Origin of the sequence: Paenibacillus sp. PL91, assembly GCF_012935325.2 — a bacterium.
Lineage (GTDB): Bacteria > Bacillota > Bacilli > Paenibacillales > Paenibacillaceae > Pristimantibacillus.
Map to the genome: position 1 here is coordinate 57,672 of NZ_JABBYG020000005.1, position 400,953 is coordinate 458,624.

Annotated in this window: 318 protein-coding genes, 1 tRNA gene, 14 pseudogenes and 2 riboswitches (1 of these 335 cut by a window edge); of the genes and pseudogenes, 257 read left to right on the forward strand and 76 right to left on the reverse strand. The window is 47.4% G+C overall.

Translation table 11 applies throughout. The annotated features are described in order from the left end of the window. The 15 genes from ytvI to HI950_RS13690 all read left to right on the forward strand — a co-directional run. Positions 1-421, forward strand: partial view of a sporulation integral membrane protein YtvI gene (ytvI, locus tag HI950_RS13620; protein WP_169085357.1) — the end only. Its footprint begins 611 nt before the window's first position; 421 of the gene's 1,032 nt are visible here — the last part of the coding sequence; its start codon lies off the left edge, out of view; the stop codon is at positions 419-421. An 84-nt stretch (positions 422-505) separates the two neighbouring features. Beyond that, positions 506-1,663 carry a glycosyltransferase family 4 protein gene (locus HI950_RS13625; protein WP_169085355.1) on the forward strand — a complete coding sequence of 386 codons (1,158 nt, stop codon included), beginning with the start codon at positions 506-508 and terminating at the stop codon, positions 1,661-1,663. A 74-nt stretch (positions 1,664-1,737) separates the two neighbouring features. Further along, a riboswitch (TPP riboswitch) is annotated at positions 1,738-1,842 on the forward strand. A 335-nt stretch (positions 1,843-2,177) separates the two neighbouring features. Further along, positions 2,178-3,941, forward strand: coding sequence for a phosphomethylpyrimidine synthase ThiC (gene thiC / locus HI950_RS13630; protein WP_191296847.1), 1,764 nt, complete (start codon positions 2,178-2,180; stop codon positions 3,939-3,941). Then, the gene (locus HI950_RS13635) at positions 3,934-5,007 is read left to right on the forward strand and encodes a ThiF family adenylyltransferase (protein ID WP_169085353.1); all 1,074 of its coding nucleotides are present in this window, start codon (positions 3,934-3,936) and stop codon (positions 5,005-5,007) included. Before thiC ends, HI950_RS13635 begins: the two co-directional genes overlap by 8 nt. A gap of 40 nt (positions 5,008-5,047) precedes the next feature. Continuing rightward, complete coding sequence (thiE, locus tag HI950_RS13640; protein ID WP_169085351.1) at positions 5,048-5,914, forward strand: thiamine phosphate synthase; 867 nt, start codon at positions 5,048-5,050, stop codon at positions 5,912-5,914. A 6-nt stretch (positions 5,915-5,920) separates the two neighbouring features. After that, a complete protein-coding gene (locus HI950_RS13645) occupies positions 5,921-6,745 on the forward strand; it encodes a thiazole synthase (protein ID WP_191296849.1) in 825 nt (274 codons plus the stop codon). Beyond that, entirely contained in the window at positions 6,745-7,893 is a 1,149-nt protein-coding gene (thiO, locus tag HI950_RS13650) for a glycine oxidase ThiO (protein WP_169085349.1), read from the forward strand. Before HI950_RS13645 ends, thiO begins: the two co-directional genes overlap by 1 nt. A 196-nt stretch (positions 7,894-8,089) precedes the next feature. Further along, positions 8,090-9,133, forward strand: coding sequence for a FecCD family ABC transporter permease (locus HI950_RS13655; RefSeq protein ID WP_411268094.1), 1,044 nt, complete (start codon positions 8,090-8,092; stop codon positions 9,131-9,133). Positions 9,134-9,195: 62 nt separating this feature from the next. Beyond that, positions 9,196-10,167 carry a FecCD family ABC transporter permease gene (locus HI950_RS13660; RefSeq protein ID WP_169085524.1) on the forward strand — a complete coding sequence of 324 codons (972 nt, stop codon included), beginning with the start codon at positions 9,196-9,198 and terminating at the stop codon, positions 10,165-10,167. 161 nt (positions 10,168-10,328) lie between these two features. Beyond that, positions 10,329-16,322: a WIAG-tail domain gene (locus tag HI950_RS13665; RefSeq protein WP_169085347.1), complete on the forward strand. Its 5,994-nt coding sequence runs from the start codon at positions 10,329-10,331 to the stop codon at positions 16,320-16,322. Between the two features lie 191 nt (positions 16,323-16,513). Then, on the forward strand, positions 16,514-17,902 hold the full coding sequence (locus HI950_RS13670; protein WP_169085345.1) for a glycosyltransferase family 2 protein: 1,389 nt from the start codon (positions 16,514-16,516) through the stop codon (positions 17,900-17,902). 64 nt (positions 17,903-17,966) lie between these two features. Beyond that, positions 17,967-18,254: a nucleoside-diphosphate sugar epimerase gene (locus tag HI950_RS13675; RefSeq protein WP_169085343.1), complete on the forward strand. Its 288-nt coding sequence runs from the start codon at positions 17,967-17,969 to the stop codon at positions 18,252-18,254. A 27-nt stretch (positions 18,255-18,281) separates the two neighbouring features. After that, positions 18,282-18,629 (forward strand): alpha-helical endospore appendage domain-containing protein, encoded by a 348-nt coding sequence (locus HI950_RS13680; RefSeq protein ID WP_169085341.1) that lies wholly within the window; start codon positions 18,282-18,284, stop codon positions 18,627-18,629. Further along, the gene (locus HI950_RS13685) at positions 18,626-18,940 is read left to right on the forward strand and encodes a hypothetical protein (protein ID WP_169085339.1); all 315 of its coding nucleotides are present in this window, start codon (positions 18,626-18,628) and stop codon (positions 18,938-18,940) included. Before HI950_RS13680 ends, HI950_RS13685 begins: the two co-directional genes overlap by 4 nt. Beyond that, positions 18,927-19,178 carry a hypothetical protein gene (locus HI950_RS13690; protein WP_169085337.1) on the forward strand — a complete coding sequence of 84 codons (252 nt, stop codon included), beginning with the start codon at positions 18,927-18,929 and terminating at the stop codon, positions 19,176-19,178. The genes HI950_RS13685 and HI950_RS13690 overlap by 14 nt, the downstream gene beginning before the upstream one ends. Before the next feature lie 71 nt (positions 19,179-19,249). Here HI950_RS13690 and HI950_RS13695 read toward each other — a convergent pair whose 3' ends face one another. Next, positions 19,250-20,257 carry a ketoacyl-ACP synthase III gene (locus HI950_RS13695; RefSeq protein WP_169085335.1) on the reverse strand — a complete coding sequence of 336 codons (1,008 nt, stop codon included), beginning with the start codon at positions 20,255-20,257 and terminating at the stop codon, positions 19,250-19,252. Between the two features lie 158 nt (positions 20,258-20,415). Between HI950_RS13695 and HI950_RS13700 the strand changes: the two genes are divergently transcribed. Together HI950_RS13700 and HI950_RS13705 are read left to right on the forward strand one after the other, a co-directional pair. Then, the gene (locus tag HI950_RS13700; RefSeq protein WP_169085333.1) at positions 20,416-21,141 is read left to right on the forward strand and encodes a YhcN/YlaJ family sporulation lipoprotein; all 726 of its coding nucleotides are present in this window, start codon (positions 20,416-20,418) and stop codon (positions 21,139-21,141) included. Positions 21,142-21,359: 218 nt separating this feature from the next. Next, the gene (locus HI950_RS13705) at positions 21,360-22,484 is read left to right on the forward strand and encodes a hypothetical protein (RefSeq protein ID WP_169085331.1); all 1,125 of its coding nucleotides are present in this window, start codon (positions 21,360-21,362) and stop codon (positions 22,482-22,484) included. A gap of 96 nt (positions 22,485-22,580) precedes the next feature. On the opposite strand, the gene HI950_RS13710 is transcribed toward HI950_RS13705, so the two are convergent. From HI950_RS13710 to HI950_RS13730, 5 genes are all read right to left on the reverse strand, one after another. Beyond that, positions 22,581-23,369, reverse strand: a complete 789-nt coding sequence (locus tag HI950_RS13710; RefSeq protein WP_169085329.1) for a glycosyltransferase — start codon at positions 23,367-23,369, stop codon at positions 22,581-22,583. 41 nt (positions 23,370-23,410) lie between these two features. Further along, the gene (locus HI950_RS13715) at positions 23,411-24,100 is read right to left on the reverse strand and encodes a glycosyltransferase family 2 protein (RefSeq protein WP_169085327.1); all 690 of its coding nucleotides are present in this window, start codon (positions 24,098-24,100) and stop codon (positions 23,411-23,413) included. Continuing rightward, entirely contained in the window at positions 24,101-25,117 is a 1,017-nt protein-coding gene (locus HI950_RS13720; RefSeq protein ID WP_169085325.1) for a glycosyltransferase family 4 protein, read from the reverse strand. A 142-nt stretch (positions 25,118-25,259) separates the two neighbouring features. Then, positions 25,260-25,949: a glycosyltransferase family 2 protein gene (locus tag HI950_RS13725; RefSeq protein WP_169085323.1), complete on the reverse strand. Its 690-nt coding sequence runs from the start codon at positions 25,947-25,949 to the stop codon at positions 25,260-25,262. Further along, positions 25,950-26,969, reverse strand: coding sequence for a glycosyltransferase family 4 protein (locus tag HI950_RS13730; protein ID WP_169085321.1), 1,020 nt, complete (start codon positions 26,967-26,969; stop codon positions 25,950-25,952). It lies immediately after the preceding gene. Between the two features lie 206 nt (positions 26,970-27,175). Between HI950_RS13730 and HI950_RS13735 the strand changes: the two genes are divergently transcribed. From HI950_RS13735 to HI950_RS13850, 24 genes are all read left to right on the forward strand, one after another. Next, positions 27,176-28,168, forward strand: coding sequence for a sugar phosphate nucleotidyltransferase (locus HI950_RS13735; protein WP_169085319.1), 993 nt, complete (start codon positions 27,176-27,178; stop codon positions 28,166-28,168). Beyond that, the gene (locus HI950_RS13740) at positions 28,165-29,454 is read left to right on the forward strand and encodes a UDP-glucose dehydrogenase family protein (protein WP_169085317.1); all 1,290 of its coding nucleotides are present in this window, start codon (positions 28,165-28,167) and stop codon (positions 29,452-29,454) included. The genes HI950_RS13735 and HI950_RS13740 overlap by 4 nt, the downstream gene beginning before the upstream one ends. 163 nt (positions 29,455-29,617) lie before the next feature. Further along, on the forward strand, positions 29,618-30,931 hold the full coding sequence (locus tag HI950_RS13745) for a nucleotide sugar dehydrogenase (protein WP_169085315.1): 1,314 nt from the start codon (positions 29,618-29,620) through the stop codon (positions 30,929-30,931). A gap of 202 nt (positions 30,932-31,133) precedes the next feature. Next, entirely contained in the window at positions 31,134-31,850 is a 717-nt protein-coding gene (locus HI950_RS13750; RefSeq protein ID WP_169085313.1) for a sugar phosphate nucleotidyltransferase, read from the forward strand. A gap of 2 nt (positions 31,851-31,852) precedes the next feature. Beyond that, complete coding sequence (gene rfbB / locus HI950_RS13755; RefSeq protein WP_169085310.1) at positions 31,853-32,848, forward strand: dTDP-glucose 4,6-dehydratase; 996 nt, start codon at positions 31,853-31,855, stop codon at positions 32,846-32,848. A 17-nt stretch (positions 32,849-32,865) separates the two neighbouring features. Further along, entirely contained in the window at positions 32,866-33,321 is a 456-nt protein-coding gene (locus tag HI950_RS13760; RefSeq protein ID WP_169085308.1) for a dTDP-4-dehydrorhamnose 3,5-epimerase family protein, read from the forward strand. A 23-nt stretch (positions 33,322-33,344) separates the two neighbouring features. Further along, positions 33,345-34,469, forward strand: a complete 1,125-nt coding sequence (locus HI950_RS13765) for a CgeB family protein (RefSeq protein ID WP_317618359.1) — start codon at positions 33,345-33,347, stop codon at positions 34,467-34,469. A 25-nt stretch (positions 34,470-34,494) separates the two neighbouring features. Next, the gene (locus HI950_RS13770; RefSeq protein WP_169085304.1) at positions 34,495-35,469 is read left to right on the forward strand and encodes a GT-D fold domain-containing protein; all 975 of its coding nucleotides are present in this window, start codon (positions 34,495-34,497) and stop codon (positions 35,467-35,469) included. A 22-nt stretch (positions 35,470-35,491) separates the two neighbouring features. Next, positions 35,492-36,871 (forward strand): glycosyltransferase family 2 protein, encoded by a 1,380-nt coding sequence (locus HI950_RS13775; RefSeq protein ID WP_169085303.1) that lies wholly within the window; start codon positions 35,492-35,494, stop codon positions 36,869-36,871. 5 nt (positions 36,872-36,876) lie between these two features. Next, the gene (locus tag HI950_RS13780; RefSeq protein ID WP_169085301.1) at positions 36,877-37,137 is read left to right on the forward strand and encodes a hypothetical protein; all 261 of its coding nucleotides are present in this window, start codon (positions 36,877-36,879) and stop codon (positions 37,135-37,137) included. 21 nt (positions 37,138-37,158) lie between these two features. Next, positions 37,159-38,307 carry a glycosyltransferase family protein gene (locus tag HI950_RS36675; protein ID WP_169085299.1) on the forward strand — a complete coding sequence of 383 codons (1,149 nt, stop codon included), beginning with the start codon at positions 37,159-37,161 and terminating at the stop codon, positions 38,305-38,307. A gap of 24 nt (positions 38,308-38,331) precedes the next feature. Next, positions 38,332-39,462: a DegT/DnrJ/EryC1/StrS family aminotransferase gene (locus HI950_RS13790; protein WP_169085297.1), complete on the forward strand. Its 1,131-nt coding sequence runs from the start codon at positions 38,332-38,334 to the stop codon at positions 39,460-39,462. Between the two features lie 37 nt (positions 39,463-39,499). Next, the gene (locus HI950_RS13795) at positions 39,500-40,039 is read left to right on the forward strand and encodes a GNAT family N-acetyltransferase (protein ID WP_169085294.1); all 540 of its coding nucleotides are present in this window, start codon (positions 39,500-39,502) and stop codon (positions 40,037-40,039) included. Between the two features lie 32 nt (positions 40,040-40,071). Further along, entirely contained in the window at positions 40,072-42,426 is a 2,355-nt protein-coding gene (locus HI950_RS13800; protein WP_169085292.1) for a glycosyltransferase, read from the forward strand. A gap of 38 nt (positions 42,427-42,464) precedes the next feature. After that, on the forward strand, positions 42,465-43,667 hold the full coding sequence (locus tag HI950_RS13805) for a glycosyltransferase family 2 protein (RefSeq protein ID WP_169085290.1): 1,203 nt from the start codon (positions 42,465-42,467) through the stop codon (positions 43,665-43,667). A 123-nt stretch (positions 43,668-43,790) separates the two neighbouring features. Next, positions 43,791-44,549, forward strand: coding sequence for a glycosyltransferase family 2 protein (locus HI950_RS13810; RefSeq protein ID WP_169085288.1), 759 nt, complete (start codon positions 43,791-43,793; stop codon positions 44,547-44,549). Positions 44,550-44,622: 73 nt separating this feature from the next. Beyond that, on the forward strand, positions 44,623-45,663 hold the full coding sequence (locus HI950_RS13815) for a glycosyltransferase family 2 protein (protein ID WP_223285277.1): 1,041 nt from the start codon (positions 44,623-44,625) through the stop codon (positions 45,661-45,663). Next, a complete protein-coding gene (locus HI950_RS13820; protein ID WP_169085286.1) occupies positions 45,656-46,384 on the forward strand; it encodes a glycosyltransferase family 2 protein in 729 nt (242 codons plus the stop codon). Before HI950_RS13815 ends, HI950_RS13820 begins: the two co-directional genes overlap by 8 nt. Positions 46,385-46,536: 152 nt before the next feature. Further along, positions 46,537-50,349, forward strand: a complete 3,813-nt coding sequence (locus HI950_RS13825; protein ID WP_223285278.1) for a phospholipid carrier-dependent glycosyltransferase — start codon at positions 46,537-46,539, stop codon at positions 50,347-50,349. A 15-nt stretch (positions 50,350-50,364) separates the two neighbouring features. Further along, positions 50,365-51,366 (forward strand): glycosyltransferase family 2 protein, encoded by a 1,002-nt coding sequence (locus HI950_RS13830; protein WP_169085285.1) that lies wholly within the window; start codon positions 50,365-50,367, stop codon positions 51,364-51,366. Next, positions 51,359-51,811, forward strand: coding sequence for a GtrA family protein (locus HI950_RS13835; protein ID WP_169085283.1), 453 nt, complete (start codon positions 51,359-51,361; stop codon positions 51,809-51,811). Before HI950_RS13830 ends, HI950_RS13835 begins: the two co-directional genes overlap by 8 nt. 15 nt (positions 51,812-51,826) lie before the next feature. Further along, on the forward strand, positions 51,827-52,483 hold the full coding sequence (locus HI950_RS13840; RefSeq protein WP_191296851.1) for a sortase: 657 nt from the start codon (positions 51,827-51,829) through the stop codon (positions 52,481-52,483). A 124-nt stretch (positions 52,484-52,607) separates the two neighbouring features. After that, positions 52,608-52,832 carry a helix-turn-helix domain-containing protein gene (locus HI950_RS13845; protein WP_006040330.1) on the forward strand — a complete coding sequence of 75 codons (225 nt, stop codon included), beginning with the start codon at positions 52,608-52,610 and terminating at the stop codon, positions 52,830-52,832. A 240-nt stretch (positions 52,833-53,072) separates the two neighbouring features. Next, on the forward strand, positions 53,073-54,383 hold the full coding sequence (locus HI950_RS13850) for a GHKL domain-containing protein (protein ID WP_169085279.1): 1,311 nt from the start codon (positions 53,073-53,075) through the stop codon (positions 54,381-54,383). A gap of 118 nt (positions 54,384-54,501) precedes the next feature. Here HI950_RS13850 and ptsP (HI950_RS13855) read toward each other — a convergent pair whose 3' ends face one another. From ptsP (HI950_RS13855) to HI950_RS13880, 6 genes and pseudogenes are all read right to left on the reverse strand, one after another. Next, on the reverse strand, positions 54,502-56,232 hold the full coding sequence (gene ptsP, locus HI950_RS13855; protein WP_169085517.1) for a phosphoenolpyruvate--protein phosphotransferase: 1,731 nt from the start codon (positions 56,230-56,232) through the stop codon (positions 54,502-54,504). A gap of 3 nt (positions 56,233-56,235) precedes the next feature. Next, complete coding sequence (locus HI950_RS13860) at positions 56,236-56,511, reverse strand: HPr family phosphocarrier protein (protein WP_169085277.1); 276 nt, start codon at positions 56,509-56,511, stop codon at positions 56,236-56,238. A gap of 29 nt (positions 56,512-56,540) precedes the next feature. Then, the gene (nagE, locus tag HI950_RS13865) at positions 56,541-57,992 is read right to left on the reverse strand and encodes an N-acetylglucosamine-specific PTS transporter subunit IIBC (RefSeq protein WP_169085275.1); all 1,452 of its coding nucleotides are present in this window, start codon (positions 57,990-57,992) and stop codon (positions 56,541-56,543) included. Positions 57,993-58,034: 42 nt separating this feature from the next. After that, positions 58,035-58,535, reverse strand: a complete 501-nt coding sequence (locus tag HI950_RS13870) for a PTS sugar transporter subunit IIA (protein ID WP_169085273.1) — start codon at positions 58,533-58,535, stop codon at positions 58,035-58,037. A gap of 12 nt (positions 58,536-58,547) precedes the next feature. Then, entirely contained in the window at positions 58,548-59,108 is a 561-nt protein-coding gene (locus tag HI950_RS13875; RefSeq protein WP_169085271.1) for a CAT RNA binding domain-containing protein, read from the reverse strand. Positions 59,109-59,373: 265 nt separating this feature from the next. Continuing rightward, positions 59,374-60,927: pseudogene (locus HI950_RS13880) on the reverse strand (catalase); the annotation flags it as partial. 235 nt (positions 60,928-61,162) lie between these two features. Between HI950_RS13880 and HI950_RS13885 the strand changes: the two are divergent. The 11 genes from HI950_RS13885 (at position 61,163) to HI950_RS13935 (ending at position 77,085) form a co-directional block, all read left to right on the forward strand. Next, positions 61,163-61,837, forward strand: a complete 675-nt coding sequence (locus HI950_RS13885) for a tetratricopeptide repeat protein (RefSeq protein WP_169085267.1) — start codon at positions 61,163-61,165, stop codon at positions 61,835-61,837. A gap of 130 nt (positions 61,838-61,967) precedes the next feature. After that, on the forward strand, positions 61,968-63,722 hold the full coding sequence (locus HI950_RS13890; RefSeq protein WP_223285279.1) for a sensor histidine kinase: 1,755 nt from the start codon (positions 61,968-61,970) through the stop codon (positions 63,720-63,722). 135 nt (positions 63,723-63,857) lie between these two features. Next, positions 63,858-65,477, forward strand: coding sequence for an SWIM zinc finger family protein (locus HI950_RS13895; RefSeq protein ID WP_169085265.1), 1,620 nt, complete (start codon positions 63,858-63,860; stop codon positions 65,475-65,477). Then, positions 65,474-68,377, forward strand: a complete 2,904-nt coding sequence (locus HI950_RS13900; RefSeq protein ID WP_169085263.1) for a DEAD/DEAH box helicase — start codon at positions 65,474-65,476, stop codon at positions 68,375-68,377. Before HI950_RS13895 ends, HI950_RS13900 begins: the two co-directional genes overlap by 4 nt. 8 nt (positions 68,378-68,385) lie before the next feature. Continuing rightward, positions 68,386-68,574: a hypothetical protein gene (locus tag HI950_RS13905; RefSeq protein WP_169085261.1), complete on the forward strand. Its 189-nt coding sequence runs from the start codon at positions 68,386-68,388 to the stop codon at positions 68,572-68,574. A 198-nt stretch (positions 68,575-68,772) separates the two neighbouring features. Then, a complete protein-coding gene (locus HI950_RS13910; RefSeq protein ID WP_169085259.1) occupies positions 68,773-70,140 on the forward strand; it encodes an extracellular solute-binding protein in 1,368 nt (455 codons plus the stop codon). A 98-nt stretch (positions 70,141-70,238) separates the two neighbouring features. After that, entirely contained in the window at positions 70,239-71,120 is an 882-nt protein-coding gene (locus HI950_RS13915) for a carbohydrate ABC transporter permease (RefSeq protein ID WP_169085257.1), read from the forward strand. Continuing rightward, on the forward strand, positions 71,120-71,965 hold the full coding sequence (locus tag HI950_RS13920; RefSeq protein ID WP_187768087.1) for a carbohydrate ABC transporter permease: 846 nt from the start codon (positions 71,120-71,122) through the stop codon (positions 71,963-71,965). Before HI950_RS13915 ends, HI950_RS13920 begins: the two co-directional genes overlap by 1 nt. A 21-nt stretch (positions 71,966-71,986) precedes the next feature. After that, on the forward strand, positions 71,987-73,798 hold the full coding sequence (locus HI950_RS13925) for a cache domain-containing sensor histidine kinase (protein ID WP_169085255.1): 1,812 nt from the start codon (positions 71,987-71,989) through the stop codon (positions 73,796-73,798). Beyond that, entirely contained in the window at positions 73,795-75,414 is a 1,620-nt protein-coding gene (locus HI950_RS13930; RefSeq protein ID WP_169085253.1) for a response regulator transcription factor, read from the forward strand. Before HI950_RS13925 ends, HI950_RS13930 begins: the two co-directional genes overlap by 4 nt. A 54-nt stretch (positions 75,415-75,468) precedes the next feature. Then, entirely contained in the window at positions 75,469-77,085 is a 1,617-nt protein-coding gene (locus HI950_RS13935) for a glycoside hydrolase family 3 protein (RefSeq protein ID WP_169085251.1), read from the forward strand. An 875-nt stretch (positions 77,086-77,960) separates the two neighbouring features. Here the strand turns inward: HI950_RS13935 and HI950_RS13940 are convergent. Continuing rightward, complete coding sequence (locus tag HI950_RS13940) at positions 77,961-79,103, reverse strand: YfbR-like 5'-deoxynucleotidase (protein WP_169085249.1); 1,143 nt, start codon at positions 79,101-79,103, stop codon at positions 77,961-77,963. A 116-nt stretch (positions 79,104-79,219) separates the two neighbouring features. Between HI950_RS13940 and HI950_RS13945 the strand changes: the two genes are divergently transcribed. From HI950_RS13945 to HI950_RS13955, 3 genes are all read left to right on the forward strand, one after another. Beyond that, positions 79,220-80,197, forward strand: a complete 978-nt coding sequence (locus tag HI950_RS13945) for a bile acid:sodium symporter family protein (RefSeq protein ID WP_169085247.1) — start codon at positions 79,220-79,222, stop codon at positions 80,195-80,197. A gap of 66 nt (positions 80,198-80,263) precedes the next feature. Beyond that, positions 80,264-82,039, forward strand: a complete 1,776-nt coding sequence (pnpS, locus tag HI950_RS13950; RefSeq protein ID WP_169085245.1) for a two-component system histidine kinase PnpS — start codon at positions 80,264-80,266, stop codon at positions 82,037-82,039. Between the two features lie 117 nt (positions 82,040-82,156). Then, positions 82,157-82,879: a response regulator transcription factor gene (locus tag HI950_RS13955; protein ID WP_169085243.1), complete on the forward strand. Its 723-nt coding sequence runs from the start codon at positions 82,157-82,159 to the stop codon at positions 82,877-82,879. Positions 82,880-82,915: 36 nt separating this feature from the next. Here the strand turns inward: HI950_RS13955 and HI950_RS13960 are convergent, their stop codons facing one another. Further along, a complete protein-coding gene (locus tag HI950_RS13960) occupies positions 82,916-83,782 on the reverse strand; it encodes an AraC family transcriptional regulator (protein ID WP_169085241.1) in 867 nt (288 codons plus the stop codon). 221 nt (positions 83,783-84,003) lie between these two features. On the opposite strand from HI950_RS13960, the gene HI950_RS13965 reads away from it, so the two are divergent. Continuing rightward, positions 84,004-84,864, forward strand: a complete 861-nt coding sequence (locus HI950_RS13965) for a lipoate--protein ligase family protein (RefSeq protein WP_169085239.1) — start codon at positions 84,004-84,006, stop codon at positions 84,862-84,864. Here the strand turns inward: HI950_RS13965 and HI950_RS13970 are convergent. From HI950_RS13970 to HI950_RS13990, 5 genes are all read right to left on the reverse strand, one after another. Further along, positions 84,861-85,808: a phosphotransferase gene (locus HI950_RS13970; protein ID WP_169085237.1), complete on the reverse strand. Its 948-nt coding sequence runs from the start codon at positions 85,806-85,808 to the stop codon at positions 84,861-84,863. The two genes, HI950_RS13965 and HI950_RS13970, sit on opposite strands and share 4 nt — an antisense overlap. Positions 85,809-85,853: 45 nt before the next feature. After that, on the reverse strand, positions 85,854-86,282 hold the full coding sequence (locus HI950_RS13975; protein WP_187768094.1) for a threonine/serine exporter family protein: 429 nt from the start codon (positions 86,280-86,282) through the stop codon (positions 85,854-85,856). A gap of 26 nt (positions 86,283-86,308) precedes the next feature. Beyond that, a complete protein-coding gene (locus tag HI950_RS13980; RefSeq protein WP_169085235.1) occupies positions 86,309-87,067 on the reverse strand; it encodes a threonine/serine exporter family protein in 759 nt (252 codons plus the stop codon). A gap of 35 nt (positions 87,068-87,102) precedes the next feature. Beyond that, on the reverse strand, positions 87,103-88,290 hold the full coding sequence (locus HI950_RS13985; protein WP_169085233.1) for a M20 family metallopeptidase: 1,188 nt from the start codon (positions 88,288-88,290) through the stop codon (positions 87,103-87,105). A 119-nt stretch (positions 88,291-88,409) separates the two neighbouring features. Then, positions 88,410-89,327, reverse strand: a complete 918-nt coding sequence (locus tag HI950_RS13990) for an AraC family transcriptional regulator (RefSeq protein WP_169085230.1) — start codon at positions 89,325-89,327, stop codon at positions 88,410-88,412. 58 nt (positions 89,328-89,385) lie between these two features. Here HI950_RS13990 and HI950_RS13995 point away from each other — a divergent pair, with 58 nt between their 5' ends. The 14 genes from HI950_RS13995 (at position 89,386) to HI950_RS14060 (ending at position 106,229) form a co-directional block, all read left to right on the forward strand. Continuing rightward, the gene (locus tag HI950_RS13995) at positions 89,386-91,449 is read left to right on the forward strand and encodes a beta-galactosidase (protein ID WP_317618372.1); all 2,064 of its coding nucleotides are present in this window, start codon (positions 89,386-89,388) and stop codon (positions 91,447-91,449) included. Positions 91,450-91,684: 235 nt separating this feature from the next. Beyond that, positions 91,685-92,980 carry a methyl-accepting chemotaxis protein gene (locus HI950_RS36680; protein ID WP_169085228.1) on the forward strand — a complete coding sequence of 432 codons (1,296 nt, stop codon included), beginning with the start codon at positions 91,685-91,687 and terminating at the stop codon, positions 92,978-92,980. Positions 92,981-93,080: 100 nt separating this feature from the next. Next, positions 93,081-94,082, forward strand: a complete 1,002-nt coding sequence (locus HI950_RS14005; protein WP_169085226.1) for a PstS family phosphate ABC transporter substrate-binding protein — start codon at positions 93,081-93,083, stop codon at positions 94,080-94,082. Positions 94,083-94,272: 190 nt separating this feature from the next. Beyond that, positions 94,273-95,136, forward strand: a complete 864-nt coding sequence (pstC, locus tag HI950_RS14010) for a phosphate ABC transporter permease subunit PstC (RefSeq protein ID WP_223285301.1) — start codon at positions 94,273-94,275, stop codon at positions 95,134-95,136. Position 95,137: 1 nt separating this feature from the next. Further along, a complete protein-coding gene (gene pstA, locus HI950_RS14015) occupies positions 95,138-96,013 on the forward strand; it encodes a phosphate ABC transporter permease PstA (protein WP_169085222.1) in 876 nt (291 codons plus the stop codon). Between the two features lie 41 nt (positions 96,014-96,054). Then, the gene (pstB, locus tag HI950_RS14020) at positions 96,055-96,810 is read left to right on the forward strand and encodes a phosphate ABC transporter ATP-binding protein PstB (protein WP_169085220.1); all 756 of its coding nucleotides are present in this window, start codon (positions 96,055-96,057) and stop codon (positions 96,808-96,810) included. 117 nt (positions 96,811-96,927) lie between these two features. Then, positions 96,928-97,587, forward strand: coding sequence for a phosphate signaling complex protein PhoU (gene phoU, locus HI950_RS14025; RefSeq protein ID WP_169085506.1), 660 nt, complete (start codon positions 96,928-96,930; stop codon positions 97,585-97,587). Between the two features lie 196 nt (positions 97,588-97,783). Beyond that, on the forward strand, positions 97,784-99,307 hold the full coding sequence (locus HI950_RS14030) for a GGDEF domain-containing protein (protein WP_169085218.1): 1,524 nt from the start codon (positions 97,784-97,786) through the stop codon (positions 99,305-99,307). Positions 99,308-99,345: 38 nt separating this feature from the next. Beyond that, complete coding sequence (locus tag HI950_RS36685; protein WP_169085216.1) at positions 99,346-100,524, forward strand: EAL domain-containing protein; 1,179 nt, start codon at positions 99,346-99,348, stop codon at positions 100,522-100,524. 100 nt (positions 100,525-100,624) lie between these two features. Further along, positions 100,625-103,303: a DNA polymerase I gene (polA, locus tag HI950_RS14040; RefSeq protein WP_169085214.1), complete on the forward strand. Its 2,679-nt coding sequence runs from the start codon at positions 100,625-100,627 to the stop codon at positions 103,301-103,303. A gap of 48 nt (positions 103,304-103,351) precedes the next feature. Further along, positions 103,352-104,203, forward strand: coding sequence for a DNA-formamidopyrimidine glycosylase (gene mutM / locus HI950_RS14045; RefSeq protein WP_169085212.1), 852 nt, complete (start codon positions 103,352-103,354; stop codon positions 104,201-104,203). Between the two features lie 134 nt (positions 104,204-104,337). Further along, complete coding sequence (locus HI950_RS14050; protein WP_169085210.1) at positions 104,338-105,054, forward strand: MntP/YtaF family protein; 717 nt, start codon at positions 104,338-104,340, stop codon at positions 105,052-105,054. A gap of 15 nt (positions 105,055-105,069) precedes the next feature. After that, entirely contained in the window at positions 105,070-105,666 is a 597-nt protein-coding gene (gene coaE / locus HI950_RS14055) for a dephospho-CoA kinase (protein WP_169085208.1), read from the forward strand. Next, entirely contained in the window at positions 105,663-106,229 is a 567-nt protein-coding gene (locus tag HI950_RS14060; RefSeq protein ID WP_169085503.1) for a lytic transglycosylase domain-containing protein, read from the forward strand. Before coaE ends, HI950_RS14060 begins: the two co-directional genes overlap by 4 nt. 104 nt (positions 106,230-106,333) lie before the next feature. Here HI950_RS14060 and HI950_RS14065 read toward each other — a convergent pair whose 3' ends face one another. Continuing rightward, positions 106,334-106,552: an alpha/beta-type small acid-soluble spore protein gene (locus tag HI950_RS14065; protein WP_169085206.1), complete on the reverse strand. Its 219-nt coding sequence runs from the start codon at positions 106,550-106,552 to the stop codon at positions 106,334-106,336. Between the two features lie 143 nt (positions 106,553-106,695). Here HI950_RS14065 and nrdR point away from each other — a divergent pair, with 143 nt between their 5' ends. The 4 genes from nrdR to HI950_RS14085 all read left to right on the forward strand — a co-directional run bounded on the left by nrdR (position 106,696) and on the right by HI950_RS14085 (position 116,327). Continuing rightward, complete coding sequence (nrdR, locus tag HI950_RS14070; protein WP_053377232.1) at positions 106,696-107,178, forward strand: transcriptional regulator NrdR; 483 nt, start codon at positions 106,696-106,698, stop codon at positions 107,176-107,178. A gap of 43 nt (positions 107,179-107,221) precedes the next feature. Next, positions 107,222-107,297 (forward strand) — tRNA-Ala (locus tag HI950_RS14075). Between the two features lie 634 nt (positions 107,298-107,931). Beyond that, positions 107,932-112,164, forward strand: a complete 4,233-nt coding sequence (locus tag HI950_RS14080) for a discoidin domain-containing protein (RefSeq protein WP_169085204.1) — start codon at positions 107,932-107,934, stop codon at positions 112,162-112,164. A gap of 29 nt (positions 112,165-112,193) precedes the next feature. Next, positions 112,194-116,327 carry a DUF4855 domain-containing protein gene (locus HI950_RS14085; protein ID WP_169085202.1) on the forward strand — a complete coding sequence of 1,378 codons (4,134 nt, stop codon included), beginning with the start codon at positions 112,194-112,196 and terminating at the stop codon, positions 116,325-116,327. Here HI950_RS14085 and HI950_RS14090 read toward each other — a convergent pair. The 4 genes and pseudogenes from HI950_RS14090 to HI950_RS36985 all read right to left on the reverse strand — a co-directional run bounded on the left by HI950_RS14090 (position 116,218) and on the right by HI950_RS36985 (position 118,432). Then, positions 116,218-116,694 carry a hypothetical protein gene (locus HI950_RS14090; protein WP_169085501.1) on the reverse strand — a complete coding sequence of 159 codons (477 nt, stop codon included), beginning with the start codon at positions 116,692-116,694 and terminating at the stop codon, positions 116,218-116,220. The genes HI950_RS14085 and HI950_RS14090 overlap by 110 nt on opposite strands. Before the next feature lie 114 nt (positions 116,695-116,808). Next, on the reverse strand, positions 116,809-117,042 hold the full coding sequence (locus tag HI950_RS36980) for a winged helix-turn-helix transcriptional regulator (RefSeq protein WP_169085200.1): 234 nt from the start codon (positions 117,040-117,042) through the stop codon (positions 116,809-116,811). 409 nt (positions 117,043-117,451) lie between these two features. Next, positions 117,452-118,201 (reverse strand): annotated as a pseudogene (locus tag HI950_RS35800) (site-specific integrase). Positions 118,202-118,234: 33 nt separating this feature from the next. Then, on the reverse strand, positions 118,235-118,432 hold the full coding sequence (locus HI950_RS36985; RefSeq protein ID WP_169085196.1) for a tyrosine-type recombinase/integrase: 198 nt from the start codon (positions 118,430-118,432) through the stop codon (positions 118,235-118,237). Positions 118,433-118,685: 253 nt separating this feature from the next. Here HI950_RS36985 and HI950_RS37285 point away from each other — a divergent pair. The 8 genes and pseudogenes from HI950_RS37285 to HI950_RS14145 all read left to right on the forward strand — a co-directional run. Further along, positions 118,686-118,839 (forward strand): annotated as a pseudogene (locus HI950_RS37285) (transposase); the annotation flags it as partial. Positions 118,840-119,227: 388 nt separating this feature from the next. Continuing rightward, on the forward strand, positions 119,228-120,007 hold the full coding sequence (locus HI950_RS14115) for a DeoR/GlpR family DNA-binding transcription regulator (RefSeq protein ID WP_169085194.1): 780 nt from the start codon (positions 119,228-119,230) through the stop codon (positions 120,005-120,007). After that, positions 120,004-120,951 (forward strand): 1-phosphofructokinase, encoded by a 948-nt coding sequence (gene pfkB / locus HI950_RS14120; RefSeq protein ID WP_169085192.1) that lies wholly within the window; start codon positions 120,004-120,006, stop codon positions 120,949-120,951. Before HI950_RS14115 ends, pfkB begins: the two co-directional genes overlap by 4 nt. Before the next feature lie 20 nt (positions 120,952-120,971). Then, on the forward strand, positions 120,972-122,363 hold the full coding sequence (locus tag HI950_RS14125; RefSeq protein ID WP_169085497.1) for a PTS fructose transporter subunit IIC: 1,392 nt from the start codon (positions 120,972-120,974) through the stop codon (positions 122,361-122,363). Position 122,364: 1 nt separating this feature from the next. Further along, the gene (locus tag HI950_RS14130) at positions 122,365-122,817 is read left to right on the forward strand and encodes a PTS sugar transporter subunit IIA (protein WP_169085190.1); all 453 of its coding nucleotides are present in this window, start codon (positions 122,365-122,367) and stop codon (positions 122,815-122,817) included. A 25-nt stretch (positions 122,818-122,842) separates the two neighbouring features. Next, the gene (locus tag HI950_RS14135; protein WP_169085188.1) at positions 122,843-123,115 is read left to right on the forward strand and encodes an HPr family phosphocarrier protein; all 273 of its coding nucleotides are present in this window, start codon (positions 122,843-122,845) and stop codon (positions 123,113-123,115) included. 34 nt (positions 123,116-123,149) lie between these two features. Then, on the forward strand, positions 123,150-124,874 hold the full coding sequence (gene ptsP / locus HI950_RS14140; RefSeq protein WP_169085185.1) for a phosphoenolpyruvate--protein phosphotransferase: 1,725 nt from the start codon (positions 123,150-123,152) through the stop codon (positions 124,872-124,874). A gap of 271 nt (positions 124,875-125,145) precedes the next feature. Further along, positions 125,146-125,637, forward strand: a complete 492-nt coding sequence (locus tag HI950_RS14145; protein ID WP_169085183.1) for a reverse transcriptase domain-containing protein — start codon at positions 125,146-125,148, stop codon at positions 125,635-125,637. A 643-nt stretch (positions 125,638-126,280) separates the two neighbouring features. Here the strand turns inward: HI950_RS14145 and HI950_RS14150 are convergent. Together HI950_RS14150 and HI950_RS14155 are read right to left on the reverse strand one after the other, a co-directional pair. Next, positions 126,281-126,874: a site-specific integrase gene (locus HI950_RS14150; RefSeq protein ID WP_223285303.1), complete on the reverse strand. Its 594-nt coding sequence runs from the start codon at positions 126,872-126,874 to the stop codon at positions 126,281-126,283. A 71-nt stretch (positions 126,875-126,945) separates the two neighbouring features. After that, the gene (locus HI950_RS14155; RefSeq protein WP_317618362.1) at positions 126,946-127,461 is read right to left on the reverse strand and encodes a tyrosine-type recombinase/integrase; all 516 of its coding nucleotides are present in this window, start codon (positions 127,459-127,461) and stop codon (positions 126,946-126,948) included. Between HI950_RS14155 and HI950_RS14160 the strand changes: the two genes are divergently transcribed. After that, positions 127,358-128,344: a phosphatidylglycerol lysyltransferase domain-containing protein gene (locus HI950_RS14160; RefSeq protein ID WP_169085177.1), complete on the forward strand. Its 987-nt coding sequence runs from the start codon at positions 127,358-127,360 to the stop codon at positions 128,342-128,344. The genes HI950_RS14155 and HI950_RS14160 overlap by 104 nt on opposite strands. A 116-nt stretch (positions 128,345-128,460) precedes the next feature. On the opposite strand, the pseudogene tnpC reads toward HI950_RS14160, so the two are convergent. Both tnpC and tnpB read right to left on the reverse strand, forming a co-directional pair. Then, positions 128,461-130,014 (reverse strand): annotated as a pseudogene (tnpC, locus tag HI950_RS14165) (IS66 family transposase). Positions 130,015-130,204: 190 nt separating this feature from the next. Continuing rightward, positions 130,205-130,327 (reverse strand): annotated as a pseudogene (gene tnpB / locus HI950_RS36990) (IS66 family insertion sequence element accessory protein TnpB); the annotation flags it as partial. Between the two features lie 30 nt (positions 130,328-130,357). Here tnpB and HI950_RS36995 point away from each other — a divergent pair. From HI950_RS36995 to HI950_RS35810, 3 genes and pseudogenes are all read left to right on the forward strand, one after another. Continuing rightward, the gene (locus HI950_RS36995) at positions 130,358-130,519 is read left to right on the forward strand and encodes a recombinase family protein (protein WP_411268097.1); all 162 of its coding nucleotides are present in this window, start codon (positions 130,358-130,360) and stop codon (positions 130,517-130,519) included. Then, positions 130,491-130,730: pseudogene (locus HI950_RS37000) on the forward strand (helix-turn-helix domain-containing protein); the annotation flags it as partial. The gene HI950_RS36995 and the pseudogene HI950_RS37000, both read left to right, overlap by 29 nt. 100 nt (positions 130,731-130,830) lie before the next feature. Next, positions 130,831-130,977: pseudogene (locus tag HI950_RS35810) on the forward strand (GMC oxidoreductase); the annotation flags it as partial. A gap of 49 nt (positions 130,978-131,026) precedes the next feature. On the opposite strand, the gene HI950_RS14190 reads toward HI950_RS35810, so the two are convergent. After that, positions 131,027-131,896 (reverse strand): AraC family transcriptional regulator, encoded by an 870-nt coding sequence (locus HI950_RS14190; protein WP_169085171.1) that lies wholly within the window; start codon positions 131,894-131,896, stop codon positions 131,027-131,029. Positions 131,897-132,219: 323 nt separating this feature from the next. Between HI950_RS14190 and HI950_RS14195 the strand changes: the two genes are divergently transcribed. From HI950_RS14195 to HI950_RS14250, 12 genes and pseudogenes are all read left to right on the forward strand, one after another. Then, the gene (locus HI950_RS14195) at positions 132,220-133,584 is read left to right on the forward strand and encodes an ABC transporter substrate-binding protein (RefSeq protein ID WP_169085169.1); all 1,365 of its coding nucleotides are present in this window, start codon (positions 132,220-132,222) and stop codon (positions 133,582-133,584) included. A gap of 74 nt (positions 133,585-133,658) precedes the next feature. After that, entirely contained in the window at positions 133,659-134,537 is an 879-nt protein-coding gene (locus HI950_RS14200; protein ID WP_169085167.1) for a carbohydrate ABC transporter permease, read from the forward strand. Between the two features lie 16 nt (positions 134,538-134,553). Beyond that, a complete protein-coding gene (locus tag HI950_RS14205) occupies positions 134,554-135,396 on the forward strand; it encodes a carbohydrate ABC transporter permease (RefSeq protein ID WP_169085165.1) in 843 nt (280 codons plus the stop codon). Beyond that, positions 135,393-136,427, forward strand: a complete 1,035-nt coding sequence (locus HI950_RS14210; protein ID WP_317618363.1) for a PfkB family carbohydrate kinase — start codon at positions 135,393-135,395, stop codon at positions 136,425-136,427. The genes HI950_RS14205 and HI950_RS14210 overlap by 4 nt, the downstream gene beginning before the upstream one ends. A gap of 2 nt (positions 136,428-136,429) precedes the next feature. Beyond that, complete coding sequence (locus tag HI950_RS14215) at positions 136,430-137,080, forward strand: GH32 C-terminal domain-containing protein (RefSeq protein WP_169085163.1); 651 nt, start codon at positions 136,430-136,432, stop codon at positions 137,078-137,080. Between the two features lie 33 nt (positions 137,081-137,113). Next, positions 137,114-137,158 (forward strand): annotated as a pseudogene (locus HI950_RS36690) (hypothetical protein); the annotation flags it as partial. A gap of 8 nt (positions 137,159-137,166) precedes the next feature. Continuing rightward, positions 137,167-137,673, forward strand: coding sequence for an ROK family protein (locus HI950_RS14220; RefSeq protein WP_262985707.1), 507 nt, complete (start codon positions 137,167-137,169; stop codon positions 137,671-137,673). 380 nt (positions 137,674-138,053) lie between these two features. Further along, positions 138,054-139,397 carry a NosD domain-containing protein gene (locus tag HI950_RS14230; protein WP_169085161.1) on the forward strand — a complete coding sequence of 448 codons (1,344 nt, stop codon included), beginning with the start codon at positions 138,054-138,056 and terminating at the stop codon, positions 139,395-139,397. Between the two features lie 240 nt (positions 139,398-139,637). Beyond that, a complete protein-coding gene (locus HI950_RS14235; RefSeq protein WP_317618373.1) occupies positions 139,638-140,489 on the forward strand; it encodes a glycosyl hydrolase 53 family protein in 852 nt (283 codons plus the stop codon). Between the two features lie 123 nt (positions 140,490-140,612). After that, on the forward strand, positions 140,613-141,641 hold the full coding sequence (locus HI950_RS14240) for a hypothetical protein (protein ID WP_169085157.1): 1,029 nt from the start codon (positions 140,613-140,615) through the stop codon (positions 141,639-141,641). Between the two features lie 3 nt (positions 141,642-141,644). Continuing rightward, positions 141,645-141,701, forward strand: a pseudogene (locus HI950_RS37005) (hypothetical protein); the annotation flags it as partial. A gap of 9 nt (positions 141,702-141,710) precedes the next feature. Next, a complete protein-coding gene (locus HI950_RS14250; protein ID WP_169085155.1) occupies positions 141,711-142,118 on the forward strand; it encodes an S-layer homology domain-containing protein in 408 nt (135 codons plus the stop codon). A 641-nt stretch (positions 142,119-142,759) separates the two neighbouring features. On the opposite strand, the gene HI950_RS14255 is transcribed toward HI950_RS14250, so the two are convergent. Beyond that, positions 142,760-143,803 (reverse strand): LacI family DNA-binding transcriptional regulator, encoded by a 1,044-nt coding sequence (locus HI950_RS14255; protein WP_169085153.1) that lies wholly within the window; start codon positions 143,801-143,803, stop codon positions 142,760-142,762. Positions 143,804-144,251: 448 nt separating this feature from the next. On the opposite strand from HI950_RS14255, the gene HI950_RS14260 reads away from it, so the two are divergent. The 6 genes from HI950_RS14260 to HI950_RS14285 all read left to right on the forward strand — a co-directional run bounded on the left by HI950_RS14260 (position 144,252) and on the right by HI950_RS14285 (position 151,249). Continuing rightward, complete coding sequence (locus HI950_RS14260) at positions 144,252-145,217, forward strand: ABC transporter permease (RefSeq protein ID WP_317618364.1); 966 nt, start codon at positions 144,252-144,254, stop codon at positions 145,215-145,217. 16 nt (positions 145,218-145,233) lie between these two features. After that, positions 145,234-146,115, forward strand: a complete 882-nt coding sequence (locus HI950_RS14265) for a carbohydrate ABC transporter permease (protein ID WP_169085150.1) — start codon at positions 145,234-145,236, stop codon at positions 146,113-146,115. 46 nt (positions 146,116-146,161) lie between these two features. Then, a complete protein-coding gene (locus HI950_RS14270; protein WP_169085148.1) occupies positions 146,162-147,763 on the forward strand; it encodes an ABC transporter substrate-binding protein in 1,602 nt (533 codons plus the stop codon). Positions 147,764-147,829: 66 nt separating this feature from the next. Further along, a complete protein-coding gene (locus HI950_RS14275; protein WP_169085146.1) occupies positions 147,830-149,320 on the forward strand; it encodes a glycoside hydrolase family 32 protein in 1,491 nt (496 codons plus the stop codon). 32 nt (positions 149,321-149,352) lie between these two features. Further along, on the forward strand, positions 149,353-150,237 hold the full coding sequence (locus HI950_RS14280; protein ID WP_169085144.1) for an ROK family protein: 885 nt from the start codon (positions 149,353-149,355) through the stop codon (positions 150,235-150,237). 127 nt (positions 150,238-150,364) lie between these two features. Further along, positions 150,365-151,249, forward strand: a complete 885-nt coding sequence (locus tag HI950_RS14285; RefSeq protein WP_169085142.1) for a choline/ethanolamine kinase family protein — start codon at positions 150,365-150,367, stop codon at positions 151,247-151,249. Between the two features lie 1,026 nt (positions 151,250-152,275). Here the strand turns inward: HI950_RS14285 and HI950_RS14290 are convergent. Beyond that, a complete protein-coding gene (locus tag HI950_RS14290; RefSeq protein ID WP_169085140.1) occupies positions 152,276-152,647 on the reverse strand; it encodes an iron chaperone in 372 nt (123 codons plus the stop codon). A 232-nt stretch (positions 152,648-152,879) separates the two neighbouring features. Between HI950_RS14290 and HI950_RS14295 the strand changes: the two genes are divergently transcribed. Together HI950_RS14295 and HI950_RS14300 are read left to right on the forward strand one after the other, a co-directional pair. Further along, positions 152,880-153,353 (forward strand): MerR family transcriptional regulator, encoded by a 474-nt coding sequence (locus HI950_RS14295; protein ID WP_169085138.1) that lies wholly within the window; start codon positions 152,880-152,882, stop codon positions 153,351-153,353. After that, positions 153,343-153,756: a hypothetical protein gene (locus HI950_RS14300; RefSeq protein ID WP_169085136.1), complete on the forward strand. Its 414-nt coding sequence runs from the start codon at positions 153,343-153,345 to the stop codon at positions 153,754-153,756. The genes HI950_RS14295 and HI950_RS14300 overlap by 11 nt, the downstream gene beginning before the upstream one ends. 2 nt (positions 153,757-153,758) lie before the next feature. On the opposite strand, the gene HI950_RS14305 is transcribed toward HI950_RS14300, so the two are convergent. The 3 genes from HI950_RS14305 to HI950_RS14315 form a co-directional block, all read right to left on the reverse strand. Beyond that, complete coding sequence (locus HI950_RS14305) at positions 153,759-153,926, reverse strand: hypothetical protein (protein ID WP_169085134.1); 168 nt, start codon at positions 153,924-153,926, stop codon at positions 153,759-153,761. A gap of 123 nt (positions 153,927-154,049) precedes the next feature. After that, on the reverse strand, positions 154,050-156,407 hold the full coding sequence (locus tag HI950_RS14310; RefSeq protein WP_169085132.1) for an MMPL family transporter: 2,358 nt from the start codon (positions 156,405-156,407) through the stop codon (positions 154,050-154,052). A gap of 47 nt (positions 156,408-156,454) precedes the next feature. After that, positions 156,455-157,069 carry a TetR/AcrR family transcriptional regulator gene (locus tag HI950_RS14315; RefSeq protein ID WP_169085489.1) on the reverse strand — a complete coding sequence of 205 codons (615 nt, stop codon included), beginning with the start codon at positions 157,067-157,069 and terminating at the stop codon, positions 156,455-156,457. Between the two features lie 645 nt (positions 157,070-157,714). Here HI950_RS14315 and HI950_RS36695 point away from each other — a divergent pair. The 19 genes and pseudogenes from HI950_RS36695 to HI950_RS14410 form a co-directional block, all read left to right on the forward strand. Next, a pseudogene (locus HI950_RS36695) lies at positions 157,715-157,979 on the forward strand (glycoside hydrolase family 88 protein); the annotation flags it as partial. Further along, the gene (locus HI950_RS14325) at positions 157,968-159,530 is read left to right on the forward strand and encodes an OmpL47-type beta-barrel domain-containing protein (RefSeq protein WP_486187806.1); all 1,563 of its coding nucleotides are present in this window, start codon (positions 157,968-157,970) and stop codon (positions 159,528-159,530) included. The pseudogene HI950_RS36695 and the gene HI950_RS14325, both read left to right, overlap by 12 nt. A 159-nt stretch (positions 159,531-159,689) precedes the next feature. Beyond that, a complete protein-coding gene (locus HI950_RS14330; protein WP_169085126.1) occupies positions 159,690-160,346 on the forward strand; it encodes a DUF4386 domain-containing protein in 657 nt (218 codons plus the stop codon). A 141-nt stretch (positions 160,347-160,487) separates the two neighbouring features. After that, positions 160,488-161,240 (forward strand): response regulator transcription factor, encoded by a 753-nt coding sequence (locus HI950_RS14335; protein WP_169085124.1) that lies wholly within the window; start codon positions 160,488-160,490, stop codon positions 161,238-161,240. Further along, positions 161,209-162,855 carry a sensor histidine kinase gene (locus HI950_RS14340; protein WP_169085122.1) on the forward strand — a complete coding sequence of 549 codons (1,647 nt, stop codon included), beginning with the start codon at positions 161,209-161,211 and terminating at the stop codon, positions 162,853-162,855. The genes HI950_RS14335 and HI950_RS14340 overlap by 32 nt, the downstream gene beginning before the upstream one ends. A 174-nt stretch (positions 162,856-163,029) precedes the next feature. After that, on the forward strand, positions 163,030-164,664 hold the full coding sequence (locus HI950_RS14345) for an extracellular solute-binding protein (protein ID WP_169085120.1): 1,635 nt from the start codon (positions 163,030-163,032) through the stop codon (positions 164,662-164,664). Positions 164,665-164,760: 96 nt separating this feature from the next. Then, a complete protein-coding gene (locus HI950_RS14350) occupies positions 164,761-165,711 on the forward strand; it encodes an ABC transporter permease (RefSeq protein WP_411268095.1) in 951 nt (316 codons plus the stop codon). A 9-nt stretch (positions 165,712-165,720) separates the two neighbouring features. Then, on the forward strand, positions 165,721-166,608 hold the full coding sequence (locus HI950_RS14355; protein ID WP_169085118.1) for a carbohydrate ABC transporter permease: 888 nt from the start codon (positions 165,721-165,723) through the stop codon (positions 166,606-166,608). A gap of 59 nt (positions 166,609-166,667) precedes the next feature. Further along, positions 166,668-167,951 carry a glycoside hydrolase family 125 protein gene (locus tag HI950_RS14360; RefSeq protein WP_169085116.1) on the forward strand — a complete coding sequence of 428 codons (1,284 nt, stop codon included), beginning with the start codon at positions 166,668-166,670 and terminating at the stop codon, positions 167,949-167,951. A 126-nt stretch (positions 167,952-168,077) separates the two neighbouring features. After that, positions 168,078-171,344: a carbohydrate-binding protein gene (locus HI950_RS14365; protein WP_169085114.1), complete on the forward strand. Its 3,267-nt coding sequence runs from the start codon at positions 168,078-168,080 to the stop codon at positions 171,342-171,344. A 145-nt stretch (positions 171,345-171,489) separates the two neighbouring features. After that, the gene (locus HI950_RS14370; RefSeq protein WP_169085485.1) at positions 171,490-172,146 is read left to right on the forward strand and encodes a TetR/AcrR family transcriptional regulator; all 657 of its coding nucleotides are present in this window, start codon (positions 171,490-171,492) and stop codon (positions 172,144-172,146) included. Between the two features lie 84 nt (positions 172,147-172,230). After that, entirely contained in the window at positions 172,231-172,599 is a 369-nt protein-coding gene (locus HI950_RS14375) for a DUF4180 domain-containing protein (protein ID WP_169085112.1), read from the forward strand. Positions 172,600-172,652: 53 nt separating this feature from the next. Beyond that, the gene (locus tag HI950_RS14380) at positions 172,653-173,297 is read left to right on the forward strand and encodes a formylglycine-generating enzyme family protein (protein WP_187768096.1); all 645 of its coding nucleotides are present in this window, start codon (positions 172,653-172,655) and stop codon (positions 173,295-173,297) included. A gap of 165 nt (positions 173,298-173,462) precedes the next feature. Then, positions 173,463-174,086, forward strand: a complete 624-nt coding sequence (locus HI950_RS14385; RefSeq protein WP_169085097.1) for a hypothetical protein — start codon at positions 173,463-173,465, stop codon at positions 174,084-174,086. A gap of 271 nt (positions 174,087-174,357) precedes the next feature. Beyond that, a complete protein-coding gene (locus HI950_RS14390) occupies positions 174,358-176,424 on the forward strand; it encodes a serine hydrolase domain-containing protein (protein WP_169085095.1) in 2,067 nt (688 codons plus the stop codon). 173 nt (positions 176,425-176,597) lie between these two features. After that, positions 176,598-177,281 (forward strand): response regulator transcription factor, encoded by a 684-nt coding sequence (locus HI950_RS14395; RefSeq protein ID WP_169085093.1) that lies wholly within the window; start codon positions 176,598-176,600, stop codon positions 177,279-177,281. Between the two features lie 7 nt (positions 177,282-177,288). Next, positions 177,289-178,317: a sensor histidine kinase gene (locus HI950_RS14400; RefSeq protein WP_169085091.1), complete on the forward strand. Its 1,029-nt coding sequence runs from the start codon at positions 177,289-177,291 to the stop codon at positions 178,315-178,317. A gap of 166 nt (positions 178,318-178,483) precedes the next feature. Continuing rightward, the gene (locus HI950_RS14405; RefSeq protein WP_169085089.1) at positions 178,484-179,269 is read left to right on the forward strand and encodes an ABC transporter ATP-binding protein; all 786 of its coding nucleotides are present in this window, start codon (positions 178,484-178,486) and stop codon (positions 179,267-179,269) included. After that, a complete protein-coding gene (locus tag HI950_RS14410; RefSeq protein ID WP_169085087.1) occupies positions 179,256-181,169 on the forward strand; it encodes an ABC transporter permease in 1,914 nt (637 codons plus the stop codon). Before HI950_RS14405 ends, HI950_RS14410 begins: the two co-directional genes overlap by 14 nt. Before the next feature lie 20 nt (positions 181,170-181,189). Here the strand turns inward: HI950_RS14410 and HI950_RS14415 are convergent, their stop codons facing one another. Further along, positions 181,190-182,650, reverse strand: coding sequence for an MFS transporter (locus HI950_RS14415; RefSeq protein ID WP_169085085.1), 1,461 nt, complete (start codon positions 182,648-182,650; stop codon positions 181,190-181,192). A gap of 188 nt (positions 182,651-182,838) precedes the next feature. Next, positions 182,839-183,771, reverse strand: coding sequence for an AraC family transcriptional regulator (locus HI950_RS14420; RefSeq protein WP_169085083.1), 933 nt, complete (start codon positions 183,769-183,771; stop codon positions 182,839-182,841). A gap of 153 nt (positions 183,772-183,924) precedes the next feature. Here HI950_RS14420 and HI950_RS14425 point away from each other — a divergent pair, with 153 nt between their 5' ends. The 6 genes from HI950_RS14425 to HI950_RS14450 all read left to right on the forward strand — a co-directional run bounded on the left by HI950_RS14425 (position 183,925) and on the right by HI950_RS14450 (position 189,171). Continuing rightward, positions 183,925-184,182, forward strand: a complete 258-nt coding sequence (locus tag HI950_RS14425) for an Atu4866 domain-containing protein (protein ID WP_169085081.1) — start codon at positions 183,925-183,927, stop codon at positions 184,180-184,182. A 103-nt stretch (positions 184,183-184,285) separates the two neighbouring features. Continuing rightward, positions 184,286-185,023 carry an SDR family oxidoreductase gene (locus HI950_RS14430; protein ID WP_169085079.1) on the forward strand — a complete coding sequence of 246 codons (738 nt, stop codon included), beginning with the start codon at positions 184,286-184,288 and terminating at the stop codon, positions 185,021-185,023. 132 nt (positions 185,024-185,155) lie between these two features. Next, complete coding sequence (locus HI950_RS14435) at positions 185,156-186,082, forward strand: NAD(P)-dependent alcohol dehydrogenase (RefSeq protein ID WP_169085077.1); 927 nt, start codon at positions 185,156-185,158, stop codon at positions 186,080-186,082. Between the two features lie 265 nt (positions 186,083-186,347). Next, positions 186,348-187,343, forward strand: coding sequence for a cell wall hydrolase (locus HI950_RS14440; RefSeq protein WP_169085075.1), 996 nt, complete (start codon positions 186,348-186,350; stop codon positions 187,341-187,343). A gap of 122 nt (positions 187,344-187,465) precedes the next feature. Then, positions 187,466-188,560: a glycosyltransferase family 2 protein gene (locus HI950_RS14445; RefSeq protein ID WP_169085073.1), complete on the forward strand. Its 1,095-nt coding sequence runs from the start codon at positions 187,466-187,468 to the stop codon at positions 188,558-188,560. Continuing rightward, a complete protein-coding gene (locus HI950_RS14450) occupies positions 188,515-189,171 on the forward strand; it encodes a glycerol-3-phosphate acyltransferase (protein ID WP_317618365.1) in 657 nt (218 codons plus the stop codon). Before HI950_RS14445 ends, HI950_RS14450 begins: the two co-directional genes overlap by 46 nt. Positions 189,172-189,185: 14 nt before the next feature. Here HI950_RS14450 and HI950_RS14455 read toward each other — a convergent pair whose 3' ends face one another. Further along, on the reverse strand, positions 189,186-189,827 hold the full coding sequence (locus HI950_RS14455) for a transmembrane-type terpene cyclase (RefSeq protein ID WP_169085069.1): 642 nt from the start codon (positions 189,825-189,827) through the stop codon (positions 189,186-189,188). A 209-nt stretch (positions 189,828-190,036) separates the two neighbouring features. On the opposite strand from HI950_RS14455, the gene HI950_RS14460 reads away from it, so the two are divergent. After that, a complete protein-coding gene (locus HI950_RS14460) occupies positions 190,037-190,615 on the forward strand; it encodes a TetR/AcrR family transcriptional regulator (RefSeq protein WP_169085067.1) in 579 nt (192 codons plus the stop codon). A gap of 121 nt (positions 190,616-190,736) precedes the next feature. Next, entirely contained in the window at positions 190,737-191,501 is a 765-nt protein-coding gene (locus tag HI950_RS14465; protein WP_223285281.1) for an SDR family oxidoreductase, read from the forward strand. 87 nt (positions 191,502-191,588) lie between these two features. Here HI950_RS14465 and HI950_RS14470 read toward each other — a convergent pair whose 3' ends face one another. Further along, positions 191,589-192,470, reverse strand: a complete 882-nt coding sequence (locus tag HI950_RS14470) for a LysR family transcriptional regulator (protein WP_169085065.1) — start codon at positions 192,468-192,470, stop codon at positions 191,589-191,591. Between the two features lie 188 nt (positions 192,471-192,658). On the opposite strand from HI950_RS14470, the gene zwf reads away from it, so the two are divergent. The 12 genes and pseudogenes from zwf to HI950_RS14535 all read left to right on the forward strand — a co-directional run bounded on the left by zwf (position 192,659) and on the right by HI950_RS14535 (position 211,217). Beyond that, positions 192,659-194,185 (forward strand): glucose-6-phosphate dehydrogenase, encoded by a 1,527-nt coding sequence (gene zwf, locus HI950_RS14475; RefSeq protein WP_169085481.1) that lies wholly within the window; start codon positions 192,659-192,661, stop codon positions 194,183-194,185. After that, positions 194,169-196,163 (forward strand): transketolase, encoded by a 1,995-nt coding sequence (gene tkt / locus HI950_RS14480; protein WP_169085479.1) that lies wholly within the window; start codon positions 194,169-194,171, stop codon positions 196,161-196,163. The genes zwf and tkt overlap by 17 nt, the downstream gene beginning before the upstream one ends. Positions 196,164-196,183: 20 nt before the next feature. Continuing rightward, positions 196,184-196,852 carry a fructose-6-phosphate aldolase gene (gene fsa / locus HI950_RS14485; protein WP_169085063.1) on the forward strand — a complete coding sequence of 223 codons (669 nt, stop codon included), beginning with the start codon at positions 196,184-196,186 and terminating at the stop codon, positions 196,850-196,852. Between the two features lie 94 nt (positions 196,853-196,946). Then, positions 196,947-198,356 carry an NADP-dependent phosphogluconate dehydrogenase gene (gndA, locus tag HI950_RS14490; RefSeq protein WP_169085061.1) on the forward strand — a complete coding sequence of 470 codons (1,410 nt, stop codon included), beginning with the start codon at positions 196,947-196,949 and terminating at the stop codon, positions 198,354-198,356. A gap of 194 nt (positions 198,357-198,550) precedes the next feature. After that, positions 198,551-199,030 carry a DoxX family protein gene (locus HI950_RS14495; protein ID WP_169085059.1) on the forward strand — a complete coding sequence of 160 codons (480 nt, stop codon included), beginning with the start codon at positions 198,551-198,553 and terminating at the stop codon, positions 199,028-199,030. Between the two features lie 39 nt (positions 199,031-199,069). Next, positions 199,070-199,663 (forward strand): TetR/AcrR family transcriptional regulator, encoded by a 594-nt coding sequence (locus tag HI950_RS14500; protein WP_169085057.1) that lies wholly within the window; start codon positions 199,070-199,072, stop codon positions 199,661-199,663. A 383-nt stretch (positions 199,664-200,046) separates the two neighbouring features. Continuing rightward, positions 200,047-201,333, forward strand: coding sequence for an isocitrate lyase (aceA, locus tag HI950_RS14505; RefSeq protein ID WP_169085055.1), 1,287 nt, complete (start codon positions 200,047-200,049; stop codon positions 201,331-201,333). A 42-nt stretch (positions 201,334-201,375) separates the two neighbouring features. After that, positions 201,376-202,992, forward strand: coding sequence for a malate synthase A (gene aceB / locus HI950_RS14510; RefSeq protein ID WP_169085053.1), 1,617 nt, complete (start codon positions 201,376-201,378; stop codon positions 202,990-202,992). Between the two features lie 137 nt (positions 202,993-203,129). Next, complete coding sequence (locus HI950_RS14515; protein ID WP_317618366.1) at positions 203,130-204,476, forward strand: DRTGG domain-containing protein; 1,347 nt, start codon at positions 203,130-203,132, stop codon at positions 204,474-204,476. 1,941 nt (positions 204,477-206,417) lie between these two features. Continuing rightward, positions 206,418-208,763, forward strand: a pseudogene (locus HI950_RS37010) (chitobiase/beta-hexosaminidase C-terminal domain-containing protein). Positions 208,764-208,993: 230 nt separating this feature from the next. Further along, a complete protein-coding gene (locus HI950_RS14530; protein WP_169085047.1) occupies positions 208,994-209,362 on the forward strand; it encodes a hypothetical protein in 369 nt (122 codons plus the stop codon). Positions 209,363-209,522: 160 nt separating this feature from the next. Continuing rightward, complete coding sequence (locus HI950_RS14535; RefSeq protein WP_169085044.1) at positions 209,523-211,217, forward strand: M3 family oligoendopeptidase; 1,695 nt, start codon at positions 209,523-209,525, stop codon at positions 211,215-211,217. A gap of 149 nt (positions 211,218-211,366) precedes the next feature. Here HI950_RS14535 and HI950_RS14540 read toward each other — a convergent pair whose 3' ends face one another. Then, entirely contained in the window at positions 211,367-212,227 is an 861-nt protein-coding gene (locus HI950_RS14540; RefSeq protein ID WP_169085042.1) for a GNAT family N-acetyltransferase, read from the reverse strand. 220 nt (positions 212,228-212,447) lie between these two features. Next, the gene (locus tag HI950_RS14545) at positions 212,448-213,029 is read right to left on the reverse strand and encodes an NAD(P)H-dependent oxidoreductase (protein ID WP_169085040.1); all 582 of its coding nucleotides are present in this window, start codon (positions 213,027-213,029) and stop codon (positions 212,448-212,450) included. Positions 213,030-213,209: 180 nt separating this feature from the next. Between HI950_RS14545 and HI950_RS14550 the strand changes: the two genes are divergently transcribed. From HI950_RS14550 to HI950_RS14570, 5 genes are all read left to right on the forward strand, one after another. Beyond that, positions 213,210-214,238: an AraC family transcriptional regulator gene (locus tag HI950_RS14550; RefSeq protein ID WP_169085038.1), complete on the forward strand. Its 1,029-nt coding sequence runs from the start codon at positions 213,210-213,212 to the stop codon at positions 214,236-214,238. A 173-nt stretch (positions 214,239-214,411) separates the two neighbouring features. Then, on the forward strand, positions 214,412-215,902 hold the full coding sequence (locus HI950_RS14555; protein ID WP_169085036.1) for an alginate lyase family protein: 1,491 nt from the start codon (positions 214,412-214,414) through the stop codon (positions 215,900-215,902). Positions 215,903-216,113: 211 nt separating this feature from the next. After that, a complete protein-coding gene (locus tag HI950_RS14560) occupies positions 216,114-216,536 on the forward strand; it encodes a VOC family protein (RefSeq protein ID WP_169085034.1) in 423 nt (140 codons plus the stop codon). Positions 216,537-216,563: 27 nt separating this feature from the next. Next, positions 216,564-217,154, forward strand: a complete 591-nt coding sequence (locus HI950_RS14565; protein WP_169085032.1) for a TetR/AcrR family transcriptional regulator — start codon at positions 216,564-216,566, stop codon at positions 217,152-217,154. A 367-nt stretch (positions 217,155-217,521) separates the two neighbouring features. Further along, complete coding sequence (locus HI950_RS14570) at positions 217,522-218,550, forward strand: glycoside hydrolase family protein (RefSeq protein ID WP_169085030.1); 1,029 nt, start codon at positions 217,522-217,524, stop codon at positions 218,548-218,550. A 101-nt stretch (positions 218,551-218,651) separates the two neighbouring features. On the opposite strand, the gene HI950_RS14575 is transcribed toward HI950_RS14570, so the two are convergent. Continuing rightward, a complete protein-coding gene (locus tag HI950_RS14575) occupies positions 218,652-219,551 on the reverse strand; it encodes an SDR family oxidoreductase (RefSeq protein WP_169085028.1) in 900 nt (299 codons plus the stop codon). 228 nt (positions 219,552-219,779) lie between these two features. Between HI950_RS14575 and HI950_RS14580 the strand changes: the two genes are divergently transcribed. From HI950_RS14580 to HI950_RS14605, 7 genes and pseudogenes are all read left to right on the forward strand, one after another. After that, positions 219,780-221,282, forward strand: coding sequence for an ethanolamine ammonia-lyase reactivating factor EutA (locus tag HI950_RS14580; protein ID WP_169085026.1), 1,503 nt, complete (start codon positions 219,780-219,782; stop codon positions 221,280-221,282). Continuing rightward, a complete protein-coding gene (locus HI950_RS14585) occupies positions 221,272-222,636 on the forward strand; it encodes an ethanolamine ammonia-lyase subunit EutB (protein ID WP_169085024.1) in 1,365 nt (454 codons plus the stop codon). Before HI950_RS14580 ends, HI950_RS14585 begins: the two co-directional genes overlap by 11 nt. A gap of 15 nt (positions 222,637-222,651) precedes the next feature. After that, positions 222,652-223,365, forward strand: coding sequence for an ethanolamine ammonia-lyase subunit EutC (gene eutC / locus HI950_RS14590; protein WP_169085021.1), 714 nt, complete (start codon positions 222,652-222,654; stop codon positions 223,363-223,365). A 91-nt stretch (positions 223,366-223,456) separates the two neighbouring features. Beyond that, a pseudogene (locus HI950_RS36710) lies at positions 223,457-223,633 on the forward strand (helix-turn-helix domain-containing protein); the annotation flags it as partial. A 63-nt stretch (positions 223,634-223,696) separates the two neighbouring features. Next, positions 223,697-224,329 (forward strand): substrate-binding domain-containing protein, encoded by a 633-nt coding sequence (locus HI950_RS14595; protein WP_317618375.1) that lies wholly within the window; start codon positions 223,697-223,699, stop codon positions 224,327-224,329. A 159-nt stretch (positions 224,330-224,488) separates the two neighbouring features. After that, entirely contained in the window at positions 224,489-225,148 is a 660-nt protein-coding gene (locus tag HI950_RS14600) for a type 1 glutamine amidotransferase domain-containing protein (protein ID WP_169085017.1), read from the forward strand. A gap of 34 nt (positions 225,149-225,182) precedes the next feature. Then, complete coding sequence (locus HI950_RS14605; RefSeq protein WP_169085015.1) at positions 225,183-226,085, forward strand: NAD-dependent epimerase/dehydratase family protein; 903 nt, start codon at positions 225,183-225,185, stop codon at positions 226,083-226,085. 321 nt (positions 226,086-226,406) lie between these two features. Here HI950_RS14605 and HI950_RS14610 read toward each other — a convergent pair whose 3' ends face one another. Both HI950_RS14610 and HI950_RS14615 read right to left on the reverse strand, forming a co-directional pair. Next, positions 226,407-227,219 carry an alpha/beta fold hydrolase gene (locus HI950_RS14610; protein ID WP_169085013.1) on the reverse strand — a complete coding sequence of 271 codons (813 nt, stop codon included), beginning with the start codon at positions 227,217-227,219 and terminating at the stop codon, positions 226,407-226,409. Further along, positions 227,194-227,751, reverse strand: a complete 558-nt coding sequence (locus tag HI950_RS14615; RefSeq protein WP_169085011.1) for a PadR family transcriptional regulator — start codon at positions 227,749-227,751, stop codon at positions 227,194-227,196. The genes HI950_RS14610 and HI950_RS14615 overlap by 26 nt, the downstream gene beginning before the upstream one ends. 294 nt (positions 227,752-228,045) lie before the next feature. Between HI950_RS14615 and HI950_RS14620 the strand changes: the two genes are divergently transcribed. The 11 genes from HI950_RS14620 (at position 228,046) to HI950_RS14670 (ending at position 241,654) form a co-directional block, all read left to right on the forward strand. Continuing rightward, the gene (locus tag HI950_RS14620; RefSeq protein ID WP_169085010.1) at positions 228,046-228,495 is read left to right on the forward strand and encodes a DUF1801 domain-containing protein; all 450 of its coding nucleotides are present in this window, start codon (positions 228,046-228,048) and stop codon (positions 228,493-228,495) included. Positions 228,496-228,609: 114 nt separating this feature from the next. Continuing rightward, positions 228,610-229,026, forward strand: coding sequence for a VOC family protein (locus HI950_RS14625; protein ID WP_169085008.1), 417 nt, complete (start codon positions 228,610-228,612; stop codon positions 229,024-229,026). 741 nt (positions 229,027-229,767) lie between these two features. Continuing rightward, complete coding sequence (locus HI950_RS14630; protein ID WP_169085006.1) at positions 229,768-229,953, forward strand: tautomerase family protein; 186 nt, start codon at positions 229,768-229,770, stop codon at positions 229,951-229,953. Positions 229,954-229,956: 3 nt separating this feature from the next. After that, the gene (locus HI950_RS14635) at positions 229,957-230,862 is read left to right on the forward strand and encodes an ABC transporter permease (protein ID WP_169085004.1); all 906 of its coding nucleotides are present in this window, start codon (positions 229,957-229,959) and stop codon (positions 230,860-230,862) included. A gap of 13 nt (positions 230,863-230,875) precedes the next feature. Further along, on the forward strand, positions 230,876-231,751 hold the full coding sequence (locus tag HI950_RS14640) for a carbohydrate ABC transporter permease (RefSeq protein WP_191296855.1): 876 nt from the start codon (positions 230,876-230,878) through the stop codon (positions 231,749-231,751). A 148-nt stretch (positions 231,752-231,899) separates the two neighbouring features. Next, the gene (locus HI950_RS14645; RefSeq protein ID WP_169085002.1) at positions 231,900-233,498 is read left to right on the forward strand and encodes an extracellular solute-binding protein; all 1,599 of its coding nucleotides are present in this window, start codon (positions 231,900-231,902) and stop codon (positions 233,496-233,498) included. Positions 233,499-233,606: 108 nt separating this feature from the next. Next, complete coding sequence (locus tag HI950_RS14650; RefSeq protein WP_169085000.1) at positions 233,607-234,641, forward strand: response regulator; 1,035 nt, start codon at positions 233,607-233,609, stop codon at positions 234,639-234,641. Then, positions 234,638-236,494 (forward strand): cache domain-containing sensor histidine kinase, encoded by a 1,857-nt coding sequence (locus HI950_RS14655; protein ID WP_169084998.1) that lies wholly within the window; start codon positions 234,638-234,640, stop codon positions 236,492-236,494. Before HI950_RS14650 ends, HI950_RS14655 begins: the two co-directional genes overlap by 4 nt. 2 nt (positions 236,495-236,496) lie before the next feature. Further along, positions 236,497-237,264 carry an SDR family NAD(P)-dependent oxidoreductase gene (locus tag HI950_RS14660; RefSeq protein WP_169084996.1) on the forward strand — a complete coding sequence of 256 codons (768 nt, stop codon included), beginning with the start codon at positions 236,497-236,499 and terminating at the stop codon, positions 237,262-237,264. Continuing rightward, positions 237,261-239,345, forward strand: a complete 2,085-nt coding sequence (locus tag HI950_RS14665; protein WP_169084994.1) for a heparinase II/III domain-containing protein — start codon at positions 237,261-237,263, stop codon at positions 239,343-239,345. The genes HI950_RS14660 and HI950_RS14665 overlap by 4 nt, the downstream gene beginning before the upstream one ends. Further along, a complete protein-coding gene (locus HI950_RS14670; RefSeq protein WP_169084992.1) occupies positions 239,342-241,654 on the forward strand; it encodes a DUF4962 domain-containing protein in 2,313 nt (770 codons plus the stop codon). The genes HI950_RS14665 and HI950_RS14670 overlap by 4 nt, the downstream gene beginning before the upstream one ends. 140 nt (positions 241,655-241,794) lie before the next feature. Here HI950_RS14670 and HI950_RS14675 read toward each other — a convergent pair whose 3' ends face one another. Continuing rightward, positions 241,795-243,141 (reverse strand): lytic polysaccharide monooxygenase, encoded by a 1,347-nt coding sequence (locus HI950_RS14675; protein ID WP_411268096.1) that lies wholly within the window; start codon positions 243,139-243,141, stop codon positions 241,795-241,797. Positions 243,142-243,925: 784 nt separating this feature from the next. On the opposite strand from HI950_RS14675, the gene HI950_RS14680 reads away from it, so the two are divergent. The 3 genes from HI950_RS14680 to HI950_RS14690 all read left to right on the forward strand — a co-directional run bounded on the left by HI950_RS14680 (position 243,926) and on the right by HI950_RS14690 (position 247,119). Continuing rightward, positions 243,926-245,260 carry an ABC transporter substrate-binding protein gene (locus HI950_RS14680; RefSeq protein ID WP_169084990.1) on the forward strand — a complete coding sequence of 445 codons (1,335 nt, stop codon included), beginning with the start codon at positions 243,926-243,928 and terminating at the stop codon, positions 245,258-245,260. 200 nt (positions 245,261-245,460) lie between these two features. Further along, complete coding sequence (locus tag HI950_RS14685; RefSeq protein WP_223285282.1) at positions 245,461-246,222, forward strand: carbohydrate ABC transporter permease; 762 nt, start codon at positions 245,461-245,463, stop codon at positions 246,220-246,222. A 21-nt stretch (positions 246,223-246,243) separates the two neighbouring features. Then, on the forward strand, positions 246,244-247,119 hold the full coding sequence (locus HI950_RS14690) for a carbohydrate ABC transporter permease (protein ID WP_223285283.1): 876 nt from the start codon (positions 246,244-246,246) through the stop codon (positions 247,117-247,119). A gap of 111 nt (positions 247,120-247,230) precedes the next feature. Here the strand turns inward: HI950_RS14690 and HI950_RS14695 are convergent, their stop codons facing one another. Further along, a complete protein-coding gene (locus tag HI950_RS14695; RefSeq protein ID WP_169084986.1) occupies positions 247,231-248,727 on the reverse strand; it encodes a response regulator transcription factor in 1,497 nt (498 codons plus the stop codon). Beyond that, on the reverse strand, positions 248,724-250,466 hold the full coding sequence (locus HI950_RS14700) for a cache domain-containing sensor histidine kinase (protein WP_169084984.1): 1,743 nt from the start codon (positions 250,464-250,466) through the stop codon (positions 248,724-248,726). Before HI950_RS14700 ends, HI950_RS14695 begins: the two co-directional genes overlap by 4 nt. A 214-nt stretch (positions 250,467-250,680) precedes the next feature. Between HI950_RS14700 and HI950_RS14705 the strand changes: the two genes are divergently transcribed. The 12 genes from HI950_RS14705 to HI950_RS14760 all read left to right on the forward strand — a co-directional run bounded on the left by HI950_RS14705 (position 250,681) and on the right by HI950_RS14760 (position 263,986). Further along, the gene (locus HI950_RS14705; RefSeq protein WP_223285284.1) at positions 250,681-252,009 is read left to right on the forward strand and encodes an ABC transporter substrate-binding protein; all 1,329 of its coding nucleotides are present in this window, start codon (positions 250,681-250,683) and stop codon (positions 252,007-252,009) included. Positions 252,010-252,147: 138 nt separating this feature from the next. Then, positions 252,148-253,101, forward strand: coding sequence for a carbohydrate ABC transporter permease (locus HI950_RS14710; protein WP_169084982.1), 954 nt, complete (start codon positions 252,148-252,150; stop codon positions 253,099-253,101). Then, a complete protein-coding gene (locus HI950_RS14715) occupies positions 253,098-253,907 on the forward strand; it encodes a carbohydrate ABC transporter permease (RefSeq protein ID WP_169084980.1) in 810 nt (269 codons plus the stop codon). The genes HI950_RS14710 and HI950_RS14715 overlap by 4 nt, the downstream gene beginning before the upstream one ends. A 280-nt stretch (positions 253,908-254,187) precedes the next feature. Next, positions 254,188-255,576 (forward strand): ABC transporter substrate-binding protein, encoded by a 1,389-nt coding sequence (locus tag HI950_RS14720; protein ID WP_191296866.1) that lies wholly within the window; start codon positions 254,188-254,190, stop codon positions 255,574-255,576. A 96-nt stretch (positions 255,577-255,672) separates the two neighbouring features. Further along, entirely contained in the window at positions 255,673-256,563 is an 891-nt protein-coding gene (locus HI950_RS14725; RefSeq protein WP_169084976.1) for a carbohydrate ABC transporter permease, read from the forward strand. 19 nt (positions 256,564-256,582) lie between these two features. After that, entirely contained in the window at positions 256,583-257,416 is an 834-nt protein-coding gene (locus HI950_RS14730) for a carbohydrate ABC transporter permease (protein WP_169084974.1), read from the forward strand. A 268-nt stretch (positions 257,417-257,684) separates the two neighbouring features. Then, entirely contained in the window at positions 257,685-260,819 is a 3,135-nt protein-coding gene (locus HI950_RS14735) for a response regulator (protein ID WP_317618376.1), read from the forward strand. A 135-nt stretch (positions 260,820-260,954) separates the two neighbouring features. Beyond that, positions 260,955-261,629 (forward strand): ABC transporter substrate-binding protein, encoded by a 675-nt coding sequence (locus HI950_RS14740; protein ID WP_169084970.1) that lies wholly within the window; start codon positions 260,955-260,957, stop codon positions 261,627-261,629. A gap of 47 nt (positions 261,630-261,676) precedes the next feature. After that, positions 261,677-261,964: a hypothetical protein gene (locus HI950_RS14745; protein WP_169084968.1), complete on the forward strand. Its 288-nt coding sequence runs from the start codon at positions 261,677-261,679 to the stop codon at positions 261,962-261,964. A 1-nt stretch (position 261,965) separates the two neighbouring features. After that, positions 261,966-262,448: a tetratricopeptide repeat protein gene (locus HI950_RS14750; protein ID WP_169084966.1), complete on the forward strand. Its 483-nt coding sequence runs from the start codon at positions 261,966-261,968 to the stop codon at positions 262,446-262,448. A 221-nt stretch (positions 262,449-262,669) separates the two neighbouring features. Next, positions 262,670-263,014 carry a DUF3243 domain-containing protein gene (locus tag HI950_RS14755; protein WP_169084964.1) on the forward strand — a complete coding sequence of 115 codons (345 nt, stop codon included), beginning with the start codon at positions 262,670-262,672 and terminating at the stop codon, positions 263,012-263,014. A 402-nt stretch (positions 263,015-263,416) separates the two neighbouring features. Next, positions 263,417-263,986 carry a hypothetical protein gene (locus tag HI950_RS14760; protein WP_169084962.1) on the forward strand — a complete coding sequence of 190 codons (570 nt, stop codon included), beginning with the start codon at positions 263,417-263,419 and terminating at the stop codon, positions 263,984-263,986. A 65-nt stretch (positions 263,987-264,051) separates the two neighbouring features. Here HI950_RS14760 and HI950_RS14765 read toward each other — a convergent pair whose 3' ends face one another. Together HI950_RS14765 and HI950_RS14770 are read right to left on the reverse strand one after the other, a co-directional pair. Beyond that, positions 264,052-264,924: a carbohydrate ABC transporter permease gene (locus tag HI950_RS14765; protein ID WP_169084960.1), complete on the reverse strand. Its 873-nt coding sequence runs from the start codon at positions 264,922-264,924 to the stop codon at positions 264,052-264,054. Between the two features lie 15 nt (positions 264,925-264,939). After that, entirely contained in the window at positions 264,940-265,890 is a 951-nt protein-coding gene (locus HI950_RS14770; RefSeq protein WP_169084958.1) for an ABC transporter permease, read from the reverse strand. A 144-nt stretch (positions 265,891-266,034) separates the two neighbouring features. Here HI950_RS14770 and HI950_RS14775 point away from each other — a divergent pair, with 144 nt between their 5' ends. The 4 genes from HI950_RS14775 to HI950_RS14790 all read left to right on the forward strand — a co-directional run bounded on the left by HI950_RS14775 (position 266,035) and on the right by HI950_RS14790 (position 272,009). Next, the gene (locus HI950_RS14775; protein WP_223285285.1) at positions 266,035-267,846 is read left to right on the forward strand and encodes a sensor histidine kinase; all 1,812 of its coding nucleotides are present in this window, start codon (positions 266,035-266,037) and stop codon (positions 267,844-267,846) included. A gap of 1 nt (position 267,847) precedes the next feature. After that, entirely contained in the window at positions 267,848-269,482 is a 1,635-nt protein-coding gene (locus HI950_RS14780; RefSeq protein ID WP_169084956.1) for a response regulator, read from the forward strand. A gap of 79 nt (positions 269,483-269,561) precedes the next feature. Continuing rightward, on the forward strand, positions 269,562-271,253 hold the full coding sequence (locus HI950_RS14785) for a type 2 periplasmic-binding domain-containing protein (RefSeq protein ID WP_169084954.1): 1,692 nt from the start codon (positions 269,562-269,564) through the stop codon (positions 271,251-271,253). Between the two features lie 156 nt (positions 271,254-271,409). Then, positions 271,410-272,009, forward strand: coding sequence for a YdcF family protein (locus HI950_RS14790; RefSeq protein WP_169084952.1), 600 nt, complete (start codon positions 271,410-271,412; stop codon positions 272,007-272,009). Positions 272,010-272,083: 74 nt separating this feature from the next. On the opposite strand, the gene HI950_RS14795 is transcribed toward HI950_RS14790, so the two are convergent. The 6 genes from HI950_RS14795 to HI950_RS14820 form a co-directional block, all read right to left on the reverse strand. Then, complete coding sequence (locus tag HI950_RS14795; protein ID WP_169084950.1) at positions 272,084-273,646, reverse strand: ABC transporter substrate-binding protein; 1,563 nt, start codon at positions 273,644-273,646, stop codon at positions 272,084-272,086. Positions 273,647-273,698: 52 nt separating this feature from the next. Next, positions 273,699-274,589, reverse strand: coding sequence for a carbohydrate ABC transporter permease (locus HI950_RS14800; protein WP_223285287.1), 891 nt, complete (start codon positions 274,587-274,589; stop codon positions 273,699-273,701). Positions 274,590-274,607: 18 nt separating this feature from the next. Then, positions 274,608-275,585, reverse strand: a complete 978-nt coding sequence (locus tag HI950_RS14805; RefSeq protein ID WP_317618367.1) for an ABC transporter permease — start codon at positions 275,583-275,585, stop codon at positions 274,608-274,610. A gap of 220 nt (positions 275,586-275,805) precedes the next feature. Next, positions 275,806-278,142: an AraC family transcriptional regulator gene (locus HI950_RS14810; protein ID WP_169084948.1), complete on the reverse strand. Its 2,337-nt coding sequence runs from the start codon at positions 278,140-278,142 to the stop codon at positions 275,806-275,808. A 32-nt stretch (positions 278,143-278,174) separates the two neighbouring features. After that, entirely contained in the window at positions 278,175-280,247 is a 2,073-nt protein-coding gene (locus HI950_RS14815; RefSeq protein ID WP_169084946.1) for a right-handed parallel beta-helix repeat-containing protein, read from the reverse strand. Positions 280,248-280,529: 282 nt separating this feature from the next. After that, positions 280,530-280,865 carry a DUF1349 domain-containing protein gene (locus HI950_RS14820; RefSeq protein ID WP_169084944.1) on the reverse strand — a complete coding sequence of 112 codons (336 nt, stop codon included), beginning with the start codon at positions 280,863-280,865 and terminating at the stop codon, positions 280,530-280,532. Positions 280,866-281,143: 278 nt separating this feature from the next. On the opposite strand from HI950_RS14820, the gene HI950_RS14825 reads away from it, so the two are divergent. Further along, complete coding sequence (locus HI950_RS14825) at positions 281,144-282,844, forward strand: glycoside hydrolase family 2 protein (RefSeq protein ID WP_169084942.1); 1,701 nt, start codon at positions 281,144-281,146, stop codon at positions 282,842-282,844. A 442-nt stretch (positions 282,845-283,286) separates the two neighbouring features. Beyond that, positions 283,287-284,066 carry a squalene/phytoene synthase family protein gene (locus HI950_RS14830; protein ID WP_169085459.1) on the forward strand — a complete coding sequence of 260 codons (780 nt, stop codon included), beginning with the start codon at positions 283,287-283,289 and terminating at the stop codon, positions 284,064-284,066. A 76-nt stretch (positions 284,067-284,142) separates the two neighbouring features. On the opposite strand, the gene HI950_RS14835 is transcribed toward HI950_RS14830, so the two are convergent. From HI950_RS14835 to HI950_RS14845, 3 genes are all read right to left on the reverse strand, one after another. Next, positions 284,143-285,045 (reverse strand): hypothetical protein, encoded by a 903-nt coding sequence (locus HI950_RS14835; protein ID WP_169084940.1) that lies wholly within the window; start codon positions 285,043-285,045, stop codon positions 284,143-284,145. A 256-nt stretch (positions 285,046-285,301) separates the two neighbouring features. Next, entirely contained in the window at positions 285,302-285,526 is a 225-nt protein-coding gene (locus HI950_RS14840; protein WP_169084938.1) for a hypothetical protein, read from the reverse strand. A gap of 162 nt (positions 285,527-285,688) precedes the next feature. Beyond that, positions 285,689-286,552: a LysR family transcriptional regulator gene (locus tag HI950_RS14845; protein WP_169084936.1), complete on the reverse strand. Its 864-nt coding sequence runs from the start codon at positions 286,550-286,552 to the stop codon at positions 285,689-285,691. Between the two features lie 188 nt (positions 286,553-286,740). Here HI950_RS14845 and HI950_RS14850 point away from each other — a divergent pair, with 188 nt between their 5' ends. The 6 genes from HI950_RS14850 (at position 286,741) to HI950_RS14875 (ending at position 295,170) form a co-directional block, all read left to right on the forward strand. Next, positions 286,741-287,481, forward strand: coding sequence for an SDR family NAD(P)-dependent oxidoreductase (locus HI950_RS14850; RefSeq protein WP_169084934.1), 741 nt, complete (start codon positions 286,741-286,743; stop codon positions 287,479-287,481). A gap of 171 nt (positions 287,482-287,652) precedes the next feature. Continuing rightward, entirely contained in the window at positions 287,653-289,923 is a 2,271-nt protein-coding gene (locus tag HI950_RS14855; protein ID WP_169084932.1) for a polysaccharide lyase 6 family protein, read from the forward strand. A gap of 142 nt (positions 289,924-290,065) precedes the next feature. Then, positions 290,066-290,518, forward strand: coding sequence for a MarR family winged helix-turn-helix transcriptional regulator (locus HI950_RS14860; protein ID WP_169084929.1), 453 nt, complete (start codon positions 290,066-290,068; stop codon positions 290,516-290,518). An 84-nt stretch (positions 290,519-290,602) separates the two neighbouring features. After that, on the forward strand, positions 290,603-292,015 hold the full coding sequence (locus tag HI950_RS14865; protein WP_169084927.1) for an MFS transporter: 1,413 nt from the start codon (positions 290,603-290,605) through the stop codon (positions 292,013-292,015). A 208-nt stretch (positions 292,016-292,223) separates the two neighbouring features. Next, positions 292,224-293,348: an NADH-dependent flavin oxidoreductase gene (locus HI950_RS14870; RefSeq protein ID WP_169084925.1), complete on the forward strand. Its 1,125-nt coding sequence runs from the start codon at positions 292,224-292,226 to the stop codon at positions 293,346-293,348. Between the two features lie 199 nt (positions 293,349-293,547). After that, on the forward strand, positions 293,548-295,170 hold the full coding sequence (locus tag HI950_RS14875) for an MDR family MFS transporter (RefSeq protein WP_169084923.1): 1,623 nt from the start codon (positions 293,548-293,550) through the stop codon (positions 295,168-295,170). A gap of 74 nt (positions 295,171-295,244) precedes the next feature. On the opposite strand, the gene HI950_RS14880 is transcribed toward HI950_RS14875, so the two are convergent. Then, complete coding sequence (locus HI950_RS14880; RefSeq protein ID WP_169084921.1) at positions 295,245-295,709, reverse strand: MarR family winged helix-turn-helix transcriptional regulator; 465 nt, start codon at positions 295,707-295,709, stop codon at positions 295,245-295,247. Between the two features lie 106 nt (positions 295,710-295,815). Here HI950_RS14880 and HI950_RS14885 point away from each other — a divergent pair, with 106 nt between their 5' ends. The 4 genes from HI950_RS14885 to HI950_RS14900 all read left to right on the forward strand — a co-directional run bounded on the left by HI950_RS14885 (position 295,816) and on the right by HI950_RS14900 (position 297,903). Next, positions 295,816-296,232 carry a MarR family winged helix-turn-helix transcriptional regulator gene (locus HI950_RS14885; protein WP_169084919.1) on the forward strand — a complete coding sequence of 139 codons (417 nt, stop codon included), beginning with the start codon at positions 295,816-295,818 and terminating at the stop codon, positions 296,230-296,232. A gap of 31 nt (positions 296,233-296,263) precedes the next feature. Continuing rightward, positions 296,264-297,010, forward strand: coding sequence for a GTP pyrophosphokinase (locus tag HI950_RS14890; protein WP_169084917.1), 747 nt, complete (start codon positions 296,264-296,266; stop codon positions 297,008-297,010). A gap of 92 nt (positions 297,011-297,102) precedes the next feature. After that, positions 297,103-297,582, forward strand: coding sequence for a hypothetical protein (locus HI950_RS14895; RefSeq protein WP_169084915.1), 480 nt, complete (start codon positions 297,103-297,105; stop codon positions 297,580-297,582). 144 nt (positions 297,583-297,726) lie between these two features. Further along, the gene (locus HI950_RS14900) at positions 297,727-297,903 is read left to right on the forward strand and encodes a hypothetical protein (RefSeq protein WP_169084913.1); all 177 of its coding nucleotides are present in this window, start codon (positions 297,727-297,729) and stop codon (positions 297,901-297,903) included. 64 nt (positions 297,904-297,967) lie between these two features. On the opposite strand, the gene HI950_RS14905 is transcribed toward HI950_RS14900, so the two are convergent. From HI950_RS14905 to HI950_RS14915, 3 genes are all read right to left on the reverse strand, one after another. Beyond that, positions 297,968-298,633 carry an SIMPL domain-containing protein gene (locus tag HI950_RS14905; RefSeq protein WP_169084911.1) on the reverse strand — a complete coding sequence of 222 codons (666 nt, stop codon included), beginning with the start codon at positions 298,631-298,633 and terminating at the stop codon, positions 297,968-297,970. Positions 298,634-298,785: 152 nt separating this feature from the next. Next, complete coding sequence (locus tag HI950_RS14910) at positions 298,786-299,865, reverse strand: Gfo/Idh/MocA family protein (RefSeq protein ID WP_169084909.1); 1,080 nt, start codon at positions 299,863-299,865, stop codon at positions 298,786-298,788. 404 nt (positions 299,866-300,269) lie between these two features. Beyond that, the gene (locus tag HI950_RS14915) at positions 300,270-301,175 is read right to left on the reverse strand and encodes an AraC family transcriptional regulator (RefSeq protein WP_223285288.1); all 906 of its coding nucleotides are present in this window, start codon (positions 301,173-301,175) and stop codon (positions 300,270-300,272) included. Positions 301,176-301,348: 173 nt separating this feature from the next. Between HI950_RS14915 and HI950_RS14920 the strand changes: the two genes are divergently transcribed. Further along, on the forward strand, positions 301,349-302,197 hold the full coding sequence (locus HI950_RS14920; RefSeq protein WP_169084907.1) for a sugar phosphate isomerase/epimerase family protein: 849 nt from the start codon (positions 301,349-301,351) through the stop codon (positions 302,195-302,197). A gap of 26 nt (positions 302,198-302,223) precedes the next feature. Continuing rightward, the gene (locus HI950_RS14925) at positions 302,224-303,234 is read left to right on the forward strand and encodes a Gfo/Idh/MocA family protein (protein WP_169084905.1); all 1,011 of its coding nucleotides are present in this window, start codon (positions 302,224-302,226) and stop codon (positions 303,232-303,234) included. A gap of 35 nt (positions 303,235-303,269) precedes the next feature. On the opposite strand, the gene HI950_RS14930 is transcribed toward HI950_RS14925, so the two are convergent. After that, positions 303,270-304,106, reverse strand: a complete 837-nt coding sequence (locus HI950_RS14930; protein WP_169084903.1) for a helix-turn-helix transcriptional regulator — start codon at positions 304,104-304,106, stop codon at positions 303,270-303,272. Positions 304,107-304,324: 218 nt separating this feature from the next. On the opposite strand from HI950_RS14930, the gene HI950_RS14935 reads away from it, so the two are divergent. Together HI950_RS14935 and HI950_RS14940 are read left to right on the forward strand one after the other, a co-directional pair. After that, the gene (locus tag HI950_RS14935) at positions 304,325-305,326 is read left to right on the forward strand and encodes a Gfo/Idh/MocA family protein (RefSeq protein WP_169084901.1); all 1,002 of its coding nucleotides are present in this window, start codon (positions 304,325-304,327) and stop codon (positions 305,324-305,326) included. Positions 305,327-305,356: 30 nt separating this feature from the next. Further along, positions 305,357-306,295 carry an aldo/keto reductase gene (locus tag HI950_RS14940; RefSeq protein ID WP_169084899.1) on the forward strand — a complete coding sequence of 313 codons (939 nt, stop codon included), beginning with the start codon at positions 305,357-305,359 and terminating at the stop codon, positions 306,293-306,295. A 42-nt stretch (positions 306,296-306,337) separates the two neighbouring features. Here HI950_RS14940 and HI950_RS14945 read toward each other — a convergent pair whose 3' ends face one another. Beyond that, positions 306,338-307,150 carry a helix-turn-helix domain-containing protein gene (locus tag HI950_RS14945; protein WP_169084897.1) on the reverse strand — a complete coding sequence of 271 codons (813 nt, stop codon included), beginning with the start codon at positions 307,148-307,150 and terminating at the stop codon, positions 306,338-306,340. Between the two features lie 134 nt (positions 307,151-307,284). Here HI950_RS14945 and HI950_RS14950 point away from each other — a divergent pair, with 134 nt between their 5' ends. After that, positions 307,285-308,094 (forward strand): phytanoyl-CoA dioxygenase family protein, encoded by an 810-nt coding sequence (locus HI950_RS14950; RefSeq protein ID WP_169084895.1) that lies wholly within the window; start codon positions 307,285-307,287, stop codon positions 308,092-308,094. Between the two features lie 3 nt (positions 308,095-308,097). Further along, the gene (locus HI950_RS14955; RefSeq protein ID WP_223285289.1) at positions 308,098-308,964 is read left to right on the forward strand and encodes a sugar phosphate isomerase/epimerase family protein; all 867 of its coding nucleotides are present in this window, start codon (positions 308,098-308,100) and stop codon (positions 308,962-308,964) included. 57 nt (positions 308,965-309,021) lie between these two features. Here HI950_RS14955 and HI950_RS14960 read toward each other — a convergent pair whose 3' ends face one another. Both HI950_RS14960 and HI950_RS14965 read right to left on the reverse strand, forming a co-directional pair. After that, a complete protein-coding gene (locus tag HI950_RS14960; RefSeq protein WP_169084893.1) occupies positions 309,022-310,701 on the reverse strand; it encodes a DUF11 domain-containing protein in 1,680 nt (559 codons plus the stop codon). Beyond that, positions 310,698-317,405, reverse strand: coding sequence for a DUF7507 domain-containing protein (locus HI950_RS14965; RefSeq protein WP_169084891.1), 6,708 nt, complete (start codon positions 317,403-317,405; stop codon positions 310,698-310,700). Before HI950_RS14965 ends, HI950_RS14960 begins: the two co-directional genes overlap by 4 nt. Before the next feature lie 212 nt (positions 317,406-317,617). Here HI950_RS14965 and HI950_RS14970 point away from each other — a divergent pair, with 212 nt between their 5' ends. The 10 genes from HI950_RS14970 (at position 317,618) to HI950_RS15015 (ending at position 329,656) form a co-directional block, all read left to right on the forward strand. Next, complete coding sequence (locus tag HI950_RS14970) at positions 317,618-318,964, forward strand: glycoside hydrolase family 30 protein (RefSeq protein ID WP_317618368.1); 1,347 nt, start codon at positions 317,618-317,620, stop codon at positions 318,962-318,964. Positions 318,965-319,052: 88 nt separating this feature from the next. Further along, positions 319,053-320,834 carry a sensor histidine kinase gene (locus HI950_RS14975; RefSeq protein WP_169084889.1) on the forward strand — a complete coding sequence of 594 codons (1,782 nt, stop codon included), beginning with the start codon at positions 319,053-319,055 and terminating at the stop codon, positions 320,832-320,834. Next, positions 320,827-321,888: a response regulator transcription factor gene (locus tag HI950_RS14980; protein ID WP_169084887.1), complete on the forward strand. Its 1,062-nt coding sequence runs from the start codon at positions 320,827-320,829 to the stop codon at positions 321,886-321,888. The genes HI950_RS14975 and HI950_RS14980 overlap by 8 nt, the downstream gene beginning before the upstream one ends. A 101-nt stretch (positions 321,889-321,989) precedes the next feature. Continuing rightward, positions 321,990-323,285, forward strand: coding sequence for an ABC transporter substrate-binding protein (locus tag HI950_RS14985; protein WP_169084885.1), 1,296 nt, complete (start codon positions 321,990-321,992; stop codon positions 323,283-323,285). 93 nt (positions 323,286-323,378) lie between these two features. Continuing rightward, positions 323,379-324,263, forward strand: coding sequence for a carbohydrate ABC transporter permease (locus tag HI950_RS14990; RefSeq protein ID WP_169084884.1), 885 nt, complete (start codon positions 323,379-323,381; stop codon positions 324,261-324,263). After that, a complete protein-coding gene (locus HI950_RS14995) occupies positions 324,260-325,087 on the forward strand; it encodes a carbohydrate ABC transporter permease (RefSeq protein WP_169084882.1) in 828 nt (275 codons plus the stop codon). The genes HI950_RS14990 and HI950_RS14995 overlap by 4 nt, the downstream gene beginning before the upstream one ends. Further along, positions 325,084-327,081: a beta-galactosidase gene (locus HI950_RS15000; protein ID WP_169084880.1), complete on the forward strand. Its 1,998-nt coding sequence runs from the start codon at positions 325,084-325,086 to the stop codon at positions 327,079-327,081. The genes HI950_RS14995 and HI950_RS15000 overlap by 4 nt, the downstream gene beginning before the upstream one ends. A gap of 196 nt (positions 327,082-327,277) precedes the next feature. Then, positions 327,278-328,375 (forward strand): LLM class flavin-dependent oxidoreductase, encoded by a 1,098-nt coding sequence (locus HI950_RS15005; protein WP_317618377.1) that lies wholly within the window; start codon positions 327,278-327,280, stop codon positions 328,373-328,375. 158 nt (positions 328,376-328,533) lie between these two features. Next, positions 328,534-328,845, forward strand: coding sequence for a chorismate mutase (locus HI950_RS15010; RefSeq protein WP_169084878.1), 312 nt, complete (start codon positions 328,534-328,536; stop codon positions 328,843-328,845). 40 nt (positions 328,846-328,885) lie between these two features. After that, a complete protein-coding gene (locus HI950_RS15015; protein WP_169084876.1) occupies positions 328,886-329,656 on the forward strand; it encodes a DUF3891 family protein in 771 nt (256 codons plus the stop codon). 83 nt (positions 329,657-329,739) lie between these two features. On the opposite strand, the gene HI950_RS15020 is transcribed toward HI950_RS15015, so the two are convergent. The 4 genes from HI950_RS15020 to HI950_RS15035 all read right to left on the reverse strand — a co-directional run bounded on the left by HI950_RS15020 (position 329,740) and on the right by HI950_RS15035 (position 334,548). Then, entirely contained in the window at positions 329,740-330,858 is a 1,119-nt protein-coding gene (locus tag HI950_RS15020) for a Ger(x)C family spore germination protein (RefSeq protein WP_169084874.1), read from the reverse strand. Further along, positions 330,855-331,955: a GerAB/ArcD/ProY family transporter gene (locus HI950_RS15025; RefSeq protein ID WP_169084872.1), complete on the reverse strand. Its 1,101-nt coding sequence runs from the start codon at positions 331,953-331,955 to the stop codon at positions 330,855-330,857. The genes HI950_RS15020 and HI950_RS15025 overlap by 4 nt, the downstream gene beginning before the upstream one ends. Then, positions 331,952-333,457, reverse strand: a complete 1,506-nt coding sequence (locus HI950_RS15030) for a spore germination protein (protein ID WP_169084870.1) — start codon at positions 333,455-333,457, stop codon at positions 331,952-331,954. The genes HI950_RS15025 and HI950_RS15030 overlap by 4 nt, the downstream gene beginning before the upstream one ends. Positions 333,458-333,606: 149 nt before the next feature. Next, on the reverse strand, positions 333,607-334,548 hold the full coding sequence (locus HI950_RS15035) for a ribose-phosphate diphosphokinase (protein ID WP_169084868.1): 942 nt from the start codon (positions 334,546-334,548) through the stop codon (positions 333,607-333,609). Positions 334,549-334,869: 321 nt separating this feature from the next. Between HI950_RS15035 and HI950_RS15040 the strand changes: the two genes are divergently transcribed. The 14 genes and pseudogenes from HI950_RS15040 (at position 334,870) to HI950_RS15100 (ending at position 348,862) form a co-directional block, all read left to right on the forward strand. Beyond that, on the forward strand, positions 334,870-336,522 hold the full coding sequence (locus HI950_RS15040; protein ID WP_169084866.1) for a GAF domain-containing sensor histidine kinase: 1,653 nt from the start codon (positions 334,870-334,872) through the stop codon (positions 336,520-336,522). Positions 336,523-336,531: 9 nt separating this feature from the next. Beyond that, positions 336,532-337,191: a response regulator gene (locus HI950_RS15045; RefSeq protein WP_169084864.1), complete on the forward strand. Its 660-nt coding sequence runs from the start codon at positions 336,532-336,534 to the stop codon at positions 337,189-337,191. 164 nt (positions 337,192-337,355) lie between these two features. Beyond that, a complete protein-coding gene (locus tag HI950_RS15050) occupies positions 337,356-337,982 on the forward strand; it encodes an FMN-dependent NADH-azoreductase (protein ID WP_169084862.1) in 627 nt (208 codons plus the stop codon). 420 nt (positions 337,983-338,402) lie between these two features. Then, positions 338,403-338,483 (forward strand): annotated as a pseudogene (locus tag HI950_RS37015) (TetR/AcrR family transcriptional regulator); the annotation flags it as partial. A 183-nt stretch (positions 338,484-338,666) separates the two neighbouring features. Next, positions 338,667-338,954, forward strand: a pseudogene (locus HI950_RS37020) (LmrA/YxaF family transcription factor); the annotation flags it as partial. A 57-nt stretch (positions 338,955-339,011) separates the two neighbouring features. Continuing rightward, positions 339,012-340,460, forward strand: a complete 1,449-nt coding sequence (locus HI950_RS15060; protein WP_169085445.1) for a DHA2 family efflux MFS transporter permease subunit — start codon at positions 339,012-339,014, stop codon at positions 340,458-340,460. 118 nt (positions 340,461-340,578) lie between these two features. Next, positions 340,579-340,778: riboswitch (cobalamin riboswitch) on the forward strand. A 172-nt stretch (positions 340,779-340,950) separates the two neighbouring features. Beyond that, positions 340,951-341,754 carry a DUF4430 domain-containing protein gene (locus HI950_RS15065; RefSeq protein WP_169084860.1) on the forward strand — a complete coding sequence of 268 codons (804 nt, stop codon included), beginning with the start codon at positions 340,951-340,953 and terminating at the stop codon, positions 341,752-341,754. After that, positions 341,751-342,620 (forward strand): energy-coupling factor transporter transmembrane component T, encoded by an 870-nt coding sequence (locus HI950_RS15070; protein ID WP_169084858.1) that lies wholly within the window; start codon positions 341,751-341,753, stop codon positions 342,618-342,620. The genes HI950_RS15065 and HI950_RS15070 overlap by 4 nt, the downstream gene beginning before the upstream one ends. Then, a complete protein-coding gene (locus HI950_RS15075; protein WP_169084856.1) occupies positions 342,611-344,260 on the forward strand; it encodes an ABC transporter ATP-binding protein in 1,650 nt (549 codons plus the stop codon). Before HI950_RS15070 ends, HI950_RS15075 begins: the two co-directional genes overlap by 10 nt. Next, a complete protein-coding gene (locus HI950_RS15080; RefSeq protein WP_169084854.1) occupies positions 344,248-344,934 on the forward strand; it encodes an ECF transporter S component in 687 nt (228 codons plus the stop codon). The genes HI950_RS15075 and HI950_RS15080 overlap by 13 nt, the downstream gene beginning before the upstream one ends. A gap of 173 nt (positions 344,935-345,107) precedes the next feature. Beyond that, a complete protein-coding gene (locus tag HI950_RS15085; RefSeq protein WP_169084852.1) occupies positions 345,108-346,055 on the forward strand; it encodes a carbon-nitrogen hydrolase family protein in 948 nt (315 codons plus the stop codon). A 25-nt stretch (positions 346,056-346,080) separates the two neighbouring features. Further along, complete coding sequence (locus HI950_RS15090; RefSeq protein ID WP_169084850.1) at positions 346,081-346,221, forward strand: hypothetical protein; 141 nt, start codon at positions 346,081-346,083, stop codon at positions 346,219-346,221. Between the two features lie 127 nt (positions 346,222-346,348). After that, on the forward strand, positions 346,349-346,996 hold the full coding sequence (locus tag HI950_RS15095) for an HNH endonuclease (protein ID WP_169084848.1): 648 nt from the start codon (positions 346,349-346,351) through the stop codon (positions 346,994-346,996). 408 nt (positions 346,997-347,404) lie between these two features. Further along, positions 347,405-348,862, forward strand: coding sequence for a cellulase family glycosylhydrolase (locus HI950_RS15100; RefSeq protein ID WP_169084846.1), 1,458 nt, complete (start codon positions 347,405-347,407; stop codon positions 348,860-348,862). 78 nt (positions 348,863-348,940) lie between these two features. Here the strand turns inward: HI950_RS15100 and HI950_RS15105 are convergent, their stop codons facing one another. Beyond that, a complete protein-coding gene (locus tag HI950_RS15105; protein WP_169084844.1) occupies positions 348,941-349,945 on the reverse strand; it encodes a substrate-binding domain-containing protein in 1,005 nt (334 codons plus the stop codon). Between the two features lie 359 nt (positions 349,946-350,304). Here HI950_RS15105 and HI950_RS15110 point away from each other — a divergent pair, with 359 nt between their 5' ends. The 15 genes from HI950_RS15110 (at position 350,305) to hisC (ending at position 371,618) form a co-directional block, all read left to right on the forward strand. Continuing rightward, positions 350,305-351,666, forward strand: a complete 1,362-nt coding sequence (locus tag HI950_RS15110) for an ABC transporter substrate-binding protein (RefSeq protein ID WP_169084842.1) — start codon at positions 350,305-350,307, stop codon at positions 351,664-351,666. 218 nt (positions 351,667-351,884) lie between these two features. Further along, entirely contained in the window at positions 351,885-354,731 is a 2,847-nt protein-coding gene (locus HI950_RS15115; RefSeq protein ID WP_169085443.1) for an extracellular solute-binding protein, read from the forward strand. A gap of 16 nt (positions 354,732-354,747) precedes the next feature. Further along, positions 354,748-355,653: a carbohydrate ABC transporter permease gene (locus HI950_RS15120; RefSeq protein ID WP_223285290.1), complete on the forward strand. Its 906-nt coding sequence runs from the start codon at positions 354,748-354,750 to the stop codon at positions 355,651-355,653. Between the two features lie 4 nt (positions 355,654-355,657). Further along, positions 355,658-356,524, forward strand: coding sequence for a carbohydrate ABC transporter permease (locus tag HI950_RS15125; protein ID WP_169085441.1), 867 nt, complete (start codon positions 355,658-355,660; stop codon positions 356,522-356,524). A gap of 13 nt (positions 356,525-356,537) precedes the next feature. Continuing rightward, positions 356,538-358,031: an NHL repeat-containing protein gene (locus tag HI950_RS15130; protein WP_187768090.1), complete on the forward strand. Its 1,494-nt coding sequence runs from the start codon at positions 356,538-356,540 to the stop codon at positions 358,029-358,031. Further along, on the forward strand, positions 358,028-358,648 hold the full coding sequence (locus HI950_RS15135; RefSeq protein WP_169084838.1) for a Yip1 family protein: 621 nt from the start codon (positions 358,028-358,030) through the stop codon (positions 358,646-358,648). The genes HI950_RS15130 and HI950_RS15135 overlap by 4 nt, the downstream gene beginning before the upstream one ends. A gap of 14 nt (positions 358,649-358,662) precedes the next feature. Beyond that, on the forward strand, positions 358,663-361,239 hold the full coding sequence (locus tag HI950_RS15140; RefSeq protein WP_169084836.1) for a DUF5696 domain-containing protein: 2,577 nt from the start codon (positions 358,663-358,665) through the stop codon (positions 361,237-361,239). Further along, positions 361,236-362,135, forward strand: a complete 900-nt coding sequence (locus tag HI950_RS15145) for a carbohydrate ABC transporter permease (protein WP_169084835.1) — start codon at positions 361,236-361,238, stop codon at positions 362,133-362,135. The genes HI950_RS15140 and HI950_RS15145 overlap by 4 nt, the downstream gene beginning before the upstream one ends. A 71-nt stretch (positions 362,136-362,206) precedes the next feature. Continuing rightward, positions 362,207-363,163 carry a carbohydrate ABC transporter permease gene (locus HI950_RS15150; protein ID WP_169085439.1) on the forward strand — a complete coding sequence of 319 codons (957 nt, stop codon included), beginning with the start codon at positions 362,207-362,209 and terminating at the stop codon, positions 363,161-363,163. Between the two features lie 63 nt (positions 363,164-363,226). After that, the gene (locus HI950_RS15155; RefSeq protein ID WP_169084833.1) at positions 363,227-364,261 is read left to right on the forward strand and encodes a glycosyl hydrolase; all 1,035 of its coding nucleotides are present in this window, start codon (positions 363,227-363,229) and stop codon (positions 364,259-364,261) included. 45 nt (positions 364,262-364,306) lie between these two features. Then, complete coding sequence (locus tag HI950_RS15160; protein WP_169084830.1) at positions 364,307-365,401, forward strand: SGNH/GDSL hydrolase family protein; 1,095 nt, start codon at positions 364,307-364,309, stop codon at positions 365,399-365,401. Beyond that, entirely contained in the window at positions 365,398-366,870 is a 1,473-nt protein-coding gene (locus HI950_RS15165) for a glycosyl hydrolase (RefSeq protein ID WP_317618369.1), read from the forward strand. Before HI950_RS15160 ends, HI950_RS15165 begins: the two co-directional genes overlap by 4 nt. Before the next feature lie 37 nt (positions 366,871-366,907). Continuing rightward, on the forward strand, positions 366,908-369,469 hold the full coding sequence (locus tag HI950_RS15170; RefSeq protein WP_169084828.1) for a beta-mannosidase: 2,562 nt from the start codon (positions 366,908-366,910) through the stop codon (positions 369,467-369,469). A gap of 180 nt (positions 369,470-369,649) precedes the next feature. Then, entirely contained in the window at positions 369,650-370,324 is a 675-nt protein-coding gene (locus tag HI950_RS15175) for an S-layer homology domain-containing protein (RefSeq protein WP_169084827.1), read from the forward strand. A gap of 181 nt (positions 370,325-370,505) precedes the next feature. Then, positions 370,506-371,618, forward strand: coding sequence for a histidinol-phosphate transaminase (gene hisC, locus HI950_RS15180; RefSeq protein WP_169084825.1), 1,113 nt, complete (start codon positions 370,506-370,508; stop codon positions 371,616-371,618). A gap of 101 nt (positions 371,619-371,719) precedes the next feature. Here hisC and HI950_RS15185 read toward each other — a convergent pair whose 3' ends face one another. Further along, positions 371,720-372,358, reverse strand: a complete 639-nt coding sequence (locus HI950_RS15185; protein ID WP_169084823.1) for a CAP domain-containing protein — start codon at positions 372,356-372,358, stop codon at positions 371,720-371,722. Between the two features lie 291 nt (positions 372,359-372,649). Between HI950_RS15185 and HI950_RS15190 the strand changes: the two genes are divergently transcribed. Continuing rightward, the gene (locus HI950_RS15190) at positions 372,650-372,850 is read left to right on the forward strand and encodes a cold-shock protein (RefSeq protein WP_053377054.1); all 201 of its coding nucleotides are present in this window, start codon (positions 372,650-372,652) and stop codon (positions 372,848-372,850) included. A 123-nt stretch (positions 372,851-372,973) separates the two neighbouring features. On the opposite strand, the gene fabV is transcribed toward HI950_RS15190, so the two are convergent. Further along, positions 372,974-374,164: an enoyl-ACP reductase FabV gene (gene fabV, locus HI950_RS15195; protein WP_169084821.1), complete on the reverse strand. Its 1,191-nt coding sequence runs from the start codon at positions 374,162-374,164 to the stop codon at positions 372,974-372,976. Between the two features lie 212 nt (positions 374,165-374,376). After that, a complete protein-coding gene (locus HI950_RS15200; protein ID WP_169084819.1) occupies positions 374,377-374,586 on the reverse strand; it encodes an alpha/beta-type small acid-soluble spore protein in 210 nt (69 codons plus the stop codon). A gap of 132 nt (positions 374,587-374,718) precedes the next feature. Here HI950_RS15200 and HI950_RS15205 point away from each other — a divergent pair, with 132 nt between their 5' ends. Together HI950_RS15205 and HI950_RS36715 are read left to right on the forward strand one after the other, a co-directional pair. Further along, on the forward strand, positions 374,719-375,339 hold the full coding sequence (locus HI950_RS15205) for an ATP-dependent DNA ligase (protein ID WP_169084817.1): 621 nt from the start codon (positions 374,719-374,721) through the stop codon (positions 375,337-375,339). 459 nt (positions 375,340-375,798) lie between these two features. Then, on the forward strand, positions 375,799-380,427 hold the full coding sequence (locus HI950_RS36715) for a LamG-like jellyroll fold domain-containing protein (protein ID WP_169084815.1): 4,629 nt from the start codon (positions 375,799-375,801) through the stop codon (positions 380,425-380,427). A gap of 397 nt (positions 380,428-380,824) precedes the next feature. Here HI950_RS36715 and HI950_RS15215 read toward each other — a convergent pair whose 3' ends face one another. Together HI950_RS15215 and HI950_RS15220 are read right to left on the reverse strand one after the other, a co-directional pair. Further along, positions 380,825-381,310, reverse strand: coding sequence for a C40 family peptidase (locus HI950_RS15215; protein WP_169084813.1), 486 nt, complete (start codon positions 381,308-381,310; stop codon positions 380,825-380,827). A gap of 170 nt (positions 381,311-381,480) precedes the next feature. Then, positions 381,481-382,461 carry an aldo/keto reductase gene (locus tag HI950_RS15220; protein ID WP_169084812.1) on the reverse strand — a complete coding sequence of 327 codons (981 nt, stop codon included), beginning with the start codon at positions 382,459-382,461 and terminating at the stop codon, positions 381,481-381,483. A 258-nt stretch (positions 382,462-382,719) separates the two neighbouring features. Between HI950_RS15220 and HI950_RS15225 the strand changes: the two genes are divergently transcribed. From HI950_RS15225 to HI950_RS15255, 7 genes are all read left to right on the forward strand, one after another. Next, entirely contained in the window at positions 382,720-383,499 is a 780-nt protein-coding gene (locus HI950_RS15225; RefSeq protein WP_169084810.1) for an alpha/beta hydrolase, read from the forward strand. Between the two features lie 221 nt (positions 383,500-383,720). Further along, positions 383,721-385,214, forward strand: coding sequence for an alpha-N-arabinofuranosidase (locus tag HI950_RS15230; RefSeq protein WP_169084808.1), 1,494 nt, complete (start codon positions 383,721-383,723; stop codon positions 385,212-385,214). 13 nt (positions 385,215-385,227) lie between these two features. Next, positions 385,228-385,500: a DUF6171 family protein gene (locus tag HI950_RS15235; RefSeq protein ID WP_169084806.1), complete on the forward strand. Its 273-nt coding sequence runs from the start codon at positions 385,228-385,230 to the stop codon at positions 385,498-385,500. A gap of 342 nt (positions 385,501-385,842) precedes the next feature. Further along, the gene (locus HI950_RS15240; RefSeq protein ID WP_169084804.1) at positions 385,843-386,856 is read left to right on the forward strand and encodes an S-layer homology domain-containing protein; all 1,014 of its coding nucleotides are present in this window, start codon (positions 385,843-385,845) and stop codon (positions 386,854-386,856) included. Positions 386,857-386,895: 39 nt separating this feature from the next. Continuing rightward, a complete protein-coding gene (locus HI950_RS15245) occupies positions 386,896-387,492 on the forward strand; it encodes a TlpA family protein disulfide reductase (RefSeq protein ID WP_169084802.1) in 597 nt (198 codons plus the stop codon). Positions 387,493-387,582: 90 nt separating this feature from the next. Then, positions 387,583-391,728: a beta-L-arabinofuranosidase domain-containing protein gene (locus HI950_RS15250; protein ID WP_169084800.1), complete on the forward strand. Its 4,146-nt coding sequence runs from the start codon at positions 387,583-387,585 to the stop codon at positions 391,726-391,728. Between the two features lie 68 nt (positions 391,729-391,796). After that, positions 391,797-396,293, forward strand: coding sequence for a PA14 domain-containing protein (locus HI950_RS15255; RefSeq protein ID WP_169084798.1), 4,497 nt, complete (start codon positions 391,797-391,799; stop codon positions 396,291-396,293). A gap of 71 nt (positions 396,294-396,364) precedes the next feature. Here HI950_RS15255 and melA read toward each other — a convergent pair whose 3' ends face one another. Beyond that, a complete protein-coding gene (gene melA / locus HI950_RS15260; protein ID WP_169084796.1) occupies positions 396,365-397,663 on the reverse strand; it encodes an alpha-glucosidase/alpha-galactosidase in 1,299 nt (432 codons plus the stop codon). 149 nt (positions 397,664-397,812) lie between these two features. Between melA and HI950_RS15265 the strand changes: the two genes are divergently transcribed. The 3 genes from HI950_RS15265 to HI950_RS15275 all read left to right on the forward strand — a co-directional run bounded on the left by HI950_RS15265 (position 397,813) and on the right by HI950_RS15275 (position 400,638). Next, entirely contained in the window at positions 397,813-398,667 is an 855-nt protein-coding gene (locus tag HI950_RS15265; protein WP_223285291.1) for an AraC family transcriptional regulator, read from the forward strand. A gap of 120 nt (positions 398,668-398,787) precedes the next feature. Then, positions 398,788-399,876 carry a glycosyltransferase gene (locus tag HI950_RS15270; protein WP_169084792.1) on the forward strand — a complete coding sequence of 363 codons (1,089 nt, stop codon included), beginning with the start codon at positions 398,788-398,790 and terminating at the stop codon, positions 399,874-399,876. Positions 399,877-400,029: 153 nt separating this feature from the next. Beyond that, the gene (locus HI950_RS15275; RefSeq protein ID WP_169084790.1) at positions 400,030-400,638 is read left to right on the forward strand and encodes a hypothetical protein; all 609 of its coding nucleotides are present in this window, start codon (positions 400,030-400,032) and stop codon (positions 400,636-400,638) included. Positions 400,639-400,953: the final 315 nt, after the last annotated feature.

Genomic DNA, 400,953 nt, shown 5'->3' on the forward strand with positions numbered 1-400,953 from the left:
TCTGCGCTCGCAGTTCATTTTGAGTGCTCTTACATATATTATCTCTTTGATCGGCTTGCTGGTGCTTGACGTGAAGTATCCGCTGGCGATCGCATTGCTTATTATTATCGTTGATATCATGCCGATTCTTGGAACAGGCTCGGTGCTTGTCCCGTGGGGAAGTTATTTGTTGCTTACCGGGAATATGTTTGTAGGTATTGGGCTTATCGTTCTGTTCCTCGTAATAACGGTGTTCCGCCGCATCGTGGAGCCGAAAATTCTTGGCGATTCCGTCGGAATCGGGTCGTTGTCAGCACTCGTCAGCTTATACGTGGGCTTCAAGCTGGTCGGCGTAATCGGCGTATTTATTGGACCGTTAGTCGTTATTATCTACATGGCGGCTCGCAAGGCTGGATTATTCCAGATGAAGTTCAAGCTTTAGGCTGTGTAGGGGCCGTGTCAAAACCATTTCTAGGAGCGTATGATACTGCAAAATAAGCAGATCATGTAGGAGGCATCCGATGAGATGGCACCAATCAAAGTAGCGATTGTTACCCCCGGCTCGTTCCCAATTCCGTCGCAAGGAAGCAGCTCGGTAGAGCGGGTGGTTGAGAAATTCGCCCCGCTGCTGATGCCTTACGCAGAGCCGCGTATTTATGGGAAATTAAGCAAAAAGCTGCCGCGTCAGGGACAGTTTAAGGGTGTTGTTTGTGAACGGTTTCCAGCCCGCAGCAAGCAGCGATATATTCATGATGTTGGGCTCGCGGTGCAGCGGTTTTCTCCTCATGTCATTGACGTGGAGAACCGTCCGCAATATGTGCTGACAATGAAGCAGATGAATCCAGGCAAACGAGTCTGGCTTTATTTGCATTCCTCTACTTTTATTTCGCCATCTTATATCTCGCCTGCCAAGCTGCACCAATGCTTGCAGGCAGCGGATAAAATCATTGTGAATAGCGAATTTATTAGGCGAATCGTCGTGTCCAAAGTGCCAGAGGTCTCATCTAAGCTGCGAGTCATTTACCCCGGGGTCGATACGGTACGCTTCCCATCACAGTATTCCGCGGAAGGCGCTGCAAAAAGGGAGAGCTTGCGCAAAAAAAGAGGGCTGACCGGTAAAAAAGTGGTGCTGTTCATGGGAAGGCTCATTCCGCTTAAAGGCGTTCACCATTTGCTGAACGTTGTCCCGCAGCTTGTCAAAAGCCATCCCGAGCTTGTTGTCGTCATCGTCGGCAGCCCGTTTTATGGCTCGCATCGCAAGACCGCGTATGCGCGCAAGCTTGAAAGGCTGGGGCGCAAATGCCCAGGCCATGTTCGGTTTGTGCCTTACGTGCCGCATACCGAGGTGCCAGGCTGGATGCTGGTAGCAGATGTAGCTGTCGTTCCATCCGGGCAGAGGGAAGCATTCGGGCTCGTCAATGTGGAGGCGATGTCCTGCGGCGTACCCGTCATAGCTACCCGTGCGGGCGGGATGAAGGAGATTATCCGAAGCGGCGAGACCGGCTATTTGGTCAATCAAGCGCACGTTGAATCGGAGCTGAGAGAGAAGCTGCATCTATTGCTGCGGGATAAGCAGCTGAGGCAGAAGCTGGGCAAGCGGAGCCGAGAGCGTGTCGAGCAGACCTTCACATGGCGTCATACGGCAGATCGCTGGGTGAAGCTGCTGAAGGAAAGCGGCATGTAGTTGGTCCTATTTTGCATGTGGAAGTTAAATAGAGGGTTGACACCTTTATTCGCTTAACGTTATAGTCAAACAAGGATATCCACTAGGGGCGCCGTAATGGCTGAGATAAAGCATAATGCTTTGGTCCCTTTGAACCTGATCTGGGTTATGCCAGCGTAGGAAAGTGGGATTGTGCGTTTATGCAACTGCGCGTGAAAGCTCCGCCGAATCCAGCTGGAACGCCAGCTGGAAGGGATGACTTTCAAAGCTGCATCAAGCCGGGGGAAATCTTCGTTTGATGTTGCGCGCATGACGACACACTTCGACCGCTCCCTCGCTGGAGCGGTTTTTTTGATGTTGAACGGGCAGTGACAAGTCTCGCTGAGCGAGGGTACATACGGTTCAACCACGCTCCAGCGAATGCCGCACACGTAGCGATTATACGTGGGTGGGTAAGCGGTGCTTTAAACTTTCTTATATGCTCGCGTATGCCTCCAGGAGGAATTCTACAAATTCCATTAGGAGGTTTTTTGTTATGGCGATTATGACAACGCCCCTTCCGGGCAGCCGTAAAGTGTATGTCACCGGCTCGAAAGCGAGCATCCGTGTGCCAATGAGAGAAATTGCTTTGGAAGCTAGCTCAGGCAGAAATGGCGAGGAGCTGCCGAACGAGCCGATCCGCGTCTATGATGCAAGCGGACCTTATACCGATGAGAGCTTTGAAACTGATGTAAGGCGTGGCTTGCCGACCTTTCGCAGCGAATGGATTAATGAGCGCGGCGATGTGGAGCACTATGACGGCCGTGAAATAAAGCCGGAGGACAATGGGTTTTTGACGGAGGATAAGGAAAAACAGCGGGGGGCGGAGCGGTTTCCCGGCCTAGTGAGACAGCCGCTGCGGGCGAAAGCCGGCCAAAATGTTACGCAGCTTCATTACGCCCGCAAAGGCATCATTACTTCAGAGATGGAATATATCGCGATTCGCGAGGGGATGGATGCTGAGTTTGTTCGCAGCGAGATCGCAGCGGGGCGCGCGATCATCCCGACGAACATCAATCATCCGGAGAGCGAGCCGATGATCATAGGCCGTCATTTTCACGTGAAGATCAATGCCAATATTGGCAATTCCGCAGTTGCTTCCTCGATCGAGGAGGAAGTGGAGAAGATGACATGGGCGACCCGTTGGGGAGCCGATACGATTATGGATTTGTCTACGGGCAAAAACATACATACGACGCGGGAGTGGATCGTCCGCAATTCACCGGTTCCGGTTGGAACGGTGCCGATCTATCAAGCGCTGGAGAAAGTAAACGGCAAAGCGGAGGATCTTAGCTGGGAAGTATTCCGCGACACGCTAATCGAGCAAGCGGAGCAGGGCGTCGATTACTTTACGATTCATGCGGGCGTGCTGCTGCGTTACATCCCGCTCACCGCTAAGCGCGTTACGGGCATCGTCTCGCGCGGCGGATCGATCATGGCGGCATGGTGCCTTGCACACCATAAAGAAAACTTTCTGTATACACATTTTGAAGAGATTTGCGAAATTATGAAGGCCTATGATGTGTCGTTCTCGCTTGGGGATGGGCTGAGACCAGGCTCAATCGCCGATGCGAACGATGCCGCGCAGTTTGCCGAGTTGGATACGCTGGGCGAGCTGACGAAAATCGCTTGGAAGCATGACGTGCAGGTGATGATCGAAGGTCCGGGACATGTACCGATGCATCTGATCAAAGAAAATATGGATCGCCAATTAGAGGTTTGCGATGAAGCTCCTTTCTATACGCTAGGGCCGCTTACGACCGATATTGCGCCTGGCTATGACCATATTACGTCGGCAATCGGTGCTGCAATGATCGGATGGTTCGGTACAGCCATGCTGTGCTACGTAACGCCGAAGGAGCATCTGGGGCTTCCGAATAAAGAGGATGTGAAGGAAGGCGTTATTACGTATAAAATCGCGGCTCATGCTGCCGATCTGGCGAAGGGGCATCCGAGAGCGAAGCTGCGCGACGACGCCTTGTCCAAGGCGCGATTCGAATTTCGCTGGCGCGATCAGTTCCATCTCTCGCTTGATCCCGAGCGCGCGATGGCGTACCACGATGAGACGCTTCCGGCAGATGCGGCCAAATCCGCTCATTTCTGTTCGATGTGCGGCCCTAAGTTTTGCAGCATGAGAATTACCCAAGACATAAGGGAGTACGCTGCGCAAAACGGGATGGAAACGACTGAAGCGATTGAAGCGGGAATGAAGGAGAAGTCGGAGGCGTTCAAGGCGGCAGGGAGCATGATTTATGGCTAATGCTGCCGAGCCGATTTTTTCGGACCGTTATTCGAGGCAAACCAGATTTGCAGCAATCGGCGAGGATGGTCAGCGCAAGCTGGCCAAGTCGTCGGTTCTCATTGTCGGCGTCGGCGCGCTTGGCGCATCGCTTGCACAGCATATGGTTCGGGCGGGGGTAGGCGAGGTTAGGCTAGCCGATCGAGATTTCGTCGAGCCCAGCAATTTGCAGCGGCAAATGCTGTTCGATGAAGCGGACGCACTCGCCGTGCTGCCAAAGGCTGTTGCCGCTGCCAATAAGCTGCGGCAAATCAACAGCAGCGTGAGCCTCGTCGCCACTGTGGCGGATGTGAACGCAGCGAATGCTGCCGCGCTGGCAAGCGGCGTTCATCTCGTGCTGGATGGTACAGACAATGCTGCGACGAGGCTGCTGCTTAGCGATCTTTGCTTTAAGCAGCACATTCCGTTTGTATATGGCGGCGTAGCAGGAGCGCAGGGCATGCAGGCAGCGCTTATTCCGGGTGCAACCTCATGCTTGCGCTGCTTGATCGGCGCGGAGGATTCGGAGCACGAGGTAGATACCTGCGATACGGTTGGCGTACTTGCGCCAGCTGTTGAATTTGTAGCTTCACTGCAAGCGGCTGAAGCGATCAAGTGGCTGTCCGGCAATCAAGAAGCCATACGCCAAACCTGGCTAAGCGTCGATTTATGGTCGTTCAGGCTCCGGGAATCGAAGCTGCCATCCGGAAGCGCCCACTGTCCATATTGCGGCAGTGGAGTAGAGCCGCCAAGGCCAGCTAAGCCCATTTTGGAAACGGCCATGCAGGATGAGGATGTCATTAGCTCTGCCGTGTTATGCGGGAGAGATACGGTACAGGTGACGTTAGGCAAGCCGCTCCAGTTGGCGGAATTAGAGAAATCATTAGTGGAGCAGGGCTGTAAGCTGACGGTTAATCGCTATTTAGTGAAGGCAGCGCTCCAAAGCGGCGAGCAGCTAATCTTCTTCCCAGACGGGCGGGTGCTCGTGCAAGGAACGGCGGATGCCGAGCATGCCATTAGGCTTTGCAGACACTATTTTTATAGTTAAAAAAGAAATGATTTTGGCGATAGAGAGGCGTGCATGATTAATGAGTAGACCTAAATGGCGCGATTTTCGGCTTTACGCCATCACGGCGGAAAACAATCATCCCGGAAAATCCGTCGTGGATGTCATGGAGCAGGCACTGATTGGCGGGGCGCAGATCATACAGCTACGCAATAAGACGGGAACAAGGGACGAAGTGCTGGAGCAAGCCAGGGCGCTGCGCCATTTGACGCGAAAATATAACGTTCCTTTCATTATCAACGATTACCCGGATATCGTACTGGAAACGGATGCCGACGGCGTCCACTTAGGGCAAGAGGATATGCCTATTGCGGAGGCGAGAGCATTGCTCGGACCAGATCGCATCATCGGCATTTCGACGCATAGCTTGCAGCAGGCATTAACGGCCGTGCGCGATGGAGCTGATTATATTGGCGTCGGGCCAGTGTTTCCAACCGATACAAAGCCAGGCCGCGCCGCTGTCACCACTAGCTATGTAACAGAGGCAGCTCGGCACATCACGATCCCATTTGTAGCAATAGGCGGGATTACCCTAGGCAATGTGGATACCGTGCTTGCTGCTGGAGCAAAGCGGATATGTGCCGTCTCCGCTATCGTAGGCCATGCAGATCCGGCAAGCGTCTGCCGAGCCTTCATGGAGCGGCTGAATGAAACGGGCGGTGAGCTGGTTAAGGGACAAAATCTTGAGCAGAAAACGCTGCTCATCAATGGACGCAAGGAGCAGACGAGCGCCAAAACGGTCGAGGAGCTGGTAGCTCAGCTAGGACAGCAAAACAAGAAGCTTGTCATTGAGCTGAATGGCGTAATCGTGCAGCGCGCGCTCTGGGCAGAAACCGAGCTGCAGGACGGCGATTCCATAGAGCTAGTACATTTTGTTGGAGGGGGCTGAGCCAAGTTGGATCAATGGATAGATAATGATCCGCTAGTTATTGGCGGACATACACTGAGGTCTCGCTTTCTGTTCGGTACGGGGCGATTTCCAAGTCCCGCAGTGCTTCAGCAGGCGCTAGAAGCATCGGGCTCTGAGGTGATTACATTCGCGGTAAGACGGGTCAACCTTGAAAGCGTGGAGGACGATTCGGTGCTGCAGCACTTCGAGGACAGGGCTCTCAAATATTTGCCCAATACATCAGGTGCAAGAACGGCCGAGGAGGCTGTGCGGATTGCGAGATTGGCACGTGAGGCCGGTCTTGGAAATTGGATCAAGGTAGAAATCAGCGGCGACCACCGCACGCTGCTGCCTGATCCGGTAGAAACGCTGCGCGCCACGGAGCAGCTCGCGAATGAAGGCTTTATCGTGCTGCCATATACCTCAGACGATCCTATTCTATGCCGAAGGCTAGAACAAGCAGGGGCTTCGGCAATTATGCCAGGCGGTTCGCCAATCGGAACCGGCCTTGGACTGCTGAATCCTTACAATTTGGGTCTTATTGCCGAGCAGTCGAGCGTCCCCGTCATCATTGATGCGGGCATCGGCTCCGCAAAGGATGCGGCGGAAGCGATGGAGCTTGGTGCTGACGGCATATTGGCCAATACGCCCATCGCCAAGGCGCAGGACCCGGTCATGATGGCACGCGCATTCCGGTTAGCGATAGAAGCAGGCCGATTAGCGAGGCTTGCCGGCCGCATTCCGAAGAAACGCTACGCGTCAGCAAGCAGCGAGTGGGCAGGCAGCTTATTTGAGACAGCGGGCAGCCTCGGCAGCGGAGGCGAGCAGTAATGCCGCAATCCGTTATCATACTCGGCGGCGGCATCATCGGTTTGTCCTGTGCGTTCGAAGCAGCAAGAAGAGGGATGCATGTAACGCTTATTGAGCCTAGCGAGCTGGGCGGCCAAGCGTCGGGCGCGGCTGCGGGCATGCTTGCCCCCTACTCGGAAAATACGGAGCAGCCGGATGACTTCTTTCATTTGTGCTTAAGCAGTCTTCGCAGCTATCCGGAGTGGATAAGGGCAGTCGAGGAGCTGTCAGGCATGCCTGTAGAATGGGTCCAAAGCGGAAGCATAAACGTGTTCATGCACGAAGCGGACGCGCTTCCTATTGCGTCTAGATTACAGTGGCAAAATGATTGGGGCGCTAGAGCTCAGCTCCTCGATGCGGCGCAGCTTCGGAAGCTGGAGCCTATGGTGTCGCATTCGGCGGTTGCTGGCGTATTTACGCCGCAAGAGAGCCACGTTTACGCACCGAAGCTGGTCTCGGCGCTTGCTGCAGCGTGCCGCAAGCTGGGAGTGGCCGTTCATGCGCATGCCGGTGAAATTGAAGAGGTGCTTATTCACACTAGCGGAGGAGTAACGGTTCGAGCACAAGGATTAGCGAGTCTCGTTCACGCCGATCGGCTAGTCGTGTGCGCAGGAGCTTGGTCAGGCGCTTATGAGCGGTGGTTCGGTCTCAGCATTCCGGTTCATCCGATTCGCGGGCAAATATGCTCTTATGAGCATCAGGCTGACGAAGTGCGCCATATGGTGTTCGCAAGTCAGGCTTATTGGGTCGGCAAACGGAACGCGCGGCTCGTATGCGGCGCTTCCGAGGATGTCGCCGGGTTTGCAACAAGCGTGACGGAGCGGGGAATTGGCCGCTTGATCCGCAGCAGCAATCAGCTGTTTCCCTTTCTTGAAGGCAGGCAGACTGCGCATAGCTGGGCAGGCCTCCGCCCTGCAACTCGAGACGGTCTGCCGCTGCTTGGCCAAATCGAAGGAACGACGGAGGTCATTATGGCAGCCGGCCATTATCGCAATGGCATATTGCTGAGTCCGATTACGGCGCTCGTCGTCGCGGATTTGCTGGAGGAAAAGAAGGCGAGGCTGTCCATCAGCCGATTTGCTCCACAGCGCTTTACGGCTCCTGCAAGCAGAGGAAGGGTCCGTGCCTGAAGCGTGATCAGACCAAATTGACTAAATTATCTCATTGAAAAGTAATAAATAATCTGCTATATTGAAAACGAGAATCGTTATCAATGTAGCGGATTTTTTTTATGTCCAAAAATAGATCTTTCTTAATGAAGCGAGCCGTGAATGGTGCATGCGAGCCATATGTTCAATCAAAGTATACATATAGAAGGGTAGTTAGATGATGTCTTCTCCATTAAATGCGAAAGCGCCGGCAAGCACAAAGCTGCGCACGCGGCCGCTGGTGGCCACCATTATTTTGTTCGGGGGCATTGCTGCTCTTATCTTGTCGCTGGCTTTATCGATCTCGGTTGGAGCGGCGGACATTAGCCTGTCCACCGTATGGGAAGCTGTATTCCACTTTAATGCGGATGAGATACAGCATCAAATCATTAAAGAGCTTCGGATGCCGCGCGCGCTGGCGGCTGCCCTTGTCGGCGCAGCATTTGCAGTCGCAGGCTCTGTCATGCAGGGGATGACCCGCAACCCGCTGGCCGATTCGAGCCTGCTCGGGATCAATGCCGGCGCAGGCTTCATGCTGGCGCTGTGCTTCGCTTTTTTTCCATCGGTATCCTACTTAGCGCTTATGTTTATATGCTTTGCCGGCGCTGCTCTCTCAATGGGACTTGTATATGGCATCGGTTCGCTGGCGAAGGGCGGCTTAACGCCTGTTAGACTTACGTTAGCAGGGGCAGCCGTAGGCGCCCTGCTGCTTGCCATTACGGAAGGCATCGCACTCTACTTTAAAATCGGCCAAGATCTGGCTTTCTGGTACGCTGGCGGCGTAGCCGGAACAAAATGGGTGCAAATTCAAATCATTTCCCCATGGGTGATCGGAGGCTTGCTTGGCGCTATTGCGTTATCCCGATCAATCACGTTGTTAAGCTTGGGCGATGATGTTGCTGCAGGGCTTGGCCAAAGAACAGGCTGGGTGAAGGCGGGGGGCGTCATTATCGTCTTGCTGCTCGCCGGTACGGCTGTTTCTGCTGTCGGCTCGATCGGCTTTGTCGGACTAATCATTCCTCACATTTCACGCTTCCTCGTAGGCGTAGACTACAGATGGATTATCCCGTGCTCGGCTGTTCTAGGCAGCCTGCTCATGGTTCTTGCAGATATTGGCGGGCGTTTGGTTAATCCGCCCCAGGAAGTGGCAATCGGCATCATTATCGCAGTACTCGGCGTTCCATTCTTCCTTTATCTCGTAACTAGAATGAAGGGGGAATAATAGTGTCTACATCATTCATTACTGCAACGGAGCAGCGCAGAAGAAAACGTGCCATCCTCGTGATGTCGGTGCTTGGCGCGCTTATCATCCTATCCTTTATCATCAGCATGAATACGGGCTACATCCGGCTTGCGCCGCTCGACGTATTCAAAACGTTATTTGGGGCGGGTACGGACAAGCAGGAGCTCATTTTATTTGATTTCCGGTTGCCGAGAATAGTCATTTCCATCCTGATCGGAGCGGGATTCGCCGTATCGGGTTGTATTATCCAAGGCTTATCGCGTAATCCGCTTGCTGATCCAGGGCTTCTCGGCATTAACGCGGGTGCTGGGCTTGCCGTTATTTTGTTTATCTCCTTCTATCCGACGACGGAGAAGGGATCTATCTTTTTGATGCCATTTCTGGCATTGATCGGTGCTTCGCTCACGGCATTGCTCATTTTCGTGCTTTCGTATAAGCGGCATCGGGGATTGTTGCCAACCCGGATGATACTTGTCGGAATCGCCGTAGCGGCAGGCATCGCCGCTGCGATGCAAATATTAATTTTGCGTCTTACGCCTGAGAAATACCAGTTTTTTGCCGTATGGATGGCGGGAAGCATTTGGGGAACGAATTGGAAGTACGTAATGGCGCTTCTGCCATGGCTGATCATTATTTTGCCATTTGTGCAATATAAAGCGAAAGCGTTAAACGCTTTAAACCTTGGAGACCAATTGGCGGTAGGCCTCGGTGCGCAGGTAAATAAGGAGAGAGCTTGGCTGCTTGCGGCATCCGTAGGGCTTGCAGGCTCTTGCGTTGCGGTAGGCGGAGGCATTGGCTTCGTTGGGCTAATTGCTCCGCATTTGGCAAGAAGGTTAGTCGGACCGCAGCATCAGGTGTTGCTTCCGGCTTCAGCATTCGTTGGGGCATTGCTCGTTATCGTAGCGGATACGCTAGCCAGATGGGCATTCCAGCCCAATGAAATTCCGACAGGAATTGTGGTTGCCGTTATCGGAGCTCCCTATTTCCTTTATTTATTGTCAAAATCAAAATAATGGAATACGAGCTTGAGAAAACCGCGGAGAGCATCATGCCTCCTCGGTTTTTTTGCATGCGTCTTAGCCAGGCATACATATTTGTCTTCGCTCCTAGTAGCCAGCCCATAGGTATGTGCATATATTACCTATGACATTTCTGGTGGAAGAAGGAGAGGACTATGACAAAAAGCAATAAAGGGAAAAGCCCGAAGGGGCGAAAGCCGCTTTTTTATGTTGATAATCCGCATACTTCCGAGTTAAAGTGGCTGGATGAATTGAATAAAAAGAAAGCCGCTGCGTTAGAGGCAGCCAAGGCATCTTTGAAGGCTGCAGAGGAAAAGGAACAAAAAGCAGCGGAGGAGAGGGAACTAAAAGCAACGATTAATGCCGTTGCTCCTGTTCTTGATCAAGATGATGCTGTTGATGCTGTTGATGCTGTTGATGCAGTTGAAGCTGAACTCGCAACGATCGAGCAAGCGGAGAACGAAGAAACCGAAGAGCTTGTCGAGCAGATTCAAGAGATCACATGGGAAGAGAAGCAGGAGAGGATAGAGGAGAAAAAGGAGCCAGAAGGTCCACCCGCTTTTATTTATACAGATGACTTGGTCGATCTAGCCGTTACGGCTGAGAAAATCGCACCTGGCGCAATTGACAACAGCAAGCTGGCAACAGGTAGCGTGCACGCAAGCTCGCTTGCTGATTATTCCGTTCAGAGCATTCATCTGGAGGATGGAGCCGTTATTTCGTCCAAAATCGCAAGCGAATCGATTACAGGCGATCATCTGGTGAACCATTCGATATCCGGTGATAAATTATTGGATTATTCCATCTCAGGAAGCAAGCTTCAAAGCGGGAGCATCACGCCCGAGAAGCTGGCAGACCGCATGATCAGCACGGATAAAATTGCAGAAGGCTCCATTGAATCCAAGCACTTGAAGCCGTTTCTCATTACATCAGAGCTGCTGGCTGACCAGTCGGTAACAGCCGATAAAATTAAAAGCGGAGCAATCCGTCCGGAAAATTTGGCAAATGAAAGTGTTAATAATTCAAAGCTGGCCGAAGGAGCTGTAACGCACTCCAAGCTTCGGGATGCAGCCGTAACAAGCGAGAAAATTGCAGCGGAATCGATTGACTCCGAGCATTTGAAGCCTGGCGCACTGCTTGCTGAGCATGTTTCGGTTGGCATCATTCTGGGAAAGCATTTGGCCCCAGGCGAAATCATGGCAGAGCATCTGGCAGAGGGCGCAGTCGGAACAAGGGAGCTGGGAACAAAAGCAGTCAAAGCCGAACAATTGGCGGACGAATCGGTGTCTTCATCCCACCTTCAAGCAGCGTCTATTCTGAGCACGCACATCGGAAACGGACAAATTACAAGCGAGCATCTCGCTGATCAGTCTGTCAATACGACGAAGCTGGCGGATCAATCGGTCTCCACGATGAAGCTTGTCGATCATTCGATTACGCAATCGAAGCTTTCGGATCAAAGCGTGAACGCCCAGAAGCTGGCCAATGATTCGGTGCAAAGCCGGCATTTGGGAAATAGAAGCATCATCTCCGACAAAATAGCCGATAATCAAATACTGCAATCCCATATATCGGCAAAGTCGATCACAACAAAGCATATCTATCCAAACGCCATCTTAAGAGAACATTTGCAGAACGGTATCATCAACGAGGATAAGCTCGCATCTCAAGCGGTTAGAGAAGAGCATATCGGCTTTGAGGCTGTGGGAATGTCACAGCTGGCGAACGAATCGGTTTCACGGAGCAAGCTGACAGTGGATGCTGTCGACGGTTCCATTCTTGCGAACAGCTCGGTTGAATCGCGGCATTTGCAGGATGAGATTGTAACCTTCCAGAAGCTCTCGCCGGAAGCGCTGAGATCATACCATTTTTCGGCGGGCTCCGTAAAGGGTGAAGCGATTAGTAAGGAAGCAGTCGACGGCGAGCATCTAAAGCCGGCTATTATTGAAGGACGCCACCTCGCGACTGATTCCGTCGATAATGCGAAGCTGCTGGACGGCTCGGTAACTAGCAGCAAGCTGGCGCATGGTGCCGTATCCGAGCGTTATATCGCGCCAGGTGCCGTGTTCTCTCATCATTTAGCCGATCATGTCGTGAACTCGCTCAAGCTTTCGCCGGAGTCGGTCACTACCGATAAGCTGACGGACCTAAGCGTCTCCTCCGAGAAGCTTGCCGACGGCAGCGTAACGAGCGCCAAGCTTGCGCCTCATGCCGTATTGTCCAGCCATCTTGCGATTAAATCGGTGTCATCGCAGCATATCCAGCCCGACTCGATTCGCTCGGCCCATATTGAAGCCAGGGCAATTGGAGCTAGCCATCTTGCCGATCAATCCATTGGGCATGATTCGCTGCAGGATGGCGCCGTTACTGCTGCTAAGCTTGCCTTTGGCGCAGTGCAGTCGAAGCAGATCGCTGACGAAGCAGTGCTGAGCCGTCATTTGGGGGGCGCATCCGTGCTCGGCATTCACCTTGGGGAAGGCAGCGTGCATGGCGCTCATTTGGCTAATGATTCGATTACGTCCGATAAGCTTACTGAGGGAAGTGTTGGTGCTGCACAGCTCCAAAAGGGCTCTGTAGGCGCAGATGTGCTTGGCAGCGGAGCAGTCGGTCCGGATCATATTACGGATGGTGCGGTTACCTCGGGGAAAATAGCCCCTCTATCGATTGGCGCCAAGGCGCTTCAACCGGAATCGGTGTATGCCGTTCATTTGACAAAAGCCAGCATTGGTGAGCAAGCGCTTCAGGATGAATCGGTAACAAGAGCAAAGATCGCGCAGGATTCGGTAGCAAGCGAGCATGTTCAGCTTGAGTCGCTGGCAGGCAAGCATTTGAAGTCGGATACGATTCAAGGCTATCACATTCGCAAAGGCACGATAACGCTAGCCCATTTGGCCAGCGATGTGCTGGCTTTCGATAAAATAGCCGATGAAACGATACACGGAAGCAAGCTTAAGCAAGGGACGGTCGGCAGCAAGCAGTTATCGGTTAATAGCGTTAGAACGGAGCAGTTGAATGACGGTGCCGTAACGCGTGAGAAGCTTGCGGCTGATGCAATCGGCACGAAGCAGATCGCACCAGGCGCAGTTGGGGAAGAGCAGCTTGCGGAGGGCAGCGTTACATCGTCGAAGCTGGCATTTGGCAGCGTAGGCGCGGATCAGCTGTCAGCAGGCAGCGTAACAACATCGAAGCTTGCGGAAGGCAGCGTAGGAGCGGATCAGCTGTCAGCGGGCAGCGTAACGTCATCTAAACTCGCGCTGGACAGTGTAGAAGCCGAGCATTTGGCAGCAGGCAGCGTAACGATCTCCAAGCTGGCGGAAGCAAGCGTTGGAACGGAGCAACTAGCTGATACTAGCGTAACGTCAGCAAAGCTAGTGTCGGGCAGTGTGGAAGCGGAGCATTTGGCAGCAGGCAGCGTAACGGTCTCGAAGCTGGCGGAAGCAAGCGTTGGAACGGAGCAACTAGCTGATACTAGCGTAACGTCAGCAAAGCTAGTGCCGGGCAGTGTGGAAGCGGAGCATTTGGCAGCAGGCAGCGTAACGGTCTCGAAGCTGGCGGAAGCAAGCGTAGGGACGGAGCAATTAGCTGAAAATAGCGTAACGTCAGCAAAGCTAGCGCTAGGCAGTGTGGAAGCGGAGCATTTGGCAGCAGGCAGCGTAACGATCTCCAAGCTGGCGGAAGCAAGCGTTGGAACGGATCAATTAAAGGATGACGGCGTAACAGCCGAGAAGCTAGCGCTGGGCAGTGTGGAAGAGAAGCATTTGGCAGCAGGCAGTGTAACGATCTCAAAGCTGGCGAAATCAAGCGTAGGGACGAAGCAATTAACGGATGACAGCGTAACGTCATCGAAGCTTGCGCCGGGCAGCGTGGAAGCGGAGCATTTGGCAGCAGGCAGCGTAACGATCTTAAAGCTGGCGAAAGAAAGCGTAGGAACGGAGCAATTAATCGATACCAGCGTAACAGCAAGAAAGCTAGCGTTAGGCAGCGTGGAAGCGGAGCATTTGGCAGCAGGCAGCGTAACGATCTCGAAGCTGGCGGAAGCAAGCGTAGGAACGGAGCAATTAATTGATGATAGCGTAACGTCATCCAAGCTAGCGCCGGGCAGTGTGGAAGCGGAGCATTTGGCAGCAGGCAGTGTAACGATCTCGAAGCTGGCGGAAGCAAGCGTAGGAACGGAGCAATTAACGGATGACAGCGTAACGTCATCCAAGCTGGCGCCGGGCACTGTGGAAGCGGAGCATTTGGCAGCAGGCAGCGTAACGATCTCGAAGCTAGCGGAAGCAAGCGTAGGAACGGAGCAATTAACGGATGACAGCGTAACGTCATCCAAGCTAGCGCCTAGCAGTGTGGAAGCGGAGCATTTGGCAGAAGGAAGTGTAACGTTCTCGAAGCTAGCGGAAGCCAGCGTTGGAAGGGGGCAATTAAAGGATGATAGCGTAACGTCATCCAAGCTGGCGCCGGGCAGTGTGGAAGCGGAGCATTTGGCAGCAGGCAGCGTAACGTACTCAAAGCTGGCGGAAGAAAGCGTAGGAACGGAGCAATTAAAGGATGCCAGTGTAACAGCCGAGAAGCTAGCACCGGGCAGTGTGGAAGCGGAGCATTTGGCAGCAGGCAGCGTAACGTTCTCGAAGCTAGCAGTAGCCAGCGTTGGAACGGTGCAATTAAAGGATGACAGCATAACGTCATCCAAGTTAGCGCCGGGCAGTGTGGAAGCGGAGCATTTGGCAGCAGGCAGCGTAACGTTCACAAATCTGGCGGAAGAAAGCGTAGGAACGGAGCAGTTAAAGGATGCCAGCGTAACAGCCGAGAAGCTAGCGCTAGGCAGTGTGGAAGCGGCGCATTTGGCAGCAGACAGCGTAACGATCTCCAAGCTGGCGCAAGCAAGCGTAGGAACGGAGCAATTAACGGATAACAGCGTAACGGAAAAGAAGCTTGCCATCGAGAGCGTAGGTACAGAACAACTGGCGCCAGGCAGTGTAACATCGTCGAGGCTTGCGCCAGGCAGCGTGACCTCGTCGAGGCTTGCGCCAGGCAGCGTAGGAACGGAGCAGCTTTCAACAGGAAGCATAACGACGTCGAAGCTGGCGCTAGGCAGCGTAGGGACAGAGCAGCTGTTTACAGGGAGCGTAACCTCGTCGAAGCTGGCGCTTGGCAGCGTAGGAACGGAACAGCTCGCTGAAGGAAGCGTAACGGCGTCGAAGCTGGCATTCGGAATCATAGGGACGCAGCTGTTGTCCACGGGCAGCATAACGACATCGAAGCTAGCACTCGGCAGCGTAGGAACGGAGCAGCTGTCAGAAGGCAGCGTAACGACATCGAAAATCGCGCTCGGCAGCGTAGGAACAGAGCAGCTTTCAACGGGGAGCGTAACTTCGTCGAAGCTAGCGCTTGGCAGCGTAGGAACGGAGCATCTATTAGCCGAAAGCGTTACGACTGTGCAACTGGCACTTGGCAGTGTAGAAACGGAGCATTTATCAGCCGAAAGCGTCACATCATCGAAGATAGCACCTGCCAGCATAGGACCAGAGCATCTAGCTGCGGAAAGCGTCACATCATCGAAGTTGGCCCTTGGCAGCGTAGGCGAGGAGCATCTGATTAACGGAAGCGTGACCTCGTCGAAGCTGGCCCTTGGCAGTGTGGGGACGGAGCAGCTGTCAGCAGGCGGCGTGACCTCGTCGAAGCTCGCAGTAGGAAGCGTAGGAACGGAGCAGATAGCACCGGGGAGCATTACGGCGGATAAGCTTGCAGCCGGGCTTCTGCCGGAGTACTCGCTGGGCTTAGCAACGATACAATCGGAGCATGTTGCTGATGGAACCATAGCTGGCAGGCATATACAGGAGCAGTCGATTGAGCTCTCAGCCTTGCGATTTACGCCGATTATTACGACCTCAGGCGGAGGTGTCGTTAAGCAGCAATTCGGGCTTGCGCCCTACAGCTTTGATATTCAAGCGGAGCAAGTCGAGCTGATTATTCCATTCGAGGAGCCGTTCGCGGACAATCGGTACGTTATAACGGTGACGACTGACAATCCGGCTTGTTATGCGGTTGTTCATTCAAAAGCGGCAGATAAAGCAGCTATCATCATCATCCGTACACGCATCAGTCACGAGCCTAGAGGCAGCATCAACTGGATTGCGATTGGCAAAGCATAATAGATGCAAGAAGCATGCTGTCCCGCAAGGTCTGAAAAGACCCAAGGGACAGCTGTTTTATTTTTAGCGCAAACGGAAACTATTGAAGTCATTTCTGCATAAGCTGTACGCTTGCCGTTGCGGATATAGCTTCTCTACATACGATATGATGTTGAACCGAACAATCATATGATGGATTGGAGAGATTACCGATGAGACGCAAAAAAAGGCCGTTTCGACGTCTCAACAGCAATGCCGGCTTGCGCAATAACACGGAGAAACGATTGGAGAGGTATAAGCTGGGCATAAGTCAAGGCTATCAGCAAGGACTGCAGGCTGGTATAGAAAGCTATGGTACCTTTTTCGAAGGCACTAGCATTATCATTCCGAGTGAAAATGAGGTTGAATCGGTAAAAGCATGTATCGAAGGCATAATGGATCATACCGATCTTCCCTATGAAATCATCGTTATTGATAATAACTCTGCGGATGGCATCGAGCGTTATTTAAGTCAATTGGATGGCCAAGTGAGATATCGGATTCTATCAGAATCAATCGGTTTTACTGGCGCAGCGAACATAGGCTTTATGATGGCCAAAGGAACGACAATTTTGCTGCTGGACAATCATATTCAGCCTACCGAAAACTGGCTTGAAAATTTACTTCTATGTTTGAACAGCGATGCAAATATAGGGATAGTAGGACCCGTATCTAAGGGACTGAGCGGAAAGCAGCACATGGAGCTGCCCCTCGACGATTTGGAAGATAAGTATGAATCTGCAAGAATCAACAATAAAAGCGACTCGTCCAAGTGGCATCAAGCCGAGCGACTTACGGACGGCTGCATGTTGTTTCGGCGCGAGCTCCTGGAGAGGGTTGGCTATTTGGATGAAGGCTGCCAAGAGAAGCCGTTTTATGCGGATGACTATGGCTTGCGAGTGAGATTGCAAGGCTTTTCGCTCGTTTATGCTAGAGATGCATATGTTCATCTAGCGGAGCAGGAGGAAGAGAGAGCAGCTCTTCGTTCGATTGAAAAAGCGCATCATGATTCGAGTCTCTATTTTGCAAATAAGTGGAGCGGGATAGATCCTGTCATTTTAGATATGGAAGCGTCTGCATATAGGCAGTGCAAATGGCTTCAAGAGCTGGAGACTGCAAGCTGCCAGCGGCTTGGGGAGTCTGCCTTTTACCCGCAGCATTTGGCTGTGAAAGGACTTGGCGAGACGATTTATTGGATTGAGAATAGCGTTAGAAGACCAATCGACGGAATATGGGAGGAGACGGCTATTCGCTTGTCGCAGCTTGACTTATGGCGCTGGGCAATGGGCGAGCCGATTCCTGCGGAAGCATTGTCTGCTTTTAAAAGCTCAAACCGTGCAAAAGATCATGTGGCGCTGCGAGATGGCATGTTGTGCGAGGGTACGAATGGGAGCAGCTATTACCTAGAAAACGGCAAAAAACGCGCCATTATAAGCAGGCTTGCTGCCGAAGGCTGGGGCCTCGACGCACATCAGCAAACGAAGCTGTCTGAGGCGGAGTTAAGCGCCATCCCGGATGGTCTGCCAATAATTGCGCCTATAAAGCTGCTTCAAGCTTTGTAGCCTGCAATCGAGTACCACCGATGCGGGGGACGCATATGTTATAGAAGCAAGGAGGGAGAGTTCCATGCACAAAAGAGTTACGGAGATCATACACCATATGGCTCATACCAATGAACAGCTGGCTCTAATCCTCGAGTCAGAACGTCATGTGACGGTTCGGATTTCAGAAGTCGTACAGTCGCTTCCGAACGAATATCCGAATTTCAGCGGAGTATCCGGTGTGCTGGAAAGTGCGCAGGCGGTGGGGCAGAATATCATCGCTTATTTAAATAGCATCGCGGATTTTGAGGAAACGATTGCTGAGCAGCTTACTTTCGTGATACGTGAGCTAAATGAAGCGGATGAAGAATGATGAGCTTATAAGGAGGCTTTGCTTGAGATGAATCGCGAACATGCATATTTGCGAATGCTAAGCTCAACGGCTAGTATACAAAAAAATATAGCGATAATGCTGGAAGCCAAAGCGTTGGAGGCCGAAAAAACGCGATCCTGGATCTGCAACCACTTGCATAGCGATAATTTCAACTCGCAGCAAGCGCAGCTGGATCAGTCACTGCAGATGCATGATCAGGTCATTGAGGCAATCGATGGGATCGCCAAGGTGAATCATGGTATTGTATCCATAATGAAGGCTGTACTGCAGCAGGAGGAAGAAGAATCCGAGGGGTATGGGGAATCAATGCCTTCGCTTGGCAATGGCATCTCATTCGGTAACAAAAACCAATGAGCAGCGTTAGGACGGAACGTGAGGCAAGAGCGGACCTTCTTGCTTCGCTTGCAAGAAGCCAACAAGCGCTTGCCCGTATTTTGGAGTGCGTGGCCGATGTGACGGGCAGCTCACAAGATACGGCTAAGCTTCTTCGGGATAATGTACGATCGCTTACCGGTTTGCAGGAAACGATTGCAGAGGCGGTTACAGGCCTTGCATGGCGCAGAAGGGTGAAGCGAAAGGGAACTCCAACGAAGCCGTGGCTTCAGCCTAAGCTGCCAATTTATGGCGTTCAATGGTCAGGGGGAGAAGCCGTTGCTGAAAAATAAGCGGAAAGCCGCCCCGAGCTCGAAGGACAGTCCGAAGGGATCGCGCAAGCGAACGAGCCGGAGAAATTCGATTGTAAAAAAGACGCTCCATCGCCGCAAGCCGCTGCTTAGGAAGCGGTTTTCACAGAAGGAGAACGAGCAAGCAGAGTTTGGGCAAACCTTTAATATCGGCTATAATACCGGGTTCGCCAAAGGATTTGAAGACGGACATCAGGCCGCCTATGAGAAGCGGACTTAATGAATAGAAACCCTATAATCAATCGCTGCCGTGTCGCGCAGTACGATTGACTATAGGGCTTCTTTTTTATTTTACAGGGACCACCGAAGGATGACGCCGGCTTGCGTAAGGCCTCCACCAAAGCCATACAGGAGCATGAGCTGGCCTGGCTTCACAGTACCTGCTTTGACGGCTTCGTCGATAGCAAGCGGTATAGAAGCTGCTGAGGTGTTACCGTAAAGGTTAATGCTGGATAACGTCTGGCTTAGCAAGAAGCCGGTCCGCTCGCAAAGAGATTCGATGATTCGCATATTTGCGCTGTGGGGAATGAACCAATCGATATCGGCTGCGGAATGGCCGCTGCGCTCTAGAAGCTGCTGAACTCCTTCCGCTACATGGCTGACTGCCCAGCGATAGACTTCCCGGCCATTTTGCACAATATACCCGTTCGTATGAATGTCATGCTCCCCGATTGCAGAAGCTAAGCTGCTGCGGTAAAGCAGATGGCCGCGGGTACCGTCGGTCTTATTATACACGGCAGCAACATCGCCATGTCCGTCCTCAGACGCTTCTATGAGGAATGCGCCTGCTCCGTCGCCAAACAAAATACAAGTCGTACGATCGGTGTAATCGGTAATTTTGGACAGCGTTTCCGCTCCTATTACTAAAATTTTGCGATGTGCCCGAGAAAGCAGCAAGCCGTTGGCCAATTGTATGGCGGCGGCAAAGCCTGCGCATGCAGCTTGTATATCGGCTGCTCCTGCGCTCGTGATGCCGAAATGAGACTGCACCTGCGACGCTACGCTCGGAAACACGGCATCTGGCGTTGACGTAGCTACAATAATGTAATCGACGTCGGTAACGCTAACGTCGTAGCGTTCCATCATGTTACGGATAGCGGCAAAGCAAAGATCGCTAGTAAATTGGTTGTCTGCGGCAATATGACGCTCCTTGATGCCGGTTCGCTGCATGATCCATTCGTCGCTCGTCTCCACTAGCTTCTCCAAATCAGCATTTGTTAATATTCGTTCAGGAACGTACGAGCCGATAGCGGTAATAACGGCATTCGAATGAATGGCAGCATTTTGTGTTGTGTTCATACGGAGCACTTCCTCTCATGATTAGTACCAAGTACTAGTAGTTGATACTAATTTACTTTATCCCTTCGTCTTTGTCAATGAGATGAATAGCGCGTACGGAAAAGACAAACGATAAGAAAAGGTTCGAGGCCTAATTTAAAAAGATGGAGGGTGGCTAAATGCGCAAACAAATCGCTGCTTTGACTGCAGGCTTGTTGCTAAGCACATTGCTTTCTGGCTGCATGGAAAAACAAGGTGACCTTGGGAATAAGAACATCCGCTCAAACAGCATAAGATATGATGCAAATGGCAATTTATTAAAGGATAAACGGTTTGCCCATGATCAAATGAATGAAATGAACCGCGTGAACGGACGCAGGCTCAACAGCAATAACGTCATTGGCTCGCATAAAAATTATCGAATGGAAATGAGCGAGGCAATCGCAAAGAAGATTACGGATATGGGTGCAGTGAAATCCGCTTACGTGTTGCTGACCGATCATAATGCATATGTCGCTGTCTCGTTAGATGAGGATCAGCCTAAGGTTGAATCCAAAATGATGAGCCGTACAAATAGCGGTTATATGGGCCAAGAGGGCGCAAGGATCAGCAGACGAATGAGCAGCTTATCTACGGGACATCATATGCTTACTAATCAAATTAAGGATGAAATCGCAAAAGAGGTTAGACGTTTAAAGCCTGGCGTTGAGCATGTATACGTCTCCGCTAATCCGGATTTTGTGGGTCGAATGAATGCTTATATGAACGACGTCAAGCTCGGACATCCGATTCAAGGCTTCATTGCAGAGTTTAATGCGATGGCAGAGCGGATATTCCCAGCTAAGTCAGATGACAAGAACATGGAGACCAGAAGCATAAAGGACAGACGGATGATCTACGATTAATTCTAATAAAATACAAGGACAATCAATGGCTCGAGGACTACTGTTCTTGAGCCTTTTTATTTGAAATCTATTTCTATATTCCAATTCTTTTTTATATAAATCTAGACTCGTATATGTTGCTTATGAAACTAGTCAAACATAGTATATGACAAGAGAGGAGATGGTTGAACAACCGTGAATGACAATCGACTACAACTGTTTAAACGGGGTGGAGCAGCATGATCATTGGAACGGTTTCTAGTGCCAGTCTCCTGCCCAGCGCGATGATATTGGCTAAATCAGCCAAAAACCAAATGCGAGATTGCAAGGTCGTAGTAGGAATAATCGAAAGTGCGATGCCAAGCGAAGCGCTCATATGCCCTTATTTTGACGAGGTTGTTCTGATAAGAGATTTGGTTACGTACCCTGACATGCAAAAGTTCTTTTTTCAATATACGGCACAGGAAGCAGTGCGGGCTTGCAGGGCGCCATTAATGAAATACATGTATGACAAATATACGCAAGAGCCATTAATGGTCTATATGGATGCGGAAACAAAGGTTATATCGCCACTTGAGGAGCTATCCGCCATTGCCGAGAATCATCCTATTATTTTAATAGGCAATGTCATTCGCCTGGAATCATTGGATCTGGATTGGTTGTCCAGCACTCGCCAAAGAGGCATTTACCATTCGGGATTTCTAGCGTTAAAACGTCACCCTGCTGCCGAGCGCTTTGTAGCGTGGTGGAGCAGGCTAAGCGAAAACTACTGTTATTATGACGATAGCCATAAAAGGTATGCGGATCAAGCATGGCTTGATCTTACGCATACGCTCTTCGAGGATGTGTATGCGCTGCGGCATTCGGGATACCTCGTGACTCCAGGTAATATAATGGAAAGATGGAATGTGCATCAAGCTTCGCCTCATGCTTATACGATAGATAATCAGCCTCTGCGCTCCCTTCTTTTATCTAGTGATTTTTTACCGGCAACCTCTTGGATCGATTCAGATAGAGGAGAGCTGTACGGAAGTTTATTCCATGAATATAGCAATGAGTTAATAGGAATGAAGCAGCAAGCGATGAGCAACGTGCCTTGGAGCTACAGCATTTTCTCAAGCGGCGAAACAATTACGGATCAAACGAAAGAAATATTCCGCCGCTATTACTACGAAAATCCCGAAATAGAAAACCCGTTCTCGCTATCGAACGCTTATTTTACAGGAGTGCAAAAAAGCGAAGGCGTACCTCCCGTACCGATTCGGCATCCGAGAAGCAAGTTAGAAGCACAGGCCAGAAAAAGAAGGCTAGGTCATAAAAAAAGATATTCGCATCGTAAAAAGCGCCGATCATTTAGCATTTAAATGACGCGTGAATATAAAATAAAAACGAGCTTTAGAATCGCTTCTAAGGCTCGTTTTGTCATGTCATTGATACTTATTGTATTCGTTTATCAGCATTCAAGACTGCGAAGCGGGCAAGCTTTTGTATTTAAAACGAGCAGGGAGCATATGCTGCTTGTTCAGCTTATTCAGCGATTTTATAATATACGGCTTGAAGTCGCTCGTACGGATTATGCTGGCGTTTTTGTCTGTCAGCAATTGCTTGTCAGTTACTTTCCACGTATGTGAAAGGTTATTGACTCTGCGGTAGGCTACAAAATTATAAGGAGTGGTTGTGTACAACCGATATCCGTTGTTTAAACAAGCGCGAACAAATCTAACGTCGGTGCCTTGATGCACATTTTTGGCAAATTGAACCTTCTCGAACACTCTTCTGTGGAACATGATCGTCGCTCCGGCGATTTTTTTACATCGATTGAAGGGAGGGACCGACGTTTTGCGAAGCAATAGCTTGGATCTATGGGGAAAAAAGAAATAACAGGAGCGCTTGCCGACGACATCCGCTTTTGAGCTTGCGAACAGATGCATAGCTTCAGATAGATAATAAGGCGAGTAATAGTCGTCATCGTCAAATTTGGCGATATAATTGTATTTGGCTTTGGAAACGCCATAATTGAGACAAGCCCCCAAGTTTTTTTGCTGGTCGGCGCGATAGACGCTGACATTTGAATATTGCAGCGCCTTCTGCTTATAAGGGTTTAATGAAATGCTGTTTTTGTTGACAATAATAATGAGCTCTTTCTTATTCCACGTCTGGCGGGCAAAATTAAGAAAAATATGATGGATATGCTCCGGCCGAATGGTCGAGGTTATAATAGATACGCCTTCATTCGCCATGCTCCACATCTATCGAGCACCCTCCCCCGTAACTGCCTTATGCGGTTAGATTAAGAAATGAATTTTGTAAAGTCAGTCGTATAACGGACCAGCTTGCAATAATCCATATATATTTTGGTGCTGTTCTTTTGTGTGTGAGATTCAACATTTTTTCTTCTGACGCAAACATAATTCTTTTTGGACACAGAGTAAATTTTGTATCCTTTTTTTCTGCACCTGAAAGTCCACTCCGAATCGGTGCCCACCGCTCTATTCTCAGGAAACTTCACTTTTCTCCATACCGATTTTTTGAAAAGCAGCGTTCCTCCCTTAATGGACCTTTGATACGACCGCTCGCTTCCGGCACGGAACACCATGAGTGCTTTTGTTTCCTCAAAATAGAGATAGGAGGTGGTTTTGCCGACGATGCTGGCTTTGCCTGCCCTAAGCGCTTGTATGGATTCCCTTAAATAGTTTGGGCCGTAATAATCATCGTCATCAAACTTAGTAATTATTCCGTTCTTCGCTCTGGCGATGGCAAAGTTTAAACATTTGCCCAGCATATACTTTTGCGGAAGCTTATAGACCCTAACTTGGTTATTGGGGTACTGGCTCGCCCGTTCCTTCCACAGCTTGATATCCATGTCATCCTTATTCAAAACAATAATCATCTCTTTGTCCTGCACATCCTGCCGATTATAGTTGGCGAATACATTATCCATATAAGAGGATCTCATCGTGCATGCGATAATGGTTACCACTTATTTCAGCCCCTTGCCTAGACGTTTGGATTTTTGTTTATGCCAAACGGAATTTTTCATTATTTTATATTTCTTCTCGTTTATAATTTTTTTGTACAGCTTTAAAAACTTGTCAGTCATGGAGCGGTCGGAGAAATTTTTTTTGACATAGCTTCTGCAAGCGCGGGCTGAAGGGAACTTTGATCGATTCTGGACTTTTTTTACCATATCCTTCGTATTGCTGCAAAGCAGCTGCGGCAATCCGTGCAGCACTTCCGGTACGGCGCCGCCTTTCTTGAAGCCGAGCACAGGAGTTCCGCTGGCGAGCGCTTCAATCAGAACGAGACCAAATGGCTCATCCCAAGTGGACGTAAAGAGCACGCAGCTTGCACGAGACAGCAGATCCATCTTCTTGCTGCCGCCAACTGGCCCTATATAGCGAATGTGTTTGTTCAAGTGAGGCTTAATTTTAGCATTAAAATATTTTTGATCATTTATGGGGCCTGCCAGTATAAGGTCTTTTCCGGTTTTTTTAGCAACCTCGACTGCATGATGAACGCCTTTTTGCCTGATGATCCGGCCTAGAAATAGCAGATAGCCCTTTTTCTTTTTTCGAAATCGGTAATCTTTAACCCGAATGCCGTTATGCACATAGTAGCCTATATTTTTACCGTATTTTCGCAAAATCGTATTGCTCACATATACAGGGATTTGCACGCCGGATACGCCCTTGGAATGCGAGCTTCGTATGGTTGGAATGGGAGGGTTGGATTTGGCTACGATGCCGTAATGATCATGAATGAAATCGACATCGCTGGGGAGATTTTTTTTTATAAATGCGAGCTGCTCATTCCGGTCATTGGACGGATATTCGAAGGTTTGGGTAGAGCGGGCTGTGGAGCCTTTTTTCGCGAACAAAATGACTTTATGTCCGCGCCGAACGAGCTCTTCGGTAAGATAATGAACCTCCCGCTGCGTGCCTCCGTAATCTTTTGGTGGAACTGGTATCGTATTGGTTGATATTTGTGCTATCTTCAAAATCGCACAGCTCCCTTAGTTTAGAATCTACAAGCATTTCATCTTAGAATATGAAAGCTGTTCCGCGCATGACACGGACTTTTCATTTGTTGGGCATTGCTTGGCAGACTATGGCATGCAGCAAGGCAAACGAATGAGTAGACTAAGAAATATACTTTGCAAAGTGACGGGTATAACGGACTAGCTTGCAATGGGACATATATCTTTTTGTGCTCTTTTTTTGCGTATGCGAGCCAATATTTTTTCGTCTTATGCAGACGTAGTGCTTTTTGGAGACGGAATAGATTTTAAACCCTCTTCTTCTGCATCTGCCAGTCCATCCAGAGTCGGTGCCTACCAGCTTGTGCTCAGGAAATTTCACTCTTCTCCATACCGATTTTTTAAAGAGAAGCGTTCCTCCCTTAATGGATCTTTGATACTTCTTCTCTCCTCCTCTACGGAAAACCATAAGCGCTTTTTTCTCTTCAAAGTAAAGATAGGAGGTATGCTTGCCGATAATGTTTGCTTTTCCTTTCTTCAACGCCCTGACAGACTCTCTTAAATATTTTGGAGCATAGTAGTCATCGTCATCAAACTTGGCTATAATGCCTTCCTTTGCCATGGAGATGGCATAGTTCAAGCATTTGCCCAGCTTATATTTCTGCGGCAGCTTATAAACCCTCACTTCGTTGTTGGGATACTGGTTTGCTCTTTCTTTCCAAGCTTGAAGATCCATATTGTTTTTGTTCAAAATAATAATCATTTGTTTGTCCTTCCATGTTTGCCGGTCATAGTTGGCGAACACGTTATCCATATACGCGTTTCTCATCGTGCATGCAATAATGGTTACCATTTAGCTCAGCTCCTCGATTTCGTTATTGGCCTTCGCCTTGCGCCTATTCCATAAAGAATTTTTCACAAGCTTGTATTTTTTGCTTTTAATAATTTTTTTGTAGAGCTTGAGAAAGTTGTCGGTCATGACGCTGTCAGAGAAGTGAGTTCTTACGTATCGCCGGCATGTATAGGCGGAGGGCAGCTTTTTTAGGTGTCGGATTTTTGAGATCATCCCCTTGGTATTTCTGCAAAGCAGCTGCGGCAGCCCCTTTAGAACCTCCGGTACGGCGCCTTTCTTGAAGCCAAGGACGGGCGTGCCGCTTGCGAGCGCCTCGATAAGAACAAGGCCAAACGGCTCATCCCAGGTGGAAGTAAACAGCACGCAGCTTGCACCTGCCAGCAGTTCTTGTTTCTTGCTCCCGCCGACTGCCCCCACATAGCGAATTTTTTTATTTAAATGAGGTTTAATTTTTGAATTAAAATATTTTCTATCATATAAAGGACCTGCAATGATCAATTTTTTTCCGGTTTTCTGTGCGATCTTGATCGCGAGATGGACGCCTTTTTGCTCGATTAGCCGGCCCAAAAATAACAGATAATCGCTTTTCTCCTTTTGAAATTGATAATCTTCAACCCGGATGCCGTTGTGCACGTAATAGCCTTTGTTTTTACCGTATTTTCTCAAAATCGTTTTACTTACATAGATCGGGATTTGCACGCCGTCGACACCCTTTGAATGGGAGTTCCGAATGGTAGGGATGGGCGGGTTGGCTTTGGCTACAATACCGTAATGATCATGAATGAAATCGACGTCGTCTGGGAGGTTCTTTATTATAAAATCGAGCTGTTTCTTGCGATCATTGGATGGATATTCAAAGGTTTGAGTAGATTTCGCTGTAGAGCCTTTCTTGGCGAACAAGATGACTTCATGTCCGCGACGAACCAGTTCCTCGGTTAGATAATGTACGTCACGCTGCGTGCCGCCATAGTCTTTAGGAGGGACTGTAATGGTATTAGTCGATATTTGTGCAATTTTCAAAGTCGCACAGCTCCTTTAGGTTAGTATCTATAAGGCATCACATCGTAGGATATGTATGGTCATCTGTTCATGGCACGGCGTTTTCATTAGATGGCAGCAGTTCTTTTCCGCACCTAATCTATTAATTTATATTGCTCGGCCTACACCAATAGCAGCTCCTTTTCATAGGATGATAGAAATTGATTTTTTAATAGGGGAGATGCGTTTTGAAAGGACTTATTCTCTGTGCTGGCAAAGGGACTAGGCTGTATCCGTTCACCCTCAAACACCCAAAAACGCTCATACCTGTAGCGAACACTCCCATTTTGCAATCCTGTATTGAGAAGTTAACAGAGCAAGGAATTAGGGAGATCGGGGTTGTCATCCATCCGTCACAGGAATTTGATATCCGTGAACAATTTGGCTTGGGAGAAGGAATGCATGTCACGATCACTTATATTTACCAGTATGAGGCGAAGGGAATCTCGGATGCGTTGAAGCAGGCACAATCGTATATCGGAGATGAAGCTTTTTTGTTGTTGCTGGGTGACAATTTAATTTCGGATCATTTAACAGAATTGAAAAATGACGTAGAGGAACGAGGCAGCCATGCATCGCTGCTGCTGGCGGAGGTTGCGAATCCGCAGGATTACGGCATTGCGGAGGTGCTGAAGGATCGTATCGTACGGCTTGAAGAGAAGCCTCCTGTTCCCAAGTCAAAGCTCGCCGTCTTAGGCGCGTATGCCTTTAAGGGGTCGATCTTTACTGCAGTTCATGCTATCAAGCCCTCAGCAAGAGGCGAATATGAAATTACGGACGCCATTCAATGGATGATCGATCAAAGCCTGCCTGTAACCTATCACTTGACGGATAAGCTGAACATGGATGTTGGCACATTAGAGCGGTGGTTGGAGTCCAATCAAAAAATGCTGGATGAGATGCCGAGTCATAAGGCTATTCATGAATCGGTCACTCTAAGCAATTGTACGATTATAGAGCCTGTATCCATTGCGAAGGGAAGTGTGTTGAAGGATTGTGTCATTGGGCCGTATGTCTCGATCGGAGAAAACTCGCATATCGAGAATTGCCGAATAGAGAACAGCATTATTTTGAGTGGCGTACATGTGCAGCACATTTCTCATTTGTTGAAAAATACGGTCATTGGTTATCAATCCGTCTTGTCGGGGTCGCATGTTAGGAAGGAGGGGGAAAGCCAATGAATATACTAGTAATTGGTACAGGTTATGTAGGCTCGACTACAGCTATGGTATTTGCCGAGCTAGGCTGGCAAGTGACGGGACTTGATACCGACGCACATAAAATTAAGCAGCTGGAGCAGGGCTTGCTTCATTTTTACGAGCCAGGACTCGAAGCGCTGCTCAGGAAGCATATACAGTCCGGGCAAATAAAATTCACTACTAATAAAGACCTTGCCATTCAAAGCAATGATCTCATTTTTATTTGCGTCGGAACGCCTTCTCGTCCAGATGGCAGCGCAGATATGCGCTATGTGAAGCAGGTAGCCGAGGATATCGGCCAGAAGATGAATGGCTATAAGCTGGTTATAACGAAAAGCACCGTTCCCGTAGGGACGCAGGAGCAGATTACCGCTTGGATTGGCGCCGCACAGGAACAGCCGTATCCTTTCGACGTAGCCTCAAACCCGGAGTTTCTGCGTGAAGGAAAAGCTGTGCTTGATGCTTTAAATCCGGATCGCATTATTATCGGCTCCAATAGCAAACGTGCTACAAATCTGCTTCAATCGCTTTACCAGTCCGTCAAATGCCCCGTTGTCATAACCACGCCTAGAACAGCTGAGCTTATCAAGTACGCTTCAAACGCATTTTTAGCCAACAAAATATCTTTTATTAACGAGCTTGCTAGACTTTGCGACGCCATCGACGTCAATGTGAAGGAAGTATCGAATGGAATGGGACTCGATCCCCGAATAGGCGCTAGCTTCCTGCAGGCTGGAATCGGATACGGCGGATCATGCTTTCCGAAGGATGTCTCTGCCTTAATTTTGACGGCAAAGCAAAATAGTATCGAGCTGTCTGTATTGGAGAAGGTCGTACAGGTCAATCAAACGCAGCATGCGTACCTGATCGATAAAACGAGAGAGCGTTTAGGAAGTCTTGCTAATAAAAAGATAGCGATACTAGGCTTGGCATTCAAGCCAGATACAGACGATATCCGGGAAGCTCCGGCTCTTCGAGTAATCGAAAGCCTGCTGAGCGAACAGGCTCAAATCATGCTGTATGATCCCGTTGCCGTTCTCCCGAATAGCGCTGCATATAAAGCCGTCACCGAATGCTCTCAGCTGGAGGAAGCGCTGCAGGATGCCGATGCCGTTTTGATGTGCACGGAATGGCCGATTTTCAGAAAGATAGATTGGGCACAAATGAAAGCAGTGATGAACCAGCCGAATGTATTCGATGGACGAAATATGCTGGATGCGCAAGACATGCGAGCGCTCGGATATTTTTATCAAGGGATAGGGTTTTGATGAGAAAGCTTGAGCAATCAAGCTTTTTCTTTTTTTTTTATTGAGGACGATCGGTGCTGAACGAAAGTAAATTCGGCAGAAACTGTCCAATCCATTTCTATTTTTTGTTCATATATTATTTAAGTTATTCAAAGCAGCTAGAAAGAGGGCGAAATCATAGAATATGAGCAAGGAACAATATGTTAATACCAAGGAAGAGACGCGAACGGTAGCGATTGTTGGGATGGGCTATGTTGGCCTTCCGTTAGCTTTGCTATTTGTGCAAAAGGGATTTCATGTGCTGGGCATTGATTTGGACCGTCAAAAAATGAAGATGCTTAATGAAGGAATCAGCTATTTAACGGATATTCAAGATGAAGTCATTCAGGCCGCGTTGTCATCAGAACGCTTTACGCCTTCCAATCATTATAATGGCTTGCATGAGGCCGAAGCTATTATCATCTGTGTACCGACTCCGCTAACGTCGCATAGAACGCCTGATTTAAGCTATTTGACCCAAGCTGCGATTGAAATAAGCTATAGATTGAACAAGGGCCAGCTTGTCATATTGGAGAGCTCCACTTATCCAGGGACTACGAGTGAAGTATTGGTTCCCATTCTTAGCCAATTCGGTTTAAAGGTGGGCACGGATTTTTATGCAGGCTATTCACCGGAGCGGCTGGATCCCGGCAATGAGAAGTATCAGGTGCAAAACATTCCTAAGATTATCAGCGGCACAACATCAAGCTGCAAAGCGAGAGTGGAAGAATTGTACGGGCAAGTATTTGACCAGATCCATTCGGTTTCTTCTACGGATGCAGCAGAAATGACAAAGATCTTGGAAAATTCGTACCGACTGATCAACATTTCCTTTATGAATGAGATGGCGATGATATGCGATGAGCTTAAGCTGAATGTATGGGAAATTATCGATGCGGCCAGCACCAAGCCGTTTGGCTATACCCCCTTCTATCCCGGACCTGGAATCGGCGGACATTGTATTCCGGTCGATCCTTCTTATTTGGTATGGAAAATCAAACAAACCGGAATAAATTCCGATTTTATACAAATTTCAAATGCAATTAATCGTACGATGCCGAGCTATATTGTTCGGCAGCTCGAGAAGCATCTTGCCCATCAAACGTTATCGAATAGCCATATAATCGTTTATGGCGCTGCGTATAAGCCAGACATAGCAGACTACCGGGAATCTGCCTCCACGAAGCTCATCCAATTGCTGCAGCAAGAAGGAGCGATCGTTTCGTACCATGACCCTTTCGTTCCTACCTTGCAGCTTGAAGGCCTTAAGCTTCAGAGCACACCGCTCACTGAAGAGGCGCTTAATAAAGCGGATTGCGTCATTATTGCCACGAATCATTCAAGCTTGCCCTTATCTTATTTAATAGAGCATGCCTCCTTTATATTTGATACGCGCAACGTAAGCAAAGGGATATCGGGCAAAGCGAAAATCGTGAGACTCGGAGGAGGAGATGATTGAGTGCGGAAAGTCGTTCTATTCTATCCTTTTTTGCTTAATTTAGACAAAATGTAGGGTTTCCTAGTGATCTAGGCAAACATAGTATAAGTCAAGAGAGGAGAAAGGCAAGTAACTGTGTATGACATTTGCCGGTATTATGCGAAACATTTAATAGTAGCAAATGAGCAAACTATGAAAATAGAAGCTGAAAGGAGATGACCCTTTGAAAGGAGTCATATTAGCAGGAGGTACAGGAACGCGTCTGCGTCCCCTTACTAACTTGATGAATAAGCATCTTCTTCCCGTTGGAAAATACCCGATGATCTACTATGCAATAAAAAAACTGGCAGATGCTGGCATTCAAGATATTTTGCTCGTGATAGGCAAGCAATCCGCCGGTATGTATGTGGATTACTTGGGAAGCGGCAATGATTTTGGCGTTCGTATCACGTATAAAATTCAGGATCAAGCAGGCGGAATTGCTGAGGCATTATCACTCGCCTCTGATTTTATCGAAGCCAATGAAAAGTTCGTCGTGCTGCTGGGCGACAATTTGTTTACGGATAGTCTATTGCCCTTCGTTCAAGAGTTTCAGTCTCAGCCAGAGGGAGCGAAGGTCATATTAAAAATGGTCGACGATGCACGGAGGTACGGCGTTCCTGTCATTGAAGGAGCTATCATTAAGTCCATTTTGGAGAAGCCAGAAAATCCTCCATCGAACTACTGCGTAACCGGCATTTATATGTATGACAATGAAGTGTTCGAGCTTGTTGCCCAGATAGACCCTTCTTCAAGAGGCGAGCTCGAAATTACGGATGTCAACAATCTATACGCTGCGAAGGGCGTTCTGACCTATAACGTGATGAACGGATGGTGGACGGATGCAGGGACGATGGAATCTCTGCATGAGGCTGGCGCAAAGTTGAAGGAAGGTGAATAACGATGAGGCTGCTTATTACCGGAGGTATGGGGTTTATTGGAAGCAACTTTGTTTTGCATATGCTGCGCCAATATCCTGACTACCAAATTTATAATTTGGATTTGCTCACCTATGCATCCCATATCGACAATTTATTAGAGGTGGCTTCATTACCAAACTATCATTTTATCCAAGGAGACATTTGCGATAAGCAGCTCCTCTCCCAATTGATGAACGAGGGTATAGATGCCGTCATTCATTTTGCGGCTGAATCGCATGTCGACAGAAGCATTGACAATCCGTTCGCCTTTGTGGACACAAACGTGCAGGGCACGCTAGCTCTTCTTGAGGCTGCAAGAGTGCATAAGGTTAAACGCTTTGTACAGGTGTCCACGGATGAGGTATACGGCTCGCTTGGAGGAAGCGGTTATTTCTCCGAAACGACGCCGCTTGCGCCAAATAGTCCTTATTCTTCCAGCAAAGCGGGCGCGGATCTGCTGGCGAGGGCTTACTTTCACACGTACGGCCTGCCTGTCATGACGACACGATGCTCTAATAATTACGGGCCGCGTCAATTTCCCGAGAAGCTTATTCCGCTTACGATATTACGCGCACTGAACAATGAAGGGATTCCGCTGTACGGAGACGGTCTGAATATTCGGGACTGGCTTTATGTGGATGATCATTGCAGCGCTATTGATCTGGTTCTTCATCATGGCGGCCCAGGGGAAGTGTATAACATCGGCGGGCACAATGAGTATACCAATATTGCTATTATTCGCCGCATCCTTGCCGAGCTTGGCAAGCCGGAATCGCTTATCCACTATGTGAAGGACCGCTTAGGCCATGACCGCCGTTATGCTATAAACGCTGCGAAAATTAGAAAAGAGCTGGGCTGGGTTCCGAATCATCATTTCGAAAGCGGAATTCAGAAAACGGTGGAATGGTATGTGGACAATTTGCAGTGGCGGAACAAAATTGCTGCAGGCACGCATAACAAAAACAATACGTTACTTTAAGGGAGGTTGAATGGACGATGATCGAAGGAGTACGGAAAAAGATACTTAAAAAACATAGCGATGATCGTGGTTTTTTCATGGAGCTTCTGCGCCGGGATGACGACATTTTCGGTGAATTTGGCCAGGCATCGTTGTCCAAATCCTATCCGGGTGTCATCAAAGCCTTTCATTACCATAAGAAGCAGGACGATATTTGGTATTTTCCATTCGGCAACGCTCAGGTCGTTCTACATGATATGAGAGCGGACTCCGCTACATTTGGCCAAACCGATGTTTATTACATGGGGGAGGAAGATCCGTTTCTGCTGTTCATCCCTAGAGGTGTAGCTCATGGCTATCGTGTGCTTGGGCAGGAGCCTGCCTATATAATGTATGTGACCAATATGGCTTATGATCCTGCTGACCCTGACGAGTATCGTTTTGCTTATGATGATCCAAATATCGGATTTGATTGGAATACGAAAAATCGTTAAGGGATGGGGAGAAAATGATACGCGTGAAATCCGGACGAAAGCAAGGCTATCTTTCCACATGGAATAAGGGATTTCAAGCCGGCAACAACGATGGCCTTGCCAAAGGGTGGAATGCCGGATATCGATTAGGGAGATCACAAGGCATTTTTGCAAAAATAGGAGAGGCGGCTTTCCCCCTTTTTTCTTACAAGGTACTCTATGTCACTGCCGGAATTGGAGATCCATATCCAGCGCTGGATCAAGCGATAATCGACGCTTTAAGCAAAGTGGTTACGGGAGTATTTTCGATGAGCCCCGCAGACTCGGTCGTAGCCGCAGCGGAGCTTCATCAACCGGATATCGTACTTGTGCTTAATGGAGTTTCCCTATCTGTTGATCGGGTCGATGAGCTTCGAGCGCGCGGCTTTCGAACAGCGGTTTGGTTTACTGACGATCCTTATTATACGGAATGGACGGTCAACATCGCGCCGCATTACGACGTTGTATTTACTTTAGAGTTGAATTGCGTTCCTTTCTATCAATCGGTTGGATGTAAGCAGGTTTATTACTTGCCGTTTGCAGTTAGTCCAAAGCTCTATCAGCCAACTGCCGTCGAACCTGCCATGCAGACAGACATTTGCTTTATCGGTACTGCCTTCTGGAATCGTGTCCGGTACATCGATCAGCTCACGCCTTACCTCCTTGGCAAGCGTACGTTTATCTCAGGCTTGTGGTGGGATCGCTTGAAAAATTATCGCCAGCTTTCATCCTATATAAAGCTTGGGGAGTGGATGCCGCCGGAAGAGACTGCGCGTTATTATAATGGCGCCAAAATGGTCATCAATCTTCATCGGCCCGTTGTTGATGAGATGAATCGAATCGGCATGCCCATTCAAGCAAGCTCCGTAAACCCAAGGACCTTCGAAATTAATGGCTGTGCAACGCTGCAGCTAGTTGACGCTCGTTCTGAGGTTGCTCAAATGTATGAGCCAGATAAGGAAATCGTCATTTTTCATTCGCCTGAGGAGCTTCGCCATAAGCTCGAATATTACTTGACGCATGAAGAGGAGCGGCGGGAAATTGCACTGAGCGGCTACAAGCGCACACTGCAGCAGCATACGTATGTTCATAGACTGCATCAAATGATCGCTATACTCATTCAAAACTAAAAGAATCAAGCCTTGGAGGTGAATTATGCAGCAGCAAGCGCTAAAGCGTAAATCGAAGCGAGTACTGCAGCAGCTTAGACGCAGATTGAAAGGTAAACGAAAGCTAAGCAAAAAAGGAATCGTGAATGGACAGCATGCAAGCTTTAATACAGGATATAACTCCGGTTACAACGATGGCTATAACAAAGGATATGATCTTGCTTTTGATAAAGGGGTGTTTGAGGGCGGCGATGCTATCGTTGACCAGCAGCTACCGGCACATGTTATTTTACCGAGCGTACCGCTCTCTGCTATTATTGCAGCCGGCTTAGCGCATTTCGAGGAGCAAATGCTGCCGCTGCTCCCAGCCTCCGATGTCTATAGCCTTGCTCGTGACGCCTTGCTTGTTGGTAAACCGCTATCCATTGTGAGGCTTGGCGACGGCGAGCTGCTCACGATGGCGCAAGGGATGCAAAGTTTAGAGCAGATTCAAAAGGATGGAAGCTTCCTCCACTATGCAGGAATCGATGTGCCTGACTTCTCTGCGCGAGACATGCTGCTGCAAGCTATCCTCCAATCCTCTGTCGTAGGCATTCCAAAATCACGCTACCGCACCTTCTCTCCGCTTGCCATTTCCATTTTTGATCACTATGGCATCCCCTATCGAAATATGGCTCTCACTCAATCCACCATTAACTATTCTTTATATTTAGAAGGCTTCCTGCTCGATTTGCTTGGGGGAGTAAAGGTGCTCCTTGTTGGGAATGAAGCGCCGAACCTGCGCGAGAAATTAGCAGCCAAAGGCATTCATGTTGTGGATGCGATCGCACCCGTACAAGGCATTCATGATGTGCCTCGTGTTATGAATGAGATTCTGACGCGGGATTTCGATATTGCACTTGTATCGGCAGGGGTACCGGCTGTCATTCTCGTTCAGCGAATTGCAGCAGAGATGGGAAAGGTCGCAATCGATTTTGGTCATCTTGCGAATAAAATCAGCAACGGGGAAGCGCCTCTGTAGCCATTAAGAGAGGAGAAAAGCAATGAGAGCAGTCAAATTTAGACCTCGCAAGAAGGCCTCAAAGTCAAAAAACTCGCATCCAGCGTTTCATAGCGGATTAAAGGCTGGCTACGGGGATGGCTTTCAACGCGGCTACGAGCAAGGTTTAAATAGCGGGCTTCGTGACGGTATGGAAGGCAAACGACAGTTGTTTGATGGAACCAGCATCATTATACCCACTATGAATCAGAAACTGTTTCTGATTGAATGCATCGAAAGCATCCGGAAATATACGCATCAGCCGTATGAAATCATCGTGATAGATAACGGGTCGACAGACGGTACGGCTCCGTATCTGATGGCAGAGACGGATGGTGTGCGTTTCCGTTTAAATAAAAGCAATTTAGGCTTCGCAGGCGCTGTTAATCAAGGGATGCAAATGGCGAAGGGAACGAGTTTGCTGCTGCTGAACAATGATACGGTCGTTACGCCAAATTGGCTGAGCAATTTGCTTGCCTGCGCAAGCTCTGATCCTGAAATCGGCTTAGTTGGACCCGTCAGCAATTATATTAGCGGTGATCAATATATTCCAACAAACTATGATTCGGTTGAAGATATGCAGCAATTTGCACTTGGCTACAATCAACCGAATGCTGCTCGTTATCAGGTGGTTTCCCGAATTACTGGCTTTTGCCTGTTGATGCGCAGGGACGTTTTTGAGCGAATCGGATATTTTGACGAAGGCTTTGAGATCGGCAACTGCGAGGATGATGACTACGGACTGCGTGCTACTATGCTCGGATTCAAGCTTGTCATCGCGGGAGATACGTTTGTACACCATTATGGCAGTATGACGATGAAGCATTTAAAGGAAAGATTCGCGCCCGTCTATGAGAAGAATCAGGTGTATTACTATGACAAATGGGGTGATCCGGGCCGTGCGCTGCAAGAAGCAGCAAATAGCGAGGATTATCGTTTAAATGGAATGAATCGCTTCTATCCTAGCAGCATCGTCGTCAAAGGTGCAGATCCAACAGCCTACTGGGTCGAAAATGGTATCCGATATCCGATTATGACACCAATCTCCCTTCCTATAACGCAAGTGTCCTCACTGGATTTGAAGAGCTGGCAGCTCGGTCCTCCGTTAAGCGCAGAGGATGTGCAGCTTAAGCTAAATCAATTAAGCGATGAATGGCAAACAGAGCAGAAATTAGCGGATGGCATTATCGTTATTTCGCAAACTGGACTGTTATACCAGCTGCAGCAAGGCAAATTGCGATCCATCCTATCAAGTGCAGCCTTGCACGTATGGCATTTGCATCAAAGGGCTGCCATTCCGATCACTCATGAAACAGAAAGCCGCTATCCGCTTGGAAATCCGATTATCCCATGTCCGGCTATACGTACACTTTCCTGGAGGTGATCATAATGATTAGCAGAAAAAAACGCAAGATGACAAGAACGAGGAAGCATAAGGGTATAACCATTGTCAGAAAAAGACGACGCATAGCCAATACGCGTTTGAGAAAAAAGAAAACGAAGGTCGTTCACGCAAGGAGAGCTTATCGTTCTCCTGCTTACAACAGAGGCTATAACAAAGCCTTTGATCAGGCTTATAACGAAGGCTTTAACACAGGTTACGCGCAGGGCGTGGAGCAGGCTCAATTAATTAACAGCACCGAGCTTTAAGCGGAGGGGAGGACACGAAAAGTGAGGTTCAAGGCTCGCAGGGCAAAACCGATTGGTCATTCTGTGGCTTACCGCAACGGATTGCGAAATGGTCGAGTAGATGGACTTAATCGGGGGCTTCAAGACGGCATTATGGCCGGAAAACAGAACACATTATGGCCAATTGCCCTTATTATCGCGCAAGTAAAGTCATTTCCATCGCTTGAAATTATTTTGCTGCAGCCTTTTCGGTTAATGAAGCAGCTTGGCATTTATAACTTTCGGGTTGTGACAGAAGAAGAAGCAACGAGAGAGCATATCGCGGAGGCTGCAGTCGTTGTGTTCATCCGCAACGTTGAGCCAAGAGCGTATGCCGCGCTTGAAATGGCTCATGAAATGGGTAAACCAACCGTCTATGTCATCGATGATAATTTTCTTGAGATCCCTTCAGTCGGCGCGATCTCTGACTATTATAAAGATCCTATTCGTCGGGAAACTTTCATTCGTTTCCTTACTTTCTCAAAGCTCATACAGGTCATTTCACCTTACTTTGCCGATTATATAAGGCTTCATTTCAATCCTCATGTCGTTTGCTTCTCGGCAAGCGTCGACTTTAGATGGCTCGATGAATATGGGCCAAAGCCCGTTCGCAATGATGGCGTCATCGTATTCGGCTATGAGGGGACGGTTAAGGAGGAGGACTTCAAGCCAGTCGTCCCTGCGATCATAAGTATTTTGCAGGCGTATGGAGCAAGGGTAAGGATCGAGTTTATGGGATTTATTCCATCTGGACTGAAAGGCTTGCCGGGCGTTTCTTTTCTTCCTTATGACCATAATTATCGCCAATTCATGCAGTCACTGTATAGCACGACGTGGGACTTCGGCTTGGCGCCATTATCTAATTCCTTGTTCAACTTATGCAAAACGAACAATAAATTCCGAGAGTATGCAGGCTGTTTAATTCCTGGCATCTATACGAATACACCCGCTTACGCGGATTGCATCACCCATGAGGTAACGGGGCTTTTGGTCCCACAGACGACGGAAGGCTGGTATCTCGGCATGAAGCGGATGATCGATGATCAAGCACTGCGCAATTCGATTAGGGAACAAGCAGGAGCGTACAGCCGCAGTCAATTTTCGCTTGAGCAGTCGGTGGCGAATTGGCGCCAGCATATTTTGCATGTATAGCTCACATTGAGAGGAGAATGAATTTTGGATAAGCACATTCCTGTGTTACAACCAAGCATCGGTCAGGAAGAGATTGATGCTGTCGTAGAAGTCATGCGTTCCGGCTGGCTTGGACTCGGGCCCAAAACCGAGCAATTTGAGAAGGAATTTGCAGCCTATGCGGGAACCCGCTTTATGGTAGCGATGAATTCAGGGACCGCTGCGCTGCATCTCGCGTTGGAGGTGTTGAATATTGGCAAAGGCGACGAGGTTATCGTTCCGCCAATGACCTTTATCTCAACTGTGCATGCAGTAAGCTATGTAGGCGCTACGCCGGTATTTGCCGATGTCGAGCCCGATACGATGAATATTTCTGTTGAGGACATCGCGCGCAAAATAACGGATAAAACGAAGGCGATCATCGTCGTCCATTTGGCAGGACATCCGGTCGATTTGGATGCGATTCAAGCGTTGGCAGATTCAAAGGGCATTAAAGTGATAGAAGATGCAGCTCATGCTTGTGGCGCGGAGTACAAGGGGAAGAAGATCGGAGCTTCAGGCAACTTGACCTGTTTCAGCTATCACGCCGTCAAAAACCTGACCTGCGGCGAAGGCGGAGGCATTACATGCAATCAAGACTGGATTATTCGTAAGCTGAAGGAGCTGCGCTGGGTCGGCATATCGAAGGATACGTGGATGCGCTCCTCTGCGGAACGCGTTTATGCTTGGCAATATTTTGTCGATAAGGTTGGCTACAAATATCATATGAGCGATATGCAGGCTGCCATTGGCATCGTTCAGTTGAAAAAGCTCGATCAATTGAACGGCCGCCGCCGAGAGGTAGCGGAGTATTACAGTGAGCAGTTTAAGGATGTCGCATGGCTGGAACTGCCTAAGGAGAAAGCTTATGCCCGCAGCTCCTGGCATCTGTATCAAGTAAAGCTGCCAAACGAGGAATCCCGTGATCGGTTAATTGGGCATATGAAGGATCATAACATTGCACCGGGCGTCCATTATTACCCTTGCCATTTGCAGCCTAGCTACATTCATCTTAAGGCTGAGGTGCCTGTGTCGAATGAGGTGTGGAAACGGATTTTGACGCTGCCGATTCACCCTAACCTGACAGATGAGGATTTGGAGCGGATTGTTGCCTGCGTGAAGAGCTTTCAGCCTTAACAGGCAAGCCATTATACGAAGAAACGGAGGACAAAGCATGCTGGAGGGACAAAGAATCAATCTTCGCGCGCTTGAGGCGGAGGATTTGCCGCTTGTCGCTGAATGGCGCAATCAGCAGGAAATACGAAGAGCTTTCTTCAATAAGTCGCTGCTTGCCGCCTCGGGACAGCGCAAATGGTATGACCGGCTGCTCGATGACCGCAGCAAGCAATTTTTTGTAAGCACAGAGCGCGGTTCCGGTAAACCGGTCGGCATGATCAGCTTGGTGGATATCGATTACGTGAATCAGAAGGCTGAAATCGGAACAACCATTGTCGGCGACCGCTCCATGTGGGGAAAAGGAATCGCCTCTGAAATGATAGGCGTTGCACTGTGCTACGCGTTTGAGGATCTGGGATTAAATCGCGTATATGCTTACGCGATCGATACGAATATAGGCTCGATTCGCGCCAAAGAGAAAAGCGGCTTCCTGGTGGAAGGAACGCTTCGGGAGCATCATTACAGCAACGGAGCGTATCATGATGTTGTCGTTTTCGGAATTACACGAAAACAATGGACTGCGCTTAAGGCCACTTAGTGGCCTTTCTTTTTAAGGAAAGGATGAATGTATTGATTGCTGCACAAACCTTTTTGACGGATCAGAGGCTGTATCTTCCAAAGCATCGAAATGCCAGCCCTCAAATAAGCGTCATACTCCCTTTACCGAAAGGCTCCTGGTCCCACCATTTTGCCGCAACTATTCAAAGCATCCTTGACCAATCCATGAAGGATTTTGAGCTTATTATTGTTGGGGATGGCTGTGATCAAACCGTTATCAATGCACTGGTATATCTTCAAGCGAACGAGCCGCGCATTATTTATGCCCATCATGATACATGGAGCGAGCTGCCAGCACTGCGTATTAACGAAGGATTGCTGCTGGCCAAAGGCAAGTATATTGCTTATATGTTTACCGGAGTTGAGTGGGAACGCGATGCTCTATTGCATTTGTATAGAGAGATTGTTCATTGCACCTCTCCAACTGTTGTTTATGGGAGCAGCATGCTCCCCACCCAGCAAGTCTTCGGAGCACGTTACGCTTTCGGCTTGTTAATGAAAAACAATATTATCCCTAACCATGCCGTATTGCATCACGCTCAGATCGTTCATGAAATAGGTGGCTACGACTGTCATATTGCTGTCAGACAGTTCTGCGACTGGGATTTTTGGATGCGCTGCGCAAAACGATATTCCTTTGTTTACGTTGATCGGATCATTAGCAAAGTTAGATCGGTTAAAGCAGCAACTCAAGCAGCAACCGACCTTGATGTAAGCAGATTTATTTGCAGTATCAATCGTTCGGATCGGTTGCGGTTAAGTCATTTTCATCAATTCAGCGTGGATGATGTCCTTCTGCTATACCGCTATCTGGACAGTCCATTAGTTGATGTTATTAAAAACCGTTATATGTATCCGTGGCTTCTGTCGCATGCGGCAGGGAGGATTGAAGCTATTCCCCCTGTGCCACGCGAATCCATAAACCTATTGGTTGTTCTAGTCCATAAGGATGCATCTGCCGAAATTTGCTTTACTAACTTTCAAGAGGCATCTAATAACAGCATAATTCCTTTCTTTTATTACGAGGATCAAGTTACCTCCCTGGCGATTCAATCAGCTGATGTCATAATCTTGCTCAGACTTTCGAGCCAGCTGGCTATTGATTTGCAAAGTTCCGCGATTGCCTTGAATAAACCTGTGATTTATTTGCTGGATGATGATCTATTGGGGATGCATGAGCTGAAAGAATGGGTGAGTTGGGGACCCGGAAGCCCGATATATAACCGAATTAGTCACCTAATAAAGCATTCTGATGCCGTTGCAACGTATTCACCGTTAGTTCAAGAGGTCGTTCGTCCTATTAATCCCCGCGTCTGCCAATTGAACACGAACATATTAAGGAAGTATGTTGAAAGTAAGCTATCGGATGATCGGAAGCCGAACGATCCCGTTCGGATTGGCATTATTAACACAGGAAGCAGGGCGGAGGAGCTTCGATTTATATGGCCTGCGATTTTCAGGCTTTCGCATGAAAAAGGCAATTCCGTACATTTTGAGGTATGGGGAGAAATTCCTAATGGTTTGCCTAATCTTCTATCGCCTGTAACAATTAGAAGCAAGACCTTTAGCTACTATCAATATCTAGACAGTTTAACATCCATTCGAATGGATTTAATGCTTGTTCCTTTATTTGACAATATTCGTCTGCGAAACGGAAAAACGCCTATTAAATATTTGGAAGCGACTGCTGCGGGAGCGATAGGAATTTATTCGAATAATTTGTCATATGTTGCCGTTAACGATGGAGTCACTGGTGTTAAAATCAGGAATAATGAGGTGGACTGGTATAGGCTGATGAAAAAATGGGTGGAGACCCCCTATGTCGAGCGAAAAAAAATATGGTCTCTTGCGAAAGAACATATTTTAAATGAGTTTACGACAGAGTCTCAGCTTAATCACTTTTATTCGTTTTTGGAGCTTTCTAAGTTCCACGCTTCTGCGCGCGCGAAGCGTTTCCCTGATGGCAAACCTCGAATTGCCTATCTCCTAAACCCAGAGGATCAGCAATTTTATGATCATGCTATGATTGCAGAAAGGTACGGGATTGAGCTGGTCTGGAGGTTGCCGGAAACAAGCCACAAGGCTGACACGCCGCTGATCGCTGCCATTAAGCGCCGGGGCGAAGTTATGGAATATATACCGGATGTTCTTTTTCATCCTCTTTCTTCCTGCTCAAATCAAGGAACTTTGATAAAAGCGATAGCCGATTGGATCAAAGATCATCGAATCACTATCATTCATACCCCAGCTTTTAACATCCTCGTTGCGCAAGCCGCCCAAACAGCTGGAATTCCATACGCGGCATTTAAAATCAGCGGAAAGATTGATCCGGGAGAGCTATTTAAGCAGTATAACCGTTTTATATAGTTAGTTCATTTCTAGTATGTTTCTAAGGGGTGGAGATCATGCCGCAGCCAATCATTTCGGTCATTATGCCGACCTATTCCAGATTCGAAGGAGGTTATTTGGAGCGAACGATTAATAGTGTTAGAGGCCAAACTTACGTCAATTGGGAGCTGCTTATTGTAGACGATGGATCCATTGATGGAAGTGAGGGGCTTATTAAGAAATACTGTGCCATAGATCAGCGCATTAAGCATATCCGGTTGAACTTAAATATAGGTTTGCCAGCCCTGACGACGGCTTTGGGTTATTTAAAGGCAAGCGGTGATTATATCGCCTTTGCTTTTGATGATACGGTTTTATATCCCAACCATCTTATTACTCTGGTCCATACATTGCTTCGGCATCCCGAAGCCGGTTTTGCTTACGGGCAATGCAGCATGATTATGTCCAATCAAAGCAGACAAACATTAGGAATGGAATCCAGTCTGGAGCAGATGCTGAGCGGCAACAATAATATACCTAATGGGGCCGTTATGATTCCAAGGAGGATTATTGAGGATGTAGGCTGGTACGACCCACATGTTGTGCTGAAACGATTTTGCGACTGGGATTTATGGATTCGAATTCAGCGAAAGTATCCCGTCAAGTTTGTGCCGCAAATACTGGTAGATGAGTATGGTGTTGGTCTAAAAGATTCTTTAGGCAACTCTTCAAGCCTAAACAAGCCATTGGTATTGAAGTATGTAAAGCAAGAACGCGATGCCATGCTGCATCCAAAAAAGCTGTCTAATTATAATTCCTTCCGATTGGATTTCAGTGTACATGTAACCGATGAGGAGCGACAAGGCGTGTTTTATTTGCAGCTTGAGCATTATTTCAGAACCGCAAATATCAAGGAGCTTATTCAGTATGGGACAGATCATAAACAAGAAGCGATAGAAGATAAGACAAGATGGAACAAAATTTACGATCAAAACAAAAAGATAATTGATCCACGCCTTTTGTTGCTCCTATTTAGCTGCCAAAAATATATAGATAAAAGTAAGGATGATCTTTTGCAGGAGAGCTTGAAATGGAATGGAGTCGTCGCTGAAAAAACCGAATATATTGTAAAACAGCATGCCTATATCGAAGAGCAATGGAGCCTGCTGCATCAAAAGGATGCATATATTCAGCATCAATCGGCTATGATTCAACAAAAGGATGAGTATATTGCCGAGCAGCACCGCTTGATTCATCACCTGCAAAGCTTGCTCCAATAGACAGCGTTAAGCGTATATTCGCCTTATTCCTCTCCTATCTACCAAATGCCCTTACATTCTCTTTAATAGACGAATAAAATGCATGAGCAAGCAAAATCAAGAGATAACTGGAGCTGCATGCATATGAAGCAAAGCAAGATTTTCAATAGCCCTTCTCCTAGAGTATCTATCATTATTCCTGTTATGAATGAGAGAAGAACGTTGGCCCGCGTCATTCGCGAGGCTAATAGAGTCGATGCTCAATCGGAAGTTATTGTCGTCGTTAACGGATCTACCGACGGTTCTAAGCATATTGCGGCACGATCGGGAGCCCGGGTCATTAATTATGATCAGCCGCTAGGTCATGATGTGGGCCGGGCAATCGGTGCCATACAGGCGAGAGGGGATATTCTTCTGTTCTTAGACGCAGACATTATCATACCTGCGCATAAGTTGCGAACATTTATAAGAGCCGTTAGTCAGGGGGTCGATATTGCCCTTAACAGCTACTTGGGGCCGACTCTCAAGTCTGATGTTCATAGCGTTATCCTTGCTAAACATGCGCTGAATGCAATGGTGAAGAAGACTGAGCTGTTAGGAGCCTCCTTAACGACCATCCCTCATGCGATGAACAGAAAGGTGCTTGAGGTTATAGGAGCGGATTCCCTCGCTGTACCGCCTCTTGCGCATTTAAAGGCATTATTTTATGGACTAAACGTAAAGCCGGTTCAATTTATTAACGTTGGATCCAATCCGATAAAGAGGAAGCGAAGAGGCGGTCAGGATCCATTGAAGGACCTTATTGTCGGCGACCATTTAGAGGCGATTGGCTGGCTAACCGAGCATGCGAACGAAAGAGGGAATTTAACTGACTTTATGAGGCAAAGGGAGAACGTGAGGTGATAAGGTGATTAAGCAGGCTGGCAGAAAGAGATTGCGACCAAGGGTCAAACCTAGTAATAAGCTTAAAAGAAGATTGAAAAAACGAGGGAAGCTTCGCGCATCCGCACCGCGTATTCCGCGCGACGCTGGGAGAATGGCGAGGTGGGGAAGAGAGGCAGGCCAGAGGGACGCAGCTTCCAATCCGTTAATTGGACAGGGCGATTCAATCAAGCTAATCAATCGTTTGTGGGCTGCGCGAATGCGCACAAGAACTTGGAGTCCTATGGCATGGCCGCGATATCATGCAGCAGCGAAAGGTTATTTGCAAGGCATCTGTCAGAAGAATGGACTTCCCTATCTCAACAGAGTGCTTATGCCGACCGATAAATCCGTTGCCGTCATTATGACAGTCATGAATGAAGAGGATACGATCCCGATTCTGATGATGGAGCTGAACCGGCTTGTTATCGATGAGCTGATCATTGTCGTAAACGGATCGAAGGATCAGTCATTTACGAAAGCGCGAGAGCTCTCCAAAGCTACCATATTATACTATCCCGAGCCTTTAGGACACGATGTAGGAAGAAGCATAGGAGCAAAGGTGGCGAAATCCGACATTCTTGTGTTTATTGACGGCGATATTCCGCTCCAGGCGGAGCAGCTTATCCCATTTGTTTACGCGGTTGAAAAGGGAATGGATGTGGCGCTGAATAATGTAAACTCGTTTCTTCCGATATTCAGCAAGAGAGATGCCGTATCGCATGTGAAGGAATTTCTTAATCGCTCGCTAAGACGGCCTGATCTGAAGACGAATTCCTTAACAACGGTTCCTCACGCGCTTTCCAGACGGGCGGTTGATCGTATCGGCTATGACCATTTAGCGGTTCCGCCTAAAGCACATGCCCGAGCTATACTGGAGGAGCTGCGAGTGGGAGCGCCGTTTAGCGTAAATGTAATTGCAGCTAATCGACGCCGCGCTCATAACGCCAGCACCAATAATCCGGTAGCAGAAATGATTATCGGCGATCATGTCGAAGCATTGTCCCTCTCCATGTCATTAAAAACCAAGCGGCTGTCATTCCCGGACCCGTATCGAATGCGGAGCAGGCTGCAGGGGGGAAGAGGCAATGAGTAAGACCAGCATCATTATTCCCAATTATAATGGCAGCTCGGTTCTGAAGGAATGTATAGCCTCCATTCGCAGACATACTGCCTCGCCTTATGAAATTATCGTCGTTGATAATGGCTCAAGCGATGGATCTACGAAGCTTTGCATCGCCGAAAGGACGCGGTTTGTATCGCTGCCTCATAATACAGGTTTTCCGGCTGCATGCAATTGGGGACTTAGAATGGCTGCCGGCGACACATTAATGCTGCTGAATAATGATACGATCGTTACAGCAGGCTGGCTGGACAACATGCTTCGCTGCTTGAACAGCCAGGAGGATATCGGCATAGTAGGGCCTATGACCAACTATGCGAGCGGTCAACAGCAAATCATAGAGCCTTTTACCAATATTGAGGACATGGCACAGCGTATGAATAAGCCGGATTCGAGCAAATGGAAGGAAGTTAATCGGTTAATCGGCTTTTGCTTCTTATTTAAGCGGAAAATAGTTGACGAGGTCGGTATGCTGGATGAACGCTTTACACCGGGACATTTTGAGGATGATGACTATTGCTATCGAACGCGTCTAGCGGGCTATAAGCTGATGTTGGCAGGCGATATCTTTATCTATCATCATGGGAGCGCAAGCTTCCAAAAAGAGGGTATGGATCAAGTTCAGCAGCTGCTTGCTGTGAATCGTCAACAATTTATTGATAAGTGGGGAATAAGCCCGGATCAGTTTATGTGAGAGGACGCATCGATTTCGTAGAGGACAATGCCTTAGGCATGGTCCTTTTCTATTTATATTATGATTGACCCTTGATCTATAATCCTTTAAAGTGATAGTGTATTTTGCTATAATTATGCATCTTTAATTGATATGAGGTGGAAATCGGAACGATGATGAACCTGTTTAATCGCGCTACTATAACCATCCTTCTCCTAACTCTTCTATGGCCTGCCGCTATTGGCCATGCTGCGACTAATCTACTAAAAAACGCAAGCTTTGAACTTGTAACGGACGGAGCTCCCGCAGACTGGAATCATGACGCTTATTTAAAGGAAGAGCATATTACCACTTATTCGATCTCTAATTCTGAGGCGCATACAGGTACATATTCCGCTGTGCTAGAAAATAAGGAAGCCAATCATTCGCGGTGGACTCAGGTCATAAGTGTCAAACCTAAATCGATTTATAAGCTGTCAGGCTATGTATTGACAGAGCAAATTGGCCCGGACGCAACCGGAGCGCAATTTTTCGTTGAAGGCGTAGCGGTTACATACCCGGAAGTAAAGGATACGATTGGAAAATGGACTTATGTCCATTTCTACGCGAAGACAGGCAAGGATCAGAAGAGCATTACGTTTGCCGCGAGTCTTGGCGGCTATGGTAGCATCAATACAGGCAAAGCCTATTTCGATGATGTCAGCGTAGAGAAGGTATCGAAGGCTCCTGCCGGTTCGGAAGTATTCAGCTTGGTGCCTACGGAAACAAGCCAGGATACGCAAGCATCTGGTGCAGGCGCATCGATATTTCCTTTGATTTTGTTCGCGGCGTTGTTCAGCTTGTTTTTTGCGTTCGTTTACAGGAAGCTGCTTCGCGAACGAAGCTGGCTTGATGAGAAACCGCATCTGCATAACATTATTTTTGCATTTGTCCTTATTGGAGCGCTTGCCCTGCGACTTTGGATTGCCATTGCGAGCAAGGGCTATGCCAATGATATCGCCTTATTTATGGCTTGGGCCGACCATGCGGTAAAGCAAGGGCTCTCCGGCTTTTACCATACTGATATGTTTGTAGATTACCCTCCCGGTTATATTTATATTCTTTATGCGCTAGGCGTCGTCAAAAATATGCTGGCGCTGGACTCGGCATCTCAAGCAGCTATGCTGTTATTCAAATTGCCGGCGGTACTAGCAGATCTTGCGGCTGCTTACTTTATTTTTAAAGCGGCACACAAGAAAGCGGGCTACTCTGTAGCGCTTGCTCTCGCGCTGCTCTATGTGTTTAATCCGGCAGTGATTGTGGATTCAGCCGCATGGGGCCAAGTGGATTCCATATTTGCGCTTGCGCTAGTGTTGTCCATTTACGGCATAGCGGAAAATAAAATCGAACGCGCTTCCGTTTGGTTCGCCATTTCGGCGCTTATCAAGCCGCAAGCATTCATTTTTATGCCGGTGCTGCTTGTCTGGTTCGTTTATCGCAAAGCCTGGAGAAAAATCCCGGTTAGTGCCTTCTATGGCTTTACAACGTTTATTTTGTTAGCTTTGCCATTCTTTTGGGGCAATGGCGGGCTGTCAGGTCTTATCAATCTATATCGGGGAACGTTAGCCTCTTACCCTTATGCAACGCTAAACGCTTTTAACCTTTATGCGCTGAGCAATGATAACTGGAAGCCGATTACCGATGCGTGGCTGCTGTTTTCATTCCAAACCTGGGGCACGATCTTTATTTTGGCGGCAGTTGCGTTAGCGGTTTATTTCTCCTTCAAGAAGCAGGACGGCGATTCGTCGAAGCGCGCTTTTTTTGTCGGCATGGTGCTCATTGTCGTTGTATTTATGGGCGTAACCAAAATGCATGAGCGTTATCTGTTCCCTGTTCTCTTGCTTTCGATCTTTGCTTTTATACAATCGCTCGACCGAAGAATGCTGCTTGTCTATTTAGGCTTCAGCCTCACAAGCTTTATCAATATTGCATATGTGCTTGATTACAGCAAAACAACTACAAATGTACCGTTTAACGGCATCGTTTTATTGTGCTCGCTAGCAAATATTGGTCTCCTGCTTTACTTGCTTTATATCGGATATGATAAATATGTACGCGGCAGAGTGTTGCTGGTAAGTCCACTGTTGGAGGAAGAGCTGCGGCAGGCGGACGAAAAAGCGTTATCAGCCTACAAGACGGAAGCTGTTTCGAGAGTGAGCCAAGAAGCAAACCGGCTGGAGCGTAAAGACTGGGTTTGGATGGGAGCGATTACGCTCCTATACGCGATCGTTGCCCTTTACCAGCTAGGCGAGATGAAGGGTCCGACAACTGCATGGCAGCCCGCAGAGACAGGCCAAAGCTTAGTCGTTGATTTGGGCGGGGTGAAGCAGCTTGACCGGATCAACAGCTTTGGCGGCGTCGGAACAGGCAAATTCAAATACGAATTCAGTCAAAATGGGACGGATTGGGATAATGTAATGGAAATAGACAGCAGCCATGTCGCTGTCTTTACTTGGACAAGTCAGCCAGCAGCGCTGCAAGCGCGTTATATAAGGCTGACCTCCGTTCAAACCGGATTTTCCATGCACGAGATCGCGATCTATGAGCAAAGCAACAAAATACCTTTGTCGATCGTTGGTATTAATGATGAGCAAGCGATGAATGCAAAAAGAGGCAGCGTAGAGCAGCTGTTTGATGAGCAGCACCTTGCGAAGTTTGATGCGACCTTTATGAATGGATCGTATTTCGATGAAATTTATCATGCGCGCACAGCCTATGAGCATTTGGAGCATATCGTCGCGTATGAAAACACGCATCCGCCGCTTGGCAAAATCATCATTGCCTTTGGCATTAAGCTGTTTGGCCTAAATCCATTCGGCTGGCGAATAATGGGTACGCTGTTCGGTATCGCGATGCTGCCGTTAATGTATCTGTTCGCTAGAAGGCTGTTTAAAAGCAGCGTGTACGCCGGAATTGCCGCAGCATTGTTTGCTGCCGATTTTATGCACTTTACGCAAACGAGAATTTCGACAATCGACGTCTATGGCGTGTTTTTCATCATGCTGATGTTTTATTTCATGCACAAATATTATTCGTTAAGCTTTTATAAGGTCAAGCTTCGCGCGACGCTTCTGCCATTATTTCTAGCAGGGTTGTTCTTTGGCATCGGCGTTGCTTCCAAGTGGATCGTGCTCTATGGCGGCGCTGGCCTCGCGATCATGTTAGCCATTTCTTTATTTGAGCGCTACAAAGAGTATGCGGCTGCCAAGCGCGTGCTGCGAAAAGGCAGTAACCAAGCGGATTCCGCATTCAGCATAGACAAGCTGCAGCATATCGCAAACGTGTTTCCGCGCTATACGATTATGACGCTCGCAGTATGTCTCGTCTTCTATATCGTTATCCCTCTCGCGATCTACGCTTTGTCTTATATTCCGGTGCTAACCGTCATGGACGAAGGGTATACGCTGAAAAGTCTTATTGATTATCAGAAGCATATGTTTAGCTATCACAGCAATCTCGTTTCGACGCATCCATTCTCCTCCTCCTGGTGGGAGTGGCCATTCATGAAGCGGCCCGTATGGTACTATTCAGGCGATAACATGGCTGCTGGCATGAAGTCAACAATTGTAGCGATGGGCAATCCGCTCATTTGGTGGGCAGGTATTTTTGCGATGGCGGCGACGATCTGGCTCAGCATCAAACGGAGAGACCGTGCGATGTATACGATTTGGATCGCTTTCCTCGCGCAATACGTCCCATGGATGCTCGTTACGAGGCTTACGTTCCTGTATCATTATTTTGCAATGGTGCCGTTTATCATTTTGAGCTTGGTGTATATGTTTAAAGTAATCGAAGAGAAGCAGCCGAGCTTTAAACGGGTACGGATCGTTTTCTTGGCTGGAGCCATTTTATTATTTATTGTCTTTTATCCCGCTCTTTCCGGTATGACCGTGCCAAGCTGGTATGTAGAGCATGTGCTGCGCTGGTTTCCAAGTTGGTTATTTTAAGAAAGGGGCACACGGATGAACAAATCGGCTGTAAAATACAGCGTTATCGTTCCTATGTTTAACGAAGAAGAGGTTATCGAGCATACGTATGAACGGCTGAAGCTTGTGATGGATACCGCGGATGAGCCGTATGAGCTTATTTTCGTCAATGACGGCAGCAAAGACCGTACAGTTGAATTGGTGTCGATGATTGGCGACTTTGATCCAAATGTCCGTCTCATAAACTTCTCACGCAACTTCGGACATCAGATTGCGATTTCAGCAGGCATGGACTATGCGCAGGGAGATGCGATCGTCGTCATTGACGCGGATTTGCAGGATCCGCCTGAAGTTATTCTGGACATGATCGCAAAATGGAAGGAAGGCTATGAGGTCGTTTACGGCAAGCGGCTGAAGCGCAAGGGCGAGACCCTTTTCAAGAAGCTGACCGCGAAAATATTTTACCGGACGCTTCGCAGCTTGACCAACGTCGACATTCCCGTGGATACGGGAGATTTTCGGTTGATTGACCGCAAGGTATGCGACGTGCTGCGTAGTTTGAAGGAAAAAAACCGGTTCGTACGCGGGCTGGTCAGCTGGATCGGATTCCGGCAGACGATGGTCGAGTATGAGCGTGAGGAACGCTATGCGGGTGAAACCAAGTATCCGCTTAAAAAAATGATCGCTTTTGCGATTGACGGCATTACCTCGTTCTCCTACAAGCCGCTTAAGATTGCTACCTATATTGGATTTACCTTATCGTTTACGAGCTTTCTGTATTTGCTGGTCGTTATTTTCCAAAAGCTGTTCACGGGCAGCACTATCGCAGGCTGGGCTTCAATCGTAGCGGTCAATCTATTGTTCAACGGCATCATTCTTATGCTCCTTGGCATCATTGGCGAATATATCGGGCGGATCTATGACGAATCCAAAAATCGGCCGCTATATATTGTGCGTGAGGTCAAAGGCTATACGGATGAGGTAGAGCGCAGAACAAAGGAAACTGGGCAATCGGATCGGATGAAGGAGTATGTCTAACGAGGCACGGAAAAAGCTCATCATCCAATTTATAACCTTTAACATCGTTGGCTTGCTGAATACGGCTGTAGATTTCTTGGTGTACACGGCCTTGGTTTGGTTTGGCACTTATTATTTGCTCGCGCAGGTTATCGCCTATAGCGCTGGGATGATTAATAGCTTTGTGCTTAACAGCCGATATACGTTTAGTAAGGTTGGCCGCGCAGCGGGCGGGACGAAAAAGCTGAGCATGAGCATGAGCATGAGCGTAACCGTAAAATTTATCGTTTTGAATGGCATTTTATTAGGCATTACGCTGCTTCTCCTTGCTGCATTAACGCAGTGGTGGGAATTAAACGAGCTTGCTGCGAAGGTAATCGTAACGGCGGTTGCCGTTATGCTTAATTTTTACGGGAGTAAAAAATGGGTTTTCGCATCGAATGGAGCACAGGCCGAGAGCGGCTAGCGGAAGGTGGGGAAGATGAAAAAAATATGGTCATATTCTTTGGTCATCGTTGGCATTCTCATATTACTTTATCCAAAAGCAAATGAATGGAATGACAATCGGCAGCAAAATAAGTTGATGGAAGAATGGGAAGAAGCAAGCTACGACGTAATACCCCAGGAGCAGGCGCAGGAGCAGTATGAGCAGCTCACGGATCTGTTCAACGAGGAATTGACTGCAGCGACGGCCCAGCCAACAAGCACACCCACAGAGGCACCTACAGCGGCTCCGACCGTCCAGAAAATCGCATCTATCGCCACGCTCAAAATAGACAAAATAAAGCTTAAGCTGCCTGTCGTAGAGGGCGCAACCCAGAAAAACATGAAATCGGCCACAGCCCATCTGAAGGAAACTTCAGCAATAGGTGAAGTCGGCAATGCGGCTATCGCCGGTCATCGGATGCGTTCAAAGGGCAGGTTGTTTAATCGGCTTGGAGAGATAGAGGTCGGAGACAAAATTGTTGTGGAGACGAAGGAACAAACCTATACATATACCGTTTATAAAGTATCGATCGTGGAGCCAACCGACGTGTCCGTACTGAATTACAATAACAAAGATAAGCTGCTCACCTTAATCACCTGCGACCCTATCGTGAACCCCACTCACCGTTTAATCATTCATGCTAAAATGTAACGGCTGCAGAGCCCATTTTCACTGCGCAGCAGCACCAATGGTATCGCCCCTTCATAGTATAAGTTGACTGTATCCCTTAACCTTGTTAAACCATAAAAACCCGCGCAAGGAGGGGTGACAAACATTGAAGGGTAGCGACCATAAGAGCAAGTTTTTATTGACGCATCGTGAACGCGAGGTATTCGAGCTGTTGGTACAGGACAAGACAACAAGAGATATTGCACAGCAACTATTCATCAGCGAGAAGACCGTCCGCAACCATATTTCTAATGTCATGCAAAAGCTGAACGTAAAAGGTCGTTCACAAGCGGTTGTCGAGCTTATCAAGCTTGGTGAATTACAAATCTAACATAGCAACCTAATCGGACGGCATAGCGATATGCTGTCTTATTTTTTTGCCATGATGAGCTGGAAATCTTCTTATTCTGGTAAATAAGCCAAATTGGAGAAGGGAAATGTCGAATATCGTCGAATATCACTAGTACGATGATTTTTTGAAACGGCTGAACGCATACGGATAACGATGGAGGAAAGCCGGCAGGTACGCAATTAAGATCGAATACATATTTGCTGAAAAGGGATTAATGCAATGATACCAAATCTATTATCTACCAAAAAAAGATTGATTTTTTTTATCGTCATATCGATAACAGTTATGGGCTTGCTCACCGGGCTGAAGCTGTTTTTTTCTTACAAGACCACGAGCAAATCGGCTGAGAACGCGCTGGCCAAGCAATATACTGAAATCGCAATGGAAGCGGCAAATGGCTTGGATAAAGCTGTCTATAAAAAGTTTCTCTTAACCAAATCGGAGGATGAGCATCATCTGACAACGAAGCTTTATTTGGAGGAGTACCGCAAACGCATCAATGCCTTGTATGTGTATACTTTGCTACTGGATGAAAGTGAAGTGTCGAAGGTCATGGTGTCGGCCGGGCCGTCTGCTGCGAAGGATGTGCCGATTGGATTTCCATGTACGGTCCCTGCTGCCGAGGTGCGGCTTGCGAAGAGCGGGGTGAATTATTACACCGGCATTATTCATGATGAACTAACCGGATCCTACATTTCGATTGGGGCTCCTTTCTTTGACGAGAAGGGCGAAATGCTTGGTATTGTAGGCATTGATATCGCTGCTGAGGAGTTGGGTCATATCAGCAAGCATGTCATCAAGAGCAATTCGCATATATTCGGATTGGATGTCTTGTTCGCCTTGTTATTGTTAGCAGGTGTATATTTGCTGAACAGATGGTACAAGGCTCGTTGGAAGCAGGATTTGAAGGAATCGGAGAAGATGTACATATCCGAGCTCGGCAAAATAGTAGGTACCATAAAATCGAGCAGGCATGATTTGATGAATCATCTACAGGTGCTGAATGGCTTAATGGACATTCGAATGTATGATAAAGCGCATGATTATTTGAAACAGCTTACTACGGAGTCCAGAACGATGGATTTGTCTCTGCGAGTTAAAAATCCGTTCTTGATGGTACTGTTCCAAAGCAAGTGGGAGCTGGCTCATTCCAAAAATATAGACATCACCTTTGAAACGGACTTTATCGATTTTGATAAAATGGAGTCTATGGATTTGGTTAAGCTATTCTCAAATTTGCTGGATAATGCAATCGAGGCCGTAGAAGCGTCGTTCGGCGAGCTGCCGCAGGAAATTCGTGTCATTTGCAAAGCAGAAAAAGGGAAATATAAATTTGCCATCGAGAATGCTGCCTTGCTTACGGATAAAGAACTAAGCGGCCTTTTTCAGTATGGATTTACAACGAAGGGGGAGGGGCAGACCTTGCGAGGGAACGGCCTCTCTATCGTAAAGAGAACTGTCGAGAAATATAAGGGCAATATTGATTTTCGTTACGAGGAGGAAAAGCTCCTTATTCAAATTACGATATAATCATAACAGCCGCCTCAGCCGAAATGACTGCTTGAAAATAGGTATTAGAACGTCAAAAGAAGGGGCAGTTCAATAAGGTTTATAACCTTTTTGAACTGCCCCTTTATTATATTCATCCTTACTTCAGTTCTTGGACATGCTCCTCGACATAAGCCTTTACCTCTTCAGCCGAGCCTAGCTCAAGAACCGCTTGCGCGACCTGCTTCATCTCTTGCTGGGAAAGCTTGGCGAGCAAAGCCCGCGCCGGCAATATAGCGCTGGCGCTCATGCTGAATTCATCTAGGCCGAGGCCAAGCAAGATCGGCAGAGCATGCTTCTGCCCAGCCATTTCGCCGCACATGCCGACCCATTTGCCATTCGCATGAGCTGCCGAAATAACGCGCTCGATCAGTTGCAAGACGGCAGGATGGAGCGGATCGTTTAAGTAGCCTAGCTTTGGATTCATGCGATCGGCTGCCATCGTATATTGAACCAAATCGTTTGTGCCGATGCTGAAGAAATCAACTTCCTTCGCGAATTTGTCGGCGAGGATAGCTGCAGCTGGAATTTCAATCATGATGCCGACCTCGATGCTTGGATTGAATGATATGCCAGCTTCGCGCAGCTCCCCCTTAACTTCCTCCAGCAGGGACTTCGCTTGACGCCATTCGTTAAGCGCTGCAATCATAGGGAACATGATTTTCAAATTGCCAAAGGCGCTCGCACGCAAGATCGCCCGAAGCTGCGTCTTGAACATTTCCGGCCGATCCAAGCAGATGCGGATCGCACGGAAGCCAAGGAAGGGGTTGTCCTCCTTCGGAAGCTTCATATAGGGTATTTCCTTATCGCCGCCAATATCGGAGGTCCGGATGACGATTGGCGATTTGCTGCCAATCGCTTCGGCTGCTTTGCGGTAAGCTTCAAATTGTGTTTCTTCGGAAGGCAGCTCGGGTGCATCCATATAAAGAAACTCGGTGCGGAACAATCCGATGCCTTCAGCGCCAGCTTTAGCAGCCTGCTCGGCATCTTTTACTGAGCCGATATTGGCGACCAGCTCCACCTGTACGCCGTCGCGGCTTACGGAAGGCTGGTTCAAATAGGTTTGATAATATTGCGCATGTTCATGCTGCTCCTGCTGCAATTGCGAATATCGAGCAAGCGAAGCTTCATCGGGTTCGATAATGACTTTTCCATTCGTGCCATCAATAATGACCGTTTGGCCGTCCTTTACTGCATTTTCTAATGAGCCGCCGATCCCAACGATCGCCGGAATGCCGATTGATCTTGCAATAATGGCGGAATGAGATGTTCGTCCGCCTGCTTGCGTCGCAAAGGCTACAACCTTGCTTGGATCAAGCTGCGCGGTGTCCGAAGGGGTCAAATCCTCGGCAAACAATATGATTTTACCTGTCACATCATTTAATGGCTCGGAGGAAATGCCTTGCAAGTGATTTATCACACGACGGCTTACATCACGTATATCGGCTGCACGTTCCTTCAGATAAGGATCGTCCAAAGCGCTGATCATTTCGGCAATTTCCTCGGAGGTCGTGAAAAAGGCGTATTCGGCATTTATCCGCTCTTCCCGAACACGCTCCTTCGAGCGATCAACAAGCTCCTCGTCTTCAAGCAGCATAAGATGCGCTTCAAATATTTCGGCTTCAGGCTCCTTCTGCTGAGCGACGAGCTTGCCATGGATCACTTCAAGCTCAACGCGGGTTGCCGCGATTGCAGCATCGAAGCGGCCGGTCTCTTCATCCAGTTGACTGTCAGCGAGTTGTCTCTTTACGATGTGTACTGCCTTTGCCGATAATACCTTTGCCACGCCAATGGCATAACCGGGCGATGCGGCAATCCCTTGAAGAAGCATCATTTATTGCCCCTTTTCCGAATGCTGCTCGACAGAAATTAATATCGCTCCAATAGCAGAAATAACGTCCTCCGCATGCTCGCCCTCAGCAGTTACCGTAATGCTGTCTCCTTGCCTTGCTCCGACTGAAATGACATGAACGAGGCTTTTTGCATTAAAGCTTTTGCCATCCTTCTCAAGCGTAACGGCGCCTGCGAATGTTTTTGCGGCCTCGACGATTTTACGTGCCGGTCTTGCGTGAATGCCGAATGGGTTTTGGATCGTAAAGCTATTTTTCATCGGTTTTTCCACTCCTATTAGCTGTATAGTTACAGTATTTTTTTAATTTCATCTTTGAGCTGTTCGGATTGCGTGCCGAATATAACCTGTACGGCGCCTTTGCCTAAACGAATAACGCCAGCTGCACCCATCCCTTTAAGCTGTGAATCGTTGACCACAGTCTCGTCCTTCACAACTAAGCGCAGCCTTGTGATGCAAGCGTCCAAACCTACAATGTTGGAAGAACCGCCAAGCGCATGCAGCACGTTGGCTGCTTTGCTGCCGCCATCGGCGGGAGATGCTGCACTTGCCGCTTTCTTCTCTTCAGCAGATTCGTCCTCGCGGCCAGGAGTCTTGATGTTGAATTTAATGATCATGAAGCGGAATAACAAATAATATATGACCGCAAACGCAAGACCGACCGGAATGATCAGCAGCGGATTTGTTGCGAGCGGATAGTTGACCGCGTAATCGATAAATCCGGCAGAGAAGCCAAAGCCGTGCTTTACGTCGAGCTGATAAAGAATGAAGCCTGACAAACCGGTTAACAGAGCATGAATGACAAACAGAAACGGCGCTGCGAACATAAAGGCAAACTCGAGCGGCTCTGTGATCCCGGTCAGGAAGGAGGCGAAGGCGGTCCCGATAAATATGGAGGCGACCATCTTTCGTTTCTCCTTGCGTGCCGTATGAATGATGGCAAGCGCACCGGCTGGCAGCGCGAACATCATGATCGGGAAGAAGCCGGTCATGAACAAGCCAGCCGTTTTGTCCCCTGCGAAGAAACGGGTCAAATCGCCATGCACAACTTTGCCTGCGGCATCCGTATAATCGCCAATTTGGAACCAAGCGATCGAATTGATGACATGGTGCAGGCCGGTTGGAATAAGCAGTCTGTTAGCCGTAAGGAAAACAAAGGAGCCAATTCCGCCAAAGTCAACGATCCAGCGGCCGAATGAATCCAGCGCATTTTGCACAGGACCCCATACGAGGCCAAGCAAGAGGGCAACGATTACCATTACAAGCGAGGTAATAATCGGTACAAATCGTTTGCCGCTGAAGAAGCCAAGCCAATCCGGCAGCTTTATCGTATGGAACCGTTTGTATAAATAAGCAGATATAAGACCTGCAATGATCCCGCCTAGAACGCCCATGTTCAGGACAACATCTTTTCCCACGATGCCCGTGAAGACGAGAGGGACTTTCAATTGAACCGTGATAAGCACCTGATAAGCGATGACGGCTGCCAGCGCGGCAACGGCATCGCCGGCAAGGCCGATTGCAACGCCGACTGCGAAGATCAGCGGCAGGTGATCGAAGATGGCGGAGCCGCCAGCAGCAAGAAACGGCGCGATGTACTGATTAATGAATTGTCCTGCGCTTCCCATATGGAAGTCCTTCACATAATCGATATTGCCGAAACGGAGCAGGATGGAAGCCGCGGGAAGCGCGGCAACTGGCAGCATTAGTGCTTTACCTATTTTTTGTAGAAAGGCCAGCATGTGCGATCGTCCTCTTTTCTCTTAGAAGTTGTGGGCTTTGGTCTAGCTGTTCATTTCTGCACGAAGCAGAATCTCTTTCCCGGCAGTGACATTGCCGCTAGTGACCATATGCTGGAGATGCTTCACATCATCCTCATTGGCGATGACGATAGGCGTGACCGAGGAATAGCCGGCCGCCGCGATTTTGTCCCGGTCAAAGGTTATAAGCGTATCACCCGCTTGGAAGGTGTCGCCTGAGCTTACTCGCGCTTGGAAGCCGTCGCCGTTTAACGCGACAGTATTGATTCCGATATGAATAAGAAGCTGTAAGCCAGATGCATGCTCAATGATGATGGCATGATTCGTATGGATGAGATGGGATACGGTACCATCGAATGGTGCGATGATTTCACCCTCAGCTGGCTCAATCGCGAGCCCATCGCCCATATGCTTGCCTGCGAAGGCTTCATCGGGCACCTCCGTTAACGGCACAACCTTTCCTGTTAAAGGGGCCAAAATCTCAATCGTTTTTTGTTTTGATTTTCCAAATAGTTTGGATAGCATGTTCAAGTCCTCCTATTGTTGGTCTGTTTGCTTAATAAGTTGCCCAACGGGCACGTTGTGAATGCCGGAATGGATATGAAACGATAGAAATCCGATCTCATCCTCAGGGACCTCAATTTCGAATTGCGTGCTGATCCATTCGGCTAATCGAGCAGCGATTTCATATTCCATGGGAAAGTTCTTTTTTGTCTCGTTTAGAAATGGATTTACAATATCCATGCCGTTACGAAGCCGATAAACGGCAAATTGGATGTGGCTCGGCAAGGCGAAATATAGCTTTGGATTCACATCAACGCCTGTATTCTGTTTGATATGATCCGCAATCCGCTCCGTCACCTCGATGATTCCTGGATCAATCTCCTCCAGATAGGAGTGGTATTGCTTCATCTGCTCGGTATCGTCTAAGCGAAATCGCTTCTCAATGCGGGGATCTGTACTAGCAATGGTTTGGCCGGCTTTGAGCGAGAAGCCAAGTCCTTTGCCGAAAATGACGTATTCTCTCTCGGTTTGCAGATCGGCCGTCAATAGTACATTGTTGCCGATTGCACGTTCTACCCGAAATGCGCGAGCCATGCTTGAAATCCCTCCTTTTGTTAGTAAGATGCCCAATTGGCAAAAAAAAAGAGCCAAGAAAAGAAAACCGCTCTAATTCAAAATTAGATGGTAGTCTCTTCTTGGCTCATGCCTCATAGGTTGAGTAACACGCCAATTGGTTATGGATGATCGTGAAATCAAACAAATGACCTTTGCGATCATTCCCTTGAATATTAACATCATATTAATTTAAAGCGCTTTCGTCAAGGGGCTGCTCGCTTGAAAAAATACACTTTCATTTTTTTCAATAGCCATCTGTGGAATGGCCAAGCTCGCTTGCGATCTCCATGCCTTCATTGGCTGGCGTTGTGCCGACATGCCCTTTATCGCTATGATTCTTATCCGCTTGTTTAAGGCCTTCTGCTACACGATTGCCGTATTCGCTATCGGCTTCCGTGAAGTGCCGAATCATTTGCTCGCGAATAACCGTACTGCAATTGCTGAGCGCGTCTACTAAGTTTTCAATGAGCTCGTCGCGCTCCCATTGCTCGAATTTGCGATAGGTTTCACCGGCTTGCTTGAAATTGTTTTGGCGATCGATAGGCTCTTTAGTTAGCTTAGCCGAGTAGAACGGCTCATGCGGTTCTCCTGAACGATCTGCTTCCTTTAATCCACCCATCGTAGAAGGCTCGTAATTGACATGCGGATTTTGTCCTGGTGCGATATCGATGTAGAAAGCCATTTGTCCGTCTCGCTGATTGGTGGCGACAGCCTTCTTCGGTGCGTTGATCGGCAATTGAAGATAGTTGGTGCCAACGCGATGCCGCTGCGTATCGGAATAAGAGAATGTGCGGCCTTGCAGCATTTTATCGTCGGAGAAATCGAGACCGTCCACTAAAACGCCAGTACCGAACGCCGCTTGCTCCACCTCTGCGAAGTAATTTTCCGGGTTTTTGTTCAGCACCATCTTGCCGACCGGCAGCATCGGGAACAGCTCGGGGTCCCACAGCTTCGTATCGTCAAGAGGATCGAAATCAAGCTCGTCATGCGCGTCGTCGCTCATCCATTGTACTTGAAGCTCCCACTCCGGATATTCACCGCGCTCGATTGCCTCGTATAAATCCTGAGTGGCGTGATTGAAATTTTTGCCTTGAAGCTTCTCGGCCTCCGTCTGGGTTAGGTTTCGAATGCCCTGCTTCGGCTCCCAGTGGTATTTGACAAGGATGCCTTTGCCTTCGGCATTAACCCATTTGTATGTATTGACGCCTGAGCCTTGCATTTGCCTGTAATTAGCCGGTATTCCCCAAGGAGAGAAGAGGAACGTAATCATATGCGTAGCTTCTGGCGATTGCGAGACAAAATCAAAGAAGCGCTCCATGCTCTGCACATTCGTGACGGGATCAGGCTTGAAGGCGTGTACCATATCGGGAAACTTCATCGCATCGCGAATGAAAAAGATTTTCAGATTGTTGCCAACCAGATCCCAATTTCCATCCTCCGTATAAAACTTTGTAGCAAAGCCGCGCGGGTCCCGAAGCGTTTCAGGGGAATGTCCGCCGTGGATGACGCTTGAAAATCGAACGAATACAGGCGTTTGCTTGCCAGCCTGCTGAAAGAGCTTGGCTCTCGTATATTTTGCAATGGGCTCATCGCCCAGCTTCCCGTAGGCTTCAAAATAGCCATGTGCCCCAGCGCCGCGCCCATGCACGACACGTTCAGGAATACGTTCGCGGTCAAAGTGTGAGATTTTTTCAATAAAATGATAGTTCTCTAGCGTCGAAGGGCCGCGATTGCCGATGGTACGAATATTTTGATTGTCAGTGACGGGGTGGCCCTGCCTCGTTGTCAGCGTTTGATCTGGCGTATCATTTGATGTCATAACATTTTCATCCTCCAATTTATGCAAATGCCTTTTAACGCGACTAGTTTGAGTTATTAGCCTATTTATTATTCACATCTTAGATATAGTGACAATTTGCTAGATTTGCTCAATAATCGTTAGAATTATGGTATAATCGAACCATATTTGTACAATAAAACGCAGGATTTTGAGTACAAGGTGGAATCAATGACCATATTTTTAGGGGGATAAGATGTTAAAATTTAGTCTTTTCGTATTTTTGATATGGTTGTTCGGCAACCCATTTATCGCAATCCTCGTTATGCTTATCCTGCTTTATATGCTGGACCGGCGCTTTGTCGGGTTAACGCCAAGCCTATTTAAACCGTTAAAGAGAATGTCGAGAATAAGAAAACTAAGACAACAAATAGACAGCTCGCCAAATGATGTGTCCTCTAAGCATGAGCTTGCCCGGCTGCTGCTCGAGAGGAAGAAATACAGCGAGGCTTTACGATGGCTTGAACCGATGCAGCATACGCTGGAGGATTCCGCTGAGTTCTGGGATGACTTAGGCATGAGCTATTTGTATACAGGAGACGAGGAAAGAGGCGCAGCCTGCATGCTTCGCGGGCTGGGACTTAATCCGCGAGTCAAATACGGCGCTCCTTATTTGCGCCTAGCGTCCCATTATTCGAAGGATCAGATCGATAAGGCACTTACGTATATAAAGGATTTTCAAGCGATCAATTCCTCGTCTTGCGAAGCTTATGATCAGCTCACCACTATTTATAAGAAGCTCGGAAACGCGCAGGAAGCAAAGCGTACGACCGAGGAAGGGCTGCGCATTTACCGCATGCTTCCGCGCTATAAGAAACGTCAGGAACGCAAATGGGCCGTTCGTTTATTATGGAAAAAGATCATCGGTTAAACCTAAACCTTAGCTGCCTCATCCTTCTCTTCGATTGCACGCGCATTTGTTATTACTTGTTAGTGCAAAGAGTATTGTCGTTTGGATTAGGATGCTACATAATGAATGCTAATATAGATAGAAGGGCAAGATGCAGGAGATGCAACGCAACATATGGCTAGTGGCGATCAGCGTTATCGTCGTTTTAGTTTTATTGAATAATACGGCTTATTATTTTCTTACCAAAAAAACGCTGGAAGACTCTTTTAACGAAGAACTCCTGAATCATGCAAATCGACTGCAAATTTCCCTTGAGCAATCTCGCGAAGGCTCCGAGCAATTCCAAAATCAGATTGGACGCGAACTGCGCACCGCTTCGATCGCCATCCAATATGCGCTTGATCCCGATATCGAGAAGGTAACGTCAGAGCAGCTGATGGAGCTGCGCGACAAGCTGGATCTCAGCCATATCACGCTTCTCAAGAAGCTGCCAGATGACATCGTATTATACAAATCATCAAATGAGAATCAAGTGAATACGAGCACCAAAACGTGGAAGCCGTGGTACGAGGTGTTTAACCAGCTGTTCGAGAACAAGAATGCTTCTGTGGACTGGCTTGGGCAATCGCTTCCGAATTTCTGGAGCGGACCGTTCGAGGTATCTACAACCGATGTAGACAAGCTCAACAAATGGGGCTACTATTACGACGGAGCAACCAATTATATTATTGATCCATATGTGGATTATGAGCGGCAGGAAGCATATGAGAACGCCACGGGCGTTCATCGCATGATCGAAAATTCGATCCAAAACAGCGATTCCTTATTAGAAATTGCATTCATTAACCCGGAAACGTTCCCGGATGGGAAAGAGACGATTAACCCGGAGGGGCTTGTGCAAGGTCATAAAGTACAAGAGCCGATCTTTTATGGCTCATATACGATAAAAACTGCGCAGGATACAAGCATGGTGCGCAAAGCCTATTTCTCGAAAAAAACAGTTACCCTACGCCAAAATGTCGATGGCAAAGAAATTTACAAAATGTACATTCCGACATTCGTTAACGAAAAAGGCATCAATATTACGGATCGGGACGGCCAGCCGATGAATAGCTATGTGCTGATGCTTACTTCTGATTATCATATTATTCAAGAAAAGCTGGATTCGCAGTTTCTCAATTTAGGCATTATCATCGTTATCGTAACCGTCTTAAGCTTGATGATAGCCGTTGTTGCGATGAGATACTACAGACACTCGCGCGATAAGGTAGTCCGTGTCACGCAAGAAACCTACGTCGAAGAGATCAATCAAATGTTCCAGTCGATAAGGGCACAAAGACATGATTTCTTGAATCATGTGCAGACGATCCATTCACTGGCGGAGCTTGATAAATCGCAGGAGCTCGTTGCGTATACGAAGGAGCTGACCGGCGACATTCGGATGATGAACGATATTATCAATATCGGAAATCCGGCCATTGCAGCGCTCGTACGCTCGAAAATTTCACAAGCGGAGAGCAATAAAATACAGTTCAGCTGCTCGTTTACAGGACTTAATATGCAGGAGATGGGCGTTAAAACGCTGGATGTCAATCGCATGCTCGGCAATTTGATCGATAATGCGTTTGACGAGGTGCTTAAATATGCCGAGGATTGCCGGCATGTAACGCTTGTCGGCAAGCAGACGGCCGATTTCCTTGAGTTTACGGTCACGAACACATGCGAAAACGCGGATGAAGCGATAGCGAAGCCGATTTTCGAAGCGGGCTATTCAACCAAGGAGCAGGACCATCAGGGTTTAGGGCTGTCCATTGTCAAATCGATCGCGAAGCAGTACAAAGGCGACGTATACGTAACAGCGGAGCCTGCCGGGAAATTGACCTTTATCGTGAAAATGCCATTATAATACTTAGCGACGCCTTACCGACTGATCCTAATAGTCGGGAAGGCGTTTTTATTTCTTTGGCGCCAAATGATGGCAACAGCCGTTTCGGCTTGGTATAATAGAAAGAATGCAAGTGAACGGAAAGGAAGCGGGTGAATGTCTCTAATGCACCTCAATGAAAAGCTGCACGCGCTGATTGAACAACAGTTAAACGTTCACGTCGAAACGACGATTATGAAGCGAGGCTGGCAATATTACATGGAAGGCAAAGTGAACAGCGCGAATGAGGGCAGCCATGATCATTTATATGGCGTCGTTCAGGGCTCGGATCTTTATGCCGTTATCTTGGATGCCAGTAATTTGCGGTACAGCTCATGTACCTGTCCGTATACGGGTTTTTGCAAACATATGGCTGCCGTTTATTTTCAATATTGCAGCCAGCAGGAAGGCGGGCATAGCCTTGCGGAGCGATCCTATTTCCGCTTATTAGGACTCTCATCAGCTAGTTCGCTGCTTAACCATTCTCAGGCTGCGAAGGCTGATCAGCAGCCGCAAGCGCCTGTCGCGCCCCGTGATCCAGGTACGCTCGCAACAGCTGAAGAGTGGCTGATCTGGATGGAGGAAACGCATGGCGAAGTGTGGCGGAAGTGCCGGCATTCCTTGCATGCCCTTCAGCCGTTATTATCTTCATTGAAGGGGCTGACCAAGGATTGGGAGAAGCCCATGCAGCGATTGCACTGGTCAACGGCCATCCTATTTGTGCTGGAGCAAGCGGAGAGGGCCATTAATACGGTTGATTCGTTCAGCCGATATTATCATGAAATGTCGTTCATCCGAATGGCAGAGCCTTGGGTGGAGCATCTATATACGCTAATATCCGAATTGACGCCAGCTGCGATGGAGCCGAAGGAAGAGGCTTGGGCGGATGCGTTGATCGCTCATGTGAAAATTTGGGCATCAAGCACAGAGCGGCAGCTCTTTGACTGGGAATATATTTATTTGGCCTTCTGCGAGAAGCTTTCGGAAAATCGCAGCTGGTTTGAGCGTGAGCTGGCCTCGATGGTCGAGCTGTCGAAGGCTGAAGAAGCGGAAGCGGAGGGCGTCAACAAGGCGTTTCTTCATACCGCGATCGGCATCATGTACTTTTTTGATCGGAAAGACGAGCAAGCGATTCATCATTTTTCTTTGACGAGCTTTGAGCGTTCGCAAAAGGTGATGTATCCGTGTGCGGCACAGCGGATGGAAGAAGGGAAATGGGATCTTGTCCAGCACTGGATGAGCTTTCTGTTCGAGCGTGTCAATAAAGTGAAAAATGGCCGATCGGTGGGTCCGTTTCTAACCTTGTGCCGTAGAGCCGATCTTGACCGTCCTGATTTGGAGGTTTGGACCGACTATATGACGCAATTGCTGCCCCATTCCTATTCAGAATTATCTGACCATTGGCTGGATCAGAAGCGTTATGAGGAATGGGCTGATCTGCAGATGCTCGTAGGCTCTCGTCCGGAGGATGTTGGCGCCCATGCGCTGCGTGAAATTGCGAAGCTTGCGCCGCGAGCGTTAATGCCGCTTTATCATCAGTCGGTAGAGGCATCCATTCAGACTCGCAATCGGCAGGGTTACCGAATAGCAGTGAAGCAGCTGAAGAAATTAGAGCGTTTGTATAAAGCAGATAAAGATGTACTGAGATGGGATCAATATATAGCAGGACTTGTACGGAAGCATCAGCGGCTTAGAGCTTTTCAGGAAGAGCTGTGGAAAGGGAAAATCGTTACATGAAAACATACATTGGCGCGCGTAAGTTAATGATTGACGGATTTTGGAACGAGGATGAAGGCGATGCCTCCGTTCTGTTAAGCGCAGTCGATCGGAAGGATGCGGCCGATGGCAAACTGCGCTCCTTGTTGTTTGCATGGCATAAGGCATCCTGGTATGGGGCGGATATTGAAGAGATTAGCTTAGGTGAACGCAAGCTGCTGAAAGTGCCGCCGCTGCTTGCGATGGATTATTTGTCTTCGCCGCAGCATGTGCGTCTGCTTCAATTGGAATGGACGGATCGTTTGTCTGTTCTGATGAGGATGGCAGAGCAAATACGTACCGTATTGATCAATGGCTGGTTTATGCCCGATTGGGACCGTTGGACGGATGAGGTGCGAAGCTGGCGAGTGGCCATTCCCGAGCAAGAGATCGATCTAAACCAGGCATGGAACGATAATGTGCGGGCTGCGCTTCAAAACGGCGATAAAGGAATTGAGCAATGGTTAAGCGGTGCTGTCGAGCAAATGCTCGTAGAAAACGAGCAGGCTGCAAGCGCATGGAAAAATATCGGCACAGCTTCAGGCGAAGCGGTGCTTAGAAGGAAATCTGCCGACGAGGAAGATTGGCTGATCGCGATTGGCCTGCGCAAGGATGTTCTTCCTTTCCGCACCGCACTTCAGCTCGTAGAGCCTATGGAGTCGTCCCTCTGGCGGCTTCGCCCGGTGCTTCAGGATCGTGAGGGAGGCTCATGGCTGCCCATACGCCTGAATGAAAACGCGGATGGCTGGGAGGCGGACAGCGAGGATGGCCGTACGATTCCGGCAGAATGGCTGCCGCTTCTAGAAGGGAAGCTTGCCAAGGAGCAGCTGAAATGGACGACGGCTCTGCCGGAGCTGAAGGATGCGCATGATGAAAGCAAGCTCAGGGAGCTGCTGTCCGACAATGAAGCGTGGAAATTTTTGGAGGAAGCAAGCGTACGTCTGCTCGAAGCTGGCTGTCCGGTGCTTCTGCCAGGCTGGTGGGAAGCGGTTCGCTCGCGGAAGCTGCGGCTGAGGGCCAAGATGAAGTCGTCCGTAGGATCGGCGGCGCAGCCGATGTTTGGGCTTGATCAAATCGTTCAATTTGATTGGAAGCTTGCGCTCGGCGATGTCAATTTGACGGAGGCGGAGTTTCTCCATCTGGCGGAGCAGAACCGCAGGCTATTCAATATTGGCGGCGAGTGGGTTCATTTGGACCCGCAGGATGTGACACAAATCAAACAATGGCTGAAGCGAATGGGCAAGCGCAAGGGGCTTTCATTCCGTGACGTTCTGGAAATGCATCTCAAAGGCGGAATTCCACTCGATGATACAGGCGAGCTGGACCATGACCTGGAAGCGGAGGTCGAGCTGAATGAGCATTTAACGTCTTGGCTTGCGCAGCTGCAGCAAACCTCACAAATTCCGCTAGCCGAAATACCGCCATCATTTTTGGGCGAGCTTCGCCCCTATCAGCTTGAGGGTGTATCTTGGCTGCTGTTTCTAAGAAGATTCGGGCTCGGCGGCGTGCTTGCGGATGATATGGGACTTGGCAAAACGATTCAGTTCATGGCTTACCTCGTCTATTTGAAGGAGAGAAAGCTGCAATCTGGCGGCCCATCTTTGCTCATTTGTCCTACGTCGGTAATCGGCAACTGGGAGAAGGAGCTGGAGAAGTTCGCGCCTTCGCTTCAGGTGATGCTGCATTATGGCAATAAGCGGGATAAGGGAGATCAATTCCGCGACTCAGTCGCAGGCGCGGATTTGGTCATTACCTCTTACTCGCTCGCACAGCTTGACGAGGAGGATTTAAGCTTAGTCGATTGGGATGCGCTTTGCCTAGATGAGGCGCAAAACATTAAAAATATATATACCAAGCAGTCAACAGCAATTAGGCGTCTGCCGGCAGGTCATCGCATTGCGCTGACGGGAACACCGATGGAGAATAGGCTGACTGAGCTATGGTCGATTTATGACTTCATTAATCCCGGTTATTTGGGCAATATTAACGAATTCCGGAAGGAAGTCGTTACGCCGATCGAGAAAACGCGGGACGAGAAGCTGATCGCCGGCCTTCAGCGCTGGGTGAAGCCATTTATGCTGCGCAGAATCAAGAAGGACCCTACGATACAGCTTTCGTTGCCGGATAAGAATGAATCGAAAACCTACATGACGTTAACGGCAGAGCAAGGCGCCATGTACGAGAACTTGGTCGCAGACCTGCTGGAAAATCTGGATAAGCTCGGACCGATGCAGCGAAGAGGGCTCATTCTTGCCGCATTGACGAAGCTGAAGCAGTTATGCGATCATCCTTCTCTTCTTGCGGATGAGGAAAAAACCGCTTTATGGGAAGTCGACCGTTCGAATAAAGTAGCACGCCTGCTTGAAATGTGCGAGGAGATAGCTGCCGAAGGCGAGCGCTGCCTCATCTTTACGCAATATATCGAAATGGGGCATCAGCTCCAGCAGCTGCTGGAGGAGAAACTTGGCCTGCCTGTGCCGTATTTGCATGGCGGTGTGCCGAAGGCGAAGCGGGATCAAATGATCGAGCAATTCCAAAATACAGAGGAGCCCTGCTGCGCTTTTGTGCTTTCGCTGAAGGCGGGCGGCACGGGTCTTAACCTGACCGCTGCGAACCATGTGTTCCATTTTGACCGTTGGTGGAATCCTGCGGTCGAGAATCAAGCGACCGACCGGGCGTTCCGAATCGGACAGACGAAAGAGGTTCACGTGCATAAGTTCATTACGCTTGGCACGCTGGAGGAGAAGATCGACGAGATGATCGAGCGGAAGCAGTCGTTGAACGACCAAGTCGTCGGTCAATCGGAGCAGTGGATAACGGAAATGTCTACCGACGATCTGAGGGAGCTTTTTGCACTGCGAAAAAGCTGGTTGAAGGGATGATGATATAAATGTCAGACGGCAGCCTACGGGCCAAACAGGAAAAATTGAAGCTTGAAACGGCAGCAGCGAATCCAATCTCCCAAACTTCACACCCGGAAGCGGAAAAGTCGCCTGGATACGATCAAAATGCAGGCGCTAATCCGGAGTGGCGAAGATTTTACGAAGTCATTAAAGAAATAACGCTTGATCTGCGATAAAATAAGCTAGACTATATTACAAAAGCCTGCCTGGGAAAAGTAACCCGGCGGGCTTTAAATTTTTATCCCTCTAATCCAAAATAAGAGGATAGTATCCCTCACTCGTCGTTATTTGGACCTCCTAACGTTTGTTCAAGGGCGACTATAATAAGGATGCGAGGCAAACAAGCAGCACTATAAACGAGGAGGTCTTCCTAAATGAAAAAGAACTACACACTCATTGCCGCCCTATTCGTATCGATTATGCTGGTCGTATCGGCATGCGGTGCGAACAACAATGCAGAAACGAACAAAAACGCAGGAACAAACAGTACAAATACGCCTGCCGAAGAAACGGAATCACCTGCAGAAGCAAAGGACGTTACTTTGTCCCTGCGCCATACGCAAATTAAAGAAACGAGCAAAACTCGTTTGAAAATTTTAGAAGACGTCGTCGCCAAAACACAGGAAGAAAACAAAGGCCTTACCTTCAAGCTTGAAGGCATTGACGAGATCGTGAACCGCGATCAAAAGCTGAAAGCCGAAATGGCCGCCGGCAATCCTCCAGATATTTTCGAAGTATTCGGCGGTGCTGACCTAAATCTTTATGTAAAAGCAAACCGCATGCTGGACTTGACTCCAATCATTGAAGAGCTTGGCCTAACTGACAAGTTCGCAAGCTTGGACGAGTTTACAGTTGACGGTAAAGTATACGGCCTTCCTTTCGGCGGATACAGCGAAGCGATTTTTTACAACAAGAAAATTTTTAGTGAGCTAGGCTTGGAAATCCCTACGACTTGGGCTCAATTGCTTGAAGTTTCGGAGAAAATTAAAGCAGCTGGTTATACGCCATTCGGTTTGGCTGCCAAAGACGGCTGGGTTAACGGTATGCTATGGAACACTGTCATGGAACGCAACGTCGGTATCGACGCATTCAGCAAAGTGGTATCCGGCGAAGCGAAATGGACGGACGAAAATTTTGTAAAAGGCTTTGCTTCCTACGCTGAGCTAGTTGACAAGGATTATTTCACGAAAGGCGCTCTTGGCCTTGCTTACGCTGACCAAGGAGCTCAATTGCTCTCCGGCAAAGCAGCAATGGTGTTCACAGGAACTTGGGATGCCAACCGCTTCTCCGGCGACGAAGCAGGCGACCTGAAAGGACAAATCGGTTACTTCGCATTCCCATCCATCGATGGCGGCGCAGGCGACCAGACATCCATCAACGCTTCTTATTCGAACGGCTTTGGCTTCTCTGCAAACCTGGACGAGGATCAAGTAGCAGCAGCTAAGAAATTTATCGCTAACTTCTACACAGAAGAGGTTCAAAAACGTACGTTGGTTGAAGACAAATTGCTTCCTTCCATGAAGCTTAGCGATCTGTCCGGCGTAGACCCGCTAACAACTGAAATTTTGACGGTAATGGCTAGCGCTTCTTCTTCTTGGAAAGCTTACGATGCAATCGTTCAACCGGCAGTTGGCGCCGACGTTAACGTCGGCATTCAAGAGCTGATCGGTAAAGTATCGACACCGGAAAAAGTAGCAGCAAAAATTCAAGCGTCGCAAGATAAGGCTAACGCAGCTAAGTAATGGCATGACATTACAATCGTTCCTGATGGACGAGAGGGTGTCCTTCCTTCCAGGAGGACACCCTCTTTTAACGCCAGTCAGTATAAAAGGAGGACATTATGAACAAAGCTCTCAAAAATCCAATTACTTACGTGGCGTTCATTATTCCGACGCTTGCTTTGTACGCCTTGTTTTTTGTTTACCCGGTCATCGTATCGTTTATTTATGGCTTTTTTCGTTGGGACGGCATTACCGAGAAGGTGTTTATCGGCTTCGATAACTTTACGAGATTGTGGCAGGATGAGGTTTTTAGAAAAGCACTTTTGAACAATTTTTACTTTATGGCTTTTTCCTTAATTGTGAACATTCCGCTCGTCTTCTTGATCTCGATAGTGATCAGCAAAGTTAGACGGATGCGTGACTTTTACAAATCGGCCGTATTCGTGCCGGTTGTCATATCGACAGCTACAGTCGCAATATTGTTCGGCGTGCTGTACAACTATGATTCGGGAATGATCAATCAATTTATCCGTCTGGTTGCTCCCGAGAGCTGGGCGCGTGAATGGCTGTCGGATCCGAAGCTTGCGATGCTTTCGATTCTAATCGCAAACGCATGGCAAAATATCGGCTTCTTCATTGTCCTTTGTTTGGCAGCGATTCTAAACATTCCAAAAGAGATCGTCGAAGCTTCCAAGCTCGATGGCGTTAATGGCTGGCAAGAAACATGGTCCATTACGCTGCCTCTCGTCAGACCAATCCTGTTCGTTATGCTGCTGCTTACCGTATCGGGAACGATGAAGGTGCTGGATATCGTACAAATTATGACCAATGGCGGTCCGTTTCAATCAACGGAGGTTATGTCGACTTATATGCTAAAAGTAGGGTTCCGCTCGCTTGAGCTTGGTTACGGCAGTGCGATCGGGGTAGCGATGTTCATCATTATTTTAGTGCTTACAGGTATTTTGCAACGCATCACGAAAAGCGAGGAGGTGCAATATTGATGAAACGTTCCGGTAACTCACAATGGTGGATGCATTCTTTTTTATTAGGGTATGTCGTCGTATTGCTCTTCCCTTTGCTATGGCTGTTCATGTCTTCCTTCAAAACGAATCGTGAGATTACAGTCAATACATGGGCATTGCCAACCAGCTTTAATTTTGACAACTATGTTGCGGCATGGCAAACCGCGAATATCGGTAAATATGCTTGGAATAGCACGTTTGTAACGGTTATCGCCTGTGTTCTTACGCTTCTGTTCGCCGCGATGACCTCATTTGCTATCGCACGTATGAAATACAAGAAAACGAACAAAGCGATTTACCAATTTATTTTGCTTGGCCTGATCGTGCCTCCGGGTGCTTTGTTTATTCCGCTGTACCGTTTGGTACAAGGCATTAAGGTGTTTGGTCAACCATTATATGATACGCATTGGTCGCTAATTTTGGTATACTGCACATATGCATTGCCTATTACCGTGTTTATTATATATGCTTTTATGTTATCGATTCCGAATGAATTGGAAGAAGCGGGAATTGTGGACGGCCTTGGCGCGACCGGATTATTTTTCAAAGTTATTATTCCGATCTCCTTGCCGGCGCTTGTAACCGTATTTATTTTAAATTTCATTTCCAATTGGAACGAATATATTTTATCCCAGCTATTTATTACGTCTGAATCGCTGAAAACGCTGCCTACGGGCATGGCTACCTTCAATGATGGCTATCGCACCAACTTTGCATCGCTTTCCGCGGCGGTCATTATAAGCATTATTCCGGTACTGGTCGTGTACATGTTCTTGCAGCGTCAAATCATAGAAGGCATGACAGCAGGCAGCGTAAAAGGATAAATGGAAGAAGGAGTCTACTAGATGAACTTGAGACCGAAATTGATGCTTGCTTTTATATGTTTAATTATCATTCCGATGATTGGCCTCGGCATATTCTCTTTTCTAAATTCAGAGACGCTGCTCGAGAAAAAATATAGTGAGCAAACGGAAATTTCGCTCAAGGCGGTAGGCGGCAATATTCGTTATTTTTTTCGTGAGCTGGATCAGCTCTCCGACGGCAATCTGACGAGCTTCGAGGTGCAGGATACGCTCAAATACAGCACGTATACGTCTAATGACGCCAGCACGCTCATTGCCATCAACCAAGCGGAGAAGGAAATGAAACGGATCTTGTTTCAGCATCCAGCCGTAAGCTTTGTCGTTATGTATGCGAAGGACGGGACGATGTTCCGCTCCTATCGCAATGATCCGACGACGTTCAAGCCCATATCGTTCGATATGCTGAAGGCGCACTCCACTTACAAGGAAGTAATGGAGCTTGGCGGCCGTCCGCTTTGGATCGGTCCGTATGAGCAGCGGGAGCTGACAGGCGTTGAGCCGCCGCTGTTTACACAAATGCGCCTCGTAAAGGATATCGAGACATTTAACGATCTTGGCGTCATGATTACGCAGTACAAGACAGAAGAGATTTCGAGCATGCTCAAAGCCTTTCAAAACCCGCAAGCCGATGCGGCTGAAACTAGATATCTTATCGTTAACAAATCTGGCCTTATCATGCTGGACAGCAAAAGCGACTTTGACGGCCATAACATTAATGAACAGACCGATGCGCTTCCGCAGCAGACGAATAACTATATGAGCTCTAGGGTGAAGTTCGAGGGAGTAGACAGCCTAGTTTCCTCCTACCAGCTCGATCGCAATGAATGGATTCTCGTCTCGGTTAAGCCTTGGGACTCGCTTACGAATGAGAATGTACGGTTCGTGCAATGGATCGGGATGATTACCGTTCTTGGCTTGTTGTCGGCAGTGCTCTTTAACGTCTTCTTCGTGAACCGCGTAGCCAAATCGATCATCAAGGTCGTCCGCAAAATGAGGCTTGTTGAGCAGGGCTTGCTCGACATTCGCGTGACCGCGCAGGGCAAAGACGAAACGGTTCTGCTCGCGAACAGCTTCAACAGCATGGTGGAGCGAATCGGGAATTTGCTTAGCGAGGTGCGTACGGAGCAGGCCCGAAAGCAGCATGCTGAGATGATGCTGATGCAGGCACAAATAAAGCCGCATTTTCTATTTAATACGCTGGAGTCGATCAATGCGCTCGCCGCTCAAAATGAAGGCGCAAAAATTATGCTGATGGTGCGCAGATTAAGCAATCTGCTGCGTACAAGCATGCATCACTCTGAAGAAATTAGGATCAATCAAGAAATTGAGCATGTTCGCAGTTATTTGGAAATTCAGAAGTACCGCTTCGAGGAGCTGTTCAGCTATGAGCTGAATGTTCAAGAGGAGGCGCTTGAATATACAATACTGAAGCTGACGCTTCAGCCCCTTGTCGAGAACAGCATTCAGCACGGGTTTGACGGCTATGAGGATGGTCAAGGCATCATAACGATAGATGTAACTGCCCAGCCTCATTGCATCGTCATTATGGTGCGCGACAATGGTCTCGGCATGAGCACTAGCGTGCTAACTAAGCTTGCGAATGGGTTAAATCCTTCCAGCAAGCAGCCGAATGCGGCAGAGATGGGTGAAAGAAGAGGGCTTGGCCTGCGAAATGTAGCAGATCGACTTCGTATTCATTATGGCCCGGCCTATGGCATGTGGATATGCAGCCAAGAGGGCAGCGGTACCGTTATTCGTTGTGTAATTCCGAAGAGCAGAGGTGATCAGCTATGACCGGTAAGGTTCTCCTAGTCGATGATGAAGCGCATATTACGAGAAATCTGGAAAAGGTTATTCCCTGGGAAATGCTTGGACTTACAGTAGGCGGTACGGCCAAAAACGGCGTCGAAGCGCTGGAATTGATGGAGCAGCAAACGTTTGACTTATTGCTGTGCGATATTAGGATGCCAGTAATGGATGGATTGGAGCTGGTTCGGCATATACGCGAGAAAGAGATGGCTTGCGACATTATTATGCTGTCGGGGTATCAGGATTTTGCGTATACGCGAACGGCTATTCAATTCGGCGTCAATGATTATATTTTGAAGCCCATTCCGTACGATGAGTTAACCGGTGTCATTGCCAGAGTGATGTCGAGCCAGCGAAGCAGGCAGAAGCAGCAGCAAGAGGAAAAACAGAAGCTTGGCCGAATGATTGATCTGGCAAGCGAGAAGATTTTGTACGACATCATTATGGACTACACCGATGTTACCGCAGACAACTGGCTATTGACCGGCGATGAACAGCAGCTGAAGCAGCAGCAGTTCGTCTTAATTGTGCTTGATCTGGACGTCAGCTCAGAGAAAACGAAGGATTGGCGCGATTGGTCAGATAAGGAACGCAAACTGTGGAACTTTGCCGTATGCAACGTGCTTCGCGAGAAGCTGCAGCAAAACGGGCTGCATCATGCCGTCATTCAAATTCGCGATGGCGAATGGTGCGTGCTTATTGAAGTGGAGAAAACGGCGGAGTTTAACTTTTCGCTCATAAACACCTGGGCCGAAATGCTGCTGGACGCGATAAAGAGCCATGTGAAGCTTTCTTTGTTTGCAGGCATATATCGGAATTTTGCAGCGGTTGCCGATTTATCCCACGCTTATAAGCAGGTTCAGCAGGGGATGCAAATTACGCCGGAACATGACGTCATTGCGCTCTATCCGTCCGATCAGCAAAAATCATCGCAAGCGGATCAAGCATTTTGGGAAACGGCAGAAAAAATTATCGGAGCGGTCAAGCGCGGCGACACAAAAGGGGTAGACTCCGAGCTTAATGGCATTGCCGAGCTGCTGCAGCGAATGAACGAGCCCTCGCTTAATCGTGTTAAGCCGCTGCTGCATTTCTTCGTGCTGCATCTCATGCGGGAGATGAAGGAGATGGGGGTTTTCACGCGCGAGCAGGAGGATATGCTGTGGCGCAGGCTGGATCGCCGTTTTGGGATCAAGGATTTGCTGTCGGTTATTCGTCAGGTTACGAATGCGGTTTCCGAGAAATCGATGGATAAGAAGAAGCAATCGGAGCGCTCGATGACTGAGGCTAAAGCGTTTCTGGACCGCAACCTTTATCGCGATCTTAGCGTGGAGGAGACAGCAACGCATGTTGGGCTTAGCACGTCTTATTTCAGCCTGTTGTTTAAGCAAACGTTTGGAGAAACGTTTATCGAATATGTAACGCGTCAGCGGATGGAGCGTGCGAAGGCGATGCTGGCAGATACGCCAAAAAGCGTGGCGCAGATCGCGAAGGAAGTCGGGTATGCGGAGCGGCGTTATTTTACGAAGGTATTTATGAAATATACGGGTGAGAATCCGACGGACTTCCGCAGCAGGCGGCAGGATAACATGGGCAATTGCTAATTTGCGGTTGGGCTGCGTATGGAAATTTCAAGTGCTGAGGGGATGGGGAAGGTAATGACGAGAGAGAACGAATGGCGAAGCTGGAGCTTGAATAAGAAAATCGGGCAGTTATTTGTATTTGGGTTTCATGGCTACGAGCCAACCGAGCAAATTAAGCAGTTAATTGAAGCGAACGGCATTGGCGGTACGATCTATTTCTCGCGCAATGTAAAGGATGCGAAGCAGGTACATAAGCTTAGCGGCGACCTTCAGCGCATTGCAAGCAAAGCGGGACAGCCGCCCTTGTTCGTTGCGATTGATCAGGAAGGCGGCATGGTGGCGCGACTGGTTGACGGCGTAACGCTGATGCCGGGCAATATGGCAATTGGAGCGGCCGGCCTTGCGGAAGGCGCAAGAGAAACGGCGCGCGTATGCGGTGAGGAGCTGCGCCAGCTTGGCGTAACGATGAATTATGCGCCATGTATGGATGTTAATAACAATCCGGACAATCCCGTCATTAACGTTCGGTCGTATAGCGACCGCTCGGATGTGGTAGCAGAGCTTGGCGCGGCAGCCGTACTTGGCTATCAGTCTGCCCGAGTAGCAGCGACTGTCAAGCATTTTCCGGGACATGGAGATACGGCAGTTGATTCCCATCATGCTCTGCCTATATTGCTCCATGGGCGCGAGCGGTTGGAAGCAATCGAGCTAAAGCCGTTCAGGGCGGCAATAGATGCTGGGACGGACTGCATCATGACCGCGCATGTTTGCCTGCCAGCGCTTGATCCGACTGGCGTACCATCGACTTTGTCCGAGCCGGTCATTACAGGCTTGCTGCGCAAAGAGCTTGGCTATAACGGCATCGTCGTCACCGACTGCCTAGAGATGGACGCAATCGATAAAACCTATGGTCCAGAGCAGGGTGCGATTAAAGCGCTGCAAGCCGGAGCGGATATGGTGCTTATTAGCCATACGTTCGAGAAGCAGTGGGCTGCACTTGAAGCGGTAATCGCTGCTGTTCAGAATGGCGAGCTTCCCGAAGCTCGCATTGACGAGGCGCTTGACCGGATTATGTCGCTAAAGGTAAAGCTCGAGCTGGAAGAGCCATTGCTGCCGTGGGAGCAGGTTGAGCCGGCGATCGGTACGGATGCGAATAAAGCGGTAGCGAGAAGCTGGAGTGAGGCTTCGGTTACGTTGGTGAAAAATGAAGGCGGCCTGCTGCCTTTGAGCCGCAGCGAAAGGACACTTGTGCTTTGGCCTGATATCGTTCCTGTATCAGTAGCAGACGAAATGCTGTCCGGCGATGGATCGTTAGGCCAGTTCCTCAGCGAATACGGGGCTAATGTGGTGGAGCGCCGGATGAACAGTGACAATCCGCTAGTGGGTTTGGATAGCTTCGCGCAGATTATCGTAGTCACCTACGATGCAACTAAACATCCGCTAGAGCGCGATATTGCGCGCGAAGTCGTAAGGCTTGCTCCTGAGCGAACGGTAGCCGTTTCGGTTCGGAATCCGCTCGATTTATTGCTTTATCCAGAGGTGAAAGCTTATGTTGCCGTGTATGAATGCAGACCGCTGGCGCTTGCTGCAGCAGCGAAAGCACTGCTCGGCGACCTGAAGCCTGTAGGCAAGCTGCCGCTTGAAATATCGGCTGCTTATCCATTCGGCTGGAGCGCGGTTGTAGGCAGCTAGCTTGGGTAGGGTAATGGTTTTTAGACTGCGAGTGAATGATACTCGCGGTCTTTTTTTGTTTGTTGCACTGTAAAGTGTCAGCGGTTAGGAAAGGCTGTGGGAGCGAACAAGTGAGGGTTTATTTTTAATGGTAGAGGTAGATGCGCTAAATTCACCTCGAATGAGTCGGATGCGGGCTGAACACGATGTGAGTACGATCTGAGTGCGATCTAAGTGCGATCTAAGTGTGAACTAAGTGTGAACTAAGTGCGATCTAAGTACGATTTGAGTACGATCTGAGTACGATCTGAGTTCCAACTGAACACATCATAAGCACGATCCGAACAGAGTCTGAGTAGAACTTAAGTGCAATCAGAGCATGACAGAGTACCATCTATCGTAACGCAGCACACCAATCCCAACCACCAATCCCAACCACCCATCTACACTGCACTTTGTACAACAGAAAAACTGCTTTAACAGAAAATAGAAAGCTACACTGCAGTTTTTACAGCAGAATCATCTGCTGTCCGCTCAATCTGGAGTGGGTAGGCATTTTCTGCTGCATTTCTGCAATGTAGCTCCGATATCTGCTAGTTATGTCAGGTTTCTGTTGTACAAAGTGCAGCAGAAGATGCTCTCCACAGCAGCAGCTGCTGTCCGATCAGGCTCGCGCAAACATCTACCTACACTGCACTTAGTACAACAGAAAAGCTGGTTTAACCGAAAATAGAAAGCTACACTGCAGTTTATACAGCAGAATCATCTGCTACCCGCTCAATCTGGAGTGGGTAGGCATTTTTTGCTGCAATTCTGCAATATAGCTCCGATAACTGCTAATTATGGCAGGTTTCTGTTGTACAAAATGCAGCAGAAGATGCTCTCCACTGCAGCTGCTACTGTCCGATTAGGTTCGAATAGGTCAAATCATGCAAAATATAGGCTAGGAAAAAAATAACGCATGGATTTTCATAGCGATGCTGGATTTTTATGAGCTGATTATAGTAGGTGTCCGCGTAATGAGGATTGTTGCGCATCTCAAGACTGGCCTTGATCAAAGCGTCCAGCTTGTCTGCAATATCAACCATTTCGCCGACATAATCATCTGATTTGCTGTGCGCAATAAACTCGATCATGTCTTCGTGAAAGATCGCTGGCAGCTTATTGATCATAAAACGCGCAGTTTCCTTCTCATACTGCTCGAAAGCATGCTTGATGTCTGGATTGTTGTGCTTGAAGTTCGCGACCACATCCCCGGACAACGCTTCGGGCAAATCATGCAGCGTAGCCTTGGCCAGCAGCTTATAAAGATCGATGCTCGTATTTCCGAAGCGCTCGATTTCGAGTAAGCCATTAAACAAGGCAAGGGAGGCTACCCGGAAGGAATGTGTGGCATCATTGTCTGGAACGAGGTTATAGCTGCCGTTCCAGCGCTTTACCGTATCCAGATTGACGATGTATTGAATAAATTCATAGAAGCCGTCCTGCTTGTCGTATTCACTTAGCAGCCACTCGATGGATTCAAGCCTCGTATCAAGCAGAGCCTGCCTAAGCTCCTTATGCTTCGCATGGAAGAATGGGTTCGTATCGTATTTGGATTCCCGGTGACAATACAGATAAGCATCCAGCGTATCAATTGCATCAACGAGCCTTCCAATATGCGTATCATCCTGCGCATTAACGATGTAATCATAGGCCTGCGGCTGAAGCGACTTCGAGAGGTAGGAAACAATTTCTTTGCTAAGCTCCGCCTCGAAGTGCCGAATATGATTCATGACGAGCGATTCTTTCTTGGTGACATGCTTAATGGAGCCGGTTCCCGTGTTATTTAAATCGCCCCATAGACTTCTGGCGAGCAGCTTTAATTTGTCGAGCGGCTCGTTGCATACCTTTTCCTCAATGATCCCAATTAGAATAGACAAAGCAGCGCATCTAAAGCTGTGGGTAGAGGCATTGTCCTCGAAACGAGGCGCGTATTCGCTCCATCTAGGCACGTATTGCATACGAATGATCGTATTGGTGAATTTACCGTTCTTCATCATGGTCTCCTTTGCCAGCGATTAATTCGAGAGTTGCCGTTCATGAACAGGAGTGTCTATGCTATTATAAAGCTTATGTACAAAATCGACTAGACAAGGTAAATGAGGGAAATGGCATGCGTGAATTTGGTTTGGCCTTTAATCGGCATTTTGAACGATGGATGTTTATCATTATTCCAGGCTCCTTAATACTTGGCTTTATATTCGCTTCGCAGCTTCAGCCCTACATAAAATCAGTTCCCTACTTATTCGCATATGTAACGTTAACGATGGCTATTGGCTGCGGCTTGGGACAATTGCGCATCGTGATGAAGAGGCCAGGCATTATGGTGCTCACCTTCGTAATTGCACATGTGCTGTCCCCGCTTGCTGCTTACGCGCTTGGCACGCTCGTATTCGGAGCGGATTCTCCATATGTCGTTGGGCTCGTTTTGTTTACTATTATTCCAATTGGCGTTTCAACGGTTCTCTGGGTAGGGATGTCAGGCGGAAGCGTTCCGCTTATGCTGGCGATGGTGGTGCTGGATTCAGCGCTTAGTCCCCTAGTTGTGCCAGCCGGCATTCATCTGTTTTTTGACTCAGCGGTTGAGGTGAAGGCAGGGCCCATCATTATTGACTTGCTTATTATTATCGTACTTCCTACCATTATCGGCGTTGCACTTAATCAAATGAGCAAGGGACGTATTCAGCATGTCGTTCAGCCGTTTACATCACCCCTCTCCAAGCTATGCTTCGTTGCGGTCGTCTCGCTGAATGCATCAGCTATTGCGCCTCATCTGGATAAGCTGAAGCAGGATATGGTGCTGCTCGTGCCGCTTGTTGTTGTGCTGGTTGGTCTGTGTTATGCCTTAGGCTATATCGGAACGGCTTATCTTCGCAATAACGAGCAGCAGGTGACGGTATCCTATGCAACAGGGATGCGCAATATTTCGCTTGGCATCGTGCTTGCGCTTGGCTATTTCAGCCCGCTTGCTGCGGTGCCCGTCGTATTGTCGATTCTGATTCAGCAGCCGCTAGCTACTGTGCATCATTATGTTTTACAAAAACTTAACAAAAACAGGTCTAGCGAAACTGCAGTGCCGCATGTACGATAAACGTTGTATGTTAACACCGCTTTAATGGGTATAAAGTCTGACCAAACGCAGTAGGGAGTGAACCGGATGAACAGCTTTCGCACCAGGCTGACGCTCATTATGATCGCGATGATCGCATTATCGGTGAGTGCAGCAGGCCTATTTATGGTCAAAACGTTTAAAGAAAACCATATTAACGCGCTTGAAGACAATATGGTTCGCGAGATGCAGATCATTTCGGCAAAAATGGAATGGAAATCAGGTGAACTATCTTCGTTGTACAACTATTATTCGGATGAGGCAAAGGAGCTCAAGCGCTATACAGGCGCGCGCGTCACATTCATCCGCAATGATGGTGTCGTTCTCGGCGATTCGGATGGGGATCCGAAGGAGATGGACAACCATCTTGACCGAATTGAAATAAAAGAAGCGTTAAAGACAGGAAGCGGAAGAGCGATAAGGGCTAGTGAAACCGTTAAGCAAAATATGATGTACGTAGCCATTCCAGTTAAGGTCATACCGAATCAAGCGCCAGATGCCATTCGACTCGCCATGAGCTTGAATGAGGTTGAGGAAAGCATTCACAAATTGACGATGGTGCTGGCGGCTGGCTTGCTCGTGCTATTTTTAATCGCAGCCGTAATCAGCTATCGCCTTGCACTAGGTTTGACAAGGCCGTTGGAGCAAATTACGAAGGTCGCGAAACGGATTAAAAACATGGATTATCGCGCCCGTGTAAAGGTTGCGAAGCAGGATGAAATTGGCGAGCTTGGCAACGCTATTAATGCGATGGCAGACAGCCTTCTCGTTCAAATGACGCGTATTCAGCAAAATGAGAATCAGCTCGAGAGCGTGCTGGATAATATGATCAACGGTATCGTCATGATCGATCGCGGCGGCAAAATCGTGCTAATGAACAGACGCGCCGAGGAAGTGCTTGGCTTCTCCGCACGCGAGCTGGTCGGTCGCCATTTTGCCGAAGCGAAGCAGCAGTATGAGCTCTCGCAAATGATCCAAGAAGGGCTTAAGAGCAAGGAGCATTTGCGTGAGGAGATTACGTTCTATTTCCCTGAGGAGAGGCTGCTTGAGCTTAACTTGGTGCCGATTCATCCTGAAGGAAATGATTTCTCCGGCGTGCTGCTCGTCTTGCAGGACGTATCGGCTATTCGCAGGCTGGAGCGGATGCGCAGCGAGTTTGTCGCAAACGTATCGCATGAGCTGAAAACGCCAATTACGGCAGTCAAGGGCTTTGCGGAAACGCTGCTTGGCGGCGCGGTTAACGATAAGGAAACTGCCCGTTCATTCTTGCAAATTATATATGATGAAAGTGATCGTCTTAACAGGCTGATCGGAGATATATTGGAGCTGTCCAAAATCGAGTCGCGTCGCGTTCCGCTCGTATTCTCGCCAGTAGAGGTGGATACATTTGTAGACAAATCCATAAAGCTTATGGAATCTGAGGCTTCACGCAAGAGGATCGAGCTTTCAATGAGCATCGAACCGGGCTTGTATGTAGAGGCTGATGAGGATCGATTGCGCCAAATTATTATGAACCTGCTCTCCAATGGCATCAACTATACACCTGAGGGCGGCCGAGTTTCCTTAAAGGTTGAAGGCCTTGGCGACGATCACATTCGCATCCAAATTACCGATTCAGGCATAGGTATTCCGAAAAAGGATTTGCCGCGCATTTTTGAACGGTTTTATCGTGTGGATAAAGCGCGTTCGAGAAGCTCAGGCGGCACGGGGCTTGGTCTCTCTATCGTCAAGCATCTCGTGGAGCTTCACAAAGGAACGATATCCGTATCAAGCTCCGTAGGGGTCGGTTCAACGTTCACGATTGAGCTGCCTGTCCTGCAATAGAAAAAAGATTTACCTATTCTTTACGAAACCATGATAAACTAGCTTTAAAAGCTAAGCTATAAATACGCGAATGCAGCGTGAATAACGCTGCCATTCGCTAGGTTGGGATGGGGTAACATGTCGCACAAAGTGCTCGTCATTGAAGATGAACCGACATTAGCAAGACTATTGTCGTACAACTTGACCCAAGAGGGCTATGAAACGACCGTTATCGATCATGGCGGGGAAGGCTTGCAAGCCGCATTGCAGCGCAGTTTCGATTTGGTCATTCTCGACATCATGCTGCCTGGCATGAACGGTTTCGAAATATTGAATCGGCTTCGTCAGAACGGCGTCAGAACGCCGGTCATTATTTTGACAGCTCGCAATGCAGAGGAAGAGGTCGTGCAAGGTTTGAAGCATGGCGCGGACGATTATATTACGAAGCCATTTGGCGTTGCCGAGCTGCTTGCACGCGTATCTGCGGTACTGCGCCGGACACAGCTGGATGACAGCAAGCCGATTGAATCAACGGAGAAGGTCATAACAGCCGGTGATCTGTCGATTTACCCTGAGAAGTATGAGGTTATATTAAACGGAGATGCTATTCCGCTAAGACCGAAGGAATTCGAAGTTTTGCTTTATCTCGTACAGCGCCCGGGGATGGTTATTACGCGGGATGATCTGATGAACGTCGTGTGGGGCTTCGATTATATCGGCGGCCAGCGTACGGTTGATGTTCATGTTAGCTCGCTAAGAAAGAAGCTGGAGCTTGGGCAGCAATCGGTCCAAATCGAATCCATTCGCGGCGTCGGCTACAAACTCGTAATGCCAAAAAAGCTCGTTACCCCGAAATTATAGGGCGGACGAGCTTTTTTAATAGGCATGATAGGCTGGCTATTGCCGATTCCAGACGAGCATTTTACGCTGGAATTGCTTCGGCGAGCAGTCGTTATATTTTTTGAACATTTTATAAAAATGCGCCATATTCGGCATCCCAATTCGCTCGCCAACCTCCGAAATGCTTAAATCCTTCGTCAGCAATATCCGCTCCGCCCATTTCACTTTGCGATAGTTCACATATTCGGTAAACGATAAGCCGATCGTTTTCTTAAAATATTTGACGAAATAGTAATAGCTCATATTCGCGATTTTGCAAACTTCCTCCACTTGAATCCGATCGGTCAGATGATTCTCAATATAATCAAGCACGGGCTTAAGGCGAATCCGGTCAAAATTATCCTGCTCGATCAGCACCTTGCGCGTGTCATGACGAAGCAAGAGCAGCAATATTTGCCTGATGAGAATGCTGACGGCGAGCTCGTAGCCGGTTTCCTTGCGGGTTGCTTCGTTCAAAATCTGCTGTATGCATGAAGCGGTTTGCAGTTTAACAGAACTATTTTCCTCGAAAATGTAATTCGCTTTGCTAAGCGGCAGCTGCGTCTCTGAGAAATACCGCATATAAGGGATGGTGCTTTGATCAAAAAAAGGCTCAAGATCAAATTGGAGCACGATATAGTCGAGCGTGCTGTGGCTGCGATCGCGATGAAGCTCGGAAGCTCCGATTAACACTACATCTCCTGGCGTAAGATGGAAGCATTCCTCATCTACATAAATGTCCAAATTACCCTCAAGAATGAGCAGAAGCTCAAGCTGTTTATGATAATGCCAGTTTGTAAATCCATCAAGATTGCGCTCGGTTTGAAATATGCGCAGCGACAGCAATGGGTTCTCGTATGCGACTTTTTCATTAAAGGCTTCCATTTTATTGCTTCCCCCTTGGCGCTGCATGACAATATCCTTATTGTAGTGAAAGCGCAGGTCATTAGCAATAAGGAGGATTGCAATTAAACGGTATTGTTCTACTCCTCTGTCAAATATTGTGTCAAAGTGGGATAGAAGATGCAGGAACGCTCGGTTATCGGTAAAATAGATGTTGAGCAAGTAATCGGAACGATAAGCATGAGAGGGCTGGACGGAGAAAAATGGAACAGGATTCGATTAAAGATTTAGGATTAGATAATATATTGCTGCTGGATCGGATGAATGAGGTAGCTGAGCTGGACGTGTTATATCCGTTTGCGTTGGATGAGCTGCTTTGCAGAAGAACGGGACAGGGCGGGCCTGCAATTTGCCATATATGGCGTCATCCGAGAGGCTTTGTCATGGGGCTTAAAGATAGCAGGCTGCCCGGTGCTGCGGAAGCAGAGCGCTTGCTGCAGACGCAGGGCTGGTCGACAGCCGTCCGCAACTCAGGCGGAGCCGCTGTACCTCTTGACCTTGGTGTCATTAATATTTCGCTCATTATGCCAAAGCCAAATGTGGATTCGTTTCATTTTCACGATGATTTCGAGAGGATGTATGGCCTGATTCGCCAAGCGTTGAAGGAGACTGGCTGCCAAGTGGACAAGGGCGAAATTCAGGGAGCGTATTGTCCAGGCGAATTTGATTTGAGCATTGGCGGCTTTAAGTTTTGCGGAATCGCGCAGCGGCGGCAGACGCATGCCTACATTGTGCAAGCCTTTGTTGTAGCGGAGGGCCGGGGACAGGAGCGGGCAAGCTTCGTTCGCTCATTCTACGACAAAGCAGCGAAGGGGAAAAGCGATAGCGAGTATCCTTCGGTGACCGAAGAGAGCACTGCTAGTTTGGAGCAGCTGACGAATCTGGGTTCTGGCGCTGGCGGGGCATTTGCAAATGCCGTCAAACGAATCATCATCTCTCGGCAGACGGAGTCGGGCATGAGGGAAGCGGAGGAGAAGCTGGTCATTCCGACCTCTGAGCAGATATTCACAATGGCAGAAATATTGCGCGCAAGATATGCGATTCAAGATAATGGCGCGGATTAAACCTGTAGGCTTCTAGCGCATTGCAGGAGATTAGCTGTCGTCTCTTCAAGCTGCTGCTTTAATTGGTCAATTGGCCATGTACCTTTGTTCGCTTGAATGTCACTTGCGATAAGCTTCATCATCCATAGCGAGAAAAGGCATGAAAATACATAATAACCCCTTTTAAAGTCGGGTGCGTGCGTACCGTTGCCTTGCTGCGCAATCAACAGGAGATATTGATCCAGCAAACGTTCGCGTACCGTTGTTGTCATCTCCTTCGGAAAAGTGGGATGAGAGAGATCAATAACATGATACAAGTCCCAATAGCGGCTGTTCAGATGTGCATGCTCCCAGTCGAGCACTTTGATTTGTCCTTTCACTTTAGCATAATTGCCAAGATGCAAGTCGCCGTGCGAGAGCACAAGATCATCCGATGCGAAGCTTTCTTGCTGGAGCACGGTAAATAAGGACTCTAGTAAAGGGATTGGTATACTTGGCCACTGCGCTGCAAGCTCAAAGGGGTGGGTCCCGCGATGCAGCAGCTCTGCAAGTATTGCTTTAGCTTCAGGCTTCGGTCCGCGAAGCGGGGCTTGAAGCAAGTGGCTGACCGGAAGCGAATGCCAGCTAGCTATGTAGGCAATTAACCCGATTGCCGTAGCCTCGTCGAAAGGATGCTTCAATGTTCCTAGATCTTCAAACATGAGCCAATGGGATGAGGGATCACTAGACGATGAGTTGGCAAGCAATTGGGGATAGATAGGCGGAAGGGCTGGCAAAATATGCTCATATACCCATGCTTCCTTGCCTAATTGATCATTATTCGTGAGCGGCTTGAAGATAAGCGTATCGGAAGGCGTAACATAGATCCGTTCGACGCAGCTTCCGTTCATCCCCTTATAAAGCGGCTCTCTCCGCCATATTTTCTCATCGTTAATTCGGCCGTCAGGCGTTACGATCTGATGCATGCTTAAATCTCCTCCCTGGCAGCAGATGATCAAATCCACAATTTTTTAACGCTCGGTCTTCCGTATGATTTGATTAATGACCTCTGAGAATACAAGTCCAATCGCAATGGCTCCCGAAATCATAAAAGCTTTGACAGCCAGCTGTACCGCAATATCATAGTTATCCTCAACGACGTTCCTCATCGCATCATACGCGAGTCCGCCCGGTACTAAAGGGATAATGCCTGAAACGCTAAAGACGATAATGGGCGTTTTGTAAAGCTTAGAGAATAGCTGGCTGATCACGGTTACAACAAATGCGGCAATAAGTGTTGCCGGTATGACGTCCATTGTAAGCTGCGTACAGGAAACATAAATGATCCAGCCGATCATGCCTACCGCGCCGCAGTGCAGAAGCGTCCGCCTCGGTACGTTGAAGATGAGGCCGAAAGCCGCTGAGGCTATGAAGCTCGTGAATAGCTGTTCCAGCATCATCAACGTGATGCACCTCCATTATCTCATTAGTAAAAAGACAGCACGGCGGCGATGCCTGCGCCTACGGCGAAAGCGGTTAGAAAGGCTTCTGCCCCCTTCGACAGCCCCGATACAAGATGCCCAGCCATCAAATCCCTGACTGCAGCCGTAATATGCAAGCCAGGTACGAGAGGCATGACTGAGCCGATGATGATTTTGTCCAAGTCAACCCCCAGCCCTTTATGTACAAACAGCACAGAGAGCGTACCGATGAGGAGGGCGGTTATAAATTCCGAGAAAAATTTGATGGGTACGATTCGATGCAACCGCATCATAAATCCGAAGCCTATGCCGCTGATCAGCATAACGGGGATAAAGTCGCGCCAGCTGCCTTGAAACATAATGAGAAAGCAGCCGCTAGCAATAGCCGCAGCCAGCACTTTTAGCCATGCAGGATAGATGAAGGCATTCGTGTCTATTTCCTGCAGCAGCCGATGCGCATCGCCTGCTGCAAGGCTGCCCGTGCTTATTTTTCTGGAAATGTCGTTAACTAACGACACTTTGAGAAGGTTGGTCGATCGTTCCGAGATTCGAATCAGCTTCGTCATTTGGGATGAACCGTCGATGGCAAAAATAATGCCGGTCGGCGTAACGAAGCTATGTGAGTTCTCAATGCCGTAGGCAGCTGCTATACGTACCATCGTATCCTCGACGCGATAGGTTTCGCCGCCGTTTTGCAAAATGATTTTGCCGGCCAACAAACAGATTTGAGTAATCTCATGGCTATTGATGATGGAATTATTCACTTTTGCCAGCCCTCCTTATACGAGCGAAGTCAGTATCATTGCCTGCTCTTCGTTTGCAGCTCGAATTCGGAGCGAATGCGGGCGAGCAGGGCAGGATCTGCAAATACGTCGAATGCTGTGGCGGCGAGCATTTTAGCCCCGAAGAGCATCCCGTCGAGTGCATAATCCGTCATTGCTGCTTCGCGGAATGCCTCCGTATGAAGAAGCAGCCGGTCTTGAACAACCTTGACGAAAGGATGGATAGCCGGACAGCGAACGGAGACGTTGCCTAAATCAAGCGAGCCGTGATCCTTGCCGATCTCGATCTGCTCCGGACGGATACCCGCGTCAATGAGATTGGCGTTGAACTGCTCGGATAAAGCTTCGTTCGTAATAAGCTCGTCATAAGAGAACTCGAATGCGTTGGTTGTGAGAGTACAGCCTGTTTGCAGGGCTGCCCCTTCCGCACAGCGCATCATCTTGGCGGACAGCTCCTTCAAATAGGTGCGTGTTGATGCGCGAATATAAAATTTTGCCGATGCGTAGTCCGGAATGATATTAGGCGCTTTTCCGCCATTGTCGATTATTCCATGAATACGCGCGTCGCTGCGTGTCTGCTGGCGAAGCGCGTTGATGCTGTTAAAAAGCTGGAGCACCGCATCAAGCGCGTTAATGCCTTCATGGGGGCTCGCTGCAGCATGTGCGGCTATGCCATGAAACTCAAATTGGATCGCATCAATCGCCAGTGACTCTCCAGATTGCTCGAAGGTATGGTAGGGATGCGCCATTAGCGCAAAATCGCAATCATCGAATAAGCCGGCAGCGGACATCGGAACTTTAGCGCCGCGTGTTTCCTCGGCAGGCGTGCCGTAGATGCGGATTTTCCCGCCGATGCCGCTGCCTTCGAGCGCAGCTTTCAGTCCGACCGCAGCGGCGACGCTCATCGAGCAAATAAGATGATGTCCGCAAGCATGCCCGATTTCCGGCAATGCATCATATTCGCATAGGAAGCCGACTGTCGGTCCTGGCTTGCCGGTATCGTAGACTGCGATGAAGGACGTTTCAATGTTAAGGATGCCGCGCTCAACCTCGAAGCCGTATTTCAACAGCTCGGTACAAAGCAGCTCTGATGCGAAAAACTCCTCATGACCAAGCTCAGGACAGCTGCCTACGGAGCGTGATATGGAACGGAAATCCTCTGCGTATCGGTCAATCTCGCTAAAAATCAGTTTTTTATCGGACATAGTCGTATTTAAACCTCCTGCAATTTTGAGAAACATGTGATTGGACGCTGTAAGCGCAAATGTGTTCTTACAGTACCTGAAGCAACCTCTGTCGGCGGCTGTTAGTTCCAGACAAGCTGCTAACGCATGCCGTGTATTTTTTTGAATTGCTCGGGGCTTAATCCTTCATGCCTCTTGAAAACAGAGCTGAAATAGCTGGGTGAATCGAAGCCCACGCGATGTGCGATTTCGTGCATTTTGATATCGCTCTCACGGAACATTAGCTCCTTGCTCCGATTGACGCGCTCCCGGTTCACATACTCCATCGGCCTCATTTTCAGCGCCTTCTTGAACAGCAAGCATAAATACTGCGGCGTTACGTCAATACAGCCTGCAAGATCCTTTATTGCAATCAGCTCATTGTAATGCGCTTCAATATATTGAAGCACAGGCTGAAGCTTCAAATAGTTTTGCTCCACCGAGTGAGAGCTTACAAGAATAACCTTCATCAAATCGAGCAAAAACATGTAAACAAGCTTAGAGCATTCAAGTCCGAGAAAGGATCGGCCGGACTGCGTCATTGCGGAAATATTTTTCATATGGGTAACAATCATATCATGATCGGCAGTAGAATAGACACCGGATTGTGTAATTCCTGCTTGCCTGAACAGCTTGTCTGACAAGTCCCCTCGAAAGCTCATCCAAATGATCTCCCAAGGCTCCTGAATGGAATAGTAAGCATGCTGCTCGTTTGGAAAAAGGCAGAAGCCTTGGCCGGCACGAACAGTCATGATCTGATCGCCGACGCGGAGCTCGCCTGTTCCCGCTATAACCTGCAGCCACTGAAAATGAGGGTAGCCGCTTGGGCGGTCGATCGGCTCTTGATTGCTCCAATGCCCGATACTGGTGAGGTAAACCGGAAGTGTCGTGTCCGTCTCTGTCAAAGTCGGAAAAACCATCGTGTCGATAATAGCAGCCTCCAGGTTCATATTTTGAAAGTGATGCGAAAATACTATTATATAGTTGGTTAGAAGAACGAGATATAATATGAATATCATTATAGTATAACCAAAGATAGGTACAATCAAGACTAAACTGGAGGTTGCTGAATTGAATATGAAATTTGCTCCGATAAGTTCCAAAATACCGCAAATGCTGCATGGTGCAGATTATAATCCAGACCAGTGGCAGAAATATCCCGAGGTGCTGGAGGAAGATATTAGGCTGATGAAGCTTGCGCATTGCAATGTTATGTCAGTCGGCATTTTTGCATGGATGGCTATTGAGCCTGAGGAAGGCGTATTTACGTTCGAGTGGCTTGATTCGCTGCTAGATAAATTTGCTGCTAACGGCATCTATGCTTTGCTTGCCACTCCAAGCGGAGCGCGTCCCGTATGGATGTCTCAAAAATATCCCGAGGTGCTCCGCGTTGCGCCAAATGGCATCCGCAACCTGCATGGCGCTCGCCATAATCATTGCTTCTCATCGCCGGTTTACCGCGAGAAGGTAACGATCATGAATACGAAGCTTGCTGAGCGGTATTCCGATCATCCAGCGGTCATTGGCTGGCATATTTCGAATGAGTATGGCGGCGAATGCCACTGCTCCTATTGCGAAGAGGCTTTCCGCGGCTGGCTGAAAAATAAATACGGAACGATCGATGCGCTTAACGATGCTTGGTGGACGACGTTCTGGAGCCATACGTATACCGATTGGAGCCAAGTCGAATCTCCGACTAGTCGCGGCGAGAAAGCGGTTCACGGTCAAAACGTAGACTGGAGAAGATTCGTGACTGACCAGACGGTTGATTTCTGCAAGCAAGAAATCGATCCGCTGCGCGCTGCAAATTCCGAGCTTCCGATCACGACAAACTTCATGCTTGATTTCGAGCCGCTTAACTATTGGAAATTTACGGAGCTGCTTGATGTTATCTCGTGGGATGCGTACCCGACCTGGCATGACAATGGCGGAGACGACAGCGAGCAGGCGGCATGGATCGGCTTCAATCATGATGTGTTCCGTTCGCTTGGCGGCGGCAAGCCGTTCATGCTGATGGAAAGCACGCCGAGCATGACGAACTGGCAGCCGATCAGCAAGGTAAAGCGTCCCGGCATGCATATGCTGTCCTCGCTTCAGGCGGTCGCTCATGGTTCGGATACGGTGCAATACTTCCAGTGGCGCAAGAGCAGAGGCTCGAGCGAAAAGCTTCATGGCGCGGTAGTCGACCATGTAGGCCATGAGCATACACGCGTATTCCGCGACGTTGCTGAGCTTGGCGCTACGCTTGAGAAGCTGAGCGAGGTAGTCGGCACAACGGTGAAGCCGGAGGTTGCGCTTATCTATGACTGGGAAAACCGCTGGGCTGTGAAGGATTCGCAAGGTCCCCGCAATAGCGGCTTGCATTATGAAGAAACGGCGAAGCGCCACTACCGCCCGTTCTGGGATCTTGGCGTGCCGGTCGATATTATTGATTCGGAATGCGATTTTGAATCCTACAAGCTGCTTGTTGCCCCAATGCTGTACATGGTTCGACCAGGCGTCGGCGAGCGGATTGAACGATTCGTTGAAAATGGCGGCATTTTTGTGGCGACCTATTGGACAGGCATCGTCGACGAGAACGACTTATGCTTCCTGACCGGCTTCCCGGGACCGCTTCGGAAGACGCTCGGCATATGGTCCGAGGAAATCGATTCCCTGCATGATCATGATTCGAATCGCGTCGTCATGAAGGACGGAAATGCACTTGGCTTAAGCGGCGAGTATACAGCGCGCGAGCTTTGCGATCTCATCCATCTTGAAGGAGCAGAGGCGCTTGCGGTATATGGGGAAGATTTCTACGCTGGAAGGCCTGCATTAACGGTTAATCAATTGGGTGCGGGCAAAGCTTATTACATCGCTTCACGCAATGATGCCGTATTTACAATTGATTTGCTCTCGAGCATCGTGAAGCAAGAAGGAATCAAGCGAGTGATTGATTCGGAGCTGCCGGAAAGCGTGACTGCTCAGTTGCGGACAGACGGCAAAAACGATTATGTATTCGTATCGAACTTTAGCGCAAATGAGGTTTCGGTTACCCTTGACGGACGGAGCTATTCCGATTTGCTAACAGGTGATGCTGTTGCTGCTAACTTGGATTTGGCAGCATATAGCTGCCGCATTCTGAAGCGCGAGTCGAAATAATTTTTTCATTCAATAAAAGCTGTGTGAAACGTACAGGATCATGTACGCTGCGCACAGCTTTTTTTTGTGCTTATTTAATTGGTCGCCTCTCTCTATTAAGTGTTGAAATTCATTTTAAATTGCATTACTAAAAAAAATGTCGAATTTAACATTGCGATAACATTTCTGCTTAATCCTGTTGATGCTTTCGACCTATAGTGATTGCTATAGGAAAAAGTAGGAAGGGTGAGGGTGAGTGACAGCGACTGTTCTTGAGAAAGAAAAACACTCGGCAAACGAGAAAAATGAGAGTACTGATCCGAACGCACCGCTTATCGGAGAAAAATTGCAGCAAGCAGAAGCATTAGTTGCAGAAGCAGATTCAGAAGTAGCATCAGAAGCAGAAGCAGAAGCGGACAAGAAAGGACATGGCAAGCGTAAGGCGGAGCAAGCTCAAGAGCCCGCGGCAGCGAAAGCCGTTCAGAAAGCGAGTCTACATCATTTTTTGCGTCAGGCACCAACGATTACAGCGGAGCAAACATGCCGGGAGACCATTTCTGTTTTTAAAAAGCATCCAGAATGCGAATGTGTTGTCGTGATAGGGGAGCAAGGGGCTCCTATCGGTCTGATGATGAGGAATCGTTTCTTCTTAAAGCTGGGGCATCGCTTTAGCGCGGATTTGTATGACGACAAGCCGATTTCGAAGCTTATGGATGCAAATCCTTTGCTGGTCGATTATCATTTTGCGCCGCAGCAGCTTATTGACAGCGCATTAAGCCGTCATGAAAGCGTGCTTTACGATTGTGTCATTGTAACGTTAAATGACCGGCTCGCAGGCATTTTGACTGTATCCGATTTGCTTAATCTATCCAGACTGCTGCAGCAGGAAGCCATTGATATCCAGATGAGAACGATACGCTCTGCTGAGCAGCGCGTAAATGAAATCGAACAAGCCGTCAATAGCGTTCGGGAGTCAACCCAGCAGGGAGAAGCCATGTCGGTAGAGATGGTAGATTTGACGCTCACTGGGAAAAACGAACTAGATAAAGTAATGGTGGCGTTTGAATCAATCACCGCGAATTCGCAGATGCAGGAAAATCGGATGAACGAGCTTCAGGCGGAGGCTGGCTCTATTAGCAAAGTATCTCAGTTAATCAAGGAGCTGGCGGAGCAAAGCAATTTGCTTGCTCTAAATGCTTCTATAGAAGCAGCGCGTGCAGGAGAGCACGGCCGCGGCTTTGCTGTAGTAGCTGGCGAAGTGATGAAGCTGGCTGGCCAAACAAAGCAATTCGCGAACGAAATTACAACTTTAACGAAGACGATCGTTCAAGCAATCTCGCAAACGACAACGCTAGCTCATGAAGGCCGCTCTGAGACCGTAGCTAGCGAAGCCCATGTCAATGAGGCGGTAGAGGCATTTAATCGTTTATTCCAAGCGGCAGCGAACAACCGAAACAGCGCGAAGCAGATCGGCTCCTTATCCGAAAAGGCGCATTTACAGTCGCTTTATGTTGCCGACGAAATGAAAAAATTACAGCAATCATATTTTTAACATGGAGTTTACAAAAACAGAATACGAGGTTTACAAACGAGCATTAGTATAAGAGGCACAGGGGCAACCTGAGCAGATACGAAAAAGAGGAGTGGTAGAGTTGTTAAAGAAAAAAAGTTTTAAGGGGATCTTGATGTTGTCGATGGTGGCGGTACTCGTATTCGCAGCTGCTTGCGGTAACAATGCAAATGGCGGAAATAATGGTTCGGCAAATACAGGCAGTACGAATAACGCTGCTACAAACGCTCCAACTGAGGAAACAGCAAAATTGTCCGGTGAAATTAAAATCGACGGTTCGAGCACCGTATTCCCGCTTACTGAAGCGGCTGCTGAAGAATTTAACAAAGAGCACACAGATGTGCGCGTTCCAGTAGGCGTATCCGGTACAGGCGGCGGCTTCAAGCAATTTTGCGCAGGCGAGATCGCAATCGCGGATGCTTCCCGTCCGATTAAAGAAGAAGAAGCTGCAGCTTGTAAAACAGCTGGCATCGAATACACAGAGCTTACAGTAGCATTTGACGGATTGTCAGTAGTCGTAAGCAAAGACAATGACTTCATCGATCACTTGACCGTTGAAGAGCTTAACAAAATTTTCGTAACAGGCAGCACAGTAGCAACTTGGAAAGATGTTCGCGATACCTTCCCTGCAGAGCCGATCGTCATGTTCTCGCCAGGTGCAGATTCCGGAACTTATGACTATTTTAACGAAGCCATTCTTGATAAAGCAGGTATCCGCAACGATAAAGCAATTAGCTTCTCGGAAGATGACAATGCGCTTGTACAAGGCGTAGCAGGCAGCAAATACGGTATTGGCTACTTCGGCTTTGCTTACTTTGAAGAAAATGCAGACAAATTGAAAGTTGTCCCAGTTGACGGTGGTACAGGTGCAATTATACCAACGTATGACACGATCAAAGACGGCAGCTACGCGCCATTGTCCCGTCCGCTCTACATCTATGTAAGCAATAAAGAGCTTGAGCGTCCAGAAGTGAAAGAGTTCACGAAATATTATATCAACAACATTGGAACATTCGCTGGTGAAGTTGGATATGTATCTCTTCCTGATGAGCAATACGTGACGGAAGCGGCAAAAATTCAATAAGCAGCCAAACTGCTGGATGATAAAATGTGGTGTCTTGCGAGACATCACATTTTTCACGAATCATATGTAAACGAATTGTAAAGGCAAGAAGGAGGACGCCGCAATGCCAACGCAAGGGCTTCAATCGGCCAGCAAGGCTCAAACAGCAAGCAAGGAATTGTATGACTTTAAAAATAAACGAGTTAGCATCATGAATAAATTGATGCCAATCCTACTGTTTCTATGTGCATCCGTATCCGTTCTTACAACTATAGGGATTGTCGTCACACTCATCTCAGAAACGTATCAGTTTTTTCAAAAAATACCGATTTTTGATTTCCTGTTTGGGACAAAATGGTCGCCGTTAATCCCTCCAAAAAGCTTCGGCGTTCTACCGCTCTTGTCAGGTACGCTTATGATTACGCTTATTGCCTGCTTAGTCGCTATTCCTTTAGGTTTGGCAAGCGCCATTTACTTATCCGAATATGCGCCAAAGCGCGTTCGCAAAATCATTAAACCGATTCTAGAGGTACTGGCAGGCGTACCGACGATCGTGTACGGTTACTTCGCGCTTAGCCTTGTAACTCCGCTTATTCAAAGCATTTTCAACAGCGCTGGCGTGTTCAATGCGCTAAGTGCCGGTATCGTAGTCGGCATTATGATTATTCCGATGGTTTGCTCGCTAAGTGAGGATGCAATGTCGTCTGTTCCGCGCAGCTTGCGCGACGGCGCATATGCGCTGGGTGCAACAAGATTCGAGGTCGCTTTGAAAATCGTCGTACCCGCTGCCTTTTCCGGTATCGTGGCTTCGGCCGTGCTCGCTTTCTCCCGTGCAATCGGCGAGACGATGATCGTTACGGTTGCTGCAGGCTCCACGCCTAATATGACCGCTAATCCGCTCGATAGTATCCAGACGATGACCGCATATATCGTTCAGGTCAGCCTCGGAGATACGCCGCACGGAACGGTTGAGTATGGATCGATCTTCGCGGTCGGCATGACGCTGTTCGTCATTACGTTCCTGCTCAATATTCTTGCCCAGTACATCGCAAGAAAATTCAGAGAGGAGTACTAAGATGAACATATTTCAAGACGCGAACCGAAAGCAAATCGCTAATCGACGGAAGACGGACTGGATGCTGCATATGCTGTTCGTCGTAGCTACCTCAATCGGCGTTCTCGCGCTATGCGCGTTAATCGTAGATATATTAATTGACGGCATTTCCCGCCTTCAGCCTGACCTATTCACGAACTTTCCGTCCCGTAAAGCGGATGGTTCCGGAATGAAGTCAGCGCTCGTAGGCACGATCTACATGCTGCTTCTTATGGCGCCGATTTCCTTCATCTTTGGTGTCGGAGCTGCAATTTATTTGGAGGAATATGCGAAGAAAGGCCGGATTACTCGGATCATTCAGCTTAATATCAGTACGCTGGCGGGTGTTCCTTCTATCGTTTACGGCATTTTGGGATTAACCTTGTTCGTTCGTCTTCTATCGCTCGACCGCAGTCTCATTGCCGGTGCATTAACGATGACGCTGCTTGTGCTTCCGATTATTATCGTCTCCGCACAGGAGGCCATTCGCGCGGTTCCCAAATCGCGCCGCGATGCCTCGTTCGCGCTTGGCGCGACCAAATGGCAAACCGTATCCCGTTCGGTTATGCCATCTGCTCTTCCCGGCGTTTTAACCGGCGTCATTTTAGCGATGTCGCGGGCAATCGGAGAGACAGCGCCGCTCGTTATGATCGGTGCACTGACCTACGTCGCATTTTTGCCAAATGGTCTCAAGGATTCGTTTACCGTTATTCCTATTCAAGTGTACAACTGGTTGTCTAAGCCTCAGCTTGAGTTTAAAGAGCTTGCGGCCAGCGGTATTATCGTTTTACTCGCACTGCTGTTACTAATGAACTTCTCAGCTATTTTGCTTCGCAACAAGTACCAAAAAAACGTCTAAAGAAATTCGTAAGCAGTGAACACACTTAGGAGGAGAACGATATGGAAGCACTTATTAATATTAGCAAACTTAATCTGTTTTATGGCGCTTTCCACGCTTTGAAGGATGTAACGTTAACGATACCGGAGAAAGCGATCACCGCTTTCATCGGACCATCAGGCTGCGGCAAGTCGACGCTGCTTCGCACGCTGAACCGCATGAACGACATGATTCCAGGCACTCGGATCGAGGGCGGCATTGCAATCGGCGGAACAGAAATTTATTCGAATGAAGTAGATGTAGAGACGCTTCGCAAAAAAGTAGGCATGGTGTTCCAGCAGCCGAACCCGTTCCCGAAATCCATTTATGACAATGTTGCATACGGACCGCGCCTGCATGGCATTACAAGCAAGCGCGAGCTTGATGAAATTGTAGAAACGAGCTTGAAATCCGCTGTATTGTGGGATGAAGTTAAGGATCACTTGAAGCGCTCCGCCTTCGGCTTATCCGGCGGCCAGCAGCAGCGTCTATGTATTGCGCGCGCGCTTGCTGTGAATCCGAATATTTTGCTCATGGATGAGGCGACTTCAGCACTAGACCCGATTTCCACGCTAAAGATTGAAGAGCTTGCCCAAGAGCTGAAGGACAAGTACACGATTGTAATGGTTACTCACAACATGCATCAGGCAGCCCGCGTATCCAACCAAACCGTTTTTTTCTTAAATGGCGAAGTCATTGAGTATTCGGATACAGAGAAGCTGTTCTCCAATCCGACTGATCAGCGCACGGAAGATTATATTAGCGGACGCTTCGGCTAAGCTGAGCGAGCTTATTGAAATAGTCTATTCATAGAGCCTAGGCCTGCTTCACCTATTTTACAGCCTGCACTTTCGAGCGGGCTTGTTTCATGAACCTATAGGAGGAATGCCGTTGTGATGACCACGCGTAAAGAGTTTGACCAAGGACTTGAGCATCTTCATAACCTGATTATCAACATGGGTACTTTTGTGGAAAAGGCGCTCGCAGAATCGATAGAAGCATTGAAGACGGTTGATGTTAACCGTGCGAAACAAGTGATTGCAAATGATCCAACCTTGAACCAAATGGAAGAAAAAATTACGGAAATCGGATCGAAGCTTATTGCGACGCAGCAGCCGGTTGCCAAGGATTTGCGCCGCATTTTGTCCGCGTTCAAAATCGCGAGCGACTTGGAGCGGATGGGAGATAATTCCGTCGATATTGCGAAGGTCGTCTTGCGTCTAGAAGGCCAGCAGCTTATTAAACCGTTGATCGATTTGCCCCGGATGGCAGAGATCGTTCAGCTGATGACCTATGAAGCGATACAATCATTTATTCAAGAAAATGTGGACTTGGCTTATAAAATGGCGAAGGACGATGATCAAGTGGATGCTCTGTACGGGCAGATCACCCGTGAACTTTACTCACTAATGATGGAAAATCCACGCAACATCACGCAAGCGTCACTGCTTAGCTTCGTTGGACGTTACCTGGAAAGGTTCGGCGATCATGCGACGAACATCGGTGAGAGCGTCGTTTATCTCGTTACGGGAAATAGACCGGATTTGAATGTATAATCGGCACGAAAAAATACTTAAAACCGTCAAAGCGGTGACGCTTAGACGGTTTTTTTGTGCTTACAGGCCAAAAGCACTAATGGATTTGTCGAATTTTACCTAAAGTTAATTCTTTTATGCATCTCCATTCACAAAACCCTGTTAAAGTCATTCATAATGCAACTGAAATAGACAATGGTTGATCGAGGGGATTCGGATGGATGAGGTTGGGATTGGTTTATTCAATCGAGATATGATCCGCAGCATTAAAGAGCGCTGGCATGATGGTGGCATCAGCGTTATTTATGTCCGCTTCCAAGCAGGGAATGCGGCTTCTGAATCAGCATTGCAGCTATGGGAAAGCGGAGAGCCGAGACTCTTTTGGCGTCAGCGGCTAGAGTGGGATTATTTTTATTTATTTTATCGCAAGCAGCAGGATGAGTCGATCGACAAGCTTACCGATCAAGCAGTGGAGAGGCTAACCGAGGAGCTGCGGAAGGCAGGGGCGAAAAGAGAGAGCGAGCATGACGCGGAAACGAAGCTGGAAGCCGCCATTGGCGTCTCAACTGCGTTTCCGCCTGCAACAGGCCGATCATCCGAAGCGGTTATCTACCGGATGCTGCTGGGTGCGATGGAGAAAAGCATGTTAAATGGTTTAGAGCGAAGTAATGGAAATGAGGTAAGTGTCCGTAATAGTGCAATCGCGCCTCAGCTAGCTGCAGCCAGCGATCCAATAAGGCAGCTGCACTCGCCTGGTATTCAGAGCAAGACTGTGCGTATCGGGGCGTTAGCCGTTCCGTTTCCGATTATCTCTGGGCAGACAAGAGTATCGGAGGTTGCTTTTTTATTCGATACGAATGCCAAAACGCAGGGAGCGGTGATCGTCGACCGAGGGCGGCCGGTCGGCATATTGATGAAAGAGAAGCTGCATCAGATGCTTGCTGGCCAATTCGGGCTTCCGCTTTATTGGAATAGGCCGGTGGAGCGCATTATGAACAAACAGCCGCTTATCGTGGATGAACAGCTGCCTGTAGAGCAGGTTTCCCAGCTGGCTATGGCTAGAGATTTTTCGCAGCTATATGATGTAGTGCTCATAACGAAGGACGGCCAGATGGCAGGAGCAGCCTCGATAAGGTCGATTTTGGAATGTATAACGACGCTTCGGACAGAGGCCGCTCGAGGAGCCAATCCCCTTACAGGCTTGCCGGGAAACGAGGAGATTCAGCTTGAGCTGCGCCGCCGCATCGGACAGGGTGCACCCTTTGCCGTCATCTATGCGGACCTTGACTATTTTAAATGGTATAACGACTTTTTCGGTTTTGGACTAGGGGATGATCTTATCCGCTATTTAGCTGAAATATTGTGCGAGAAGCAAAGCTTGCTCGGCAGCGACGGTGATTTTGTCGGTCATATCGGAGGGGATGATTTCATCGTGGTGACGAATGCCAACGTTGCAGAGCAGCTATGCCAAGCCTTGATCAAAAGATTCGATGCAGGAATCAAGCCATTCTACGGCGGCATCGAGGTGACAACCGTGGAGGATCGGAATGGCGAGCTCATCGAGCAGGAAGGCGTTACCCTTTCGCTATCGCTCATGATCTGGGACGGCAAGGTGCCGCTAGCGAGCGAGGATATTCCAAGAATGGCTGCAAAGCTGAAGAAGCAAGCAAAGGCATTAAAGGGCAGTGTCTATATAAAGGATCAAATAATAGGAATGCTTCATGGAGAGGAACGGCATTGATATTGAGACTACTTCGAGAGTTAGAGCAGAAAAAGGACGTGGGAAACGAGAGCTCAGACCTTCTCGGAATCATCTATTTGTCTTGGCAGTTCGGGTCTGACGAGCAGAGCAGCAGCATCCCCTCCTTGCAGGAGCGCTGGCGCGTGTTCGCCGAACGAGAGACGGCAGCTACATTTAGAAATTCTCAGCTTTATGAGGGCATGCAATGGATGAGAGATGATTTGTTCATTCAATTGCGACTCCCTGCTGGACGTCAGTCTACTCTAGAGGGCTGGCTGCTTGAGGTTGCCCATAAGCATAAGAAGGAATGGGAGCTTCAATTTAAGGAAGAGCTGGGAAAGCATAGCCGGAGGCGTTTAGAAGGACAGCTGCATGCAGGCATTGCAGTTGTTGCGGCCGATTCGCGCATGGATGGCTTGCTGTGGTATGAGGTGATGAAACGAGCGATCTTACACGGCCAATCAGTCGGAGCTATGGAGCGCAGCTTGAAGCGGCGAGCCATCGAGCGTTTAATAAGGGAGCGGCTTATTCATACGGTATACCAGCCCATCGTTTCGTTGCAGCCTAAGGGGGAAGTATTCGGTTACGAGGCACTTACGCGCACGCTAGACCAGACTTGGTTTCCAGGGCCGATGGAGCTGTTTCACTTTGCAGACCAAGAGGGACTAAACTATTCGCTCGATCGTCTGGCAAGAGAAAAGGCGATTGAGGGCTGCAAGACGCTTAAGCCGAAACAGAAGCTGTTCATAAACGTCATGGCGCAAATTATGGAGGACCCGTGCTTCTCACCTGGGAAGACATTAAGCCTGCTGGAGCAGCACGGACTGTCGCCGCATCATGTTGTATTCGAAATTACGGAGCGAAGCTCCATTGCTGATTTTGGCTCTGTAAAGAAGGCATTGGAGCATTATCGAAGCCAAGGCTATCAAATTGCAATCGATGACGTCGGAGCGGGCTACTCGTCTCTGCAATCCATTGTGGAGCTGCGGCCAGATTATTTGAAGGTTGATCGCTCGATCATTCAGAACGTCCATCTTGATGAATTGAAGGAACATATTCTGTATACATTAGTTCAGCTGGCTGACAAAATGAACATATCGATCATCGCCGAAGGCATCGAGCTCGAAGAGGAGCTCGCCAAGGTTCGCGAAATGGGCATAGCTTACGCCCAGGGTTATTTGCTTGGAAGACCTGCTGCTTTCAAGTCCAACTTTTAGTAACATATGGGGCTTTCCTTTGGCAGCGATGCTTGGGAAAAGCCCTTTTTGTGGTATACTTATCGGTATGAATGCTACATAAAGAAGGTGTTGATCCCATATGGAAAAATGGATGCTAATTGACGGCAATAGTATAGCTTACCGCGCGTTCTTCGCCATGCCTCCGCTCACGAATTCGGCAGGCCAGCATACGAATGCGATATTTGGTTTCACAACGATGCTGCTTAAGCTGCTTGAGCAAGAAAACCCGACTCATGTGCTGGTTGCGTTTGACGCCGGCAAAATGACGTTCCGCCATGAAGGCTATACCGAATATAAAGGCGGAAGGCAGAAGACGCCGCCTGAGCTATCGGAGCAATTCCCGGTGCTTAAGGAGCTGCTTCACGCGTTCAGCATCGCACAGTTCGAGCTGTCAGGCTACGAGGCTGACGATATTATCGGTACGCTAACGAAGGCGGCTGACGAGAAGGGCGTCGATACGGTCGTTGTAACCGGAGATAAAGATATGCTCCAGCTTGCATCCGACAAGGTGACTATTGCGGTTACGCGCAAAGGCGTCAGTGATGTCGATCTCTACACGCCAGAAGCCATTCAAGAAAAATACGGCCTAGTTCCGATGCAAATTATCGATTTAAAAGGGCTTATGGGAGATACCTCGGATAACATCCCGGGCGTGCCAGGCGTTGGCGAGAAGACGGCGCTTAAGCTGCTGCACGAGCATGGATCGGTCGAGAGCGTGCTCGACAACTTGGACAAGCTGAAGGGCAAGCTGAAGGAAAACATCGAGAACCACAAGGATGACGCCACGATGAGCAAAAGGCTGGCAACGATATTCCGCGAGGTGCCAATCGAGCAGGGCGTTGACGAGATTCGTTACGCCGGCTATGACGGCTTGAAGCTGGCAGAAGCGTTCCGCAAGCTCGAGTTCAAGTCGCTGATCGAGCGTTTGCAGCTGGGCGCGGAAGCGGGCGATATGGAAGAGGAAGCGCAGGCTGCGGCTGCCGATCTCAATATCCATGTGATCGAGTCGGAAAAGGATGCTGATACGCTTGAGAAGCTGGTTCAACTGCTTGAGCAAACGGACAAAAACGGCTTGTATGTAGAAGCAATAGGCGAGAACCCCCATCATGCGGAACTGATCGGCCTGGCGATTGCTACGGAGGAGGCAGTGTTTTCCCTGCCGTTCCCTGTTCTAAAGTCTCCTTTCGCGGCTAAGCTTCGCGCTTGGCTGGAACAAGCGGACAAGCCGAAGTACGGCTTTGATCTGCATAAAGTAGAGCTCGCGCTAAAATGGAGCGGAATCAGCTTCGAAGGAGCGGCATTCGACGTACAGTTGGCCGCATATTTGCTTGATCCTACCGAGGCTAGTCAAACGCTTAGCGGAATTAATGAGAAGCAAGGGCTGTCTACCTTGCCTTCCGATGAATCCGTTTATGGCAAGGGCGCGAAGTTTAAGGTGCCTGACAAAGAGACGCTTTACCGGCACTTGGCACTGAAGGCAGAGGCCATTCGCCAGCTAGTGCCGCTATTGACCGAAGAGCTGAACCGGACCAGCATGAGCAAGCTATATTTTGACATCGAGCAGCCGTTGTCCCGCATTCTTGCTGGCATGGAGCATCTCGGCATAAAGGTTGAGAAGGAAGAGCTTGAGGCTCTTGGACGCAATCTGGAGCGCCAGCTCACGACAATTATAAGCAGTGTGTACAAGCTTGCTGGAATGGAATTCAATATCGGCTCGCCTAAGCAGCTTGGCGAGGTTTTGTTCGAAAAGCTCGGACTGCCCGCAAAGAAAAAGACGAAGACTGGCTATTCGACCGATGCAGAGGTGCTGGAGGAATTAGCTCCATACCATGAGATTATTCCGCTTATTTTGCATTACCGCCAGCTCTCGAAGCTGCAGTCCACTTATGTGGAGGGCTTGCTCAAGGAGGTTCGCAAGGAAACGGGCAAGGTGCACACTTACTACCGCCAGACGATTGCCGCAACCGGACGTCTAAGCAGTCAATTCCCTAACCTGCAAAACATTCCGATCAGGCTTGAGGAAGGCCGTCAAATTCGGAAGGCCTTTGTTCCTTCTGAGCCAGGCTGGCTCATTCTCGCAGCCGATTATTCGCAGATCGAGCTGCGCGTGCTCGCACATATTTCGGGTGATGAGAATCTGAAGGAAGCGTTCATTAACGACATGGACATCCATACGAAAACCGCGATGGACGTATTCGGCGTAGCGGCCGATCAGGTCGACTCCAACATGAGGCGTTCCGCGAAGGCGGTTAATTTTGGAATCGTATACGGCATTAGCGACTTTGGTCTATCTCAAAACCTAGGCATTACGCGCAAAGAGGCTGCCCACTTTATCGAGCAATACTTTGAGGTGTTCAAAGGCGTGCGTAAGTTCATGGACGATGTCGTCAAGGATGCCCGTCGTGACGGCTATGTGACAACATTGCTTGAGCGGAGACGCTATCTGAACGATATTAAAGCGTCAAACTTCAATATCCGCTCCTTTGCCGAGCGCACCGCGATGAACACGCCGATTCAAGGTACTGCGGCAGATATCATTAAGCTAGCGATGGTGCATATGGATGCCGCGCTGCGCGAGCGCAAGATGAAAAGCCGAATGCTGCTTCAAGTGCATGATGAGCTCGTATTCGAGGTGCCGCAGGAGGAGCTTGAGATCATGAAGACGCTAGTGCCGGAGGTCATGGCTGGGGCGCTTAAGCTTGATGTTCCTCTTAAGGCGGACATGAGCTACGGTGACAATTGGTATGAAGCAAAGTAGCCCACTGGCGGGCAGTTTCGGGTATAATGGTTGTTGAGGTGAGGAGAAATGCCTGAATTGCCAGAGGTAGAAACCGTAAGACGAACATTAATTGAACTTGTAGCGGGCAAACGAATCCAATCTGTAACCGTTAGACTCCCGCGTATTATACAAAGGCCCGCAGAGCCCGAGCAGTTCGCCGATGCGCTTGTCGGGCATACGATCGAAACGGTCGAGCGGCGGGGCAAATTTTTGCGTATCATATTAGACGGCCTTGTGCTCGTGTCGCATCTGCGCATGGAAGGGCGTTATGGCGTGTTTCCTTCCGAGGAGCCGATAGAGCTGCATACGCATGTTATTTTTCATTTTGACGACGGTACGGATCTGCGTTATAAGGATGTGCGCCAATTCGGCACGATGCATCTGTTCCAAGCGGGGTCTGAGCTAGAGCTTCCGCCGCTAAATAAGCTGGGCATTGAACCGCTAGAGCCATCCTTCACGCTTGAAGCGCTGCGCGGCAAGCTGGAGAAGCGCGCGACGAAGATCAAGCCGCTGCTGCTCAATCAAGAGCATATCGTCGGACTAGGCAACATATATGTGGATGAGGCGCTGTTCCAAGCGCGGATTCATCCGGAACGAACGCCGAATACGCTGAAGCCAGCCGAGTGGAAGCGATTATATGAAGCGATTCGCGCTACGCTCGCGCATGCCGTTGAAGCAGGCGGATCATCGATCAAATCCTATGTAAACGGGCAAGGCGAGATGGGCATGTTCCAGCATCAGCTCCTCGTGTATGGCAAGAAAGACGAGCCGTGTCCGACTTGTACAAGACCTATCGAGAAATTTACGGTTGGCGGCAGAGGGACGCATATTTGCAGCAAATGCCAGCCGCTTGCTATACCGAACAAAGTAAAGGCTTAGCAGCATTTCCTTATCGACAAGCACAGACAAATACTCCCCGCATATGATAGATGTGTTACGAACAATAGGCGGATGACTACTCACAGCAACATTGGTGAGCCGGGCAGCCGCTTGTGCGGGGAGGGACTAAAGTATTGTTCGCGCATGTTGCTTCACTGTTAGTTCTTGCTTTTGCCGTTAGTTTAGACGGATTTGGCGTTGGTGTGACCTATGGCTTGCGAAGAATTCGCATTCCGCTATTGTCGGTGTTTATTATTGCATGCTGCTCCGGCTTGATTATTTATTTGTCGATGCAGGTCGGAGGTTGGCTAACGGGGTTTCTATCTGAGTTTGTTGCTCGTCTGATTGGTGCATGTGTGCTTATCTTAATTGGAGGCTGGGCGCTGCTGCAGCTAAAGCGTGGAAAACAAAACGATGAAGCTGTTGAAGCGGCAGAGATCGCAAGTCAAGGAAGCGCGAAAATAGCTGAAAGCAAGGTCCAATCGCATGCTGGAGAAATGGCGAGTACAGCGCTTGTTGTTATGGTGGAGCTGAAGCGATTAGGATTAGTGATCCAAATATTGCGGACACCGCAAGCGGCAGACGTTGATAAGTCGGGAACGATCTCTGCATCGGAGGCGGTCATGCTCGGCGTGGCATTATCGCTTGATGCATTCGGAGCAGGGCTTGGAGCCGCATTGATCGGTCTTCCTTCCTTGATTACCGCTCTAACCATTGCCGCAGCGAGCGCGATTTTCCTAGTAGGCGGCATCCGCTTTGGCTTTCGTTTCTCCGCATGGAGAGGCATGCAAACATTATCTTTGCTGCCAGGCATATTATTAATCATGATGGGAATCATGAAGCTGTTATAATTTGAGGTGAAATGGATGAAAATCGGATTAACCGGCGGTATTGCCAGCGGCAAAAGCACTATCGCTAAAATGCTTGTGGAGCGTGGTGCGCTGCTGGTCGATGCCGATCAAGTTGCAAGGGAGGTTGTCCTTCCCGGAGAGTCAGCATTAGAGGCAATCGCCTCTACGTTTGGACAAGCTGTCCTTGCGGCAGACGGATCGCTTGACCGCAAAGCGCTCGGCGAGATCGTATTTCAAGATAAAGCCTCGCTTGCGAAGCTAGAAGCGATCACCCACCCGGCTATACGCCAGAGAATGCAGCAGCGCATACATACGTATGAGGAGCAATTCCCGGAGCGATTAGTCGTAGCGGATATACCGCTCTTGTATGAAACCAAGCAGGAGCATTTGTACGATGGGATCATGGTTGTCTATGTACCGGCTGAGGTGCAGCAAACGCGTTTAATGGAAAGAAATCATTTGACCGAGGAAGAAGCCCGCCGCCGGGTAGCGCTTCAGATGGATATCGAGCAGAAGCGAGAAAAAGCGGATTGGGTCATCGACAATAGTGGAACGCTTGCGGAGACGGAGCGTCAGATCGAACAATTTTGGAAAAGTAAGTGTTTGCCATGAGAGTGCTGCTTAAGAAAAGAGTTTTGCTTGTATTGCTGCTGGGTCTCATAACGATCTTGTTTCTCAAATCGGATTGGCTGGCTGCAATGATGTACCCGGTTCATTTCAAGGATGATATTCGTGCGAGTGCGTCTAATTACGGTGTGGAGCCGCATTTGGTAGCAGCGATCATTCGGAGCGAAACCAACTATCGGACAGGCCAGGAATCACGAAAAGGCGCTTTGGGATTGATGCAAGTTATGCCTGATACGGCTGATTGGGTGATTCAGAAGGCGGGTTTTACAGAAGTAACGGAAGATATGCTTAAGCATCGAGCAGATGTCAGCATAGAGGTTGGCGCGTGGTATTTAAAATCGTTGTATAAGCAATTTGATCATAATAAGATCGCAGCCATAGCCGCATACAACGCAGGACCAGGCAACGTAAGGAAGTGGCTTGATTCTGGTTTGTGGGATGGCACAATAGACTCGGTGAAGGAAATTCCTTTTGGCGAAACGAGGCACTATGTACAGCGGGTCATATACTATTATAATAAGTATAAGGATTTATACCCGAGTTTCTGACGAATTCAAATAAATATGCAAATACAACGAAGCCTTGGAGGCCCGTCGCTTCTTGGACGGGCCCAGCCAAAGCATCCTTTATTCATACAACATGTAATGAATCATTATTTGTATTGACCAGCAAGGGATTGCTCGGCAATTTGCACTAGGCGACGGGTAATGTAACCCCCGATGGAGCCAGCGTCTTTTGTAGCCATGTTGCCGTAGTATCCGTCTTGCGGAATTGCGATGCCTAGCTCTTGAGCAACTTCAAATTTCATTTGGTCAAGTGCAGCTGTCGCTTGTGGTACTACTAGTTGGTTACTGCTGCGGGATGCGCTCATGTATGTTCACCTCCTTGCGGTTGGTAAAAGTATTATGTGCAAAAATCAAAACTTCATTACAGGAATTACTTGGAAATTAAATTAATTTGAGAAGAGCCCTTTTCAAAGGCTCTTGCTAACTAAGAAAGGAGGCAAAACGCAGCATGAAATGTCCATATTGCGACTATGCCGGAACAAAAGTATTGGACTCGAGGCCGGCTAACGAAAACAAATCTATTCGTCGCCGACGTGAGTGTGAAAAGTGCAGCCGTCGATTCACGACCTTCGAAATGATTGAAGAAACGCCTCTAATCGTCATCAAAAAAGACGGAAGCCGCGAGGAATTCAGCCGCGACAAAATATTACGCGGTCTTATCCGCGCTTGCGAGAAGCGTCCCGTTCCAGTAGAACGCCTAGAAGTCATCGTATCCGAGGTTGAGAAGGAGCTTCGCACAACGGCGCATGCCGAGGTAGACAGCAGCGATATCGGCGGCATCGTCATGAACGAGCTCTATCCCGTCGACGAGGTAGCGTATGTCCGCTTCGCATCTGTTTATCGCCAATTCAAGGACATCGATATGTTCATGAAGGAGCTTAACAATCTGCTATCCAAACACCCGCTCAACGGTATGATAGATAAAGATTGACAATTTTGGCGACCGTATGCTAAGATCAATCTTGTCGTCATTTGGGGCCTTAGCTCAGCTGGGAGAGCGCATCGCTGGCAGCGATGAGGTCAGGGGTTCGATCCCCCTAGGCTCCACCAAAACAATAACTCAAACCACTTCCTTGAAGTGGTTTTTTTATTGTTTTGGTGGAGCCCTATTGAGGCGAACCCCGGGGTTCAGTCCGCGCGGACGGAGCGAATGCGGAGGAGCACGGCGTTTGAATCTACCGCTAAAAATCCTCTTTGAATACGCTTCGTCAGCCATTTGATCAAAGATTCGGACATCCCATGACGGATAGACGAGCATGTGCGAGTCGTTACATCTAGGCTCCATATGAAGGGAACGCCATCACAAATCGTGATGGCCAGGCTGTCGAGAAAGTCTCGACAGCCTATTTTACGCCTAAATAGTTCTTCGTCTAGTCTTCGATATTCCATAACATGAAGAAAAGCCAGTTCAACTGAAATGGCTTTTTTCTTTTTCGCTACTCTTCGAAAGGATCACGATTTTGTTCTATTAATTGGCAACAGATATGACCGAAATGCTGGCTTGCTTAGCCTTGATTCACCGTAGAAGGCCGAATGTCCACATTTGTATATGGATTGTAAACACAAGTATATCGAAGAAACGAATGCCCCTACTTATAATAAAATTGCTGCAGGAGTTGAGCATGGAGGGTCATGCGGTAAGCTGGAGTAAAATTCGAGCTAATAAACAATGGGGGGGATCTTAGTGCGTTTACGGTATAGGAATATTTTTTCAGTGTTTTTTGTTATCGCTTTCATCTTAGTTGCCGTTTCATCGGAGAAGTCCGAAGCCGCAACAGGGAACTTGGCTTTAGGAAAGACGGCTTATTCGTCGTCGAACGAAGTAGACTTTTTCGGACCTGAGAAAGCGGTCGACGGCGGCAATCGGGATGCAAGCCGCTGGTCTTCAGAAAGAACGGATAACCAGTGGTTCTACGTTGATCTGGGCGAGCCTGTAGAAATCGGAAGAGTCATCATCAACTGGCAGACTCCGGCGGAACAATATCAAGTTCTCGTGTCTGACGATGCGGTAACCTGGAGGAACGTATTCGCGGACAACCGCGTGCTCGTCGCCCGCGGACCAGTCGAGGATACGATCGATTTCGAGCCGACACTGGCGCAATACGTCAAGTTTCAAGGAGTAACGAGACGTCCAATTGAGGGTATCTATTACGGATACTCCTTCTGGGAATTTGAGGTATACAAAGGCAAACCGCTGTTGCCGCCTATGATGGACGCGGTCAAAAACAGCATCGTCGTCTCCGAAGGAGACACTCAGCTGAATCTGCCCGCTGTACCGGATGGTTATACGCTGTCGTTGGTGAACACAGACAGCTTGCCGGTGATCGATGCGCAGGGCACTATCCAAGCGCCGCTAGTCGATACTCAGGTTCAGCTGCTGCTGCAAATCCAGAGCGACAGCGATCCGACATATCTCTTAACGGATAATGCGCTAGTCACCGTGCCTGGTCTCTTCAAGCAGACGGGCGATCGGAACCCGGAGCCGCCCGTCATTCCTTCTTTGCGTGAGTGGCTGGGCGCAACAGGCGAGTTCCGCTTGACGGACAAGTCGAAAATCGTCATTCGCGCGGAGGATGAGGTGGCTCTGCAGGGAACGGCAGACATTTTGCAGCAGGACTTGCTTGATTTAACGAAGCTGCCGCTGACAGTAACGGTTGGCTCACCTCAAGCAGGGGACATCTACTTGGTGCTGGATGCTGCGCAAGCACTGTTGGGGACTGAGGGGTATGAACTGAATATAGGCGAATATGCTTCCGTCGCTGGCTCCGATCAGACGGGCGTCATGTTCGGTACGAGAACGATCTTGCAGCTGCTTGGCCACGCTGCCGATCATAAGACGATGCCCAAGGGGCAATCGCGCGATTATCCGAAATACGTGGATCGAGGCTTCATGCTCGATGTGGGCCGCAAGTTTTATACGATCGAATTTTTGCGGGACTATGTCAAACTGATGTCCTACTATAAGATGAACCGGTTCCAGATTCACCTGAACGATGATGTCGGCGATGTCGGCTACTTCCGTCTGGAGAGCGAGAAATTCCCGGGAGTGACGAGCAAGGACGGCTTCTATACGAAGCAGCAATTCAGAGATCTGCAGCTGCTTGGGATGGAATACGGCGTAAACGTCGTGCCGGAAATCGATACGCCGGGCCATTCCGGCGCGTTCATCACTTACGACCCTAGGTTGGGCAGCAACAATCAGCTGGATATCAATCGTCCAGAGACGCTCGACTTCATTAAAGAACTCTTTGACGAGTATCTCGACGGCAGCAATCCGACCTTCGTCGGCCCGGACGTGCACGTCGGCACGGATGAATATTTCGGCAACGACAAAGAGGCGTTCCGCAGTTACACGGATATGCTGCTTAATCACATTAACAGCAAAGGCAATCGCGCTCGTCTGTGGGGCAGTCTGTCGGCATACGACGGCACAACGCCAGTCAGCAACAATGCGACGATGGACATCTGGTATGAGCCGTACGGAAGCGTCCTGCAGGCCATTGAGCTTGGCTACGACGTTGTCAATACCAACACGAACTTGCTCTATGTCGTTCCGCAGTTGTACCGCAACTATTTGAATTACGATTTCATTTACAACGAATGGGAGCCTAACGATTGGCTGGAGACGAAGCTTCCTTATGCGCATCCGCAAGTAAAAGGCGGCATGTTTGCGCTCTGGAACGACGTGTCCGTAGAGAAGGGCGTCTCCATGGCGGACTCGCATCAGCGGATCTTGCCTTCCATGCAAGTGTTGGCGGAGAAGCTGTGGAGAGGCAACCGCATCGATCGGAACTTTGCTAGCTTCCAGGCGGATGCCGCAAAGTACGTGGACCCGCCGGGTGTTCATCAGTCGCACAAGCTTCAAGTCGACAATGAGCGCAATATCGTGCTCGATTATACTTTCGACGAAGGCTTCGCGGATCGTTCTGGCAATGGCTTTGACGGGAACGCGGTGAATGCAGGCACGGAGAAGGGAATCTTCGGGCAAGCAGTAAGGCTCAAAGGCGGAGCCAGCTACGTGGAAACGCCGCTGCGCACGCTTGGTTTCGGATGGACGATGTCCATGTGGCTCAAACCGGACGCTGACAACCCGCAAGGAGCTGTGCTGCTGGAATCTCCGGACGGACAGCTGAAATACAACATTGGGGGCAGCGGCAAACTGGCCATCACGAAAGAAAATTACGTCAGCGAATTCAATTATAAGCTGCCGACCGATCGCTGGACCCATGTCATTATGATCGGCGACGACACGGGGACCTCCATCTTCATTAACGGCAGTGAGTATACGGCTACTCTCAAAGACGGCTCCAAGCTGGAAACGTTCGTATTGCCAGTAGCCAAAATCGGCAGTGAAACGAATGCTTTTAAAGGCCTGATTGACGAACTCATCGTAAGGAACACCTACGTGGACCTGCATGGAAATCTGGCTTTGCATAAGCAAGCCGAATCCTCGCAGCCGGAATCCTCGTCCTACACGGCGGACAAAGCGGTGGACGGCAGAGGGGACACCAGATGGTCCAGCGATTGGGTGGACGATACCTGGTTCATGGTGGATCTGGGTGAAGTGAAGAACATTGATGCTGTATCTATTTTGTGGCAAACGGCTTACGGTTCGAAGTACCGCATTCTCGTGTCCGAGGACAAGGAGAACTGGACGAACGTTGTGAAAGACAACAACGGCGAGATTAACGGCAAGCCGGGACGCGTCGTGACTACCTTCCAAAGCACGCCAGCCAGATACGTGAAGTTCGAAGGCGTGTCCAGAGCTACCATGTTCGGCTATTCCTTTGAGGAATTTGAGGTGTACGGCGAGGAATATAAGCTCGGCAATCTACGGCCGATTATCGACCTGTTGACGGCTATCGAGGCCGACAAGCTCGTGGAGGACAATTACTCACCTGAGGGCTGGGCACAGTTTCAGCAAGCGATTGGGCAAGCGACTACGGCTATTCAAACCGCCCAGCTGTCTCGTCCTGAGGCCGAGCAGGCGTATGCAGGGCTGAGCGTTGCGCGCGATCGTCTAACGATCGAAGACGTAATGGGTCTGATCGAGCTTAACGTGAATGAAAGCATCGCCGCGAATTTCTATCTTCCGCAGAAAGGACAGCTCGGCACACGTATCGTCTGGAGCAGCTCGAAGCCCGACTATCTGAATGCCAACGGACAGTTGTTGCAACGTCCGTCAGGCAGCGACATGGAGGTCGTGCTGACCGCGACGATCAGCAAGGGAGCTGCATCCGCGGAGAAAACGTTCAAGATCAAAATCAAAGCGTTGCCTAGCTCCGGTGGCGGAGGATGGGTTCCGACTCCAGTAATTCCAGATCTGGAAGAAGGCCAAAACGGCGGATCGACAACGGTTCGGCTGAACGATATTGCTAGCCATTGGGCAGAAGCGTCCATCAAACGGGCGGTTGAGCTTGGATTCGTAGCGGGCTATACCGACGAGACGTTCAAGCCGAATAAGACGGTCAGCAGAGACGAATTCGTCGTCATGCTGGTCAAAGCGTTGAAGCTGCAAGGTGCGAACAGTTCGCTGGACTTCGCGGACGCAGGTTCGATTCAAACCTGGGCGAAGCCTTATATCGCGCAAGCCTTGGAATCCGGCCTGATCAGCGGCTATGCGGATGGGACATTCCGACCGAAGGCTTCGATTAGCCGAGCAGAACTGGCAGCGATGATCGTTCGCGGCTTGGGTCTGAAGACTGTGGAAGGGCATGAGCTCTCTTACGCGGACGCGGATCAAATCCCGGCTTGGGCGAAGCCGTACGTGGCAGCAGCCCAGGAGGCGGGAGTAATGAACGGTCGCGGGGATAACTGGTTTGCTCCGTTCGCCTCGGCGACGCGTGCTGAAGCTGTGGTCGTCATTCTGAACATGCTTGATGCGCTTGCAGAATTGCAGGAGCAGGAGCAGAACTAATTATGCATAAAAAGGGAGCGTGAGCTTAGGTGAAAACTAGACGAAGTTTGACTGCTTTGCTGCTTGTCCCGGTCATGCTGTTCTCGTTGATATCGTCCGTGTATGCGGAAGAGGCGAGCGGAGAAAACACCGACTTCTACAATGTGGCTCAAGGGAAAACGTACACATGGTCGGAACAGCCGGAGGGCGCTTTCCCGGATGACGGGACGAAGCTGACGGACGGCAATGCTGCCGATCCATCGCGTAACAGCGGCAACTGGGTGGGCCACCGCAACATGAAATCCCGTTCGGTTGTATTTGATCTAGGTGAGCAAAAGACAATCCAGGAGGTGAACGCGCGTTTCCTGCACGATTGGCCAAACAATGAAACGCTCGTACCGCTCACCGTTTCATTCTACGTTTCGGACGATGAGGTGAACTGGGGCGTATTGTCCCATAATGCGACCAAATTGTTATGGGGCGATCAGACCAACATCGAGACGTTTACATGGGACGGCAGCGCAGAGACTGGAGCCGTCAAGAGTGGCGATTATACCGAAGGACTCGTGTACGCTCGGTATGTGAAAGTGGTGTTCTCCATGCATCCGAGGGCATGGAGCATGATCGACGAGGTGACGATTATCGGCGCGGACGGCTTGATCGATGGAGCGCAACCGGTGCAGCCTGAGCCTTACGGTCTTCAGCGGTCTGGGGATGCTACTGGCGGGATTCAGAATCTGGGCTTGCTGTATAACGGGCATTACCCGGACGGCACAAGAAATTGGACGAAGGAACGAGTTATCCCAAATATCAGCTATGTGAACAAGCAAGGGGAGCCTGTTGATTGGCTGTTCGACGGCATGTTGTATCTCGGTTTGACGTCGGAGAACGGCAGAGGCTTCGGAGCGACGGAAGCGCCTGGCAAAGCCAGAAAAGAGGAATGGGAATGGTATTTGAATAAAACGTTTAACGCCGGCGGCGATATGAGCGCGTTGAACGAGGCGACGGCCGAGGTAGGCGCGAAGCTTGGCGAGCCTGACCGTAAGACTAAGGTTGTGCTGATGATTCCCGATCCGGGCGAATATCAGTCCGATTTCGGCAGCATTAACGGTGAAAATCTGAACTTCAATCTAAGTGTGGTCGGTAATGTCGCATCGCTGGACAACCGGGCCAAAGCGATTCAGTGGTGGAGCGATGAAGTCAAGTCCAGATGGTCGGCAGCGGGCTACTCGAACCTGGAGCTCGTCGGCATGTATTGGCTGGAGGAACAAATCAGCACGCATTCGACTGGCCCGGAGATGGTCAAGAAAGCGAGCGACATCGTTCATAACGCTGGCCTGAAGATGTTCTGGATTCCTCATTTTCTGGCCTATAAGGCATTCATGTGGAAGGATGTCGGCATTGATGCCATCTCTCTGCAGCCGAACTATTTCTTCGAGAAACTAGATCCTTCGCGTCTGGAAGATACAGCGGATATGGCGAAACGGTACGGAATGTCGCTGGAGCTGGAGTTCGATGACCGGATGATCAACGACGCCGTCTTCCGCGAGAGGTTCATCGATTACTTGAACAGCGGCGTGGATACAGGGCTGATGCAGCAAGGGTATAAAGCTTACTATCAAGGCAACAACGCCGTTTACAACGCGGCGAAAAGTGCGGACCCTGCTACTCGAGTCCTCTACGATTGGCTATATCAATTCGTGAAAGGCACTTATCAGAAGCAAGACGCCGCTCCGCCTGATGTTGTAGCGCTCATGAACGGGGAGCCGATCTCGGAGCATACGATTATGCCTGATACGACACAGGCCGCTTTCACCTGGACTATTCCGGGAGATGACGGCAGCGGGATTGTTAAAGTAACGGCCAAGTATGACGGCAAGCCTTATACGGAAGGAACTGTTGTAGATCTGACGGGCAAGCCGGGCAAGCATGTGCTGGAGCTGACGGTGGCGGCCGCCAAATCCAAGACGGTTAAATTCGTAATAGAAGCACGTTTGGGCGCTGAAGGTCTATTGGCTCTTGTTGATAAATACGCGGACAACAAGCAGCTTAGCAATGCCGATACGGTCCGCGCTATGCGCAACGCCCTGATCATGATGGAACGTACACAAGAGAGCGATCCTGAGCAAGCCATAGGCTATTTGCTGGCATTCAATGCGAAGCTGGAAGGGGCTAAAGGCCTTGAATTTGTAACGGAAGGCGCTTATACGGCGCTGAAGGAAGGCGTGTATTACGAGATCGGCAGCATCGCGCAAGACAAAGAAGCAGAGGCATCCTCGACGGAAGCCGCAGGTCTGGAGCCTTCGAAAGCGCTGGATGGCGCACCGGGCACGCGCTGGGCGAGCGAAGTGCGCGATACCGCTTGGTTCCAGATCGATCTGGACAGCAAGCAAACCTTCAATACGATCCGCATCGATTGGGAATATGCGCGCGCGGACCAATACCGTCTGAGCGTCTCGGATGATAAGCAGACGTGGGAGCCCTTGAAAGTCGGCAACAATGGCGTGGTTAAAGCGTCCGACGGCAAGAATACGCTGGTATTCCCGGCAACGACGGCAAGATACATCAAGTTTGAGGGACTGAATCGGGCAACGTTCTACGGTTATTCTTTCTATGAATTCGGTGTGTACGATCTTGCCCAGCAGCAAGAGCTGAAGACATTGGACGGCATACAAGCCGCAGTGGACGCCTCCACGAAGAAAGTCACGATCGACGGGTTGGTCATGAACGGCAAGAAAGAACATTTGTATGTCAAAGTGCTTGACCCTAAAGGCAACATTCAATATACCGGTCAGACGGGCACTGAGGATGACGGAAGCTTCCGCATCGCCTTTACGTTGACCGGAGAAGAGCAAGGACTGTATACGGTCGAGCTTGAAACGGATGACATGACGACTCCAGAGCAGGCCGCCTTCGAATATCGCAAGCCGCCTTCCACTGGCGGAGGCAATGGAGGCAGCATTGGAGGCGGTCCGGCGCAACATCCGTATACGTTGCAAGCGGACGGTTCAGTCAAAGCCGTGCTTGTCCCGACATTGAAAGGCAATCAGGCTGCGGCTTCGGTCGGAGCAGCGGATCTGAATGCCGCGATTCTCAAGGCAACAGCCGACAGCAACGGCAACAAGCATATTCGTCTTGAATTGAAGCCGTCGAACGCGGCTGGCAGCTATGCTTTGGAGCTTCCGGCAGCTAATCTGACGAACCAGTCTAATCTGATTCTGCATATCTCCACGCCGTATGCCCAGCTTGCTCTGACTGGCGACATGCTGGCTGGAGTCAAGGAGAATGCCGGAAAGCTGCTCGTTATCGTAAGCGACCATGCAGGCGAGTATCGCGGCAACGAAGCGGCTGGCCGGATCGGCAACAGGCCAATCGTGGAAATTGCATTGCAACTGGACGGTGAAGCTCTGTTTTGGAACAATGCGAAGGCACCGATTTCCATTGCGATTCCATATTCGCTTCAAGCGGAAGAGCAAGCAGCTGATCTGCAAGCTTTTGAGCTGACGGGCAACAGCGCGGCGGCAATTGATGGCGCGTCTTATGACAAAGACAAGGGCGTACTGCGATTCTCCATCGACCAAGTCGGCGTCTATACTGTCGGCGGCAAGAAACCGGCTGCGTTCACTGACCTTGGCAAGCATGAATGGGCGCGCGAGGCGATCGAGAAGCTGGCCAAAAGGGGCATCGTCAAAGGCACCTCGATCGAAAATGGCACTTTCAGCCCCGCAAATCAAGTAACGCGAGCTGATTTTATCCTGATGCTGGTGAACATGCTTGACCTGCGCGCCGAGATTACCTCGACGTTCGCCGATGTGAAGCCGAATGATTATTACTACGATGCGGTGTCCATCGCTAAGCAATTGGGAATCGTTTCGGGAGTGAACGAAGTTAACTTTGCTCCTCGTGACTCAATCAGCCGCCAGGACGCTATGGTTATGCTGACCCGAGCGCTGCAGACGACAGGGGCAATCAAGCCGTCCGCATCCGGTTCAACACTTGAGGGCTTCCGTGATGCGAGCCAGATTGCGCCATATGCTACGGACAGCGTGGCAACGATGTTCGAGCATGGGCTGGTTACGGGCTCCAACGGCTATATGAAGCCGAAGAGTACGACCAGCAGAGCGGAAGCGGCGACGTTCTTGTATCGCGTTCTTCAATTAATCGAGGGGCAGCAGCAGGAGTAGACGCGGGAACAATTGATTTAAGCACATTCCGATTAGCGCGGCAACGCGCCCGGGATGTGCTTTTTCGACGATACAGAATAAAACTTCCTGAATGGACGGATGAAGCCGGTAAGCCGTCCCGCGCTTCCGCGATGAACTGCGGGCGCGTGATGGCGCCTCCGACCCCCACGTAAGACGCCCCAGCGCGCATGGCCGACGCCGCTTCCTCGGGCGTCCCGATGCGCCCTTCCGCGACGAACGGTAACGGCAGCGCTTCGCTCATCCACCGGACGAGCTCCAGGTCGGGGCCTTCGGACCGAGGGCCATGCGGCGTATAGCTGGATAACGTCGTCCCGACGAAATCCGCGACAATCCGCTCGGCGGCAATCTATGCGAAGTCGTAGCTGCTAGGCTCCACCAGGGGTTAGTTAGCGCAGCGGTGGAGCACGACATGGATATCTACTGATAGGTTTTTTTACGTTAGATAACCATTGCCACAGGTTCATAGAATGGATTGCAAGTTGGCAGCCAACTGATTGATTGGCTTATCTACATGGCAGTGCAGCCGATATAAAAATGAAGGTCGCGGTTGTTCGATTAGCTGTTTATTCACTGCACCCAAGTCATGCAACTCACCCAAGCGAGATGCTAGCATGCGCGGCGTCACTCGCTCAAGGGCATGCCTTATATCTTGAAAGTGTTCGTAGTTGAAATGGAGAGCAAGCAAGACGGGCATGTTCCATGCTTTTGCGGGTGTCTTTGGTAGTGAAACCAACAACGGAGGGAGAGCGCATCGCTGGCAGCGATGAGGTCAGGGGTTCGATCCCCCTAGGCTCCACCAAAACAATAACTCAAACCACTTCCTTGAAGTGGTTTTTTTATTGTTTTGGTGGAGCCCTATTGAGGCGAACCCCGGGGTTCAGTCCGCGCGGACGGAGCGAATGCGGAGGAGCACGGCGTTTGAATCTACCGCTAAAAGTCCTCTTTGAATACGCTTCGTCAGCCATTTGATCAAAGATTCGGACATCCCATGATGGATTAGCGAGTTCGTACGAGCTTTATCCCCCTAGGCTCCACCAAATACAAACTTCTAAAACCCTTGATAATCAAGGGTTTTTTTGTTTTCATAATGTCCTAAGTAGAAATTAGAGTATTAAGTTTTTGACCTTTGGGACGGATTGGGGACGAAAAAAATAAAATACAAAATTGTGTTCCTGTGTTTGCGACTTCATGGTTGTTCGAATGTCTGCATGTCCTAACCGGCTTGATATTGTTACTGCATGGACGCCTTGATTGATAAGTAAGGCTGCTGATGTATGCCTTAGATCATGAAAACGAATTGGTTTTAGTTTTTTACGTTTTAGGAATCTTCGAAGCCACGTACCCGGTACAGTGTGGAAATATGGTTTACCATCCCAGGTGGAGAAAACGAAGAAATGTTCTTTTTCAGCCCAATTGTCACTTGCATTTTCTTTGGACACAGTGGAATTGTTTCAATATTGGATAAGATCAGGTAGCAACGCTTTGGGAACAGAGACTTTTCGAATTGAGTTTTTTGTTTTAGGTGGCTTTATGATATTTTGACCATTGACATAATTTAGTGACTGTAAGACCTCAATGAAGCCTTCATCAATATTAATATGTTTCCACTCTAATGCCAGCAATTCTCCACGGCGTAGTCCAGTTGTTATAGCCATTGTTATCATGATTCTCCAGTGTTCTGCCTCATTACTTAATCCATTTAATAATTCACTTACTTCTACTTCATCGTAGACATCAACAGTTAGTCGAGCTACCTTGGGTCGTTTGGTTGCGGCTACTGGATTGCTTTTTAATATCCGCCACTCAACAGCACGATCAAGAATGTCCTTTATAATTCTATGGGCGAATCGAATTGTCGTTGATGATAAACCTCCTGACTTACCATCTTATCGTGCTCCGTCTAACTCAAGATTTTTCATAAAACTGACAATATGAATCGGTTTTATTTCATCGAGTCGTTTGTTACCGAAGACAGGGGAGATATGGTTTTTCAATATGTGGTTGTAATTTTCGAGGGTCTTAGCTTCTAGATGTTTGACTCCGTATTTGCTTCTCCATTCTTCAACAAATTTATTGAAAGTCATTTTCTCGGGAGAAATATATTCGCCAGCTTCGACTTCAACTTGGAATTTACTTAATTAGTATCCAAAAAATCAATATAGGAAATAATTTCCTATAAGTGATCTTATAGGGGGATAAAAATGGCCAGGATTTAGCCAAATATTATTTGAATTAAACTATGCTAAACGATATTTGAATACCATAAATAACATGATTTTAGTGACTGGTGCTAATACTCCAATAAAGGGAGTGTCGATCTGAGAGTAATTTAGTAATATTAATGCGATTTCACTAACCGGCATTCTTGGCGAAGCAGGCGATTTAAGTGGCTATGTTCACGGGAATGCCCTTACTGCGTCATGATGGCCTTAACCTCTCAAAAGCAAATTCAGGCAAATGGACCGGACACAAGAAGATTAGTAAACACGTGTGATCTCGCCTCCGCTGTTTGAATTTCATAATAACCTTGAGTTTAGTTTAGTTGCGAATAATCTGGTGTTCAAAGTTATGCCAACACGCTGGATCAAGACAAGCTTTTCCCAGTTCCTGAAATCTATTCTCCTATGTGCTGAGAAAACGTATAGAGTGGTCGGAGAAAGTCTCGAATATCCAATTTTAGGTTTGGCATTACTATAAGGTGCGGCTTTATACATTATAGTTGCTCGGTGCTCATATATGAATGAAATTTAAAATGAAACCGCTTTACAATTAATAAATGATCATATATAATCATAAACAAGAACAAGTGGTCATAAAGTGAGCGTGAATATGATAGAGTCATTCACGGATGGGCTTCTTGGAAAGAGGTGTGACAACGCATGCTATTTGAGGAAGAGCGAAAGCGGAAGATCGTTGATTATATACAGAGTCATGGCAGAGCACTGGTGCCTGAGCTCGCGGAGCATTTTCAAGTATCTGAATCAACGGTGCGCAGGGATTTAAGGGAATTGGAAGAAGCAAAGCAGCTCCGCAGAACCCATGGTGGTGCGGTCCTACTTCAACAGGATAGCGTGGAGCCCTCATTTGTGGAAAAAGAGGTCCGCTACCGTCAACAGAAGGAAGATGTCGCTCAGAAAGCGTTATCCTTTATTGAAGAAGGAGACACCATTTTTCTCGACTCGGGAACGACGACGTATTTTATGGCCAAACACTTGAAAAATTTTCAGAAATTAACCGTCGTCACCAATTCGAATATGGTGGCGCAGGAATTGAACCAAGTGAAGCATCTTGATTTGCTTCTTACCGGCGGAACCTTGCGGTATGAAACGCAAGCGCTGGTTGGTCCGATTGCGGATCGCTCGATCGATTCCATCCGAGTCGATAAGCTGTTCATGGCCATTAACGGTATTGATACGGGTGGCGGGTTGACTACGCCAAACTTGACAGAGGCGGAAACAAAACGACGAATGATACAATCCGCCAAACAAGTCATCTTAGTAACGGATCACAGTAAATTCGGTAAGGTATCGTTTGCCAAAGTTGCCGAGTTATCTGACATTCATCATTGCATCGTCGATGACGCGATATCGGAACAAGCGGTTAGAGAGATGGAAGCAGAAGGAATCAAAGTAACAGTGGTAAGGAGATTGGAACAATGAATACCATCCATACGGTAACATTAAATCCCGCTGTAGATAAAACCGTTACGGTGGAAAATTTTTCTTTCGGCGAGCTAAATCGCATAAAGACCATACGAACGGATGCGGGCGGTAAAGGCATTAATGTCGCGAAAGTTTTGCATCGTTTTTTGGTCCCTGTCAAGGCACTAGGCTTTCAAGCGGGACATGAAGGAAAAGTTATTTTGGAGAAGCTTCGCGAGCAAGGTATCCCTTCTTGCTTGATTGAGGCGGAAGGAGAAACCCGCACCAACCTGAAGGTGGTGGATGAGCGGACCCAACAAACGACGGAATTGAATGAAGCTGGCTTCTCGCCAAGCGAAGTGCTGCTGGAGGAATTTGTTCAACGCTTCGAGTTGAACCTCAGCGAAGCATCACTTGTTGTTTTAGGAGGAAGCTTGCCTCCGGGAACGCCGGTTGATTACTATCAAAGGCTGATTGAACTGGCAAACCGCAAGGGGATCCGTACCATTCTGGACGCTGACGGGGAAGCTCTTGCACGGGGCATTGAAGCTGTACCATTTGCCTTAAAGCCGAACATTCATGAATTGGAAGCCTTGTTTGACACAACGTACACGACAGACGAGCAAATCGTATCCGCAGCGCAAATGCTGATTCGCAAAGGCATTTCCTATGTCATGGTATCCATGGGCAGCGAAGGATCCATTCTCGTCAGTGAACGGGAAGCGATTCGCGCCAAACCGTTCCCGATCACCCCTTTGAGTACAGTTGGCGCAGGGGATTCCATGGTAGCCGCTATGGCATATAGTTTCTTGAGCCATAAGTCTCTCGAAGATATAGCGAGGTGGACCTCTGCAGCAGGAACTGTTACCGCTTCCAAGTCCGGGACTGAGGTATGTACGCTTGACGAGGTCCAAAACAAGCTTGGACTCATCGACATTTCTCGCATTTCATTCGAAGGATAACTAATCAGGAGGGGAAAATGATGAAGAAAATTATTGCTGTTACAGCTTGCCCGACAGGCGTTGCGCATACTTACATGGCAGCAGAATCACTTGTGAAAGCAGCGAAAGAGAGACAAATCGAGCTGAAGGTTGAAACCCGTGGAGCTGTTGGTGTTGAAAATGAGCTTACAGAAATTGAAATCGCTGAAGCGCATGCTGTTATTGTTGCTGCAGATACTGACGTATTGGAGTCTCGCTTTCAAGGGAAGCCGGTCGTCAAGGTACGTGTAGCTCAAGCGATTAAGGATCCTAAAGGATTGATTGAGCAAGCGTTAAATATGCAGGCTTCAGAACCTGGCGATTATCAAAAGCAAGTAGATAAATCAAAAGCGGAACGCAGTTCATCGCGAACGGGTGCTTACAAGCACCTGATGACGGGCGTTTCGGCTATGCTGCCGCTCGTTGTAGCGGGAGGTTTGCTTATTGCGCTTTCCTTCATTTTCGGAATTGAAGCCTTTAAAGAAGAAGGAACATTGGCAGCAGCTTTGATGAATATTGGCGGAGGTGCCGCTTTTGCACTTATGGTTCCCGTTCTATCCGGTTTCATTGCGTTCTCAATTGCCGAGAAGCCTGGACTTGCGCCGGGATTGGTTGGAGGCATGTTGGCTTCGCAAATCGGCGCGGGCTTTATCGGCGGTATCGCGGCAGGCTTTCTGGCAGGTTACTTGGCAAAATGGTTAAAGCATTCCATTAAATTGCCTAAAAACTTGGAAGGCTTAAAGCCAATTCTATTGATCCCGCTAATTGCGACAGCGATTACAGGCTTGTTGATGGTATTTGTTATCGGGGAACCCGTGAAATTTATTATGGACAGCTTAACGGAGTGGCTAAAGTCGCTTGGTTCGACAAATGCTATTCTACTAGGATTGCTCCTTGGTGCGATGATGGCCTTCGATATGGGCGGTCCTGTTAATAAAGCTGCTTATACATTTGCGGTAGGACTTCTGGCTAGTAATGTGTTTGGCCCAATGGCAGCGGTTATGGCAGCGGGAATGACACCTCCGCTCGGAATATGGCTCGCAACGATGCTGGCACCGAAAAAGTTCACGCAGGACGAGAAGGATGGCGGTAAGTCTGCAGCCGTGCTTGGTATTTCCTTCATTACGGAGGGAGCGATTCCTTTTGCCGCTGGAGATCCGTTTCGTGTCATTCCGTCCTTAGTGGTCGGCTCGGCTGTTACGGGAGCATTATCCATGCTATTCGGAGCAACGCTGCGGGCGCCGCACGGCGGCATCTTCGTTCTGCCGATTCCGAACGCGGTCTCTCATTTGGGCTTGTACGCATTAGCCATTCTAATCGGAACCGTCGTGACGGCATTGATGCTCAGCTTTATGAAAAAACCATTGAAACAAGAATTAGCAGGAGGGGTTTAATATGAACATAAGTGCACTGCTGGACAAACAATCGATCTTAATTCCTTTGGACATTTCAAACAAAACGGAATGCATGCAAGCAATGGTGGACGCGTTAGCGCTATCCGGATGCGTTACCGATAAGTCTGCCTACCTTGAAGCAGTCGTGAACCGCGAGAAGACGGGTTCTACCGGAATTGGCTTCGGGGTAGCTATCCCGCATGGGAAATCCGCCGGTGTTAGCAAGCCCGGCTTAGCCTTTGCAAAGCTATCGAATCCGACAGACTGGGATTCGCTTGATGGTGAGCCCGTTTCCGTCGCTTTTATGATTGCGGTGCCGGAGGAGGCGGCCGGTAACGAGCATCTTCAAATATTAATTGCGATATCCCGCAAGTTAATTGATGAGGAATTCCGCAATAAATTGTTCGCCGTTCAGGATTCAGAGGAATTGATCGGCTTGCTGCAAACTATTTAGAAGAAGGAAATGGAGAGGAATTCATATGTTGAAAATAGAAGTGACCATTCGTAATGCAACGGGCTTTCACATACGTCCGGCGCAATTGTTTACGGAGCAGGCCGCAAAGTTTCAATCACAAGTAAACGTTTTGGTTAAAGAGCAAGGTGTGAAAGTGGATGGCAAAAGCATTTTGGGACTCATGACACTGGGACTTGCGCAAGGAAATGTCATTGAGATTTCCGCTGAAGGCCCCGATGAAGAAAAGGCGTTGGAAACGCTTGTGCAGCTGGTTGAAGGTGGATTTGGAGAGGTATAACAGCAGCGTGATAACGGAGAGGAGGCCCGGGTCAATGTCACAGGAGTTGAACATTCAAGGCTTAGGAGTTTCAGAAGGCATTAAACTGGGAAAAGCGTTTGTCTATTCGCCTGTTCGTCTGGAGGATGTCAAGGATCAGAAAACCGACGATCCGGACATGGAAGCGGGCGTGCTATATACCGCAAAAGCGCACTGTTTAGCCGATTTGGATGCTTTAGTCGCGCGGGCGAATGACCTATTAGGGGAAGAGAAGGCAGTTATTCTAAAAGGACAGGTCAGCATGCTGAATGATCCTTCTTTTTTCCCGCCCATGGAGCAAAAGATTCTTAGGGAAATGTGGACGGCGGAAACGGCGGTCCGAATGGTAACGATACAGACGGCTAGCATATTCGAAAGCATGCCAAGTGAATATATGCGGGAACGGGCTGCGGATGTTCGAGATGTGGGCAGTAGGCTGCTCTCGTATGTGCGGGGACGGCAAGGAAGCCAGTTATCCGATATTCAAGAAGAAATCATTATCGTCGCAGACGACCTGTCCCCCTCCGATACCGTTCAATTGGATAAGCAGTTCGTACTTGGTTTTGTTACCCGTGTTGGCGGCAAAACCTCGCATACTGCCATCTTGGCGAACTCATTGGGCATAGCGGCGATTCTGGGAGCGGGAAGCAGCATCGAACAAATTAATGACGGCGATTTGCTCGCGATCGACGGGGCAACCGGCGTTTGCATCGTGAACCCTGATACCAAGACGATTGAGGATATGCGGGAGAAGATGCGGCTTCAAGAGGAATCCCGCCAACAGCTGCAGGCTTTTGCGGATAAAGATGCGGTTACTGTAGACGGCTTTAAGGTCGAAATCGCAGCGAATATCGGAACGCCTGAAGAGGCTCATGGTTTACTGGGAGCAGGGGCTGAGGCAGTCGGTTTATACCGTACGGAGTTTTTGTTCATGAGCCGCAGCAGTATGCCTAATGAAGAAACACAATTTCAGGCATACAAATCGGTGGCAGAAGCGATGCAGGAACGTCCCGTCGTTATCCGGACGCTGGACATTGGCGGCGATAAAGAGCTGCCATATTTGGAGCTTCCTCATGAATTGAACCCTTTTCTAGGTTATCGCGCTATTCGATTGTGTCTGGATCGTCCGGATCTGCTCGTAACGCAGCTGCGTGCCATTTTACGTGCTAGTGCTTACGGCAATCTCAAAGTAATGTTTCCGATGATTTCAGGCCTTGAAGAGTGGAGAAAAGCGAAGGGGATTTTCGAGGAGGTCCGGGAGCAACTTCGTCTGGAGGCCATTCCGATGGCGGAGAAGATAGAAGTCGGCATTATGATTGAAATACCATCCGCGGCGCTTCAAGCTGATCGTTTTGCCAAAGAAGTGGATTTTTTCAGCATTGGCACGAATGACTTGGTCCAATATACGCTTGCCGTCGATCGAATGAACGAAAAGGTCTCTTATCTATATGATTATTTCCATCCTGCGGTCATCCAGCTTATTAAACAAGTCATTGATGCTTCCGACCGTCAAGGCAAATGGACAGGCATGTGCGGAAGCATGGCGGGAGATCCTTTGGCGGCGCCATTATTAATGGGCTTAGGGTTGCATGAATGGAGCATGTCTCCGTCCGCCATCCAAAAGATAAAGCGCCAAATTATCAATTTGAATCGCAACGATTGCAAAGAGCTTGTCGAACGAATCTTGGATATGGATACACCTACAGAGGTTCGAAGAGCATTAGAGGCTTATCAAGCGTAATTTTTTATGGTGAATAGTGGATTTGCATATGGTTTGCCTTATGAGAAACCTGACCGGATGTGGTCAGGTTTTATTTGTTTTTTAGGAAGTACATTGGTTAGTCCCGAGTCTAAATCGCGTAATAGCGCTCGAACTTCGGCTGCAACTTATTCTTTAATTAAAGAGAAATCCTCCAGCTAATTTGTCTTATAAATCGAAAGGACTCATCCAACTAGGCTTACTCATAATAAGAAGTGACATAATAAACAAATCAAAGTTCTCTGTATGGGATATGGAAAGTCTACTTGAACTAAATAATCTAAAAAACATTGAGAATGGGATTTATGAGTTTAAACGATTAAGACTGGCAATTGCACCTGATCAATTTAAGAATTTCAAGAAAGTACAAGTGAAGCCTAACAATAATAATTGCGGTATCCCCCAAGGTTCTGCGATTAGTGCAGTTCTTTCGAATATTTACATGTTAGATTTTGATAAAAAAATAAAATGCTTTGTTGATGAAAAACAAGGTCTGTACATGCGACATAGCGATGATTTTATCATAGTACTTCCTAAAATTTCCTTAGATCAATTTAAGTATGACTTCAATAAAATACACAAGACTATTCAATCAGTACCAGGTTTAATGTTAGAACCTGAAAAAACACAAGTATTTGAATATTCTAATGGACGAATAATAAGCTGTATTGAACGCGGACCGCGACTAACCATTGACCTTTATCAATTTTATTTCCTCGCAATAGTTCACCGGATTTTAGTATAGAAATCTGGACTTATTGTATGAAAGGTTCTTCAAGCACCAAATTACAGTGTGGTCTCTCATCCGCGTGAGTTCGTAATTTATGAATGAATTTTCTACACCTCAAAACTCCTAGTAAATCGAAAAAAATGAAGAAGAAAGGAAAACTGAATTAGTTTGACTCCAAAACTACTCCGAGAATATGAACTTGGTATCATACAAGAGATTGCCAGATGAACAGAAAGTCGATAATTGGATCATATATGTAACCTGCATAATTGATGATCCTTATAAAAATTCAAAAAAAAGCAAGTTGCTCATAAAACCTCGTTGAAATCTTTTTGGTAGTGAAACCAGCCTATGTGGGAGAGCGCATCACTTGCAGCGATGAGGTCAGGGGTTCGATCCCCCTAGGCTCCACCAAATACAAACTTCCAAAACCCTTGATAATCAAGGGTTTTTTTGTTTTTATAATGTCCTAAGTAGAAATTAGAGTATTAAGTTTTTGACCTTTGGGGACGGATTGGGGACGAAAAAAATAAAATACAAAAATGTGTTCCTGTGTTTGCGACTTGCGGGGACAAATATGTACTGTTAACAAAGCCAATTATATTAATGAGTTCTTTTTATCTATGTATGTTAAGCTGCATAAAAAAACGGCACGTCTTTACGCACCGTTTGATTCAGTAATTTTAATTGCTTTCGGGGACAAGATCGAATTGAATGTATTCGCAGCCGCATGGTCAGCAGATTGAAGTGCATGTCCGTAGGTATTCATGGTTGTTCGAATGTCTGCATGTCCTAACCGGCTTGATATTGTTTTTGCATGGACGCCTTGATTGATAAGTAAGGTTGCTGATGTATGTCTTAGATCATGAAAACGTATTGGTTTTAGTTTTTTACGTTTTAGGAATCTTCGAAGCCAAGTACCCGGTACTGTGTGGAAATAGGGTTTACCGTCCCATGTGGAGAAAACAAAGAAATGATCTTTTTCTGCCCAATTGTCACTTGCAATTTCTTTGGACAAAATGGAGTTGTTTCTATATTGGATAAGATCAGGTAGCAACGCTACCGGAATTGAGACTTTTCTAATTGAGTTTTTTGTTTTAGGTACTTTGATGATGTTTTTTCCATTTACGTAACTCAATGACTGTACAACCTCAATGAAGGCTTCATCCAAATTAATGTGTTTCCAACTAATGCAAGCAATTCTCCACGACGGAAACCTGTAGTAATAGCCATTGTAATCATGATCCTCCAGTGTTCGGCCTCATTATTTAAACTAATCAATAATTCACTCACCTCTGTTTCATCGTAAACATCAACAGATAATCAAGCTACCTTGGGACGTTTGGTTGCGGCTACTGGATTGCTTTTTAATATCCGCCACTCAACAGCACGATCAAGAATGTCTTTCATAATTCTATGGGCGAATCGAATTGTCGTTGATGATAAACCTCCTGACTTACCATCTTTTCGTGCTCCGTCTAACTCAAGATTTTTCATAAAGCTGACAATATGAATCGGTTTTATTTCATCGAGTCGTTTGTTACCGAAGACAGGGGAGATATGGTTTTTCAATATGTGGTTGTAATTTTCGAGGGTCTTAGCTTCTAGATGTTTGACTCCGTATTTGCTTCTCCATTCTTCAACAAATTTATTGAAAGTCATTTTCTCGGGAGAAATATATTCGCCAGCTTCGACTTCAACTTGGAATTTAGCGAGTTCTTTTTCTGCTTCTCTTATGCCTAATGCCTTAAGGTTCTGGGATTCGGAGCGCGAGGCTCTAATCGCATATCGGTCGGTTGGAACTAGAAGGATCGTGCTCGGCGATCCGATCGGAAGCACTCGGGCAATGAATCGTGTCATTGAGCAATTTGTTGCAGACTGCCGCGCTCATAAGCGGGTGCCTGTCTTCTATCAGTCCAAAGCTTCCAATCTGCCGCTCTATCATCGCTTGGGGCTGCAGGGCATCAAGATCGGAGAAGAGGCTTTAATCAACTTATCCGGCTTCCATACGAACGGTAAGCAATGGCTAAAGCTTCGGAACCGCTTGAACAAATTCGAACGGAGCGGATACGGCTTCGAGGTTCTTCACCCGCCGTATGCGGAGCCGTTCCTTAATCGTCTTCAAGCGGTATCGGATGAATGGCTTCGTAACCGGAACGAGAAAAGCTTCTCCGTAGGGGCCTTCTCGCCGGAATATATCAGCCGGTATCCGGTAGCCATTCTGACCGGTCCGGATGGGGACTGCGAGGCTTTCGCGTCCATCGCGGGCGACCACGGGAACTTCGCCGCTTCGCCCGATAAAGGCACCGGTGCCGCGTCCCGTCGAATAACCGTAGATCTCATGCGCTATACGAAAGCATGTCCGCACGGCACAATGGACGTTCTGTTTCTGTCGCTGTTCAAGTGGGCGCAGGAGAACGGCTTCGATGTATGCAGCCTCGGCATGGCTCCCTTCGCGAACGCAGGCGATTCGTTCATCGTCAGGCTGCTCTACAAGTACGGGAACAAGCTGTACAACTTCAAAGGCCTGTACGATTACAAGAACAAATTCCTCCCCGAATGGGAAGACGTCTACGTCGTCTATCCTCCCGCCAAGCTGCCCGTTTCCGCGCTGCTGCTCGCCTTCATCATTCATACGCCCGTTTCCGGCATGCAAGCGCGATTCGGCACCGGTCCGATACGACTCTGGAATAGAAGCGTTTTTTTGAATAAAAGAGCGTAACGACCGCATGGCAAAGGCCACCTCGTCCAGGGTGGCCTTCGTGCTTGCCGCTTTGTAAGCGTCCCATCACGTACAACTAGCTCCATCTCCATTTAAGACCAAAAGTTTTGCGATACCTATCCCATAACGCAACAAGTAATCGGAAGCATAGATGACCATGGCAAATAAGGCTCGAGCGCCTCTGGATTTTGTGAATCCGGAAGCTGCGGAAGCTGCTCGAACAGGTACTTTAAATATTGAAATGGAAGAAGTCTGTTTTCCTTCGCCGTCTCGATGAAGCTGTAGATCGCCGTACTTGCCTTCGCGCCGCGAGGCGTATTCGCAAATAACCAGTTCTTTCTCCCGATTACGAATGGCTTGATCGAGCGCTCACTGCGATTATTATCAATCTCGATCCTACCATCCTTCAGGAAGGTAGTCAATTTCTCCCACTGATTCAGGCTGTAAGCAATCGCTTTTCCAACCAGACTCTTCGGCAGTGTTTGAGAGCGCTGTTGCTTGAGCCATACCGAATGAGCCTCCAGGATCGGAAGGCTTCGCTTCTTTCGCTCGGCATATCGTTCTTCTGGTGAAGCATCCTTCAGCTCGCGCTCAATGGCGAAGAGAGCATTGCAGTAAGCCAGTCCTTGACTAGCTACCGAATCCTTGTTACCTCTCGTCGCTGGAGGGACTGCTTTCAACGCTTCATCGTATTTACGCCGCGCATGTGCCCAGCATCCCACAAGAGTCACACCAGGAACCTTATGATAGCCCGCATAACTATCGACATGCAGTTACCTTTGAACCCGGATAAGAAGATTTGTGGATGCTCGCCGCCACGTGTCTTCTGGTAATCGTAGATGACCGCCGGAGCTACACCGCGTCCGGTGCGATACAGCCACAAATACGAGGACGATTGAGCAGACTTCCCAGGCTCACGCAGCACTTGCAGCGTCGTCTCATCTGCATGAAGCACATCCTGCCTTAGCCAGATAAGCTCTCATCACGGAGTCCAATGGCATGAGCCACTTCTGTGCACCATAGATCACTCAATTCGCCATCGTCTGACGAGTTAAAGTGTATCCAAGACGCGCGAAATGCTGCTCTTGCCGGTATAACGGCAAGCTGTCAACGTATTTCTGGCTCATAACGTAAGCCATGCTCGACGGTGATGCCAAACTTCCCGGATAAACAGGTTTTGGCATCGCAGCTGTGACGATCGGGGTTTCAATATCTTCACGTTCACAATGACGGCAGGCATACACATTTTGCATGTGACGGATGACCTTCACTTGTGGCGGTACAACGGCAATTTCATTGCGCGTCTCTGTACTCATCTCGTGAAGGAACCCACCGCAGCACGCACATACTTGCTCGCCTTCCTCCAGTGAATAGGTGATTGTTTCTACTGGAAGCTTGGAGAGATCCTCTGTTCGCTTGCCGGATGATTTGCGCCGCTCGTAGGTAATTTGTTCAGACCGCGGCTCTTCACCAGCAGGTGCTGCAAGCATTTCGGCTTCGTTGGCCAACAGGAGTTCTAATTGATCCGGATGCGTCTGCTCGCTGGAAGCACCGAAACGCTTCTTCTGCGCCAAGCGGAACTGCTCTTCGTACCATTTAAGCTTGGCCGATTGTTCGATGATTTGTTGTTGTAGGGATTCGATGGTTGGCGTATCTGCATGTTTTTCCATACTTTACTCATTAGACAGAAAAAAACCAATCCCTGTAAGTGCCTATGACGAAATGATTACAAAGATGTGTCTAATTGACGGTAACGGCATTAACCTTGGGATGGGCTTGCCGCTGGCTAAGTGAAAGACCATCCAGCAGCCAGCGAAGCTCCCTGCTGGAAATGGCTACTACTTCTTCCTTACCTGTAGGCTATTGAGATCTGCCACGTTCTAGGTGGCGATAGTAAAGCCAGAACCCATTGAGATCCCAATATAGAATTTTGAGCTTGTTGCATGCCCGGTTACAGAATACGAATAAGCCGGAGGAGAACGATTCAGACCAAAGCTTTCCTGAAAATTAGTCATTTGGAAAATGGATCGACTTGGCCGGACGACAAAGCAGTTAATCGAGCTTTCGCATGATCTTAAAGAAAGAGGAATCAGTCTGCAGATCATCACATTAGGAGTAGATACTATAGCACACCAGCGGGCAAGCTTTTTTCGCTATTATGGCTGGTTTAGCTGAAATGGAGGCAGAGACGATTCGAGAGAGAACCCAGGCCGGCTTACAAGCGGCTTGGGCTCGAGGTAGAAAAGGAGGAAGACCGCCATTGGATAAGAGCAAGGTTGAAATGGCGTTACTTCTATATGGTAGTCGGAAATATACCATAAAAGAAATAACCGAGCAGACTGGAATTTCTAAAGCAAAGTTATATCAAGTTCTCAATGCCAGGTAATGAATAGTTCATTATGACATGCCGATGCTTTACCATTATCGAAATAGGTGTTAGTAAGCGACGTCTCGGCACTGAAGTTGAAGCGCCGCTCATCCGTTTACCGTTTGGTGAAATCTTTGGCGTATCTGGTTTGTTTGTGGCGGATAACAGTATGATTCCTACAATATCTGCGGCAAATCCGACATTAACTACGGTTGCCCTCGCAATCCGCACGGCCGATCATATTTTGCAACAACGACAAGCTTGAGTTAAATTAATCGATAAACCGCCAGGTTGAAATTCCCCGACGGTTTTTTTTATTTATGTTTGCGGTAGAAAGATGGTTTGACACCGTCTATTTTCTTAAAAGCTTTGCTGAATGACTGAATATCGGAGTATCCAAATTTTTCGGCAATTACAGTCAAAGATTCCGTAGTGAACTGAATTATCTCTTTCGCTTTTTCAATTCGTAACATCTGGTGATATTGTATCGGACTCATACCGAATGTTTTTTTAAACAAATGAATTAAATAAAACTTGCTTATTCCTGAGATGTGAACGAGCTCGTCCACTGTCACCTTTTGATCGATATGATGTTTCAAGTAGTTGCGAATTTTAACCAATTCATCCATGTTGGTAACCAGATGAGGATTCTGGTTCCAATAATTCTCGCGAAGGAGATGGATAAACAGTTGAATGAACATACCCTTCACATTGGTCTCGTAATAAGGCAGCTTCATTTGGAATTCATTAATAATTTCAAATAGCATATTCTCGATAATAATAGGATTTCGAAGCCTCAGGTGGCTCGCAATCTTAAGCGAATTACTATCCAAGACGTCTTCGCGGAACCACATCATTTCCTCCTCAGAAATCTCCTCCAACGGTTTAAAAGAAATTTTTACATCAGGACTGTCTTCCTTAAATATCAAATCAAAATGCAAATGTGGTTGCCGACATATTCCGGTACCTATTTTCATAATGGAATGCGGTTGTTTCGGTCGAAATAGAAATAAATCCCCAGGTTCTCCTTCATAAGTTTGATTTTCGATGGTTACTTTTACCCTTCCTTCTTTTACATAAAGAAGCTCGTAATCAAATAGCACTCGTTCTTGCAAGTGCCATTGTGACGGAACTGTACTGTCCATTGCCACACGAATATATGGAGAAAGCTTTTGAAACAACATTCGGGTCACCTCCGAGAGAAAAATAAATAAAAAGCAATATATGATAAGTATTGAAAAATTATAGCCAAGGACTTTTAACTTATATTAATATACAATGAATTCGTGGAAAGCGCTACCATTAGCGTTTCCAACATCATCAATACTTTAACAATACAGAACAACTTATTTGTATTGTATAAGCAGATGATGGAAAGGCATGAATATTATAGGAGGTAAAAACACTGAATGTATCCGCTGGGTGGATTGCCAATGATCAGGTTGTGTGCTGAAAATCGACAACTGTTGTGGGATCGATAATACAAAATATAAAGGGGATGTTAGGTATGGCTTATCAGAAAAAAATGGGTTTGATAGCTTTAGTTATCATGATGCTGATAATAGCAGTATTGTCGGGATGTACAGGCGGAAATGAAAAAGTAAACAATACGGCAGGAAACAAAGAAGGCTCTGCGGGTAAGCAAAAGGACAAGTCCCTTACTGTGCTCGTGGAAGGTGGAAGTCCCGCTTTTAAAGTGGCCACAGCTACAGCAGAAGAATTCAAGACTGAAACGGGGTACGAAGTTAAGATAGAAGCTGTTCCTTATATCGGCGTTTTTGACAAGCTCAACGCGGAATTAAAAGCAAAAACGGGTTCTTACGATGCTGCGATAATCGACATTCTGTGGTTTCCTGCATTAGCGAGTGGCTTAGAGCCAATGGACGACCTGTTTACAGATGAAGTGAAGAACGATTTGTATCCTAACTTGATCGATGGCGGAAAAGTAGACGACAAAATTCTCGGCATGCCGGTGTGGACTAACTCCAAAACCATGTTATACCGCAAAGACCTTTTTGAAGATGCGAAAGAAAAAGAAGCTTTCCAAAAGGAATACGGTTATGAACTGAAGGTGCCTACCAACTGGCAGGAGTATCGTGACACAGCTAAATTCTTCACGCGCGATACGGACAACAATGGCGAGATGGATATGTATGGTACAGGTGTATTAGGTAAAAATAACGGTGATTCCGTTGCGAGCTGGCTGGATCATGCTTTGCAAGCCGGAGCAGACCAACTCATAGTCGGTGAAGACGGTAAATCAAATGTAAACACAAAACCGTACGTAGATGCTTTGGATTTCATCACTAAGGTTTTGAGAGAAGATAAATCGGCACCAGAAGGCGCTTTGAATATGGCTTCTGACGAAATTGCCGAGTTGTTCTGGAATGGCAAGATGGCAATGATGCTGGAATGGGGACATTTCTTCGTCCCGTCTAACGATCCTGCCAAATCGAAAGTAGCAGGAAAAGTAGCGACTGCGCCGATGATCGGCGGTGATGCCGGAGTTGGTGTTGTACCTGGTCCATGGTATCAAGTTATCCCAGCCTCCTCCAAGCAAAAAGACATCGCTAAAGAATACATTAAATTCCTTTACGATCGCAATGACCAATACTTGGCTGCAATTGGTGTAGCCGCTCGTAAGTCTATCCTCGAAACTAGCGGACAGAAACCTGAGTACGCTCATCTGCTTTCGCTTGGTGAGACTTTGGCAGCGAAGCAAACTAAGAACCGCCCTGTACTTGAGCACTGGAACGAGATTGAAAGCGAAGCGCTGATTCCTGCTGTGCAAGCAGCTTTGTCGGGCAAGAAGACACCTCAAGAAGCACTGGATGAAGCAGCTGAGATCATTAACGAAATTCAAGGACAGTAAAATTTATGTTTTGAGCGGAGGATAGGCGCGCCTATCCTCCGTTTCATCTATCGAAATGAAAAGGATGTGACTCTATGACGAAGAGTGATCGGAGAACAGCTCTATTGTTCTTTTTACCTGCTGCCGTTTTTATGGTTCTATTTTTCGTTTATCCCATGTTTCTTCTGGCAAGAGACAGTCTGTTCGATTCCAAAACCGGTACACAATTTGTCGGCGCAGAAAATTACGTCACTGCTTTAACTTCAGCCCGTTTCTATCACTCCCTTTACAATACTATCGTTTTTGTAATTGGAGCGGTGTCGGTCGAGCTCGTGCTCGGATTAATTCTGGCGCTGCTGTTAAGCACGGGTTTCAAAGGCAGTCATTTTGCGCGTACGTTATTTTTAAGTCCACTCATGATTGCACCGCTTGTTTGCGGATTAATTTGGAAGTTCATGCTCAACGATCAATTCGGAATTCTTAATTCCTTTCTTTTCAAGATGGGTATCATTGATAGCCCGCAGAGCATCTTGTGGTTATCAGACGAAAGATTTGCGCTTCTGTCCTGCATGATAGCAGATATCTGGCTGACTACGCCGTTTATGATGCTGATCCTGCTGGCAGGCATACAAGGCATACCCGAAAGTCTGTACGAAGCAGCGCACATTGACGGAGCGAATAAGAGCCAATGTTTCTGGCGTATTACACTGCCTTGTCTTCGTCCGGTCATCGTCGTCGCCGTCCTGATAAGAATGATTGATGCGGCACGCTCGTTTGATATCATTTGGGTGTTGACCCAAGGCGGCCCTAACTTCTCCTCTTCCCTTCTGAGCACGATGATCTATAACACGATGGCTCGTTATAATCAGGTTGGATATTCCAGTGCGCTTGCCATATTATTTATGGTCGCGTTAATGTCAATTTGCGGGTTTTTCATGATGCGGTTGTGGAATCCGAACAAGAAAGCAGTATGACACAGGGGGTTATCAAATGACTACGTTCACCAAACAAAGATTAACGGTAAGCTCCATGGTAATCATGCTTTTAACGGGATTGTTTGTGCTTGCCTTCTTATTTCCTTACGTTTATTTAATCATGACTTCCCTGAAAGAATCAGCTGAAGTTATTTCATCTACCCCGACCTTAATTCCTACCGTATTCACTTTGGAAAATTACCGTACGATGTTTGATTTACTTCCGATTGCAAAATATTTTGGCAACAGCTTTTTTACCGCAATTTCCAGTACCGTTATAAGTGTATTTCTCGGATCGCTCGCCGCATACGGCCTGTCCCGGTTTTCATCCCGTTTGGGTAATATGTTTTTATTGCTGACCCTCGGCGTGCGGATGGTGCCTTTAATCAGCGTGGCGGTTCCGATGTACGGAATAATAAACCAGTTGGGCCTATACGATACGAAATTCGCGTTGATCCTTGTGTATACAAGCATTAACATTCCATTCGTGATTTGGATGATGATCGGATTTTTTGACGGATTGCCAAAGGAGCTGGACGAGTCGGCTCGCGTGGATGGCTGCAGCAGGCTGGGTGCGTTTATAAAGATCATTCTGCCCATTTCCCTGCCAGGCTTGGCAACAACCTCCATCTTTTGTTATATGCTTTCGTGGAACGATTTTTTGATGGCATTGATGATGACCAGTACATCTGCTAAAACGATGCCTGTCGGTCTTTCCGAATTTTTGGGCGCGTATAATCTTGATTTAGGGCCTATGACGGCCGCGGCTGTCTGTTTCAGTTTACCGGTTATGATTTTCTCCATAATGATTCAAAAGTATATTGTAAGTGGCATGACGATGGGAGCAGTAAAGGAATGAGTGAAATGCCGGCTTCCTATATGCCGCATGGAAATAAGGAGGCGAACTCCATGTATGATGTTGTGGCACTAGGTGAATTATTAATTGACTTTACCCCTGACGGTTTGTCCGAGAAGGGCAACATTTTGTTCGAAAGGAATCCGGGCGGCGCACCCGCTAATGTTTTAGCCGTTTTATCTAAGTTTGGTAAAAAGACGGCGTTTATAGGCAAAGTGGGGCATGACCAATTCGGGTACTTCTTGGAGGAAACACTCTGGAATAATCGGATAGAATCGAGTGGTCTGGTGTTTGCTGAAAACGTAAATACGACACTGGCATTTGTTCATTTAAAAGAAGATGGAGACCGTTCGTTCAGCTTTTACCGAAAACCTGGGGCAGATCTTATGCTAGAGGAGAATGAAGTGAATTATGATCTAATCAGAAAAGGTCGGGTGTTTCATTTCGGTTCGGTTTCGTTGACGGGCGAACCTTTTAGGACGGCGACAATGAAAGCAGTTAAATTTGCAAAACAACAAGGGTTGTTAATATCTTACGATCCGAATTTAAGAGAACCGTTATGGGATTCACTGGACGAAGCCAAAATCATCATTTCAGAGGGCTTGCATTACGCTGATGTGCTAAAAGTATCGGAAGAAGAGCTTCATTTTTTGACAGACAGTATGGATTTGGATGAAGGAACGAAATGGATATCGGATAAATACGGCATTTCTGTCATTTTTGTCACCCTTGGTAACAAAGGCTGTTTTTACAGATTGCGCGGGGATGTGGGCAGTATCCCTGCCTATCGAGTTAAAGCGATTGATGCAACGGGGGCCGGCGACGCTTTTTTCGGATCAATTTTATTTCACTTATTGGAAAATTATATGAAATTAGAGCAACTTACTATTTTAGATATTGAAAAATTCGTACAGTTTGCAAACGCTGCAGGAGCTTTAACTACGATGAGAAAAGGAGCGATCCCGGCGATACCGAATCTGGAACAGGTTAAATTGTTTATGATGACAGGCTTTATAGAGACGAGTAATCAATAGAAATGAAAGGAAGAAGAATTATCATTGCTTGGCTAAATGAATGTGATTGGATGCCTTGGTTCAAAAACTTCGGACCAACCGGGAAAAACCATTGGTGTGGGGCCATGTCGGCTCCAAGGACCGTGGAGCTGGACGCCGGCGGAAGGTTGAAGTTTAAGCCGGTCGAGGAATTGAAAGTGCTCCGGAGGGAGCATTACCGTTTAGAAAATACAGCCATTACTCCAGGAACCGCTGTACTGCCCAAATATGTCGGCAGCGACTGTTTGGAGACCAAGGCAGAAATCCAACTGGAGGGAAGTAAGGCTGAAGAGATCGGCCTTGTTTCGGATGGGACGCAACAAACGATTCTTTCCTATAATCTACAATCGAAGGAGCTTCGTTTTAACCGCAATCACTCTGACGGGTGGAGTGAAGGCATTCAATCGACCAAACTGGAAACATTGGACGATAAAACGTTGAAGCTTCATATCTTTATTGACACATGTGTTATAGAGGTATATACGGACGATTACCGTACGGCAGTAACCAATAATATCTATCCGGATCCAGCAAGCATAAACATGGATGTATTTGCAACTGGGGATCAGGCCAATCTGATTTCAATCGATATCTGGAAATTGTGCCCTGCGCAGGGAAGGGATAGGAACAGTTAGAAAATAGTATATACAACTCCGAAGCCGGGCTGGGTGAATTATCCTTTCTTGGAAACATTGAAAAAGGCTTTCGATGTTCCTTACGAATGGGACACGGATGTAAACGCAGCCGCATTCGGAGAAGCGACATGGGGGCTGCCAAAGGCATGGATAGCTGCGTCTACTATACGATCCGTACAGGAATCGGTGTAGGCGTTTATACGGAAGGAAAGCTGGTTCACGGCCTTGTGCATCCGGAAGGAGGACATATACTGACGAGGCGTCACCCGGAGGACGGTTTTGAAGGGCTATGTCCGTATCATGGAGATTGTCTGGAAGGTATGGCATCGGGGCCAGCGATTGAAAAAAGATGCAACATGAAGGGAAGCGAAATCCCTGCAGACCATCCGGCATGGGCTGTACAGGCCTTCTATATCGGTCAGGCGGTTACAACGGCAATCCTGATGCTTTCGCCAAAAAAGGTCATTTTGGGCGGAGGCGTTATGCAACAGAAGCAACTGCTTCCGATGATACGAACCGAGGTACAGAGAAATTTAAACGGATACGTTAGTGCGGAAGACATTCTTACGAATATCGACGGGATTAGGGGATAATGCCGGACTGTGCGGGGCGTTGGCGCTTGGTTTGAAGGCGTTGAAAACATCTAACGAATAAACCGAAGGGCCTATTGTTTCTGTGAAAGTAAGAAAATCGCCTCATCCTGCCTTCTTGGCAAGGATATTAGCGATCTTTTTGACCATATAAGAATTTATAACTTTCCGAGTCTACGGAAACCAATAAACCGAAACGTTCTTCAAAGGATAGTTCATTCATTCGTGGATCTTGAATCTGCCGTAAGTAAGCGTCGGCTAAGCCCTGCAAGCGCAGTTTGCGTAGGCAGGAAAAGCACGAATTCGTAAGGCTTTACTTCCAGCTATATCAAGGAAAAAGTAGTTTATGAACAAACACACTAAATTGATAGGAGAATTTATTTATGGCTAGTAAAAATTATTACGACGTAACAGAGTGGCCTGTCGGTAATCCGTATGAGGATATTGGTGAGGTAATCAATAGCATTATAGCAGATATTAAAAGTAGGCAAACGGACACTGATGTGAATAAAGGCGGAAAGCCGGGTGCGGTTATCTATATTCCACCGGGAGATTATCATCTTGGCAGTCAAGTAGTTATAGACATCAGTTATCTTAAAATTATGGGTTCTGGGCACGGGTTTACATCTTCGAGTATTCGTTTTAATACTTCTGAGAATGAATGGGCGGATTTGCATGAATTGTGGCCGGGAGGAAGTCGCATACTCGTAGATATTCCCCTAGAAGTAAATGACGAGGAATATAAAGGAGCTGCATTTTATGTTGAACGAAGTGGAAATCCCCGAATAAGTTCGGTAGAGTTTTCTGACTTTTGTATTGATGGTTTGCATTTTATTGAAGGTGGTTCAGGAGAAACAAATCCGGAAAACACATACACTAACGGGAAAACGGGTATTTATGTTGCAAGTGCTTGTGACTCATTTCGGATTACAGGCATGGGTTTTTTGTATTTAGAGCATGGAATTACTATTTATCATGCAGATGCACTGACTATACATGATAATTTCATAGCTGAATGTGGTAACTGTATAGAACTACGAGGTTGGGGACAGGCTTCAAAAATAACCGATAACTTGATAGGAGCCGGTTTTAAAGGATATTCAATTTACGCTCAAAATTTTGGTGGACTTTTGATTACAGCGAATAATGTTTTTCCACGAGGTGCGAGCAGTATCTATTTTGATGGTGTGACACGTTCCAGTATCACAAATAATAGACTTCATTCATTTTATCCAGGAATGGTGGTATTCAGGGAAAATTGTTCGGAAAACTTGGTTTCTTCAAATCACTTTTTACGTGACCATGAACCTTGGACTCCTTTTCTGGGAATAGACAATGGTTTAGATGATTTGTATGGTCTCCTCTATATCAGTGGCAATAATAATTCTGTAATTGCTAATCACTTTTCTGAAGGAATTAATACTCAGAACATCAAGCCGGTAGGTGCAACACCTGTAATCATACGTATTGTTTCGGGTAATGGAAATTATATTTCTAATAATCATGTTGTTGCCACGGAGGTTCATGCCAAGATAAGTGATTCTTGTTTCTCTGCGCAAGTAGACGCTTTGTTGACTACCGAAGCATCGGAGCCGCTTACCGTAACAACAGTATTGGTAGAAAAAGAATCGCTTCAAAATACGATTCTTGATTCGGGAAGTGATGCACAGGTTGTTATGGACAAGACTGTAAATGCATTCAGAGCCACTCCAACGCCAGGAGCATAAATAATATATTCACTATGTTTTTGTGGTAGTTTTTGTTCCAAAGTTTCAATTGCAAGTCGGACACTTGAATTATTTCGTTTGTCATTTAATTTTTGGGGTGCCTCCTAGCGATGGAAGTGCCTCTTTTTATGGGGTTTCCCATATTTGAATAAATGCCAATAAAGTAGACAGAAAAAAGGAAAAGTTTTTAGGAAGACTGCCAGAAAATGTCTTCTTTTAAGTTTGGAGAAAGTATGACAAATCGGAAATGAAATTAATAATGGAATGATGCATCCGTTGGGGGCATATAGCAATACGTCCAACCTTGTTCAACTGATTCAAGCAGGATCGAGCGCAGCCAAGGCGGTTTTTCCTGGGATTAAGGTTATCATCCATAGATCAAGTGGAGCAGAAGCTGGCGTTGATCCGTATTACGCCGGTCTTGTAGCTGCCGGTCTCAAAGATAGCGATTATGATATCATTGGCTTATCTTATTATCCGGATTCAGTCTTTACTTCCTCAATTAATGAATTAAGCGAAAACATGAATAAACTGGAAGCAAAATATGGGAAGGAAGTTATGATAGTTGAAGTCGGGGGGGGCGTTGCCAAGGATGCTGATAGCGTTTATAACATGCTTGTAGCTGTTCAAAATAAATTACAAGCAGTACCGAACGATTTGGGAACTGGTGTATTTTATTGGGCACCTGAGGGGATTTATTTTGGGTACCCTAATTCAGCATGGGACCCGGATGGTACGCCCTCATTAGCATTAGATGCATTTATTGACGGTGCTGTCGAGACAAACCGGCATCCTGTGCAATCTGTAACTCTCGATAAGCATACGAATAAGATTGAAGTAGGTGCTGCTGGCAAGTTAACGGCTAACATCAATCCTACTAATGCAACCTATAAAGGTGTTACATTTACAAGCTCAAATCCTGATATTGTAAAGGTAGATCGTTATAATGGGATAATTTCAGGACTTGCCGTTGGGACAGCAACCATTTCGGTGGTTTCATATGATGGAGGCTATACTGACTCTTCTGAAGTTACCGTAGTACCGAGTACAAGTTTGATTCAAAATCCTGGTTTTGAGGATGGAAAAAAATAGTGGACAATTACCGGGGATACAGACGCGGTTAGTACAGATATTGACGTACACTCCGGCACATTAGCATTACACTACTATAGTGCGAATCCTGCGGAATTCAATGCTTCTCAAACTATCACGGGGTTGGAAAATGGAACATATGCATTATCGGCTTGGGTCTCCGGTGGAGGCGGCGAAGAAGTTTCGGAGATTTTTGCCGGCAGTGCAACTCAGAGCTTTACCAATACAGGCTGGAGACAATGGAGCAAGCCAACACTAGATAATATTGAAGTTACGGATGGAACGCTAACCGTAGGTGTCCGTTATAAACTTTCCGGTGGGCAATGGGGAAATATTGACGATTTTGTTCTGGTTAAAACCAGTAACGCCCCAGGGACGCAAGTTCCCCCAACTAGCGGAGATAACAGCAATAATCCTTCTGGTGGCAGTATCGGGGAAATTAGTACTCTTACCATTGGCAACACTACGTTTTATAGCGTTTTGATCAAGATAACAACGGATATGGAAACAGATGTAACCACTGCCAAACTTGAATCAAGTGTAATCACCGATCTGGTCCAAAAGGCCAAAGAATCTGAAGCTGCCGGACAAAAAGTAGTGATCGATATCCAGATTGATAATGCAGCAGATGAAAAGTCTGTTAATATAGTGATTCCGAAAGAAGCTCTCAAACCGTTAGTGGACACGACAAAAACTGATCTAAGAGTGGATGTAGGCATTGCTGCGATCACCTTTGATTCAAAAGCAGTAGCTGCCATTGGGAGTGTAGCAGCGGATATGATAAGCATCAAGAAGATTGCTAAATCCGACTTACCAGATAATGTTCAGAATAAAATAGGCGACAGACCGGTGTTTGATTTCTCTGTAAAAGCAGGTAATGCTGAAATAACAGAATTCAACGGAGGAATAGTAAAGATTAGCGTGCCGTATACTCCAATGACGAGTGAAATGAAGAATGCTATTGTTGTATACTACATTGACAAATCAGGAAACCTCAAATCGGTTAGGGGAGGTTATGATGCGGCAAATGGAAAGGTTAACTTTCAGACAACCCACTTCTCAAATTATGCCGTGGGATATAACGAAGTGAAATTCAATGATGTTACCTCGGAAAACTGGTATAGCGATGCCATTGGCTATTTGGCGGCATGAGGGATTGCGAATGGCGTTGGCAGCAGTACATTTGCACCTGAGAAAAATGTGACGCGGGCTGACTTCCTGATGATGGTCATGAATGCTTACGGGATCAAGACAGATGCTTCAATAACCGATAATTTCATGGATGCAGGGAATAAGTACTATACCGAGTACCTGGGCACTGCGCGGAAATTAGGGTTGGTTGCTGGTGTGGGCGGCAATAAATTTATGCCGGAAGCAAACATAAGCCGACAAGATATGTCTGTAATTCTTTACAACATTTTAAAGCAGCTGGATGAGCTGCCAAACGGCAAAAATGGTATGGGCTATGAAAAGTTTGTTGACACAGCTGCTGTAGGCGGCTATGCAAAAGATGCGATGAAAATTTTAGTGGAAGTGGGAGTGATCAAGGGAAATGGTAATGAGCTGGATCCCAAGGCCTCTGCTACCCGAGCACAAGCTGCACAGATCGTATACAATTGTATTAAATAACGATATGTAAACTTCATCCAGCCCACCTGGTATGTTAATCGAATGGGATAAAGGTAACTTGGAGGAGTACTACTCGTAGCAGCAATAAATTGATTTCGAAAATCAAACTTAGATTAAACTAAACGGGTAACGATAGTTCAATAAAACAGCGGCAGCCTAGGACTTATTATCTCGTCCCTGGCTACCGCTGTTTCTATTATTGTGGTCAGTCTACTACTTTAATTTATTTCTAAGATCAAATCATTCCAATACGGCTGACTTAATAATTCGAAAGAAAGTATTATATTGATCTCATCTCGGATTTATAGGAGGATTTCGCAGCGGAGTTGAAGGGACATGTTACGTATCTATGACTCATTAACCTGACTGACGATGTCGATCTGCAGGACAGCTCGCGAAATTGTGCACTTGCTGCGATTTTGGGAAGTGATCGAATTCCATAAGGAACAGCGGGATGAGCAGATTTTTGAAGTACAGAACCTCCTCTCTAGATTAAAGATATTAATTGTGAGGAGGTTTTTGTGCTGTCGATCACAGATTTCATTTAAGTAAAGAAAAAGATCAAACAGATATAACTGATTCATCCAATAGTCAACGGTCATATTAGCTAAACAAGTATATCAAAATCGGACGAAATTAGATCAGTTGGATAACTTTTTACGTGTCGATTCTCTAAACATAGGTTCTGTTTTGACATGCGTAATTTGATATGGCTTTGTAGGGGTTTTTATTCGGGATAGCAGCATGTCTGCGGCAATATTCCCCATTTCACTGTTTGAGATATGGACTGTTGTCAAGTGGGGCTCCACGATTCTTGATTCAGGAGCATCATCGAAACCACAGACAGCAATATCATTCGGGATTTGTATGTTTTTATTTCTTAGAGCTTTCATTACGCTTACCGCGATAAAATCATTTGCACAAACAAAAGCTGTAGGCAGTTCCTTCATCTTGTTAAGCTGTCTATCCATCCAGTTAGGTTCTGAAAAATAACGATCCTCCTCGATTACGCAAAGAGACATATTTGTCTCAAGCTTTGACATCGTCAACGCCCTATTGAATCCTACCCATCTTTCATTAAAGCTCTTACAGTGGTTGTAATCGCCGACGAAGCCTAATTTAGTATGGCCATCTTCTATGAGCTTCTTTGTTACCGCATATGTCCCGTATTCATTTTCCATAAGAAGGAGATCTGCTTTCAGGTCGCTGTAAAAAACGTCAGCAGCAGCATCTATAAAAATGGTAGGGATTCCTAAATTGCAGACCATCTCACTGTATTTCTTGTCAAACATCTCAATGCATATAATTCCGTCCACCTTGGACAGCTCAAAATTGTTCGGAAGGCTTAAGGTGTTAATGTCCGCTTCACGGACAATATGAATGGACAAGTTATAGCCTTCGGAGCTGATCTTAATTTCTAGACCGTTTAACAGCATGTATCCAAAGTGTGTGCTCATGGGCAAATTACATGTAAATAGAGTAATATTTCCTGGATTTTTTTGCAGAATACTTTCTGAGTCTACAAAAGCAAACTGCTTATACTTTAATTCAATCGCTTTTTTGATCACTTTATTTCGAGTTTCATCCGGAATGCTTTCAACGCCGTTTAAGGCTTTAGAGGCAGTATTTCTTGATATTCCTAACGAATCGGCAATGTCTTGTATGGTAATTTTATCTTTGGCCATTTCTACAGTTCCACCTTTACGGATAGATAACGATAATTGCTATTGTGCAATTTAAATGTATATGAATACGAATAAAATATCAATTTAATTTTACAAATGAACAAATGAATTAGGGTATTTGCCTTTGGGAGATGTGTTTACAAATGTAAAGTTAAAAACGTGATTATTTGAAATTTACATTTAGGAGAGTATAAAGTCCTTTTTGCTCAAGAAAATGAATAGCTCATCGTTTTTGACCAATCTATCATGAATAATAGATGATTCTACACATTTTTCTTACATATCAACAAAATAAATATTACAAATGACTAAATAAAATTTGTTAAATGTATTGACTAATAGTGTATCTATTTGTTAAATTGTATTTGCGGATTCGGATGTAAGCCCTTTCTAAGGTGCGAATGTTTACTATTCGTTTCTTTCAATAAATAGAATGGGGGTTAAAGGAGTGCAGAAGGTATTGTCAAACCCAAGCAGTAAAAAAGTCGGATTAATAAATCAAGTCAGTATTAAAGGTAAAGCGCAGTATATAAAGAACAATTATTTTCTTTATCTGCTGATTGCGCCTGCTGTCATTCTTACACTTATCTTTAAATACGTACCGATGTACGGTGTAGTCATCGCATTTAAAGATTACAGCTACAGTAAAGGAATTTTAGGCAGTGAATGGGTAGGATTCGAATATTTCATGAAATTTTTGAACGCGCCAAACTTCGAGCCTATCTTTTGGAACACGCTTAAATTAAGTGCCTATGGGCTTATCCTTTCGTTTCCGATTCCGATCATATTAGCGCTGATGCTAAATCAATTACGAAAGGTTGGCATTAAGAAAAATATTCAGTTAGTTTTGTATGCCCCGAATTTTATATCTGTTGTCGTTATTGTAGGTATGTTGTTTGTCTTATTGTCTCCAACCGGTCCAGCAAATAAAATCATTACCTTAACAACCGGTCATCCGATCGCGTTTATGTCTGATCCGGAGTATTTCCGCAGCATTTACATTTTATCGGGAATTTGGCAAGCGGCAGGCTGGTCTTCGATTATCTTTGTAGCAGCATTAGCAGGGGTTGATCCAGAGCTCCATAACGCTGCGAACATTGACGGGGCAAATCTGCTGCAGCGGATATGGCATATTGATTTGCCTACATTAAAACCGGTTATGGCTATATTGTTTATTTTGTCTGCAGGCGGAATTATGGCAATTGGATTTGAGAAAGCTTTTCTGATGCAAACCGCACTAAATTTGCCGACATCTGAAATCATAGCAACCTATGTGTATAAAGTGGGCTTAAAAGCAGGCGACTACTCTTACTCAGCAGCCATCGGTTTGTTTAATTCAGTTATTAATATTATTTTGCTTGTCTTCGTCAATTTCGTTGTGAAGAAATTAAATGAAGGCGACGGCCTCTACTAAAGAAAGGAGTGGCTATATGAATATTAAACCTGCGCGTTTGGACCGTGTTGTTCTGACAATCATCTATATTTTGTTAACGCTTGCTGTATTGCTGGTATTAGGTCCATTGCTTTACGTTGTTGTGGCGTCTTTCATGGAACCTACAGCACTGTTGAATAAAGGCATTTCTTTTAATCTCGCGGATTACAGCGTTGAAGGATACAAGCTCATCCTGGGCAATGAGGCCATGCTGAGAGGATTTATAAATGCTATTTATTATTCGGCAGTATTTACAATCGTTACTGTGCTCATTTCAGTTTTTGCAGGATATCCCTTATCGATTGATGATTTTGTAGGAAAAAAAGGGTTTATGACCTTGTTTATCATCACCATGTTTTTTGGCGGAGGACTGATTCCTACCTTTTTGGTAGTAAAACAGCTTGGCATGCTGAATACAGTTTGGGCGATCATTCTCCCAACAGCTATCAACGTTTGGAACATTATTCTGGCAAGAACTTTCTTTAAAGGCATACCGAAAGAGTTGAAAGAAGCTGCCAAAGTAGACGGCGCATCCGAGCAAGTCATTTTCTTGAGAATCGTAATGCCGCTTTCCAAACCCATTCTATTTGTTCTGGCCCTTTACGCTTTTGTAGGTCAATGGAATTCCTATTTCGATGCAATGATCTATCTGGAAGACCAGAAGCTGTACCCCTTGCAGCTCGTTTTAAGATCTATCCTCATTCAGAATCAAGTGGATCCGGGGATGATAACCGATCGTTTGGCAATGGCTGAAATGAAAAGGTTGTCGGAGATCATTAAATACGCATCTATCGTTATTTCAAGCCTACCGTTACTCGTGATGTATCCGTTTTTCCAAAAGTATTTTGAAAAGGGTGTCATGGTCGGTTCATTAAAATAATGAATCAGCTGACATATATAGAGCAAAAACAAGAGGAGGGTTTAGTTTGAAAAGATTAAAGAAAACAGCAGCAGTCATTTCTCTAGCGACAATTATTGCAGTAACCGGGTGCAGCGGCAATTCGAACAACAAAGATGAAATTTCCACATCGAGCGACAGCGGTTCTAAGCCTACGCTCAATTTCATGACACAAAGCCATGTATTAGCTCCAATGGATCCGAATGAAAAGCTAATATTTAAGCGCATGGAAGAGAAGACAGGCATTCATATTAATTGGAAAAATTACACAAACGATGTATTTGTAGAAAAGAGAAATCTAGCTCTCGCTACAGGAGAACTTCCGGATGCTATCTTTGATGCCGGGCTAAGCGACTTTGATTTATTAAAGCTGGCAAAGGACGGTACGATTATCCCTCTTGACGATATTATTGAAAACCAAATGCCGAATTTTAAAAAGGTGCTAGAGCAAGCACCGCAATATAAAGCTATGATTACGGCTCCTGATGGCCACATTTATTCTCTGCCATGGATCGAGGAACTGGGGGCTGACAAGGAAAGCATTCATACCGTAAACAACATTCCTTGGATTAATGTGGAATGGCTTAAGAAGCTAGGTCTGAATATGCCTACGACTACAGAAGAGCTGAAGCAAGTGTTGATTGCTTTTAAAACAAAAGATCCGAACGGCAACGGAAAGGCCGATGAAATTCCAGTGTCCTTTATTAATTCAAATGGCGGCGGCGAAGATATCGGATTCTTATTCGGATCGTTTGGACCAGGGCTGAACTGGGATATGACGCTTGTTGGCGATGATGGCAAAGTGAATTTTGCAGCGAATAATGATGGATTCAAAGAAGGCGTCAAATATTTTAATGAGCTGTACAAAGAAGGCTTAATTGATGTCGAGTATATGACTCAGGACTGGAATACTTATATCGCTAAAGGTAAAGAAGATCTTTACGGGTTGTATTTCACATGGGATAAAGCGAATATAACCGGCATGAACGGTAAATATGAGCCAATGCCTGCGCTTGTTGGGCCAACTGGCTTGAAAAACGTAGCAAGAACGAACGGAATGGGCTTCGATCGAGGCAGAATGGTCGTTACAAAAGAGAACAAAGACCTTGAAGCAACTGCCAAATGGATGGATCAATTGTACGATCCGCTTCAATCGGTACAGAATAACTGGGGCACATACGGTGATGAAAAACAGCAAAATATTTTTGAATTGGACGAGGCTGCTCAAATGCTGAAGCATTTGCCTTTGGAAGGAACTGCTCCAGGAGAATTAAGAGGAAAAACGAGTGTCGGCGGCCCATTAGCTATATTAGATACTTACTACGGCAGCGTGACGACCAAACCAGATGATGCGGCTTGGAGACTAGATATCCTCAAAAATGTGTACGTGTCTGACGTAAAAGCGAAAAATATTTACCCTAGAGTTTTCTTTTCTTTGGAAGACGCGGAAAGGCTGTCTGCCATTGAAGCTGACCTGTTCCCATATGTACTCAGAAAGCGTACGGAATGGACGGAGAACGGGAAAGTAGACCAAGAATGGGATGAGTATTTGAAGGAATTGGATCGCCTAGGCTTGCAGGAATATCTGACTATCAAACAAGCAGGCTATGACCGAAATGCAGGTAAATAAATAATAGATAAATTGGATAGAAGTATGCTCTAGATTCTAGAGCATACTTCAAAAGGAGTGGAATCCATGTTAACGATTAATTACAGAGAAAAATATCGTCCTCAATTTCATTTTACGCCGCCTGCGAAGTGGATGAACGATCCGAACGGAATGGTGTATTTTGAAGGAGAATACCATTTGTTTTATCAGCATCATCCGGATGGAACGACATGGGGCCCTATGCATTGGGGACACGCGATCAGTACGGATTTGATTCATTGGGAGCATCGTCCAATTGCGCTAAAACCGGATGAGAATGGCGCTATTTTCTCCGGAAGCGCAGTAGTAGACTGGGAGGATACAAGCGGCTTTTTCTCCGGCAAACCGGGTCTGGTTGCGATATTTACGCATGCCGATCAATATCCGGATTCTAATCGACCTAGACAACGGCAAAGTCTTGCCTACAGCACGGACAAGGGAAGAACCTGGTCGCTCTATGAAGGCAATCCTGTACTTTGCGATGAACAAATCATTGATTTCCGTGATCCGAAGGTATTTTGGCATGCTGATTCACAGCGCTGGATCTTGGTGCTCGCAGCTGGAGATCGCGTTCACATTTATACGTCTCCTAATTTGAAGGTATGGAAATTCGTGAGTGAATTTGGAGCTGATGAAGGCTCGCATGACGGCGTATGGGAATGTCCAGATTTAATAGAGCTGCCGGTTGAAGGTCAAGAAAATGCTAGTAAATGGGTAATGATCGTCAGCATTGGAGATAATCCTGCATTTCAGGAAGGTTCAAGAACGCAATATTTTGTCGGTCATTTTGACGGTCAAGCTTTTACGAATGATGCTTCGCCTGAGACGGTATTATGGCTCGACCATGGCAGAGACAACTATGCCGGCGTTACCTGGTCAGACGCAAATCGGACGGATAACGGGAAGCTGTATATCGGCTGGATGAGCAATTGGAAATATGCGAACTTGACGCCTACAGATAGTTGGAGAAGCGCTATGACTTTGCCGAGATTACTCGCACTGCGTTCCGTGCGGGACGGTATTCGATTGGTTCAAAAGCCGGTAACTGATGTTCAGAAGTTACGTCAGCAGACGTTGCTTTGGGAAGAAGCTTCTGTGAGCCCAGGCCAAAACCTCCTCTCGGACATACAAGGAGATACCTATGAAATAGAGTGCGAACTGGAAATCGGCAACGCATCGGAAATCGGATTTAAACTTCGTAAATCCGAGCATGAGGAGACCGTTGTAGCTTACAACGCTGTGACTCAATCTTTGTTTATCGACCGCAGCGATTCTGGCGAGAAATCATTTCATGAAGCTTTCGGTTGCAAGCATGACGTGGCACTTCAGACGGAGAATGGTAGATTAAAGCTGCATTTGTTTGTCGATCAATCGTCCGTCGAAGTGTTTGCAAGTGATGGTGAAATAGCGATTACCGATCAAATATTTCCAGATCCACAGAGCACTGGTTTGGAGCTTTATGTTCACGGCGGTAGCGCGAAAGTAATCTCTCTTTCTCTGCATGTCCTGAAATCTATCTATTCGGTAGCAACCGTGTAAAGAAAAGGTTAGACGAATGCGAGGTATAGTCATTGACATTATTAGGAGCTATTGAAGGCGGAGGTACTAAGTTCGTTTGCGGAATCGGAACACCTGAAGGCGAAATCATTGAAAGTATTTCTTTTCCAACAACAACACCTGAAGAAACGCTCGGAAAAGCGATGAATTATTTTGATAACAAAGGAATACAAGCTATAGGAATAGGTACATTTGGACCGATTGATGTTAATTCCAAAAGCCCAACCTTTGGTACAGTTGGAAAAACCCCTAAACCGTATTGGAGTGGTTTTCCGGTCATAGAATATGTAAAGCGGCATATCGATATTCCATTTGGTTTTGATACGGATGTGAACGCAGCTGCGGTAGGAGAGGCTACATGGGGAGCGGCCAAAGGCTTAGATAACAGCTTATACATGACGATTGGTACGGGGATAGGAGTAGGGGCAATCGTTGACGGAAAGCTTGTTCATGGTCTGAGTCATCCGGAGATGGGCCATATACTTATTCGCCGGCATCCAGAGGACAGCTATGCAGGGCATTGTCCTTTTCACCAAGATTGTTTAGAAGGGCTTGCTTGCGGGCCGGCAATTGAAGCTCGCTGGAGCATGAAAGCATACGAATTGAATGAATTGCATCCTGCTTGGCAAATGGAAAGCTACTATATCGCCCAAGCACTTGTGAATTATATTCTTGTTTTATCTCCAGAAAAAATGATTCTGGGAGGCGGCGTAATGAATCAATTGCATTTGTTTCCAATGCTTCGCGACCAGGTCGCTTCGCTGCTAAATGGTTATTTGCAGCATCCCGCATCTTCTGGAACTGAGGAAAACTTTATCGTCCAGCCTGCTTTAGGAGAAAAGGCGGGACTCACCGGTGCACTTGCTCTGGCAATGAGTGCTCTCAGTCAAAACGAATAAATTCTAATAAGGCGTCGAGATCGATTCGACGCCTTTTCGAGCTTTCCAGATAAAGCGTCTGCAAGAATGGCAAATCTACTATTTATGTGACTTATTTTATATCCGATCGAATTAGGGGTGAATCCTGTTGAACAAGAAAGTTGAAGGAATTATTCGCGGAGTACCAGAGTTAAACTATGAATTCTTAAGTTTTGAAAGTCTTAATGGTGGGCTGTGCAACCAAACCTACAAGGTACAAACGAAACAGAGTAAATACGTTCTTCGCATCAATAGCAGGCAAAATGAGTATTTGAACCTGACACGCAGCTCTGAAGTTGAAGTTATGAAGAAGGCAAACCGCGAAGGATTTGCTCCTAAAGTAATTTCGAGTAATTATCCGGAACAATTTGTAGTTACGGAATTTATAGAAGGGCGAATGCTTGAGAAGGATGATCTCAAAGACGGTCGAATTAAAGAAATGATTATGGATCGCCTTAAACGAGTACATCGCATGGAAGGTCAAGAAAGAACATCTACTCCTTACAATTTAATTTATGGATATTTGAAAGGCGCAGATCAGTTTCAAGTTAAGCATCCTGAAGGATTGAGCCGAATTTTGCATCGAGTAGAGAAAATCGCTCATATGCGAAGCAATGACAAAGAATATAACAACAAATTCTGTCACAATGATTCCTTTTTATGCAATATGATCTATACTGGCCAACAGTTGCAAATTATTGATTGGGAGTTGTCGGGAGTCGGAGATGTGTTTTTCGAATTGACGCTCATTCCGTTTACAAACCAGTTCAGTGAAACAGATGAGCGTGAGTGGTTAAAGTTATACTTTGGGTATTACGAGGAGGAAACATTTCGCATTTTTCAGGATATGAAATTCGTGTCGATGGTTCGAGAGGTTGCGTGGGGAATGTTTTATAGTGGACTTACTAAGGCGGAAAGTCACCATGACTTTGATTACTATAAGTTTTCCGAATATTGCATCCAGCGAATAGAACAAGGGATTTATCAATTATAATGGTATAGATGCTCTTACTTGCGAGTAAGGTGTAGATTAAATAAGACGTGCCCCTACACCTCTTCGCTCTCACGGTCCAGAAAGTCTACATGGCCGTAAGAGCTGCGAGATACCCGTCAAGCCTAAATGATGGTAACTGGGTATAGTTCAATCATTTTTTGCATGGCTTCCCGATAACGGCTGATAACAAAAACCAAAATCGAAGGCGGTTTTTTCATTTCAGCACGGGAAGGGTAACTAACTTATTATATTATCTTCGAAAAATGGAGCTATATAGTGTATAACATTATGGCTATTTCTGCTCATGCATGGGAGTATTGAGTTATGAACTGAATCAAAATTAAAATCAAGCTTATGATTTAATAATAACGGAATGCATCAGACCCCGGACTTAATTGAACAGATTTACTTTGAAAATAAAGCAATATTTAACGTGACAAGCGAATACCGTCACATCATTAATTGTCTATTTTACGCAACCCATACATGTAGTATGCGGAAACATGAACATTATTTTATGGGGACGAATTGGGGACGAAATCAGTCACCAAGCATCATAAAAGAACCAAATAGATCACACGACAGTCGGTACAAACCCTTATTTAATAAGGCTTCTTCCTACATCATCATACTAGATCCTAGCACATCTCTAACACTTGCAGCGATGAGGTCAGGGGTTCGATCCCCCTAGCTCCACTAAATAAAAATTTCAACACGCCAAATCATGGCGTTTTTTTTTGTGTTTGGTGGAGCTAAACAAGGGGACGAACCTCGGAGTTCAGTCCGCGCGGTCGTTAAAGCTTCTAAGGAAATACTTCAAATGGAGGAGCCCGGCGTCTGAATCTCCGCTAAAAGTCCTCGTCGAGTCGAGGCTTTTTTACGGGGAGTGGTTGGGATGGTCATTTAAAGAAGAAACAGGGGGTTACAGAAATCAAACGGTCATTTATTTCAGGAGGGACCTTACTCTTTAACAAACCAAAAAGGCCCTATAACGCAAATTTTTGCCTCTAAGGGTTGTCCAATATTTTATTTCCGCCAAAAAGTCGAACAGTCTGCCTTATCCAAAATATTAAACTCGATTATTTTCTCAAGTAAGGAGAAATCGACCGGACTGTCCCACTGGATACGTACCAACTGATTGGTGTGATCATAGCCAGCCTGCACAATTTCATCAGAAAAATGATTTATTCCTTTCTTTTCAGGGGCAATAGCCAAATGATGTTTGGCTATGCTAAAGCCAATAATAAATGTGTCGTGATCGGTAAACATAGGCTGTTTCCACGCAATTTTTGGCATTAAATTTGGAAATTTCTTCGTTACCCAAGCCAAAACCTCTTCCGTTCGAGCCCGTTGTTTCGGGTTAGCAATATCCGCTAAATATTCTGCAAAAACTTCCATATTGTTCCCTCCTGGCTCAAATCTCTGTAATGTTGTAGATCCTCACAAAAAACAAAAAAAATAAACAGATGTAGAGCAAGTATATCAATGAAATGCTCGACTTGCCAGAGCTACAAATTCACCGGATTTTGTCCATTTTACACTAATGCATGTTATGTGATCGCAGATGATGATCTTAGCGGTAAAGAAAAATACTTGACATTTGAGTCGACTCCAATGTTATTGTGAATTCATGGAAAAATTATATTCTATACAAGAGGTTTCGCGGATACTTGGGATGTCGAAGGATACGCTTCGGTATTATGACCGGATTGGGATCGTCTCGCCTTCCAGGGAAAACAATCGGTACCGCAAGTACTCTAAGGACGACCTCATCGACTTGATGAATATTCAGATTATGCAGTATGCGGACTTATCTCTTGATGAAATCAGGGGAAAGTTTGGTTTCCGCAAGATGGAAAATATCGAAACCGCGTACTGCGAAGAGGTTGCCGCGTTCCTCGATGCCAAGAACGCAGAAACGCGCAAGAAGATTGCTCATCTGGAAAAGGTCAGTTGGCTGCTCAACGTCGCAGCCGAAACGCTAAGGGACTTGAATTGCGAAAGTGATCAACGTCTGGCAGAAATCGTCCGCGAAATTTACAAGGATATCCGAGAGACGGAACCGGGAATTTCCAAGGAAGGTTGTGGTGAACATGAAGGTTAAAAATTTTTATTTTCTGATTGCAGGCGCCCTTGCGATGCTGTTTGCCGTCACGCACGCATGGAACGGGCAATCCGCTGTACTGCCGAAGCTCGACACAGAGGCGATATCCGTGGATACCCAGATCGTATTCACGTATGTCTGGCACATCATCACGGGAGAAAATATGGTCTTCGGCATCGCTTTCATTATGATGTCATTCCAAACCGAACGATCAAAGATCCGGTTTGCCGCATATTTGATTGCGGCGATCCTGATCGTCCGACTGATGGTAATTGTCGGTGCGACGTCAATGCTTGACGTATCGGGGATTACGGATACGCTTATAGATTCGATTGCCATCGTAATCTATATCGCCCTCATCTTACTGGGCACAAGATTGAAGAAAAGCAGTACGATGGCCTGAAATCACAGTTCCTCGAAAATGTTTTTGAACAAGCTCGGCAGGAGAGCCATGCCGAATGCCGCCAAATAGGAAGAAGTCGACTGGGGCATATCCGTCCATCCGGGTCTTATACCGACACCGATGATCACCGTTGCCATCAAAGGGGAAAATAGGATACTAAATTTCATCATCCGTTAGGTATTCGAAATGGGAACGACGGAGAACGGAAGACAATTTCGGGATCATAAATGAAACGAAGGCCAACCAGATCATCTGGTTGGCCTTTTTTTTAACGTCAAGTCAACAAAATGGAATCAGTAAGCCTTACGAGGATTAGCCATAATGTCAGCGGAGCTTTCCTGCTCTTTCAGCTCTGTAAGGAGCTTATCGCCTTCGACATCCAGGTTTGGCAGCATACGGTCTAACCATTTCGGCAGCCACCAAGCTTTATCACCGAAGACCGCCATGACTGCTGGGACGAGCGCCATGCGGACGATGAAGGCGTCAATCAGGATGCCGACCGCCAGCGCAAATCCGATCTGTTTGATCATGATATCATGAGCGAAAATAAAGCCGGCGAAGACAGAAACCATAATCACTGCTGCGGCTACAACAACACGGCTGGCTTGGTTATATCCGTGAACAACGCTCTCCGTTCCACGATGCCCATGGACGTAAGACTCGCGCATGGAGCTGACAAGGAAAACCTGATAATCCATCGCCAGTCCGTAAAGAATGCCGGTAACCATGATCGGCATAAAGCTGAGCAACGGACCGCCGGTGTCAAAGCCGAAGAGGGAGTGAAGCCATCCCCATTGGTACACGGCCGTAGTAATCCCGAACGTGGCGAGCACACTGAGAAGAAAGCCGACCGTAGCTTTGAGCGGAATGATGATCGAGCGAAATACGAGCAGTAAAATAATGAGCGAGAGGATGACGATAATACCGACGTAGAGCGGGAACACCTCAGCCAGCTTCGACGACATATCGATGTTGATCGCGGTGAATCCAGTAACGCCAATCGTGACATCATTCGTCAGCGACGTGCTCGAATCAGAAGCCCGAATCTCATGCACAAGGTTTTTGGTCTCTGTGTCCGTCGGTCCTGTTTTCGGGATGAGACTAATAATCGCCATATCCCCGGTTTTGTTTACGCCCATTGGTGTCACGAGCGAAACGTTCTCATGCTGTTGCAGATCCTGAACAAGATGATTCAGCGTTTCCGGCGTCATTTTGTCCGAAGCGCCTTTTGCCTTAGCGACAAGGAGCAGCGGGCCATTGAAGCCCTCGCCGAAACCGTTCGAAATGGCGTCGTAGCTTTGTCTTGATGCGGTGTCCAAGTTCGCTGTGGCACCCGAAGGAATGCCCATTTCCATGTTTGCGACGGGGATTGCCGCTGCGCCAAGTATGACAATGACGCCAACAATAATAAGCCAACGGCCCTTCGATACCGCCGTTACCCAGCGGTGTGCAAACCCATGACGAATTTTATTCGCATGGCTGCTGCTCTTCGTCCGCGCTTTTGTCGAGCAGATGCGTTCACCTACGAGACCGAGGAGAGCCGGCAGCAGGGTTAGGGCAACCAAAACATTGACGAGGACGGCCAAAGCAGCCACAAGCGCCATCGCGGATAAAAAGCCAATCCCTATAACGAGCATGCCGCACAAGGCAATAATAACAGTCAAGCCAGCGAAAAATACGGCGCTCCCGGCGGTTCCGACTGCTCTGCTCGCGGCTTCCCGAGCGCTTAGTCCTTGATCGAGAATCATGCGGCGCTGACGGTTCACGATGAACAGCGAGTAGTCGATACCGACAGCAAGCCCGACCATTAGTGCCAGAACAGGCGTGAGATCGGTCATATGGAACACTTTCGAGAAGGCAAAAGCTCCTCCTACGCTTATTCCTACTCCCATTAGAGCGGTCAAAAGCGGCAAGCCTGCAGCAACAACCGAACCGAGTGTCATGAAAAGCACAACGGCGGCGATGGCAATACCGATTGCTTCGGTCGAACCTATTGAAGGCTTGGTCGAAAGCGAGTCGCTAGGTAATGCGGTAATACCAGTCTGCTCAACAGACATGACAGCATCGATTACGGAATCTGGGACCGATTCGGGCAGCGACATTTGCTGAACGGTGAATTGAAATTGGAACAGCGCAACGCTGCCGTCAGATGCAAGCATCACGCCGGGTACAGGAACGCCGTTCACCATCAGAGGACCGAAGGGCGGTATTTCGCCTGTGGTTGCTTGCGCTGATCCGTTTCCTTGTGCAGATGCACTGCCTTGTGCTGTTTCATTGCTTTGGGTGTTGCCGGACATCGAAGCGCCGGCTTCCGCTGCCAATTTAGCGGGATTAATGACATAGTCAAGGCTGTATACATCATTAACGGCATCGCTAATGGAGCTCAAACGCTCCGGCGTATCCAGACGTTCGCTCTTCGGTGCCGTAAACACGATGCTGGCTTGTCCGCCCGAAGCCTCCGGCAGCTCTGCCGATAACTGGTCTAACACCTTTTGCGATTCTGTGCCCTCAATTTTCATATCGGAACTGACATGTATTCCGTTGACCCCGAGCATGGCGAGCACAACTCCAAGGATCGCGATCCAACTGATAATGAAATACCATGGTTTGGTATAGGCTGATTTGCCTAATTTGTATAGGAAAGTTGACATTCGTTAATGTTTCTCCTTTGCATGTAGGAATAACGTGAGGCAAGGAACTAGAATCCGTTTCGCAAGTAACCGAACATGGTGTCTAAATAATGATCGAACGTAACGGCCTCCGGGCTTTCGTCGGCAGATTGACCTGGTAGCAGTACGTTCAGACTGCCATCCAATATTGGCAGCACGGCCCCATAAACAGCGCCGGCGAGAAGGTGAGTGTACCCCTCGGGATAACGTCCATGCGAGAACTCGCTCAAAGTCTCCTGGGCGGATATTTGCAAACGGTGCAGTCCTCTGAGGATGTATGGCTCAAGCGACGGATACTGCTTCGAAAGTGATACAAGCTGTCGTAATTTACCGATATGCTCTGCTGTCAGCTGCATCTTCATCAAATGGTACAGGATGTCGGGTGGGGTAATATCCTCGTTTAAGCTAGCGATCCAATCCTCGACCTCATCGGCGCCTATAAAGATAACAGCCGCTGACGCTACCGCTTCCTCCTTGCAGGAGTAGTGGTTCGCGAACGTTCTTCTGGAGTATCCGGCGCGCTGGACGACATCTTCGACGACGAAGCCGTCCATTCCCTTTTCCAGAGCAAGAGCGAATGCTGCATCGGCAAGCGCATTCGCGGTTGCTTCCCTTTTGATATGGCGTAGGCTCTGTTTGTTCATCATATAACGCCTAAGCGTTCACCTCTTTTCAGATAGACTGGCAGCTTTTTCAAACATAAATCCATATCTACATTATTGCCCAATGGGCAATAATGCACAATGGGCAATATGTTACGGAATTGTGGCGTTGAGAGAGCTGGGTTTGAGTAACGATAAGAGGAGGGGGAGATGAACGCTGACAGATCGGCTGCGCTAGAACTTAGAACGTTGAGAAATATGCTGCAAAGACAGGTTGGCGGAATATTCATCCGTAATACGGGGATCAAATGAGTGGCATGCATGGATGGGTGTTGAAGTAATTCGTCAAATGTTTAAATAAATGCACAATATTGATTGAATTTATAATAGCTAGCGAAAAAACCAAGTGTTAATCTGTACTTGAAAGTCCCTTTGAGAACCATGAGCCGATATCACCAAAGTCCGAATAAGGAGAATCAACATGTCAAAAGCCATAAATCAAAAGTCATTATTCGGTAAGCCGCCAGTCTGGGAGCGGACGGAGATTGAAAAAGCGATTCAATTCGTGCTTCAGTGAATCGATAGGAATTTGGAATTATTTGCGGATAAGTTTCCAGATGCGGCAAGCGTTGGATATATTTATCCTGCTATCGGAAATATCGAGTGGACGTCAGGCTTTTGGACAGGGATGATTCCTGTTGGGCTCGCGGGCAAGCATGGGGCATGTACGGCTTTCCGCTCAGTTACATATATAACGGAGACGCGGCGCTGCTCGATCTGACGAAGAAGCTGGCAAATTACTACTTAAACCGTCTGCCAGAGGATCTAGTAGCTTATTGGGATTTGAGCTTCACCTAGCGGTTCGGAGCAGGAGAGGGATACGTCAACGGGAGCTATTGCTGTCTGCGGCATGCTGGAACTGGCGAACCTGACGCCTCCGGTGACAACCGATGATGCCCCTCAGGGATGGGCCACAAAGGATACGAAGGTAACCTTCATGGCAAATGATGCAGATTCCGGTGTTGCGGCAACCTATTTCACAGTTGACGGAGGTGCGCAACAAACCGGTAACTCGGTTACTTTGACCAGCGAGGGAACGCATACGTTAGTGTATTGGAGCGTTGACAGGGCAGGCAATGCGGAACAGCCGCATACGGTTGCAGTGGTCATTGACAAGACAGTTGCATCTGTTAATCCTGAAGTGCCTAACGGAAGCAACGGATGGTATAACGTGCCCGTAACGGTTACGTTGTTGGACTACGGGAATGTGCAGTACAGAGTGGATGGCGGAAGCAGCTGGAGCGCCTACGACGCGCCTGTCACCCTGAGCCAAAATGGGGAGAATCAAATGCTGTATCGTCCTGTAAACGTAACAGGCTCTGTTTACCCGAAGTCGGTGGAGGTGAAGATCGATCTGACTGCGCCTCAGCTAGAAATTATCGGAGAAGCGTCATATACGATTGATCAGACGGTCAACATCACGTGCCGTGCAGCCGACACTGTATCGGGTGTCACTTACTCGCCATGCGGCGCACCGCTTGCAAATATGAAGGCATATACGCTGGAGCCGGGTGCTCACAGCGTAACGGCGGAAGCGGAAGATGCCGCGGGACACCGCGGATTGGCTGAACATTCGTATAGTGTACATGCAACATTCGACAGCCTTTCTGCGCTGACCGAGACATTCGCGGCCGAAACCGGCGCTCCAGCTTCGGAAAGCGCAGCAAACGCATTGAAACAGAAACTGGCTAATGCCAAAGCGAAAGCCGAACAGCGCCAAGGAGCGGAAGTCCGCATACTGCTGCAAGCGTATATCGAAGAAGTAAACAGCCAAAGCAGTAAAGTGTTCACATCCGAACAGGCGGAGGTACTGGTCCGCTGGTCACAATGGCTGCACGATGCAACTCCGCTTGCCGGCGGAGCTCCGGGGAAACCGGTACTGTCCGACAATAATGGTCACGACACGGGACTGAATGGCGGCAGCTATACCGTCACTATGAACCTGTGGTGGGGGAACAACGGTACTGAATTCAAGCTGTACGAGAATGACGTGCTGATCAATACGAAAACGCTGATGGACAGCTCGCCGAATACGCAAACCGTGAAAACGGATATTGCGGGCAAAGCAAACGGAACTTACACCTACAGGTGCGAGCTGACGAACAGCTTCGGCACGATAGCATGCGACCCGCTTATCATCACCGTCACCGATGCCGCGCCGGGCAAGCCGGTATTGTCCCATGACAACTGGGATGGTGACGGGAGTTACGGCGTCACGATGAATCTGTGGTGGGGAACGAACGGTTCTGAATACCGCCTGTACGAGAATGGAGTGGTGGTCGACACGCAGACGCTGAGCGCAGCGACACCTGCCGCTCAGAAGGAGGTCACGAATTTTTCCGATAAGGCACCGGGGGTGTACGAGTATTTTGCCGAATTGGTCAATGCGTCCGGAGAGACGTCTGGCGAGAAGATCACGGTTACCGTCAAACCGGAACATTGACCGGTGCTGCCGGTAGTAACCAACTGATTTAGGATTGCGCCTTTTTCCTTTCGGAAAGAGGCACTTGCGTATACGCGCGAGAACACTTAAGTGTCTATACGTCCTTCTCCGCTGCAGATATACTGCAGGTACCTCATGCTATTCGAAAAGGAGAAGGACATGAAATCAAATAAAGGTACTGCAAGAGTGGTAGGCGTATTATTTCTATTAGCGACGGCTGCGTTCATGGCTGGAAGCGGGCTCATAGACTCGGTTTTAAACCAACCGACATTCCTTACTGATCTCTATCCAGATAGAATGAAAGTGATCGCGGGATTGTTTCTTGAGTTAATTAACTCCGCTGCTGTGGTTGGCATAGCCATACTAATGTTTCCAATTTTGAAGCCGTATAACGAATCTATTGCTCTTGGTTACTTTGGCTCGAGGATTATAGAGGCCGCGCTGCTCATCGTTAGTATCATCAGCCCGCTCATACTCCTTGCATTAAGCGATCAATATATAGCTGAAGGTGCCGTAGGAGACTCTTCCTTTTTAACCATTGGGAATTTAGCGGTCAGAGGACAGGAGATGGCTTTTGAGCTGGCGATGCTCGTTCTTAGCTTGGGCAGTGTGATGTTCTGTTCTTTGTTGTATCAAACGAAGCTGGTTCCACGAGCTTTGTCTTTATTGGGCATTATCGGTTATATCGCTTTGCTCGCAAGCAGCTGTTTATCGATTATCGGGTTGGACCCTGGATTCATTTTGTTTATTCCAGGGGCGATATTTGAAATTATTTTTCCAATATGGCTGATCGCCAAAGGATTTATGACGAAGTGATAGCCGCCAAAACCCTTGATCATCAAGGGTTTTTTTTTATTTTTTAACGTCGCATGTATCATTTTATAAATGAAAGCCCTTTCTAAAGTTGTGCTATAATGAAATCCAATTTATAAATCATTCTATAGAGGAGATGCAATCATGTTTAATGTTCTTATTGTTGACGATGAACAAATAGAACGGGAAGGCATAAAAAATTTAATCGCTCAGTACAAATTTCCTTTCAACGTGCTGGAAGCTGAGAATGGTCTAATTGCCGAAGGCATTCTAAATAGGAAATCCATAGATATCCTGATAACGGATGTAAAGATGCCTATGATGAATGGTTTGGAATTAAGCAAGATTGCAAGGAAAACGCAGGAAGATCTAAAAATCGTTATTTGCAGCGGCTATGACGAGTTTGAATATGCCAAAAGTGCGATCAAATTAGGGGTAGTGAACTACTTATTGAAGCCTTTAGCCGTTGATGAATTCCTGGAGGCGTTGGAAGAGATTACACAATTCAGCCCGATTAGGGATAATCCTGAGCATGAAACGCAGGAATCGAAGGTCATTAAGCAAGTGAAGGAAATCGTGAAGGATAATTTTCAGAGAGATCTCTCATTATCGGATGTATCTAAGGAAGTTTACCTTTCTCCGGGTTATTTAAGCATTTTGTTTAAGAAAGAAACGGGTGTAAATTTCTCAAAATATTTAACGGATTATCGTCTGCGCAAGGCAAACTATATGTTAATCCATTCCAATATGAAAATAAATGATATCGCGGTTTTTGTTGGAATTGAAAATACGTCATATTTCTGCAGGTTATTTAAGGCTAAATATAATGTCAGCCCATTACAATATAGAGAGAGCGGTATCCCTTATGATCAATCTGATAAAGAAAAAGTTCAATGATATCAGATTCCGCAACAAGCTATTGCTTTCTCACCTGATTATCGCTTTAATTCCGATTATTTTATTGGGTCTCTTTTCCCTTATTCAATCCTATCGAACGCAGGTCAAAGAATTGAAAAGTGAAGCGGCTTCAAGCTTGAACCAGATTTCCAATATCCTTGATTACAAAATAAACAGATATAATACGCTATGCGAGTTCATGGTGCTTAATCGAGAGTTTTCGAATGTATTTATCAATAATTACGAAGAAAACTATTTTGCTATGTACCTCGATTTCAGGGACAAGGTGGACCCGATGATTTCGCATATCAAATTAATGGATGATAATATCGAGGGAATCACCTTTTATACGTCGGGAGATTTACTAGGCATCCGCGAAAATATTTTGCCGCTAAGCGAGTTGAAAAATAAGCCCTGGTTTGACGGGTTTAGAGGAAGGCAATGGGTCGTATATGACGACAGTGTATATTTGGTCCAAGAGCTGATCAGCAATTTCAAGGACAGCAATTTTATGGTGATTTCGATTAATTATGATAGTATTTTTTCAGATCTGGATAAGCTGTCGGAATATATTTTTGTGAAGATTGAGAACGATAAAGAGCAAATTGTTTTTAGTGAAAAAAAACCAGAGGAACGCTCATCTCCGGCCGCTGTATCAGATTATCCCTTTAAAATAAGCGGTCATTTGAAAAATATCGAATGGACGATCCATTATTATCTCTCGAACGCTAACGCTTACATTAATGCATTTGCCATTTTTAAAATTACCGTATTTGTTATTTTGCTCAGTTTAGCAATCACCTTCTTTCTCATCTACATATTTTCAAACAATTTCACGAGACGGATTATCCATTTGAAAAACAAAGTCGATAAAGTGGAACAAAACAATCTAGACGTCATTATTCAAAGTACGTCCAAGGATGAGTTTGGCGTACTCACGAATGGAATCGGAAAAATGCTGGAGCGGATTAACAGTCTTATTTTACAGGTGTATCAGGCCGAAATCGCCAAAAAGGAAAGTGATTATAACAAGCTCATAAGCCAGATCAATCCTCACTTTTTATACAATACCCTCTCATTTATTCATTGGCGGGCGTTAAAAAAGAATGATATCGAAACGAGCTATATGGTCACGACGTTGGCGAAGTTTTATCGATCAACCTTAAATAAAGGAAAAAATATGGTTACGATTGAAAATGAGATTAAGCATATTCATTCCTATCTGGATTTGCAGTCCATCATGAATGATGGATCATTTGAAGTGGACTACAGAATAGACGAATCTATTCTCAATCAATCGATCATTCATTTCATATTACAGCCTATCGTGGAAAATGCCATTATACATGGATTCACCGAACCGAATCCGCAGGGCAATCAGATCATCATTTCCGTGTATCCTAGCAATGAGGAGATCAAAATGATTGTAAGCGATAATGGCGTGGGAATGTCCCAGCAGCAACAAAAGCAGCAATTAACAGGGGATAGCGGCGGCTGCGGCGTAAGGAATGTGAATGACCGTATCAAGCTGTACTACGGCAATGAATACGGGTTGGAAATTGAAAGTGAGCCCAATAGGGGAACAACAGTTACGTTAACGATTCCGCTTTCTTGATGCAGGATATTGCTCATCTTCGAAAACCGAGGTACTTCGCGTACAGCGGTTTTTTTGTTGTCTATAAAGGAAGATGAACACTAGAAAGTGCTACAGAAAAGTAAAATGTTGCATATACGCTATTTGTGATAGCGCATACAATTTAAATATAAATAAGCAAAGGAGCTAATAAATATGGGGAAAAGCAGGAAATTCGCAGTAATCTTGATAGCTTGTATAGGTTTGCTAGTTGCCAGCGGTTGTAGCGGTGCAAAGAATGGTGGAAATGAAGCAGCAAGTCCGGTTAACGAAAACGATTATAATCCCTACGGGAAATATGAAACGCCAGTCGAGTTTACGATTGGCCGAAATACAAACCATGTGAATAATTTGCCGGAAGGGGACACCATTGAAAATAACCTAGCGACACGTTATGTGGAAGACAGAGTAAACGTAAAAGCGAAGGTTGCTTGGGAGACAGATGATATGGCTCAGAAATTATCCCTTTCGATGACGACCGGTGATTTGCCTGATGTTATGCTGGTCAACCGGGAAATTTTCAATCAATTGGTCGATAATGATCTGCTTGCTGATATGACTGAAGTCTATGAAAAAACAGCATCCGATGGAATTAAGAAAATTTATGATTCTTATAGCAGCTTATTGTTGGATCAAGTGAAGGTAGACGGCAAAATTATGGGACTTCCAATGACGAATATTGGGAATCAGCACCAACTATTATGGGTGAGAAAAGATTGGATCGATAAAGTTGGAGCTGAAGTGCCGAGCAGCTTGGAGGATGTCTGGAATTTGGCAAGAACCTTTGTGGAAAAAGACGCTTCAGGAACGGGGAAAACGGTAGGTTTTGTCATGGATCAGAATGCGATGAATTTTTCGCCTGTTTTTGCCGTGCATCAAGCATTTCCAGCGCAGTGGATTACGGGCAAAGATGGACAAGTCGTATACGGGTCCGTTCAGCCGGAAATGAAAGAAGCGTTAGCGGATTTGAGCGAGCGTTACAAAGAGGGACTTATAGATAAACAATTTGCAGTGAGATCGAACGAAGAAAAAGAAGCTCTGGTCATTAATGGACAAGTAGGCATGCTGTTTAATCCTTGGTGGATCGGATATACCAACTATAAGGATTCTATTAAAAAAAATCCGGAAGCCGAGTGGATAGCGGTTTCTGCACCGGTGGATGCCAATGGGAAATTTAAAACGATTCGACAAGACCCAATCGGCGGCGGGATCGTCGTCGTGAAAAAAGGGTTTAAGCATCCAGAAGCGATTATGAAATCGATTAACCTAACAACAGACTTCTTATATTCCATGACCGATGATGCCGTGCAATACAAAAAAGAGCATTCGGATGAATTGTTAACAGATGCAAGCAGATGGAATAATGATCCTACCCAAATTCCAATGCAAGTCGATTATGACGATGTATTGAAGCGTTACTATGAAGACATTATGGAAACGGATAAATCTGGAGATGAATCCAAGATTCAGGAAGATCGGATTGTGTCCTATCGTGCCTATCAGGAGTTTAAAGAAAAGGGAAATAGTATCGATGTCAATACGTATGGCGAATATTTATCCCGAATTGAAGGCCAGCGAGAAGCGAACAACGAGAACCTTGAAGTGATTCCTGGCGGTTTTTATGGAACAACCGAAACGATGAAGATGAAGTGGGCTAATCTGAAAAAAATGGAAGAAGAAATGATTCTAAAAATTATTATGGGTGAAGCGAAGATTGATGAGTTTGATAAGTTTGTTGATACGTGGCATCGTACGGGCGGAGATGAAATTGCCAACGAAATAAATCAATAGGAAGCAGCATCAGGTGGAGTCATCCTCCACCTGAACATTTTCGTTTAGCTGAAGCGAGCGAGTTCACTATTTTAGATATAAGGATGTGATGCGAAAATGGCGCAAGTGGATATGAGTGTAACGAGAGAGGGAAAGACTCTCAATAACACGCAAAAAAAACGGAACTGGTCTAACGGTATCGTTTATCATTTCATGCTGTTGCCCGGAATGATCATGCTGTTTATTTTTTCGATAGTTCCCATGTTTGGAGCCGTGATGGCCTTTCAACGATTCATTCCTGCCAAAGGGATATGGGGTTCCGATTGGGTAGGCTTCGCCAATTTTACTTATATGTTTCAACTTCCGGACAGCAAGCAAATCTTCTTGAATACGATTGTCATAGCGATAGGTAAAATTATTCTCGGCTTACTGGTACCTATCGTTTTTGCCCTGTTATTGAATGAAGTGAGGCTTAAAGTGTTCAAGAGTACGGTTCAAACCATCGTATATCTGCCGCATTTTATGTCATGGGTTGTTTTAGGCACCATGCTTTCCATGATTTTTTCATACGACGGCATGGTAAACGGTTTGCTTGAGTTTTTGGGTCTGGAGCGGATTATGTTTATGGCAAGCAATACATGGTTTAGACCTCTGCTTATTTTAACGGACACGTGGAAGGAATTTGGTTATGGGACCATCATTTATTTGGCTGCTTTGACGGCAATTAATCCGGCATTATATGAATCGGCTGCGCTTGATGGCGCCAATCGCTGGAAGCAGATCAGAAGCATAACGCTGCCAGGAATCTTTCCAACAATCGTTTTACTAGGCACTTTGAGTCTGGGAAATGTATTGAATGCAGGGTTTGACCAGGTATTCAATCTATATAATCCGTTGGTATATGAAACAGGAGATATCATCGATACCTTTGTATACCGTATGGGACTGATCAACATGCAGTATTCGTTTGCCACAGCTATTGGATTAATGAAATCTGTCATCAGTTTTGTTTTAATCATTCTCTCCTATAAGTTAGCTGCAAAATATGCCGGGTATAAGATTTTTTAGGAGGTAAACATGGTACAATCCAAAGCCTTGGGGTCCAGGTTTGTAAATCTATTGGTCATTACGGCATTGTTAATGATCACTTTTCTTTCACTCGTTCCGATGGTTAATACCATCGTCATTTCGATTAGCAGCAGCACAGCCGTGAATGCAGGAGAGGTTTATTTTCTCCCCGTAGATATTAATTTCTCCTCCTACGAAAAGATATTAAATGATACGAAGTTTTGGAAGGCATTTCTCGTCTCGGTGGAGCGGGTCGTTCTTGGAGTCAGCCTGAATATGATTCTGACCATATTAATGGCATATCCGCTGTCCAGAAGCATCAAGCAGTTTAAGTCCAGAAACGTTTATATGTGGGTTATCATATTTACGATGTTATTTAGCGGCGGTATCGTTCCTTGGTTTATGGTCATTAGTAATTTGGGGCTGATCAATTCCATCTGGGCTCTCGTATTACCCGGAGCAGTCCCTGTATTTAATGTCATCTTGCTAATGAATTTTTTCAAAGGAATCCCTAAGGAGCTGGAAGAAGCCGCATTTATGGATGGAGCGGGCCCGTTAAAAATATTAACTCATATTTTTCTTCCCGTTTCATTGCCAAGCTTAGCTACCATTGCCTTGTTTTCCATTGTAGGCCACTGGAACAATTTCTTTGACGGGATTGTTTTAATCAATGACAGTAACAAAATTCCTTTGCAGACCTATCTTCAGCAGCTCAGCCTGACGCGGGACCAAATACAGAATCTTACGGTCGAGCAGCTAAAGGAGTTTAATAAGGTATCTAATGTCACCTTAAACTCGGCTAAAATTCTGGTGTCTATGATCCCTATTTTATTAATCTATCCCTTCCTGCAGCGGTACCTTATTCACGGAATCGTCTTAGGATCAGTAAAGGAATAGTTAAAAACGAAGTTTGCTGCTACCAAGCCCTCACTATTATACAGTACAGGAGAATGACCATGCATAATTATACGGAAGAGAAGATCATTCAATATGTTACCGGAAAAATGTCCGGTCGCCCCAAAATCATACAAATGTTCAAAAGCTGCTATCAGAATACGCTGGAAACAACCATTCACCGTCATGAAGAGGATGGAACGGTATTCATGCTGACCGGCGATATTCCGGCCATGTGGCTGAGAGATTCTGTGAATCAGCTGAGGCCTTATTTAATGCTGGCGGCGCAGGATACCGACCTGAAGAAAATAATCGAAGGGGTATTAAAAACCCAGTATCAATCTATTTTAAGAGATCCATATGCCAATGCTTTTAATGAGTATGACAATGCTAAAGGACACCAAAATGATAAGACTGAAATGTCAGGATGGATCTGGGAAAGAAAATATGAAATCGATTCATTGTGTTATCCCATTCAATTAGCTTATTTATATTGGAAAAATACAGGTGAAACGGGACACTTTACTCCCGATTTCGAAAAAGCGGTTCGGTTAGTTTTGAAAGTCTGGCGGACCGAGCAATATCATATGGAACAATCGGACTACACCTTTGAACGAGAAAATTGTCCTGCCACAGACACTTTGGAGCGAAACGGAAAAGGCAGTGAGGTAGCTTATACAGGGATGACCTGGTCGGGATTCCGGCCAAGTGATGATGCCTGCACGTATGGGTATTTGGTGCCATCGAATATGTTCGCTGTTGTGGCTTTGAAGTACCTGGAGGAAATTAATGATTTATTCATTCACGATCAGAGCCTGGGTCAAGAGATCGTGTCCATTCGGTGTGATATCGAGCAAGGCATTGAACAATTCGCAGTCATTCATGATGAAGAATTCGGTCCGGTTTATGCCTACGAGGTCGATGGCTTAGGGAAGGTGAACATAATGGACGATGCGAATGTACCAAGTTTGCTTTCACTCCCTTATCTTGATTACTGCAAAAAAGACGATCCTGTTTATCTAAATACAAGAAAGATGATTCTAAGCCAAAGAAACCCTTATTACTATGAAGGCAGGTATGCGAAGGGGATCGGAAGTCCGCACACACCGGAACATTACATTTGGCATATCGCTCTATCCATTCAAGGAATGACGGCTATCGATGAATCGGAGCAGTACGAAATTCTGGACATGTTTGAACGAACAGACGCTGGAACCCATTTGGTTCATGAAGGATTTCATAAAGACAATCCCTATACATTTACGAGAGAATGGTTTTCCTGGTCAAATGCCATGTTTGTCGAATTTATATTAAGCGTCTGCGGGCTGGAAATCAGAAAGTCGTAATCAAATGATATATTGACATACTAATCTAATTTAATTTATATATTGACATTAGATTAGTATGAATATTATAGTGTTTATGAAAGCGCTTTATAAAATACAAATTGAAATGGAGGTAATATTACGATTATGGCACTGAAAAAAACGAAACCATCTACGTTTTTAGTGTTATCTTTGGCATTATCATTAATTTTCGCTTCAATATCTGCCATTGGAAGTACAAAAGCATATGCATTTACTTCATCAGATGCAGACACTGCTATGGAGGCATTTAACGCAAAGTTTTGGGATAGCCATGCAAAGTATTTTTGGACGAATTCCAACCACGGTGACAGCTACCAAGGCTTTTGGGTGGAAGCGGAGCTTTGGGAGATGGTGATGGATGCGTATATTCATACTTCTAATCCGACCTTGAAAGCAAAGCTTAGAACTCAGATTGACGATATATTCGATGGTACAGTAGCTAAATATGGAGATGATTGGACAAACAATCCCTTTAATGATGACATTATGTGGTGGGCAATGGCGTCCGCAAGAGCTTATGAAATCACGAATGATCAAAAATATTTGGATAAGGCTAAATATTACTTTGACTTTGTATACGATACGCAATGGGATGACGACTTTGCAAACGGCGGCATTTGGTGGTTGAATAGCGAGCATAACACAAAAAATTCCTGCATTAATTTCCCTGCGGCGCAAGCAGCAGCTTTTATTTATAACATTACTCAGGATGATCACTATCTGGATGCTGCTGCCCGTATCTACAAATGGGGCAAGACTATGCTTACGGATGGCAATGGCAAAGTATTTGACCGCATAGAGCTTGAAAGAGGCGCTGTTCCTGATGCAACGCATTACAACCAAGGTACTTTCATTGGTGCAGCAGTTGGATTGTATCAAATAACTGGAAGCACGGTTTATCTTGATGATGCAGTGAAAGCGGCTAATTTTACTAAAGATCATTTAGTTGACGCAAACAACTTGTTGAACTATGAAGGGCCGAATGGGGACTTAAAAGGCGGTAAAACGATATTAGTCCGTAATATGGCCTATCTTCAAGATGCTTTAAAGGAGAGAAGCGAAAGCTCATACAAGCAGGCTAGCGAAGAATTAAACTATTGGCTTGCCTTCAATGCGCAAATGGCATGGAACAATAGAAATGCTGACAATATCGTAGATGGCAACTGGGCAGGGCAGCTGCAATCCGGAACCTATGAATCTTGGTCAGCATCCAGTGCTGTTCAAGCGCTGACTGTTCTAGAATCACAGGATGTGGATATACAATACGCGGTTAAAGATCCTTACAAAAAAATAGAAGCGGAAAAGTACAATATCGGTACTGGATTCGTTATGGAGGACAGCACGGAGGGATCCATGCAATTGGGAGGAATTCAGCCCGGAATGTATGCGGCATATAAAAATGTCGATTTTGGATCCGCCGGCGCAGTTGGATTTATTGCTAGAGCGGCAAGCGGAACAGGCGGGGGCAACATCGAAGTAAGGCTTGACTCCCTGGATGGACCTAAGGTCGGCACCTTGGACGTACAAGGAACAGGCGGATGGAGCAATTATACGGATGCTGTTACGGTCCTTAAGGATGCTGAGGGAAATCCAAGTGCTGTAACAGGAGTCCATGATGTATATTTGGTCTTCACAAAAACGAACGATCAATATTTGTTTAACTTAAACTGGTTTAAATTCACCACAACCGATCCTACAAAAACAGATGCATACGCCAGACTTAAGGCAGGAAATTTCGACAGCAGTTCAGGCCTAAGTAAAAATGCGGACGGGGGATTTTTGGAAGGCATTCATAACAACGCATATGCTTCTTATAAAGGAATAGACTTTGGAACAGGCGCAGCTGGTGTTACCGTTCATGTAACAAGCGGTAATCAAGGCGGCACGATTGAAGTTAAGCTGGACAGTTTGGACGGACCAACTGTAGGTGTAATTGGAATTCCGGCTTTAGGAGATTGGGATAGCTGGGTTGACATCATGTCTAATATCGATGATACCAAAGCAGTAGGTATTCATGATCTTTATCTCGTTTTCCATGGAACAAATGGAAGCGACTTCCCTATTAATTTGGATTGGTTCTCCTTTTCAACAGTGAAAGGGCAAGCAAAGGACGCTTATAGCAAGCTAGAGGCTGAAAATTATACGAGTGGTGTAGGATTCGGTAAAGAAAGTGGCGGAGGCCAAACCTACCTGGCGGGTATATTTGGTCCTAATAAACCATATGCCATGTATAATTATATTGACTTTGGAAGCACAAGCCCTTCTAAATTTACCGTTAATGCAGCAACTGATACTGGTGGAGGAACGATAGAAGTAAGAATTGACAGCATGAATGGCCCTGTTATAGCTACCAGTACGGTTTCAGGAACAGGCGGTTGGCAGAACTTCAAGGTTGTCTCCGCAGATGTTACAGCTCCTGTAACAGGAAAGCATATTGTTTTCTTATTATTTAAAGGTGAAGACTGGTTATATAACGTTGATAAATTCACTTTCGGTGATCCGGCCGTATTTACAGCACCGACACCCCCTCCTGTTCCTGTTGAGGACCATGTTGCTCCAGGAGAGGTGGAAAATGTTCAGATCATACGCGGCGATGACAATATGAAATTGTATTGGGACGGTCCCTATGCGATTGATGGTCAAAAGGTGCAAATCTCATTATTAAATGATGGACAACAGGTTGGAGACGTAATAGAAGTTAATAGAGGCATACAAACTGCTCTTTTATCAGGAATTGAAATGGGTAAAAGCTACACTATTTTAATTAAGACTGTAGATAAGTCAGGAAATGTATCTCAGGGAATAACGATAGATGATCAGGATTTACCTTCATTTTCACTTTCTGCAAACGAAAAGGTTTTAAAAGAGGGCGAATCTTTTGAAGATTATATCGCTTTAAACTTCAAAATGGGCAGCGTAACAGCTGTGAAATCGGCAATTATCACAATTGACGGCAAACCATATACGATTAATCCTCAGACACAAGACCATATAGCCATCGATATGGCCGGAAATTTAGGAGATAAGACGGCTACTGTTGAAATGGAGGATTACTCGGGCAGCATGCTTCAGAAAACATTTAAATTTAATGTTGCAACGAGTGTAAATTCCATGAAACAATTAATAGCTCGTTTCAAGGATTCAGGAGAAATAAGTGGAGCGATGATACCACAGCTTACCAATGCGCTTGCGCAGACTCAGCATCAACTTGATAAGGGGAAACAGGAGAATGCGATTAAGCATATGCAAGATTTTATAAAGCACTTAAATAATGAAGCTTTAAGCCGTAACGTTAAAGACGGTGCCAAAGCGATTCTGAATTCGGATGCTCAATCACTAATAAGAATCTGGCAGAATATCAGTTCGGAATAGATTAAATCATAGGAAAGAGCCTTGCCGTTATAATTAACGGTGAGGTTTTTTCATGTTTGCTGAACGTCATTTGACAATACGGGCAATCATTTTGTACACTCTATTTATTCTGACCGTTCAGTATAAATAAGAATAAGGTGAAATGATGCCCAAAATAGGAATGGAACCAAAGCGTCGAGCCGATGTCATAAACGCCACGTTAACTTGCATTAGCATTCACGGGATTGATGGCATGACTCTGGATAAGGTTGCGGAGTATGCGGACTGCTCAAAGGGAGTTGTCACTTATTATTTTAAAAATAAGGACAATTTGACGATCGAAGCTTTTAAGTCGTTCATGGCCTACTACGGTTTAAAGATAGAATCGGAAATTGGAAACACAATGACTGCCGGGGAAATGATTGACGTTACCTTAAATCATATACTGCCGCCATACAGCGACGACTCGGAGAAGCGGATTAATGTATCGGAGCTTGATGGAATTGAAAAAATGTTTATCCCGCATGAAGCCCAAGCAAGGCTCTTTCTGCAGTTTTTCTCTAAAGCCGTATTGGATCGCAATTTGCAGGAAGTGGTATCCAAGAGCTATATGGCTGATCTCCATGGCATAGCAAAGATTTTTGATTACGGTAAAATGACGGGCCATATGTCTGTCGAAGATTCCCAAAGCGCTGCATATGGGCTTCTCGCGATGGTTGTAGGATTAAGCTTCTTTAGAGTAGCGAACATTCCGCCAATAAATGGCGAGGATAACCGATACATCGGTGAGGATTATGTGAGAAGGCTTACCGATAGAGGATGAGTATGCTAAGCATATGCATGGCAAATCCAGTTTTTCTCAGAAAACCAGCGCGTTCTTTCTTGCAAAACTTTTAGGAGGATGATTATGAATATAACGAAGGTAGATGTGGGTGGGGGAAGTATTGCTGTAGTGAGCAGCAGCGAGATATTAATTGAGGATGTCCAGTCAGCATTGGATCTTATGGCAACCGTACAATATGAAACAGGCTGCGATCGTATTGTGATAAACAAATCCCTGCTAAGCGAAAGCTTTTTTGATTTGAAAACTCGGCTTGCAGGCGAAATCCTTCAGAAGTTCATTAATTATCGTAAGAAGGTTGCTTTTGTTGGGGATTTTTCTGCGTATCCAAGCCAAAGCTTTCAAGATTTCATCTATGAATGTAATAGGGGGAACGATATCTTTTTCTTGCCAACCGATCAACAAGCGATTGAAAAGCTAAGTATGTTGAAGTAGGGAACGGAGGGAAATAGGTGTCAATCGCACAGCGTAGTCAAGCTGAGTATCCAATGGTGAAAATGGCAGCAGGACAAATTGAATTAAGGGACGATCGAAAAAAGACTGCATGGACGGTAGAGGTGAAAGCTTTTTTGATTGCACCGGTTCCGGTCACGAAAGAGTTATACGACTCGATATTGCAAAAGACAGTTGGACCTAATGACAATCCTCAGGCTCCGGTAGTGGATGTCTCATGGAAGGATGCGGTCTTGTTTTGTAATCTGCTGTCTCTGTATTCAGGTCTACAGGAATGTTACTCGATAAGTGATGATGGCGAGAATGTCTTCTGTAATTGGGGAGCGGATGGCTATCGTCTTCCAACGGAAGCGGAGTGGCAGTATGCATGTAAAGCTGGAACGGTTGGCTATCGGTATGGCGAGCTTGATGAAATCGCCTGGTATCATGAAAACTCTGAGGGCATGGTTCATGAGGTAGGTAAAAAGCTGCCGAATGCGTGGGGGCTCTATGATATGTTAGGAAATGTTTGGGAATGGTGCTGGGATCTATACGATGTGAAAGTATACGGCTCCTACAGAGTTTTTCGCGGTGGAAGCTGGGCAGAAGAGGCTAGAGGCTGTGGAGCGACGTGCCGCCGCCGCAGTCACCCTACGTTTCGCATCGATGATCTCGGCTTTCGTCTTGCTAGATCCTTGTAATGTAATGAGATTTGCTAAAGTATGGTGATTGCTAGACTGATAGACACATGCCTATAATAGAAATAAACAACTTTAGTCATTCACATTAAATTTGCCGTGCGATATGGGAGTAACAAAGCCGCTTAACTAGATGGTGGTAGGATAGAAGACGGGAGAGTATGGAAAATGAACAATGAGACAACAAACGAGGAAGCAAACGGCAAGGAAGGTGCCATATCTGAGGAGCAGTGGGCTGAGCTTCTAAAGGCTGTTCACCATAACGGCCTCGTTTCTTTAAAAATGCATTTTAACGATGTTGAAGGACAAGTGTTGAATTTCGAACCTTACGGCCCGGTTTTTGTATTTCATGTGAAGGATGAAGAGGATCATGTATATTCCTGCGGTTTTTTTCTGCGCGAATTGATCGCCAGATTTCAATCGGGCAATGATCCTGCACTATGGATGGCTTCTTTTTTCGTTGATCTTATGGAGACCAAGGGTGGAAAAGCTCTCCCTCAACCGGCAGCGACCGAAGACGAGGCTAAAGCAATTATCGACAAAATACTCGTACCCCAATGTATAAAAGCAGTAAATGAAGAGTTTGCGCCAGAGCAGGTACATGCAGGCTTAGCTTGGAACGAACAGCACGGTCCGGTATTTGAAGCCGGCTTTCCAACGATTATAGATGGAAATAACGTATGCGCGATTCCTTTGCATTTATTGTTAACATATTTGCAGTTGAACCGGGATCCTGGGGAGCTCATGATCCAAGGCTTGTACGACATTCGAAATGAACATGGCATGGAATAAAATATAACCGCGAAGATCTTCCAATATTTTGGAAGGTCTTTTTTTTTATACCACCTTTTACTTGGTCGCACCTGCTAAAGTTGTTGGGAGTCAGTTAGCTAGAACGTATGAATCCAACATGACAAAAATGTAACCATTCCTCTCCTGTTTATCATCTGAATCGAACGACAGCGCTTGATGCAAACCATACAATATGGGTGTTGGAACAGCCTGTTCAATCGTGCTTGGTTAACCCCAAGCAAATTCAAGGAAAGCAAGGAGAGGATTTTAGTTGAACAAGAAGAAGAAACGAACCCGCCGCATGCTCGGCGTCCTGACTGCAATGCTGATGTTGACTCTTACAGCCGAAGCAAGCGCTTATGCGCAGCAGCCTGAATCGAATCCGTCTGCCTTCGTCGAACTCGGCAGCGCAGCCTCGGGAGATTTTACGAGCGGACCACGTGATGCTAAGGAAGTCGAGGCGTTTCTTGACGCTTTTTTTGCCCGGGCTGCCATTAAGCAAAAAGCCGGGGCTGCTGCGGTATCCGTCATTCAAGACGGGAAAGTACTCGTCTCCAAAGGCTATGGCGTCACAGACCAAACGTCGAAGTCGCCGGTAGACGCAAGTCGATCCACCTTCCGAATCGCCTCCGTCTCTAAAGTGTTCACAGCCGCTGCTGTGATGCAGCTCGTCGATCAAAGGAAAATTTCGCTCCAGGACAATATTGAAAAGTATCTAGGCGGTTACAAAGTAACCAATCCCTTCGATTCACCGGTCACGATTGAGCATTTGTTGACGCATACGACCGGTTTTGAAGTGCGCGAGCCTGCAGATGCCAGCTATTTGTTTGATGATACTCAGATGCCGATCTCACTAGAAGAAAGTATATTTGATGTGTTCCCGCCGGTCGTTCGCAAGCCCGGCACGTCATACATGTACGATAATTTCGCATCGAGGCTGCTAGGATACATCGTCCAGCAGATAAGCGGAGAGCCCTTCGGCAGCTATATTCAAAAGCATCTGCTGGGGCCGCTTGGCATGGCTTCAAGCAGCTTCAGCCTGACTAAGGATTTAGCTGGACGGCTGGTAACTTCTTATGATGCAGCGAATAACGCTATTCCGGCGTACGATTTATCGCCGCGTGAGTGGCCGGAGGGCAGCATGATATCAACGGCCTCCGATATGGCGCTGTTTATGAAAGCTTTCCTGAGCGACGGCCGGGCTGCTGACGGCACAATTGTCTTGTCGCCCGAATCGGTGAAGGCGATGTCGACCTACCAGATGGTCATCCATCCGGATTTGCCGGATATGACTTACGGCTTTGAATCGCCTGTGGACCCGTCCAATACGAACGGCGAAGCCGTAATCTCCAAAGGTGGCGATATTGTGGGCTTCAGCTCGCTGCTGTGGCTGCTGCCAGACCGCAAAACGGGTGTCTTCGTTTCATACAATGCGAATCAGGATTTGCGAAATGACCTATTTACGGCATTTATGAATCATTATTATGCCGGTCGAGAAACGACATTCAGTCAGGAGGGCTTTGAGCCGCAGCCCAAGGAGGTTCTCTCCAGGTTCGAAGGGTTGTATTCCGATTTGCGGATAAAACTACTTACCAAAGTCGAAGCGACTGGCGATGGCATCCTTATGGTGAGCGATGTTTCAGGCCGTCACCAACTGAAGCAGGTCGGCGATATGCTGTTCGTGGATGAACAGGGCAAGCCGCTTGCATTCAAGGAGGATGCCGACGGTCGCACCAACTATCTGAAATACTCTAATTTATATAGCTATGCGGCCAAAATACCGGAGAATCAGGAAGGCTTCCCTGACGTATCTGTCAGTCATCCATATGCCAGCTACATCCTCGGCCTGCATTCGCTCGGCTTCTTGCCGGATGATCTGTCTAAGCCGTTTCATCCCGAGCAAGCCGTCACACGCGGAGCCTTCATACATGCTTTTAACGCAATATGGAGCATTTCTGAATCCGCAAACCCGCCTTTATTTAAGGATATTGAAAATTCTCCGTATCAAAAAGATATTCAAGCCGCTGTCGAGGCAGGCATGCTGAATGGGACGGGGAACAGCTTTTTCGAGCCGGACCGTCCGATTCTTCGCGAAGAAGCAGCCGTTATCATATTCCGATTACTGACTGGCACGGGGATCAGGTTACCGGATTCCACGGCTGTACTCGCGCCCGGCACTTCGAAATGGGCGATCGATGCCGTCAGTTCTGCAGTGGTATGGAAGCTGCACGGTCCGGAGGTGACTGAATCAAGCGGCATGTTCGACTATGGTTCTAAGCGGGCGTTGAACAAGCAAGAGCTTGCGGCGCTGCTGTTCACGATGCTGCTTCCGCAATAAGCCCTTCGTAATTTGTAAAAAGAGCAGTGCTATAGGATGGTATAAACCGGAGGGGAGGCGATTATTTGCCACCCCTTTTTGTACGGATGCCCGGAATGGTATGATGTAGCAAGCAATGAATGGATGGTGTTGCTCGAAAGTACGCAACAATCGAGGGAAGGGATTTTGCTGCTATGGATTTGAATATTTTTATAATCGAAGATGATGCTGCTATTTTTCATTCGTTGAAGGAGAGATTGGAGCATTGGTCGTTTCACGTCACGGGACCGGAGCGGTATGATGATGTGATGAGCACTTTTATTCAAGTGCAGCCCCAACTGGTCATTATTGATATCCAACTGCCGATGTATGATGGTTTTCACTGGTGCAGGGAGATTCGGGCGGTATCGACAGTGCCGATTCTGTTTCTGTCATCGCGTGATCATCCACTAGATATGGTGATGGCGATGAATATGGGGGCGGATGATTATATTCAAAAGCCGTTCAATATGGATGTGCTGCTTGCCCAAATTCAGGCGATTCTTCGCCGGACGTATGCTTACGGAGAGGAAGCGTCCGATCTTATCGAATGGAACGGCTCTATTATTGATATGAAGCGTGGACTGATCCGCAAGGATGGACAGGACGTGATTTTAACGAAGAATGAGTTCTTTATACTCGTTGTGCTCGTCAAGGCGAAGGATACTGTAATCTCTCGCCACGAACTAATCCGCAAGCTGTGGGATGATGAACGTTTCGTCAATGACAATACGCTGACGGCAAATATAACCCGATTGCGCCAAAAGCTCACGGTTTTCCAGCTGGAAGAAGCCGTTGTAACGAAGAAAGGGCTTGGCTATATGGCGGCCACGTTATGAGGAGGAAATGGCATTGTTACTCCGTTATGTGTATGACAGGAAAAGCTGGATTGTTTTCTATCTGCTATCCTTGTTATTTGTAGATTTGCTGATCTGGATCGATAATGGCATTGCCATTCAAGCTGTCTCACTGCTCTATTTAAACTTGCTGCTATTTTTGGCCATTGCAGCGTTTCTCGGGTGGCGCTATCAAAAAGAAATGAAATATGCGCGCTCGCTGGCGGATCTGGCGGAAGAGATAGAGGAAGATTGGATAGAAACATTGCCGCCTGCTTATTTTTATTACGAGGAAACGACAAATCAGCTCTTGCGGACAGCGGGTCACTGGTACGGGCATAAACTTTCAGCCATGAAGGCTGCTCAACGTGTGGAAGAGGATTATGTTGCCGCATGGGTGCATGAAGTGAAAGCGCCTCTGACCGCAATGAAAATGACGATAGATACCAATAGGAGCCATCCGGCGATGCGCAAAATGGAATCTGAATGGTTGCGGATTCATCTGCTCATCGACCAACAGCTCTACATATCACGCTTGCCGTCGCTGGAGGCGGATTACGTGTTGGAACAGACCGGGATTCAGCAGCTGGCCGCGTTGGAAGTACGCGAGTTGGCCTCCTGGTGTGTGGAAAAAAATATAGCCGTCGAGCTGGAAGGGGAAGAGGCTTTCGTTACGACGGACCGCAAATGGTGCCGTTTTATTATCCGGCAAATATTGACGAATGCGGTCAAATATAGCCCAGAGGGCGGAATGATCCTTCTGTCGGCGAAAGTCACATCTGATGATCATGTCAGATTAACGATTAAAGATGTAGGGCCAGGCATTGCCGCTCATGATTTGCCGCGTATTTTCGATAAAGGCTTTACCGGGGGAAACGGAAGATTGCAAAATGCGGCAACCGGTCTAGGACTCTATTTAGCACGGACCGTTGCGCTCAAAATCGGGATTTCCTTGTCCGTACAGTCGGAGCTGCGCGCGGGAACGGAGATGGAGATGACCTTCCCTATTAGCAATGCGTTCGAATCTGTTCGGGCATGAGGGCCGCCATGCAGTGGACTACCTCTGGACAAATGTTCCATTCTACTCAACGATTCCATATGACAATTTTGTCACGTACAACCTCCTGCTGTCATCTGAAGCGAGCGACGGTCACGGTCTTTTTCTTTAAAATGAATGGTAGCTCAGAGTGGGAGGATATAGAGAGATGAATCAACAGAATAGGCAAAAAACGGTGCTGCATGCACAGCAAGTACGTAAATCATTTGGTGTCAGGGGCAATGTCCAGCAGGTGCTGAGAGGCATCGACCTACGCGTAGTCGAAGGGGAATTTGTTGGCATTATGGGGCCGTCTGGTTCCGGGAAGTCAACCTTGATCAATGTCCTGGCGACAATAGACAAAGCGACTGAAGGACAAATAGTAGTCGAAGATGCGGACATTTCGAAAATGAAAAACGCTGAACTGTCTATTTTCCGGCGCAACAAGCTCGGTTTCATCTTTCAGGATTACAATCTGCTAGATACGTTGACTGTTAAAGAGAACATTCTGCTGCCCATCTCGCTTGGGAAAATGAAAAAAAAAGAGGCGGAGGCTGAATTTCAGGCTATTGCTGCAGATCTCGGTATTTTGGAGATTGCAAATAAATTTCCGCATGAAATTTCCGGCGGTCAGCGTCAGCGGACGTCTGCGGCACGCGCACTTATCCATCAGCCATCGATCGTATTTGCGGATGAGCCGACAGGCGCGCTGGATTCGAAAGCTGCCTCTTCGCTATTAGGAATGATGGAGGAGCTTAATCGGCAGCGCAGCCTTACTATTATGATGGTAACTCATGATCCGGTAGCCTCGAGCTATTGCAGCCGTGTCGTATTTTTGAAGGACGGCATGCTATATTCCGAATTATATCGCGGAGAGAAGACGCGGCAAGCTTTCTTCAAAGATATATTGAATGTACAGGCCGTGCTCGGGGGTGACCACGTTGACACGGTTTGAGCTGGTCATTCGCAGCATGCGGAAAAACATTGCACATTATTACCTGTATTTTTTTGCGCTTATTTTAAGTACAACCCTTTACTTCGTATTTGCTGCCTTGCAGAATGATTCTACAATCATGTCAGCGACTTTCGGAGATGTTCAATTCGCTTCCTTGTTTAAAGTATCTGGCATTTTGCTGCTTGCGATTGTAGTCATATACATGATCTATGCGAACAGCATCTTTCTAGAACGTCGAAGCAGGGAAATCGGGCTTTATCAGCTGGTGGGCCTGTCGCGCAGAGCAGTGGGACTGCTGCTCATTGCCGAGAATGTGCTCCTTGGGCTGGGCGCGCTCCTAATTGGGATTGGCGCGGGAGCTCTCGTATCGCGGCTTTTTTTGCTAATTCTAATGAAGCTGATCGATATCGAGAGCGTCATAGCCCTCTCTTTTTCCAGCAAAGCTGCCATTCAAACCGCTATTGTGTTTGCCGTACTCATCAGCCTTACATGGATTCAAATGCTGGTTAAGGTGTACCGCGCTTCGCTTCTCGAGCTGTTCAAGGCGGATCGACAGGGTGACCGTCCGAAACAGCCCAAAGAAGCCCTGTCTGCAGTGATAGGGCTGCTCGGCATCTTGCTTATTGCAACGGGCTATCTGCTTTCTGGGAAAACGCCCGGTGAGCATCTGTTTTTGCAAATGCTGGTCATTCTCGCCACGACTATACTCGGCACCTACCTGCTCTTTCGTGTTACGATTGGCTGGCTGTTCTACCGGGTGCGAAGGAGCAAGAACGGACAGCTCGGGCTGAAAAACAGCTTGTCACTGGCGCCGATCATGCATCGAATGAAAGCTAATGCGAACTCTCTTACACTGATTACCGTTCTGTCTGCGATGACGCTGACAATGGTGGCAATCGCTTATTCGCTATACTATTCGGCCGAGAGTGAGTCCCGGGCTATGCTGCCATACGACTTTATCTTTGAAAATAATGATCATGATGCGAAGTCGTTTCGTGCTGAGCTTCAGAAGGCTGGGTTAAAGTTTGTTCATCAACCGGTTGACGCCGTTCGGCTGCCAGGCACTTTAGGCAATGGGAAGGACGAGGGACGCAGCATATTGCTGCTCGCGGCAGAGCAGCTACAGGCGAGCGGTGCCAATATTGTCATGCCGGGGCAAGGCGAGGCCGTCTTGTACAAAGGGCAAAGGAAAGCGTTAAGCAAGGAGCTAGACACCGTTTCTTTTCCGCTAGAGGTTGGTTTTGGAGCAAACGAGTTTCACATCAAACTCAATGTTACCAAAGGCATTGATCGCTATACGATGAACTATAGCGTGAACGGCCGTCAACTGGTTGTACCGGAGGCGGCGTTAAATGCGATTCGCGAGCAGATGCCAGCTTCCACCGAGCAGGAAGCCATTCGCATTGATACTTTCCAGCTTGCGGCTAAAAGCGAGCGCGCAGCGGCATCTGGTTTCTACACGAAATATGCCAAAGCAGAGGAGTTCAGACCGGACTTCTATACGTATCGTAAAGAGTCGCTCCAGAAGTTCGGACTGATCATTTTCATCGCAGGCTTTCTCGGTCTTATCTTCCTGATCGCGACAGGCAGCATTCTGTATTTCAAGCAGATGACTGAGGCGGAACAGGAAAGAAAAAGCTATACGATACTGCGGCAGCTCGGATTCGGAGAGCGCGAGATAATGGGCGGCATTATCCGTAAACAGCTGCTTGTGTTCGTGATTCCGCTGGCGATCGGGCTTATGCATTCCATCTTCGCTGTAAAAGCAGCCTCCGCGCTGACGCTGTCAGACATTACCTTTCCGGCAGCTATAGCCATGGCAATTTACACGATCATCTACTTCGTGTTTGCTGTTCTCACCGTAGGCTATTATCGCCGCATTGTGAGGCTGGCGCTGTAACAGCAGCTTTATTCACTTCATTAGTGATTGGGTGCGAGATCTCTTTGCTTGTTGAGCGCTACGAAAGCAGCAAATAGCAGCAGGATGCTTCCTGTGAACATAAATCCTTCGGTTATGTTGAACGGCAGCCAGCCTAACACGGAAGATCCGGCAACAACACCAAGAGAGAAGAACGCGTAGAAGTAACCATAAGCTTTTCCGCGCAGTTCCGCTGGCGTAGCTTTTATGAGCATCATATTAATAGATGGGAACAAGAAGGCAAATCCTACCCCATATAGTCCTAAAACGAAATAAAGCGTTACTGTCGTCGTTGATTGGCTAATAAGCAATTGACTTAATCCCATTAAGCCAATTCCTAAGGCCATCGTACTTGATGAAGAAACACGATCGAAAATACGATTAGTAGGCAGAACAAATATAAGAACGGCAATGATTCCGAAAGTGCTCATTAAGGTGCCGCTTAGTCTGGAATCATATCCAAGCGTTTGAACATGCAACGGTAACAAATAAGCGATGCCACCTTGTGAGAACATTAAGAAAAAGGCGCCGCCGTAAGCTTTTAGCACACCTGCATTGAAGAGCGAGCCCGATGCTGGAACGACAGCATCGTCCTTCTCTTTCCTCGATATCTTGTATTTGCTTAGAAAAATGGCTGACAAGATGGCAAGTGAAAATCCCATAATGGCTACGCAGGTAAATACGAATGGCACGGAGGTTTTGCTCGCCATAATTCCGCTGAATGCAGGGCCGATAATGGCGGCTAGTCCCACAAATGTGCCGGTGAAGGCGACTTTTTTTCCCTGCTGATCATTTATCGTCGTATTCGCGGAGAATGTAAAAGCAGCTGGGACAATTAATCCGGCTACAAATCCATGAATGATCCGAACGATGATCAAAAATAAAGGTTGCTCGACGAAATGATAGAGCAGCAGAGCGCCGCTTGATAAAAGCAATCCGACCATTAGTATTTTGAAAGGCCCTACCTTATCAGTCATAATGCCCGATAAAATATTGCCAAGCGTATTGGATAGCGAATACAGCCCAATGACAAAGCCTACAATAAACGAGCTGGCGCCGACGGACGTCGCAAATGTACTCATGACCGGCAGCTGTGAAAATAAATCAAAAAAAGAAAAGAATACGATACTGTAAACGAGCAGGGCATAGTTAAAAGGCTTTACACCATATTTGGCTTGTGCCTTCTTCAGCTTCCAATCCAGCAAAAAGTTGCCAAACGGTATAAATGCTGCGGTGAGTGCTGCTGCAGACCAGAGAAGGTTCCACTGTATTCGAATGGCAGCATAAAGGATAGCTAGCGTATATAAACTGAAAATCCCACCGTGAATACTCCCTACAATCGTTACTGCAATTTCTAACCCCCAAACATATTTCAAGGGCATGGCGATGCCAAGCAGTACTAATAATGAAATACCGTCAAAAAGACCTGTTATACGTAATAAATAGATTGGATGTATCCGCAATTGATATGCTCCTAATTCATTATGTGATAGTAAACCGATTCCTCTATTTTAACATTTTATGAGGCGAGTAAAATAGGATGAATCGCGTCACGAGATGGCATTTTTGCGTCCAATGCTCCTCTAAACACAAAAACACGCCGAATTAGGCGTGTTTTTTGTTTGGCGGACTCCATGAACAGGCCAAAGCATCAATTCGGAATCATGGTTAAGGAGTCGCGAAGGCGCTTTATATCGCTCATTGGGGGGAGGCCGAACATACGAGCATATTCGCGGCTAAAATGAGAGGGGCTTTCATAGCCAACTTGGAATCCTGCATCGGCAGCGTCCATGGTCTCGGAAAGCAGTAGACGGCGAGCCTCTTGTAATCGGATTTGTTTTTGAAACTGCAAAGGGCTCATAGCCGTTATGTCTTTGAAATGATGATGAAGGGATGAAGGGCTCATGTTTACAGCCAATGCTAATTGTTCGACTCGCAGCGGCTTGACGAAATCATTTTTGATAAGATCAATGACTTTCGCTATTCTTTGTGCGCGGCTCCCCACTAGGGCGAATTGCTTAAGGGAATCGCCTTGTTCATCTTGTAGGATCCGGTAAAAAATTTCACGTATGACTAACGGCGCAAGTATGGGAATATCCTGCGGCGTTTCCAATAGTCGAACAAGCCTCAATACGGCCTCAAGAAGCGAGAGCTTCGTTTTATTGATAAACAATCCGCGACCTGAGTCGCCTTTGTTGTTCCAGTCTTGATTGGAATCTCTGATGATATCCACAATTTGATTCGGTTCAAAATCCAGCCTGAGGCACAGGTAAGGGGAATCTGAAGTCGCTTGGATGATTTGTCCGGAAATAGGCAAATCAACGGAGACGACAAGATAAGAAGCGGGATCATATTGATAGCATTCCTCTGCAAGCATAACCATTTTCGATCCGTTTGCTACGATACACAATGCCGGTTTATGGACGGCATGAATAGGTTCTGATTGTTTGGACGCTCGGATGAAATGCAGGGAAGGAACGGCTGTCGGGTAAGTGCCATCATTTTCAGTGAAACGGTCTATGAGCTGTGCCAATTCTTTTTGTTGGATTGCCACTTTGTCGTCTTGCCTCATATCACTCGTCATAATGATTCCTCCAGTTCTGGCTTCCGATTGCTTTATTTTATGACAATTTGGAGGATTAGGCAATAATCATGCACAACTATGCTATCTCCTGAAGTTCGAATTGCTTCATAATGAATTTGACTCCAACAAAAGAAAAACGAGGGAGATGAGCGAATGTGGAATAGACAAAACAGAGCACAACATTCTTATGCAGGCATGTGGGTTACGCGAGATGGCAACATCCGGCATGAGCTGTTGCCTAACGGACGATATGATGAGGCTCGCGGCAATAAATCTAGCGCCTATCAAGGCAGCTATACGATTGAAGGAGATCATATCGAGTACAGGGATGACACTGGTTTTACTGCGGATGGCGATTTCCGGGATGGGGTTCTCTACCACGCGGGAATGATTCTATTTCGAGAGAAATAAATGGAAGCTGTTCAGTCCATTCATTCCAAAATTTAAATCCAAATGGTTGGAGAAATAGTCAAGCGATGATGCAAATAATATGATAATCAAAGGAGATAATAGGATGTCTAACATTAAAGGTAAAGTTGTAGCCATAACGGGCGGAAGCAGCGGAATCGGTGAGGCTGCGGCGCGTCTGCTAGCTCAAAATGGTGCTCATGTTGTCATTGGCGCAAGACGCACAGAAAAATTGGAGGCTCTTGCATCCTCACTTCGCTCAGAAGGAGGTTCTGTTGAATATCAAACCTTGGATGTGACCAAGCATGAACAAATGGAGGCATTTATTGACTTTGCGCAAAGCCGTTTTGGCCGTCTCGATGTCGTGATTAATAATGCCGGCATTATGCCTCTTTCGCCCCTGAATGCTCTAAAAGTTGATGAATGGGATCGCATGATCGATGTAAATATTCGAGGCGTTCTGCATGGCATCGCTGCTGGCCTTTCTATTATGAAGAAACAAGGATTCGGTCAGTTTATTAACATCGCTTCAATTGGCGCATACGCAGTGTCTCCAACGGCTGCGGTATACTGTGCTACGAAGTATGCCGTCCGCGCTATCTCTGAAGGTTTGCGCCAAGAGGTGGGAGGCGATATTCGCGTGACGCTTGTATCACCGGGTGTTACGGAATCTGAGCTTGCTGAGAGTATCTCGAATGATGAAGCGAGGCAGGTTATGAAGGAGTACCGGCGAATATCAATTCCAGCATCAGCTATTGCTCGCGCAATGCTGTACGCTATTGAGCAGCCAGCCGATGTGGATGTAAATGAAATCATTGTAAGGCCAACGGCTAGTCTTGCATAAACCAGAGGATGAAAGCGCTTGGTGCCGCATCGTTACAATTACCTCTAGTATGCTCAAAACAACACTTTAGTATCTATATGTCAATCATCTGACGCGTTATACTAATGGAAAATTGAGGTATGGAGGAAGCCCATGAAAGCGATTGTATGCACAAAATATGGATCACCGGAGGTTCTTCAACTCAAAGAGTTAGAAAAGCCTATGCCCAAGGATAATGAGGTGCTGGTAAAAGTACATGCCACTACCGTAACATCAGGGGACTGTAGAGTTCGAGGCTTCAGAAGCCCTCTCCTATTTTGGATCCCGATGCGATTATTTCTAGGTCTCAGAAAACCGAGAAAGCCTATACTGGGTGTTGAATTGGCCGGAGAAATCGAAGCAATAGGCAAAAATGTAAAGCGATTTAAAAAGGGTGACCAGGTTTTTGCATTAACGGAGATGAACTTTGGTTGTTATGCCGAGTACACCTGTCAGCCTGAAGACGGATTTATGGCAATAAAACCGGTTAATATGACCTATGAGGAAGCTGCCGCCGTTCCTTTTGGCGGAACGACAGCCTTGCATTTTTTTAGAAAAGGAAAGATTCATAACGGACAAAAGGTTCTTATCTACGGTGCTTCTGGAGCGGTAGGAACTTCAGCGGTACAGCTTGCCAAGCACTTTGGGGCAGAGGTTACCGGCGTATGCAGCAGTGCGAATTTTGATTTGGTGAGCTCGCTGGGAGCAGATAAGGTCATTGATTATACGAAAGAGGATTTTACGAAAAAAGAAGAGCGTTATGATCTTATCTTTGATACGGTTGGGAAAGTCTCCAAATCAGCTTGCAAAAAAGCACTGACTCCGAACGGGACATTTGTATCTGTTGAAGGGCAGGGAGTAGCAAAAGTGCTTACAGAAGATTTAATTTTCCTCAAAGAGCTCATTGAGGCGGGAAAGCTAAAGTCTGTTATCGATCGGCGATATCCGTTGGAACAAGTTCCAGAGGCTCACAGCTATGTAGATCAAGGGCGGAAAAAAGGAAATGTCGTTATCACAGTAGTTCCGGATGAGGGTATCTAACGAAGCAGGCTCACTTGCGGGACCATTCATTTTCAGTCAAAAATGAAGGCTTCGATGCCGCCCGAGCGGTTAGATTTCGCTCGGGCGGCTCGCTTTCTATCGACATATGTGCAGCTTTTTGGCCCGTGAAAATTCGGACTATTTTGTCATTCTCAATCAATTCTGTGAAAATGTTAATCCTATAGACACAATAAGCTGTGATATAATTTTGCCCAGAAGCTGAACGTTGGCAGATTACACCAACATAAAGTGCTGGGAGGTACGTATGATCAGAGAAAACAAGCCGGATAGAAGGCTTATTATGGCAATGATTTTGGGATTGCTTCTGCTTTGTATCGGACCAATGTCCACCGTCTCCGCGGGGGAAGCTAATGCTGCAAATGATGTGACGATAAAAATTAATGGTGAAAAAGTGAAGCTGGAAGACCCTGCTTTTATACAGGATGGAAGATTGTATGTGCCTGTGGCTCGCATAGCCGAAATGTTTGGGTCGAAGTCAAGCTGGGATAGCGTAAATGAGGAAGTAACGATACATACGGTATTGGGCGATTCGATCGTGCTGGGAAATGGAGTGCCGGTTGTTTATTTCAATGAAGGCCGCTACCAATTGGAAACGGTACCAGTCTTAACAGAGGGCAGGCTATATGCTCCTATGCGCCAATTGGCGGAATTGCTGCATGCAAACGTGTATTTGAATACGGAGCTAGATGTTATCGAGCTGGTAACGGTACAGCCAGCCGTAATAACGGAAGAGTACGGATTGGATCACATCAGCAAGGAAATTGGCGGCACCAAGTCTGAGCTATTGAAGCGTAATGGACTGGACGGCAAGGCAGTGATCAAGCCGGGTACGAAGCTTAAGGTTGTTATTCCTTCGATTTTCGATAACATAGCAGAACCGTTCACAGAATCCGACCTCACGCTGCTAGCCAAAATTACGATGGTTGAAGCCGGATATGAATCCTATGAGGGGCAGCTTGCCTTAGCGAACGTGATCTTGAATAGAGTGAAGAGCGCAAGTTTCCCGGATTCGGTACGCGACGTCATTTATTCAGGGAAGCAGTTTCCTCCAGCCCATAACGGCATTCTTGACAAAAGCAAACCTAACGCAAGCGTTCTGCGCGCGGCTAAGGATGCCTTGAACGGGAAAAATAACATCGGGAACGCGGTTTACTTCTTCAATCCTGAGATTTCCAAAGGATCGTTTTGGTCCAGCCTGGACGTCATTGCGACGATCGGCCACCATAGTTTTGCGAGATAATGAAGTCCGTTATGGCCATAAGGCCATAACGGCTTTTTTTTGATCGGCTTCGTGCGAGAGAGCCGGCAGCGCATATAATACAGGTCAAACCCTCATATATACATATAGAGGGGGGATACCGAATGTGGATCGTTATTGTAATGATAGTCGGCTGCCTGTCCGGTTTTATTTTATTCAGAAAAAACACATTGCCCGTCTACGATGAGCCCTATCAAGGTACACGGAAGCTGTCCGTTATTATTCCCGCAAGAAATGAAGAGCGTAATTTACCTTATTTACTCGATTCTCTCATGTCACAAAGCTATCCGCCCTTCGAAGTTATAGTTGTGGATGATTTCTCGAATGATCGGACGAGAGAAATAGCCGAAAGCTACGGAGTCAAAGTCATTGCAGGCAGCAGCCTCCCGGAGGGATGGACGGGTAAGAGCTGGGCGGTATGGAATGGGTATTTGCAGGCGACCGGCGATGTTTTTGCCTTCTTGGATGCGGATATCAGACTGGCGCCTGCTGCGCTTGCATCGTTGATGAAAGCAAGGGAACGATCGAAAGGAGTCATTTCGGTCGTTCCTTTTCACCATACGGAAAAGCAATATGAAAAGCTCGCTCTGATCATGAATATACTTGGCATATTCACGTTTACATCGGTGTTTGAGAAAGGAAATGCTAAGAAAGGGCTTTATGGCTCCTGCATACTTGCCTTACGGGAGGATTACGAAAAAATTAACGGTCACGAGAGCGTCAAAGCTGAGGTGCTGGATGATTTGTTGATTGGATCGAAATTTATAGCAGCAGGCATCCCCATCACCAATTTTATCGGGTATGGCTTTGTTTCATTCCGCATGTATCCTAATGGCATCCGAAGTGAAATCGAAGGCTTTAGCAAAGGGGCCGTCTTAAGCACATCAACGCTAAGTCCGTGGACGATTATTCCAATCGCCATTTGGGTAATCGGGCTCATCATGTCGAGCACCGTCTTTATTTTTGCGGGCTCATCGTGGGCAGTGCCTCTATTAATCGGTTATATCCTGTATATGCTTCAATTATTATATTTCATCAAATATGTAGGCGTTTTTGGAATTTTGATGCCTGTTATGCATGTTTTTGCTTCGTTATTTTTTATAATTATTATGATTTACTCGATGTATCAGGTAGTCTTTCTGGGGCATGTAAAATGGAAGGGGAGGCTTGTCCGGGTGAGAGGCAGGCGGGAGCCATGATCATTTTGCTGACTGCTTGTTCATTTCTGTCGGGCTCGCTCATGTTCTCGTACTGGCTAGGCCTTGTGAGCAAAAAGAATCTAAAAGCCGTAGGCGACGGAAATCCGGGTGCCTTGAACCTGTGGAAGGCTGGAGGTTATAAATTCGGTATTGCCGGTGTTTTGTTGGATTTCTTAAAAGGATATCTGCCTCTATTATTTATTATTGGAACCGAATACGGCCAAGGTTATTTTATCATTCCGCTTGCCATTGCACCCATTGCGGGTCATGCATTTAGCCCTTTTCTGAAAGGGAAGGGCGGCAAGGCTATCGCTGTCACCTTCGGCGTATGGAGCGCGCTTACGGGGTTTGAGGTATCAGTGGCTTATGCTGTCATTTTAGCGCTGTTCATGGCTGTGAACCGCCTGATATTCAAGAGCAGGCTTAAATCCGCTCAGGCTGATGGCCTACAAGTAGTAAGCGGTATGCTGCTGCTCTCTGTCTTTTTGTATATGAGGATGTTCTCTGCGGCTATCCTGTGGGTTTGGTTTGGGAATTTTGTCATTCTCGTCTATACCCACAGAGCGGAAATAACTTCATGGCTGAGAAGGGTATCGCGCCGAGGCGATTGATCACCTCGGCAGCTTTACATGTTTTTTTTATCGATAGCCGGCTTGTGAACGACTTTAATGGATTGGTTATAGACGAGCAGGAGGTACACGATGTCCAGTATAAAGATCAACACATACATAATCATCAATAACACGGATTGCGGGTAAAGCATGTAGCAGAAAACGGAAGCGCATACGGTACCTATCATTTTGAAATAACCAATGGATAGAGATTGGCCTCGAAGATGCTTGATCAGCAGCATTCTTATGAAGAGAATAGACATCATCAGGTTAATGCCAAAGGCTGAATAAACCCCCATTTTATCATGGAATTCTACCGCCATTCCGTAATGAAGCAGCAAAGCGATAACGAGCAAGGAGAAGACGGAGGAATAAAGCGTGCTTTTTGAATATAAACCTTTGGAATAATAGAGATATTGATACAGAATGACACAGTCTAATAGAAACCATATCAGGGTTACGATTTGCTGTAGAGGATGGAACGGCATAAAAAAAGTAAATAGAAATTCCCATGTAACGTTTGCACATATGGAGGCAAGGGGCATTCCGCATGTCTGATCCTTAAACCCTTTATAAATAACGAGAATATAGACGATAGTCCAAAATAGGGCTACCCCGATTAGCAGTACTGCTTTTACAGGTAATAGGTGCTCCATTTAGCAGCGATCGCATCCTTTCAGAAAGTATTCGTCCTACAAGAACATGAATTTAGCTTGTCTATGTATATGAAACAAGCCCTTCATGTAGACCCTAGGATAAGACGGAAAAGGAAAGAGCCTTGATATACCTCGCTTTTTAAGAGCATTTTCAAAATACTTTACCGTTCGTTCTCAAAATGCTATGATGGTTTTGGGAGGGATATGTGATGGGACGTTCCAAAGAATTTGAGGAAAGCGCAGTTCTGCATAAGGCTATGCAGCTGTTTTGGGAACAAGGCTATGAAAAGACGTCTTTGAATGACCTTGTCGAACATATGGGCATCCATCGCAGAAGTATGTATGATACTTTTGGCGACAAGCATTCATTGTATTTAAAATCACTGGACCGCTATGGGCAAATTGTAGGCTCCCAATTAGAAGCCGGGGCAAAAGGCGCACAAACGGCAAGCCAAGCGATACGGTTTATTTTTGACTTTATCATTGAAGGCGGCGAGGACAGACCGCTCGGGTGCATGTTTGTCAATTCAGCCATCGAGCTGGCTGCCCGTGATGAAGAAGTAGATGCCAAGGCCGCAAAAGGCTTTGACCTTACCGAGCAGCTGCTTGTGGACATTATTCGCAGAGGACAGCAAACAGGTGAGTTCACCGCTGACCACGATGCAAAGGCGCTTGCCGAAAACCTGCACAATACGCTGCTGGGATTAAGGGTACTTGTCCGTACCACAACCAGTAAAGAGAAGCTGCATCGCATTGCCAATTTTGCATTAACAGCAATCGGAAAATAGAAAATCTATTTTTTTTCAACAAATTAGAACGACCGTTCTCAAAAAGAAAAACAAGCCTTTTCCATCGGCAATCCGGCTTTACTCCCACAAACGAAAACCTAAACTAGAGGAGACGATATACATGACAGAATTACTGAATTTGACAGGCAAAGTCGCTTTCGTAACAGGCGCTACGCGGGGAATCGGGTTAGAAACGGCGCGTGGACTTGGCAAATTGGGCGCAGCTGTAGTCATCGGATCTCGCGATGCGCAAAAAGGGCAGGCCACGGCAGACCAACTGCGAAAAGAAGGCTTAACTGCGGAAAGTGTAAAATGTGATGTCAACAGCATAGAAGACCATGCTGCGGTATATGGCTTCTTTGAAAAGAACTATGGAAAGCTGGATATTCTCATTAACAACGCAGGCATTTTGCTGGATGAAGAGAGCGTATCCGTGCAAATCGTTAACCGTACAAGCACGCTGCCCGCTGAAACCCTTCGGGAGACATTTGATGTCAATTTCTTCGCGCCAATCCAGCTTACGCAAACGTTGCTGCCGCTGATTCGCAAATCGGAGGCAGGACGAATCGTAAATTTATCCAGCGTCTTAGGCTCGTTAACGCTGCATGCTGATCCTACGGCTCCTATTTATTCATTCAAAACGTTTGCCTATAATGCATCGAAGACGGCACTAAACGCTTTTACGGTTCATCTGGCGCATGAGCTGAAGGATACCCCGATTAAAGTGAATTCCATTCACCCTGGTTGGGTCGTTACCGCATTAGGCGGCAACAAAGCAACAATCGATGTTGTGGAAGGCAGCCGCACCAGCATTATTGCCGCTACATTGCCCGCTGACGGACAAACAGGAGGATTTTTCCATCTCGATGACCAATTGCCTTGGTAATTTCTGCTTTCACATGAACAATTGCAAAAATGGTTGAGTCGGCATTCGTCGGCTCAACCATTTTTTTTATTGCGGCATGCATGGATGTTATCTAAAACCTTCAATAAAATGGCTTGCTGCAATGGAAAGCGGCATATTGCGCATAATCATAATGCCCACCTGCGAGGGAGGAAGCTCTACTTCTAATTTGATCTCAAAAAGCGAGCCCTCATCCAGCTCCTTGGAAACAAATTCTCTAGTCACGTAAGAAATTCCAAGTCCTTTCCGTGCAAACTCGATAAGAAGGTCTACGCTTCCGACCTCGATTTCAGGTTTGAGCTCAAGGCCGTAGCCTTGGAATAATTCCGTAATGGCCATACGCGCCCGGCTATTGCGCGAGAATAAGATGACGGGGTACTGAAGCAGCCGCTCCAGCGAGAGCACCATGTTCTTAAGCTCGGCATATCGGGCCCCTGCTACAAAGCAATCCTGCAGCTGAATACCTTCCTTCACCTCAAGCTGGGGATCGACGATCGGCATGCGAACGACGCCCAAATCAATTTTCCCTTCTTTTAAGAAAGCGATGATTTCTGGCGTCGTTCCATGAATTAGTTGAAGCTTGATGCCGGGATATCTCTGATGAAAGTCTTCTAAGTAAGGAAGCAAATAATGCTTGAACAGCGAATCACTTCCGCCGATCCGAAGCTCGCCGCTGTCCAGATTTTTAAGCGCCGCCAGTTTTTCTTCTGCCAGCGTTATTAGGATCTGAGACTTTTCAATATAGGAATAGAGAATGGCGCCTTCCTGTGTCAGAGCAACGCCTTTGGAATTCCGGTAAAACAAAGTGATGCCAAAGCTTTCTTCAAGCTGCTTGATGGCGTGGCTGACGCTCGGTTGGGTAATATACAAAAATTTGGCAGCCTGCGTTAAGCTGCCTGTCTTGGCAGCCCAATAAAAAACTTTATACAGCTCATAATTGTTCATAGACATGGTCTATAGCTCCTGTGAAATATATTAATTACTTGTATAGGTGATATTCGTATTATAGTGGAAGTAAGAAAAAGAAACCAGAACATGAAGGTGAGGCAAGGGTGAAAGTGATGCTGTTGCAGCTGCTGTCGCCATTGCCTGCACCTAAGGGATATCGAGGAGAAACTATGCTGGAAGGAGAAATGAAAATGGACGCCACCACGCTTGTTTTGTTTGGTGCAACAGGGGATTTAGCCAAAAGAAAAATTTATCCGGCCTTATTTAATTTATTTGTTGACCAAAAGCTGCCGCAATCATTCTCGGTGTTTGGTCTTGGAAGAAGAGAGCTGTCTGATGAAGTTTTTCAGGCAAATGTCGAGCAGTCTCTCCGTACCTTTTCGAGACGGGAGGCGAGCGATGCTGCTATAGTGAAAAGCTTCATAAGCGCATTCCGTTACAGTGTTTTGGATGTAGGCCATAAAGAGGATTACCAAAAGCTTCTGAAGCTGATTGAACAACGGGAGCAAGAGCTGGACATTGCGCCTAATCGCATGTTTTATTTATCCGTCGGTCCTGAATTTTTTGAAACGATAGCAGCGAACATCAAAGAAAGCGGGCTCGGCTCCGCGAATGGCTGGAAGCGCCTGATGATCGAGAAGCCATTTGGACATGATTTGCAATCAGCCCGGGATTTAAATGAAAAGCTGAGCAAATCTTTTGACGAGCATGAAATTTTCCGCATCGATCATTACCTTGGCAAACCTATGGTTCAGAAGCTTGAGGTTTTGCAGCAAACGAATCCGGTGCTACAGGCATTATGGTCCAATCGTTACATTGCCAACGTGCAGATAACGGCTAACGAAACCGTCGGTGTTGAAGAAAGAGCGGGTTATTACGATCATGTAGGTGCTGTCAGAGACATGTTCCAAAACCATATGCTGCAATTGCTTATGATGCTGGCGATTCACCTTCCGAAGAACAGCAGCTCCGAAGAGGTGCGTTTTAAGAAAAAATTAATTATGGAATCCCTTGAGCCGCTGCAAAAAGAGGATGTTAAATCGAGCGTGATCCGCGGTCAGTACAAAGCAGGAACGATCCAAGGAAAGCCGGTAATCGGTTATACTTCCGAACCAAGCATTGCGGAAACTTCAATGAATGATACGTTTATTGCCGCTAGACTGCAGATCGACGATGTGTTTTGGCGGGATGTTCCTTTTTATATACGAACAGGCAAAAGAATGAAGGAAAAATCAACGCGAATCGTTATTGAGTTCAAAGAACCGTTAAAGCAGCATTCCCGGGCAAATGACGACAGTAAGATACCTAATCTCTTGGTATTTGAAATCAGTCCCAACGAAGGCATTACGTTGCAATTAAATACAAGAGACCCGCAGCAAAAAGGGGAGTTCAAACCTATTCAAATCGACTTTCACACTAGTCGCAATGATGTGCCCGAGGCTTATGAAAATTTGCTGTATGACGCTTTGCATGGAGACCCAACGTTTTTTGCGCACTGGGATGAAGTTGAATTGTCCTGGAAATGGGTTCAACCTATTTTAAACGCTTTTGAAGAAAATCTTGTTCCGCTTCATCATTATGCTGCCGGCACTTACGGTCCTACCGAGTCAGATGAGCTACTGGCGAGAGACGGCTATCATTGGTGGTTCGATTCCAAGCCAGAACAAGAAATAGAAACGATAAAAGGAGAACAATATGCCTATCACACAAACAATTGACCAGCTAGCTATTGATACGATCCGAACTTTGTCTATTGATGCAATAAACAGCGCTAATTCAGGCCATCCTGGACTGCCAATGGGTGCTGCACCAATGGCTTATGCCCTTTGGTCCAAGCTGCTAAATCATAATCCCGCCCATGCCAAATGGTTTAACCGCGACCGCTTCGTTCTCTCTGCGGGGCATGGCTCGGCTTTACTTTATAGTCTCCTGCATTTGTCAGGATATAACGTTTCGATTGAAGATTTAAAACAGTTTCGCAAGCTGAACAGCAAAACGCCAGGGCATCCTGAATTTGGCCACACGGATGGCGTAGAAGCAACGACAGGACCTCTAGGCCAAGGGCTTGCTATGGCAGTCGGAATGGCAATGGCTGAAGCTCATCTGGCTTCGAAATTCAACCAAAGCGGTTTCCCGGTAATCGATCATTATACGTACGCCCTTGTGGGGGACGGATGTTTGATGGAAGGAGTCGCTTACGAGGCGATGTCCATGGCGGGTCATATGAAGCTCGGCAAATTAGTTGTATTGTATGATTCCAATGATATTTCGCTCGATGGAGATTTGAACCTTTCCTTTGGGGAAAATATGAAAAAAAGAGCAGAATCGGCTCAGTGGGAATATTTAAGGGTTGAGGACGGCAACGACGTAGCGCAAATTGCGAAAGCGATCGAGGCGGCTAAGCAAAACGATTCGCAGCCAACCATTATCGAAGTCCGGACGATTATCGGCTATGGAAGCAAGAAGGTAGCAGGAACGAACAAAGCACACGGTAACCCGCTTGGCAAGGAAGAGGCAAAAGCAACGAAAGAGGTTTATGGTTGGCAGTACGAGGAAGAGTTTGCCGTTCCAAAAGAAGTTAAAGCCCACTTTGAACAGCTTAAGCATAAAGGCGGGGTAAAAGAAGAAGAATGGAACAGATTGTTAGCGTCTTATAAAGCGCAGCATCCTTCGCTTGGTGAGGAGCTTGAGCAGGTTATCGACGGATCTGTTTTGTTTGAAGCGGAAGACATTCTTACGTTTGACACGTCCAAAACCGTTTCTACCCGTATAGCAAGCGGTGCAGCCATCAATCACTACATCAAATCCGTTCCATCGATTTTTGGAGGCAGCGCCGATTTATCGCATTCCACGATGACGGATATTAGCGGAGAGCAAACCTTTGCCGTTGAATCTTATGCTGGACGCAACATCTACTTTGGCGTTCGTGAGCATGCGATGGGCGCAGCTGGTAATGGTATGGCACTGCATGGCGGCGTAAAGCCATTCGTCAGCACCTTCTTCGTATTTAGCGATTATTTGCGGCCATCTATTCGTCTTGCTGCACTGCAAAAGCTGCCCGTTATCTATGTATTTACCCATGATTCCATTGCCGTTGGGGAAGATGGACCTACCCATGAGCCAGTCGAGCACCTCGCTGCTCTTCGGACTATTCCGGGACTTACGGTCATCCGGCCAACGGATGCCAATGAAACGGCAAGTGCATGGGCGTACGCATTGCAGCAAAAACAAGGCCCGGTAGCTCTTGTTCTGAGCCGGCAAAACCTTCCCGTTTATGAAGCGACTAAAGCAAACGTTGACGGGGTAGCCAAAGGAGCTTATGTCCTGACGGAAACAAACGATCAGCCGGATGTGATCCTTATCGGAACCGGATCTGAAGTGTCCCTTGCCGTAAGCGCCAAAGCGGAGCTGGAGCAGGAAAACCTGTCTGTACGTGTAGTTGCAATGCCGAGCAGAGAGCTGTTTGACCGTCAATCCGAAGCCTACAAGCAGTCCGTTCTGCCTGCTTCCGTTACGAAGCGAGTGGCTATAGAAGCCGGTATTTCGCTTGGCTGGGAGCGTTACACGGGACCAACCGGAAAAGTATTGTCCATCGATACATTCGGCGCATCAGGACCCGGCAATGAAGTAATGGAGTACTTCGGTTTTTCAGTAAATAATGTGGTTCGCCTGACTAAAGAATTGATCAGCAATTAAAAAAATGGAGGTAGATCATTATGAAATTTTTTATCGATACGGCTAATGTGGATGACATTAAAAAAGCGTATAAAATTGGAGTCCTTTCCGGTGTAACAACGAATCCTTCCTTGGTAGCCAAAGAGGGAGTGAAATTCGAGGACCGCATTGCAGAAATTTTGCAAGAAGTGCCTGAAGTTGAATCCGTGTCCGCTGAAGTAACGCCTGATGCGATTACAGCAGAAGAAATGATCGCGCAAGCGAACGAACTAATCAAAATCAATAATCATGACAAAAACATCACGATCAAGCTTCCGATGACGCTGGCGGGGTTAGAGGCTTGCCGTTATTTAACTAAAAAAGGCGTGAAAACAAACGTTACGTTAATTTTCACAGTGAACCAAGCGCTCCTCGCTGCTCGTGCAGGCGCTACTTATGTCTCCCCGTTTCTGGGCCGCTTGGATGATATTTCGGAGGATGGCGTCCAACTGATCGTTAAGGTAGCCGAATTATTCCGTACTCATAACCTCGACGCACAAATTATCGCTGCTTCTGTCCGCCATCCGGATCACGTGACTCGGGTAGCGATGGCTGGCGCGCATATCGCAACGATTCCGTTCTCGGTTATCGAACAAATATCGAAGCATCCATTGACGGATCAAGGGATGGAGAAATTCGCTGCCGATTGGAAAAAAACAGCTCAGCTTTAAGAGATGATTCAAAAAATGCGGATTGCATAAAGACGGTTCTGGGAACCGGCAATCGCTTTCCGCATTCTGCTCGATTATCAGGGAGGTTTATACGATGCAAAAACAGCAAATTGGCGTGGTCGGCTTAGCCGTCATGGGCAAGAATCTTGCCTTGAACATGGAAAGTAAAGGGTTCTCAGTTGCTTTATATAATCGTTCACCTGAGAAAACGAATGAGCTTTTGGCGGAAGCGCCCGGTAAAAACTTCGCAGGCACTTTCAGCATGGAGGAGTTTGTTCAAGCGCTGGAGACGCCGCGTAGAATATTAATTATGGTTAAAGCGGGACAGCCGACTGACGATACCATCAATCAGCTCTTGCCTTACCTAAGTCAAGGAGATATTCTCATAGACGGCGGAAATGCACATTTCCCCGATACGCAAAGAAGAAATAAAGATTTGCAAGCGAAAGGCTTCCGCTTTATCGGCGCCGGTATTTCAGGCGGCGAGGAGGGAGCGCTGAATGGTCCTTCCATTATGCCAGGCGGTCAAAAAGACGCGTATGAGCTGGTAGAGCCAATCTTGACTGCAATATCGGCTAAAGTTAACGGCGATGCTTGCTCCACCTACATCGGTGAAGACGGTGCCGGACATTACGTCAAAATGGTGCATAACGGCATCGAATACGGCGATATGCAGCTCATTGGCGAAGCGTATCATTTGCTAAAGGATGTTCTGCATTTATCTACAAGTGAGCTGCACGACATATTTACGGAATGGAATAACGGCGAGCTGGATAGTTATTTAATCGAAATAACGGCTGACATTTTCGCCAAGACGGATCCGGATACAGGCAAACCGATGGTGGATGTCATTTTGGATTCAGCTGGACAAAAAGGAACGGGTAAATGGACTAGCCAAAGCGCTTTGGATTTAGGCGTGCCATTGTCCATTATTACGGAATCCGTGTTTGCGCGGTTTATCTCCGCGATGAAAGAAGAACGCATCGCTGCAAGCAAGCGGCTGAATGGACCTGCGGCATCGAGCTATGACGGCGATCCTAAGGCATTCATCGAGGCTGTTCGCAAAGCTTTGTACACGAGCAAAATCGCTTCGTATGCGCAGGGCTTTGCACAGATGAGAGCGGCTTCCGACGAGTACAAATGGGATTTGAACTATGGCAGCATTGCCATGATTTTCCGCGGAGGCTGTATTATTCGCGCCGGCTTCCTGCAAAATATTAAGGATGCTTACGATCGTGATCCCGCTCTGAAAAACCTGTTCTTGGACGATTATTTCAGAGGCGTAGTCGAAAATTATCAAGAAGCATGGAGAAATGTAATAGCTATTGCTGTAACGAGAGGAATTCCGGTTCCTGCTTTTTCTTCCGCATTAGCTTATTATGACAGCTATCGCTCTGAAAGGCTGCCGGCTAATTTGCTGCAAGCGCAACGGGATTATTTTGGGGCGCATACGTTCGAGCGGCTTGACCAAAAAGGCAGCTTTCATTTCCAATGGATGAAATAAAGAGTGACCTTTTTAATGCAATCATAGCGGGCTGATCGATTATTGTAACATCAAAGGCACTCCTATAGACGATAATGAAATTTCGAGCTTTCATTATCGGACATAGGAGTGTTTTTTCGTTTACCCCGTTTACAAACCGTTGGTCGGTATGTATTATAAGTATATAAATCGTGAAAATGCAGGAGGGATTTCAAATGGAGCCACTTATCGTTCTTGTTGCCGTCACGCTGGCGATTCTTGTTGCTGGAGCCGCTGGGGTGCGCCGGTTGCGCCATTGGTCGGTTGCTTTGCGGGGCGGACTAGCGGCCATGTTTGTATTGACCGGTGTTGTCCACTTCGCCTTTATGCGCGCGGAGCTCATCAGCATGGTTCCGCCAGCAATGCCAAGTCCCGGCTTAATCGTCACCATTACGGGCCTATTGGAGCTTGCTGGCGCTGCGGGGCTGCTGCACCGGAAGACCGCTCCATGGGCAGCCGGTGGTCTGACCGCCTTGCTGCTCGCGATGTTCCCGGCGAATGTCTATGCCGCGCTCGCTGGCATAGCGAATAAATCTGCAGACACTTTGGTGCCGCGTACACTTATGCAGATCGTTTTCTTGTCCGCGACTATCGCCGTTTTGACATTCCATTTACGCAGTCGTACAACCGTACAACGAAAAACAAAAGGTATATAATTAGGAATAATTCGTTTTGATGATGATGGAGGAATTACTTTGAAGCAAGAGGAACGCAGAGCACAAACGATACGGCAATTGCTTGAAGCAACCAAAGAGCTTCTGGCGGAAAAAGGCTGCCATGCAGTCACCATGAAGGACATTATGGATAAATCGGAATTATCCAAGGGAGCTATTTTCCATTACGTAAAGAGTAAGAACGAAATATTTGCCTGGGTGCTGCAAGAACAGCTGGAAGAGACGAACAAGCAGTTCATGAATGAAGTGGAGCAGGTACCCAAAACGTTCGACGGGCCGATGCAAAAAATTTCAGAAAACCTTGTGAAGCTGGAAGACGAGCATGATGTGACGAACAAGGTTCTCATGTATTTGTTTGGTAAGCAGGATGAGCCTGCGGTTGCGGAGGTGCTAAAAAACTTTTATGAGCGCTCCGTTTATTTATCCAAGCAATGGATTATGAGCGGCCAGCAGCACGGTGTTATTTTTGAATCGGTTGATGCAGCCAAGACAGCTGAAATGTTCGTTTTGCTTGCGCTAGGGCTGCGTGTCCGCTCTTCCTTTCCTATTACGTCCATTGCTTGTACTGCCCAAGATTTGTCTGCATTAATGGTCGGTATGTTGAAAATCCAATAAACGCAAATCGAGCCCTAGAAGCGACTTCTAAAGGCTCTTTTTTTTACCTAAGATTGAAATCATTCCGACGTGTTATATAACTAAAATAACCAAAAAAATAATTGTTGTATAACAATAAATTTGGTTATATAATAATCAACATAAACACCGAATTGTTATATAACACAAAGGGGGGCTTCAAGTGGATTGTCCGACATGTAACGGAAATGGTGAGCTTGATTGCATGTGTTGTTATCCTGTATTGCACAACGAGGAAGATAGCGATTGCGTTAATTGCAAGGGTCTAAAGATCATGCCATGCAACAGATGCGGAGGAAATGGCTGTTTGGAGAAAGTGTAACGAGTAAGCGCTCTTATTTTAAACATTCGAGAGGGGTATATTTATGAATCAGCAACAGACAAACAACGATGTTCAAGAATTGCTGCAAAATTGGAATTCCCAAAGATACGAGGGCGTTATTCGTACCTATAAGCCGGAAGAAGTGCTTCGGATACGCGGATCGGTTCTGGTTGAGCATACGTTGGCCAAACGCGGGGCGCAGCGGTTCTGGGAGCTGATTCAACAGGAGGATTACGTTCATGCGTTAGGCGCACTGACGGGTAATCAAGCAGTACAGCAAGTTAAAGCGGGCTTGAAGGCGATTTATCTCAGCGGATGGCAGGTTGCTGCCGATGCGAATCTGTCGGGTCACATGTATCCGGATCAGAGCTTGTACCCGGCCAATAGTGTTCCGCACGTTGTAAAACGTATTAACCAAGCTTTGCAGAGGGCGGATCAAATTCAGCACTCCGAAGGCAAGAGCGATATTGATTTCTTCGCGCCGATCGTTGCCGATGCAGAGGCGGGTTTCGGAGGACCTTTAAATGTGTTTGAGCTGATGAAAGCGATGATCGAAGCTGGCGCCTCAGCCGTCCATTTGGAAGATCAGCTCTCATCGGAGAAGAAGTGCGGCCACTTGGGCGGGAAAGTGCTTCTGCCGACGCAACAAGCAATTCGCAATCTGTTGGCGGCTAGACTTGCGGCAGACGTTATGGGAGTGGACACGGTATTGATCGCAAGAACGGATGCCAATGCAGCGCGGTTATTGACGAGCGATATCGATGAGAATGATCATCCATTCTTGACGGGCGAAAGAACGCCGGAAGGATTCTTCTATGTTAAGGAGGGATTGGATCAAGCGATCTCAAGAGGGCTCGCTTACGCTCCTTACGCCGATATGATCTGGTGTGAAACCTCGGAGCCCAATATGGAGGAGGCGGAACGTTTTGCGAAGGCGATTCATAAGAGATTCCCAGGCAAGCCGCTTGCTTATAATTGTTCGCCCTCATTCAATTGGAAGAAGAAGCTGAGCGATGCCGAAATCGCTTCGTTTCAGATGCAGTTAGGCAAATTGGGCTACAAATTCCAATTCGTTACCCTGGCAGGATTCCATGCGCTGAACCATAGTATGTTCACTTTGGCGAAGAGCTATAAAGAACGCGGGATGTCTGCATATTCCGAGCTTCAGCAAGCCGAATTCGCCATCGAAGCGGACGGTTACGAGGCTACCCGCCATCAGAGGGAAGTAGGCACGGGATATTTTGATGAAGTTACCCAAGTTATTTCCGGCGGCACCTCTACTACGAAAGCATTGACGGGTTCTACGGAGCAGGATCAATTCAGTTACTAGTACTCCATCATCCACACATGTTAAACGGAAAAGAGGGCTAAGATGAATGAACAAATGGAGCTTAGCGGCTTGGAGGTTAGAGGGGAAATCCGAAATGCTGCATATGGGGAAATTCTAACACCTGAAGCGTTAGCTTTCGTCAAGAAGCTGGAGAAGCATTTTGGACCCTCGCGCAGTGAACTTCTTATGCTTAGGCAAAAAAGGCAGAAGGATATCGACGAAGGCGAACTGCCGGATTTTTTGGAAGAAACTTCGGAAGTGCGAAATAGCGATTGGCGCGTAACGAGCATCCCCAAGGAACTACAAGATCGCAGGGTCGAGATCACGGGGCCTGCGGGAGACCGGAAAATGGTCATTAACGCGTTGAATTCGGGAGCGAAGCTTTATATGTCGGATCTCGAAGATGCGAACTCTCCCACTTGGTCGAATACGATAGAGGGGCAGATCAATCTTAGAGATGCGGTAAATGGCACAATAGAATACGTAAGTCCGGATGGGAAAGGTTATGCTCTGAATGAGGCGCCCGCTATATTAAAGGTTCGTCCTCGCGGCTGGCATATGGCGGAAAACCATGTAACCATTAATGGACATCCGATTTCCGCAAGCTTATTCGATTTTGGATTGTTCTTCTTTCACAATGCCGAAGCATTAATCCGTAAAGGAAGCAGTCCTTATTTTTACCTTCCTAAAATCGAAAGCTACTTGGAAGCGCGCCTGTGGAATGATGTATTCACGTTTGCGCAGCAGGAGCTGGGGATTGAACAAGGTTCGATTAAAGTAACGGTATTGATCGAAACCATTCTAGCCGCATTCGAAATGGATGAAATCATCTATGAGCTTCGCGAGCATATTGCCGGATTAAATTGCGGGCGCTGGGACTATATTTTCAGCTATATCAAGAAGCTTAGGAATCAACCGGATGTCATATTGCCCAATCGGATTATGATTACGATGACATCTCCTTTTATGAGAGCTTATTCTTTGCTAGCAATAAAAACGTGCCACAAACGTAATATCCATTGCATTGGGGGCATGGCAGCCCAAATTCCTATCAAGAATAATCCGATTGCTCATGAAGTCGCAATGGAAAAGGTGCGACAGGATAAGCTAAGGGAGGTGTCCGACGGGCATGACGGAACTTGGGTCGCCCATCCTGGACTTGTGCCTGTAGCTATGGAAGTATTCAATACCTGGATGCCTGAGGCAAATCAGGTCGAGAGGCAGCTGGACCAGCTGCAGGTGACTTCCGAAAACTTATTGGAAATCCCAGTAGGGCATATAACCGAAGATGGAGTAAGAATGAACGCATCCGTCGGCGTTCAATATCTTGAAGCCTGGCTAAGAGGACTGGGAGCTGTTCCTATCCATCACTTGATGGAGGATGTCGCGACCGCGGAGATATCAAGAGCTCAGCTTTGGCAATGGATTCATCATCCGGCAGGCATTCTTGCGGATGGGCGCAAGGTTACGGCCGAGATGTTCGAAGAAATCTTGCAAGAGGAATTGGACAAAATCAAAAACGAGATTGGTCTTGACCTCTATGCGGAACGTAAATATGGGTTAGCCAGTTCGATTTTCAAAGAGATGACGATATGCGACACCTTCGAAGACTTCCTCACTGATCCCGGTTATGCCTATCTGTTATCGGTAGAACTATAATCGAGAGTGGAAATGATAAAGCTTCCAGTTGCTCTATCCTGTATGGGATCAGAACGGGATGGAAGCTTTATCTATTTATCCCTTTGTTATTTTGATTCTCCTTCATATATAATAATGGAATACAGGGCGGAGATGAGGTGGGAGCAATCGCGGATTTGGACGAGTTCTCGACGAAGCATGAACAAATCATTCAATATATCCAAGGACTCGAGGTGGGCTCGCGGATTTCCGTCCGCAAGATCGCACTTACGCTGGAAGTCAGCGAGGGCACAGCGTACCGGGCAATCAAGGATGCAGAAAATCGCGGAATCGTAAGCACGAACGGGCGTGCAGGGACGACCAGAATCGAGAAGAAACAGAGTCAGAGACAGAGCATCGATAAATTAACGTTCGAAGAGATTACTAAGCTGGTCGATGGAACTGTGCTTGGCGGTGCGGCCGGCTTGCATAAGGAATTGAATAAATTCGTGATCGGCGCCATGCAGCTGGAAGCGATGATCCGCTATATCGAACAAGGCAATTTGCTAATCGTCGGTAACCGAAACAAAGCGCACTCCAGCGCATTGACGTTAGGGGCCGGGGTGCTTATAACGGGTGGTTTCGATACGACCGCCGAAGTAAAGGGGCTCGCCGATAAGCTTGAATTGCCTGTCATAAGCTGTACCTATGATACCTTTACGGTCGCTAATTTGATTAACCGTGCGATCTATGAACGAATGATCAAGAAACAAATTATTCTTGTTGGGGATATTCTCCGCAAGGACGTGAAAGTCGTATTCATGGCCGGCAGCGATAGCGTTGAAAAACTAGTAAGAAAAATCGAAGAAACGAAACATAACCGGTTCCCCGTCGTAGACGACGCGAATAAACCGATCGGCATGATTACAAACAAGGACGTCATCGGAGCCCCCAGTGATCAGAAGCTGGCCGAGCTGATGACGAACAATCCTATTACGGTAACCGTAAATACTTCCATCGCTTCGGTAAGCCATACTATGGTTTGGGAGGGAATTGAGCTCATTCCGGTCATTGACGACAGCGGGCAGCTGATCGGTGTCATCAGCCGGAAAGATGTGCTTAAAGCGATGCAATACGTCCAGATGCAGCCGCAATATGGTGAAACCTTCGAGGATCAAATGTGGTCGGTCTTCGAAGAATCGAGAGCTGACAACGGCGAATTGCGTTTCCGAGGCAGGGTTACCGCCCAAATGATCAACCAGGTCGGATACATATCGGAAGGAATGATGGGCAGCTTAGTTACGCAGGCTGTCAATCGAACCATGAAAGAGTATCGAAAAGGGGATTTGCTCATAGACAGCACCTCGACATATTACCTTGCGACTGTCGAGATCGACAGCATTGTGGAAATTATTCCTACCGTCATCGAGCTTACTCGCAGGTTTTGTAAAATTGAAGTCGGTATGTTCACCGGATCAAAGATGGTTGTGAAATCGATCGTTACCGCACGCTGGCTCGGCCAATAGTTGAGATTAAAAAAGACTTCCAGCTCGGACTGGAGGTCTTTTTTTATATTCACACAACAATATATAAAATATATAATTGTAACAAATTCCCTTGACAATAAGTGCCAATAAATGGAGTCTATACAAAAATGACCGAATATAATTCAGGAAAAAATAGACATCGATTATGTAATAAATATAAATTAGTAGAAAAGAGCGCTTACATCGTAGTTATGTGACATTATATTTTCTCCGCAAAATAAGTATGATTTGCATAGAAACATATTTTATATGAAAGAAAGGGGATTCATAATGACAAGGAGGAAGAAGAAAGTTTTGAGCTTGGTTTTATTTTTGACGATATTGTTAACATCTTTTTCCACCGCAATAGGACCTGCTTTAACAGCTCAAGCTGAAGATGTACCCGTTCAAAAAAACATCGTTTCATTTGCTGTAGCTGGTCAAATTGGCAATTCTATCATTGATGAGAGCGCACATACTGTACATTTTAAAGTGCCTTTTGGCACTGATTTGACAGCGCTTACACCAGTAATTTCGGTTTCTTCGGGTGCAACGATTTCCGCTGCCTCAGGCGTGGCGAAGGATTTTACAACGCCAGTTACCTACACGGTAACGAGCGACAGTGGACCGGACAGCCCTCAGACATGGACTGTAACGGGCTCGTTAACCGAAAAAAGGATTACACTTGATTCCTCAAATATGCTTCTAAAAAGCAATTTTGACTGGGCAATTGGCCAAGCGCTTGAGTTTGTCCAAACGGGCAAGAGCGGACCGGTCAACGTAAACAAAACGGGTGGTCAACCAGGTCCGTTTCCATATATCCCATCATATTGGGCGGGATATAAACATCGCACTGCGTTTTATAGCAGAGACTTTGTCCATCAAGCCCCAGGAGGACATATGCTTGGGCTAGACCAAGAAAATTTCAGCATGTTCAAAACCTTTGCCAAAGGTGCGACGGAAGCTAGAAAATGGTACACCCTTTGGGCGTATAACTTTGATGGCTCCAATTATACAATTGACTACAAGAGCGATACCAACTTTGTACGCGAGGTTCCGATCCAATTCGAGTTGATAGAGAAGGCCTATGAGCAATACTTGTGGACAGGAAATGAGGCATACATCAATGATTCTGACATGTGGAATTTCTATACGAAGGTCTTAACGGATTATATTGCGCTGCATGATACAAACGGCAATGGCGTTGCCGAGGGCACAGGCGGCGGGATATTTAAAGGTGCAGCTAGCTATAACGAGAGAAGTGGAGAACCGATTATTGAAGCGGGCGACGCGATCGGCTCGCAGTATCAAGCATTGCTGGCTTATGCGAACATGCTAAAGGCAAAAGGCTTGAATGCCGAATCAACTGCAGCCTTCGCTAAAGCGCAAGAACTAAAGGATTATTTCAATAATGAGTGGAGCGTTAAGAACGGCGACAAATCAGGCAGCTACGTCAGAGCATGGCATGCTGACCAAGTAACGAGATATACCGATTTCGGCAAGGAGAACAGCTGGTTCTTGCCAATGAAGCTCATTACGGAACCGGGACAAAGAAACAGCAATTACCTGGATTATATTTCCGAACAGATCGGCAATGGCTTGATCTATACATCGCCCACAGCGAAGGCAAGCCTGGATAAGCCGAATTCTCCTGCAAACGTCGAGGCATACAGTTATTTGCCTGACACGTTCTATCCTTACAACCGGGTGGATGAAGGTTGGAAATGGTTGAAATTCCTTATGGAAACAAGGCCGAACAGACATGAGCAATTTGCTGCAGGTACACTTACAAACGGCGAGTATCCGGAAATTTCGTATACCCTTATCGGCAACATCGTGGAAGGGCTGATGGGCATTGAGCCTAACGCGCCGCAGCATTCGGTTGTAACTGCGCCTAGGCTCGCGAGCGAAGTTCCCGACGTCAAAGTAGATTTCCTGCAAATGGGACAAAATGATATCAGCGTTGCCCATAAAGGCAACACCAAAACGGAATTTATAAATAGAGCCGGTTCACAACCGCTTACGTGGGAAGCGCGTTTCTATGGCAATTACCCTACGATTAACCTGAATGGAACCGACCAACCCGCACTTCATAAAACAGTGAATGGCGAGAAGGTAAGCTATATTACGACAACGGTTGCGGTTGGTTCAACTTCTGTAGCAGAAGTCAGCACATCCGGTACAGCGGATAAGGCAGAAGCGCCGGTCAGCGATAAGCCATCAGGCACGTTCGATAAAACGATTAAAGTAGCGTTATCAACCTCAACGCCCGATGCTAAAATTTATTACACATTGGACGGGAAAACGCCAACAAGAAACTCGAATCACTATACTGGCCCTTTCGTCATTCAAAAAACGGCTGAGCTTAAGATGTTTACTGCCAGCGAGTATCTGTTAGACAGCGATGTCGTTTCTTATGCGTATACGATCAATGCGCCAATTGTTGAAAAGCCGACGCCAAATATGGAGGCAGGTACGCACAGCACGTTCTTATCGATTGAGTTAAGCACCTCTACAGCTGGTGCGGACATTTATTACACCGTTGACGGCACAACCCCAACTAGAAACAGCACCAAATATATGAATCCTATCGCAGTTACGAAAACAACGACCGTAAAAGCCATTGCGTTTAAGGAAGAGTGGGTAGATAGTGATGTCGCGACCTTAGCCTATGCGATTGTCCTGCCTGTTGTGGATGCACCAGCAGCAAGCAAAGCAACAGGGCGTTACGATGAAGCGTTCCAGGTTACACTTGCGACTGGTACGGAAGGCGCTTCTATTTACTATACAACAAACGGCGATACGCCAACGAAGGACAGTACTCTTTATACAGGTGCATTTGAAATTGCAAACTCGACTACGGTGAAGGCTATTGCTGTGAAGGACATGTACACGAACAGCATTGTCGCATCCTATGCTTATCGCATCGTCGCTGGTCCTTTGCCAGAACCGGCAAGCGCACCGGCCTATCTTTCCGACTTGAATTGGATCAGTGCAACGAGTGGATGGGCAGGACATCCGCCGCTGAAGGATCATGCCATTAACAGCGCAACCACGCCGATTAAAATCAATGGCATAACTTATGCGAAAGGGATCGGAACCAATGCGACGTCTATTATTAAATACAATATTGGCGGTGGATATGGCCTATTTAAAGCCGTAATCGGAATAGACGACGTCTAAAATAAGAAGGGCACGGCTACAACCCTTTGGTTTGAAGTGTTGGGGGATGGTTTCTCGATTTATAAAAGCCCGACAATGAACACGGTGAGCGGTCCAGCAGCAGGCATTCCAATCGAAGTAGATATAACAGGTGTTAATGAGCTTACGCTTATTGTGAACGATGCAGGCACACCAACTAACAACCCATCGAACAGCGATCACGGTGACTGGGCTGACGCACAAATCATACCACGTGTTGTTCCGGTTACAGGTGTGACGGTAAGCAAGACAGAACTCAGCTTAACGAAGGGCGAAAAGTCAACGCTGCAAGCGGCAATCCTGCCTGCGAATGCGACGAATCATGACGTAGAATGGAGCACCAGCAGTTCGGCAGTTGCAACGGTAAGCAGCAAAGGAGAAGTTACCGCGATAGCACCGGGCAAGGCGACTATAACGCTGACTTCGAAAGACGGTGGGTTCAAGGCAACGACGACTGTTACGGTACATGCTAAACAAATAACGACAGTTGATTTGAAGGGAAACATCACGGTGCATATTGATACAGATGCAGCCGGCAAAGCCAATGTAGTTTTAAGTGCGAATGATATGAATACTGCTGCGGCAAAAACGACGAATAAATTAATCAATATCATGATTAAACCAGATGCAGGCACCAAGGAGGTCGCAGTCCTCGCCCCTGTAGCGGATCTGAAGCAGAATACAGGCTTGGTCATAAATACGGGTTCAGCGAATACTTTTATTCCTTCTGACATGCTGGTCAATAAAAATGGTACGGATGCAGCTGTTCTAGAGCTTTCCGTGAAGCAGGTCGACAAAGACAAGCTGCCGCCTGCGGCACAAACTTTTACCTTACAAAATACAGCATTGGATTTTAATCTAATACTCGATGGCAAAACGATAAGTGATTTTGGAGGCAGAAGCGTAGAAATTAATCTGCCTTACACCCTGAAAATGGGTGAAGATCCGAATGAAATGGTCGTTTATTTCATCAATAACGAAGGCAAGCTGGAAATCGTAAAGAATAGCAGCTATAATTCGGCAACAAGCAATGTCCATTTTTCAGTCAAGCAATTCGGCAAATATGCAGTTGCAGCAGTTAATTAAGCGGTGGAATAATACCGCAGGTGTACGTTAGGTTTCTCTATCAAAGGCAGTTGAAAAAAGAAGCATTCAAAAAAGACTTTCAATTCGGAAATCGAATTGAGAGTTTTTTTTTGATTAAGGCTGCCATTGTAATCCTCACTAGAGCAATCATCCGGTTTATTTTTCTAAAAAAAGGACATCCTATTTAAATAGAGAACACACGTTCCATTCAGCAGGAAGGAGCTGATCATATGTTGGAGATTATTGAGGATATTGAAGCGAAGATCAAAGTGCTTCAATCACAAATTGAAAACAGAAAAAGCTGTGAAAGGTTTAATTTCAGTCATGAATCAGATAATCAATACAAGCTGCTTGTATTAATGATTGAGCTGGAAAAGTGGGAAGCATCTTTGAAGCTGCTGGTTCACTATCAAAATAAAAGAGGTTTTCCTGTAAAAAGGAAAAGCAAAGATTTTGAAAAAATGATACAGCTCCAAATTAGAGATATGCCGGGTTCAATTAGGAGAGAGACGTGCTCGTTAATGATTGAATATATGAAACAGCTGGAATGGAAAATTGAAAATAACGATGGATTTCTGCTGGACGATGTCGGAAATTGAGAAGGGATCTGCAGCTTTATCGATCCAAATAAGGAAAAAATAGAACGCTGCAAATTTAAGTACATAGTCATATAGGTGCTTTCTATTCTTTTAGGATATAATTGGTAAACAGCTTCATAGGCTAATTATATTTATAAAGATAGAGAGGGCAGGTGCCGGCATGAAATTTAATGAATATCGTTATGAGCGTCCTGATGTTAAGGATTTGGAGCAAAAAATCAAAGCACAGTTGGAATCGTTTAATTCGGCAGACAGCTATGAGAAGCAGGATGCGGCTATGGCTGCGTTGAATAAGCTTCGAAGCGAATTTGATACGCAGCAGCAAATTGCGAGCATACGTCACTCTATCGATACAAACGATGAATTTTATAAAGCGGAGCAGGACTTTTTTGACGAGAACGGACCGATCGTACAGGAATATTTAACCGATTATTACCGCTCGCTCGTGCATTCGAAGTTCAGGGCTCAATTGGAAAACAAGTGGGGACGGCAGCTTTTTCAGCTGGCAGAGCTGGCACTTAAAATTTTTAGCCCGGAGGTTATTGAGGATCTTCAACGGGAAAATAAGCTGACGACGGAGTACGACAAGCTAATTGCATCGGCAAAAATTGTGTTCGAGGGCGAGGAGCGGACGCTTTCGCAGCTCGCGCCATTCCAGCAGTCAACGGATCGCGATATGCGAAGACGCGCTACGGAAGCGTCATCGGGCTTCATGGCCGAGAACGAGGAAACGTTTGACCGCATCTATGATGACCTTGTTAAGGTACGGACTAAGATCGCAAGGAAGCTTGGTTTCAGCAACTATGTCGAGCTTGGCTATGCAAGAATGTCCCGTACCGACTACAGCGCCGAGATGGTAGCGAACTTCCGGAAACAAGTGCTTGAGGGAATCGTGCCGATCGCGACGAAGCTGAGGGAGCGGCAGCAAGCAAGAATCGATGTGGACCAGCTATTGTACTACGACGAGAATTTCAGCTTTAAATCAGGAAATGCGACGCCAAAGGGCGATCCGGAATGGATCGTGGGCAATGGAGCGAAGATGTATGAACAATTGTCTCCGGAGACGGATGCATTTTTCCGCTTCATGCAGCAAAATGATCTCATGGATCTCGTCAGCAAGAAGGGCAAGCAAAGCGGAGGATACTGTACCTATATTAGCGAATACAAAGCTCCCTATATTTTTTCCAACTTTAATGGGACATCAGGCGACATCGACGTTCTAACCCATGAAGCGGGCCACGCCTTCCAAGTGTATGAGAGCAGGCGTTTTGAGGTGCCGGAATACAGCTTCCCTACTTATGAGGCTTGTGAGATTCACTCGATGAGCATGGAGTTTTTCACGTGGCCGTGGATGAACCTCTTCTTCGAGGAGGATGCGGATAAATACCGCTTTGACCATTTAGCAAGCGGCTTGATTTTCCTTCCATACGGCGTTACGGTGGATGAATTCCAGCATTATATTTATGAGAACCCGGATGCGACACCAGCCGAGCGCAAAAAGGCATGGCGGGATATTGAGCGCAAATATTTGCCTCACCGCAATTATGCGGATAATCAATACCTGGAGCAGGGCGGCTTCTGGCATAAGCAGGGGCATATATTCAGAACGCCATTCTATTATATTGATTATACGCTGGCTCAGATCTGTGCCTTTCAGTTCTGGAAGAAGATGCATGAGGATCGTACTGCGGCATGGGCAGATTATTTGAAGCTTTGCCGCCTTGGCGGGAGCTTGTCCTTTACGGAGCTGGTTAAGGCTGCGGGGCTGAAATCGCCGTTTGAGGATGGCTGCGTTTCATCGGTCGTCGGCAGCATCGAGAGCTGGCTGGACAGCGTTGACGACACGGTTCTGTAATAGAAGAGTAAATTACGTGAACGCGCGCGGAAGCGGTACAGATCGTCTTTAATTTGCCCAAGAAGTAATCATGTTTCTATGGAGTTTAGGAAAGGCCTCAACGATGAGGCCTTTCCTTTTTTTTAGCGTGAGATCATGAACGAATTAATTTATATATTGCCATTATAATATTGGTTTTCGGAAGTGACTTCAAAACCGACGTTGCGGTATAGATTTAATGCACGCTCATTTTCGGTGACGACTCCTAATCGGATATGAGCGCGTTGTTCTTCCACCAAAATAGCTACAGCCTTCGTCAGAACCTCATGCCCCAATCCTTTTCCTTGATGGGTGGGGAGTATACAAAAATCATGAACAACGGCAGTCGTTGGATTGATGTGATTTATTCGGATGATGCCAACATTCTCACGATTCAACATAGCGATATACGTCATTCGGCTTGGCTCATTCGTCCGGCTAAAATATTCGCGCGTCCATTCCTCCGATTCGGCAAAGGACTGTGATGAGCATAGCACCATAAACTCGAAGTCCTGAGGCTGCATGAGGCGCAGTCGCAAACCAGTATGACGAGGCGTACTAGGCTTCAAATGGGCGAGCGTCATCGCATATTCTGATCTTTGAAAGCTTGCCTTCATGTGTTCAACAAAGCCGAAGCCAGACTGGGAGCCAGAAGGTACTCGGAAGCTTAGCGTTTGCAGCTCTTGCGGTTTCATATCCTCTTTGGCGCGCTGCAGCAAGCTGCGGAACACGCCTTGGCGACGATAGTCCGGATGCACCATCCCATTGATATTGGCTGCGCTGCCGTCTGAGGTATACCAGCTGAGCAGGCCGATCAGCCTTTCATGATGGTAGCAAAGCAACGCGTGGTCTCCATCCTCTTTCACAAGATGCTCGATCCCGACATTTATATGGATTTGTTCAAATTGCTTACACTGTTGCTCTAGTATAACGATTGCATCGATTTGTTCCTTGGAATCATATTTCATAGGCATTAAATCATATTTTGGCATAGTTGCAGCACCCTCAATGGTAAAGGAAACACGCAGTTTTTGGACCAGTAGGCGCTATCCTTCTAGAATGGGTCCGGTTATATTGTTTTTCATCATTATCTCCTCCAATTAAACTCATTAAGACTATAACATATAATGGGTCCGTATAATAAAATAATGGTTATTTTAGAGTGGGTTCATATAAAATGGAGAGTAATTATGCATGTGATTATGAGGAATCTTATGCTAGCTTTGAGCCGAGCTTCTTTACTTTATGGAGCCATTTGGCGCGCAGCTCCGCTGATGATGGCTTAACTGGCCCAATCTCCGTCACGCGTACAGGCGTAATTCCGCAGAATTGCAAAATATTGCGTTTCATTACATTATGGCCCGCACGCTTGTATATCCACCTGTTGTACCAAGGCGGAGTGTCCATCGTGACAATTAAGTGTGCAGATTTGCCGCGAAGGAGCTTATCCCACAGGTTGGAATTTTCACTGTATTTGAATGCGAAGCCCGGCAAAAACACGCGGTCAATAAAGCCTTTCAGGATGGCAGGCATCGCGCCCCACCAGGTGGGGTAGACGAATACGAGGTGATCCGCCCAGGTAATTAATTTCTGAGCCTCTATCAAATCTTTCTCCAGCTCTGTTCTTTGGCGATAACCAAACTTTAAGTTCAAATCAAATTGAATTTTGCTCAAATCAATGGTTCGGACCTCGGCATTATTGCTTATTGCCCCTTCTATATAAGCTTCAGACAAAGCCGAGCAAAAGCTTTGTGAATCGGGATGTCCGTTAATTACGAGTATTTTCGATTTCATATTCCTATTCCTCCTCAAATAAATGCCACTCTTACTCTTACTCTTGATCGCTGTCCTTCGTAGTTGTTTGCGTTATAATAAGTGGTGTATGACTACATTTAGCTTAGTACGATTTCAAACATAAATGAATGATCAATGACGCAAAAAATGTTGCTGATTTGCGCAAAGGAGGATGGCAGCATGAAGAGTCATGGGGTGGCCATTTCGATGGTATATCCGATTATGAAGACAATCGTTCACAAAGGATTTGATACCGAGCAATATTGCAGCTATGCTTCGTTTGATGCTAGTCTGCTGCAAGATGTAGAAGCCCGTATTTCAGGTGATGAATTGGTACGACTGATGATCGCAGCTGCGCATTTCACGCAAGACGATCACTTCGGTTTGCACCAAGGTGAAATTATGGAGTTCGGAGATTTGGGCATTCTCGGTTATGTCATGCTGCATTCTAGTACGATTGTCGAATCGCTAGCCGCTTACCAGCGGTATAATGTGATTTTGTCCAGCGGATTTAATTTGGACTGGGAAGTGCAGGGAGACGATGTCCTGATTCGATTGTTTTTACATAGTTCCGAGCAGATGTCTCGTCATTGTATGGAGGATATGGCGAGCTCCGTATATCGGTTAATTTGCAGACTTAGCAATCGGCGTATTGTGCTCAATGAGATTCAGTTTGCGCATGACGCTCCAGCCGATACGAGCCCATATATGTCGGTGTTTGGGAGTGTCCCCGTGTTTGGCGGGAAGGAAAATGTTCTGCGCATGAGCAAGGATGTGCTATCCTATTCCGTTATGTATTCCGATTTCAAGCTGCTGGGTGTATTCGAGGCGATTGCACAGGAAGCAAAAGATCAGCTGATGCCGGCAAGCGAGTTTTCAGAGCAGGTGGTACAGTGGATGAAAAAATGTATTCCATCCTATTTCCCGACCTTGCAGCAAACGGCTGAATCTTTCGGAATAAGCACGCGAACGCTTCAAAATAAATTGAAAGAAGAAAACACGACCTACAATGATCTTTCTATCCGCGTGCGCAAGGAGCTGGCAATGGGCTACTTAAGGAAATGGGAATATTCGGTTGGCGAGATTGCCTATGTCATGCACTTTTCAGAGCCAAGCGCTTTTCAAAGCGCATTTAAGAAGTGGACGGGACTGACGCCAGGGCAGTACCGGTCAAAAATAATGAATGAACGAGCATCTAACACAGTCTAAAATAGGCTGTGTTTTTGATTTGGCTCCCCCAAGGAAAGTTATTTCTATAATAAATTTACACATATGCATCTTAAAAAAATACCTGTAAGTCTGCATATAGAAAAGATAGCATTTGTCTTGTAAACGCTTTCTTCATTAATTAACGTTAATATCCATTACAAAGGAGTGAAATGATGAGCAGGAAGTATTCACTAAAGCATGTTGCAGTATCATTTTTATGCGGATCGTTGTTCTTCTCCGGCATTGGCTTTGCGGCTTCAGCTTCGACGGACATCAGCTTGAAAAAGCTGAAATTGATCGTGGATGGGGTAAATAAAAGCGCACCAGACGGCTTGTACAACAATCAGGGTGATAAGGTGCCGGAATCGTTGATTTACCAGAATACAACGTACGTGCCTGTACGAATGATCGGGGAAATGCTTGGCAAGACGGTTGAATGGGACTCCGGCAGCAGGGCAGTCATCATGAGCAGCAATCCAGGCGATGAAAGCAAGGGCAAAGTGTCGCTTGATGCCTCCGAGCTGCTTACTTTGGATGCGGATGCCTTGAATGAGGCGAAGCGCAAATATTTGGCGGGTGATCCGCTTATCACGCAGAGCGTCAATCAGCTGAAGAAGGATGCGGATACAGCTATGCAAAAAGGTCCCTTCTCGGTCATGGATAAGACATCGGTTGCGCCAAGCGGAGATAAACACGATTACGTTTCCATCGGCGTTTACTGGTGGCCGAATCCCGATACGCCGGATGGATTGCCGTATATACATAAAGACGGCCAGCTTAATCCAGAAGTCAATACGTCTACTTTCGACCGCGACAGCTTTGGCAAAACAAGCTCGGGCATCCGTACTTTGTCCTTAGCTTATTTCTACACCGAGAACGAAGCGTATGCGAAATACGCATCCAAATTGCTTAAAGTTTGGTATTTGGATGCTGCGACGCGAATGAACCCGAGTTTGAATTACGGACAATCGGTTCCGGGCGTGAATGAGGGCAGGGCAGCAGGCATTATCGAAACGTTAAATATTTTCAACACGCTTGATCCTGCAACGATTTTAAATGACTCAACTCATTTATCAGATCAAGACTTGGAACAGTTTAAAAAATGGATTGGCGATTACATGAGGTGGTTGATGGAAAGCCCGATCGGTATGGATGAAAAGAACGCCAAAAACAACCATGGCAATTGGTATAACGCTCAAGTTGCCGCCTATGCCCTATTTAGTGGACATCCCGATATTGCTAAACAGGTAGCCGAAGCGTCCAAGAAAAGGATTGCTTCGCAAATTGAGCCAGACGGACGAATGCCGCTTGAGATTAGCAGAACGCGATCTCTTCATTATTCGACCTACAATATGGACGCCCTAACCAATGTCGCTCGCTTGGGGAGCAAGGTTGGAGTCGATCTATGGAATTATGAGACAGAAGACGGGCGCGGCATCCTTAAGGCGCTTGAGTTTCTGAGTCCATATATCAGCAAGGAGAAGGAATGGGAGTTTGAGCAGATCAAGTCGGAAAGCCTTTCAGCGGCAATTCCAATTATGACGACTGCGGCGAAGATGTATGACAAGCAGCAATTCCGAGCAGTTGCCGAAAAATTGTTGAAGGAGAAGGACCCTGCGGCGCGGGAGCACTTGTTGTTCGCGGTTCCGAATGCATCTAAATAAGCCGCTAAGCAGGCATTTAAATAGAGACGACTTTCAATTCGGAAATCGAATTGAAGGTCGTTTTTTGCGCGTATAATATTGCCCGATTCAATTAGAACTTTAACCAGATACGTCGCTAAGCCATTAAAACTATTTTTATTTACATACACACTGTATGTATGTTATTATTCGGATAAATCACGATACCATTAAAACAAGGGAGAACATGAACATGAAATTGAACAGTTTCTATCCGGTTGTCATGGCAAAGGTCGTGGCGGAAAGCGCTGAATTTTATCAGCGGCACTTTGGTTTTGAAGTTGTATATGAGTCTGATTGGTATGTAAGCTTGCGAACAGGCGAAGATCAGCAGAGATCGTATGAGCTTGCGCTGCTCGATGCGGGGCATCCGACGATTCCTGCCACTTACCGCAAAAGGGCTGAGGGACTGATTCTGAACATGGAAGTTGATAATGTGGATAAAGAATACAAGCGGTTAGTGCTTGATGCCAAGCTAACGCTGGAACAGGATATTCGGGATGAGGATTTTGGGCAACGACATTTTATACTTTCTGATCCTGGCGGCGTTTTGATAGATGTAATAGAAATGATTCCGCCCTCAGAGGAGGAGAAGTCCAATTATTTGGGCATATGAGCTTGTGAAGGGAATGGGAGAAAACGGATGAGAAGAAATAAGAAAGATACTGCCGAGACCATTCTTAAACTGCAGGAGATTGCACGGCAGCATTTTACTATACATGGCTATGCCGACTGTTCACTGGAGGAAATAGCAAAAACCGCCGAGGTAACCCGCGGTGCTGTATATCATCATTTTGGCAGCAAGAAAGGATTGTTCAAGGCTGTGCTGGAGCTTGTTCAGCGTGAAGTCGCTCAGCGGTTGGAAGAGGAGGCCGCGCTCAGCGAGGATCAGTGGGAGCAGCTGTATCTGGGCTGCCGGGCATTTGTAACGGTGGCGATAGAGCCGGAGAATAGACGGATTATGTTAATAGATGGACCAGCCGTGCTTGGCTGGGAGGAGTGGCGGCTGATGGATGAGCAGCAGTCTATGCGGTTATTGCATGGACAACTGGAACTGATGCAGCAGCAAGGCTATCTGAAAAATGTCAGGCTGGATGCAGCAACACATTTGCTGTCAGGTGCACTAAATGAGGCAGCGCTCTGGTTGGCCCAGATAGCGAATACTGCAGATGCTTCCGAAGCAATGGAAGACTGTCTACAGACGCTGCGCAGGCTGCTGGACGGTATTAGATAACCCAGCCCACGGCATCATGCGCTCTGAATTTGCCGCGCTTAATGTTCGTGGGCGTGTTCTCCCGATCTTGCCCAATTTCTCACGAATTATCAAATCACTCGCGATCGACTGTTGCTTGCTTGGCCCTAACATATTGCGCCTTTTACAGTGACAAAGCTCAGGGACCGCTTAATTGAACATGAAGCAATGGATAGGGAAAATGTCGCTTTTTTAGATGTTGATTTTGTAATGCTCGCGGCTTAAACTTTAATTGTTATTGAAGCTAGCAGTTGCGAGAAGCATGCTATTTTTCCAATCTAATTTTTTAAACTTCTATGTTTATAGGTTTGGTCTGCTCGGTTAGTACTGAAATTGGAGGGAATAATTCATGGAAAATCCGATTTATAATAGGTTGCTTCCAGCACCAAAAAATGGCGGCTTCCATATGGACGACTATTATATTTGGTGCGGTTCTGCCATTCAAGGGGAAGATGGCAAGTACCATTTGTTTGCATCGAGATGGCGCAAGGATCTTGGTTTTGGCGCGCAGTGGTTGTTTAATTGTGAAATTGTAAGAGCAGTGAGTGACAAACCGGAAGGTCCCTATCAATTTGAGGAGGTTGTATTCGAGCGTCGGGATCGTTCTTATTTTGATGCGCTGAATCAGCATAACCCCTCTATTCGATTTTGGAATGGTACGTATTATCTTTATTATTTCGGAACGACTTACGGCGGGCCTATCCCATCACCAGGAGAGGATATATCCTCTGGCCGTGCGCTTGAAGTTTGGAATCGCAAAAGGATTGGGCTCGCCACCAGCAATTCCGTTTATGGACCTTGGAAGCGAATGGACACCCCTCTTTTGGAGCCTAGGGAACCAGGCCACTGGGATTGTACCATCACTACCAATCCCTCGGCAGCTATTTTGCCGGATGGAACGACTTATATGATATACAAATCCCGTGAATATGCGAATGCGACGCTGCAGCTCGGAATTGTGAAAGCGCCTCATCCGGCAGGGCCGTTCGAGCGGCTGAGCGATTTGCCGATATTCCGTTTTGACAACGAGGATTTCCACGTTGAGGACCCTTACCTTTGGTATGCGGATGGACTGTTTCATGTGCTGATGAAGGATGACTATAAGAATGACAGCGGCGGACTTACGGGCGAGTGGGGCGCTGGCGTTTATGCTACAAGCGAGGATTGTATTCATTGGAACCTGCATCCTAATCCATTGTCCTATACGCGCAGCGTGACATGGGACGACGGGACAACAACGCTGCAATGCAATCTAGAACGGCCAAATCTTTTATTCCACGACGGAAAGCCGACCCATTTGTTTCTAGCTACCGGAAATGGCGAGAGTCCTTGGGGGTTTGAAGGCGTCACTTGGAACATGGTTATTCCTTTAAAATAAATGAAGATGGCGCTGTGGATGTACAGCTCATGAAGAAAAACGGCCTCCGTTTCATAATCGGAGGCCGTTTTTATTGAATGAAAAGACGATTTTCAGCCTCATCAGGTTTCCGTCATGACTCCGCCATTGACATGCAGCACTTGGCCGGTAACGTAAGACGAATCATCGGAAGCCAAGTAAATGTAAGTCGGGGCCAGCTCGAACGGTTGGCCCGCTCGCTTCATTGGCGTCTCTAAACCAAATGTTTTTACATACTCCGCGGAATAGCTGGAGACGATCAGCGGCGTCCATATCGGACCAGGAGCAACAGCGTTGACCCGTATTCCGCAACCAACTAGTTGAAGCGACAATGAACGGGTAAAGGACACAATTGCTCCTTTCGTAGATGAATAATCGATTAGAAGAGGAGCACCGGCATAAGCGGTAACGGATGCCGTGCTGATGATCGAACTGCCTGAGCATAAATGGGGCAGCGCAGCTTTGGTCAAATAGAAGAGCGGGAAGATATTCGTGCGATACGTATCCTCGAGCTGTTCATTCGAAATGTCCATTATGCAATTCTGAGGAAATTGGACGCCTTGGTTAAGTACTAAAATATTTATTTTCCCATAGCATTCAAGGGTTCTGCGGACGATTTCAGAGGAGAATTCCGGTTGGCGCAAATCACCCTCAATCAGCAGACAATGCCGGCCGTATTGTTCGACCATCTGCTTCGTCGCAGCTGCATCCTCGCGTTCGTATAAGAAGACAATGGCTACATCCGCGCCCTCTTTGGCGAATCCAATGGCGACGGCGCGACCAATTCCGCTGTCGCCTCCCGTGATGATCGCCACTTTTCCGGCCAATTTGCCGCTGCCCTTGTATTCGGGATTATCGGATATTGGAATCGGGTTCATTAAATATTCAAGTCCAGGCTGGCGATCTTGATGCTGGGGCGGAAAAGTTACGGGTACTTGCTCGCATTTCGTCTCTATTCCGTAGTAAGGGTATTTCGGAATCATCGTTGTTCCTCCCATTTCGTTGGTTGACACAGGATATTCACCTATTCCCTTAGGGGTGAAGAATGGATTGAAGGGCTGCTTTGATGATCATCCCTCATATCGCAGTGCAAAAAGATACCGTATAAACGCGGTATCTTTTTGTTGAAAAAACGAATAACATCGTAGGGAGAGACGTAAGCGGCAAAAGTTCTGAAGGATCTATATCCTTTTTTGGAAGGAGCGGATTAAGTGGAGGAAAAGTGGATTACAAGCGTAGGCATCGACATAGGAACGAGCACAACGAAGTGGATCGTTTCGAAGCTGAAGCTCATGAAAACCTCGGGCGGTTTCTCGCTCCCGCGCTATGAAATAATCGAACGGCGGCTAGACTATGTGAGTCCAATCTATACGACGCCGCTTATTAATGAATCGGAAATCGATATGGCTGCTCTGTCGCAATTATTGGACCAAGAATATAAAAATGCAGATTTAACTGCTGAGATGGTCCAAACAGGCGCGGTCATTATAACGGGTGAAACAGCAACGAAAAAAAATGCGGAACAAATAGTACATGCTTTGGCGAAAATGGCAGGACAGTTCGTCGTAGCGACGGCTGGTGCGGATCTGGAGTCGATTCTCGCCGGAAAAGGCTCAGGGGCAGAAGCCTATTCGCAGACGCGGCCAGGAGTGATCGTCAATATCGATGTTGGAGGAGGCACAGCCAATGCAGCTTACTTTCGCGATGGAGAGATGATCGCAACGATTACCCTGCATGTCGGCGGACGGCTTATCCGTATCGATAAGAACGGTCAAGTGGCGTACGTAGCGCCGTCATTGAAGCTTTGGGCAGAGCGCGGTGAGTTAAATGTACCTGAAGTAGGAGCGGCATATTCATTCTCCTCCTTGCAAGAGCTGTGCCGCCAGATGGCCAAGGCGCTCATCGACTGTATTCTTTGCATCGATCCTGCCCATGAAGGCTCTAGCACGGAGGCGCTCTTGGTAGCTTCGACGGCCACTCCGCTTCCGGTACCGGATGAAATATGGATTTCTGGAGGCGTTGGCGGTTTAATGGGATTGCCTGCCCCGCAAAATATAGAAGAAGCAGCGAAGTTTGGTGACATTGGCCCCTTGCTCGCCGCAGCTTTGCTTGAGCATGGAGCTTCATGCTCTGTGCCTCTTCGGCAAGCAAATGAATCAGAACGTGCAACCGTGATAGGAGCAGGTACACAGACGACTGAAATTAGCGGGGCGACATTATTTTATGACGATGGAGTGCTGCCTCTCCGAAATGTGCCTGTAGCTGTATGCTATTTGCCAAAAGCGGATGTGAATGAAGAAAATGATTTGCTGCTGCTTGATAAAGCGATTGGTGCAGCCATGTTTAAAGCCTCAAAAATCTACGCAGCCTCACGATCAGACCCTCCGTTTGCTCTAGCGTTAAGAGATGAAGGCTACTGCACGTATAAGCGTCTGCAAAAGCTTGCCGATCGTATTGTTGCAAATTATGGAGCATCAGCGCAGTTTGCCGGATTTTTGCTTGTCATCTGTGAGAACGATATGGCGAAAGCGCTTGGACACGCGCTGACAATTAGGCTTCCTGCCGATATGAAGCTCATTTGCATCGACCAAATTCGGCCATCAGATGGAGATTATATCGATGTAGGCAAACCATTAAAGGATGATATTGTACCCGTTGTCATAAAAACGCTTGTATTTTATCAGAAAGCAGAGGTGTCAGGCCATGGATTTTAAAACAACGCTTTTAGGAAAAACATATCAGTTCGGTCATTTAAAAGAAGTTTTCTCCAAGGCAAATGAAGAGAAATCAGGCGATGAATTGGCTGGAATTGCTGCAACGGATACAGCGGAGCGGGTAGCTGCCAAATATGTTCTTTCTGAGCTTACCATGTCCGATATTAGGGAAAATCCATTGCTTCCTCCGGAGGCTGACGAAATATCCAAGCTTATTGAAGAAGACGTGAACGAGGAATCGTATCAATCGATTAAGGGCTGGTCTGTCGCTGAGATGCGTGAATATTTGCTCCGTTCTGAGACGATGGGGGGCGACATTCATAGAGTTGCGGACGGAATGACAAGCGAAATGATCGCGGCGGTATGCAAGCTGATGTCCAATCTTGATCTGATTCAAGCGGCATCCAAGCTGGAGGTTCTTTCAACTTGCCGGACGACAATCGGTTATAAGGGAACCTTAGCTTCCAGAGCGCAGCCGAATCATCCCGCTGATCATATCGGAGGGATGAAAGCATCACTATTCGAAGCGCTTAGCTACGGGATAGGGGATGCGGTCATCGGTATCAATCCCGTTATTGATACGACGGAAAACATTAAATCGTTACTGCATGCCACGCAGGAGGTCATTGACTACTGGTCGATTCCGACGCAAAACTGTGTTCTCGCTCATGTGACCACGCAAATGAGAGCCGTCCAAGGCGGCGCTCCTGCAGATATGCTTTTTCAGAGCCTGGCAGGTACGGAGTTAGGAAATCGGGGTTTCGGTATCAGCTTAAGCATGCTGGAAGAGGCGGATGCGATTATCCGCTTGCACGGTACGAGCAATGGACCAAACCGCTGGTATTTCGAGACTGGCCAAGGTTCAGAGTTGTCGTCGGAATCCCATTTCGGAATCGACCAAGTGACGCTTGAGGCACGTTGCTATAGCCTTGCCAAGCGGTTTAAGCCTTTTATCGTGAACACGGTAGTAGGCTTTATCGGCCCGGAATATTTGTATGATAGCAAGCAGGTGATACGAGCAGGCTTAGAGGACCACTTTATGGGTAAAATGCATCGATTGCCGATGGGCTGCGACATTTGCTACACCAATCATATGAAAGCCGATCAAAATGATATGGATAACTTGGGTATTTTGCTTGCAGCGGCAGGTGTTAACTTCATCATTGGCGTGCCGATGGCAGATGATTGTATGCTCAATTACCAATCCATGAGCTACCACGATATTGCAACCATACGAGAGACGCTGCAAAAACGGCCAGCACCGGCGTTTGAAGCTTGGCTTGAGCAAAATGGCATTATGCAAGGCGGTCGATTGACTGCGGATGCAGGGGATGCTGTTCGTTTTGTATACTAAAGTGGAGGTTAGAAAATGGATAGAGAGCAGCAATCAAATAGGTTTGAAGGGCTGGCAAGGCATACGCCAGCGCGTATCGGCGTCGGAAGAACCGGAACGAGGCCTTTAACGAAAGAGCTGTTGAAGCTGCGATTGGATCATGCGCATGCGGTTGATTCGGTATATGGAGAGGTTCATGCTGCAACTTTGGATGAATTTAATTTATTTTCAGTCAACACGAGATTTGGAGATAAAGAGAATTATTTGAAACGACCGGACAGAGGAAGGCTGCTTGCGGATGAAGCGGCAATAGAAATTACAGAGCGCTGCGTTCACAAGCCCCAAGTTCAAATTGTTGTTTCAGACGGGCTTAGCGCAAAGGCTGTGGATGAGAATTTGCCTGATATTCTGCCTGCTTTGATAGATTCTTTGGCGTTTAACAAGCTGGCATGCGGCACTTCTTTTTTTGTGAGGGGAGGCCGAGTCGGGTGTATGGATGATATCGGTCGGCTGCTTGCGCCGGAAGTGCTTGTGTTATTAATCGGTGAGCGCCCTGGGCTTGCAGCAGCAGCCTCAATGAGTGCGTATATGTGCTATCAGCCGCGGCCGGGCAAAAAGGATTCCGACCGGATGGTTATCTCTAATATCCACCAGAGGGGGACTCCGCCTGTAGAGGCAGGAGCCCATATCGGTTCAATCCTTCGGAAAATGATTGAGCAGCGCATCAGCGGCGTTAATCTCATTATTTAATAACATTCAATGAAATCGTCTAGCCCTTGAGAAATCAAGGGTTTTATTGTATGTTGAAGCAGGTCTTACTAACGAGAGAGGAATATGTATAATGGTTGATTTTGAATGGTATAGAAGCTTTTGTGCCATCTATAAGCATCATTCTGTTTCCGAAGCCGCCAAAACCCGCATGATGACGCAGCCCGCAATGAGCCAACACTTAGCCGCCTTGGAAGCTGAGGTAGGGGAAGCTTTATTTATTAGAACGTCTAGAAAAATAGTTCCAACGGAGAGGGGAAAGGAATTGTATTCCCAGCTCGCTCCTCTGATCGAATCATTAGAGGATACAACGATGAGTTTTAAATCTGCCTCGCTGCCAACGTTAACCGTCATCAAGCTGGGAGCGGCACATGAATTTTTTAGTGAAAAAATACTGCCTCAGCTTCATAACTACAAGACATGCACCCTTTCGCAATTTGGAACGGCAGAACAATTGTTAGAGCTGCTGAAGGAAGATAAATTGGATATCATCATTACTTCAAAAAGGTTCCAAACGCCTGGCGTGGAATATTTGAAATTAATGGATGAAGAGTTTGTAATTGTCGCTCCTATCGATTATCAAATCCTTGAGTCCGATAACTTGAAGCTAATGGAGCAATGGCTCTCTGCCCAGAGCTGGATCAGTTATGGCTTGGAATTGCCGATAATCAGAAGAATTTGGAGGGAGCATTTTAAGAAACGTCCTTTAATTAGACCCATTCATATCATTCCTAACCTGCATATGATCTTGAAGGCAGTCGAGAACGGCGCGGGCTTGAGCGTTTTACCGACATACTTATTAGAAAAATCGTTAAACGATGGCAGATCAAAGGTTGTGTTTGAGCCATTAAAAGTTAAAAACGAGTTGTATATCGCCTATCCATTAAAGAATAAGCATCTGCCCCAAATTAATGAGGTTATGTCGCTTATTCGGGAAAATAAGTAAGGTCAACTAGTAGATACTAGTTGATCTTTTTTTATTTTCGAAGATATAAATACATAAATATATTTATAAATAACACTCTATTTCATAATTTGTTTTATTGATTGCTTGAGGATTAGAATAAGGGTACAGCAATAATAAAAACTATTGGAGGCTAGACAAATGTCAAAAAAAGTGTTGATCGTTGTCACTAACCATACCGAGATTCATGCAGGCAAAAAGACGGGGATATGGCTGTCGGAATTTGCTGAGGCACATATGGCATTTACAAACAAAGGGTATGAGATTGCGGTAGCAAGCCCGCTTGGCGGAGAAGGGCCCGTTGATCCCGGCAGTGTAGATGCTGGCACTCCGCAAGAGATTTTAGATGCAAAAAAATATTTAGAAAATACAATTAAGCTAAATGAAGTATCGGCAGACGATTTTGATGCTATTTTCTTGCCGGGTGGTCATGGAACGATGTACGATCTGCCAAATGATACGAACCTTCAGAAGCTGCTAATCGATTTCTATGAAGGAGATAAAATTGTAGCCGCCGTTTGCCACGGACCGGCAGGATTAGTCGGCGCTACTTTATCGAATGGTCAACCGCTGGTAGCGGGTAAAAGAGTCAGTGCATTTACAGATCGGGAAGAGGCAGCAACGACGCTCGATCAGCATCTTCCTTTCTTACTGGAAAGCAAGCTTCGCGATTTGGGAGCCATATTTGTCGCAGCGCCGAACTGGACTGCTCATTATGAGGTGGACGGCAACCTTATTACAGGGCAAAACCCACAATCGACGTTAGTAGTAACTAATGCTGTCATTGAAAAACTAGGCTAATGGATAAGCTAGATACGAGATGGGGAGGGAAAACATGAAGGTATTTGTTACAGGAGCTTCAGGGTATATTGGCGGATCAGTAGCTAAAGCTTTGCTTGATGCAGGGCATACGGTTTATGGCTTGGTACGTAATCCTGATAAGATGGAACCGCTCAGAAAAATCGGCATAGAACCCGTTCTTGGAAAGCTAGAAGATACGGATATTCTAACGGAATACGCAAGGCTCAGCGACGCGGTTATTCATACAGCCGACTCGGATCATTTGCAAGCAGTCGAGACCATTATAGCTGCTTTGCGCGGAAGCGGAAAACCATTTTTGCATACATCGGGTTCGAGCGTAGTGGGTGATGATGCCCGTGGCGACACGGCGAGCGAACAAATTTTTGATGAAGAAACGCCATTTGTGCCCATGGATATTAGGGAAGAGCGCGTAGCGATAAATAAACTTGTGCGCAAGGCTGGTATAGAGGAATGGGTCAGAGGCATAGTGATCGTTCCTTCGATGATTTATGGACATGCGCTTGGACTGCCTGTAGAAAGCGATCAATTGCCGCAAATCATTCGCAAGTCACGAGAGTTGGGTGCAGGCGTTCATGTCGGCAAGGGCGTTAATCGCTGGTCCAATGTTCACATCAAGGATTTGGCTCGGTTGTATGTGCTGGCTTTAGAGAAAGCACCCTCGGCTTCTTATTTCTTCGCTGAAAATGGCGAGGAATCCTATGGAGACATTGCCAAAGCGGTCAGTGATGCGCTGGGTTATGGAGGCAAGACATGGAGTTGGCCAGCCGATCAAGCGATTGCGGAGCTTGGAGATTGGGCGCGGTTTGCCATTGCCTCTAACAGTCGGGTACGCGCTGCTCACGCCAAAAATCTACTAGGCTGGGCACCGAAGGAGGAATCGTTGCTCAGCTGGATTAAACATCATTTGAAAGAATAAAGCGTGAAGACGGGATTTACTTTGAGCGTGGGGCTTTGAAAAAGTCACATGTAAACGTATTTGCCGCAACGCTTGGCGGTTGAAAATTTTGCGCGCATGATTACCGGGGAAAAGCTCCCGTTAATTCAACCGAAATTGGACGGAAATCAGTATTAGAAGGAATTTTCCGTTAATCTTTTGTTTTTGATCCATTTTGGGGCGAAAATGATCCGATTAACGGGAGAATTTCCATTTTATTTGGTCTAGCTGCCTTTTCATTGGGAAATGAGATGGAGCTTTTCCTGCTATTTTGAATCAAAGAGAAAGGTTTGAGGATGCGGGTTAGCGGTTGGCTATAGTGGACAAAAAGTTGTCAACGATATGGTTGAACTCACTCGGCGCATCCACGTTTGCACAGTGACCTGCCTGGGGCATGAGCACCAATTGGGAATGCCTTTCTAAATCATGAAGCTCCCTTGCGGCGTCTTGAATAAGTTTAAGATCATGTTCTCCAACTACGATCAGGAGCGGGTAAGGCATCGGAGTATCCTTTTTGATAAAAAAAGCATTCATACCGGCCATAGCGGAAAAGGATTTTCGAGTAAAATGCTGCACGCCTTTGGCAAATGCGGCGCGGCCTTGCTCGGTGTGGCATGATGCTGAAGCTAAATAAGCTCTAAATTTGTTCATCGAAAATAAAATATATTTGATCCATTTGAGCCCTTCGCTTCGCTGCTTCTTCAATACGCGCTCGTTCGCCTTGTGTATCGAATAACCTCCTACGATGATTACTGATTTTACCCGATCCGGATAACGGTCAGCAAACGCTTGCGCGACAAGCGATCCCATGGAGACACTTATAATATGGCAGTCTGCAAGGTCGTTTTCCAACAAAAGCTGGTTTATGATTTCAGGCATATCCGTTAGGGTGACTTTAGTGCCGCTGACTTGATTTTCCCCGTGTCCTGGCATATCCAATGTAATAACTCGATAACTCCTCTGAAAATAAACCGTTTGTTCCTCAAAAATGTGATGGTCCGTAAATGCGGGATGCAGCATCAGGATCGTTTCTTTTTCCTTATCTCCTGAGATGTAATAAGTGAATTGTGCGTTTCTGAACGCCAGCTTTTTAGTTATTTGATCGCTCTTCATCATCGTCCGCCTCCAGTTCCGTCATCAGCTCTTTAAACCATGCCAGCATGCTTCGGTGATAAAAGAGTCCCAGATCCAACGTTTTTAGCTGGAATTTGACGACCTGCTTCAGCTGCTCGGGAACTTCCTTGTGGCTGGATTCCATAGCAGAGGCTTCGAATGCTTGAACGGAAGCTTCAAGATGGGCAATGACTGCTTTGATGATCGTTTGGCGATCCGCTCTAGTCATAAATCCTAAGAAAAACAATCGCGTCGTCACATCCTGCTCCAAACGATTGGGGGCGATGGAGGAAAGCATCCAATCCATAAAATGCTGCCTTCCTAGCAGATTTATCGAATAAATCTTTTTTCTTCTTCCATTTTCAACGATTTCCTTGAGATCGACATGCCCATTGCTCTCTAGCTTCTTTAATGCGGCTTGAATGCTGCCAAGGCTGGCGCTAAAAAAGGGAGATACTTTTTGCTGCAGCACATTTTTTATATCATATTGTGTCAAATGGCGAATCATAAGAAGACCCAATATAACAAACTCCAAGGCAATGGCCTCCTTCACTAAAATGATACATCGATCTTAACATACCTAATAGGTATATGTGAAGAGGTGCAAATATATCACTTGTGTTATTGGGCAGGCTTAGCGAGCAAGGAAAGTGTTAATGCAACGGTAATGTCCACAAAGGATCAATCGCGGTTTGATTTCATTAGCACAGTAAGCCCGATTAATGTACGACGAGTGTTTGTGCTAAAGCTGCTGCTGGGAAGCTTTGGCTTATTTTTTATGCTACTATTGTCCTTAAGATTAGCCATGCAGAAGGAGCTGGAATGGTCTATGACAACGAATAATGAGGCATCAAATAAAGCTGGAGGGAAATCGGCGGAACAGCTGGAGAAGGGACATCAACAGGTTGTTGCATTTTTGAACAAGCTGGAGCATCCCCTCAAGCCGGAGATCGAAGAGGTTCGGAATATCATTTTAAGCGCAAATACAGCGTTAAATGAACACATCAAATGGAATGCTCCGAGCTTCCAATTTCAACATGAAGATAGGTTTACGTTTAACCTGCAAGGGAAAGGATTTTTTCGAATTATTTTTCATTCCGGTGCAAAGGTGAAAGACAATGCCGTTAAGCGTCAATCGTTCAATGATGCGACAGAGCTATTAGAATGGGTCGCGGATGATAGAGCATTCGTGAAATTTACAGATATGGAAGATGTACAAGCTAAGAAGGATAAGCTCGTTGAAGTGATTTCGAGGTGGTTGGATCATTCAAGCACTTAGGTAAATCTGATAAATAGAAAGCAATCTAGAAGAAATCATCATAGTTTAGCTATGCTAAAATGAAGGACAAGAACGTACAATATCAACTATTATTCATGTAGAGGAGCGACAACGATGCCTAAACAATTTTGGTTAAATCTTCCGGTTAAAGACCTTAATCAGTCTAAAGCGTTTTTCAGCGAGCTTGGGTTTACCTTCCATCCGCGTCATCTCAACAGCGAAGACATGGCAGGCTTGGTTATCGGTGAGGCGAAGGTTATGGTCATGCTTTTTCCGGAAGCTACCTTCAAAAAATTTACTGGCCAAGAGGTTGCAGATACTGCGCTGGGAACCGAAGTATTGCTCTCTATTGATGCGCAGAGCAAGGAAGAAGTGGATGAGCTAGTTGAAAAGGCGGTAAAGGCAGGCGCAACAGCTTACAGTAAGCCGAAAGAGCAAGACGGCTGGATGTACGGAGCCGGCTTCGTCGATTTGGATGGCCATCGTTGGAATGTGCTGTATATGGATATGAGCAAGATGCCAAAGGCGTAGAAGCTGCCACAACTATCGGAAAGGGGCTGTCCCACAAGGTCACAATGACCAAATGGGACAGCCCCTTTTATGGGATGAAGAAGATTGACGCTGTTAGTCTTGAAAATAGACGTATTGCGCTGCTACTCCCACCAAATGGTGGCTGGAGCGTCGTTCCAGCAAAATAGAGCTAGAAAGTAGATCTATTATCCTCAATCGTCTAGAAAATAGACGTATTGCGGCGCTTCCTCCACCAATTAGCGGCAGGAGCGTTGTTTTAGAAATAATAGATCTAGAATGTAGATCTCTTATGCTCAAACGGACCAAATACACAAAAATAAGTCTAGAAAATAGACGTATTGCGGCATTACTCCCACCAAATGGTGGCTGGAGTGTCGTTCCAGCAAAAATAGATCTAGAATGTAGATCTATTTCCTCAAATGGACCATATACCCAAAAATAAGTCTAGAAAATAGACGTATTTTTGCGACGCCTATTCCACCAAATGGTGGGGTGAGCAAATTCCAATTCGTGTAGTCAATTGATCTTACTTAAAGGAGCCCACGCGTCTTTCCGATGTGGGCTCCTTTATTTGTTGTGCCTCCTACAAAGAACAACAGCCCGCCTAAAAAGAAGCCAAGTTCCGCGCTTGCCGCCTAAAAAAAACACAAACGAAGCAAAGCGACTCCATTGTTCAGCCTATCGATTCTTTATAGGATAAAGGCATAACTCAAAAACAGCTTGGATAGGAGGGCAAAGCCTATGCCGCAAATTTCGATTAAAATGTACGAGGGCCGCACAGACGAGCAGAAGGAAGAGATTACCCGGGTTTTCACGCGAGAAATGTCCAGAATTATCGACCGTGAGCCGGAATTCATTCATATCGAATTTAATGAAATTCCAATCGACGAGCATGCGCCTGCAAATCTGCGCAAGAAAATGGGGTAAACGATGATGCTCAAGATGCAGTATATGTGGAAATACAAAGCGCTTTATTTGATCTCGATTCCGGGCATTCTGTTCTTCCTATTGTTCAAATACGTGCCGCTGCTTGGATCGGTTATCGCTTTCCAAAATTACAATCTGTTCGCGGGCTTCAAGGGGAGCCCTTGGGTGGGGCTGGCGCATTTCAAGCGGATGTTCAGCCACTATGATTTCCTCCGCATTCTTGGCAATACGCTGCTGCTTGGCATCTATGACTTGGTATTTGCTTTCACAGCGCCGATCGTGCTTGCGCTCTTGCTGAACGAGGTAAGGCTTGCACTGTACAAGAAGATTGTGCAGACGATCATCTATGCGCCGCATTTTCTTTCGTGGGTAATTGTAAGCGGTATCTTTGTCGGCGTTCTATCGCCCTCCTCGGGTGTCGTTAACGCGATTATCGGTTGGTTTGGCATTGAGCCGATTTATTTTCTCGGGGAAGACTCGTATATCCGCACCATTCTTGTCAGCTCGGGCTTATGGCGCGATGTAGGCTGGGGAACGATCATCTACCTCGCGGCGCTTGCCGGAATTAATCCGGATCTGTACGAAGCGGCGGAGATGGACGGGGCCAGCAGATGGAGGCAGACGCTCTCGATTACGCTTCCTGCGCTGCTGCCGGTTATTACGATTTTGTTCCTGCTGAAGATCGGCGATTTCCTCGACTACGGATTCGAGCGGGTATTCGTTTTCCAAAATCCGCTTAACCTTCAGAACAGTGAAATTCTCGATACTTACATTTATAAGGCGGGGCTCAATCAAATGCAGTACAGCTATGCGACGGCAATCGGATTGTTCAAGTCGGTCGTCGGCCTCACACTACTTTCCATCGCCAACTTTGTAAGCAAAAAAGCGACCGGCGAATCGCTGTATTAAGGAGGGACCGCAGATGATCAGACGCGAATCGATAAGCCGCAAACTATTTCTAGCTTTCAACTATACCTTCCTTACGCTGCTGGGCTTATTCATGTTCCTGCCGTTCTTGAATGTCATTGCGCAGTCTCTGAGCAGCGCCGGCGCGATCGACCGGGGAGAGGTCATGTTCTGGCCGGTTGAATTTACGACAAGATATTATGAATATGTATTCGATGATGTTTCCATATGGCGAGCGTTCAGCGTAACGGTGTATATTACGGTGCTTGGAACGATCATTAATCTAATCATGACAGCATCGCTTGCGTATCCGCTATCCAGACAGGAATATGTCGGCAGAACCTACATTTTGATCTTTGTTCTTATGACGATGATATTCAGCGCGCCGCTCATTCCGCAGTTTATTCTTATGCGCGAGGTCGGATTAGTAAATACGCTGTGGGCGCTTATGATTCCGACGGCGATCAGCGCCTTCAACCTGTTCGTGCTGCGCTCGTTTTTCACCCAAATTCCAACCGAGCTGGTTGATTCCTCGCGAATTGACGGCTGCAGCGAGCTGCGCATTCTATGGAGCATCATCCTGCCGCTTTCTAAGCCGGCACTCGCAACGGTAGGTATTTTCTACTCGGTGACGAATTGGAACAAGTATATGGATGCCTTGTATTATATTAATGATGTGAAGAAGTACCCTTTGCAGGTAAAATTAAGACAGCTCCTCATTACGGACGATCTGACGGATACGGGCAACCTCGCGTTCGAGGCGGCATCGCAATCGGTGCAGGGCGTACAGATGGCCGTCATTTTGGTGGCGACGATTCCAATCATTATGGTGTATCCGTTTCTGCAGCGATACTTCATTAAAGGCATGATGATAGGATCGATCAAATCATAAGGCGGCAAAGCTCAAATGAGCGGATACTAAAAAAAAGACAAACGCAGCCAAACGGAGTCCATTGTGGCACTGTGCGCATCAAATCTACAATGGAATTGTAAGCGCTATTTTATAGAGGGCGTACTATCCAACGAAAAGAGGGGAATCTATGAAAAAGATTTTGGTACGTGCAATGATCATAGTTCTAACGCTTGCGGTTATTGCGGGCTGCAGCGGCAATAATGCGGGCAAAGGCAATACCGGCGGCAATGCAAGCGAGAAGCCTTCGACGAATGCGCCTGGTGAAGAGAAGCCAGCCGAGCCGGTCAAATTTTCTATTTCGATGCGAACGCTAAACGTAGCTTATGTCGAGAAGAACCCGGACATCAACAAAGACAAATATGTGCTTGAGCTGGAGAAAATGACAAATTCAGATCTCGACATCCGTCTCATTCCGCATAATGAATATCAAGATAAAATGATTCAGATGTTCGCAACCAATGACATCCCTGACGTGGTGCAAGGCAGCGGCGGGATTAGCGGCCCTGAGCTTGCGGGCGCTGTAGAGAACGGTGTTTTCCTTCCGCTGAATGACCTCCTCAAGGAGCATGGTCCGGATTTGCTCAAATTCATTCCCGAGTCTGCTTGGGAGAGAATGACCGACGCGAAGACGGGCAACATTTACGGCATCCCGGAGGTGCTGACGAATCCTTCGCGCCGGGCGACTTGGATTAGGACGGATTTGCTCAAGAAGGCAGGCAAGGAAATCCCGACGACGGTTGAGGAGACGCTTGACGTGCTCCGCGCATTTAAGGAGATAGGGGTGGAGCAGCCATTCGCCGGCCGCCAAAACTTCAAGTACGCGGATACGTTCTTCGGCGCCTATGACGTGCTTGGCTATTTGAATCAATTTAAAGTGTTCCCAGACGGCCAAGTGAAGCCAAGCTTCTTCGACGTCGACAACATGAAGAAGGCTATCGGCATCTACAAGACGATGCATGACGAGGGCTTGATCAGCAAGGAATTCGCAACGATCGAAAGCACCGATTTCAAAAGTATTGTTACGAGCGGCAAAGCAGGCATGTGGTCGATGAATGCGAATGAGCTGCCGATCTGGGGCGCTCAGCTTAAGCAGAACGTGCCTGACGCGGAGGTTGCCCTTATCCCGTCGCCGGTTGGTCCTGACGGCAAGGGAGGCTACGCGCATTACAATCCGGTTACTCGCTCGTTTTACATTAACGCCAAGGCGAAGGATAAAGCAGCTGATATTATTAAATTTTTCAACTGGATGGTCAGCGAGAAAGCAGAGCTGTTCTTCAGCTTCGGCATTGAGGGCGAGGATTACCAAGTGACAAACGGCGAGCCGGTATTCGAGGTTCCAACGGATACAGCCGGCACGGACAAAATGCGTTATCTCAACTACTGGCTCTGGATGGTACAGGATACGACCTATAATAAGCGGGTATCCGAGCTATCGGATTCCGGCAAGCAGCTCATAGACGCCTTTGACAACATGCTGGCGAATGAAGGCCGCAGAGGGCTCGAATTTGATCCGCGTCTGGATGCGCTCGTTCAATATCCGGATTTGAATCCGAAGTCCGACGAAATGCCGCCGCTTATTCTGGAGCGTGTACTCAAGATGGTTTACGGAAGAGAGCCGATCGACAATTACGAGAAGCTGCTTGAGGAGTATCTGTCCAAAGGCGGCAAGGAGATTATCGAGCAGGCGACGGAGCGCTATAAGAGCGGTGAGAGCGCTTTCGAATAAGGTTTACGGGGAGCAGGCTGTTGCTTTACTATGAGGATACATGAGGACTCTTCGCAGCTAGCTTAAGAGCTGGCTGCGGGAGCATCCAGTCCGAAGGGGGAAAGCTACATGCACCGTATACTCGTGGTCGACGATGAGCCGATGATTCGCAAAGGGCTCGAGAAGCTTATCCAGCAAGCTGATTCCTCTATCATTCATACCGATACGGCCGAGAACGGCGTAGATGCTTTGGAGAAAATCCGCAGCAGCAGGCCTACTATCCTATTCACCGATATTCGGATGCCTCGCATGGATGGCCTTGAGCTATGCCAGCGCATGCAGGAGCAGTATGGCGACATACCGATCGTCGTCGTTTCGGGCTACGGCGATTTTGAATATGCGCAGAAGTGCATGTCATACGGCGTGAAGGAATATTTATTGAAGCCTGTAACGAAGGCTGGCGTGCAGGGCGCAGTCAGCAAGCTGCTCGCGGGCCTTGCAGTTAACATTGAGCACGCTTACATTCCGCTGTCCAGCTCAGAACAATGGCTGGAGCGGCTGGATGAGGCGATCTGGCATTTAAAGGATGAAGCGATTCGAGAAACGACAGAGGAGATGCGCCTTTATTGCGGCTCGCGCCGAATTGACGAGCGGCAGCAGGAACAGCTGCTGCACGAGCTGTTAGCCAAGCTGGTCAAGCAGATTAATAAGCGCGATGTTTATAAGGTGGAGTGTGAGGAGCTGCTAGCGGAAGCGTCGCGGCATAGCGGCTTTGAAGGGTTCGAGCAATCGGTACAAGAGCTGATGAAGCTCATTCGCGCAAAGCGCAAGGGTCTTGCGAGGGAGCCTATCGAGGAAGCGAAGGCGTATATTGAGCGCAACCTCTCCAAGGAGCTGTCCTTGGAGGAAGTTGCCGATATGCTGGGACTCAATGCGTCTTATTTCAGCCAGCTGTTCAAGCAGATGACCGGCGAGACGTTCGTGCATTACCGGATCAAGCGGCGGATGGAGTTGGCAAAGAAGCTGCTTGCCGCTCCGCATCACAAAATAACGGATGTCTCATATGAGGTCGGCTATGCGGACCATCCGCATTTTACGAAGACGTTCAAGAAGTTTACGGGCTATACGCCCTCGGAATACCGGGCGACGCTGGGGATTGAATGATGAGGAAGAGTCTGTCGCGCCAAATGTTCGTTTACTTTTTTATCGTGATTTTGCTGTCGCTGTCGATGGTTGGCATCTTCTCGTACGTGGAGTCGTCGCGAGCGATCGATAAGCAGGTTGAAAAATATATGACGACGGTTATCGATAATGCGGCGATGCAGACCGATAATCATCTGGCTACCTTCGAGCGGGTGAGCAACTCTATTTTATCCCAGAAGCTCGTGAAAAAATTTCTCGATATGGATCCGTCCGACAGCTACGAATATTACCAGTTCACAAGCCAGATCCGCAAGGAAGTTTTCGAAAAGGTGTTCATTACTTACCCGACGCAAATTCATATGATGTATATACTCGGGTATCATGGACGGTCTATTTTTGACCAGAATCAAAGCTTCTCGTCGTTGTCGCTCGATCCGTCCGCACGACTGGCGGAGCTCAATGAGAAGACGCCAGCCAGCGGCGAGATCGCGATTCTGAAGACAAGCCTGCTCGATAAGGATCAGAACAAGGTCATTACCCTGGCTCGCAAAATCCGGGGTTATTCGTCATACAATCCAAAGGGCGTGCTGGCCATTGAGTTCAATGAGCAGCAGCTCAGCAGCCTATGGAGTCAGGTCGAGCTTGGCGAGCAGGGCTTCTTCTTCATCCTCGACCGCCAGGGCAAGGTAATCTATGCTCCGGAAAATGAAACGATGAAGGCGCTGCTGGAATCGGATATTCCGGAGCGCTTAGTAGCAGGCGGCGATCAGCGATTCACCGAGCGAGTGAACGGGGAGTCAACGATGATCATCTCGCGAAAGTCCGATTATTCGGGATGGAGCCTCGCGATCTCGATGCCGCTGAAGGAGCTTCGCGATCCGATCTCGAACATCCGCTCGACAACGATTACGGTCGGTCTTGTGACGCTCGTCATTGCGCTGTTTCTCGCCATAAGGTTTGGCAGATCCGTCGTAAACCCCATCCGAATATTGAAAAATGGGATGCGGGAGACGGAGAAGGGCAATTGGATGAGCATCGAGACGAAGCCCAGGGAGGACGAAATAGGCGGACTCATCCATAGCTATAACCTGATGGTAAGCCGGTTGTCGGAGATGATCGAGCGCGTCTACGATACGGAGCTGCACAACCAGAAGACGCAGCTAGAGCTGCAGGACAACCAGCTTGAGCGGCAAAAGGCTGAGTTCCAAGCGCTGCAGCTGCAGATCAATCCGCATTTTCTATACAACACGCTGGAGACGATTAATTGCTATGCGATCGTGCAGGATTCAGCGGAAATATCGGAGATGGTAGAAGGCATGGCCTTTATGCTCCGCTATTCGGTTCAAACGAATCTTGAGGAAATTACAATCGCGAATGAGCTTAACCATGTGCGCAATTATATGATCATATTAAAGCATCGAATCGGTCGTGACTTTGAGATCGATGTGGCGATTCCGCCTAATCTGCTGCTCGCGAAAATGGTGCGGCTCACGCTGCAGCCGCTGATCGAAAATATTTTTCAGCATGCATTCCCTGACGGGATGGACGATCGTCATACGATACGCATCGATGCGATGGAGCAGGGCGATAAGCTGCTTGTCGTTGTAGAGGATAACGGCTCAGGCATGACTGCGGCAAAGGTTGAGGAGCTGCGGCTGCGGCTGCTGCAGAATCGGCTTGCCGATGATGGCCATGAGTTCAAGCGAAAAGGCGGGATCGGCGTCGTCAACGTGCATCGCCGTATCCAGATGGTGTTTGGCGAGGCTTATGGATTAACGATCGAGAGTAAGCAGAATGAAGGCACGAGGATCATCATGTCCATGCCTAAACAATATAGCGGCGGCTTTAGAGAGCCGCTGCGGGAGGAGCATTAACGATGAATATTAATCTTACTGGGAGAATCGCACTCGTAACTGGAGCTTCGGGAGGAATCGGCCGGGGGGTAGCAAGCATGCTCGCGGCAAGCGGTGCGAAGGTTGCGCTCAATTATTTGAACAGCCGCACGGGAGCAGAGGAAGCGGTTGCCGCTATTCGCGCTGCAGGCGGCGAAGCGGAGGCGTTCCAGGCAGACGTGACAAAGCCGGAGCAGATCGAAGGCATGATACGGTCAGTTGAAGCTTATTTCGGAGGCAGCATCGACCTGCTTGTGAACAACGCAGGGCATCTGGTTCAGCGTCTGGCGAATGAGGAAATGACGGAGGACTTATATACGAAGGTAATGGACGTGAATCTGAAAAGCACCGTATTCGTCAGCAAATACGTCATTCCCGGCATGAAGGCGAAGGGGCGCGGAAGCATCGTCAATATGACGTCGATCGCGGCGCATAACGGCGGCGGGCCAGGCGCGTCCATCTATGCGGCGAGCAAGGCAGCCGTGCTTGCGTATACGAAAGGGCTTGCCAAGGAGCTTGCCGCCAGCGGCATTACGGTAAATGGGGTGTCGCCGGGCTTCATCGGACAGACGGCGTTCCACGATACGTTTACGCCGGATGCCGCTCGCAAGGCTACGGTGCAGAGTATTCCGCTCGGACGGGAAGGGACGCCGGAGGATGTAGCTGGCGCAGTGCTGTTCCTCGTATCGGAGCTTTCTTCCTATTTGACGGGAGAGACGATCGAAATAAACGGAGGCATGTTCATGCGATGAGCATCCGGGAGAAGGCTGAGCGTTACGGTTGGTGCGCGGATGCGCTGAAGGAGCTGGCGGCTGAGCTGGATCAGGTGATCGATGCAGCCGGCCAGCAGAGTATTCATGAGCCAAGCATCCCAAAGGAGCCGGGCGGCTGGTGGCATAGCTATGTATGCCCTGTCCATCATTCGGAGCTGCTGTTCGATCCGCTCGAAGAGGATGCTACTGCTTATTCCTGTCCTTATGGCTGTGAGCTTACCGGCGAGCCATATCGGGGAGCGTGGCTTGTGTTCAAGCATCAGTCGCTAGCAAGGCATGCGCTGCAAGCGGCAGCGGTATATGCCGCTACAGGCGAGAGCCGCTATGCGGAGCTTGGCCGCGCGATCATCATCAAGTATGCGGAGCAATTCCCGCATTACCCGGTTCATCCGGACGCGTCGCCATGGATGCTGAAAGGCAGAGCCTTTCATCAAGCGCTAACGGAAGCGATATGGGCGACAACGATCATAAAAGCGTATTTGCTGCTCGTGGACGAAGGAATTTCCTTCAAAGCTGCGGACGCGACGCTTCGCACGTTCTTTGCGATGCTGGAGAGCAGCATGCTGGAATATCATGCGATACTGACCAGCGAGCGGGGAAATCCCGAGAACAATTACACAGCTTGGCTGAACGCAGCATTGTCATGCGTATATGCGGCTCGCGGCGAACAGGAGAAGCTGCTGGCGCAGCTGGATGCCGAGGGAGGCTTCCGCCATCATCTATCGATTGCGGTGAAGCCTGACCAGCTGGAGTTTGAGGGAAGCATCTATTATCATGTTTTTGTATTGAGGGCGTACTTTATTAGCGCCGAAATGGCTCGAAGATTCGGAGAGGACTTGTACCAATATAGCGGCGAGCAGGGACAGACATTAAGAGGCATGCTGGCCGTGCTTGCTCAGCTGGCGGACGCGGGTGGATCTTTGCCAGCGCTGCATGATGGGCCTTACCGGCGCGAGCCTTATGCAAGGGAGCTTGCCGAGATTTTTGAGATCGGATTGACGCATTATGGCGATGAGGCTGTGCTGCCGCTGCTCGGAGAAGTCTGCCGACAGCTTAGACCAAAGGATCATCTCCGCGGAGGGCTGGAGGCTGTTTTATATGGAACGGGGGATTTAGACATAAAAGCAAGGAAGGCTCATGTGGAATCGGTGTGCTTGGAAAGCAGCGGCTTTGCCATGCTCGCGCATGAAGGCAACAAGCTGTCATGCCTGCTCGACTTTGGCTCGCACGGCGGCTCGCATGGTCATTATGACAAGCTAAATCTCATGCTCAGCCACCGCTCGTATCCGCTCTCGCCAGACCGCGGCACCGTGCCGTACGGCTCCCGGTTAAAGAAGGAATGGTACCCGCATACTGCATCCCATAATACGGTCAGTATCGGAGGCCGCTCGCAGTCTGAAGCGCAGGGTGCCTGCTTGAAATACGAAATGGCAGAGAACCGCTCATACGGATGGATTCGCACGAGCAATGCCTATGAAGGAGCTATTCTTGATCGCCATGTGCTGGTCAATGAATGGTGGGTGCTGGATTGGTTTGAGGTGCGATTGGAGGAGCCGCAGCAGGTTGATTGGTGGTTCCATTATATTGGGAATGGTGATACGAGCATCGAAGCGGGACATAGCCTTAACGGCGGCGCTTCCTTGCCGATGCCGCTTGGCGAGCACGACGGCTACTCTTATGTTCAAGCTAACTTTCGCCATGATGCGGCATTCTCTCGCGCTTTTGAGTTCCGAATTAAACAGGAGGAGATGCTCAGAGGGCATTCAACGCCGGAAGCTGTGTCTGTGGCGCTTTGGGCAGACGCTGGAGCATCGCTCATCCATGTGCTGTCGCCGGGAATTGCTGACAATCCGTCGCGCATGGCCGAGGGATTGCTTCATCGCCAAGTCGGCGACAGTGTCCGTTTTATCGCTGTGTATGCATGCGGCAACGAGGCGCCGGAGCTGCGGTGGACGGAAGCGGGGGAGCTGCTCGTTAGTCTCAGTGGTGAGGATGCTGCGGCAAGCAAAATTTATGAGCTTACCGACGACGGTCTGAAGGAGAGAGGGAACCTGCGATGAACAAGCTGTTTGAGCCGCTCAGCGGCAAGCTGTCCGTACCTTATGAGCCGAATGAGCAAACGATGCTGCTGGAGAATCCCCCTCGATTTACGTGGATGCCGGCCAGGCTGGACGATGACCGATATGTGCTGCAATATGCGATGACCGACTCGTTCGACGAGGAGCAGACGGTTACGGTTCAATCGATTCCTTATAACCTGTACACGCCGGATCATCTCTTTGCTCCTGGCCGCTACTATTGGCGTTACTCCTTGCAGCCAGAGGTGGAGGGAGCCCAGATTGGTTGGAGCGAGACTCGCTCGTTTATCGTGCCGGAACAATTGCCCAAGACGCCGCTGCGAGCGAGAGCAGACCGATATGCGGAGACAACTGCGGCTCACCCCAGACTATGGCTCGGGCCGGAGCAATTGTCGGCATTCCGCTCGGAGCTGGCGAAGGATGAGGCTTATTGCGGCTGGGACGCCTTTTATGAACAATCTGTTAAGCCATGGCTTTGTAGAGAGCTGGTCGCCGAGCCAGAGCGTTATCCGGACAACAAGCGGGTCGCGAAGCTATGGCGCAAAATGTATATGGATTGTCAGGAGACGCTTTATGCCATTCGTCACCTAAGCGTAGCGGGCGTCATCATGCAGGATGAGGAAATGATTGAGAAGGCGAAAAGCTGGCTGCTCCATGTCATCCGCTGGGATACGGAAGGGACGACCTCGCGCGATTACAACGATGAGGCAGCGTTTCGGATTGCCGGAGCGGTTGCATGGGGGTATGACTGGCTGCATGGCTATCTATCCGATGAGGAGCGGGAAGCTGTGCGTGCCAATCTGTTTCGTAGAACAGAGCAGGTTGCCCAGCATGTCATCGACCGCTCCAAAATCCATCACGTACCTTATGACAGCCATGCCGTGCGTTCTTTATCGTCCGTGCTGACGCCAGCATGCATCGCGCTGCTTCATGAGGAGCCGAGGGCGCAGGAGTGGCTCGATTACACGCTGGAATATTACTCCTGCCTATATTCGCCATGGGGAGGGGAGGACGGCGGCTGGGCAGAAGGGCCGCTCTATTGGACGACGGGGCTCGCTTTCGTTATCGATGCGATCAATCTCATCCGCGGCTATACGGCAATTGATCTGTTTAAGCGGCCGTTCTTCGCAAAGACAGGCGACTTTCCGCTCTATTGCGCTAGCCCAGGCACGATTCGCGCTAGCTTCGGCGACCAATCTTTTTTAGGAGAGCCGACGAGCTTGAAGACCGGCTTTAACGTCCGCCAATTCGCGGGCCTGAGCGGCAATGGGCTTTATCAGTGGTTTTACGAGCAGACAGCCGCAGCTGACAAGGACGCGGATTCGAAGTTTTATAATTACGGCTGGTGGGATTTTCGCTTCGATGAGCTGTTGTATAGACATGATTATCCGGCAGTTGAAGCGATTGCCCCAGCAGAAGGAGCCATTGCGCCGGTCAAATGGTTCCGCGATATCGGCTGGGTTGCCATGCATCATCGGATGGACGATCCGCAGGAGCATATTATGCTGCTGGCAAAGAGCAGCCGATACGGCTCCATCAGCCACAGCCATGGCGATCAGAATGGCTTCCTGCTGCATGCTTATGGCGAGCCGCTAGCGATAGAGAGCGGCCATTACGTCGCCTTCGGCAGTACGATGCATATGAACTGGCGCCGTCAGACGCGGTCGACCAACAATTTGCTGATCGACGGCCTGGGCCAATATGCCGGCAAAAACAAAGTGCAATGCATGGAAGCGAGCGGAAATATAGAGGATGCCTATTACTCGGCAGAGGGCGGAGGCCGCGGCTTTGCGAGAATGAACGCGACGGCAGCGTATAAAGCGAATGTCCCTTATTTGGAGCGGTACATAAGAGAATTGTACTTCTTCAATCAAGGTTACGTTGTCATCGTCGATTATGTAGATTTGTCACAGCCTGGCAAGCTTGACTGGCTTATGCACACGATGTACGAGATGAAGCTGTCGGAGCATACCTTCCGCGTGAGAGGCAAGGCAGCGGACATGGACGGCCGTTTCGTCTACTGCTCATCGGGAAGCATGACGCTAACGCAGCATGATCAGTTTACGGATGTCGATCCCGTTGAGCTGGAAGGGCTTGATAATCAGTGGCATTTGAGCGCAAGTACAAACGCAGCTACAAGCCACCGCATCGTAACGCTGCTCGTACCGATGAAGAAGGGCGAGGAAAAGTACGTTTCTTATTTCCTCGACGATCAGGATCACGGCGTCCATATCTATTTTACGAATGAACACGGCATCACGCAGAAGATTGAAGTATCCAAGGCTTATTAAGAAGCATGTCTCTAATTGATCTAAAATCTAGTGAACTAGAAACTTTCAATTTGAAAGCCAAGCAGAAAGAGAAAACGAGGGAAAGACCGGCAACGAGTCAATAGGCTCGTTGCCGGTCTTTCTTCATGATGGTGCAGGGACTACTTCAACAACCAAAGCGCGGGAACATTTGAAGGCTCCCAGCTTACAATTGAAGTATGCGACTGCCGACATTCATACAAGGAACCATTGTAGGTAACGAGGGCTCCAGTCGTATAAGCCGTATTAGGTGCCCATGCAGGAGCGGAGGATGCGGCTGCGGTTGTGCCATTTATGGTACTGGCAGCGGATTGATTGCCTGCAGCATCGATTGCATGCACATTGAACGTATAAGTCGTGCTTGCGCTAAGCCCGGTTACCGTATAAGAGGTTGCAGTGCCAGCAACGGTTGCTACTAGCGTTGTGCCCCGATAGATTTTATAGCCGGTTACGCCCACATTGTCTGTTGAAGCGTTCCACATCAGCATTAAGCTTGATGAGGTCGGTGCTCCCATCACATGCAGTCCGCCAGGTGCAGTCGGTGCTTGCGTATCGTTTCCGACAGGAGCATTCGTAGTGACCGAAATAGAGTTGCTTGCGCTTGACGCATTGCCCGCAGCATCTATTGCCTTAACATTGAAGGTGTATGCAGTGTTAGCTGTTAACCCTGTAACATTGTAGGATAGCGTCGTACCGGACACCGTTCCGACTAAGGAAGAGCCATTGAAAACGCGGTAGCCGGTAACGCCTACATTATCCGATGAAGCATTCCATGCCAAGGATACGCTGGTGGATGTTTTGGCAGGCGACGTTAGGGAAGAAGGTGCAGTGGGCGCTTGCGTATCGCCAGGATTGGTTCCGCTGAAATTGACATCAATCACATTGTAAAAAGCGTTTGCGGTATCGGCAATTTCCCAAACAGCTAAAATGACTTGATAACCAGTGCGGGCAGGCACGTTGCAGGTGTTCGAATAGGAGAACGGCGGTTGTCCGCTGTAGTTGACGGAGCAGAATGGAGTCAAATCAAAGGAATCGCGTGTGAGAGCAGCGTTCGGATTCCAGTTTTGCTTCGTAATATAGTATTTCCAGCTAGCAGTTGAATGATTGGCGGTAAGCTTCCAAGTAAATGTATTTTGACCGGAGGAAATGTTCACTTTCGACCAGCGTGTAGCCGATTGTTCGTCAAGCTTCGGGAATGCTCCATTTGCGCTCGCGATTTTGCCGTCTGCAGGCCCTGCAGCAGGGAACCCTTTAGGCGCTTCTAGACTTTGAGGTTCATAGACAATCGTTCCGCAATCTGTGTTCTGGCCGGATTTACAGAGGGCGGCGCGACTCGCAGGCCCTTCAACGTAGCCATGGGCAAAAAGCTGTTGCGAGAAAAGCGTCAATCCAAGAGCGGTAATAATCATAATGCTCAAGTAAGTGCGGAAATTTTTCACCTTAAAATGGGGCAAACGAATGGTTGACAATGAATTAACCTCCTTCAAATTGGGTGTTGCCGATATGTATAAGCGCTTAAACTAATAGCGAATATACATCTCGAAAAACCTTACCGTTGATGGGGGAACAAAGCCTCCCTTCTTATGAAAATTGTATATATAAACTCATATTGAGTTCATATCAAGATCGGAAATAGGAATGTAACGCGATGAAAAGGCCATTTGGCGAAGCCGTGTGATTTACCGGTAGGATCATTCTCGGAGGGGATTGGACATATTTGTCATTGGAGCTGCGACTGAAATCAGTGTACTACACTTTTTTTATAATTATGAGAGTATTTTGGATTATTTAATCAAAATCATGATTTATGACGTCATTAACAAGAAAAAAATGGTCATAAATATTAGGCGATTGTGCGCAGCCATTGGCTTTTTGATTGAAACTTGATTAGCGAATCACAAGGTTTAATGTAATGATACTCCGAATTACAATAGGTCTTTTTAATCATAAATAGCAAAAAAGTTCGAAAGCATTAGGCCAAACTACGTGATAGAAAGCCGATTCCGCTTAAGACGGATTTGGAAAGGATCGAAGGCTGCTTTTTCACAAAGACTTTTCTTGCCCCCGTTCCATCGTATTTTTTTACCCCTTGACCCCTCAAAGCCGCATATTTTTACCCCTGTTTCGAGAGATATTAACCCCTTATTTTACCAATTGCCCCATTGAAATGAACTAAACAATCCCATAAAATTTTAGTAACAGCAAGAATTCATGACTGCTAAAATAACACTATTTTAAGGGGGAATAACAAAAATGTTTAAAAATTCAAAATGGTTTTTGTCTTTAGCGCTCATATGCGTCTTGATCTTGTCGGCATGCGGCAACAACGGAAACAATACGGCCGGCAGCAGCAATGAGCCAAGCGCGACGCCAGCTGACGAAGCGACAAAAGCGCCAGAGGCAGAAAAGGTTAAGCTTCGTGTATTCTCCACATTCGGCGGTACGGACCCTGGTAAAGTAGCTTTCGAGAAGGTTCTGAAGGAATTTACGGATGCGAATCCTAATATTACAGTTGAAAATGATATTATGTCTGCGAATGATGACGGCTTCAGAACAAAAGTGAACACGGATATGAACAGCGGCAACGAGCCGGATCTATTGTTCTACTTTATCGGCAAAGATGCTGAGGGCTTTGTAAACGCTGGCAAAACCGTGCCGTTGAACGACATCCTGGACGCAGATCCAGAATGGAAAGGCGGCTTCATCCCTGATGCGCTTGAGCTTGCCAAACAAGCGGACGGCAAAATCTACTCCATTCCTGTAACAGGCTTCTACGAGGGAATGTTCGTAAACAAAAAGCTGTTTGAAGACAACAATGTTGAGCTTCCTACAGATTGGGAAAAGCTGAAAACAGCTGTTAAAGCTTTCGCGGCTAAAGGAATCATTCCAATCTCGGCGCCATTTGACCAATCGCACTACCTGATCGAACATTCGATTTTGGCTGCTGCCGGTCCTGAAAGCCAAGCAAAAGGTTTAAAAGACGGAATAGATCCAAACTGGGAGCTCGGCTTGTCGGGCTTGAAAGAACTGTATGATCTTGGCGGCTTCCCTAAGGATGCTGCAACAATCGATCTTGGAATGGCTCAGAACTACTACTATGAAGGCCTTGCTGCAATGCTGATTGAAGGTTCGTGGGCAATTGGCGGCATGAGCGACGAGCGTAAAGCCGAGACAACAGTAATCCCGTTCCCTGCCATTACTGGCGGTAAGGGAAGCGGCAACGATATCGTAGGCGGATTCGGAACTGGCTTCTATCTCGCTCAAAAAACATTCGACGACGCGAAGAAAAAGGATGCAGCTATCGCACTGTTGAAGCATGTTACATCCAAAACGAGCATCCAAACGATCGCTCAAGCCAATGGCGGAACGCCAGCAGCTGACGTAGAAGTAACCGGCCACCCGCAGGTTGTTCTTGACGGATTTGCAATGGCTGCTAAGGCTGCGTCAATCAGCATGCCAGTAGACAGCAAAATGTCTCCTGAAACGTTCACAACGATTCGTTCATTTATTAAACCTATCGTAACGGGTGAGAAAACGCCGAAAGAGGCGCTTGAGGCTGCTAAGAAAATCGAGGATGCGAATAAGTAAGCGAAATGAATCAATGATGCTCCAAATGATACCCGCCGCCCCTCTACTTGTACGGGCGGCGATATCATTTCAAGATCAAAAAAACTTACACCGTAGGTGATTGTATGAAGGGCGATAGGAAGTATATCTTTTTATTTTTGTTTCCGGCTGCGGTTTTAATGTCGATTTTTATTTATTATCCTTTTCTTAAAAGTATATATTTGAGCTTCTTTCGGACAAACGGTTTTTTTGATAAGAAGTTCGTAGCATTTGAAAACTACAAACGGCTTTTTTCGGATGAAATGCTGGGTGCAGCAACGCTTAACACGTTAGAGATCATGCTCTATGTTGTTATTTTCCAAGTTGGCATTGCATTGGTATTAGCCGTTATGGTGGATAGCATGAAGTGGGGAAAAACATTTTTCCGAACCGTATTTTTTTTCCCAATCGTCATTTCCGGCGCAGCGATCTCATTGATGTTCGTATTGATTTACAACTACCAGTTCGGTTTGCTAAACAGTGCGCTGGCTAAGCTGGGATTTGAAAAAATCTTGTGGCTTAGCGAGACAGGCGCGCTGCGGGCGATCGCCGTTCCAACGGTATGGCATTACGTAGGCTTTTACTTCATCTTGTTCCTTACTGCGATGTCCAAAATTCCTTCCGATTTTTACGAGGCGGCGAGGATCGAAGGCATCTCCGGCATAAAGAAGACCGTGTATCTAACGATCCCGCTCATTGTTAGCGATATTAAGGTCGTCTTGATACTGGCGATTACCGGTACGCTCAAAGTATTTGATTTCATTTGGATTTTGGCAAGAGGACAGAACGGCACGGAAGTGCTTGGAACCTACATGTACAAAAAAGCGCTGATTGATTTGAACTTCGGCTATGGCTCTACCGTAGCGATTTTTATTGTTGTATTTGGCGTAGTGCTGTCGGTGATTACGAATCGTTTGCTCAAAAGAGAAGAAATTACCTACTAACGGTGGAAAGGGGGGACGGAAATGCAGCAAATGAATATGGAGACGCGCAAAAGGAAGAAAGCGACAATCGAAAAACGTTTTGCAGCTAGCGATATTTTGGTATACCTTTGCTTGAGCTTATGGGCTCTAACGACCATTTATCCGTTGTTCTGGGTCGTGAACAATTCGTTTAAAGTATCCAGAGATGTTATGAACAATTCGTTTGCCTTCGCGTCAAATCCCGTTATGATCAATTATGAGAACGCGTTTGACCGAATCAATATGGGACAGAGCTATATGAACAGCTTGATTATGTCCGTGAGCGGCGTGCTGCTCGTATTAGTATTTGGCGGTTTGGCAGCCTATGTAATCGCAAGATTCCGTTTTCGGGGCAGAAACGTTATTTTCTCCTTACTTGTCGCAACGCTATTAATACCTACGTTTGCAACTATCGTACCGGTATATGAGATTCTTATCAAATGGAAGCTGGTTAATACTTACCTGGGACTGATACTTCCTCAAACCGCGGGCAATTTAGCTTTTGCGACGCTTGTTATTGCCGGATTCATGGCCACCATTCCGAAGGATTTAGAGGAAGCGGCTTTTATAGATGGATGCAATCGCTATTCTATGTTTACGAAAATATTTTTACCGGTTTCAAGACCGGTATTTGCTTCAGCCAGTATTTTCGTATTTTTATGGTCCTATAACGATTTGTTCTCTTCGTTAATTTTTGTGAACAAGGAAAATGTACGTCCGATCGTTGCGCTATTAAATGAGATTAGTTCACAATACGGAACCGATTTTGGACTTATGGCCAGCGCCGTTTCCCTTACGGTCATTCCCGTATTCATTATATACTTGTTTATTCAAAGGTTTATTGAGAAAGGCCTGACGGAGGGCGCAATCAAAGGTTGATTGGTCACAAGAGAGGCGAAAAACCCCTGCAATGGAAGCATTGCGGGGTTTTTTTGCCTACATGTACCGTGACCGGCTTGGCAGGGAGAGGATGTTGGAGAAGAATGAACCCTACGATTTGAACTGCTCACGTACTTCTGAAGGATAACTGCCAAAATATTGGGTAAATAACTTCGTGAAATGCCGCGGGCTATAATACCCAACCTGCTCGGCGATTTTCTGAATCTGCAGATTTGGCTGAGACAACAACAGTTCCTTCGCTTTAAGCATCCGTGTTTCAATTAAATATTTGGTAAAGGTAGTACCGTATTTTTTGTGGAAAATCGCGCTTAAGTAGTTCGGGCTCATACCGACCTCCTCCGCAATTTGGGCAATTCCGATGTCATTCATATAATGCTGGTCGACATAGGCGATTACCTTTGCGATCAAATCACCTTGCTCCCGATTGGCATCAGACATCACATGCAGCATATTTATTCCGCAAGCTTGCAGGCTTGGCACCCAATCCTGCAAGCGCACCCCAGTGAGAGAGCAGGGCAGCTGGCGATCCAAAAAAGCTGCAGCATGGGTCCAATCGGCAGGCTTGCTTGGAACAATGCTTTTCAGGTCCTTCTCAAATGAAGTAAGCGCCTTCGCATAGTTCAAATAATCTTTTTGCAAATAAAGCTGTGTTACCCGGGCCAGCCAATTGCCGATTTTCAAATGACCCTCGAGGTTGTCGAGCTGCTTCAAATCTTCACATTGATGCAGTTGTCCAGTCGGCAGCAGTGAAAGCAGAGGCGTGAAAAGGTGAAGCTGTGCAATGGTTTCAGGTATTATGCCAATTTCCTCGCATATTGGCGCTTGCAGGGCATAGATAGAAAATGAATCCGAGCGTAAATCTTTGAAGCTAAACGCCAGCTGGCGGTTGTATATCGCAAGAGGCGATCCGCCGATCGCTTCACTTTGCGGGTCCCAAGCTAGAAAGGAGATGGTCGAGCCTTGCGGCATTTTAATTAAGCAGCAGCGAGTATCGCTGCGAGAAAGCAGCGGCTTTATGATCTGATGATGATTAAACGCGAGCTGCGGGCTTGCATCCTCTTGTGAACCATTCAACGACGCTTTTAGCAAGGTGATGGAATATCGGTAGCGTTTCATCTGTTCAGGCAGACGCAAATTGGAATGATCCAGCTCGCTTGTGCTATGCAGCACGGACAACAGATCATATTCGAACTGTCGGTTTAACCGCATCATCACTTCAGTACGCTCCGCTAGAACCTGCCGCACAGCTTGTTCCAGTTCAGAGTAAGGTACTGGCTTGACTAAATAATCGGTGATGCCAAGCAGCAGCGCTTCTCTTGCATAAGCAAAATCATTAAATCCCGATATTATGATCCATTTCGTGTGCGGAGAAAGGTTTTTTCCGATTCGAATCGATTCGATCCCATTAAGCTTAGGCATACGAATATCGACAAACACAAGGTCAGGCTGATGCTGCCCGATCAGTTTTAACAATTCTTCCCCATTTTTGGCTTCACCTTTAATTTGAATAGGGAGGTCCATTTCACTAAGCATGCTCACTAAAACATGCCTTGCGAGCTTCTCATCATCTGCTAGTATAATATTCATTTGAAGTGGTCCTCCTTTATAGGGATGTAAATATTGATGGTTGTTCCATGGCCGATGCGGCTGTTGATAATAAGCTCGGAATCCGGATGGGCAAGCTGCAGCCGGCTTCGCACATTGGCAATGCCGATATGCTCCTTCGCGTTATTTGGTTTAGTATCAAAGCCTACTCCGTTATCGGCAATCTCGATGGCAAGAAGCTGCCCACCTTTTCCTATTACCGTGCGGGCAATGATTCGTACCTCATTTGATTTATCGTCCGGCTCCGTGCCGTGGATGATAGCATTCTCGACGAGCGGCTGCAAAAGTAGCTTCGGCAGATTGAAGCCCGCAAGCTCACTATCATAATGAATAAATATCGTTAAATCATCCTCGAAACGCAATTGCTGCAGCTCTAGATATTGGGATAAAAAAGCGAACTCCCTCTCCAAAGTTGACAACGCATGATCCCTCAAAATATAGCGAAGCATGCCGCTTAAGGAAAAAATCGCATTCTCTAGTTTTTTGTTATCTCCATTTCTGTTCAAGGCAATAAAACCGTTGAGCGTATTATATAGAAAGTGAGGCTGAATCTGCGCCTGCAAAGCTTGGTATTCAGCATCCCGCTGCGCGAGCACCGCTTTGTACTGCGAGTTGATAAGCTCATTGATCTGAGAGATCATGCTGTTTAGTGCGCCTCCCAATTGTGCAATCTCATCTCTGCCTCTGCTCTCATAGCGCATCTTCATATTCCCCCGCTTAACCTCCATCATAACGTGGAACATTCGCTTGAAAGGTTCAACAATCCAGCGCGACAAATATAAGAAGAGAAGAAAGGTTACGAGCAAGCCGCCGAAGGATAGAAAAACTCCTGTCTCGTAAATCCATCTTGTTTTTTCATTGATCTCCGATTTGTCGAGTAAAGCGACGATGCTCCAGCCTGCTGAATCGATCTTATTGTATACGGCAGCATATTCAGCTTGTCCGTCACGAATGGATTCCGGCTTCATTTTCATTTGCTGCACGATTTTGGCTGATAACGGCTTATTGGCATAAATGATTTGATTGTTCTCATCTAAGATGGCGACACTAGAGCTGACATTAAAATGAATATTGGCTGTAATTTTGCGAAGCACGCTTGTTGCGGCGTCAGACATAATAACGCCAAGCGGTTGACCGGACTCCGGATCTTTGAGGAGCCTTGCGACAGAGAACACCTGGGCGGGCGATTCACTGATCAGATAGGCTTGATGATGCGAGTTGATAAAGGCTGCTTTTCCGTTCGCAGCTTCTGCTTTTTTGTACCAAGCTTCCTCTTCGAATGGATAATCATGTATGAGCTTTAAGGTGTGATTACGTGAGTTCAAGTAAGCTTGTCCAGTAATAGGAATAACAATTGTACTAATAATATCTTCTCTGGTATTGCTGAAAAAAGCAGATAACGTACTCGTCAGAGCACGGTCGGTTTGTAGTCGGACATAATCATTAGCCGTATCATACTGATTGCTTGCTTTGATTTTGAGCGCCTGAATAACGTTGTCATTCAAATAAGGAGAGGCGGTTAATCTCTCCAAATCGTCGAAATAAGTTTCGATATTTTCTGCAACTGCCGCCAGCGTATTCGCGGTAAGCTGCTGTGTATCCTTCGTTAGCAGACCTTGAAAATAGTAGGGCAGGACAAAGGCCAGCACTATAAATGGAGCTACGATGCTGAGCGAATAGATGAGTGTTAATTTAAAACGCAGCGTATGAACAACGTTCAACTGCAGCCCCTCCTTTAATGCGATTGGTCGCCAACTCTCATGCATAGCATATGAAATCGCATTCAAGGATGTCAACAGCTTGTAGACGTTTTCAATATTTGGTGTAGAAATCAGCGCAAACTTCGTAGAACTTTAGCATATGGGCGTATGATACTGGCATGCTATCATGAAAGCGTAGTCAACAAGACAACAAACATTGAGGGGATTGAGAGAGATGACGATGAAGCACACGAAACGGCTGATGTTTTTAACCCTGGTACTAGTATTCTTGCTGTCGGCCTGCAGCTCACAGGGAACTAAGGAAAATGAAAGCGCTACAAATGCTGGCAGTGCTAACAATACCAGCACAGAAACAAACACAAACACGAGTGAGAAGCCGGTAACGATTTCGGCATCGACGAACGTAGTAGGCGAGCAAGCGGCATTGATTCAAGAGCTGACTGAAAAGTTCATGACTGAAAACCCGAATATTAAAGTTGAGCTAACTGCGCCAGGCAGTGAGTACGAGAATATTATGAAGCTGAAAATGGCGTCGAATGAGCTTCCGGATGTTTTCTCAACACATGGCTGGTCACAAATTCGTTACGGCGATTACTTGGCTGACTTGAAGGATGAGGAATGGGTAAGCCGTCTGCAAGAGGCGATCAAGCCTGCGGTAACGGATGCTAGCGGTAAAGTGTATGCGCTGCCAATGGATCAAGATAAATCCGGTATGGCGTATAACGCAGAAGTGCTTGAAAAGTACGGCATTGAAATTCCGAAAACGTATGATGAGCTAATGGCTGCCGCTGAAAAAATCAAAACAGAAAGCAAAGGCGAGGTTGTTCCATTCCATGTCGGTGGTGCGGACAGCTGGACGCTTGGACAATTCTTCAACTACTTTGCTACACCGCTTTACATTAGTCCAACTGAAAATGATTCTGCATCGTTTGTAGATGGCACATTTGATTGGAAGAAATGGGATCAGCTTGCACAGATGTTCCTGGATCTGAAAACAAAAGGCTACTTGAATACGAACGTTCTGACTGCGAAATACAGCGATGACGCACAGGCGCTTGCTGAAGGCAAAACCGCATTTGAATTTTACGGTTCTTATATTATTGAAGAAGCTAGAAAGCTAAACCCAGAATTCAAAGGCGGATTCATGCCGATTCCAACCATTAAAGAAGGTGACACGCCTACTTTTGCCGGTGGAGAAAAAACAACCTTCGGCGTTTGGAAGGATTCCCCGAATATTGAAGCAGCTAAAAAGTATGTAGCATTTTTTGCTCAACCGGAAAATATCGCTGCAATGGCTAAATCGTCTGCGCTTCCTCCAGGTCTTGACGGCGTTGAAGTTGATGCAGGCGATCTGACAAGCTTCTATGAAAAATACAATGATACTCGTATCATTCCTTACTTTGACCGCGTATTCCTGCCAAGCGGCATGTGGGATGTCATGTGCAAAAACGGTGCTGATCTATTGGCAGGCGGCATTAAAGTTGAAGATTTCTCTAAAAACATGCAGCAGGAATTTGAGCGTCTAAGAGCAGTTAGCAAATAATTTTAATATAAGAAATAACGAAAGAACAACATAGAAAACGGCATACGAAGATAGCTGCGGCCGCATACGGCTAACATGCATGCGGCCGCGGCTCATTTTTGAAAAAAAGAAGCCGTACATGAGGAAGGAGGTTTGGAGATGCCAGCTAATAAAGTTGTCGTCAAGTCGACAGAGCATGTGATTTATCATACCAATAAACGGAAATCGAATCGATTCGCAAAGCTGTTCCGTTTTCCAGGCCTGTTGAATTTGATGTATGTACCCGCTTTGATCTTGTTTTCAATCTTTATTTTCTATCCGCTTATTAAAGGCTTTCAAGTATCGTTCTATAACTGGAATGGATTTTCGCAAAATATGATCTGGGTCGGCCTTGAGAAATACAAAATGATGTTATCTGACCAAAAAGTGATTACGACTTTCAAAAATACATTGATTTATGGACTCGGCAGCACATTGCTTCAAAACTTGTTTGGTCTGGCCTATGCGCTGTTTCTTGATCAGAAGATCCGTGCAAAGGCGTTAATTCGTACCGTTGTGTATCTTCCGGTTATTATTAGCCCGCTTATTATGGGTTACATCTGGTATTTCATCTTTCAATATAACAATGGAGCTTTAAATGACATCACGGCATTGTTCGGAGCTGCGCCAAAGGATTGGCTTTCTAATGGACCGATGGCTGTATGGATTATTACATTCGTAAATACTTATCAATACATGGGTATTGCCATGATTATCTTTTTGGCTGGATTACAGTCAATTCCCAAGGATTATTACGAAGCGGCTGAAATCGACGGTGCTCGTTGGTTTGCCCGATTCAAAAATATTACGATTCCATTGCTAATGCCTGCAATTACGGTCAATATCGTAGTCAACATAATCGGCGGCTTGAAGCTGTTTGATGTTATCATAGCGATGACTAACGGCGGTCCCGGCTACGCATCCATGTCGCTTTCGACGATGATGTACAATTTAATGTTTGCAAGACAGGACGCAGGCTATGCATCCGCATTAGGCATTGTCATGTTTTTAATGATTTGCGTCATTAGCTTGACGGCACTGTGGCTGCTTCGCAGGAAGGAGGTACAGGCATGAGCAAAGTGACGAAATACATCGCTGCGTTTTTCATCGTAATTGTTCATATCATTCCTTTCTACTTGCTGGTCAACATGGCCTTTAAGCCAATGAAGGATTTAAGCTCCAAATGGGTACCGGCGTCCAACATCAATTTCAGCAATTTCGTTGATGCCTGGAAGCACGCGGGACTAGATAAAGCGCTTATGAATAATATTATTATTACCGTTTGCACCATTGTACTCGGGATCTTAATTGGTGCGATGGCATCCTATCCATTGTCGCGCTTTAAGACTAAAGTGAATCAGGTTGTTTATATGCTTTGCGTGTCCTGCTTGGTCGTACCGGCACTTACGATTCTCGTTCCATTGTATAGGCTGGTTGTCGATGTCAATGGCATCAATACGCATTGGGCGATTATATTGATTCATGTCACCTTTATTCTTCCAATGACCATTTTCTTATATTCAGGATTTGTTGGAGGCATTCCGAAGGAATTGGACGAAGCGGCTTTAATTGACGGCTGCAATCATTTTGAGATCTTCTACCGCATTATTTTCCCATTAATGAAACCGATTACAGCTACGGTTGTCATTATACTGGGGATGCAGGTATGGAACGATTACCAGTTCTCGATCTTCTTTCTGCAAAAAGCGGATTACCGTACGATTCCCGTCGCGCTGTCATCATTCATCTCGCAGTTCCAGAACAATATTAGCTGGGTGGCGGCGGGCTGTATGATCGCGATGATGCCGATGACCATCATTTATATGTTTTTTCAAAAATATTTTATTAAAGGTATGGCAGATGGCGCAATCAAAGGTTAGCTTTATGGAATCCATCTAGCAAAACAACAAAAACCACTTCCTCGGAAGTGGTTTTTGTTGTTTTATTGGATAAGTATTTAGTCGAATGTAACGCGATAGGTCAAATACTACGGATTGTCCACCGGCAGATGAAAAGTTCGAATATAACTCCGACTATTTAAATAAGCATAAACAATACATCTAGGAAGCGCATTCAAAAAAAATGACATGCAGGGTCGACTAGCAGCAACCAAATGAAGGAGGAAAAAGTGTGAAAGCGTTCAAAAGAAAATTTGTTCTAATGTCAGCAATGATCATTTGTGTTTCATTGTTATTTGGTTGTACGAGCAATACGAGCAATAATGGTACAACGACGAACGAACCCAGCAATACGAATACAGAGGGCGGGAATGCCGAGACGACAAAGAAAACGATCACGATTACGTATAGAGATGATGGAATTGGCGAGCAAGGAACGCTTTATAAATGGATCAAGGAAATATCTGCGAGTTATCCGAACAAAAATGTGGAAATCAAACCAACGCCTATACAAGCGTCCGAAGGAGATTATTTTGCCAAAATTGCTTTGGCATTGAAATCCAAGGACACGGCGCCTGATATCGTTACGGAAGACACGTTTATTTTGAATTCGGATGCAAGCGCAGGGTTTCTGGAGCCCTTGGATGAGAGACTAAAAGGTTGGGAAGATTGGACCAATGGTTCCTTTATTGAAGCGATGAAAAAGGGTGTGACAGCAAGCGACGGCAAAGTTTATGGCGTTCCCTACAACACCGATTCAAGAGGCCTATGGTATAACAAAGAAATTTTCAAAAAAGCAGGCTTGCCGGAGGATTGGCAGCCGAAATCATGGGATGACATCCTAAGCGCAGCAAGAACGATCAAAGAAAAAGCTGGCGAGGATGTTGTTCCGATCTGGATGAACCTTGGTAAGGCAACAGGAGAAGCAACATCGATGCAAACCTATGAAATGCTGCTCTATGGAACGGGAGATAGATTGTATGATGATGCCACCAGCAAATGGATCATTAAGAGTCAGGGCATATTGGATGCGCTAAGCTTCATTGAGACGATTAACAAGGAGAAGCTTGGACCGCCGCTGTCTAAAGTATTGAATGGTCAGGCAGGAAACACTTCCTCGCGGGAATATTTGCCTCAAGGCAAGCTTGCCATCTCATTAGATGGCTCTTGGATCACAGGCAACTATTTTGAAAGCGGCGCTGCGCCATGGCCGGAATATAAGGATGTTCTAGGCTTTGCCCCAATGCCGACAAGCAAAGGCCAGGCACCGGGCTCGATTACACTGGCAGGCGGATGGGCGTTATCTATTCCTAGCAATGCGAAGAATAAAGATGAAGCATGGGACTTCATCAAATATGCATTAAACAAAGAGAATACTCAGAAGCTTGTCATTGCTTCAGGCAACATTACGGTTCGGGCAGATGTGGCAAAGGATCCTGAATATACAAAAATGCCGTTTAATGAAATCGCGACGGAGTATTTGCAAAATGCGGAGTTCAGGCCAGCGCAGGATAAATATCCTGAGGTGTCGACTCAAATCCAAACGATGGTTGAGTCGGTGACTACAGGTACGTCGCCTGCGGATGCGCTGAAAAAGTATGCGCAGGATGTAACAAGAATTGCAGGCAAAGAAAATGTAACGGAAAAATAAAAGAAAGAAGCTAGCTTGCTCAAGCAGATCCTTGCAAGCGGATTTGCTTGAGCAGCCGCTTTTTTTGATTTTCAGCATGCGGGAGGAGAACGATGCATGAGCAGTTTGACGGGAAATGTTCTCTATAAGAAAAGAAAATCATATGTTTGGCTCTATTTTTTGCTTCCATCAATAGCGATCATGCTCGTTTTTTTTATTTATCCGATTTTGTTGACCTTCTTTTATTCCTTCACGAATTTGGCATTGACCGGGGAAGCGGCCAAGGAGCTGAAATTTGTCGGAATCGACAACTATACTCGCATGTTTGAAGACCCGACAGTTAGAGTCAGCATATGGAATACGCTCGTTTTCTTGATAGGCTCTGCTGTTATCGGTCAGCAAGTGCTGGGATTTCTGATTGCACTATTAATGAAGCATAAAAATAAGATGTTTAGGCGCGTCGTTGGCACGATTGTGCTGGCAGGCTGGGTAACGCCTGAAATAGTCTGTGCATTATGCCTATACAGCTTTTTCGGAGATGAAGGTACACTCAATGCTATTATTACATCCATTGGACTTCCTGAAGTTCTTTGGCTGTATACCGTTCCAATGGTCACCATCATCCTTGCGAACATTTGGCACGGCACGGCTTTCTCTATGCTTGTGTTCCAAGCAGCGCTGGATGATGTGCCGACGGAGATTGAAGAAGCAGCTGTTGTAGACGGGGCATCGGGCTGGCAGATTTTAACGAAAATTACGATTCCTTATATTAAAGATACGATTACAACGAATATGATGCTCGTAACGCTGCAGACGCTTGGGGTGTTTGGACTCATCTATGCGATGACCGGCGGAGGACCAGGAACTTCAACCACTACTTTGCCTATCTTTATGTATAACCAAGCTTTTGTTAATTATCAGCTCGGCTATGGCACCGCAATATCCTTATTGCTGTTGTTAATTGGCATTATTCTTAGCTTGTTCTATATCCGCTCGATGAAAGAGTAAATGTACAAGGAGACTTCGTATGAATGCGAAACATCGTAAACTGATTTATCGAGTCCTGCCCTATACGATTCTTACTTTGCTCGGAATTTGTTTTTTGCTTCCTCTTCTATGGGTATTCGTGGCCTCCATTGATCCCAACGCGATGCAATCGCTTAAATTACCGAATCAAATAACGGGTGGCAACTATGTTGATGTGATCACCAATCGTGTCAATCAGCGTGCATTTGTCATTGGCCTGATCATGTCAGTTGGCCAAGCTATACTCGTCGTCATAATCGCTTTGCTCGCAGCCTATCCTTTGTCACGCTATCAAATGAAATATAAGAAATCGTTTATGCTGACGATTTTATTTATGACTTCTTTGCCGATTACAGCTGTAATGGTACCTGTATATCAACTGTTTTTAAGCCTGAAATTGTATGACAATATTTTTGGGGTCATTTTATTTTATGTCGCATCCTCGATGCCATATGGCATTTGGATGCTGAAAAACTTCATGGATTCCGTACCGAATGACCTGGAAGAAGCTGCATGGGTCGATGGGGCGTCTGTCTTCGCCGGCATCCGCAAGGTTGTTGCGCCATTAATGGTTCCGGGCATTTGTACGGTAGCGATTTTCACATTTTCCGGAAGCTGGGGCAATTTCTTTGTTCCGTATATTTTATTGCAGACACCTGAAAACTTCCCGGCTTCATTGAAGCTGTATCAGTTTTTTGGGCAATACGGCATGGTGGAGTATGGCAAGCTAGCGGCGTTTTCCGTGCTGTATGCGCTTCCTTCGGTCATCATGTATATCCTCTCCCAGCAATTTATGTCCAAAGGGTTTGGACTGCAAGGCGGGACGAAAGGGTGATAAATGAATCGGTTTGAACCTTATCTTATTCGATGAACATGCCTGCCAAGGGCATGTTTTTTTGTGTTTGAGGATGTCCGAAAAAGGGGCGGGGCTCCTGCGCTGAGCGCTGTTCATGCAGTTTTTTTGATGTTTATGGGCATATTTAGGGAATGCTATCCTCTCAAGGGCAGGGTGTGAACGTATGAAGATATGGCATTCGTTAAGGTTTAAGTTGTTGGCTTCCTTTTTGCTATGTATACTGGTGCCATCGTTGATCTTGTCAATTGTGAGTACGAACTATTATCAAGTGATGATGGCAAAGGAAACGGACCGGTTGACGACCAACACGATCCAAGCAATGGCAAATAATGTAGAGGCAAACATAGAAGAGCTTGATCATTTAATGACCAGCCTCTATATGAATCAAAGCATCATGCAAGCGCTGCAGCTATTTGGAACAGCAGATTATGACTCGCTTGATGAACTGACCAAATTTAATGCGAACAAGGCACTGTTCCAGCTGCTGCCTTCGTATTTGCAATATACGAACGACAACATTTTAGGCAGCGTCATTATTGCAAGTAATGGAATTACGTTTTCGACGAATAAATACGACTCGAAGACAATACTGCTGGACAATTATCCTTATCGTGAGAAAGAATGGTACAACGAAGCGATCAAAGCCGAAGGAAAAACGGTACTGATTGACATGCACGAAACCGATTATTACAGCGGAACCTCAACGCCTACCGAAGCGTTCTCGATTGCTAAAGCGATAAAGGACCCGAATTCGTCGAAAATATGGGCCGTCGTCATGGCAGATGCCAAAAGCTCGGCGCTTGAAAATATCGTGAAAAACATAAATTTTAGCGATCGCGCAATTGTAACTGTGTTGGACCGTAATAATCGAGTTCTTTATGCCAACAAGCTAGTAGAAGAAAATATGATCAATCAGTTGACGGCAAATAAGTCGACAATCAAAGATGGCAATGATACTTACATCAAGAGCAGTCAGCTCATTTTAGGCATTGGATGGAAGATGGTGGTGCTCTCCTCCTATACGGAAATGCAGCTGTCGTCGAAGCGGTTGTACAATGTTTCTGTCTTGTTCAGCGCCTTGTGCGTGCTGACCGCTTTTGCGCTATATTTTGCTTCCTCCAGACGGATGATGGATTCCTTGAAGAGCATTATTGCTACAATTCGAAAGGTGGAAAGAGGGGACCTAGGCGCACATCTCAGCATTGCAGGCAAGGACGAGATTGCACAAGTTGGCGCCGCCTTGAACCATATGGTGTATACGTTAAGAGACTTGATCGAGCGGGAATACAAGGCGGTGCTTGGTCAGCGAAACGCCGAATACCATGCCCTGCAAATGCAAATACAACCTCATTTCCTCTATAATACGCTGACGGGTTTAATGGGCTTAAATCGGATGGGTGACCGGATAGGCTTGGAGAAGTCAATCTTAAGTCTTACCTCGATGTTAAGATATACGCTAGAGCAAGATAATTGGTCTACTGTTGATAAGGAAATGCAGTTCATAACCAACTATTGCAACCTTCAAAAATATCGGTTTGAGGACCGAATGGCGTTTCATGTATTTTACGATGAGGAAACAGCAGCCTGCCCTATACCGAAGCTGCTCTTGCAGCCGCTTGTAGAAAACGCGGTGATTCACGGTCTTGAGCCTTTAAGTCGACCATGCACGATTGACATTGCAGCAACTATTGCGTACAAAGAGGACATTTCTTATTTAACCTTGACTGTAAAGGATGATGGAGCGGGTTTTGATCACGATAATGTTGCTGCGAAAAAGCCAAACATTGGAACAAGCAATATTAAGGAGAGACTCTCGATCGCTTTCGAGGATTATCATTTTTCAATTGTCAGTAACGAAACGAAGGAACGCTATGCACGATTGAAATTAATTACAAAGAGGTTGATCCATATGAAAGTACTGATAGCGGATGATGAAAGAATGGTGAGGGTCGTTCTCCGAAGCACCTTGGAGGAAGTCGATTCAAGCCTTACTATAGTCGGAGAAGCGAAGGACGGAAATGAGCTGTTGGAGTTGGCAGCGCTCTATAAACCGAATATCGCTTTTGTCGATATCAAAATGCCTGAGCTAGATGGACTCACAGCCATTAATCAGGGAAAAATGCTTTCCCCTTCGACGCACTGGATAATTTTAACGGGATTTTCCTATTTTGAATATGCACAGGAAGCCATCAAGCTTGGGGCATATGCTTATTTACTTAAACCGATCGATCCGCAAAAGTTAAATGAGCTGCTGAAGGAAATTAAGCTGAAGCTTATGGCCGAGATGGAAGCCGCCAACAAAAGCTTTAAACGGGACTTAATCGCTAATTATTTTATTCATCTCTACGATAGGGAGCTGGAGCAAACTTTCGAAGGGAGGGAAATCGGAGGGTTTTTGCTCATTAAGGACAGCTCTTGGAGTGAAGCAAGGCAGGTGGTGGTGCTGACGGATTTTTTTGGCCGGTTGTCCGGGCTGAATAGCGAGCTTACGCCGCATGCCATCCATACTGCGATGATTACGATGTCAAACGGCGATGTAGCCTGTATATACGGCTATGATCCAAGCTGCCGGATATTGGCAGAGCAAATTTCGGATCAGGTTTTGCGCATGCTTGACGAGCTTAACGACCCGCAATTCCATTTGACAATGCTGGCCTTTCAGTCAACAAAGGACCTCGCAGATTTGTACAGGCAGTCCGATCAGCTGAAGTTAAATAAGCATTTGAGGGTACTATCAGGCTTTCAAAATAAACAATGCTTAAACGATTTGGAGCAAATAGCGAACGTGCCCGTTATGGATAAGCTTTGCAAAAGGGTTATAGAGCTATGTGACAGCTATAAAGATGAGCTCTTGCTCCCTTATTCGGATCAAATTAAGGAAATTCGCAAAATAGTTGCAGAAAATACTTCTATAGATCGGCTGGATAATAACACCAAAATTGCTGACTTTATTTATTGTTCCATTGGCTGTCTGCTCGAGGCTGAACAAGGACTGTACTCCATGCTCAGAACGCTGGAGCTATATGGCGGGAACATCAAACATACGAGAGCGGATACCTCCGATTTAATCGAACAAATCGTCGAATATATTGAGGCAAACTATATGAAGGAAATTAGCATATCGGAAATCGCTGATCACCTGAAAGTGACAGCCAATTATGTGAGTCGGATTTTTCATCAAAAGAAAGGCATGAGATTTATCGATTTCTTAACGGAGGTGCGTATCGCCCATGCCAAAAAATTGTTTTACGATCATCCTAAAATGCCGGTCAAGGAGGTAGCTGCTCGAGTCGGATATTTCAGCACGCGATATTTTTCCAAGCTTTTTCTCAAGGAAGTAGGAAGCTATCCCTCCGATTTTGCAAAAAATCCGACGCTTTAAGGCTGAAGTATTTCAAGTTATAGGTGTAGAAATGAGCTCTGCTAGTATAGTTTTGTATCAATAGCCAGAAGAATAAAAACGCTTTAAAATGAAATGGCATGTCACGGAATAGAAAATTAGGAGGAATGGTTCATAGTGAGAAAACCACTAAACTTGAACATTGCCATCCTACTAGTCCTGATGTCGGTACTGGCCGGCTGTTCATCAAAGCCCGCCAACGCTAATGAAGCCACCTCACCGCCGGGTGCTCCAAAGTCTGACGTTAGGCTTACCTTTATGACGAACATCGTCGGCATGCAATTTGAACTTCTTGCTAAGATCTGCAAAGCCTTTACAGCTGAAACCGGCATTGAAGTGGAAGCGGTCTCACCAGGTTCGGCCTACGAAGAAATTATGAAACTAAAAATGGCAAGCAATGAGCTGCCGGATCTTTTTACTACGCATGGCTGGTCAGTTGCAAGATATAGCGGATATTTGAGGCTGCTTAATGATCAGGCTTGGTTTTCTGCCATTAACCCGTCTATTCAACCTCTAATTACAAATAAAAACGGTGAAATTTACGTACTGCCAGTTGACGTTGATGTGGCAGGCATTGTGTACAATCGCGCTATGATGAAAGTGCTGAATATTAATATTGATGAGCTGACTACATGGCATGCATTTGAAGATGCGCTGACAAAGGTGAAAGATGCAGGACACATTGGCATTCACATTGCCGGCAGAGACAGCTGGACAATTGGACAGTTTTTCGACTATACGGCACCTTCCTTTTTCACAACGAACGAGAACGACAATTACCGTAAACAATAAAGAAAGAAGCGCTGCAGTTTCTTGACTTTATCGCGAGACCTGAAAATGTGGATAGCATCGCTTCATCCAACAACCTCCCTGCTGGATTGATTGGCATTTCATCCGATGCCGGCGCCGTTGCGCAAGACTATGCCAAATATGCGAACACAAAAATGATTTCTTACTTTGATCGTGAGTACCTTCCTAGCGGAATGTGGGAAGATTTATGTGCAACTGGAGCGGCAATATTAGCCGGACAATCCGGTGCAATTAAGGATGGCGTTAATGTAATGGCGCAAAGCTACAAAGATAAATTAAGCGAGCAGCCATTAATTTTTCAGATAGAGGATGAATAGAATGGACCATTTAATAAAAGCGATTAAATTAAGGGAAGCTGGGCAGTTGGAAGAAGCAAAAACGATACTGTTTGATTTGGCGAGGGAAGAGCCTCGTAACCCATCAGTATGGTATCAGCTTGCTTGGATTCATGATGTCATGACATTGGAAAGAGGAGCCGTATCTTATTATATTATTGCATTAGAGCTGGGCTTGTCTGGGGAAGAGAGGCAAGGGGCCTTGTTAGGGCTCGGAAGCACCTATCGATCTCTTGGCATGTATGAAAATGCCATAAACGTATTTGAAGAAGCAATTAAAGAATATCCAGAGCGAAGAGAGTTTCAGGTTTTTTATGCGATGACGCTATACAACCTGGAGGATTACGGACAAGCGATGGAAATCTTATTAAAGCAGCTAGCAGATACGAGTGAAGATAAAGGCATACAAGCTTATAAGAAAGCGATACATTTTTATTCGAAAAAGCTGGATCAAATTTGGAATTAAGCGATGTTGTAACGGTGAAATCGATCGTTTGCTGCAACGCGATAAACCGTTGCAAGGCTTATCATAGAAACTAGGTTGAGAGGAAACCGCCGTTTGGCGGTTTTTTTGTGCTGTGCATGCCAAAAAACACTAACGCAGGACATGGAAGTGATTGGTTTGCGATGGGATAGGGTATTAGAATAAGAATAACAAAACGAACCCATTAACGAGGAGGAATTGTTATGTCGGAAATTAATCATGTCGTAGATAAAGACGGCGAGCTGGCGCTCGGGAAAGTGGATCAAGCGCTGGATCGAATGGACTCGGGCAAAAAAGACGAGATTTTACAAAATTTCTCGGAATTCAAAAGCTATCTAGCGAAAAGAATCGAGCTGGCAGAGACTGTTGGTTTAAACGAGGAACAGCTCGCTTTAGTTGCGCAGAAGATTGCAGGCTATCTAGCGAAGCATGAAGAGCCGCGTAATCGAGAAGAAAAGCTTCTGCAGGAGCTTTGGAAGGTCGGAAGCGAGGAGGAGCAGCATAAGCTGTCTCACTTGCTGGTGAAGCTGGCGCAGTCAGAAGGATAAGGCAGGTTGAAGGGGCAGTCGCAAAGGGGTAACAACCTTTGCTGCTGCCTCTTTTTTGTGTTTAAGTATAGTGATTTTGCAACATTATGTGGTAATGCCTCGTTATGTTAAATATTGGAGCGTGGCTGAATGCTTGCGCTGATGCCTATAAGTAACTAACTATCGCGTCGTGCAAGCCGTTTACGGGAATAGAGCTAGTATGTAGATCTATTCTTTCCAAACTAGTTAGTTTTACAAAAATAAGCCTAGAAATTAGACTTATTCTGGCGCTAGGCTACACAAAATGCCCATTCGGGGATCATTTCAAAGAAATAGAGCTAGAAGGTAGATCTATTTTCAACCAGCTAGCTCATTTTACAGATATAAGTCTAGAAAATAGACCTATGTTATGGAGGCATTATAATGAAGCGATTATACGCCATTTTGTTTATTTTGCTGTGGGTGACAGGCTGTAGTGCCGAGAATGAAACGGAAAAAGAAGTGAAAACAAGCACGAGCATCGAGCAGCAAACAGCGGTAAAGGCAAGTGAAGCAAACAAGATGCCTAAAGCCATGCCGGGCAACTTTAATTTCATGGTTCGTTTTGGTTACGGCGAGGTGAATAAAAATGAAATTAACACCTTCCAAGGTACGGTCACAAAGGATTTAATCATGAATGGGACGGCTTCTGCAAAAATAACATTAACGGTCGATGAGATGCGGAGCATTTATGAGAAAATGCGAGAAATAAACATAATGGGAAAGAAAGAGCTAGTGCCCGCCAAAATAAATTGCGAGGCTACTCCTTTTAACGAGGACAGCTGGGAAATTCATGTAAATGGAGAAACGAACCAATTTTCTTGGTCAGACCAATACTGTGACCCTACAAGCGATGCAAAGCAGCTGCTGGAATTGCGAAACTTTATCCAGCATATCGTTGCAGAGAAAGAAGAATATAAAAAACTGCCTGAAGCAGAGGGCGGCTACGAATAGATAATAGCAAAACCGCATGCTGCGCGATGGCGACATGCGGTTTTTTTGCATTTTCCTACGGCATGCTATTCCTTTACGGCACCAATCGTGATGCCTTTAACAAAGTAACGCTGCAGGAAAGGGTAAACGAGTAATATGGGCAGAGCGCCGATAAAAATTTGCGATGCTCGGATCGTTCGCTGCGACATATTGGCAACCATAGCCGGATCAAACTTCGTCAAATCGGCCTGCACGATAATCGTTTGCATGAAGCTGGCGAGCGGCAGCCTTTCTGCTTCTTTAATGTAGATCAAACCGTCAAAATAAGCGTTCCAGTGACCCACCATCGTAAACAAGGAAACCGTCGCAATGGCTGGCAAGGAGATGGGCAGATAGATGGTGAAGAATGATCGGAAGTGGCCTGCACCATCCATAAAAGCAGCTTCTTCAAGATCTTTAGGCACGGTTCGGAAGAAGTTAAGCAGCAAAATGATATTAAAGACCGCTACCATGCCTGGAAGAATAAGCGCGAACAGTGAATTCATCAGGCCAAGCTTCAGAATGAGGATGTAGCCTGGGATCAAGCCGCCGCTGAACAGCATCGTAATGACAAAATACCAAAGATAAATATTGCGTGCACGGAATACGCGGGTATCCTTGGAGAGGGCGTATGCCGCAATGAGATTAACGAACATCGCCATCGCCGTTCCGAGTACGGTCCGCTGCACGGATACCCATAGGGAGGATAGGAAGTTGGCGTTATCAAACGTTTTGGCATAAGCTTCAAATGTAAATCCGATCGGCCAAAACGTAACCAAGCCAGCGTTGGCGGGCGCGGTTGAGCTTAAGGATACCATCAGAAGGTGATAGAGCGGCAGCAGGCAGAGAACCGATATCGTAACCAGAAAGACATTGTTGAAAACGGAGAAGATACGATAGGATAACGTTTTGTGGTACATAGGAGGTCCCCCTTTCTAGAAGATGCGATAGCCGGCCAATTTATAGGCAAGTCGGTAGGATATGATGATTAAAATAAGACTGATGAGTGATTTGAACAGGCCCACCGCTGTAGCGAAGCTGAATTGCCCGCTCAGAAGTCCTTCACGGTAAACGAAGGTATCGATAATATCACCCTGCTGATAGATCAGAGGACTGTACAAGTTGAACACCTGGTCAAAGTTTGCATTAAGTACATTGCCTAGCGCCAAGGTCGCAACAACGATCGCGATCGGTACGAGGGAAGGGATGGTCAGATGCATCGTTTGCTTCCAGCGGGTCGCCCCATCAACCTCTGCGGCTTCGTAAAGAGCGGGGTTAATGCCTGCAAGCGCAGCTAAAAAGATGATCGTGTTGAAACCAAATTCCTTCCACACGTCGCTGGAGATAATAACAAATCGGAACCAATTGCCGTCGCCAAGGAAAAAGATCGGCTTAATTCCGAATACATGCGATAGAAATTGGTTGATGAGCCCAGTTTGAGCAAGCACATCGATGAGAATTCCTGCTAGTGTGACCCAAGAAAGAAAGTGAGGCAGGTAGACTAACGTTTGAATGCCTCGTTTCAATCCCATATTTCTAACCTCATTCAACAATAAGGCGAAAATAAACGGAATAAACAAATTCATTACAATTTTGCTGCAAGCAAAGAACAGGGTGTTCCACGTAATTTGCAAAAAGTATTCATTTTCCAGCATATAGCGAAAATGCTTTAAGCCTACCCATGGGGAGCCGGAAATGCCTAGCCCTGCTTTATAATCTTGAAACGCCATTACGATTCCCGTCATTGGCAGATAAGAAAAGACGAAAACCAATAGGACAGCCGGCAGAACCATGAAGTGAAGCATCCAAGGCTGCTTGTATCCGCCTTTGATTTTCTCGCGCCGAGTGCTCTTGAGGCTCATTTGTTTAGTCGTGTTTGCGTCCATATCTCTCTCCTGTTCCCTAAAAACTCATTTGTGTATTCTGAGAAACCCTGATATATATAGTAACAACAAGGTCAGCCATCGAACTATAGGATATTGTTAGGATCGATAGGGTTTTGTTAGGGACATTTCATGGAGGGGTCAGTTATGGTGCTTAGTAGAGGGATGTCGTTTATCCGAAGAAAAATGGGCGCAAAATTCAGTTTATTTGCCAAAATGAACGGTTTGATCTTTATTCTGTTCATTCCGATTATTATCATGTTTACTTATTCCAACCGCATAGCATTAGATGTAATCAGCAAAGAGCTTCAAGTTTCCAATACGAAGCAGCTCTCTTTCTTATCGAGTCAAATCGATTCAAGAATCAATCAAACGATGGACTTTATTATTACGTTCTCAAGAGACCCGAATGTGCAGAAGTTCAATGGCTTAAATATTTGGGATGATGGCTATGATCGGATGCAAACCAGATATGTGGTGCAGGAGAAGATGGCGCTGCAGTCAGGGGTTATGAATATTTGGCCGGTCAAATATACGGTATATTCCCAGCAAAACAAATCGATCATCTCGAATTACAATAACCCTGCCTCGTATGATGAGGACTATCTCAAAAGAAATATGACGGGAAAATGGACCTACGGTGACGGCGAAAGCGTTCCGGAAGGGACACCAAAATCGTTTCATTGGTTTTATACGGATTCATTTGGCCAACAGGGGACGCTCAGGGGAAGCAATCTAGTGGCTGAAGCCAGCTTTGGGCATGAAAATATTCAAAACATGCTGGATACATATAAAGCGGGCGGACAGGGCGATCCGATATTTTACCGTAAGGGTGAAACTCCGATTCTAAATCGCAGCGCATCCAAGGCGCTGTCGAATGAGCTGATTCAATATTTGGATGGGCATCAGCTTGAAGACTCGATGCAGCAGGTCGTGAGGCTGGGTGGTGAAAATTATTTGGTCAGCGCTGTGAAATCACCACAGCTCGATTGGCATCTAGTCGATATTGTTCCGGTTGATCAAATTATGGGACCGATATCGTTCAGCCGCAATTTATTTTATGTTTCGATGGTACTGCTGTTTGTCGTAGGCATTTCTGCCTCCGTGCTGCTTTACCGGAACGTGCAGCGGCCGATCAGAAAGCTGATTCGGGGCTTGCAAAGCGTACAGCGTGGTGACTTCTCGGTTCAGATCAAGTCGAACGTCAACAATGAGTTTTCTTTTTTGTTTTATCGATTCAACGACATGTCGCGGCAAATTCAAAGTCTGATTGAAAACGTACTTAATGAAAAGCTGCGAGTGAAGGAAGCGACATTAAAACAGCTGCAGGCCCAAATAAATCCCCATTTCCTATACAACTGTCTCGGTTATATTATTAATATGGCCCAGATGAAGGATGAGGAAGCCGTCGTATCGATGGCCTATAATTTAAGCTCGTACTATCGCTACACGACTCGAATGGAGAGACCGACGGCTACGCTTAGCGATGAAATTAAACTCATCATAAACTATTTGGAAATTCAAAAGCTTCGCAACGGGAGAATTCATTACACGATCGATATACCCGAGGAGATGCTGGGTCAACAGGTTCCACGATTGATGCTGCAGCCGATCGTGGAAAATGCCGTTATCCATGGAGTAGGAAAGTCCTATTCTTCAGGTGAAATTCGAATTACCGGCGAAATGTCAGACGGCTTTTGCAGAGTATTTATCGATGACGATGGTCCAGGTATGAATCCCGAGCCGCAGGAGGCGCTAAATCGTAAAATGCATGAGCCTCTGCAAGAGGAAATGGGCTGCGGACTCTGGAATACCAATCAGCGGATTATCCATCTTTTCGGTGAAAATTCTTATGTTTATTTCTCGAAATCACATCTAGGCGGTTTTCGGACAGAGATCAATTGGGAGACGGCCTCTGGTCAACAACTTCAACAACCATTGATAAAAGGGGATATATAACATGCAGATGATCATAGTAGACGATGAAGCCCACTGGGTGGATAACCTATCCATGCATAAACCTTGGCATACACTTGGTATAGAGCAGGTTCATAAAGCATACTCGGGCCGCGAGGCGCTTCAAATTTTGGAGACGCATCCGATTGATATCGTCATTTCGGATATTATCATGCCTGAGATGACGGGTATAGAACTCATCGAGCGAATTCGCTTGCGCGATAAAAAAATAAAATGCATCATTTTATCGGGTCATTCCGATTTTGAATTTACGAAGGAAGCGCTCCGAAACCAAGCGGTGGACTATTTGCTGAAACCGCCGACCGATAAGGAATTGTTTGGCGCAGTGAAGACGGCCATCGATCAATTGACGGCAGAATGGGAGAGTATTAGCTCCTTCGAACGGACAGAAACGACGCTGCGGGAAAATTTGCCGCTGCTGCGCGGCCAGCTTCTTCTGGATGCCCTGCATGGCCACCGGATGTCCATTGATGAATGGAACCGGAAGCTTGCGAGTTACGGCTTGCCATTCAGCTGCGGTGACAGCGCCTTGCTGCTCGTTCGAATGGAGGAGGAATTCGAGCAATATAAAAACAACGGGCAGCAGCTTATGGAATATGCGATCGTCAACATGGCTGAGGAGATCATCGGAGAATTTGCCGTGGTTTGGGGCGTCAAGGAGGAGCATGGGTACCTTGCTTTCCTCGTTCAGCTTAAGGAAGGCGGCTCTGATGTAGGGAAGGAAACGATATTGGAGAAGCTTGCCATCCAGCTTCAGTATAAGGTCAAGCAATTTCTGAAAGGCTCGCTGTCGATTGTGATGACAGAGTGGTTCAAGCTGCCGGAGCAGCTTTCGGAGCGTTACCGGCAGGCTTCTAGCTATTTTATGCAAATCGTTGGGGAAGAGCGCGAATTTGTGATGCGCGTAGGCGATTTGGAACAGAACGATTCTCAAGGGGCTCTTGATGCCATCTATCAGCCTCCAACCTTGATCAACCTGCTGGAAGCCGGACGCTGGGACGCGGCAGAGGATAAGCTGGCCACCGTGTTCGCAGAGCTGGATGAGCGATGGTCCGAATCTTTGGAGCACTGCATGGAGGCGGGATTTTTAATCGCGTCTTCCTTCACTCATCTTGCGCATCGGAACGGCCGTACTCTGACTAAATTGCTGGGAGAGGATATCCAGCCCCTGCAGAGCGGCGAGGCTTTCAGCTCGATAAGCAAGCTACGCAAGTGGTCCGTTGGCGTGCTTGGCAAGCTGAAGGAGGAAACATCGAATGAAGTTAAAGATTTCCGTTCCCTGTATGTGACGAAGACCCAGCAATTTGTGGAGAAAAACTTGCATCTGGATGTTTCTTTGCGCACGCTGGCCGATCATGTGAACCTGCATCCTACGCATTTATCCAAAATTTATAAGATCGAAACCGGGGAAGGCATAAGCAATTTTGTGTCCTCTCTCCGCATGGACCGTGCCTGCCATTTGCTTCGAACAACTGAAAAAAAGGTGTACGAAATCAGCACGGAGGTCGGCTATTTGGACCCTGCTTACTTTATAAAAGTGTTTAAACGTCAGTTTGGCGTGACGCCTCAAGATTATCGAGACGGAAATAACAGCCTAACAGATTCTTATGAAAACTAACATAATCATATAGATCCCCTACCCGGCTAGTTGGTAGAGTTACACTGTAGTGATCTTACATCGTAGGGGGAAATGAAAAATGAGTACATTCAGAAAACCATGGCTGCTGCTCGTGGTTATGGCACTTGTTGTGATTACGGCCTGCAGCGGAAATAATGCGGGCAAAGGGAATGCAAAAGAAGGAAACACCGCTAAGAATGAAGCGAGCGCAGCACCAACCGAAGCCGCGACAGGGTTTGACCTTGGGAAATATGATCCGCCTATTGAGATTAGCACCGTATTAATGCCGAAGAAGTATATTAAGGATGAAACGAAGGAGAACAATGTCCACGACCGCTGGATGTTGGAGCAATTTGGATTGAAATATAAAGATAACTGGTATCCGGCAGGCAGCGATCAATATAAACAAAAGCTGCAGCTTGCTATCGCGTCCGGAGAGAAGCTGCCTGATTTTGTACCCGTACCAACCGACGCTGTACTGACTAACCAACTGATCGATTCCGGTCAATTTATTGCGATCGATGAGCTGTTCGAAAAGTATGCCAACCAAATTTGGAAGGAACATACGGTACAGAATCCAGAATTGTGGTATCCGTTCACGCGGGACGGCAAAAAATACAATCTCCCGATCCTTGAATATACGGACAATGACAATACATTGCTGTGGTTCCGGGAAGATTGGATGGAGAAGCTGAACCTGAAAGCGCCAACGACGATTGCGGAGCTTGAAGTCGTTTTGGACAAATTTAAAAACGAGAATCCGGACGGATTGGCTCCAAAAGATGTATATCCGCTTGCCATTTCTTTGAAAAATAATACAAACACATGGATGGGCTCGCTGGATTGGCTGTTCGGAGCATATGGCACGGTAGAGGAGCAATGGAACAAGGATGCGAATGGCAATCTTGAATATGGTTCCATTAATCCTGGCGCTAAAAATGCACTTGCGAAGCTTCAAGAATGGATGAACAAAGGTTATATTCATCCTGACGCGGCTTTGTGGGATGAAGGAAAATCTGCTGAAATCTGGACTAAAGGGAACGCAGGCATCCTGCCTGGCGCGAACTGGGTGCCGGACTGGCCGGCTCCGGATTTGTTGAAAAACGTACCAGGATCAAAATATAAAGCATATCCTGTTCCTGCTGGGCCAGATGGCTTGATGGGCACCAAATGGCAAAATTCCGGTGTAAACAGCAGTATTATGATCAATAAGGATGCGAAGCATCCTGAAGCGATTTTCCTTTATTACAACTTCCTGCTTGATAACCTAGCGAATCCGGCAGTCGGCAGCAAATTCGAATATGGCTTTGCCCAAGGGTATGACTGGGATATCGTGGATGGCGAGCCGACAAGCAATAAAGACAAAATCAAAGACTTCTTTAATGAATTCCCATACATTACCGGACCTGCTCGCATACCAAACCTTTACATGCAAACGCTGGTTAAACTGGCCGAAGGCAAAAAACCGGAGACGCCATACGAGAAACAGCTTGCAGAATTCCGTAAACCAGAAAACTGGTATGCAGCGAAGGTAGTTATGTCGCAAAAGGATATCCGAAAACAAAATTACTTTACCGGCGCGGCAACGCCGACGATGATTTCGAAATGGAACCTTCTGCGCCAGTCTGAGATGGAGACCTTTAACAAGATCATCTACGGCAAATTGCCAGTCGATGCTTATGATGAATTCGTTGCCAGCTGGAAGTCTAATGGCGGCGACCAAATTACGAAGGAAGTTAACGAATGGTTCAAGTCGGTAACGCAAAAATAAATGTGATATCGCTATTAACAAGGGGCACGCCAAATTGGCGTGTCTTTTTGCGTGCGGCGAAGAGCAAAGGGGAAGCGTTTCATACAAGGGTCGTTGTTCGGATAATATCCGTATATGATAATATGAATCTATTATTCTATTAGAAAGGACGTAATCATGATAAGAAGGCTTGGCAAGGGAGCGGCGATTGTAATTCTTTTGTTTGTTCTGTATCTCCTTTATTTAGCGTACAGCATCATGTCCTTCTCCAATGTGAACGAGCTAAGGAAGACAGACGCTGCTATTGTGCTTGGAGCGGCAGTCTGGGGCGATGAGCCTTCACCGGTTCTAAAGGAAAGGCTAAATCATGCGATTTCGCTGTATGACAAAGGCTATACCCGCTTGATCATCGTAACCGGCGGCATCGGAGAAGGGGATGGGCTGTCTGAGGCAGAGGCTTCAAGGCGCTACGCCTTGCTGCATGGGGTGCGCGATGAGGATATTCTCCTTGAGAGTGAATCAAGCATTACGGAACAAAACCTTGCGAATGCTTATGCAATTGCGAAGCAGAAACAACTCGAGACATTCACAATCGTAAGCGATCCGCTCCATATGAAGCGCGCTCTTGCGATGGCTAGCGATCTGGGAATGGATGCTTATTCCTCGCCAACTCAGACGACCGTATACAAGAGCCTGCGTACTAAGCTTCCTTTCCTCGCGAGAGAGATGTTCTTCTATATGGGATATGAAGCAAAAGAGCTATTTGCTAAAGGTTAATGGATGATAGGAATGGACAAGAGGGAAGCCCATACGATTTTGTATGGGCCTTCTCCAGGTTCACAAGCCCTCGTTTACTTCACTAAACCTTTCTCTTGCTTGAATTTATCCCATTGCGCCGCGGCTTCCTTTTCAATCTTCTCTTGCCCGGAGGCGATCAATTTCTCCCGGTATTTCGAAAGCTCCTTCGCCGGATCGACGGAACCGGATTCCAGCGCAACTTGGTATTCGTTGTTTACCGCCGTTACGTTAGCGATCTCGGCCTTTATGTTCTCTTCGTTCACGCCAAACCCGCTTGTAGCAGGGACGATGGCGCTGTCATTGAGCGCAATGGTTCTCTCCCATGTGTCCGCTGCTTGGCCGGGCTTGAGGTAAGCATTGAACTGATTGCCGAATACCCAGTCGCCGTTCGGAGCATAGCCGGAATCCTTAATCGGCTCGATATATTTATCGTCTGTCTTGTTATAATGCTTGCCTTCAATCCCATTGCAGATCAGATTGTACAAATACGGGTCGGTATTCAGCAAATTGATCAGCATCAATGTGCGTTCTGGATTTTTAGAGCCTTTGTTAATAACATGCATTGCTCCGGCAATGCCCGTAAAGTAGCTGTCGGATATAGGCGCATAGACGACTTCATTGCCGCCGTTAACGGCCATTTCGCCAACCTCTCCGCCCGGCTTCGATGTAAACTCAAGGGCGACGGCAACGTTGCCTTTGCTCTTTAGATCATTAATGTTCTGGATGATCGGAGCATCGTCATTGATATAACCGGCTTGGTACCAGCTGCGCATCGTATCGAAATACGATTTTTTCTCATCAAGCGTTTGCAAGCTGCCAATATATTTAAGCGTTGGATCATCCTTCGCGTAGCTAAGCACCATTCCTTCGCCAACCTTTGTGCGGTCTGTGTACAAGCCCCATGAGTTTTGCGCAAGTCCGAGAGGGATAATGCCCGGCTCATTGTCCTTCAGCGTTTTTAGAAACGGCTCGAGCTCCTTGTATGATTGGATCGCGCTAACATCCAGATTGTATTTATCGACAAACCGTTTTTGAATGACTAAGCTCTTCGTCTTCGCTGCTACTTGGTAGATGGGGAAGCCATACACTTTACCGTCGACTGCAAGCATATCCGGCCAAAATTTGTCCGGTATGTTGGCGCGGGCTTCGGCTGCATATTGGCCAATCATATCCTCTGTAATTTCCAAATAAGCGCCTCTGTCGATGTAGGGCTGGTAATTGCCGAGCCAACCCTTTGAGCTCCAAGCTAAGTCGAAGTTTTCGCCTGCCGCCAGCATCGCATTGAGCTTAGGCTCGTATTCGTCGAATGTGAGCGGTTTAAGGTCAACGGTCGCATTAATTTTTTCTTTCAAATATTTGTTGATCTCGTCATTAACGAGCTTCTGGTCCGGGCCGGGATTTGCGGATACCGGATAGATGAAGGTGAGCTCCACTTCCGGAAGGGAAGGCGCTTCAGAAGCGGCTGCATCCGGCGTTTCCTCGCCAGCGTTACCAGCATTGCTTGGCGCATTGGTCGCGTTAGGCGAGTTGCTGTTGTTCGAGCATGCCGCGATGATCGCAAGGCATAAAATGACCGCAAACCATTTGACCAGCAGGGATACTTTTGTTTTTTTCACTTTAGAACCCTCCATTTATCAATTGTGTTGTATATGGCACAATAGTCATTCCTTAACCTTTCAAGGAACCTACTGTAATACCCTTCACGAAATACTTCTGGAAGAAAGGAAATATGATGAGCATCGGTCCGCCGGCAAGTATAGCCATTGCCATTCGAACGGATAAAGTCGGGAAATTGGCATAAGCCAGCTTATCAGCCACCTCAGCCAGCGGAGAATTAGCCAGAAATTCAATTTGGGACAAAATGCGGACGAGCAGCAGCTGAAGCGGAATGTACTTATCATTGTCAATGAACAGCAGCGCATAGAACCATTCATTCCAATAGCCGAAGGAGATGAACAAGCCAAGCGTTGCGAGAGCAGGCGTGGACAGCGGCAAAATAATGCCAAAGAAGATTCGGAATTCCTTGGCGCCGTCCACTTTTGCCGATTCAATGATCTCCTTCGAAATTTTGTCCATAAAGCCTTTCATAATCATAATATTGAAGGGGCTAAGCAGCGTCGGAATGATTAAGGCAAGCAGCGAATTTTTCAAATGCAAATATTGCGTCATCATAATGTAGAACGGTATAAGTCCGCCATTAAACAGCATCGTGAAAAAAATATAAAAGGTAATCGGCCTGTTGTATCGAAAGTCCAATCGCGAGATCGGATAGGCAGTCATCGCAGTCAACAAAAGCGATATGACGGTGCCGACAACTGTAATAAGAATGGTGACAAGGTAGCCCTTCAGCAGCGGATCTGGCTTCTCGAACACGATGCGGTACGCTTCCCAGCTCCATGCCTTCGGAATGAATTGATAGCCGTTTTGCATGAGGCTGTTCTCGGAAGTCAGTGAAATAATGACGACCAGAACGAACGGCAGGGCGATCATTAGGCACAATACGGTTAAAAATATGTTTATGAAACCGTTCATGAGGCTGAAGCCTTTAGTATTTGGCATATCGAAACTCCTCCATTTTTAAAACAGTGCGTTATCCTTATCTGCCCTGCGCACAAGATAGTTGGCGGATACGACGGTAATAAGGCCAACGACCGATTGCAGGAAACCGACCGCTGCTGCGGAATTAATATCGCCAAGCTTCGTCAGAGCACGATATACATACGTGTCGATAATATCCGTCGTCGGGAAGTTAGGTCCTACATTGTTTGGCACAAAATAATGCAAGCCAAAGTCGCCGCGGAAAATGTTGCCGAGTCCCAGAATAAACAGGATGATGACCAGCGGCTTGAGCAGCGGAAGCGTAATGCGCCACATCATTTGAATGCGCGATGCGCCATCGAGTCTAGCGGCTTCATAATAATCGGTGTTAATGCCGGTAATGCCTGCGTAGTAGACGAGCGTCGAGAAGCCGATTCCCTTCCATAAGGCGACAAGCGGCAGGATGAAGATCCAAGGCGTCGTTTCCAAATACCACTTATGCGGCTCGAGTCCAAACCAGCCGATTATCGTATTGAGGTAACCGCCCTTATGATCTAGGAAGGCGTTCGTAATATAGCCTACAAGAACAAATGAGATGAAGTAGGGCAGAAACATCGTAGTTTGATAAATTTTGATCAGCCGTCCGCTCAGCTCATTGAGCAGCAGTGCGAGCAGCAGAGCAGCGAGCGTTCCGAGCACGATGTACGAAATATTGTAGAGCAGGGTGTTTCGGATGATGCGTACGGCATCCTGCGCCTTGAATAGAAATTCAAAATTAGCGAAGCCGACCCATTTGCTGCCGAAGATGCCTTGGTCATACCTGAAATACTTAAAGGCTAGAATCAGCCCGATCATGGGGATGTAGGCAATGACGAGTTTGAATAATATGCCGGGCATTGCCAGCAGCAGCAATTCACGATTTTTGGTCAGATGCTTCCATTCTTTGCTGATCCAGCCCGGTGCTGACGGCCGTTTCTCCGCCTTCGTGCCTGCTGCTTCACGCGCTATTTTGGCCACTTGCAATCTCCTCCATCTGAAGCGTCTCGGTTCTGATGCCCATCATGCCATGCAGAAAAGCAGCTGGGTAGAATAGGTTTTGCGAATGACTGTAATTGGGGAGTGTAAAATATTCGATTTTGTGAAAATTCGCGGATTAGTCGGTATGATGCAGCGATAAAAGACCCTTCGTTCACTTGGAAGCAGTGAACGAAGGGCCTTATTGTCTTCTTTATGGAGCTTATGAGATCGATTTTTTCATGCGGTATTCCTTTGGTGTCGTGCCTACCTTGCCTTTAAATAACCGGAAGAAGTAGCTTTGATTCGCATAGCCGCATTTGTCCATAATTTCCGCAATCGTATAGTTGTTCTGCTCCAGCAGCGCCTTCGCATGATTCAGCCGAACCTCGTTGATGTATTCGGTAATCGACAGCTTATAGCTCTCTTTAAACAGCTTGCCGATATAGGCAGAGGACAGCTTCACGCTCGTTGCGATGGATTGCTGGCTCAGATTGATATCGGAAAATTTTTGCTCGATCAATTCCTTGACGGTCTCCAGCATCATCTCGTTTCGTTCCATATTGGCAGGCCGCTGTCCTTCGCAGATTTTGGCGCAGAGCGACAAGAGCGAGAGATACATTTCCTCGAGCGTTTCCTTCTCCTGTGCGATCTGATGGATATAGTCGATATCGACGTGGAAGGCGACCAGCCGATTATCGCTAATCTCGCTTACCGCATTTTTTATTACCCATGCCAAATTAGATACGGTACGAACCATGTCGTCATAATTAAATCCGGCGATGAGGGAAAAGGCTTTCTCCAGCTCGGTGCCGACATTGGTTAGCTGGCCCTTCTTAAGCGCTTCGACTAGCTTTCGCTCAATAGCATCCGGCAGCGACATTTGCTTGCTCGCTAAATTCATTTGAATGTCCTCTGCTGTAATGATTGATTTATGTCCCTTCACGATCATATATTGGCTGAGGCGCAGCGCTTGCGTGTAAGCTGCCGACAAGAAAGGGTACTGCGAGATGACATCGCTGATGCCGCAGGATAGGGAGATGCTGTAATAGCGTTCGATCGTATCTTGAATCTCGCGAAGCAGAGGGGGGACTTGCTCAAACAGCATGTTCTCATCGTACATACTTCGCGAGAGAATAAGCACGACATGGTCGCCTCTAACTTCGACGGCTTCGCAAGGATAGTGCCTGCTCATCATTTCTTGAGCAATATTTACGATTGCAAAATTGTACAGCTTCTTAGTGGAGCCCGTCATGCTGTTATCATAAATGGCGAAGTTATCGATTTTCATTACACAGACAAGCAGCTCATCCTTAACCGATATATTGAGCTCATGCTTCTCGATGAGATGCTGCATGTCATGATGCGAGAACAGCTGGCTGTCGGTTAAAAACCTTCGGATATAATATTTGCTCACGATCTGCTCGGAGCTGATCTCATTCAGCTTCTCTGACAGCCGCATGTAGTTGTCGCTCATAAGTCCAAGCTCGTCGCGGGCGCTTTTGCCAGAGCTTCGCTCGTCGGGCAGATGCGGCCGGATTCGCTTAAGCATATTCTCGATTGGATTATAGAGCTTATAGGACAGCCAAATCGAAAATCCGACGGCAAGGAGCAGGAACAGGCCTGATATCATCAGCGACTGATTGCGTGTCTTCGTTACTTCCTCCATCATCTTGTCGTAGGACTGTATGAATAAAATCGTCCAAGCGCCAAGGCCATCGTCCATATACGTGATCATTTCTTTCTCTTCGGATTGATCGTCGATGACGAAGCCGGCTGAATGGTCTTCTGTGGCTTTGCCGGTTTGGACGATTTCTTTGATACGGTTCTGATCACGGTTGGTCATGTAGGAGGCGCCTGGGTCTGAGGTCAATAATTGGCCATTTTGCGTTTGAATATAAATTTCACCCTGATCACGGCTGCTCGCAACGTTCATTTTCTTTAAGCTCTCGAACACCCAATCGGATTTGATGAACAAAATAATGGCGGATTGGCTGCTTGTAAACGATTTCAAAGAATCGGTTACGATAAAGGCAAACGTATCGATACGGCCATCGTCTTTCTCCAGGCTCATCGGAATAAGGCGATTGGTAGGCTGTGGATGGTTTGGGTCCATCAGGACGCTTCTAATCTTCTTTTCCGTGATGCCTCCATCGAGCAGGAGGCTGCTGCTCGTACCGTACAGCTCCGACCGAGCTTTATTGTAGACAACCATGGAGTGCAGGAAGGAGGAGCTTTCCATAATGTTAGACATTTGGCGATGGCCGCGAATGAAATCCATCTTGGGCAGCTCGTCATTAAACATAAGCGGGATAAGGAAATGATCGCGATAGACGAAATTGGATAACCTGGTAATGATATCGTTCATGTAGGAGAGATTATATTGAATTTGCGAGAGTACCTTCAGATTGGACTCCTCTTGAATGCCCTTGACTGATTTCTCAAGAATGTAAGTGTTAGATACAGCGGACAAGGCTAGCACGACCACCATGGAAGCTGTAATGGAGAACATGACTCGCTGCAAATATTTTTTGGATTTGTAAAACCCGAATACTTTCATCCGATCCAAGCCCCCCTGTGTCAAAAATCTGTTTACTTGGGTCCGATATTGGCGAACTCGATGTCGGTCCAGCCTAATGAGTAGGCGGGCGACTTAGGGTGCAGCCTATAGTCAGTTTCATTGGCATTCATGAACAGCGGCTCCGTAATGAGCGTTTCTCCATCGTATTTGCCGTTTGCGAGCAAACGCCACTGCTCCCAGTCGTATTCCTTTCTACCTAGCCGATCCTGCCCGGAGGAAGCCAGAGGCAGGTTGCCTGCGACCTTGCACGGCTCGCCGTTTCTCCAATAAAGGCTGCGGTTAGCGGCGGCAAAACGTTCTTCGCTATAATTTACAAAATAATATAGATAACCCGAATTGTAAATGATATTGCATGCAATAGCGATTTGTTTATTTTCTTCGCCTGCCATCTCCTGAGAGCCGATCGCGGCGATTGCATCGGGATTGGACACAAGAAGGTTATTTCTAATCCGGTTGCCGATTCCCTTCGAGAAAATAAGCATCCACAGCTTGCCTTCGCCTGTGCTGAATAGGTTTCGAATGACATTGTTCGTAACGGTGAAATCATCCGCCGCGTCGTCTAAATAGATGCCGAAGCCAAAGGAGAAATGAATGCCGCTATCATGCAGGTGGTTGCTGTGTATGACATTGCCTCTGCCAGTACCCCAAGCCTCGATTAGACCACCGTCCTGACTGTCCGTCATAACAAACGAAATGTCGTTGCAAGCGATCCGATTGTTTCGGGTGTGCAGGAAACCCCAGTGATTATTCCAAGTTACCGCGATGCCGTAAAGCTCAGCTGGCATTACTTTATGCCGCAGCCCCTTCATGGATATACCGTAGCGAGGCATATCGGCAATGTAATTGTTTGAAATCTCGTTGTCTCCGCTTTGATAGAGCAGAATGCCGCAGCCGTGTCCAACCAGCTCGCCGCCATGCTGGATACGGTTATTCGTGATGTGATTATAGGCGTTAGTATAGGAGTGAGCCGGGCTATCGAATGGTCCTGCTCCCGGCGCGAATCCGTTCAAGCTGATGCCGATGTAGCCAACATTCCGAATATCATTGCTGTCTATTGTAATATGTTTCGAATAATGATCCAGATAAATGCCGCAGCTCCCCGAATGCTTCAGCTTGTTGCCTTCAATCCGAATATGCTCTGCATGATTAATATAAATGAGGCCTTCGCGATGCTCGGGCTGCTCTACGTTATCATCCATCATCCGATATTCGCGCGAAAAATCGGTACATGCGAGCGAAAATCCCGAGATGCACAAGCTGCGCACGGGCTGCAGGTGGTTCAACCCGTTGATATCCAGCAGCCGTTGGGCTGTTGGCGCGAGGATGGTTTGTTCATTCGGATGATCAGCGCCAATTTCCGGCCAATAATAAACGATCCCTGCGGATGAATCCAGGTGGAACTGTCCTGGAGATTGAAGGAAGTCTAACGATCCTTGCAAAAAATATCGTGAGCCTGCCTCGACCGGCCAAGTGGTGGGGCTCTCGAATTGCACATATCGATTTTCTGGGTCGAATGAGGCGACCGGCTTCGTCTCCGAGAACCAATTCCACTCTCCTTCTCCCGGCCAGACATATACTTGCGTGCCCGCGAGACTGCTGTGAAGCGGCATATCTTCCGCACGGATACGTATGCCTCGCTGCTTTAAACGCTCATCACTGTTCGCTTGAAGGCCATCTGTTCGATAGTAACCTGCTGCGGGCAGCCTTGCTTGCTTCACACGGGCACCATCTGCATACAGCGTGTAAAAGCTCATTCCCTTATCAACATGGGCTTGCCAGATGCCCTCTTTAAATGGAACCCAGTTTGTGATCCGTTTGCCGCCTACGAGAGCGGCTTCCTCGCCGGGGAAGCTGCAATAGCGGACCTCAAATCCGTCTTTTCCGGAATCTTTATCGTTGAAACGCAGGGCGGATTCAAGCTCATAGAGGCCGCCGCGCACATACACCATTACATCCTCGCTCATGCCATTCTCGATTTTCTTTCGAACTTCTAGCTGCGCCCTCTGTAGAGTGTGGAAAGGGGCATCGGCAGTTCCACGATGATCGTCGCTTCCGTTCGCCGCCACATAATAGACCGTACTCATAACGAAAACCTCCTTTTAGAGCAATGAGCGAATAACTGTACATTATAGTTATAAAACCGATGTCTAAAGCGGCGCAAGTGCATTCAAATAAAGTACACTTAATCGTTTTTTTCACAGTTGGTTGGCTCCCACTTAAGCAAATACGGAAAAAGGCGTGCGAAAGAATCGGCTGACGGAAATGCGGTGAAGGAGGAAAAAACCTTGATCAGCATGGCTTGCCATGATGGATCAAGGTTTTTTGGGCTGCGGTAAAAATGGCTATTTCGTATGGGAAGCATGCTATTAGGTTAAAGTGAGATCTTTAAAAAAAGCTAAAACGGTTTCGTCATTATGATGGGCTGTAACGGCCAAACCAAGCTGAATCGTAGTGTTAAGCTTCAAATGATGTGCGGCAAAGAGCTTCCATTCTTCCTCTCCCGTACGGCTAAAGGCTGCAAAGTTGTCGCCTGATCGCTTCAGCCTAATCCATGTCTCGGGAAAAAGCACGGGAAACTCCGGTGATTCAGAAATGTAATCGGAAGGATAAATAGCTGCGCTGGCGCCACCCGTTTTTTCACGGAACTGCAGCTCATATCCGCCGTTGTTCTTATTTCTGGCGCTGTTATCCGGAAATACCATATGGTAGATATGAGGTATAATCGATAGCCGGAGGAAGGAAAAGTAGTGATCTGAAGGTAAGTCAATAACCTAAAGGTTATTGCTAGAGTGGAGTGCTGCTAAAGCTATGCTTTTATTTTTTGAGATAAACCTCATAATGGGATTGAAGGATTTGTATGCTAGATGTCATACTAAACCTATTAGGCAAAGATTCCAAAAGGCTAGAAGCATGGCGAGACAGAAATATTTTTAACGGCATACCGAAGAAAGCCAAGCAGAAACAAATAGGAGGAGAACGAATGACTAGATTATTCCAGACGAATGAGCTTCGGAAAGTGTTTTCGCTTGATGGCAGCTGGGATTTCACTGCTATTAAAGATGATGGGGATAGCCTTGAATCGATCTCTTATCCCTATAAGCTGACCGTTCCAGGCTGCTGGGAAATGCATCCTGAATTTCTAACGTACCGAGGGAGAGGAGCATACCGGAAGCGGGTAACGATTAGGGAGAAAACTGCGCTGCGCTTCGTGTTCAAAGGCGTTAGCCATACAGCCCGGGTGTATTTTGACGGGGTGCTTATAGCAGAGCACTATAATGCATACACCGCATTTCATGCGATCGTAAATGAGGTTGAGCAGGGGGAGCATGAGCTCGTCGTGCTTGTTGACAATAGCTTTGGCGAATTTTCCGCGCTGCATGTGCCAAATGATTATTATACATATGGCGGCATCAATCGTCCTGTGGCGATGGAAGAAATTAAAGACCAGTACGTGGAACGAATCGCTTTTACACCGATCTGGGAAAATGGTGCTTGGAAGGCTTCGGTTCAAGCCTATATCCATAAGCTTAATAATCTAGAGCTTTCCTATCGTCTTAGCTTTCAGTTGAACGGCAAGCCGTATGAACTTGGAGAAGGCAAGTTGCAATCAGACGGCGAAACGATGTTGAGCGGCATTTTTGATTTCCCAGAGGTGGATGCTTGGTCGCCAGAGAGTCCCAAACTTTATGAGCTTAGAATGAAGCTTATTGTTGAAGGGAAAGAAGCTGACGATTTAATTGAACGGGTAGGTTTCCGTGTAGTGACGACGGCAAATGGTAAAATACAGCTCAACGGTAAAGACATCGTATTTAAAGGTGTGAATCGGCATGAGGATCATCCGATGGTGGGCTCCGCCATTCCGTTGCAATTAATGGCTCTTGATGCTGATTTAATGACGGATATGGGCTGTAATGCTGTTCGGACAAGCCACTATCCTAGCGATGAGCGTTTCCTCGATTTATGTGATGAAAGAGGCATTTTAGTGTGGGAAGAAAACCATGCGCGTGGCCTTAGTCTGGAGCAGATGAGCAACCCTAACTTCCGCTGGCAGTGCGAGCAGGTAAACCGCGAAATGGTAGAGCAGCATCATAACCATCCATCAATCGTTATCTGGGCGATTCTAAATGAATGCGCTAGCAATACTGCAAAAGGCCGGGAAATGTACAAAGAGCAATTGGAGCAAATACGAGCGCTTGATGCAAGTCGGCCGCTGACCTTTGCGTCTCACCATAGAGAAAGTGAGCTATGCTTCGATTTGGCGGATATCGTCTCCTTTAATTTATATCCCGGATGGTACGGGGATGAGGATCCAGGCGAGCTTTGCGATTTGGCGCGAGGTTGGGCAGACGCAAAAGGCGGCCTAGGCAAACCTATGATTATGAGCGAGTTCGGCGGAGACGGCTATTACGGCCATCGGGATGCAAGCAGAGTTCGGGGGACTGAGGAGCGGCAAGCGGACATTATCGAAGCGAATTTATCGGCTTACACGTCGAGATCATTCATCTCGGGCATGTTCATTTGGCAATATTGCGATTGCCGAGTAACGGAGGGAACGGATTGGCTAATAACAAGAGCTGGCACGCAGAACAGTAAAGGAATCGTTGACCGTTACCGCAGACCGAAGCTTGCTTATGCAACCGTACAGCGATATTTTAAAAAGCTAGATAAATCGTTTAAATGATTATTCTAATGAGCCACTAACATGCTTATATAAAAAGAAACTGCTTCTTCCTGAATGGTTGCTTGAAGCTTCCTTTTCACGAGAAGAGCGGTTTCTTTTTGCTTCGTTCTAACAACACACAACTGGTGTATGTTGGTTAAAGGCTGACCAAATTGGGTAATGATGATTAAGCCAGTCCTTTATTTCTTTTAATCGGCGTGAAATACATGGAAAAAAATGATACATAATCGTTTTGAAAAAAGGAAAAATATAAATAACCAAACATCAAATTTTTCTACTTTAAAGTGTTCATTACAAATGCTCCCAAATCAGATGTGGCTGACGGCAGTAAATCGCAGTAACGGTGCACATCTAAATACATGTATGGTATTATATTATTAACGATAAACCAAGCTAAAAGCGAAGCTGCCATAATGAAGGAGTTTTTATTTTGAATGATGCTATGATCATGTTAAAGAAAACGAGCCGTACTTTTTATATTCCTATTAATCGTCTAAAAGAAGGATTAAAGGAAGCAGTAGCAGCAGCCTATTTGTGTATGCGTGCGATTGATGAAATCGAGGATCATGAGACGCTTGCGGACGATGTGAAAGTGGAGCTATTGAATGGCATTCATGTTGCATTCGAGTCAAAGGATGTCGTTACCGAATCTCAAAGGCTGTTGTTCCCCTATCGTGACATATTGCCCGATGTGACGATGCGAATTCATGAATGGGCGTTGTTATGTCCTCCTACAGTCACTGATGTCGTATACCTAAACACTTCCAAGATGGCTAAGCAGATGGCCGAATGGGTTCATGTAAGCTGGAACATCCGGACGGAAGAGGATTTGGACGGTTATACGTATAGTGTTGCTGGCATGGTTGGGGAAATGTTGTCTGAAATCTGGTTCTGGTTTGACGGAACAAAATCAGATCAAGAGAAAGCGGTTGCTTTCGGCAGAGGCTTGCAGGCTGTCAATATTTTGCGCAATCGTAAAGAAGATTTGGAACGCGGCGTAGATTTTTTTCCTGATGGCTGGGGCACGAAGGAAATGATCAAGTATACGCGGCGCAATCTAAAGCTAGCTGATTCCTACATTGTAGATTTGAAGGGCGGACCGGCTCTCGACTTCTGCAAAATCCCGCTTACATTGGCGCATGCGACCGTTAACCTTATTGCAGCAGGCGGCAACAAGCTTACAAGAGACGCGGTAATGAAGCTTGTAGGCAGCATCAATTAACTGATCAATTCGATAAAAGCCAAGCCCATGATCGAAACCATGGGCTTGGCTTTTATTTGTGTCCATTTAGATAACGTTATTGATTCCTTATTACCTTCTTATTATTAAAATTCGAGCCTAAAGTCGATTTATAAAGCACATAACCTCCCGAAACGAGTGAAATCAGGAAGCACGCGAAGACGAGAAGCGAAATGGCTGACCAATCGACGATGCTTCGACCAAGATACGTCTGCCAGCCAATGGCGATTAAACCGAGCAAGAAGGTGATTCCTGTCATATGGATCCATAAGCTGCGAGCCCTAGCGGAAAAGGAAGTTCGTTCAGTAAGCCATGCGACTACCGGTACAGCTTGCAGCGCGTGGAAGCCAAGGCCATGTAGCACAATAATGTTACCGTGAGTACCGACAAGTCGGCCTTCATTTATAGATATCCAAATACCTGCTGCAAACGAGAAAAGGATAGCGATCATTGCGTATCGGATGCCAGCCACTAGCTCTGGCCTGAGCAAATACGCTTTTCTGCGGAAAAAATGAATGGCTAAGAACAGATAATAAAGGACGAGCATCAGCGCTACGAAAGAGAAAATGGAACCGACCGTGACGTCAAATGGCTTACCGTCTTGCACAAAGCGTGGATTCACGCCACGAAAATTTTGCATCGTTTCTGCAAAGTAAGAATACAGCGCAAGCAGGATGAAAGACCATCGGAAGAAAGCTCTGCTCTTTGTTCCCATCGCGGCAAAAGGAATGATCGCCGCCGTTGACAGCAGAAAGATGCCAAGCGCTGCATTAAAGGAAAATGCATCGGATACATTCCCATTAGGTGAAACGGGACCTCCATAAAGCAATACCCATACGGCGCATATCCCTGCAAGCAGGAAGCCAAGCAACCCGGTAAGCACTAACCCTTTTTCCCCTTCAAAAAAACGAACGGATGGATTTGCCTTTATAACTGTACTCCTATTTCTATCCATAACCATTGTAGCTTCTCCTTATCTGTCCCGATTGACTTTGATGTATTTATTGTATGGCGTGAGAGAAATGGAAAAAACATCCTTAAGTCTGCATCTTTGTTTAGACATTAGTCGCAATAGCTGTCAGTCTTGCGACTGACTGGCACTACGAATTTATGATAAATAGCGTTCCAAGCAAAAAGGAGCTCCCACCTCATATGAGGCAGAAAGCTCCTAACATCCTGCAAACCGCAATTCGTTTGAATTTTTTTCGTTATACGCTTCATCGCGATATCGCTATAGAAGAAGGCAGCAGGGAGTAGACGTTTTGCAGCAAAAGCAAGCTGCGGCTTAGCTTGAACTTTGAGCCCGAGAATGTGCAGCGGTCATAATTGAAGCGAAGGGACGAGATATGGTTCGTACAGTTCGTAAATGAGCAGCCAATATAATGCGATCCGTCAAAGTAAACCTCTTCGTCTTTAAATGTTTTGTTAAGTATATATTCCATTTTGTAATCCTCCCTAATGAAAACTACTATTCTATTAAATGATATGAATCTAGTTAATGGTGTATAACCAAATTGCTATAAAATGAAACATTTGAACTACAAGGATAGGCCAGAATAAGAAAAACCACGAGAGAGCGATAGGTCGCACTTCGTGGTTTTCGTTTATTCGCTGGTTACGCGAGGCAATGCTTCTATAAATGCGAGCAAGGCGCTGCTGACAAAAGAGTCCTTGCGGGTAATAAATTCCGTCTTCATGTACTTGATCGTTTCGGGAATTTCATGCGTACGGATAGCGCCTTCTTCTTCTTGTTTTACGACGACGATTTTTGGCATCAACGAGATGCCTAGTCCAGCGCTCACTCCGCCTACTATCGCTTCTAGCGTGCCAAATTCCATCATTGTCGGATGGGTTAAGCCGCTTGCGTGCAGCCATTTCTCAAGAACGGCCCGATAGGAGCAGCCCTTACTATAGACGAGGACAGGCTTCGTCAACGCTTCTTCAATGCTGGTTACAGCGTTATGCGATACAATGACAAGCTCTTCATTAAATACGGGAAAGGAGCTAAGCTCAGGATGCTCGCACTCGCATCCGATAAAAGCGCCATCCAGCTCATATTGAAGCACCTTCTCGATTAAGGATTGAGAATGCCCGGTAGTCAGCGACAGAAGTACCTTTGGATGCTGACCATAATAGTCGGCTAGCAGCGTTGGCAGCCGAACCGCAGCAGCCGTCTGCGTTGAGCCGATCGTAAGCGGACCGTTAGGTTCATCCGAGGAGGTGAGCGCCTGAGCGGCCTCCTCTAACAGGCCGATAATTTTATCGGCATAGGCGAGCAGCGTTTTGCCGCTTGAGGAAAGCGTCATTCCTCGGTTATGGCGGAGAAAGAGAGCAGTGCCCAGCTCCGCTTCAAGATTTCGAATTCTCGCGGTGACGTTAGACTGTACATAGCCAAGCCTGAGAGCAGCTTTAGTGATGGAGCCCTCGCGGGCAACCATATGAAATACGCGTAAATCTGCACTTTCCATCGACAGCACCATCCCCACAATTCGAAACGTAAAATATCCGCTTTTGCTATCACTATTTATGATACTAAGTATCTTTAATGATCATTATACATAATACCCAAGTCTGATTACAATGGATGTAAAACCAATGACAGCCTAGGGATAGGGACGGGATGGCAGCGTAGAATTAGTCGGAGGAGAGATGAAGGATGGATTTAACAAACAAGGCTGCACTCGTTACAGGCGGCGGAACGGGTATAGGCAGAGCTACAAGTATGGCGTTAGCTTCCAAGGGAGTCCGAGTGGCGGTCAATTATTCGCGTTCCAAAGCGGATGCGGAAGAAACCGTCGAGCTGATCCGAATGGCGGGCGGAACGGCGATCGCGATACAAGCGGATGTGTCAAAGGATAATGAGGTAAAAGAAATGGTGAATACGATTGTACAGCGCTTTGGCACCGTTGATTTACTCGTGAATAATGCAAGCATTACGCGCCACATCCCGCTTGAACGATTAGAGGATGTAAAGGAGGAGGATTGGGATGAGCTTTACGACGTTAATGTGAAAGGGATGTTTTACTGCGCGCGTGCTGTCAGTTCTTATATGAAGGAAAAGAAACAAGGCGCTATCGTTAATGTTGGCAGCATTGCAGGAGTGACAGGCTTAGGCTCGTCGCTGCCTTACGCCGTATCCAAAGCAGCTGTGCATGGGTTAACCAAATCGCTAGCTCGCGCGCTAGCACCTGAAATTAGAGTGTGCTGCGTTGTGCCAGGCGCGGTTGCGACAAGATGGTGGGAAGGTCGTGAAGAGATTATGGTTCGGCTGGCCGGACAAATCTTGCTTCAGCGCATCTCGACACCCGAAGATATCGCAGGCTTGATTACCGCTGTTTTGCAGCAAGATTCGATGACGGGTCAAATGATTACGGTAGATGGCGGGCAATCGTTATAATCGTAAGAAAGTCCATTTCGGTCGCAAGGAAACACAACCTGCACATTCACATGATTCGATATACTTGGTTATAACAACGAGAAAAGGGGGAATCCGAAAAGAAGGCAAGGCTCATCTCGGTCTAGTCCCGCATGGGTAGCGCCACATTATTGAAAGGAATGATGATGAAGAATGAGAGTATCCAGATTGATCTGCCTCATCCAAATCTTTTGCCTCGCCGCATTAGTTTGGAGCTTGCCGGTATCCGGCAGCGCAGGGGTAAATGAAGAGGTAGCCGAAACCTCAAGTAATGTGCATGTATCCAATACGGATGAACTTGAAAGCGCTATCAATGATGCTGCTCCAGGTACGACGATTTTACTTGCCGACGGAACCTACGACCGTAGCGGATCGTTTCGGATCGAGGGCAAGCACGGGGACGAGAGCAGCCCAATTACTATTATGGCGGCTAATCAAGGGCAAGCGACAATCACTGGACGCGCAGGCTTCTCAGTGATCAACTCTTCGCATGTCGTATTGCGAGGGATGAAGTTCACTGGAGAGTCAACTGCCATCAGCATAAACAACTCTCATCATGTTAGGCTGACCCGAAATACATTTGCCCTTGCGCCGACGAGCAATCCGAGCGGCTTGAAGTGGGTGCAGCTCACAGGAGACGAAAACCATCATAACCGGATTGACCGCAATGAATTCGGACCTCGTACTGATCTTGGGCAAATGATCGCTTTCCAAGGCAAGGTCATGTCGCAATATGACGTGATTGAATACAATTACTTCCATGACGCCGCCCATCAGTCATTGAACGGCGGCGAGACGATTCGAGTCGGCCTGTCCGGCTCGTCGATGTCGAACGGCTTCGCAACGATTCAGTACAATCTGTTCGTCAATCTAAACAGCGATCCCGAGGTCATTTCGGTCAAGAGCGGGAACAACACCGTTCGGTACAATACCTTCATTGATAACAGAGGCCAAGTAACCGCGCGCCACGGGCATAAAAACAGCTATTATGGCAATTATTTCTTCCGTACCGGAGATAAGCCTAACGTCGGCGGCTTCCGCATCTATGGCAATGACCACAAAATTTACAATAACTACTTCCATAACATCAATAATGCCATCCATATCGATGGGGCGAATTACGACGCAGGGCCAGACGGAAGCCAGTATGACTCGACGGTGCTGACCAGGCACTGGCGCGTGTACCGCGCACAAGTATTCCATAATACGATCGTGAACGGAACTCTCGGAATCGTTGTCGGCAAGAGCTACGTTTACGGACCGGTGGACAGTGTGGTAGCCAATAATATCGTCATCGGCACGGGTGGATCGTTGTACAGCGACGTGAAGTCGACAAATACCTTCTACGAGGGCAATATCGGCTATGGCGACGTGCTGAGCGACGTTCCGAGAAGCACGTCCGAGATTTGGGAGGTCGATCCGCTCCTTGTCAGTCAGAATGGGCTATATAGACTGACTTCAGAGAGCCCTGCCATCGACGCCGCAACTGGCAGCTATCCGCTTGAAGTCGACATGGATGGACAACCTCGAGCAGTCAGTGATATCGGAGCGGATGAATATGCTATGGGACCTGTTCGCACACAGCCGATCACGACCGCAGAAGTAGGTCCGAATGCATTGACGCATTTGACAGCACAGGCTGAAGGAACACAAACTGCCAGTGGTTGGTATACGTCCAGCGTTGCCGTCAAGCTTGAAGCCATTAATGCAGAAACAGGCGCAGGCCGACTGGAATTCCGCTTGAATGATTCTGATGAATGGCTAGAATCGCCTTCGGGCAATCCCATTATGCTAACCGAGGATGGACAGAATAAGCTTAGCTACCGATATGTTAATGAAGGAATCGCTGAGCCTGAGAAGGAGCTGATCATTGCTATCGATCGCGATGCACCTTCCTTTCAGTTGCTCGGCAATGGCGCCTCTATCGGAGAGGCTACGTCCTTCGCCGATACAGAGAATCTTGCTCTTGAGCTGCAAGCGGAAGATGCCGGATCAGGAATCTCAGCTCAGACCTTTAGCTGGGGCGACGATGTCTACGAGACTTCGGCACTTATCCCATTAACGGGTCGTTTAGGCGAGCATGTGATCAAGGTGTCTGTTATTGATGCGGCTGGACATGCTGCCGAAGCTGTATATCATATAAGCGTAACTCCTACATTTGAGACACTGCAAGGCTTGCTTGCACAGTATATAAACGCGGGAACAGTCAGCGGACCGTCTGTTAATCAGCTTTCCAACAGCTTGAGGCAAGCTTTGCATCACTATGAGCTCTCAAATGCAAGTGGCTCCATTAAGCAAGCTGTGAAATTTCTGGACAAATTCGCCGAGTATGCGGAGAACGCTCATGCAGCCCAAATTTCACCTGAAGCGAAAGAGTCGCTGGTCGGCTATGCGGCGGCATTGACTGCTTTCCTTCAAAAGTAAATAAAAAAAGCGCCTCTGCCAGCTTCCCCGTCTGCATGGACGAGTAGGAGCGAAGAGGCGTTTTTTTTTACATTTGACAAATCTGATCGTCCCTTTTATGATTAGTTTGAATTCAAACAAGTTGAAGGGTGTGAAGCTCCATATGGGAAAAGATCATCATATTTCACGTTTCCCTTGGGAGCATGAGGATAGCAATACTTTGCTCATTAAGCTCGCTTTCATTAACATTCGTCGTGAGATAGAAACGGCGCTGCGTCCGCTAGGGTTAACTCCGCAGCAATCGCAGTCGCTCCATCTGCTGTCGATGAAGCCGGGGGCGATGAATGCCGATTTGGAGAAGCTGCTGTTCATTGATAAATCGAGCGTAACCAGCTTAATAAATGGAATGGTGAGGAAGGGCTGGGTTGTTCGGCACAATCATGAGCAGGATGCGAGAATGAAGCGGATTTATTTGACGGAAAAAGGAAACGAAATGCATCAGCATAGTTTGCAAGCCGTCATGCAGGCGAAGGATAAAGCGAATCTGCCTCTAACGGTTGAAGAGTCCGCCACCTTAAGAACGTTACTCAGAAAAATCATCAGCGCTTACGAGTAGCAACCTTGTAAGCATGTTTTCCCCGTATGTAGTTTGAATTCAAACGATAATGGGTTTTAAGATAGAAAGGGTGTATAGAACAAAATGGAAACCGCAGGTGTTAAGAACAATGCCGAGAAGCTTATGCCTATTTTGGCGTTCACATTAGTTTTCTCCATTATGAATGCTTCTATGTTTAATGTCGTTATGCCGGTTATCAGCAAAGAATTCGCCATTACGCCATCTCAGGTAAGCTGGCTGCTGACCGGCTATATGATCGTATACGCAGTCGGCTCCGTTACATACGGAAAGCTTGCGGACAAATACAGGCTAAAGGACTTATTAACGTTCGGCTTGATATTTTTTGCGTTAGGTTCAGTCGTAGGGCTTGTCGCGAATGAATATTGGATGATTGTACTTGGACGGATTTTGCAGGCTAGCGGAGCTGCTGTTGTCCCTGCTACGGCGATGATTATTCCTGTGCGCTATTTCTCTCCAGAGAAGCGTGGCAGGGCGCTAGGCACAGTAGCTGCTGCATTGGCGCTGGGCACGGCCCTTGCTCCTATTGTTGCAGGTTTGGTTACGAGCCTGATCAATTGGAGATTTCTTTTTCTGTTATCGTTGATTCCGCTGCTTATGCTGCCTCTCTTTAGAAAGTATTTAGACAACCATAGGGGCGCTGCTCAAAAAATAGACTTTTTAGGCGGCATCCTGCTTGGAGTTTCGGTTGCCTTGCTGCTCATTTCGATTTCGCTTGCAAACGTATGGTTTATGATAGGCGGAGTCGTGACGCTTATTTTGTTCATTATACGCATTCTGACTGCAGCAGAGCCATTCATTCAACCGAACCTGTTCATCAATAAAAAGTATTCCTTCGGTTTGCTTATTACTGCGCTTGCAACTGTATTAAGCTTTACTATGCCGTTCGTCACCCCGCAGTTTTTGGCGGGCCTGAACAATCTTTCGCCAGCGATTATCGGACTTATTATGTTTCCGGCCGCGATTATTTCTGCCTTCATGGGTCGGCGGGGCGGCAAGCTGGCAGATGAAAAGGGCAATTCCTTTTTGGTGTATACGGCGATCTCGCTGAGCTTCACTTGTTTTCTCTTGCTCTCGATCTTTGTAGGCTCATCGCCGTATGTGATTTTATTTTTGCTCATATTCGGAAATTTGGGCCAGACCTTTATGCAAATTGCGATTTCTAATACGATTTCGTCGACGCTCGCTAAAGAACAAATCGGTGTTGGGATGGGCCTCATGTCCTTGCTCAACTTTATTTCTGGCGCGATGACCACAAGCGTAATCGGGAAGCTGCTGGACGCGAAGGAAACGACAATCCATTTTAACCCGTTCGCTCTTCATGGCGGGGCTTATCTTTACAGCAATATTTTCTTTTCATTAGCTATATTAGCCGCAATCATTGTCGGCATTTATTACTTTGCATTTAGCTCGTTCGGCGGGAAAACGGGCATGAAGGCGAAGCTGAAGGATCGCAAGTCATCTTCTACGACGGCATAAGAGCAGCTGTGAAGCGGTTCGAAAATTGCAACTGCGTTTTTATATAAGCAAGCCTAATCGGATAGACTAAGAAAGCATTTGGGCCAAGCGGTTCAAAATGCTTTTTTTTTTCGCTTGACAGCAGTAACTGTATAAACTAATATTACAGTATCAAAAAAAGTTACAGTTAATGCAAGCAGATAAATGTGAAATGGGAGAGATGCAAGAAATGAACTCAAATTATAAGCCATTGTTTGAAACGTTTTCTTTGAAATCAGGTGTTGATTTAAAAAACCGCGTCGTGATGGCGCCAATGACGAATTTTTCCTCGAATGAAGACGGAACGGTATCCGATTCTGAGCTTCAATATTATGGCCGCAGATCAGGCGGCGTTGGACTCGTCGTCACGGCTTGCATTTATGTTTCACCAAACGGCAAAGGATTTCCTGGGGAATTTGCCGGTGATAGCGACGAAATGATTGCCAGCTTAAGAAGCTTAGCTTCTACAATTAAAGAAAAAGGCGCTAAAGCCGTATTACAAATTTTTCATGGGGGTAGAGAATGCCCGCCTCATTTAGTGCCGAATGGCGATGTGGTTAGCGCAAGTGCTGTAGCGTCTGAGCAAAAAGAAAATGTTGTTCCTAGAGCGCTGAGGGATGAAGAAATCGAGGGTATTATCCGTGATTTTGGAGAAACGACAAGAAGAGCGATCGAAGCAGGCTTTGATGGCGTTGAAATTCATGGCGCCAACGGTTATCTCGTGCAGCAATTCTTCTCTGCTCATTCGAATACGCGTGAAGATAAATGGGGCGGCAGTATTGAAAAAAGACTGCGCTTCCCGCTAGCGGTAGTCGATGAAGTAAAGCGTGTCACAGCTAAGCATGCGAAGGGACCGTTTCTTGTCGGCTACCGGTTCTCCCCTGAGGAAGCGACGACACCTGGCATTACGATGGAGGATACCTTCAGACTTATTGATGAGCTTGTTGTCAAGGAGCTTGATTATCTTCATGTATCGCTGCAGGATTTCTGGTCGCTGCCAAAGCGCGGCGCGGATGAGACGAAAGCCCGCATAGAGTGGATCCAAGAGCGCGTTGGCCATTTGGTGCCTATTATTGGTGTCGGCTCCATCCATACGCCGGATGATGCGCTGAAGGCTCTTGACACGGGCATTCCGCTTGTTGCGATTGGCCGCGAGCTCATCATTGAGCCGGACTGGGTCGAGAAGGTGGCAGAGGGCAGGGAATCCGAAATAAAAACAACGCTAAGCAGAGCCGATCAAGACCGTTTGGTCGTGCCGACGCCACTCTGGCAGGCTATTGTCCATACACCAGGTTGGTTCCCGCTAGGCGATTAATATAGAAGCAAACAGGTCAGAGATTACTCTGGCCTGTTTTTTTTTGCCATGCTGTTTAAACTAAAATGATTTGCCAGTTGTTTTAGTACTAAAGTTATTGTATCATCATATAATAGGTTGGCAACCTAACTAAATGCGAAAAAGTAGTTTTGCTGCCAATAGGCCATAATAAAATAAAATGTTTAGGAGTGCAGGGCAAATGGAGCAATTAACTCAAAAGAAAAAAGTTACAATCATGATTGCTCTGATGGCAGCGATGTTCTTCGCCGCTATCAATCAGACGATCGTGAGCACAGCAATGCCGCGGATTATTGCAATTTTAGGAGGCATCGAGTATTACACTTGGGTTATCACGATCTATATGCTCACCTCAACGATTGCGACTGTATTGGTAGGGAAGCTCTCTGATATTTACGGGCGAAAACCATTCCTGTTATCCGGGATTGTACTCTTTATTATTGGTGCTTTTCTTTGCGGGACTTCGACAACGATATTTCAGCTCATTACGTATCGGGGTATTCAAGGCTTAGGAGGCGGTATTCTTATGTCCGCCACAGTCACCGCGGTAGGGGATTTGTTCGCGCCGCGCGAGAGAGCAAAATGGACTGGCATAATGATGGCTATTTTTGGCTTCTCCAGTGTAATTGGTCCGACACTTGGCGGATTTATGGTCGATCACATTGCGTGGAAATGGATTTTCTGGATCTTCCTTCCGCTTGGTCTAGTCGCTTTTGGGATGATTTGGTCGATGTTCCCGAAAACAGTCCGCAAGACAACGGAATCGATCGATTATCTCGGTTCCTTATTCCTATCGCTGACCATTATTTCTCTTCTGCTCGGCTTCTCATGGGCAGGAACTAAATATGATTGGGATTCATTCGAAATTATCGGTTTGCTTGGAGCAGCGGTCGTTTTCTTAATTATTCTGCTGCTTGTTGAACGCAAAGCGAAAAGCCCCGTGCTGCCATTAGGGATGTTTAAGAACAGCATCGTTACGATTTCGAATTCCATCGGCTTCCTCATGAATGCCGGAATGATGGGCGCAATGATGTATTTGCCGTTTTTCGTACAGGGTGTGCTTGGTATATCGCCAACCACTTCAGGCTTCGTTAATATGCCGATGTCGATTGCGATGATCATCCTCAGTACGTTATCGGGCCGCTGGATTTCAAAATCAGGGAAATACAAACGATTTGCGCTTGCAGGTATGCCATTCATGGTAGTAGGCATGCTGATGATGGCCTTTATGACCAATGTTGGCGTTGCGGTTGCAGCGATGATTGTATTTGGTATCGGCCTTGGTATTTCGATGCCTGTATTTACATTAACGGTTCAAAACGCAGTAGCTCCTTCTGAGCTGGGTGTAGCTACCGCTACGGCAACATTATTCCGGAACCTTGGCGGTACGATCGGCATTGCAGTAATGGGTACAGTTATGAACTCGACGCTAACTAGCAAGCTTGCGGAAGCTGTTAAAGCGGGAGAGGGACCGGATCTCTCGAAGGTAGACCCTGCTACAGCGGAGAAGCTGACGAGCTTCCTCAATCCGCAAATGCTGCTTGACCAGCCTAAGCTGAAGGAATTGCACGCAACTCTTCCTGAACAAATTCAGCCTTTATTTACGCATATTATCGAAATGGTTCGTTCAGTGCTCAGCGATTCACTTACAGTCGTATTCCTATTCGGTATGGCATTGCTGATCGTTGCATTCGTTCTTGTGTTTTTCTTGAAAGAAATTCCGCTGCGTTCCTCCAATGACATGAAAGCTAAAGCGAGTGTGGAACAGACGGATACATTAAAAAAAGAGCCAGCTCTTAATTAATGATTAAGAGAGGCTCGTAGCGGCGGGATTTCGTTGTTTGCAGCAATGCTTCCAACGAAATCCCATTTCTATATTTAGATCTCATCGTTCGTTTTTGCTGACTCAAGATATTCAAATACCTGATTTAGCAAGCCGACGAGCTGATCGCTTTGCTCCTTGCCCAAATGATCAATCATCCCTGTGAAAATAGCTTTAAATCGTTCACTCGCCTTCTGGGCTAGCTGCTCGCCTTTGTCGGTTAACGTAATTTCCGTTATTCTGCGATCGGTCTTATCGGTTGAGCGCATGACGTAACCAGCGCTAATTAAACTATTTAACATTTGCGTTACTGTAGGCGATGTCACTTGAAGCATTTTGCTTATTTCAGATACGTTTGTGCCTCCTATGCCTTTGTCGTTGCTTTGCTTTACACATACTAACAATCGGATTTCACTGGCCTTAAGTCCGCCCCACATCGTTTTTTTACGCCAGTCTGCTCGTCCAAAACGCTGGAAAACACTAATTAAATCCGAAACATTTTCATATTTATCCGTGCTCATACGATTCACCTCAGTGAATTTATTTTATAAATTAATTAGGTTACCAACGCAATTATAGTAAGATTGAGGTTAATAAGTCAACAATGGAAAAGAAATGAGGTGCAGGATGAACGAATACGATGAATGGAAGGAGCTGTTTCCCCTTTTAAAAGGGGTGTACAAAAAGCTGAAAGCCGAATGGTATAAAGGGATCGATTGCAGCTTCTCCGTAAACCAAACGAGAATGATTCAATATTTGGATCGCCAAAGTCCAATGAAATCAACGGAATTAGCCGAGATGCTTTTCATTACAGCCGGCGGCGTGACGCTTATCGGGGACAAGCTTGTAGAGAGAGGGCTTATTCGAAGATATCGCGGAGATGAGGATAAGCGCGTCGTATATTTAGAAATTACAGACGAGGGCAAGCAGTATATCAAATCTTTTGAAGAAAACGACGAGGCCATCATTCGTTATATGAGCGAACGCGTCTCGCAGGAGGATTTGGCCCATTTGAGACGAATATTTTCGTTATTTAATGATTAACATATGATGCATAGAAGGGGAAAATAGCAATATGGTGATGGATCAAATGCACAAAATGAAAGAAATGAAAAATCAGATTACACGTTTTATGATGATGTACAAGTTTGCGCTGCAAGAGCTGGAGACGAAGATAGAAATTTTGAAAGAGGAATTTCATTTATTGCATGCCTATAATCCGATCGAGCACACAAGCTCACGCTTGAAGTCGCCGAAGAGCATTTTGGAGAAGCTGTACAGAAAGCAATCCGAGCTTACCTTCTCCAGCATTCGTAGCAACATTAAGGATATTGCAGGCTTGCGCATTACTTGCTCATTCATTTCGGATATTTACCGCATTAGCGATATGCTGAAAAATCAAAGTGATTTGAACATTTTAGAAATAAAAGATTATATAAAAAAACCTAAGCCAAATGGCTATCAAAGCCTCCATATGATCATTGAGGTGCCGGTATTTATATCAGACCGGGTTCAGAACATCTGCGTGGAGGTGCAAATTCGGACGATCGCAATGGATTTTTGGGCTAGTCTAGAGCACAAAATTTATTATAAATATCATCAATCCATTCCGCCGCAGCTTTTGGAAGAGCTGAAGGAGGCAGCGGAATCCGCATCCGCGCTGGATCAGAAGATGGAGCGTCTCCACAACGAGATCGAAGCGATCAAGGAAGAGCGCGAGGACGATATCGGAGATGAGATGATTCGACTGCTCATGAACAATCAGAGCTTCTCGATTCCCGGCATGCTGCTCGATCTTTTCGATGAGGGCGAGCTAAAATAATAGTCGTGAACCTTTTGACAGCGACATAAAGTGAAAGTAGTGCATTACATACTACCGAACGAAATGCGTTGTTGAAGGGTGGTCATAAGGCGATGGTCATTTCCAGCTTTCAAGCATTCATTCAGGTGTTTGGCTTATCGATCTCCATGAGCTTGGTTGGCGGCCTAATTGGTCATTTTGTGAAAAATGGGATTGTCGAATTGCCAAAGCTCGTCATAGAATATGATGAGGCTGGATTAACGCTGTCTTCGAATTGGTTAATGAAATGGATACAGCGGGTGTACTATTTTGTTATTTTCGTCATTGGCTTCAGGAACCATAGCAATGCGAAGAAGAAAATATTTTTTGATCTTGGTTTTTTAGGCGATCTGCTGATCGCGATTGGAACGGGAATACTTGCGAAGACCGCGCTATCCATGGCGAACACAACGGACAATTTTGCGGTTGTGAGCAGCTCTTTGCTGGCTGGCTATGCTGGCTTATCCTACTTGAAGAGCAAGCAAAATAAAGAGTTTGCAGATTTATTTCCGGAAGAAATGGATGATCAAAATCCGCAATCACCGCCGAAATAATATGCAAGTTTACTTAAGTGCTGCGTATAATGACCATAGATGAAAAAAGGTGATCCTTGCGGAGCGAGTTTTTTATCTAACAAAGGAATCGAATGTTTAAGATGAAAGTTTCACTCCAAAAAAACGTTTAAGGAGGGTGGAGCCTTGGGGAAAACAACAGTTAAAGTGACACCTGAAGAGATGCAAGAGCTCAAGAAGCTCGCTGAAATTGTCAAAAACCCTCAACTTCCGATGTCTGACCGCCGCATCGCTAAGACACAGTACGAGTCCATTATTAACTTTGCGAAAAACAGCAACCGCAGCATTATATCATCGGTCTAATACGCAGCCCAATGGGATGAAGCCGTTCCTTCCCGGAACGGCTTTTTTTTGTTTGTTTCATTCGTTAGACTAGCAAATACCACACACGAACCGCAGCATAGATCGTTAATTGCCCAGGCTCGATGGGCGTAACTATAGAATCGGATTGGAGAGCTCTCCTGAAGGGGATAGGTTCGGTGCCGCGTGGCAGCTCTTGAACTTTGCTGGGTAATGGGGCGATGGAGGCTCCGAGCGTATGCGAGATGGCAATAGCTTTAAGCTGGGCATTTTGGATGGCAAGCGACAATGCTTGATTTTCAAAACGTTGTTTTTGAACAATGGAAAATTGAATGGACGACACCGTATTGGCGCCATGAGAAACGGCCGTATCCACAACATTTCCAGTCTGCTCTACCTCGTCAAGGGTGATTTGCAGCAGATGGGTTACCTTGTAGCCCTTGAAAATTTGCTGGCCGTCTGGAAAATCATACTGGATTTCGATTCGATAATCGTTCGTTTGGATATTTTCACGGGGGATATTTAAATCTTGCAGTGCATGGATGATGTTCGTCACAGTTTGTGCGTTTTCGGATTGGACCGGCTGCAGAGCTATTCCTTCTGTAACGGCTCCAAGAATGATCAAGGCTCTATCTGGAGCAGCGGCAACTGTCCCTTCGCCTAAAACCTCAATGGTGGGCAGACTTTTGCATGGAGCGGGGGTAGCCGCATAATAAATGGGATTACCGTACATCGCAGAGCTCCTTTCGTAAAAAGCGAGATAAACTAATGTATGGAGGAAAGCGCCCCAAAATTCTTGCATCCGCGTTTCTTCTTGCATGCGGCAGCAGCGGCAGAACATACAAAAATGGCGGGCAAGAGAAGATCTCTTGCACCGCCATTTATTTAAGGCAATTCGATTGCAACTTCGCGCTTGCTGGCTGCAGAGCGGAGCACGCCGTCGATAATTGCCTGGTTATACAAAATCTCTGCGCCAGGGATAGGAGCAGGGCGATTGTCCGCAATAGCGGCAACAAAGTCCTTAACCTTCTCGTCGAACAGATTAAGGCCGTGCTGGATAACTGGAATGGTTGATTCTATATGCTGATCTACCACATCATGATAAAGCGTCATGCTGCCTACGCTGCCATCCCATACGCCGCTCCATGGGCCGGTGCCTGCCGGCGTAACCTTAAGGCCGCCGTCTGTTCCGAGAAACATAGTCGCTCCAAGCGTATCCATATGCATAGCCCAGCTGATTTTGTAATTCAGCACGATGTCGCCTTCAAGGCGAACCATCGCTACGCCAAAGTCCTCCACGTCAAAATTGGCGGCTTCCCTATGATATTTCGGATTTGTTCCAAAATGATTGGAAGTGTAAGCCGATACAGTAAGCGGCTTCGGATAGCCAAGCGCATTTAGCGCCATATCAAGCGAATAGCAGCCGATATCGGCCATAGCGCCAGCGCCAGCCAGCTCCTGCCGGATGAAGGTGCCCCCCGGCATGCCGCGGCGTCTGCCGCCGCCTGTCTCTACGAAATAAACGTTGCCTAGCTTGCCCGATTGCACGATTTCTTGGATTAACGACATGTTGGGGTCGTACCTAGGCTGGAAGCCTACTGTCAGCATTTTGCCGCTGCGCTCAGCCGCTTGAACCATGTCGATGGACTGCTGAAGCGTCACAGACATCGGCTTCTCGACCAGAACATGCTTGCCGGCGTTTAAAGCGTTTACGGAAGTCTCGTGGTGAGCGAAGTTAGGCGTACAGATGCTGACACCGTCAAGATCAAGCTCCAGCAGCTGTTTGTGATCCTCGAATGCAGCCGCATGGACAAGCCCTTCCTGCTCGATAAAGGCTTGCGCTCTACCCGCCAAGCTATCCGCTACCGCCACAATTTCGACATGGGGTATTTTTTTATAGGCAGAAGCATGCGCTCTAGCAATGCCGCCGCTTCCTATTATTCCAATTCGTATCGTTCTCGCCATCGTTTTTCCCTCTTTTCATTGTCATGCCTTTACTTTAGCACAGCTCTACAAGCCGTGAAATTCCGAGAAAAGGACATCGTGACTACAAAATCGTGACATCGCCGCCATTGTAGCAAAAATCCAATTAGCTTCTGAAAACGCAATTGCTGCCGATGCGCTTCAATGTTGTCGCGGCTCGTATTTCCGGCATACAGCTGGCTTAGTAGTTCAATCCATTACGAGAGCGGATAGACTCGAAGCATATTACGATTTGGGAACAGCGGCTTGTCATAGGGCCTTGGAATATCATTTTCCAAATGAATGGCGCGGAAAAAAGTTTGATAGTATTCCACATGGCTGTCATCCAAGCTCTCGCATTGATAGGCGAAGTCCGGTGACAACAGGAAAGAGCTGTATGAGAAGCCCTATAAAATCTTCGACAGCTTCCGGTATTCGCGGGGAGAGATTCCCTCATGGCGGCTGAATATTCGGCTGAAATAGTGAATATCGGTATAGCCGATAAGGATGCCGACGTTCTCGATCGATTGATCCGACTCGCGAAGCAGCCTTCTCGCTTCGCGGTGACGAATGGACTGCACAAATTCGCTCGGCGGCATGCCGGCGATTTGCTTGAACAGCTTGGCTGTATGGTCAATGCTCAAATTCATTTTTTCGGCGATTGCCTTGTTTGTCCAGCTGGCGGAAGGCTCGGCTTCAATTTGTTCCATCAATTCAGCAAGCTTCCCGCCATGCAAGGAGGCCTGCCCGGACGTCCGCGATAATGGCGACCGAAGCAAATGAGCAACAATTTGGAGCATCAATGCCCTGCAGACAAGCTCATATCCGAGCGGGCGCATCGTAAACTCGTGAACAAGCTGCTCCATGAGCTGGACGCATACGAGCGGGGGCGTATATACCGGATGTTCGGACAACGGCGCCAAACCCTCGATTCTAGGCTCTTGCGTAAATTTATTAGGCTGAACGGCCGCCTCGTTTACAACCATGTCGGCTTCCGTCTGAATGTCGAGCTCATCGAAAAAGTCAAAGTGAATGCCCAGAAATCGGGCGTCAGGGCTCGAAACGACTTCGTTTTGGTGATAGACGCCGGATGGCAAAAAGACAAGCTGTCCAGCCTCAATCCTATAGCGCTGTCCACGCATAGTTGTAGCCGCTTCGCCTTGGCATACGTACAGCAGCTCAAAATCATAAAGTCTGCGTCTTGGAAGGACGCCGGTCGGCATGCGCTGGAACTGCGCGTAATGGACGCTTGGCGACCACTCTCGGAACGTTGTCATACGAATGCTGGGATAGCGGGAATCGGGCTTCTCCAAGCGGCAGGCCCCTTTCATAGCATATTTGATAGAAAGAGAACGGAATCGTCCAAATAATCGCTTTATTGGCTAAATATATTTTGTCGGTAATCGTTTATTATATACGTATTATCACATGCACTAGCAAACCATTCAATATCTCGTAATAAGTTAAAAGCATAGGAGGCTTTCCAATGAAAAAAGGGATCAATATTTGGTCGTTTAAAGGCGGCTCCACCATTGCCGATTGCATAACGACCGCCAAGAAAGCGGGCTTCGACGGGATTGAGCTGTCTTTAAACGAAACAGGCGAGCTAAGTCTGGCAGCAACGGACCATGAAATCCGCGATATTCAAAATCGGCTCGAGGAGGCGGAGCTTGAAATTGCGGGCCTCGCGACTGGATTGTATTGGTCATATCCGATGACAAGCGAAAGCGCGGCAACGCGGGAGAAAGCGATCGATGTATGCAAGAAGCAGCTGGAGCTCGCAGCGGCTCTAGGCGTCGATACGATTTTAGTTATTCCCGGCGCGGTTGGCGTAGATTTTATACCGGGTAGCGAGATTACCGATTATGAATATGCGTATGACCGTGCGCTTGAATCGATTGGGAAGCTGGTGCCTTTTGCAGAGAGTGCGGGGGTGTCCATCGGCATTGAGAACGTATGGAACAAATTTTTGCTGTCGCCGCTGGAGCTTCGTTCATTCGTAGATGCTCATGGCTCCGCTTTTGTCGGTTCCTACTTTGACGTAGGCAATGCACTGCAGAATGGTTATCCGGAGCAGTGGATTCGGATTTTGGGCCACCGCATCAAAAAGGTGCATTTTAAAGATTACCGTCGCCAAGCAGGCGGCTTGCACGGCTTTGTTGATCTGCTGGCAGGAGACGTAGACTATCCGGCCGTTATGGCGGCGCTTCGTGCGATTGGCTACAGCAATTACGTAACAGGTGAAATGATTCCGCCGTACAATCATCATTCAGAGCAGATCATATTCAACACTTCTAAAGCGATGGATGCGATACTGGGCCGTCAAAACGCATAATTCATAATCGACAGGGAGGTAATGACATGTTAAAGGTTGGCTTAATCGGTTTTGGTTTTATGGGACGCATGCACTTTGACAATTATGTTCGACTTGCTGCCGAAGGAGCACCGTTGCAGCTCGTTGCAATCTGCGATCTGCTGATCGAGGAGCTTAAGGAGGGCAAGGCATCAGGCAATATCGCAACGGAGCAGGATGTTTACGATCTTACTCCCTACAACTTGTACGATAATATTGCTGCGATGCTGGAGAATGAGGAACTTGATGTCGTGGATATTACTTTGCCAACCTATTTGCATGCTGATCTAGCCTGCTCGCTGCTTGAGAGAGGGCTGCATGTCCTTTGCGAGAAGCCGGTTGCATCTAGTTCAGAGGACGGCTGGCGGATGGCGAATACGGCAAAGCGTACGGGGAAAACATTGATGATCGGCCAATGCCTGCGATTCTGGCCAGCCTATGAATATTTGAAGGCTAGCGTAGAGGATAAACGTTTCGGAGCCGTCACCAGCGGTTATTTCTTCCGGGGCTCTGGTGCGCCGAAGGGCTGGTTCCTCGAAGGTGACAAAAGCGGAGGCTGTCTGCTCGACATGCATATTCATGATGCGGATATGGTGCACTGGCTGTTCGGCAAGCCGGAGAAGGTATCGACGATTGCGCGCAATGTCATTCCGGGAAGCGGCTATGACGTGGTGTCCACGAATTATATTTATCCCGACGGCAAGGTGCTGAATGCGCAAGCGGACTGGACGCTGGAGGGAGATTTTGGCTTCGCGATGACGTATCGGGTTAATTTTGAAGGCGGCAATATTGTCTTTGAAAATGGCCAAGTGAAGGTGAATCCGAACAAGGAACCAGGCTTTATCGCCGAATTGTCAGAGGATATGGGCTATTACCGCCAAATCAAATATTTTATTGAATCGGTTGAAGCAGGGACGCCCGTATCGATCTGCTTGCCGGAAAGCGCGGTAGGCACGCTTGAAATAATTGAAGCGGAGATGCGCTCGGCTGATGAAGGCGGCACATTGATCCAACTATAAGAAGCTGCGCCCACCAGTGGCGCAGCTTCTTTATTTTATACCCCATATAGCTGACGATACACGGTTGGCGTCATGCCCTCATGCTCCATAAACCGTTTGTTGAAATAGCTGACGCTAGGATAGCCGGCATCGCCGGCAATTTGGCCGATGTTGATCTCTTTGCGCTCAAGCAGCCATTGCTTCGCCATTTGAAGGCGGCAACGCGTAATAAAGTCCATAGGCGTCATTTCCATAACGCTGCGGAACAGCTTGCAGAAATAATAGGGGGATACGCCGGCATGCTCGGCCCAATGCTCCAGCACAAAGGGCAGCGTCGCCTCCTGCTGCATGAGCGGAAGCAGCTCCAAGATGCGGTTGCCGGATGTGCTCGCTTTGCTGCCCGAAATCGGGACAGCCTGCTCCACAAACACGGCGAGGATCGCATAGGTCAGGGCAGACAGCTTGGTCGGATGGAGCATGCGGTGCGTCTCGGCTTCGGCTAGCAGTTCCTCGTGCACCTGCTCCCAAGCGGCAGGCTGGCGTATCGTCCAAAGCTGGCTTTTGTGAAAGCCTCGTTCGATCATATAATCCTGCAGTCCGGTACCATAGAAATGTACCCAGCGAATGTCCCACGGATCATCCTTGCTGCTGTAGTAATGCTGCCGCTGCAGCGGAAAGTAAAGCACGGCCTCCCCCGCCTCAAGCGTATGCACTTTGCCGTCCCATTCCACATACCCTTTGCCGGATACGACGTAATGAATATTAAAGTTGTTTAACGAGCCGGCTTTTCGCATCGAGTAATGCTCGGGGTGATCCCAGTAGTGGCCGACTGATTCAGGGAAACAAAAGAACGGATTCTGCGGTAGCGTTAGCAGAAGGGTTTGCCTTTGCATATGTTTCACCTCAATGACAATATTGTTATAGCTCATAGCAAAATAATATCATTTTATTTTTGAATGTTCTACTTTAAACTAGAGGAAAGCATAAGTTAACCGTTCCATTTCCACTTTATTTAGAAGCGTTTAATGAGCTGCAATGAAATCTAACGGTATGACTAACTATGCTTACAATCACAATATAATAATAAAATAATTGCTGAGGTGACGCTAGGATGAAGACGGATAAGCTGAAATGGGGCATTTTGGGCTGCGCTGGAATTGCCAAGAGAGCGGTTATTCCTGGCCTTAAACGCTCTGAATTAAACGAGGTGGCTGCTATTGCGAGCCGCAGCGGGGACAATGCCAAGAAAACGGCGGAAGAGCTGGAAATACCGACAGCTTATGGCAGCTATGAAGAGTTGCTGGCTGATCCCTCCATTGATGTCGTGTACATTCCGCTCCCAAATCATTTGCACCGGGAATGGACGATTCGGGCTGCGGAGGCGGGCAAGCATATTTTATGCGAGAAGCCGCTTGCATTGACGGAGAAGGAAGCGGCAGAGATGGCGGAAGCGGCTGCGAAGGCTGGGGTGCTTTTGTCTGAAGCCTTCATGTATCGATACCATCCAAGGTATGACATGATCAAGAAGCTGATCGACGCGGGAGAAATCGGTGACGTTCGCGGCATTCGCAGCGCATTCACCTTCAATAACGCAGGGCATAAGGAAAATGTGAGATACCGCAAGGAATGGGGCGGCGGCTCGATCTATGATGTCGGCTGCTATCCGATCAATGCGGCACGACTGCTGCTTGGCAAGGAGCCTGAAGCGGTGACGGTACAAGCTTTATTTTCGCCGGAGCATGATCATGTCGATATGATGGCATCCGGATTGATAGAGTTCGAAGGATCGGTGTCGCTGACGTTCGATTGCGGCATGTGGGCGGCTTTCCGCAACCCGCTGGAGGTGCTTGGCACGGAGGGCATCATAGAAGTTCCATCCGCCTTCGTAACCGGAGAGCCGGGCAGCGGCAATTTCTTCGTAACTGCAAAAGGCGAACGCCGCGAGGTCGAGGTGCCGCATGTGAACGCATACACCGCACAGGCCGACCATTTGGCTCAGGCTATACGGGGCGGAACGCAGCTGCAATTCGGCGGCGCTGATGCTATAAGCAATATGAAGGTCGTTGACGCTTGCTTGCTTTCGGCTCATGAGCGTACACGTGTCATCATTTAACGATACAACATTCTAAGGAGGTAAGGATTAATGGAATTTATTCAAATACAGGGATCGCCAAAGCCGGTATCGCGCTTAATGAAGGGCTCGGATTACTTTTATCATGATGCTTACGAGAAAGCGTCAACGAATTTGGATGCTTTTCTAGCCATTGGAGGCAATTCGATCGATACGGCGCATATTTATTGCGGCGGCCAAAGCGAGGAAGTCATTGGCCGTTACATGCAGGAGCGGGGCAACCGCGAGCAAATCGTCATTTTGACAAAAGGCGCGCATCATAATCAAGACGGCCCGCGGGTGAGCAGAGAAGCGATACGCCAGGATTTGGCTGACAGCCTTAAGCGTCTGCAAACCGATTATATTGACCTTTACGCGCTGCATCGTGATGATCCTTCCGTTCCTGCGGGAGAGGTTATCGAGATTCTTAACGAGCATGTGCAATCAGGCGCTGTAAGGGCGATCGGCGTATCGAACTGGACCTGGCAGCGGATTCAGGAAGCGAATGAATATGCAGCAGCAAAAGGACTCGTAGGATTCTCATTCAGCAGTCCGAACCTTAGTCTAGCCAAAGCGAACGAGCCGTTCTGGGCAGGCTGTGTGTCTGCCGATGAGGAGACCTGCGCTTGGCATGAGAAGGAGCAGTTCCCGCTGCTGTCATGGTCGTCGCAAGCAAGGGGCTTCTTTACAGGCAGATTCTCGCCTGAGGTACGCGACAACGCCGATCTGGTGCGCGTATTTTATAGCGACGACAATTGGGAGCGCCTTGAGCGCGCGAAGCAGCTGGCAGCAGAGAAGAACGTCAGCGCGATTCAAATCGCGCTTGCATATGTGCTCAATCAGCCGTTTCCGACCTGTGCTTTAATTGGCGCGCAATCAGCGGAAGAGCTTCATTCCTGTGATGCTGGCTCTCTTATTCAGCTGACCAAGGAAGAGATGGACTGGCTCGATCTAGCAACGCAGAAGGTGTAATAAGACGGCAGACAATGAAATCGTAAATGATAGAGGACAAAGCTACTCCTTGTGAGCAGCTTTGTCCTTTTTGTACGTTCTTGGACTAATGCCATACGTTTTGCGAAATAAAGCGGCAAAGTGATTGTAGTTGTAGAAGCCGACATCGAGCGAGGCTTCCGTGGCTGTCCGGCCCATGTGCTCCATTAGCAATGCGGCCTGCTGCAGCCGGAGCCTGTTCAGATGATCCAGCACGCTTGCCCCCGTTTCCTGTTTGAAGAGATGGGATAGTCTAGAGACGGAGAGGCCAACTGATTTGGCTAAATCGTCGATTCGGACTGATTGCTGCATGTTGCGGGATAAATATTGCAGCGCGAGCTCGATGCGCGGGTCAAGCCGCCGCTCCAGCAGCTGCGCAGAAAGCAGGATCACCTCGCGCAAACTATTCTCGCAAAGCATATGCCAGAAGCTTGCCCGCTCGCGGGAATCGTTCAAAATATGATGGAAGGTTTGCTGCACCCTGCTTTGCATATTGCCATCGGGAACGGTAGCGACGATGCATTCCTCATTAGGCAGGTAGTCGATTTCAGGTAGTTTTTGAAAATGCGCCCAATAGAAAACCCAGCGGCTGCCTGACACGGTTCCATATTCATGGGGAATGCCGGAGCGAAGCAGGCCGATTTGTCCGCTGCGACAGCGCTTTTCTCCGTGGGGCGTGCGCAAGTAGCCTTCACCCTCCAGCGTATAAAAGATGAGCCAATCGCTCATCCCGCTAGGCCTTCGATACCGATAGGAGTCTGATTCATAAAAGAGACCGCTTAACAAGGCTCCCCCATTTGTCTCATCAATGGTTTCGATTCCGTTATTACGAACCATATCCGTCTCCTCCTCCGATTATAAAATAGCAGAATACTAATAGTTTTTAGCAGTAATCATTCTTCCTTAAAAATAACGAAAGCTCTATGATTATGTCAAGAGCAAGGAATAAATCAGTGAAGGAGAGATAGGCGATGACAAAGCAATTAAACGTGTTAACGGAGGAGCAGGTCAATCAATTTCTTACGGATGGCTATCTTGTAGTAAAGGATCTATTCTCACAAGAGGACATTCGTACCATTGAGGATACATTCGAGGAAATTAGCCATACGACAGTACCGGGCTTGTTCGAACCGGATTTGTCAGGCGAGGTTGAGGATCCTTTAAAGCGATATCCGCGGGTCATGCACCCCCATCGATTTAACGACACGGCCAAACAATATTTGCTGCATGAGCCGGTGATGGCTGTATTAGCCGATCTTTACGGCGAGGAGGCGCTGGCCGCCCAAAGCATGTTTTATTACAAGCCGCCAGGCTCCAGAGGCCAGGCTCTGCATCAAGACAATTTCTATTTGCAGGTGGAGCCCGGCAACTGCATTGCGGCATGGACGGCAATCGATGCGGCTAATGAGGAGAACGGCGGATTGCTGATCGTTCCTAAGACAAGTGCGCATGAGATTAGCTGCCCGGAACTAGCCGATTCTACCGAATCCTTTACGACGCATTACGTCAAGCCGCCAAAGGACCAGAAGGCGATGCCGGTTATTATGGATAAGGGCGACGTTTTATTTTTTAACGGCAATTTGATTCACGGCTCTTATCGAAACAAGACAAAGGATCAATTCCGCCGCGCCTTCATATGCCATTATGCGAATGCGTCAGCCACTCATATCAGCAATCATTATCGCCCGTTGTTTAGACAGGACGGCACTCCCGTCGATTTGGAGATCAATACGGACGGAGGACCGTGCGGAATCGAATTCGAAACGGCGTATCCGCACTAGACGATGATGAACAAAAACGAAGAACTCCGGGTTGAGATGTCATGGTGGGGAATGAACGGACTGCAAGGGACTGCTGGGCATGCGACTGCTATTGAGGGGAAGTTTAGGCTCATAGCAGAGAACGGCTTCGATGGGATTAACGCATTTGTGCCTGCGCCGGAGGAGAGTGATCTATGGAAGGAGCTTCTTCGCAAATACGGCTTAGCCTTCAGCGTAAATGCTTATCCGGCAACATTAAGGGACATGTCCGATTTTTTGGACAAAGCCGTTGATTTTGGGGATATTGCCTACATTAACGCACAAGTGATGACGCCCTTCCTCATAGGGGACTCGGCGCTCGAGCTGCTCTCGGGCATCGACGCGCTATCTAGGCAAGCGGGCATTCCAGTCTATATCGAAACGCATCGTGGGACGATCACGCAGGACCTGATACGAACGCGGCAATTTTTGGAGTCGCTGCCGAAGCTTGGCCTTACGATTGACTACTCTCACTATGTACTGGCAGGTGAGCTGCATACGGTATCCCCCGAAGCGGAGCATATGCTTCAAAGCTTGCTGCCGAACGCTTCGAGCATCCATACGCGCATATCCAACGGCGAGCAAATTCAGATTGATCCCGGAGAAGCAGGTGACCATCCGATGCTGCCCCATTTTGCAAGATGGTGGGAAAGCGCCATGCGGCACTGGCGCAAAAGGCCAAGACTGCCAAATGATACATTCCCTGTCGTTATTGAGCTGGGGCCTCCGTCATATGCCATAACGAGTAATTTGGCTGGCACAGGGCAAAGCGAGATCAGCGATCGCTGGCAGCAATCTCTTTATTTGAAGAAGCTCGTGCAGCAGCTTTGGCAAAAAACAAGTCTCAAATAAAAACCCGACTGGACAGCGATGGTCCAGTCGGGTTTGCCTATTTTTAGCTGCAGTACGCTACTCATCATCCCCGGTCACATCTACCTCTAACAAATGGGATAGAACCTCCCCGCTCATCATTCGGTCGCCCGCCTCATACGTGTAGCCGGCTTTGACCACCCCGATCATTTTTTCTGACACCAGCGCATCCGTAACGGCAGCCGAATAAACGATCAGCAGTCTGGCTCCCGGCAGTAGGCTTCCAAGCAGCCAGGTTTGATTGCCGTCATAAGCGCTTGGGCTTAACCTTTCTCCGTCAACCCGGAACGTCCTAGGAAGCAGATCAACGCCATAGGGGAGGTCGCTAGTAAACGATACGATTGCGGGCAAATTGCCAATGTTCGCCAGAATAGCCTGAATGCTCAGGCTATCGCCGAATTCGACCACCGCTCGATCCACCTGCGCAGTAAGTTGGATGATAGGTGCTATTAAAGCCGTTGTGGCGGTATTGGAAAGAGAGCGGCTGCTAATCACTCTGCCGTCCGATAGCCGAAAGGTATATTCGATTCTAGCTGAATTTGTTAACGCAGAAACAGAGGAAACCTGTGAAGGGATTTTTGCCGCAAACGTTATAAGGCTTTTCGATTGGCCGAGCAATGTGCCAAGCTTAATTCCATCCTCGATTTCTGCGCCTGGAAGCGGAATTCCGTTTAGCTTTAAGCTATTCACCATAAAGTTGACGCCGTCTGGCAGCGTATCCTCAAGCGTGGCGTCTACTGCGATATTTTGTGCATTTCTAATATGGATCGCGTAGAGAAGGGTATCGCCGGGAAAGGCGCTTTGCAGATTAACCTGCTTGACGGCAATGATTTCGGGACTGATCAGGGTAACGGTCACCTCATTTGATTGCACAGAATTCGGCATGCCCGAGACGAGATAGCGAGTAACGGCTTTGGTGACAAATAAATAAGGCGTATCCTCCGTCGTTTGCATGCGATAGGTAACGCTGGCTGTTGATTGAGATTTTATTTGGCCAAGCGGGATACCGACGCTTGGATCTGCGCTGGGCGAGATCACGCCATTAATCGTTACACTGCCGGGTGCAAAGAGCACGCCGGCAGGCAAGGTAAGGAAGGCGACAGCATCTCTTAGGCTGAGGTTTCCTTCATTGACGATCGTTAATGCATACGAAACAAAATCAGAGGGAAAGGTCTGATTGGTGCTGGCGCTTAGGCTAGCAGATACCGATATCGCATTGACCGGTGTAGTAAGCGTATTTGAATAGGTGATGCTTGTGACGCTGCGTCCCTCTGCTGTTTGGAATACAGAGTCGGCGCGTGCTTGATTGACGAGCTGCAAGCTGGGCGGAATAGAGATGACGAAAAGCTGGAAAATAATTTGAACGCTCTCCTGCGGTGCCAGACTGCCAATCCGAATGCCGGATTCCGGATTAGATCCGGGGAGGGGAACGCCGTTTAGCAGCAGGCTGTTCGCTACGAAGGAGGTTCCCTCAGGCAGCTTGTCGGTCACCGTAACGATTCCAGCTACATTTCCGGTGTTCGTTGCTATTAATTTGTACGTTATCGTGCTTCCAAGAGAAACCTCGCTCTCAAATGCACTCTTATCAATGATGATGCGTGTGCCTACCAATGCGGTATTTACTGTATTCGAGTAAGTGACCATTTCGACGCTTCCTGAAGCAAACTGAACGAGCGATTGGTTTTGTATGATAGGGTTTCCGCTCGAAATTAGGCTCATATCGTGACGACCTGCACCTGGAACGTAACGGTTGAGCTTGCTCCGGGAGCAATTGTACCGATTGAAATGCCGCTGCCCGGATTCGCCGATGGCTGTGAAGAGCCATCAACAATGACACTTCCAGCCGTGAATGTCGTTCCAGCAGGTATGGGATCGATGAGGATGACATTGCTTACAGCTGCAATTCCGTTATTCGTCACAATCATGGTATAGGTAATCGTATCGCCTACTACCGCATCAATAGAGGATGTGCTCTTTACGACGGTCACATTAGGCGAAGATACAGGAATGGACAACACGTTGGATAATATCGAGCCTGTCAATAATCGGCCATCAGGCGGCGTGAATGAGAAGTTTGCTGTCGCTTGGTTGACAAGCAGCTGCGGCGACGGAAGCGCATCTACCGTAACCTGAAGCGTAATCAGGACACTGACGGTAGCGCCTGGTTGAACAAAGCCGACGGAGACGCCTGTCGCCGGATTGACTCCTGGCTGCGGAATCCCGTTGATCTGGACGCTGTTTGGCACGAACGCAGCCCCGGTTGGGATCGTGTCGAATACAGTAACCTCTGCAGCTATGTTGCCTGTATTCGTAATAGTAAGCGAATAGGTTACGGTATCTCCGACTGTCGCGTTTGCCGTATCGGCCGCTTTGACAAGCGAAAGGAGGGGCTGATAGACCGGCGTAACGACTGTATTGGAGAACGTATTCCCAGAAAAGGCGCCTGACGTAAAAGTCACGGTAGCCGTATTATTTAAAACAGCAGGGCTTGGCAATGATGTGACCAATATGTTGAAATCGACCAATACGGTTGCGCTTGGCGCAATTGCGCCAATTAATATACCTAAGGACGGGTCGGCTGAAGGTTTGGACAAGCCGTCGACGGTTACGCTTCCGGCTTGGAAGGCTGCGCCTGCCGGAATTTGATCGATTGCCAGCACATTGTTGATCGTTACAATTCCGCTGTTCGTAACAGATAATCGGTACGTTACCGTATCGCCAACGACGGCATCGATGACGGACGTACTCTTAACCGCTGCTACGTTAGGAGCGGATACCGGTATCGATAAAGTATTTGTTCGGAATGACCCGTTCAACGTGCGTCCATCCGGAAGCGTGAAGTTGTACGTCGCAGACGCTTGATTGACGAGCTGCTGAGTTGGCGGCAATGAATTGACGATCACAGAGAACATGACTTCAGACGTTGCAGTCACGCTTCCGAGCGGAATGCCCGCTGCAGGATCTGCACCCGGAACAAGCTGGCCGTTAACGATGACGCTGTTCTGAACAAGGCTTGTGCCAGCGGGTATCGTATCGGTCAAGGTGACGTTGCCCGGATAGTTTCCTCTGTTTTGCACAGCTATCGTATAGACAAGCGTGTCTCCGACTGTGGCAATGCTTGTGCTGCCGCTTTTGACACCCGTTAAAATGGGCTGATAGACGGGAACGATAACGGTATTCGAGAAGGTGGTCCCAGAGAATACGCCGGATGTAAAGCTGACGGACGAGCGGTTGCTGAGCTGCGCAGGATCAGGCAGCGCGGTTACGGTCACGTTGAACGAAACGATAACGGTCTGCCCTTGGGCGATGGTGCCTATAGCAACGCCGGTTGCTGGATTTGCAGCGGGCCTTGTTGCCCCATCTACCTGTACGCTTCCGGCAACGAGGACGCTGCCAACCGGCAAAGGGTCGGTAAATATGACATTGTTAACGGCTGCAATACCGCTATTGACGATGGAAATGGAATAAGCAACTATATCTCCGATTGCTGCAGCTGTTGAAGCTGTGCTTTTGGCAACGCTGACGTTGGGCGCAGAAACAGAAATGACGACCGTATTGGAGCTGGCGCTCCCGCTAAGCGAACGGCCGCTAGGCAGGACAAACGAGTAGCTGGCAGCCGCTTGATTGGTTAGCTGCTGCGGATTCGGCAGCGAATCAATGATGACGGAGAAGGTGACGGTAACGGTTGTATTCGGAGCAACGGTATTAATATTGATGCCGGTTACAGGGTCTGTGCCGGGTTGAGGCAATCCGCCAACGAGGACGCTGTTCGTCACAAAGACCGCGCCGGCTGGTATATTGTCCGTTACGATCACGCTTCCAGCATAATTCCCTGTATTGCTGACGTCGATTCTGTAGCTAATCGTATCGCCAAGAGTGGCATTGATGGAATTGGCGCTCTTGCCAAGCGAGATGATAGGCTGGTAAACCGGCGTAATCACAGTGTTTGATGATGTCGTGCCCGAGAAAGCTCCTGAAGTAAAGGTAACGTTGGCCTGATTGCCGATTTGTCCGGATACAGGAATGGCAATGACGCTCACTTGGAAGGTGACCGTAACCGTACCTGACGGAGCTATTGATCCAAGGGCAATGCCGGATGACGGGATGCCTGGGGCTGGCGTGCCGTTGATCGTTACGCTGCCGGAAACGAATGTTGCGCCATCGGGAACGGGATCGGTTAATACGACGTTATTGATCGTTTCGATCCCGCTATTGGTAACGCCAATGGAATACGTAATAACGTCGCCTAGCGCGACATCGACTGCAGCTGTGCTTTTTGCGACCTCAACGTTTGGGGCAGATACCGAAATGGACAGCGTATTGGACTGCGCAGTGCCATTCAATAGTCTTCCGTCTGGCGGTGTAAACGTATATGCGCCAGTAGCTTGATTGACTAGGAACTGCGGAGATGGAAGCGTCGTGATGATGACCGAATAGGTGACAGGGATTGAAGCGCCAGGCGGTACAGGGCCTACGTTAATCCCGGTCGCTGGCGACTCCCCAGGATGAGGAACGTTTCCGACAACGACACTGTTTGGCGCAAACGTTGTTCCAGCCGGAAGCGTATCGCTTAATGTAAGCTGGCCCTCCAAGTTTCCGGCATTGGTTACAAGGACGGTATAGGTAACGGTATCGCCTAGTGTAGCTTGGCTCGTATTCGCACTTAGCAGCAAGCCGATTTGCGGCTGCGTTACGGGTGTTGATGTTGTATTCGACGAGGAGGAAGCCGAGAAGGAACCTGATGTGAAGCTGACCATTGATTGATTCGTAATTTGTGATGGTACTGCCATCGTTACTCTCACCTCAAATGTTACGGTAGCCGAACCGCCTGGGGCGAGGGTACCGATTGGAATGCCGGTCGATGGAGTGGAATCCGCCCGGGGAGTGCCGTTTACAAGCACGCTATTGTTGATGAAGGCAATATTACTCACTAACGGATCGTTTATGACGACATTGTTTACAGGCGCGATGCCGTTGTTGGTTACGACAGAGGTGTAGAGGAATTGATCACCAACAACGACGGAGGCAGGAATTAGAGACTTGACTAACGAAACGTTTGGCGGCGATACAGGTATCGATACGGTATTGGAGGACGAGAATCCATTTAATTGCCTGCCGTCAGGCAATGCAAAGTCGTATTGCGCGCCTGCCTGATTGACCAGCCTTTGCGGCGAAGGCAGCGACACGACAGTAACGACAAAGCTGATTTCCGTCGTTGCGCCAGGCAACAAAGTTCCAATTGGAATGCCTGTAGCTGGGTTTAAACTTGGGAACGGTACGGAATTTATGAGCACGCTGTTTACATCTAAGGCAGTACCGGCCGGAATGTTATCCGTGATGATTACATTTGCGCTCGTATTGCCGTTGTTGCTGGCTCTTATCGTATAGGAATAGGTGTCGCCTACGGTAGCGCTTTGTGTGCTGGCGACCTTTTCAAGCGTAATGATAGGCAGAAACACAGGAATCGTGACAGTATCGGATAGGGAAGAGCCTGTAAACGAGCCTGATCTGTAGCCGACGCCAGCGCGATTGGCTATAATAGCCGGACTAGGCAAGAAGGTTACCAGCACCTGGAAAACGACCGTAACGACGGCAGAAGGTGTGATTGTTTCAACAGCAATGCCGACGTTCGGGTTAGAAGCCGAAGGGACGCCGTTTATGGTCGTGCTGCCTGCTACGAAGGTCGTTCCGGCCGGGATCATATCGGAAATGATTGCGTTTGATACGGCTACGATGCTGTTGTTCGTAACGACAAGCGTGAACGTTATGATATCGCCAATTGCAGCAGCTGCAGCATTTGCCGATTTCGCAATAGATACATTTGGTACTTGAGCGGGTAGGGTAATCGTATTCGAGCTGCTGCTTCCAGCCAGGGTTCTCCCACTAGGCAATTGATACGTGAACCCTACGACTGCTTGATTGACTAAGCTTGGCGGAGACGGCAGCGTATCAAGAAAAATCTGAAAGGAAACGCTCGAAACGCCGGAAACGGGCAAGGCGCCAAGCGCTATGCCTGTTAGCGGACTATCGCCTGGGCGTCCCTGCCCGTTTACGATTACGCTGCTTGGCACAAACGTTGATCCGTTTGGAATGTTGTCTGTCAACGTTGCCACGGCAGCAATATTTCCGGAATTTCTTACCGTAAATGAATAGGTGACAGTACCTCCCACGGTAGCGATTGTTGGCGATCCGATTTTTTCGACCTGTATGATCGGTTGATAGACTGGTGTAGACACGCTGCTGGACAATGAAAGACCCGAGAACGATCCTGAGCTATAGGATATGGATGCTTGATTGACTAGCGAGCCAGAACTTGGAAGAGAAACCACATGGATAGCGAACGAAACGGTTACAGATTCACTTGGCGGGATTGTGCCTAGACTGATGCCGCTTGCAGGGCTGGCGGTCGGTCTAGGCGCGCCGTCAACGATTACAGTTCCCGATAAAAACTCTGTACCAGCAGGAAGAGCGTCTATTAAGACGGCATCCGTGATGGCAGGGGCTCCGCTGCTCGTAACGACTATCGTGTAAATCAGCTCTTCGCCTACGGCTATGTCAGTAGAGCTAGCGCTCTTAACAGCTATTACATTGGCAGATCTAACGGGAATCGTCACTGTATTGGATACAAGTGAGCCTGAAAAGACTCTTCCATCAGGAATTTGATACGCATAGGTCGCGGAAGCCAAATTCTCTAGCCGAGGTGGCGTAGGCCGTGAAACCACCTGCACTTGGAACGTGACCGTCGACGAAGCACCTGCTGCAACGGAGCCGATTGCAACTCCTGCGGCTGGATTAGCGCCAGGCACGACGACGCCATTCACGCGAAAGCTATTTGGAATATATGAAGTTCCTCCTGGTATATTATCGGTTACTGTGAGTGTAGCTGCTGTGCTGCCCGTATTGGCTGCCAACAACGTATAGGTCACTTGATCACCAACGGCTGCGTTTTGCGTATTTGCGCTTTTGACAATCGATAGTTGAGGAGCAAAGACAGGTACAGTCACGGTATTTGATGGAATGACTCCCGAAATTACCGATCCGCCGGCAATGCTCTGGAAGGTAAAGGCAGCATTTGCCGTGCTTGAAAGCTGGGCAGAACTGGGCAGGGAGTTTACGACGATTTGATAAGTAACGGTTACAGAGGTCGATGGATTCAGTGACCCTAGCGGTGCTCCGGTTCTTATATCAAAGGTTGGCTTGATGATGCCGCCAACGGTGACGCTACCCGTTACGAAGGATACGTTTGGTGAAAGGGTATCGGTCAATACGATGTTGGCTGCGCTCGTTGTTCCCGAATTGCTGAGCGAAACGGTACAGGTAATGATATCTCCAATTGTAGGCCCTGTTGTATTTTCGCTGAGCACTACGTTAATAAGCGGCGCATTTATATTGATTTGAAAGGCATTGGCATTCAGGACATAGACATTCCCGGAAGTTGCAAGCGAGAGCACAGCTGAGCTTTGGTTGTTCGTCAGCCTTGCTGAAATGTCGACGTTCGTAATATCCCAGCCTTGGCGGCCGCCAACTATATTTGTGCCTGGGTCTCCGTTCGCCTGGTTCCTGCTTCCGAAGGTTCCGGTCGTATTTAAAGCGCCGGTATCATCGTTCATTTGCGAAGCAAAAAAATTGTTAGCCAAGTTATTCGTTCCCGATAGAGCGACTAAGCTGGCTGCCGTCGGGCCAAACAGCGCTTGATCCCCTGTTCGGTTGGCATCCCCTTCCTGCGCACTGAACAAGGCTCTCCCGCCGAGTGCGCCTGAGATCGGCGTTGCAAAGCCGGTAATTGTCGTGTTGACGGGTCCCGATGTGCTCTGAACGAGAATAGCTCCAGCACGTAGCGACATGTTCCGGAACGGCAGGGAAGGGTTTCGATAAATGACGGCGAGCGTCCAGCCTGCATGATTGGCGGTTGAATCGCTGGGGATGACAATCGTACCAACGACGCCGCCTGTCGCATACGTACCTGCGCCGGCTGGCTGAACAAGCGATGTGACATTTGAAGAGCGGACATAGCCGAAAGCGCCGCCTCCAAGATTAAAGGTATTGCTTGTAGCTGCATCAGGCGACACGCTGGAGGTGCCGAGCGGCGTAGTGAAGGCAACCGGATTGTTGATTGCCGCGCTTAAATTTACATCACCGTTAATATAGCTGCCGCCCCAAATAAGCTCGGCATAAAGAACCGTGCTTCCAGCGGGAAGGACAAGAATTGCAGCCGAGCTGTTCTCCAAGTAGTTGCTTGTTGTGCCAAACGGAAAGGTGCCATATCGAATGGCCGTATTCGTTGTACTGAAAGCGCCGATACTATCGGACGTGCCAGGTACCCCCGCGACTTCAGAGCGGCTGAGGCCCAGCGTATTTCCCGTAAATGTAATGGCGCCGGTTGCGTTTAATGATGCTCGGACGACCAGAGGTATTGTATCCACCCCCCTTAAAAAACGTAGTTGCTTATAAAAACAAATAGATTGTTTAAGTGTATGAGCCAATATTCGCCATTTTGTTTGTCTTGTTTAAAAAGTTTTTTACTCCATTGGATCTGGTTTAATATTGTCCAAGCATAGAGTCTAAATTCGTCCAATTAAACGCTTTCATTTACAAGCTATAATGATTAAAACGCTTACAAGGAGTTGTGTTTGCGGTGACGGGACATAAACGGATACAATGGTTTGCAAGTACGGAAACCGAGTATTGGATCAATAAGACGATAGAGGTAGCTGATGATGGAGATGCCAATCTCATGTTCACAGAGGAGAGCTTCCAACAGCTTGAAGGTTTTGGCGGCTGCTTTAACGAGCTTGGTTATGCTGCGCTGCAGCATTTGAAAGCCGAAGAACGCAGTCAAGTTATGCATGCTCTCTTCCATCCCGATGGCGAGCATAAATTCAGTATTTGCAGACTTCCGATTGGCGCGAGCGACTATGCGCTGGAATGGTATAGCTTGAACGAAACAGACGGAGACTTAAGCATGGAGCATTTTTCGATTGCCCGTGACCAAAAATATTTAATTCCTTATATAAAGGAAGCGCTAAAGCTCAATCCTGAATTGAAGCTGTTTGCCTCTCCGTGGAGCCCGCCGACCTGGATGAAGTTTCCGAAAGCCTATAATTACGGCACGCTTCGCTGGGAAAAGGAGATTTTAGAGGCGTACGCGCTGTATTTCGTTAAGTTTGTCGAGGCGTATCGGGCAGAGGGCATAACCATTCATCAGGTCCATGTTCAAAACGAGGTTGTGGCGGATCAAAAGTTTCCTTCCTGCGTTTGGACGGGCGAGCAGCTGCGCGGATTTATCCGCGATTATTTGGGGCCGGCCTTTGAGCGCCATGGACTCGAAACGGAAATTTGGCTGAGCACGATCAACGCGCCTGAGGCGTGGGATGAATGGCTGAAGAAGAAGGCGACTGATTTTGATGCCTATGCCAATATTGTGTTAAGCGACCCGGAAGCTTACAAATATGTGAAAGGCGTCGGCTATCAATGGGCAGGGAAGCATGCCTTGCAGCGAACCGTTCAAAGCTATCCGGAGCTTCGATATATGCAAACGGAGAATGAATGCGGCGACGGCGAAAATACTTGGTTTTACGCGAGATATGTGTTTAATCTCTATCATCATTATTTCACGAATGGCGTGAACGCTTATATTTACTGGAACATGGTGCTTGAGCCAAAGGGACGCAGCACATGGGGCTGGGAGCAAAATGCGATGCTTACCGTTGACAAGGAGAAGGGGCTTGCCGTTCGTAATCCCGAGTACTATGTCATGAAGCATTTTGCCCATTTCACATCGCCAAACGATAAAAGAATAGGTCTGAGAGGCCCGTGGTCAGGCAATGCAATCGCTTTTGAGAAGCCGGACGGCACGCGCATCATCGTTTTAACGAATCCGTTCAAGGACAAGAGGGAGCTGCGGTTGTCTATCGGCTCCAAATGCCAGCTGCTTGAGCTGGAACCGGAATCCTTCCATACGATCGTCATTCCATGCGGATGATGATAGCCTATCAACTAACGCCAGCAATCGATGGGGCGTTAGTTTTTTGCACACTTCAAGCTAGATAGAATCGGGAGGCGCAGCGCATATGTTGGCCAAGCTAATCCGTTTACTGACAGACCCCTTCCGGCGCAGTATTCGGAATAAATTGATCTTTACGATGATTTTCTTAACTGTTATTCCGATCATAGCGGTAACCGCTTTGGCAGCCGAAAACAACCGAAAATCGATGGAAGCGGAAGTTATCGGAACGAATCTGTCTAATATGAAGTGGACGGGTATTTATTTGGGCGAGCAGTTCTCCCAATTAAACAATCTCGTTTATTCCGTGCTGATCAGCCCTCATCTCAGTGATTATTTGGCGAGTACGGAAGGGTCGCTGCTCATTAACCAATTCGCCGCCCAAAAAAATATAATGGATACGCTAAACAATTTATTTTATTCCGCAGGCAATCATGTGATCGGCGTTGAGATGTTTTTGAGGGAGCCTAGTAAATTGTTTACCATAAGCGGCAATCAATATGATCTGGAAACCTCGCCCGACATTCCGTCTCCCTACAAGCAGCTATTCGAGGAAAACAAAGATTTCCTAATCCAATCCAGCAATGGGGACGAAGGCCACTTTCAGCTTATTCGGAGCATTAACCGATTTGAAGACCGGGAGAAGCTAGGCGGCATCTCGCTCAAAATCCGTTGGTCGATGCTTGATCAGACGATTAATTTAATTGGCCGCGGCGAGGAGCATAAGGTGCTCATCGCGGGCGATGACGGGAATGTGCTTTATCAGCGTTTTGGCGAGCATCCCTCAGAGGAGGTTATGCAGCGGATCAAGGAGACCAATGAGGCTCAGGGTTATTTCCGTATGCCAAAGGAGTACGTCTTCTACAATACGATTGATCCCGTCGGCTTGAAGCTGATTACGATCATCCCGACCAGCTTTATTAACAAGAGCGCCCTATCGACGATGCAATTTGGCCTTATCGTCGGCGCAATCTCTATCGTGCTTTCAGTCTTAATCGCGATTTGGCTTGCTTGGCGGACGGCGACGCCGATCGTCACGCTGGCGAGATCCATGCAAGGGCTTGGCATCATCAAGGAAACCGAGCTGCCCCAAAGCAATCGCGTGGATGAGATCGGTCTGCTCGAAATGAAGCTTTACAACATGTCCTACCGAATTAGAGAGCATATTAAAACGGAATACAGCATCAATCTGGAGAAAAAGACGGCGGAGCTTAAAGCGCTCCAAGCGCAAATCAATCCGCATTTTTTGCAAAATACGCTTCAAATGATCGGGAGCATGCTCTTTACGAAGAAGCCTGCCGAGAGCTATGAAATCATTCGCTCGCTTAGCGACATGTTTCGTTATGTGATCCGGGACCCAGATGATCTCGCTTCCTTAAAGGCGGAAATCGAGCATTTGAACAATTATATGCTCATCCAGAAGCAGCGGTTTTCGTCCAAGCTCAGCTACAGCTTGGAAGTGGACGAGTCGGTGCTGGCAACCCCGATTCCGAAGCTGACGCTGCAGCCGATCGTTGAAAATGCTTTTTTCCACGGATTAGATAATAAATCGGGCAATTGGGAGCTGAGCGTGAGCGTGGTGCGTGAGCATCATGCGGTACGTATACGAATCTATGATAATGGCATCGGAATCCGTGAGGACAAGCTTGCCGTCCTGCAAAAGCGGCTGCACCAGCATAGCGGACAAGTATGGACGCACGGCATTCGCATCGGCATTCAAAATGTCGCGTCCCGTATTCAGTTGCATTTTGGTCCAGACTACGGGATCACGGTTGAAAGCGAGTTCGGAGCGGGAACGACGGTTACGGTTACGATTCCAAACCAAGCAGGGGGAGAGCAGCATGCATAAAGTGTTAATCGTGGATGATGAGAGCTGGACAAGGGACATCATCAAGGCATTTGGCGAATGGGAGCGTCTTGGCATGGAAATTGTAGGTGAAGCAGAGGACGGCAAGGAGGCGCTTCGGATGACGGAGACTTTGCATCCGCATATCGTCATTACCGACATGCGGATGCCTGGCACGGATGGCGCTGCTCTCTTGCAGATGCTTAATGATCAATTTCCGGCTATCAAGACGATCGTCGTAAGCGGCTATGATGACTTTCAATATGCGAAGCATGCGCTTCGCTATAAAGCAATCGACTACCTGCTTAAGCCGGTTGATCCGAAGGAGCTGAATACCGCCTTGCAAAATTGCAAAAGCGGGCTTGAGGCTGAGCTAATGGAGCGCGGTCCATTATCGCTGGATCTTGATATTTCCTATTCTTTGGCCACGTATAAGAAGCTGTTAAAGTCGCATTTTAATGAGCTGAATACGGAAGGCGTCAGCGCTACGCTTGATCAAATGATGAAGGAGCTTGTGCGCAGCGGAATTACGAAAGCGGCCATGCTTGAACAGGTCGTACAGGAGCTGCTCCTGCTGCTTAAGGAGTTGATGAATGCTAATTCGTTAGACAGCGACGCTCTGCATGCGCCTTATGGGCAAGAGGTCGTCGAGTCGAGCACGAGTACAGCTGCCTTTCTTACTCATCATTATTTGACTACGCTGGAGCAGCTTATTCATCAGCGGAAATTTAAAAACAAATTAAATTTGGATGAAGTCAGGCTGTATATGGAGAAGCATTTCACAGAGCCGGTTACGCTGGAGCAGCTCGCCAGAGCCTTCTTCGTGAGCAAGGAATATTTGAGCAAAATGTTCAAGCAGGAGTATGGGCGCAACGTCACCGATTATATGCTGCACCTGCGTATGGTGAAAGCAAAGGAATGGCTGCTTGATGAGAGCATTCCAATTAAGGCGATTGCCGAGATGGCCGGCTATGAGGATATCACGTATTTTTATCGCGTGTTTAAGAAGCATTTCGGTATCGCGCCCGGTGAAATGAGGAAGGGCGGCGAGGTTTAAAAATGTCCAACGAAAGAGTCTAATTCTGTCCAATTAAACGCTTTCATTTTTTAGATACAATGAAAGCGTAAACAAAACAAGCTTCCGGGAGGTCAAATTAGATGAAAAAAATAGTTAAGGGTTTACTCGTTACCGCACTCGCGACAACGCTGCTAGCTGGCTGCGGGAACAATGCAAATAACACGGACAACACAGACGGTGCGGTAAACAGTGGCGGCGAAGCCAAGAGCGTGAAGCTTAAAATGTTTATTGCACTGCCGCGTTTTAAAGAGCATTTCGATAAATATATAGCAGACTTTGTTGCGAAGGAAAAGGCCGAAAAAAATATCGACGTAACGGTGCAGCTCGAAATGCCGACTTCCGATAACGCGGCGCAAATTTTGAAAACTCGCCTCGCATCGAATGATGCGCCTGATATTTTCGCGCTTCATGCCATCAACGAAATTCCTTCCTACTACAAAGCAGGCTACTTAGAGGATTTATCCGACCAGCCTTTTGTCGGCAAGCTGCTTGACAGCGTTAAGCCTGCTGTTACATCGACAGACGGCAAGGTAGTAGCGGTTCCACTGGAAACCTTATCATGGGGCTACTTGTACAACAAAAAAATATTTAACGATCTTGGGCTGACGCCTCCAAAGACATTGACGGAAATGAAAGCGGTTGTCGAAAAGCTGAAAGAAAATAAGCAAACGCCATTCGTGCTTTCTTATAAAGAAGCTTGGATTCCACAGCTTGTGCTGCCGCTTGCAGCAGGCGCGCTAATCAACACGGAAAACGCTGATTTCATTGAACGGATGAATAAGGATGAAGGCTCCTTTACCGAGCTGAAAGCGATGTTTGACATCTTTGATCTGATTAATGCGAACGGAACGGATAAAGCGACGGAGGTTGGCGGCGATGATGGCGCGGCGGCATTTGCGGCAGGCAAAGGCGCAATGTGGCTGCAGGGTCCGTGGTATGCAGAAACGATTCTGAAATCTAATCCGGATCTTGATTTTGGAGTGGCACCGCTGCCATTCAACGATAACCCGGATGCGACTCTCATTAACCTAGGCGCTTCGACATCATTGGCTGTTTCCAAAAGCACAAAAAACAAAGAAGTTGCGCTGGATTTCATCAACTATATTTTGGATGACAAGGATTCAAACGCATTCTTCCAAGCGCTTAAATTCAACCCGATCTCTGACGTGCATACGTATGAAAGCTACCCATGGGTAAACGATGCAATGGTTTATGTCAAAGAAGGCAAGTCCTATCAAGATCCATCTATTCCTCAATCCGTCAAGGATGAAGTGGGGAAAGGGCTGCAAGCTTATTATGCCGGCCAATTATCGCAGGATGATGTACTCAAGGCGCTTGATAAGGCTTGGAAATCGTACAACAAAGTAAATAAGTAATCGACTCATGCTCGGGATGAAGGGGAGACAAGGAGATTCCTGCTTCCCTTCGTCCCGATTTTAGTAAAGACAAATAGGAGAGGGGCGGATACTGTGCCGATCAAGAGCTACAAAAAATACATCTCGTTATTTACGTTTGTCGCGCCCGCATTTATTTTATATGCCATCTTCCTGCTGATTCCGACAATCGGCGGAATGTTCTACAGCTTCACCGATTGGAACGGCTTGAATCGAAGCTATGACTTTATTGGCTTTGGCAACTTTGTGGAGGCGCTTAGAGACGATCCCGATTTTGTCGGTTCGTTATTGTTCACCTTAAAGTATGTGCTGTTCATGGTCGTGCTGCAAAATGTATTCGCTTTATTGCTGGCAGTGTTCATTGAATCACGCCGCAAAAGCAAAGGCTTCTTCCGCACCATCTTCTTTATGCCGAACATGATAAGCACGATCATAAGCGCATTCATGTGGACGTTCGTATTCGCGCAGGTGCTGCCTCAGCTCGCTGAGAAGACAGCGCTTACGTTTCTGGATCAAGCTTGGATTGGCGATCCAAAGGTAAGCTTCTTCTCGATTCTGACTGTCTCGCTATGGAACGGTGTCGGCTACATGATGATTATTTATTTGGCTGGCTTGCAAGGCGTGCCGCAAAGCTTGAAGGAAGCAGCCGTTATCGACGGGGCTACCGCATTCCAAACGTTCCGCAACGTGACGCTGCCGATGATATCGCATGCGATTACGATCTGCTTCTTCCTCACGCTTAACGGCGCGTTTAAAGTATTCGAGGTCGTATTTGGCTTGACTGGCGGGGGCCCGGGACGGAGCACGCAGGTTATTACGATGAACATTTACGAGGAAGCATTCTCGAACAACTTCCGATATGGCTATGCCAGCGCAAAATCAGTTATTCTATTCGTCATTATTCTAATATTCACATTTATCCAAATACAGGTCATGAAGAAAAAAGAGGTGGAAGCATGAGCCGGAAAAAATCAACCTCCCTCCTTATTACGATTTTCCTGTCGATTGGGGCTGCAATCTCTTTTTTTCCGATCTACTTGGCTGTTATCAACTCGTTCAAGACGCAGGGTGAGATGTTTAGGTCGTTCGTCTCGCTGCCATCGAAGATTCAATTCGACAACTACGTAAATGCTTTTCAACAAATCAACTTGCTGGGCAGCACGCTTAACTCGATCGTTATTTCGGTGCTCGGCATCGGCGGGATCGTCTTATGTGCTTCGCTTGCTGGCTATAAGCTGTCCCGTACGAGCGGAAAGATAAGCAATCTGATCTTCTTCCTGTTTATCGCTTCGATGCTCGTGCCGTTTCATTCGATAATGATTCCGTTGACAAGAATGGCCAAAGCCTTGTCCGTTCAAGGCAGTACGTATGGGCTTGCAATCATATATATTGGACTCGGCGTCAATATGGCGATCTTTCTGTATCATGGCTTCGTGAAATCGATTCCGAAGGAGCTGGAGGAAGCGGCGCAAATTGACGGCTGCAACGAATACCAAACGTTCTTTAAAATTATTTTTCCGCTGCTTGTCCCGATTACGGTAACGATAGCGATTTTGGATTTCCTCTGGATCTGGAACGATTTTCTTCTGCCGCTGCTCATGCTGACGGACGTAAGCAATTATACGCTTATCCTGTCTACGAATACGCTGTTCGGAGAATATAACAAGGAATGGTCGCTTATTTTGGCGGCACTCGTATTGACAGCCATTCCGGTCATCATTATTTACTCATTCTTCCAGAAATTTATTATGCACGGAATTGCCGAGGGGGCTGTCAAAGGATGAAGAAACTGTTATACGGCGTCGCCTATTATGACGAATATATGCCTTATGAACGGTTAGAAGAAGATATTCGGATGATGAAGGAAGCGGGCATTAACGTGGTTCGCATCGCGGAATCGACCTGGAGCACGCATGAGCCGCAAAACGGCGTGTTCGATTTTTCTTCCGTGGACAAGGTGCTGGATGCGATGCATAAGGCAGGGATCGCGGTTATTGTAGGAACACCAACCTACGCCGTGCCTGCTTGGATGGTCAAGGAGCACCCGGACGTTCTTGCCGTAACCCCTCGCGGGCCGGGCAAATATGGAGCTCGCCAAATTATGGACATTACGAATCCCGCTTATCTTTTCTATTCGGAGCGAATCATTCGGAAGCTCATAAGCCGCGTTAGCGTGCATCCAGCCGTTATCGGCTACCAGACGGATAATGAGACGAAGCACTACGATACGGCGGGGCCTAACGTCCAGCTGCAATTCGTCAAATATATGAGGGAAACCTACGAAACGCTCGACGTGGTCAATCACAAGTTCGGGCTTGATTATTGGAGCAATCGCATCAATAGCTGGGAGGAGTTCCCGTCCGTCGTCGGAACAATCAATGGCAGCTTAGGCGCGGAGTTCGCGAAGTTTCAGCGGAAGCTCGTTAACGAGTTTTTGGCATGGCAGGTTGCCATCGTGAACGAGTATAAGCAGCCGGGACAATTCGTGACCCAAAACTTTGATTTCGAATGGCGAGGCTATTCGTTTGGCGTACAGCCGTCCGTAGATCACTTTGCTGCTTCTGAGCCATTCGATATTGCAGGAGTCGATATCTATCATCCTTCGCAGGGGGATTTAACCGGCATCGAAATTTCATTTGGCGGGGACATGACGCGTTCGCTCAAAGACGATAATTACTTAGTGCTCGAAACGCAGGCGCAAGCATTCCCGCATTGGACGCCGTATCCCGGGCAATTGCGACTTCAGGCATTCAGCCATCTGGCATCCGGAGCTAATATGGTTGCGTACTGGCACTGGCATTCGATTCATAATTCATTTGAAACGTATTGGAAAGGGCTGCTCAGCCATGATTTCCAGCCGAATCCTGTCTATAATGAAGCCAAAACGATCGGCGCAGATTTTGCAAGGCTGGGCACGGAGCTTTCCAGCTTGCGCAAAAGCAATCATGTTGCCGTAATGGTCAGCAATGAGGCTTTGTCTGCTATGGAATGGTTCAAGCTGCCTGACGGTAAAACATATAATGATGTCGTTCGCTCACTCTATGACGAATTGTACAAGCTTAACGTGGGGGTTGATTTTATTCAGCCCGCCTGCACCCATTTGGACAAGTATAAGCTTATTGTCGTACCGGCGCTTTATGCTGCCCCTTCAGACTGTTTAGAGCGATTAAATGTATTCGTTCAAGGCGGCGGTCATGTCGTATATACGTTCAAAAGCGGCTTCGCCGATGAGGTCGTTAAGGTGCGCACTTCACAGCATCCCGGTATCATACAGGCTGCCTGCGGCATATCCTATAGCATGTTCGTAACGCCAAATGACGTTGGCTTAAAGGGTCCGCTGATCGAGCAAAGCGCCGAGGCTGGCCAGGTACAAGCTTGGATGGAGCTCATTACGCCTACGACCGCTGAAGTGCTTGCTTATTACGAGCATTCGCAATGGGGAGAATATGCGGCGATTACGCGAAATCGCTACGGCAGCGGAACGGCAACCTATATTGGCTGCATGCCAGGTCCTGCAGTTGTAAGGAGCGTGCTGAGCGGCGCTTTGAAGGATGCAGGCCTTTGGGGCGCAGAGCAAGAGCTGGTTTTCCCAATCATTGTGAAATCAGGCTTGAATGCTAGCGGAAAACAGATCCGATATTATTTTAACTATTCGAACGCTGCCGTTACATTTGATTATAAGCATCAGGACGGTACGGAGCTGCTGACAGGAAACGAAATGACGAACGGACAACAGCTTGAGCTTGCCCCTTGGGGCTTCCTCATTATAGCAACGTAAATACGAAGAACCTTCCGATCACTTTACAAGTGATTTTGAAGGTTCTTTTGTCCTTTTACTTCGAGAATAAGGCATCCCTCTACTAAACTTGACGCAACTTAATAACTTATGTATCATTGCTTACGTAAAGTAACTGAGTTATCGAAAAAAGACATTATCTGTCTTTTGATATAAAGCATGGAAAGCGGTGTTTGACATCAAAGAGGAAATACAGCTGGAAGCTCCCCTTGTGAAGGAGCATGCAGACGCGTTTGAGTTTGGCATTTATACGTTAGGTGATATTAGCGCAGATCCCGTAACAGGGCAAACGCTGAGCGCAAGAGATCGCATGAAGGAAATCGTTGCGGCAGCGAGGCTTGCTGACGAAGCGGGCATTGATATATTTGGAGTGGGCGAGCATCACCGCTTGGACTTCGCTGTTACTTCTCCTCCCGTTGTATTAGCGGCAATTGCTCAGGTAACGAAGCAAATTAGGCTAACGAGTGCAACGACAGTGCTTGGAACGTCAGATCCGGTAAGAGTGTTCGAGGATTTCTCGACCTTGGACCTGTTGTCCGATGGACGGGCGGAAATTATTGCGGGCCGCGGTGCTTATGTGGAGTCCTTCCCGTTGTTCGGCTATGAGCTGGGGGACTATAAGGACCTCTTTTATGAGAAAATCAATCTGCTGCTCGAGCTGAATGAAAACGAGCGGATGACATGGAATGGCCGCTTTCGCACGGCGCTTGAAAATGCTGAAATAGCGCCTCGACCGTTGCAGGAGTGTCTGCCTGTGTGGGTCGGCGTCGGCGGTACGCCGCAGAGCGCGGAGCTTGCCGGAAAGCTGGGTACGGGCATGGCTCTTGCCATTCTTGGCGGCGATCCTGCGCACTTCAAGCCGTTAGTTGATGTGTACCGGGAAGCTGGAATACGTGCCGGGCATAAGAAGGAAGCATTGAAGATCGCGATCACAAGCCATGGCTATATTGCCAAGTCGACGCAGCAGGCAAAGGATGAGTATTATCCTTATTACGCGAATTACGTCGGTCAGTTCATGGGCGGAAATGCTAGGGGCGAGAAGATGGCGCGCGAGCAGTTCGAGCAGCTGGCGAGTCCGGTGAACGCGCTGGCGGTTGGCAGTCCCGATTTGATCGTTGAGAAAATTTTAGCGCAGCATGAGCTGTTTGGACATAACCGATTTATGGCCCAGTTCGATATCGGAGCAATTCCCTTCCCCAAGGTGGCCGCTACGATTGAGCTGCTGGCGACTAAGGTTGCGCCGATCGTACGGAGAGAGCTAAACAAGAAAGCTTAAAGGATCGAATGAAGAGACTCCAGCGCTATAGCAGCGATAGGGCAGTCTCTTTTTTTTATGAAAGGCAATCTCCTTGCTCAAATAGTTAGCCGTGCATAGCCGATTAGCCTTTGGTAATGGTACAATTAAAAGAAAATAGATGAATAAGGGAGAGGCGCATGGAGGCTTCTAGATTAGAGGAATTAAGACAGCATATTGATCAATTGGACAGCGAGATGATTTCTTTGCTGGCGAGGCGGTTTCAATTAACAGAAGAAGTGGGTATTTATAAAGCATCAAATAAACTGTCAGCACAAGATCCGAGCCGCGAGTCCAAACAATTTAATAAAATAACGGAGCTGGCAAGCCGTAATGAGCTGAATCCGGAATATGCAATCGCGATCTACAGGTGCTTGATGGACGTCGTCATTTTAAGGCATAAAGAAATTGAGCAAAGCTACATGCAGAACAATCGGATTGGGCAAATATAAGCAGGCTAGCTTATTGACCATATTGGCTTAAGGGGAAGGGATGGCAACGATGATTGTGTACGAGAAGGAAAACGCATTTATATTAATTGCGCAGCATGATCATGCACGCATTTCCGGAGATCTTGTGTCTGCTTGGCAAGAACAATTATTTCATAGTGCCGAGCGCAGAGATGAGTTGGCTTATGCCGCATATGAGCATGATAGCAGCTGGATTGATCTGGACCGTATTCCGCTTTGGAATGATGCCGACCATATTCCTTTCTCATTCCGTGATTTCCCAGGTAATATTAGGTTTTTCTTCTATTCCAAGGGGCTTGATCACCTTCAGGAAACGAGCGAGTATGCAGCGCTGCTCGGCAGCATTCTATATACGACGCTAGCGGAGAAATTCAGAAACGAGGATACGATTGCATTCGTGGAGAAAGAGTTTGCACGCCAGAGCGCGATCATCGAGCGCCTTCAATTGGATGTGAAGCTGCTACAGCTTCATGCGAAGGCGCTGCTGCTTTGCGACGAGCTGTCGCTATTTGCATGCATGGAAAAGCCGGGCACGCCGAGGCAGCAATATGAATGGTTCGCGGGTGGCTTTACGTATTGGTTCGACCGCACAGGCGGCACGTCATTGATCGCCGATTGGACGGATCAGTCTACGATTGAGTTGCAGCCGTTTCCGTTCAGCAGGCCTGTGGAGACGACCTTGTCTTTCAAGGAAGTAAGCAAGGCTGTTATCGGCAAATACGGCATTGCGCAGGCTTATGCGCGCGAGCCGTTGCAGGAGCTTAAGCTTCTGTTTCAAGAAAAGCGCATATAGGCTTTCGAATAAGACCTTGATTTTCTACTTGGGTAGAGAATCAAGGTCTTATTTGGTTGTGGTATAAATCCAAACTAAGTTCATTACTTGACCGGTCCCATTGCCTCGATTTTGAGATCCAATTTCACGTTAATGGTCGCATCTTTGATCGCCTCGCCCCAGCGATCTTCCACCTTTTTATATTTCTTGTATTGGAACGCTCTTGCGTACACGCCAAGGCCGATCGGATCAATTTGGTGCTTCTGCAGCTTCTTTATTAACTTTTCCAGCTCTGCTTTCATTTGTTTGACGATTAGCTCCTCTAGTTCGTTTCCATCATTTAAGACATCAAATGCAAATAAACGCTCAGAGAGAGTTATGGTCATCTTAATATGATAATCAAATTGAAATCGGTTGTCTTGATAGGAGGTTTTGATTTTTGTTTTAATTTTGCTTGCAGAAAAGCTTATAATATCGGTTGCGAATGGGCCTGTTTTGGGCTCGCTTGGAATACGATAGGATAGGCCGATGCCTGCTTTTGCCTTCTTCTGCAATAAGCTTAACAGCACCGTTTCTTGCGCGTGAAGTGATGTGACATACTTGCCCTTCTCGCTCAGCAAAGCCGCCCCTTCTAATCCGATATCATTTTTTATTATTTTTATTTCAGCCATATAAGGCGTGACGCCTTTCTCGTAAAACTGCCTGTGCAGCTCCTGGACTGTCGTCGCGTACGTTTCTGATCTCTTACTTTTTGTATCGACCATTCCACGTATTAAAATCGGCATTTGCGGCTGCTCCTTATTGTTTAAGCGGAACAGATCCGATACGTTGCCATCGACGATAACGACGCGGTCCATAACGGTATTTCTTGCATCGCGAAATAAGACATCAAGCATCTTAAACCAGCCCTCATACTGCACCAAACGTTTTCCGATCAAAATGACCTTGAGATTCCGTCCTTGCCAATTGCCTGCTGTAAAGGCATCCTGCTTTGTTTTTGCTTGGCGGAGCGTATTGGTAGTACCGCTGCTTTGCTGGCTCTGCCTGTCCTTCTTCCGGCTAAATATGGGCATGGTGGAATAATAATGCATCTTGTTATTTTCATCTAAGTCGATGCCGAACGCCAGAGGTGTAGCCGCATTTTCCAGCGTTAATTGATCGCTGCATCCGGTCAGCAATAGCACGGTAAGGATAAGCAAGCTGGAGATGAGCCGTCTATTCATACGCTGCTCTCCATTCTATTGCGCTTTTTTAGCATGAGATAGCCAAGCAAGAGGAAAGGAAACACATATTCCATCCCGATTCCGTACCATCCCATCCACATGCCGAAACGATTGCTTTGATTAAAGGTTGGAATGTAGAAGTAGGAGCTTACGACAAGCACGAAGCAAAATAGTTGGAGCGGCCGAATGACATTTTCGGTGCCAAACGACCAGCTAATACAGTAAGCAGCTATGTAGGTGGATGGAATCCACGCCAAAGAATAGATGATGATGTAGTAAGAGATAAACGGAATTTCGATTCTTTCCATAAATTGAAATTCAATCGTTTTCAAAATACTGACGATAGGCTCATTAAACGATTTGATCTCATCGGGATTGAAATAGATAAAGCAAACGATGGTGATAAGCAAATAAGCGAGCATCGTTAATCCGTTTGAGAGCACCATATTGCGGAACGCTTTTTTCTGGTTTGTTAAATACGGATATAAAATAAAGATAGACACCATGCCAAGACTTGGGTAAAGCAAAGCAGGGATTGCTGATATGATGGGTGTTATGCCTTCTTTAAATAAAGGGAGCAAGTAGAGCCAGTGCGCATGCTTAAGCGTGAACAAATAGATGAACGGAATCCAGCTCGAGAGAAAAAAAACGACCTCTGCGTAGCGGCCAAGCACTTGGGGGCCGTGTTTGCTTATCATATAAGTAGGAATCAAAAATAAAAACATGAACATATAGGACGGCGTAGTCGGCATTAGCCATGATTTTGTAATCAGAATTCCTCGATCAAGACTATCGTACATAAACGTCAAATAATAGAGGCTGAAGAAGAAGGCGTAGCATTTGCCGACCCATGGGCCAAAGGTTTGTGCGAGTAAATCAAGTATCGTGCCATTTGGGTGATATTCCATAATTTTCACAACAACGTAACAGATGACAATGTTTATCGCAAAAGAAATCGGAATCGCCATCCACCCGTCCGTCCCGGCAGCGTCGGCAAGGTCTCTTGGCAGAGAGAGGATGGATACGCTCAGTTGAAGGCCTGACAATAGAAAAATGAGCTGTATGGATGAGATTTGATTTCGCTGGGCGCTTTTCATTCTTTTTTCTCCTTTCTAACAGCTATGCCTCTCCTTTTCTGCTGCAAGGGAGCGCTGTTTGTCGGGCGATCTCTAATTAGCCAAATGGGAACTCGAATGATAGCATCCTTCCAGTCGACTAATCGCATAGGCGCTATAGGGCTTCCATAAGGCATGCCTAATGATTTTAGGGTTAGCAGATGAGCGATCATGATCATTAAACCTACGACAAGCCCAACAAAGCCAAACGCGGTTGCAAGCCCCATCAAAATAAAACGGATAAGCCGCACGGCAGCGACCATATCGTAGTTGGGCAAAATAAACGAGGATATGGCGGTGAAGGCGACGACGATAACCATGATATTGCTTATTAAACCTGCCTGCACAACAGCTTGGCCTATAACGATACCGCCAACGATACCGACCGTTTGTCCAATCGGAGCCGGCAGCCGGACGCCAGCCTCACGCAGCATCTCCAAGGTGATTTCCATAAGAATCGCCTCTACGAAAGGCGGAAACGGAACCTGCCCGCGAGATTCACCTAGCGTCATCAGCAGCTTCATCGGAATAATCTCAAAATGAAAGGTGACAACAGCGATATAGAAGGCAGGTAGAAATGCGGCGGTGAAGAACGCAAACAGTCTGAGCAGTCTTAGAAACGTAGCGATCGGCCAGCGAATGCTATAGTCGTCTATATTTTGAAAGAAGGTGAGAAATGTAACGGGCGCAATGATTACATTGGGCGATCGGTCAACGACGATGACGCATCTTCCCTGCATAAGCTGAGAAGCGGCTGTATCTGGACGCTCGGTCGAGACAAATTGAGGGAATAAAGAGAATGGATCGTCTTCAATCAGCTCAGAGAGCTCTCCTGCGTTTAAAATAACATCGACATCGACTTTCTGAATCCGCTGCTCCAGCGCATCAATCAGTTTAGGATTTGCCACATCAGCCAAAAACAAGATCGTCACCGTAGTTTGTCCGCGGCGTCCCACGGTCAGCCTTTTCATCTTCAGCTCTCGGTCGGTAATATAACGACGGATCATTGCAATATTTTGATCGCCCGTTTCAACGAAGCCTTGGTGTGCGCCTTTTAATGAAGATTCAAGCTGGGAATCCTGAATGGCTCTTTGCGGCCAGCCTCTTGTGTCAAGGATGTAAGCTTCTTCTCTGCCGTTTACGAACAATACGCTGCTTCCTTTAAGAACGGAGGATTCCATTCGAGAGAAGGAGGTCTCAGACATCATTTGTCCCACATTCATAATCAGCTCATCGCCGGGCAACCCGCTGCCTGACTCTTGCTGAAGAGGGCGCAATACATCATGATTAATGGCTGTCCGCTCTGTCATGCTTTCTAAATAAATGATTAACGCTTGCTCGTTCGTCTGTTTGATCGTTAATTTTCGAAAGACTAAATCAGGCGTATCTGAAAATTTGTTTTTGATAAGCGGGATGATTTCATTTAGGTCTGAGCTTATGCGATCGGTATGGTCATGAAGCATATCTTCAGACTTCCCATTCATCGATAGATTCCTCCTTATCTTTGCATTTCATTATCCGCTGCTTATTTTGTCACGTATTTCCAAAGCTATGCACCAGACAACAAATACCCCCATGCCGTTTGGCAAGGGGGTATCATGTTATTAGAAGAAGCGGTTTAAGCTGAATTCACTTATGTGCCTGCCTTGAACAGCGTTGCAATGGAGCCGCCTTCTGTAATAATTTTGATTGCTGTAGCTAGAAGCGGCGACATTGGAAGTACGATAAATTTATCGGAGCGCTGCTCGCCAATCGCAATCGTGTCGGTAATGACGACTTCTCGGATGTTCGGATGGTCAAGCTTCTCAAGCGCATTGGCTGAGAAAAGTCCATGAGTTGCACATATGTATGAATCATGTGCGCCTTTTTTCTTGAGCGCTTCTACGACGTTCACGATCGTGCTGCCCGTATCGATCAAATCTTCAATAATGATCGGCGTCATGTCCTCGACGTCTCCGATAATATGCGTAATCTCGGACTGATTGTGCGCTGGACGGTTTTTGATCATGATGGCGAATGGGCAATCAAGCAAGCCGGCCAGCTTTTCTGCGGTTGTTGCCCGTCCTGCATCCGGGGATACGACAACGGGATTTTTAATTTTTTTGCCTCTTAAATATTCAATGATCAAATCAAGCGCCGTTAAATGGTCGACTGGAATATCGAAGAAGCCTTGAATCGGATCGGCATGCAAATCGACCGTAATAATTCGATTGGCACCGACGGTAGTCAGTACATCCGCCACTAGCTTTGCCGAGATCGGCTCTCGTGGGGCAGACTTTCTTTCTTGCCTTGCGTAGCCGTAATAAGGCATGACGATATTGATGGTTTTGGCTGATGCGCGCTTAGCTGCATCGATCATGACAAGCGTCTCGATTAAATGCTCGTTAACGGGATGGGATAGCGACTGGACGATAAAAACGTCGCAGGTACGGATCGATTCCTGGTAGGATACGTGAATTTCACCGCTCTGATGCCTGGAGATCGCTACTTTTCCAAGCGGCATCTCAAGCTCCTTGCAGAGCTCCTCGGCAAGCCTCTCGTTTGAGGTGCCGGAAAAAATTTTTACTTTTTGCATGAGATCTCTCCTTAAAACTACGGGAATCGACATTGTTTGCTCAATCATAACAAACAAAGCATGGCAGGACAAATAATTGTCGAGCTTGAAGGGGATTGGAACAAATATTGAAAGGCAATGCGCTGCCAATGGGCATATGGATCGCCCTATCCGAGCTAGGGGTCGTAGCCTGCTGCCTCTTTCTCATTCAATAACCGTTACAAGTAGCGTTAGCGCCTAGCTGCTGCCGTTCGAGGAAGCAGCGCATGCTGCTTCTTTGAACGGCTCTTTTTTTTGCAGCAGCGCTAGGTGTATAATGTGTGCTTAGAAGGGAGTGGGAGCATGTCGCAAGAGATTAGAGCTTACGAGCTGGTCGCATTGAAGGAAATAGCGGAGATGCTTAACCGTACGAACGATATGGACCAAATGCTCAATGACGTGCTTGTCAAGCTGCTTCAGGTCACAGGCTTTACCACGGGCTGGATATTTGTAATCGATAATCGAAGCGATAGCCTTTGCGTGGCTACGCATAATTTGCCGGAAGGGCTAAATGCGAATAATCAAGCGGTCATGTGCGGCTCGGAATGCTGGTGCGTGGAGAGCTACAAGCAGAACAAGCTGCATCAGGCCGTTAATATTATAGAATGCTCTAGAATTACATATGCGAATACGCACGAGTTTGGAGATACGGAGGGCGTATCGCATCATGCGACCGTACCGCTCAAAGCAGGATTAGACCAGTTTGGACTGTTGAATGTCGCGCATGCGGGGAAGGATCAATTGACGGAGGAGGAGCTGGCGCTGCTGCAGGCGGTAGCTTACCAGATCGGGACGGCGATTAAGCGAATCCGGCTGTATCAGGTGCAGGAGCAGCATGCGCTGCATTACGCCAAGCTTGGCGATGTTATCCAAAAAATTAATGCGATACAGGATATTAATCAGCTTCCGCTTCAAGCGGTGAGACAAATCGGCGATACGTTTCATTGGCAGCATGTGTCGTTATTTATGTATGAGCAGCAGCAATTATCGCTTCGGGCGCATTATTCGGATAATCAGGTCAAAAAAGAGTGGCTTTCTCTCGCGATCGATCAAGGGGGGCCGGTAAGCACGGCGTTTAGCGAAAATCGTCTGGTAAAGCTATCGGATTGCCATGAGGTGCCCTGTTCGAGTCTATCGACCATCGGCATTCCTCCCTACTCTTCGGCGGTGGCGATTCCCCTCCGCATCAGAAGCCGACCGATAGGCGTACTGTTTATCAGCAGCCAGCTCGGCAAGCAGTTCGATGATTACTTGGAGGATTTCATGTACTCGCTAGGCGATCATTTTACGCTAAGCGTAGAAAATTTACGGGTATATGAGCAGCGGCGGGAGCTGGCTCGCATGGAGGAACGGAACCGGATGGCGAGAGACTTGCATGATTCGGTTATCCAGAAGGTGTTTTCGTTATCGTTCCTTGCCAAAGGCGCCGAGACGGTTCTGGCTGGCAAGGAGCCGATTGTAGAGCGATCTCTTCAAGAGATCAGACAGCTGTCGCAGGAGGCTTTGAAGGAGATGCGGACGCTTATTTGGCAGCTTCGGCCTGCCGGCTTGGAGCATGGGCTGATCACAGCGCTTAAGCAATACGGGAAAAGCATGGATTTGACCGTATATGAGCAGGTGGAGGGGGTGCGCGAGCTGCCCCGAGCGATAGAGGAAGCCTTTTGGCGAATCGGGCAAGAGGCTTTAAATAACGTGAAGAAGCATGCGGACACGAATGCTGTATATGTTCACTTGGTGAAATTGGAGCAGGTTGCGAGCATGGAAATTATGGATAAAGGCAGAGGCTTCTCGCCAGAGAAGCGGAGAGGAAGGCTGTCGATGGGTATGCTCTCTATGCGGGAGCGTGCGGAAACGCTAGGCGGCGAATTATCGATCAAGAGCGGCAAGGGACAGCCTACAGTCATTAAGGCGACGATTCCGGTTGCGACAGAGATGGAAATGTGGGATGAGGAATGAGGAGCGGCTGTGAAAATAAAAATTTTGCTGGTAGATGATCATCTTATCGTGTTAAAGGGGATTTCGTTCTTTCTAAGCATGCAGCCAGATTTCGAGCTGGTCGGCGAAGCGCATAACGGGCAGGAAGCGGTTGAGAAAGCGGCCGAATTGCTGCCCGATATCGTATTGATGGATTTGAATATGCCCATTATGGACGGCATTGAAGCGAGCAATCTCATTGCCCAGAATAATCCGGAAATTAAAGTGCTCGTGCTCTCAAGCTTCTCGGACCGCAGCCATATCGTACCTGCGCTGCAATCCGGGGCAATCGGTTATATGCTGAAGGATGTGGAGCCCGATCAGCTTGCAGAAGCGATTCGAAGCGCCTATAAAGGCAATGTTCAGCTGCATCCGGACATTTCAGCCGCGCTGCTTGCACAGATGGCGCCCCAGGCAGAGGAGGTTAAGCAGCTTCCGAGCCGCGAGTTAGCCGAAATATTGACGCCGAGGGAGCTTGAGGTGCTGCAGCTGCTGACAAAAGGTATGAGCAACAGAGATATCGCGCATGCGCTGACAGTTGCCGAGAAAACGGTAAAGACGCATGTGAGCAGCATTTTGAGCAAATTGAATTTGACGGATCGTACGCAGGCAGCCTTGTATGCGGTGCAATTGATGAATGGCAGCGACTAATGCAAAAGCTGTAAGCCTATAGTCTTAGGACTAGTCCTCCGCCTTTGGCGGTTTTTTTTTGTTTATTTTTCGGTCTATTTGCCGATGCTGCCGAGATTAAAACTTAATACAATAAAGGTACTTACAAAAAGTAAACTCAAACAAACCTTGGAGGGAAAAATATTATGAGTACTGTATTATTTGTTAAAGCAAACGATCGTGGAATCGAGCAGGCAACAAGCGTTAAGCTATACCAAGCGTTTCTAGACAGCTATGCAGCTAGCCACCCAGAAGACACGATCGTTGAGCTTGATTTGTTCAAAGAAGAACTGCCTTACATGAACGCGGATATGATCAACGGAAACTTTAAAGCAGCCCGCGGCTATGATCTGACTTCAGAAGAGCAAGCAGCTGTACAAGTATCCGATAAATATATCAATCAATTCCTTGCAGCGGATAAAGTCGTATTCGCATTCCCGCTTTGGAACTTTACCGTTCCAGCAGTACTGCACACTTACATTGACTACCTTTCTCAAGCTGGCAAAACATTCTCTTACACAGCTGAAGGTCCAGTCGGCCTAATTCCGGACAAAAAAGTCGCATTGCTTAACGCTCGCGGCGGCATTTACTCCGAAGGTCCAGCGGCATCTGTTGAGATGTCTCACAACTTCATCCGTAACGTAATGGGCTTCTTCGGTGTAAAAAACGTAGAAAGCATCATTATCGAAGGTCACAACCAGCTTCCTGATCAAGCGGAAACGATTGTTTCTTCCGGTCTAGAGCAAGCTAAGAAAGTAGCTGTAGGCTTCTAATAAAAAGCTACAACCGTAAGCAGCAGGACTATTGTCAAGGCTGCTGATAAACTCCATTTCTTATACGCAACGAGCCTTTAGAATCGTTTCTAAGGCTCGTTTTGCGTGTTTGGAAGCTGTAATCGATTCGAACCCTCCTCTTATACGATCATCCTTAAACCTTTCACCCCCATTCGGTTAAAAATAAAAAATTAACGGGAGAAAATCCTTCTAACTCTCATTTTCACCTGGTTTTTTTTGGAGTAGATGCAGTCAGCAGCAATGACCTTCGTCGAGTAAAGGATTAGATTACCTGAATGAGAGTGCTTTCATCAAAAAAAGGTTGACGCAGCCATGCTGCTAGTGGTTTTATTATATAGACCGATCGCTATAATCGAGGGGTGAATAAATACGGAAAAGCCAAATACCCGCCAAAATATTTTGGATTCAGCATCTAGACTTTTTTTCACAAAAGGGTATCATGCTACAGGATTAAGCCAAATTATTAACGAAAGCAAATGTCCAAAAGGCTCATTGTATTATTATTTTCCAAATGGCAAGGAAGAGCTGGCGCTGGAATGTATCGCTTGTACGAAAGCGTTTGTCATCGAGCGGTGGAAAACCAAATTTGCAGCGTTCGAGGATCCGTCCGATGCGGTACAGGCTTTCGTTCACGATATGGGCGAGGATGCCGAAAAATATGATTTTCAAGGCTATATGCCGTTTAGCTTCTGGATGGCAGTGGAGACCTCAGCCATTAGCGAGAAGCTGAGAGCTGCGGGGCAGGATGTGTTTGCCTCCTGGCAGGCCGTCATCTCAGACCGGCTGATTGTCGCTGGCATGGATAAAGCTAGAGCTGAGGAAGTAAGTGTCGTCGTGGTCTCGCTGCTGGAGGGTGCATTGATCCTTGCTTTGACGAAGCGTGATAAACAGCCGTTACTATCAGCGGCGAAGTGTGTTCCGTATTTGATTAATAAATGCCCTTCTCTATGAGAGGTCATCAATAAAAGATAGATAGAATGTAGGAGAGTGGAGAGTTTGCAAGCAACGATGGCAGCAACGCAACAAAATACGGGGCAGAAATATAAAGTCATCCCCATCATGATTTCTTTATTATTAAGCGGCTTTGTCGGTATGTTCAGTGAAACGGCTTTAAACGTGGCGCTTAGCGATTTAATAAGCGTATTCAACATAACGGCGCCGACTGTACAATGGCTGACGACCGGATACCTGCTTACGCTAGGGATCTTGGTCCCTGTCTCGGGTCTACTGCTTCAATGGTTTTCGACTAGGCAGCTATTTATAGCTGCGCTAAGCTTCTCTGTTCTCGGCACGTTGGTAGCGGCGCTTGCCCCAAGCTTTGAAGTATTGATGACGGCACGTGTCATTCAAGCTGTGGGAACGGCTTTGCTGCTGCCGCTTATGTTTAATACGATACTCATTATTTTCCCTGCAGATAAAAGGGGAGCGGCGATGGGTGTGATCGGGCTCGTCATTATGGTCGCGCCTGCCGTAGGCCCAACGATTGCGGGTCTTCTCATTGAAAATTTGAGCTGGCACTGGATTTTCTGGTTATCGCTGCCGTTCTTAGTTATTGCACTATTGTTCGGCATGATGTACATGCAGAACGTTTCCACAATTACGAAGCCAAAAATTGATGTCATGTCACTCGTGTTCTCAACGCTTGGCTTTGGCGGTATCGTGTTTGCCTTCAGCAGCGCGGGCGAAGGAGAAGGCGGCTGGGGCAGCGCGAAAGTAATCGCTTCGATGATCGTCGGCGTTTTGGCCCTTGTCATCTTCGCTTTTCGTCAATTGACGATGAAGCAGCCGATGATGAATTTGAGGGCGTTTAAGCATCCAATGTTCGTTGTGGGTACGCTGATGGTATTCATTTGTATGATGGTCATTTTATCTTCGATGCTCGTATTGCCGATGTATTTGATTAGCGGGCTTGGCCTTAGCGCGTTAACGGCAGGACTTATTATGCTGCCAGGAGGACTTTTGAACGGGATTATGTCTCCAATTATGGGCAGCTTGTTCGATAAATTTGGACCGAAATGGCTCGTTATTCCGGGGCTCGTTATCGTTGCAGCTGTGCTTTGGTTTTTCTCTGGCATTACGACAGCATCCACTATTGCGCTCATCATTGTGCTTCATTCCTGCTTAATGATCGGGATCTCCATGGTATGGATGCCTGCTCAGACCAATGGTCTTAATCAGCTGCCGCCTGAGCTGTACCCGGATGGAACGGCGATTATGAACACGCTGCAGCAGGTTGCTGGCGCAATCGGCACTGCAGTTGCCGTGAGCATCATGACAGCTGGCATGAACAGCTTTATGGAGGGCGTGGCTGACAAGGCTGATCCAGCTAATGCGCCGCTTGCGATGACAGCGGGCATCTCGGATGCATTTATATTCGCTATGATCGTAGCTATAGTCGGCTTGATCGTCGCATTCTTCATTAAACGGGTTCATGTAAGCAAGAGCAAGCAGCATTAATCGATATGCAAGAACCAAGAAGATTCGACCGCTATCTGCGATCGAATCTTCTTGCTCGTTAGAAGGGCAATTGTTATAGACAAACCCCTGCAATCCCGATATGATTGATTAAACAATCGAATAATGATAAAGAAAAGGTGCAGACAAAGCGTTTTATTGTTTGCTTAATAGGGAAGTCCGGTGCAACGCCGGCGCGGTCCCGCCACTGTATGTGAAGAGCGCTTCTCTCAAACAAGCCACTGTCCGCTTAATGGATGGGAAGGCAGAGAAGCGTGATGACGCACGAGCCAGGAGACCTGCCTTTTCTTCTTTTGTTTCCTATTCTTCGGGGGTAAGAATATGGAGACGTGATCGTAACACAGCAAACATCCGATCTTTTTTTATATGCTGAACTGATCTTTAATTTGACATGCAGATCCCTTTCCATTAGGGGTCTTTTTTTGTTTTAAAGCGTGGTTGATTAGCTAGGGTGAAAGGGAGTAAAGAGAAGATGATGACAGATATGAATGGTAAAAGATGGTTTTCCAGCTTCGTCATGCTAGTACTGATTATTGGTTTATTAGCTGGCTGCGCCGCCCCTGGTCAAAATATCAATGACCAGGGGGATCAGACGCAGGAAACGCAGGAAAGCGAAGCATTGCAAGGCGATCAAGTAACGAATGCCGGCAGCATGGAACAGCCCTCTGCCTTCAGCGAGGCTGAGAAATCACCGACAGCTGCCCCGACAGCTGCGCCGAAGTCGACTGCGACGGTTAGCCCAGAAAATGAGCAGCCTACGGACGCCGCAGGAGATAAGCCGGCGACAGCTGCGCCGAAGCCTGACTCTAAGCCGACCTCAGCTCCTGATGGGAAGGATCAGATTAGTGCTGCCCCTTCAGCAATTCCGAGTGCAACCGCGAAGCCGGTTAAGACGGAGAAGCCTTTGCCTGCCGAAACGCCGCTGCCAGCGAATGTCGTAACCATCTCGATTGTAGCGGACGAGGAGACGGGCACCGTGCTTGAACCGACCGCCGTTGAGCTCAAGAAGGATGATACGGTGCTTGAGGTTTTGAAGAGAATTACGCGAAAAAATAAAATTCAGATGGAGTACAAAGGATTAAAAGCAGCAGCGTATATCGAAGGGATCGATAACATCTACGAATTCGATCACGGCGCGAAGAGCGGCTGGATGTACAAAGTAAATGGCGAATTCCCGAACAAAAGCGCTGGCGCCTATGCGCTCAAGGAAGGCGATGTTATCGAATGGCTGTATACGATTGATCTCGGCAAGGATCTAGGAGCTGAATATGAATGAATACCGCCTTCGGCTCCGTACATCCGATTACAAGCTTCAGTTACTATGCGGGTGTGATTGCTTTTAGCATGCTGCTTTTCCATCCTCTGTTTCTAGTGAGCTTGCTTGCCGTGATTGCGCTTGTCGTTATCATTCACGGGGAAGGAAAGCAGCTTCTAAGGCTGCTTCCTTATTATGTGCTGATGGGCGGCTCCGTTGCAGTTCTCAATCCGCTTTTTTCGCATCGCGGGAGGCATATTTTATTTTATTTCATGGATCAGCCGATTACGCTGGAGGCGATTTTGTACGGAGTGACGATGATGCTTTCACTACTGGGGATTTTACTCACATTCGTATCGTTTCAACATATTGTCACGACAGACAAATGGATGTATTTGTTTTCTCGCGTGCTGCCGCGAACCTCACTGCTTACGTCGATGTCGATCCGCTTCGTGCCGCTTTTTTTGCGGAGGCTGGAGCAGATTACGACCGTGCAGCGGACGAAGGGCGTATCGATAATGGAGGGAAGCTTGCGAAAGCGCAGCAAGGACGGCATGCTGCTCGTTCGCGTGCTATTAACCTGGTCGCTTGAGGAAGCGCTGCAGACGGCAGATTCCATGAAGGCGCGCGGTTATGGCACGGTTAAGCGAAGCTCATACGTCATATACCGCATGGATCGAAGAGATGGGTATACGCTTTTATTTTTGGCAGCGATGGGGCTTGCATGCATATGGGGCTGGACGCAGGGCTTTGGCGTGCTGACCGTTTATCCGCGGCTCGAAACGATGTCTTTTCACCGAGGGGAAGGCTTTGTTTATGCGTGCTATTGTGCCTTTCTGCTAACCCCGGTCGTACTCGAAGGAATGGAGAGAAGGTCATGGAAGTAATTCAAGTCAATCAATTGACGTTCCACTATCCCGATGCAAAGGGGGCAGCACTCGATGAAGTATCGTTTCATGTGAAGCAGGGCGAATTCGTCGTTTTATGCGGCGCTTCGGGCTGCGGAAAAACGACGCTGCTGCGGCATCTGAAGAAAGAGACGCTGCCGGTAGGCAAACGCTCGGGCTCCGTTAAGTATAATGGCGCTTTGCTGGAGGAGCTCCCTGCGGCCTTAGCGGCGGAGCAAATCGGCATGGTCTTCCAAAATCCCGAGAATCAGATCGTGATGGACCAGGTATGGCATGAGCTCGCTTTTTCGATGGAAAATGTCGGTTATGAGCAGGCGGTTATGCGCAAGCGTCTAGCTGAGATGAGCCATTTCTTTGGGCTGGAGGAGCTGCTATACAAGTCCGTGCATGAAATATCGGGAGGCCAGAAGCAGCTGATCAATTTGGCCTCCGTCATGCTGCTGCAGCCGAAGCTGCTTCTGCTGGATGAGCCGACCTCGCAGCTGGACCCGGTTGCGGCGCGTGATTTTTTGCAGCTCATTTACCGCTTGAATCAGGAGATGTCGATGACGGTTATTATCAGTGAGCATCGGCTTGAGGATGTTATCCCGCTTGCGGACCGGATCGTTATGCTGGAAGGAGGCAGGGTGAAATACGACGCTGCCCCAAGAGAGCTATGCCAATCGATCGGAGATCAGGAAGCGCCAAACGACTTGTCGTACTTGCCGTCTGTCACGAAGCTGTTTTTGTCAGCTCTTCCGGCAGGCAATCCTATTGCAGTCCAAGAAATACCGCTTACGGTGCGGGAAGGAAAGCGGTGGCTGGCTGGTCAAGACGGAATAAAGACAGATTTAACGGGTCATGAAGGAAATCACGAAAGCAAAGTGCAAGATGCGAAGCAACGGCTGCTAGCCTGTGATGAGATTACATTCAAGTATGAGAAAACCGGTTCAGAGGTGCTGAAGAAGCTGTCGCTTAACGTGTATAAGCATGAGTTTTTGGCGGTGCTTGGCGGCAACGGGGCTGGGAAAACGACGATGCTGCAGATGATGGCAGGACTTTTGCAGCCGCAGCGCGGCAGAGTAAAAAAGGAGAAAAATATTAAAGTAGGCTACTTAGCTCAAAATCCGCTCCTCTATTTCAGCTATGATACCGTTGAAGAGGAGCTGCAGCGGATGGCCGCCTACGCGGGGCTTGTAGATCGTGAGGGGAAGATCGCAAGGATTGTTGACGCATTGCAGATTGCTGCCATATTGCCTAAGCATCCTTATGATTTGAGCGGCGGAGAACAGCAGCGGGCAGCGCTTGCGCTTGTGCTTCTTGGAGAGCCTGAGGTGCTGTGCCTCGATGAGCCGACGAAGGGTCTAGACCCCATAGCGAAGCAGCGGACGGCGGAGCTGCTGCAGCAGCTTTGCCAATTAGGAAAAACCATTGTTATGGTTACGCATGATATTGAATTTGCTGCCGAGCATGCGACGCGCTGCGCGATGCTGTTTGACGGAGCAATAGCCGCTGAGGCGGCACCGGCATTGTTTTTTGGAACCAATTATTTTTATACGACGGCCATTAACCGGACGGTTCGCGAATGGCTGCCGGATGCGTTGACGGTCAAGGATGTGATTGACCGATGGGCAAACTAAAGGTTTGGTTTCTCTCCAGCATTGCCCTGTTCATTGCGGCGATGGCGTTATCGTCGGCCATTACGGATGAGCATTACCTGCTGCTGAGCATCGTGCTGCTCTTTGTGACGATGCTGCCTTTCTTTGCCAGATTCGAGAGACGGACGATAGAAGCCCGCGAAATCGTCATTCTAGCTGTTCTGGCTGCCATTGCAGCCGTCAGCCGCGTGCCGTTCGCACCATTGCCAAGTGTACAGCCGACTTCCTTCGTCATCATTATTGCGGCTATCGTGTTCGGCGCTGAGTCTGGCTTCATTATTGGAGCGATTGCCGCGCTTGTGTCCAATATTTTTCTTGGACAAGGGCCTTGGACGCCATGGCAAATGTTTTGCTGGGGCATGATTGGAGCAACGGCCGGCTGGCTTCGCCATACTTGGCTCATCAAAACCAAGATCGGCTTGCTCACATTCGGCTTTGTGTGGGGCTTTTTGTTCGGCTGGATCATGAATATATGGTATATCATTGGCTTGCCGGACGCGCTAAGCTGGAATTTGATTATTATCGCCTATATCCAAAGCTTTTATTTTGATCTAGCGCATGCGCTGTCAAATGTGTTCTTCCTTGCGGTGTTCGGCAGCAGCTGGATCGTTATTTTGTCTCGGTTCAAGAAAAAGTATGGATTACTGGGTTCATAGCATAACCAAATGCAGGCGCCAGCTATTATGCTGGCGCCTTATTCGTCGTTCTTTAATTGGTTGGGTAAAATACATGCCAATTGGACGGTTACAAGCCGAGGAGATCCATTTATGATGATTCTATAAGGTAAGTTGTCTATCATTGTGCGGGTTTTAAAAAGGAGACAGCGAATATGAACGAACGAAACGTAAGGGTAGCTGTCGTGCAGGCAGCACCGATTTTATTCGATAAAATGTCCGCCTTCCACAAAATTGCTGGCTATGCCAAGCAAGCGCAGGCACAAGGCGCCAAGCTGCTGCTTTTTCCAGAGGTATTTATCGCCGGCTATCCGAGAGGGCTCTCCTTCGGCGCCCGGGTCGGAAGCAGAACGATGGAGGGACGCGAGGACTTTGCGCGATACTGGGAAAGCGCGATTGATGTTCCTGGAACGGATACCGATTTGCTTGGAGAGATCGCCAAAGAAGCAGGCGTGTATTTGATCGTTGGCGTCGTGGAGCGGGATCAGGATTACAGCCGCTCAACGCTTTATAATAGCATCATTTATATCGGGCCGGACGGCCGCTTGCTTGGCAAGCACCGGAAGCTGATGCCGACCGGCTCGGAACGGTTGCTTTGGGGACAAGGGGACGGAAGCACGCTTACCGTAATTGATACCCCATTTGGCCGAATCGGCGGGTTGATTTGCTGGGAGAATTACATGCCTCTTGCCAGAACGGCCATGTATGCGAAAGGGATCGATATTTTAGTAACGCCAACAGCAGATGCTAGAGATACTTGGCAAGCAACGCTGAAGCATATTGCATGCGAAGGGAGGTGCTACGTATTGTCGAGCAACCAGTTTGTAACAAAGGACTCTTATCCAGCGGACTTGAATGGCTATGCGGAGCTTGCGCAGGACCCGGACACGCTATGCCGGGGAGGAAGCGCAATTGTTGGTCCTTTGGGTGATTATGTAACGGAGCCGGTATATGGGGAAGAAACGATTTTGTACGCGGATTTGGATATGTCGCTCGTAACTGCAAGCCGCTTTGATTTCGACGTTGTCGGTCACTATAATCGCTCTGATATATTCCAGCTTCACGTAAATGAATCGAAACAAAGCATTGTAACCTTTACTTGACGATTTAAATAGAGGAGGAACTCAGATGGAAGTGCCTGTAGGCGTATGGATCGCTTCTGCGATTATTGTAGTTATTTTAGCATGGATCACGTTTTGGATTACGAACAAGGCATATTCGCGGAGATGGGAAGATCAGGATACCGAAACGAAAGGCAAACACTATTAGTCAGCAGCAGCTGTATTCGTCCTATTAGAGCAAAGCTCCCATGGCTTTGCAATTAATGCTACAATAGTAGAAAAACATGAGGGGAAGAAATCGGGAGTATAGCTAGTGAGATGCCCCGGACAAACTGATGGATGAAACTGAACCTCTTGTCACGAAGCAATGCGCCAGCTGCAAGGAAGAGAAGCCGCTCTCCCAATTTTTGCGACGGACGGGCAGACGCTCAAGCACCGGTTCGCGTCGCGGCGCTTGCCGGGCTTGCAGAAAGGTGAAGGCTGCTGTCGCCTCTGTGGCTGAACCTGCCCCAGTGGCAGCTGTCGCAGCCCGTGAGAATGTAGTAAAACGACGCAGCAGAGCACAAGCAGCAAAGCCGCTGCTTTCTTCGCCTCCAAGGCCTTCCATCCCGCTGCCGAATGACCCGGCAGCTCTAAAAACGACTCGACAAGGGACGATTTGGATGAGAGGCAAGACGGATAAAGGCCGGCGCTGGTATCAAGAAATAGAGCTGGAGCTAGCGGTAACGCTAGTGAAGGAGCATGCTGCGGTTATCGTGAACCGGCATACCATTCGAAGGTTGTTCAGCAATAAGGATTTTCGCCGCTATATTTTGGAGCGGGACGAGCATACCTGTTATTTTTGCGGACAATTCGGAGATACGATCGATCATATGCTGCCGCGTGCCAAGGGAGGGCATACGACGCCTGTTAACTGTGTCTGCGCGTGCAATGCTTGCAACCAATCGAAGGCGGATCAGGATATAGAATCGTTTATGAAATAGGAAAAGCTTGTTTTTTATCATGTTTGTTGCCATTCTGCCACCGTTCCGAAACTGGGACGGTGGCATTTTGTTTGTATCGGACGTTAACTTCATTCATGCAGCCTACCTAACTCTGCTGAACATAACAATTGATGATAATTTGTTATTTAAATTTATTTTTTTATTCATATTGATATCATATTGTTATTTATGTTATGTTTTAATAACGGATTTGATTATGAAAATAGTTCCAGCTCAGAGATGAATACCCAATGACTGTTTTTTGATCCTATAAGGTGAAAGTAGAGGGGGCTGAGAAGGAGGTGGTTGGATCGAATAAATAGGTGGGAAGTGTACCGATTTACTTGCAGCCAGATCGATCACTAAAAGCCAGGCCTTCATCACAAAAACAGTAGGAGGAATTTAGTTATGTTGATGATCCGGAAAATGAAATTAACGCTTATGGTTGCTATTATGCTGGCTATGGTTGTCCCGTTTATCGCAAATGAACAAAGCTTTGCAGCTAACGGGTTTTATGTAAGCGGTAACAAATTAAAGGATGCGAACGGAAATGATTTTGTTATCCGGGGAATCAATAATCCTCATGCTTGGTATGATACCCAAGCATATAATGCTTTGAGCACGATTAGCTCCAAAAAAGTGAATGCGGTCAGAATCGTGTGGCAAACGAGCGGATCGGCAGCACGTTTACAGCAAATCATCGATCGCTGCAAGGAGCTTGGGATGATTGCGATTGTCGAATTGCATGACGTAACAGGCTCTAATAGCGCTAGCGGTTTAAACAATATGGCAAGCTATTTCGCCAGCAGCGCGGTAAAGGCTGTACTGACCGGTAATGAAAAGTATGTACTCGTCAATATTGCGAATGAATGGGGAGACTCAACGCTAGCTGATACGGCATGGCGTGATGCCTACAAAACGGCTATTACGACCATTAGGAATGCAGGAATTCACAATACGATCGTAGTAGACGGATCTGGCTGGGGGCAAAATTCTTCTCCAATCAAAGCCTACGGAAATGCGCTTCTTTCACATGACCCGGATCATAATGTCATGTTTTCGATTCACATGTATGGCTCTTGGAATGATTCCGCACGAATTGGCTCGGAGCTGCAGGCGATTAAGGATTTGGGCTTGGCGGTCATGATTGGGGAGTTCGGCTATAACTATAACAACGGCAACAATAATCTGGGGAGCCAGGTTAATGCTCAGGAGGTTATGAACCAGAGCCAGGCAAAAGGAATTGGTTACATGGCTTGGTCATGGACGGGAAATGATTCTGGCAATGCTTGGCTTGATATGACGACAAGTGATTGGCAGACGCTGACCTCATGGGGGAATCTCGTCATTAACGGAACAAATGGCATAGCGGCTACTTCAGCCAAGGCCTCTGTTTTCAGCAGCGGAACTAATTCAGCTTTGTATGATTTTGAAAATTACAGCACGCAGGGGTGGACCGCTTTAAATATAACCGGCGGCCCATGGTCAGTGACAGAATGGGCAGCGAGCGGCAGCAATTCATTAAAAGCTGACGTTACGTTAGGCGGCGGTCAATTTACGCTAAAATATACCGGCTCTAACAATTTCAGCGGCAAGTCATCCATTTCGGCGAAAGTTAAGCATGCCCCGTGGGGCAATGTAGGGAGCGGCTTACAAGCGAAGCTGTTTATCAAAACAGGAGCAAGCTACACATGGTATGATTCTGGAACGGTAAATATCCAAGCATCAGGCGCTTCAACGCTCACACTGAGCTTGTCCGGCGTAGCTAATTTGGGTGATGTACGTGAAGTGGGCGTGGAATTCTTGTCAACGGCTAACTCCAGCGGAACCTCCGCCGTTTATGTGGATAGTGTGGTGCTTCAATAAGCGATAAGCGGTGTTATTTAAATGATAAGGGCTGGGTAATACCGGCCCTTATCCTTTCTTTGGTAAGGCAGCTCCAACTTAATTTCTAATCATAACCTCAGCCTGAATGAGCGTTTTTTCATGGCTTGTGCTTGGATTGAGAATACGCCACAGCATTTTATCGACTGCACGCTTACCTAGCAGCTCCTTATCCACATTCACCGTAGCAAGAAAAGGAATTTGCGGATGCGTATTGTCGAAGCCGGTAAATACGAGCGTTTCGGGTACAGCCATCCCCATATCTCGGAGTGTTTCCAGCGCGAATAAAGCAAATATATCGTTGGCGCATACGAAAACTTCTGGCAAGCCATGCTCCAAGACAGCAGCCTTAAACGTGTCGTGGAAGTTTTCAAGTTCCGGTCCCATTAACGAAGGGATTTGCTTCATCTCGATGTCGTTGTCCTCGAGTGCGGAACGGAAGCCAAGATAACGCTCGTAAAAGCTTTGCGCATCTCTAATATTGCCCAAAAACTGATAGTTTTTGTAGCCCTTCGTAATAACCGAATTCATGATTTCTCTCATGCTGGACAAGTTGTCGGTAAAGATGGAGTCGCATTGAAAGCATGGATCGAAATGATCGACCATGACGACAGGAATGCCTAAACGCTTAATATCCAGCAAAACAGGTGTTGAAATGGATCCGACTGTAATGATGCCTAGTATAGCTTCAGGATTTAGTAGAGAGAACATAGAATCATCCGTAGGCTCCGTTAACGTTAAAATGTTAATGCCCTTCTGGTTCAGCCTGGCAGAGATGCCGTTAAATATCGGCCCCCAGTACAGCGATTCGGTGTTTTGGTAACGCACGTTCGGAAAAAGCACAAGAATCGTCCCCGTCCAGTTTCGCGTATCGATGTCCAGAAGCTCGCTCGGTACAGGAGCAGCTTGAGCGTCCTTAAAGTAACCGAGCTGTCCTGCCGCTCTCAAAATCAATTCCCTCGTTTGTGTGCTGACTCCAGATTTGCCGGACAATCCCCGTGATACAGCGAATTTCGATAATCCTGTAAAATCAGCTATTGCTTGAATCGTTACTTTGCGCCGCATATCTGTCATCCTACCTTACTTTTATTGTTTGTTAGCTATATTCGAGTTTGTTATTTTGTTATGTGACTAAATATAGCTCGTTTCGGGGTGAAATACAAGCGCTTTTACTTAAATCATGAGTCTTTATGGCTATTTTTTTGACTGTTATTATCAATAACAATAAGAAAACAATTGACCACTTTTGTTTTTGGTGATACATTTGTTATGCAAAACAAATAAAACAAATAACAAAACAAAAACGAGGCGGTGGTTTGTAAGGGAGTAAGTCGCGTTATTTTTTTATTCATTCATGCAAGCGCTTTATTAAGGGCAGTTTTTTTCAATACCCACTGATGAATGTAAAATTGGGAGGTTCGGTCATGAGAAAAATACATGGATTATCCGTTCTCGTATTATGTTTAATGCTTATACTTACAGCTTGCAGCGGCGGAAATAACGGAAATAAAGGAAACAATGCCGCGCCAATAGAAAGCGCTGACACTGAAGCGACAGCAGCGCCAGAAGAGGCGGCTGCAACGCCGGAGCCAGTCGATATGGGCGGCCGTGTTATTAAAGTAGCAGCATGGTGGGATTTGAAGCCCGCTGGGACAACAACATCAGAGAAAGCACGCCTAGCGAAAATCGAAGAGGTTGAGAAAAAATACAACGTCAAGATCGAATTCGTAAACGTGCCATTTGAAGAATATATGCCAAAATTTACAGCGACGATTCTATCGGGCGAGCCATTCGCTGATATCGTACAAATGGAATATAAAGCGGCTTTGCCTGCTATTTTGAAAGGGCAGCTGCTTCCTCTTAGCGAATTCACGACCAATGCCTCGAACATTAACGGCGAAGCGAATCTAATCGCGAAATCGCCTCCTATTGCAGGTCAAGAATATGCGTTCGATGATCCGGGTACTGGCGGCACGGGAATGCATTATAACCGTGACCTATTCAAGAAGCTAGGACTTCCAGATCTGCAAGAGCTGTATACGAGCGGTCAATGGAACTGGGATAAATTTATGGAAATCGCCAAGCTGGCAACGAAGGATACAGACAATGACGGCAAAATCGACGTTTACGGCTATTCCGGCTGGTCGCATGATTTATTCCGTAACCTCGCAGCTGCAAACGGCGGCTTTATCGTAAACGAAAAAGACGGTACACAAGGCTTCACGGATCCAAAAACGATTGAAGCGGCAGAGTTCGTAAACCGCATGTACAATGTCGAGAACGTTGTAAGAGTCAAATCAGGAAATAAAACGAACTGGGAAGAATCAAATACGTTTAAAGATGGCGATGTAGCCATGTTTATATCTGCGGCGTGGAATCTTGGCGGCTTAACCTTCGATATCGGAGTCGTTCCGATGCCGACAGGGCCACAAGGCAGCCCAGAAATTACTTTTGCCAATAATGCAGCAGCAGCTAAGTTTATTCCAAAAGGCGTGAAAGACCCGCAGCTCGTCTATCAAATTTATGAAGAGACGTTTGATATTCCTAATACGCAAGAGTTCCCGAGCCAAGAATGGCTGGAGAGCCTCTACAACCACGAAGAGGACATCCTAATGACTCGCGATCATATTAACGGCACAGGACAGATTTTGCTGGATGACGCTTATCCGGATTTCCCGACTGGGAAATTCATTGAAGATATTATTGTGAACAATCAATCGGTAACCGCAACCGCTGAGAAATACAAGCCTGAAGCGGAAGCTTCTATCGCCAAGCTAGGCAAGTAATTGATCATTATGGTCTTGTCATGAAGGCTAGGGGATGTCCTTGCGACTTCCCCTACTCTTTTGAATAGGTGATTTTAAGCTTCCCCGACCGGCATGGACGGAGAAACTATTTCCGCTTGTAAGGAGGACTTCTGGTGGTAAGCAATTTGCGGCTATCAAACATAACTAGGAAAATCGTGCCGGTCGTTTTGGCATTTTTAATTGTCCTTCCATTTGGCATGAGCGTACGGGCCGTTGCAAATCCAAGCAAAACTTCAACGGACGAACAATTGGAAAGCGGCAGTGATACGAGCGCTTTATTTAATGAACGCAAATATGCGCAATATATTTCGGAGCACGAAGGGGCCGCCAGGCCAGGCAAAGAGATTGTTCTGGAAGCAGCGGATTACAGCCGTTTGGATGGAGCTGGATTCGAGAAAATCGATCAATACGAGGGCATGGATGGCACATCGCTGTTGACTGGCGAATCAGGCAAGGCGGATTGGACGTTTGAAGTAGAGGAAGCAGGCTTGTACAACCTATCGCTGCTCTATTATCCGATTGAAGGGAAAAGCTCAGCCGTTGAGCGCGCTTTATGGATAGATGGGGAGCGACCTTTCCGAGAGGCTGCCTTTTTGCAGTTTGACCGGATTTGGGACAATCAAAAGCAACAGATCGTACAGGACAACCAAGGCAATGATTTAAGGCCAAAGCAAATCGAGAAGCCGCGCTGGAGCGAGAAAGCTTTTCAAGACTCCGACGGCTATGAGAATGAACCTTTTCTATTTTATTTTTCACGCGGCACTCATACGATTACGCTGGAATCTACTAGGGAACCGATGGTGATCAAGCAGCTCAAGCTTTACCAGCAGGCTGCGCCATTGCCATACGATCAAATGCTCAAGCAATATGATGCAGATGATATAAAGGAAACGGAAGGCCAGATGATTGCCATCGAAGGGGAAGCGTCTAGTGCCAAATCCTCGCCAACCTTATACCCGCTCAGTGAACGCTCAAGCGCTGCCGTATATCCGTACAGCGCTTCGAAAATAAAGATCAATACGATCGGCGGCTTCAACTGGCGCTTGCCCGGCCAATGGATGGAATGGGAGATCGATGTTCCAAAGACGGGGCTTTACAAAATGGCCTTTAAATCGCAGCAAAATTTTGTTAGAGGCATTTATTCGACCCGGAAGCTTACCATTGATGGCGAAGTGCCCTTTAAGGAAATGGAGAAGATCGCATTCCGCTACAAAAGCGGCTATCGGCTCGATGTAATGGGCGGCAAAGATCCTTACCTGTTCAAGCTGGAGCAGGGCAAGCATACGCTGCGGCTGGAGGTCAGTCTTGGCGAATTCGCCTCTCTTATTCGGGAGGTGGAGGAGAGTCTTTATAACCTGAATGAAATGTACCGGAAAATATTGATGATTACGGGCACGAAGCCCGATGAATTCCGTGATTATCAGCTCGATAAAAAAGTGCCGGATTTGCTTTCGGTATTCGGAGCCGAAAGCGAACGCCTGAAAGCAATCGCAGCTCAATTGGTGGAATTGTCCGGCCAATCCAGTGACCAAGAAGCGCTGCTCAAGACGATGGCGCTGCAATTGGACGAGATGATAAAGGAGCCGGACACCGTTCCAAGAAGGCTGACGGCTTATAAGACGAATACAGGCGGGCTCGGAACTTGGGTACAGCAAGCGAGGCAGCAGCCGCTTGAAATTGACACCATCTATGTGACCTCGCCGGATAAGAAGTTTCCGAAGAAGGGGATGGGATTTGGCGCAAAGCTGAAGCACGAGGCAACGACGTTTGTGTCCTCCTTCTTCACGGATTATAACCAAATCGGGAATGTAGCCGAAGATGATGCCGATCGCTCCATTACCGTATGGATTGGCAGCGGGCGGGATCAAGCGAACACGATGAAAGCGATGATTGACGAAACGTTCACGTCCGTTACTGGCATTAATGTCAATTTGAAGCTGGTTAATATGGGAACGCTTCTCCCTGCAACGCTCGCCGGCCAAGGGCCTGATGTTGCGATGCAGATCGACAACGATATCCCTGTTAACTTTGCGATGAGGAACGCTTCCGCCGATTTGACCCAATTTGCAGATTTTGCAGAAGTGAAGGATCAGTTCCGCCCAAGCGCAATCGTGCCGTACAGCTATGAGGATGGCGTATTTGCACTTCCGGAGACGCAAACGTTCAATATGCTGTTTTATCGCAAGGATGTGCTGAGCGAGCTGGGTCTTGAAGTGCCGCAAACCTGGGATGATGTTTCCAACCTGCTTGCTGTGCTCAGCAAAAACCATATGCAATTTGGTCTGCCAGTCGTCGCACAGGCTGCCGTGCAAGGGCAGAATATCCCTCCCAACTCGATGTATGCAGCGCTGCTCTTCCAAAATGGCGGCTCCTTCTATCGCGATGGCGGCAAGGAGTCTGATCTGGATTCCCGCGTGGGGATCGAGACCTTTAAGCAGTGGACGGAGTTTTACACAGATTATAAGCTGGAGCGCGAATATGACTTCGCCAACCGTTTCCGCACTGGACAAATGCCGATCGGCATAGCGGATTATACGACCTATAATCAGCTTTCCGTGTTCGCGCCTGAAATTCGCGGCATGTGGGGATTCGCTCCTATTCCGGGCACGGTGCAGAAGGATGGAACCGTAAATCGCGAGGTACCAAGCGGCGGCAGCGCCGTCATTATGCTGAACAAAGCTGAGGATAAGGATGCGGCTTGGCAGTTTATGAAATGGTGGACGAGCGATGCTACGCAAACGGTATTCGGACGTGAAATGGAAGGGCTGATGGGCGCTGCGGCACGTTATCCGACGGCGAACATTAAGGCGCTGGACAGTCTGCCATGGCCGGTAGCCGATTATGAAAATTTAAAAGCGCAGTTCGAATGGGTGCAGGGCATGCCAGAGGTGCCGGGCGGCTACTTCACAGGACGCCATTTGTTCAATGCCTTCTATAAGACGGTAGTCGGTCAAGTGGAAGCGCGCGAATCGATCATGGACTATGTCCAGTACATGCAGGATGAAATTAGGACGAAACGAAAAGAATTTGGTTTACCGCAATAATGGGGGAGGGTCAAGCATGCAAAATTGGTGGAGCCTGAAGTTGCGGGAAGTGAAAGCCAATAAGCATTCGTATATTTTGCTGGCGCCATACATGGTGTTGTTCGCCGTCTTTACGATATTGCCAGTCATTATTTCGATTGTGCTGAGCTTTACGTATTTTAATATGCTGGAATTTCCGAAATTTATCGGCTGGCAAAACTATACCCGCCTGTTTCTAGAGGATGACGTCTTTTTGATTGCGGTGAAAAACACGATATTGTTCGCTGTTATTACCGGTCCGATCAGCTATATCGCTTGTTTTGTGTTCGCATGGATTATTAATGAGCTCTCGCCGAAGGTTAGAGCGGTCATGACGCTCGTTTTTTACGCGCCTTCCATATCCGGAAACGTATTTTTTATTTGGCTCATGATCTTCTCCGGCGACCGCTACGGCATAGCTAACGGATTGCTGCTCAAATTAGGCTTTATTTTAGAACCGCTGCAGTGGCTGAAGACGGAAGCTTATATTATGCCGATCATCATTCTTGTCCAATTATGGCTTAGCCTTGGCACCGGCTTTCTCGCTTTTATTGCCGGACTGCAAACGGTCGACAGCACCTTGTATGAAGCGGGCGCGGTGGACGGCATCAAAAACAGATGGCAGGAGCTTTGGTATATTACGCTGCCCTCCATGCGGCCGCAGCTTATGTTCGGAGCGGTCATACAGCTAACAACCGCGTTCGCCGTAGCGGATGTGTCGATTGCGCTTGCTGGGTTTCCGAGCGTCAACTACGCAGCAGAAACGATTGTTACGCATCTAATCGATTTCGGAACTACCCGATTCGAAATGGGATATGCATCCGCAATCGCTACCGTGTTGTTCATGATCATGGTGGGATCCAATCTGATCGTCCAAAAACTTCTTCGCAAGGTGGGTGAATAAAATCATGACCTTCTCGTTTCGTATCCGCAAGAAACGGGTGAACCGATCGTTCTGGGGCAGCTTCTCCCTTTTCCTATTGCTTGCGGTGTTCGGCGCATTCATGATCTTGCCGCTCATCTACGCCATCAATAACGCTTTCAAGCCGCTCGATGAAATTTTCATGTTTCCGCCGACGCTTTTTGTTCGCAATCCCACGATGAACAATTTTGTTGATCTGATGGGCTTGCTCGGCAATTCATGGGTGCCGTTCTCGAGGTATATTTTTAACACCGTATTTATTACGGGCATGGGAATTATCGGGCATGTGCTGCTCGCCTCGGCTGCAGCCTATCCGCTTGCTAAGCACAAGTTTCCCGGCAAAAACATGATGTTCGGGGTAGTCGTTCTATCCTTGATGTTCACACCTGCGGTCACAGCCATTCCGACGTACATGATCATGTCCTGGCTCGGCTTAATTGATACGTATTGGGCGGTCATCATACCGGCATTCGCGTATTCGCTTGGCTTGTACTTAATGAAGCAATTTATGGAGCAAATTCCCGATGTGCTGCTTGAGGCAGCCAAAATCGACGGTGCGAGTGAGTACCGGATTTTCTGGACGATCGTGATGCCTAACGTGAAGCCGGCTTGGCTCACGCTTATCATTTTGCTGTTTCAAATGCTTTGGGGCAGCGATGGGAACGGGTTCATCTACAGCGAGCAGCTGAAGTCGCTGCACTTTGCCGCCAATCAAATCGTACAGGGCGGTATCGCTCGTGCCGGTGCAGCCGCTGCTGTAGCGCTTATTCTGATGAGCGTTCCGATCACCTTGTTTGTATTCTCGCAAAGCCGAATCATAGAGACGATGGCAACTTCAGGAATGAAAGATTAAGGGGGGATAGCGCTTGGCAGCGAAAAAATGGCTTCTCGTGGTTGCGGTGGCATCCCTATTGTTTGTACATGCTGCGCCAGTGCCGGCGTTCGCATCGTCAACGCCTTATGAGAGCTACAACTATAATTATTGGGAAGAAGCGGTGCCTGCCCCAGCGGCCTATATTCCGGGTCGTACGATATCGGGTTCAGATCTTGGCATCGGCGAATTTCTGGAGCCTGCCGATATGGTCGTTGCAGGCAGCGGACTCATCTATATTGTGGACAGCGGCAACGGCCGGATTGTGTGTGTGGACGACCAGTGGAAGGTGCAAAGCGTCATTACGGGGTTCGACAACGCAGGCAAAGCGGATAGCTTCAAAAACCCGTCCGGCTTGTTCATCGACGACGAGAGTAATCTTTATGTGGCAGATACGGATAATGGACGCGTCGTCGTCCTGACGAAGGATGGAGACTTGCTCCGCTTGATAGAGAAGCCGCAATCCGATATTTTGGCGAGTGACTTCAAATTTAATCCGTTGAAGGTGACGGTGGACAAGGCTAAGCGGGTTTATGTCGTAGCCAAAGGCGTATATGAAGGCATCATGCAGTTTGACGAAAACGGCAGCTTTATTGGCTATGTAGGGACAAACAAAGTGAAACGCGACTATACGGAGTTTTTGTGGCGTTTTCTGTCAACGAAGGCACAGAAGGCTCAAATGGTGCTCTTTATCCCAACGGAATTTTCAAATATCGATATTGACGCAAAAGGCTTCGTCTATGCGACGAATATTGATCCTGACTCCAGGGAGCCGGTTAAACGGCTTAATCCTTCGGGCGAGGATGTGCTGAAGCGCTTCGGTTATTTCGATGTAAGAGGGGATATTCTGTTCCGCAGAGTGGTTGGCCCCTCCAAGCTGATCGACGTAAAGGTGCAGGAGAATGGCAGGTACAGCGTGCTCGATGCCAATCAAGGCAAGGTGTTCACATATGATGACGAAGGCAATCTCCTCTATGTGTATGGCGGAAAAGGCAATCAGACGGGTACCTTCAAAATACCGGTAGCGATTGAGAGCTCGGGACAAAATCAGCTAGTGCTCGATCGGGGGAAAAGCAATATCGTCGTATTTGAGCCTACGAAATTTGGCTCGAGCGTCAATGAGGCTATCGGGCTTCACTATAACGGCGAGGATAAGCTGGCAGTACCGATCTGGCAGGAAGTGCTTCGGTTGAACGCCAACTATGATATCGCGTATATCGGTATCGGCAAATCGTTGTTAATGGAGAAACGAAATGGCGAAGCGCTTGAATACTTCAAGCTTGGCATGGATCGCGACGGCTATTCCGTCGCCTACAAGCGGTATCGCAGAGAAGTGATGAAGGAGCATTTTGGGACGTTCCTGACAGTGCTATTGATCCTGGCAGCCGCATGGGGCGCATTCAAGCTGGTTAGCTCTCGGAGACAGAAGCGAATGCTGACGATGCCCGGTTTTGCCGCGCAAAGCATGAAGGGGGAGAAAACGCCATGAAGCAGGATTTCATTAAGTTTCCGCTGCACCTGATTGTCCATCCATTTGACGGCTTCTGGGATATGAAATATGACGGCAAAGGCAAAGTGCGGGTAGCTCTAGTTATACTTGCGCTAGTTGTGATCTCTATCATTTTGCAAAATCAGTTCGCGGGTTTTCTAGTTAACTATAATGATCCTCGTTATTTGAACAGCATCACGCAGCTTCTCACAATCGTATTTCCATTCTTTCTGTGGTGCGTTTCCAACTGGGCGATCACAACCTTAATGGATGGGGAAGGGAAGTTTAAGGAAATCGTTATGGCAACGGGCTATGCGCTCGTTCCCATCGTCCTCCTTTACGTGCCGATCACTGTCGCAAGCCGGTTTATGGTCGAGGAAGAGACTGCTTTTTATTATTTGGTCATTTCGATCTCCTCCATCTGGTTTGTAGCGCTTCTCTTTGTCGGTACGATGACTGTACATCAGTATACGGCGTTCAAGACGATCATGACGATGATTCTAACCGTCATTGTGATGGGCATCATCGTTTTTCTAGGCACGCTGGTGATGAGTATGATGCAGCAAATATACGAATTTATCGTTAACATTTATCGAGAAATTATTTTCCGTACGTAGAGGAGGCCGCAACCGTGAGAAAACGAAAAATGCTGTTTGCGGTGCTGGCCTGCGCCGCAGCAATCATTATCCTTGCCGCTACACTGCTGCTGACGAATCGTGGCGTGCGGGCAATCGATGCAGCCGCTTATCTGAATCCAACCATAGACATGGAAGCTGGCAGCGAGCTGAAGGTGCTGTCTGACTCGTCGGCAGGCGTGCCTGGCATGAAGCTTGTGGCGGACAACTCCGAATTATCGCTCTACTACAGCCCGGACACGACGGAAATAGCGGTGAAGGATAAACGCCAAGGCGAGGTGTGGTACAGCAATCCGGTTAATCGGAGCGATGACAAAATCGCCTCGGCGTTCGAGAAAGAGGTATTGTCCTCGCAAATAACGGTGCTATTCCGGGACACTGTCGGCACATTGGACAATTTTACGAACTTTGCCCGAAGCGTCAGCGCGAAGCAGTTTACAGCCGAAAGCATTGAGAACGGCATCCGGATTACGTATACGATTGGCGACATGTCACTCGGCATCGATGCGCTGCCGAAGTTCATTAGCAAAGCCCGTCTGGAAGAGAAGGTGCTGTCCAAGCTGGATGAAACTTCAGCGAAGTACGTGTCCGTACGCTATTATCCGAGTGCGGCGAACCCGGAAGTCTTGGAGCGTCTCGATGAGCAGATCTCCAAGCAGCTAGTACTAAACAAGATGATGGCTGCTTTCCAGAAGGCGGGATATACCGAGGAGGATCTCGCCTACGACAACGAGGAGAACGGGGCTGGGGAAGGAAGCCAGTCGTCCAAGCCAAACTTCGTTATTCCATTGGAATATCGTCTTGATGGAGACTCCCTTGTCGCTTCCATTCCGGTCAAGCAGGTGAAGGAGAGCGCGAACTACCAGATTCGCAGCATCGAGCTGCTCAACTTCTTCGGCGCAGCAGGCTCGGAGCAAGAAGGCTACATGTTCGTGCCGGACGGCTCGGGCAGCCTTATTCATTTGAACAACGGCAAAGTGAAGGAAGAGCAGTATGTGCAGAAGGTGTACGGCTTCGACCCGAACGACAACAGCTTCAGACGCGGACAGGTGAGCGAAAGCGCCCGCATACCGGTATTCGGCATGAAGGCAGGAAGCTCTGCATGGTTTGCCGTCATTGAGGAAGGAGACGGTATAGCGAGCATAGCGGCCGACATTAGCGGCAAAAAAAATGCCTATAACTACGTGCACAGCAGCTTTGCTCTGCGCGGCGAGGATGAGCTTGAGCTGTATACCGGTGCTACCATTCAAGAAATTCAGCTGCTTAACGAAGAGATTTACCAAGGCGATATTAAGGTTCGGTACAGCTTCTTGGCACCTGATAAAGCTAGCTATTCAGGAATGGCAGAGCTTTACCGCGATAGACTTGTAGAGGAGAAGGCGCTAGAGCCGCTGAAAGCAGGAGAGGATATCCCTTTCTACCTTGATATCGTAGGGGCAGTCGATAAACAAAAATCATTTCTAGGCGTGCCGTATCGCTCGGTTATCTCCATGACGACATTTGATGAAGCTGCTCGAATGGCCGCGGAAATGAAGCGGGACGGCGTAAATCGATTGCTTATGCGCTATACGGGCTGGTTCGGCAAGGGCGTCAACCACAAAACGCCGGTTAAATTAAAAACGGACAGCGTGCTTGGCAGCAAGTCTGATTTGATGAAATTGTCTAAGCAGCTGGAGCAAGCCGGCGGTACATTGTTCCCGGATGTCGCCTTCCAGCATATCTATCACGATGATGGCGGCTTTACGCCTTCCTCCGATGCGGCGCGGTTCGTGACACGCGAGCAAGCGGAGCTGTATCCGTTCAACCGGGCTTTGAACCGGATGGATATGTCACTGGGAGCCTATTATTTGTTATCACCAGCAAAGCTTCCCTATTACGTGGATACGTTCATGAAAAAGTACGAGCCTCTCGAGATGAAGGGTATAGCCCTTCGCGATCTTGGCAGCGTACTGAGCTCAGACTATAGGGTCAGCCGCGTCATTCAACGGGAAACGGCCAAGCATATCGCCATGGAGCAGCTTGAGGCGATCGATAAAGGAATTGAGAACACGATGCTAACAGGCGCGAATGCTTATGCATGGCCGTACGCAGACCATCTTGTTAATGTGCCGACAGCATCCAGCGGTTTCAATATTACAGATGAAGAAGTGCCATTCTATGAAATGGTCGTTCACGGTTATATGGATTACGCCGGCAGCGCGGTTAATTTGAGCGATGAGCAGGATTTGAAGAAGCAGCTCCTTCGCTCGCTTGAGCTTGGCGCGGCACCTTATTTCTCGTGGACGTTTGAGCCGTCTTCGAAGCTGAAGTTTACCCCATTCGATACGATGTATTCTACGTATTACAAGGACTGGTACGAGCAAGCGCTGTCCATGTACAAGGAGGCGAATACGGCTCTCTCAGCGGTTAGAAATGAACAAATGGTCAATCACACGCGCCTCCAAGAGGGCGTAGTGAAAGTGGAGTATTCGAATGGAACAACGATCACGGTCAACTATACGGATAAACCCGTTGCCGTTGACGGAAATACGGTCGAAGCCGGGCATTATAGAATCGGAGGCGAGCGCCCATGAACGGATATAAGCTGACCTTAAGCCGGAAGCGTTCGCTGCTGGGCTTCGCCTTTGTCGCGCCTTGGCTCTTTGGCTTTGTGTTTATGTTTGCAACGCCGCTTATCCAATCGATCAAATTTAGCTTAAGCAAATTGACGGTTGCCCCGGCGGGCTATGAGCTCGAGTACGTTGGCTTGTCCAATTTCAAGGAAGCGTTGTTCATCGATGCGAACTTCAACCGGATATTAACACAATCGATTACGGAAATGGCATTAAACGTGCCGATGATTTTATTTTTCAGCCTCTTCTCGGCAACGTTGCTGAACCAGAAGTTCCGGGGCCGAATTATCGCGCGCGCCATCTTTTTTCTTCCGGTCATTCTCGCCTCGAACGCGATCTCGGCAGCCGAGTCGGCAGGACTTATTAATCTGGTTGGCGATGCGAGCGTCGTGAATGAGATGGGCAGCGAATCTTCGGATTACAACATTATGTCGATGGTCATGATGCTCAGCGAGGTTGGCTTGCCGCTCTCTTTCATCGATTACATTATTGAGGCCATTACGCGAATCTATGAAATTATAACGAGCTCCGGCGTGCAAATTCTTATTTTTTTAGCCGCGCTGCAGTCCGTGCCCGGATCGATGTATGAGGTCGCGAAGATGGAAGGGGCTACGGCGTATGAATCCTTTTGGAAAATTACGTTCCCGATGGTTAGCCCGCTTATACTGACCAATGTCATTTATACGATTATTGACTCCTTTACGGGCAGCGCCGTTACCGACATGATTTTTACGACAGCGTTCAAAACGCAGAACTTCGGTCTAAGCTCCGCGATGTCATGGGTTTATACGCTAATCGTCAGCATGGTCTTGCTTGTAATCGGCGTCGTTCTATCAAGAAGAGTCCACTACAACTAAGTATCTAGCAAAGGAGGAAACAGCTTATGGAAGCTTCTCAGGCCGTGCGCAATGAGGAGAATAAGTATCGGATGCAAAAAGCGAGAAACAAAACGGTCGACCTGCTCTATTCGATCTTTCGGTATGCGCTTGTGATCGGGATATCGTTCATTATTATTTATCCGCTGCTGATGAAATTTTCAGTCGCCTTCAAAGCCAAAGAGGATATATACAATCCGACGATCTACATGGTGCCCGTTCATTTTACGCTCGATAACATCAAGATGGCGATGGAGATTTTGAACTATTTCCCGCTGCTCGGCAACACGCTGCTTTTTGTTGTCGTAACGACCGTGCTGACAGCCGCCTCCTGCGCCCTTGCCGGGTACGGGTTTGCGCGCTTCTCATTCCCGGGCAGCAATGTGCTGTTCGCGCTCGTCATCTTGACGATCCTTATTCCGACGAGCACGCTGATGGTGCCGATGTACCTTCATTTCAGAAGCTTTGACCTGCTGGGGCTCGTGAAGCTTTTTACGGGAAAAGACGGCGTGAATCTATTGAATACGTATTGGCCCTCCGTCATTACCTCGGCGACCGCGATCGGGCTGAAGGCAGGATTGTTTATCTATATCTTCCGCCAGTTCTTTAAAGGGATGCCGAAGGAAATTGAGGAAGCGGCGCTCATCGATGGCGCTGGAGGGGTAAAGACCTTTCTGCGCATTATGCTGCCGAACGCGGTGCCGCCTATGCTGACGGTCGTATTGTTTTGTTTCGTCTGGCAGTATAACGACACCTTCTTCACATCGCTGTTCATGAGCGAGACGCAGCTGATGCCGCTGAAGGTCGCTTCATTATCCGCCCAGGCGAATCAGCTCATTCCGCTCTTGCTTGGCGTTGGAAGCGGCGCAAACGTGAAGGCCGATCCGAACCATGTGGCCATGATTATTGACACTGGCATTTTGCTCGCCATTATCCCGCTCATTTTGCTGTATTTGCTCGTTCAGCGTTACTTTGTGGAGAGCGTCGAGCGCAGCGGCATTATCGGCTAGCAGCCTGATTCATAAGGTCTTTCAAATATAAATAGACTGTAACAAGAATGGGAGAGACCATAGATGTGGAATGTAGAGCAGAAGTCAGCATTTAAAGTGGAGCCGAAGCTCATTAATCCAAATGCGGATGATAACGCCAAAAGGCTGATGACGTATTTGTGCGACATCTATGGAACCCGGATATTGACCGGGCAGCAAATCGGCGTAGTGTCGACACCTGAGCTTGATATTTTACATGAGGTTACTGGGAAATGCCCAGCCGTTTATGGGTTTGATTTCATGAACTATTCACCGTCGCGAACGGAGCGAGGGGCAACATGCTCCGATACGGACATTGCCATCGATTGGTGGCAAAGCGGCGGTATCGTAACCTTCTGCTGGCACTGGAATGCCCCTAAGGATTTGATCGATTTGCCGCCGGACCGAACATGGGGCAGCGGCTTCTATACGAAGGCGACGACCTTTGACGTGAAGAAAGCGATGGACGATGAGGAGTCGGAGGATTACCAGCTGCTTATTAGAGACATTGACGCAATTGCTGCTGAGCTTGCGCGGCTTCAAGCTGCTGGCGTGCCCGTGTTATGGAGACCGCTGCATGAAGCGTCGGGAGGCTGGTTTTGGTGGGGAGCGAAGGGGGCTGACCCGTGCATTCGGCTTTGGAAGCTGATGTATGACCGGATGACGAACTTGCATAAGCTCAATCATTTGATCTGGGTGTGGAATGGCCAGCACGCAGACTGGTATCCGGGTGATGAGTACGTCGATATTATCGGCGAGGATATTTATCCTCCCGAGCGAAATTACGAGTCTCAGATGGAGAGGTTTGCCGCGGCGAAGTCCTATACGAAAATGAACAAAATCATCACCTTGTCGGAAAATGGTGCGATACCTGACCCTGATTTGATGCTAAAGGATAATGCGCTATGGGCATGGAATTGTACATGGTATGGCGAATTTGTCTACGATACGATAGATGGCCGCAGAGTATATGCCGAGAAGCATACGGAGAGGGAGCAGCTGATCAAATTTTACAATCACCCTTTCTCTCTTACAAAGGATGAGCTGCCAAATCTTAAGAGCTATAAGCTGCGAGAGTAACGTATAGCAGCAAAGCCTAAACCTTTATCGAGGAGTGCGTTATCCATGACGTTGTCGATTTGGAACCACAGAAACAAGCTGCAGCGTACGCGGCAAAAAATCGAGGAGGGGCGCCTGACGGTCGGCTTTATCGGCGGCTCCATCACCGATGCCAGGCCGCGCCACAATTGGCCGGAGCCGGTTATCGGCTGGCTCGCGGAGCAATATCCAAACACGCGTATTACGGTTGAGAATGCAGCTATCGGAGCAACCGGCAGCGATTTGGCAGCTTTCCGCGCCAAGCGTGACTTGACCGATCCGGATTGCGATCTCGTGTTTATCGAATATGCGGTTAATGATGAGAATGAGCCAACTATGAAGCGCAATCGTACGAGAGAAGGTTTAATTAGGCAGCTGCTCGCCGCAGGTAGGCGCGACATAGTTATCGTATATACGTACTCGCAAAATATGTATGATGCGATGCAGTCGGGTGCGGTACCCGATACGATAAGCGAATTTGAACGTATTGCTGAATACTATCAGATTGGGTCGGTATGGATGGGCCTATATGCTTTCGAGGAGGTCAAGAAAGGCAGGCTGCGCTTTGAAGAGTGGCTGCCGGATGGACTTCACCCGACGAGCAGAGGAAGCTTAAGCTATGGCCAAAGCGTCATCGCGTATCTGACAAAGGAATTAATGGAATCGGATACGAAGGAAGCTAGGCAGGAAGCAAGTCTTCCAGAGCCTCTTGATGTTAAGTGCTGGGACGATGTGTATGCCCTTTCCTTCGATCAAGTGCAGACGAGCGGCCCTTGGGCCGTACGCAGATGGCCTCACCTAGAATGGATCGATCATGTTTTGGAGACTTCGGCTGTCGGAGCGGGTCTTTCGTTCTCTTTCGAGGGAAGAGGCCTCGCGCTTGGCTTCGACTTTGGCAGAAGCTCCGCAGAGTTTCGGTATCGAATAGACGGAGGTGAATGGCTGACCTCGGAGCGAGAGCGTCCGTCGTGGTTGGCGGAGGACGGCTGGTATCGGCTTAGCTGCTTTGGAGACGATTGGGCCGGTGGCTCTCATCGCTTCGAGCTTGAGGTGATACATGGCAATCGCGCCAATTGTACAGGCACCAATTTTCGATTGGCGAAGGTAGGCATTATACGGTGATCATTAATAGAAAGCAAATGGTTATAGGCGCAGCAGCTGTAACCTTGCTAGCGGTTGTGGGCTCGGGCTTCTGGTTTGGACTAGCCTTCAACGCAAAAAAGGAACCGCCATTCGCCATTTATGAGGCGGAGGATGGGCAGCTAAGCGGAACGAACGTTTCGCAAGGAGCTGACGGGTTCTCCGGCTCTGGCTTCGTGACCGGCTTTACTGATGAGGACGATCTGCTCATGATTGAAGCTGAAGCGCCAAAAACAGCGCTTTACGATGTGTGGGTCAGCTATCGTGCTCCAAATGGAAATAAAGTGGCGGGTCTCTCGTTAAACGATAATCCGCACGGCGATTTGGCATTGGAGTCTAACCAATCATTTATAGAGCTTAAGGCGGGAAAAATGCTCCTAAACAAGGGCGTAAACCGTATTAGTCTTACGCGCGGCTGGGGCTACTACGATATCGACTATATCAAATTGCAAAAAACGAAGCCGGCAGCAAAGCATAAAGTTGCCAATCGATTAGTTAATCCAAATGCTTCTGCGGAAGCGAAGCAGCTAATGAATTATTTGGTGAAAAGCTACGGGAAGTCGATGCTATCAGGTCAGACGGAGCTTGAAAACGTAGACTGGATTGAGAAGAAGACCGGCAAGAAACCGGCAATGGTCGGATTTGACCTAATTGATTACTCACCTACAAGAGCTGAGCATGGAGCCATTTCGTATGAAGTGGAGAAGGCGCTGGGATGGCATAAGCAGGGGGGCATTACAACTTTCCTCTGGCATTGGAATGCCCCTTCCGGCGTAATGGACGAGAAGGGAAAAGAGTGGTGGCGGGGCTTTTATACCGATTCGGTAACCTTTGATTTGGAGCAAACGTTAAGCCATCACGAATCGGTGGATTACAAGCTTCTACTATCGGATATCGATGTCATTGCGGAGCAGCTCAAAAGATTAAATGATGCGAAGGTACCCGTGCTGTTCAGGCCGCTGCATGAAGCGGAGGGCGGATGGTTCTGGTGGGGAGCGAAAGGGCCTGAACCGGCGAAAGAGCTTTACCGGCTATTGTATGATCGGCTCGTCAACAAGCATGGACTGAACAATTTGATTTGGGTGTGGAATTCTGTGCAGCCGGAATGGTATCCTGGTGACGATGTGGTTGATATCGTAAGCGTGGACAGCTATCCGCCGCCAGGTGATCATTCACCGGTTAGCAATCACTTTGATAACCTCGTTGCGCTCGTCAATGACAAAAAGCTGGTAGCTTTAACCGAAAACGGTTCAATCCCCGATCCGGATCTAATGAAAGCCTATGGAGCGAATTGGAGCTGGTTCGTCACTTGGGAAGGTGAATATTTGACCGGAGGGAAGCATAACAGCGAGCAGATTTTAAACAAAATATACAATCATCCAGACGTTATAACACTTGACGAACTGCCAAACTTATTCGGAATGAAAAAAGATGCAGAGATAGAAGAGTGACAAGCGATAGGAAGACATAACCCTTCAGGAGGACGACATGAGAGAAACAAAACAAGTGCTGAACAATTGGAAATTTAAGGCGTGCAAGGATAATGAGTGGTTGGAGGCAATCGTTCCGGGCTGCGTACATACAGACCTGCTGCGAAATGGCGTCATCAAAGATCCTTTCTATGCGACTAATGAGCATGATTTGCAATGGATCGACAAAATCGATTGGGAATATGAAGCGCGCTTTGACGTGGAAGAGCAGCTATATAAAGCCTCTTCGCTTGAGCTGGTATTCGATGGCCTCGATACGTATGCAGACGTCTATGTGAACGGCAAGCATGTGTTGTCCGCCGATAATATGTTTAGAACGTGGAAGGCAGATGTAAAATCGGTTGTGACGGCTAAAGCCAATATTTTGCTGATCAAATTCCGCTCGCCCGTCCAAGAGGATTTGCCGAAAATCGAGAAGCTGGGCTATAATCTGCCGGCTTCGAATGATCAATCTGAGCTCGGAGGGCTTGGCGCGCAGAAGATTAGCATTTTCGCAAGAAAAGCGCCTTATCATTATGGTTGGGATTGGGGCCCGAGGTTCGTCACTAGCGGCATTTGGCGCGAAGCTAGGCTCGAGGGCTGGTCTGACATCAAAATAAATGACGTTTATGTTAAGCAGGACCAGGTTTCGGCATCGGAAGCTAGCCTAACGGTTAGCGTAGAAATAGAATCAGAGCACGCGTGGAGCGGCTTGGTGAGACTGGGCGCGGACGGCCAAGCGTGGGAGCAAGAGGCTCATTTGGCAGAGGGCGTTAATGTCATTGAGATGCCAATCGTTATCGAGCAGCCGAAGCTATGGTGGAGCAGAGGACTTGGCGATGCCCATTTGTACACCTTTACAGCAGAGCTGCTGCATGAAGAGAAGTCAATCGCAGCCAAATCCGTACGCACCGGCTTGCGCTCTGTTCGCTTAGTAAGAGACAAGGATGCGGTAGGGGCAACCTTTTATTTTGAGCTTAACGGTGTGCCTGTATTTGCGAAAGGCGCCAACCATATTCCGAATGACAGCTTCATTACGGAAGTGACGGATGAGCGCTACAGGCATGAAATCGTTACGGCAGCGGAATCCAATATGAATATGCTTCGGGTGTGGGGCGGCGGCATATACGAGCAGTCAGTATTTTACGAGCTATGCGATGAGTACGGCATATTGGTGTGGCAGGACTTTATGTTCGCATGCAGCATGTATCCCGGCGACAAGGCATTCCTCGATAATGTTCGCATGGAAGCGGAAGAGAACGTGAAGCGTCTGCGCAATCACCCTTCTATCGTGCTGTGGTGCGGCAATAACGAGATTGATTCCGCTTGGGCGCAGTATGACGAGAATGGCGGCTGGGGCTGGAAGAAGGATTATACGCAGGAGCAGCGTGCCGTTATATGGGCAGACTACGAGACTATATTCCATGACATTTTAGCCGACGCGGTTACGGCGCATGCGCCGGGAACACAATATTGGCCGTCTTCACCGCTAATCTCGCTTTCGGGAGACATTAACCAGCATGCGCATCCGCTCTCCACCGAGGGAGATGTCCATTATTGGGGTGTTTGGCATGCGGTTGAGCCGTTCGAGAACTACAATGTCAAAATCGGTCGCTTCATGAGCGAATACGGCTTCCAGTCGTTTCCTGAATATGATACGGTCATGACGTTTGCGACGGAGCAGGATTTGGCGCTTGATTCAAAGGTTATGCGGGCGCATCAGAAGAACGGCGACGGCAATCGTCTCATTAAGGAATACATGGATATTTATATGAACGAGCCGAAGGATTTCAGCTCCTTCCTCTATATGAGCCAAGTATTGCAGGCTGAGGCAATGAAGATGGCGATTGAAGCGCATAGACGCAGCATGCCGTATTGCATGGGGACGCTTTACTGGCAAATGAACGATTGCTGGCCGGTTGCCTCTTGGGCTGGCGTGGATTATTACGGCAAGTGGAAAGCGATGCAGTATTATGCCAAAAGAAGCTTTGCCGACACGCTGCTATCGTTTGACAAAACGGATGACGGTAAGGTTAACGTGCATGTTGTAACCGATTTGCTTGCGCCGATTTCCGGGGACCTTCGGTTGACGCTGTACGATTTTGCCGGCACTTTGATCAAGCAGGTGTCGAGCAAGGTTGAAGTGGCGGGCAATAGTGCGGCTATCGTCAGCTCAATTAATGAGCAGGAGTGGCTGGATGGCCATGAGGCAGGCAGCATTGTATTGTACGCAGAGCTTGAGCAGGACGGCCGGCTAGTGGATAGCAAAGCGTATTATTTCGTCAAGGCGAAGGAGCAGAAGCTGACAGCAGGCACGATTCGCATCAACGAAGTAGAAGGCAGCAATGGCACGGCGTTCTCGCTGGAGGCGGATGCTCTGCTGAAGCAAGTGTGGCTAACTGCAGAGGGGGAAGGCATGTTCTCCGACAATTTCTTTGATCTTATCCCTGGCGTCGCGAAGACGGTAGAATTCCGTTTGCGCGAAAGCAGCGAGAAAATGAGCAAGCCGGCAGCCGCTGGCAAAGTCCAAGCGCGCTCGATGATTGATTTTTTGGCTGACAGCAGCGAAGAACAGGCATAACAAGCAACTAGGCGCTAGTGACCGAGCATTGGTCAGCTAGCGCCTTTTTCTTCAGTAAAGGAACTCTTTTTTTGAGGTATTTATAAAGTTTATAAAAAAAGGTAAGTAAGATTGCAACCTTTTATTTTGAGGCTCGTCTATGAGGAAGGAACGTTCCAAAAACTAGATGAGGTGACAACGATGACTGCAAAATTCAAACTGGTTACATTAGCCGCTACTGCTGTTCTATCCCTTTCGATCGCTGGACAAAGCTTTGCCGCGACATCAACGTTTACAGATCTTACGAATGCAGCAGCTAAAGATAAAATTTCCTCCCTTCAAGAGAGAGGCTTGGTGAATGGCGTCAGCAGCGATCGTTTTTCCCCGGATGCAACGCTGACAGCGGCACAAGGCATTAAGCTCATTGTGAATGCTCTCGATTTGAATATGGATTTGATCCGATTTGTTAAAGAGCCTAAGGCGACGGATTATTTTGAAAAAGCGGATAATGCCGCTTGGTACGCAGACACTTTAATCATCGCCGCGAACAATAACATGGATCTTCCCAAGGATCTTGACCCCAATCAGACTTGGACAAAAGAACAGTTTACGCATCAGCTTATTTTAGCGATTGAGCTGCACAGCAATTTGCCGATGATCAAAATCATGCCGGTTGAGATTGGCGATCAGGCTGATCTATCGATTGAATATGACGGCTCTATCCAACGCGCGCTTGCGCTTGGCATTGCTGCTCTGGATAACGAAGGCAACTTTAAACCACAGCAGAGCATTTCCCGCGCGGATGCAGCGGAGCTTATCTTTAATGCGCTAGCTTATATTGAGGCTCATCCAGCTCCTGCTCAACCATTGTCTTAATTGCAAGTGAAGTAACGAGGGAGGCGCCTGTGAAGGCTGCCTTCCTTTTTTCATTATGGAGTGGAAAGCGTTCATTTAAAAAGCAGAAAATTCGTTATACATTAACTCTTTACTGCGCCAAAGAGTTAATGTATTATTGTGTTAAAGTTTTTTAATTACGTCTATGAAGGTGATCCTATTAATGAGTGAAGAAATCGTGATACAAGCACGTAAGGAACTAACACAAATGAAGCCCTATTCCCCTGGAAAGCCGATCTGGGAGGTGCAGAAGGAGCTGGGCTTGGAGCGGGTTGTTAAGCTCGCCTCCAATGAGAATCCGCTCGGGCCTTCTCCTAAAGCGGTAGAGGCTATGCAGGCTGCATTAACAGATCTCCACCGTTATCCAGACGCTCAATCTATACAATTGAAGCAAGCAATTGCAGGCCGTTATGAGCTAGCGGAAGAGCAAGTTATAGTGACCAATGGCGGGGATGAGCTGATTACGCTTATTTCAGAAACTTTTTTGGATGCGAGCGATGAGATTATCGTACCGGGTCCTACCTTTAGCGAATATGAATTTGGAGCCCAGCTGATGGGGGCTAAGGCGATAGTAGCACCGCTCAAGGGAGATTTTCAATACGATTCGGATGCTATCCTTGCAGCAGTGACGGAACGGACCAAAATGGTGTATTTATGTTCTCCAAATAATCCAACCGGCACGATTTTGTCCAAAAAGGAGCTGCAGCACCTGCTCGATTCCCTTCCGAAACGGGTGCTGGTTGTGCTAGATGCCGCTTATAGCCATTTCGTTACGGCGGAGCATTATTCGGATGGGGTTGAATTTGTGAGAGCGGGCTACCCGCTAATCGTCTTGAAAACCTTTTCGAAAATATACGGTCTTGCCGGAATTCGTGTAGGCTTCGGGGCAGCGCCGCAAGCGATTATTCAAAGCATCCTGCAGGTCAAAGAGCCGTTCAACGTTAACGCTTTGGCACAGGCAGCAGCAATCGCTGCTACTGGGGACGAGGAGCATGTAACGCGTTCGCAAACGCTAGTTATAGAGGAGCGTGAGCGTCTGTATGCTGCATTCCAGCAGCTGGGACTTAGCTATACAATGAGCATGAGCAACTTTGTGCTGGTGAAGGTAGGCGAGCAATCGGAATCTATATATAAGCAATTGATGGCTAATGGGATTATCGTTCGTCTAGCAAACACATGGGGATTGCCCCTGCATTTACGGATATCGATAGGGACGCCAGAAGAGAATGATTTGTTGATCGCAGCATTAAGTGATATTTTGAAACAGAAGGTATAATTAAAAAAGATCAGCCTGTCTGGGAATTCCAGCAGGGCTGATCTTTTTTAATTGAATCAATTCAGATGTTACATCGGAGAGCTATGATAATATTCGCATAATTAACCGGTGAATTCTTGGACCCATGCGCCCTTGAAATAGGCGATGCCGATTTTCGAAAAGCTGCCGCTCAAAATATTCGCTCTGTGGCCTTCGCTGTTCATCCAGTCGTTCATGACCTGCTCGGGAGTAGGCTGGCCTTTAGCGATATTTTCGCCTGCGGCGTTATACGTAATTTGAAACTTTTTCATCATATCGAACGGCGATCCGTAGGTTGGGGAGTTATGGTCAAAATACTGATTGTTGATCATATCCTGCGCCTTGACCATCGCCATTTTAGACAAATTGCTGTCCATGCTTAGGGAGCTTAAGCCCGCCTTGGAACGCTCGGCATTTACGATTTGCAGCACTTTCTGGTCAAACTCAAGCGAAGTTGCAGGTTGCTCAGGCGCATAATCAATCGGATCCTGATTGCCGGATATCCATTTTGGAATGGCATGATTATTTTTTTTCATCGTAATGGATGACTTTCCTGCTTGAGGGGTTGCAACAGATGAGGCTTGCGTTACATTTGGTACCGAGTGAATCGTCGTTGTTTTTCTTTGCGATTCAGAAAGGGCGGACTGCTTGTTTGCAGCGTTATGATCGTTCGAACAGCCAGCGAGCATTAACAATGCAGCAATTACAATGTACTTTTTCATTGAACAGACTCCTCGATAGTTGGTTGTGGTGATTGCCATTAGGCTATATGATTACCTATAAAGACTGCTATTATGCCATTTTGAGGCGGGGAGCAGATAAATTAATCGTTATTTCGAAAAGGCACTTGCGTATTGTAAATGCCTATGGTATATTATCAATACAAACAACAAATTTAACCTTGAATTCACATATTGAAAAGGTTGTCATTTGTATGATGATATCTTTTTCAATGTGTGATTTTTAGTTTTTCTGGAAAAAACATGTTAAAAAAATTATTGGAGGTTTTTATAATGGAACAAGGTACAGTGAAATGGTTTAACGCAGAGAAAGGTTTTGGCTTTATCGAAGTGGAAGGCGGCAACGATGTATTCGTACATTTCTCCGCAATTCAAGGCGAAGGCTTCAAATCCCTTGACGAAGGTCAACGCGTTGAGTTCAACGTAACTCAAGGCAACCGTGGACCACAAGCAGAAAACGTTGTAAAACTGTAGTATTTAAATGAAGAGCCCTTAACTTCGGTTAAGGGCTTTTTTTTATTGCAGTAACGAGCGGAGCATTAAAACAGAAAAAGCCACCACAAGCGGTTTTCATGCTCGTGGTGGCTTTTCAACGAATTAACGGAGATTAGCAATGTTTACTTCTGGATTCACGTCTTCCTCGTAATTAATGCCGTCTGTTTCAAAGCCGAACAGCTGGAAAAATTCACGACGATAGCCTTCAAGATCGGATAGGTCATACACATTTTCCGTAGATAGCTTAGCCCATACTTCTGCAACCTCAGCTTGGATTTCTGGTCTCATCTCCCAATCATCGACACGGATAAGCCCTTTCTCGTCAACGAGCGTTTCACCTTGGCCATACAGACGCTCGGAGAACAGACGATACATTTGCTCAATGCAGCCCTCGTGAATGCCTTTTTCCTTCATGACTTTATATAGCGCGGATATATAGAGCGGAACGACTGGAATAGCCGAGCTCGATTGCGTTACCAGTGCTTTGTTGACGGATACGAAAGCGCGGCCGCCATTTGAGCTAAGCTGTGTATTTAGGCGCTGGGCTGTCGCTTCAAGGTCGTTTTTGGCTGCGCCAATCGTGCCTTCGCGGTAGACTGCATGCGTAATTTCAGGTCCGATGTAGGAATAAGCAACTGTTGTTGCGCCTTCAGCTAGCGCACCTGCATTCTGAAGGTCGTCAATCCACATCTGCCAGTCCTCGCCGCCCATAACCGCAATGGTCTGGCGCAGCTCGTCCTCAGTAGCTGGCTCGATTGTCGCTTGCGTCACTTCACCGCTGTGGAAGTTAACGGTTTTGTTCGTATACGTGCCGCCAAGCGGCTTAATAACGGAAGCGAAGGTTTCACCAGTTTTAGGGTGTGTGCGGCGCGGGGAAGCGACGCTATACACGACCAAATCAATTTGTCCAAGCTCGGTGCGAATAAGGTCGATCGTTTTCGCTTTAATTTCGTCGGAAAATGCATCTCCAACGATGCTGTAGGATTTACGGCCAGCAGCGGCTGCTGCCTCTTCGAAAGCAGCGGAATTGTACCAGCCGGCCGATGCCGTACGTGCGCCCTCAGCTGCTTTGTCAAAGTAAACGCCGATCGTGTTAGCGCCTGCCGCAAAAGAGGATACGATGCGGGAAGCGAGGCCATAGCCCGTTGAGGCACCAATGACTAGCACGTTGCGCGGTCCTTCGATAGCTGGCTGTGCTTGGACATAATCGATCTGGCGCTGCACTTGCTGCGCGCAGCCCTCCGGATGTGCAGTAGTACAAATGAAGCCTCTCGTTTTCGGTTGAATAATCATATTGGAATATTCCTTTCTTTTATGGAATTCGTTTGTTTACATTATGTAACGGTACAACGGGACAACTCTATCCCATTTTACCGACTTTTGCTGCATAAGGGAAGTTCCCCTTGACGCGTTAAGCATTTATTTGCAAAAAAAGATTAGCGAGATTCAAACAAATAAGCGCCGAGTCAGCCATTTAGCTAACTCGGCGCTTATTTATGTGAAAGTTAACGACGACCTGAGAGCTGCTGCTCAGCCATTTGAACAAGCCGGCGAGTAATTAAACCGCCGATGGAGCCCATATCGCGTGTAGTCATATTGCCGTAATAGCCGTCTTGCGGAAGTTGAATGCCAAGCTCTTGAGCAACTTCAAATTTAAGCTGGTCGAGCGCTGCGCGCGCTTGCGGTATAAGAAGTTGATTTGTACGGTTTGCCATCTTTTCTCAGCCTCCTTCTTGGTCCTATTATGCGGAACCTTTGAAGAGATTATTCGCTAATTGCACCTAAATTTACCGCCTATTTTCAGAATGAGTCCGTGCTAAAATGGTTAGACGGAAGGAGGCGGCGTTATGTTTATGAAGCCTATGCTCATGACGAGGTATGAGAAGCCTTTTGATGATGAAAATTATATATTTGAACCGATTATTGACGGACATCGGCTGCAGCTTTCCTTTATGGCAAGCAAAGCGAAATTATATACGAGGCATTTTAACGAAATTACGCAGCAATATCCCGAACTACATAATGTTCCTTTGAGAAAGCCCGCCGATGTCGTGTTAGACGGCGAGGTTGCTTATGTAAATCCGCACACGGGAGCAATAGAGTTCGATACGCTGCAGGAACGATTCCGGTTAAAGAAACAGCCCCGTATTCGGGATGCCAGGCATACAACGCCGGTGAAGTTTTTTGTATTCGATATTCTCTTCTATAACGGGGTTGATCTGAGGGACACGCCGCTGCTTGAGCGAAAGAGGCTGCTTAACGTTATTTTGGAGGATAATGCTTACTATAAGAAGATGCTGTTCGTAGACACGAATGGCAGAGCTTTATTTGATCTCGTCAAGCGCTCTGATCTTGAAGGTGTCGCGTGCAAACGGAAGGACAGTGTATACGCGGAAGGGCGCGGGGACAGCTGGCTAAAGGTCAAAAATGACGAATATGGCATTTTGCCGATGGCTGACACGCATTAGGAAGAGGGAGCTTCTAAACGGAGACATTGTTAATGCAATTATTAATTAATATACTTATTCGAAAATATGGTTTGAGTGGGATGCTGGCGTAAATGTCGTTGGCGTCTTTTTTTGTTGCAAAAATAATTGGAGTTACTATATAGCTTGGGATTAGCCTATTCTCATTGCGAAATTGTTATTGACGATAAGTGAGAACTGTCGTTACAATATAATAATTAACATTATTAGTAATCAGTTAATAAAAATATTCTTTAAACTGCTACTAATGTTTTTGGATTTCGAGGTTGCGAAAAGAGTTGAAGTCGGGAATGGTAAGATTCATTTTGATTTCGTGAAATGAAAGCGCTCTTTTGGAGTCGGACAATTGTGGAAGGAGGTTGTGTAAAATATTCACGCAATTTAATTTAATAACCGTATTTTAAAACGAGTGTAGGTTTGAATCGGAAGGGGACAAACGTGGTGAATCAATCATTTAACAAATTAATAGCAATCGCTCTTGCATTCGTTTTGCTGTTGCCTGCGCAATTGGTTATGGCGGCTGATGTGGAAACTGGAGAAGCAATAAGCAAGCAAGAGATGACAGCTGCAAGCAGCACGTACTCCGATGTATATGGGCATTGGGCTGAGAAGGATTTTAACGTTTGGCAGAATAAACAACTGATTAAAGGCTATGGCGACGGTATTTTCAAGCCGAATCAGGCGATTAGCCGCGCGGAATTTATAACGTTGATCAATCGCGTATTCCGGTTTGTTGAAGAGCAAGAGGTATCGTTCTCGGATGTACCCGCATCAAGCGCCTTTTTTAAGGAAATGGGGAAAGCGTTGGCAGCAGGATACATAACCGGCTACAGCGATGGAACGATCCGTCCGAACGGTTTGATCACTCGCCAAGAGGCAGCGGTTATGTTGTTCAGAGCGTTCAGGTTGAAAAGCACAGTAAATCATGAAAGCGCTCTTACCGATCTAGCAGTGCTGCCTGCTTGGAGCAAGGTCGCTGTAGATACATTAGTAAATGAGAGCTACATCGAAGGATACGAGGACAAGACCTTTAAACCAACGAAAAAGATTACAAGAGCAGAGGCGCTTCGCCTCGTAAACAATATTTCCGGCGAGATTTTGACAGAGGAAGGCACTTATTCAGATGTCATCACCCGTAATATAGTCATCAATAAAGCAAATATTACGTTGAAGGATACGCAAATCGAAGGCAATCTGTATTTATCGGAAGGGATAGCCGAAGGCGATGTTGTGCTGGACAACGTAACGGTGAAGGGTGCTTTGCATGTATTCGGCGGCGGAGAGAACAGCATTAAAGTAAATGACTCGGATATTGCGCAGCTATTTGTCGATAAGAAGAATGGCAAGCTCCGGGTTGTTACGCAAGGCAAAACAACGGTCGGTCAAGTGTTCGTCCTATCCGGCGTCAAGCTAGAGGAGGATGCAGCGTTAACTGGCGCGGGTTTCGGGAAAGTAATCCTTGAGGAGGAAATGAGAGCAAACGCTACGGTTGATCTTTCAGGCAGCTTTGAGCAAGTGGATGTACAGGCCTTATCTGCTCCTGCCATTCATCTCCTAAAAGGGATCATTAATAAAATGATCGTGGCGCAAAAAGCCGCCTTGCACGTCGAAGAGGCTTCCGAAATCAAGGATATCGTCATTTCATTTGACGGCAAGATCAACGTCGTTGGCAAAGGGAAAGTGATAAGCGATTCGGCAAACGGAGCAAAAATAGAGCGTGATACTGCTCCTTCCATATCTAACCCTTCAGGTCCTGCGGCGACGCCGGAACCAACGGTTGCGCCAACAACAGCACCAACAACAGCACCATCAGAAACGCCAGAGCCGACAACGGCTCCAGCTCCTGTGTTTCAAAACGTATCGGTGCATGATCCATCCGTTATAAAAACAGACGGCACCTATTATGTGTTTGGTTCCCATTTGGCGGCAGCCAAATCAAATGATCTCATGAGCTGGTCGCTCATCGACTCGGGCGTAACCGACACGAACAAGCTCTTCAAGAGCGCGGAGAGCGATGTCAAAAAAGAACTGGCTGAAGCGTTTGGCTGGGCGGAAACGGATACGCTTTGGGCTGCAGATGTCATTCAGCTTGCCGACGGCAAGTTTTATATGTACTACAATGCTTGCAAAGGAGATCAGCCGCTCTCGGCGATGGGCATTGCAGTAGCGGATAGCATAGAAGGACCTTATGTCAATAAAGGCATCTTCTTGAAATCAGGCAAAGGCATCAGCGCAGACGGAACTGCTTATAATGGCACCAAGCATCCGAATGTCGTCGATCCAGATACCTTTTTCGATAAGGATGGCAAGCTGTGGATGGTATACGGCTCGTATTCCGGAGGCATTTATATTTTGGAGATGAACCCCGAGACGGGCTTCCCGCTAGAGAATCAAGGCTACGGAAAACGCTTGATGGGGCAAAATCACAGCAGGATCGAGGCGCCGTACATTCAATATAATAAGGCCAATGGCTACTATTATTTATTCGTCACCTTCGGTGGCCTTGATGCGGTAGGCGGCTACAATATGCGGGTATCGCGATCCTTAAACCCGGATGGTCCTTATGTGGATTACGAAGGCCAGGATATGATCAACGCCCATGGCCCTGCCGGCTCTTTCTTTAAGGATGATGCGATTGCGCCATTTGGCGTGAAGCTGTTCGGAAACTTTATGTTTAGCAACTTAAATGGCGAAGCGGACTTTCCGGTTTACGGCTATGTATCTGCTGGTCATAACTCGACCTATTTGGACGAAGCAACGGGCAAGTGGTTCAATATTTTCCACAGCCGGTTTCCGTTCCGCGGGGAAGGCCATGAGGTTCGCGTCCATCAAATGTTCATGAATCAGGATGGATGGCCGGTTGTCGCTCCCCATCGCTACAATGGAGAGACGATTGCGAAAATATCAGAAAGCGACGTCGTAGGCGACTATCATTACATGAATCACGGGAAAGAGATTACGAAGGATATTAAGCCCTCTGTACACGTAAAGCTGGAAGCGGACGGTACCATTACGGGCGCGGCAACCGGTACTTGGGAGCTGGATGGCGATTATTTTGCCAAGCTTACCGTTAATGAAGGTAGTGGTGAAGCAGTCGTTCCAACCACGTACAAAGGCGTGTTTGTTCGGCAATGGGATTCTACGACGCAATCTTATGTGATGGCATTCAGCGTTTTGTCAGGCAAAGGTACTGCGGTATGGGGGAGTCAGCTTGCCATGCTGTCTGACCAGGAAATTGTAACAAATGCGGTGAATCTATTAACGCTTGGCGATACGAGCCGTATTTTCAATCCTATTTCACTGCCTAGCGAGGCTGCAAGCAATTGGCCGATCGTATGGGAGTCCTCAAACCCGGCTATCGTTTCGGCTAGCGGAGCTGTAACAAGGCCGGCATACGGCGAGGGAAATGCGACCGTGCAATTAACGGCAACGATTACGCTTGGAACGGCTTCAGCATCCAAGACGTTTACTCTAATCGTTCAGCAGAAAAACGAAAGTGTTTTAGCGGATGGGTTGGTTGCTCAGTATAACTTTGAGGACAATCTCGAAGAATTTACGGGTCATTCCGCTGCAGGAGCAGTGACAGGAAATAAGATTGATCAAGCAGGCGGGCAAATCGCATTTGCTGCCGGTGCCGCTGGGAAGGGCAAAGCGGCAAGCTTTGACGGCGCAACTGGTGTGCTGCTGCCTGAGGGCTTGATTTCGACAAACGATTATACGGTATCGATGTGGTTGAACCCGGAAGAGGCTGCGAATCTTGCACCAGCCTTCTTTGGCGCTCAGACGATGGAGAGCTGGATTAGCTTTTTGCCGAGAGGCCATGATTTTGCAAAAAACAATACGATGCTTTGGTCGGGAACAGCATGGTCCGACGCTGCAACCGGCGTCAAAATCAATTTGGACGAATGGACGCATATTGCCTTTACCGTTCAAAACGGCGATGCAAAGGTATATATTAATGGCGTTCAGAAATATGCGGGAACAGGCATGCCTCATGTTTTTAAAGACAAACAAGGCGTATTCGCGCTTGGTGTCAACTATTGGGACACCCCGTATAAGGGGCTCATTGACGAGGTTCGAATCTACGACATGGCGTTAGACGCGGAGAAGATTGGATGGCTAGCTCTGGGCGAGCCTGATTCTTCGGTGCTCGTAACGGCGATTTCGCTTAGTACTGCGGAGAAAGCGATAGCGATCGGTACCGCCTTTACGCCACAGGTTGCAGTTATGCCCGCAAATGCCGCCAACAAGGCGCTAGCGTGGACCTCCGAGGATTCCAGCATAGCTGCCGTGGATGCGTTGACTGGACAAGTAACTGGCATAGCATTCGGCACGACTACCATAACGGCTACAGCCAAAGATGACGGACATAAAACGGCAGCCTATACGGTACATGTAACGGACGGCAAGGTTGCGCACTACGCTTTTGAGAGCAATCTTGGAGATTCGCTCGAGCGTGCGGCTGACGGCGCAGTTACTGGAAATCGAGTAAATAATACGGGCGGCTCCATCGCATATGAGGCAGGTATTGCGGGGGCGGCAGCAGCATTAAATGGTGCATCCGGCATCCGACTGCCTGACGGAATCATTGACGGCAACGTCTATTCGGTATCGATGTGGCTGAATCCAGCAGAAACAACGACCTTTACCGCGGCTTTCTTTGGGGCTCGCACCAATGATAGCTGGATTAGTTTCGTGCCAAATGGTCCTAGCAACAATGATACGATGCTTTGGTCGGGCACAGCCTGGTATGATGCAAGCGCCGGAATGAAAATGAACCTCGGACAATGGACGCATGTTGCATTTACGGTGAATAACGGTGAAGCAAGGGTATATATGAACGGCGTTCAAAAATTCGCAGGCACCGGCTTTCCGAATGTATTCACAGACAGCAGCGGCGTTTTTGGCTTAGGGGTTAATTATTGGGATACCCCGTTTAAGGGCATGGTGGATGAGTTGAAAATATATAGCCTAGCGCTAAGCGCCGAGCAGGTGTCGGCTGATTTTGCGCTTGGCAATCCGGCAAACGCCGCTTCATCCGAATTGAACGAGACGAGTGGCTCGCAATGAAGACGAATCCCGCATATATGAAAAAGCGCTGAGTGCGGGCGAGATCGCGATTTTAGAAAATTAAAGAGAAAGAAGGGGGCATAACCAATAACTTGGTTATGCCCCCGATATGCTGCGGTCTTTCCCTGAGCTTCACTTTGGGGGAGGCCGCTTCACTTTTCCGAGCAAAGTATGAAATGGTATAGAAGACGGATATTTAATGATTCATATGTCATCTATATGGTTAAGTAGATTGTAGGAATAACACCGCTAATAAATGGGCAGCGGCATGCAGGAAGCTTAAAGAGAGGCATAGCATCGAAATCAGCAGCTTTAGCAGCATACGATATAACGAAAGAAGGAGCTGCAAATCGCGTTAAGCGATCACAACTCCATTCTATAGCACTCTGATGGACAACTAACTTAATACACGTCTCGCCGTCACGTAGCTCTTGGACCAATAGCTTAAATTTAGACTAGATACCGTAACGCCCTGGCTCGAGGAGCTGTGAATGATTTTATTGTTGCCAGCGTAAATAGCAACATGGCTAATCGACTTGCCGTTTGTTTTGAAAAAAACAAGATCGCCCATGCTTAGGGAGCCTTTTGGAACCTTCTCGCCAATCGTTGCTTGGGCAGTGGAAGTCCGTGGAAGGGAAACGTCTAGCCCTTTGAATAGGAATTGCGTGAACGAAGAGCAGTCAAAAGCGTATGTAACGCCAGCAGGTGCACCGAATTTATATGGAGTTCCAATGTATGCTTTGCCTTCAGAAACAAGATCGATCGTTTCAGGTGTTGCAGCCTGCGCTTTTTGCGCAAATGATCCGAATGTGATTGCCGACATGACGATCGCGCTGCATATGCCTGCTTTTGCAATTGATTTCATAAATTTTGATTTTCTCATGCTGTCAGGTAGTCCCTCCGCGTTTTCGTATTATGTGTGTAATGACTATAACACATTTACAAAACGGCAATTTTCGCTCATGAGAACGAAAAGGCGGTAAGAATAGGGATTATGAGCAATTATGAGAAATAAATGAAAAAATATTAATGAAAAAAGGCAAATTATGCGACTTAAGGCATATTTACGCCTCTAGCGCTTACAAGAAGGGTGTACCATTGCTCTCTTGTCATCAATTCCGCTTGTTTTTCAGCATCTTTACAAGCTAGAATACGCTCTGGATTCACGGTGCCGATAACGGGTTGAATGCGAGCAGGATGCTTCATCAGCCAACCTAGGACGATTGCTTCCGGCGTTGTATCGTTCTCATCCGCCAGCTGCTTAACGAGAGCGGCTGTTTGCAATTCCGCTTCTTTCGCATTGTCAGACGGTCTGCCGGAAAATCTGCCTTGTGCGAGGGGACCCCACGCTTGAATTTGAATATTTTCCATTTGCATAAACTCCATATGCCCTTCAGGAAAACTATCATTTAGTCCGGCTTTTTGGTTGACATGAACGCCATGATCGACCCAGTCATGACGCAGCAGGCTCATCTCAAGCTGATTCACAACTATTGGGTCTGGCAATTCACGCTGCAAGAAACGGATTTGGCCAGGGCTCATATTAGAGACGCCAAAGTTGCGTACCTTGCCAGCGAGTTTCAGCTTCGTGAAGGCTTCAGCGATTTCGTCAGGTTCCATGAGCGGATCTGGACGGTGAAGCAGCAGAACATCCAAGTACTCTATGCCAAGCCGCTCTAAGATTCCGTCTACCGAACCCAAAATATGCTCCTTTGAGAAATTGAATCGTCCTGGCAGTACGCCATCCGCCAATTGAATGCCTACTTTGGATTGGATAACCATTTGTTCGCGCAGCCTCGGCTGCTGCTTGAGCACTTGTCCAAATACGGATTCCGCTTTTCCTCTTGTATAAATGTCCGCATGGTCATACATCGTAATGCCGATTGACAAAGCTGCCTCAACTGCAGCCTCCGCTTGAGAGATATGATGGGATGTAATCGGGTCTGCTAGGTCCCAGCTTCCGCCGAGCCCCATGCAGCCTAGCACAAGTCGACTGTCTGATATTCCGCGACGAGCTAATGGCATCAATTTCATTTTTTATCATCCTCCGCAATCGATTTAAATTTACCTTCAATCGGATTCTATTATACCGTTCTATTTCAAATCATATAAGCACTGAAAAAAAGTTCACTAACTAACCTTGTGACACCTATTATATGAAATAAACGCTGCTGCAAGCTATCATTGCAAGCGCTTCTTTTTGATGCTACATTACATAGTGATTAGGTTCTAAAGAGAATGCTGGGTGAAAATAGTCCAGCTTCGCTACTACATATTTGGGAGGAATATCGATTGGCTTATATTACCTGCAACTTTTTCTCGGAAGCGCTGGGCTTAAGCACGTCTATGACCGTTATTTTGCCGCAGCAAACTTCCTCGCAAATCGGGATGAATAACCGCAGCAGCAAGAAGCTGCACAAAACCTTATACTTATTGCACGGCTTATCCGACGACGATACGATTTGGTCAAGAAGAACGTCAATCGAGCGCTATGTAGCTGAGCTTGGGCTCGCCGTGGTCATGCCGAATGTGCATCAGAGCTTTTATACCGATATGGAGTACGGCAATAAATATTGGACTTTTCTAACGGAAGAGCTTCCGGCTATCGCCAGATCGTTCTTCCCTTTATCAGACGCACGCGAGGACAATTATGTTGCAGGCTTGTCGATGGGCGGCTACGGCGCCTTCAAATGGGCGCTTAGACATCCTGATCGGATCGCAGCTGCGGGCAGCTTGTCAGGCGCACTCGATATGGCAACCCATATCAAGCAACCGGATCATATGAAGCCGTTATTCAACCTTATTTATGGAGATAAAGAGATAAAAGGCACCAATGAGGATTTATTGCATCTTGTTGCAGAGCTGTCTTCTTCGAATTTGCCGAAGCCGGCATTATATCAGTGCTGCGGCACGGAGGATTTCTTATACCATGATAATCTCGCATTCCGCGATGCCTGCAAGCAGGCAGATTTTCCTTTGACGTACGTAGAAGGTCCAGGCAGTCACGAGTGGGGCTATTGGGACACGCATATCCAGCATTTTTTACGGTGGCTGCCAGTCGATAACGAGTAGATAGCAATTGCACGATACGAGTAAATAGAGTGAGAGAAGGAAGCTTTCAGCCGGAATGGCTGGAAGCTTTCTTTTTTATTTATTTTAGGGTTGCAAAATGAATCCGCTGCCATTATGCTTTGTATAGGATTAATGTTTATGTTTATGGATCAATAGATACATTAATTCAATTGTTGTAATACGTTATTTATTCTAATCATACCGAAGCGAGGGCGAATAATTTGGCAAACCGCGTAACCATTAATGCCGATTTGGCAGCAGGTACAATTAACCGCAATATTTATGGGCATTTTTCCGAGCATTTGGGTCGTTGTATTTATGAAGGCATTTGGGTGGGCGAGGATTCCCCAATCCCGAACACGAACGGTATCCGCAATGATGTTGTAGCCGCGCTCAAGCAGCTAAAAATTCCAGTGCTGCGCTGGCCGGGCGGCTGCTTTGCCGATGAATACCATTGGAAGGACGGCATCGGACCGCGCGAATCCCGCAAGCGGATGATTAATACGCACTGGGGCGGCGTCGTTGAAAACAACCATTTTGGCACCCATGAGTTTTTGATGCTGTGTGAAATGCTGGAGTGCGAGCCTTACATTTCGGGTAACGTGGGAAGCGGCACCGTTCAGGAAATGTCTGAATGGGTGGAATACATGACGTTTGACGGCGTGTCGCCGATGGCGGAACTGCGCCAAGAAAACGGCAGAAAGAAGCCGTGGAACGTTAAATATTTTGGCGTAGGCAATGAGAACTGGGGCTGCGGCGGCAACATGCGTCCCGAGTATTACGCTGATCTCTATAGAAGATACCAAACCTTCGTCCGCAACTACGGCGAGAACAAGATCCACAAAATCGCATGCGGACCAAACGTTGACGATTATCACTGGATGGAAGTTCTGATGCGTGAAGCGCATCGCATGATGGATTCGATTTCCTTGCATTATTACACGATTCCGGGTGAATTTTGGACGCAAAAAGGCGCGGCAACGGGCTTCTCCGAGGATGAATGGTACTCCACGCTGAAGAAAGCGCTATGGATGGATGAGCTGATCGAGCGCCATTCAACGATTATGGACAAGTATGACCCGAGCAAACGGGTTGGTCTAATCGTTGACGAGTGGGGAACTTGGTTCGATGTAGAGCCGGGTACGAACCCAGGCTTCCTCTACCAGCAGAACACGATTCGCGATGCGCTTGTGGCGGGCGTTACGCTGAACATTTTCCACGACCATTGCGACCGGGTGCAAATGGCTAACATCGCGCAGGTCATCAACGTGCTGCAATCGGTTATTTTGACCGAGGGCGAGAAAATGATTCTGACGCCAACGTATCATGTATTTGATATGTACAAGGTGCATCAGGATGCAACGCTGCTAACGACATCGATTGACAGTCAGGATTACGCCCATAACGATCAGAAGATTCCGCAAGTATCCGTTTCAGCGTCCAAGGATGCGGAAGGCCGCATTCATATCAGCTTGTGCAATCTGGACAATCAGTCCGGCGCTGACGTTGAAATTGATCTTCGCGGCTTAGCAGGCGCAGCGCTTAAGGTGTCGGGGACTGAGCTTACCGCGGCAATCAAGGATGCTCATAATACGTTTGAGCAGCCTGAAGCTGTTGCGCCGACCGCTTATCAAGCCTTTACGGTAGATGGCGCAACCATCAGCGCGAAGCTAGCGCCAATGTCGGTTACCGTTCTTGAACTGATTTCGGAATAAGGAACCGCTTATTATGAGCAGCAAAAATCAGTGCAAAGGCTGCCGGGACGAGTATCGTGTGACGGACGAGCAGATCGATCGTATTTTGGCGGCGCCGATGTTTCAATCGGACATCAGCGTACCCGATGATGTGTACGAGCAGCGCTTGCAGCAATGCAGCGGCTGCCCGAAGTTTCAATACGGCACAACATGCGTTATCTGCGGCTGCTTCGTGCGGATTGCCGCCAAATACAAAGACCGAGCCTGTCCATTGCCGGGCGAAAGCCGCTGGGCGAAGTATGCTTGAACATATATGAAGACAATTGGCCGCTTTCCGCTATTAGGGAAAGCGGCTTTATTGTAATAAAAACCCATTTCCCCCTTCAGCTAATGACCGCAGCCATTGCGGAACGGCGGAAATTCACAACTTTTAACCTGATATTGCAAATACTTTCCGAAATCATCTTTGTACAATAAAGCTAATTGGGAGGAAAGCTAGACCTGTTCTGAAAAGAAGGTGCTAATGTACAGCGGATGAATTGGCAGGCCTGTGTTGCTACAAAATGTATCGTCATGCCGTAAAATGCAGCCTATTAGCTGCGATGATCCTCTCATTAACAACTCTATGAATGTGGAAGGGACGATTTCTATGAAAAATTGTAAGCGTTTTACGATGATGGGCTTTATTGTTCTGCTGGTAGCCATGGCATTGCCGAGCTTCGTGTTTGCGGCTGAAACGCCTGTTTTCACGCTCACACAGGATATGTCGGATAAACAAATCAAGATTTCCATTACAGGAGATAAATTAAAAGATATGTACGCTTACGAAGTGAAGGTAGCATTTGATGCAAAGAAGCTTCGTTTCAAGAGCGCCAGCAGCGGCATAACAGGCTTCTCCATTACGCCAATGGTGGAAGGCGCGCAAATCGTATACGCTACAACCAAAATAGGCAAAAAAGCGGGAGAAAGCGGAAAGATTGTATTGTCCAGCTTGCTGTTTGAGGCTATTGGCAAAGGGAAGGCAGAAGTGAAGCTCACGGATGTGAAGCTCGTTAACAGCGCCCTTGAGTCGGTCACCTTAAAGCCGAACGCCAAGATAGCGGCAGAGCTTGGCAAATCGCCGGTGTTCTTCAAAGACATTGCGGGACATTGGGCAATTGCGTCGATTGAACGGGCCGTTGAGCTTGGCTTCATTAACGGTTACACCGACGGAACGTTCCGGCCGAACGCGCAGGTATCTCGTGCCGAGTTTGCAGCTATGCTCGTTCGTGCGCTTGATTTGCAGACGACAGCAGGCGCGAAATTATCGTTTAAGGACGCCGCAAGCATTCCAAGCTGGGCAACCGAGTTCGTAGGCGCGGCAGTGGACGCTGGCATCATAACTGGCTATGAGGATCAGACATTCCGTGCAAGCACCCCTATCAAACGGAGCGAGATTGCTGTAATGGTAGCGAGGGCGCTTAAATGGCAGGTTGATCCTTCCAAAAAATCATCGTTTGCCGACCGTGACCAAATTCCAGCTTGGGCTGATCCTTCTATCGCAATGGCTGCGGAAGCGGGCATCCTCAAGGGAAGAGGCGCTAATCAATTTGTGCCAAGCGCGAACGCCACACGGGCGGAAGCGGTAACTCTGCTGCTTGCCATGATCGATCTTAAAGACTAGCAGCCATAGTTAAACATCTGTGCGCGAGGAGTAGATAGAATGAAGAGCATGTTTTGGATTATAGCTGGATTTTTGCTTGCAACCGCTTTTGGCGTCGCTTTAATTGTGAATTCGGATCATACGAACGGCGAGGAAGGGAAGAAACTGAACGCTTCTGCGCTGGAGAGCGTGTTAAGCGCAGATCAAGAGGCGGCATTGCATCGCAAAACATCATCGGGTGTGAAAGCACCTGCCTTTACGCTAAAAGCGCTGGACGGTAAAACCTATACGATCGGAGAAAAGAGCGATAAACCGATCGTCTTGCAGTTTTGGGCGAGCTGGTGCGAAGCATGCACCGTGGAGGCGCCAACGCTCAAGAAGCTGCATGAAGCGTATCGGGATAAAGTCGAGTTTTATGGCGTCAACCTATCATCCGAGGAGAAGCAAGCGGACCATATTTCGGCATTCATTGAGCAAAACGGATGGAGCTTTACCAATTTGCTGGATGCCAATAAACGTGCTTCCTATTTATACGAGCTGCATGCGCTGCCAACGACCTTCATTATCGATAAGGATGGCACGCTGCGGGGTACCTTTCATATGGTAGATCCTATGGAATTTGAGCTGAAGCTGGATCAGCTGACGGAAGGGAGGTGAGCACGGAGAATAACGGTATCTATGAAAAATAACATCAAGCTCAACATACTTATTCATTATTTTGACCAATGTTAGAGGGAGTGAAGCAAGATGAGGTTCAGCGCAAAGCTGAAGTCTAGCATAGTGATGCTGCTTATATTCGCACTGTACATAAGCAGTTTTCTGCCAGCTGTCCACATAGAGGCAGCGGCTGAAGAGGAGCCAGGTTTTTTCGAGGATCATTTCAACAGGTCGGTTATTAATGAAAATTGGAATGTAATCGATGGCAGCTGGGCGACTGCTAACGGCAAAATGACAGCAGAGAGCGGCAGCGGCTCAAAGGCGCTCGTCAAACAGACAGAGGTACAGGATGGAAGCATCGAAGCAGACATTAGCTTTGCTAATCGAAACGGCGACGCTGGCTTGTTGATCCGTACAGTTAGTGCAGCGCCTGGCGCCGATAATGTACAAGGCTATTATGCAGGAATTTCCGCGCAAGGAACGGGCAGCGTGTTTCTGGGACGCATGGAAAACAAATGGACCGAGCTGAAGCGCGTGAAGATTGCGGTTGATCCAAGCACGGTATATCGTTTTAAAGCTACGGCTGAAGGGTCGCAAATCAAGCTTTATGTGAATGGCAATCTCGTATTAGAGCAGACGGATACGACATATACAAAGGGCCAGGTGGGCGTAAGGCTCTACCAGTCGCTGCCGACATACGACAATATTCAAGTAACTGATCAGCAGCAAATAGATGTATTCACGGACAATTTTGATGCTCCCCCGCAGGAGATGGCTTTGCCGAACTGGCAAACGATTCAAGGCGAATGGAGGCTGCAAACGGGAGGGATTACGGTTAACAAAGGCGCTAATCAAACACTGCTTGTGAAAGAAACCTCGTTTAATGATTTTACGGTAGAAACTGATTTGAAGCTGACGCAAGCGGACGGCTCAGCAGGACTCCTGTTTCGGAGCCAGCCCAGCGAAGCAGGAAAGCTGGTTCAAGGCTACTATGCAGGTCTGCAAGGCGATGGGAACCTCGTTCTCCGCCGCTTAAACGAGGAATGGACCGAACTGAAGGCGGTCAAAGCTTTGGACATTGTTGCCCCTAACAAGTTTTATCAGCTGAAAGTCGTCACTTATGGCTCTGGCATTAAGATTTATCTGGATGATATGCATAATCCGGTGCTGGATTACAGCGACGATAGCGCGCAGAAATTCACTGCGGGAGGCGTGGGGATTTGGGCTGATGAAACACAGCCTCTATTTGACCATTTTATTGCGAGCGATTATTACGTGCCAGCGGAGTCATTCAAAGAACCGGTAGGAAATAAAGCTCCGCTTCTGCAAACGCCGTTCGTACCGCTTCCACTAGGCTCCGTGAAGGCTGAGGGCTGGCTGCTTAAGCAGCTTGAGCTTATGAAGGATGGAGCAACCGGCTATGCGGAGGATTTGTACGGCGAGCTTAACACCAATTCCGAATGGCTTGGCGGGACAGCGCCTGAATCGAACTGGGAACGCCCCGTTTATTATGTGAAGGGCTTAGTAGCGCTTGCCTACACGCTAGACGACCCGGATCTGATCGCCAAGTCGCAAAAATGGGTCAATTGGATGCTGACTAGCCAGCAGGATGATGGCAACTTCGGTCCAGCCAGCGATAATGATTGGTGGCCGCGCATGGTTGCTATTTATGTGCTGAAGGATTATTACGAGGCGACTAACGATGAGAGGGTCATTCCGTTCCTAACCCACTATTTTCACTATCAGTTAAACAACTTGGATAAGCGTCCTCTATTTGATTGGGGACAAATTCGCAGCGGCGACAACTTAAACGTAGTCCTGTGGCTCTATAACCGAACAGGCGACAGCTTCCTGCTTCAATTGGCAGAAAAGCTGCATGAGCAAGGCACAGATACGACTGATGTTTTTGCGAACGATAACTTTTTGACAGCCGCTAAGAGCAATGCCGGCAACTTCTATACGCAGCATACGGTCAACGTTAACCAATCGATCAAGACACCTGCTATTTATTATCAATTATCGAAAAATGAAGCGGACAAAGATGCCTACCAGGCAGGCGTGGCGCATCTCAATCAATCCCATAACCAAATTACCGGCATCAATTCCGGTACCGAAATGCTGGCTGGGCTTGCATCGACGCAAGGGGTTGAGCTTTGTGCCATCGTTGAACGGATTCATAGCGACGCCGTCACGGCGATGATAACCGGCGATCCGACGATCGGCGATGCGCTTGAGAAGCTTACGTTCAACTCACTACCCGGTGCGATGAGCAAGGACATCAAGACGCATCAATATTATTCGCTGCCCAATCAAGTGCAGAGCAGCCTGACCGATCATGGCTTTAAGCAAAATTATGATACCGGCACCGTACAGTCGCCTTATTCGGGGTTTCCTTGCTGCCGCTTCAATATGCATTTGGGCTGGCCTTATTTCGTGAAGGATATGTGGGCGGGCACGGCTGATGGAGGGCTTGGCGTCATTGCCTACGGGCCTAGCCGCGTCTCGGCGAAAATCAAAGGCGCCAACGTCACAGTGAAGGAAACGACAAACTATCCGTTCGAGGACCAAATCCGGTTCACGATCGAAGAAGCGTCTGAAAGCGTTAAGTTCCCGCTTAAGCTGCGTATTCCCGATTGGACGGAAAATGCAACGATTATGGTGAACGGACAGCCGCAAGATGCGGTGATATCGGGGGAGTATTTCTCCATTGACCGGGAATGGAAGAAGGGGGATACGGTTGTACTGACCGTGCCGATGGAAATCAAAACGTCGACATGGGTAAACAACTCCATCGGCATTGAACGCGGACCGCTCGTCTTCTCGCTCAAAATCGAAGAAAACTGGGTGGAGCAATCGAATCCGGCACCTCAAGTGAGGGAGCCAGGCTTCAAGCAGTATAACATCAATGCTGAATCACCATGGAATTATGGTTTATTGATTGATCGTGACAACCCTGCCGATTCCATTGAGGTTATTATGACCGATATGCCGGAAAATCCATTTGTACAGGAGACGACCCCGATTAAGCTCATCGCGAAGGGGAAACGAATCCCGTCATGGGGCAAAGCGCCTAATGGCGTGTCGGCAGCGGAGCCGCCTGTCGGTCCTGTTTATTCCGAAGAGCCTACAGAGGAGATTACGCTTGTACCGTTCGGAGCGGAAAATTTGCGGGTTACCTATTTCCCTGAGGTGACGGGCGATCTAGACGTTCAACCGGCTAAGTATGAGGCTGAGAAGGCTGAGCTGTTCAAGGCAAGCGCTCGCAGCAATAACATCCACGCTTCCGAAGGCGGCTATGTTGGCGGTATCGATTATGAGGACAGCTATGTTCATTTTAATCAGGTTGAGGTTCCAAAGGCAGGAGTCTACAAAATGTTCATTTGGTACGCTCAAAACACGAATAACTACCAGCCTGCGACCGCAAAAATGATCATAAATGACAGCGTGGAGCAGACTGTACAGCTTTCCGGAACGATTAACTGGGGCAGATTTATGGCTACCAGCGTTAACGTTGAGCTTGAGGAGGGAGTCAACTCCATCAAATTTATGCGCGGCTCTGGAGCAAGTCCCGGCTTCTATGAGCTGGATTATATTGCTTTGGCGGCAGTAAACGGCGCAGCCGCTGGGCCGGAGGAGGAGCCGAAAGCAACGTTGACAGGTGCTGCAAGCGTAGCGAGCGGACAAAACATCGAGCTTTCTGTTGGCGCTGCCAGTGTCACCGCCAGCGTATATCAGAGCGTTTATGCGCAGGATATGACGGTATCCTATGATCCGAGCAAGCTTTCTTTCAAAGGTGCTTCCTCGCTCAGGGAAGGGCTGAATGTGCTTGAGGCAAAAGAGGTTGAACCGGGCAAAATCCGCATTCTCGCTTTTGCGCAGGGAGTGGGCTTTACGCCGAACGCGGACTGGCTGAAGCTGACCTTCCAAGCCGCTGCATTAGATTCGGCGGAGTCAACCAGCGTCACGTTGACGAATGCGAGACTTGCAAACGGCGATGGAGCTGAGCTTGCGCTAAGCGATGCTAAGCACAGCCTGCAAATAACCGCTCGAGCGCCTTCCGGCGACGTTAACCAGGATGACAAGGTTTCAATAGGCGATCTTGCCATTGTAGCTGCGGCTTATGGCAAAACGAGCGCAGATCCGGATTGGGCACAGTTTAAGAAGACAGATCTAAATCAAGACGGAAAAGTAGATATTGAGGATCTTGCGATGCTTGCTCGTTTAATAATCGGCTAAATGAACCATGGGGGAAGACACATCACTTCCCCCGACCCATTTAATATGAATTATTGGAGGTTCCATACATGTTGAAGCGAGGCAAAGCAATAAGTATGCTTATCACTTTTTCGATGATATTCAGCATAGCGGCTTCTGCTATTTCCTTTGCGCCGCGAGCTGCGGCAGCAGAAGGAGGGGAAGCGGCACCGTACCATGGTCTGAAAGCCGAGTATTATACGGCCGGAGGGCCTCCCAATTATACTTTCGATACCTTTAAGGGTACCGGCTACGATCCGAATCTGGACATTTCTAATCTAGAGCCGTCGATCAAAATGTACACGGGGCAGGAAAACCGCGTCGGGATTAGATGGACGGGATTTATCCAGCCTGAATATACGGAGAATTATACGTTTTATATTACTGGAGACAATGGCTTCCGGTTATGGATTGACAATAAGCTGACGATCGATCACTGGGTCGCGGACTGGGATAAAGAACAAACCTCGCAGCCGGTCGCTTTAGCTGCCGGCCAGAAATACAGCATTAAGCTGGAGCTGTTCGAGGATAATGGCGGCTCGAATGTGCATATGCGCTGGGCAAGCCCAAGCGTAGCGAAGGAAGCGGTCCCGACGCAGGCTTTTTATTTGCCGGAAGGCTTTGCGCCTGGCGGCACGGTTTCGGAGGATGGGCTGCAAATCGAGCTTCCCTTCGACTCCTCATTAAAGCCGGTTACAGCGGAGTTTATCAATCATTTTAAAGTAAATATCGCAACAGGAAGCTTGTCTCTTGTTTCTGCAGCGTTGAAGGAAGGCAACGATAAGGTCGTTGTCGTTAGGCTTCAAGAGCCGCTTTATTCCAAGGATGTGGGCAATGTCAAAGCCATCTATGACGGGAAGGGCGGTCTAGAGACGCTGGTGGGCGAGGTAGTAGCAGGCTTCGATAAGCCATTGCTGAATGGCTCGAAATATCAAATCATGTCTCCATGGGCGGACGATGTGGATAAAGCAAATGTGCTACCAGAGTACCCAAGACCGCAATTGGCGCGCGCGGACTGGGTTAATCTGAACGGCGAGTGGGAGTTCCAAGCGGCTAAGAAGGATGAGGCAGTTCCAGCAGGCCTTGCGCTGAAAGAAAAGATTCTTGTACCCTTCGCAGCAGAGGCGAAGCTCTCGGGCATTAACCGTGTGGAGGATTTGATGTGGTATAAGCGCACGTTTACCATACCCGAAAACTGGGACGGACAGCGCGTAAAACTTAATTTTGGCGCGGTAGACTATTTGGCAACGGTATATGTGAATGGGCAATCGGTAGGCAGCCATAAGGGCGGCTACACGTCCTTTAGCTTTGACATTACCGATTACCTGGTGGCAGGCGACAATGAGCTTATTGTCCATGTGCTAGACGAAACGGATATGGGAGCAGACCAAGCTGTCGGCAAGCAAACCGTTAAGAAGCTCGGAGGCATTTGGTATACTTCCGTATCCGGCATTTGGCAGACGGTATGGCTGGAACCGGTAGCGGATGCGCATATCGACAAGCTGGACATGGCGACGGATATTCATACGGATGAATTGAAGCTGAACGTTGCGGGCAGCGGCATCCAAGGTCAAACCGTTGAAGCTGTGGCGCTGTCAAACGGCGAAGTCGTCGGAACAGCTTCGGGCGCAGTAGGCTCGGAGATTGTAGTTCCAGTACCTAACGCAAGACTATGGTCGCCCGATGATCCGTTCCTCTATGATTTGAAGGTTTACTTGAAGGATGGATCAACAACAGTAGACGAGGTAACGAGCTACTTCGGTATGAGAGAAATTAAGCTAGGCAAAGTAGATGGCGTTACTCGTCCGCTCTTGAATGGAAGTTTTGTGTTCCAAATGGGACCGCTCGATCAAGGGTTCTGGCCGGACGGCATCTATACGGCACCTACGGATGAAGCTTTAAAATTCGATATTGAAGCCGTCAAGCGCGTTGGCATGAATACGATCCGCAAGCATATTAAGGTAGAGCCCGCCCGCTGGTATTATTGGGCGGATAAGCTCGGCGTGCTCGTATGGCAGGATATGCCGAGCCTGGAGGATCGCCAAGGCAATAAAGGCGCAGATATTACGCAAGCGACGAAGACGCAGTGGTTTAAAGAATACAAGGAAATGGTTGACCAGCTGCGCAGCGTGACATCCATTATCGTATGGACTGTATTTAATGAAGGCTGGGGCCAATTCGACCAAGGCGGTCAGCAGACTAGGGACGCTACGACTTATGTAAAAGGACTCGACGCGACGCGTCTCGTAAACAGCACGAGCGGCTGGTGGGATGCCGGAGCGGGCGATCTGCTCGATATGCACAGATACCCTGACCCTGGCGCGCCGAACGCAAGCGATACAAGAGCTGCGGTGCTTGGGGAATACGGCGGTCTAGGCTTGCATGTGCCTGGGCATGAATGGAGTCCGCTCGTTTTCTCCTATCAATTAATGGACAGCAAGGAACAGCTTACTTCCACTTACGTCAATTATATTAATAGGTTGAAGCAACTGAAGGAAGGTGGCCTAAGCGCTGCCATTTATACGCAAATTACAGATGTGGAGTATGAAATTAACGGTTTGCTATCCTACGACCGCAAGGTTGAGAAAATGGACTTTGACCGTATTGCGGCCGCCCATCGCGAGCTTATCGGCACAGTGACCCAAACAGATCTGCTAGCTGAAATCGCGAAAGCGGAGGCTATGGTCGGTCAGGCGAAAATCGGCATAGGCGCCGGGGAGTATACCCAGCCAGTCGTCGATGCTTTTAACGCTGTTCTTGATGCAGCGCAGGAGGTTGCCGAGAACGCAAACGCTCTGGCTGCGGATATCCAGAATGCATTGAAGTCGCTGCAAAGCGCGCGAGAGCAGCTTTTTGCCCGCGTAAACGATCCGATTCCAACGGGCTCGGATGTAGACGGGTTTGATGCTGCGGAGCTGAATGGAGCATGGTCGATTTTTAAGGCGGATAACAGCAAATGGTCATTAACGCGTAAACCGGGCTTTCTCAGCCTAGATACGTCCGCTGGCGATACGTTCCAAGGCACTAATAGTTTGCCAAACATATTCCTTAAGGACGCGCCTGCCGGCGACTTTGTGATTACGACTAAAGTGGAGGCGCCCGTAAGCAAAAACTATCAGCAGGCAGGTCTCTTCCTTTGGCAAAATGAAGACAATTACGTGAAGCTAGGCCATGTATGGGATACAGACGGGTCAACAGGGAAAAGTCTAGAGACCGCATACGAGAAAAATGCGGCTTATGTAAAAGCGGCAAATATGGCCAAACATCCAGGCTTTGACACTTCTTACTTGCAGATCCGCAAGGTTGGCAATGTCGTTTCCACGTTTTATTGGGATGGAGGCGCTTGGAAGGCTGCAGCTGATCCGATGGCCGTCAATTTAAGCAATCTAAAAATCGGATTCTACGGATTATCCTCTGGGGATAAAACCTCTATTCAAGCCAATTTTGATTATTTCTCAGCTGGCCCGGTGCAGGCGTCAGATAAAGCAGCGCTTCAAGCTGCGGTTGCAGCCGCGGAGGCACAGCATAGCGCAGCGGCTGCAGGAACGGAGCCGGGACAATATCCGCAGGCTGCGAAGGATGCTTTCGGAGCAGCAATTGAAGCGGCAAAAGTCGTTGCAGCTAACGCTGCTGCAGATCAAGCGGCCGTAGATGCAGCCTTAGCCGCGCTGAGTCAAGCAGCAGCAGCATTTGCAGCTGCAGTCATACCGACTGCTCCTGTAGAGCCGTCAGCATCGATCGCTGGCCCAGCACACGTAAAAGCAGGGCAATCCTTTGATCTAACGGTTGGCTTGTCGAATATTTCAGCAGAGAACTATCAAACGCTTTATGCGCAAATTTTAACGATTAGCTTCAATCCTAACCAGCTGGCGTTGTCGGAGGCTGTTTCCTTGAAGGAGGGCTTTGGCATTTTAGAGCAGCATGTTGTGGAGCCTGGCAAGGTTCGCGTTATTGCGGCGGGCCAAGGCAGCAGCATCGCAGCTAATACGGAATGGTTGAAGCTTACCTTCCTCGCCAGCGTAACAGGTGCGCCTGTCCGCGCGGATGTATCCGTCAGCGGCATTGAAGTCGCTAACAGCATAGGGGAAGAGCTTGCCGTAAATGGTGCAGCACATACGGTGCAAATTAGCGCGCAAGTAGACTTGACCGCACTGAACGAGGCTATTGCAGCAGCGGAAGCCATCTTCAACGGAGCGGTAGTAGGCACACAGCCTGGTCAATATCCAGCTGCAGCCAAATCGGCATTAGGCGCAGCAATTGCAAAAGCAAAAGAGGTTGCGGTTAACCCGAATGCAACCGACATGCAAGTAAGCGAAGCAATCGCAACGCTGAACGCAGCCGTGACCGCCTTCCAAGCGTCAGTCTTGTCAGGCGATATTAATAACGATCAAAAGACAACAATCGGCGATCTTGGCATTGTGGCGGCTGCTTACGGTAAAACAAGCGCAGATCCGAACTGGTCGCAATATAAGAAATCCGATCTGAATGCCGATGGCAAAGTCGACATTGAAGATATTGCGATGCTTGCGAGATGGATTCTTGGGTAAAGCGGACGTTAACGCAAGGTAACAAAAAGGGTGACCAGAGCCAAATGGCTTCTGGTCACCTTTTTTTCTCGTTATTTGTAGCTAGGGAGCCAGCTGCCATGCGCATCGATGAGCTCGTCGCAGAGCGATACGATATCATCCATAGACAGCTCAGCTGATGTATGCGGATCGAGCAGGGCAGCGTGATAAATATGATCGCGCTTGCCTGTGATCGCAGCTTCGATGGTCAGCAGCTGCGTGTTGATGTTCGTGCGGTTCAGCGCAGCGAGCTGCGGAGGCAGGTCGCCTACATAGGTTGGCGTAACGCCATTTGCATCGACCAAGCAAGGCACTTCTACGCATGCTTCCTTCGGCAAGTTTGTAATCAAGCCGGTATTCATCACATTGCCGCCGATCTTGAACGGATTGTTCGTTTCAATCGCTTCCAAAATGTAAGAAGCATACTCATGGCTGCGGCAATGCTCGAGATTGCGATCGTTGACTAGCGATTCGCGCATCGTCTTCCAGCCCGCAATCTGGTTCACGCAGCGGCGCGGATATTCATCGAGCGGAATATTGAACCGTTCGATAAGCTCCGGGTAGTTGCGCTTGATGAAGTACGGATGATATTCGGCGTTATGCTCGGATGATTCCGTAATATAATAGCCGAATTTCAGCATCAGCTCGTAGCGCACCATATCATTATGCTGTTCCTTTTGCTTCTCAGCCGCACGGCGTTTAATTTCCGGATAGAGATCGACGCCGTCCTTGCTTGCTTCAAGCAGCCATGCCATATGGTTGATGCCCGCAATTTTGTATTTAACGCCTGTTGGATCTAGATCCAAATGCTCGAACAGATGCGGCACGCATACTTGCACGCTGTGGCATAGGCCGACGGTTCGCACGCCGCCGTACGTATTCATCACGTTTGTGAGAACAGCCATCGGATTCGTGTAGTTCAGGAACAGCGCGTCCGGACATACCTCGTTAATATCACGTGCAAAATCGAGCATAACGGGTATCGTGCGCAAATTGCGGAAAATGCCCCCGATCCCAACGGTATCGGCGATCGTTTGGCGCAGGCCGTATTTTTTTGGAATTTCAAAATCGGTAATGGTGCACGGATCGTAGCCGCCTACTTGGATCGCGTTCACGATATATTTAGCACCGCGAAGCGCTTCTTTACGGTCGGAAAAAGCTTTGATTTGGCAAGTGCTTCCGCTCGTTTGCTTTAGATTGAGCAGCATTTGCTCGGAATCATGCAGACGTTCGGCGTCAATATCGAATAAAGCGATTTCAAAACCTTGAAGCGCTGGGGTTTGCATGACGTCGCCGAGAATATTTTTGGCAAATACAGAGCTGCCTGCGCCAATAAATGTAATTTTAGACATTAGACAATAGCCTCCTAGTGGATGATTGCTGACTCCTCTAGTATAAGGAGGAAAAAGGGAAATGAATATGGAAGGAACGAAGCATTATATGGAGAAATGTTGCATCATTTAGTATGATAGCTAGAGCAGTCCCGTTTGGAGGTGTGGCGTTGGAAACGCATCATAGTATTTCATTAAGTATTAATGCAGCTCCTCTAAAAGGAGAAATGTCAGTCTTATTTAGTGGGAAGGGGCAGCCGGTCGCTGGCCATTTTATCGGGCCGGCTGTTCACGATTATTATTTAATTCATATTGTATTGGGCGGCGAAGGCCTATTCGAAACGCTAGGAAAGTCTTACTCGTGCAAGGCTGGCGATGCTTTCGTTATTTTTCCCGACATCTTGGTCAAGTACGAGGCAAGCATGAGCAACCCTTGGCAGTATATGTGGGTCGCTTTCTCGGGCGAGATCGTAGAGTCATCGCTCAGCTCGATCGGCATTACGCCAGACCAAGCAGTCATTCGCGATTGCTCGCTGCCCGTCATGCAGAAAATGTTCAGAAGCATGCGCAAAAGCATGGAGAAAACGAATGCTCCTGCGCTTGGAAACATGGAGTCCTCAGGCTGGCTGAGGCTGATTTTGCATGAGCTCGGCCGGCTGCAGCTAACGGAAAATGCCGAGGCTGACGTTCCACCCCCCCGCTCTTACCGCCAAATCGATCAGGCCATTCGCCTGCTTTCGTTGCAGTATGGGCAGCAGCTGTCCATTGAAAGCATCGCCCGTACGCTCGGCTACCATCGCGCTCATTTAACGAGGCTCTTCAAAGAGGCGACAGGCTTGCCGCCCATGCAATATTTATTGAAGGTGCGGATGAAGAAGGCGGAGGAGCTGCTGGAGGGAGAGCTTACAATTGCCCAGATCGCTGCCTCCGTCGGCTATAACGATCCTCTCTTTTTCACCAAGCAATTTCATAAATGGAGCGGGCAGTCTCCTACCGACTTTCGGAAAAATTTGCTGAAAGAATAGTTTAGCTCTTCTATGAAAAGTTATGCGGCTTATGGCTGTTTAACTTTTTTCTTTTGTCCAAACACGTCAAGTTCATGCGCCATATAATGTCTAGGAACAGGTAATGGAGGTGTGAAAGCCGTGATAACGATTAGCTTGTGCATGATTGTCAAAAACGAAGAGGAAGTTCTAGCAAGATGCTTGAATTCTGTTAAAGGGCTAGTAGATGAAATCATTATCGTAGATACAGGATCTACCGATCGCACGAGAGAAATTGCAGCTAACTATACGAATCAGATTTTTCATTTTGAGTGGATCGATGACTTTTCGGCTGCTAGAAACTTTTCATTCCTTCATGCTGCCGGCGATTATATTTTATGGCTGGATGCGGACGATTTGCTGCAGGAGAAGGATCAAGAGAAGTTCAAAGCGCTCAAACTAAGCTTAGATCCGGCTGTTGACTCTGTTTGCATGGATTACTACGTTGCGTTCGACCCACTTGGACAGCCGACAGTTGTTAGTAAAAGAAACAGGCTCGTGAAGCGTTCCCGTCAATTTCAATGGCATGATCCGGTGCATGAGCAGTTAGCGGTCTCGGGAAAAGTCATTCTTTCTGACATTGCTGTGAGTCATGGGCGGGTGCATGCGAAGTCGGATCGGAATTTGCGCATCTATGAAAGAAGGCTTGCGCACGGAGTCGCTCTCTCGAATCATCAGCTGCTGCAATATGCAATGGAGCTAACGGCCAATGGTTACTACGAAAAGGCAATTGAAATCTATGAAGCGATTATTGCCGATCCAACGAGTTATTTTGAAGATAAATTGTTAGCTTGTGATCGAATGGCTCACTGTCATCACGAGCTTGGCCATAAAGAGCAAGAGCTGCAGTCGCTGTTAAAAACGTTCAACTACGACGTTCCGCGTGCCGATTATGTATGCCGGATCGCCTACTATTTTCAGGAAAACAGCGATTTTGCGAAAGCCGTAAACTGGTACTTATTGGCGCTCAAGCTGGAGAAGCCGAACGACCGTTTGCGCAGCATCAATAACATGGCCTGGACATGGTTTCCCCATCTTCAGCTCGTGAAATGCTATGGCAAGCTCGGGCAATTAGAGCATGCCTATAAGCATAATGAAATTGCGCTTTCGTACGCTCCAACCGATCCAAACGTCTTAGAAAACAAACAAGTGCTGGAGAAGCATTTGCGCAGGAAAGGTTATTTGAAATGAAGCTGATGAAGGCTTTCAGGCAATCTGCAATCAGGTATTTGCAGCAGCGCTATGGGAGCCTATTTCACATTGTCAAGGCGAATATCGTATCTATTAGAAGCAGCCATCCATATGATAAAACATGCTAGAACCATTTTACTAGGAGGAGAGGCAATGACTTTAAAAAGAATAGGGACGAAAAAACGCGTCTGCAAGAGGATCACTCGCAAGAGTGTCAGCAAAACTACCTTTTGCAAGAGGATCGTCAGCAAGAAGCGCGCGAGCAAAACTGCTACTAGAAAAAAACGAGTCTGTAAGCCGATTATTTGTAAACCAATTGTGAGAAAGAAGCGTGACGGCAAGGCGAGAATTAGACGCAGCTCCGCGTTTAGAGCAGTATCCGGGGTTGATCAAATGCTGCTTGATGATATGACTGCCAAAATTCAATATCAGGTAGAAGAATTGGATCTGGGCAATGAATATAATTCGGCGAACTCGACATTTCGACCCAAGCATGATGGCGTATACTCGCTTTTTGCAAGCGTGTTTTTTCAAACCGTCACGGAGACGCAATACACGCTAGAATTAGAGATTAGAGTCAATGGCGTACCTAGAATTTCAGATCAAGAAGATTATGTGACGACAAGCGGCATTATTGACGCTGGCGGTATCGTAGAATTACAAGCGCGCGATAGAGTGGAAGTATTTGCGACGGTTCTTGAAAAAAACGTAGAGATTCAGAGCGGATTTTCCACACGTTTTGAAGGAGCTAGAATCAGCTAGGTAAAGTTACCCGTTAAAAGGATTCGAATAAATGAATGATGAAACGCAAACGAGCGCTAGCGGCGATACTAAGGGCTCGTTTTTCTTTTCTTCGATGAATTACCAACACCACCACCAACACAACCGCTAGCACAAACACTACTACCCACACCGATAAACACACTAGAGAAAGATTAACTGGAAAAACTCCCGTTATTTCAAGCAAATTCGTTCGAAAAACGGTATTGGATGGAATTTCCTCCACGGCCCCCTAATTAAACTGGAGTCTTAGCCCCCAATTAATTAAACTATTAGCAAAGGGGAGGCATGTTAGAT

Excerpts from the sequence above, each read along its gene's own strand:
- HI950_RS14715 (WP_169084980.1), top strand. The coding sequence starts at position 253,098 with ATGAGCAAAGTGACGAAATACATCGCTGCGTTTTTCATCGTAATTGTT.
- HI950_RS14705 (WP_223285284.1), top strand. The coding sequence starts at position 250,681 with ATGACGATGAAGCACACGAAACGGCTGATGTTTTTAACCCTGGTACTA.
- HI950_RS13985 (WP_169085233.1), bottom strand. The coding sequence starts at position 88,290 with ATGTCCGATAAAAAACTGATTTTTAGCGAGATTGACCGATACGCAGAG.
- HI950_RS15190 (WP_053377054.1), top strand. The coding sequence starts at position 372,650 with ATGGAACAAGGTACAGTGAAATGGTTTAACGCAGAGAAAGGTTTTGGC.
- HI950_RS15175 (WP_169084827.1), top strand. The coding sequence starts at position 369,650 with ATGACTGCAAAATTCAAACTGGTTACATTAGCCGCTACTGCTGTTCTA.
- HI950_RS14765 (WP_169084960.1), bottom strand. The coding sequence starts at position 264,924 with ATGTACCACAAAACGTTATCCTATCGTATCTTCTCCGTTTTCAACAAT.
- HI950_RS15275 (WP_169084790.1), top strand. The coding sequence starts at position 400,030 with ATGACTTTAAAAAGAATAGGGACGAAAAAACGCGTCTGCAAGAGGATC.
- HI950_RS14725 (WP_169084976.1), top strand. The coding sequence starts at position 255,673 with ATGAGCAGTTTGACGGGAAATGTTCTCTATAAGAAAAGAAAATCATAT.
- rfbB (WP_169085310.1), top strand. The coding sequence starts at position 31,853 with ATGAGGCTGCTTATTACCGGAGGTATGGGGTTTATTGGAAGCAACTTT.
- HI950_RS14860 (WP_169084929.1), top strand. The coding sequence starts at position 290,066 with ATGGGAAAAGATCATCATATTTCACGTTTCCCTTGGGAGCATGAGGAT.
- HI950_RS14660 (WP_169084996.1), top strand. The coding sequence starts at position 236,497 with ATGAATATTAATCTTACTGGGAGAATCGCACTCGTAACTGGAGCTTCG.
- HI950_RS13680 (WP_169085341.1), top strand. The coding sequence starts at position 18,282 with ATGAATCGCGAACATGCATATTTGCGAATGCTAAGCTCAACGGCTAGT.
- HI950_RS15115 (WP_169085443.1), top strand. The coding sequence starts at position 351,885 with ATGAGCGTACGGGCCGTTGCAAATCCAAGCAAAACTTCAACGGACGAA.
- HI950_RS14125 (WP_169085497.1), top strand. The coding sequence starts at position 120,972 with ATGAAGAAAATTATTGCTGTTACAGCTTGCCCGACAGGCGTTGCGCAT.
- HI950_RS14620 (WP_169085010.1), top strand. The coding sequence starts at position 228,046 with ATGACAACGAATAATGAGGCATCAAATAAAGCTGGAGGGAAATCGGCG.
- pstA (WP_169085222.1), top strand. The coding sequence starts at position 95,138 with ATGAACATATTTCAAGACGCGAACCGAAAGCAAATCGCTAATCGACGG.
- HI950_RS14440 (WP_169085075.1), top strand. The coding sequence starts at position 186,348 with ATGATCAGAGAAAACAAGCCGGATAGAAGGCTTATTATGGCAATGATT.
- HI950_RS15100 (WP_169084846.1), top strand. The coding sequence starts at position 347,405 with ATGTTGATGATCCGGAAAATGAAATTAACGCTTATGGTTGCTATTATG.
- HI950_RS13960 (WP_169085241.1), bottom strand. The coding sequence starts at position 83,782 with ATGGAAGCCTTTAATGAAAAAGTCGCATACGAGAACCCATTGCTGTCG.
- HI950_RS14800 (WP_223285287.1), bottom strand. The coding sequence starts at position 274,589 with ATGCCAAATACTAAAGGCTTCAGCCTCATGAACGGTTTCATAAACATA.
- HI950_RS14960 (WP_169084893.1), bottom strand. The coding sequence starts at position 310,701 with ATGAGCCTAATTTCGAGCGGAAACCCTATCATACAAAACCAATCGCTC.
- HI950_RS14205 (WP_169085165.1), top strand. The coding sequence starts at position 134,554 with ATGACTACGTTCACCAAACAAAGATTAACGGTAAGCTCCATGGTAATC.
- HI950_RS14200 (WP_169085167.1), top strand. The coding sequence starts at position 133,659 with ATGACGAAGAGTGATCGGAGAACAGCTCTATTGTTCTTTTTACCTGCT.
- HI950_RS14825 (WP_169084942.1), top strand. The coding sequence starts at position 281,144 with ATGACTAGATTATTCCAGACGAATGAGCTTCGGAAAGTGTTTTCGCTT.
- HI950_RS14545 (WP_169085040.1), bottom strand. The coding sequence starts at position 213,029 with ATGAAATCGAAAATACTCGTAATTAACGGACATCCCGATTCACAAAGC.
- HI950_RS14255 (WP_169085153.1), bottom strand. The coding sequence starts at position 143,803 with ATGGCCAAAGATAAAATTACCATACAAGACATTGCCGATTCGTTAGGA.
- HI950_RS14605 (WP_169085015.1), top strand. The coding sequence starts at position 225,183 with ATGAAGGTATTTGTTACAGGAGCTTCAGGGTATATTGGCGGATCAGTA.
- HI950_RS14355 (WP_169085118.1), top strand. The coding sequence starts at position 165,721 with ATGGTACAATCCAAAGCCTTGGGGTCCAGGTTTGTAAATCTATTGGTC.
- HI950_RS14470 (WP_169085065.1), bottom strand. The coding sequence starts at position 192,470 with ATGTCTATGAACAATTATGAGCTGTATAAAGTTTTTTATTGGGCTGCC.
- HI950_RS14820 (WP_169084944.1), bottom strand. The coding sequence starts at position 280,865 with ATGGTATTTCCGGATAACAGCGCCAGAAATAAGAACAACGGCGGATAT.
- HI950_RS14375 (WP_169085112.1), top strand. The coding sequence starts at position 172,231 with ATGAATATAACGAAGGTAGATGTGGGTGGGGGAAGTATTGCTGTAGTG.
- HI950_RS14060 (WP_169085503.1), top strand. The coding sequence starts at position 105,663 with ATGAGAGTGCTGCTTAAGAAAAGAGTTTTGCTTGTATTGCTGCTGGGT.
- HI950_RS14385 (WP_169085097.1), top strand. The coding sequence starts at position 173,463 with ATGAACAATGAGACAACAAACGAGGAAGCAAACGGCAAGGAAGGTGCC.
- HI950_RS13910 (WP_169085259.1), top strand. The coding sequence starts at position 68,773 with ATGAAAAAGAACTACACACTCATTGCCGCCCTATTCGTATCGATTATG.
- HI950_RS14940 (WP_169084899.1), top strand. The coding sequence starts at position 305,357 with ATGGAATTTATTCAAATACAGGGATCGCCAAAGCCGGTATCGCGCTTA.
- HI950_RS13945 (WP_169085247.1), top strand. The coding sequence starts at position 79,220 with ATGCGTGAATTTGGTTTGGCCTTTAATCGGCATTTTGAACGATGGATG.
- HI950_RS14160 (WP_169085177.1), top strand. The coding sequence starts at position 127,358 with ATGCCTAATGCCTTAAGGTTCTGGGATTCGGAGCGCGAGGCTCTAATC.
- HI950_RS14665 (WP_169084994.1), top strand. The coding sequence starts at position 237,261 with ATGAGCATCCGGGAGAAGGCTGAGCGTTACGGTTGGTGCGCGGATGCG.
- HI950_RS14760 (WP_169084962.1), top strand. The coding sequence starts at position 263,417 with ATGAAGCGATTATACGCCATTTTGTTTATTTTGCTGTGGGTGACAGGC.
- HI950_RS13860 (WP_169085277.1), bottom strand. The coding sequence starts at position 56,511 with ATGAAAAATAGCTTTACGATCCAAAACCCATTCGGCATTCACGCAAGA.
- HI950_RS14405 (WP_169085089.1), top strand. The coding sequence starts at position 178,484 with ATGAATCAACAGAATAGGCAAAAAACGGTGCTGCATGCACAGCAAGTA.
- HI950_RS14750 (WP_169084966.1), top strand. The coding sequence starts at position 261,966 with ATGGACCATTTAATAAAAGCGATTAAATTAAGGGAAGCTGGGCAGTTG.
- HI950_RS14980 (WP_169084887.1), top strand. The coding sequence starts at position 320,827 with ATGCATAAAGTGTTAATCGTGGATGATGAGAGCTGGACAAGGGACATC.
- HI950_RS14975 (WP_169084889.1), top strand. The coding sequence starts at position 319,053 with ATGTTGGCCAAGCTAATCCGTTTACTGACAGACCCCTTCCGGCGCAGT.
- HI950_RS14495 (WP_169085059.1), top strand. The coding sequence starts at position 198,551 with ATGGAGCCACTTATCGTTCTTGTTGCCGTCACGCTGGCGATTCTTGTT.
- HI950_RS15240 (WP_169084804.1), top strand. The coding sequence starts at position 385,843 with ATGAAAAATTGTAAGCGTTTTACGATGATGGGCTTTATTGTTCTGCTG.
- HI950_RS14555 (WP_169085036.1), top strand. The coding sequence starts at position 214,412 with ATGAGCAGGAAGTATTCACTAAAGCATGTTGCAGTATCATTTTTATGC.
- HI950_RS13705 (WP_169085331.1), top strand. The coding sequence starts at position 21,360 with ATGATCATTGGAACGGTTTCTAGTGCCAGTCTCCTGCCCAGCGCGATG.
- HI950_RS13830 (WP_169085285.1), top strand. The coding sequence starts at position 50,365 with ATGAACAAATCGGCTGTAAAATACAGCGTTATCGTTCCTATGTTTAAC.
- HI950_RS15120 (WP_223285290.1), top strand. The coding sequence starts at position 354,748 with ATGCAAAATTGGTGGAGCCTGAAGTTGCGGGAAGTGAAAGCCAATAAG.
- HI950_RS14935 (WP_169084901.1), top strand. The coding sequence starts at position 304,325 with ATGAAGACGGATAAGCTGAAATGGGGCATTTTGGGCTGCGCTGGAATT.
- HI950_RS14840 (WP_169084938.1), bottom strand. The coding sequence starts at position 285,526 with ATGGAATATATACTTAACAAAACATTTAAAGACGAAGAGGTTTACTTT.
- HI950_RS14815 (WP_169084946.1), bottom strand. The coding sequence starts at position 280,247 with ATGAGTACGGTCTATTATGTGGCGGCGAACGGAAGCGACGATCATCGT.
- HI950_RS15245 (WP_169084802.1), top strand. The coding sequence starts at position 386,896 with ATGAAGAGCATGTTTTGGATTATAGCTGGATTTTTGCTTGCAACCGCT.
- HI950_RS14570 (WP_169085030.1), top strand. The coding sequence starts at position 217,522 with ATGGAAAATCCGATTTATAATAGGTTGCTTCCAGCACCAAAAAATGGC.
- HI950_RS13695 (WP_169085335.1), bottom strand. The coding sequence starts at position 20,257 with ATGAACACAACACAAAATGCTGCCATTCATTCGAATGCCGTTATTACC.
- pfkB (WP_169085192.1), top strand. The coding sequence starts at position 120,004 with ATGAATACCATCCATACGGTAACATTAAATCCCGCTGTAGATAAAACC.
- gndA (WP_169085061.1), top strand. The coding sequence starts at position 196,947 with ATGCAAAAACAGCAAATTGGCGTGGTCGGCTTAGCCGTCATGGGCAAG.
- HI950_RS14830 (WP_169085459.1), top strand. The coding sequence starts at position 283,287 with ATGATCATGTTAAAGAAAACGAGCCGTACTTTTTATATTCCTATTAAT.
- pstB (WP_169085220.1), top strand. The coding sequence starts at position 96,055 with ATGGAAGCACTTATTAATATTAGCAAACTTAATCTGTTTTATGGCGCT.
- HI950_RS15025 (WP_169084872.1), bottom strand. The coding sequence starts at position 331,955 with ATGAAAAGCGCCCAGCGAAATCAAATCTCATCCATACAGCTCATTTTT.
- HI950_RS13825 (WP_223285278.1), top strand. The coding sequence starts at position 46,537 with ATGATGAACCTGTTTAATCGCGCTACTATAACCATCCTTCTCCTAACT.
- eutC (WP_169085021.1), top strand. The coding sequence starts at position 222,652 with ATGGATAGAGAGCAGCAATCAAATAGGTTTGAAGGGCTGGCAAGGCAT.
- HI950_RS15125 (WP_169085441.1), top strand. The coding sequence starts at position 355,658 with ATGACCTTCTCGTTTCGTATCCGCAAGAAACGGGTGAACCGATCGTTC.
- HI950_RS14215 (WP_169085163.1), top strand. The coding sequence starts at position 136,430 with ATGAAAGGAAGAAGAATTATCATTGCTTGGCTAAATGAATGTGATTGG.
- HI950_RS15105 (WP_169084844.1), bottom strand. The coding sequence starts at position 349,945 with ATGCGGCGCAAAGTAACGATTCAAGCAATAGCTGATTTTACAGGATTA.
- HI950_RS14400 (WP_169085091.1), top strand. The coding sequence starts at position 177,289 with ATGGCATTGTTACTCCGTTATGTGTATGACAGGAAAAGCTGGATTGTT.
- HI950_RS14455 (WP_169085069.1), bottom strand. The coding sequence starts at position 189,827 with ATGGAGCACCTATTACCTGTAAAAGCAGTACTGCTAATCGGGGTAGCC.
- HI950_RS13900 (WP_169085263.1), top strand. The coding sequence starts at position 65,474 with ATGAAAACATACATTGGCGCGCGTAAGTTAATGATTGACGGATTTTGG.
- HI950_RS14920 (WP_169084907.1), top strand. The coding sequence starts at position 301,349 with ATGAAAAAAGGGATCAATATTTGGTCGTTTAAAGGCGGCTCCACCATT.
- HI950_RS15065 (WP_169084860.1), top strand. The coding sequence starts at position 340,951 with ATGATGACAGATATGAATGGTAAAAGATGGTTTTCCAGCTTCGTCATG.
- melA (WP_169084796.1), bottom strand. The coding sequence starts at position 397,663 with ATGTCTAAAATTACATTTATTGGCGCAGGCAGCTCTGTATTTGCCAAA.
- polA (WP_169085214.1), top strand. The coding sequence starts at position 100,625 with ATGGAAAAATGGATGCTAATTGACGGCAATAGTATAGCTTACCGCGCG.
- HI950_RS14785 (WP_169084954.1), top strand. The coding sequence starts at position 269,562 with ATGAGTACATTCAGAAAACCATGGCTGCTGCTCGTGGTTATGGCACTT.
- HI950_RS14530 (WP_169085047.1), top strand. The coding sequence starts at position 208,994 with ATGTTGGAGATTATTGAGGATATTGAAGCGAAGATCAAAGTGCTTCAA.
- HI950_RS13930 (WP_169085253.1), top strand. The coding sequence starts at position 73,795 with ATGACCGGTAAGGTTCTCCTAGTCGATGATGAAGCGCATATTACGAGA.
- HI950_RS14595 (WP_317618375.1), top strand. The coding sequence starts at position 223,697 with ATGAGTTTTAAATCTGCCTCGCTGCCAACGTTAACCGTCATCAAGCTG.
- HI950_RS14855 (WP_169084932.1), top strand. The coding sequence starts at position 287,653 with ATGAGAGTATCCAGATTGATCTGCCTCATCCAAATCTTTTGCCTCGCC.
- HI950_RS15095 (WP_169084848.1), top strand. The coding sequence starts at position 346,349 with ATGGATGAAACTGAACCTCTTGTCACGAAGCAATGCGCCAGCTGCAAG.
- fabV (WP_169084821.1), bottom strand. The coding sequence starts at position 374,164 with ATGATTATTCAACCGAAAACGAGAGGCTTCATTTGTACTACTGCACAT.
- HI950_RS13995 (WP_317618372.1), top strand. The coding sequence starts at position 89,386 with ATGAAATTTGCTCCGATAAGTTCCAAAATACCGCAAATGCTGCATGGT.
- HI950_RS13840 (WP_191296851.1), top strand. The coding sequence starts at position 51,827 with ATGAAAAAAATATGGTCATATTCTTTGGTCATCGTTGGCATTCTCATA.
- HI950_RS14315 (WP_169085489.1), bottom strand. The coding sequence starts at position 157,069 with ATGAACAAACAGAGCCTACGCCATATCAAAAGGGAAGCAACCGCGAAT.
- HI950_RS14755 (WP_169084964.1), top strand. The coding sequence starts at position 262,670 with ATGTCGGAAATTAATCATGTCGTAGATAAAGACGGCGAGCTGGCGCTC.
- HI950_RS14845 (WP_169084936.1), bottom strand. The coding sequence starts at position 286,552 with ATGGAAAGTGCAGATTTACGCGTATTTCATATGGTTGCCCGCGAGGGC.
- HI950_RS13940 (WP_169085249.1), bottom strand. The coding sequence starts at position 79,103 with ATGAAGAACGGTAAATTCACCAATACGATCATTCGTATGCAATACGTG.
- HI950_RS14195 (WP_169085169.1), top strand. The coding sequence starts at position 132,220 with ATGGCTTATCAGAAAAAAATGGGTTTGATAGCTTTAGTTATCATGATG.
- HI950_RS13670 (WP_169085345.1), top strand. The coding sequence starts at position 16,514 with ATGAGACGCAAAAAAAGGCCGTTTCGACGTCTCAACAGCAATGCCGGC.
- coaE (WP_169085208.1), top strand. The coding sequence starts at position 105,070 with ATGAAAATCGGATTAACCGGCGGTATTGCCAGCGGCAAAAGCACTATC.
- HI950_RS13970 (WP_169085237.1), bottom strand. The coding sequence starts at position 85,808 with ATGCATCAGATCGTAACGCCTGACGGCCGAATTAACGATGAGAAAATA.
- pnpS (WP_169085245.1), top strand. The coding sequence starts at position 80,264 with ATGAACAGCTTTCGCACCAGGCTGACGCTCATTATGATCGCGATGATC.
- HI950_RS14895 (WP_169084915.1), top strand. The coding sequence starts at position 297,103 with ATGGTCATTTCCAGCTTTCAAGCATTCATTCAGGTGTTTGGCTTATCG.
- HI950_RS15030 (WP_169084870.1), bottom strand. The coding sequence starts at position 333,457 with ATGAATGGGAAGTCTGAAGATATGCTTCATGACCATACCGATCGCATA.
- phoU (WP_169085506.1), top strand. The coding sequence starts at position 96,928 with ATGACCACGCGTAAAGAGTTTGACCAAGGACTTGAGCATCTTCATAAC.
- HI950_RS13850 (WP_169085279.1), top strand. The coding sequence starts at position 53,073 with ATGATACCAAATCTATTATCTACCAAAAAAAGATTGATTTTTTTTATC.
- HI950_RS14880 (WP_169084921.1), bottom strand. The coding sequence starts at position 295,709 with ATGAGCACGGATAAATATGAAAATGTTTCGGATTTAATTAGTGTTTTC.
- HI950_RS14985 (WP_169084885.1), top strand. The coding sequence starts at position 321,990 with ATGAAAAAAATAGTTAAGGGTTTACTCGTTACCGCACTCGCGACAACG.
- HI950_RS14335 (WP_169085124.1), top strand. The coding sequence starts at position 160,488 with ATGTTTAATGTTCTTATTGTTGACGATGAACAAATAGAACGGGAAGGC.
- HI950_RS14330 (WP_169085126.1), top strand. The coding sequence starts at position 159,690 with ATGAAATCAAATAAAGGTACTGCAAGAGTGGTAGGCGTATTATTTCTA.
- HI950_RS15185 (WP_169084823.1), bottom strand. The coding sequence starts at position 372,358 with ATGAAAAAGTACATTGTAATTGCTGCATTGTTAATGCTCGCTGGCTGT.
- HI950_RS13745 (WP_169085315.1), top strand. The coding sequence starts at position 29,618 with ATGAGCAAGGAACAATATGTTAATACCAAGGAAGAGACGCGAACGGTA.
- HI950_RS13770 (WP_169085304.1), top strand. The coding sequence starts at position 34,495 with ATGCAGCAGCAAGCGCTAAAGCGTAAATCGAAGCGAGTACTGCAGCAG.
- HI950_RS13965 (WP_169085239.1), top strand. The coding sequence starts at position 84,004 with ATGGAACAGGATTCGATTAAAGATTTAGGATTAGATAATATATTGCTG.
- HI950_RS13635 (WP_169085353.1), top strand. The coding sequence starts at position 3,934 with ATGGCTAATGCTGCCGAGCCGATTTTTTCGGACCGTTATTCGAGGCAA.
- HI950_RS13885 (WP_169085267.1), top strand. The coding sequence starts at position 61,163 with ATGTTAAAATTTAGTCTTTTCGTATTTTTGATATGGTTGTTCGGCAAC.
- HI950_RS14640 (WP_191296855.1), top strand. The coding sequence starts at position 230,876 with ATGATCAGACGCGAATCGATAAGCCGCAAACTATTTCTAGCTTTCAAC.
- HI950_RS15075 (WP_169084856.1), top strand. The coding sequence starts at position 342,611 with ATGGAAGTAATTCAAGTCAATCAATTGACGTTCCACTATCCCGATGCA.
- HI950_RS15015 (WP_169084876.1), top strand. The coding sequence starts at position 328,886 with ATGGCAACGATGATTGTGTACGAGAAGGAAAACGCATTTATATTAATT.
- HI950_RS13915 (WP_169085257.1), top strand. The coding sequence starts at position 70,239 with ATGAACAAAGCTCTCAAAAATCCAATTACTTACGTGGCGTTCATTATT.
- HI950_RS15085 (WP_169084852.1), top strand. The coding sequence starts at position 345,108 with ATGAACGAACGAAACGTAAGGGTAGCTGTCGTGCAGGCAGCACCGATT.
- HI950_RS14635 (WP_169085004.1), top strand. The coding sequence starts at position 229,957 with ATGATGCTCAAGATGCAGTATATGTGGAAATACAAAGCGCTTTATTTG.
- mutM (WP_169085212.1), top strand. The coding sequence starts at position 103,352 with ATGCCTGAATTGCCAGAGGTAGAAACCGTAAGACGAACATTAATTGAA.
- HI950_RS14910 (WP_169084909.1), bottom strand. The coding sequence starts at position 299,865 with ATGGCGAGAACGATACGAATTGGAATAATAGGAAGCGGCGGCATTGCT.
- HI950_RS13655 (WP_411268094.1), top strand. The coding sequence starts at position 8,090 with ATGATGTCTTCTCCATTAAATGCGAAAGCGCCGGCAAGCACAAAGCTG.
- HI950_RS13895 (WP_169085265.1), top strand. The coding sequence starts at position 63,858 with ATGTCTCTAATGCACCTCAATGAAAAGCTGCACGCGCTGATTGAACAA.
- HI950_RS14610 (WP_169085013.1), bottom strand. The coding sequence starts at position 227,219 with ATGATGAAGAGCGATCAAATAACTAAAAAGCTGGCGTTCAGAAACGCA.
- HI950_RS14275 (WP_169085146.1), top strand. The coding sequence starts at position 147,830 with ATGTTAACGATTAATTACAGAGAAAAATATCGTCCTCAATTTCATTTT.
- HI950_RS15080 (WP_169084854.1), top strand. The coding sequence starts at position 344,248 with ATGGGCAAACTAAAGGTTTGGTTTCTCTCCAGCATTGCCCTGTTCATT.
- HI950_RS13955 (WP_169085243.1), top strand. The coding sequence starts at position 82,157 with ATGTCGCACAAAGTGCTCGTCATTGAAGATGAACCGACATTAGCAAGA.
- HI950_RS14535 (WP_169085044.1), top strand. The coding sequence starts at position 209,523 with ATGAAATTTAATGAATATCGTTATGAGCGTCCTGATGTTAAGGATTTG.
- HI950_RS14305 (WP_169085134.1), bottom strand. The coding sequence starts at position 153,926 with ATGATGAAATTTAGTATCCTATTTTCCCCTTTGATGGCAACGGTGATC.
- HI950_RS14775 (WP_223285285.1), top strand. The coding sequence starts at position 266,035 with ATGGTGCTTAGTAGAGGGATGTCGTTTATCCGAAGAAAAATGGGCGCA.
- HI950_RS13875 (WP_169085271.1), bottom strand. The coding sequence starts at position 59,108 with ATGGCTCGCGCATTTCGGGTAGAACGTGCAATCGGCAACAATGTACTA.
- HI950_RS14310 (WP_169085132.1), bottom strand. The coding sequence starts at position 156,407 with ATGTCAACTTTCCTATACAAATTAGGCAAATCAGCCTATACCAAACCA.
- HI950_RS15220 (WP_169084812.1), bottom strand. The coding sequence starts at position 382,461 with ATGAAATTGATGCCATTAGCTCGTCGCGGAATATCAGACAGTCGACTT.
- HI950_RS15135 (WP_169084838.1), top strand. The coding sequence starts at position 358,028 with ATGAAGCAGGATTTCATTAAGTTTCCGCTGCACCTGATTGTCCATCCA.
- HI950_RS14850 (WP_169084934.1), top strand. The coding sequence starts at position 286,741 with ATGGATTTAACAAACAAGGCTGCACTCGTTACAGGCGGCGGAACGGGT.
- HI950_RS13795 (WP_169085294.1), top strand. The coding sequence starts at position 39,500 with ATGCTGGAGGGACAAAGAATCAATCTTCGCGCGCTTGAGGCGGAGGAT.
- HI950_RS14560 (WP_169085034.1), top strand. The coding sequence starts at position 216,114 with ATGAAATTGAACAGTTTCTATCCGGTTGTCATGGCAAAGGTCGTGGCG.
- thiE (WP_169085351.1), top strand. The coding sequence starts at position 5,048 with ATGAGTAGACCTAAATGGCGCGATTTTCGGCTTTACGCCATCACGGCG.
- HI950_RS15255 (WP_169084798.1), top strand. The coding sequence starts at position 391,797 with ATGTTGAAGCGAGGCAAAGCAATAAGTATGCTTATCACTTTTTCGATG.
- pstC (WP_223285301.1), top strand. The coding sequence starts at position 94,273 with ATGAATAAATTGATGCCAATCCTACTGTTTCTATGTGCATCCGTATCC.
- HI950_RS14550 (WP_169085038.1), top strand. The coding sequence starts at position 213,210 with ATGAAGAGTCATGGGGTGGCCATTTCGATGGTATATCCGATTATGAAG.
- HI950_RS14865 (WP_169084927.1), top strand. The coding sequence starts at position 290,603 with ATGGAAACCGCAGGTGTTAAGAACAATGCCGAGAAGCTTATGCCTATT.
- HI950_RS13660 (WP_169085524.1), top strand. The coding sequence starts at position 9,196 with ATGTCGGTGCTTGGCGCGCTTATCATCCTATCCTTTATCATCAGCATG.
- HI950_RS14030 (WP_169085218.1), top strand. The coding sequence starts at position 97,784 with ATGGATGAGGTTGGGATTGGTTTATTCAATCGAGATATGATCCGCAGC.
- HI950_RS13920 (WP_187768087.1), top strand. The coding sequence starts at position 71,120 with ATGAAACGTTCCGGTAACTCACAATGGTGGATGCATTCTTTTTTATTA.
- HI950_RS13725 (WP_169085323.1), bottom strand. The coding sequence starts at position 25,949 with ATGGTAACCATTATTGCATGCACGATGAGAAACGCGTATATGGATAAC.
- HI950_RS14220 (WP_262985707.1), top strand. The coding sequence starts at position 137,167 with ATGGGACACGGATGTAAACGCAGCCGCATTCGGAGAAGCGACATGGGG.
- HI950_RS15070 (WP_169084858.1), top strand. The coding sequence starts at position 341,751 with ATGAATACCGCCTTCGGCTCCGTACATCCGATTACAAGCTTCAGTTAC.
- HI950_RS13675 (WP_169085343.1), top strand. The coding sequence starts at position 17,967 with ATGCACAAAAGAGTTACGGAGATCATACACCATATGGCTCATACCAAT.
- HI950_RS14565 (WP_169085032.1), top strand. The coding sequence starts at position 216,564 with ATGAGAAGAAATAAGAAAGATACTGCCGAGACCATTCTTAAACTGCAG.
- HI950_RS13990 (WP_169085230.1), bottom strand. The coding sequence starts at position 89,327 with ATGATATTCATATTATATCTCGTTCTTCTAACCAACTATATAATAGTA.
- HI950_RS14365 (WP_169085114.1), top strand. The coding sequence starts at position 168,078 with ATGGCACTGAAAAAAACGAAACCATCTACGTTTTTAGTGTTATCTTTG.
- HI950_RS15235 (WP_169084806.1), top strand. The coding sequence starts at position 385,228 with ATGAGCAGCAAAAATCAGTGCAAAGGCTGCCGGGACGAGTATCGTGTG.
- HI950_RS14585 (WP_169085024.1), top strand. The coding sequence starts at position 221,272 with ATGGATTTTAAAACAACGCTTTTAGGAAAAACATATCAGTTCGGTCAT.
- HI950_RS36980 (WP_169085200.1), bottom strand. The coding sequence starts at position 117,042 with ATGCCCGTCTTGCTTGCTCTCCATTTCAACTACGAACACTTTCAAGAT.
- HI950_RS15000 (WP_169084880.1), top strand. The coding sequence starts at position 325,084 with ATGAAGAAACTGTTATACGGCGTCGCCTATTATGACGAATATATGCCT.
- HI950_RS14710 (WP_169084982.1), top strand. The coding sequence starts at position 252,148 with ATGCCAGCTAATAAAGTTGTCGTCAAGTCGACAGAGCATGTGATTTAT.
- HI950_RS13810 (WP_169085288.1), top strand. The coding sequence starts at position 43,791 with ATGAAGCAAAGCAAGATTTTCAATAGCCCTTCTCCTAGAGTATCTATC.
- HI950_RS14370 (WP_169085485.1), top strand. The coding sequence starts at position 171,490 with ATGCCCAAAATAGGAATGGAACCAAAGCGTCGAGCCGATGTCATAAAC.
- HI950_RS14655 (WP_169084998.1), top strand. The coding sequence starts at position 234,638 with ATGATGAGGAAGAGTCTGTCGCGCCAAATGTTCGTTTACTTTTTTATC.
- HI950_RS14645 (WP_169085002.1), top strand. The coding sequence starts at position 231,900 with ATGAAAAAGATTTTGGTACGTGCAATGATCATAGTTCTAACGCTTGCG.
- HI950_RS14885 (WP_169084919.1), top strand. The coding sequence starts at position 295,816 with ATGAACGAATACGATGAATGGAAGGAGCTGTTTCCCCTTTTAAAAGGG.
- HI950_RS14650 (WP_169085000.1), top strand. The coding sequence starts at position 233,607 with ATGCACCGTATACTCGTGGTCGACGATGAGCCGATGATTCGCAAAGGG.
- HI950_RS14575 (WP_169085028.1), bottom strand. The coding sequence starts at position 219,551 with ATGATTCCGAAATACCCTTACTACGGAATAGAGACGAAATGCGAGCAA.
- HI950_RS14190 (WP_169085171.1), bottom strand. The coding sequence starts at position 131,896 with ATGTTGTTTCAAAAGCTTTCTCCATATATTCGTGTGGCAATGGACAGT.
- HI950_RS14995 (WP_169084882.1), top strand. The coding sequence starts at position 324,260 with ATGAGCCGGAAAAAATCAACCTCCCTCCTTATTACGATTTTCCTGTCG.
- nrdR (WP_053377232.1), top strand. The coding sequence starts at position 106,696 with ATGAAATGTCCATATTGCGACTATGCCGGAACAAAAGTATTGGACTCG.
- HI950_RS13700 (WP_169085333.1), top strand. The coding sequence starts at position 20,416 with ATGCGCAAACAAATCGCTGCTTTGACTGCAGGCTTGTTGCTAAGCACA.
- HI950_RS14690 (WP_223285283.1), top strand. The coding sequence starts at position 246,244 with ATGCAGCAAATGAATATGGAGACGCGCAAAAGGAAGAAAGCGACAATC.
- HI950_RS14810 (WP_169084948.1), bottom strand. The coding sequence starts at position 278,142 with ATGAAAGTATTCGGGTTTTACAAATCCAAAAAATATTTGCAGCGAGTC.
- HI950_RS14925 (WP_169084905.1), top strand. The coding sequence starts at position 302,224 with ATGTTAAAGGTTGGCTTAATCGGTTTTGGTTTTATGGGACGCATGCAC.
- HI950_RS15110 (WP_169084842.1), top strand. The coding sequence starts at position 350,305 with ATGAGAAAAATACATGGATTATCCGTTCTCGTATTATGTTTAATGCTT.
- HI950_RS15050 (WP_169084862.1), top strand. The coding sequence starts at position 337,356 with ATGAGTACTGTATTATTTGTTAAAGCAAACGATCGTGGAATCGAGCAG.
- HI950_RS14380 (WP_187768096.1), top strand. The coding sequence starts at position 172,653 with ATGGTGAAAATGGCAGCAGGACAAATTGAATTAAGGGACGATCGAAAA.
- ptsP (WP_169085517.1), bottom strand. The coding sequence starts at position 56,232 with ATGCTTCTTCAAGGGATTGCCGCATCGCCCGGTTATGCCATTGGCGTG.
- zwf (WP_169085481.1), top strand. The coding sequence starts at position 192,659 with ATGGACGCCACCACGCTTGTTTTGTTTGGTGCAACAGGGGATTTAGCC.
- HI950_RS15205 (WP_169084817.1), top strand. The coding sequence starts at position 374,719 with ATGTTTATGAAGCCTATGCTCATGACGAGGTATGAGAAGCCTTTTGAT.
- HI950_RS14435 (WP_169085077.1), top strand. The coding sequence starts at position 185,156 with ATGAAAGCGATTGTATGCACAAAATATGGATCACCGGAGGTTCTTCAA.
- HI950_RS13685 (WP_169085339.1), top strand. The coding sequence starts at position 18,626 with ATGAGCAGCGTTAGGACGGAACGTGAGGCAAGAGCGGACCTTCTTGCT.
- HI950_RS14430 (WP_169085079.1), top strand. The coding sequence starts at position 184,286 with ATGTCTAACATTAAAGGTAAAGTTGTAGCCATAACGGGCGGAAGCAGC.
- thiO (WP_169085349.1), top strand. The coding sequence starts at position 6,745 with ATGCCGCAATCCGTTATCATACTCGGCGGCGGCATCATCGGTTTGTCC.
- HI950_RS14955 (WP_223285289.1), top strand. The coding sequence starts at position 308,098 with ATGATGAACAAAAACGAAGAACTCCGGGTTGAGATGTCATGGTGGGGA.
- HI950_RS13710 (WP_169085329.1), bottom strand. The coding sequence starts at position 23,369 with ATGTGGAGCATGGCGAATGAAGGCGTATCTATTATAACCTCGACCATT.
- HI950_RS36985 (WP_169085196.1), bottom strand. The coding sequence starts at position 118,432 with ATGACTTTCAATAAATTTGTTGAAGAATGGAGAAGCAAATACGGAGTC.
- HI950_RS14950 (WP_169084895.1), top strand. The coding sequence starts at position 307,285 with ATGACAAAGCAATTAAACGTGTTAACGGAGGAGCAGGTCAATCAATTT.
- HI950_RS14465 (WP_223285281.1), top strand. The coding sequence starts at position 190,737 with ATGACAGAATTACTGAATTTGACAGGCAAAGTCGCTTTCGTAACAGGC.
- HI950_RS15145 (WP_169084835.1), top strand. The coding sequence starts at position 361,236 with ATGAACGGATATAAGCTGACCTTAAGCCGGAAGCGTTCGCTGCTGGGC.
- HI950_RS15020 (WP_169084874.1), bottom strand. The coding sequence starts at position 330,858 with ATGAATAGACGGCTCATCTCCAGCTTGCTTATCCTTACCGTGCTATTG.
- HI950_RS14350 (WP_411268095.1), top strand. The coding sequence starts at position 164,761 with ATGGCGCAAGTGGATATGAGTGTAACGAGAGAGGGAAAGACTCTCAAT.
- HI950_RS14145 (WP_169085183.1), top strand. The coding sequence starts at position 125,146 with ATGGAAAGTCTACTTGAACTAAATAATCTAAAAAACATTGAGAATGGG.
- thiC (WP_191296847.1), top strand. The coding sequence starts at position 2,178 with ATGGCGATTATGACAACGCCCCTTCCGGGCAGCCGTAAAGTGTATGTC.
- HI950_RS15090 (WP_169084850.1), top strand. The coding sequence starts at position 346,081 with ATGGAAGTGCCTGTAGGCGTATGGATCGCTTCTGCGATTATTGTAGTT.
- HI950_RS13775 (WP_169085303.1), top strand. The coding sequence starts at position 35,492 with ATGAGAGCAGTCAAATTTAGACCTCGCAAGAAGGCCTCAAAGTCAAAA.
- HI950_RS14945 (WP_169084897.1), bottom strand. The coding sequence starts at position 307,150 with ATGGTTCGTAATAACGGAATCGAAACCATTGATGAGACAAATGGGGGA.
- fsa (WP_169085063.1), top strand. The coding sequence starts at position 196,184 with ATGAAATTTTTTATCGATACGGCTAATGTGGATGACATTAAAAAAGCG.
- HI950_RS14875 (WP_169084923.1), top strand. The coding sequence starts at position 293,548 with ATGGAGCAATTAACTCAAAAGAAAAAAGTTACAATCATGATTGCTCTG.
- HI950_RS13925 (WP_169085255.1), top strand. The coding sequence starts at position 71,987 with ATGAACTTGAGACCGAAATTGATGCTTGCTTTTATATGTTTAATTATC.
- HI950_RS15060 (WP_169085445.1), top strand. The coding sequence starts at position 339,012 with ATGGCAGCAACGCAACAAAATACGGGGCAGAAATATAAAGTCATCCCC.
- nagE (WP_169085275.1), bottom strand. The coding sequence starts at position 57,992 with ATGCTGGCCTTTCTACAAAAAATAGGTAAAGCACTAATGCTGCCAGTT.
- HI950_RS13740 (WP_169085317.1), top strand. The coding sequence starts at position 28,165 with ATGAATATACTAGTAATTGGTACAGGTTATGTAGGCTCGACTACAGCT.
- HI950_RS13935 (WP_169085251.1), top strand. The coding sequence starts at position 75,469 with ATGACGAGAGAGAACGAATGGCGAAGCTGGAGCTTGAATAAGAAAATC.
- HI950_RS13905 (WP_169085261.1), top strand. The coding sequence starts at position 68,386 with ATGTCAGACGGCAGCCTACGGGCCAAACAGGAAAAATTGAAGCTTGAA.
- HI950_RS14345 (WP_169085120.1), top strand. The coding sequence starts at position 163,030 with ATGGGGAAAAGCAGGAAATTCGCAGTAATCTTGATAGCTTGTATAGGT.
- HI950_RS14790 (WP_169084952.1), top strand. The coding sequence starts at position 271,410 with ATGATAAGAAGGCTTGGCAAGGGAGCGGCGATTGTAATTCTTTTGTTT.
- HI950_RS14065 (WP_169085206.1), bottom strand. The coding sequence starts at position 106,552 with ATGAGCGCATCCCGCAGCAGTAACCAACTAGTAGTACCACAAGCGACA.
- HI950_RS14360 (WP_169085116.1), top strand. The coding sequence starts at position 166,668 with ATGCATAATTATACGGAAGAGAAGATCATTCAATATGTTACCGGAAAA.
- HI950_RS14625 (WP_169085008.1), top strand. The coding sequence starts at position 228,610 with ATGCCTAAACAATTTTGGTTAAATCTTCCGGTTAAAGACCTTAATCAG.
- HI950_RS14230 (WP_169085161.1), top strand. The coding sequence starts at position 138,054 with ATGGCTAGTAAAAATTATTACGACGTAACAGAGTGGCCTGTCGGTAAT.
- HI950_RS13975 (WP_187768094.1), bottom strand. The coding sequence starts at position 86,282 with ATGATGCTGGAACAGCTATTCACGAGCTTCATAGCCTCAGCGGCTTTC.
- HI950_RS14425 (WP_169085081.1), top strand. The coding sequence starts at position 183,925 with ATGTGGAATAGACAAAACAGAGCACAACATTCTTATGCAGGCATGTGG.
- HI950_RS15040 (WP_169084866.1), top strand. The coding sequence starts at position 334,870 with ATGTCGCAAGAGATTAGAGCTTACGAGCTGGTCGCATTGAAGGAAATA.
- HI950_RS15170 (WP_169084828.1), top strand. The coding sequence starts at position 366,908 with ATGAGAGAAACAAAACAAGTGCTGAACAATTGGAAATTTAAGGCGTGC.
- HI950_RS14130 (WP_169085190.1), top strand. The coding sequence starts at position 122,365 with ATGAACATAAGTGCACTGCTGGACAAACAATCGATCTTAATTCCTTTG.
- HI950_RS15035 (WP_169084868.1), bottom strand. The coding sequence starts at position 334,548 with ATGCAAAAAGTAAAAATTTTTTCCGGCACCTCAAACGAGAGGCTTGCC.
- HI950_RS15250 (WP_169084800.1), top strand. The coding sequence starts at position 387,583 with ATGAGGTTCAGCGCAAAGCTGAAGTCTAGCATAGTGATGCTGCTTATA.
- HI950_RS15215 (WP_169084813.1), bottom strand. The coding sequence starts at position 381,310 with ATGAGAAAATCAAAATTTATGAAATCAATTGCAAAAGCAGGCATATGC.
- HI950_RS14720 (WP_191296866.1), top strand. The coding sequence starts at position 254,188 with ATGTCAGCAATGATCATTTGTGTTTCATTGTTATTTGGTTGTACGAGC.
- HI950_RS15155 (WP_169084833.1), top strand. The coding sequence starts at position 363,227 with ATGTGGAATGTAGAGCAGAAGTCAGCATTTAAAGTGGAGCCGAAGCTC.
- ptsP (WP_169085185.1), top strand. The coding sequence starts at position 123,150 with ATGTCACAGGAGTTGAACATTCAAGGCTTAGGAGTTTCAGAAGGCATT.
- HI950_RS14770 (WP_169084958.1), bottom strand. The coding sequence starts at position 265,890 with ATGGACGCAAACACGACTAAACAAATGAGCCTCAAGAGCACTCGGCGC.
- HI950_RS14265 (WP_169085150.1), top strand. The coding sequence starts at position 145,234 with ATGAATATTAAACCTGCGCGTTTGGACCGTGTTGTTCTGACAATCATC.
- HI950_RS15200 (WP_169084819.1), bottom strand. The coding sequence starts at position 374,586 with ATGGCAAACCGTACAAATCAACTTCTTATACCGCAAGCGCGCGCAGCG.
- HI950_RS15160 (WP_169084830.1), top strand. The coding sequence starts at position 364,307 with ATGACGTTGTCGATTTGGAACCACAGAAACAAGCTGCAGCGTACGCGG.
- HI950_RS13665 (WP_169085347.1), top strand. The coding sequence starts at position 10,329 with ATGACAAAAAGCAATAAAGGGAAAAGCCCGAAGGGGCGAAAGCCGCTT.
- HI950_RS14680 (WP_169084990.1), top strand. The coding sequence starts at position 243,926 with ATGTTTAAAAATTCAAAATGGTTTTTGTCTTTAGCGCTCATATGCGTC.
- HI950_RS14540 (WP_169085042.1), bottom strand. The coding sequence starts at position 212,227 with ATGCCAAAATATGATTTAATGCCTATGAAATATGATTCCAAGGAACAA.
- HI950_RS14250 (WP_169085155.1), top strand. The coding sequence starts at position 141,711 with ATGATGGTCATGAATGCTTACGGGATCAAGACAGATGCTTCAATAACC.
- aceA (WP_169085055.1), top strand. The coding sequence starts at position 200,047 with ATGAATCAGCAACAGACAAACAACGATGTTCAAGAATTGCTGCAAAAT.
- HI950_RS14460 (WP_169085067.1), top strand. The coding sequence starts at position 190,037 with ATGGGACGTTCCAAAGAATTTGAGGAAAGCGCAGTTCTGCATAAGGCT.
- HI950_RS14890 (WP_169084917.1), top strand. The coding sequence starts at position 296,264 with ATGGTGATGGATCAAATGCACAAAATGAAAGAAATGAAAAATCAGATT.
- HI950_RS14210 (WP_317618363.1), top strand. The coding sequence starts at position 135,393 with ATGAGTGAAATGCCGGCTTCCTATATGCCGCATGGAAATAAGGAGGCG.
- HI950_RS14600 (WP_169085017.1), top strand. The coding sequence starts at position 224,489 with ATGTCAAAAAAAGTGTTGATCGTTGTCACTAACCATACCGAGATTCAT.
- hisC (WP_169084825.1), top strand. The coding sequence starts at position 370,506 with ATGAGTGAAGAAATCGTGATACAAGCACGTAAGGAACTAACACAAATG.
- HI950_RS14290 (WP_169085140.1), bottom strand. The coding sequence starts at position 152,647 with ATGGAAGTTTTTGCAGAATATTTAGCGGATATTGCTAACCCGAAACAA.
- HI950_RS14930 (WP_169084903.1), bottom strand. The coding sequence starts at position 304,106 with ATGCAAAGGCAAACCCTTCTGCTAACGCTACCGCAGAATCCGTTCTTT.
- HI950_RS14730 (WP_169084974.1), top strand. The coding sequence starts at position 256,583 with ATGAATGCGAAACATCGTAAACTGATTTATCGAGTCCTGCCCTATACG.
- HI950_RS13835 (WP_169085283.1), top strand. The coding sequence starts at position 51,359 with ATGTCTAACGAGGCACGGAAAAAGCTCATCATCCAATTTATAACCTTT.
- HI950_RS14135 (WP_169085188.1), top strand. The coding sequence starts at position 122,843 with ATGTTGAAAATAGAAGTGACCATTCGTAATGCAACGGGCTTTCACATA.
- HI950_RS14445 (WP_169085073.1), top strand. The coding sequence starts at position 187,466 with ATGTGGATCGTTATTGTAATGATAGTCGGCTGCCTGTCCGGTTTTATT.
- HI950_RS14300 (WP_169085136.1), top strand. The coding sequence starts at position 153,343 with ATGAAGGTTAAAAATTTTTATTTTCTGATTGCAGGCGCCCTTGCGATG.
- HI950_RS14450 (WP_317618365.1), top strand. The coding sequence starts at position 188,515 with ATGGAAGGGGAGGCTTGTCCGGGTGAGAGGCAGGCGGGAGCCATGATC.
- HI950_RS14695 (WP_169084986.1), bottom strand. The coding sequence starts at position 248,727 with ATGAATATTATACTAGCAGATGATGAGAAGCTCGCAAGGCATGTTTTA.
- HI950_RS13890 (WP_223285279.1), top strand. The coding sequence starts at position 61,968 with ATGCAGGAGATGCAACGCAACATATGGCTAGTGGCGATCAGCGTTATC.
- HI950_RS14670 (WP_169084992.1), top strand. The coding sequence starts at position 239,342 with ATGAACAAGCTGTTTGAGCCGCTCAGCGGCAAGCTGTCCGTACCTTAT.
- HI950_RS14835 (WP_169084940.1), bottom strand. The coding sequence starts at position 285,045 with ATGGTTATGGATAGAAATAGGAGTACAGTTATAAAGGCAAATCCATCC.
- HI950_RS15010 (WP_169084878.1), top strand. The coding sequence starts at position 328,534 with ATGGAGGCTTCTAGATTAGAGGAATTAAGACAGCATATTGATCAATTG.
- HI950_RS14295 (WP_169085138.1), top strand. The coding sequence starts at position 152,880 with ATGGAAAAATTATATTCTATACAAGAGGTTTCGCGGATACTTGGGATG.
- HI950_RS13625 (WP_169085355.1), top strand. The coding sequence starts at position 506 with ATGGCACCAATCAAAGTAGCGATTGTTACCCCCGGCTCGTTCCCAATT.
- HI950_RS14870 (WP_169084925.1), top strand. The coding sequence starts at position 292,224 with ATGAACTCAAATTATAAGCCATTGTTTGAAACGTTTTCTTTGAAATCA.
- HI950_RS13820 (WP_169085286.1), top strand. The coding sequence starts at position 45,656 with ATGAGTAAGACCAGCATCATTATTCCCAATTATAATGGCAGCTCGGTT.
- HI950_RS14420 (WP_169085083.1), bottom strand. The coding sequence starts at position 183,771 with ATGACGAGTGATATGAGGCAAGACGACAAAGTGGCAATCCAACAAAAA.
- HI950_RS13760 (WP_169085308.1), top strand. The coding sequence starts at position 32,866 with ATGATCGAAGGAGTACGGAAAAAGATACTTAAAAAACATAGCGATGAT.
- HI950_RS13805 (WP_169085290.1), top strand. The coding sequence starts at position 42,465 with ATGCCGCAGCCAATCATTTCGGTCATTATGCCGACCTATTCCAGATTC.
- HI950_RS15150 (WP_169085439.1), top strand. The coding sequence starts at position 362,207 with ATGCAAAAAGCGAGAAACAAAACGGTCGACCTGCTCTATTCGATCTTT.
- aceB (WP_169085053.1), top strand. The coding sequence starts at position 201,376 with ATGAATGAACAAATGGAGCTTAGCGGCTTGGAGGTTAGAGGGGAAATC.
- HI950_RS14905 (WP_169084911.1), bottom strand. The coding sequence starts at position 298,633 with ATGTACGGTAATCCCATTTATTATGCGGCTACCCCCGCTCCATGCAAA.
- HI950_RS14115 (WP_169085194.1), top strand. The coding sequence starts at position 119,228 with ATGCTATTTGAGGAAGAGCGAAAGCGGAAGATCGTTGATTATATACAG.
- HI950_RS14395 (WP_169085093.1), top strand. The coding sequence starts at position 176,598 with ATGGATTTGAATATTTTTATAATCGAAGATGATGCTGCTATTTTTCAT.
- HI950_RS13870 (WP_169085273.1), bottom strand. The coding sequence starts at position 58,535 with ATGCTATCCAAACTATTTGGAAAATCAAAACAAAAAACGATTGAGATT.
- HI950_RS14630 (WP_169085006.1), top strand. The coding sequence starts at position 229,768 with ATGCCGCAAATTTCGATTAAAATGTACGAGGGCCGCACAGACGAGCAG.
- HI950_RS14340 (WP_169085122.1), top strand. The coding sequence starts at position 161,209 with ATGATCAATCTGATAAAGAAAAAGTTCAATGATATCAGATTCCGCAAC.
- HI950_RS14780 (WP_169084956.1), top strand. The coding sequence starts at position 267,848 with ATGCAGATGATCATAGTAGACGATGAAGCCCACTGGGTGGATAACCTA.
- HI950_RS13780 (WP_169085301.1), top strand. The coding sequence starts at position 36,877 with ATGATTAGCAGAAAAAAACGCAAGATGACAAGAACGAGGAAGCATAAG.